Below are 461,373 nucleotides of genomic sequence, written 5' to 3'. Positions count from 1 at the left end.
GCTCTGCTTGTGCTGGCCTTCCGGCTCAGCGGTGAGGAAGCTGCGCCATTTGAAGCTTCAGTGGTGAGCTTAGGACCTGAAACGGGCAGCCTTGGTTCACAAGTCCATGCCACATATCAAACTATAGGCGGAAGCTTACTGGAGCTGACGCTGCCCTTGAAGCCGGCAGCAAAGCAGCAAATGCTGCACCGTAAATAGATCAATCGTGATGATCATTTGGATCTAGAAATCCATTTGGATCTAGAAATCTCGCTCGAAACCGCAGTCCACACAAGTTGAGTATTATTTGTACAAAACAAGGAAACCGTCAGGCGGTTTATTGAGCCTGACGGTTTTACCTAGAAATTAGAGGATGATACATGTTCTTGTTAATATACTTTTACACAAAACCCGTATTTTGTACATATGTAAGTAAATCAGTTAATCCCTTGTCTTATGACGTTGATTCTTAAATATCTCTTGCTGGGTTAAAAGTTTTTTCAATTGTAACATAATAAATATACACAGACTCGCCGACGACGAGTCGTGAGCCTTTATGTAGGGAGATTTGTGTCATTAGACAACATTTTGCATCAGTTATCTCCATTGATTGTTTTGTTTCACTCTTTTTAATTACTTCAACAACTTGTTTTTTTCAATATCTGCCTGATACCTAAAAATTATTTTTGGCAAGCTCTTTTTTTCATAAGGAGAAAATAAGTGATTGGTCAAGTCAGAACCTCCATTAATTGACTGTTTACATAGGTCATATCATCAACTCTTCGCCTATCGGATATTCCCATAGTCCCAGTTTTCCCTTCACTGGAATATAGGGCTTCATCAGACGGAAACCTGCTATTTCCCACGCAAAATAACCTGGACTGTAATCGCCTAACAGGAAGTCATACCCAGTCACGACCTTCCCGCAATCCAGAATGGCTGACGTATGATTAGCGTCGATGACTTGATAACAATTCGTAAGCTCGCAAGTTGCAAGGATAACCCCCGTAGGGAGGTTTTGTTCCGTATAGCCATTCTTGGCGAGTAAAGAACGGATGGGTTCATATTTGCAGGCCTGCTTATCGACTTTCTGGCTTTCATGAATGGCCAACGGTCCGCGATACCGGGTCTTCCAGGATCTTGTTTCATAGAGAGTCTCGCCTTGGACAAGCAGAGTCGCCCACGGTTGAATCATGGATAATACTTTCATTCGCCTCCGTTAAGTTTCAGACTTCATCATTTTTGGTTCCGTGAATTTCGGCTTGGGTGTGATCCCTATCATGTTGGCGGCTTCAGTTAAGTTAATATATAAACTCATAATCTATTGTTTCACTCCTTTATCTTGTTAAAGACTTATGGACGGGGTTCATTTTTAAGCTACATCCAGCGACCTTTAGTAGAGCATTTCCATTAGCGCTTCTTCGCTGATGAAAATGCTCTTTCCTTTGGTAACACTTCTAACAGTCATAAGGAATCTTGCCGAAGTCAAACACTTCGAGTACTCGGAATGGATATTAGGGCAAACAAGTATTTTCTTTTTCTTCGATGCAGAAGGGGCGCATGAGAAATGTCTCGAAACACAAACAACGCCCCTCCGACTTCCTACTGGGAAGCGAAAGGGCTGAAAAGTCTGCTTTCTCGATATTTAGAGCTTTATTAACCTTTCGGAACCGCCGTATGCGAACCCGCATGTACGGTGGTGTGAGAGTATCGAGGTTAGCCGCCTCCTCCTACTCGATCTGCTCTAAGCATTCGTTGTTGTTTGAGATACATTGTGCGTTATGAAAGCTTAATTAGAATGCTTTTTCTTGCTTTTAGGCATTGCCTCTGGTTTAGAATTGGTTTCTTCGGTGGTTTCGGATACATTAAATTTTTCCTGTTTCTATCGTGTGACCGTTCTTTACGATCTCTAGTCGGACTAGGATTAATGGCAAGACCAGTGGCAGGGTCCACAAAGAGAGCGTGACCAAGCTCGTGGGCTAACATTTGAGAGCGTTCTTTTGAATTGGATGCTAATACAATGGTGGCCGTTCGGGGACCTTGATCTAGTTTATAGAAAAATATCCCCCCTGTCGTTACTCTTTTGGCGCCTTCGTCCCAAAATGATTGTGAGTCCATATAGATCACCACGACATCGTTTCGCGTACAGCCTGGAGGATTGAATCTAATCAATTTTTGTACTTTTAGGGGTTGCTTATTTAAGAAGAGGCCACTATGAAATTCACCGTCTTTAAATTTGAACTGTTTGGATGAAAGTCTTACTATCTTCTTTAATCGAAAGGAAATCCCACAAACACTCCAGATCTCAGATGCCTGCTTTAAGTCCTGTTTGATTCTTTCATCGCTGATCTTATTGTCGGTCGTAATGACAGTATATACATTCACAATGATCGGTTGCGTCTTGTTGGTTTTTTTCTTCACCTGAATGACTTTGCCATGGTTCAAAACACGTCGTATTTGCATGAACTTTCTCCTCCAATAGCCTTTTAGATATGTGTGTTCCTCGCATCCCTCTCTAGTTTGAAGGCCAATAAAACGACCAGGTTCAGTCACAATGCCAACGTGTGATACGCCATATCTGTAAATGTTTTTGAAGAAAATGAGGTCCCCAGGATGTGCCATCTTCGGATATATGATCTTACCTGTTGGCTTTGCGTGGACGTCCCGTCACCTATATCTAAACCAGTAATATTCAAAAAAACGTGTTGACTAAACCCTGAGCAGTCGCCGTATCTAGACACAATATTTTTAGCGCCAAAAGAATACTTTAGTTTTCCTTTGTAGGATCGAGCATAATCGACGAGTTCCTTATTCAGGGAATCGATTGATGATTGTCCTGAACGTTTTTTCGTCTTAACCATAAGCCACTCCCATCCATAGCCGAATACTATACTTAAAGTAATTACAGTATATGGATGCTTTAAATACTTGGACACCATGATTTGCCCTATAGTTTCGTAGAATGGGCAGCGGCTTTCCCAGCGGAAGAAGGAAAAATTCATTGACTTATTTACTAAATCCAAAAGGAAATACAGAGCCAACAATGTGTAAGCCACTGGAAGGATGGCTTCGTGTATGTCTTTTATGACACCGTACACTCCGGGATATGACGATGGGCCTTGATTTACGAGGTCGCCTACATCAGCAATAATTTGGGTAAATCGCGACTTTGATTATCTTTTTTCCTATCTCGATTATTTTAATGATTATTAGATCTGTTAGACATCGAAACGTAACACATCTTAGAATTATGGATAAGCAATTTTACGGTGGGCTTCTGCTAAGTCTGTTTTTGCTTATGTTCCTTATGTTGTTTTTTCACTCAACCACCAACTACGATAGGTTCATTAGCGCATTGCTTCCCGGCATCGTCTTCCTGTTTCCCAGCAGCCTCAACTTCCGCAGAGCCTCCATTCTAAAAAAAGAACTGGAGACACGCATGGAGCAGTATCACTTTATGATCTATGAGCAGGAAGTCTCCCTCATTTCCTACATGGCGGAAGTGGTTAAGCAGAATGTGGAGACGGTTACGAACGAATTGAACCGGATGGCTGCGCTGGGACGTCTCCCCGACGCCTACGTGCATATGCCGACTTGCCAAGTCATTCTGACGAACAAGCGGGCCCCGCGAGCCTCCTTCTCGGAAACAAACAATCTAACCATCAACCTTGCTGCAGAATTGATGGACTGGCCGCTACGCTTGAGGTTCCCCAAGATCAATCGAATGAACCGCCGCCTCCGCCGAAAACGATCGAGTGCTTCGGATGCGGCTCCAAGACGCAACTGCAGTATGGCGAGCAGAAAGAGTACTGCGGATCTGTGCTGCACTATACATAGATAAAAGCCCCGGTTAGCGCAACCGGGGCTATTACTGTGTGTAACAGCTTACGCACTAAGCAACGCTAACGGGCGCCACAGCGGCTATTTTCACGAAATTGGGCCGATTTTACGACTCCACCCCATCGCGGCCCCCTGTGGACACCAAAACCTGCAAATCTGCAGGAATTTCACTTCAACTTGTTCGATTTCGGGAAATGCCTGCGATTTTGCAGGAATTTTGAGCGAGTTCCCCTCTTTTTAAGCGAATTCCTCAAAAAAACTGCATTATCGCAGGCATTCTGCTAAAAACGCCGTTTCGGCAAGGGGCTTTAGCCCCTTCGTGTAAATATGTGTTAATACACAATACCTGGCTTCTCTGAATTTACTATCGTACTGAAAAGTCAATCTATTGGTCTATAAATAGAATTGAGATTCTCAATGTAAATGTTCATATTAAATTTCATTTCAGGCACTAAATCTAACCAAATAACATCAGTCCCAATTAGTTCATAATTATAGGGTATCCCTAATTTACTTGAATCTACTCCAAGCCGATGCCATATTACTTGATTATCTGTCTTTATCACTTCTGCAACTATATCGTACAAATTAAATCAAAGTCGTCTGGACACATTAGGATTGGTAAGATAACTTTTTCTAGATTCGAATAAAACCTGCTAATAACTAATTCAACTTCTTCCTTCAAGTGAATCCAGTCAGTAATTGTAGGAATTAAACCTAAGTATAAGTTGTCCGGATATAGATTATGAAGTAATAAATCGAGTGAGACCCCATCAACTAATATTGTTGGATGTTCAACACTAACATATTTACTTTTCAACATTTCAACATACATTATATTCATCATGAGTCCCCTCTTTCTTATTATCTAATTTTCAGGTTTGAGCATAACGTTATTCGAATTCATTAACTCCTCTACAAAATAGTACATATTCATGAATCGATTTGAACATCCTGCCCGTTAGAATTCCTGTAAAATGAATAATTTGGCGTTTGAACAAAAACGAGCGCCTCGGTACGATGGGGTTGCACACGAGGTCATAGCCTCAAATAGCCCATCAGGAGGTCGCTCTACTATGAAGTTTAAGGCTCAGGACAAGCAAAATCAACTCATTGAAAACATTACCTCTTCACATTTGGTCATCGGCGTAGATATTGCTCAGGAAAGTCACGTCGCTCGTGCAGTCAGTTTCCGGGGCATTGCTCTTGGAACTCCATTGGAGTTTGGTAACCATGACGAAGGTTTTCGGCTGTTCAGTCGTTGGATTCAAGATCTGCTTAAGTCTTACAAGTTGAGCAAAGTTATCGTCGGCATGGAGCCCACTGGCCATTACTGGCTGTGCCTTGCGCGCTGGCTTACAAACAAAGGCATTGAGGCTGTTCTCGTAAACCCCCATCTTGTCAAAAAGAATAAAGAAAATCGCGACAACACCCCGTCAAAAAGCGACCGTAAAGATGCTCTTGTCATCGCAGACATGATCAAAAACGGCTACTATTCTCCCGTACGTTTCAACCCAGAGACATACGAAGAACTGCGGATCCTGATGGCCAATCGGGATACGGTTACTAAACGGCTTAACAGCGCAGTGAACCAGATACATCGCTGGGTAGATATTGTGTTTCCCGAACTTCGGCAGGTCTTTAAAATCCTTACCTGTACAAGTGCCATTGCTACATTAAGGCTATTTCCTCTTCCGAAGGACATTAGCCGTCTAACAACAGAGCAAGTCATTGCCGGTTGGAAGCAGTATGTAAAGCGTCATGCCGGTTTATGGCGGGCTGAGCAGCTCAAAACGCAGCGTCGGTGCTACAAAAGCTCTACATGCCTACAAGCTGCATTTGGGTCAGCTTCTTGAAGAATACGATTTAGCGACGCGCCAACTTGAGCTTATTGAACATGAACTTAAGCTTGTTCTTGAACGCATCCCTTATGCCCAGAAAATGCTTGCGATTCTAGGCTTAAATGCAACCAGTTTAGCAGGTGTGTTGGGGGAAGCAGGTGATCTAAGTGGGTATACACATGGGAATGCCCTGCTACGTCATGCAGGACTTAACTTGGCTGAAGCCAGCTCTGGGAAATGGCGTGGAAAAATGGTGCTCAGCAAGCGCGGACGCCCACGTTTGCGACGCTTCCTTTATCTTATGACGATGTGCATGGTCATGACCAATCCGGATGTCAGAGCCCTGCACCATTACAATGTCCAAGTGAAAAAGTTAAAAAAAATGAAATCCATTATGAAACTATGCGGTAAAGTGGCAAGAATGCTAGTCGGGCTGGCTAAGAGCAATGAAGTATACAACTCTACAAAAGTATTTCTTCCAGTAGCTTAAGAACTGTTTCTTCACCAGTTGATGTATTCGCAGGATGGATAAGAAGCACGGAGTATCGGGAGACGTTACGCAAAAGGGCTCGGACCCATTCCGTTAGAAATACCGACCTCCACCCCTTAGTTAGATGTGACGAAGGAATGAAAGGGCTTAGACCCGTTGAGACATGGGAGCGAGAATCTCTAAGGGCAGCATGGAGACGTGCATAATATGGAATAATCTGGGCGAGTTTACATCCCTTCTGTTCCCGCATGCCCTTATAGGGTACAACTAGTTCCCGCATGCTCTGTTTCTCTTATCTCTCAAATAACTAAAGGTGAAATCCTGCGAATTCATGAGCTAGAGTGTGAAAACTACATCATATTGAGGGAGCGTAATGAAGTCAGCCGAATCATTCGTTCGATTGACTACAAACTAATTGTTTTTCCTATCCCGTTGTTTGAGCAAAGTCATTAGTAAAATGCGATCACTATTTCAATCCCATGAACCTATACTACTTCACGAATTATGGGACACAATGGTGAATGGATTCCTAAAAAGTGAACACTAAATATGTATTGTTCTGCTTCTGTGGAGAACATATCATTTTTATGTCCTCCTTCGGAAATCTGTACAACTTCTTGTCTTTCGAAAAGGACAAGAAGTTGTATCCATAAAAATAAAAAACCGCGTAAATGGTATTATCCCCTTCAAGTAGACACTCAAAAAAACCTTCATGTTATCATGGAGGCTTGAGTGCCACTTGGAGGGGATTTTTTTATGGCTAAAAAAGGACAAACATTTCAAACGTACACAGAAGAATTCAAATTAAAGGCGGTTAGAGCGTATGTAGAGGGTTCTGCGAGTTACAAGGTGGTAGCTCAGCGAGAAGGGATCCGTAACTGTTCTCAACTGAAGGTGTGGGTGAGGAAATGGCAAGACGGAGAGTCGTTCGATGTGCGTAAAAGTGAGTCAAATCCAATGAAAGGGCGGCCACGCACGTCCTTCCAAAGCATTGAGGAAGAACGAGATTACCTGAAGGCGCAGGTGGATTACTTAAAAAAGCGGTATCCAAATCTAGTAAAGGAGAAGCGCCAACCCAACGAATGAATTATGAAATCATGGAGGAGCTGCGCCACCAGCACGGCATTACAGTCCTGTTAGCTATTGCGGGAATACCACGGGCCAGTTATTACAAATGGAGAGCCACACAGCCTCAGCGAAAGGCAAGTCAAGAAAAGGATCATGAGATCAAGGAACACATGATGGCCATCCATTTTGCACATCCCTACTATGGCTACCCTCGGATGACGACCGCCTTGTGGGAGGCTGGCTACAAAGTAAATCACAAGAAAGTATGCCGGATCATGAAAGAATTATCGATCCAGTCGGTCATACGTAGGAAGCGGAAACAGTCCAACTACACGCCTTCTGTTGTGTATCCAAATCGTTTAAAGCGACAATTCCATGCTACGGCACCGCAGCAAAAAATGGTCACGGATATTACCTATATTTCCGATGGAACGAATTTCCATTACTTATCTGTTATTCAAGATCTTTTCAACAACGAGATTGTCGCTTGGCAATTGTCTGAACGTAACGATCTCCAGCTTGTGCTGGATACGATTACGCAGTGGACAAGAAAAAGAGACGTCTCAGAGGCCGTGCTCCATTCGGACCAGGGCTTCCAATACACGTCTCAGGCGTACAACACACGATTAGAGGCATTCGGCGTTAAAGGCAGCCACTCTCGCAAAGCAACCTGCCTGGATAACGCGTGCATCGAATCCTTCTTTTCGCATCTCAAAACAGAGAAGTTGTACCTCAACCAGTTTAATTCAGGAGCGGCAATTCGGCAAGCCGTGGAAGAATATATTTACGAGTACAACTACCACCGTTTTCAAGCCAAATTAAAACAACGTGCACCGATAGAGTACCGGTGCGCGTTGGCAGCTTAGCTTTTTTCATCTGTCTACTTGACAGGGGTATGACCAAAACCGCGGCTTCTTATGCAAATATGTTCTTGTCTTCCTACATTATTTTTATAGATAGATCTGTAATTTCTTCAATAACTCTTGACAAAATATAATGGTCGTCTTTTGTGATCACTCAACAGAAAAACACAAGTTCTTCGGTGGCCTCAAAATTCCTGGCGATGTTTTTAATAATTTATTTATTTACACAGTCAACAGGTTATCTGCGGGGCTCTATTTTTAGATAAGTCCAGCCATCACTAAGCCGTTCTTCACACCGTCTTCATTCACATGCGTCGTAACCTTGTCCGCGAACGGAAGCAGATCCGGATGGGAGTTCCCCATCGCGATACCGAGGCCGACATAGGCTAACATTTCTTTATCATTCAGCCCATCGCCAAAGGCAACCGCCTCTTCCGGTTTCAGGCCAAGCTCCTTCAGCATTGCGGCAATGCCCTGCGCCTTGGAGCCGCCAGCCGGCAGCACATCCATCGCCTTCGTATGCCAACGAATGAGCGTCAGCTCCTGCACCAGCTCCTTATAGAGGTGCTCTTCGCTTTGCTCACAATGCAGGAACAGCTGAAACACCTCGTTATTTTTCCAGAAATCAGGGTCAATACCCGGCAAGTTCACCTTCAGCGAGGTGACGGATTCAGTAATAAAAAAGTGATCCGCTCTGTCTGTAAAATACCCGTGCTCCCCTTCGAACACAAGCGAATGACCGTGCTTTGCCGCTAGTGTCACTAGCGCTTCAATGCTCGTTCTATCTATCACACGTTTATACACAGGCTTGCCACGATAAACAGCATACCCGCCATTCAAGCATACATACGATTCAATCCCAAGCTGCTCGGTCAAATGCTGAATAAAATAAGGGGCTCTCCCTGTCGCAATGACCGGCTCAACACCGCTTTCTTTTAACCGTTTAACCGCCTCGAGCGTACTCTGAGGAACTTGCTTCTCTTCATTAATCAATGTGCCGTCGATGTCAAAAAACACAATTTTGTATGCCATGTCTCTCTCCCTCATCTACAGACGCCCGACGTCACTGCCAGCCGCCTTCTCTTATCCTACTAGTAAACAACAAAACGAGGGAGTTCGTAAAGCTTTTTACACATCGTCGCAGACCAAAACCCTAGAGATGGCTTTTGTCAACCATACTATACTATAATGCACCTTCTCGTTAAATACTGAATCGCAGCTGCAGCAATTGGCTTCGCCGCGTATAACCCTACTCTCTTTACCTATCCTTCTAAAGTTTACCGACTTCATTGTTGCTTCGTCCTCCGATGGATACATTGCCGAAACCGCAATGAAAGTAAGCCGAGGTTTGTATCCCGGCCATATTAAGCGCGCATCAAATTACAGTTTTGTAACTAAATTATCTGGTACCATGTTATGTAACCATTGTCGGGAATGAGATAATGTTCTTGTCACCTGACAACTATCTCAGACAAAATTAACATCTTCCTTCTTTTACTCGCACCTGTGCGTTTCAATTATGGAGAGTTTGTCTTACATTCAGATTTTGTATAACCTGATCCCACTCCTTATCCATTTTTTGCACAATTGTAGAATATCAGCAACGAACAAGTCTGTGTACTGATCGCCCAAGACCGTCAGAATATGACCTTCTTGGGCGTTCTTGGGCGTAGACGCATCCGAATTACCTTGTCGGTTCAGCACCTTCTTCTCCCCCGCTGTGATTGTCTAACATCCTTCCCGCCCGGCATTCTCACCATTCTCTTCAGCTTATCTCTCCATTAGCCCCGGCAACTCTATCGGGAAATGAAGTGACTGCTTCGCAATGCGTATGTTTACTTTCATTTTCCATAACCACCGCAATGCTTCTGCTCTTGTACGGTGCAGCTCTTCACCATTCAGCTTAATTCCTTCTAGATTTAAGAAAAGTCGGTCTCTTAGGATAGAAACCACCTGATCTATCAGCTCCTCCGCCAGCGCCACAACTTCCCTGAGTATACCGGCAATACGCTGAACGGCCACTTCTAGATGTCCTCCGATTTACCGCTGAGTATCAACAGATTTTTCCAGAAGCTTCAACCTCTTTCCCTCAAAATATCCTCAACCAGATGCATTAACACTACTTTACCACCTGTAGCGCCTTTGAATAATATTGCGGAATCGGGCTTCAGCTCTGACATGAGCTTTATTTTCAACTTCCGCATAGAGGTAACATTGCACACTTTCGCAGAAGAAAAGCCTGCATCAATAGCTCCAAGACCGATGTTCCTGGCATGGGGGCCAAAAGTATATAAGTAATTTAAATTTTGTCGGGCAAGCCACCGTCCTGTTGCTCTATGCATAGCCCTTCTCTGCTTACCCATATCTGCAATGCTTCCAAGAACTGCTATCTTCCTATTCTTTCCGGAATGATGAAGCACATCGACAGCTGCATGCAGCTCAGGTTTGGTATTGAAACTATCATTAATCAATAAACATCCATTCGATAATCGGTGTTGTGTTAACCGAGCATAGGGTTTCTCAAATTGCATAAGGCCGCTCTGAATCTGATTTGCTGTGAATCCAAGCCGGTGAGCTGCTGCAACAGCAAATATAGCATTATATACATTGTATAACCCAGGAACTGGGATCGCGAATGATTGAAGCTTTCCATTTAGTCTTAATTGAAACCTCATTCCGGCTCGAGTGTACTGTACCCTTGTCGCCTGATAGTCTGCTTTATTCTTGATCCCTATGGATAAGATCTTTCCTTTAAATCCCCCATAGGTTAATAATTTGGAATGGACATCATCCTTATTAATATAAAGTGTCCCTTCCGCTGGCATATTTTGTATCAATTCAGATTTTGCGGAAGCAATGCCTTTGATCCTCCCATTGAAATTACCAATATGAGCTCTTCCGACATTCGTAATCATTCCTATATTCGGTTTGAGAAGCTGGCAAAGGCGTTTAATGTCACCTGCTCTCTTCAATCCATACTCCAAAACGATAGCCTCATGTAAGGAGTTAATCTGTTTTTTGTACTGCTTAGTGTACCAAAGATTGTTGCCATTTTGATAAGATTTGAAGACCTTCCATTTCCTTTGCAAGATCGCTGCTAACATCTCTTTTGTCGTTGTTTTACCGGCGCTTCCGGTAATAGCAATAATCGGCCTCTTAAAGGTCATGACTACACTCCATTTCAAGATAATCCCAGCTATTAAATCAATGTAATTTAAAATAGGTAGATTAACAGATAGCTATAAGTTCTTTCCGGAATACGATATTTGAAAAGAGCTTGTTTCCTCTGTGTCTAGGGGGGAGATTGACAAAGGAGGACATCGAGTTGAAACTACGTGATCGTCTACAACTATTAGGGTATCATCACACTCGTGTAGAGAGTGCCTTAAGAGCATTTCAACAAGATTTTCGAATAAAAGATGCCTCACCTACCAAAGAATTGACAATACGTAGATTAAAGTTGTTAACTTCTTCTGGAAATCTACAACGAGAACTTCTTGCGCGAGTCATTCATTCAGAGACTCGTGGAGAGCCATTCCGCGGAAAAGTTGCCGTCGGTGCTGTAGTACTAAACCGAGTTCATTCTCGGCAATTCCCTAATTCCTTAATGCAAGTTATAACACAGCCGCTTGCTTTTGCTGTTATAGCGGATGGAAGCTTCTGGTTGGAACCAAATAAACAGGCGTATATTGCAGCAGATGAGGCCCTTCGGGGTATCGACCCGACCGGGAAATGCTGTTACTTCTTCAACCCTAAGACCTCTACTAGCCGCTGGATACGCAGGCTTCATCCTAAAATGCAAATCGGGCGTCATATTTTCGCGTGATATAGGTGATTAACGAAACAAATAAGCATGGAAACGTTTCGTTTTGTGGTCTATTCCCTTGCTTTGAGACATCAGCTTCTGGTCACTGATTCGCCAGGTATGACTTGCTTTATTCTTGCGCCGCATAATGACGTAGTGATCGCAGTCAGTCGAATAAATTTTATATCCTTTTGCAAGGCTTCGTCGCAGCCATCCTACAGTTTCACCAAGCGTGCAATTCAGAAACTTAATCTTTCGAAAGAGCTTTTTTCTGCAGACAAACGTGGCTCCGGCAATTTGCTTTACAAAACAATTTTGTTCTTTTGGATAGCGAAGAATAAGCTTGTTTGAGGCCTCTAAATAGGCATAACAAGCCCTTTTTCCAACAATATCGGCCCCTGAAGATTTCAATCCTTCTAACTGGGACTTTAAATACCGAGCGCCATAATAGTCGTCATCGTCAAACCTGGAAATAATAGGAAAACGCGCTTGGTTTATTGCGTAATTTAGGCAGTAACCAAGCGAGGTACTCTCGGGCAGCTGATGGACCGATATGGAAGCATTGTATTTCGCTGCTTTTCGTTGGTACTTCGTAAGGAACATGGAATCTTTATTTAATATGACAATGAGTTCTTTAGGCTCATAGGTTTGTCTCATAAAATTGGCGATCATGCGTTCAAAATAATGCGGGCGGTTCGTACTGACAATAACAGATACACCAGAGTCAATTTCGCGCTTCCCTTTCATGCTTAGCCCCCAGATAATAATTGGCTAACTGTGACGAAACTAAAACCTCTTTTCCGCAGTCCCTCCAGGATAAGTGGCGTGGCCTTGAGCGATTGAGTCCAAGGGTCGCAAGCGTGAAGCAAAATTATGGATCCCGGACGGGCGTGAGGAACAACACGTTTTACAATACTCTTAGTTTGCTTTAGTTTCCAATCTAAGGAATCCGTATCCCAATGGACAATCGTCTGATCCATCTTTTTCAGCTTACGAATCACCCTTTCATTTAGATCTCCACTTGGAGTACGAATCATCTGTGTGCTTACTCCTGTCGCTTTAAAGATAGCGTTTCGAGCGGACTTCACTTCTTTTTCGATCCATGCATCGCTATGTTCGGAATAATTCTGATGCCGATGGCCATGAGAAGCAATTTCAAACCCCATTCGCCGGATAAGGCGTGCGATTCCTGGGTGGTCCTTCACCCACATGCCAGTTAAAAAAAAGGTTGCTTTCGATATCCCATTTTTACGGAGTAGGGATAGCATTTGCAGCGGAACACGAGTGCCGTTTGCAATATTAAAGGTTACAGCTACGCAGCGTTTAGGAGTGTTCACTTTTTCAATCACAGGAGGATGCATGATTTCACCTCATATTTTCTTACGAGCCATAGTTATATACTTATGCTTTAGAATACCTCTCTGCCTTAAAATACGCAGTATTTGTTTTGCTCGAATCCGGTACGAATGTTTTGCGACCGCACGGTGGCCAGCCCTACGGATCCGCTCTCTCTCCTTGGGATGGTTTAAATAGTATTTAACGAGTCGCACGGTTTCCTCAGGAGAACGGGATACAACCAGATGCTTACCTGGACAGAAAAGTCGACGTATCTCCGGTGTGTCACTTGTCAGAAGAAAGCCTCCTGAGCCTAAGATTTCATAAGTCCTTTGCGTAACTTGATGCAGTTGGTTTTGAGGTCCGATTACAATTTTGGAGGAATTATACACCTTTCTCGCCTTCGGATACGGCAAATACCCGTGAATCCACCGTTTGGGTATACCGTAACCGAGAACCGGTTTCATTGATTCCCACTGTCTTCCCCAAAAATTAATGCGTATATTGTCCTTTACCATGGGCCTAATCAATGTACGTAATGAACGAATTCGGTAATGATTCGGATAAAGCTTCAATATTCGCGAATAACCATTAGCCACTACCGCAATCTGACTGCGATACCGCATTTCAGGTTTACCTTGGCGGTGGACTGCACGGTGAAAACCAAAATCCAGATGTGCAGAAGGGATTCCCAAATCTTCATATACCTTAACTTGAGACCTGCAAATGGTAAACACAAAGTCTGGTTTGGTCGTTCTCACATAGGGGAGCGAAAATGTCTGAAAGTGTGTCGGATCCTCTGTAGCCCAATAAATATGCGGTATACCTGACTCTTTTACACAACTCCTTACCCAGTGCTGCTTATACGTTTCATGCTCTGTTGTCCATCCCAAAGTAATGATCAAATGAGGCCTAAAACTGGAAATAGCTTTCTGCAAGCTTTGTTTACTTACAACTCCTGACAGCTTTACCTCATGGCCTAAGTCGCGGAATCCGTTGGGAAGGCCGTGGATCCACATAGGGTGGCTTTCCAAAAATAATACCCTCAACTCATTCCCCCCTTAATGCGGCATTTGATAGTTGTAAGAGCTTTTGGATAAAACATCAAAACGGTAGCCACGTTTACGCAGTTCATGGATAAGAATCGGAAGGGCCTTTACGCTATTGCGACTAAAATCATGGAAAAGAATGATGATTTGATGGCTTGAACCAATTTCCTCCAAAACGTTACGTATAATTTGACGTGACGTCGGAAAAGGTTTACGTGAATCCATAGAATCGATATTCCAATCAAAATATACGTACCCTTTCTTGGCCAATACCTTAGCAATAGAGCTGATGACCTTCTTGTTGCCTAACATATTATTACTTCCCCCCGGAAACCGATACATTTTGGTCTCCTTGCCAGTCACTTTCCTGAGCAATCGCTGCATACGATAAAAATCTTTCAAAAAGTTAGCTTTAGATTTATACATTCGGTTCATCTGGTGAGAATACGTATGATTTCCTATAGCATGCCCTTTGGATACAATCTTCCGGATTAATTTTAATCCAACATTACTTTCATTCCCGATAACAAAAAAGGTGGCTTTAATCTTGAACCGGTCTAATACTTGAATCACCCTATTGGTGTAGGAGGCGGGCCCATCATCAAAAGTTAAATAAGCCGTTTTAACCAATGAAACGAATTTTCTTGTTCGAGCCATTTTCGCACCCCTCCCTACTCATCCGCTTAAATAATACCTTGTTGCAGCAATGTACGAAGTACGTAACGTGCCCGGCTTGTATAGGTATGAAGCTTAGCGGCACGGACAGCGTTTCGGCGGATTCGCTCTATCTCTAATGGCCGCTTTGAATACTTTTCAATGATTGCCTTGGTTTGCTGTTCCGAATTTGTAACCAGCAAGTCTCTTCCAGGCTGGAACCATTTTCTTACTTCTGGCGTATCGTCAGTAATCAATAGCCCTCCAGAGGCTAAGATTTCGTATGTGCGTTGTGTCAAACGATCCTCTGCGTTTTGTGGTCCAAGTACAAATTGTACGGAATTATATACCTTGATTGCTTCCTTATAAGGCAAGTATCCGTGAATGAAACTATTTTTTACCGGCTTGGCGAGAATTTTTTTCATACGTGTCCAGTCCCTGCCGTAAATATCTACTTTTATATTCTTATTGAGAAACGGGTTGACCAGTCGCCGAATAGAATGAAACCGAAAATGATTCGGTTTCTTATGGTACAGCTTTGAGTAGCCATTAGCGACTAGAGCCGCAGTTGCTTTATATTTGGATACTGGTGCTACTCGCCGGTGGACGGAGGGATCACTACCGAAGTCAAGATGTGCTGCCCGAATCGAAAGCTTGTTGAAAACTCGAACCGTCGGGCGATGAATAGAAAATACAAAATCTGGTTTGACTCTTCGTATTAAAGGTAATGAAAACTCATCCGTATAGCCAGGATCTTCCGTTGACCAATAGATATGCGGCGCCCCAACAGATCGGACAAGCTCGGCTATGACACGTTGTTTCTCGGGTGTACTGTTGGCTGGCGTCCAACCTATTGACAAAATTAGGTCTGGCTTAAATCTCCGCAGCATTCCTTTTCTTCCCGGTGCTGGGGCGCACGTAATAACACGGTGGCCGAGTCTACGAAAACCGTTAGGTAATCCGTGAATCCACATCGGGTGGCTTTCTAGAAAAGCAATTCGCAGTTGTCGTCTCTTCATTATGATCCTCCCCGCTTTTGTGAAGGCAGTACCCTGTGACGCTGCAGTATCTGAAGCAGATGACGAGCACGATTTTTGTAATGATGCGGATAAATCGCTTTTCCACCTTTTTTCGAATCGATTCCCTAGCCTGAAAATTTCTCAAATAACGGCTCACCAACTCAACGGTCTGCTGAGGCGTTGAAGAAACAACCACATCTTTTCCAGGCTTTAGGAGCCGCCGCACCCCTTGCGTATCGCATGTAAGCAAAAAGCCCCTTGATCCCAGAACCTCGTACGTTCGCTGAGTTACCATATCGTAATAATTCTGCAAGCCTAAAATAATGTTTGCCGAATTATATACTTTAAAAGCATCCTTATAAGGAATGGGGCCCCGCAGCCATTTCTGCGGGATTTTTTTGCCTAAGTAAAGCGCCATCTTATCCCAATCACGACCGTAAAAATCGATGCGGTATCCTTTCTTCAGCAACGGGCTTATAAGAATATCAAGCGCCTTACGCCGGTAATGAGTAGGATACTTGCGAAGCACATCCGGATAGGCATTAGCAACGACTGCAATATCACTGCGGTATTTATCAATTGGTTTAACATAATGGTGAACCTTGTGGTGATAACCGAAATCTAAGTGTGCTGACGGAATTCCTAAGTTACGAAACCTTGCCGTGCTCTTCGCACAAATGGTGAAGACGAAATCCGGTTTCATCGTTTGAATTAATGGAATTGTGAATGCTTCCGTAAAATTAGGATCCTCTGTAGACCAATAGATCAGAGGAATCTTATACCGCGTTGCAAGTTTGCGAACAAGCTTCAATTTTGGTTTTGTATGATCCAGCCCCCACCCCACTGAAATGAGCAAGTCAGGGCGAAAGGAGTTTATCTGCTTTTCCAGTTTATTCTGTATAACGGGACCTGACATCCGAACTGTATGTCCAAGATCCCTAAACCCATCCGGTAAACCGTAAGACCACAGCTTGCCGCGTTCTAGAAACAATATTCTCATAGCTCTCTCCTATGTTTGTCAGGGAGTAAACATTCGTCCAATCAATTCAGCATTAAGGGAATATGATTCTAAGAAAGGGAGTGAACATTGAATTGAACAGTGAAGCGATTTATCGAGTCAATACCCCCAAGAAATGGGTAGCCTTAACCTTTGATATCGGCTGGGGTGGAACGGTAGCGCCGAAAGTATTAGAAATACTTCGTAAGCATGATGTCAGGCATGCGACCTTTTTCCTGTCTGGCCCTGTTATTGAAAAACGGCCTTATCTAGCTCGGGTGATCGCAAAAAACGGTTATGAAATCGGTTCCCACGGCTACTTGCATGAAAATTTCACAGAACATAGCAAGCAGTGGATTCGATCTCAAGTGCGATTAGCTGAAAAGGTGCTCAAATCATCGACAGGAACAAGTCCGAACCTTATCCGAACACCCAATGGTGATATGAATGCTGCTGTTATTCGCCAATTAAGCGGTATGGGCTACCGGACTATACATTGGAGTGTCGATTCCCTTGATTGGAAGAATCCGGGTGTCGCCACCATAGTCAGGAATGTAGTATCCAAAGCTGGCGCGGGGGATATCATCCTTCTGCACGCCAGTGATTCAGCCAAGCAAACTGCAGCGGCGCTTCCCCGTATCATTCGTACATTACGTTTAAAAGGCTTGAAAATGGTGAGTGTCACTCAGCTATTGCGGAGCGCCAAACGTGTAACTTAGACTACTAACATCATATTCTCTTGCGACTTCAGTGAGCTAGGCATAAGTCTAAAGGTGCGCTAATATTCACAGGCTTCGTCCTTAATAGAAAATCCTTGGGTGTTTCCGATTTTCAGGAAAACTCAAGGATTTTTATGGAAACGTGTTGCATTTTGTGAATAATTTCACTCTGTTTGGGAACGAGTCTTAGCTCGCAAAAAGCCCGCATAATAGATCGGAAGCTGCAAGCTTTCCTTAAATGTTTTTAAAGTCCCCACCTGTTCAAGCAGCTTTTTGCCAGGCTTTGTGTTTACTTCGATAATCCATATATTCGATTTTTTATCAATGCCGAAATCCAATCCTAGCTCCACTAAACGTTTATGGTACGAGCGTTCCAAATGGACTGCTATTTCATTAGTAAGTGTGCGAAGCCTATTCTGGATCATACGTGCTTTTGCAGCTCCGAATTGTTTTGTCAAAAACAAAACGATCTCCTCAGCTTCCCCTCCTGTAGCTAAATTCGAAGTTATATTTCCCACTTTCCCTAGGCGCACTCCCATCCCTGTAATATGCCATATACCTCGTTCATTTTTCTGTATTAACACACGAATATCGTAAACTCTGTTAGATTTATCCGTTATATCAATCCATCTTTGAATCATATAACGTTTTTTATTACGTATTACTTTAAGCCTTGCGGTCACTCCAGCTTTCGAAAGCGATAAACTTTTTTTCGAATCCTCATCTATAGTATACTTTCCATTTCGCAAAGAAAGCTTTAATATACCAATTCCTGAATGGGTACCGAGAGGTTTGATGATGACTGTTTTATATTTGTTGATCATAGCTTGAATGGATTGGATGTCATTTAGTAAGTTAGAAGGAATAAGATGAGGTCTGAGTTTAGGGTTCGTAGCGAGATGTGTTTGAATACTCCATTTATTATTACCTAACCATTCTCCAATAAATGGAATTCCAGCCTTTTCCTTTACTTGTTTTGCTCTAAGAAGCATGTGGCCGCTGTATTCACCACGGTCGTAGATTAAAGTTGGAAACGGGGAAACTGAGTGATATTTCCATTGATTGTTAGCATAAACCCACCCGGAAATTCTTTTCGTTTGCAAATTTACATGATCTGGCGTAAAGAGCAGCACCTTTTCAAAACCTGCCGGTTTCATTGCTTTGATTTGCCATTTGTATTCGCTTTTAATGATCCGATCCAGCATGATACCTAATGTTGCCATTAATGAACGCCTCCCTCGCATGAACCTTTTCATTTTATGAAATGAATAAGAAGAAAGCTACAACGCCCAATTATTTACAAAAGTGAAACTTCAGTGAAAATGTACATAAACTAATGCATAGATCATTACTCTATGGAAGGAAAGTATCCTAACCATGATGAAGTTTCGCGGCAGTTCCTCCATTTCGAAGGATTCTATCCTGGTTCCTTACTCATTTGCTAAGCATTGGAAGTTAGTTCCCAATCAGAACCTTTTGCTCAAATATGGCATCAATGTCGTTCCTGTAAAAATTCTAACCTCAAAAAATGTTCAAGCCAACCAGATTATCGCCTCCGTTAGGTGTCTTCACAAGCTAAAAATACCGGAGGAATGTACCTTTCAATTCAATAAGTATAAATCTACGCTTACAGTAGGTCCTTATATAGGTATTCTTGTGGATAGAACTAGAGGCAAAGTGCCAACAGATAGCTTATTGCATTATGTTCAGATGGATAGTCTTATTGGAGGCTCGATACTGGTCTTTTCCCCGGGAGATGTTAACCTTCGGGATAAGACGATTGGCGGTTATATGTATATTCCCTCCAAACGTACGTGGAGGTACGGTCAATACCATTATCCAGCATCTATATTGAATAAGTCATCAGCAAATGATCAGTTGATTACTCATTTAAACAATAGCCTGGGTAAAACGATTTTTAATGATTATCACCTTGATAAATGGACGATGCACAAAGTGCTTTCAAAAAACGCATCCATCCGAAAGCTCTTGCCTAAAACCGTGTTATACCACAAACCACAGGATATTGCTCAAATGTTCAATCAATGTCCGGAAGTATATATGAAGCCGATACGTGGTTCCTTAGGAAAGCATATTCTCAAACTATCAAAACAACGTAATAAAATTGTGGTCACTTATAACGGGACATTACAAAAACAATTTGGTACCGTTCGCGAGCTAGGCAATTTCGTTAAAACGCAAACTCATCATAGTCAATATTTACTACAGGAAAGGATACAACTGATTTCGCTCAACGATCGCCTGATTGACTTCAGGGTCATTATAGTTAAAGACGAGAACGGTAATTGGCAATGGATGGGGATCTATTCCAGGTATGGGCCTAGAAAATATATTGTCAGTAACATATCTGCGGGTGGGACCGCTCAGGAAGGCACGCGAACGCTTAAAAAAATATTAAAAATGGGAGAAGCAGAAATCAGAACCCTTCGTGGCAAAATGGAAAGAAGTGCGCTTCACATTGCTAAACAGCTGGAGACCTCAGGTCTTCATGTTGGGAATATCGGCTTTGATTTTGCCCTTGATACCCAAAAAAGATTATGGCTCATTGAGGTTAATCACAACAACCCTAACCATACCATTGCTCTGGATGCAGGTGAAAAACATATATTCTTAAAAACGATCAGAGCAAATATGTTATATGCCAAGAAGCTTGCCGGCTTTGGAAGGAGCATTTCATTGAAAGGAAAGCGGAGATGAGCGTTATGTATCTTAAGAAGATAAATCATGCCGAAAGTGACTGCTTACTCGTAAGCAACGATTTTTATCGAAGGCTTGCTGCTCCTCCCAAGGCTGTAAAGGTTCATCTTGGCGGATGGAGTAGGCTATTAAAGGTGAAGAAAGCTCAAAGCTTGCCAGCCCATACCATCGGCATATCGTCCAAATCACTGGAGGGGTTGAGTCTTCCCAATTTGAAATATAAGATTATCATTAAAGGAAATAACGTCCATATTGGGCCTGTAATCGGCATCGTTGGATTTAAACCAGGAGAACGCATTTCAAAAGGTAAATTAAAATCATTTAATGACTACTTACGTTCTTATGAACAAATAAAGGGCCTTGTTTACATCTGTCGTGCAGACGATATTTCTATAAAACCAAAGAAAATTAAAGGCTATTTTTATTCCCGCCAGGGCACTTCGGGTACGTCCCAATGGACCTACGGCACTTTCCCCTATCCAACCGTTCTATATAGAAGGGCAGAATTGAAACCAACAACATATCAAGCTCTCTCCCAGGTACTCGGTTCCCGTATGTTTAACGGTTACTTCCTCGGAGAGCATTTCAATAAATGGGACTTATGGAAATGGCTTTCTCCAAACCAAGCCATCCGCAAGCATTTACCGAATACAAGACAATTGCACAACCGAAACGATCTAGATGAAATGCTGTCACGTTATGGTGCTGTATATCTGAAACCGACAATGGATCAAATGTCCAGAGGAATTGTTAAAGTCGCTAAGTCCAATAAAGGATATCAATTTATTTTCCCTGAAAATAATAAAAAGGAAAGCGCTTATAGCATCAAACATATCCAGTCAAAGGATGCATCCCGCTTTTTGTCTACCCTCATGCAAAAGAGAAATTACATTGTACAACAAGCGATAGATATCAAGCGATTTAAACAGAGAGGCATCGATTTTAGAGTAATTATGCAAAAAAATGAACGGCTTCATTGGTCCTGTACAGCTATCATTGGTCGTTTTGGCAAGAGAAACGGTATCGTTACAAACTTCACAAATGCCGGATATGCAACAGATGCTTTATCTGCTCTGCAAAAAGCGTACGGACTAAGCAAAAATAAAAGCCTTGAAACATATGAACGCATGGTAAACATTTGTATTCAAGCATGCAAGATATTTGAATCCAAAGGTGGTAATTATGCTGATGTAGGCTTGGATATGATGCTCGATACAAAAGGTGATTTGTGGTTACTGGAAATAAATATTTTACCTGATCATAAGCTTGCCCTATACGCAAAAAAGAAAACCCTTTACCTCAATCAGGTCGCTAAGCCCCTACTTTATGCCAATGCACTCGCCGGTTTTAAATCTTCTAATTAATTAGTAGCTGACGATATCGAGCATATAGCGCTTAGCAGAGGGTGCCATCTTTAAAATGAAAGTCTCGTAAGGGGACTGTTATCGCATGTATTCCTGTAAACAAGTTTAACATAACCTCAGAAGTATCCAGAGCTTCTAGTTTTCTTACTAGTCCTTAATCAAGTCTCCGTTACTGTCCAAGGATCCTTGCCAAGTTTCGGAGATCTACAATGTAGGTAGTTTTGTGTCACAATACTACAAAGTAGGGAAATTTGCGCATTTTTTAATGACACAAATTTCCCTACATAAAAATATTAAAGTCCTGAGTAATCAAGCTTTTTCGGATTGGTTTATGTAGGCGCTTTTGTGTCATTGGACAGTTCTCGCTTATACTTGTATAATACTCAATCGATTGACTTAAGAATATTCCAAGTCGGTCTCCTTAACCATCAAGAGAGCATATTATACAATTTAAGAGAAATTTTCTGAAGGAATCAAGAGAGCATAATACAATTTAAGAGAAATTTTCTGAAGGATCATTCTAGTAAGATCATCGTTGGTGAAATCCCTTTAAAGGTTTTCTTCGTAATGCAAGACACTTTCTAATCAAACCAGTGGCTCCATTTTCAGGATCTCCCCAATTTTCCACTTCAAGTTCTTCTAAAGTCATACTTATATCCACCATGTCCATTTTTCACCTCAATTGACAGCGTCACATTCACATATATCGAACTCTTCTGTTCGTTTTGTTTAATAAGAAGTGAAGGGTTTATTTGTCCCAAGGAAACTTAAACCCACCTAATCCATATGTACATTTTATTTGTTCAATATAATCTTGTTTATCAAAATGGAACATTAATTGCTTATCAAATAATTCTCCTCTACCATCAATGTAAGACCAAGTTATTATTTCTTTTGTCTTCTCTATAAATAAAGATACAGCCCCACATTCCAAATCAGCACATGCAGGGCATATATATATTGAATTCTTTCCATTTGAAAAATCTGGCTTACTCAATAGTAATAACCTTGAAATTTGTTCTTGCTGAAATTCCTCACTTCCCCACCCCAAACAAGATACAAAGCCGAATTCCTTAGCATACATATTGTATAAGGATTGTCCGTCTATAATAAAATCTGCAAAATATATAGGCCCCGGATAACCTTCCCTCAAACGCATGTTGAATTCTAATTTCGATTTTTTCATTTTGAAATCCTCACTCTTCAGAAAGAAATCGTCATCTTATAAGACGTAAACCATTTATTAAACATTCCTGCCCATTACTTTAACGGAAAACGGCAGCTGATGTTCGGCTGCCGCTGTTTCACAATGTTAGTTGAATCGTTATCTGTAAGATTAACTTTTATACATTAGAACAATGCGGACTGTAGATAAAGGAGCGCGCTGCAGCAGCGCACTCCCCTCTCAACGTCACCATTCAAGGCGTCGACCGCTTACCGTCACTTCATAATCAAATTCAAGGCTCTTCAGATATCGCTCGAACTCAGCAAAGACCGCTCCGACGCTTTCGGAAGAAGTCGAGTTCGTCGAGTCGGTAGTGCCGCGCAGCACGCCCGATGCAGCTACAGCCGCCGCAACAACCGCTTTGTTGTTTGTATCAATCGTTGTAATCAGCCCGTAGTTCGTGAGCACTGAACCGCCAAGAAAAATGAAGTTCTTATCTGCCATTTAGGACCATTCCCTTCGTGTTATTAGATTAGTTCTTCCTGACTTTGACTATCTTTGATCTATAATACATTATCCCATCCCTTTCCATTAATGTCAATCCTTCTGACCTAACCGAAAAGAGACAGGACGGCAAGCCGATCCTGTCTCATGTAATTACTCCCGCTCCGTCGTCCAATACGGCTCTCCGGATTAGATCGTTGCGCCAACGCAGTCGTTTATCGCGGCGTTCTCCGTTGTTCTCCAATCGACGCAGCCATCAGGATTTAATTGGGGCATGCATATCCACCATGATACACATTAGACGAGCATTCCCGTAATTGTTGCGCATAACTGCCCGTTCAATAAAAAGGACGCTTCCATGCATTCGCTTGGGCTGCGTTCTCCTACTTACATTATTTCCAATTATTAATTAAGAGAACGTACACGGGTAGCATGTAATCCTTAAAAAGTATCTAATGTTATTTCCACAAATTCCCTTGGCCGATTTCCAATCCACAAATCGCTCCCCGCCATCCGTCGGGAATGAGATAAGGTTCTTGTCACCCGACATACATTCTTCATTTTCTGTCGGATGACAAGAATTTGAACCGTTTAACACAACGATTCTGTTGATTTTATGAAAATGAGCCTCAACTTGCAAAGTGGAAAAACTCCCACCTTGAAAAGGTACGGGAGTAAATGAATAATACTATCTCATCATGCCATAAATAAGTCCTGAAATATAAGGGATCAACCAGAGAATCCAAACAATGAGACTGAATTTATGGAATTTTAGAAGCATCGTTTTATTTTTACGAATGACCACAATCGTTGCCCAGATGACATGGAACAACATGAGCCAGAGGGCTAGAAGTCCTGTAATTCCATGAAAATTGAAGGCAAATCCTCCTTCGGCAATTTTGCTCATCAGCGTTGTACCAATGGAATCGCAAATTAATCCAATCCAAAAAATAGCGATATGCCATCCTTTTAATGTCCCTTGAATTTTTTCGCTCCACACCCCTATGGTATAAAAAATGAGGGCCGATGTCATAGAGATAATAGCATAAGTTAACATAAGAAGTCCTCCATATGATGTTATTTTCATACTTACAATAAAAATGATGGCGCCGATTAGGATCGTGGAACTGCATAGCTGTCGATCCGGTCCTACTCACCATCTGTAAGATCATATATACACTGTTGATTAAAACTTAAAAGAGCATAAATCCAAGCATTTTCGTACCACTCCTCTTCTAAACCTTAACAAGTTTGTTCTAGGTCGTAACTTTCTTGCCTTACATCAACGATTGTAGATCAAGAATATGAACGGACCATGAATAGGATATTACAGAAGAGATTTTCACATCTGGACATTCACTGCCTACATCCTGTACAGTTTTTACGGTCACTATGAGGCCGACTCTGCAACTGTTGCGATCATTTGGGGGTGTCCTATTGCGCATTTAAGAAAAACGCGTAAACATGTACGTTTCCAGTTCATAACTTTGTTCGAATATTACTTATGAAAATGGTTAAATTAATAAAAAAAATGGAATGAGCTAGGATAATCCTTTCTGCATATTTCCAAAGCTAATACCACGTGACGGCGGCGATGAACATGATTTGCGACTGATCTATGATACTGTAGATGACGTTCATACAATCCACCTTCTTTTTTCATAACTGAATGGTACGAACAGGCTGAATAATCCCAGAAGCACTACCAAGATTAAGCACAACTACTCCTAACTCAAAAGAATAAAATTCGGTGATCCCCAGAGTTTCGCGGCAAATCCTATCTATTCTTCTCTTCTCCACGGTAATCAGAACAGATTCTTGACATACAGAATTGACAAGAATTTGTTCCGATAAAATAAAAATCCGCAGCTTCTACGGATTTTTATCGGTCTATATTCTTGACACTCGACATCTGTCTAGCACACTTTTTATACACTTGACATATAAATAAGGTGGCAACCACATTCTTCGCCCTTTACGATTAGTATAGGGATTTTTTTTGCCATGAACTCCTTTAACCCAAGCTATAGTAAGAAAGGATACATAAAATAAAACCGGGGCTCTGGCAAGAAACTCCCTAGATCAACCCTTCTCCTACCCTATCTAAAGAACATAGGGATTTTTTATTCAAAAGGAATTCGTCTGATTTGTTCCCCTAGAGTCTCGCCCAGCATCGATAATAAATGTGTTAATATATTAGTATTGGATCAGAGTATAGTCAATGTTATCCACTTTATTTCAAGGGGGTTTTTAATAGTTCAGTTTTTATAGATTCCCATTTAATAATTGTACAATCACTCTCCTCTCTCCCTTTACAACATATAATGAAGCATATTTGTGTACCTCACACGTTTTATAAGCAACGAATATCATAATCTCGAGACCGAACATTTTCCCATACCCTAGCAAATTTTTCCTCATTGTATTCTTTTTTTATCGATTCAATTTAATGCATCAAATATTTATTCGAAGCCAGTAAAAATAATTTTTTACAGTAATCGTTAATCTCAACATAATAGATAAGCCAATGTATTTGACCATATCAATGCAAACGCATTTACATAGAAGAAAATTAATTTATAAGAAAGCATGAACTAAAAATAGCACAGCAAATGCTAGCCCTGACCGTAAATGCCACTTACGATCCAGCCTTTGATAGCGTAATAATCCCGATACGGGAACAGGAAGAAGAACCAGCAAGGCAAGCAAACCGCTTAAGTTATTAAAATCCAATTTAAAGCCATACATAAAGACAGCAACTGTATGAAGTACGATAAAGGCAATAGCAATGATCGCCAATGGGGTGTGCCATCTGCGAGCAAAGCGCAGTAATGTGGCAAGCCCTTTTTTCACATGAACTACACCATCCCCTATACGCCGTCTCTTAACAAAGAGAAGCACGTAATAAGCCAGTACAAAAAATAAGGCGATTCTGGCATACGATCCAAAATTTTTAAACGTATGTTCGAACTGTCTGTTATGCAGAGCTTCTAAAGAAATCTGTGATAACCCCTTAAGCTGCCAAAGCACGAGCAGAACAGCTAAAACAAACGCTACGCTTATTCCTAGTCGCTCCTTTTTTGGTATCCATTCCTGGTTCAGCCTGCCAGCTTCTTTTTCCTTTGTATTCACTTTATCTTGCCTCCGTTTAGATATGAATAATTCCCCTAGACCTCTGTTCTTCTTAGGAAAGTAGTCTTTCCTAACTGCTATATCGGCTGTGTTTCCAACAAGCAATAGCCAAACGCTCACCACCAGCTTTCGTCGATCAAAAACATGCACCGTTTGTTGTTACCTATGTTCCTGAATCAAGGATGATTGGGAGCGGCCAGCTTTGCCGTGAACGAAGCCGCGAACCACGGATACACCTAATACAGCAGCTATTGTAACGAGATACATCACATGAACCGCAGAATTGCTGGTGTCCGTACCCAAGTAATATCCGTGAATGAAGGCCATGAAAAATGACGGATATGCCATTAAGTGAAGGACGAACCAGACAGACTTTTTCAGCTTATTGCGGAGGTCCGTTGTGAAGATCACAATCAGCATGAGGTAACCGGAAATCGTGCCGAGCCCATTCAAAATCGGGTGCTGCTTAGATGTAAAGGGAATCAATACTTCAATCCAAGTATACGGCATATATGCATCGATCACTGTAATAGTGCCGTGCAGTAAACCGATTCCAGTACCTGCTAGTGTAAAAAAGTTATGGAGCTTGTACATGTTTTTTTTCCAAGTTACAGGCAGGATTGGCATGCGATAGGATATCCCGAGACAAATCCCGATGGCAAGAAACAAATAAGATACGATACCTAATGAACGAATAATCTGCCATATCGGTAAGTTAATTATAGTTTGTAACATAGTGGTCCCTCCCATCCCTTCTGATTAAATCGTAATATGATATTCATCAATATCGACCGTCTTCCATAAATCGCTTTTCCCATAGAAATGACTTTGACAGTCTTCCGTAAACACTAGTGCTTCATAGCCGGGAGCACGTGCCAACAACAACTTTGTTCCTTCCTCTCTGCCCAGAATGCAAATGGTTTTAGACCAGATTTCACATTCAATCGGGTCTTGCCCGATGACTGTACATTGCACCGTGTCGCTCGTACTGGGCCGCATCGTGCGCGGATCGATGAGATGATGCTGAGCTCCTTGGCTGTTGGTCCATTGTCTACCTAGTGTACTGGAGGTCGCGACTGCCATCTCGTTGCGACTAATTACGCCAAGCTCTTTCTTTGGGTTCCAGGGATCTTCGATCCCGATGGACCATTGGTGTATTTTCTCTTCATCAGAGCTCCATGCAAGAAGATCTCCTCCCGCGTTTAAGAGGCCTTTTTCTACGAAACGCTTATTTCGAATATAAGAGGCGAAGCGTTTAACCGCCCAGCTTTTGACGATTCCGCCCAGATCCAGATGCAAGCCCGCCGGCAGACGTACGGATTTCATCTTAACATCGAGGGCGATAAATGGATAAGTTTGAGTATGGCAGTCGCGGAACTGACTCGAATCCAGCCTGTCTATGTTGAGCAGCTCGAACGATTCGCAATAGCCCGCTTCTTTCAGCGCTTGCAATACGAAGGGTTCGAATATGTGATCTGTCTTGATGCGGTACAGCTCTGCGAGCTGCAATACCTCTAGCATGGGGTCCGACACCATACACGTTTCGCCGGCTGACCGATTCAGATAACACAACTCGCTATTCGCCCGAAATCGACTGAAGCACTGTTCAACTGTCTCAAACCAGTTTTTCGCGAGGAGGATCAAATTCTCTGCCTCATTCTCCGCAGCTTGAAACTTCACTTCGATCCACGTATTCATGGCGTGGAAGCTACATTCATATTGACCAGGCATATTAAATTGGGTAACGTTCGTGGACGTCATCATTTATCCCTCTTTTCAAAAATGACATGAAGGCCGACGATTACGATCTCCCAGTCTTTGAGCGGGAGAAAGTGTCCGAGTTGTGGCTCGAGCGTCTCTCCGTGTTGCCGGATAAATCGTTTTGGTTATTCTTGGAGCCCGGGTTAGTTAAGCCATAAGCACCGTTCGTGTCGCTAGTGCCGGACATTGTTTGACTAGCCCAACGATCCATATAATCTTCTGTCCCAGCATTCGCTGAGATCTTTGGATCCGTGGTGCCGTTTTTGGCAGCTGTCGTCGCTTGCTCGAATGCTGAACTTGCTTTCACTTCATGGAAGAGAAAAGCTGCAATTACCGAAGCAATCATACCAACCTGCCATTTAAACCATTTGGATTGTTTCATGTTAGATGCCTCCTAATGTAATTATCTCGCTGAGAGAACTACTGTGTTCTTAATTAATAAGTTTCATTATGCTGTACCTCTCTGAAATGATCATGAAAATTTCCTTAACTTTTTCTGAGAGAATGAATATGACCGAAAAAGAAAGAGACCCTGTCGGTATGACAAGGTCTTTTCCGTTATGAGCTTTATCAGTGGCATTATGCAATATGACCTTCAATTGTTTCATATGGTGAAGTCAGTCGAGGATGTGTTGAAATATGTTAAGATAATGCTGCTTGATCTATACATGCAAATCAATCTTTTTTCAACATCCTCTGCAATGCCTTTGAGCACGCCGTTATCTACCATTCCAATTAAAGCGGTCAAGTATCCTTCCTGTATGGAAATTTGTCAGTGCTGCCCAGTTAAATTCCTTATAAGTAAGTTATTATATTTAGCTGCATGCTTTTGCTCATCAAGGATTATTCCGTAAACCGTATCTTTATAAATCCCAGAAGGTAGACCAAACCATATCTTCCGATACTTTTCAACAGCTGATAACTCACCTTCAAAAGCCTTTTGTAACCCCGCAATATAAGATTTTACTTGTTCAGGCTGTTCATTACTAACGCCTGTCACTTCGTAACCTGTTAGGTCTCTGTACATCTGTCGGAACATTTGGTTATGTCCCCGTTCATCATTTCGAATGGAAGCAATAACTGAGGCTTGTTCGGGATTAGGTGCAAGTCTAATGAGTTGATCATAAAATAGCTCATCGTTCCGTTCTCCTTGAACTGCTTCTCTTATTAATTCAAGTGCTTGTTGGGTAGAAATAGACCAAATTGGAGTAAACGCGGATCTATGCCAGTATGGGTTAATCAAATACATAGAAAAACCTCCATTCATACCTACCTTTAATTGACATAACATCCTATGCTTATGCCTATTAAAGTGTCACAATAATCGTATATGGTAAATTCAAGGTGAATGATTAATTTTAGTATGATTAAAATTTGACTTGTTATTTTAAATAAACGGAAAATAGAGTGCATTTTTCAATCCACCGGTATTCCTGAGTTATACTCTGGGCTAACAATGATAATGCCCGCTGCCTTTTGAATCGCCTCACGAAATTGCATAACTGGGTCTGGTCCCTCTCCACGATCCAAATCCGCGTTATACAAGGGAAGATTCGCAATCGATATGTATTCCTATACTTTTCAACATCAGCCAATCATTTGCGGTAATATATAGCCCATTTATACCATGAACCTTCAAGAATGTGCCGAGTATTGTGTTAGTCATGTGGTAAAAATTACTGATACTTATGAGTTTTTTCATCAACAAGCTTTTTAGGCGTAACATCATTTCCTAACTCATCGATAACAGAAACGTTTAACAGTGTCTAGGTCCCCATTTCATTAACTGAGAACCTCTAAAGTAAACCCTCTGGATACGGAACAATTAGCCTTGATAACTTCAATCATACTATTGCTTTCTTCTTCAGTACCCTCAACTGCCGATAATTGTTTAATTAATCTATTGTTTCCCGTGAAGCTTCATACTGTTCAAGTCCCTCAAAATTGCATCGCCAATCAGACACCCATGCGGGAAAATATCCTAATCGATGAGCCATTCTCTGCGAATCAATGTTACTGGCGATTACGTCATAACTCGGTATTTCTCCACGTTCCAATATTTCAAAAGTTAACCTGTTTACAAGATAACTAGCCAATCCCAAATTACGATATTTAGGTAATACTTCTATCCCAATTTGCCATAGTTTAGCACAGGTTTTGCTTGCTCCTGCCTCACCAACTATTTCCCCATCTTGCTTTGCAAGCACAGCTAGATCAGTCTGCTTGGGAAGGTTGGTATCATATATAATAGCTTCATTGAATCTTGTAATATCAAATAAACTGACCACTTCCTCTCGCTTAATCAGTTCAAATGAAAAAAAATTCGGCGGTGACACTGACTTTATTCTTTTTACATCAGGAAAAAAATGCAAGTAAAGACCTCTGATAAAGGGTAAGCTGAATATGGTATCCCTGTTTTTGCCCTGCATCTGTGTTTTAGCAATTAACAGCCGTTCGGGCGTAGCCGATACTACAATTGATTTTCCCATAGACAGGATTTCGAAATAACGTGCCTTCCTCGGAAATAGTCTGCATCCAGGATTTTCTTTAGCTTCAACAAAAATAATGCTGTCCTTTTCGCCGTTCAGGTCATCGATTGAGCAATTCAGGTCAATAGCAAGTTGTGATTGCACAGTGAACAGCATTTCTTTTTGTGTCATAATCATCACTATATTTCCTTTCTCTTTATAACTCCATAATACCCTAATATGGTATTACCCCTTTATCCCTTCTGTTAGCGTAACGTGGCCGCCAATTCATGACGGCAGTCTCATCATAGCTAGCTTATGTGATTACGGCTATATTGTCTTGCTTGAATTGGTCGACAACGTCTGAGACCTTGGGAATTCCGGACTGAATATTAATACACTTGTAATAATAATTGCATCTAAATGGGAAAATAAGCATGAATAATGGACTTTGATTTAATAAGGACAATCAGACACAAGAAGGTGAACACGCTGGATAAACTGAAAGAGAACCTAGAACTGAAAAATACTGCTGTCATCGTGGTGGACGTACAAAATGATTACTGCCATGTTGAAGGAGCAATAGCAAAAACCGGAATTGATGTTAGCTCAGTAAAGAAAATGATGCCTAATTTGCACAGCCTGTTACAATCGGCACGGGAGCATACTATTCCTGTTATTTTCTTAAAAACTAACCATGAGAAAGCGACCGATTCGGAAGTTTGGCTATCTCGATTTAAGGATGGTATAAATCCTATTTGCCATACAGGAAGCTGGGGAGCAGAATTTTTCGAGGTTGCTCCACTACCAGATGAAATTGTTGTAAAGAAACATCGATATAGCGGTTTTATTCATACGAGGCTGGAATCTGTTTTGCAGACACTTAAGATTGAAACACTTGTAATGACTGGTGTTAGTACAAACCTTTGTGTAGAATCAACAGCAAGAGACGGTTTTATGTTAGATTATCGTATTGTGCTCATGAGAGATGCCTGTGCTGCTTTTTCTCAAGAAGAACATGATATGACCTTAAAAACCGTTGATACATATTTTGGAATGGTTGCCGATACAAAAGAGGTAATTTCCTTTTGGCAGCAACAAGTAAAAAAATCTCTTCAACCTGTAACCTAAAATGATTTGGAGTCAATTATGTTGTAGTCATCACTGTTCGGGGGACGTACGCCATTGTTTCCGTATTAGCATTCACTAAATTTCCTGAATTGGAACGGAACAACATAGCTTAATGAGGCTGCCATGTATTTTCGTGGTGGCCTCATTCCATCCTAAATCAAAAATAAGTCCTTCCTGCCCACGTCTCGGTACAATCCATTCGCCCTGCACTAATTCCATCTTATTGATTTGCAACAAATCTTCGGTGAAAAAGTGCCAGTTCTCAATAAATCCGTTTTCATTTGGTTCAAGTTGTTGAAACCCAGATCTCTTCATTTGAACCGTGAAGGGTAAATCATCTTCATTAGGATACTACCAAGTCGATTTCTCTTCTTCAGGATTTCAAATGGCCTCATCATCTCTTAATCTTCATGCTCAAGCATGTGACAATGCCATACAAAAAGTCCTGCGAAAGGATCGAATCTCGCGATAAAAGAGGTAACGTAACCAGCGGAAGCAGGGATCGTATCTTTAAATCCTCTTTCGTTAGGTTCAGGAGGAGCAGCTGGCCCTGTAAACTTAAGATTTCCAGTGGCATGATAATGAGCAACTTCAAAAGCTTGGCGCTCAAGGATTTACAAATCAGCGACATGTAGATGAATGGGGTGATCATCCCTTGTCACATTGATTAATCGCCATATCTCAACTGTTCCTAAGTCCATTTTCTCGGAAATAGAATCACTCCACATTTTATTGTCCAGTAAGTTCAAAGACCTTCCATATTTATCCTCCACTCTAACAAGTCTGAGATCTCTTGTCCTTGTTGCCATCTCTCTCGAAAGAAAATCAATTTTCGTTAAATGATCTGAAAGAGTACTAGTATCGTTGCCTTATAAAGGAGTAGTTACTCTGACTGCATCACATCGATTGTTTCAGCGGAGGCACCCTTAAAGACATTTTTAAGTACGATCGACTTGCCGAAGGATTGAGAAAAATCAATGATCACATCCGCACGTTCAAGTTCGATTTCAATACCGTGTTTGTGTGTTATTGGTCAAAAAATAACCTCCTTGTAATATATGAGCTTAAAACAAATTCATTTTAACACGACAACTATTTTGATATGTTGCTCATCAATTCGAACTTTATTCCTTACACCGTATCGTTCATGAGTGTTCTTTTTAGACTTTATGATATTGTTGTATGACAAGAATATCCTGTCGGAGAATGGCAAGCTACTGATTTTTAAAAAAGAAAAGATTAATAGTAAAATGTGTAATTTTGTGTAGTGATTATGCTATGATGTATTTAGTATGTATAAGCCATCTCTCTATTATTAAGGAGCATAAATATATGTACCAGTTCATTGTAACCCTTCAAAATCTAACGTTACACAAGTGAAGTCAACCATATTACATCAATATATAAATACAAAACCACTCTTTAAGATGGAGTGGTTTACTTGTATGCAAACACGAACAAGGCAAAGAAAATTTTTAAGGTATGTAGAAAATAAGCAAAAGAAGGCAATGAATACGTCTTTTGGGCAATCTATTATAATAGTTATTATGAACAAAACATGTAATACTAATTTTGGAGTGAATAGTGTGGCTGAACTGAGCAGAAAACAAACGAAAAAAGAAAAAAATATATCTCTTATCAATAAGTTAGAAGGTTATTTCAATCAATTTAAAGGAATAATGTTTATCTTATTTTTACTCTACGCTTCTATTACCTCTGTGATTATATGGAAAAATAGCGACTCGATATTTATGTCTTTATTGTTATTTGTAACAATAATTCCATTCCCATTTTTTTTGAAGCCAAAATATATAACCAAAAATTTTTTTTTACTTAGTTCTATTGTGTTATTTGCAATACCAATCTCCCTAAGTACTCTTTTGCTGATGTTCTTATTTTCTATAAGCTCTCATTATATTAGTGAATATTTTTCGTTTTATTATTTATTCAGTATTCCCTGTTTCTCTATTATGATATTTCTAATGTTTATAAAACAAGAGGCGTTTCTAGATAAAGCTAAAGTCTCATTAGAATATAACAACTGGATTTATCAATTGATATTGTTTGGTTTGGTTTATTATTCAAATTTGCTAAATGACCCTAAAGATTTTTCCGTCTTAATTCCTGTTGTAAATGCAGAAAAACTAAGTCAAAAAAACCTTTCAGACGTTAAAGAGTTATTCTCTTTATTTCTCCAGATATCGTCTTTCCCTTTTCTTATTGCAAATGGCATTTTAAAGTCTATAGTTGAACACAAAGTATATAAAAAAGCTATTCCAAAAGGAAATTGAAAGCGATAAGGATGCTAATATAACCTCATAATTCGTAAGATATTTCAGTCAGGTAATTCGTTTGTCGAAGCGGGGAGCACGGTCAATTTTCGGCGCGTTTCCTGCGATACGAGTGGTTGCCACACATGGGGTTTCATAGAATTATATACAGGCTGCGGCTCCCATTAGAGTTAAAACCGAGGGACAGATATGTTTGGTTCGCCACCCAGAGGCTTTTGCAACTAGACTCGTCGAGCTGTGGGATGGTTCAAGGCAACTGAGCTGTGCTGAGTGTTGAATGAACATACAAGTGTATTGAAGACTATAATGATGGTCCATAGCGATAAAAACCCTTTATTGTTGTTGTTGTTGTTTGAGGATGCGGCCAATGTCCCTCTCACATATCAGCTAAAAACACGAAAGGAGCGTGCCGAAGTACGGCTCCAATCCCAAGACTTAACATCTTACAACTTCTTCGGCACTTCTTTAAATTTACCACCAGAGGTTTACTGCTTCCCACTTCTGAGACAGCCCTGTTGTCGGATTTTCAAACTAAAAATTCTCAACTTCCTTTTGCTTTTATTCATATTTGATTCTTTCATCAGCAAGTTGCTCTAGGATTTGTGCTGCATGTCGATCTATCTTTATCTAAATATTTTTCTACCGAGACATACATGATACCCGCAACAACCCCTACTGTTACAAATGGTGCAGCCGCAACTGCAGCTGCTACTACTGCCTCCTGTTGCAACTGCTCCAGTCGTTACGACCGCCCACCTACTGCTGTACTAGCCATTGCCGAAGTAACAGCCGTTCCAACCGCTACGACCGCTCCCCCATGTCCCGCAAGGGAACGTCCGCTGATAATGCCTCCATCGAATCGTTTCATTCCACACTAAAGTCTGAAACATTCTATCTCGAAGGGCTCACTTGTACAAACGACGACAATCGTTGAACAAACCGTTCGAGAGTACATCACCTACTATAACTCAATTCGCATTCAAGCGAAACTAAATAACCAGTCGCCGGCTGATTTCCGACGACTGGCCGCTTAACTTGAAAGGTGTTTTGATCCCTGTCTCACAGATGGGGTGCAGTCCCCGCCTGCTCGCGGGAATCGAAGAGCTTTTCTTAGTGGCCTCTCAGGGCATGCTCGATTCGCTTATCCGGAACGAACCAGATCACGGCAACGAGTACGAAAAATAAACCGGATATCCAAGTACTCACATATGCGGTCAAGACCGCGATCAAGTAGAGCAGAGGAGATAGTTTCCCCTTCCAGTCTTTGCCCATCATCAGGACAATTGAGGAATCGCCGGAATGCTGGTTAATAATCGCACGCTGAAGCAGCCAGTACGAAAGCGCCGATAGTAATAGAATAATACCGTACAGTGCCGTTGGAGTGGCCGCAAAATGACTCTCTCCCATCCAAGCTGTCGTGAATGGCACAAGGGATAACCAGAAGAGAAGCAGCAAGTTGAGCCACATCAACCGCCCGTTCATCGTTCGAACCATGTGCAGCAGATGATGATGATTGTTCCAGTAGATGCCAATATATACGAAACTGAAGATGTAGCTGAGAATCTTCGGGCCAAGTTTGATTAGCGCATACCAGTCATGGCCTTCCGGCACTTTAAATTCCAACACCATGATCGTAATGATAATCGCCAACACGCCATCGCTAAACGCTTCCATCCGATTCGCTTTCAGAGTGTTTCACCTTTCCTCGCTTCGCGCTTTTTTCACCTATTCAACAACAGTAACTTTGCATAAAACCCTTCATCTTGTCAAGCAAAACTTTCAAGAATTGTAATCTCTAAAGCCCGCCTATGGTCTGGAGGTAAGCACTCATCACAAAGAAATTTATTATTATGAATTGATCGACCATCGAGTCCAAAAATCGCATCATGTTTTTCCCTATTTGTAGTCCAACATCCACAATTCTCACATCTACCGCAATTCATGTTTAGAGGATTCAAAACCCGGAATGAAGATTGGTTCCACTTTAGAAAAACATTGCCATCATCTGACTCTACAACATAGTAACTGGTATTTACTAATACTGTTTTCTTCAATTTACACCTCACAGTTATAAATACCTTCCTGTTCTCAGATATACTACCACAGGTGCGTTCGCTTCGTTGAAGAATTCTGCCCTTTAATTGAGCGGTGACATCATTAAGACAACAACCGCTGCTACAACCTAAAAGTAACGAGAGTTCTCGCCGTCGTTCCCCGCGCAGCTGGGCGTATATTTGAGTGGTTGATGCTTTTTCATACCCCAACATGCCTTGAATGAAATCTAATGGTGTACCGTTATTAAGGAGCTTGCATGCATTGGTATGACGAAACCGATGTGGATATACATTAGCTTCGAGTTCTCCCCGATTGGCAAGACGTTTTAATGTCCACCTGATCGTCGGAATAGCCATCCGCCTTATAGGATGTGTATCAGTTACAAATAAGGCCTTGCAAGAGTCCTCACGGCTCGCGAGGTACTTCTTCAACCACACTTTACATTCGGTGGTAAAGTAAACCTCTCTTTGTTTTGAGCCCTTGCCATTTACAATTGAGGAGCAATTCTCCCAGTTCAGATCTTCGATGTTCAACTTCTCCACCTCTCCTACCCAGCAACCGGTACTGTATAGGAACTCTAGAAGAGCCCTTTCCTTCAGGGACTGGCAAGAGATTTTCAAGTGAATGACATCTTCCTCAATCAAAAACTTAGGAATACGCTTGTCCATTTTGGGTTCGCGTAGCTTCAAAGAAGGGTTTGATGATAAGTATGTCTCTTCATAGGCAAAGCGGAACAGGGAGCGAACAAAACGTATGCGATGTGCCAGACTGCTGGGTTTCAAGCGATCGGACTGCTTTGCCAAGTATTCCTTCAACAAGTTACCTCAGAAATATCTAGGTCTCCTAGCTCTCTTACAAGCATCTTGAACTGAAGTGTGTAGGCTTTCAATGTACTTGGACTAAACCCCTTGATATGCTTATAAGCTTCATACAGTCGCCATAACTCGCTTAAATCATAAATAAAACCTCCCATAAGAGCTACTAAATCTAGTTTGCTTCTTAGGGAAGGTTTTAGACTGACTTTATTAAACTATAGTACCCGTTTAGCGTAATCGGCAGATGTCCATTGAAACAAATTCCTCCCCCACAATTTGTTACACACAAGCGTCTTTACATATATTTTTCATAATGATAACGTACCCTTCGTAGACGGAATAACATCGCCTGTTATCCTAATTGCTTTCTTCAACGCATCGCCGAATGCCACGAAAATTGCCTCATTTATATGGTGTGTATTTCTGCCGTATTCCAAATTGATGTGCATGGTTATCCCGCTATTATGCGCTACAGCGATAAAGAACTCTTCGGTTAATTCGGTTTCAAACTCGCCTACTCGTGTTGAAGGCATTTCCACGTTATACACTAAAAAAGAGCGATTAGATATACTCAAATCCACTAATGCTAAGCTCTCATCCATAGGTATACGCGAACTACCATAACGGTTTATGCCTTTTTTATCCCCTATAGCCTTTTTGATTGCTTGCCCCAAGCATATTCCAATGTCCTCAACCGTGTGATGTCCATCTATCTCTAAATCACCTTTGCAATCCACATTTAGTTTTATTCCTGCCCTGAAAGCAAAAAGCGTGAGCATATGGTTAAAAAATCCAATTCCCGTTTTGATGTTGCCTACACTGTATTCATCAAGATTAAGCTCCAGTTTAATTTCTGTTTCTTTTGTTTTTCTGTTAATTAATGCCTCTCGAACCATAACAAACTCCCTTCTTAACTGAGGTTTTGCCTTTTGGTATTGCTAGCCGAATGAATTCGATTAAGACCACATTCTTTATCACTTTACTTCTCTAATATATTATCGCAATAAAGTGAAAATGTAAAGTTATGTAAGTGTCGGTCAGCCACGCTAAACTGCCCGTTAGTTTAACGCTGCAGTTTAGTACCTCGTTATCCTTGATCAAGCCTAAGTTACTGTCCGAGGATTCTTGCCAAGTTTTGTGTCGCAATACTACAATGTAGGCACATTTGTGTCATTGGACAAGTATCATATCACTAAATAATAATCGATAAGGACAAGTCTTTTTTAAGAATTGTTCTGGTTTTATGAATTCAGTTGACTACCTGCCTACTGGTTCATATGAAAATGTAAGCCAGATTGATGTGAGTAATAATTCTGCACCTTGTGTCAGCGCTTAAGGTAAATCCGATGGTAGCGACTACGACTTCAGGAAATTCCTGGAATGCCACTTCCCTACGTCATCGTCTCGACTGACAACAGTGAAGGATCCGCTTCACGCCTGCCGGACGTATTGCGACGCTCGTAGGCGACCTGCTCCATCGGTGCTTCTTACCCGACAGGTGTGGCCTGCACTTCCACTTCTTTAAACAGATTCAGCTCCAGTTGATCCGGATGCGTCCTCTCGCAGGAAACGTCAAAACGCTTCTGCTTCGCCAGAAGCTCTATGTGTACAGGACGGTGCGGCTCGCATTGAGGTGTCTTTCGTGCGCTATAGGTATCATGCTGAATCCGGCGCTGCTCCAAAGGGTCTAGTTCACTTGTGGACCCAACGACTTGCGTAAATCCATTGAGGGTCTAGCCGACATGGTACAGGAGAAGTGATAAATCCTTTTTCCACTGCGCTGTTCTGTAACCGCATGCTGGACAAGCTCAAAACCCTACAATGGGATCACACTGGCTTCTGGTTGTATTATCGTCGTTTGGAGAGCGGCATCTTTAGTGACCCTTCAACGGCACCGCCCCATTTTGTCTTACCCCGCGGTCGCTGCTTCGAATGACTGGTTTCCGGCTAGGCTACGGCCCCTGATCGGCGCACCAAACCTTCATCGTCTCCCAGCTCTCCTTGTATGCCGCAATTCGTTTCGTCCAGATTTGTTGCAACTATTCGTTAACCATGTCACCATCCTCTATCGCAGCCCAAACACATAGTCTATCGAACAAAACTGGTAGCCCTCCGGTCCATGCTGCCGATCTTTTTATATTTTTACATTTCTAAGAATCTATCTAACTCAATCTGTCCAGAAAGCCACTCCACACCCTCGATTTTGCCGGTAATAAGAGTTTCCATACCTTGGCCAATATCAAAGGCTACTTTCCCAAGTTCTTTAGCTATATAGGGCGCGAGAATGACTGCATTAATACCGGCCGCGAGTAAACATAAGTCAAATTCATATTGGGTCATTTCCTGCTTTACTCTAGGGATGTCCTCATATTGCTCTATCATTATTGTGCCTGTAATTTCAAAATTTAACTGTTCTTTCAACCCCTTATCGAGGGCATGTTTTACTTCATCAGCATAGCTGCAAATAATGATAATTTTTTTGTTTCTTAGCATTTGGTGAAACTTTTGCTGTTGAGATATCATTATGACTCGTCTTGTGTATGCTTCATATACGTATCTGGGGGTAAAACCATAGACTTCAAATACTTTTCTGGTTAATTCGCCTGCTCTTGATACTTTTATGCAGATACCTACAATGTCGGCGTTTTTCACAGCTTCTAACGCTTCATTACGTGCTTCGATATTAGGAAACCTTATCCCGCGATGAGTGTGGCCTCTTTTAACCAAAGAGTTATTAGCAACATGCGCCTCCGGGTTATTCATAAATTGTTCTTCGGAGAAAAAGCCGTATTGAGCCAAGACATGGGTTTCGGTAACTCCAACGGATATGACAGAAAGCGGTAATTGATTGTCTAATGAGTATAGTATTCTATCCATTAATTGGTTTGTATTTAGTTCTATATAGGACATCAACATGCACCTCTTAAAAATGATTAGGTTAACCTATCCGTGTTGCTTTTGGTTTCAGATAGTCAACTTTCAGCCAGCCGTTGTCAGTTACAAACACTGGATCGAACTCATCTCCCCAGCGTTTCAAAGCGTCGCGCACATTCCACTCAGTGATTTCTTTGTAAATGTCCAGCAAGTTCGTCTGATTATGCTCATGTCGGCGGTGGATATAGAGAGGGGCGTCAATCCAGTGAAAATGGTACTTTTCTATTAACCGCATCAATACGCGTTTATCTTCCATATACCGTCCTTCAAACGGATCGTCCGTTGGCCATCCTCCAACATCCCTTAATGCCGATGTCCGATAAAATCTAGGCCATTGCGATAGATTCGACTTAAGGAAATCATATTTATCATGAAATGAGCGATTTTTTTTGATGACACTCTCCGTTATATTTCCATTACTGTCCATAAAGAGAGAATTGATGTTACCACTGATCAGCCCAACATACTCAGGCTGTTTAAGTGCCTCAGCCAGTAGTACCTCAATCGTATATGGATAAAACCAATCATCCGCATCCAGTTGTACCACATAAGGAGTTGTAACCGCCTCCAGACCGATATTCATACTCTTCGATTGTCCAATATTGCGCTCGTTCCAAATGTAAAACACCCGGCTATCCTTCAAATAATGGCTCACTAGGTCGATGCTATCATCGTTGGAGGCGTCGTCGATCAGGATGATTTTCCATTCCTCATAAGTCTGTTTGAACACCGTTTCCATCGCTTCTTGCAGATAATTTCCGGCATTATAGGTTGGAATCAATACGGTAACTTCTGCCTTCATTACGATCACCTCAGCCTTTTAACAAGTCCCTCGAAATCAAAGTCTTCTCCGTCGATGATTAAATCAAGCGCATGGCCGAAATCAATAGCTACCTTGCCGGTAGCATTCGCCAAACGGGGAGCAAGCAGCGTCGCCGGCACTCCAGCAGCGATCAACGCGATATCCCAGCCGCCGACTTGGCACAAATGCTGATAAGCCTGCTCCAATTGTTCATAATCGGAAAGCATCACCGTGTCCACTACAGTAACGCCTTTGCTTGCAAAAATAGGTGCCGCTTCCGCCGCACGTCGCCCTACTAGTACGAGTCGATATGGTCGAACCCAGCCCCAAAAGAAAGGAAACCTTGTCATATGATGAGTGATCCATGCGGAGCATATGGTGTAGAACTCTAGACCGAGATTCCGAAATGCTTGCCTTGAATACTCAGCACCAGACATATCTTCAAGCGTAGGCAATATACCGGCGGTTGTGCAGGATTTAAATGCTTCCACAAGCTCCTGTTTTAAATTCCCCCTGGTTACACCATTATACTTCCGGTAATACTCCATTCCCCTGTATAGCTCGGGGGACTCCTGCAATTCGGCAATTTCGGCGTGGCCGAAACGCGCAAGTGAGTATGGAGTTCCTTCTGTCACTGCTGTGTCTATACATTCGAGCACTTCCTCAATCTTCAACAGGTACCTTTCATAGCTAAAGTCTTCAGTAAACGGCCGAAGCTGTTTCAATCTAATCAACTCCTGTTTTCTGGTTGGATGTCTATCGGAATATGGGGGAACTTGTTCTTGATATGAGGAAGCAGATATAGCGCTTGCCTTGAACCCAGTATGATGATCCTCTCAATCTCCCTTGAAATAATCAGTTTGCATAGCATCTTTTCTATCAAATCCAGCCTTAGCTCGATTCCGGGGATATAAAGCGATAATTCGAAGATATCGTCGGTTAACCAACTAAAATCCTCCATCCCCGACTCCATCCCGTATCCGGTTGATACCATCGTTGTTCCATACCAATCAGGATGCATGCCATCGATAAAATTCAAATGATTATCGGCGATTCGATTACGCTGGATGTGAGGCAGCAATAATAGCCATCTCGAACGTTCATGACGAACAGGTCTGGTCTCATAGCGGTTCCAATCAGATCCCTGCAGATCGGGCTTAATCCTGTCATATAATGTCTCCTGATCCCACTCTTGCTTCAGCTTAACCAAATGGCTCTCCTTATAGAGATCAGGATGATATGCTTTGATTTGCTCAAACAGCTTATCATGATGTTCCATAGCTTCGTGAACCATTGAAATTCCATGACGACGGTAAAGGAAGAGGCGTTCAAAAACTTGATACCCGTACCAACCGTTCTCTCCCAGCGTGATCCAGAAATCCCAATCCTCATAGCCCATGACAATAAAATCCTTCTTATATCCGCCAGCCTGCTCCCAAGCACTCTTACGAAGCATTGAGTTCCCGCAGGTGATATTATGAAACAGTTGAGTATGAAAGTTAAACTGCGGTGCGGGATAAGACCAGTTTTCCGTCCCGAATGCCTGAACCCATGGAGATACGAAACCGACTCCGGGATAAAGCTCCAATATCCAGAACGCCTTCTCCAGATATGTGGGATGAATGAGATCATCAGAATCGAGAGGAAGCACATATTTCCCCCGAGCCTCAGCAATCCCCCGATTTCTAGCGGCAGCAAGACCCTGATTGGATTGACGGATAATGCGCATCTTCGGCTTTTGTAGTGTAGTTAGCTTCTCTATGGTAAAGGGGTCAGTGGAGCCGTCATCGATCACTATAATTTCGAAGTCCTGAAAGGAGGAACGTAATACGGAATCGACCGTTTCCTCTAAATACTGCCCGTAGTTATAGCAAGGAATGACCACGCTGACCAACGGCATCTTCATGAATAGCCTCCTCCCTTAATTCATTCGTATGGCTTCGTTTCGGATATCCGTCCCGACCGACACCAGTTCGTCAAACATGAAAGAACTGATAAACCCAGCACCGGGCGTTGCTTGTGCTCAAGATTCCTTAGCTCCCTGAAAGCAACTATCGTTCAAACGATACCATGTAATCGTTTTGATTAATCCCTCTTTCAGCGCAACCTTAGGTTGAAAATTTAGAACGGAGTTTGAACGGGTTAAATCCGGAATACGAATCGGCATATCCTCATATCCAGGACCGTATGCTTCCTGGTATTGCTTAAACCGTATTGGGGAGTTTGAGCCCGTCAACTGCACGATCATGCGGGCTAATTCCAGGATGGTCGTCGGACTATTGGATCCGATGTTAAACGCTAGTCCGTCGGCTTCCTTTCGCATCGCACTAATCGTCCCGAGAACTGTATCATCCACATAAGTGAAGCACCGAGATTGCGAACCGTCCCCATACACCTCAAGCGGCGTCCCCTGGAGCGCGGCACGAATAAACCTTGGTACAACCATGCCGTATTGGGAGTTCGTCTGACCGGGGCCGTAAGCGTTAAAATAACGTAGTACAGTGACCCGAAGCCCCTTTTGGGCATAACCGAAGCACATATGCTCATCTAGCGACTTTGCAGTAGCGTAACACCATCTGTTGACGGAGGATGAACCATATACGCGGTCAGATGTCTCCAAGAAAGGAACTATCGTATTTTTCCCATATATTTCCGATGTGGATGCAAAGATGACTTTAATCCCCCGGGGATAGGCAAGCTCCAGCACGTTGCGCGTGCCATCGATATTCCCTTCGATGACTTTAATCGGATTATCAACTGTATTCTTGACTCCAAGTACTGCTGCCATATGATATACGACATCTGCCTGATCCATCCATCGCTGTAGCTCATGACGATTCAATACCGATTCCTGAATAAACGTATGCCTATCATGGGTTAACACATCCTGCAGAAATTGTGTACTCCCTGTAGACAGATCATCCATGGTCGCAACATTGTGTCCCTTGGCTAGCAATGACCGAACAAGATTTGAGCCGATAAATCCCGCCCCGCCCGTAACTAATATTCTCAATCAAACTCACCCCCGCCTACTGTTAATCACAGTAGAATAATATTGGATTTATCCACCTGTTGTACCAGGATAAGTAGAACTTTCTAAGACGATTAGCTGTCACTGCACTAAGTACGAAAGTTAGATCTGGTTTTGTTTCTTTAATCCTTAGGTCGCGATATTCCGGCTGAACTCACTCCTACACCTCCATTACGCATTTTTTTGGAGCAATTCTTTATAATCTATGAATCCCGTTATGAAGTTGAAATAAACAAGAACCTAGAAATTGGACTTTAAAGAACCCATTCTACTTCAACTTTTGCTTGTGCACACGTGTATTTCTTCGTTGCCTTATTAACCGGAACATTCTCAGTTTCTTAAGATTATTCTTACGTCTCTTTAGAAGCTCCTTACGTCGCTTGGACTTCTGTTTCTTATCGGCATGGAAAGCAGACTTACCGCGATGGACACGTTTAGCTATGATTGGTCGAGCTGTTGGCAATCTATACAGTTGCGCTTCATTTACTACGTGAACATCTCGCCAGCGATTTTTATAATAAAGAAAGTCGAATTCGCTGGGAAAAGGACGTTTTTTTCTTAATTCTAATCGGAATACTGTTGGGGATAGTCTGCCTCTGAGCAAAGTTCCATCCTTATATTTCAGTAATTTAGACGGAACCGCCTTTAATTTTTTGATTTTGCGATAAACGATATAAAGTATACTTTCTAACCTATGAAGGAAAATATCGATACCGAATGTTTCCTGCACTGCGGATACATTTTTTTCGGTGATTTTGCAGCGTAAGGATTCATCCGTTAACAGTTCCTTCACTCGGTTCACTAATCCATCAATGTCCCCTTTTGGCGAGAGAAACTTTTCATTTCCAGTCAGGCACAAAATCTCCGCTAATCCGCCGGAGTTGTAAGCAATGACAGGCTTTCCAAATACGAGTCCCTCCAGCGCCGTTAAGCCGAATCCTTCATCAATCAGACTAGGGATAATCACTACGTCTATAGCTGGGTAAAGAGTTTCAATACGTGCCTGAAAATCTACGATAACAAACCGATTATCCCATTTCGACATTCTTACCAGGTTCATGCAGTGTTCAAAATAGTCAGCATCAACGGGATTGCCAATAATGAAGAAATAAACTTCTACTCCATCATGGCACAGTTGCAGAGCCATACTTATAAAATCCTTTAAACCCTTTTTTGGAGTGATGTATGCAGAAATATATCCGATTACCGGCATTTCCTCTGATATTCCATGACTTACCCGAAGTTCATTGCGATTATAATTCCATGATTGGGGATTGAATTCTTCTCTGCGGAAAGTAGGGTATAGGACAAATTTTTTTGGGGAATTTTTGTGTTGAAATGGGGATAATGTCGCATGTGAAACGCCAACAATCCAGTCAGAATAACGTTCGAATACATCAACGGATTGCATAGTAAAATTGTTATTTACCAATATTTCATTAATTATCCACATAACCGGAACTCGCAACTTTTTCGCCGCCATTGCAGGTAATATGTTGACGCATGTGTTGACCACAATCCAGTCCGGCCGATAAATATGCAATAAATTGATGTAGGAACTGAAGCTAGGGCCTGACCGTAAGCGATGTATTTCTTCAAGTAAAGTTGGGGTTGGTTCGTACAAAGACCATAAGCAGCCATCCAATGGTTCGATAATTACGTTTATACCTATGTTTCTTGCTTCAGTCGCGAGAACACCATCGTTAGGCACGACCAAAATACAATCATTTCTAGGGGTTAATTCACGAGTGAAAAACAATAACCATTTTTCCGCTCCAGTGATGTGATTTATATTACATATATGAGAGAACAACATGACTTTTGAACGAGCCATCCCAGCAACACACCCAATCTTTGAGGTAGTAAGTACGGTCACATCTTATTGCTGCCGGACACAAATTATTGTATTTTTCAGTAGTTCTATATAGAAAATGTAACAAATGCTTGTTTTGAATCGGTTTTTAGTCAATATAGGGGTAACACAAGCGAATTAGAGTATGCTATTCCTTCGTTGGAACAATTACAGATCCGTTCTTTGTTTTACTAGGCATTTTTCATGATGCTATAGATGAAATTATTGGCTTTTCGAAACGCGCCACGTGTGATGCCAAGGCGAGTAATGCCATCTACAGTGTCATGGATACGGGCAAAAGATAACGGACTGAATCCGTTTCGGGTATCTGGCGTTCTTCTTCCAGGAGCTGCCCCAGTTTGAAGCTCCGAACAGCAATATTAGCAATCGAATGGAGCTGGCAAATCGACCACGATCAAGGTTATGAGCGGTATTCTAGTACCAGATCGAAGAACCTGCACCATTAAGGGTTTTACACCATGGTTGGATCGGGTACCCTACGTTAAGAACATTGGTGTCGTATTCGGCAGCGCTCCCAGCTATGGTTGTTGAACTAAATACCACTTTCGACTTGTACAGATATGCAAGCTCAAGCACATGGCGAGTTCCGTCAATATTGCCTTCAATGACCTTTAACGGATCTTCTACCGTATTCTTTACACCTAGAACCGCTGTAAGATGATAGACAACATCTACCTTTGCAATCAGCTTTTTCAACAGCTTTTTTATCTGTAACTGAGCCCTGAACGAATTTATGTCTTGGATTTTTGATGATGCCTTCTAAATAATCGAGACGCCCCGTAGATAAATCATATAAGCAAGCTCTCCACAAGATGTGATCCGATAAATCCGGCTCCGCCAGTAACTAATATGTTCATCCTTCAGCTGCTCCTCTCTCCCCTTCATTAAAGTACAATGACATTGTTTCGGTCTTTCAAATGCTTGGTTGCATTGCGAAAATCAATGACTAGCGGAGAATGGGCTACAAGCAGCTCATAAGGGATATGAGAATGATCCGTCAGGATGACCGTGCAAGCGTAGTTTTTCATGTTTCTGGCTGTTAAGGGTGTACTTTTAAGCTGGTAGTCCCCTATTTGAAGCTCCTCCACATAAGGATCGTGATAGCTTACCTTATATCCGCTTTCTAATAGCCCTGCTATAATTGTTGGTGCACTGGACTCTCGAATATCATTCACATTCTTTTTATAAGTCACGCCAATGATGAGAATATGATTTCCGTCCGTTGACTTGGCTAAATGTCTTTTTACCTTTTCCATTACATATTCCGGCATCTTGTCGTTCACTTGCTGGCTCAGTTCAATAAACGGAAGCTCCATTTCGTAGTTTTTTGCAGCCCACAGCAGGTAGATCGGATCTACCGGGATGCAATGTCCACCAATGCCAGGACCAGGATAATACTTCATAAATCCATAGGGCTTCGTACCGGCTGCATCAATAACCTCCCACAGATTAATGTTCATCGCTTCACATAGGGCTACGAGACTGTTCATAAAGGAAATGTTTATAAATCTTTGGCTGTTCTCCAGCAATTTCGTCATCTCGGCAACACGTGGTGACGAAACGACTACGACGTTGGAAAACGCACTTTCGTATATTTGTCTGGCTCTCTCCGTGCATATGGACGTGACGCCACCAACGATCTTAGGTATGTCCTCCAGCTTCCAGTGGCTCCCAGGATCGATTCTTTCTGGAGAGTAGGCCAACAATACATCTCTTCCGACAACAAAGCCTTCCGATTCTATTAATGGAAGCAGGATGTTATCAACCGTTCCCGGAAAGGTGGAGCTTTCAAGAACAATAAGCTGTCCCGGCTGCAAATACGGAAGCGTACTTTTAATTGCCCCTATGACATAATTAAGATCCGGTTCATGGTTTTCTGTCAGTGGTGTAGGCACGCATATAAGGACCGCATCTACGTGCTCAATCGATTCAAAGGAACTGCTAACGAAAAAGCTGTTCTTCGTGAACATATCTTTTACATCCGAACGGGAGAAATCAGATAAATAAGTTTGCCTTTTCAATAATGAGTTCACCCTATTGGCATCAATATCAATCCCGTGCACGGTATGCCCCTTTTCAAGAAATAATTTGGCAAGTGGTAATCCCACATAGCCCAGCCCTACAATTCCTATGCTGAATGAGGATGGATGGCTCATAACAGACTTCCTCCCTTGTCTAGTTGAATCTGTACCATGGTACGCATCTCACTCCCCTTCTGTATAGATGAATGCCTGTCTAAAAAAATATAGGGGTTTGTCTTGCATGAAGGAGAAATCCAACTCAAAAAACCTTCCAAATGGATATTTTCGACTTCATTTAACAATGAATATAACTCACCTTAAAGGTATATAGCCTATCGTCTAGCAGGATTCTTCTAAAAAACGGGTGGATGTACCTCTCATTCCTCGTTTGCTGTTCATACGATGTATAGACTCTTCACTAAGGGAGGAACGATTATGAAAATACTCATTGTCTGTAGTTGGGGTCTCCCTCATGTTGGAGGTGTAAGTACTTACGTAGATCAGCTTCGGAAAGGGCTGGAGCGTGAAGGGCATCATGTTGATTTATTTTGTCCGACACCGGATGGTCAATCCTACTATGTTCCTTCACAATCTTTCGTCCTTGAAAAAAATAAAATTGCCCCGATTATATCGGAAAGAGCTAACCTTTTCTTTGATCAGTATCTTCCAGGACTTGATCCTTGGATTAGAACCAGCGAAATTGATCGATATTGCCTTGAAATCGCGGCTGCAAGTTGGGGGTTGAAACAATATGATATCATTCATGCACAGGATATTATTTCGGCTCATGCTATATCTAGAGTAAAACCTCCAGGCGTTGCGCTAGTTACGACTATGCATGGATGCTTGGCCATGGAATGGTTTGTAAAGCTTAAAGAGATGGGTATTCCAGAGCAAGATCGCAGTTCGCTGCTGTGGCATTATTCGGCCAGCCGTGAGTACATCGGTGCAACCTCAAGCGAATTCACTATTACCCCTTCCAATTGGCTCAAGCAACTTCTTATTAAAGATTTTCAAGTTCCCGCTCATCACCTCATGGTTGCTCCCTATGGTATTGATGTCGATCATTTGAAACAGACTGTTCAGAATTCATCAAATATTACCAAGCCATTGGGTAAGAAAGTGATTCTTTGTTCTGCACGGTTTGACGTTGTCAAAGGCCATGTACATTTATTGCATGCTTTGGGGAAATTAGCAGCAGAACGCAAGGACTGGGTTTGCTGGTTGGCAGGAGATGGAGCGCTCGCAAATGAGCTTAAGCAGCTAAGCCAATCATTAGGACTCGATCAGCAAGTAGTCTTCTTAGGAAACCGCGCAGACGTTCCTGCATTGCTCAAGATGGCTGATCTCTTCGTATTGCCTAGTCTGCAAGATAATCAGCCCTTAGCTGTAATGGAGGCACAAATAGCCGGAAAACCGGTTCTTGTCAGTGATGCCGGCGGTATTCCCGAAATGGTGGCAGATCGACTTACGGGGTTAATCTCTGAAGCTGGCAATCATGAACAACTATACCAACATCTAAAAATGACACTGGATAATCCAGGACTGTGCAGTCATCTAGGTTACCATGCCCAAGTGTGGTCAAGCAAATACTGGTCACTTTCAGCGATGACCGAACGCAATACTCGAATATACAAACGAGCAATACAGATCAATAGCCAGCGAAGTGAGAGTAAAAACGTTCGGACTGCGGGTATGGGAGGCGATTGAAGTTGAAGATGAAAATCAAGCAGGTCCGTTTAAGAATCATACGTTCTATCTCAAAAAAAGGGAAGTTAAAACGAAAATATAAAATGAAACGTGGGATCATGAATAAAAAAAAATATTAAATCAGCACACTAAACACAAATTAATAAAAAGAAAGACGAAAAAGAAGAAGACTAAGAAAAATCACAAAAAAAGCAGAAATGGAAAGCATGTCCATCATGCAAACCATGTACTGCCTCCTTCTTATAGCTCTCTTTTTCTGCAAAATACCCCCTGGATACCTAATATAACGGACGTCCCTCTTTGGGATCACATTATTAGGGAAATTCCTTCTGGTTACTCGATTCCAGACATGCGATTTGTAAATACAATCCAACAATTCAAGCCGATTTAAAACATGTCGAATAGGCTGCGGATAAAACAAATCCGGCAACCTCTCAACTGCTTATATTAAATCATCACTTCATTATCCCGCATCAGACAGGGAGCAGCACCTCGGCGGTCTGCTCCCCGTTCTAGCTGAACTATCGTACCCGTTGGTTCAATCTCGGCCATTACTGTCTTATGCTCTTCTTTACATATTCTTATGTCCCATTTGTTTTTCCCTCCAGAAGACATCTGAACAATGCACGAATAGATAACTTTCTAATATAGTTCTTCAATTTTTTCTTTCAATATATATATTTCTATCCCATAATACTATTCCGTTCGATGATGCTAATTCTCTTGCAGAATCGGAAAAAAAATTATTAGTTACTACAATTATAAAACCGTCAGACTGAGTAAGCCTGACGGTTTTTCTTCATATTACCTCGGCGCTTCATAAGAGTCTATTTCGAGCTATCCTTAGCTGCAGAATTTCCGTTATCAAAATAAGAAGTGTCTAGAATCCTGGCATAAATATAAGGATTTAGGTTCGGACTTTGTACATGGATTTTGATTTTTTCCAGACCCTCTACATTAAATGTAAGCTGCTTAATACCGTCTTCTGGACTGATTGTATGCTTTTCCAGAACAGTCGAGGCTGCGCTTCCTGCAGCGGTTCCCGAATTATAAAGCGAAAACTCCACCTCATGCTCCCCAGGGCTTATGACTGCTGCATCCAGGAGGAGTCGCTTGAATTTACGGTCAATCGTAAACTCAACATCTCCATATTGGTCGATCTTTAATACTTCTTCGAACTGTTTCCCTTTCACCATTGTTTCATTAGGGTCTTTTGATTGCGTCACATAGATGTTATCAATCTCCATTGGAGTGGCAAAAATCGGTCTTTTCTCTCCGGGCTTTCCACCAATGAAAATGGTTTGGGAATCCGCATCATAATCGATCGGTATCTTTAACGCTTCAGCGACAGCGCGGACTGGCAAATAGTTATTTCCGTTATAAAAAATCGGGGTCAGCGGTTTTCCTGACTCGTCCTTGGGCTGCCACAAATCTCCTTTCAGTACAAATGATACTCCTTTGTTAAAAAATGCATTGATCGGTTCCAAGTTAACCGCCGCATAGGCGGACCCAAAGGAGCTGGCAACAATCGCAACGACAAATAAAGCAATCTTGACCATTTTCATTTTCCTAACAAACATCTTCAATGTGAACTCGCCCTTCCTTAATATAATGGATTTTGACCTATTCGTAACATGGAGTATTTCAAAATCACTTTTTGCCCAACATAGCCAAGATGGCCGTCACAGCTTCTGCCCTGGTCGTCTTATTATCCGCTGCAAAGCGGTTATCGCGCATAAAATCGGCAATGCCGGATTTTTTTGCTGCTGCTGCGGCACCCTTAGCCCATGCTGGAATATCGGTGTCATCGGCAAACCCGGATTGTGCCTTTTCGTCGACAGGCAGACCGGATGCTCTGACGACCATGGCGATCATTTCCGCATGGGTGATATTAGAGTCTGGTTGGAAGGTGCCGTCCGGATAACCGCTAACTATTCCAAGCTGTACAGCCTGTGATACTGCCTTTACGGCCCATTCTCCTATCTTGTCTTGATCTTCAAAAGCGAGCTTTGCACCTTCTGCTGCCGGTTTCATCCCATTCATAAGCAAGACGGCAAACTCAGCGCGTGTAACGTTGCCATCCGGTCGGAATGTGAAGTCTGGGTAACCGTTAGCGATACGAAGCTCGACAGCTTTAATGATGTTCGCTTTTGCCCAATGATCCGCAATATCGGAAAATGGAAGATCCTGCGAAGCAGCTGGTTTTGATGATAGAGTAACCGTTACGACGCATACGGCGATGAATCCTCCGTCCTCGGTAGTGACTGTAATTTTCGCCGTACCCGGTTCGATTCCGGTAACTTTTCCCTCACTATCCACCTTAGCAACCGTACTGTCACTGCTGGTCCATTTTACCTTCTTGTTCAATGCCGCGTCAGGGACAACTGCTGCCGTCAACATTTCGCTATCTCCTGATTGCAGGTTCATTGCTTTCTTGTTCAAATTGACGCTTGTGGCGTCGGTGCCAAGGGCGAATAATGATTTCTCCGATACCATATAGACCGTGCCGTCGCTTCCGACGGAAGGGCTTTGCAAACCAAAGCCTTTGGCGAAATATTGCCATTTTACTTTGCCGTCAGAGTCTATTGCGTAGAATAAATTATTATTAGTGGATCCTGGGATTTTCGTGCCATCCGCTCCTGCAGCATATATCGTGCCATCCCTCCAACCACTGGGGTTGGATAAAACGATTTTCTTGCAGACAAAAATGACATTTTCGCAAGATACGGTTTTCCGGTTTCCATTCCCCATTTAATTGCTCCGTTTGGATGGATGGCAAGCAGCTTCATGTCGGACCAAGTATAAAGGATATCGTCTGTTCCGACGGTTGGTGTGGAATATGTTTGATAGTTTTTTCTCCATTTTTCTGAACCATATGTATTAATGGCAAAAATAGTATCACCCGATGAACTGAACGATTCCACATATACGGTACCGTCGGCTCCTAACACGGGAGAATTAAACATTGTATTGAGCTGAGGTGTGCGGAATAACCATTTCAACTTTCCATTCGGTTTGATCGCATAAAGATCGCCCTTTTCGGTTCCGACATAAATCGATCCATCGCTTCCGACAGTTGGGGAATAGACTTCACCTCCCGTTGGGAATACCCACTGCTTCGTGCCATCCGGATTAAGTGCATACAGCTCCGTTGCTCCTCCTACATAGATCGTATCGTCAGCTCCAACTACCGGTGATTTAAATCTATACCTTTCAAAACTCATGCAACAGTCGTATGCAGTTAACGAACCTCCCCTGGCGAATTCCCACTTCTTATTCCCGGCTTGATCTATAGCATACACGTTGCCATCAATACTAGCCGCATAGATCGAACCGTCGGAGCCGAAGGCGGCAGGGACATAGGTTGTACTTCCCAATGAAATCTCCCGCCTTTTAGTTCCGTCAGGGTTAATCGCATACAGCTTTTTATTTTCCGTTCCCACATAAATGGTGCCGTCCGGAGATATCATCGGAGAAGTAGTTATGTTGGCATCAAAGTAGTTATATTCCCACTTTGCTTTACCTATCGGAATACCGCTTAACAACGGTGTGATGAACTCATAAGATTTGGAATCAATTGGAACTTTCAAATCAAGCTTTAGATTGGGTGTTTCCTCTGCTGTGGCAAGGGTGGGGAGCAATACTGAAATCGACAGTACGGCTGATAAGATGAGCGCTGTTATTTTCCATTCGATTATTGAGATATAGATCAAATCCTTTCGATGATAATGGTATCGTGCGAACAAACCCGGAACAAGGAGGATTCAATTCACTCATTCTTTGCTGAAAAAAACCGCCGTTCCATATTCCGTTATGGTCAAAGTACGCGACTGGATAAGTGCCATAATATCATCAGTGGCCTGATCGGGTAGATCGGTAATTTGGGTCAAAAACAATGGGCGTTGGTTGCCGAGAATCTTTAAGATGTGAATAATCGGCTGAAAGGAAGGAGGCAATATAGCCAGACGACGGGTCATCAAGTAGAGGATCGTATTGATGCAGCTGTATCTTGATTTAAATTCTAAATGTTTGAAAAGAACCCTTCAAGGGAAAAGATACCTACTTCCAATCAGTGACTAAAGTCCCTTTTTACGGAAGAGAATCCCGCTTCAAGCGCTTTTAAACCAGATCTGCCATTGAAGAGTTAATGTTTTTTCAGTTGCCGCAGGTACAATGAACGCTTTTTCATATTCGTTTTGTGGCGTAGATAAATGCGAAGTATTCTGGCCCAAAATGATATGATACGGAATTGTATCATTTATTATAGGAAGGATGGTATCTCGAGAATTTTGCTTCTGTACGCATCATTACCGACGACGTGGATCGTCTCGGCGAGTTCTATGAGAAAGTCATGGGTATTTCGGCGGAACGCCCCGCGCCCGTCTTTGCCGAACTCGTTGTACCATCGTGCACCCTGGCGATCGGCCACTCCCAGACGGTGCAACTGTTCGGCGCTGGTTCCGCAGTGGCGGCCGACAATCACACTGTCATCATCGAGTTCCGCGTCCACGATGTCGATGCCGTAAGTGACATATGTAGAAAAACCGATATTATGTGAAAAATGTCAAAAGGAACTGCCGCGGCAGCTCCTTGATCGTTTATATATAGAGTGCTTCATTGAACTATAGTACCTGTTAGCGTAATCTACTTTAGGAGACAAGGTCATCTAACCGTCTGGTAAACGAGGCCAATGGCTCCAGAATCAAATGTCTTGTTTTCAGTAAGTTTAAGATTGATCTTCTCCTTGAGACCTTGGAATAACGGCAACCCGCTGCCGATCAGGACGGGAGAAACCGTAATTTTATACTCATCTATTAAATCAAGCTTCATAAGGTAATGTGCGAACCTGGGACTGCCGAGGATGACCATATCCTTGCCTGGCTGCTGTTTGAGGTTCTTGATCTCTTCCTCGACATCTTCTTTCACCAGTCTGGAATTGTTCCATTCGACTTTCTCCAGCGTCGTGGAAAAAACGATTTTGTCTGTCTTTTCGATCCACTCGGCATGATTACGTTCATACTGCGAAGCGGATGGGTTCGAAGGCACAGATGGCCAGTAACTGTGCATCATTTGATAAGTCCCACGTCCCCAAATGACAGTGTCGGCAGTACTCAGAATTTCTTTCGCGTGTTTCTCCAAATCAGCATCGTAGGAAACCCAGCCAATGTCCATTTCACCGTTCGGCCCTTCTACAAAACTGTCAAGCGATGCATGCAGAAATAGAACGAGTTTTCTCATGTTCGTTTCTCCTCCGATTTCGAATTTATTTTGTTCAATTTTTTTGGCCGTTGGCCCGCGTTTCATCTTGCCGTTTCGTTCATTATAAATCATTACGTTACGTAAGGTTCAAGTGGAAATCTGAATTTCTTTGAAGACAACAATGTTGCGCAAAACTGTCCGATAGCTGAATGAAGCCGCCCGATCAACTCCCGGCAACCTCATGATGTGTTCTCTGCGCTATCATACCCGTTAGTTGAATAAATAAGACACACTTATTTACTAATTTCTTTAGTTGAACTAAATATTTTTATTATTATTTTAGAAAAACTTTGAAAGAAGTCACTTAGATATTTTTTGACTAGGAACCCTACCAAAGCAAAGAATAGTGAAATAACTATTATAAACACAAATAGTTTTAGTCCTGTTTCTATAGATTCCATTTAGATACAGTTCCTCCTTTTCAATTATAATTATATACTTAATATCCACTTTTAAGCCAGGTCACACTAGCTGAATTCAGTCAGGAAGAAACGGAAGCTTTGTATCACTACCTTCAAAGAGTTAGAAAAAATGTGGAGGTCGACTAGGATTGGGATTACACTCACATTATCATTCCGACTATACTGCCCTTTAGTTTAACGCTGCAGTTTAGTACCTCGTTTATTTTAACATTATAAATATTGGTTGAAGTAACTGAGATAATAAACCTGTCCAGTCTACTTTAAAAGTAAAATCAAGTTTCCTTAATCTAGTTTCCTTAATCAAGTCTCCGTTGCTGTCCGAGGTCCTTGCCAAGATTCAGAAATCTACAATGTAGGTAGTTTTGTGTCGTATTACTACAATGTAGGGAAATTTGTGCATTTTTTAATGACACAAATTTCCCTACATAAAAAATTACAAGATTTAGTAATCAAGCTTTTTCGGATTAGTTTATGTAGGCACTTTTGTGTCATTGGACAGTATGGCAAACAAGAAACAAAGAAGCAAATGTTCGTATATTTATATTAACAGAATGATCTTACCACAGCATATGCCCGTTAGTTGAGAATAGGCATCAGATCGTAAGCATAGGCTAGGCGGAAAAGCAAGGGCCCGCTATAGATAAGTAAATAAGTTTACTAAGGAAACCGCAGGATGCATGACAGGAATGTCATATCTGCGGTTTCTTTTATAAGATTCGCTTTTGCTACCAGAAGTAGAGTATAGTAGGAGTAGTTGAAAATATATTCCAGGAGGCTACAGCCATGTCACATGAGATTTGGATTAACCTGCCGGTCAAAGATGTTGAGAGATCAACTGCCTTTTTCAATGAGATTGGATTCCATGCGGTGAGTGTTGGTAACGAGAGAGCCAAGCTTGCCATAGGCCAAACAACGATTCTGCTGTTCCCGGATGCGGCGTTTGAGCAATTTACAGGTTCAAAAACCGCAGATACTTCCCAAAGCGCAGAGGTAATATTTTCCATCAGCGCTGCAAGCAGAGAAGAAGTAGATGCCTTTATTCAAAAAGTAGAGTTTGCCGGAGGAAGCATCTTTGGCAAGCCGAGTGAAATTGACGGCTGGATGTACGGCGCAGGATTTGCCGACCTGGACGGTCACCGCTGGAACCTGCTGTACATGGATGAGAGCAAAATGCCGAAACGCTAATATGGAAACGCCGGTCACCTGCTTAAGGTCACGGGCGTTTTTTTACACCCCGTATAATCTCATATCTGTCATTCAAATCAAAAGCGTTGCTTAGAAGGAAAAATTCGTGGGTTAAACTAATACAAATCACCTGGGTTAGCCCGTGTTAATTTATTGGTCTTACATCAACTATATTAACACATATTGGAACTAACCTACCCGATACTTCAACGAACAGGAACAGGTAGCCGCGGTGCCTTCTCCTGTGATAATTCGTATTGTTAACGTACTTCGTTAACATATTCGTAACCATTACGGAAAGTTGAGCTTGTTATTATTACTTAATCTGATCACTTTCTCACTATATATTTTTAACTTGGCTTCAAAACTGCTTCTATCTTGTTCAAAGTCCCGTGTCCATTTATACATCATTTTTAACATCAAAAAGTCCGGGTTATAATGACATTTTTCAATACCTAGTTTTTGCTTAATAAATCGAGTTAGGATTCTTATCCTACGCTTCCACAATGGAGTATCTAGAAATATGATTGTATCTGCCATTTGATATAAACATTGATAGGACTTTCTATCAGTTCCTTCAAAAATCCATTCACCATTATTATCTATTTCCTTTAAAACTTCAATTTGCTCTTCTGTTGTACGCTTATATCGCCCCGTTGGCGTTTGATGATGGACAATGGTATCGAGTTCATACCAAGGTACATTAATTTTCTTTGATAATCGTTTAGCCAATGTCGTCTTACCACTAGCTACAATTCCAATAATGAGGATCTTCTTCATTCCCACCTAGGCTCCCTATATCGGTCATATCAGACATATTCATGTTTCTTCGGCACAGACCCAAGGATTTCCTTTAAAATATGTTACGCCATAGATAACTGCCCGTTAGTTAAGAAAAGGTAACCGACACTAAGCTGGCTAACTTTACAATGTACTAATTGAGCTATCGTCTCCATCTGGTTTTACGATATCACATTTATCTAAATATCATTTCAATATTCTCATCTACAAATAGCTTCATTTTATCAATGATTTCCTTACCAGAGAGGCACGCAATTCCATGCTGGTTCTCGCAATAAAGCCATTTATATTTCTTAGAGACTAAATAATACTCTTTACTTTCACCTTCATAGACCCACATCTTGTCATTAAAATCTTCCGGAATTAACAAGATGGACTTCTTGATTAAAGTATTCAAAATATTTATATGTTGGATTTACAAATCCTACAAGGTAAGTAGGCTCCTTAAGTCTATTCCATCCCCAATGTAAACCTTTTTGTGTGTAGTAAGTTTTTATTAAGAACCTTTCTTCAATATTGTCCAGAATACTTCGCCATTGATCTTTCCTTACTTCAGAAAACTTGTCATTTGAAATATGAAGGCTCTTACACTGTTCATCGATTTCTAATCGAACTGATTTTAAGTTCATCTTGAATTTCCTTTCATTTATTGAGCTTTATTGAGCTTTTTCTCAAATTTCATATAACATCGTATTTACGAATTGTATTCGAAATACTCGCGAAGTGATTTAACTATCCTGCACGTTACTTCAACGAAATCAGGGAGCAGCTGCCGTGAGGCGATCTACTCCCTTGATATTGCGCTATAGTACCCGTTAGGTTAATCAAGACCCTTTAAAAGCCATCCGGGAATTGTTCAAGTAATATTGATTCTCTTCTTTTAATAATGCAAAGAGAACAAGCCCTATACCGCAAATGTTTCACTCCTCATAGCATTTGGTATTTCTTATATATTCTATATTAGCATTTCTTTATCCTGCCCGTTAACAGGCTACCGAGCTGCAATCAACTTACACAGATTAATTTTATGAGAAGTGAACAGGTTAACAATTCACATCTTTTTGATCCATTTCGGCTATGGCAATAATACTTTGTTCTTGTCCTAAATTGGCAAAGGATTTAAGTCCTTGTCTGGCGAAAAGACAAGAACTTATATCCATAAAATAAAAAAACCGCGCTGCACGCGGATCTCTATAGTTATATGTTCTTGTCCTCTTACAGCAGCACTCATCATTGAGCATCTCTAACAGTATCCTCATCATGTAGTTGTTTCTCGTATCCTGTTTTCTAATCAGGCAAGTTTTCAGACCTCGTCCCCACTTCATATGAAGAACGCACATGGTCGTACATGAGATGCAAAATCATGCCGGTTGCCGCATGATCGAGGTTATGGCAGTGGTCCATCCACATAGCCTGCCGCTGTTTTATTAAACTAACGTACCCGTTAGTTCAATCATTGGTTTTCATCTCTGATCCTTTTCTCAAAATCGAATCATAAGTATATTTCTGTTTAGAGTTATAGTATATTTATCCGTTCTTGTTGCTTAAGCAAATCGCACACCCATAATCCCAGTGACCAAGCCGAAAATAACGCCGAATATGCAAGCCGCCAGCCAGATCATTCTGCTACGCGCTTCTTTCAAGAAATACCACCCTACAATGCCTAATAAAATTCCCTCGATCAAAAACCACGGTTCAAAGAGCATTAGATCCCACAATACATAGGCATCTTCGTTGATGTGAAATGTTCCCGACTCCAAACCAACTACCCCACTGATTTGAAGTATTCTATAAATAATTCCAAAAATGCCGTGCGAAGCGGATAACGAACACCCTGCCCAGGATATAAATAACAACATATAACTAGAAACTCTGCCCTTATTCCAATAAATAAATGCAATACCAATGAGTCCGGCAACAGTTAGAAATACAGTTGCAATCAAATTAATAAATTCAAAATCGAGCGAATGTACTATATTAGGTTTTAGAATACCCCCACCCATTTTGCCACCTAAAGCCCAGTAGAGGTGTGGAAGCATATATGCGATAGACCATATAAACACTGCGTAACCCGACCAAACCAGCGATTTTGTTTTCGATTGTTGAGTTTGCGAATACATATTTATTGGAACACACCTCCTGTTACTCCTTCGTTCGAACTATAGTCATTGAACGGGTTTGATGCCATTAGCAAGATTCCCTTCCCTTTCTAACCAACATTTACTTGTAGATTATACGTAGAATGATAAGAAGTTGCTGCGTAATACTACCCATTTCAAGCCAATGTCGTGCGCCCTTTAATTAAGCACAATTTGGTGTTATACACCATATACCCATTTTCTTAATCTCATAAACAATAAGTTCGGTTTTGTGCGCACCGGCACATAACTGCTTTACTACGCGACACAACTTTGCTGCTTAAATAAAAAAACGCAAGAAAAAACTGCTTTAATCACAGTTTATTCTCGCGTTTCACTCATGGCTATCTATTAGTGGTTATTGTGCTATCGTGCCCGTTAGCGCAATGAGCTTTTAGAATAGACCGAAGCGATAAAAGAAAGATTACTCTCTTTTGTGAATTCCAATCATAATCTCACCTTCATGGTGTATTTCAATGATTTTGTTCATTTCCATGTTTACTATCCATGTATTAAAACCAACTACCTCAACATCATCAATATTCTCAATAATCTTTTGCAATGTGCTTTCTACAACTGGTAAATTCATTTCATCCCAAATAATTAATAACTCCTTCATTCTTTAACCAGGAGGCTCACACTAACTCCCGAAACTCCATCTACTGAACCGCCATAGTCATATCTTGCGTTAATCTTTCCCTTCTTGTATTCGTAACCGTGAAAAAATTCGCCTGTCTGTGTAAATCCTGCCGTTTCCAATGTGGTTTGCAGCGATTTTATATGTGCGTCTCTGCTATCAGTATTAACGAAGAAGCTCAACGTCAGCATATCACCCACAGCATAAATCTCCAACTCTATCGGCGGAGTTCCAATCGGTATGCTGAAATCCGGCGCTGTATCCTTATATACATTTACAACCTTGTTGATGAAGGATGGGTCAAACACATATTTTACCTTAGGCTCCGTCTTTATATTGGGCAAATTTCCATCTGATGAATTCCCGTAGACCACTGTCAGATCGTCGTCTATGCCATGTTCAACTGACCATGCAATTAGAGTATTATCGCTTGCGCGGCCATAAACGTCATTTTCCGTTTTGCCAAAAATCCTGTTGATTAAAGCGCTATCGGTAATTTGCCCATAGCCCGCGTCTGATAGCATTTGTGGAACATCTAAGAGTGGACTTGTAAGTTTGTATGTGAATTTCAGTTTTTGATAGCTGCCTTCAATCACCACAAGATAAGGCTGTGTATCGACTAACGCCGGCGCATTTTTGTAAATAGCATTAACTTGGTCAAAGTATGATGTATCAAAAGCATGCATCCTGACATCGGCCGATATGGGTGTACCTTCCGGCTCATGAATGTCCAAAACCACATGATCTGTTCCCACCGTTTCCGTTGGTTGAATTGCCGGCGTGTTTTCCGTACTAATTGGCAGTACGCTTTTATCAGCTGAGCAAGCGGTTATTGCCATGAGCACGATGGCTAAAGTAAGTAACGTGCCGAACAATCTACGTGTAAAACGCCAAGCAGAATGAAAATTTAATGTCACAACGAACCTCATAATTGATACCTCTTTCCCGGTTGCCCGCTTTGTTAAACGTATAACTCGTCGTTTTCCGCCCGGCTTAAAAAGCCACCCAATAAGGGAGGCTTCGCACATCTATGTGGAATGGTGTCTTGCTCTTTAGCTTTAGCTCTAGGAAGAAGACGAATCTGAACTCCATGTCCTCCCTTTCTTGCGATGAGCGCCGCGTTAGGTCCACCGTTGACACCTCTTACTCCGGTTGCAGAGGATCAATTAGACCTGACTTTTGCGCCTTTCTTAGTTTAGCTAACTGTTCTTTTACTTTTGCATATCGCTCCTCAATTTTTTGTGCGTTCTTCCGATTGAGGATGCATCCAGTCAGCTATTTCCGGAGTATCACGGACGACAATGTTTTTTTGATATCATTCATCGTGTTCCCCTCCTTGAATAAATACGTCTCCAAGTATATCGGCAAAAGATCAGAATCCGGAACGACAGCTCGTCAAGTTTCGAGAACTGGGCATTAATGATGGATATATATCAATTGAGCCTGATCTTGTGCTATTTATATTCGGCAATCTCTTTTACTGTAATTTCGACTTTTGCGATATCTGGTGCATCAAAAAAATCAACCGATTTCATGTTAATTGTTTTCAGCTCGCCCTTTCCAATGTCCACCGCTGCGCCTGAAATAGTTTGCAATTTTCTTCCGTCTTTTAAGGTGACATCCATGTTAAATGTTAAGATGTTTCTCGTGTAGAGTGAATCATTTAGCAGCACTTGGCCTGTTAAAGACGTTCCTCTAGACGTTTGGTTTATACTAAGAAATGAGACGCTTATTTTTTTCTGAATCGGCATAACCAGAAGGATTGTCGCTGTTTTTGCTAACTGCTTTATAATCAATGGATATTTGATTTGGTTTATTGTCCGGACTAGCCGTAAACCCAACGGTTGCACCCATGCTTTCTGTGACATAGCGAATCGGAACATATACGTGACCATTGTAATTGAAAACTTCATATTCACTTGGTACTGGCTTATTTACGCCATTAAAAATAAATTCGGAAGGGAATAAGGATACATTAAATTGAGTGGCTGCTACGGCAACCGAAGACATGGAGATCACCACACCACTTACAAATGCAATAATGACCTTTTTCATAAAAATTATTACCCCTCCTCATAGGTTTAGTCCTTCAATCGCCTTTTTTAAATAGCTCATGCTGACGAGCTAGAAGCCGCTTACTAGTTTTAGGACAGTCATAAATTTATTTTACTCAGTGGCGGATTATCCGTCTGCTGCTTAGTTCTAAATCACTGCCCGTTAATGGCAGTCCGACATTTGATAACACTTCTGTTTAAGTTTCAGTGGAGACGTGAACTTTGAACGAATACTTAGTTACCGTGCTATCGAGTGGCTTGGTTGCATAACCAAACAGTCCTTTGATTTCCCCAGGTTGAATTTGAGGAATGAACAAATTCGGAAACTCTCCGACAAGCTTGTTTTTTTCATCATATACTTGAAGCAATAATCGTAATACAGCCCCCCGCCAGGCAATTCTTTATTTAACTTTACCATACCGGTAATTGGTATCTTAGACCCACCGGGCTTAAAGTTCAGATAACCCAAGCTAACGTATCCATCTGGATCACTTAATGTAAAGTCTTTTTCTTCCCCATAGCTCGCATCGACCATGTGCCTATCTCCGTAAGTTACTGGAGCGGTATAGCCAACAGATGCCCCCATTTTTTCCGCAAAGGTGCGAAATGGTACGTAGACTTTATTATCATAGTTGAGGATTTCGTCGGTGATTATGCTTTGGGTACCCTTTACATTGAATGTGATCGAAGCTTGCCAGATGATTGCTTGAATATTCATGTCAGCAAAGGCAATGGTCGTTGCCGCGCTCAATGCACCTACAAATGTTCCGCCAACCAACATACCCGAAAAAAATCGTTTCACTTCTTATACGGCGCCAAATAATGGAAAGTTGCACTAAACTGCCCGTTAACGTAATGAAGCTGCCGAGAGTTCCTAGGGCAGCTTGTGGAGTATGCATATTCAGCTCTCGTTCCCCTTAAGTTGAATAACAACTGTGTTGTTCGGTTGTATTAGCTGACAATTGATGCCCGCATTAAATCATATACATTGATTTGGTTTCTTTCAAACAACTCCTCTAAAACATCTAAACTATGTTTGTTTACATAAGCACTTTCTGCCTCTGAAATCGGAATAATCATTAGCCATGCAATCATCTTGTCTGTGAACTGAATGCTTGATAGTTTATCATCCCATAGAAACGGTGAAACCAGCAAAATGTCCCGTAACGGGCTTTCAGGCATATAGAAACGAACGATATTCGGATAAATTGCTCCAGGATGACAAAGGAAATTAGTGTTGATGACATTAAAGGCACAGGTTGCAAGGATATTGGGAAACAAACCAAATTCCTTGCTACACGCCCCGATAAGTTCTACACGCAAAGGCATATCACTTGCTGTCAAATCAATTGAATGGTCCGACAACCTTACGGTAGAATATGAAACTACATCATTCCAAGGTCTATCCGTACAGGATAAAACCTAAAAAGTATTTTCATTGTTATCGTCGTGGTATCGGAATACTTTTGGTGTTCCACCGAATGCCTTTGCAATCGTTTTGGCGATGGTTTTATGTTGTTCAGTCTGACTCAATTCAGTATCCTCTCCTGCCCTTTGCGTTGTGGTAAACTACCCGTAATTTCCTACTTTAATTCTCTATCCTCTTTTTGCTTCTCAATAAATTCATCTTTAGTTAAACCAAACAATATAAAATCTAAATATTGTCCATTTATATACACGACCTGTCGACGTACACCTTCTTGAACACAGCCGAGTTTCTTCATCATCTTCGCAGAACCTTCATTCCTTCAAGAACACGGTCATTGAATTTATTAAGTCTTCGTTCCAAGAAAGCATACTTCAAGAGAATTTTCATAGCGCTTGTTCCGTATCCCTTACCACGATGCTCTTTATCTATCACTATACCTATACTAAAAGTTCCGTTTCTCTCGTCGATACTGTTTAAATTGATACCACCTATGCTTTCACAGTTCAAATTTTCAATAGTAAACATTATTCGTCTGTTAGTTGAAGAAAAATCAGCATTTTCCTCTGCGAATTTTTTTGCCTCTGAAATTGTAGGCGGTAATTCAATAGCAGTCTGTAAAAGACGACGTGCAGGAGTATCAAATGCGCTTATGTAACAACTTTCCCAATCTTCAGCCTGTATTGCACGCAATCTAACTTCATCATCTTGCCAATAATAATTGCTGTAATCTATATTTTGCATAGGTATACCTCCAACATTTTTTTATATACTTACATCAATTCTAAACAAGAAGTTTAGAATGGTGAAAGTGATTTTTTGGTTATAAACTGCCCGTTAGCGCAACGAGGCTGTCATATCGGCAGCCTCGTTTTGGTTGATTATTAAGCTATAATACTCGATAGTGATAATTGTGTTAGTTCCTTATTCCGGCTAATATCCTTTCAACAGGGGCCCATCCTATAACCTTTGGTTGGGTCCACCCTGGTGCTGGTTTGAGGCTTTCAATTTCTAAATAGTTATCTATTCTTACTCTATCCCAAGCGTGTATTGCGTCTCCATTCTCAAGAGACAAAGCTACATGTCCCCAATTTTTCACTTCTCCTTCGACCATGCCGGAACAGGAATAGAAAACAAAAGCTTCTTTCGGTGGTAAACCAATATTCTTGTAGACTTCAAAATTTCAGCGGACCGGCGAGCATCGTCGCCCCCCCACATCTCAATTCCGTTGCTCTTTCATATTTTTCGGATTAGTTTATGTAGGCACTTTTGTGTCATTGGACATCTATTTAGTGTTATATACCATATGATACGAATCATTGGTCTAGAAATTATAAGTTGTTCAAACAAAAAAAGCAGCGTTTCAATTGCTGCTTTTTATGCATAGTAAATTCTTCGATGGCAACCTGTTGCTGCTCCTAGTGCTAAAGTAAGTACGGGACACGCTGGCGAGTGCTTTCTCAGGTTACATTCAGGATAATGTCCTTTAGTTCAATCAGAGTCTTGATTCGATAGCTGGCCTGTGAAAAGTCATGTGTTTTTGTGAAGTCGTTATGGACAATAGTACAGTCGATACCAGCCGCCACGGCTGAGTTCAACCCTCTGTTTGAATCCTCTACAACCATGGTCTCTTCTTTGGTAGCTCCGAAGCGCTTTAGGCCGGTCAAGTATGGTTCCGGGTGCGGCTTGGTGCGCTCGTAGTCTTCGCGAACAAGGACGAATTCCATGAATTGTCTAATCTGGCGCTTTTCATGAATAAGTTGAAAATCCGCACGTTTTGCAGTCGTCACGATGGCCATGTCGACGTACTTTGACAGTTCGGCTAGAGTTTCAACTACGCCTTCAATCTCTATGGCTTCTGTTCTTAGATATTCCTGATAATAGACGTTGCGGACCTCACGCTGCTTGCTGATGGTCTGTTCATCAATACCTGCCGCCCTAGCTTGGGACCAAGTGCCCAATGACTGGGTCATGTCGCGAAGGTATTGATCTTTATCCAAGGTAAATCCAATGTCAGCCAGAGCGCGTTCTCCCGCTTTGTAATACCAGAATTCGGTATCAACCAGAACACCATCATGATCGAAGAGTATGTACTTTTTCATTGTTTCGTTCTCCTTTGTCAGCTGCGGTAACCATGCGTGCCATCACGCGCCGTTAATACGGTACTATACCGTTAACTTCGACACGACCTGGGGTTGGCACCAATATATCGACCATCATTTTAATTGAAGTAGATTTGCCGGCACCATTAGGACCGAGATAGCCGACCATTTCCCCTTACAGATCTCAAACGAAATGTCGTTAACAGCAACCTTGGCCTCATATTCCCTATGAAATAAATCCGAAATACTGCCCTATATCCCCTGTTTTCTCTTATGACGCTGGAACTCCTTACGAAGCATTTCTACTTTAATTACTGGCATATACGTACTCCCCCAAAGCATAATCAAATAAAAATGATGTATCTTATGATACACCATTTAAGCGGTTTCAGGAATATATTGGAATTAAATAAAGTAGGAACATTTAAACTCTAGCGACTCCTTACAAAAAATTTATTGAAGGCGTGTTATCACCCTCTTTTACGTTTTCCCAGGGAAACAGTCCGATTACGCGGTACTATCAAAATTATCCCGATTGTGAAAGACGAATTTTCTCTTTCGGTTCTCCGCGCTGTCTGTAACGGCAAGTTTAAAGGCCATCCTTTGTGGGATGGCCTGCCCTATCAAATCTAAACAACTATACTCAATAACCTACCGAATTCCTTAAAGTAAGAATATTTTCCTGAAGGAACGTTTGATTTTTTTCAATTCCTCTGTTTTTACACCAAACAACTGCGTTGAAAGCATCGTAAAAATCATAAAATGGCAGCACTCTTTCCAGAGCCAGCATAGGTCGAATCGATTGATAACCTTCAATGAACGGTAACTTTGTTCTCGGATTGACTTTCCAAATATATCGATTGACTTTTGTAAAATCTATTTCCGACGATCCACCACGGGCACTCTCGAAATCAATAATGCCAGCAACCTCGTTACCATTCACCAATATATTACCTGGTCTAAAATCCATGTGAACAATGCATGGTCCGTCAGGATCCGGTAAAGCAGAAAAAACTCCATCAAAGTGAAGAATACATCTCTCATACAATTCTGAGTCGAGAATCTCTTTGCATGGCTCTTTCCACTTTTCAAAATTACTTTTAATATGTAATCTCCAATTATTTTGGTCAAGTAACTTAAAACCATCGGTTACATGGTAACCATACCCAGGAGTTTTAACCTCATGGAGCATAGCATGATACACGCCAATTTGAAAAGAGAGTTTCTCATCAATGTCTCCTGTACAATGCATACCTTGAATTGCTGAAAGAAGCAATGCTCCAGTAGTACTTTCATCCCCGTACCAAATGTCCAATACCTTAGGAGCAGGTATTACACCCTTTAATATTTCAAGCATCTGAAATTCACGGAATAGTTTATCCTTGTTAAATGGAATTTTTACAAACACGTTTTCTCCACTGGCAAGAGTAAGTTTGTATACATCAGAACTAAATGACTCTGGAACATCTTCAACATTCAAGACGTTCAACTTTAGCTTTTCTATAATTTTTAGAATGGAACTCATATGTTACCTCCTGTTTTGGAGCGATTCTTCCGATTTGTTTCTCTGAAATTCGAATTGAATCCAATATCTTACATATATCATATTCTTGACCCAGTACCAAGACCCCTTTTTCGAGGGGGCATTTTCCGTTACTTCAATGACCAGGAGCAGGTCGCCGCGGCGCCTGCTCCAAATAAATCAGTCTATTTAATTTAATTCCTCCAACATGTATAACTCAACGTCACTAGAATATGGTTTCAAAGTACGAATACCAGTAGGCCATATATTCAAGACTCGTTGATTTTTACCATCGCCGATCATAGTTGTAGAAACATCGATCGTTATGTGGTCTACAAGAACGTTGTATTTGGGCACTATGCAGATGGGAACAGCTACCTTTGAATCAAAATATTTGCCGTTTATTTGATGGCTCGCTTCGCCAACCTTGGGTACAGTATGCTTTCTTAAAAGGAGCACTTCCTTTACTTCAAATGACCCATTCTCAAGTCTTTCCCGCATGGCAGATACGTCCCCAGCATTGAAATAAGCTACAGGATCCTCTCCTACCCCATTTATGCTGATATTTATAAGTGCACGATGTTGAGAATTCTCTATTTCATTTTCAGAAATACTGTGAACAATATAATAAGCATCTTTAGTATCTTCTACCGGATAAGCATCTTTGTATGACTTTCTATATAATTCACTTAATGGATATTGTATTTTATCCCAATAGAGTGAGTCTGGGTCATTAGCGTCGATGATATAAAGTCCGGTAATGTCACCGACGAAAAAATCGGTCTCTATATGTAACTTTGTCGTATCAAATTTATTGGCATTTTCTATGCCGAGAAAATTCGACCAAACCGTGAACAGATTAGTTGAATGCCAGAATACTTCTGCGACTTCCAAAGTATGTCGGTCAATCGGTAAACTTTCCCCCGCATTATAAGAAATGACTCGTTCAATAACTACTACAGCCTGAGCACGAGTTGTGGTGGAGTCAAGTGATAATTCGGTAGAGCTTGTGCCCGTCATCAGCCCTCGCCTTACCGATTCATACACCATTTGTTTGGGTTCCATATTGTTGTGCATCGAATCGATGTCCTGTATCCTACTTTGTGGGGACGATTCAGCCAATTGCTTAAAACTCCTTTGTCGAGTAGCCCTCTCTAAAGTCAATGCCATGTCACCACGGGTGAGTGGTTGATCCCATCCTTTCTGATAATCCCCCTGATAAATACCGCTTTTACCTGCCGATTTGTAAATTGGGGAAAACCAAGATTCCTCCGAGAGCTGGGATTCGGTGGGGATTTTTAACGCTCGCACCATCATAGCCAAAAACTCTTCTCCACTCACAGGAGCTTCAGGCTTGAAAGTTCCATCTTGATAACCATTTACATAACCTTTAACGACTGCTGATTTGATTTGCGCTTCAGCCCAATGCCCGGAAATGTCTTTTAAGTTTCCTGTGTTCGCTGCTCCTACATTGGGCATAGATGCTAGTGAATAAATAAATAAAAAAGTGATAATAATTTTTGCCTTCAATTCTGCCACCCCATCCGGTAAATTTAGGTATCTACGAATGTATCGGCAAGTTAATGATTCAAGTTTAGTTAGGAGCAATTAATGAGACTATGTTCTTTTCACTCGACAGCAATTACTACTGTCTTACTCGTATATATTAGTTGTAGTCATGTACCACTGTTCAATGGTCAATTGATTATGTGCATATGCGCTTTTAAATAAAAAATCCCCAATTTCTGGGGATTCCAAATGCACCAATATGAGTGTTCGCCGCAATCCTGCTGTCGGCTTCAAAATAGTTTAATCATAGGTGTGTGATGTGAGCATTTCCCAACCTCGAATTTTTTTTGAAAACGGTGTCAACGTTTTTATGCCAAGTCCCTACATGTTTATGTCCCCCTAATCCTCCGTCTCTCGAAAAAAACGCGACATTAACAATAACGACGAGGATAAGAAACTAAAACCAATCCGTATTAATCGATCCTTATTCACTCGAATTTCCCCCTACCAAATCATCTTCATCCTGAATGTAGAAACGCTTGTGTCGGTAAGGTTACTGTACCTTCAACTCGGCGACTTTTTTGTCTGCTTCTTCCTTGGCTTTTCGCAATGCTGAATTGATATCCGATTTACCTTCGAATACATCATTAAATGCTGCGTTAATCGCACCCGATACCGCACCGTTATATTTGGATTGGTAAATCATATTGGACGGTTGGCTCTTAAAGATGCCTTTCAGGTTTTTGCCTTTAACAAAATCAAGATCTTGCGCGAACTGATCGATAATGCTCTGATTCGTAAGCACGGTTTCTTTCCCCATCCTGGCAGCCTTCGCCTGAACTTCATCCGATACGACCACCTTCAAAACATCCATGACATCATCGATATGTTTTGTTGTTTTGCTGACCACAAACTGATGGTAATCGACCTGATAATATTTATTAGGCGCTTCCACAAAGGATGGTACTTGCACAACATCCCAGTCAAGATCCTTCACCAAGGCTAAATTTCCGATCATGCCTCCGGTCCAGTATGGCGCCATGGCGAGTGTCTTATCCTTTACGAACAGTTGAACATTGCTTGCATTCAATTTGAGGGGGCGATTTTCGACAACATCATAAAGCGCTTTCCCTTTGGCAAAAACGGCGTCCCAGCGATCCGAAACAAGCGCGTTCGACGTTTTTGGATCGACCAATTCGATTGACATCGAAGATGCAAACGTCGCAATCCCACCATGGGTGGCGACCATTCCCCGATACTGTACGCCGTTTTCCACCCGGGCTAACTTTTTGCTGAGCTCAATCGCCTCATCCCAGGTCATGCCGTCCTTCGGGTAAGGGACGCCAAAGCGATCAAAAATACTTTTGTTATACCATAATGCGAACGATTGGCTCATATACGGAAGGGAATAAATTTCTCCTTTTGTGCCAAAGCTTTTGATCGCATCCATAATGGTTGGATTAAACCGGGACGTATCGATATTATGTTTCTTCAGTTGCTCTGTTAAATCAAGCGGAATATCACTGTCGAGCATACTTTGAATATACGGAGTTGCATAAATGAGGTCAGGAATTTCTCCAGCGCTTATTAATTCATTGAGTCCAAAATCGGTTTGAAATTTGATTGTTTCAAAAGAGATATGCGGATACAGCTGCTTCACTGGCTCAGCGATAAGCTGCTGAAAGATTTCATCTGTCATCCCGGGGTTCGAAAAAAGTACTTTCAGTTTGACCGGAGCTTTAGGTTTGCCATCATCTACTTTATCCGCTGAAGTCATCTCGCCTCCGCCGCTTGAACAACCTGCCGCCAACAACAGTAAAAAAGGAAAAACCAACAGATGTTTCTTTGATCGTTTCATAAATATCAACTGTTTCATAACCATTTACCGCCCCTTTATTATTGGTAAGTAAGCTTTCGTTTTTATCTGGAGTTATTCAATATCTCAGTTTCCCAGCTCGTTACGATCTTGCTCCTGTTTAATCAGATAAAGCAGTGAATCCACCCCTGTACCAGATACGGCAACTACCCGAGCGGACGGATAGGAAGCTCTGACCAGAGATGATAGAACAAGTCCTGGCGGCATCTCAACGAATAACCGTGCTCCACGTTCATACAACTGTTTTGTCATATCGTGCCATTGGACTGGTTTGGCAATACTCTTAATCAAATCTTCGCGAATCGCTCCGGACGTCCGCAATAGCCGGGCGGTTGTGTTCGCTATATAAGGTACTTGCGGTTCTTTTAGTGAAACACGGCTGATCGTATTCTCTAGATTGCTGGCGACAGACTCCATTAATGGACAATGGGAAGGTACGGCTACCCTTAGCAGCTCAGCTTTACGTGCTCCTAACCCTTGTGCGGAATCCAGAACTCGACGAATTCCTGTGATCGTTCCTGCAACGGTAACCTGGTGCGAAGCATTGATGTTGGCGATATAGACTGGATCTGCGCTGCTTGCGGTCCGAACAACAAGCTGCTGCACCAGCATTGGACCCAAACCCACAATAACCCCCATTCCATACCCGTAAGGAAAAGCTTGTTTCATCAGGGTCGCTCGTAGTTGAACCAGATGAAGTGCATCACGAAAGGTCAATACGCCTGAAATAACTGCAGCTCCGAATGCACCGATCGAATGGCCGGCCACAAAGGAGGGCCAACCTCCCCAGTTAATAAGCGCTCGCGCCATGGCCACACCAGATACCAGGATTGCAAGCTGCACACTAACGGTAGATGCTAGATTTTCCTCCGTATCGTAATCCAGAATATTGGTATTCAAAATGCATGAAGCTTCCTCGATCATTTCTCGTACAACCTGATGATCCGGCAATTGATGCAGCATGGTTGGATATTGGGAACCCTGGCCTGGAAAAAGAAACGCCATAGTCATGGATATTGGCAGCCTCCTTTTATCTCAGATGGTCCAAGGACACTTCACCAGCGCCGGGCCATTCGTTGTGCGCAAAAGAACCGTGGACTTCTCCTGCCGTGCAAGCTCGGATAAAGAGCAAGCACCGGCTGGTGTTTCGAGCAATGCGTCGACCTTGACTGAGCAACGTTGGTTGAAGGTATTCCAACCCGTAACAGTCTCCCACTCCACTTGCTGAGGCAAATAAATCGCCAGATCAATATCGCTTCCAGGATGAATGGTGTCGGCACCACTGGCCAGTTCAAATCCAATACTGCCCGTCGGCCCCCAACAGATACCGGCTTGGTTATAATAATCAGCGATCTCTTCCAATTGGGAGAAAACCTGTGAATCCGCTTTGAGGGAATACTCACGCCACCGTGCTTGGATCGCCAGCTGTACTGGGGTCACGACCTCATTAACGAATCGAATGGGAAGAAATGCGGCGAAGCGTTGCTTACGGCCTATTCCTCGCACACCTACAGGGATACGGCCGTTACTAACGGGACTGCGGCGGACGACCACCCATGGTGCCCGTTTCAATGCAAGGTGTACCCATTCCGGAACTGTACTTACACACTCTAAGTCGGCAGACGAATGAATCCTAACCAAATCATGAACCTTTAGTTCCATTGTTCAGTGAGTTCCCTGCGAACGTGAATCGATAAGGAGCGTGAAGCCTGAGCTTGAACAGATTGGAGTCGGCTGCTCAAATCCGCCTGAGTTTGGCGTGCGTGGGTGATCGCTTGCAGCAATGCGCTTTCGATTACCTCCATGTCACGGGATGTGGGAAGATCGGCATGGATACCCTCCAGCATATGATGAAGCGCACCGAGCGTGGCGAATGATTTCACGTCGTACGCGGTTGCGGCGATTTTGCACGCTGTCTCATCCAACTCTTCTATTCGTCTCCGGGTTACCCTCGCTGCCGATTGTTTGGACATCACCTGTACGTTCACGCTCGCATCGTCCAGCGCTATGATTCGATTGGCCTGCAAGCCATGGGCGAGAAAGGCGCCTGAAATAGCCTGGCCGACGATCAACGCAACAACGGGGTGCCCTTCTACCCTGGCCGTTGCATAGGCATCGACAGCAGCCGCACAGGATTGATGAATGCCAAGCAGTTCTTCTGAATATCCAAAAGCCTGTCCCGGAACATCTACGATCGCAATAATGGCCCTTTTATCCCGGTCCTTGTCTTCGTCTACGACTCGCCTAACACATTCGGCAATCCTCCACCCTTCGTCCAAACCCACTTCTCCGTTTCTGGCTCGGTAAAAGCGATTTCCTGCATCAGGCACCACGGCAATAATCCGCACACGCTCCTGTCCAATCTGCGAATCCGCCGACAAGACGGAATGGGTTCCGGTCGGTACCCGCTCATGCGCTTTCGTTAATCGATCGAAAAAGCTCCGGCCCCGGCTGTTCTTTATTCCTTCAACGATCCCAAGCTCTTGCCCGAATGAAGGCAGTGCGAACTCGCGCTCCGGCTGACGTAAGTCCCCCCCAAAGATTTCTTAAAGCATCCGGTGTTAAACGCTCTTGGGCATCCAGCTTAGATAAACCGTAGAGAAATTGATCTACCTGTGAGCTTCTGGATGAATGGGTCTCAGGTATCCGATAGATGGAGCGAACGGCATCTCTGATTTCCTCCACCTCATCCTCCACCAGCCTGTCGGCCAGTCCGACCGCATAACGCTGTTCCCCACCTGACATCGACCACACGAGGCGCCTGTTTCTGGAGTCGAGCTCATGGATTCCCGCCTCTTGTTCAATAACTTCCGGACCGTTCAGCTGCATCCTGCCCTGCCTAGTCATTATAATAGCACTGCAAAGCCCAGCCGCAATGGACATTCCTCCGAAACAGCCGATCATGCCTGCAATAACGCAAACTACTGGCTGATAGCGCTTTAGTGCAACAATTGCCGCATGGATCTCTGCGATGGCTAACAGACCATAGTTTCCTTCTTGCAAACGAACTCCACCGGTTTCCATTAGGAGCACCGCGCGTGTAGGGATTCCCGCTAGATTATCGCGCAGAGCCAGCTCTAGCGCCCCTGCGATTTTGGCCCCGGATACCTCGCCAATGGCTCCTCCTTGAAATCTGCCATCAACAGAAACCAACACTGCCGGCTCTCCATCAATCATTCCTTTGGCCACAACAACGCCGTCATCGCTTTGCGGAACGATACCTTGGACAACGAGGTGAGGAGATTCAATCCGTTGAAATGGGTCCAAAAGCTCTCGAAAGGAGTCTTCGTCCAGCACGCCCTGGGCCCTTTCCCGAGCACTGAGCTCGGTAAAGCTGTTATTGTAGCGGAGCTGCCGGCTCATAAATCGATCACCTCCACAACTTGGGCTAAACGCAGGTTCACTACCCCCGGTGTAGCTCCGAAATCATTAATTTGAATTTGTGCGGCAATGCTATAAGTCTGAAAGAATCGGTCGAAAATGGCCTGCCAAATTTGCCCGTACCCTTCCGTTTGGGTTCTGATGTTGACCTCTGCTATACCGTTTGGAGAGGGCTCTACCAGAATTTCTAGATCCCCTGAAGCAACAACGCCGACGTACCCTCTCTTTGTAACGCGGAGCTCGGTCTTATACTGAAAGTGTAGATGTTCGATTGTCAAATCCCCCTTGCGGTTTAAACACATAACCTGATGCGTTTTGAATTTTATCCAAAAACAGTACTGCCGCAAGCAAATCTGCGCTTCCCCCCGGTGAAAGACGAAGCTCTACCATTCTTTGTTCAAGCAGCCGGTACGCTTCTCGGCCCGACGTTGTACACATGCCCCCTGACTTAAGCACATTTCTGGCACCCTGCTGCGTCACCTCAAGCGCTTGCAGCCCTCCCCTGTGAAGCAGACAACTGTCTTGCAGACTGGCCATGATAGCCAGCAGAGCATGAAGGCGGGCAGTTTGTTCAGGGGCCTTCTTCGCTCTCATCCTCTGCAGCATGGGAAGTCCGATTCGGGTTACATGCGGAAAGCACATCATCGCTTCCCCTCTTGCACCTTGAACCCCGTATTTTTGCGAAACCTCCATTCCGTTGGTCCGTTGCAGGGGGGCACGTCGATCAGGAAACTTTGAAATTCCTCCGGCGACCGCCGCAATTTTCGATGCAGAAACAGGCGTGCAATGAACAGCGCAACCGGCAATCAGCAAACCGAGAGCCCAGATCGCTCCTCGATGCGTGTTTATACCTTGTGTCACCTGCATCATCTCCTGTTCGCCGTTGCGACCCAGGAAAGCCAGTTCTTCTCTTAATTTCTGATCTGGATTACAGCTGTATGCTGACTTACCCATGGCCTCGAAACAAGTGCGGAGAGCCATAGCGGACGACCTCATTAAAGAAATATCCATATTGTCATGGCTTCCCGAGGATCGTTTGTCAACCAATCCTGGCTTTGGAGTCAGCTCCGCCTCCTCAAGCAGCGCCTGCACTGCCCAATCGGCCAATTGTTTCCCGCATTCGTCGGAATCTGCCCACATTGCAACCACCTCACCAAGTTCGAAATTTATCCGGAGGTTCGTATAATCCGCCGGACCAATCGATTAAATCCTCAATGCTTCTGGCGGCGAGCAAAGACCTTCTTGCATCGGTTCTCCGGATTTGAAGATCCTCGGGAAAGGCAATCAGTCCGTCCTGACGCAGCTTATCATTCAAGGAAAGGTCATGTTCCCGCCCCAGAGGCGTCATTCCTGCGATCGCTCCGAGCGCGATCCTTCTTTCTTCCATACTTTGCGCTTTATACAAGTAAGCGATTCCATCTTCTGTTATGACATGGGTAACGTCGTCCCCGTAGATCATGACCGGTGCTACAGGCAGATTGCCCTGTCTGCCTACTTCAATGGCATCTAGAGAATCCACGAAAGCCGGTTGCCCCCCTTTTTGAAAAGTTTCCAGCATTTGGACCACAAGCTTCCTCCCTCTTACTGTAGGAGATTGCTGCGTGATCAAATCTAGCCAAGCTGGGGTCGCATGTCTTCGTCCCCTCGGATCGCTACCCATGTTAGGCGCCCCGCCGAAACCCGCCAACCGACCGGCTGTAACCGTGGATGAATTGGCATCACGATCCATTTGCAGGGTAGACCCGATAAACATATCCACACCGTACAAGCCCGCCACTTGACAAATCATCCGGTTGGAGCGAAGGCTGCCATCAGGTCCGGTAAAAAAAACATCTGATCGTTCGGTCACGTACTTCTCCATGCCCACTTCACCGCCGAAACAGTGTACTCTCTCGACCCAACCGCTTTCGATTGCAGGAATTAAGGTCGGATGAGGATTTAACGCCCAATGCCTGCAGATCTTCCCCTTCAGCCCGAGACTTTCTCCATATGTCGGAAGCAGCAGCTCAATCGCAGCTGTATTAAAGCCAATCCCATGGTTCAAGGATTGAACCTGATGCTTTTCATATACGCCACGGATGGCCATCATCGCCATAAATATCTGAACTTCCGTAATCTGACGCGGGTCTCGGGTAAATAGCGCTTCGAGCTGATAAGGTTTTTCCGCTTGTACCACAACATCAACCCATGAAGCCGGGATGTCTATTCTAGGCAGCTTGTCGACCAGTTCATTTACTTGCACAATCACGATACCACCTGAGAAAGCTGCAGCTTCAATAATTGTAGGCGTTTCCTCCGTATTGGGACCGGTATAAAGGTTTCCCTCTATATCTGCTTTATCAGCTGCGACCAATACTACGTTCGGAGTCAAATCGATAAACAATCGTCCGTATAGCTCAAGGTAAGTGTGAATCGCGCCAAGTTCAATCAGACCATCTTCCACCAGCTGTGCTATTCGCAAGCTTTGGGGACCGGCATAGGAAAAATCCAATTTACTGGCTATCCCTTTCTCAAACAAATCCAAGTGCTCCGGTCTTGAGATACTGCTGATCAGCATATGCAACTGATTGATTCGATTGCTGGATACCTTGGCGAGCGATTCGGAGAGAAAAGATGCCTGCTTCTGGTTATTCCCCTCGAGCACAATCCTATCTCCTGATTGAATCAGGACCTCCAATGCATCCACGATCCGCTCGGCAGACAGACATTTTCCATTTAACCATGATTTTACTGCAAGTAATCGTCGAAACTTCTCGTCACGGCGCTCTGACCAACGGCGTGACTTAACTTCTGTATTCTGCAAGCTCGATCAGCCTCCATATCCTTTGTCTTTGCAGGAACTGGTTATCACTTTTCTATTAATATTAAGCTTGATTCTTTATTAATAAAAATACATATTTAAATATAGTTGATATAACCAAACTGATATAAAGGTGGGACATGACATTATGGAACTACAACAACTGATCTATTTCCAACAGGTGGCACATTCCGAGAATATAACCCGTACAGCCGGAGATTTACGAGTTTCCCAACCGGCCTTAAGCAAAATGATTCGTACTCTCGAAGAAGAGCTGGGTGCATCCTTATTTGATCGTAAAGGCAAACGAATCGAATTAAACACAAGGGGCAAAAAATTTCTGAAGAGAGTCGAAGCTGCGCTGAATGAATTGAACGAAGCTAGAAATGAGATCCAGGACGAAGAAGGAGAAGTGAAAGGCACTATCCGCTTAAGTTTCGATGTCGCTTCCTCCATTATTCCCAACTTAATAAGAGAGTTCCGTACGCTTCACCCAGATGTTACGTTTCAGCTTTCCCAGCATGACACTTACACCGCGTCAACAAACTTCGATCTTTGTGTAACCTCATTGCCGATCGGCCTCCATGGTACAGAAAAGACTGTGTTGTTGAACGAAGAAATTGTACTTGCTGTCCCAAAGGATAACCCTTTATCCAACCAGGCAAGCCTTCGATTGGAACAGATCGCGAATGAAGGTCTAATCAGCCTTAAGAGAGGTCGTAGTTTGCGGGAGAAGACCGACGCCTTCTGCAAAGTGGCAGGATTTATCCCTCGCATCACTTTCGAAAGCGATGATCCGGCTACCGTGAGAGCCCTCATACGGGCGGGACAAGGCATTTCATTTATCCCTTCCATTACATGGAAAGGCGCTACAGATGAATCCATACGGCTTCTGAGAATTGAGCATCCTATCTGTTCCAGGTCCATAGAGCTGCACTGGAAAAAGGACCATTATCTAGGGCAAGCAGCACGGACTTTCCGCGAGTTTCTTATCGAATATTTCCACGAAGCTGAAGCTCGACATATAACCTAACAGTTATTTAAACCATATACGATTATATATTATTCAATATGGATATGGTCCGATATAATGGTCTAAGCAAACATCCTATCTGGAGGCTATACAATTGATTATTAACACGAACTTAGGTCAAGTACAGGGTATTCAGCAAGGTGAACTTTACATTTTTCGCGGAATTCCTTATGCAGAGGCCCCAGTCGCCGAGCGCCGATTTTTGCCGCCGTATCCCAAGCTGCCCTGGGAGGGAGTATTGGATGCTAGCCGATTCGGCCCCAGGTCGTACCAGCCGGATAACGATCAGAAGCAATTCCTCAAGGAACAATCCGAGGATTGTTTAAGTCTCAACATCTGGACATCAGGTGTGGAGCAAGCGAACCGTCCAGTTCTTGTCAACATCCATGGCGGGGGATTTGTTAGTGGAACGGGCGCGGAATTTGCGGGTGTGACTTTTGCCAAACGGGATAACATAGTGTGCGTTTCCCTTAACTACCGACTGGGGGCATTAGGCTTTCTATATTTGGGCGATCTGCTGGATGATGCCTATCGGACCTCCGGAAACAACGGGATACTGGACATCGTTGCAGCACTTAAGTGGATCAAAGAGAATATTTCATCTTTTGGAGGCGACCCCAACCGTATTACCATTTCGGGTGTATCGGCCGGTGCCAAGTGCGTAAGTACGCTGCTAGCTGTACCCACTGCTCAAGGATTATTTCACCAAGTCATTGCCCGAAGTGGCGCAATGCAGTCTATCCGTGACACACACACTGCCAACCTAATTACTCTGCGGCTTCTGGATAAACTGGGCATTCCGCATGAGGAAGCTCATCGATTACTGACACTTCCGGCACAAAAGATTGTGGAAGCTCAAGATAACAGCCTTCACACTTTTGGACCTGTGCGCGATGGACTCACGATCCCAATGGAACCTAATGCTGAGTTTCTCGGTAAGCTTAACGACAATATTCCATTGCTATTGGGGACTAATAAGGACGAAGCCGTATCCTTCATCTCGAACTCGTCCGGACTGAAAGTGCAAAACGAAGAAGTTCTGAATTCCTTATTCGGGACGAACAGCGGGCTGGTCTTGGATGCGTATCGTAAAGCAGCCCTCCAAAAAACTGCTGATGAAGCTTGGAAAGACACGCTAACCGACTGCTTATACCGAATTGCGGCCGTCCGTCTCGCGGAGATGGCAGCAGAACACGGGAATCCCGTATGGCTATACCGTTTCGAGTATACAGGTGAACAAGGAGCCATTCACGGAGCGGAAGGTCCGTTTATCATCGACTCCAATCCGGCAGAAGGAAAAGAGCTTGCAGCTCGTATGCATGCGGCGTGGGCCGCCTTTATCCACTCAGGTAAGCCGAAAGCTGAGGGGCTTCCCGAATGGACCGCGTTCACCTTATCTGATCGTTCGACGATGATCCTAAACCAGGAGTGTATACTGGAGCATGAAGCCGACTTGAGCGATAACCTGTTTCCAATGCAGGTGATATTCCTCTAATAGGCAGCTGTGACCATGACTGGACTTCCTCTCCGCTTTCCCACTTATACTGTTCAGCTGGTTACCAGCTATCACCATTCAAACACCTTGCGTAAAAACTAAGCGGATGCAGCATGGGGGTGTTTGAGGTAGCTCGCATGGGTGAACTAGACACCACCTATAAGGTGGGGCTGTCAAATAGCGTGAATCTTTATGAGAAACAAAAAAACTGAAGCCTCACGGGGCTACAGTTTTTTTGTTTCATATGATATATTATTCCACTCTTTGCGCTTTGCTCATTTCCACACACATGAGAATAAAGGCTCCTGCGCCGTGCAGATCATTCTCGCTGGTAGGGCGGGCAATATAGTGGGCGTAGTCACCAATGCCTGTGCCGATGCAGATGTTGCCGATGACCGCATGGCCGTTCTCATCGAATTTTAATGTGTCAATAACGCCTTGATAGCCCTTCCAGGCATATTCCAGATACTTCGCATCCAGATAGCCGAAGCGCACGGCCTTCGCTATGGCGTGAACGTACAGGGAAGTACAGGAATTTTCCAGCCAGTTGTCCGGCTGATCTCCTTTATCGACCACCTGGTACCATAAACCGGTTTCGGCATCCTGGAAATTAGGCAAAGCGATCAACAGGTCCTGAAGAATGCTTACCAGCTTCGGCTTATCCTTATGATCCTCAGGAAAGTATTCAAACATTTCCAGCAGGGCGACAGGGAACCAGCCGATCGCACGACCCCAGAACTCCGGAGCGAGGCCAGTTACGGGGTCAGCCCATTTCGCCTGCTTGGTTTCATCCCAACCGTGATACAGCAAGCCGGTCTTCGGATCCTTCGTATGCTTCTCCATCAGAATTGCCTGGTAAGTCATCATGTCGAAGTACTCGCTTTCACCGAAGGTCTTGCCATACATAACGGCAATCGGCCCGGCCATATACAACAAGTCCAGCCACATTTGATTCGGATAACGATCCTTATGCCAGAACCCGCCTGATGGGTTCGTTTTCCATGATTTAAATAGGGGTACTAGCGTATGCAGTGCTTTGGTATACCGCTCGTCTCCTGTTTGCTGATATAGGTTAAAAAGGAGCACGCCCGGCTGAATATCATCGAATTCACCGGGGTTATACTTCTTGATGCTGCCATCCTCAAGAATCTGGCTGTCCACCCAGCGTTTGATATAATCGTAATATTTATTGTTTTTGGTCTCACGCCAGGTTTTCTCCATGCCGGACAAAAAGACCCCCTGATGATAATGGAACCTGTCCGGCGGAAGGTTTTCCGGCTCGAACTTGTACATCAATGCTTCACATGCCTTCTCCGCCCATTGAATGGGAGTTAGTTCTGCCTGCATTGTTTTCTGGGAATTTGTTTCTGAAGAATTCATCGTACTTATCCTCCTTTATGTTCTACACCTATACTATCACAACAAAATGTACATTATTTGCGAAAAAACGTTATTTCTTCTTATTTCTTGCGCTTGATGTTAGGTGTATAATGAGGTAAGACAAGCGGTGTAAAGGCGGTGAACAGGTTGGGAAGTCTTTATTACGGTAACGACGAAGGGACTTTCTTGGTATCCCACCGGAAGGCACTTAGTCACCATATGCCGACCAATCATTTTCATAGCACGTATGAATTTTATTATCTGATGTCCGGCCAAAGGGAATTTTTTATCAAAGACCGGACAATGGTGTTAAACGGAGGAGATATCATCATCATCTCGCCTAATATCCTGCATCGGACTACAAATGCGGAAATGCCGAAGCATGAGCGGCTCATCGTAAATATTCATGAAAATTATATGACCTCGGTAAATGAATCCTATAGGGAAATTCTCCATCCTCTGTTTGAGAGGGATTATATTATCGTGAAAGGCTCCGAGCTTGACCGCCCTTCTGTGGAGGTGCTGGCGCACGCCATCATGCAGGAGGTACAGGAACGAAAGCCGGGCTTCGAGATGTATGCTCAGACCTTAATACTGCAGCTTCTTATTACCTGCTGCCGGCACATGAAACAAAAAAGCCCGGAACCGTTGGAATTTCCCAGTATCAAGCATGAAAGAATCTCAGAAATCGTTTGTTATATTAACAACCATTATATGGAGAAGCTGTCGCTTGACCTGCTGGCGGAGAAATTTTACGTCAGCCCCTACCATGTAAGTCGTTTTTTTAAAGAAGCGACAGGCTTTACCTTCGTGGAGTATTTGAACAGCGTTAGAATAAAGGAAGCGAAAAAGCTGCTGGTACGGTCCTCCATGAAGGTCAATCTGATTTCCCAAAAAGTAGGATTTGGCAGTGTGACGCATTTCGGCAGAGTGTTCAAGTTTGTCACCGGACACCAGCCGTTGTATTACAGAAAGAGCAAGTAAAAGCTGTGTCGGTGTGCGGTTCAAATTCTTGATCTACGAGTTGGGCCTCGATTCCGAAGAGGAAGGCAAGAGCCGGTATCTTAACGCTTGATGACGAAGTATATACAAGAAGTGAACTTAATGAGTTCTGGGCTTTTCGCGCATGCGTGTGAAGGACGGTCTTGTTGCGTAATTTTAATGAGTTACTTAGCGATGAAGGGTTCGCTCCAACATAGGCAACGATATTCAAAACAGAATTTCCCGACTGAAATGCCTGAGGGGGCAATTGACCTCCTGCTTTTACATTTAAGTTATCTATATCAACCGTCGTACCGTCTCTTTTCACTTTCATACGCTCTCGGTATATTTGAGGATTTTTTGCCCCCGTTTTGCTCTGAAACCATATCTCCCATTTACGGTACCAATATCTGAAGTGGTTAATCCAGAATAGATAAAGATCCAAATGGAATGATTAGAACTATAGTTCAAAAATAAGTGCAGTGGCAGCATCGGACTCTAATAAGTCCTATGCTGCCACTTTTTTTGACAAGATACATCTAGATTTAAGGCTTTTTCAAGCTTTTAGGAAAGGATCAGCGTTTACTCCCAACGATACCGAAACAGACCCGAGCGATCTGCAGCAACACACAAGAGCCAAACTATTAAACAAAATCAATGGTTACTTCCCGCTTTAGTAAAGATGATCGTATAATACCATCAATAATGGCTTGATTCCGTACAATTTGCTCTCCAGGAATAGGCGCCGGCTTGCCTTCTAATACGGCATGAACGAAATCACGAACTTTTTCGTAAAACAAATTTCTATTATGATCTATTAGAGGAATTTGACTTTCAGTATGATGACCTCTTACATCATGGAAATAGGAAATGGCACCTACGCTCCCATCAAATACACCACTCCATGGTCCTTTACCGGCAGGCGTAACTTTCAGCCCCCCCTCTGTCCCCAAGAATAAAGTTGGACCCAGAGTATCCATATGCATAGCCCAGGATATTTTAAAATTCAGTACGAGATCATTTTCAAAACGAATCATGGCAACACCGAAATCCTCTACATCGAAACGGCTTGATTCCTTGTGATAGCGTGGATTTGTTCCGAAATAATTACTGCTACTTGCGGAAACTGTAATCGGTTTAGGATAACCCATCGCATTCAGTGCCATATCGAGGGAATAGCAGCCGATATCTGCAATCGCACCTGCTCCAGCAATATCCTTGGAAATAAATGTTCCCCCAGGCATGCCTCTTCTCCGACCTCCGCCAGTTTCTATATAATATACCTTTCCGAGCTGACCAGATTGCACAATATCCTGAATAATTCTCATATTCGGATCATATCTGGGTTGAAAACCTATATTGAGCATGAAGCCAGTTTGCTTCGCAGTTTGGGCCATTTCTATGGCTTCATTTAAAGTAACAGACATCGGCTTTTCCAACATGACGTTCTTACCAGCCTTCAAAGCATCGATAGTGGTTTGATAATGGGCTACATTCGGTGTGCAGATGCTTACGCAATCTAACTCTAATTCCAATAACCTCCTATAGTCATCAAAAGGTTGTGCTGATGGAATATTCCAGAAGTCAATAAACTGTTTAGCCTTCCCTGGTATTACATCCGCAACCGCAACTATTTCTACATCGGTTAGTTCTCGATATGCTTTCACATGCGAGCCAGAAATCCCTCCGCTGCCAATAATACCGATCTTCAATATTCTGCTCATGACGTTTACCTCATCTCTATAAGATAATAATAAAGTAGCATAAGCCCTGAGTTAATATTAGTTCAACATTCAGACAAACTCATTCATATATTACGACGTTTCGTAAAGGAAACAAATAAAACACTTAGTAAGTAGTGAAAAAGGATAAAAATTAGTCAAGTTGCGTAAAACGCTTATATATTTACACAAAATTCGTACTCGATCAGGTATCGATACGAATGGAGGCCGGCACATTGAGGTGGTTACAATCCAGCAATACGGCGAAGGTTGCAACTACACTTCCATGCGGACTGAAAAGACGAGCCGCCATTATGGATTGCTCCCCTATTCCCGCGGCGACATCCAACACCTTTCCCCCCGGTTTCACTTTAGCCGCTTACAGCATGAGTTCCATTGCTTTCCCCGTCATGTGAACTCTCTGTCTCTGGTCCCCAGCAGCAGCAACCCGAAAGTCCGACAATCCATTAGACTGAACGTTACACCTTTTTTCATATTCGCAAATAAGTTCGGCAAATATACGGTTGGAATGTTTAGATTCGGTCTTTTTGGTCAAAAAATGCAATAAGACATATATGAAATTTATACGCACAATGAAGGAGGTACCATGACGCAGTTCGGGATCAGGGCAGAGGGACATTTATTTTTTGTATTTACTTTTATTTTGTGGGTGAAGTTCGCATTACTGCGTTACTTTCTTTTTGATACAGTCGATTTGAAGTGGTGGCTTTTGGATTTGGCAAGTCTCCTTGTAATTACCGGAATCATAGAGATTTGCTTCTCGCATCGCGCCAAGCGGTATGCGTATTGGGTATTCAATGCCACTTTGTCGCTAATCTGTTTTGCGGCTACCCTTTATTTTGAGCATTTCGGGTCGGTTGTTACCTATACCTCCATCCTTGAAATCAAACAGCTTATGCAAATTTCGTCGAGCATTAAAGCGACGATTCATCCGTTGGATTACTTATTTTTCGCGGACCTCGTACTTGGCCTCGTGATTTGGCTTGTGGCGAGGAAGCGCGGCCCGATCCTGAGTGCCGACCGGCCTGTTCGGCGGTCGTCTTTCATCATTGTAACCCTGGTCTGTTTGGGGATCTGCGCCTGGTTCGTTAAAATGGACAAAGGCATCACGAATGAGCTCGTTCGGGCCGAGCAGCTTGGTCTTATGAATTACGAGGTAACCGTGGCCGTCAATGGGATAACCGAAAAAAACAAAATGACATTCTCCAATTTGACGCAAGCACGAACAGTGATCAATCAGGTGGAAGCCGGTTATGGATATAATCCGACGGCAAGCCCTGATCAAAAGCCGAACTATTTCGCAGCCCAGCAGGGAATGAACGTCGTCGTCGTGCAGCTGGAGGCTTTTCAAAACTTTTTGATTAACCTCTCATACCAGGGCAAGGAGTTGACGCCTGTGCTTAATAAGCTGGCTCAGGAAAGCTTCTATTTCCCGCATGTTTTCCAGCAGATCGGCCAAGGCAATACATCCGACGCCGAATTCATGTCCAATACATCCATTTATCCTACGGGGACGATTCCCATGTCAACAGGTTACGGCGATCGGCAGCTCCCCAGTCTTCCAAGGCTGCTTGAGGGTAAAGGATACGAAGCGGATACGTTTCATGTCAACGAAATTCATTTTTGGGATCGGATTAAGTTGTATCCTGCGATCGGGTTTACGCATTATTTTGACAAGCCGTATTATACGAACGACAATTTCAATTCTTTCGGGGCTTCCGACGAAGAATTGTTCCGGGTAGGCTTCAAAGAGCTTACCGAACTACACAATCAAAAAAAGCCATTCTACGCGCAGTTTATAACAGTATCGAGCCACTTCCCATTCACAGTTCCGGTCACATTCGAGAAAATGCCGATACCGGCTGCCTTACAGGGACAGGAGATCGGTAACTATTTGGAAGCTGCCAATTACGCCGATTATGCACTTGGGACGTTTATTGATAAACTGAAGAGCACCGGCCTGTGGGATCAAACCCTTTTCATCGCTTACGGCGACCATTTCGGGCTGCAGCCGGAGGACATTAAGCCGGATGTACTTAGCAGCGAGCTGGGAATTCCTTATCATGAAAGAATCACCCGCTTTAACATCCCGCTGTTTATCCATATGCCGGGCCAAGCCAAAGGTCAAGTGATGAATCAAGTTGGGGGACAGCTCGATATTATGCCGACGATTGCCAACCTGCTTGGCATTTCTTTGAAGGAGGAGGGCTTCGTCCACTTTGGTCAGGATCTGTTAAATATCCAGAAAAATGCCTTCGGCATGAGATATTATTTGCCTACCGGCTCCTTTTTTAATGATCATATTCTGTTTGTCCCTGGAAAAGGATTCGATGACGGAACGGCTGTGTCCTTGCAGACTCTGCAGCCTGTAGCTGATTTCCAGGCCTACAAGGGCGATTATGACTACGTCATGACCTTGATGAAATTGTCGGATCAATATGTGAATTTGCTGCCAAAGCGATAATTAATAATTTCCATAATTGGATGCAGTCGCGATCTAGGAGGAAGAAAAGCGCCTCGCAGTATAATGAAAACAGCATCATGTAGAAAACTCGAGGAAAGGGAAGAACGCGATGGATAGAAGGTCTTTTTTAAAATGGATGGCAGGCGCTCTTTCCCTTTCTTTGCCTCAACCGGCACTTCAGCTGCACAAATACCCGATGATCAAGCAAGGGCTATGACCCGTTGCGTACTTCCATCGTTCCGAGGCGCTTGTTTTTTGCAAAGCAGATCATTAACGCAACAGGAATGCTATCGTCCCCCGTTAATGATTTGGTAAACACATTTAATGTTTGATCAATTGGGTACTTACTCCTTGTTTTACTCCTATTCTCTAGAAAGTAGGCAATTTTGTGTCACATACTACAATGTAGGGAGATTTGTGCATTTTTTGCTGACACAAATCTCCCTACATAAAAAAATAAAAGCCTGATATCTTAAGCTTTTTCATTTCAGTTAAGTCTTCTTTGTAAACGTCACTTATTTATTACCGAGTTGTTCCGCCAAACCGATTAGAAGTCCTTCATTTCCACGAATGTAGCAGAGCCGATACGAGTCCTCGTACTGAACCACTTCGCCAACGAGCTGAGCACCATACTTAGTGAGTCTGGATACCATTTCGTCAATGTCTTCAACGGTGAACATAACGCGTAGATAACCGAGGGCATTTACAGGAGCAGCTCGGTGATCTGATATAGTAGGTGGGGTGAGAAATCGCGAAAGTTCAAGTCGGCTGTGGCCATCTGGGGTAACCATCATAGCAATCTCTACACACTGTGAACCCAGTCCGGTTACGCGACCAGCCCATTCACCATCGACAGTAGCTCGCCCTTCGAGCTTCAAGCCAATCTCCTCGAAGAAAGAGATTGCGTCATCAAGGGATTCTACAACGATGCCAACATTGTCCATTCTTAGTAATTTGTTTTTTGCCATAGTTTTATCTCCTTATGTGTACAAATTTATTACCTGATCATCTTCATATTTATTCTATCAAGAATTACTACTTCCTTCCAAACGATTAACATCTTGTCACAACTGGATAGTGAAAACAACTATAGTTAAACTAACCTTTTGGCTAAGAAAATGAGATAGATCATGTTAGTACCTTCCACGTTATCCTGCCCGTTCGTATAGCTTAATCCCGTAGGGAGTTTTCGTATACCTCATTTTTCGCTTCAAAGAGACTCGTCAGGAATGAGATAATGTTCTTGTCAAAATCGGGAATGTGAACAAGCTCTTGTCATTTGGTTTTGACAAGAGCTTGTTCACATAAAATAAAAAAGCCGCGTTTTACGCGGCAATTAATGAGTAATGTTCTTGTCATCTGACATGCCATTAGCCACATAGTTGTTTGTTATGTTATGTAATGAGGCAGTCGCCACGACCGATCCTATCTATGATTCATCCAGATTTTTTTGCGAGAGGATTATACGATAAATGATTGATAGCTGTATATGCAAACTTACCTTAAGCCTAGTCTATTTCTTGTTCAACGCTCGTACATCGTCTTGAAATGCTTTACTATACTGCTGGAATAATCCCGTATCAAACTTATATGACTTGTCATTGGCTTGGGGCTTATTTTCCTTAAGCTGTTTGTACAAGGTATCCGTTTCACTCGATAGTTTCGTCCATACTTGCTTCAAGCTATCATACTTTGCATCCAACCCCTGTATAAAAGCAGAATATTCCGCTTTCTTCTCCATTGCTTTACCAAGACGGTCAATTGTTAAATCTATGTCTATCTTCTGGCCTGTGCTGCTAGTACCGCTATTTTTATACCAACTGATGTTGACGAACCCTTCATTCCAAACTTCTCCGCTTATAAAATTGCTAATCGCATCGAGTTTTGACTCCACGGTCGGCTCCTCTTTTTTAGCAGAAGCATCAGCCATATTAGCAGAATTAGCAATCTTCTTAATTGCCTCCGCCAGCTTTTCCTCATCGGTTTTTTCTTTTGCGCATCCGGAACTCGCAAATAGCAATACAACGGACATTCCAATCAAAAAACCATTTTTTTGTTGAGTTTAAACATCTCGGTACTCTCCTCTTTTTCAAATGTTTTTTTTCTTTTTAAATATGTTTCGTCTATATATCGGTTTCTTAAATATAAACATGAAGAAATTGATCTTATTATTTATTAATCATGCTCCTGTCGGTTGACTCCTGACTGATGATTTATCCCGATGGTATTTTAACTACTATCTTCACTATGCCTAAGTTTATAGTAAGTATTGTATAAACCCGGATGCAAAAAAGGTCTAGCCGGCATTAAAGCCAAACTGGACCTTACTTTAAGAAACTATAAATCACGGATATACCATGCGTCGCATGCAAGAAAGAAAGCATCAACCTGCTCATCAAGCTTTTGATAGATATCTTTATTTGGGTCGTGAATGAGTTTATACCAATCGTCCATATATCAACCCATGAAAATATTCTGAATAAATTAGATTGATGAACAGACTCAAGCTATTCTGAAAGTATTAACGAAAACTGCCCTTTAGCTGAAAAGCATGTTCGCTTATTTCTAATAACGTTGTTGTGTTCCCGAACCCTCCCCCCTAAGACGCGTTAGTGCCGGGTCCTACGGACTTGGGCGGTGCAGGGTTGTCTCCCTGATTCTTTATCTCGAATTGCCTCGGGAAAACCAAAGCTCCGCAGCGGGAACACTGTGTTATAAGATGTCGGCAACTTCTTCGACTGTACTTTCAAATTCTTCTTATCACTGACAATGATTTATTAAATGTGCAATTTCTTTAACTCTCTCCATTGTAATTCCTTCTCTTTGTTCAATTGCAAGTGGATGATTCGTTTGTTCTAATTCAATTAATGGAACAGCACCAACTTCTTGTGTATGTACCATTGTCTTTATCGATAATGTAGTTACTGGATATATTGAAAGTTCAGTCGATAACCAACCAAAATAAGGTTTTTCATTTTCCCTTCCTTCTATGTGCAATAATTCATTAGATTTCAGAAAATTTTCTTCACTAAGAGAAACCCAGACACTCCATATAAATTTCTCTTTACAATCAATTATTGGTATTTCAATATGTCCTCTAATAAAGAAATGCTGTTCATCAATTACACAAAAATCTCTAATTAATTCTGTTCTTTTCTCTTCTGGTACAGTGTAAAAATAATATGGTGCTTCCATTCCGTAACATAAAGGAAGTTCACATAATTCGTTGTTACAGTGAGGGCATTTCATGTTTTCTGCTCCTTATCATTTCTCCCCAATTTCTTCTTAAAACGTATTATCTCTGCGACACCCTTCGCAGATCCCTCTTAGCCATATCTATATTTACGACAGACTTTATTACATTTTGGAAAACTATTCCTCCCTAATCATCATAAACATCTCTATTTACCTTACCATATTATTCATTTCTTGGATATTCCCATTAAAGTAGCCTGCCCGTTAGTTCAATGGAGTAAAATCGAGCCTCTTAAAGCGGACCCCCTGAACTTTGGAGCCAATTCACCACGTTTTCAAATTCAGAATAAGGAACTTCAAAAGCAAAATGAACTGGAACTAGAGGTTCTACGACTTCTTTAAAAGACAATGTAAAGTATTCAGTCGGCTGGAAATATATTTCATTATCTGATTCGAAAACAATAGGAAAACGTAATTGGTCATGATAGAATTGTTTAACACCTTGCACTGAAACTGTATTTAACTGAAGCTCTGAGAAGTGAGTTATCATGGCATTCTACGCCCCTTTCCGGAATTACAATTATTAATTGATTAAAATTATATCCAATAAAAGGATATTGAACCAATATATATTTTATACTATAGTTATAGGCAATAACTATAGAGCATTTAATCCTCATCTGCTTAGCTGGTTTAGTTCAACAGGCTGCCTATAATTCCGGCAGCCTATCGTTGTTGTTGTGCTCTCGTTATCCGTTAGCGGAATGGTTATTGCATTTTCCTTTCATTAATTCAATAATCCTTTCGTTTTGGTCAATTTGAGTTATGATATTTGAGTTAAGTTTTTGAATAGCAACAAATATTCCAAACAATGCACCTAAAATTAAGAATCCTACAAGACCATCCATAAATGACTCCTTTCACAAAAAAACATGGTTTTGGAACACAAAACAATCTTATTTTCCATTCCATTGATATTCGTGATAATAAACTTAATTTCCTTTTTATGTAATATGTCCAATGGGTATGGTTGCACTAATCTGCCCGTTACTTCAATAAACAAAAAAAGGAGCTTCCGTAAAGCAAGCGCCTTTTCCACAATGGAAAGTCCTTTTACTGATGTTTACTATGCGTTAGCGGTCAAAATGTGTTAGGATGCTCCCATCGGCTTCTTTAAAATGGCTTAACGACCATAAGTACCAATATGGTAATCATCAGCAGTTGTGCTGCCGTCTCGATTGGTACGATCTTTTTTATCAGCAGTCCGAACTCGGCGGGTATTTCATTACCCTGGTCTTGACTTTCAGATATGATCTTTATGATCTTTTTCATACGCGGCTCGATCCATCCGTCGATCATGACGACCATGAGCAGCGATAAAAGGATGGATACATTCAGCCACATTTGGGATAACCCCATCTTGGTTATGATCATAAGCCAAACCCCGGTTAAAATAAGTACGGTTCCGCCAATTTTAGGCATTACGGCAAGCTTGGTCGTTATACCAAAAGCAAAGTGCAGCTGGCTGACGGTTCTAGCGGATCTTCGAATGATGGGCATCACGAAAGCGGGGCCAATTATGGCGATCGAAGCCAATATATGCAAAACGAGCAGTAATCCAAACAAACCCATTATCCCACTTCTCCTCAGCGCACCGTAATATTGCTTTGATAGGCTAGACCGATCCTTTTTCTTTTAAACGCTCCTCCGAGCTCAAGATGGTCCAACATACATTTTGCGACATCGTCATAAGCAACATTCAGCTCTTGAAGTCGGCTGAACAAGTGACCGGCTATTTCTGCCTCGGAATATTCCTTGATCGTCTCCGGAATCGGAATGGGCAAGGTTTCCGTTGTTACATGTAGATGAACCGGATCTGGATGCTCTCTCGAATCAATCATTGTTCCCGGACACATAATGGACCAATCGAGCTGAGTCTGTTGCAGCCTTTCGAAATTCCGGTTGTGATTTCTATACTCAGGCGGGAAGCCGGGTAAATTGTTGCCGATAAGATCAGTATTTGGAATATCCAGCAGGCCGGCTCCTCCCATTATCCATACTCGCCCAGAGAAACTGGGTTGGAATTCACATTGGCTTATAATGTTATCGACGATACGAACAAACTCTTCTCCCTGGCCCGCATGGCCGGCTGCAATAATAGCGGCGTCTTGATGCGCGAGCGCCTCACCAACGCTCACCGGGTCCATAATATCATCCACGATCACCTTCACATGCATTGCGGAATGCTCACCTAGTTGATCGTAAAGCTTCTCAGAATTTCGCACAAATGCGGTCATTTCATGCCCCATTTTTATCCCTTGTACCAACAATCTTTTCCCTGTATTTCCCGTCGCTCCAAAAACAATAATTTTCATTGTTCTTTCCTCCTCTTAAATGGGCCCCAATATTTGGTTAACTCAAGCTTAACATCGCTTCAATATTATGTTAAGAACCCACTTTAAAGTAGGGTACTTACTTAAAAGTAAGCATGACAGAAAGGGATACCATAATTCGCGGAGGTCGGGAGGACAGGGAAATTCTAGAGACAGAATGGTGAAATTCTACACTATAAGGAGTTTTATTATCTCAAACCCGATATTCATATCAGGAATGCGACTGTAGGTAAACAAAAGCTGCCCGGAATCCCGTGGCAGCTTTTGTTTTGAGTTGATTGAATTAGTGTACAAGTTCATTGAACCAGCTTTATGATGCTGACTCTTCATATTTCCGCTTATTATGATTTTCTCCCCAAGCACACATGACTTCTGCTACAGGAATCAATGTTCTGCCGTATTCACTAAGAGAATATTCTACTTTTGGAGGGATATCAGGGTAGACCGTTCTATCGACTATGCCTTCTCGTTCCAAATCTCGGAGATGTTGTGAAAGCATTTTTTGTGAAACATCAGGTATAAGCTTTTCCAGATCGTTGAATCTCTTTTTGGATTCAATCAAATGCCATAAAATCATTGGCTTCCATTTGCCACCTAAAACATAAATTAGAGTCTCAACTGGACATTCACGCTGATGAATCATTGATAAATCATCCCCTTACTTTTAAGTAAGTGCATTATCTAAAATTAACATAACAATATTTTACGATAGCTCTACAATCAAATCAATCATTGAAACTAAAAAGGATAAAGACATTAACGAATGCAGTACTCACCTCGGCCCTACTTTCCGTCGGGAATGAGATCAAGTTCTTGTCAAAATCGGGAATGGGATAAAGTTCTTGTTACCCGAAACGCTATTTGTTTGTTGTTGTCTAGAACTCTCATGTCGCGTTTCGTATATGAAGTAAAGAATAACTCTGTTATTCCCTTAGATGCAGCTATCGTGTCCCGTTAGGTTAATCAAGACCCTTTGAAAGCCAATAAATCTTTTGTGTTAATATGTTTAATATCAGAAATTTGCCCACTTGTAAGCATCTCATATAGACCGTCAGGCACAAGTTTATACTGAAGGTTTTCTTTAAAATCATCTAAGTTCTTCCAAACAGCTAAAAACTTTTTGTCCCCCTCAATCCCTTCAAATTCATTCTTGTTATAGTCATTCATTCGACTAAAGCTCGCTTCATAAATAAAATCGTATTCATGCCCAATTTCTCCGTACCAAGGGAAAATGTGCTCGATAATCCCTATCAATCTTGGTTCAATAATATCAATATTAATTTCCTCTTTTACTTCTCGTATTACAGCTGATTTGCTATCTTCCCCATGCTCAATCGTGCCACCAACTGGGCGAAATGTAATGATACCATCTTCTTCCGGGAATTGTTCAAGTAATATTGATTCTCTTCTTTTAATAATGCAAAGAGAACAAGCCCTATACCGCAAATGTTTCACTCCTCATAGTATTCAATATTTCCTATATATTTCATATTAGGATTTATTTATCCTGCCTGTTAGCGTAACGCGACTGCTGATTGATGCCGACGGCCGCGTCTTAGTTGTTTATTAAGCTATCGTACCTAATTAGCGCAACTTACATATAGTAATAATGTTTTTCTCCATTGTCCTCAAATTGTTTTCTATATTGGGATTGGGATGTAATTCCTAGGATCCTTAACATCTTTGGGGTATGAGGCGGCGTTGCTACGAAAGCGAAACCTGCTGGAATGTCATCAACTGAAATTATATATGGAAATAGTACTGATGTTCATTGTTCATTTCTCATCTCATAGATTTTTTGCAAGGTATGAATGTGCAGCGTTCTTTCATCATCCGTTTCTTGGAGTTTGTTTCCCGATCCTGCGTTCATATACCACTCTACAAGCCTGTACCCGAACATAAGTAGAATCATCTCATATACGCAGTTATCCGTTATGTGTGAAATATCCGCATATTCCGAAAAGCCCTTGTAATATGCCGGGATACATCTACGGTGGTATTCAACCATCTGTTCAATATCGGCTTCGTCCGCGATAAGACTTGCCATATCCTCACCTAAATAGCCCCACCCAGTGGTATCCCAGTCGATGAGTATGGTTTTACCGTCTGAATAGAATATGTTTGCCACCCAAAAATCCCTGTGGCACAGCACGATGGGTAGCTTTTCAATACGGTTGAATATTTTGTCTGCGTTTTCATCAGTGTCGATGAGCATTTTACATATGTGTTTTGGGATTTCGCAATCGTCGGAGCGTATATAATCGTACACTCTTTTCCATGACCGATAATGAAGATAGAAGTTCTTCATATACTCCACTTTGCTCAGGTTGGTCAAGTTCTGTAAAAAAGCAGGCTGTTCGGCATATAATTTGCCTTGGAACCGTCCTAATTCCTCGGCTGCGCGTTCATACATATCGCCGGTCAAGTCTAAACCCGATATGCCGTCGATATATTCCATCCATATCTGCGTTTCGTTTTCTTCTTCGTTCATTTCGACGTGATAACATTCAGGCCAACGGAATGATTCAGAAAACAGAGCGCCGAAATTGGATTTATAAAAATCATATTCCCTACGCCATGAATCGGGATCGCTGTAGCGTTCCCATTTCTTCTGCGTTTTTGAAACGATGTTATAGGGTAATTTCCCGCCGTCAGCGGTTTTGACATTGCCCGTTACAAGCTGAACATCACCCAATTTACCGCCATGTAATTGTTTGGTTTGGAAATCGACGCAGATTATTTTTGTACCGAGCATTTTGCTTAAAACCTGTGTCAGAGTTTCGGCTTTTATTTCGCTCATTATGAAGTCCTCCAATCGTTTTTTAACAATGTGATACATTTTTATAGCTTGTCTCCTCATATTGTTTGGAAAATTATATCATTTTTACTACCAAGTGGTCTCAGATAAAGAATAACCATAATTAAAGATTCCTGCCCTTTAGTTGAGAAAAGGTAACTGACACTAAGCCGGCTACCTTTACAAAGTACTAATTGAGCTATCGTACCTGTTAGTTTAATCTACCAAGCCAAGGTTCAGTCATCCAGACTGACTTTCTGGCAACAAACATAGTGTTTTCATTGATGTTTATGTACATTTCTGTAGGATAATCCTTATATATTGGAGACAAATATTCAGGTAGAATGGCTGCATCAAATGCCCAGATTCCTTCTTTTTCTTCAAATATTAATGATTCCCAAGGTCTTCCATCAGTAACTTCGTTCGTGAAGTACACTCCACTTTCTCTAAATTCATTTGAAAATATTTCCATTATATCCCACAATAGAGACTTATGTTCATCTTTTAGCTTTCCTGTTTGATACTTGAATTCAATTTTTTCTGTCAAGAATAGTAAACTAACTTCCAACCAAGTATCTTAGAGTTCCTTTTTTACTTCAGTTCAAATGCATAATCTTCTGTAATTTTATTTGTAGGAATAACTTATTTTTATTTCACCAAGTTTATCAAAGCAGACTTGAATCTGAGAAAGTTTTTCAGCGTTCATTAAATCACTCCTAGCATCCATCGATATTGTATCTTTAATTATATAACTATTTTTTATTGTCTTTTTTACCAACACATGGTAGTATCTAATAGGCAAATTGTACTAATTTAGGAGGAACTACCATGAAATTCACAAAAGCAGTCATTACACTAGCACTTTTAACATTACCTTTCTCCTCAATTGCGAGTGCACATCCGGGTAGGACAGATTCTAATGGTGGGCATACTTGCCGGACTAATTGTGCTAAATGGGGTTTAAAAAATGGTGAGTATCACTATCATAATGGTAGTGGCGCCAGTGGCTTCTTTATAGGCGTAGATATCCCAAAGAATGAACCTACACCCTCCACATCTGATGTTGAAGAAATTATTCCTTATGGGCATGTTAAAGTTACTCTTCCGACATTTAAGGTTTATATTAACTATAAAACTGGAGCTTCGGACGCTCAAAACTCTACTTTAGAATACCCATTTTTTTTGTATAATGATATCATCTACGCACCGTTGAATTATGATATGTGTTCAACTCTTACGATTGAAAACACTTGGTCAAATGAAGTGGGTTTATCATTAAGAAAAACTGACACAGAGATTGGGGAAGGGGTTCATTTCCAACGTATTGAGTCATCCTCTACTCAACCTACAAAGATGTATGCACACCTTCCAACATTCAATATTTTTGTCAATGATGTATGGGTGGATAATGAGAATGAAGAATATCCATTTTTAGTTTATAAAGATGTAACATACTATCCGATGACTTGGCATCTTAATAGTAAATTTGGTCTAACCACTGCTTTAAAAGACAATAGGTTCGATATATTTAAGTAGATTAATGGCTGCCAATGGCAGCTTTTTATTTTCCAAATCTGAGTTTTATACTGATTGATGTAGTTGACAGAACTCATCTTTTTGAACGCAGATTTGATTATTCCCCATCAAACCTTCAGAGGCTGTACCCTTATAACTCCAGTGTGAATCAAGAGTAAAGTGTTGTTTAGGGTATCTCCACCCTTCTATCTCTTTTCCTAATAAAACAGGTATTTTAACGGATTATTTGCCAACGCCCATCGATTTCCTTCTTATCAAAACATGTAATATTATCAACAATAATCGGATACTAGTACAATTCATTTAATATGTATATTTCTCTTTCAGTGGCTAAAGGGATGAATTTATTTAAAACTTCATCGAGTGCAATTTTATCTTCTGTTCTTTATAAACCTTCTTCGCTTGTACTATCACAGAGGCGCATAGCATGATGCAAACGACATCCGTTGTTAAAGGCTCCGGTAAAAACGTACCCCTCGGCGCGGAACTCTCTAAGATTGAAAATTGAACGATAAATGGCACTCGCGCGACGAAGACTTTCGTACCGATACGTCTCATCCATCAAATTATCGAGTCCTAGTTCAAAACGGATATAAGGACTATTAGTCTTCTTTCCCTTTACAACAATATCTACTGTAAATTTCCTTTTGTTTTTTAAGCCTCATTTTACTCTGTATAATAAACAAAAAAGGAGGCGCAGCAAGCAGCTTCTGTAATATCGTACCCGTTAGTTCAACAAAACTCCTTTACTTGTGATATGGTTCTCCGCACCGTCTGTAACGGCGAGTTTTCCACATAACCATAACGATGTTGTTCAGGTCGATGAAACCTTCAAAATTTGATTGATTATTTTGACCACTCGTACTAAAATTAAGTTGTACGTACTAAATTTAAATCGTGAGGTTAAAAATGAACAACCAAAAAAAGATGTCATTCATTGAAGAGGCAAGGCGAATCCAAATCATGACGTGCGCGATAGAGATTATTTCCTCGAGAGGTTATGCACAAACCTCTTTGGCACAAATTGCCAAAGAAGCTGGGATCAGCAAAGGTGTGATTTCCTACCATTTCTCCAGCAAGGACGATCTGATCGAACAGATTGTGTCCGACTTATACGATTCCGGCTCTTCGTTCATGACACCTTATCTTGCGGCGCAGACGACAGCATTGGGTTGGATTAACACGTATATCGAGAAGAATTTGGTATTCATGGGATCGCATCGAAAGCATGTTATTGCCGTAACGGAGATTGTAATTCATGCAAGGGACGAGGATGGGAAGCCTCGCCATTTCAGGAGCATCGATACGGATGCGACAATCAATTTGCTTGTGAAAATGTTGCAACGGGGCACTATGGAAGGGGATTTTCGGGAATTTACCGATTTCTCTGCTTGTGTTTTGGCGGCTACGATCCGATCAGCCATTGATGGACTCAGCTTTCAGTTAGCAGCGAATCTCGATCTTGATCTGGACGCTTATGCTAAAGAGCTCGTTACTATATTTCAAATGGCTGCACGCAAGGTTTGATCTGTTTTACCCCTTACTCTTAAGCAAAGGAGTGGTAATTATCAATATGAGGTTGAATAAAACATTTGCAGTCGGTATCATCTTGATCCTGATCGGGATCGCGTGGGGTCTGCTATTGGTCGGAATCGGAATGCTCGAATGGTTATTGTTGCTGTCAGGTATCGTCCTCGGGATTATTGCGGGTCTCGTTCAACGCTGGGCAATCACCAGACAAAGACTCGGGCTCATCACACCAGACAAGAAGAGATTATGGATTATCGGCGTCATTGTTGTGCTTATCGTTGTAAAAGTTGCCATTAACGTCTTCATTCCGTCTTATCTTGCGACGAGCAATAGCGGCATCTACCTGTCCATCGTCTACGCTGTCGGGGGTCTCCTCCTCGGTCATGCATTGTATCTCCGATTCAAACCCATGCCTCAGCAGCATGGCTGAGTTTAATCGATTGTGAACTTAAGCTGGGCTCCCAGAAGCAAAGGTACTTTGACCTCTACGAAAGCGACACGATCAATATCGATATGCTTGTCGAGCATAGGTACAAGAACCCTTTGCCCTTCACAATCGTGATCTAGGGGCATCTGCCCCTTCTTCCAAGCGAAATCTCCATCAGCATCGACACTTCTGACACTGTTCTTTCACATCTACGCGGGACCTTCTGGTCCATGATGCATGCTTCTTCCGTGGGATGTGGTGCGGATGATCAACATAAAAAACGATTCTTTGTGTACCTTTCTCGCATTTCTTAGCGCGTAGCCTACAAAGACCTTATACACGAACCATAATTCAATTCCCATACGCAATATAAATAGCCCTCCAGATCAAGCGGCGGATATTAACGAATACTGAAGTCTTCAATCATATCGCGCCCATGTTCGATTCGAGAGTCGATATGATTGTCTGGCTATACCAGATCAAAATGGCGATCGCTCCCGGTTCTATACCGTAGAGCGATCGCCATTTTCTCAGATAAACAGTTCTTTTATAGCATGGACAGCACGGCTTTTGGAACTTTACAAACGACACTGTAGGCGGGGTTGAACACATTGGCCACCTCGTATTCCACAGCCTGGCCCAGGAGCAGGCTTGCTTCCGAGGCAGTCAGGCCGTAGTCTTTCGTCAGCATAGCCAGCATTTCCGTCGTTGCATGCTGCAGCGCTTGATCAAGTGGCCTTGCGTTGCCGATGCAGAACCAGTGCGTGTCCGATTCGCCTCGCGGCCAACCGATCGTTTTCCCCTTCAATACCTGAACAGTGAAACGGACGTCGAGCGATATTTCCACACCGGTGCCTACAATTTCCCCGCAGCCTTGAACGGCATGCCCGTCTCCAAGATGGAAGAGCGCCCCCTCTGCAAAAACCGGAAAATAGACGGTAACACCGGCTACAAGGCCTTTGTAGTCCATATTCCCGCCGTATTCCCCGCTCGTTGCCGTTGAAATCGCCTGATCTTTCGGAGGAGCAACGCCAAAGCAGCCCAAAAACGGGCGCGCTTTCAGCTTCAATCCGGCCAAACCGGACGTCGGCTTTTCCAAAACAACCAAAGCTTGCTCAGCGTCCACAGACCAACGCACAATATCGAATGGCGGCAAAGCTGTGGCAGCTATTGGTTCGACGACGTTCGGCGCCAGCACGTTGAACGTCCAGCCCCAATCCCGGCTCGGCACCATCGACTCAAGCCGTACGGCAAGCGTATCGCCGGGCTGCGCCCCTTCCACATAGAATGGTCCCGTCATCGGATTGCCGCGCCCGGCCACGCTTTCACCTCTGTAGTCCCAGCCTCTGGCGTCTACTGTGGATGTCACGACGGAATCTCCGTCGGCAATTTTGAGTACGGGCTCGTGCGCCCCTATAGTGTTATGGTAATGATTGGGTTGAAAGTGGTGTACAGCCATCGTTTCGCCTCCTTTAGATCGAAGGATTTTCCTTGTCTTTCACATTGCTTGAGAGCATCGACAATCTCGGTATTTTCAGTATAAGCGCAACCGCTAACAGCATACAACCGTTAATGGCAAACACAATCTTGATGGACATTTGCGAAGATCGACCTTATATCAGACTTTTATGTAAAAAAACATTAGTTCAACTTATATAGATGTAGTTTGCTTCTTATGGAAGGTTTTAGACTGACTTTATTAAGCAAGCGTGACCGTTAGCGTAGCGAACTGCCGGGAGGCTCCACTATTGGTTTCCGATAGTTGAAAAATTATCATTCACAGTACAAATTTCTCAAGTGCTACAGCAACACCATCATTATCATTTGATTCGGTAATGTACTTCGCACAATCTTTTAATTCCGTTATCCCATTACCCATTGCAATTGGAAATCCGCACATATGGAAAAGTCCCAAATCGTTATAATCATCTCCGAATACCATTACATGTTCCGAATTTATCCCGATATCATTTAATACTGACTTCACTGCATTTTCTTTTGATGCTGATTTATGCATGATTTGAACCAATACTCCTCCATCGGTTGCGATTACGTTAACCTGGTCACCGAATTTTTGGATAACATCACACACCATGTGCTATAACCGAGAGCTAGTATTTTTGTCGGGGAGATTGAACTGATAAAATCATAATCAACTATCTGCGGTTTAGGCTCATTCGAACGGGCACCGAACTGAGCACTCTCTGTGTCAGGAACTGGTGTGCACGTATACCATAAATCATTTACTTCATATGAGATTGTTGACTGAGGCTCACTCAACCTAATGAATTCGTTAATCTGTTGGCTAACCTCTATAGGGATACTAATGTGCTGCTGAGTCTGCTTGGATTTGCATTTTACAAGGGCACCATTGTAGAGAACCATGTAGTCTACAAAAGGGATAGCCTTTACAAATTGTTCAGCTGCTCTAGGCGGTCGTGCCGTGGCAACAATAATATGAATTCCTGAATCAGAACACCTTTTAACGGCACTATAATTTCGAGGAGATATGGATTTATCACTACCAAGTAATGTTCCGTCCAAGTCTAATACAATTGCCTGTATTTCTACCACTCACATTCCCCCACAGTTTAATTTTTCCAATTATACATAAATAACAGTGCAAATTGTAGTACATTATTAAATTAATCTGCCCGTTAGTTCAACGCAGTTGTACAGCGAAGCGCGGTGAACTCACTGAATTTATTTCCTCTTGCATTGATCTTACTATATTGGAACTTTTCAAGCCAAGTGCTTCGGCTCATTGCAGATCAAAGATATTTGTCGGGAATGAGTCAAACTCTCGTCAATTTCGGGGATAGGATCAAGTTATTGTCAAAACCAAATAACAAGAACTTGATCCTATAAAACTAAAAAGCAGCCATTTAAGCGGCAATTAATAAGACTATGTTCTTGTCACCCGTAAGCAATTACTACTGTCTTACTTGTATATATTTGTCTAATGACACAAATCTCCAACCACCAGACTAAACGAATCTATGCAATCGTTAAAAAAACGGACAATGCTTGTGTCGCAAAACGATAAACGTGAGCTGACGACACAAACTTGATCCGATAAATAAAAAATCCCAAAGTTATAGTAAGTTTTGTTGGACACCATATAAAAAAAGGCTGCAGCAAGTTTAAACCGCAGGCTTTCTTATTTGCCAGTTAGACCCTCATAAGTTGAATGACGTTTTACTTCGAAATCTTGAAGAGCCTATCCTACAGCCATCCTCCACTTCAACCCGTCTCCTAATTGGATAAACGTATATTATGTTGTAATTAGAGGTGTTCAGAGGGCTCAAGCTGAATAAAATTCAAATGTTTCATTCGGTTTATGACAGATAATACTTCATTAATTCTTGGTAGTTCAAGCCATCTTTCGAAACCAGGAAAAAAGGAAGAAAATACAATATCCACTCCTTCTCTCTCCATATCTTCGAGAGCTTTTTTGATCTTTTCATGAAGAAAGATGAGGCGATCTTGATTACTTATAGCGATTTTTCGAATTAAAAAGGCAATAGCTGCGAGCTGGGCGTGTGATGTGATATTATAAAGCCCACTGATATCAATTTGTTCATCGCCTATCATAATGTATCCCATGGTTGAAACCATCAGCTTTTCTGTACCGCTGCCCTGTGGATAGCTCGAAAAGTGATCGGTGGTTATTTTTCGAGCTATCTCCCATTTTGTAAGGGGGATACGTTCGCGTGGTTTGTCGTGTTCACATAATTGTTTTGCTTCCTGGGTTACGTTTTTTGGCACAAAATTGTCCATCAGGATGATTTGATCGGCAACGGATAAAAATTCACCGCTACCTCCAATAACAAGAACGGAAGATACGCCAACAGCCTCATAAAGCTCCCTGACACGTTCCGTAAAAGGTGTAATGGGTTCATGCTTGATTAATGAACGCATTTTGATGTCTTGAATCATAAAATTCGTCGCACTTCTGTCTTCATCAATAAGAAGAAGCTTACATCCGACGTTGATTGCCTCCATAATATTTGCGGCTTGAGATGTGGAGCCTGAGGCGTAGTCAGTCGAAAACTGTTCAGCCGAACTATTGGGTATCCATTTTATGAAAGGCGTAATATTGATATTTTTTATGGAACGGCCTTCCTCTGCAGAGATTTCCATTGCACTTTGATCTGTAATCACAAATTCTCTTCCGTCGCCTATGCTGTGATTGTAAATCCCCGAATTTAATGCATCCAGCAGTGTGCTTTTACCCGAATAACCTCCGCCGGTGATGACCGTCACACCCTGTTTTATTCCCATTCCTCGCAAACCACAAATTTCAACTTCAACATCTTCCGGAGATGTAAAAGGCAAGGCACCCTCCAGTGGCCCGCTGTTGTTTTTATTTCTTGGCAAAATGCTGCCATTCGCAATAAACGCACAATAATCATTGGATTTCAGCCATTCGCGAATCATATTTTGTTTTTTTACCAATTCGTAGGCAGCATTTAATTTGATGAGATCAAACTTGGCAATTAACTCCTCCACTTCTTTTGGAAGCATTTTGCAGAGCATGCGCATAGCTTTATCATTATTCTTGAATGGAAGTTGAACTGTAATCATTAAGCATAGATACCATTTTTCCGAGATGACTTCGACAAAGGATGCATTACGTTGCAACACCACATTGGTTGGACGAAAACAATAAAAAGCACCATTTTCTTTATCAGAACGTGACCGGTTATAAATCAATTCATTTAATGCCTCAATATGATCAACCCATTCTCTTAATGCAAAATCTGAGAGAACAACTTGATCCATATTTTCATCTAAGCCGAGACGGTCAAAAGGTATTTTTATGGTGATACATGGTTTATCCAGTGTGAGTTTATGTGTCCGTTCAATGTAATAGGCAACATCATTATTCCAATAGGTTGGGTCAGATATCGTCCCCCCTTGATCATAGTATGAACCTTCATAAATCATACTGTAAGATGACTGTCCGGATTGCAATGAGCGAAAATATTGAGCGAGTCTTTTAATAAAGCATCATCCTTTCATATTTGGAAAGCGGTGAATAACGGGGAACGATGCGGAAGTTGAAACGATATCTCAAGAAGGGGGCCCCTTATCCTTTGGAACAAGATAACGGAGAAACGGATCGACCCCTAATCTCCAGGTATGAGCCTGCTCAAACATAAACCGACACTGTTTGAAATTTTCCGCGAAAAATGATTTCCATCCTAAGTAACTCAAGTTCAATACATATTCCTCCAAACGATTAAATCCTAGCCAATTTCAAAATAAAACCACTATTATTGCCTCGACCAACCTTTTTGTCCAAAAAAATAACAGCCACTCCGTAAGTGGCTGTCATAGACCGGCAAGAAAGCTTAAACGTTCCTTCTGCCTAAATATAAAAGCCCTGAGAGTGAATCCTACCCTCAGAGCCTAGTGTATTCGTAAAAAAATAACTAAAAAGAAACATGAGGATAAGACGTATATTTTTTTGTTTTCATTGTCCTCACCTCGTTACGAATTATTTTTACAGCAACAAAATTATAACATTAAGATCATCTACAATATAGGGAAAGATTAATTATAATTAACTCAAGCCCTGAATAGGTAAAAGATTTCCCATAGAATGAAAACACAGGACACGATAAATACCAAGGAAATAATTTTTCGTAGATAACTGCCCGTTGAGCAGACCTTGGAAGAGAACTATAAAGCGTTGAAGCAGCCGCTCAATGCGGAGGCTTTTACCACAAGCGTGAAACAAGCCATGACCGAAGGGCTGGAAAAGCTGAACATCGGTATGCCAAAGAATTCGAAAGTTCGGATCACTGAAAAAGCAGGCGACTGGATTGCCGTTTCCCGCCGGCAGCCACGTCTTTTGACCGTACCAAGAAACTTATTTCTGTTGTTGTTTAAGCGCCAACTGCTCGTCTATCTTGTAGGCAGCCTCTGTCAGTGCTGCCTGCACCCCCGTGCTGGTTGTAGCATCAAGCGTGCTCCCGATATTTTTCTTAGTTAAAAGTGAAGGTAAGGTAGGGTTTCGATAGGCAGCTGGCGTAATCGCGTAATTTAGCTCTTCGAGAAACACGTTTATTACAGGATCCGCAGCCTGATTGAGCTTCTGAACAGCAGACTTAGAGGTTAACAATTCCTGACGCGACCACTCCTTATGAAACTCACTGTCATAATCCAGGATAACGTCCTTTATAAACTTCCAAGCCAACTCCTTTTGTTTCGATATGGCTGCGATAGACAAGGTTTGAATCATCACGCTGTTTACTTTTTTTCCTTTTTCCAGACGTGGCAGCGGTGCAACTGCTGTTTTTCCGGCTGTTCCTTTGTTTTGCTCTAGGAAATAATTCATGCCGTACACCGCTATGCTCATACCTACATTGCCTGCCGTCATTTCGGATAAGGTAGGATTACCCGTATTATCAACTATCTTAATCGCGTTGCTCGTGTTCACATGGTGCGCCAGCAGCGCAAATGCATCCGCGACCGGACGGCTGTCAAAATAGCCGCTGACCTTACTGTTATCCGGCGATAATAGGCTGGTGCCGCTGCTTTGCCCCAGTGACTCTAAGAACGGGAGCTCGAACGGAATCGTGCTTCCGTAAATCTCCCTATCAGCCGCGGTATTGGCAGACTTGAGCTTAATGGATATGTCAAAGTACTGCTCCCAGGTCCAATCACCGCTGGGATATTTGATTCCTGCTTTATCGAACCATTCCTTGTTGTAATATACGGCCAGCGGGGCCGGCGACATTGGGATGCCATTCAGATTACCTTTGGTCGTTACCATTTTCGTCAGAGATTCGTACAAATCATCCGTTGTCATTCGATCCGCTTTGAAAAAGGAGAGGAGATCGGCAAACATTCCTTCTTCAGCAAGGATAGGATAGAACGGACCGAATATAAGATCCGTCTGTTTCCCTTCTTTCAATCGTGCGTCCAAATCTCTCTGGTAGCTTTGCCCGGGGAGCTTTTCAATTTTTATGTGAACGCCTGGATTTGCCGTTTCAAATTGTTTTGCATACTTTTGAAACGTGTCAATTCGGTACTTTACGGAAGCCGTTGTATTCTCTGGCATCAAAAGCACTAACTCCTGGTTCTTTATTTCGTCTACCTTCACAGTCTTATTGTCGTCCATCCATGAGCAGCCGGATAATAGGGCACCGCATAACAAATAGATCGTAACCGCTTTTTTCATTCGTTCCACTCCCCCAATTATTCACTTCAAAAGTACGGGAAATTACCTCATCGGTTTGTGTCGCTGGATACGTGTTCGATTCTGTATTGGGGAACCAGACACCCTATCCATTTGTCTTGTCCTTCGTGCTGCTTACTAATTGTTCCATAATAAAATCCGGAGTAAATATGTGGAGAAAAAACAAGTACTTCGTTCCTCCACTTCTGCCCTCTTTCGAAATATCAATATATAAGAATTATAATCCAATATGTGGTAAATTTATATAGCAGAAGTCGTTAAGTGTAATTATTTAGCAAATTCCATCAATTACTCGAAACTACTTATCAGCACCAAATTATTATACTTTTGGAACCTATTCTGCCTGTTAGCGTAATGATGAGTCTTAAACAAGATCTATCGGGAATGGGACAATGTTCATGTCACCCAACACATAACTCCTCTCCCTGAACATCTCTTGTGGAAATACATGCGGTAAGGTAAAATTAGGAATATTGGATTTGTTTCAAAGAAAAACTGGCATCGTTTGCGTAACGACGCCAGTTAAAGTTAAAGTCAAGCTTGATGAATGGAATTCCAAATTTCTTTATAATGCGGACTGTGGATCAAGCCAATGATGTTTCCAAAAGGATCCACGACCTATGCGGTGATCCAGTTAACGCCACGCTCCGTACGCGGTTCATATTCCTTGGCCCCCAGTTCCTTTAACTTTTCCAGCATTCCGTCAACATCATCCACATGCCAGTAAAGCGTCGCTCCTCCAGTCCCCATCAAGCTAGCCGCCTCGGGTGCATATTTCTTATTAATGATGCCAAGCTCGTCTTGGAAGTCACCGATCCGATATTCGAGGTAAGCAGGATTCTCCGGATCAGGACTTTGGAAGTAAGGTTCCACGCCCAGAATCTTCGTATACCATTCTTTTGCAGCTTTGAGATCCTCTGCCCAGAAACTAACGTTTGCCATACCTCGTAATTTGGGTGTGTTTGTCATTATAACAAGCTCCTTTTAGGTCATTTGGTATATACTTTCTATTTCAATGATAAGGGATGATGATCATAACCGTATTACAGAAATCCGCAGACATTTATCAAACGGGAGGAAAACTGGATCCCTCCGGCTTCGAACAACAGATAACCTTTCAAACCTATGTGCCTCCGGTCGATTTAGCACCGTTCATAAACCACTTTTGGACCATACGCTGGAATAACACGACGGGGCAGCCTTACATTTCGGAGCAAGTCATGCACCGGCCCTATGTCGATGTATATCTGTCTGCGCATGAATCAGGCATCCAGTGCACATTCCGCGATAAACGGGATTACGAGGCTGCCGATGATGGCAGAATTATCGGTGCTCGATTTAAGCCAGGCGCGTTCCACGCTTTTTGGCGCAGATCACTTGCAGGCTTACACAACGAGACGATTGCATTACAGCAAGTGTTCGCCGAGGCAGGGCAAACTTTTATTGAAAATACGCTATCATTACCGGACGACGCTGCCGTCGGCGCTCTTGCCGAAATGCTACAAGCGCAAAACCCGCAATATGATCCTAACATCGAAATCATTAACCGAATCATTGCTGCAATTGAGACTGAACGGTTGCAGACCGTCGGGGATGTTGCTCAGTGGGTTGGCAAAAGCGATCGATGGCTCCAACAGCTTTTCCAGGATTATATTGGGATCGGAATCAAATGGCAGCTCCAGAGAAATAAACTGTTGGATGCGGCGAAATTCATTCGTGAATGCGACCAGCCCGATTGGGCGGATATGGCCTATGATCTTGGCTACAGCAGTCAACAGCATTTCATTACGGACTTCAAACGCGTGTTTGGCAAAACACCGTTGCAATACAAGAAAGAACTGGGCTTCCAAGCATCCGAATAACAACGTGTCCTGCTTACCGCTGCATTATAGTCATCGGACGACTTCCAATTTGGTTATCACTTTTTGCAGCTGCGTAGCTCTACTCTTTGCTGTTGTTGCCTTTATGAGAGGCAGGAGGATCGCATATTGAGAGGTCTTGTCGAGTTGACTGAAAGCTTTTTGGGCCTGTTCATGCTGCTCTAGCGCAGCTGCGAGATCCGCCGGGATTGTTGCGTTTTTCTGCGATTCATAGGCTGCGTCCCATCTTCCGTCCTCCTGTGCCCGGCGTATTTCAGCATAACCGGGGGCTTTCATTCGTCCTTTCTCCATTAACTCTTCTGCTTTTTTCACGTTAACCATGGACCAAGGGCTTTTCGCTCGCCTTGGCGAATACCGCTGCAAGTAATACGCCTCGTTGAATCCTTTACGGTGACTATCGATCCACCCATAACATAAGGCGACATCGAGCGCTTCCTGAATGGTGATCGAATGGATGCCCGAATCCTTCTTAGCTATTCTAAGCCATACCTCTTCTCGTCGATCGTAATGACTCGCGAGCCACAATTCCATGTCAGCTGCGTTGGTAAAATCGATAAAATCTAATTGATTGGATGTTTCCACCTGGCAATCTCTCCTTTCATACTTCCATTGTTGTCCTCTTCCTGAACTAACTATACAAATAATAATTAGCACAGTATTACAAAAAACCGCAGCGCACATGACTGGAACCAACTATTACCTGATCAAGTCAAAATACCTTCTGGTTCACGACCCAAAACTCCGCCCTACTTATGGTACGGTTCACCGTATCATCGGTAGTGGTAAATCGAAATGAAGGACGCCTTGATTAGACGTCCTTCACAGTCGAAATAGGCATATAAAGCTTCATCGAGAACCTGACAAGAAATCCCCCACAGCGGAAGAAGCTCTTGCTGCTGTGGGGGATTGACTATTATTTGGTAATTTGAATGTTCGCGATTTGAAGCTTAGCTTCCGGCATGTTCGTATAAATTTTACGGTAAATTCCCCACTTCGGACGGTTGATCGTTGCCCCGTCTCTCCAGTTATCCTTTTTACCGCTATAGGACATGAGTACGGTTCCGTCCAGCTTTTTCAATGTCATGCTCAAATTGCCGTTATCCGTATTTTGAACGGTCACGGTAGCTTCAACCCAGGTTCCGTCAATATTAGAGAAGCTGGTTTTGGCTAGCGTTTCTACTTGATCCATCGTTGCTCCGATCGGGCTGTGTCTGAATAGCAAATAACCGTCTCCAACCGTAAAGGTCAGTATCGGCGCACCGTCATCTCCATCCTGTGCTTTCAGCTGAAAGATGTGATGGAAGTTACCAGAAGGAGGCATCGGATACGGGCTTACCGCTCGAAACTGCCATTTGTAGGTCACCGTTTCACCTTGGGATGCTTTAACGTTGCTTGGGGAGCTTTTGTAAGCTTTGACTTCGACGCGCTGGCGATCCGTATTGCTTCCGTCAAGTGCAGCCGTATCGGAAGCGTCGCCTACTTTGAACTGAAATACATTTCCTACATAGGTGGAAGTAGATTCATACAGGTGATTCGAATCCGTCGGTCCATCAACCGGGTCAGGGCCAAGGTACTGCTTGAAAATTTCCAAGGCCGTCTTACCTGTGTTTGGACCGTCGGAATTGATGGTCACCGTAGCTGCAAAAACGGTAGTACCGATAGCAAGTGTAGACACAAGAGCCAGACCGGTAATCATCGACTTCACGCTTTTTTTCATAAAAGCTCCCTCCCAAAAATGAAATTGGTTTTCATGCAGTTTGTTCCTTGCTCCTCCTTTCGCGCAGCGATGAAATGTATGCGTTTTCATAACTGCTGATTTTATTATAGATTCAGGCTCCGCTATTCTGAATGTAAATTTTTAAGGTGAACTGTGTTTTCTTATGCGGAGGTACAACCATGGGAACATCTGGAAAATGACCAAGTTGGAACAAATCCCGTTGCGGTTAATCTAACCAACGCGAAAAAGCCGTATCGCAATCACGACCGGCTGGTCCTGTGAGATCCAATTTTGGCAAAGAATTCGTTCTTCCACTTTGTCTTCATTGCATGCCCTTTTCTTTACCTATCATCACTCGGATGGGAACACATCAACCTGACTGGCGACTACACATGGCAACAGAGCAACCAGGTGGCACCCGGCAGGTTCAGGCCGCTACGCCCAGTCAGTTACTCTTAGTGAACGATTATTTCCGTTTCTTGAGGGGACCCAAGTTATAAGGCAGGAAATATAGATATTCAGAAGTAGAAAATGAGCAACTCTCCCGGTATGATGGGAATTGCTCATTTTTGTGGAGACTCGTGTTTAAAGAACTTGATCCCAGAAAAATAAAAAACCGCGTAATACGCGGCAATTAATGGGACAATGTTCTTGTCACCCGAGATTAATCGCCGAGCTTCTTCTCGGCGTCGGTCGGATCGGCATCAAGTTGAGTATCGCTATTTTGAGTGGCCGAATATCCTAGTGAAACACCAAGGTCTCGTTCATCACGACAATATTTTCCTTGATCAGCACTTCTTTGGCGGGTAAAGGGTCGGGTACATTGAATGCTTCATGATCACTCCTCAGGGAAAATTATAGACCTTTCTTCCTGAATAAAGTAAGGCTATCGCTAACGTATATACTCGCTTGTTCTCTCTCATCTCTCAGGAATGCGCATTCCGTTCCTGCAAGTATTAGCACCATGTATCTTCATCGTGTTGACGAAGATGTCGGTTGCTTGGAAGGACAGCTATCTTAATTTGGCTTAGGTCAATAGGCGTACCGTCCCCCCGGTAGCAATGCCGATGATCAAGGGCAAATATCCACCCGGTGCCGGCATTTCAAATCGGTCGGCTACAGGACATCGTAGACATGAGTTCAAGTTCAGGAGCCTGCCGAACACCATGGTTCATCAACTCCTTCATATAGGCAAGACTTCACCAATTCGCTTCTTCGTGAAACTACTCGGCACGAAATATAAAATTAAATGTCCCTTCCATCGATACTGCTTTCGGTCTCATGACGATGCGGTATACCGCGTCACCCCACGCTAGGAACATCTTTTCGTCGATAATGTTCTTTCGTTCCATCGCGACGTCAAACCGGTCCCCCTCATAATGACAAAGAAGTCCCTTCCCGTCCCCGCTTGCCAGCCTAATGACGCCGTCGGCAAGCAACTGCGGCTTGCAGCAGGAAAGGAAATGAAGTGCGATTTCCTTCGGCTCATCTTGAAAACAATAATCATCCGTCAATCGAACATAAGGCTGACCCGTTCGAATAAGCGCTACCGAGCGTCTCCAGGATGCGATCCCCGCTTCATCTGGGTAGGCGGAAGCAATGTCCAACGTCAGACTCGTCTTTGCATCGTCGGAATCATATTCACAGCCTGTTGCCCTGTATGCTTCTCCAGCCTTCTGCTCAATGCCTCCGAAACTGGGCAGATTGTGATAAGATGATTGCATCGTCCATATATCATAACGGTTCGGTCCGAACGTCTCCTTCGTGTATGTTTCTACGCCAAGATCAATCACGTACGGTTCCCCGTCGCTGTAGATGACGAACTGTCCAACATCGTTATGGTTGTGGCTTTCATCGTTATGGCCGCCTTTTACGGCGACGTACAGCCCTTTATCCGATCGAGCCGATTCTCTGGAAATCATTACCTGAATGCCTTCAAGCCACATGCTGCACGGATAAACGGCCTTTTGGTTGTGCTCCATCAGCTTATTGTAATTAAACAATGCAGGGACGACGCGCAGAAATGAAAAAAACTGCATCTGCTTCACGCCTTCCGTCCCCCAACGTCTGGCAATGGTATGGCCGAAATCCATTAAATTCACATTGCCCGTCCGGAAGCCGAAACGGTAAATCAAATCTCCCTCAACGGTAACCTTATGCGGTCCGTCCGCGAAATTTAGCACGTATCGGTCATGAATATGCGCTTTGAAAATATACTCTGCAATGCTACGAATGAGCGGCTCTCCGTATACGTCAATCGTACCGTGACTGGCATAGCCTAACTGCTCCAAACAATCGAAGAGCGATCCAGCTGCTTTATTCCAGTAGCTCGGTCCCTCATCGCAGCCGCCGTCCTCATGATAGGTGCTCAAGAAACGGTCGAGACCGAAGCATGCCTTTTCCACCGCCTTCGTGCGCTTATTGTCGTCTTCCTCCACGAAAAATACAGCACTCAGTACATTTGAGGTTATCCACGTCGTCCAGTTGTACAGCTTAATCGACTCGTCGTAACCCATCCACCACATGTCGTTTCGAATAAGATACGGCTGAATGATTCGTTCTTTTAATTCTAGAACGATCCTTTCCTTGATCAACACGCCATACCGTTCCGTCAAAACATTGCCTAACAAGTAATAGGTCCAGGCCAAAGCACTCCCGGTCTCTGCCGCAAACAAGTCGATGTCATGGCGCCGCTTATTAGCCACAGGCAGGCTAGATTCGTAAAAATGAAAATTATGCGCGGATATGACCCAGGATGTCTCTTCACTGATGCACCAAATGCCGTTGACGATATCGCATAGAAAGCGCCCCTTATTCTCGATGCATTCTGCAAGTACCAGTGTGGTAAGTGCCCTTCGGCGGCGATGATAGGGCAAATCGTACCGCGTCCGATTCCCGTTCTGCCAATATTCCATATACATCGTCGCCGTGAGCGGAGGATAATCAAATTGCAAATATTTTTCGGCTTCAAGCACGATGGACATTTTCAACGGTTCGGGAAGGTTCTCCCATGCGCCCCGATCAGATATGTCCGGATATGGCTTGTATTCGGTCTTTGGCCGAAGCTGCTCCACCCAGTTTGGTCGTTTCAACTGTTGACTTATCATGCCCGCTCCTCTTTCATAAAGTTTCACTCGTCTTCCGCATATTTTGTGCAATTCTCAATTTGATCATAAATCCCGGATTAACTATTGTCAATATTTATACATAAGTCGGAAGGAATAATAAAAAATCATCAAGAAAATTTCCATAGTTTCGTTAATATTATTACATATGTTCGCCTTTCTCCAACATATCGACGAATCATAAGTGCCTGAAAAATATCCTACGTCTCGAAGGCATGATTATCAAAAGGAAGATGAATGAAAGTTTTACAAAAAAGGAGTAACAATATTTAATAACTGTGCACAACAAAAACTGACGTTTTGCAGCCCACCTCACGTGCGGGTCGCTGAACGCCAGTTTTGTTATGCGTGCTTGTAGCTATGGAAAGGTCCGGTTTCTATTGTAAACCCGTATACAACATATTGGCCTGTGCATTTGCCGCCGGCTTCCTTCAGACCTTGCTTCGCAACAGGCACCCTTGCCCTTGGATACGGTAGGCGCTCGCCAGCCCCCGTTCGGGACTTTCACCCTAGAGATGACGCCCATGCTGGGCGTACTAAAAAAGAGCATCTAATCGCAAAGAACAGATACTCTGCATCATTCATTCTCTTTGCGGTCTGTTTACCAGCTTCCGAAGTCCATAAATGCCTAGCAGCAGTAAAGGAAACAGCACATTAAAGGTGAGATCGAAAAACGGCCAATACCTTGTAATAACATCATGATAAAATGTCGTGTTTGGACTGATGATGATCGTTAGAGCCATCAACAGCATCGCGGAAGGCAAAGCAATCAGGTTATATTCCCGAAGCTTCAATAGTTGGCTCAAACCAAGCAGGAAGCCGTAAAAGAACAAAATAATTTTAAAGAAAATGGTGACGAACCACAATAGAGAAAGAATGGCTTCGATTCTCTCCAGAAACTTACCAATACTTATCTTCTTCGCCAAGTTGTAACTCGGATACATGCTGTTCGCCGTTGCGTCGACCCCGAGTACGAGAATCGATAATAGGATGATTAGGAACAAGGCTAAGCTGCCGAGCAGAGCGCCGCCCATAAAGCTTCTCATGATATGCTTATGTTGATTGACATAAGGGATAATCATAAGGAATATGACAAGCTGAACGGTAGAAAATGTGGATGAGACAATCGAACCCTGAAGGCTCGGTTTTATCCCTTCCGCAAGAACTGGTTGGATATTCTCCACATGGATTTTCGGCAATAGGAACAGTGCCAACAGGATAAAGAACACGATGAATCCCGGAAAAAATGCCTCCCCTACACGACCGATCACCTCAAGTCCATGCCTTACGCCTACCACGACAATACACAAAAACACAACGTGTATCGCTTGAATCGGCGTCTCCGGCATGCTCAGCGTGGTCATGAAATCGCCGATTTCCCGAATATTGGCGGCCGCACAGATGAAGAAATACCCTAAGTACAGCACCGACAACACCGTACCCATCGCCGTACCCAAAATTTTGTTGTTGTACTCGACTAAGGTCAGCCGTGGGTTCAGTCTCGCGACGGCTACGAATAAATAAACGACGAGTAGCCCGATTCCCGTGCCCAGAATCGTAGCAATCCACGCATCTTCTTTGGATTCTAAAGCCACGGCCGACGGTAGCACGAGAATCGCATCGCCGACGGTGAACAGCGTGACCAATATTCCAAATTGTCGCAGCGATATCTTTCCGTTTTCCAGCATGTGTTCCTTCCCCTATTCACTCACCATAAAAGAGGCGGCTGATTGGTTTGTATATGTCGATCATCAAGTAGAGCGGACTAGGGATGTTCCAATGCAGCTTGAGTCCAATGTTCAATCCTGTCCCCGCAGCAAGGAGGATGAGAAATACCCATAACTCTTTATGCCATTTGCTTTTTAATAGCCGAGGAACTTCAATAAGCGCAATGACAGCAGCTATGGCAACAATGCCTGCGATCACCCACATATTCGTTCTACTCCTTTATTCTTCCTAAGAATGAATTGCCCACCGTACCGAGCTGCCTTATTGAAGCATCAACGTTCACAATTACTTCTAAATCCTTGAAATGCCGCTCCCAATCCCGACTTAGCTTTTTCCATGCTTTTGGGTTAGAACGGCGAATAGCCTCACCGAACCCAAAAATATCAATCTTGTATTTTTGCTTCGCAGCCTGGATCGCAGCAAAGACGACTTCCTTCACTCTTTTCTCACCAATACTCTCCAATTCACCGATCGTTCGCGGCTTCGTCAAATCAATTTGGCATCCAACTTCGTTAACATTGACTTCCCCGCGGATATTAATTTCGATTTGCGGCTTCTGATTAATAACCTTTCCTTTCACTTTGGTCTTGGAGCGAATGACCTCTAATGTAACTTTTCCTCCGCCCGGACACGGAATGACGGCTGCGGTACTGTTCACATGATCCATAATGTAGTTATACCCTTTGCTTTCCTGCTCGTTTAGCCAGCCAATTAGCTTGTCTTTACGAAATACGGACAAGTTCGTATATTGCAGATGTACGGGTGTCTTGATGTTCTGAACGCTTTTACTTGAACCTCCTTTATCCGGATCACCATGGACAAGAATACCGGTCAACACAGGGCTCTTGCTTTCGCTCGTTAAGGCCGCAATCAATTCATCCATTGTGATAGACACCGTCGGAGCCCATGCCTTCTGCGACGTTTCGAGCGAATTATAGAGCGTGTTCGCCGGAATGGATTCTAATGATGTCAAAACCTTCAGCACATCCTCAGCGTTGGATTTCTTGGCTACGGCAATATAAAAGTCTGTTCGCGCGTCACTGTCCCGCGTAAGGAACTCCAAAGATTTGCCGATCCCTTCCCTCGCTAATGCTTCTCCAAGGATAAGAATCCGCAGGTGCGATATATATATTTTTCGCGGACTCTCCGTTGTCATCTTGCGAACTGCTTCAAAAACGCTATCTCCCACGGCGGAATAGAGAACAACAGGCGACGTGGCTTGGCCTTTTTTGGCAGCGATTTCGCTTGGAACAACAACCTGTACAGACACCTTATATTGCTCGCCTTGCTTATCGATCCCCATCCCCATGGCGATGGCAAGATCATTCAATTCTCTCCGGTTCCAACAACCTGTTACAATAGGTATGATGCAGAGAAGCAAGATCATAAGCGGCTTTCGTGCCATTGTAAACTCCTTTCATCGGCAGCCGGCGAGATTCAGGTTTTCGGGGAAGGAGGCGCCTGCTCACGTGTTTCATTCTCTTGATTTAAGAGGTGCGGACGGGTCCTCATTCTCCAGCGAGGCAGCCTGAAGATCGTATCCTTCAGATCTTCACGATTATATGGCGCCAGGGAGCTCGTGTATGGCACGCCGAAAGAACGCAAACTGCATAAGTGAAACATCAGCGTGATATAGCCGATGATAATGCCGAATAGTCCGAATGAAGCAGCGAGCAGCAGCATCGGAAAACGAATGAGACGGACGGAAATCGACATGTTTGGTGCAGGGAAAATGAAATTGGATATCGCCGTGATGGAGATGACAATGACCATTGCCGCCGACACCATGCCTGCCTCCACGGCTGCCGTTCCAATCACTAATGTACCTAGAATGGATACCGCTTGACCCACTGCGCGCGGCATTCTGATACTGGCTTCCCGCAATATTTCAAGCGCTATCTCCATCATGAACGCCTCGACAATCGCAGGAAAGGGCACTCCTTCGCGCTGAGCCGCCAGACTGATTAATAACTGAGTCGGGATCATTTCCTGGTGAAATGTCGTAATCGCGATATACAGAGACGAACCGACCAGCGAGATATAGAAGCTGAGGTAACGAAGTAATCGCAAAAAGGTGCTAATATCCGCACGCTGATAATAGTCTTCTGCCGCTTGGAAAAATTGTATAAACGTCGTCGGAGCCGTAAGAACGAACGGGGTACCGTCCACCAGTATCGCTACGCGGCCCTCCAGTAAATCAGCGGCAACGACATCCGGTCGTTCGGTATTATATATCGTCGGGAACGGCGAACGCCGTTCATCCTGGATTAATTCTTCGATATAACCGCTCTCCAGAATACCGTCAATATCGATCCGATCCAGACGTTTACGTACTTCGTCAACGACGGTGTTGCTCGCAATTCCATGGATGTACATGATCGATACGTCGGTCTTGGTAACGCGGCCGATCGTTCTTGTCTCCAGCCAAAGATTGCGATCTTTGATCTTGCGCCGGATCAACGCTGTATTCGTCCGGATCGATTCCGTAAAGCTCTCGCGTGGACCGCGGACAATCGTCTCCGTCGCTGGCTCCGTAACACTGCGTTGATTCCAATATCTTACCCCAATGGCAAAGCCTTGGGATTGCCCTTCAAATAGCAGGATCGCGTCCCCAGACAACAATGAAGTGTAGAGCGTTTCAAACTCCGTAATTTCCTTCACGCCGCCCACGGTAAGTGCCCGTTCCTTAAGAGCATTCAAGACATCCTGACCGAAGGAGACCAATTGATCCAATTCGGTGTTCTTCATATCCATGATCAGCGATTCCATGACAAAATCCGCAAGCTGTTGCGTACCGGTTAACCCGTCCGTGTAGACAATAGCCGCTCGAATATTGCCGAGTTTCCCAATGCGGATTTCTCTCAGGATGATGTCATCACTATGGCCAAGCTCATGTATAATCTTCTCTATGTTTTGCTTTAAAACTGCCGAAATGGGTTCCGCAGCATCTGATCCGGCAGGTTTGTTATGTTCCATAAGCGATCCCTCGATTTGTAATGCTATGGATCAATTGTAGCCTAATCCAGGTCTTCGTAAACCTGAGGTGGAAGGTTATCCAAAATTTGAAATATCTCTAAAAAATGATCCTTCCTTGAAATCTAGTTGAGATTATGATTGATATATCTCTAAAAAATGACGTTTTACAAGCAAGAGACATAGGAAAACCAGCCCAATCTAGGCTGGTTTCCCTAATGATGCAGTAACGATATTGACGTTATTTCAAGATTGCTCAAGCAATGATGGCAAGGTCTTCAATATCTACCCGGCAGCCTTTATTAACATCCGCTCTCGGATTCCAACCCGGCTGACCATCTTGTCTTAGTAGGCCACTTCAGCGATCGCTCGTAATAATCTCCTGCCTGTAGAGTTAAAGCCTTCAGATTTAATAAGTTTACAATCATTACTGTTTTCAGAACCGGTAATCGAACGATGTCTTGAGATACGTCATATTGAAGGTATTGTTGTTTAACTGCCCACTTGAAAATTGTTTAATTCGAGGTAACGATGTGAGCTCTTGTTGTGGCTTCATAAACTTTCCCTGCGTTTGGTGGCTTTTTATTACTGTTGCTGTTCTTTGCATTCTCATTCATTTTACGGTGTCTTAAGGTTCCTAAAAATAATTGAAGGTCATTAGTAGTTATATCACCTGTGAAATGTACACGGAACTATTTCTGCGCAGTCAAAATGACAGGTCCCGCTTTCGTAATGGCAATTGTATGTTCATACTGAGCGGATAGCTTCCCGTCAGCGGTTCGCGCGGTCCAACCGTCTTCGTCGATCGTCATGCGATATGTTCCTGCGTTCAACATCGGCTCAATGGTAAATACCATGCCTTCCTTAAGGCGGAATCCTTTGCCCGGCGACCCGAAGTGCGGAAAATTTGGCTCTTCATGCATGCTTCTACCCACTCCATGGGCAAGCAGGTCGCGCACGACGCCAAAACCGTTTTGCTCCGCATGTTGTTGAATCGCATGGACGACATCGCCGATCCGGCTGCCGACGGTTGCCCGTTCGATACCGATGTACATGCACTCTTTCGCGACCTGCATCAACTTCTTGGCTTCCTCTGAGACGGATCCGACCGCATAGCTCCATGCGGAATCGCCGACCCAACCGTTCAGCTCCGCAACGATATCGACGGTGACGATGTCTCCCTGTCGTAAGGGCTTGCTGTCCGGGAAACCGTGCGCGATCACATCGTTCACGGAAGCGCACGTTGCATACCGGTAGCCATTGTAGCCCAAGGTGGGGGCCCTCCCCCTGCTTTCGCAATGAGCCGCTCTACTTCGTCGTTAATCTCCTGCGTCGTAATGCCCGGACAAATCATTTCTGCCACTCTTTTGTGGCATGCGGCCACGAATTGCCCGGCTATTTTCATCTCTTCGATTTCCGCCGCCGATTTTAAAGTCACCATATTATCGGCTCCCTCCCGGCAAAATTCCCGTAAGCAAAGTTTCCGCAGCCTCGTCGCCATCCATTACTTCATGCTGATGATGAATATGCAATCCGGCATAGCCGACCAATGAGCCAATCAGCATGTTGGCCGCCTTCTCCGGACTTCGCGCGCCGGAACATTCCTGCAAAACCTTTGCCAGCGGCAAGTATAGTTCTTTGTGGAAGCGCTGGGACAGCTCCCCATAGCGGCCGCCAGGGAGCTGGTGAAAGTTTTCCGCCGACATTTTGTACAGGATGAACACCGATAAATCCTCCGACCACTGCCGAAGCATGAGCACGATATAATTCCGCAGCCGCTCAGGATATGGTCCTCCGCCACCCAAGGCTGTTTCCGTAACCGATTTTGCCTGTTCGATAGCGCACCACAGCAAAGCGTCAAACAATTCGTATTTATTTTTGTAATAATGATAAACCGTTCCGTAACCGAGCGCGGCTTGGGCCGCGACATCGCGCATCTCCATTGTTATTCCTTTATCGATATACACCTGCGCAGCCGCCCGCAGCATTTGCTGGATCCGGATCGCACGAATCTCTTCGTTCTGCTCCTTCGTTCGGGGAGACATGATAGGAAAACCCTCCTTATTTGACCTACTGGAATGTCGAAATAAGAATACAATAAATTTCCTTTTCAGTCAATACGAAAATGCTTGGCTCGTGTCATCCGCTTTAAAAGAGACAGCAAGAGGAACGTTGTTTGTTCTCCGGCGGTTACATCCGCTGTCTCCGGCGCTCCTCATGCATCGTTTTTAACGGATCATCGAGAAATTCGCTCCATCCCTGCTCCTGCAGCAGTCCGTCAATATTTCATACCTGGAATCGAAATCCTCTTCTGCAGGCAGCCAGGTCAGGCCATAATCGTTGTTATACTCGAAAGCGCGGGATTCGATAACCGTATGGCGTATCGCCCGAAAATGCGCGTTGGCCATCGCCGACTGAGGACTATAGACTGCTTCCAGATAAACAGTTAAAAAAGCCGCAGTTGGCTTGCATGCGGCTTAGTTCTGAACAGGCATTTAACTGATTCCGATGATGTATCTTATCGGATCGCTGGCGCTAATGATGAGAATTCGGTTCGAGGCTTCCACCTTACCGACGAATTGCCCATTTGTCGTTGATACTTGAATATAGTCTGTACCGGGTCTGAATCCGGTTGTGATCCAGCCTCTAGCGCTCTCGTGGCGCAATGTTCCATCGGTTACACTGCCTGTAGCAACAATAACGCTTCTATACTTCGTTATGTCGTCGTTTAAGCTGATGGTACCAGTAACCGTATTTAGCATATCCGTCAACAGACGTTCCCCCTGTACCGAGGAAAAGAGGGTATCTACTGCTTCATTAAAGAGAGTACCCGATACGCCCGGGCTTAAAGTATTCATATGGATGCTTACTCCCGTATTTCCGACGGGAACGAACACGGCATACTTGTAATTGTTCGTGTACCCTCGATTGTTAAGCGTATTCTCAACCACTTCTACACTGGAGCAGCCTTCGATTCGTAGCCCATAGTACAAAGCGTTCTGGTCTTGGGTCACGCCCCGGAATACATTCCCTTTAATGATAGTATCGTTCGTGTTGGTCACATACACCCCTTCCCGCTGAATACTAGAGCAATAATTATCGGAAATTACGACTCCGCCACCGCCAATAATTCTAAAAGCGGAGTTTTTAACATTGGATAGGACATTGTCTGAGACTTGAATCAGGACGGATGGCTGATCGAACCCTCCCGCTACTGTTTTCCTTGTTATTGCAATACCGTGCAAGCCGGTTTGACGAATGACATTATCTGCTATCACCATGCTGCTGCAGGAATAGACGGATATGGCATTGCCACCTGTCTGCTCTATCGTATTCCCTGATATAACAGCGTTCTTATAGCTTTCCGGTTTAATCGCGATGTCCTTCAAGCCTTTGAAATGATTGTTAACGATTCGAATGTTTTCATGGAACACCTGCTGTCCTGCCGAATCATATTTGGATCCATGCGTTCCTACACCACGATGTCCATTCTCAAATGTACAGCCCTCAATCAGCACATCACGGCAAGGCGTGTTATCATAAGCCCCAAACAATGGGAATGCTAATGCATCGGCAAAATCAATCTGTACCATTTCATATTGATCGGTTCCTTTTACAAGCTGATTTTTAAAAGAACAATTGTGTAAGGTAACATTTCGGCTAGAGTTAAATTCGATAATGTGACCGTTATGACCATTAACGAACTGAACACGTTCCATATATACCCGATCTGCATGAGCCAAAGCAAAGGCTTGGAGGTTTTTAGAGGGGCTTGACGGAGGGTTCGTATCCCCGCACAAATCTATGGTGCCTCCTATCAACGTCAAATTCCCATCCCCTTCATAGGCGGATGCATAATTGGAGTCCCCTGAAGCTCCATTTACAAACAGCTTTAAATGGACGTCAGGATTACCCAATCTCTTCAATACAGCACCGTCATCCATCTGAATAAACGTATTGCGATAAAGCCTTAACACTCTGGTTAGCTTGTATGTACCTGATGGAACGACGATGGTGCCGCGTCCACGCTCATTTATTTTTGTTAGGCACAGCTCAAATACGGAGCTATCGTCCTCAACTCCATCCCCTATGGCACCGTAATGCTTCACATTAAACACACAATCGTCCGCAGACGGCTCTGGACCTGTGCCATAAACATTGTCCGTTACGCTACTGCCCATAGACAACGACTTCCCCTGGACTATCGCAGATCCTACCGAGCCTATGGCTACTGCTGCTCCAACAGCTCCTAATGATTGCAACAATTTTCTTCTAGTTACCTTAGTTTGTGAGCTGTTCGTCTTATCCTCTTCAAGTTTCTTCACTGGATCCTCACCGACCTAACCCGTATTATTTGAGTTTCGTCCTAATATCCATATTGATTTTTTCCTCCGCATCCCTAAGCGCAGAATTCGCATCTTTCCCCTTCTGGAACATATTGCGCAGCTCCTCTTGAATAATCGTCATCGCCTGAGTATCGAACAAAGAAGGCTGATAAGGCTTGGCTACGGAAGACTTGAACACGGAAGCGATATTTTTATTTTTTAAGTAAGGCAGCTCCTGTCCAAAAGCCGTTTTATACTTCTCGTCCTTCATAATACTCATTTTGCCTTGCTTCGTCATATCCATTTGAACCTCATCAGACGTTACGGTCGCAATAACATTGAATACATCATCCTGATGCTTGCTAGTCTTCGTAGGCACCATAATGTGAAGATCCGGTCCCATTCCTTTTCCTACAGCTTCAGGGAATACCGGGTAGGATGCTATATCCCAGTTCAAATCCGTTAACTCTCCCAATTTTGCCGAGGTAATGATATTGACGTCCGCCAGCATGGCCAGTGAACGATCCTTCGTAAACAAATTAATCCCTGCTGTTTTCCATGCATGCTTGCCATTGCCCGGAATCGTATAAATGCTGGCAGCCTGTTGAAGCACCATTTTCCACTGATCGTTATTTATTATCGCTTGGTTTGTTTTCACATCGACGAAAGGAAGCGAGAGCTGGGAAGCCATCCGCTCCGGAACGTTAGGCTCCAAGCCCCTGAATTGAATGCCACTGTCCATCCTAGTCACTTTCTTGGCCAGCTCTGTTGCCTCTTGCCATGTCATGCCATCCTTTGGATATGGAACGGCGAATTTATCGAAGATATCTTTGTTGTAATAAAGTGCGCTGAAGTTCTGCGTATACGGTACAGCGATGAGATCATCCTTCTGTGCTGCGGCTTTTATCGAATCTAATGCAGCTGTCTCGAACCGGGACAGATCGATTGCATTTTTCTTGAGACCATCTGTTAAAGACTGAAGCAGCCCAGCTTCATTAATGGCGGGAATCCCGTTCACATTATTAGTAATGATAATATCCGGCACTTCATTGGCTACGACCTGCCCTGGAAGCAGCTTGTCGTCATATGCGACTTTTTCCGTTGTGATCCATGAATATTTCTTCTGGACCGGATCCGTAAAATACCTTTTAAACTCCTCGTCGGTCAAATATCCGCTCGCTTTGACTCCGATTTTGATCATAACCGGGTTGTGCTTTTCCTCCTTTTTGTTACCTGTACCTGTCGCTGATTCCTGCTGTGAACAAGCAGACAGCAACAGCATTCCTGCGGCAAGAATACACCCTGTAAGACCCGCTGAGCGCCATTGTAATGATTTCGACGTACATCTCGTTTCTTTCATGATTTCACAGTTCCTTTCTTTTGATTTTCGTAATCGATTACATTATTGCTTTCATTGAACTCAGTTTGGATAAGCATCTAATGATCCTCTTCGTAATCGATTACATTTTTGCATCATAAAAATCGTGCTAGAGCTAAACATAACATACTTATGTAAAAAGAATTCCAGCTTTGATTTAAGATTTCGTAAATAATAATCTTGATATTATGGCTTACGTCGAAAAAAAGTTTCCATATTGATCATCCCGTACAGACTTATGCTTTGAAAGCATAACACAAGTCCGTCCAATTGCTCCCTCATACGTTCATTAAACAATGGAATCTCGGACTCAGCCTGTTCAGCCAATTCATTATTGGCGAAATAACCGAGTGATACATGTGGGCGATATGGGAGTGTTGCTGGTTGAATGCCGAACCTCTCGGTAAATTCATCATTGAGCCTCACTCTAGCTTGCTCGATCTTGGCAATACTCTCCGAAGACTCTTTATTGGCCGGTTGCAGTAGAGCAACCAACGAGCTATTCCCCCATTTGTGCACTTTGGCGAAAATAAATTCGATCGGTTGGGTATGTAGTGCCAAGGGTTCTCCGTCTTTTCCCGTCACGAATGGACTGTCCAGCAGCGTATGCGGCAGACCCTCCAAAAACTGAAGACCTGCTTCCCTCACTCTTTCAGCTACTCGATGAGCATTGTAATCATTCACTCCATCCCAAACCGTAACATGGTAGGAAGGCAGTGGTAAAGGGCAGAATCCGCACTTTTCTTTTAAAAAAGTATTTTGGTTCGCTTCATCATACAAGATCCGGTAAAAAGCAGAAGCTTCGTCCTCATAACGATTATTCATGACCTGCGTAGACTCGCATAGTTCAAATAAACGAAGACTGTCTCCTGGGTTATCAAATAAAAATGAAAAGCCGTTAAACGCAGCCCAACTTGGTTTGAGATCTTTTACCTTACGGTTTGTAATTGTCAACATGGTCGCTTTCTCCTCTTCTTCTGTTATCTATACTTATTTTAAGCAAGCTGTTGTCACGTCGTTCACATGTCTCACCCCCTTATTGTAATCGGTTACAATATCTTGCAAAAGAAACCAAGAGTTTATTAATTACAACCCTTATGTTTCTCTAACAACCATTCTATGAGGCAAAATCACCAATTGAGGAGTTTCTACTTCATTCAATAATTGGGACACTAGCTGTTGAACCGCTCGATAGCCCAAATCGTACATAGGCTGAACAATGGTCGAAATCGTCGGATTCGTAATTTCCGCAATGAACGTTCCGTCAAAGCTGATTAATCCCACCGTTTCCTTGAGATGAATCGTCTTCTCTTTGATCCCCCGCAAAATATAAGAAGCCTGGAGATCGGAATGAGCAATAATCGCGTCAATTTCAAGTCTTTTGGAATGAATTCGGCTTACAGCTTCTACGACATCTTGATATACATTCTTCGTTGGTTGAATCAAATCAGGATTAAAAGCAATACCCGCTTCCATCAACGCTTCCTTGTAGCCTTCCAGCCGGGCGGTTACTGAGCTTGACTCTTTACTTCCTGCAATGTACGCAATCTGCTTATGCCCGCGCTGAAGCAGCTCTCTTACAGCCTCATACGAGGCTTGCCTATTGTCGATAGCGATACATGTTGCATCAATCCCCGGACAGCTTTCCGTGCAGAGCACAATTGGATAATTCGGCTGCAGCTGCTCCAGAAGAGCCTTATTAGCACTGGAGGAAACAAAGATGATTCCTTCCGCCAAGTTCGTCTTCAACAAATTCACATAGGTTTCCAGAACCCACTGCTTCGATTCAATAGTCCCTATAATAATATGGTAGCTGCTGTCATACGCAGCGGCGTGAGCGCCTCTTGCAATCTCCGAAAAGTAAGGGTTCGACATGGAAGGCAGCACCATAACAATCGTTTTACTTGCTTGTGTACGCAAATTTTTGGCAAGCATATTCGGCTTGTAGTTCATCTCTTCGATGACACGGAGCACCTTCGTCTTCGTCTCGGCTTTCACAACCGGATCATTATTCAATACCCGGGACACCGTAGCTACCGATACGTTTGCTTGTTTGGCAACCTCTTTAATGGAACTCATGATCTTTAATCTTCCTTTGTTTACGGCGTTCAATGAAATTATTATGTAATCGATTACAATTATCATAACACAGCCTTGGATTTTTTTCCAGTACAAATATATCCAATACTAATGGAGCTATTGAAATATTGGCAGCATTACAGAGGCCTCCGGGAAACGAAAGTAAATGGAAAACGACGCGGATTACGTCGATCATCTCATATTCATTGACAACAGCTCATCGATTCATTCGGTTGGCTGTATAGATTACCGCTGTTTTAATTGAACTATCGTTCCCCTGAGTTTTTAGCCTCTACCTAAGTTTGTCTAGGGTAGTGTCTTTTTATAGTCAGGAACCTTGTGATTAGGCTTCTGATCATATCAAGCATTTGAACTCTACTTATTGGCTTTGTACACTTTTAATAGTTTACCTTTAATCGTCGTGTCTTTCATCACTTGCAAAACAAGCGGGCCTTTACCATTCAATATGTCAACATAAGTGACGTTATCTTGAATCGTAATAATACCGATATCGTCTGCTGTTACGCCCTCGATCTTGGCAATCGTACCGACGAAATCTACGGCTCTTAATTTCTTTTTCTTGCCGCCGTTAAAGTACAGCTTCAAAATTTCCTTACTTAACTGCTCACTCTTATCTTGTTTGACAACCGGCTGTGTCGTCAATTTCTCTTCAAAGGCAGCTTTCGCATGGGCAACCTCTTCTTTGGAAGGAGGGTCCAGCCTTGGGATTTCAAACCCAATGTAGTCTTGAATTTCGGTTAGAAATTTATCCTCGTTCGGAGTAGCAAAGCTGATCGCTTTACCTGAATTGCCTGCGCGTCCTGTTCTTCCGATCCGATGTACATAGCTTTCTTTATCCAGAGGCAGGTCGTAGTTAATAACATGTGTAATATTTTCAATGTCAATGCCTCTCGCAGCGACATCCGTAGCAACTAAATAGCGAAACGCCCCTCTTTTGAACTCATTCATCACATGGAATCGGTCATCCTGCTCCATACCCCCATGGATTTTGTCACAAGGATAGCTGAGGTTCTCTAGCTGACTGCTTAACTTATCTACTTGCTCTTTCGTCCGGCAAAAAAGGATACAGTTATCTGGATTCTCCATCGTTGTAACGTCGCGAAGCAGATTGAATTTATGATCATTCCTTACGACATACAGCTTATGCTCAATCTGAACTGCGGTGTTTACCGACGCCTTAATCTCAATATCCACAGGGTTATTCATATAGCGATGACATAGCTTCTCTACATCTTCCGGCAACGTAGCCGAAAAAAGCATTGTCATACGATCTTCCGGAAGCTCGTCAATAATCGCTCCGACTTGCTCGATAAAGCCCATTCGCAGCATCTCATCGGCCTCATCAATAACAAGGTATTGCAATCGTTCGAGGTCGAGCGTATCTCTTTTGATATGATCCAGCACGCGTCCCGGTGTCCCGACAACGACGTGGCACTTTTGCATTAATTGTTCTTTTTGCTTAGCGAAGGGCTGCTTTCCATAAAGTGCGGTTGCTTTAATTCGCTTGAATCGCCCGATATTCCGAATATCTTCTTTCACTTGGTCGGCAAGCTCACGCGTTGGGGTTAATATTAATGCTTGCGGCTTATTCTCTTCCCACTCGATCATTTCACAAATAGGAATGCCGAACGCGGCCGTTTTGCCGCTTCCTGTTTTGGATTTGACGGTAAGATCTTTTTTCTTAAGCGCCAGCGGTATGACTTCGCTTTGAACATCCGTCGGATGCTCATACCCCAAGCCCTCTAATGCCCGTACGATATCTTCACTTAATGTATAGTCTCTAAAGCTTGTTTTGCTCATCTTATGCTCCTTATATTGCTTTTCATTTACGATCCTGTGTCATTCTGGTTCTTATTCATTATAACCATCCCATGTAATAGAGCAACCTAATTCGAAATCAATCGCAGAAAAACATCCCCACTCCCTATCGCAAAGGCATAAACACGGAGTACATACTCCCTTTCCCTGGCTTGGAACTTCAGGGGCTATCTGTATATTTCACCGCGTTGTCCAACAAGTTGAAGATTGCCTCTGCTGTCCAACGAGGATCATGGGGTATAATCATTATCGTGCACGCTACTTCAAACCGATCTCAAAGCAACCGTCACTTTAATCAGCCAACCGGTTGCACGCATAAAAAAGAGAATGGATTGTTCATCCATTCCCTACGCTTGAAAATATTTAAATTAATCTGCGCTTGCGGTAATATGCTCCCACTTTTCATATTCCTCTAACATGGAATTGAGCTGTGTGCGAGCCATCACGAGTCCCATGCTCCCCAAAGCTAGTCTTCTTGGCGGATTGTCTGCGCCGGCAATATCGGCGACCGCAGACATTGCTTTTTCTACATCGCCGTAAGGCGCGGTCTTGGCAAGCTTATTGTACCAATCATAAGTCGCTTGGTAATCCGATATATCGTTTTTAACTTCTTGCGTATTTCTTTGAAAGCCTGTTTTGAAGCCTGCAGGTTCAATAAGCGTGATGTTGATCCCTAGCTCTTTCACTTCGGCAGCAAGTCCCTCGCTAAGATTTTCAAGTGCCGCTTTTGAACTGCAATAGATGGACAAGGTCGGCAAGCTTTGCACTGCGCCCATAGACGATGTATTAATAATATGTCCGGAACGATTTTTCCTCATTTGCGGAAGTACGGCTTGAATCATACCCATGACGCCAAATACATTCGTTTCATATTGCCTGCGAGCTTGTTGGACAGTTACTTCTTCAAAAACGCCCGCCTGAGCATATCCCGCATTATTGAGCAAAACATCAATTCGCCCATATTGACTAGTTACCGTATCGACAACCTGATGAACCATTTCCTGATTCGTAATATCTAATGCCATCACCTGAATGTTAGAGTATTTGCCAAATTCAGGAGCGACTTTCTGCGTATCTCGCATGGTAGCTACTACATTCCAATGACGCTTGGCGAATTGAAGGGCCAATTCCTTGCCAAAGCCTGTTGACGTGCCTGTAATTAAAATCGTTTTGCTCATGTGTGTTCCCTCCCGATAGTGGTTTGAGCGTCGCTCGAGAATGATCTTAAATCTTAAAGTCGACTTTAAGTCAAGTGCTGCTTTTTGGAAAAAATCATTCTCATGCGAATTGGCTCCATGCTATTCCCACCAGGCTGCAGAAGGGTATTTCGTTGCTCCTATCGTTACGGTTTCGCCTATTCTAGGCGTCGCCAAGGCTGCGTTCCGTTGTTCAGCCGCTCGTTTTGCCCGCTCTATAGGATCTGTCCAACTGTGCAGCGCTAACGTAAAAGCTCCCCAGTGTATAGGGATCATTAAGTTACCTTGCACATCCAGGTTAGCTTGCACCGATTCCTCAGGAGTCATATGAATATTTGCCCACTTTTCATCATATTGACCCGTTTCGAAAAGCGTGAGATCAAACGGTCCGTATTTATCGCCAATCTCCTTGAAATGTGGTCCGTATCCGCTGTCCCCGCTATAATATATTTTCGTTTGACCACTAACAATGACCCAAGAACTCCATAAGGTAGGCCCGACGCTGCTTCTGCCCCGGCCAGAGAAATGTCTTGCCGGCGTGCTGATTAACGTCAGTCCCTCAACGGACTCTTCATCCCACCAATCAAGCTCTTTAATGCGTTCAGGTTCGACACCCCACTTCGTCAGATGCCCTGCAACTCCTAAGGGAACTATAAACAGCTTCACTTTTCCTTTCAGCTTGCGAATTGATCCATAGTCCAGATGGTCGTAATGATCATGAGATATAATAACAGCGTCTATTTCAGGCAAATCCTCTATCTCTGTCGGCAGCTTGTCGCTGTAACGTTTTGGACCGAAGAAAGGAACAGGAGAAGCATAATCGCTGAATACGGGGTCTATTAACAGCTTCACCCCATTTACTTTCAGCAATAGCGTGGAGTGACCAAACCAGATCACTTGATCTTCCTTATTTCTCGAGAAACCTTTCGAATCAAAAGAATCGATCGGCATGCTCCCCTTTGGTCTGCTGTTAGGGGTCCCTTTTATCGTTTTAATCAGCGCATCCGCGGTATCTTTTAAACTGTAATCCATCGGCGTTGGAATTTGATTGCGAAACTTCCCGTCGATAAACTGCGGGGAAGCATGAATTCTTTTCTGGCTTTCCGCCGAGCTTTTACCGCCAAGCGGAGGATAATATTTCAGTATCAAAAAGATGACTAAAGCGATTATAACTACGAGAATTAATAATTTCATTCCGTTTGATTACTCCTTCTAATCGTTACATAACGGCATTGTGACCCAGAATTGCCTTAGGCTCCAAATACTCTTCGATTCCGTACGTGCCGTGATCCCTGCCTATGCCTGAGCTTTTAAACCCTCCGAACGGCGCTTTCGGTTCGTCGTGCAAACCGTTGACTGATATCCGTCCGGCCACGATCTGCTCAGCGACCCGATTCCCCCGCTCCGTGCTTCCGGAAAAGACGAATGCTTGCAAGCCATATGGTGTATCGTTCGCGATTTCAATAGCCTCTTCTTCCGTCTTATAAGTAATGATCGATAGGACGGGACCAAATACTTCTTCTTGCGCAATAGTCATATCATTGGTTACATTGGAGAACACCGTCGGCTTAACATAGTAACCATCATCGAGCCCTTCAGGACTACCTGCGCCGCCGACAACCACTTTTGCTCCGTTTTCGATCGCCTGGTTAATATAGCGCTGAACTCTTTCGAACTGGTTCTGATTCACCATTGGCCCAATAACTGCGGCTTCGTTCCAGAGGTCGCCCACTTTTAACGCCTCGACGGTTGCAGCCATTAAACGTTTGACCTCCTCTAGCCGCGTTTCCGGAACTAGCACCCTAGTGCCTGCAAGGCAAGCCTGACCGCTGTTGATGAATCCGGCTCTTACCGCAAGGGGAACGGCTTTCGTGAAGTCGGCGTCATCCAAAACGACGGTAGGCGATTTTCCTCCAAGCTCGAGCGTAATCCTTTTTAAGTTAGCCGCCGCGGCTGCCGCGATTCGTTTTCCGATTGCAGTGGAACCTGTAAACGTGATGCCAGTAACGTCCGGGTGGCGAGTCAACTCTTCGCCGACTACCTCTCCCTTGCCGTTAACGATATTGATAACGCCAGCCGGTATATTGGCCGCATGGACAGCTTCCATAAATAGTTCCGTTTGTGCCGCGCTAAACTCGCTCGGTTTGACAACCACGGTGCAGCCCGCTGCGAGTGACGGCGCAATTTTATTGGCAAGATGCGTCGCATTGGCATTCCAAGGCGTAATGACTCCGACAACGCCAACCGGCACCATTTGAACCTTTGCTGTGCCGGCCGCTCGTATAAAAGGATACGCTTCAACCGTTTCCTTCATATGCGAAAAGGCGTTGATCGCAAGCTGGGTTAGCATTTTAGCCACTGTGACCGGCGCACCGTATTCCGAAACGGTCGCATCCACCAATCTGTCGAATCGTTGCGACAGTGATTCATGCAGCCGCGAAAGTATTTCCATGCGTTCCTCAATGCTCGTTTTAGAGTACGTTTTGAATGCAGCTTTAGCAGCCTCTATTGCTTTGCACGTGTCCTCAACGTTTCCGAGCACGACTTTGCCAGCTACTTGCTTGTTTACGGGATTGATCAGCTCCAGCTCTTCCGTACCCAACGGTTTGACTAATTGTCCATCAATATAAATCTTATCGTACACATTCATTATAGGTTCCTCCTCATCCTTAGTTAGCGTAAATCATTTATATTTTAAATGTTAAAGTTCACTTTAAGTCAATAGCTTTACATAAAATATTAGCGAAGCTTTGACTCATTATTTCTCTAAGAAGAAATAATGAGTCAAAGCTTCGCTAGTTTTTCGCTTATATTTACTTGAAACCTTCATTATTCGTTGGCGTATCCAGCCTCCCGATATACTCGAGAAAGCTATCCTCCGGGTTGCCGTTTTGGATGTTATTATACACCTCCAGCTTTTGGCTCACCGCTTCAAAAGCCTCGTTCAGCACCTGCTGCTTTTTTACGATTTCAGCTTGATGCGCTTCCAATATGGCCCTTCTCTGGGCAATCGTCGCTTCTCCCTGCTGGGCAAGCTCGACAATTTCTCTTATACCCGCTATGCTCATTCCCGTTGCACGAAAACAAGTCATTAATCGAATCCAGTCCAAATCCTTTTTATCAAAAAGGCGGTTGCCTTTGTCGTCCCTGCGAATATTCGGCAATAGTCCTTCTTTATCATAAAATCGTATCGTATGTGCGGGGCAATTTAATTTTTCCGATGCTTCCTTTATTGTAAACAATTCGCTCTCCCTCCCCACCAATGTTTACTTCTACATACTTCTTGCTGTTTTGCGCTGGAACTGTCGCGATTGATAGATGACAAAAACGCTGATTGCACCTGCGTACAATCAGCGTCTATTCACCTATTGATTTAGCAATTATATCATAAGCAGTTAGTTAGTCAAATGCGCTGATCGACATACTGATAGGCTCCCTCTTCCCGTTACTACAGGAGCTGAACGAAAAACGAATTTGGAACTTTAGTAATAAGACGTTTAAATATTTGCACAGTTTGTCGCCAGCCAATGCCTCCAATATCAAAAACTGAAGTTATGCAGACGTTCGGTTATAAAATTGGTTAAAACCTTAATAGATTTAAAGCTTCTTTGAATGCAACTCCCCACTTAAATGATAGCCTTTGTACCAATGTTTATTGATCTCTCGTACCCGTTACTTCAAAAGATTTTGGTAATTGGGGAGGAAGTCATCCTTATCGGGTCCTCTAAGATGTTCAAAATTTTTAAGCTCAACTCCAGCCGGCGAGATCCGATAAGTAAGTACATCTTCGCCGACAGGTATATGAGGACCGACTATTGGTTGAGCATCTATTGTGATTAAAAAATCAAAACCACGGAAAGCAGCTACCCTTTCAATGCTCTTCACTTTTACGGAATCTGGATAAACAACGGGTGGTATTGAAATTACATCTGAGTATACCTCAGAAAGTTTCTCTTTCATATGCGGAAGTAGAATTAAAGCAAGCATATCTTGTAACTGCAGCTCCCTTGAGTCCTCAAGTAGCTTATTACCAGCTGCATCTGAAGTTTGCTCTGAAAGAGCCTCTTCAGCAACATAGTGTACACCTATTGTATGTTTGTTATCAGTCTCAGGAGAGGCTTGTGTGTATTTTACAAGAGCACCACTGCTCTCAGCGAATAAACGAAGCGGTACATATGCCTTGTTATTATAGTTAAGCACCTCTTCGCCTTCCTGTAGTTGTACTTCTTTGGAGAGCCCGTTAGCTAGAAAAAAAGTAACTTTACTTGGAAAGATTGTTGCTTCAATTACACTTGAAGCAAATACAGAAGCTGTTGCCATTAAGAAGGCACCACACAACACACCTGCAATAAAATGTTTCTTCAATTTGTCCTCTCCTCTTCAAAATGTAAATTCTTGTATCCAATTGACGAATCCAATGTACTGTTAGTTGCAAACAAAGTATAAAAGTAGATTATTTTGACTTTGTTTATTCGATTTATGCCATAGATGATAAAAGTCTCCCGTCTTCAATGTTTGAGTAACCTGGAATTGAGCCACTTAACCCACCTCAATCTGCGTATAACAAAATGAGTTAATGGTTCGATGACTCGACCACTTATGACCATATTTTTATATAAGTAGTAAGCTTATGAAACATCAGTAACGAAAAAGTCCATGATATCATGGACTTTTTCGTTACTGAATGATTTATTTTTTTAATTTATCCTCAATAGCTTTGTTCGCCTTTTCTTCCGCTTCCCGTAAGACCGTATTAACATCTTTCCCTGCTGCCAATTCTTTGGCCCCAGCATCGAGTGCCGAACGAACTAAAGCGTCATATTCAGTAAGGGGGTCGTTTATCTTGCGTGTTTTTGATTTAAATATACCGCTAATGTTTTTCCCTTTGAGATAAGGTACATTTGTGCCATACTGTGTTTGAAAATCCGATTTGGCTAAAGCGGAAATTTTTCCACTTTTGCTCAGTTCAGCTTGCACCTCATCGGAAGTAAAGATCGACATCACTTGAAAAGCTTCATTCTTATATTTGCTTTGCTTATTCAGCATGATCGTATGTGGGGTAATGATGCGGCCTGTACCAATGGCTTCAGAGTAGTTGGGAAGCGAGACAAAATCCCATGGAAATTTATCCGCGATACTCGCATCCGTGCTAGCTATCATATCGGGAACCCAGGCGGTCAGCATGGCTATATTTCCGTTCTTAAAGAAATCGCTGCTACCATAACTGAGTTTCTTATCCTCTCCTAGAAATCCCGGGACATCGATCATATCTTTCATCGTGGTGAGAACTTTTTTCCAATTATCGTTATTAATTGTCGCTTTGTTCGTAGCCGGATTAACGTAAGGTAAAGAAAGTCCATAACCTAAACGGGAAACCGTATCAGGACTGAGTCCAATATATCGGATCCCGTTTTCTGTTTTGGTTACCTTGCGGGCCAACTGGATGATCTCATCCCAGTTCATCCCGTCTTTCGGATATGGGACAGCGAATTTATCAAAGATATCTTTATTATAGAGAAGAGCTGCGATGTTTTGGGCAACCGGTAAAGCGTACATGGCACCTTTTCCACCGCTATAAACTTTAACAGCGTCTATGGCATTAGCGTCAAAACGATTTAAATCGAAGTTGTTGCTCTTAATCAGATTGTTCAGATCCTCTGGTACATCAAGTTCTCGCCAAAGAGGGGTATTAGCGTCTGTCGTATAGATAAGATCCGGAACGATGCCAGCAGCCACTAATTCCTCCGGATTGGTGCCTGTCCCTTTACGTACAATATTAAACGAAATATTAGGATATTTTTTTTGTACAGGCTGAACTATAAATTTATCGATTTCCTCATTGCTAATCGCCGCGTGCTGGTAGAGAGTAAGGGTTATCGGTTCGTTTGTAACTTTTGTTTGAATACTCCCTTTGTCATCCTTTGTGCCTGTTCCTTGATTGCAACCCGCAAGTGCTGTGATCAATACAACTGAAGATGCCATTCTAATCAACTTCATCTTTTTCCCCTCCTAATTGTGTTAGTAACTAATGAAAATTTTAGTAAGCGGTTTCAAAAGTCGTGATAAATAATATATTTACTCTGGCATCACCACATGAAATAAAGCATTTGTTATATTTTCTTGTAATTCATTGAGTATTTTGATCATCATATACTCATGCTTTGTTTATCTTAACGAACCATGAATACACAATTGGTTTTTAAGTATTTACCACCGTTTATGATAACGGCATCATCTGAATGAGATTCTATAACACCTCCGTAGTCAATGACTCTACCATTTTGCCAGACAGATACATGAAATCGAAAATATCGAGCGTTATCAAAATCAAACTTATGTTTTAAAGTACTCCCCTTTATCCCCATGTATTTGTTCAGTCCTTTACACTAATTATGTGTTTCAATACTAGTCATAATACTAGAAATGGAATGTCGATTGTATAAGAAACGTGATGCAAATGGTGACTATTATTGTCGATCAAACAAATCTTTCAACAAAATATCTGCATCTTCTTTGTTTCAATGAGTAAACCCAGTTGCTCAAATCGTTTTTCGCTTTCATCTGCCCAGGTATAAAAGGCTATAAATTCTTTAAACTCCGGCCGAGGAACTTTCACTCCCCCCCCGACACAAGCCATTTTCGTCCGTATTCATTGTTGCTTTGTATTTCTTCACCTCTCGACCTACTGAAAACAATTTTATATTTGCATTAAAAAATTAAATTTGATAATATAACTGACGAACGTTCGTTAATATCGAGGTGATTATATTGAAAAGTAAAGAAATTAAAGACATAGCTTTAAAATTTTTCACAATTCATGGGTATGAGGGAGCATCTCTGTCTCAAATTGCCGAGAATGTTGGTATGAGAAAACAGTCTCTCTATGCTCATTTCAAGGGGAAAGATGATCTATTTCTACAAGTTTTACAAGATGCCAAAGAGACAGAAATCTCATCAAAGCTACAATATTTGAGTAAAGTGGATACCCAAAATCCCAAAGCAGATTTATTTGGATATCTGCAATTGGTAATTGATTTATTTCAACAGAGCGAGCAGTTAAAGTTTTGGCTGCGTATGTCTTTTTTCCACCTCTCCATCTGGCAACAGCGATTAATGAGGAAGTAATCGATACGGAAACAAAGATTCAAACCGTACTAGAAAGCAAATTTCAAGATTGGATCGATGCCAAAGTCATCATGGCAGATGCAGCCTTCATCCCAACTCTTGCCTTCTTAGGTGTAGTTGATTCCATCATGTTAGAGCTTGCATATGGGAATGATGAAAAACGATTAAATGATAAATTAAATGCCTCATGGACCGTATTTTGGAGAGGTATTTCACAGCTATGAGTTTACAGAGAGAGGTATTGCTTCATGAAGAAACCATTGAAAGAACAAAAAACAGTCTTACTCATTCTACTAAGTAATATATTCATTGTTTTTCTAGGCGTCGGATTAATCGTCCCTGTTATGCCATCCTTTATGAATATTATGCATCTATCAGGCCAAACGATGGGTTATCTTTTAGCAGCTTTTGCATTTGCACAATTACTCATGTCTCCCCTAGCAGGACGATGGATTGACACTTATGGCAGAAAAAAAATGATCATCATCGGCTTATTCCTCTTCAGTGTGTCAGAGGTGGTCTTTGGTCTAGGTACTCATGTATCCGTTCTTTATTTATCTAGAATTTTAGGTGGCATTAGTGGTGCATTTATTATGCCAGCCGTAACTGCCTTTGTTGCAGATATTACCTCAGTAGAGGAAAGGTCCAAAGCGATGGGCTATATTTCTGCCGCCATTAGTATCGGTTTTATTATTGGCCCAGGTATCGGAGGTTTTATTGCTGAGCTTGGTGTGCGTGCCCCATTCTACTTTGCTGCTGGCTTCGCATTAATTACATGTATTTCATCCCTAATTATTTTAAAAGAACCACTAACCAAACAGCAGCTTTTGGAAATGACTCAGCTTAAAAAAGATACCAATATTGTAAGTGATCTCAAACGATCACTTCATCCACAATACATTATTGTCTTTATTATTGTGTTTGTACTGGCCTTTGGTTTGTCAGCATATGAAACTGTATTTAGTTTGTATTCTGATCATAAATTTGGTTTTACTCCACGAGATATTGCTACCATTATTACAATAAGTTCAATCTTCGGGGTTGTTGTTCAGATCTTTATGTTTGGTAAAATGGTAGATAAACTTGGTGAAAAGAAACTCATCCAGATGTGCTTAATTGCTGGCGTAGTATTGGCGGTAGCATCCACCATGATCTCAAGCTATTTAGCCATTTTGCTTATCACTTGCTTCATCTTTCTCGCATTTGACTTGCTACGACCAGCATTAACGACCTATTTATCAAAAACTGCCGAAAAAGAACAAGGATTTATCGCTGGAATGAACTCAACATATACAAGCTTTGGCAATATCGTCGGGCCCGCGTTAGTCGGTATATTCTTTGATATAAACATCAATTATCCGTATCTCTTTGCTGCTGTCATTATGTTTATTGGTCTTGTCATTACAATGATATGGAAAGAAAAACAACCAGCTAGCAGCTTGGCAAAATAATGTGAAGAACATTCTCAATTATGGAGAACTTCATACTTCGTAGTAAATGTGAAGGGAATGGTAAGGTTTACACAAAGCAAAAAAGAGGTACTTTAAACGAAAAAGGAAGCAGCTGCCGCGGCGGTCTGCTTCCTAGTCATTGCACTATCGTACCCGTCAGCGTTATGACCCTTCTAAATCATTGATAAATCTCTTTACTTCTATCCAATTAGAAGCACGATAAGCCAAATCAATGGTCACATAAGTATTATACGGCTGTTCAAACAATATTACTGGAATATTCTTATCGGCAAATTCTTTTGCATAATGGGGGCATCATCAATTAACACACTTATCTCGGAGTCTGTACATTCCTGGAGCTTATTCTAGACGCTATGTAAAATTTCATATAATCCCCTGTTTCGACCTTCTAATCATTGCATTTTTATATTAACATATATTGGTAGTATCCTGCCCGTTAACGTAACGAGGCCGCCGTTCCATGACGGTAGCCTCGTCGTTGTGGGGTCTATTGAGCTATCGTTTCGCGTTAGGTCAATGAAAAATGACATAAATAAACCACCCCAAATCAACAACATATTATCGCACTCAAGATGTTGTAAACCACATAAGAAAAACCGTGATTTACGCGGCAATTCGAGTACAAGTTCTTGTCACACTACAACTACTCGGCTCTCGAGGCTCCTTTGAAGGTCATCCGAGAGCGCAGCATCCCAGTCAGTAACACAGTAGACAGAATGATCAATAAGGCTGCCGCTACACTATACGGAAGATCCTTGTCCAGGTGGTACAAGCTGGTGCTCAGCAAAGGAGCCACTACAGAGGCCAGTCCTTGAACCATACCCACAAGACCGACAATGCCCCCTTGCTGGTCGGGAGAAACGGCGAGCGACGCTCTCTAATTGGGTTCTATTTTACTAGAAAACCTTGTGTGGAAAAAACTCAAAATCATTTCCCCTAATGTACCTTACTTCCCCCATACTAACGTTTACAAATAATATTTTAGCTATCTCTTTTGCTACAGATACAAGATCATCCTCAGCCAATTCCAAACCATCTTTTCTTACCCATATGCCTATTGGATCATCGTATATTTCATATCCGTTACTATGCTTCCTAGAAATATCATACATAACATTATTACTAGCATCATGCAATATACACCATTCCCAAGTGTCTTCTGCATTATGTACAATATCACTTAAACCCATTTTTTGTTTCAATATATTTGCAATATCAATAAGTTCTATATCTTTCAAAAACCATAGTTTCACCTTATTATTCATTTTTTCCTCCTACTCTTTTGTTAGTAGAAACCCAACATTTCAAGATAGTAACGGTCTATTTCCATCGTAACGCCCCTCGAAAGTGTTTCCTTCTCTTATGATTATCTGAGATCGCAAATATACCCGTCCGTTAACGCAAAGAAGCTGCTATATCTAGTCTTACAGCTTCATACCAATGTTTATTGAACGTACCCTTTAGCGTAATACACAATTTATCCAGCAATATCTGCTAATTCCTCAAATAAACTGTACACTGTTTGTTGGCAAACAGAAGCTGTGATTTCAGCCATCTCATCTAAGCTTACATGCCAATCATCCCAAGTTTCTTTAACTAGACAATCACTTACAAACCCTAGCCAGATACTATTTACACCACACACCTCAGAAGCAGCATAAAAAGCACCAGACTCCATATTGACAATTTCTGCACCATCTTTCCTCCATACTTTAACCAATTTCTTCGTTTCTCTTTATAGTGCGTCTACTGTAGGCGGAAACTTCAATCAGTTGGTGTCCAAGACACTTAGCTGCCTGTCTTGCTTTGTTTCCCAATGCCCCTGAACCGCGTACATAGCTTGGTTCATTTTTATATGTCTTGCTTGTACCATCATTACATAATGCTGATTCTACTATTACCTGAGATCCTTGAGTCAAACAATTCTTGATTGAACCAGCTGCACCATAGCCGATGATGTATTTAACACCCCATCCTTGAAAGCTCCTCGAATAATTTAAAAATCAAATTGAATTTTTTATCACCAGGATTACAAATCAATAATCCATGTTCGATAGAAGTCATTGTAAACCAACCCCCCATATCAATCTTATTACTTTATGAAAATCCTTTTTTTAAGTATTTGATGTGTAGATGGTAAACAATCCTGCCCGTTCGTATTATGAGGTCACCAGATCTTTATGGTCGACCTCATTTTTCTTTGGTCGTAAGATAGCGGTAGCCGGGGATCGAACGATTCTGCCCGTGGGACATAGATCCCGAGAGCTATTCAGTTCATCCCCCCTACTTGTTCAACCATGGTTAGGCTGGTTGGGACATGGATACCGTATCACATGCGATAAAACTATAGGAGTGATGTCATGAATCCAGTCATTGGTTTGGATGTTTCAAAGGGGGAGAGCCATGCACAAGCCTTTTTGGACCCGAAAAGGAGTTGCTGCTACAATTGGGCGTCTTACAGGACGCGGCAAATCGGCTTTATGGTGTCTGGGGAGCGCTCAAATCTTAATGGCTGCAGCAAGGCGAAATCCCTTTAAAGAGACGGCTTTTCCCAGTCATCTGATCTCCATGCAGCTGCTCATCAAATTGCTTCTTCAATACCAGGACCATCTAGCAACCCTCGATAAATCGATAGAGGCCCTGGCTGAAGAGTTACTTGAATATGATTTAATCCAATCGATACCCGGGATTGGCACTAAAATTGCTGCAACAATTTTAGCTGAGATTGGGGAAATCGATCGGTTCGATCACGCAAAGAAATTGGTTGCTTTTGCTGGCGTAGATCCAAGTGTTTTTCTTCAGGCAAGTTTACAGCAACCATAAATAAAATAACTAAACATGGCTCCAGAAGGCTTCGTACTGCCCTATACCAAGCTGTACGATGTGGTATTCGAAGTAACAGAAATAAAAAGTTAAGAGCTTATTAAGATAAGAAACGTGCTGAAGGAAAACTGTTCAAAGTAGCGATAATTGCTTGCGTGAATAAACTTATCCACTGGATTTATGCCATCTTGACTACAAAGGAAGCGTTCCGCTTAGTGTAAGAAATGACCAATGGGATTATATGGAATATCTTTCCGTGCTATGTGGGACGGCTCTTTCCTAGCCCATTTTTAAGTATACCACCGCATGAATCTATATTTAATAAATAAATATTGACAAGCTATTAGCTGGAATAATTCAACGGTGTTGTACAGCGAATCGAGGTAACCTCACTGAATTATTTCCTCTTGCGTTGATCTTCATATATTGGAACTTTTCAAGCCAAGTGCTTCGGCTGGATTTGTCGGGAATGGGATCTAGTTCCCGATTCATCAAACAAAAGAAAAAAACCATCAAGGTTTTAACCAGATGGCTATCCAAGGAATTAGTGCCTTTGTGGGCACCTAAAACCAGTACAGAAATGCACTCAATACGGTGAAAGTGCGAAATGCCGAGGATCGGCTATTTTTCTGCGTTCATCTCTTTGGCCACTTCGGCAATTTCTATGCGTGTCACGGTTGTCAGGAAGGACAAATCTTTGCTAAGCGCCTGCTTAATCTGTTCGGCGGCCTCCTCTTTCTTCCCGAGCTTTTTAAGGGTCAGCGCATAGTAATAATAAGGCTCGGCGCGTTTCGGCGATTTGGACATCAGTTTCTCGAACATCGCCTCTGCCTCCGTCATTTTACCAAGCATGTAATAGTTCAATGCGCAGTTGTCCATAATCGTCTTGTCGTCGCTGTTGAACGCATATGCTGCGAGATTGAACTCCAGCGTTTCGTTCAGGTCGCCGTGCATCAGTTTGAAATAGCCCAGATTGCCATAGATTAGTGTGTTTTTGTAATGCTCGAACACGCCCTCCAGCTCTTTGACGCCTTCATCCCGTTTCCCTTGCAGCCAGAATGCGGTAGCCAGATTGCAGCGAGCCTGCATCCTAATCTCGTGATTCGCGGTGCGGCTAAGCAGCTTATGCAGCACAGCCTCCGCTTGCTCCGACTCGCCTGTCCTCATCAGCATATAGGCGTAGCCGATCTGATGCTTCTCCGGACACGGCTTGCTGGCATATGCTTTCCGGTACCAGGCAAGCGCCTGCTCGAATTGGTCGGACGCGAATGCCGTACTGCCGCGAGTGGCATAGTAGCTCGATCTGGAGGCATACACCATCACTCCAGCCAGCACGATAAGAAGTCCCCACCCGAGCAGCGTATGTAAGCGAAATGCGATAATCATAATCAATACAAGTGCGGCGACGGTAAGCGCCAGTTTGATAAGAAACTTCATTGAACCATCCCCTTTTTCTTCACTAGTACTATAATATCCGGAAGTGGCGATTTAGCCAAATGGAGTCTTTAAATTACATGGTTGTTGCTACTAAACTTACTGCCAAAAACCCTGAACCTATAAGATTCCAGCCAGTGGCAAAGTATCTATGTAGCCCAAGAGGTACTTTAACGAAAAAGGAAGCAGCCGCTGCCGCGGTCTGCTTCCAAGTCATTGCGCTATCGTATCCGTTAGAATAGTTCGCTAAAAACCTTACTGATTCTTTCCTTAGTTTGTGGTAATCGATTTTCAGCACCATCTGGATGTAACGGTTCACCCCAGGTAATCCATCGCCTTCGTATCTTGGAATTTAAGATTACACTTCTCTCAGTGCTTCTTCAACGGAAAGCATTTTGCCCAATCTCGACGATACGGCTGCAGCGTGCACTAAGTTTTGTGATTTCAAATAGTCTCTTCCGCTTGGTCTTGGCTCGCGCTTTTCCTTCAAAGCAGCTAGAAATTCATCGAGCGACAGCAGGTTTCCTACCCCTTCGAAGCTGTACACTTCTTCTTCCATTCCTTCCTTCATAAGCTGTACTCTGTTGCTCGTTATCGTTATCGCGCCGTCCGCTCCTTCGAAACGCCAATCGCCATACCATTCGGTCGTTTTTCCCTTGGCCATCATGTTGCCGTGATAATCCACAACCGTCCCTCCGTCAAGCTCCATCCATGCGCTAAGGTGAACCGTCGTCTCCTCCGTCCAACTTCCGGGCGGTTTGCTGTTCATAGCGAACACTTTCACTGGTTCTTGACCAGTAAAATAACGGATCATATCGAAATGATGAATCGTGACATCTTCCAACAATCCGTTTGCCAGCCGACCGAAATAAGGAACGGGTACGACATGATAGCGGTCGAACTCGATGTGTACCGATGATAGATGTCCGATGATACCGCTGTCTAGAAGCTCCTTCGCTTTCAGAACTGGGGCGAAGAAACGGTAATTCTCGGAAATCATGAACGGGATGTTTTTCAGTTCGGCCTGCCCCACAATATATTGCGCATCCGTGATATCGTTCGATATCGGCTTCTCGCAGAGCACAGGCAGGCCATGCGCGAAAGCGATCTCGTTAATCGCTGTGTGAATGTAAGGTGGTGTAACATTAATAACGAAATCGGGCCGCTCGCTGATGATCGCATCTTCCAACGATGAATAAAACGGGGTCTCCGGATCAATCGTTTCTCGCAGCTGAACGTTCGCTTCAACAACGCATAAAGCCTGCACACCAGCATGACGTCTCAGCCTCTTATACCACCCTGAACCGAAGTTTCCTAAACCGACCAGAACCGCTTTCATTTATCTCACCTCTCTTCGCTTCTTTATAGTTGATTTTTGTTTCGGGACGGCCCGGCATGGCACCATACGACGACAATAGGATCTTCTACGCTTGAAATAAGATGATGGTCCTCACCCGGCTCTATAATGACTACATCCCCCGTTCTTACTGGGTAAAAGTGCTTTTTGTTGATTTCCACCTCACCTTTGCCCTGCAGGATAATGAACGCTTCGCAATCTTCGTGTACATGATAGTCGATGCCTCCTGGACCGTCGTTCGTATGAGCGCGTGCTCCCTGCTTTTCGAAAGCAAGTCCACCGTAAGAAATGTAATCCCCCGGCATAATGTCTTTCAAAATATGTCCCTCTGTAACATCGGCTAACTGATTTAAACGATAAGTTCTCATTTAAAACCACTCCTTCTTTCATTTTTATGTAAACTAAACGGGCGCAAAGTTGACAAAAAAACATACGCCAGAATAAGTTACTTCTTGAATAATTTGTAATATCTTTATTGAGCTTTCTTCATATCACTTGCTCTTCACCCATTTTCCTCCGAATAGAACCTTTTCCCGATGATAACTAAAGCTGTTACAGTTGATACGATTCCGAGGTCAAAGGTGAGTCTACGTTAAACTTGTTATTTCAATGGGATGATCCATCTTTTTGTCGCTGTGCCAACTGTTCACTAAGCCTCTTGCATGCTTGACAAACAGGGCTTTACATGTAAAAATTCAATAGTTCATAGTTCTTTATGAAAAATCGATATATTGTAACTGGGGTGAAGCGTATGGATATCTCATCTATGCATTATGGGAAGCACTGCGTTCCGGAATGGAAATGGAATGTTCCTGTCGGTTGTCATCCAGGGTTCACCTTGTGGAGCGTTTGGGGTGGAAACGGTCAAATTAGGCTAGGCAATAATTGCTACAAATTAAGTGTTGGTGATGTTTTCCTTATCGATTATAAGAAGACGGTTACTGCCCATCAAAATGAACATGCCAGTCTCGATGTTCGTTATATAGATTTCACTTTGCATAATCCGGATATTTTGTGTGGCTTGCCAGAGCATCACCATTTTGATCAATATCATTTTGTACTAGAGCTTTTCAACCGATTTTGTTTAGCTGAAGAAAGAAATAACTTGTCACAAATGGAAATATGGTTGCAAGCGCTAATTATGGAATATCAAACTAAACCACGAACAGCCACTGGGGCGTATTCAATAAAAATTGATGAACTATGTCGCACGTTTCAACAACATCCCCAGAAACAATATGATATAAGTGAAATCGCCCAGAACTTTTCTCTAACGACAGATCATTTTATACGGATTTTTAAACAGGAACGTGGCGTTACTCCCTACGCTTATCTGCAGCGTTGCAGACTGGAAACTGCCAAAACACTATTGCGCATGTCTACCCTCAGTATCACGGACATTGCGAGCACTTGCGGTTTTTCTGATATATATAATTTTTCTCGTTTCTTTCAATCCAAAACAGGCTTGTCCCCAAGAAAATTCCGTATTTAAATCAGGGACTGTTTCATCGAATACGATTTCATGACGCTAGTGTAATAGCCAGTTTATTCGTATTTGTTGAGGCATACCGTGATACTTGTTTTCGATAAATTAATCATATTCCTGACAAATTCGATTGTAAATGTAAAAATACGATAAACATTTATGAAAAATCGATATGAATGAACTCTCATTCGCTACACCTACGCCCGCTGGGCGCTGCAGAATGGTATGTGGGTGTTTGGCACTTCGAACGAACCGGAATACATCCGTAAGAGCAAGCAGTTTACTCTCACCACTGAAGACATGCGCAAGATCAAGTCCCCCACTCAAATTCTTGAGGGAGAGAACGACCTTGTGTTCAAGGGGCAGGCAAGCAAGCTTGCGTCCGAGCTAAAAGCTCCGCACAAGCATGTCGTGATGTGGAACACTGATGGTGCAGGAGAGCACTGCCATATGGGGGCAATGCGTCTGCTTCATCAGACCATCTTCGACTGGCTCCACACAACCCTGGGAAATCGATAGTAAGGATCGGCGGTTCTATCCCCTTCTATGTAGGCTTCCTAAGCAGGCAAACCCATCGATAATGCCTAGACATGTAGAAATCAACGCTTATTTGTGATTAATTTCATAGATTTAATACGCGGATGAAGACTCCCTTCTTCCCGTTCTACACATGCTTCAACTTGAAATACATCACGCAGCATCTCCGCGCAGATAACATCGTTTGGCTTTCCGTGAGCATAAATCGTACCTTTTTTCATGACCGTAATTCGATCGGAGTACGCTGCAGCGTGATTTAAATCATGCAATACCATAATAACTGTCATATTCTGAGTGAGATTCAAATGGACGACAAGCTCCATGATTTCCAGCTGATGACAGATGTCCAAATAAGTGGTCGGCTCATCCAGCAACAATACTTTGGGCTGCTGGGCAACAGCCATTGCGATTCGAGCCCTTTGGAGTTCTCCGCCTGATAACTCCTGCACGCTTCTTGCTGAATAAGCACTTATCCCCGTTAGTTCAAGTGCCCAATCTACGAGTCTTTTGTCGTGGTCGTCCAGTTTTTGCATGAATCTTTTGTGTGGAAAACGTCCGTATGAAACCAGATCATACACGCTGATATCCGTCAATCGTTCCTGTGATTGCGCCAGCATCGACAGTTGCCGGGCAAACGGCTTTATTCCCCATTCCTTTGCATCTTTCCCATCTACTAAGACAACTCCACTTTCCCCTTGCATTTGACGGGATAGTACTTTTAGAAGTGTGCTTTTTCCGCATCCATTCGGTCCAAGTATACTGTGGACAAGACCCGCGTCAAATTGGACATTTACATGATCCATGACCTTATTTCCACGATATGTAACAACCAGTTGTTCCCCGCGAATCATTCCTGCATCCCCCTCTTCCTTAATAAATATAGAAAAAAGGGAGCGCCGACGGCACCCATGATAATACCTACGGGCAGCTCAACCGGAGCAAAAAGTATTCGAGCGAGCGTGTCGAATATCGTAAGCGCAGCTATGCCAAGTAAGGCGGTGGCGGGAAGCAAGATACGATAGTCATTGCCGATCAGCAATCTTGCAGCATGAGGGACAACCATACCTACAAAAGCAAGCAGGCCGACGACACTAACTGCGCTGGCAGACAGAAGGGCTGCGGCAGCCGTCACGAGCAACCTCGTCCGCTCTACATGCAAGCCAAGCCCCTTAGCATCCGAATCGCCAAGCATCATAATATTCATTCTCTGAGCTGCCATAAGTGCAAAAAGGGTGCCAGCAATAGAATAAGGAAGCAGGAGCTGCAGATGAGGCCAGCTTTTCGCCGAAAGTCCGCCTACTAGAAAGAGCAATGCACCATCCACCCGATCGCTATAAAATGTGAGCATACCCGAAATGCCCGAACTGAAAAATGCGGAAACGGCCACACCCGCCAAAATGATCCGGCCGGGACTCACTCCGTTTTGCCATGCCAGCATATAAATTAACATTGCCGCCCCAAGCGCTCCAAGGAAAGCGGCAGGAGCCATTAAATATGCATAAGACGGGAACATCACAAGCGTGGCAATACCGAACAATCCCGCTCCGGATGATACACCAATAATGTGTGGGTCTGCCATTGAATTTCGCATTACTCCTTGCAGCAAAGCACCCGCGAGTGAAAGATTGACTCCGACAAGACCGGCAATCAGCGTTCTCGGCAGACGGACGTTCCAGATAATTGCATGTACGGCCCCCTGCTCACTGCCTGTAAATACATGAATAATTTCCATCAAGCTCACTTTAACCGCTCCACTGACGAGACTGACAATGACACCTGCGACAGCCAACAGGGATAAAACCAAGAAGACGGTAATTCTCCATGAGGCTGTTTTTCGAAAATATAATTCCTTCTTATTTTCCATAGGCGTTGGGATATACTTGCTTGGGGAGATATTCAAAGGTCTGATCGATTTTCAAGCCGGGCGAATTGACAAAATCCGATGGCAAAAATATCATTTTTTTATCCTTTACAGCCCGCAGAGAAGCCCATGCCGGGTTGTTTTCCAAATCGTCCTTGAGCTTCTGGCGGCCATATTCTTCCGTTCCATGCACAATCATAAATAGATAATCCGGATCCGCCACAATTAACTTTTCAATGCTGTAGGGTACGGAGCTTGGAGTTTGTCCGGACGGCATGCCTTCGGCCACATTTTTCATCTTCAGTTTACTGGCGATATCGAGGGCGAGATTGTTGCTCTTTTGGATGGAAATCCCCATAGACATAATGGTAATCATAGCAAACTTCGGCGATTGATTGGGCACTTTGCTGATAATGGACTGGATTCGGTCATCCGTTTGCTTCAGCGCCCTTTCTGTCTCAGGCTCGTTTCCGATGATTGTTCCAAACAGCTTCCCCATTTTTTGAATATCATCGTAGCTTTCAACTTTCATTAAAGCGAGAGGAATTTGACTCACTGCAAGAACGTCTTTCAATTTCGCATGAAAAAAGGACTGCCCAATGACAAGATCCGGTTTCAGACTAGTAATTTTTTCCAGACTCACTTGGTTAATCTGCCCGACATCCTCAGCCTCCTTTGCTGCATCTGGCACTGGAGTTCCAGGTGCACTGGCACGACCGACCGCCTTGCCTCCAAGCTGGTAGAACAGATCAAGTGCCTCTGTATTCAGAATAACTACGCGTTCAGGCTTCCTATTGAGAATAACATCTTGCCCTGCATCATCTTTAAAGGTCAAATACGGCTGCTGCTTGGAAGACGTCGCTCCGGTACTGGAAGACTTTGCTGCTGCATTGGAATCTGGCGAGTTGTCTGAATTGGCTTGGCGCGTACTACATCCTATCAGAGCCAGAATGACAATAAGACTTAGGGTAACGAACATTTGTTTAGTTTTCATTTGGATTTTTCTTTCTCCCCCTAGATTGGATTTAAGAAACGGAAACAATTTTGAAAAACTTGCTCCAGATACCGGCTTTCTATGGCTTCCGCGTTGCGGATATGGCTATAGCCTCCCATGTAAGATAGAAACAGGATATTTTAAAATTATACAGAGCTGCCTGAACAGGTAGAATGACTAGATAGAGCTATTACAGTAACCTTTGTGTGAAGGTTTTGTGATTTCCCAACCATGATTGACCACCATCGAAACTAAAAAAAGAGTACTCATCCCTTAACTGGATGAATACTCGTAAATGATTCTTTTAGAGAATATTTTTAAACCATCAAAAGTGAGATGAGCCTCTGCCTAATGTTCAGCCCCTTCGTGAATAGCTGCAACGCTGTAGTATCTTCAGGTTGAAGCTTCAAGACCTACTTCTCCCAAGGCGACTCATCTTTTGGTACTAAAGGTATATCTTATGTAGGAATCAGGGTTGTACCCACATCTCCCCGCTCCAACTGTAAATTCGGTACCAGCGATTTCCTTGTGGATCGTCCCATAGCTCAAAAGCCTTCACCTTTTGCGGACTGATGAGTCCAAAGATGGGAAAAGGCATCGTTGGGAACAGATGCTGTTCTGTGTTTTTCGTCAGCTCGATGGTCTCGTCTATTTTCTTAACACCCACGGGTTGTGCAAATTGCGGGTTTATCCAAAATATACTCCCGTTTTGATCACGCACATGATACGCTCCGTTTTCGGTCTTTTCCATAGCAAACACAGTTTGTGCCGGAATAAATCTGGCATCAGACGGCCGCTGCATCCGATTGGCCGTATCGTACTCATCCATATATAAGGTTTCCGTAGGCAGATCAAGTTCCGAATTCAGTACTTCGACAAGGAGAAAATGAGGATTGGCTACAATCCACTGATCCCCTAGCCATGAAGTTTCAATACGATAGGACCCAGAATACATAGCAAACGGGGACTCAAACACCGCATTCACATGCACCGTTTGTGGTGATAGTATGTCCTCTGTCATTGTGGATCTGAATGGCTCCGAGTAGAGACGAGCATCCCATAACAAAGCAAGATAGGTGTCTACTGGTTTCAGTACACCAATTATTTCCAGATCCAGATGGACCCATAGGTCACCCAACCATGTGGTCTTGATTTTTATCCACATCTTCCCCTGAGAATCCGTCTCAAGATAAGGATGGTCCATGTCCTCTTCCACTGTACTTACATCTTGAGGAGTCAATGTAGCCCAAGGCTCGACTGACTCATCTGGCACCGGATACAAATTCGTGTTTTCCAGCAATTAAATCACTGGGGGCAATATCCATCGGTTTTGATGAGACAAAGAATGAGGTGGTGCCGCGGCCTCTAGCTCGGTAGTGAAGCTGAATAGGTAACCAAACGATATCATAACCGCAAGGATCCTCATATACCTTACTCTAACCATATCTTCAAAACCTCCCGCTGTTTAAAGTTTCTGTTAGTTAAGACGTAAAAATAAAGATTATGTTGTTACGCATCTGCAAATTTATTATGATGAACGGCAAAAAAAGGAAAACGAGGTACGGAGACATTTGCCTGCCTCGTCCTCGTTTCGCTTTCATGCCGTCTGTTCTTTGATCAAGCAGTCGTTAATCACTTGCAGCGGGTGGATAGGGATCGATCAATTGGATCGTACCGTCTTCGTTATAATTCAGCTCTGCATATTTGACACAGCGCTTATGATTGACCCCATTTGAAAGGGAGCAGTCATGATAGAACAAATACCATTTATGTGCGAACTTTACGATGGAGTGATGAGTCGTCCAGCCAATGACCGGGGGCAGTATGGTCCCTTTGAAGGTGTATGGCCCTAGAGGATTCCTACTGACGGCGTAGACCAGCTTGTGTGTCGTGCCCGTAGAGTAAGACAAGTAGTACCAGTCCATATACTTATGCACCCAGGGTCCTTCGAAATAGCGTCTTTCCTCGTCACCTGCCAATATTGGATTGCCATCTTCGTCTACTATCGAAATCTCCTTAGGCTTGTCTTGGAAAGACAGCATGTCTTCGCTAAGCATTGCAACGTAAGGTCCAAGCGCCGGCTCGTTTGCTGCGGGGCCAGCCGCATTCGGATTGAATTCCCCCGTTTGCCATTTCTCGAGCTGTCCTCCCCATAAACCGCCGAAAAACATATATGCAAGATTACCATCGTCGATGAGTACAGCGGGATCAATGCTGAAGCTGCCTTCGATGTATTGGGGCTCCGCGTGAAAAGGACCAGCCGGCGATGTGCCTCTGGCTACCCCAATCCTGAAGATCCCTTCGTAATCCCGTGCAGGAAAGAACAAATAGTAGGTATTATTTTTGTAAGTGGCATCTGGCGCCCATAGCTGTTTGGAAGCCCAAGGAATATCGATCAGATGAAGGACCTGGCCGTGATCGACAACGGGCGATTCAAAGTTCTCAAGAGACAGGACATGATAATCTTCCATCGCATATTGATCTCCGTTGTCATTGCTGGGCCCATCGTGATCCAGATCGTGCGAAGGATAAATGTAAAGCTTCCCTTCGAACACATGTGCAGATGGATCGGCGGTGTAAATATGTGTAACAAGCGGTTGTTTGGCAATAGGCAGGTTATGCAATTGGTTTCTTCCTTTCATAAAATATTATAAATCTTCATCCTTTGACCGAACCGGCTGCTATCCCCTCTACTATGCGGTTGCTCAGCAGCATAAACGCCACGAGTATCGGCAGAATACTGATCATGAGGGTAGCACCGATGGCTCCCCAATCTGTCGTATATTGGCCGATGAAGTTTTGTATGCCGACCGTTAACGTTTTATATTTGTCCGAGCTGATGAATGTGTTAACAAAAATAAACTCGTTCCAATTATAGATCATATTGATAATAACCGCTGTCGATAAGACCGATACTGTCATGGGCAGTATGATGCTGAAGAAGATACGGTTCACAGAACAACCGTCCATGACCGCCGCCTCTTCCACCTCTCGGGGCAGCGTGTAATAAAAGCCGAGCATAATCATGATCGTAATCGGTAGATTAAAGGCGATATACGTCAGGATGATTGATAATGGATGGTTGGTCAAATGGGTTTGCGTAAATAAGCTGAACAACGGAATGAGCGTTGAGTGCACAGGAATCATCAATCCGACCATGAAAACTCCCAGAACGAGCGACTGCAGCTTCCATTTCATCCTCGTTAATGCGAAGGTAGTGAAGCTTGCCAGTAATACCGTAACGGCCACAGAAGCCACTGTCATCCAGACACTGTTGAAAAAGTAGGTACTAATATGTCCCTGTGTCCACACCTTCTCGTAATTTTCCCAGCGCAGCCGTTCCGGAAATGCGAAAGGAGCCAGATTGAATATTTCTTCGTTGTTTTTCAAGGAGAACAGCATTAGCCAAAGCAGCGGTACTATTTGAAGGATGGCGACAGCCGTTAATACGAAATACAAGCCTCCATATCCGAGCTGTGTGAAAAGCTTGCTGCGCATGGCAACCTCCTGTGTTTTACGCTCTATCGTTTCAATACTCACCCTGGGGCTCCTTTCATTACGAATATTGGATATTGTCCTTGGAAGCCGTTAGCTTACGGATCAGCCATGTCATTACCAAGCAAATCAAGAGCAGGAAGAAGCCGATCGCACTGGCGTAACCGAAATCGTATTCTTTAAACGCCTTCTTATACATGTAGGATGCCATAACTTCACTGGCTCCGTTCGGGCCGCCGCCCGTCATGACATAAATGAGATCGAAATATTTAAGGGAACCGACAACGGCAAGTACGATGGTTACCTTCAATACCTCGGCAATTAACGGAATACGGATCGACCAAGCCATTCGCCACGGGCCTGCACCATCGATCCGGGCCGATTCGATAAGTGAGGAAGGCACATTTTTTAATGCCGCATAATAAATCAAAATATAAAACCCCGCATACTGCCACAATATCGGAATAAAGATCGCGTACAGGGCAATCGAGGGATTCGAGAGCCATTCAGGTGTTTGTTCAATCCCCAGCGAAGATAAGAGATGATTAAGTACCCCATTCGTCGGATGGAATATTTTCAGCCATAGCTGAGCAATCGCCACGGATGACAGCAGCATGGGAATCAGGTACACCTTGCGAAACAGGTTAGCACCGCGAATTTGTGCGGACAGGACGAGCGCTACCAGCAAGTAGACAAGCAAGCTTAACGTCGAGAACAGTGCAAGAAGAAGTGAATGCTTCGCGCTGTTCCAAAACAATTCGTCATAGAGCAGCGTGGTATAATTGTGCATACCGACGCTGCTCATCTTGCCCATGCCGTCCCATTTCATTAATCCGTAATAGCCCGTCAATACGATAGGCGTATAGATCAAGGCCAACACTAACAGCAACGAGGGAATGACATACATCGCAATGATGGATTTGCTGGACATGACTTTATTCATACGGGCACTCCCCTTACTTGCCTTCCTTAGCCAAAGCTTCTTCATGTTTCTTGGCGAATTCTTCTGGCGTCACCGCTTTGCCGAACAACGCTTGAATCATGTTCAAGTGTACTTCAGCGGAAGCAGGCTTCATCTGTACGTCCGCAAACAAGGTGATGTTACTTGCTTTATTTAGCTCATTCAACAGGTCAATGTACATTTGAGGAAGCTTCACTTTGGAGGTATCCACCTTGGTTGCCGGAATTACGCCGGCTTCCGAGATGGCGTGTTCTCCCCACTTTTGAACGAAGAAGCTTACGAATTTCTTGGACTCTTCCTTTATCTTCGAGTTATTGGCCACGAACAAGCCCACACCTGGTCCGCCAACCCAGCTATCGAGGTTCCCCTTGCCGCCATCGACCGTTGGGAATTTAAAGAAGCCAATTTGGTCTTTGAACGATTGCGGAACATCCTTGTTCGTCGTATAGTTAGGCAGCTCCCATGTACCCATCATGTACATCGCAGCTTTGCTATTCATGAACTCGGCTTTACCTTCGTCGTTGGACAAGCCATTGAAACCCTTGTTGAATGCATTCATATCCACAAGCTGCCTAATCTCGGAAGCTGCACGAATCAGATTCGGATCTTCGAAGGAACCTGTACGGTCAATCGCTTTTTTCAATGTTTCCGGTCCCCCGAGTCGATCCGCCAAATACATATACCAGAGGGAACCCGTCCAGCGGTCTTTGTTGCCCAACGCAATGGGGGCTACACCGTTTTGACTAAGCGTTTTCACGATATTTTTGAAATCGTCATAGGTTTTGGGCGGCTGCAGGTTGTACTTCGCAAAAATCGCTTTATTGTAGTATACCGGCACAATGTTCAGTTCCACGGGAAGCCCGTAGGTTTTTCCGCTGAAGGCGTAAGCATTCGTAGTCCCGCTAACAAACTTGTCTTTTAGATCTCCCTGCAGCAAATCGTCCAGCGGAGCAAACATGTCGCCTTTCACATAAGGATCCATATAGCCCGCCGCCCAAGTAAAGCCCACATCCGGAAGACTGTTGGCGGTGGACAGCACCTTCATTTTATTTTTGTATTGCTCGTTATCCAGAACCTCTTGTTCTACCGTTACGTTAGGATTTGCAGCCTGATACTCTTTAATGATATCGTTTACAATTTTGTTTTGCGTAGCTGAGCTTCCTGCCGGCCAGAGGTGCATCATTTTAATGGTAACTTTTTTAGCCGGTTCAGCTGTGCTTGTGCCTCCGCTTTTCGCCAGTTCCTGCGTACTCTGACTTGCTCCCCCGCTAGAGCTGGAACAGCCTGACAGAACCATCCCTAGACTTACCATTGTCGTCAACGTCCAAGTAAGCGCTTTATTCGCCATGCTTCATTTCCCCCTCAACCATTATTTACTACAACATTGATTGTATCGCTTTTCATTTAGCTCCAGGAGGTAACAGCGATTGGGAAAAATACCAATATTTTTAGGTATTCTTGATTTCAAGCATCGTTCCGGCTATCCATTGCTTGCTTGCGATATTGATTTGGACTGATCCCTTCGTAATCTTTAAACAGCTTGATAAAATATTTTGGCGTCTGATAGCCTACCTGTTCGGAAATGTCTGTAATGGAGAGTCGGGTCTGTAGCAGCAGCTCCTTCGCTTTCTGAAGTCTGCTTCTAGTTACGTATACGCTAAATGTAAAGCCCGTCTGTTCCTTGAACAGTGCGCTAAAGTAGCTAGGATTCAGGTGGATTTGGTCTGCGACCTCGCGCATGCCCAACGGCTCTTGCAAATGCAGCTCTACATAGTGGATTGCTTCCTGTACCGGAAGACTATAATTGGCAGCATTCTTGGCCTGCAGGAGCTGTGAATCGACTAATTTCTCCAGCACTTCGACGCGCCCGCGCTCCTCTTCAATACGCAGTGCTTGCTCTACCGCCTCGACCAGCTTGCTTTTCTGTATCGGCTTCAGCAAATAATTCACAACTCCTAATTGAATCGCCGATTGGGCATAATCAAAGTCAGGATGTCCGGAAATAATGATGACTGCAGGTTTATGTCCTGTATGCTGCGTGGCTTCTACCAGCTGCAGCCCGCTCACCTCCGGCATTCGGATATCTGTAATAAGCAGATGGACATGTCGTGAAGAAAGCACCCCCATAGCTTCCGCTGCATTGCTACCGGTCCATATTTGATGCTGTCCTGAAGACCATGCCTCCAAAGTTTTGCGAATGCCCTCTCTAGTCAACGGTTCATCGTCAACAATCAGAATGGTTTTCCCAGCTTGAATCATCGGTTGCCTCCTTTTGAATCGGAATCTCAAAGCTAACGCTTGTCCCTTCCCCGGGGTTGCTGATAATGGACAATCCTCTTTTTCCTACGGCGGAAGCCGGGTAATAGAGATGGATTCGGCGCTGTACATTCGAAAGACCCGTTCCTGTGCCCCTTCCTTTTCCCTTCTTGGAAGGTGCGCCTCCAGTCATCAAGGCAGTTCTTATTGCCTGGAGCTCGCGTTCATTCATACCAGGACCGTCATCAATTACGGTAATCCGGACATTGGCTGCTTCCTCAGGTGACGGCTCTACCCGGACTGAAACAAGACGTGCTCCCGTTTTTCCTTCCAGTCCGTACAATATGGCATTTTCCACTAACGGCTGAATAAGCAGCTTGGGAACAAGAATGTGATTATAAGAGTCCGATGCGCTTATGTCCCATACCAGCCGGGAGCCAAATCTTACGCTCATGATGCGCAAGTATCGTTTGATATGGTCGAGCTCTTCACCGATAGTCACCCATTCGTCCTTGTTCGGGTTGTCGATGACATAGCGGAACAATTCCGACATCGCGACGACGAGGTCGGCAAGCTCTTCCTCTTCCTTGTCCTGCAAGGACCAATACAGCGCTTCCAAAGTGTTATAGAGAAAATGCGGATTAATTTGAGCTTGCAGCGCTTTCAATTCAGTACGGCTCTGGAGCGCTTCTTTTTCGTACACCAGCTTAATAAGCCGGTTGATGTTATCCACCATTTGGTTATAGGTCATATTCAGATCGTTCAACTCAGTCGTATAGGTTCGCGTGAGGTTAGGCGTCAACACGCCCTGCCGGGTGTTGCGCATCGCCCTCATGAGCCTCAGGATCGGCCTTGTAATCATCATCGAGAGTAGGAAGGACAATATAATAAATAATACAGAGCCAATTGCCCCGGATACGAGGATAGCCAACCTTAGTACGGAAATCCCGTCGTTGATGTCGCTGACCGGATATAGAATCATAAGCGTCCAGCCTGTCGCCTCAGATGTCTGCTTGACAAGGATATATCTCTGCTTATCGATCGTAACCTTTTGTGAATCGGTATCCATCAGTTCACTCACATCAGAGAGAACTGCGCCATCTGTCACAATCGGTCTTCCCGCGCTATCGGCAAGCAGGAGCAGCTCGCGATGACCACTGTCCGGCAGCCCGGGCTGAAATTCGAAATAACTACGCTTGATTCGTACCAGCAAGTACCCGCCATTCGAAAACCAGCGATCAATCAGATTGATTCTGCGAATCGCCAAGACCGATTCGGAATCCTTGGGGTCATTCCCGACCCAGATTAGCCTTCCCTTCTCTTTATCCGCCTGTTCGATCCAGTTGATCGTTACCCGGTTAATAAGGCTCTCTTCGTCCAGCGGAAATACCCGTACATAATCCGGGGTATACAATTCAACATTGGTTACACCCCCGCTGTACCCTTGTATATGATTGGCAATCTTCATCAGAGCCTGGCGTTCGCTGAAGCTTGCTTTTCCCCCATGAACCATCGAAAGAAAGAGCTGCTGCAAGTACGTGTCATTGACCGCCTGCAAGGTTAACGTATCGATCTGATTAATGACCGCTTCCAATCTGCCGTCTGCCTGGCTGGCGATCTGCTTCATCTGGGTCTCCGCCTTGGTATTGAGGAGCCCTGAAACGGAGTTGAACGTAATGAGACCAGCACAAATCAGAACGATGATCATGACGGAAATAAAACCCGCCAGCATTTGATTACGCAGTGTGTTCCAATGAGCCACTTTCTGCCACAAAGTTGGGTCCTCCCCTGTATTCATTGCGTCATGTCTTGACCAAATCATACTACAACCCTTATTCATTTGACTATCACTTATATCAATCGAATAAACAAAGTTTCTGCAGTAACCGGAACGGAGCCGTAGACTACAAGCGGATAAGAAGTTCCTGATGCTCCAAGAATGTACTGTGCCTGCTGCCCCCTTGAACTCAATCAAAAAAAGCTTCAACCCACCGAAATGAAAAGTTGAAGCTACATCTCGTTTCTTCTCTATGCTGAATGGGCTAGCTAAGCTGGAATCAACTCGTTTCCTTTCTCGTCCTTAGCTGATAACCGCTTGAACATCCAGAAGATGCGTAGCTTTTGCCGCATAATCGACATTTGTGCATTTTTTGATGACACAATCCCGATCCCGATTGACAACAAAAAAACACCAACGTCGCGGTGTTTTAGTAAGATTTTGTTTTAAATTGACAACATTAACCTCATAGTTTTTTGTTGTGTAATGCGGCAGCTGCGTCATAATTGTTTTTTATACTATGGTACCCGTTAGATCACATAAATAGATTTCAATCCGTTCTTTCCCTCTCCCAATATTGTTACGCTTCAACTTAATTTCTCCAACTTCACCTGTTTTCTTCAAGTGAGTTCCACCGCAGGGAACCTTTGAAAAACCCTTAACTTCCCAAAATCTTCTTCCATTTCCTTCGTCACTGAAGGTACTAATGATGTCTAGGTTTGCCTCAATGATCTCACGAGATTCTTTCTCGATCAAAGGAAATGATTTTGAAATGTTCTCGTGCCATACGAAATCTATTCGGGCTTTATCTTGAGCGATATGAGCGCCTATTTTCTCGATACCTTTCAAATGTTTATAAGCTAATTCTAATACAACCTCCGCTGCAAAATGTAATCTCATAAGTCTGTAACGACGATCCCAATCTATGGTCATCGTCACTTGATCATCAACTTTTAAGTCATGTTCTTCTTCTACTGTATAAATGATTTCATGACCATCTTTCTTTGCTTGATGTACGGAATACCCACCAATCAATCCTGTATCACTATCTTGTCCTCCAGAGAAAGCATAAAAGATGGTTTGTTCCACTGTAATGTCATTGCCGTTTACACTGGCTATGCGAGTATCCAGTTTTGTTAAATATGGGTTTGTCCAAAATACTTTTTCAACCATATCAGCACTTCCTTATCACATCATGAATTACATACCAGTTTTACGATTCGGGATAATGCATGACAACTTGTAGGATGACATCTTCATCCGTGTCATTTATATATTTGTGTGTAACGTTTCCTGCAAACCGTATAGCGCCTCCTTTAGGCAGGGTATACTCGTCATCCTTAACCATAATTTTAAATTCCCCTGTAATAACAGTAATGTACTCTTGGACACCCACATTGTGGGGTTTGGAAACATAGTTTCCTTTAGGTTTTAAGACAATCGTGAAAATTTCAATTTGAGTTTGTGGATTGAATGGAAATAATAAATAGACTAGACAATTACCGTTATCCTCCGTTATATCTGGTACTTCTTTTCGATCAACAATTGATATTGTAGATTCGTCGTCTTTAATTAGCGATGAAAAAGAGATATTAAGTCCCGTAGCAATTTTCCAAACGGTAGTCACTGTTGGCTGTGTATCCCCACGCTCGATTTGATATAGCATACTTTTACTAACCCCAGTTAAATCTGCCATTTTATCTAAGCTTAATTGCCTTTGCTTTCTCACACGTTGCAAGTTGTGTCCTATCCTGATGTGAATAGCATCCAAGAAATAACCTCCTTTTGTTTAATATATTATACAAAAATAACAATATAAAAAACAAATCGATTAAAACTGTAGTTATACTAAACTGCCCGGTGAGCGAAGGCATCAAGTGAGGAGTTCTTAGCGAGCCAAGAAGCTTATAGAAATAAACTTGTGTTCTTCTCTAAGTAATCAAGAAAAAGAGGAGCATTTGTCGTCAAAGCTCCTCAACTATGGTTACTCTTATGTTATCTCACCTTTTTGTTCTAAATAACTCTTGGTACATAAGGATCATACTCACGAATAACTTGTAGCTCAAAGGTGTAGTTTACCTTCGATGCACGTCACTGCATGTCCACCTAGTAATATTTTACCATTTTCCTCATATCGAACTTCAACCCTACCGTTTCGCCCTACACAATAACCTTGACTTGCAACGTAATTAGATTCTTCTATAAGTCCGAGCTGTCTCATAAGCACTGCTACACATCCATTACCACTTCCACAAACTGGATCTTCGGCGATCCCTTCACCTGGGGCAAATGAACGTACCTCAACAAAGGAATCCGTATTGGGCACAGCCAGTCCAAATACAGCTACACCGGTTACACCTGCTGGAGTCAATGCAGCGACTCTAGACATATCCGGGCGTAAGCTTCGTACCTCGTCAGTATTAGACAGTTGTAACGTGATCCACTTCGCTCCGACATCAATAGACGCACTCGCTCTAACATTGGTCAAAGGCACGCCTAATGCACTTGCCATATCAGCTAATTCAGCATGGTCTATGCTATGAATAATCGGCTCTGGCAATGTCAGGAAAAGTTTATCAGCATCAATATGAATAGACACTAACCCGCTACCACATTCCTGCACCAGGCCCCCCGGTGTCTTTGGTTTAAAACCATGCTTAAGTAAAGCAAATGCTGAGCCTATGGTAGGATGTCCCGCAAAGGGAAGCTCACTCTGTGGAGTAAAGATTCGCAAACTATAGTCAGCTTTTGGATCTGTCGGTGAGCATACAAAGGTAGTTTCAGATAAGTTCGTCCAATTGGCAATAGTTTGCATTTCATCCGTTGACAGTCCACTACCATCCAGTACAACCGCAACGGGATTCCCCTTAAAAGGCACTTCAGTAAACACATCTACTTGTTGGAATGAAACTTGGGCGTTCATTCAATTTTCCCCCTTCTCATATCATGATCAGTGTTATTGTATATCTAAGCTATATATAACACTCAATAGGCATGTATAACACTGACTGATACGATCCTCCGAATTGGAGATTAAAAATAGGGTGCATTTTCATGCATCGCTTTGGATGAAATACCTGAATGGAGAATTTTACACAAAATTTTAATTCCTTCACTAAGAAGGTTTTCATTGACATAAGAGAAGCTCAATCGTAGATGATGATTTTCTTGCTCGACAGGGTAGCAAGCTGATCCTGGCAAAAAATTAAGCTGTTGCTTTTTTGCCTCCATTAAGAGATGATCTGCATTCATCCAGAAAGGTAAACTAATCCATAAGTTTAATCCCCCCTGAGGAACTAACCAGGTTATTTCGGACGGTGCATGTTCGGACAGTAAAGCGAGAACCAAATCACGTCTTAATTTGAGGGCAATTCTTAATTTCCTCAAATGATCTTGCATTTTTTTTGATTCAATTAAGGGTAAGATGGTTTTTTGTGCTAGCAAAGAATTACCTAGATCAGCATTGGCCTTTGCTGCATAAAGACGGTTAAATATAGAACCGGAAGCGACTAATAGACCAATTCTACAGCCAGGGGCCAATATTTTGCTTAAACCTTTCAAATAAATCACATGTCCACTAAAATCCATTTTTTTAATGGGAGCAGGTGGCTTTTTTCCATAATAAATCTCGCTACATGAATCATCTTCAATAATAATGCATTGGATATTTTGAGCAATTTCAAGTATCTGTCTTTGGCGCTTTGGAGACATGACTGTACCAGTCGGATTATGGAAAGGAGCTGTTATATAGATCATTTTTGGCTTGTATTTATCGCATAGATTTTGAAGCAAATCGACTCGCATTCCCTCACTGTCTACTGGAACAGAAAGTATGATAGCACCTCTACCTCGAAATACATCAATGGCTCCTGGATATGTGGGTGCTTCTGTAACAACTACATCCCCATTTCCGATAAATGTACGTGCAATAAGATCTAATCCTTGTTGTGTACCATTCGTAATTAATATTTGTTCAGGTGCAGCCGTAACCCCAAGATTCTCAAGATACTGAGACGTTGCATTTCTTAATTGTGAATCCCCTTGAATCTCAGCATAACGAGATAAGACCTTTGGATTTCTAGATAAAATTTGAGCAAACTCTCTCTCAAACAATTGGGTAGGAAGTAGACCAGGATCAACCATGGAAGAAGATAATTGAATTTTCTCAGATGTATGAAGAAAACGGGCGAATTGAGATCTTGGCAAATAATCCTGAAAAGCTAGCTGCCAATCAAAAGGGGATGTTTCTTCTGCTAGCATTTCCCCCACTGTATTCTCTTTTACGAATGTTCCCTTGCCTTGAACAGAGGTAATATAATTGTCTTCCTCTAGTTTCTTATAAGCTTTCACTACCGTTACCAAACTCACACCAAGCTTCTTCGATTGATTCCGAACAGAAGGTAGTCGTGTCCCTGCTTGGAGAAGGCCTGAATGAATATAATCCACAATAGATTGATAAATTTGATCCGTAATAGAAGCTCCTGCGTTGCGTTGAATCTCAATATACATAATTTAATTGACCTTTCACCCGTGTTATATAGATAGCTAAAGTGTTATAATGAAAAGGTTAAAAACTCGGTTTATTCTATTATAACACTTAGAAGGTGGACTTATGATGTGCTTGTACTATGAGGTGAGAAACTGAAGCCTAACCATCCTGTAATTAGATTTATTCCGAGAATGACATCTTATATCTGGATAAGCTCCCCTTTCTATGTGATATGCAGCTCTGATTTACTGCCCTTTGGCTTAATGAAAACAAGGAGCAGCTGCCATGGCATAGCTGCTCCTTGTTTTGTTCAACTATCGTGTCTCGTTAGTGCAAACAAGCTCTCCAGTTAAAATGGAGAGCCTTAATATGCTGATGTAATTTATCTACCCGTTCTTGGGTAATAGGAATACCCCGGATATTTTACTATATACGATTTTTCCTTTTGCAATGCGCTCATTAAGTCTGGTCCTACATTAAGGTTCCCCTGTACTATCTGATGAGGTGTAAGCGCCATCCACTGATTAAGTGAAACATCTTCAAAGCGGTCACTCTTAAATATCTCCATAACCCAAAGACTTTTATCACCAGTATTCTGGATATAGTGACCAAATGCAAACGGCACATATCCTACATCACCAGCTCGATAATCGAATGTGCGAGCAGTGCCATTGGGGGCGAAAACTGTCATACGCCCCGTACCTGAGATATAATATTGCCATTCATCATTGTTTGGATGCCAATGCATTTCTCTCATTGCACCTGGTTTGATTTCCAACAATGATGCGGCAATTTGAGTGGAAATAGGAAAGTTGGTTGAATCGACTATACGTACTGTCCCGCCCGGAACTACAATCGGCTTTTGTGCGAGTAGTCGATGTGTGAAGGTTTTTGGTACCGTACCTTGTGGGTCTGCTACCTGCTGGCTTTCGAGTGGACCGGGAACGGTTCCTTGAAAAATGTATAGCTGATGGTTCGGAATATGGGCAAAAGCGCTTGTTGGAACACCGAAATTCGCCGAAAGTACGTCCTTTGGTGTATGTGAAAACCAATCGGAGATAGATAAAGTATTGAGGTCAGAGAAATGACCATCAGGGAAGACGAGCAAAAACTCGCAACCTTCTTCCAACCCTTGAATAGAATGCGGAATTCCTGGTGGGAAGTACCACAAGTCGCCTACGCCAATGTCGGCAATGAAGTTCCTCCCGTTCTGGTCAACGGATGTAATGCGCGCTCTCCCCACAAGCATGATAGCCCATTCTGCTTGCTGATGCCAATGTAACTCACGTACACCACCCGGGGTCAGAGCCATATTCACCCCCGCAATTGTGGTTGCAATCGGCAGCTCTCTAATAGTCACTTCCCGCGACCAGCCGCCATGATTTAACTGCATATGAGTGTCAGAAAAAGAAAACTTCATATTGGGCAACGACCCAGCATCGGTGACAGGCGAAACTAGCATGTCAGGGTTCTCAAGATCTCGCATGACGTCCCGTGGTCCTAAATCCCACCAACCGGCCCCATCACTTCTTATCGGTTGTGGTATATTTCCTTTCCGTGATTCGTTTTCCAAATGTTTTGCCCCCTCATTCAATACACTTCGTACTCGTCACTGGTTAAGTGCCTATTATTAGGGTTTGTAAAAATGTCCCCGCTACGCAAGTGGAAAATGTGAGTGTCGGAGCTTATACCTGCCCGTTGGCGTGCTAACATCGAGCGATCAAGGGGTTGGACAGTATGCCACAGCTGATCTGACAACTGGCGACTATTTTCCCCATCCAAGTTGTCAGCCATCCCCTTGACGCTTATCTGACACGTCTCGACAGGCAGAAGAAAGCCCTTCCCGTCTAAAGCATCGCGTCAGCTCTATCAGGTAAGCTTCAGCCCGGAGATATTGTCAGCCTAATTGCCGCCGATTATGGCGATCTTCGTAATCCATGATTTTGCTTGACCAATACATGCACCTAACTACAAAAAAACGAACTGATGAGAAATGTATATGTAACAAGAGTTTTCATTATGAGAAGCTGTCGTTAATATTTACTTATCTTCAATCAACTACACGTCGAACGTTAATATCATTGTTTTCATATCCCAACCTATAATGACCGGCTCTTTCAGTATTACATGCAAGCTCTTAGTCATATTCAATGTCGTCCTTAGCGAATGGAAAACGAAGATACGAAATTCCATAAGTATATTCGCTTGCCAGGTGTCCAAATAGGATGAAAGATGAAAACTCCAGTACTTTATTTAAATTTAACACGAGCAACTATAATTCGCTGCAATGTAGTCATATGTGAATAGAACATATTTATACCCTATGTACATACGCACAAACAAACCAATCTGGAACGACATATCTTGAACTTGGGATAAAACAAATTCCCTAATTTCAAATTTCATTTTTGAAAGGAGGACATAACAATGGGACTTGGATTAGGCGGTGTAGGCGGTGGATTTAGTTGTGGTGGTGCCTTTACTAGTGTTGGCGTCATCTTGGTACTTTTCATTCTCTTGGTCATTATTAGCCGTAGCTGGCTTTACTAATTTCCCAATAACCATGCTCCGTCTCACTGGAGCATGGTTATTTCTTTGTACTCGACTTTCTGACCGATAGCCTTCCGCAATTCATCTGCCAACTAATACCGGTAAGCACTTTCTTCCCATTTTTCCGTCACATGCCACGCAGGACAGATCCATAAATATTATGGAAATGAGATTCAATCAACAGTTATATCTTCTAAACTGCCTGTTAGCATAAGCGGCTGCAGATAGATCCTGGTAGTCACTGTCGGTGTTATCAAATCCCGGTGTGTAGCGATTACATAATAATCTCTACTTGTTCAGCTACTATTTCTAATGAGGCATTATCATCGTCCTCCCAATTAGCAAAGTGGAACTTGCGGAAGGGTGCATTCTCGTTCATCTCACTTATTGAATAGAGCATCATGCCAATTGGTCTTATAAAATTCATAGTTTGCACCCCATAAAACTTGACTGCTATCGCTTCGCCTTCATAACTTCTTAATGTTACTGTAAGAAGAGTGTTTTCCAAAACAATCCCCTCAATTTTGCTATCGTGTACCCTATAATCACCTATGTAGCCTAGGAATTGATCTTTTGCCTCCATAATTTGCTCCTTCATTCGCCAATCGAGTCCAATACATCCTGATCGGTTTTTAACATAAACTCGGGAAAGCATCATGTACCCCCAGACTTACTGCGGGGGCATTGTTCTAGGCTCAGATGAATAATATGAAACGATAACATAATCTAAGGCGGAGCCAAAAACTGTCGAAGGAGGAAAGTGATAACATGCCGAGGATGGTTTACATGATGACCAACAGGGAAGCAATGAATGAAGTCATTGCTTTTTACCGGGACGCGAATGGTTTACTTACTTATATGGGCTCCTACCCGACATACGGCAGAGGCACTGGTACGAGGAAGGTTTCGTCTGCAACAGCAAACGATGGAATTGACCCCCTTGTGTCCCAAGGCTCCCTTACTCTGTCGCGTGATGCCCGCTACTTAATTGCAGTTAATGCAGGCAGCAATAGTATCAGTAGTTTCATTATTAACGACAGCGGAGCACTTGTTCTCACAGATGTCAAGCCATCCGAAGGTTCTCAGCCAAACAGCGTCGATGTGTTCGGTGACCTTCTATATGTTTCAAATGTAGGTAATGCTGCCACTCAACTTGCGTCCAATATCTCTGGTTTTCGCCTAGAAGATAACGGACGTCTGACTCATGTTCCTGGGGCCACCCATTATCTAAGTACTATCAATGCTCAGCCGGCGCAGGTTCTATTCACTCCAGATGGCAGTAAAATCGTTGTATCTGAGTTTACTACAGACCGTCTCAGTGTATTCCATGTTAATAGAAATGGTATGGTTAGCGGACCAATCATTAACCATTCTAATGGTACGAGACCGTTAGGTGCTTATTTCCTATCGTCAGGAATCCTTTTAGTAACAGAGGTAGCTTCTAGCGCGCTCTCATCCTATTCCATGAGTGACAACGGGATACTGAATGTTATCAGCGGCTCAGTTACGAACGGGCAAAAGACAGCATGCTGGGTTGCAATTTCGAGAAATGAACGTTTTGCATATACCACTAACACTTTAAGTGGCACAATATCCACCTTTCGTATCGATGACAGTGGAAAGCTAACGGTTCTCGGGCATACTACGAGTACACCAGTTGGCGCACCTACAGGGATACCAATAGATGCTGGAGTTAGTAAAGATGGTCTCAATTTTTATACCCTTAAAGGTAATCAGGGCACTATCTCCGTATTTCATATCAAGGACGATGGTAGTTTAGTCCGTTTGCAGATTGCTGCTTCGACCCCCTACCCGTATTTTGGATCTCAAGGTTTAGCTGTTATTTGATCCTAGTTGGTCTATCAGCTTCTATTTATTCATGTCCAAGCAATGTATAAAAGGAAATAATTGAAGATTAATCGATCCCCGTTCTATTACATAGGGAAGAAAATTATTAATTATATACAAAAAGGAACACTGTAAATTATGCTACAGTGTTCCTTGGTGGTAGAGGATTAACCTTGTCTTTGTTTGTGTTTGGTATTCTCGCAGATGACCATGACGGTTCTATTTCTTCTAATGGTTTTACATTTTTCACAAATCGGTTTTACAGATGGTCTAACTTTCATTAGAAACCTCTCCTTGCCAGATTAATTTTTAATCTGTAATCTACCCTTTTTCAGAATAGAAATGAGTATATGAAATAAAGATATGTATATAATATATTAATCTATAATGATAAATCAATTGATAATCACTGGAAATGAAGTATCTAGCTTTCAGTGATTTCATTTATAGATGGTACTTCGTCAGAGCTTTGCACCTTATCTACCAAAAGTTTACGAATATCGAATTACTCCTCCATTTACGTGCAACACTTGGCCGGTCACAAACATGGAATCGCTTGAGGCCAAATAGACGAAGGCAGGCGCCAGCTCGAATGGCTGCACAGCACGACCTAACGGGATGTCGATACCCCAGGTTGACACCATCTCAGGAGGCCAAGAGCTAACTGTGAGTGGTGTCCAGCCCGGTCCGGGGGCGACTCCATTGACTCTGATTCTCTTGTCGGCAAGCGACATGGCCATCGTACGAATGAAGGTTACAATTGCTCCTTTGGTTGCCGAATAGTCGATGGCGTTTTTATTACCTTCGTAGGCCACCCTTGAAGTCGTACAGATGATCGCACTGCCCGGATTCAGGTAAGGCAAGGCAGCTTTCGTCAAATAAAACATGGGGAACACGTTCGTTCGAAACGTATTTTCCAGCTGTTCGTCCGAAACGTCCATAATGCTGGGAGTGTACGGCTGAACGGCGGCATTGCTGACCAAGATGTCCAGCCTCTGATAATGGTGTATCGTCTCCGCCACAATGTCCGACGCGGCGGCCGGATCGCGAAGATCGCGAGGCAAAAGTAGGCAGCGAACGCCGAATTGTTCCACGTACTGTTTGGTCTCTGCCGCATCCCTGTGCTCGTTCAAATAGACGATCACCAAATCGGCCCCTTCTTTGGCATATGCTGCTGCAACGGCGCGTCCGAACCCGGAGTCACCGCCGGTAATGATGGCTGCTTTTCCTTTTAGCTTGCCTCTGCCAATATAACCGGGATAATCGAAAATAGGCCTAGGCACCATCAAGTACTCCAAGCCAGGTACCTGATCCTGGTGCTGTGGAGGGAATGCCACCGGCTCCGTAACGGTCTTGGTACGCCAGGAGAAATAAGGATATACGGGATAACCTTTCAACATGGGCAGCCCCTCCTTCGAAATATTCATCGCACACCTATTTGGCAAGCGGCCGTTTCTCTTTCAGTAAAGCGTTCATCAGCTCCGCGCCCACTTGCAGATTGTTTGTGACCAGCTCTCAAGGGTCAGTGTCATCCTTTTACTTAGAGTAAAATTGATGTTTTATAACCATCCTATGAAATCTTTTATGAGAGTATGAACGGAACAAAGCTCCAGTTACCGCTTCAAAGACACAAGTCCCAAACTAGAAACCACGAATTCGATAATTATATTAGGTGTTGATGATTTGGAACCGACCAATACGCTTTTGAAGGCTCCTGCAGTTCAATGATAATAATGTAATAGACCAGGTGTGGAGAATGATGTGTAGTATATGGATGGATGTGGGGCTACAACCTGATTTGTGCATTTTCAAATGACACAAATCCCCTACATAAAAAAAAGCCTGATTCCTCAAGATTTCTTTGATATGTAATGTAGGCACATTTGTGTCATTGGACTCTTTTGTCGGTATCGTTGATTTATTGTCATGGCGCTCCAAAAATTGAAAGTAGCTTTGTAGTGTCTTCTTTTGTAATTCTCCCATACTTGGACTGTCCCTCAATAATCACTTCTAATATCTCCTTCTTTGGTGAAAGCCAAATGGCATAAGTTACTGGTTTATAACTAATTGTTGGATCTAAATTGACGCTTACAATTTTATAATCAGGTTGACCCAACATTGATACTTTTGCGGTTTCCCAACGAACATTTATTAAAATATCCAATATCGTTTTTGCCGCTTCATTATCTTCAATTTTCTTGTAAACCGTGTAGCCCTGCCCTTCAGCTTTACTGACAAGAAGATTTATAGGTTTATTGAAACGAAGATTTAGGTTTTGCTCATACGATGATTCTTTTTGGTTACAAGCGACTACGATAAGCAGTATGAACAGTAGCATACCAGCAATAAACAGTTTCTTCATAATCCCCCCTAATCATTTAAGATGCAGTATTAAAAGTAATTCTTTGGATAGCAGTGTTTTATATTGAATGTTTTTTGTTCTGGGTTTATAGCATGGCGAAAGGGCTGAAAGAGCTTTAACGCTCTCGAGAAGCTTTACTTACCATATGTGACAAAAAGGGACTGCCTGTATTGATTACAGGCAGTCCCCGCACACTACATCGAGCTGTATGTCGTATCGCTCCAGGAGAAGAAATCGCCGTACGCCCAATGGTAAGCCCTCGATGTATAAGACTTGAAGCTGTCGATAGGAATATCGCCGGACGTCCCTACAATAGCCGCACCATTGAAATAAGAATCGGTGCTGTTCCATATGCTGGCACCGTTCTCATAGACGGTCATTTCCACGCCGATTTGTGTCAAATTGCACCATTCGTTTACGCAGCCGCCAAAATCGGTATACGCCCTGGCCTCAAGATAATTACTATAGTTGCTAATTTCAGAAGAGTAGTCCATGATCGGATTTGCCGCTTGTGCGCTGCCCGCCATTACAGCGAAGGAGAGTGTTAGAACAGATAGCATCGTTTTAACCTTGATTTTCATCGAATATTCCTCCTCAGGATTCATAAATGAAATGCACTAAGCTACTGAATCGTTATCTTATTGTTAAAATAAACGTTCCATGGAATTTTCCTGTACGTCCCAGATTCGTCGTCAATACGTTCGTACGGGTTCTCCACCACGATGAGCGTCAGTTCGCTGGACGACCGCCCGCCTGGCGGTTCGAAGGCAAAAGGCAACGATATCAGCCCTTCCTTAAGCTCCGTCTTACGTACAAATTGCACCGGCTGATCGATTTGCTCGTTATTGAGGAGCGCCGTCACGGCATACTTCTCGACCTCAGGTTGTGTAAAAAAATTAATCTGGTAGGAAGAACCGGCTTCGTGCTTGACCAGTTTGAGCATATCGTTCACATTGGACGGCTTGTCTCTGGTCAAAAACACGTTTCTGACCTTGTCTCCTCCTTCAAGCAGCCCGACTGCCACGTCCCGGAACTCCGGCTCCTTCGCTTTATCGCTGCCGATTAATAACGTAGCACGCCGGTAAAAATGAGTTTCCATCGGACTGATAAGCTGATCGCTCATCAACGGCTTGTCTGGATTGCGTACGGCGACGAGAAGAAATTCGTGGCGTCCGGAAGGCAGCCCCGACAGCTCTACCTGAAGCTTACCCGAAGAATTGGCCGCGGTTTCCATTCGGATTCTTTTTTGCGGCTTGCCCTCGTAGCTGACGGCGATCTGTTTGTAATCCAGCAAAAAATACAGCTCGAACATGCTCGCTTCGGGCATCTCATTCCTGATCTCGATCGATGGCTGGAACGGATCGCCTTCGTTGAGCTGGAAAGTAAAGCCCCTATTAAACAGAGCATGCTTCTCCATCATTCCCAATCCGACGCGATACACTGTTTTCGCTTTATCCGCATTCGTCTGCTTCACTGCCTCCCGGTTCGCGCAAGAGCTTGCTTGCTACAATGATGAGGAGGAGCAGGCATAGCAGTTTTTTCACAAAGCTTCTCCTCCTGTTGGAACATCTTGAGGTCGGCCCGTCCGTTCTCCGTTATCATGGTACCTCTACCATCGTATTGAATCTCGATTTCAATAATTGCTCCTCCCACAAGTCTTCGTTTTAAATAATAATGCGCTTTCAAAACAAAAAAACGCTGTCGTTACTGAAAAGGCATCACCTCCTTTAATAGGATGACCGACTTAGAAATTTCCAGGAACATCCATTTCAAATAGCATTGCAAGTTAAAATATAGAGAAAGTAACTATGAGTCGAATAAACGTGGAAGCATGGATGAACAGCCGGAAGGTGGGCTTAATCGTAGTGAGTGTACACATGTTGAGGATAAATTTAGAGTACCATGCCCTTTGACAAATAGTTAATAAATGGATTAAATGATAGATTATGTTTTTCAGCATTTGCGACTGATCCCCGCCATTTCAAGATAAACAGGTTAAAGCCGCTATTATAACCTGACTCAAATGAGATCAAGTTCTTTCGATTTTCCGTGACAAGAAATGGATCCCACAAAATCAAAAAGCCGCGGTTTGCGCGGCAATTAATGAAAATTATATTCATGTTATTCGAAGTCAATAGACCAAACTAGAATGGGTGAAAAAAGGACGGTAACCGCCCTTTTATTCATGCCAGATTGCATTTAATACCGTCCATTACGAGTTTCTTTGTATTCAACCCTTACAATATTTCAATATACCCTTCTGTTCCATTCACGCGAATTCGTTGCCCGTCTTTGATCAGTCTGGTAGCATTGTCCACTCCAACAACTGCCGGCAAGCCATATTCACGCGCGATAACTGCTCCATGGGTCATCAGTCCGCCAACTTCGGTGACTAAACCTTTTATGGATACAAATAATGGTGTCCAGCCAGGGTCAGTAAAGGAAGTGACTAATATATCTCCATCTTCCAGATAGGCATTTTCCATGTTTAAAATGACACGAGCTCTTCCTTCTATCACTCCGGAAGAAACAGGTAGACCTACAATCGCATTAGCCGGCAAATGTTCTCGTTTGTACTCTCCTGCAATGATTTCACCATCAGACGTGATGACACGCGGGGGAGTTAGTTTTTCGAAAAATTTGTAATCCTCTTTTAGTTTGTTGATGATCTGATCATCCAGTTTGTTTGTGCGAACAACTTCGTGAAGTTCTTCAAAAGTGAGATAGTACATATCTTCTTTGTCATGGATAACGCCAGCTTGAACGAGTTGTTCGGCTTCTTTCAGCAAAGCCTGCTTATAAACGAAGTAGCGACTTACTATACCGTATTTTGGATATTCCCGGTAGCCGATGAAATTCCGGATGAGGTCGATCCTTCGTTTTGTTTCTTTCGCTTTTTGTTCACCATCCGGTAATTGCTTCAATCGATCTATTAACTCTTGTTCTTTTTCCGAAGCTTCCTGTCGCCCTTGCTCATATTTTCGTTTGCCGGCGTTAGGCTCAAAGTTCTTGATGTTACCAAGAATCATGGGGACAAGTGTAATTGGTTTCTCACTCCAACGAGTTCTCGTAATATCGATTTCTCCGGTACATCGCATTCCGTATTTGCTGAGATAATCATAGATAGCTTCTTGGGCTTCTCTTCCTCCATCAAACATAACCAGTCCATCCAGAAAGTTATCTTCTTTTGTATGCTGCAAATAATCAATCACTTCTGGATAAGGGCGAATCACATCCGCGACATCCAATAGCGCCAGACCCATCTCCGAAGTAATATTGTTGGGCACAGATTGAGAAAGAGTATCTGCTGCGTTTTTTTCGCCTAACCACTCGTTCATGTTTTCATTGATCCATGATGTAGCATTTATAGCAGCCATAAACACAGCCGTACTTTGTGGGTCAAACAAGATCTTCTTTAATTGCTGGATATCTTCCAGAATAAAATCAAACAAATCCGATCCCGATTTCTCTTGGATGTTTTGTTTTAACTCTTCTATTGATGTTTGACTTCGCTTAATCAAATCAGAAACGATGGTCGGATCGTTCTCGAATGGTGCCGGCATATCTGTATTACTTCTGCCCGGAATCGGTGCTGTTTGATCATTTGGTAACAATTTAATAAAATCCCGCTCTATTATGGTGATAAGCGCGCCTTTTGTGAGCGGATCAGATCCTATCGTATTTAATAAAGTTTCCCGGCCGACAGATGTAGCCAGCCTAGGTGCAACATCAACAAACAGCCTCCCGCCGGCTTTACGCATAGGTGCAGGAGTAAGTAACAGGTAAAAAGACAATCCCAATGGTTTTATGGGATCTGTCATCATTTGTTGATGACCAACAGATAGATAGACGTGATTTTCTTGATCATTCGCTTCAGGGATCGGGTATAAAGTAGTTATCGGCCTACTCTGGACAATATAAAATGTATCATTAGCCAAACACCATTCGATATCTTGCGGGCAGCCAAAATAAGCTTCGATCTGTCTTCCAATGCGTGCCAGCTGTAAAATTTGTTGTTCAGTAAGTGTTTGAGCTTGTTGTTGATCAGGACCAATTGGCCGCGTCTCTGTTCCGCCTTCTTTCCTCCCATAGATAGCCAATTTTTTGGTTGCTATCCTCTTATCGACGATTTCGCCTCCCTGTACTTTATAACAATCGGCAGTTACCAAGCCAGAGACTAGTGCTTCTCCAAGTCCAAAACTGGCATCGATAGATAGCAGCTTTCGGTTGGACGTAATTGGATCAGCGGTAAATAAAATCCCCGAAGCCTGTGGGAAAACCATCTTTTGAACGATAACGGATAAATAAACTTGACTGTGATCAAATCCATTTTGCATACGATAGATTACCGCGCGATCCGTAAATAAGGAAGCCCAACATTTGCGGATATGCTCCAAAATGGCATCAACGCCGATGATATTTAAATAGGTGTCTTGTTGACCAGCAAAAGAGGCATGTGGCAAATCTTCAGCAGTCGCACTAGAACGCACTGCATAAGCATGTTCTTCGCCAAACTGTGAGAGATAATGAGCAACTGCCTTCACAACATCGGAAGGAATTTCTACTTCCATAATGCTTTGTCGAATCTCCTTGCTGATTTCGCCAATTTGACCTCGATTTTTTACATTTAGCATGGTGAGTCGATTCAACAAAGCATGATATTTCTGGTTCTGTTCAATGGCTTTTTGATAACCCACTGTTGTAACACAAAATCCTTCTGGCACTTGTATTCCTTGAACTTTGGATAACTCACCTAAATTTAACCCTTTTCCGCCAACAAGCAAAAGCTGCGTTTTTTCGATTTCCTGGAATCCGAGAACCAACGAACTCATTTAACATCTCTCCTAACCATTAGATTGAGAAAAAACATTTGACAAGAGTTAACCGGCATGATACACTTAAAGTGTAAGATGTATTAACTATGTTCATTTTAGACAAAACAGTCGTAAATTGATTATATCATCGAGTTTGTTATCATGCAATATTAAGAATATTATTAAAGAACCTGATGGGATTATCCAGGTTCTTTTTTTGCGTCACTCCATAGTCACCTTGCGGTCCATCAGAAGCAGCAATTTTCGGTGCCATTACGTCCGACACCCTTCGAGACATCCATAAAACTAAACCTTCCTGTTTGGCACGGAGGTTATGGATTTCATTTAGAGTCATTCACTGAATCACCGTTATTGTTCGTCCGCGCTGGGGCCGTACATCCCTGGAACCGGTATTCCGAGCAGACGGAGATAGACAGTCAGCTGTCCGCGATGATGATAAACGTGATTGAACATAAGCGTCCGCGCCATGTCGATCCGGGGTGATTCCAAGACGGTCTCCCCCTTGCTGACGAGCTTCCAGGTATCCCTAAGACCGTCTTCTCCCCATTCCCGAAGCTTGTTCTCGGCGAGAGACACGCTCCATTCCAGCGCTTCGTGCAGTTCTTGCCTGGTCGTCGGCTCCGGCAGCGGAACGATTGGAACTTCGCTCACCGCTTCATCCAGCAACAGTGCCAGCCCTCCAGGAACTCCCGCAGCATGTAGAGCTAGCTGTCCTAAAGACATCGATTTCGGGTGGGGCCTCCAAGACAATTTGTCTTCCGGGAGTCTTTCGAGAAGCGACCGCGTCGATTCGGCTTCCCTTTTCAATTCGCCGATCCAATCCTCAATAACGTTCATAGTGATTTCTCCTCCACTGGCCAAGGCCGGTTATCATCTTAATCCTATCACGGCCATGAGCGCCAATGTTTCTTATTGATTGCGGAAATCGAGAAAGTCGTTGCTTGAGGTACTTAGACATTCGACGCATTTGCTCAGATGTGTGACATCGGGAACGAACAAATATCCTAGCGCTCGCCCTACATTTTAATCAGCCGTTTTTCGTAACCGGTTTTGAGTAAATCTGCCGGTTATCATAATGATCGATCATCGACAACCGGGGTCTTGATCAATTTCTATTTAATATCTTCTTTTCCCACGAGCTTGATCCCATAAAATAAAAATAACCGCGATTTACGCGGCTATAAATGTCATATCTGTGTGTAGCTAACTTTGGAAGCAAACGGGTCAGCCCAAGAGTTCCAGTTTTGCTGCAAAAGTCGATACAGTTATAAAGTGATGGCGAAGCGTTCTTTTAAGGCTTTATATCCTAACTTTTCATATCAACAAGATATTAGCTGCTTTTAGAGCAATGACCTAGTTTTCTCCGACATGAACAATTTGAGTTCTTGTATAAGCCAGCACTCAGGAGAATGAATCATTGTTTTAATCCTTCCAAGAATACGGCAAGTACTTTCATCGTCTCTTCCATTGCAGTAGGCTGCAAGGACTCGTTGGCAAGCCAGAGCGCCGTCTCATTCAAGCCGCCCGAAATAAAATGGGTCATTGCATCAAGGGGAACCATCCGAAAGTATCCGTGGTCCTGCATGATTCCAAGCTGTCCCCTCAATAAACGCATGGAATGGTTCTTATCCATCTCTCTCCATACTTCCCAACCAAGAATCGCAGGGCCATCGATCAGCATGATACGCCTATTTTGCTCTTCAACAGCAGCCATAATGAATGCGCGGCAACCCAAGTAGAGCTGCTGCCATACATCTTCACTCTCTGAAGCCTCCTGCTCCACCCTCTCAGCAACTTCCCTCTGGACATCTTCAAGTACGATACGAAACAATTCCTTCTTGCTTCGAAAATGATGATAGACCGCTCCTCGCGTCAGATTCGCCTCATGAACGATCGATTCCAATGCCGCATCCGTATAACCGTGATTGGTAAAATGGGTTCTGGCGACTTCAATCAGCTTACGAATCGTTTCTTCCGTTGCTGCTTTATTTTTTCTCATAATCGGCTATTTCTCCATTCGCATTACATTGTATCCCTATTTCCTATAGCTCATTTAACATAGCCAACGCATCCGGATCTCCGGACTTTATTAATGATCTTAATGCATGGCGAACCACGCTCGAACCATGCTCCCACCCGTCACTCAGCTTGTTAGCCATCCAATGTATTGTGATCTGCTTGTAATCCTTTGTCAAATCATTTAAATGATTTGCTACGGACTTTCTTACATAGTCCGAACGGTCATCCAGCAATGGCTCAAGTAAAGCAAGATTTTGTAAGGGATCTCCATTTAACACTTCTATCCGCTTTGCCCAGGGAAGACGAGGACGAGTCCCTTCACTGACTAAACGACGCACATGAGAATTAGGATCGAAAGCCCAAGTGGATAATGTTTCAAGACACTCCGCCGAATGATGGAGGAGATACGGGCGGATGGCATATTCGGAGGTATGGCGTTTGGTAATCTCGTACAAAGCGTCCATAGAAATTCGGAAATGATTAAGACCATATTGTTCCACGAAATACGCGATTGGCATCAGGAAGTAACCCTCGGTGAACATCCCCTGTTCCCTTTCATTCTCCGGACCAAGGATGTTTAATAAGATACCCATTTGATCAGGATAATCTAGCGGCAATGTGCGATGCAGTTCTCCGGCTATCAACCGAACTCTTGCTTTCAACTCCAACGGTTCTGTCTGCTCCGCTACTGTATGTACAAAACTATCGACCGGGAAACTCGGATAGTATGGCTTGATTGAATTGGCTAGCCGTACCGCCAGTTCCTCTCCAAAATAATTTTTCAAAGGTACATGTGCTCCCATGCAACTACTCCCTTATTTCCAGATTTCTTCGGAATATTGGGTACTAAAATCATTTGAAGGCGGGATAACAGTAATGATATCGATCAATATGCCGTTGGGATCAGAGGTAATGAAATGCCGCTGTCCAAAAGCCTCACTCCGGATATCGAGCTCCAGTGGTAGCTTGGCTCCTCGAATGAGACGTTCGTATTCAGCATCAACATCATCCACTTCGAAATTAAGAATCAGCCCTCTTACTTTTGTCCTGTATGCGTCAGGAATGGTCGGATGAGAAGCGTCAAGAATAGCCAATTCGTAAGGTATGTCATTGCCGGGCATTTTCAAGCTGACATACCAGTCCGCCTCAAACATCTTCTTGAATCCAAAGTGATCCTCGTAAAATGCTGCCGTGGAATTAACTTGATCTGTTAAAATGACGGGATAAAAACTGGATATTTTCATAATTACACCCTCTCGGTTATGATAGATCTTATATTAACATACATGCAGTATGTATGTAAATGAGGTTTGATTATTTAACGTCTTTGCCACCCCCTTCTGCTTCACTCACAATGTACAAACTGAACTGCTTGAGTGATTACACAGTTCCAAAACAATAAACTCGTCATTATTAACCTGAATTCGTCGACAAATCTGTACGGATATACCTATTTCGAATGCTTTAATAAGTTAATGACAATAATAAACCGAATTAGTATATAAATGGACAAGGAGTGATCACGTGATTTACATATATAATGATTACGGTGGCACCCATACGACTTCCTTGGCAGCAGCATATCATCTAAATAGATTGCCGGTTAATCGAAAACTTACTAAAGAAGAAATAGTAAGCGTGGATTATTTTAACAAATTACAAACTTCAGATATGGGGAAACTCATCTTTCATGGTGTGGACGAAAACGGGGATTCGGTTTACACAGTCGGTCGAGGATCATCAAAGGTTGTTGTCCCAGCATTAAAAAATTTGAGTGTGATACTTCAAGATAGATTTCAATCAAATGAAACTATAGTTTTCTCTAATACTTCACCGACTGTGCCGTTTGCCATGACCATTGGCGGACTTTTTTCAAGAAGGTTAAAAATTGATTTTATCGGAGTTCCACTATTAGTAATTGGGGCTAAGCAATGTTGTCAAAACATTCTTCAATTAGTTACCCATACGAAAAATACTAAAAATATCAAAGCTGGGTCCATTATTGTGTTGGAAAACAAAAATGTCCCCATTTCCGTAGTTGAAACATAATGTTCTATAAAAGCACTTTCTTTGATCGTCCAATTGTTCCATCCTTTATTTCTGGAACTGGCTTCGGCAAATCGGGATAATCCCAATTATGTAAAAACGAAAAGCACCTCGTTGTTAGATGTGTGTCTAACAATCGGGGTGCTCTGGCAGCTCTAAGCTCATAATCTATCACTCCATCAATGCAACTTCCGTGAGATACACAGCATTCCAGCAGGAACGGATTGCTTCGTGGATGCTTTCGCTGGTTAATTCGTAAATACCGTGGATCTCAGCTTTCAACATGTAAACAAATTGCCCATAATGCATCTGAACCATCATTTTCGGATTCATTGGGATAAAGAGCTTCTGCTGAACGGCTTCTTCGTACAACTTGTTCATCGGCTCGCACCAGCCGCCTGTATAGACTGCCTGCTTTATCTCGTCGTAAATGTAGGGTGAGAAAGAATATTGCTCAATAAATTGAAAGCCCTGTGGATATTTTTTACCCAAGTTGAGGACTCGGCTCCAACCCATTTCGAACTTTTCACGAATCGTTCTGCCCTGCAATAAACCTTCACGCACATACTCTCCGTTAAACGTAACAATCGCTTTGTACAACTCGTTAACGATATCTTCTTTACTTTGAAAATAGTGATAAATGCTCCCCGTTGATACGCCAGATTCTTTTGCGATTAGCGCCATTGAGGTAGCCTGTAATTCCTTCCTAATGATGATGTTAAGTGTCGTTTCGAGGACGGACCGCTGGACCTTATTGTACTTCTCAAACATTCGTCTCCTCCTTTCTCATTTTAAATCGAACGTTCATTCTATTTAGCATACACCTAATGCAGACTTCAGTCAATGAAGCCGATTCATTGATGTTGATCTCAATCAGCGCCCAATCCCTTATTATAATTTCAAGACATGGATTTATTATCTTTACATATAGTCCCTAGCAATGGTCTCCAAATATTCTTCAATCGGTACGGAATTTCTAAGAGCCATGAGATCGTTGCCCGCTGCGCCAATGACAGTGCGGAACTTATTACTTTCTCCTGTTGCCACAGCTACAATAGCATCCACGATATCCTGAGGATCATCCAAGCGGCGGCTTGCTTCCGAAGTTATCATTAGATTATTTACTTTCGTCATTAGATCATCGTAGTCTTTAATGTTTTCATCTTTGTTCCATGTGATATTTTCCCTAAAATTATTTCCTGAAGAACCGCCTTGCTCGATCAATCTAAGCTTAATATTCAATGGCTTCAGTTCGTAATAAAGACCTTCCGTCAATCCCTCCAAATCGAACTTGGACATGTTGTAAAGTGATCCGAGCGGCACCGCTGTTGTAATCCCCATGAAGGAGCTGATGTTAATAAACATGCCTCCGCCATTGGCTCTGTAGTGTGGGATAAATTTACGAATCACATTGATCGGTCCCCGGTTATTCACGGCGAACTGCCAATCTATCGCTTCCTCATTGGCCAATTCCAACGCACCGTACGTGCCCATACCAGCACTATTGACGACGACGTCAATCTTTCAGAATGCGGCTACAGCTTGATCCGCTGCTGATTGAACTTGCTCCACTTTAGTGACGTCCAGTTTGAAGATTTTAATATTGCCATAAGCCGTTAATTCCGTTTCTTTCTCTGGCGTACGCATGGTGGCCGCTACGTTCCATCCCAATTTAGCAAATCGAATCGCTGTTAGTTTACCCAATCCTGAACTGGTACCCGTAATAAAGACTGTTTTAATCATAACTAAACCTCCAAACATTAGATTGAACGAACATTTTAAAAAACGATTAGATCGAATGTTCATTCTAATTATGTTTCATAGTTCTCCGTCTGTCAAATGGTTGAAAATAAAGATAGAACAAAAACGCATTGTCTGAGACAGTGCGCTTTTATTTCTGTTCAAGATCTTGAATATTTGCTGCTATTCTTCCCTTGCCCATTCAAAGCTGCCCTTTAGTTAAAGTACCTTTATACAAGCGACTGCCGTGCACGAATTTCTTCTCTTGCCTGGTCATTCATCAGGGCAGGAGTCCACCTTGGTTCCCAAACTAGCTGAACCTCCACATGCTGGATCCCGTTCACCTTAGAAGCCGCTTGTTTCACATCTGCTACAATATCGTCCGCTAAAGGGCATTCCGGTACGGTTAAAGTCATCCGAATGATAGCCGATCCTTTATCGTCGACGGTGATCCCATAAATCAATCCGAGATCGACAACGTTCACACCGATCTCTGGGTCTATCACTTCCTCCAAGGCTGACATGATCCGATCCTCTGTATTCATGATATCACTCCCTTTTCTTCTGTGATTGTCGTCTGCAGCGCAGCGCAAGTATTCATTTAGATAAATAAGAAATTAAACGAAGAGTGGCTCCACCACAACCGGTGTAAGCGCCCTCGAACGGTCTACAAAGATAAAAGCATCATATCGCAGTTCAATAATTGTGGGAACATAATTCCCTCTTTCCCTGCGAGGATGATAGACGACGCCAATCGCCCGATGACCTATGGGTTTCTGAGCCGACCAAGACGAGTGTGCATCGAACATAAGAAGCTGATCGTCCGGACCCTTGCGATGAAGCAGTTCCTCCCAGCTGCCGGCAATCGCAGGCGGTACGGTCATGACTTTCAGAGGAGCTCCCCACTCCTTGCCGGCGATGACGGTGCCCTGGTACGTCCCTAAACCAACAGCATAGACTTGCCCGTCGTATGTTTCCCGCAGCAGCTGCCCGATATTGACCATGCCATCTTCTTCCATATCCGTCGCGCGGGCATCTCCAACATGCGTGTTGTGCGCCCATATGATACATTTAGCCCCATCCCCATGAAACTCCATCAATCTTTCCAGCACGTTGACCATATGCCGGTCCCTTAGGTTCCACGATTCAGCATCATGCCTGATCATGCGTTAAGCTCAGCGCTTAGTGCCAGCTCTCTTTCTTCTAGATGCCGCGGCTCAACCTGTTTCCAACGGTCCTGCAGCCGTTTAAGCAGCTCAATCACCTCGTCTTCACAGCCTTCCCCGTACAGAGACGCGGAAACTCCGTAGGACTGCTCGTCATGACTGTATGGCTCGAAACATTCCAGAGCCTTCTGGGCTGCTTGCAGATTGTTCGGGTCCTTCGAATGGAAATAGTTCATCAGCTCATTCATGGATTCCCACAAACTGTATACATCCATTCCATAAAAGCCGATCTTTTCATCCTCCGGCTTATCCCTATTGAATTCACGAAGCCAATCCGCCAAATGGAGCACTTCTTCATTCGCCCACATCCAGGTGGGCCAACGGTTAAAATCCTTCAATGCTTCCCTCGCGTTCGAACCGGCCTCCGGATATCCCTTCACATAACGATTAAAGGTAAAGCAGGAAGGCCAATCGCCTTCTACGGCGATAAACCGGAAGCCTTTTTCCGTTATTAACCGTTTAGATAGCTCAGTACGTATCGTATAAAATTCCGAAGTGCCATGGGAGGCCTCTCCAAGAAGTGCAAATTCCGCCTCCCCCATACGATCAATTAGTTTACTGAAAGACACTTCATCGGACAAAGGAACCGCAAGCCTGCCTATGGCTTCACTTATTTCATTCGTCATAGATCGGATCTCCCATTCGGTTAAATTTCCATAATCATCGGCAGGACGAGTACATCTTTCACCCGGACCCTTAATCTATTGATTGATACGCCTGCATTCTGCCCTTTCGACCAGGTTATTATGCCATAATTAAGACAAGACTACCCTCCCTGTTCAATTCGAGAATTTCCCGTCAAGAAGCGTAGCAAAGAGTAAAGAAATAGGAGCTGCATAAACTATTTCTGGGTTCAGATACGGTACTTTTATGCTTGAAGGAACGCAATACTTTCAAATCTGCCACGGTTTTAAAAGCTATCCACCTTCATATGAGTACCAGCAAAAGAGACGACAAATACGGTGCCGCTCTTTGAACTCTTACCGTTTGTTCCCGACGGAAGGTCGCTGATTTGGCCGCACGCGTAGCTGTGATCATGACCTTGAAGCACTAAATCAACATTGTATGTTTCATAAGAAGAAGCAGCTTTTCACCGACTTCAATGTTGTCTCGGTCCGGAGAGTTGGTAAAGATCGGATGATGGACGTTAGGACCGCCCATTGATTCGGGTTGTTGGCCAGGATCTGTTCAAGCCATGCCACCTGCGTGTCCAATTTCACAAACTTCGTATTAGTATTGAGAGATGATGCGCATATAGATAGTCTGTATAATAGACGGTTTCCTCTAAGCCAGCGGGCCCGTTCTCCGGCTGGGCAAACTGCGGACGCCAATACGGCGAGAGGCCTTTTTTCGCGCTTGGTTCGATCTTCTTGTATTCATGGTTTCCAGGGGTCATAATACTGGGAATCATACCGTTCAACCAGCCGCCGTCTGCATTTTGTTTACCTTGATCAGTACGAATTGAACATAAAAAATAGCCGCCGAGACTTTCTCGGCAGCCTGACAAGACTGAGAAGTCTTGTTTAGGAGTAAAAATTGCTTATGCGTATGTTCGTTAATTCAAAATTCCCAACGTTATTGTCCTAGTTTCTCGCGTATTAGATCAGTTACAAGTCGATCAGGGGACCGCTCTCCCCTTCCAACCTTCATACGATTACACAGCACCGCCACGGCAAGGCAATTCGATGGATCAGCATACCCAATCATACCGCCTAAACCCGAATAGCCAAAAGCTGTCGGCTTACCTCCCATGACATCACCCTCTTGGCCAAGGCTATAACCAAGTCCCAATCTATTGGGAGCGAGCCCCACCTCGTCGATGCCTTCGAAATGCAGTGAGTTCGCCTCCGCTATATAAGTTGGTTCGAGCAGACGTCTCCCCTTCACACCCTCGCCAATTAGTGAAGCATACATACACGCTAATGCTTGTGCCGTAGCGACCACATTCACTGCGGGTACGGCCGCAGCATGGAACCATGGTGAATTCCATTCCGGATTTGCAACAGGGACCAGGGCAGGAGGCAGAACTCGTTTAAAAAGCATGTCATCCGGCATGGAAGCAATGGGTACGGCTTCACCGCTAATCTCGGCCATACGAGATTCCGCTTCCGACGAAGCGCCTAAGTACAGTTCTTTTTCGATACCTAAAGGCTTGCATATCTCGTCTTGAACAATTCGAGCAAAAGTCCGGCCATCCGCTCGGGATGCAGTTTCCCCCAAGATCCAGCCGAAAGTCAAACCATGATAACCTGACTTCGTACCAGGTTCCCAGATTGGCTGTAGCTTCTCCATCTCTTTGACCATCGCTCGCCAATCAGTGATGAGTCGCATATCCGCGTACGTGGGCATCAAGGGAATACCTGCTGTATGAGTAAGCACCTGGCGAAGCGTAATCTTTTCCTTGCCATTCGCTCCGAACTCGGGCCAGTAATGGGAGATCTTCTCATCATATGCCAATTTGCCCTGTTGGACTAGAATATGAATAGCCGTTGAAACAACGCCTTTGGAGCAAGATTGCATAACGAATAAGGTATCCGAAGCAACGGATCGTTGTCCTGCGGAATCAGCACTTCCTGAAAAAACATTCAGAACTAACTCTCCGTGCCAATAGGCTGCTGCTTGGAATCCTGCGCCTGTATCTTTTTCCGCGAGCTCATCCAACAACTGTTTGACTTGAATTTGTAGATCCATGAGATTTTGACGTTTACTAATCAATGGATTGGTCAATGCACTCAACTCCCTTATTTATTTAACTGAGCAATAAGGTGCAAAGCCCATCCCTTGATACGTCTTGCGGTCGAACAGGGTTATTTTTTCGTCCGCCCATGCAAAGGTTCGCCTTAAGAATAGGCTTTGCATGAGCCGTGTGACATGCTGGCAAAATGATTTGCCATCAAAATCGACCCCCTTTCATTGAAAATATTAGCAAAGAATCATGGCTGCCTCAACTATAATCTAATTTCTTAAGCAGTAAAACGGGAGAACTTTAGTAAAGCCGAATTTTCCTGAACTACACTATGCTGCCTGTTAGCAAAAAGCGGTTACGCAGGCTCATACAATAATATACACTCACAGTACCTCAGTCCCGCCCCGCCTCATAAAGCTTCTTCGCCAGCATGTCCGGCCTTGTGCGAGTATCCGTAAAGTGGTCCCCGTCGCCTACAATAAGGCGGAATTGTCCAAGACGTGTGGACATATGTGGATTCCAGCCTAAGCCCTCTCCTTGTGGCAATGCATTGTCTTGGAAAAAATAAATATAACTTTTGGGTACAGGTACTGAATAGAACGCCTTAAGATCCAGCTTCTCGAAAAGTGGTCTGGCTGGCTCCGGAATGACACTTTCATACATTCGTCTGGCTTCCTCCAAGGTGGCCGTATTGACGAACAAATCCCGAAACAGAGGAAATGGAAGCATGATTGTATCGTCCTTCGAGCCAGCTCTGAGCTGCTCGAAACCTTGTCTCGTTTGGGGCGGTAACTCGTCGGCAACAGATTGGCCATCTCTCAGTACGAACGCGTCCCAGAATACAAGGCGCTTGATGCGATCCGGTACCTGTTCGGCAGCCTTTTGGATGACAGATCCGCCGAAGCTGTGCCCAACGAGAATGAAGTTGCGCAGGTTCAGTTTCATTATAAAATCAACGACGGACATCGTAACCATTGCGTGCGTGACATTTTTGTTCGGATCTTTCCCATGACCTGCGTATTCCGGCGTGTAGACGGTGTGACCTTGTCTGCGCAGCACGGCCGCTACGCCGTCCCAGAAGTGAGCGTCAGCCCAAGAGCCATGCACAAGCACGAAAGTAAGCCGTTGCTGTGCGGGTGAACGGTATCTTTCATCCGTTTCGATGGCACCGATGTTCCGGTACCACCATCCTTCGGAATAAGGGGAGTTATAATAATCGCGGGGACTAAACCTATAATCGGGAAAAGGAGATTGATGAATTTCTTGGGGATAAGGAAACATGTACAAGACACCCTCTCAATTCGACATATATTATCAGCTTATGCCCACTACGATTAAGAGGTTCACGCACTCAATCCGCCGAAAAAAACAGCAAGAGAGGATGGTACACTCAGCGTAATTGATCTTCAACTATCTTGCCCATTTGCAGAACACGTCTGCCAATCTATGCCGGTAGCTGCATAAAACATGGGTGTTTTCAACTTTCTCCCTGGCGAGATATCCCAAATTCGGGGGGAGGGTTTAATCATATGTAGTTCCTTTATTAATGTGATTCCAATTTCTTGTTGTTAGCTTGAATAAGGGTTTCTTGATCTACAATTTCTCTAAGAGATTGAATCATTAGGTCAAATTGTGCGTGTGTCTTTCCGTATTCAAGATTGAAAAGATAATCAAAATCAGTTGGATTAGCCCCCTGATTATGTTGAATTATCGTTTCCATTTTATCCAGCGCTTTTACGAGCCTAGCTTCCCTGGTTTCCCCTTTATTATATTCCCACCATAGTTCCAAGAACGTTTGTCGAGTTTTTTCTGAAAGCGGAGCTATTAGTCTTTGAAGCGCTTCTTCTTCCTTTTTTAATTTCATTACAGGGTCCACTGCAATTGTAGCCGATACATCCCCTTCATAAGCTTCACCCAAGTCATGTATTAGAGATAAACGCAGCACTTTGTTGAAATCTATATCATGCAAATACTCTTCTAAAACCATACTGAACATGGTGAGCCGCCAAGAGTGTTCCGCTATGCTTTCTTGTCTGCCTGTACTTGTCCATGCGGTTCTTGTATTATTTTTCAATCTCTCCATTTCCTTAATTAAAGTAATAATATGGTTATATTCCATTAAACCTGCCCCCATCAAAATAAAATGTATTTCGTCACTCCTATTAATATATAAAAAAGAGAACATAATTAAGGACATATGTCCCTTTAATGAAATTTTCAATTTTCTAGAATGATTGGGTTTTCTCAAGCTTGCAAACCAATGAAAAAACCGCACAAGGCGGTTTGATAAGGGCTATTAAATTTCGGGATGACATACTTTAAGTTCAAGCCAGGACGAAACACTTCCTAGCGGCGGCACGACTAGCCATCGGATCGGCTCGCCTCCTCTGTCGAGCAGCAAGTGAATGAGCAGCTTTTCATTCTCAAGCAGCAGTGAACGGCTGCCTTTACATACTATGTCATCAACAATCCGGCAGCCCGAATTGCGCAGCGGGCGGTACATGTGCTTCATTGCTGGCTTCCCTTCCCCTTCAGGTCATGTTCCGAAAAATTGTTCTTCCAGAGCAATACAAATGGCATGATAAATGGGAAGATGCCGTTCTTGAATGTCTGGGGTAGCATGGTACGGCACACAGATAGCGACATCGCTCAGCTCCGCTAGCTTCCCGCCGGTTTGACCCGTCAATCCGATCGTACTGACCCCTAGAGCGCGGGCAACTTGAACCGCCCGCAGGACGTTAGCGGAGTGGCCGGAGGTGCTTATGCCGAGTAGCACATCCCCTGGTTTGGCGTAGCCATAGACTTGCTGGGCGAATGCCATATCCGGCGCTACATCATTGGCATAGGCCGAGAGGAATGCCGACTGACTGACTAGCGAGATGGCTGGTAAAGCTCCCTGCAAATGATCTGCCAAATAGGACCCCTCATTGGGAAAAGCAGTTAGGAAGCCCTCTCGCTGCGCTCCGGATAAAGGTCTTCTGGACATAAAGCCCTTCATTAATTCCCCGACTATATGCTCGCTATCCGAGGCGCTTCCTCCATTGCCGCATACGAGCAGCTTGCCTCCCTGCTGATAACTTTGAGCTATCAATTCGATAGCTTTCTCGATCTCCTGCTGGCAGCCTGCCACTTCCGGGTACTTGGCAATTAGCCGGTGCAGAGCAGTGCGGGTTGGTTTCGGATTATACATGCTCAGGATCATCCCTTTCGTCACTTGTCTCTTGTTTCATGAGTCAGAGCCTGCCATATGGCAGGAATCGTTTGCTGGTGCAGCCCTTCAAAATGATAACCGACCCCACCTAAGCTTGTAGGCCGGTGAATGATATTTTTACGTGGACGATAATAGTAATCCCAATCTTCATATCCAACTTTGCTATTGTAATCGCCAAGTTTCACAATGTCGAAATTGGCTGTCGTGATTCGGCTTACGTCGTAGCCTAGATTGCGCGCTATGGACAGCGCTTTGAGGAACACCTCCGGTCCTGTCACCGTAGAACCGAAATTAGCAAAAACGCCTCCGTCCAATCGGGATACCGTGCGAGCATAGATTTGAAAGTCTCTTCCGCTTGCGCCGCCCTGAATGGCAAAATCGGCATCCGGATGCTGTTGAACCGCGTCGGTCCCTATCGTCACATGAACCGTGCAGGGAATTCCCTTATCCACGCAAGCCTTCAACAGACTCCATTGCCGATAGGGAAACGAATTTTCATGTAATGTCATATGATGCATAAGACTTTCCCCGTAGCCAAGCCCCAGCGCATAACCCTCACGGAGTGCGCTATGCAGCATTGCTCCTGGTTCGCGCCACATGCCGAGGATCCCGCTCGCCAGCGACTGATTATCATCTTCTTCGGTCTGGCCGAAGGCGGCCAATTCGATATCCTGATAAGCGCCGGCTCCAACCAATGCCAAATGCGAGATGTATCCGTCACGGATCAGCTCCACAAGCACCGGAGACACTCCGCTACCGATGACGTTACCGCCCAGTGAAACCAGGACCTCCTTGTTCTGTGCTCTTGCAGCACGAACAGCTCCTACAAATGCTCTGAAGCTAGGAGTGTCCGCTGCGGTCCAGCGATTCACTTGGGCAATCCCACTGCCATTCTCTGTTGGTGCTTGCAGCGAGCTTGTATGCAGCCGGCTCTTGCGTTCGGCAACGGGATATAGCACACGATTTTGTTTGGACAATAACTCTGTGCGTTTATACTCCGGAAAAACGGCTCCAGTTACCTGCTTGCGCTCCAGTACTCGTTTGTACAGCTGCGGGATCGTTGCTTGATGAAGCCCGTGGAACAAATATCCCGTCCCGCCGATTTGCTCTAGACGATCTAAGAAATTACGCCTAGGCCGGTAATAGAACTCCGCTTCCTGCTGTGTAGGGCGTGTAGTCTCGCTGACAGGTATGATATCGAAGTTGGCAGCGGTGACGGGTGCCATGCGCAAACCTTGATTGCGGCAAATACTAAGTGCCTTAAGGAAAATCTCCGGTCCGGAAATCGCCGAACCGAAATTCAGGAAGACCCCGCCTTCGGCCATCTCGGCTACCGATTGACACATCGTGTCAAAATCTTGTCCGCTCGCAGCCCCAAGCGATTCGAAATCGGCAGCAGGATGCTGGTGGATAATATCGGTACCGATGGAGATATGGCAAGTATAAGGCACCCCGGAGCGCTGGCATTGTACGAACACGCAATCGTCATAATGCGGGAACCGTTCCGGGTATCGGTCCAGATAGCGATATAGACTTTCGCCGTATCCCAGCTTAAGTTCAGCCCCCTGGCGAATTGCCTCATTCATGTAGTTACCTGTTTCTTCCCACATGCCGAATGATCCGTCCTCGATGGCGCGCGCGACATCCTCTGAGGTCTCTCCCAAAAAGGCAAGCTCGAAGTCGTGGATGCTGGTAGCCCCGTTCCCTGACACATGCGTCAGAATGCCGCTGCGCACCATCTCAATGACGTAGCGAGACATCCCGTTTTTGATAACGTGCGCGCCCATGGACCATATCACGGGCTTGCCTGCTGCTCTGGTCCGCACTATCAGATCCACCAACCGGTCAAAACGCTCGACGTCGTCAGCTTTAATAGGCCAATCCTCCACTATATCATCCGAAGGTCTGGCCATGTTGCGGATTGTAACCAGATTCGTGCGACTGTACACGGAGTTTGTCTTGATTCCTTGAAAGGGTAATCTCTCGTGCCGTTTCATAGCAGAAGCTCCTCCTTCGCCTTCTTGATAAGCCGGTTCTGAAGTCAGACAGAAAGTCTGGATGCCTACTATCCCAGACGCTCCAGCCATTCCTCCGTATTCAGAAAATCCCCGGCAATCCAATCCGCTCCTGCCGCCAAAAGCCTCTGTTTCTTGATCGGGTCAATGCCGGTCCGAGACACCTCGTCGCTGGCCAGTCCGAAGGCCAAGCTCCCTGCTTCCTTGGCAAGCTGTATTTCCACCTTGCCGTCTCCAATGACGGCTAGCTCATGCCCGGCCAGCCCCTTGACGTGCATCAGCTCACGCAGCACTTTTTCCTTGGAGCAATCCGCTTTGCCGACCGGCGCGCCTGCAATCGCCCGGAAATACTCTGCAACTCCCAGTACCTCTGCTTCGCGAACTACGTCTGGATGATCCGTGCCGCTTGCAACATAGAGCTCTAGACCACGAAGGTAGAGCGTCCTGATGAAATCCGCTGCCCCTTGAATTAAATAATCTTCTGCTGCGGATTGGCCCGAGGCCAACAAGTCAACGCGCTTCTTAACCTGTTCCAGCAGCCTCGAATTATAAATTGCTTTGTATGTCCACTCGTCTTTGACCTCCTCATTCCAACCGGAGGCCCGAACCTTTTCGGCGAGCCATTGCATTTGATAAATCGTCTGGATCCCGGTCGACTGATCGATATATGCCGCAATGTCACGGTCCAGCTGTTCTTCCTCCGCTGCGCTAAGCAGGTGGCTGCCAACGATCTCCTCTTTCATGAACGGCGCCATGATAGATTCCCAGCCGGCGCGAAGGGTCGAGACCGTTCCGTCAAAATCAAACAACACGGCTCTGATCTTTCCCATACAGACATCACCTATTTTCTTAAAGTTTAAGTTAAATAAACCGCTTCATACCAAATATCCATTGCTTTGGCAGCTTGAGCGCTTAGAACGGCTCCGCTGCGAGTCTTGGTGCTCATAGGAATGCCATGCCGGGATACGAGATGCTTGGCCGTTGCCGTGAAACCCATGCCAAGCACGGCATCCAAAAACATAAGCTGTTGATGAGCTCTTGCAGCAGCTTTCCTGGCTGCGTCATTCTGCACCAGCGCATGATTCCATAAACTCAGAACAATGTCCGCCGCAGCGGTGGACGTAATGGCCATAATCCCTCCAGCTCCCTGCCGGATCGATTCCAGCATGAATGCGGTGTTCGCCTGATACACGATGCCGCCTTGAGCGATTTTGGCCGTTATTCCATCCAGCGTGCAGGTGGTGTCCTTGATACCTGCCACACGGTGCTGTCTGACCAATTGCCCATAAATAGCCGGATCAATGAAGTGGGGCTTAAACATAGGGAACTCGTATAGAAGAACCGGAATTGGTGATGCCTCCGCCATCCTGGCAAAGTATTCGCCAAGCTGCTTTTGATCCGTTCCCAGTCCCGGTGGCGCCACGAGAACAACGCCTGCAGCGCCGGTTTCCGACATACGGAGCAGCTCCTGCTCATGCTCTTCGATAGAGGCGCCGACATTGGCTGTAGCAATCACAGGCGTGCCTGCGGCTCTATTCACCGCACGGCGCGTTAATTCCAAGCGCTCATCCGCCGTCAAGAACGCCATCTCGCTGCTGCCGCATGATGCAAATAATCCGTGAGGGCGCAAGGAAAGTTGCCAATCTACATACCTGTCGTACACATTCCAATCCACCGCGCCTGTCTGCGTGAAAGGAGTAAGCAGCAGTGCGAAGACAGCGCCGAATAGACTGGATTCATTCGGATTCAGATTAGACCCGTTCATTCGCATTCACCTTCTTCCTGTCAAAGCGGTCAACTATTTCTTCGGGTGAGGCGGAGCCGGTTTCACCTATTTTGCTTACCGCAACTGCCGCACCAAGATGAGCGAATGCAGCGGCTTCTGGTCCGCTTGCGCCCACGCCCAGCGCCGACATCAGCGAAGCCGAGAAGCAGTCACCGGCACCAACGAAATCGATAGGCGGCGGTACTCTGACTGTCGGAACATAAATGCAGCTGCCGGCTTCCAGCCATAGGGCTCCATGCTCACCCATAGTCAGGCAGCAAGGAGCGTGGAGACTCAGCGTAAGGGCTTTCCCTGCCTCAAGAACATCTGAATCTATAATATATTCCGCATCTTGCCCATATAAGTGTTGATGCCTCTGTCCCTCAGGAACTCGAGGCTCCATCGTTCGGGAGTACCATTGCAGTGCCTCCACTTCGTTCGGCTTCACGAGAAGTCCGTCATACAGCCCAATATTGTCGCGACTATCGGTAACGACAAGCTTTCCTTGCTTGGCCCAATACTGCAGCCTTGCGCGAATCTTTGGACGGATGACGCCAAATCGCAGCTGGTCGGTCACGCCGATCACATCAACCCGTGCAGCCATTTGATCTAGGTTCTCCAGAAGCTTCTCTTCAGCAGAATCGTTGAGAGGGCCGTAATTGGTGTAATCGATGCGCGGATCTTCCTGCTGCGAATTTTGAAGTCCGTGACGAATCGTTTTGCAATACGTCGGCGTAGTCCAGCTGTGCTCCTCCCACACAAACGAAACGTCAATGTCGCTGGCCTGAAGGGAGTTGGTTAACATCTGGCCACGCCAGTCATGGCCAATCACCGAGCAAAAAAGCACCTCTGAGCAGCCCAAAGCCTTGAGATTAACGGCAACATTACCTGCGGCTCCGGGAGAGAATCGCTCTCTTACTACCGGCAAATTAAAATGCGGCGTTTCACGAGACAGCTCGCTTAAGGTCATATCCGCATGCAAATACATATCCAGGCATCCGTCGCCGATGACGCCTACTTTCAGCTTCGATATTCGCCGCAACAGATCGGCCACCCGTTCTCGATCAAGCCCTTCATATACAGGAACGGAACATTGTCCGTTCTGATTATCGTCCTGCCTCTTGCCCATACTCATACCCGTTCCCGCTCCTCCCCTGATCTTTGCTACTGCTGTGTTACTTCCGTCAAATCTCATACTACATGGCTCATCCAAGTCGGATGCGGAAAGTCTTCAGCTCATAAGGCGAGAAGAAAGCTTGGAATTGATGACGCTCATGAAGGACGTCCTCTCCTACCTGCTCAAGCAGGTTCACCTCTTCTACCTGACCGATGGCAAAATGCGTTGTAAATCGAGCCTCCCCGCGTTTCCCTGCATATTCGTAACAGCGCACGATCCAGTCGTTGGAATCTTCCGCTCGTTTCACGGTATCGATGACGACATGATCGCTGCCGGTGTTGAGAAAGCTCAGCTCAGCCGGAAGCGGGTTGGCTGGAGCTTCATTCCCTTGTTCGCGCAGCGGGATGACGGTTACAGGAATATTCAGCCGATGCGCTTGCTGTACCGTACCTGCCGCGAACCAATCGCCCTCATGCGGCAGAATCGCATAAGTAAATGTATGCTCGCCTAAATCGCAGGTCGGGTCCGGCATATTGGATGATTTGATCAGCGTCAGCCTCATGACATGATCTCGTACGTCATGCCCGTATTTGCAATCGTTCAACAAGCTGATGCCGCAGCCGCGTTCGGACAGGTCGATCCACCGGTGGGCGCAGGTCTCAAACCGTGCAAAGTCCCAGCTGGTGTTCCAATGCGTCGGACGCTGCACGTTGCCGAATTGGATTTCATGCGTTGCCGTCGCTGCTCGTACGCGGACCGGGAACGCGACCTTGAGGAGCTGCTCGCGCTCTCTCCAATCGACCCAGGTGGAGAAATCGATTCTCGGATTGTCGGCGTATACGATCATGTCCTGCTTCAGCACGGTCTCGCCGTAATACCATTTGAATCGGAGGACAGCCTTCTGCGAGTTGTTCTCAACAAGCTCTACAGATTGCAGGTCTGTCACGACATAGGTTTTCTCGTAATAAAAAATATCGATTTCCCAGTTATCATGGGCCGTCGGTTTGTCTTCATGCACATCGAAGCGGTTCGCGACTTCGCCGTCGGCAATCAGGTTCCGCATTCTTCGTTTGTCGTACAGCTTGGTCAGCTGGCCGGACGCATTCCATTCGATATCATAAAAAGGCGTCGCCATCTGTCTGTCCGATATATCCAAGGAGATTTGACTCGCTGCGCTTGCAGGTGCATCAGAGCCGGCGTCAGACCGTGCTTCGCTTCTTCCAGCGACTTGTTCTCCGTCTGCGACGTCTTCGTTGTGAATCGATGTATAACCCAGCGCAGGTATGTTCTTAACGTGCAGCTGCAGCATATCTCCTTGAGGATGGTTCACCCGCTCCACAGACAGCAGATTGCCGGAAGCATCTCGCCACTGTTTACCGTTGAAGCTATTGTCCCATGACAGTTCGATCAGCTCGTCACGGCTCCACGGCAGCGTGTTGACGATCAGCCAGCCGGGCTGTCCTCCTGTCTGCACACTTGAGGACAAGCCAAGCAGGCTGTCTTGGAGCGAGCGTTCGGCCAGCTGCTCCGCTTCTGCGTATTCGACATGACAATCCTCGTACACTTCAGGAATCGAGGAGCCAGGCAATATATCGTGGAATTGATTGCGCAAGACGATTTTCCAGCTGGCATCGAGCTGTTGTTTCGGGTAAGTGGCAAAGTCGCTCACCGAGCCGAAAAAGGTCGAGATCACTTCCGCGTCACGCAGCTTGTTCTCCATGTGCCGATTCATTTTTTTGACATAAGCCTGTGAGGTATAAGTCCCGCGGTGCAGCTCCAAGTACAACTCACCGTCCCAACGGTGGACATAGCGGTCCGTGCTTTTCACCTTTTGCTCTAAAGCCTGGAAGAAGGTATCCGCGCGTCCCATTGTCACCTTCGGTAGACCAGGCATTTCCTCCAGTCTTCGGCGCATCTCCAGCATCGTTCTCGTCGGGCCTCCACCGCCATCGCCCCATCCGAAGGAAAGCAGCAGCTCGTCGTTCACTTCCTTGTCGCGGTAGTTGTTCCATATCCCGTTTACTGTCTCCGGCAGCACTTGGCCGTTGTAAGTATACGATTTGGGAAAGGCATCCTCTCTCATCCCGGGGTCTGGCGTTGTAATGTAATGTGTTAGGATCTCGCTTCCGTCGATTCCGCGCCAGTAAAACGTATCGTGCGGGAAACGGTTGTATACATTCCAACTGATTTTGGTCGTCATAAAATAACGCAATCCGCACTTTTTCAAAATTTGCGGCAAAGCCCAGCTGTAGCCGAAGACGTCAGGAAGCCATAAATATTCGCATTTCACGCCGAAGGTTTGCTCATAGTAGCGCATACCGTATAGCAGCTGCCGCACCAGCGATTCCCCTGAAGGGATATTGCAATCCGACTCCAGCCACATTGCACCGGAGGCCTCCCATCGCCCTTCTTTCACTCTTTCTTTGATACGGGCAAACAGTTCTGGGTAGTCGTGTTCGATATAATCGTAGAGCTGCGGCTGCGTTTGAATAAACGTGTATTCGGGATACTGCTCCATTAAGCGCAGCACGGTGGAGAAAGAACGGGCCACCTTCTCCCTGGTGTGCTTCAGCCGCCACAACCAAGCTACATCGATATGTGTATGGCCGATGCACCGCACCGTCACTTCATTCAGCTTCGGTATGCTCGCCAGCTCTTCCTTGAGCTTGCGATTTGCCTCTCCTACACTATCGTAGAACGAATCGCTTCCCGGATACCGGTATTGGATGAGCAAAAAAGCGCGATCCAGCGCTTTAAGAATCGCCTGGCGCTCCCAACGGTTTTCATGAAGTACTTTGACCGTTTGCAATGCCGCAGTCGCAGTATAATACAGATCGTCTGCTTCGGTTTCCAGTACTGCCAGCTCGGATTTTTGCAGTTGATGCCATTGCTCCACCCGGCCCTGCCCGCCGCTTAAGCCGCTCCATACTTTAAATAACAGCTCAACCTTCTGACCGATCAGCTCTTCAGGGAAAAATACCTCCTGATGATACGTCCCTACGCCCTGGAACGGAGAACCGTTCAAATAAAGCAGCGATTCGAACCCGGAATTGTGCCCGGAACCGGTTTTGCCGAAATCGAACAGACCGACCACCGGCTTCCCCTGCCATTCGGAAGGAAGCGTTACCTCCGCTCTAAGCCATGCGGTAACGTCCCATCCTCCCCAGCGCTCACCGATCAACATCTCGCGCCATTCGGCTTCCATTGGAGGGAGGGCCTCAATGTCTGCATGATCGTCCATCCAGAAGTGGAACTTAGGGATACTCCTCGAGCGGTTATAGCGATACTTATCGAATTCGCGCAGTCTTCGGCTGAGTTTTTCGTAAGTTAACAGCATTCGAACGCCTCCAATAAAGTCAATGTATCTTGATTTATCTTATTCATTAAGCTAATAGAAAAATGAATGGCTGCCATCATAATTCCAATAAATTAGTCTCCGTGATCTCTTGCTTCGAGTCCAGAGGAACGAAGAACGTCTTGATCTCGCACTTGCCGAACGCTGCTGTCCATGTACGGCCCAGCATGGGAATTTCTATCATAGCTGAAGCGGCCTGCCCGCTCGTTTCATAGCAGCGCAGGATATAGCCGTCCGCCGCTTCCGCCTTTTTGAATGCAGATACCAGAACCTGATCCGAAGTAATGCTAATACCTTCATAGCGCTGCGGCAAAGCGCCTTCGTGATACGTTTCGATTACGGAGCCCAATGGGACGCTCAGCTCATAGGCTTTCCTGACAATACCGGCATCCTGCCAAGCGCCTTGGTGAGGAACCAGCGAATAAGCAAATTCCTGGATCCCTTGATCCATATACTCGCACATCTCGTCGCGCTGTCCGTAATGGTCGGCATAAATCGCACCGCGCGCGAGCGTCATTCGGAGGTCGTTGTCTTTGACATCAAAGCTGTATTTGCCATTGTTCAACAGCGCCAATCCGTACGGTTGTCCTAGCTCCGGCAAGGTTCCCGTGACATCCAGCCATTGCTGACCCGCCTCCTCTTCGCCATTGACCGGCCTTTTGATGGTACCGAATGGGATTTCGTAGGTAGCCATCGGGCTATTGACACGTACGGGAAACGACAGCTTGAGCATTTTGTGCCGCTCCTGCCAATCCAGTTTGACTCTAACCAGAACATCCGGTCGGTCCTTGTGAAGCATGAAATCCTGCCGCAGCACCGATCGGCCATACCAGCTCGTCACCCGCAGCCAAGCTCGAATCGGCCCAGCTTCGATGACTTTTACTTCAGCGTCTGTAAATTTGCCTATTTCGTTGCGAAATGAAAATGCTCCATGCGCCCAGGTGTCGCAGTTATGCTCATCGATAATAATGGGGACGGCTCCTGCTGCAGCCAGCACATCTACACCGTTACGTTTGTCGAACAGCCGTTTCACGTAGCCGGTATACGGCTCAATCTCCAGACGGATGAACCGGTTCTCGAGCGTTGTTGGGGTAGCGGATAATTCGCAATCCGTGTTGGCGCCGGTCTGAAGCTTCGCTTGCTCCCTGTAGATCCAATACACCCGAAAGCCCATCGCCGGCACTTGCGCGAGGAATAACGTGTCGTATTTATCTCCCCCGTTCGTCCGCGAAGCACGTACCTGCTGGATCGGCTGCGGCATATCCGCTTCGTCTGTGACCCCTTTCATTTGCTGGGGAATTTGAACTGGAGCCGTCACCTCCCAGGAGTGCGGGTTAAACACGACGAACGGGACGCCCAAATCATTCTGCTCCCACAGCGTTCGATCTTTATCTCTTGTAAGTGAGACAATGCCGGGGCGCATGGTACCGATGGACCACGATATTTTTTGCATGGCTGCATTCAGGGTTTCGGCGCCGATATGAAGCGCGTGACCGTAGCCTTCTCTGGCATCCTGATACGCTTCCTTGATGCTGCATCCGCCAAGGATGTCATGGAACTGATTGAACATGACGCACTCCCATGCTTCCTGCAGCCGATTTGAATCATATGGCAGCTTCAACATATGGTGCGCTACAGCAGCCCACTTTTCCGCAGTAAGCAGTCGATGCTCCGCTTCCCTGTTGCTTGCTTTCGTCTCGGAATGTGCCGAGTAGCAGCCGCTCGCGTGGTGCTGAAGGTCCTCCTGGATAAGCGGGAGCTGCTGGAGATCCGCTGCATTATCGCCCCTAGTGAGGCGTTCGAAATACGCGTTGGGCGAGCTGTGCGCAACCGCCTTCGCCCCAAGCTTCTCCTGTGCGGATCGGATTTCATGAAGGTTGGCGATGGTTGGCCCGCCTCCATGATTACCTACGCCATAGAAGCACATTTGATCGGTCTTCTGCTCCTGCATGACCTCGTTTAGCGCTTTAATTTTTTCTATTACGCCGTCTGTCGGACGGGTTGTGTAACCTTTAGGAATGCGATATGCCAGGACTCTGCTGCCATCCTGGCTTTGCCACCAGAACAGGTTCGACTTCATCGCCTTCTCATGCTCCTCCGGCCGCATGAACACATAGTAATCCATGCCGCTTAATTTCAGGATTTGCGGCAGCATACCGTGATGGCCGAACGAATCGACATTGTAGCCGACCTTGGCCATGACCCCGAACTTCTGAAGGAAATAGCGCTGGCTGTACAGAGCATGGCGCGCGAACGATTCCCCGGCGGGCAGGTTGCAGTCGGGCTGAATCCACCAGCCCCCTACGATCACCCAGCGCCCTTCCGCCACCCTTTGGCGCAATTCGGCGAACATATCCGGCGCATTTTCTTCGATCCACCGATAGTAAGCCGCTCCGGCGCAGGTGAATATGAATTCCGGAAATTCCTTCATCCGGTCCAGCGCCGAGCGGAACGTCGCCTTTATTTCCGCAAATCCCTCCTGCCACCTCCACAGCCATACAGGATCGAGATGGGCATTGCCAATCATGTGCAGCTGACGGCCAGTCGCAGCTTCTTGGTTATCCATGCTAGATACCTCCTAATCTAACTCGGTTTTGATTGCTCTAGGGGCTTCCGCCTGCCGCCTTAGGAGCGGAAGTATCCTTCTCACTCTTCATTTGACTTAAATCCCTGTATTGTTTAGGTGTTATCCCTTCCATTTTACGGAAGTAGCGAATGAAATTTTGCGGCATATTGTACATGAGCCTCTCTGATATTTCGGTAACGGTCATGCTGGTTTCGACCAGCAGCTTCTTGGCCATATGAAGTCTGTGTCTCGATAAATAATCACTGAAGACGAATCCGGTTTCCTTGCGGAAAACGCGGCTGATATATTCAGGGTGATAATTCAGCTTGGCAGCGCAGGATTCCAAAGTCAGTGGAGAATCGTATTCTTGGTGAATGAGTGCCAGCATCTGATCGGATATTTTGGTCTGGAGAAGCTCTCTGCGATTTTCGATATAGATCATGAGCGGTTGTAGAATCGTCGTTTGCAGCCAGATAGCGATTTCTTTGTTCGATTTCAAGGCTAGAATCTCATTCACTACAGCTTTGTCTTGAGGAACGATGTCGTTTAAATTGGCTCCCTGCTCCTGTAAGAAGCGCATCAAATCTGCCAGTAGCCTGATCAATAGCAGTTGAAATTCCTGTTGGCTAATCGCTTTACGGGTAGTAAAGGCCATAAATTCATCCAGCAGCTGACGGCAACGTTCTTCCTCCAACAGCTTGATATGATCGAAGAGTTCATGGACGATTTGCTGCGGATAAGTGACGTGAGAATCCACGGCTTCAAACTGGATGTCTTCCAGGAACACAATGGACTGTTGATCCAGGCGCATCCCGCAGGACAGGGCTTCCTTCGCCTCGCGGAATGCTTTGGGGGCATCTAACCACTCGTTGAACAGTAGACTGATGCCTACGCTGATCTTCAGATGCAAATACGCTGCCACGGCGCGTTGAAGCTCTTCGGCCCATCCGTAAACGTCCTTCTTCCATTCTTCTGGGTGCTCCAAATGACTTCCCAGCAAGGTCACTTGAAAGTCACTTATCACCACCGGATTCAACCGGAGCTTGTGGGGAATGATCTCCCCCGCCATGTTATTGACGGCAAAGATGAGCAGATCGCGGTCCCGGTCCGTATAGTTCGTACCGTCCAAAGTATCAATGCGGACGCACAGGACCTGGAGTTGATTCCAGCCTGTCAGCTCGTCACCCTCGATGCGATCTGTTATTTCCTTGGATCTGACTGCTCCCTGCAGTAATTTATGCACCCAAAAGTCCTGAACCTGCTGTCTCATGCGGCTTTCCTTTCCCATGAGCATGTGCATGTTTTTTTCGATCCAGTAAAATTCGTCGCTTCCGGCGGAGCTGCCGCGTATTTCGGACGAATCGGATACGAGATTATACAGCTTGCGAACCGGGCTGTATAGCCTGCGCGTTCCGACAAAGGAGGCGGCAAGAACCAATAGCAGCACCGCCAAGCAGATGGAAATCGTCACCCAGCCGATCGCTTTGGATTCCTTGGTAATCTCGCTTATGTTCGTCTTGGAAACATATATCCACCCATTGTAGTTCGACTTGCGGTATGTAATGCCGTGGTTGTCTTGGTTGGATTGGAATTGACCTGCCTCCACACGTTCTTGCTTTATCGTCTCCATGTACGGCTCGCCTGACATATCCTTGCCAATCCAGTCCGGATTTCTTGCCGCAATAATCTGATATTGTTCATTGAGAACGAACATTTCACTGGACTCGTTGCCTGCGGGAATCATTTTATTCAACTCCTGGCTGGGCAGGACGGCAACAAGAATTCCCAGCGGATGCAAGGAGTTGATCGGAATCGTTTTGACAGTAGCCATACTCCGCACGGAAGGGTTGGCATTCACCGTATGGGACGGGCGAAATACGGTCCAGAAAAACAGCCTTCCGCTGTCGGCATAATCAGTGAAAGTAGAGTTCAATCCGCTCTCCTTCAAGGACTCTTTACCTGCGCTGCTCAGAATCCAATTTTTGCTGAAATTCACCAGATAGACATCTGACAACCCGTACTCATAAAGCTGGAGCCGGTATAGCGATTGCATTAATTTGTCGTACGACTGATAGTCTTCGCGGTCGAGTTCTTGCTCCATAGCGTCGAGGACCAAAGGCGAGTTGGTGATTTGGCCTTGTGCGTTATCGATCATTTTGAGCTTTTGTTCGAATCGAAGCTGCGTTTGCTCAACGATCTCCCTGTCACTGCGGTACGCCTTATCCAGTAAGAGCTGGGAAGCTTTTGCATAGGAAAAATAACCCAGTGCCATGACGGGAATTAAGCCAATCAAGATACAGAACAAAAACAATCGTTTAAAATATGTAAAACGGCCGTTCTTCATGGTTCACCTCCAGCTCGCGGAACAAGATCCCGTTCTCGAGACTTCAAGTCTGCTGTCAATTAACGTGCAAGCTCCTCCAGCATTTCGTCAGGAATTGCAGCCAAATAGATGTGCGGAATACCTGTTACATCCGAGTTATAAACGATCATTTTACCATCCGGGCTAAAGGAAGGATGCGGATGGGTCCATTGCGGATGGCATGACGAGCTGTTGGGATAGCATAAGACCTTGTGCTTTTTCGTTGCGACATTTATCAGATGAATACCGTGATCGGGCCAATTCGTATCGGATACCATCCATTGTCCGTCCATACTGCTGGAGGCGTGCCAATAATGCTCGCCATGAACATACATCTCAGGGGCTGCGTCACCCTCGGACATCACTGCGATGCCCTGCAATTCTTTCTCCAGATTGGACATGATCTGTTTGGTACCGCCGATCCACATCCAATGTCCGTTTCCGTACGGCAGTTCCAGCGGGCGAAGATTGCTGCCATCGCTATCGATGAGCCAGATGTTCCGATTCTGCTGATCCGGTCCACACTGAAAGGCAATGACCTTCCCTTCCGTCGGCTCTACCTGGGTATGCGTGATGTCGGAATGCTCGAACAGCACCTCGGCCTCCTTCCCGTCCGTAGTAAACCTTGCAATGCCGCGCCTGCCGTTTTTTAATGTGGCTTCCACAAAATATTGCTTATCATCATAAGTCATGCTCGCGGATTCGGCGAACCAGGTTAGTGGTTCTAAATAGCTGATCGTTTCTTCCTCGTACGTGTGCATGGAGACTCTGCGAAAATATCCTTCGTCCACAAAGTACAGCCAGTTACCGTCATAAGACACCATAGCGCCGTTTACGTACGGACGGTCCGTTAGCTGTGCCAGTCCCATTCCATCCGTATTTACTTTGAATACATCCACTCTGGAATCGCGCTTGGCATACTGGTACGATTTGAACACCAACGTATTGGAATCCGGCGTAAACGCGTTGATGTGAAAATACAGCTTGCTATTAACCGTCGGAAATGCGGTTAGCTTTGTTATTCGAACACCTGTTCTGTCATCTGTGAAAAACTGCCGTTCGGATGGATAGGTTTGACCCCTTGCCATAGACTCACTCCCTTAATGATTTCATTGGATTTACAGTTGGTTGTACTGTGCATGCAGCTTGTGCGGATGTCTTGGCTCTCAGCACCACTCGGGTGCAGTGCAATTCTTCTTCCAGCGTCAACGGCATCTCGGCGTGACCGAGAAGGCTCTTCATGTAAAGATCGAAGTAGCTGTATACGGGCTCCTCGAGCTCCAGAGGACCTTTATCGGCATTTCCAATGACCAGTCTGGTTCGGGCGCCTCCGTCAGTACTCTCAATCATTCCTTCAGTTCCGAAGATACGCAGGTGATCGTTGCCCCAGCACCCCGTGCCTTGAGGATTCAAGTAATTGATAATACTGCTTGCAACGCCTCCGTTTGCTAGCTCCATCACTAAGCTTGCCGCCATGGGCAGCATTCCCTCTGCTCTGGGATTACCCAGACGCGTCTCTACAGCTGTAACATGCTTGATCTTTACTCCGGCGGCATGCTCAATAAATCTAACGGCATGGATGCCGTTCTGGCCAATAAGCCCGCCGTCTATCGTTTCATCCTGCGGACGCCCGTCATGGGACGGATACGACTTTTGGGCAAATACTTGCACAACGTCTCCGATAGCGCCCGACCGAACCAATTGCCGAATGGCCAGATACGGTTGTTGGAACGCGGTTCCCGCCATTTCCCGGAATTGACATCCCGTTGCTCTAGACGTCTCTATTAATCGATCGATATCGCTTTCCTTCATGGCGCAAGGCTTCTCAGCGTATACATGCCTCCCTTGGTTCATGCACATAATCGCTTCATCCGCTTGTCTTGCCCTTATTGGCGAACAAAGAGAAACGATCTGAACTCGTTCATCCGTAAGCATAGCTTCTAATGTGTCGTACACCCGGATGCTGGAATCCGCTTGCTGCTCGGGAGTAAGCTGCTGAATGTCCATGCCTGCAATGGCGACGACCTGAGCATCGGGATGGTCGTTCAACTCTCCCTGAATTTGATGACCACCGTTATTTCCGTATAATCCAACCCCAAGCTTCATTCGTTATCCCCAATCTGCACGATCCTGCCGGTTTTGTCGGATTTGCTCATAGCTTGGATGATCTTGATTCCTTCAACGATATCCTGGATGTACTCGTCATCATTTGCTTGTCTTCCGCGTACGGCTCGATCCAACGCGTCCCATTGATAAGCTCCCGAGTCGCCTATCACTTCTACTTCTTCTGTCACTCTCTCCCCGCTTGCCCGGTCCTTGGTGACGAGGAGGAGCCGGCTCGGCTCACCGTCCCGCTTGGGCAGCACATTGCCATAGATCGTGCCATGCTGGAAATTCAAGATCATCGGCGACTTATACCTTTGACTGTCATCAACGCAAAAGCTGCCGAAAATATTGGCTATAGCGCCATTTCTAAAACGCAGGCTCAGCTGCGAGTTATCCGCTGTCGGTCGCTCCGTAATCAAGCGCGAGCACATTACGGCAACCTGTTCAGCGGGGCCGAAAAGGCGGACTATATCGTTAATGATATAAATGCCGAGCCTGAATATCGGCGCAGCGGGACATTGCTCCGGATTGTCGTACCATCCGCCGTCCGGCTGTTCATGGTAATTAACCCATATATCCGATCGGCAGCCAACGGGAATACCGAGGTTGTATTTCTCCCTCCAGGCTTGAATGTACCGAAGGGTATCGTGCCACAACGGACTCGGAGAGTTTAGATGTACAACCCGTTTCAAGCGGTTGGCCTTTTTAAGAATATCCAGCGCTTTTTGCGGGTCCAGCTCAAACGGCTTTGTCGTCATAACATCTCTCCCGGAGCTTATGATCCGATCAATCAGTTCGGCTCTCCCCGCTGGCGGCGTAAATAACCCGATCACTTGAACCTCCGGATCGGCAAGGAGGCTCTCCAGAGAACCATACGGCTTCGCTCCATACTTTCTGGCGCATGCTTTCATTTTCGAAGCATCGATATCGCATACGGCATGAATCCGAAAGCGGCGTCCGCCCTCCCCTTTCAGCATCTCCTCAATCACCGTGCTGCCGAATCGCAGCCCAACTATGCCTATATTGAGCTTATCCATCTGCTGTTTCACCTACCAAAATAGGATTTCATTCTTTTGAAAAGTTACCCTTGCAGTTCTTTTCTCAGCTGATCCGGGATGCGGACGATATACATTTGGGCTGTTCCCGTTCGGTCAGAATTATAGACCACATACTTGCCGTCAGGGCTGAACGATGGATGCGGGTGCGACCATTGCGGATGAGAATTGGAGCTCTCGGGATAGCATAACGGTTTGAATTTCTTGGTCCCGACATGAATGAGCTGTATTCCGTGGTCAGGCCAACTGGTGTCGGATACGATCCATTGGCCGTCACGGCTGCTGGCCGCATGCCAGAAATGCTCTCCTGTAGCTATGATCTCCGGTTCCTCGTCGTTCTCGCCCATTATGGCGATCCCGTTATACTGCTTCTCCAGATTCGTCATGATTTTCTTGGTATTCCCGAGCCACATCCAATGACCGTTGCCATAAGGAAGATTCAAGGGCCTCGCGTTAGTGCCGTCGCTGTTCACCAGCCAGATGTTCCTGTACAGCTCATCCGGCCCGTGCTGAAAGGCGACTACATTGGCGTCCGATGGCTCGCACTGTGTGTGAGTTATGGAATCGGATTCATAAATAATGCCGGCTTCCTGACCGTCCGTTGTATATCGTAGAATGGCTCTTCGGCCGTTGCGCAGAGTAGCATCCGTAAAATACACGGAGCCGTCGCCGCTCATGCTCGCATTAATAGTCGTACCTGCCGTGTTGCTGCTTAGCCCTGTGGAAGGCAGGATTCCATCGATATAGCCTATCGTATCTTCTCGATAGTCCGTCATAGATACCCTGCGCAGCTCGCCGTGGCACATATAATACAGCCATTGGCCATCAGGTGAGACAACGGGGCTGCCCGCTTCGGCGGCATCTGTTAGCTGAGTCAATCCACGCCCATCGACGTTGACTTTGAAAATATCGACCTTGGAATCCCGGCAAGCTTCGGAAAACGACTGAAACACTAGCGTATTCGAATCTGGTGTGAAAGCATTGACATGAAAATACAATTTGATATGGATGCCGGGAATGGAAGTCAGCTGCACCCCTTCCACCCCAGTTCTTTCATCCTTGAAGAAGCGTCTTTCCGATGGATATGCAGTTCCTCTACTCAAGCTCTAACACTCCTGCCGATTGGTTATTTGTTTTTGGATTTGGCGAAAATGTCGGCGAATTCGGTCAGCACTTTATCGCCTCCCGCTTTCTTCCAGTCCTCCTGCACCTTTTTCCATCCGTCTTCGTCGATTTTGCCCATAATGAATTTGACGGCACCGTCGGAAACGATTTTCTTTAGCTCATTGCTTTTTTGGCTCCAGGTTGGAGATTCGAAATAGAGGCTCAACGCCGGATTTGTCACAACTATTTTTACGTTGTCCTTGATCAGCTGCTTCCCTTTTGTAGTCAGTGGGTCCTCCCCTGTCAATATTAACTCCTTAGAGCCGTCATCGATGCGAAGCTCGCCCAGTCCCAGCGTATCGTTGTTAAATGCGTCGTCGGAGACGATTTTTTCCGCTTGCCCATTCGTCAGCTTGTATTGCTTGCCTTCGATTCCCCAGGTCAGCAAATTAACGGCATCCGGTTCCTGGAGCCTATCGAAGAAAGCCAATATCTGCTTGAGCTCCGCTTCCGTCTTTACCGACGATTTCGGGAATAGGAACACGCCCGTATAGCCCGGCTGAGACCAGATGCGTTGGCCCTTTGGCCCCGTTATCGTATCGAGGATACCGACTTTAGCCTGGGGATTGATCTTCCTGAGCTCCAGCTGCGATTTGCCCACGTCATCAAACAGCCCCAAGTTAATTCCAGCCTTGCCTTGGTTATACAGCGAGTTCATCTGCTGCTCTTCCGTCACGACAAAGTCCTGATTCATCAGTTTCTCGTCATATAATCTCTTAATATATTTCAATGCCTCAAAATATTCGTTAGTCATAAAGGAAGGAGTAAACTGCCCGTTCTCTTCCTTCCAATCGTTAGGTGCGCCGAACCATGATGCGATATGGGGAATTAAATAACCTTGCCCGTCTTTAAAGGCTAGCACGCCGTAAGTATCGTCTTTGCCGTTCTTGTCAGGATCATTTCTGGTAAACGCTTTCATCACCTCATACATTTCCTCGGGAGTTTTCGGCTCCTTCAGATTGAGATTATCCAGCCAATCTTTGCGGAACGTGACGCCGAAACGCGCGAGAGGCCTTGCCCGGTATAAGCTGTACGTTTTCCCCTGTATTTTCGTGCTTTCAAATTGGACTTTGCTTAAGTTGCTCAAGTTTTTATAATCTTTGAGATAAGGCCCAATTTCCCAGAATAGTCCCGATTTAATCGCATTCACCAAGGGCGGGGAGGATGAGTTCAGTGCGAGCAGCACCTTGTGGGAGATCGTTGGAAGCGATCGATACGCTGACTTTATCGTCGTAGGCCGAGCGCGGTACCCAAGTCATATCGATCTGGGTGTTCGTCATCTCCTGCAGTTTTTTCCATATATCACTCTGGTTATTGGGTGGCTGCGGCGTGTAATAAGTAGCCATAATGCTCAGCTTTAGCGGTGCTTTCTGACCTTCTGGCGCATTTGACGAGGACGGGGCTTTGGTTGCCGCAGCCTCTCCAGCCGGACTCCCCTGCCCTCCTCCGCTGCACCCTACAACAACCATGGACAGTGAAACTAACGCGCATGCAACGGCCGTAGCTTGTTTTTTCATGGCGGTTCTTCCTTTCGACTCTCATATTTTTATTATCCTTTAATTGACCCTAATAGTACACCTTGGGCAAAGTGTTTTTGTAAAAAAGGATACACCATAATAATAGGAAGCGTGGCGACAACGATCACTGCCATTTTGACCGTTTGCGGCGGGATCACGTAAGCGGATTCCGAGGCGTAGCTCGCATCCCCAATGCCGCCCGACGACATGATGACAATTTGCCGCAGCAAGATTTGAATCGGCCATTTATGCGAGTCATTGATATAAAGCAAGGCGCTGAAGAAGGTGTTCCAATGACTTACTGCATAGAACAAGGAAAAGGTTGCGATTGCCGGAAGCGACAGAGGAATCACGATTTTCCACAGCAGGGTCGGGTCGTTGCACCCGTCGATTTTGGCGGATTCTTCATATTCAACAGGCAACTGCTTGAAGAAGTTGATCAGGATGATCATATAAAAAGAATGTATCGCACCAGGCAGCCATAAGGACCAGTACGTATTTAGCAGACCTAGCGACTTGACCACCAGAAAGCTGGGAATGATTCCGCCGCCGAACAGTAGGGTGAACACGACGAGCAGCATGATCGTCCGCTTGCCTTTTACGTTGCGAGATAACGGATAGGCCATGGACAGCGTCATTGCCATGTTAATCAGTGTGCCGGCGACCGTAATGAAAATGGTAATCAACAAGCTGCGAAGCAGCGTATTTTCGGAAAAAATGTACCGGTACGCTTCAAAGGAAAGCTCCTTGGGAAACAGAATGAACTTGCTCTGCAGCACCTCCGTCGGCGAAGCTAACGAACCAGCCAGGATATGTAGGAATGGAAACAGGGTTAGCAATGCGAGCAGGGTTAGAAGAGCATAGTTGCCGATATCGAATACCGTGCCTGTGATAGAGCGTTTGCGCAATCGGGTACACCTCCTTTTTCAAAATCTAATATACGCCTTCCTCCCCCAATTTGCGGGCAATGTAGTTCGCCGTGACGACCAAGATCAAGCCGACAACCGATTTAAACAAGCCTACCGTGGTCGAATAGCTGAATTGCCCCTGTGTGATCCCGTTGATGTAGACGTACGTGTCGAACACCTCGCCCACTTCGCGGTTCAGCGCGTTGATCATAAGGAGCATTTGCTCAAATCCGGTGTCCAGGAAGTTCCCGAGACGAAGGATGAGCAGAATGACGATGGTGCTCTTAATCGCAGGCATCGTAATATACCAGAGCTGGTGCCACCGGTTTGCCCCGTCGATTTTGGAAGCTTCATACAAGGACGGGTCGACTCCCGCAAGCGCCGCCAAAAAGATGATCGTGCCGTATCCCGTTTCTTTCCATATGACCTGCAGCGTAACCATCGGTCGAAACCATTCCGGCTCCGTCAGAAAGTTAATCTTATCCGCACCGAGACTGCTGACCGCTTCATTGACAATCCCGCCTTCCGTCGTGAACATAACATAAGTAATCCCCACAACAACGACGATGGAGAAGAAGTGTGGAATATAGATGAGCGTTTGCACCGTTCGCTTAAACCATTGAATCCGCAGTTCATTCAGAAGCAGCGCGACAATAATAGGAAGAGGAAAAAACAGCACGATGTTATAGACCGCCAAAATAGCGGTGTTGCGGAACAACTGCCAGAAAATCGGATCAGAGAAAAATCGCTCGAAATGCTCCAGACCGACCCAACGGCTTCCCCAGAATCCCAACGCAGGCTGATAGTCCTTGAACGCGATTAGCATATCCCACATGGGCAAATACTTGAATAACAGATAGAACAACAGCCCGGGCAGCATCATCAAATACAGCCATACGTCTTTGCCGATCGTTCTTTGAATAGATAGACGCATGCTTCTTGCTCTCAGTACTTTTACATTGCTTTCGATTAGTTTAACCTCCCCTCTTTCCGGTTACGAGCTCATCATAGTCCGCAGTTTGTTGTTCAGTCTATAATCTTTAACCGACAAGATCCTAATCTCCGGTCAAACAGGCCTTCAGAAGAACGATAATCATTAGATGAGTTCATGCTCATTTGCTGATATTTCGCTTTTTTTATCCTTTATGACGCTAATTGAGCCGCTATCTAGGAGGAGAGCAGGCTGTAGGCAACCGAAAGACTAGCATAATCCCCTACTTGTTCGCACAGCTGTGCAGGGACGATCCGGCATACGGACATCGAATACGTCAATGCTTCCCGCTGCAGCTCTTCCATGACCAGGGGCTCAAGCAATGGCTGCTGACGGCCGTAAATGCTGCCGATGACTATCAACTCGGGATTCAGCAGATCCACAAGTACGGCGAGCCCTCTGCCGAGCTGCTTCCCTACGATGCCCCAGAGCTTGATCGCCGTTGGATCTCCCTGCTCTGCAGCTTCGCCCACTTTCTGTGCGGTAATGGCAGTTAGCAGCCCCGGCTCCGGACAGAACAAGGGCTTCCCCCCTTTGCGCAGCTCCTTACGGGCAATCGTCTGCGCCAGCTTGGCGATACCGCCCCCGCTGCAATATCCCTCGAAGGAGCCGGCTTTCCCATAGCCAACCGGTCCGCTTGCTTCCAGCCTCATATGCCCGATTTCTCCCGCCATGTCATTGGTTCCGCTATAGAGCGCTCCATTTAGAATGAGTCCTGCGCCCATGCCGGTTCCGAAGGTAAGGAATATCATATTTTGCGTGCCTCTCCCAGCTCCCCATTTCCATTCTGCCAAAGCGCATGCATTAGCGTCGTTCTGCAGACCGACAGAGATGCCGTAATGCTCCCGCAGCGGTCGGACAATGTCGATGCTGTCCCATCCGGGCAAATTAGGTGGGGATAGTATGAGCCCTCGCCTGCTGTCGAGCGGCCCGCCGCAGCTGATTCCAAGAGCGTGCAAATCCGGAGATCCTTGTTTCAGCAGCAGGTTATCCAAAGCTGTTATCAGTCTATGGATAGCCGAGGAAGGCGTTGTATTACCGGTTGGAAAGCTTCGTCTAGCGGCGATACGAACCTCAGAAGCGGTTACTTCTCCCAGACAAACTGCACATTTGGTTCCGCCAATATCGATTCCGGCAAGCCAGGTCAAGGTGACTTTCCTCCTATACTGTTTTCTTAATGATTAAGAATAATAGTCATGTCATAGGGGTTAACCATAGCTCCGCTACATTTAAGCGCTTGGTCCCTTGCGTACGCAGGAAGGTTAGTTTCAGTACTCCCTCACGCGCAATTTCTCTCGGAAGGACAGCTTCACACAGAGTCACTGTTCCGCCCGGTACCTGTACACTCTCTAGGATTAAGTGATCATCATTAGCCGTAATCCTTACGTGAGCTGTCTTATGAGCTCCGGTTCCAACCTCCCCGAGAAAAGCGACTTTCATCTTGTAATCGGTCGTGGGGCTGAGGTTCTCATAGTATAAGATAAGTGGGGTGTCCAGCATTACATTCACGTGCTGAATCCAAGCGAGCGGGATACCTCCGAGCTCCTTCTCCTTCGCTTCAGAAAGGCTTCCGGACGCCAAATAGACGGCGTGCGCGATTCTTGGTGATGACAAAGAACCAGGGTCTCTCTCCCATCCCAGTCCCCAGTCCACTCGACGGCTGCTGCGTCTTGACCCGAAGTTGTCGTAAAAGCCTCCCGGCCCCGGATTGGCCCGATTCAGCATTTCGCTGATCCTCTCGAGCCGACTCGATTCTTCGGACTCTTCGCGGATCATAGCGAATCGGACGCGCAGCCAGCAAGCATCGTTCAACGGCGCTTGAATCGTATCGATAAACGCGCCTCGATCCCGGGCAATGGCGAAATGCCGGGAAACCGTCAATTGATATCCTATCGATGCAAACAAGGCATCGGCCAGCTCCTCACAGCGCCTGCGATAATCTTGGGCGACAGGCTCGGTTACGGCACGGTCAAGAATCTGGTCGGCAAGCTGTACGGCTGCCAATGCTCCCAAGCTCTCCGCTTCTCGCAGGGCTTCCTTGGCTCGATACTCCAGCTCGGTTTCGTAGAACAGCCGCCTCTTCGTGTAAGCATCGAAATAAGCGCGCAGCAGGCCCATCTGAAATCGGTAGTTGTTCCGCGCTCGCGAGCTGGCCTCCTTCTCCATCTGCTGCCACTGAAGCAGAGTCACCTCCACACTGTCGTTGGCTGCCAAGGGACCAACCCAGTTGTTTTCCAGAGCGAGTAATCCTTGCGCTACTCCTTCCTCCTGATTACAACCGATGAACCATCTAGCATACTCCCGCAATGTCTCGATTACCGGCGTCTCAGGGTTCCAGTCCTGACCGTTCCAAACGAATTTGTTCACGTCGTCGTTGATGCCTTCCGAATAAGAAAGATTGCCAACTGTATAGGATGCCAGAAGATTATGAATGTGTTTTTGTGCGGACGGGCGAGGATTGGCGCATTCCCTGCCTAAGGTTACGGCGAATGAAACATCCCAGTCGGCGACTGGATATTGACAATGAAAGCTATGAGTGATGTCTTCATAGCGGCGTATCGGGTACCGGGATGGGACGATGCTGCGCAATGCAGGTAGCGTCTCGTCTACATGGGGACCAAATACAATGCCTCCGAGCCAATCAGGCTCCGTGTTCAACTGTTTATAGAAGGCGTTCTTCCATCGCATCGGATCGTCATTCATGATTTGGGGTGATAGCCATAGCTTGGCGTCAGGGTGGTAACGATGGAGAAGCTTCGCTACTTTCTCGCACCATGAGAAGAGGGGCTCGGGCTCCATATTCCCAGGATCGCTCCCAGGAATAAACACATGCTGAAGATGCGGTATCGTGCTGAAAATAGCTTCACGTTCTGCCAATTCCGTCTCAATAGTTATCGGATCCGTGTAGTCCCCACCGATGTTCGGATACCAAATCCATGTATCGAGTCCATAGGAATCGATGATCTCGGATAGGCGAATCATCATCTCCATAGGCTCGACCTTCATTACCGGACTTCTAGCCTCATCATCTGTTCTCGGCGGCAATAGTTCGATGCTGTTGGTGCCGAATATAGCCAGATCCCGGATGTATTGATCAAACTGCTCTACGCTCCAGGCGTCGTAGGCATTGTTTTTGGGTCTATAGCCGAGCTGATGTCCCCGAAGGGGGAAGCGTGGAGCCTCAGTCAAGTTAAGCTCGATTCCTAATCCAATCTTATTCTCTGCCCATTGCAGGATACGAAGGAGCTTGCCTACTCCGTAAAGAACTCCGCGAGCATCAGCGCCAATGATATAGACCGCACGGCTTCGCTTGCTCATGACACTTCGCAGCATATACCCCTCCGGTTCTAGTGTCGGAATGGGATCAGGTAATAGAACACCTCCTATCCGCGCCATGGAATCGGCTGTCCCTATTACAATCACGGATTCTACCTTGGCTGGATAACTATGCAAGCGTGGCAAAAGAATTCCTGTCCGCTTTGCCAGTTCCTCAATCAGGACATCGACTGCCTTGGCTTCCGCTCCTGTTGCTTCACTTGAATAAACAACGGTTGAATGTGATAAATCCAGGTAAGACATGCTCATACTGGCAACCCCCGTTCCATTTATCATATTATCTTAATGATTAAGATAAATAACTGCAAAGAAGTTCTGCCTATGGCAAAACTCCATCTTCACGTTTCTCATAGATCTTGCTTGCTGCCATCCAAGCTTGCAGGACTCCGGTCTGATAGCAGCATTAGCGGTTCGCTCAGCAAATATCCGAGCAGCAGAGCGGTCGCACCATAAGCGCTTTGGGATGCCCCGAAGGTAGATGTTCTCAGCATCAGTCTCTCTCTCGCAAAGGCGTACACCCGTTTCTGCAAGTTGGACTGTACCGACGGCAAATAGTCCTTCACGTATGGAAGCAATTTTCCTCCAAGCACAACCAATTGCGGATCATACAGGTTATACACATTGATCAAAGCCGTCTCCAAATAATGGAGCGTCTCTTCCATACAATGTACAGCTCCTTGCTCTCCTCTTCGCACGGCTGCGATAAATTCATCCATCGTACCCTCGTTCGCCCATCGCCCCAATATTCCCGGTATGGAGCCAACCGTTTCCCAGCATCCCATGTTCCCGCAATCGCACCGTTGGCCATCGTGCACAAGGGTCATATGTCCAACCTGACCGCACAGCCCGTTCGTCCCCCGTACGATCTCGCCGCCGGATACAACGCCACCGCCAATGCCAATTCCCATGGTAATCAATACAAGCTCCTCCACGTTCCGGCCTATACCGTACCAGCTTTCGGCCAGAGCAGATGTACGTGCATCATCTTCTATTACAATTAACCATTGCAACTGCTCCTCCAATACCTGGCGCAGCTCGTAGCCGTTCCAGCCTGGAAAATTCGGCGGATTCAACAGTGTCCCCTTGCTGTAGTTAATAGGTCCGGGCACCCCGACGCCTAAGCCGAGAATACAGCAGCCCGATTGCTCCGCTTCTTCCTTGATGGTCTGAAGGATAGGCAGTATTTCACGCTCAACGATATCAGGCCCGCTCGGCTGCGGGATTTCACGTTCAACTATCTTCAGAATCGTGCCGCATACATCCGTAACCACGATTTCAAAGGAGGATCGACCTATGTCAAGTCCAATCATGCGGTAGTAACCGGGGTCGAAGCCTAACATGACTCTTTTGCGCCCGACATGTCCGGAGACGGATTCCTTCTCGCGGATCACTCTAAGCTCGATTAATTCATGCGTCAGATTGGTGATCGTACCCGAGGTCAGCCCGGTTTGCTCAACCAGCTCGATCCTCGATACTTGCTCCATCCTCCATATTTGCTTCAGAATAGCCGCCATATTATGCTGTTTTACTTGCTGCAGGTAAGCGATCTTGTTAGGTTGAATAAGTGAAACCTCCATTAACTTAATGATTAAGATATAATGATCATACATCAAAAGTTTCTTCGCGCACAATAGGGTTATTGGAAAAATCAAACTGTTCTTTTGCTGGTTTCACACAGAGTACCATGAAGGAAAAGAAAGAAGAGCTTGAACTTGCTTTGTGCGGAAACATGATATTGGGTACCTCCTCTTTAAATGAAAAAAGACACCGCTGGTGTCCTGGTGTCCTGGTGTCCTGGTGTCCTGGTGTCTTGAGTTTCTCGAGAAACTTGAAAATTTGTAAAATCACTTCGGTACCCTGGTGGGGTATCCCCTTCCGGTCGCTGTTGTTCTCCCGCAGGAATGTGGCCAGCTTTAAGTACAGCTTGTACTGCGGCATGACGTTCTTCAATCAGGTCATTAAACGTAGACGATAGGAAGACTTGTAATTTTTTTCTCATAGGCCACGGTCGTTTGCACAATGTTTTAGCCAAATAGTTCATGTCCTAAGCATATTATGCCTTTTCATTATAAGGGATGAATCTTTATAATGTAAGAAATCGGTTACAGTTACAATAAAGGAGGATATATATCACCTTCTTAGGATATCAGGCCTCAGGCATCATAGCCTAAGTTAGCTTCAAGCTGCTTATATAAAAGTGCGATCCAGCAGTAAAGTACACATAGTCAAATGAATTAACTCTAGGATAAAGACAGGTGCTGCTCATGAGTTTATTTGTGCGCGAGGCGTCATTTTACAAAAAATTTTTTACACTGACCCTTATCATCGGTTTACAAAACATTATTACTTTTGGGGTCAACTTATCCGACAACTTAATGATCGGCGGATACAGTGAATCGGCGTTATCCGGTATTGCGATAGCCAATCAGATCCAGTTTGTGCTGCAAATGCTCGTGATGGGTGTAAGTGAGGGACTGGTCATAATGGCGTCAAGATACTGGGGTGCAAATGACATCGGATCGATTAAGAGGATTGCCAGCATAGGAATGCGCCTATCGATTCTTGTTGGCTTGGTTATGTGGATTGTGGTCTTTTTCTTTCCTCAAAGCTTACTATCTTTGTTTACTAATGATCAGAGTGTTATTGCTGAGGGAACCAAATTTGTGAAGATTATCTGCTACTCCTACCTATTTTTTTCCGTTACCAGTATATTGCTTGCGACATTACGGAGTGTAGAGACGGTAAAGATCGGCTTTATTTTGTCCTCGACCACGCTCATCATCAATGTGTGCCTGAATTATGTTTTGATCTATGGACATTTTGGTTTTCCAAGTCTGGGAGTGCAGGGATCAGCCATTGCTACCTTGTCGGCAAGAATTATAGAACTGATCATTGTCTGCATCTTCGTGAAGCGATTTGACCGGAAAATCTATTTGAAGCTGCGTGATTTCTTTACAATCGAGATGGGATTATTCAAGCAGTATATCAAGCTGGGTTCCCCTATTCTAATGTCCAACTTTATCTGGGGGATTGCCATGGCGACACAGACGTCCATTCTGGGGCATATGGGCGCAGCTGCGATTGCGGCAAATAGCATAGCGACAACCATTTTCCAGATTGTGTCCGTCGTTGTTTTTGCTTCGGCAAGCGCTACTACCGTCGTCATCGGCAAAACGATTGGTGAAGGGCATATGAATAAAATCATGTCCTACGCCAAGACTCTGCAGATGCTGTATCTCATTATTGGATTATGTACAGGTGCTGCTCTGTTTGTTACAAAGGATTATGTCCTTGACTTTTATACCATTTCCGAAGAAGCAAGAGGCCTTGCTCTGCAGTTCATGACCGTATTATCTATCACTGTGTGCGGAACTGCTTATCAGATGCCTTCATTAACAGGAATTGTACGCAGCGGAGGGGATACCAAATTTGTTTTATACAATGATACCATTTTCATGTGGCTGATTGTTCTTCCGGCCTCGGCACTGTGTGCTTTCGTGTTCAATCTTTCCCCATTGGTTACATTTATTTGCCTGAAATCGGACCAAATTCTGAAATGCTTCGTAGCTATCATAAAAGTAAATCGATTCAAATGGATTCGAGCGTTTGATACTTATTCATCAGAAACGAAGGAAACTGTTGTTTAGTAAAAAGGGTTCTGTAAGTAAATAACCTCTTCGCCTTCTTTCACAAAGACCCGTTGGGAATGAGATAGAATCGGCCATGCAGACTTACCTGCATGGCCATTTGTTGTACCTTTTTTTATTTTTTGACCGAATGGTACGCCTGGTTCATTTCATCGATTGTTTTCATATACGTTGCGTCCGCCTTCAGCTTGGCGACATACGCATCCCACGCTTCGATAGGCTCCTGCCCCATAATCACTTTGGTCTTCAGATCGCTGATTTTCTTCGTATAATCCGGCCCTGCTTTGAGCCAGGTTTCAGAAACGAGGCCTACGCTAGGATCATCGATGCTGACCTTCTCCCGCTCGTCGATGATTTTTTTGTTGCGCTCGAACAGCTCCTTCGGCATACCGGTGCGGAACGCCCACAAGTATTTGTCGTAACGCTCGAAAATTTTGCCGAACGAGCTTTGTGACACGCTGTCTTTGAAAGCCTGCTCTGTCGCGATCTTGAAGCCGTCCTTATCGGTGGTAAAGTGAATATCCGGCAAGCCGAAGCATGCCAGCTGGAAGCCTTCTTCGGATGCGCCGTAGTCCATTAAAGTGAGAATTTTTTTTACCTTGGCTTCGGGAACCGATTTCGGTATCAAGTATACGCCACTGAACCCAGGAGTTGAAGGCGCATATTTGCCGGCCGGAGAGCTCATATAACTAAGCGGAAGGAAGTTGGCTGCCGGGTTCGTCTTAATCAGCTCTGCCTGGACTCTCCAGATCGCTTCGATCGTATTCGGATAAATGCCGACATTGCCGTTTTTTACCAAATCCTCGGATTGCGTTTCCTTCATAATGGCATAATCCGCAGGCATGAAGCCCTCTTTATAGATCTTATTCAGCCACAATAAAGCTTCCCTTGTGCCCGGCTCGAAGGTCGTATCAATCAGCTTGCCGTCCTGCACCTTCCATTTGCCGTTGCTGTGATTCAGTACGCCTTCCACCCAGCCCAAGTCGTTTCTCGGCATCAGCGGGATGGTATCTTTCTTCCCGTTGCCGTCTGGGTCGTTGTTCGCGAATGCTTTCATGACTGTGTACATGTCGTCCAATGTCTCAGGAACTTTGAGGTTCAGCTTTTCCAGCCAATCCTTGCGGATGATCGGAAGCCCGGACCCGCCATTCAACGGACGCACGGACGGAATAACGTAATTTTTACCGTTCATTTTTGTTTTTTCCCAGACCGAGTTTGGATACTCCATCAGATGGGGGTAGTCTTTAATGAACGGAGTCAGATCCCAGAATGCCCCCTGTGCCACCATCTGGCGCATTAACGAACTATTGAAATCAAGCACTTTGACCAAATCCGGCATATCCCCGGACGCCAGAACCAGATTGATTTTGTCATTGAAGCTGTTCGGAGACGTCCACATAATGTTCAGCTTCGTATTGGTCCGCTTCTCGAACTCCTTTTGGACCGGATTATCGGGTCCTGGTGCTTCTGACGTATTAAATTCGGTAATAATGCTGATCGTCTCCGGTTTCTCATTGGTGCCACCTGATTCCTTAGGCGCGGTTTCATTGCCTCCACAAGCGGTTAGCATCGTAGTCGCAAGCAGTGCCGAAACAGCAGCCTTTGCCGAATGTTTTATTATCATACTGCTCATCCTCCCTAATTTATTCTTTGATGGAACCTAACATAACTCCCTTGGCAAAGTGCTTTTGCAGCAGCGGATAAATGATCAGGATCGGGATGGTCGCTACGACGATCGCCGCCATTTTCAATGTCTGCGCCGGCAGCTGCTGCTCGTTCATCAACTCGGCAGCGCCAGAGCCTTGGGAAGACGTCGAGGAATCGATCAATATATTTTGCAGTAAAATCTGCAGTGGCCACTTTGACGAAACGTTGATATACAATACAGCACTGAAGTACGTGTTCCAGTAGCCAACTGCATAGAACAGTCCGAAGGCGGCCAGCGCCGGCAGCGACAGCGGCAGAATGATCCGAAAAAAAACGCCGAAATCATTGTATCCGTCTATCATCGCCGCTTCTTCCAGACTTGGTGGAATACTGTCGAAGAAGCTTTTCATCAAGAACACATACCACCCGCTGCTTAAGACCGGAATGATCAGGGACCAGACGCTGTTAATCAGTCCTAAATCACGTACCAGAATATAATGCGGGATAATCCCGGGACTAAACAAAATCGTAATCAGGATCATCATCATCAGTGGCTTGCGGATTTTGAGGCGTTTGCGAGACAACCCGTAAGCAAGCGATGCGGTCACCATCAAGCTGAGCAGCGTCCCTACTGTAGCCAGAAATGTGCTGATTTCCGTAGCGTTCAAATAGGAAGAGGTCGATAAAATATACTTGTAGGACACCATGGACCATTGTTCCGGAAATAAAATGAAGCCTTGCTTTCGGATATACTCCGAAGGATCGGTGAACGATACCATAAATACGTAATAAAGCGGAAATATGGTCAACACGCTGATCACGCTTAACGCGATGCCGTTTATTACACCGAAAGCCTTGTTTTCTGTCGCCATTAATACAGTCCCTCCTCTCCATATCGCTTGGCGAGCTTGTTCGCCAGGATGACGAGAATGAGGCCGATCACCGACTTAAACAATCCGACCGCCGTACTATAACTGAATTGCCCCTGTTGGATCCCATTCCGGTATACATAGGTTTCGAATACATCGGCTACCTCGGATACGGCGCTGTTCATCATCAGGAACACTTGCTCGAAGCCTACATCCATAATCTGACCCAACCTTAGAATTAGCAGCGTAATGATGATGTTCCGGATGCTCGGAAGCGTTACGTGCCATATTTGCTGCAGGCGGTTCGCTCCGTCCATTTTGGCAGCCTCGTAGAGCTGTGGATCGACGCCAGCGATGGCAGCTAAGTAGATGATGGTCCCCCAGCCGGTTTCCTTCCATATGCTCTGGACCGTCAGCATCCACCAGAATACTTTGGAATTGGTAAGAAAATCAAAGGTCGAATAGCCGAAGTAAGGGAGCATCTTATTGATGATGCCTCCGCTTTGCGAGAACAGGAGAAACGTAATCCCTGCAATGACGACCCATGACAGGAAATGCGGCAAATAGACGACCGATTGGATCAAGCGCTTGAACAGCGCCGAGCGCACCTCGTTAAGCAGCAGCGCCACAATGATCGGCATCGGGAAGTAGAATACGATATTCATCAAGCTGATGACCATCGTATTGCGGAACAGAATCATAAAGTCGGGATTGGTGAATAACTCCTGGAAATGGCGGAATCCGACCCAAGGGCTCTTCCAGACGCCCATATAGGGCGAATAGTCCTGAAAAGAAATGATGATGCCCCACATGGGGACGTATTTAAAGAGAAGAAAATAGAGTACGCCCGGTAAGATCAGCAAGTATAAAAACAAATCCTTACGGATACCGGATAGGATGTTCATGCAGCGCTAGCCTCCTCTGGTTCATGTTGTCATTTTATGTCTTTCCCGATATTGGCCTGGTGTCATATTCTCATGCTTTTTAAAAATACGGTTGTAATACGTGGGCTGATAGCCGACCTGCTCGGCGATGTCGTTGATTTTCATATCCGTGCTGACGAGCAGCTCCTTGGATTTCTCCAGCCGGAGTGCCGTTAAATAATCAATAAAGTTCACTCCGACGATCTGACGGAAATTCGCGCTCAGCTTTTGCGGATACGTACCGAACCGATCTGCGCATGCCTCCAGCGAAATATCTGTCATAAAGCTTTCATTAAGCAGTGTCAATACTCTATCGACGATTTGCTTTGTCTGCAGCTCTTTGATGGATTGCATTTCATCCATAAAAGGCTCGATGATCCGCTGCCGGAACCAGCGCTTCATCGCTTCCGGTTCGCGAATGTGCAGCAGCTGCCCATATAAATCGACACCTCGCTGCGGGCTGCAGCCGATTTGCAGCATGGCGAACAGCGTATTGCCTAGCAATTGAAGCATGCATTGATGGAAGACGATCTCCTGGCTAGACTTTTCTTGAAGCGCTTCCATGAATTGGCCTAGCCCCTCGACCGCTTCTTCCTGAAGCCCCATCTGCATCGATTGTATGAGGATTTTCTCCTGCATAAACGGATAGGAGGCTGAATGCTCTCCCCTCAGCACAATATCCTCCGAGTCAATAATGGAATTTTCCATCTCGATGTCCCTATAACCGATTGATTGCCGAGTATCTTCCAAAGCGGAATGAATATGCTTCGTTGATGCAGCCACCCGGCTAATGCCAATGACAACCTGCAGCTTCAAGTATTGCCTAAGCGGCCTGATCAGCATCCTTGCGCAGTCGAACAGCTCCGACTTAATCTGCTCTCTCGTCTGTCCTTCTGGGGAAATAAACAACAGCCCGATGGTCAGATCCTGAAAGTTAATCACATGAATCTCCGTCTGCCTGGTCTTCGTCATCTCTGAGATAATATTCGCCGCCGCAAACGTCAGCAGCTGTTCATCTCCCTTAGACGGATTGTGATAAGAGTTCGAGAATCCGTACAGTTGGATCACAAGCATTGCGTATTGCCCGCCCTTACCAAGCATGCCGTACTTCTCCATCTCCTTATGTACCCTCTCTTCTAACAGCGAGTCTAGATGGCCCTGAACGAGCTGCAGCAGAAAACCTTCTTTCAGCGTTGGGATGGCCTGCTCCATCCGCAGCTGCAGATGTGTTCGTTCATGAAGCGCATCCTTCCACCGGCCCTCAATGTAAGCTACTTCATTTTTCTCTACCATTGCAGATTCTTTCCCGTCAGTAGAGAATACTTGCATCAGATGCTTCAAGGGACGGTACAACTGCTTTGACGCAAACCACGACAGCAGGACGGCAAAGAGGAGCGCGACCATACTCACGGCTAGCGGCAACCGTGAAATCCATTCAACCGGCTTGGTTAAGCGTGACAAGGGTACCGCTGATACATATAGCCATCCTGTGTTTTTCAGTTTCCCGTAGGAAACGACATACGTCTCTCTACCGGATGAATACAAGAATGACTTTCCATCGTCATCACGGGCAAGCACTTCTTTGCGGATCATTTCGTTCAATACCCCTTCAGCCTGCTTGCTTTCTGTGTCCTCCGTACTCGCCAAATAGGAACCGCCAGCATCCACCAGAAAGCCCGTTCCCTGCCCTGTCGGATTCAGCTGCTGCAGAAGCGCATGAATTTCATCACGGTTCAAGTCGACGATCAGGACGCCGTCGGAAGGCTCAACCGTTATTGGCACCTTCTGTATGAGCGAAATGTTTAAAGCATGCTTCTCATCTTCCAGCTGCGGCATCGAATCCGTCCAGAATATAAACGGTTTTTGATCCAGCAACGACCGGTAACGTTCGAGTTTTGCTGGATCGGTCACATAGCGAAGTCCTTTGTCTCCGTCGATCAGCAGTGCCTTTTCCTGGTTCACGAATAGTGAGACTTGATGAATCAGAGGATTGGAGCTTTTCATGACGATCAGCTGATTGTACAAATCAAGGGTGTAGCGAACATCGCTCTCAATGCTCCGTGATTTCAATTTGTCAAAAAACGGATTGTACGCCCATTGATTGACCGTGAATTTTAAATGGGCTAATTGCGCATCCATCCTCTCCGATACTTGCTCATACTGCAGCATCTGCGACCGGCTGACTTCCTTCTCAATTTGGCGGATTCCAACTGAATACGTCAATATGGTCAAAATAGCCATCGGGATACTGGATATGAGCAAGGTGATAAGTAAGCTTTTATGGAAGAAGCTGACGGTTCCTTGCAGTTTCCATATGGATTTCATATATGCTTTCGCTCCTTCTTCCAGCTCCTTACGATCAACACTATAAATTTGCAGCGGATTCCGGGCAACTGGACATTTTTATTTCAGGCAACCTGCGCGATTGCACTTTTTTCTTTCATTCCATTATACTATCTCTGACCCGGTCGCTCCGCTTCAATCGCTTCATAATGAGCCCAAAAAGAAAAAGCCCTCTTTCTTGCCAAGCTAACGGCAAAAAAAGAAGGCGAACGTATGTAACCCTATAAGTTGTTATTTGATTATGAGCCATCACGATCTCTTATCATAATTAATTTTATCAAGATAGGTATCAACAAGTTGGTTACCGCTCCTAGTACTGTCACTGATTGTTAAAATAACATAGTTTCTTGTTCTGCGGATGACATAACCTCGTGTGCGATCATATTCTTCTGCATTTTGTGATTGATACTTTTTCACAAGCTCACTGCAATAGGAACTTATCGCCCTTTGAATACTGTCGGCACTTTGTGGGCTGTTCGCTTCAATGATTGAAAATTCCCGGGTCGTGCCATCTGTGCTGACGAATACTTTCGCGTTAGTAACATCAGAGACGGTTACGCCGCTGTAATGCTCCTGAATATTGGAAATATCCAGCTCTTCCATGTCTTTGTAATACACCGATGACGTCAGCATAAACTCGGAAAACTTATTGATATTCATTTTTGTTTTTGGGTACATCAGGAAATAAATACTTGTCAGGACAAGTACAGCAATTAATAGGATAAAGACCCGTTTTTTCTTTGATATAGTTCTTATGATGCTTTCCTCCTTGTTATAGCAGCGCGCTATTCTACTCGTAAACACCCAGCAGGATATATAATAACAAATGTTACTGCGTGACAATTCCTATAAATCCCAATATACGAACGGAAAAGCCCTAATTTACCACTTCTCTTTATTCTTCGAAAGGAAGAGAAAATGGTTCTTTGGTCCATTTGTATGCAATTAAAAATGGATGCTATCTTCAGAATCACTGTTTGATTATCTGTTTTATTGTAATTTATCTGAGCTCTCTAGTTTTTTGAAAAAATTGATTTTATCATCGATCCTCTCCAGTGTATTTTCAAGTTCCTTCATTTGATCGATAACTTTCCCACGATAAGTTTCCATCAATTCTCGTCGTGCTGTTATTGCAGAAACTTCACTATTTTGCAAAGCGACAAACTGCTGCACCTCCCGAATGGGCATCCCTATCGTTCGAAAGTAATTTAAAACTTGAAACCATACAATATCACTCTCTGAATACTGACGATATCCATTTCCGTCTCGTTCTATCCCGCGAATTAACCCTATTTGCTCATAGTATCGTAATGTGTGGATGCTTAATCCCGTCTTCTCAGAAACTTGTTTGCTTGAAAATTTGTTCTCCATATTTTTATTATAGCATTGGTTCGAACTGTATTGCTATGAAGTGCACTCTATACTTTATCATTGCAAAAGTAAGCAATGATTTTTATTATAGGAGGAATTCATTATGCGAGTTTTCGTAACAGGTGCGACGGGCTTCATCGGGTCCGCTGTTGTCCCCGAATTGATCGATGCCGGGCATCAGGTCATCGGTCTTGCCCGATCAGACAAGGCGGCTGCTTCGTTAACGGCCGCCGGAGCGGAGGTTTGGCGTGGTGCCCTCGATGACCTCGACAGCCTGCGCGACGGTGCTGCCGGAGCGGACGGCGTCATTCACTTGGCCTTCATTCACGACTTCTCGAACTTTGCGGCCGCTGCTGAGACGGATAGGCTGGCGATCGAGGCGATCGGAGCAGCGCTTGAGGGCTCCAACAAACCTTTCGTGGTCACCTCGGGGACACTCATGCTCACACCAGGACGCCTCGGGATGGAAGAGGACGCGCCACTCCCGGCTACACCACGGCGCTCCGAAGAGACGGCGATCGCCCTGGCAAAGCGCGGGGTTCGATCATCAGTCGTCCGGCTCGCACCGTCCGTGCATGGTCTGGGCGATCATGGCTTCATCCCAGCACTTATCGACATTGCCCGCACCAAAGGTGTCTCTGCCTACATCGGCGACGGCTCCAACCGCTGGCCGGCCGTACATCGCCTAGATGCGGCGCATCTGTTCCGGTTGGCGTTGCAAACCGCGCCGGCAGCCTCACGGCTGCACGGGGTCAGTGACGAGGGTGTGACATTCCGTGATATCGCCGGCATCATTGGCCGCCACCTGAACCTGCCGGTGGTCAGCATTTCCCGAGATGAGGCAGACGCCCACTTTGGCTGGATTTCCTTTGCGGCTTCAGCCGACAACCCGACGTCGAGCGCACTAACCCAGGAACGCTTGGGATGGAGGCCTGTGCACCCCTCACTGATAACGGACCTCGAACAGGGTCACTACTTCAACTGCTGATCACCCATGGAGTGTCATTGCCAATTAAGAAGCAGGACATGCCCTCAAACTAGCCTATATTATGTGAAGATGTTAAAAGGAGCTGCACGGCAGCTCCTTCACAGTTAGGAAGCAGTTCTTTTTTACAATCGTTCGTATCCCGTTAATTCCATCCAAAAGATATCATAGCTCTTTTGAGGTTCCAGCGAAAACGGCATTTACTCTCTACTTCACAATTTTTTGTCTTTCAACATCTATCAGCACTGAATTCAGCTCCGATAATATCCTTAAAGTCGATTAATTTCCAATCACCCAACCAATCCAGCTTAACAAGATACTGTCGCGAATCCAGTCCGCTAACAATGCCTGTATAGGTCTCAATTCCATAATTGCTATAGACTGTTATTGTTATTTCAATGGTATTTACCAGGGAAGCTTTCAACCATCGAAACAGCTCCAGCTGCTCATCTTCCGTAAACTCGGGTCTCGCCATCTTATTGGCTTGGTTATTCAACTGAAAGCCACGTTCTTTGTGTTCCGGTAACATCATCCTGCTCGATTCCCAAAGACCATTTCCTGAAAGTTTCTTCATGATGCCATCTTCACTAACTGGACGGCAAGTATATTATCTATCCGGAATACACGCGGCGCTCTCTTTTTCAGACAGAAAGCTTTAACGCTACTGCCATTGACCGATCTTACTTCGATTCTACGTTGTGTTATGGATCCATCATCCCTGCAGTAAATGATTTCAACAGTTTGGCCAACATATCTTAGCATGTGCATTTTCAATTCTCTCGCCTCCAAACAAGAACATTTGTTTGTATTATAAGCGAATGTACGTTCGTATATCAAGAGGTAAAAAAGAACAGTGAGCTTACCTCTTCTGTTCTTTTTTAGTGCATTCTTAACACGACAGTTTATAATTTACTTTTCAAAAAATTCTTTAGCATATTCTACAACGCCATGGACACCTGAGAGACCACCATCAATAAGCTCAACGGCCATAAAACTATCGTTAGAAACTTCGAATGGTGCCTCTGTACCATATTGACTGGCTTTTTTATAACCAAACTTCGGATAATACTTGTCATGACCCAAAACAACGGAACCCATATAACCAAGCTGTGTGGCAATTTTGTAGCCTTCCCAAATCAGCAGCTTCCCTATGCCTTGCTTTGCATTTCTGGTAATACAGCAACAGGTGAAAGGGCAATCAGAGTTTGATCACCTACTTTTATCTCTGTAAAAATGAATATGACCCACGATTTTGTCCTCGTATTCCTCGGCCGCCAATGAAAAGGGTTTTCATTGGACATCACTCCTCTCCTTTGCTCGTTGAAGTAAGAATTGTTTCACAGAAAATTCTTCACAAAGTCCAATAGCGCGGCTATAAGCCGTTCGAGCTTCCTCGATTTTATCCATTTTCTTGTACAGATGGGCAGCAAGCGCCCAATAAGGCTGATAGTTCACGATTTTATCCTGCGGAATAGCTTCAAGCAGGGCCAAGCCCTTTTCAGTCCCGTATGCCTCTGCAACAGCGGCTGCTCGTCCGACCAAAACCCCGAGAGTGGGACTCAAGCGGGTGAGTCCCTCATATAACAATGCAATTTCTTCCCATTCAATACGTCCGGTCCGTGCCCGTTGGGAATGAACCGATTGAATGGCGGCCAAGAGCTGGAATCGTCCTATTCGGGTCAATCGCACGGCTGTATGAAGACAACGCTCTGCTTCCATCATCAGAGGGGTTGACCAGCGTGACGAATCCTGCTCAGAGAGAGGTACATAGCTCCCTGTGTCATCGCGGCGAGCTTCCCGTCTCGCCTCACAATGCAGCATTAACGAAAGAAGCCCCTGAACTTCGGGTTCGTCAGGCATATACTTCGAGAGGAGTCTTCCCAGGTAAATCGCCTCATCGACTAAATCCCTGCGACGCGGATCTACTCCCGCCAGATCATCCCAACCACTGCCATAAGCCGCATAAATAGCCTCCAGAACGGCGTCCAAGCGCTTAGGCAATTCTTCGTCATCGGGCATGGTGAACGTTAAGCAGTCGGTTCGTATTTTTGCTTTAGCACGAGTAAGCCGCTGCCCCATGGTGGAGGGCTTTACAACAAATGCAGTCGCAATGCGAGATGCATCAATACCAAGTACGGTTTGCAACATTAGTGGAGTGTGAATCGACGGATCAATCTCCGGATGAGAGCATAGAAACATCATCTTTAACCGCTCATCTGGAAATGAAGGTTCAGTGGAATCCATGTTCTGAGCTTCCTCCGACATGGCGAGCAGAGCTGGCAAAGCTCTTTCGGAAACACGGTCACGGCGGGCGCGATCCATAAGCCGCCGTCGAGCTACCTTTAGTAGCCATGCCTCCGGCTTGTCTGGAATGCCAGTCTGCGGCCATGATTCCAAAGCGGAGACAAGGGCATCCCCAAGCGCATCCTCAACCGCCTCTAGGTCACGCCAGTTAACAGCTAGATATGAAATTATTCGGCCGTACGAATCATGCACTGTATTTTTAACAACATTGTGACTATTCATCGATATTCTACTTCATGGTTGGGAGATTTTGTCTCACTTCAACTGCGTTTACAGGGGCTCGGGCCGCCCACTCCAGCGCGGTGTCAAGATCCGGTACGTCAATAACGAATAAACCGCCGAGTTGCTCTTTTGTCTCAGTAAAAGGCCCATCCTGTACAAACATTTTTCCGTCACTTCGTTGTACGGTCGCAGCCGTCTCAGGAGCATGAAGGCCAAATCCGCTGACAACAACTCCAGAATCACGCAAGGCATGCACATAATGTGACCAACCTGCTAGGTATTCCTTCTGTTTTGCTGGATCTTTGCGAGCGGTGAAATCCTCAGGACTTTCAAATAACATAAGTGTGTAATGCATGATACAAACTCCTCTCATATTTTGGGTTCGTGATTTTCTCTCACGTAATTATGTCGTTTCAAGGATGCGGATTTCTACAATACTTGAATTTTTTTATGGGGAGTATTACCAAAACCTATGTTAATCATAATCGAAAAATAGGGTGAAGTCATACCGTTTTCATAACCGCATGCCAAATCTAATTACTTTGTTGCTGTTTGTTTAATGGCTCCAGTTGGGAAAACAAGCGTACCTGACACCATCCGCAAACGTATGGATATAAATATTTCCGCTTCTTACAGCATCTATAACTCATTAATCTCATAACAAATCCCTCCCAATATTAGATCTAGCTTTGGGAGGGATTAATCTGTGTATTTTTTTCTCACATTAAGCTACTGTTTCCCATTAGCTTTAACATATTTCTGAGCATTGGGTTGGCCTCTGTAGTATCTGATCTATTCCTGCCAGGTTACTGATTTATCGAGTATGACACCATCCGTCTCGACCCATTGGCGGAGACTGCCCGCCTGGACTTGAATTACGATGAAATACAGATCGCCAATGCCGTTATTTCGTAGAGTGCGTTCGCCTTCAGGTGCAACGCGAACCGTCGTTCCTTCCTTGACATCAAAAATCTGTCCATCCACCTGGAACTGACCTTGTCCGCCAATGAAAAGGTATAGCTCCTCATTCTCGCGATGTGTATGATAAAACGGGATAGAGCCTCCTTGCGGAAGTTGGTTCACTGAAACCTCCATACCCGTTAGTCCAAGTCTGTCCTTCAGAAAGTACTTTCCTGGGACGGGTTCTTTCGATGTACTCAAAAGGCTGCTAAAAGGACCTGCTTCCACAACACTGAAATTTATTCCATGCATTTGTATACTTCCTTTCAATTTGATTGTATTAAAGGCACACAATTATTATAGAAAAATTTCATAAGTTACATTTCTTATGAATTGCTATCCTATGTTTATTAAATACTCAGGAAACATTTTTGAAATATTACAAATCTCCCTTTTCATCACAATATCCCAACAATGGAACTTCAAACCCTGCTTTTTCAAAAGCTTCTACGAATGTTTTCGAATCATACACTATTTTGTGAGTTGCCGCCGGATGGTCTGCCGGACGGTTGCTATTGACATTTGTTAGCAGAGCAAAGGCTGCCGTTGGTGTCGGCAGCCTGCTTATATCAAAATGAATAATCGAGGATAAGAATCACAAGAACCTTTGTCGCATAATACAAGAAAGCCGCGATTTACGCAGTAGTTAATGAGAGAATGTTCTTGCCTTAATGCATTTGACCTCAGAACTATTATCTGTTAGCGAGCAGCTCCATTTCAATCTTTACTGTTTTCACTAGATGGTCATGATAACGGCCCCAAATTCCCTTGCTATTTCGACGATTGTATTTGTATTTTCGTGCTAATCTTCTGATGCCGATCCATAATGCCCAGAGGTCAATTTCTGTATAGTCATCATAAGAAAGTTTTCTAACTTCGTTATATCCCATAGCCAAAGAATGGAATCCTTGAAGTGCACTCTGACCATCATGCAATTTAAAATGGCCAAGATCATATAGTGGACTGCTTCCTTGAATCTCACCAAAGTCAATAATCCCCGAGAATATTCCGTTGTGAGAGAAAATATGATCATCGTCAAAATCGCCGTGCACTAAACAGGCTTCGTGTCTTCCCATCAAAGTAGTTCCAGCATTGAATATGCTTTTAATTCGGAGGATATCAGCCTGACAGAACCCATTTTCCGATAATAAAGGCAGAGCTTCCTCAAGAATTTCATAGAGATAATCAAGCAGCAATATTTTTTCTCCCTGCAGCTTCCCCCTATACTCTTCTCTACCTCTCTTAATGAAACCAAAACCGTCCACTCTTACTTGATTGATGACCGCTAATTGTTTTCCTGCCTGAAGGAGTATGTCGTCATAAATGTCTTGTGATCCGCAATTTATAATGTTCCCTCCAGGTATTTCACCGACAACCATGAATGACATCTCTGAGATATGACGATGGGGATCAAAGTAAATAACCTCAGGGACAAGGAGTCCTTTTTCCCTCAGTAATGAATGGACCTGCACTTCCACCCCAAAGCTCCAGTCTTCCTCTGGGAGAATTCGGAGATACAAGGTACTGTCTTCAAGTTGAACCCGATAAACATAGGTAGAACCGCCCCTTAATTCTCTTTCTATCGAATTCACCGTCTTATTAAGGATTTCGTTTGCGATTTGCTCGACTAGATCAATAGGAGGCGCATCATTTTTTTTCAATAGCATGTATCCTTCCTGAATTTGGAGTTACAGTAAGCATACATAAGCGGCTACAAAAAAGCCTTAGATAGTTTGTCTAAAACGAAACTTTCTTCCTATAAAAAATGAAGTGGAAACGTACTGTCCAATTGCTTGGCTTAAAAGTCTTTTATCCTGTTCAAAAGTTGCCTTCTAAGTTGGATTGTATGGTTGCAAATTAATTGTATTATGAGGTGAACCAAGCATAAAAGAACGTAGGCCCCGTTAGCTAACTAAATACCACTAGAAATCAAATTTCCGGACTTCTTTTTTTATGGTCTATTCAATTTTTCTTACCAAATAAGGGGAATTAGATGATAACGTGTTTTCTTACAATATTCCTCATATCCTTTTAACTCTTTTAACAATACTTTCTCTTCATTTAACAGCCTTAGAATGATAAAAATGATTATAGAAATTGAGGGAATCACTGCCCAAATTGAACCTAATGCTAGAGGAGTGAAAAGGATAATAAATATAGCCCCGGTATACATTGGATGCCGAACCAACGCGTATGGACCTGTAGATATCACTTTCTGGTTCTCGTTCACTTCAATTATGGCTGAAGTATAGGAATTCTCTTTAAAAACTAAGAAAACAATTGAAAAGCCAAGTAAGATGATGATATCTGCAACTAATACAATAAATAAAGGAACATTTGACCAACTAAATCGATAGTCTAAACCAGGAAGGACTAGCAATCCGACAAAAGAAATACCAGATATCGTTTGGAAAACTTTTTGTTCCTTTTCTTTTTCATTAGCATTAGTTCTTCTCTCTATTAGTTCAGGATCCCTCTTCAAAAAATAACCATTGATAAATAACGTTGAACCTAAAAAAATCACAAAATAAATCCATGCCTCCCAAAAGTTAAGAGATCCTGCGGGTAAAAAGAGAAAAATAAAGAAAAGGATTGAAAACAGAAGCGTCCTAAAGTAGACTTTTTTCTTTAACAATAATTACACCTCCCAAGAAATGGATCCCTTCAGAATTGCTCAAAATTAGTTTAACTACACGCTAGCATAACGCGGCTGCTGAATTATGCTGGCAGCCGTGTCGTAGTTGTTTTTTTACTATCGTTTCTCGTTAGCTTAGCTGCCTCTGCGAGTATTGTGTAATCGGCAACTTGCGGGTACCTGCTGCTATAACCAGTTATGTTAGTCACTAACTTTTTATCGTACTCCTATGCTAGTCTGGCGATATAATCATATATTTCCTTTTTATCCGAGACATCTATCTGGGACAATTTGATTGTATCAGGCAGCTGTTCCCCATAACCCAACCGATGTATGTTGGTTCCCTGCCGAATGTCCCTCTCCATCATCTCTATTACTAAGTACTCTCTGATCAAGTCCAACAGTAAATGCAGTCCTATCAAATTATCATTTCGTGCAAATTTCTTAATAGCCATAAAATACTTAAACCAAGTGTTACTGCTGTTATATGAGTGAAATGAGCAGGGCCTGGCACTCTCGGTTATTCGTTCATCGAGTTCAATGTTCCCATAAACCACAGTGGATGGCTGGTCTTTCTTAGATTCCGTGAAAATCCAGTCACCGTACGAGCAAATCTGCGTATCTAGCATGTGAATTGAATATTCATAGTCTATCGCAGTTCTATACAACATGGAGTGTTCACTATATTTATACATTTCACATCCTATAACAAAACCGATGCTATTGATAACCCGAACAAAATCTGTTTCATTAGTACAGAAAAGTGGCTTCAATATAATTACTAAATCAGTGTCCGACCATAAATCAATTACGCTATCTGTTTGTTGGGAACCTCTTAGGACAAGCGCCTGTACTCCCTCCAGTTGTGCGGCAATTACATTAATCACATGACTGAGGAATGGCTTCATTCTTTCAATCCCTTTCTTCGATTGCATATTTGCCATATTGTCTTCTGTTTTAACTTTAACATGTTTTGAGATGAAATTATGGTAATGAAGTATTATAACTAAACTTCCTGTTAACACAACGAGGCTACCGATCCATGCAGGCAGCCGATTTCATCGTATTTCTTTAAATCGAACTCGACCATCAAGTAGGAGTTCAAATTTTCGCCGTATTAAATAATATCTGTTTGATAATCAGAAAGAATAGGATTCCTATTTCCTGGGGATTCTCTGGGATATATCTGTGTGAATATATCGGAATAAGTTTTGTTACTCACCGATATTGTTCAGTACGCATTTTCTTGGCTGCTTCTAAATCATGGGGCTTCTTTTCAACTACTTGAACCAAAAATTATTATGTTCATCATCAAAGAATATACCCTCCAAACACAAATCAATTCTTTCCTGTATTAGTTGAACATTACGCTCGCTCTTACTTCTACAATTATTAAATTCGTCTGAGGTAGGTAACGCAATTAATGCAATTAATAAGAATTACTTTAAGTCAGGTGAAAATTTAGATACGTACTTTTTGTTCAATAATTTCAAATTCAGATTCAGCTGTCCAGTTACTCATGTTCCATTTATTTAAAAATCCTCCCAGTTACTATGCATATCTATTCCAAATATTCCCTTGTTTTACCACCAGGACACAAACATTGTCCCATAAATATAAAAAGCCGCAATTTATGCGACCTTTAAAAGAACAATGTTTGTGTCGTCCGGCACCAATCGGGCGTCTCATGGTATCGTCTATCGATTAATTGTTTTCCGTTTAGCTATAATTGCTTCATCTATTTTGGAAGCAATTAAGCACGCACCCTTATCGACATTTGCTAAAACATGAACTTCCGCCTTCGACTCCGGGTAATATGATTGCATCACAACCCCAGGATCACTTCAGCAAGAGCCATTATCGGGAATCATGAAGTGCGGTTAATGAATGAGCCCCATCCAGCGGAATGGCAGAAAGCCTGGCTTCCGCTAATTCAAGAGATGCAGCTCTATATTAGATATGAGCGTTACTTATTTGTTCATGCCGGCATTCATCCTGATTTGCCGGTAGAACAGCAATCCCTTCAAACCCTGACGGAAATTCGCCGGAAATTTCATGAAGATACTTTCGTTCCAGAACCCTATGTGGTCTTCGGACACACGAACACTGAGCGATTGGGCTGTGTGCCGGGTACAGTTTATTGGGCCAATCATAAAATCGGGATTGATACGGGAGCTAAGCACCATCTCCGTCTTCCCCTGGCAGACTTGACCAATCGGCTAGCTTATTCCTGCTCCACCCATCCCAATTCTCTCTACTCGGACTTGAAAATAACTTCAATTTAATAGAAGTCAGGTAACATGAACATCATCGTTTCGAGCTGCCGTTTGATTCGGCAGCTTTTCATCTAAAGACGGTTCAGTTTATGGAATGCTCTTCACACCACTCTCGCAAAAACTGCAGATTCTTGTTAAAGTAATGATCGTTTTGCCATGCTCCCCAAATTTTTGAATTCCCTGTATGTAACCCCATTAACCATATTTCCCTGATCGCTACGAAAGTAGGAACAACTTCGAGGTCTCGTTCAGACAGCACTTTATTTTTTTGATACGATTCTAGGAAAATGCTCCATAACTCATTCTGAAAGAGATCTTTTTTGCGTCCTCGGACTTTTGCCCATAGGTAAACAGAAATATCATAAGCTCTCCAGCCAAATCCGGCACAATCAAAGTCAAAATGGGTTAAGCTGCTCTCATGAAAATGCACATTCCCTCCATGAAGATCCCCATGACACACACACCAACTCAGTTCAGAAGAGATTGTATTGATACGTCTCTTGAGCAGCAAAGACAATGATTCCAGATACGCTATATCTTCGGGTCTATGTGCCAATAAAGGGGTAATGGATTGAAGTGGTTTTGTTAGCAGATGATCCAAATCAATCGCAAATCTGTGGTGACTGCTATGGAAATCCTCCATAACCACGTGCATCTTGGCAACTTCTTCTCCATATAACGAACAACTTTCCTTACTGTCCGAGTTCCCACCCTCTGCATAAGTAAATAAAACTGCGAATCGTTGACCTTCCGGTGCTTTGAATTCAGAAAGGTAACTGCCATCCTTCTTCTCCACTGGATAAGAAACTGGAACTCCATTTGATATAAGGTGGTTTAACAATTCAATTTCAAACTCAATGTCACTTTTATTTCGCCAGTTCACTTTGTATATTCGAAGTATGTATTTCCCACTGTTTGTGATCAGCAAATAAGTATCATTAAGCCCATTACTGATAAATCGGCATTCTAAGATATGTCCGACATTATAAATTTCATATATTACAGGCAATAAAGCATCGGTACATATGACTGAATGAGTAACGTCCAGGTTTACCATCCAAAGGCCTCCTATACCTTTATTTGTGCGCAAAGCGATTCTTCCCAATGGTAATATTATACAATAAGATCAATTAATACATATGTCCAAGATTTATTGAAATTAAACTATCCTGACCATTAAGAGCGTGGCGGTGTTTCATTGTAATTTTTCTAAGAGTCATTGTGATCATCAGCCCCATAGTATAATGAAACAAATGAGCATATCTTCGCTTTCAGTTCTATGTAACTGAAATATTACTTGGGGCAACGATGGCATTCTGAATGGCATCAAAAAAAGCCGCGATTTACGCGGCAAGTGTTGAAATCATGTTCTTGTCACCTGACAGAACATGCCTCTTCCATTATTTTATTGTCACGGCTCCACTCTGAAAAGCTGTTTTCCTTGTCAGCATTAGAAACGCGGCAAATTCGACAAGTTGTTGGATGGATCACCATCTGGATATGATCTTAGTGTTTTTTGTCCTTCCCGGTTTTTCCCGGTGTTGACGTCCTCGATCATGTCTGCTTCGGCCATTCCGATCGCCTGTGCGATATCTGCCACCGAACCATCCTGGAACTTGACGGCACTGATGCCTCCATCGCTATAACGAACGGCGGTGATGATCTTTTTGCTAGGGTCAATGGTATGCGGCCCTCTTCCGTACTGGGTTCCATCGCGCATAAACGTGCCATACTGTAAGGGCTGCCCGTTAGGGCCATAGCCTGCATAACCTCCCTGGAAGCCAACAGTACGGGCATCAGCGTTATTAATTCCGGTATTCCGCTGACCATACTCCGCACGTGGATCTCCAGATGAGCCAGGTACTGGCATTTGCCCTCCCGAGAATGTTTGAGTACCTGCGCTCTGGGTTTGCGGTATGTACGGGGTTCCACCTTGTGCCGGGCCGTTCTGGTTCAATCTAGCGTATTGCGGGATCGGTTGGCCGTTCCAGGCAAAATTGCCATTGTGGGTCGATTCGACGGCATTATCGTAACCCCTCTCATCACTGTACGGCATGTCGGTTGGCTTGCCAGATGTAGCGGCTACCATCCCATTCCAGGCCGTAGTTCCGCCATTCAACCCTACTGACATGGTGTCCGGCGGATAAGATGGACCTCTTCGACGTCTTGACATAACAGATCAGCCCTCCTTTTCAAAATATACCAATAGGATGTCTCCTTTTTTGTAAGCTATACCCACATGCCTTTGCCATTCTTAACAGTATCAAGAATAGGTTTCGCTTCTAACCCTTCAATGGACGTACATCCGACATGTTGAATATCAATTATCCTGTTCGAAAATATTTCCAAGATGGATTGTGTGGCTAAAACTCTTTATTAAGCTTCAAAAAAAGAGAGTGCAGCCCGCAATTGCGAGCGACACTCTCTCCTTTAAATACCTGATTAATTCGATGTAGTCGTAGATTTGGCCTGATCACTCGGAGCATCCATGGCTGGGCCATCTGCCGGCTTAGTATGCTTGGACTCTACAAACTGCTTCACGGAATCCGTAATGCCGTCCTTAATTTTACTAATCAGATCATCTTCGCTAATGCCTTTGGCTGCTGCAATCTCATTAATTGCTTTACCGCCATCAAGCTCTGTGCGAAGTTCTTCTTGGGTTATGCCGAGGATGTTCGTCATCACTTCTGAATTGCCAATCAGACCAAAATCCTTGCCTCCGTGTCCACCAGGGCCTCCCGGACCTTTGTCACCTTGCGGCTTGGCATTCTCAATTTGCTGCTTTAAGCGATCGGAAAGGCTAGATCCGATCTTATCTGCTTGCTCTTGGGCGAGAGTTCCTGCGGTGACCTGTGCGGAGATTGCCGCCTTCTCTGCTTCTACCAGCTTCTCCAGGAAAGTTTCCTCTGTCAATCCGGCTGCTGTTGCAACTTCTGATAACGTTTTGCCCTCTTTCATCGAATCTTGGATCGAGCTCTCATCTACTCCGAGAATCGTTGCAGCATCCTTCACGATGTTATTGTCACGGAACCCATGTCCCGGTCCTTTTTGCTGTGTGGTGGTGGTTATGTCAGTTTTGCTGCTTGCCGCTTCTGCAAAAACCTGATTCTGTGAGACTCCAAAATAGCCTAAACTACCGAGTAAGTAGGAAGCTGCGATTGAACCTGTGATCACTTTTTTGCTAATGTTTGTCATGTTTTATCCACCTCTACGTTAGTTTTGTTTTTAAGAATGTTTTATTGCTCTTGCTGTTTACAAAACTAAGTATAGGCGCTTTTCCTGAATCCCTCCTGAGCTTCAACTTAACAAGCACTGAGAGTTTCCTTTAAATTGGCTGAATTTCTTTCTCTCCCCTACTCTGTTCACTTCCCGACTCCGTGACGCAATAGCACTTCCATTACATCTTCGCTGCCCGACGCTTGGCTCGGCAAGGGGGCGCCGGCTTGAATGAGGTGCTCAGCCACTGCAACATAATCCCCGGCTGAATCTCGAATGTGAACGGAGCCCCAGATGCAGCTATTCAATGCATTACCGCCGAACCCGTGGGTTAGATGAGGGGATGCGCCGTGCGCAAGCAGCAATCGCACCGCTTCGTCGTTTCCTTGCATAGCCGCGTTATGAAGCGCCGTAAAATCCTTGTGATTTCGACGGGAATCCGCAGGGAACCCTGCATCGAGCATCACACGAATGGCTTGCACCTCATTGTTCCATGCGGCATCGGCAATTAAGCTTAGATCCTCAGGTGATAGTGACTGTACTAGATTCGAGTCCAGCTCAAGTAGAGTTTGTACAGCCGCCTCATCAGCTTGTATGCAGGCAAGCATCAGACGTTGATTTGAAGGACTATGCTTAGCGATCAGATCCACGATCTCGGGATGATTGCGACGCGCCGCAAGATAGAACGGTCGCGTATTTGCACCTATTTTGTACACGTAGATGTGTCCTCCGGTCGAATCGCCAGACGTGAAACTGCCCCGTCCAACTTGAGCTTGAAGGCATTCGGGGTCGGTACAAATGAAGGAGCGGACCAGCTCCGTATCTCCAATATGGATAGCCATAAAAATATCCACAGCTGAGCCACGCTCAATAAGAAACCTACATTTATCCGCATTATCGATCGCCCATTGAGCTGGCGTGCTGCCATGATCGATATCGCGCCTATCGATATCGGCGCCGTGAGCGAGTAGAAAATCAATGATTTCATGATCAGTGGCAAAATGAAGTGGAACCTGCCCATCAGGTCCTCGCTGATTGACGACATCAGGATGCGTCTCGACCATTTCTTTCACAGTATCTAACAATCCCAGCGCTGAGGCCGCGTGTATATCGACAGGAGCTCCTCGTTCAATCAAGTATCGGGAAAGCTCATGATGGTCATGATGCAAAACCCCGAATCCCCCTGCCCACCAGCTGCTTTTTGCATGCAAATCAGCGCCGTGCTCCAACAATACGTCGACCACTTCGCGGTTCCCGTTTGCCGCTGCGGCGACGATCGCAGGCGTATCGAAGGCAAACCACGGCTCGTTAATTTGCTTGGCGAGAAAAGGATGCTCGTTTAGGCATCGGTTCGTCTCGACCGTATCATTGCTCAAAATCGCCTGTTTGAATTGTTCAATGATCATCTGCTCGTTCATGTCTGTAGCCTCCAATCAGCTATTGAAATGCTCCCCTATGTAATGAAATGCCATATGGATATTTCTTCATACAAGGGCTCATGTAAACTTTCCCATGGAATCAACCATTCAGAGTTAGACGCAGGGGAACGCCTGCTGATAATGCCCCATTGATCGTTTTATTCCCCGCTAGAGTCTGAGACGTTCTATCTCGAAGGTTTAATCTGTACAACAACAACAATCGTTGAACTGACCGTTCGAGACTATATAAAATACTATAACTCTATTTTCGTTCAAACGAAACTATTTAGCAAATCACCGGTTAATTTCTGACGATTGCAGCTTAGACTTGCAAGATGTTTTGATCATTGTTTCACAAACGGTGAATACACTTTTTTCAATTGGATGGCTCGGATACGATTCGTTTGAACAAAAATAAAAAAAGACCCTACGCTTTCGCGAAAGGTCTTTTATGTGGGAAGCGATTAATGATTTTAAATATCACAGGGATCAGAGTTGTTACCGAACGGTTAAAGATTGATTTTCATCTCTAGGGCGATTGGTACTTTCTCCAGTGTACATGTAAATCAACAACCTTTCCGGATCGCATCGAATCCAAAGGAATCTTGTTCTTCCGTTATATGCTGGTTGATTTATTAGTTAACACTTCCCACGTATTTGTTATTACCCATCACTGCATCGAATTGAATCATTTTTCTGATGAGATAATTAAGTCTTACAACACCACTACTAATGATCAACTATCGTTCTCCGTTAACCTAATAAATGGTATTCAAACAATACTTTGAATTTCATATTCATAAACTCCGCATAGTGCTACCTCTTCCGAGATAAGTTCTAATAATGTTGCGATCACCATACCGTGACAAACAATTATTACTTTAGATTTATCTAAATACCTATGTAGTACAGCGTTGACCCGATTCATTACATTATTTTTTGATTCCCATACTTTACTCTCATGACTTGGAGGGATTCCATTATATTTCACGTAATCTTTCCATAATTCCGTTATTTCCTCTACTGAAGTTGCTTGCCAATTATCGGGGGTCCATTCATGTAAATCAAATTCAACTTTTATAGGCAACCCTATGCTCCTATTTATAATGGCAGCTGTTTGTAAAGAACGGGTATACGGTGAGGAAATAATCAAATCACAATTAGATAAATACTTATGATTCGATACTACCTGTTCAGCTTGGATTACTCCTCTATCTGTTAAAGGAGTAAAATCTCTAAGAGCTCCTTGCAAATTTCGTTGATCCTTAAATGCCCAATTAGGCTCTCCGTGTCGGACAAGATAAAATAGGGTCAAACGGGTTCCTCCCTATCTATGCTTTTTGGCAAGACGTTTACACGGTGTTTTAAATAGAACATGATAGCAGCACAGTCGATGTTAATAAACTGCAGCGGATCGTTTTGTATTCGTTCAGCCAGTTCATCTACGCTGACCCAGCGGGGATTTTTCGTTTGGTCGCCTTCTTGGAGCAATTCGCCCTCCGCCTTACAAATAAAATAGTAACCGACCGAATCAATTCCGCCTTTAATCGTCTGATACGCGGTAAATGGCCTAACACATTCGACAACAATATTAGGATTGATCCCATCCGTATCGATACGAGTATCCTCCCCTTCAATCCAAATGACATCGAGACCGGTTTCTTCCTTTATTTCGCGGCGCAACGCGGTTAACAACGATTCGAACTTCTCTACCCTGCCTCCAGGCAACTCCAGCTGTTTCGGTTCGTTCGGCTTATTGCGTGTCTGGATTATAATTTCGGTTTTCCCATCGCGATCACGCTCAACGATGGCACGGGTATTGACGTAGAACATTACACTCACTCCTCCTTAATCAAAAAGGAAAATAATAACATATATAAGAAATTCTTTGTACTTATTAATTTCCCTGCATGCTATTGAGATTACTGCCCTATTGTATTGTAAAGCGAAAATCCTTGCTCGCTGGAAGCAAAATGTTGATGTTAAATAAACCATGTTAACATTGGTTGGCAAATCGTTGGAGAATAAATCTAATCGTTAAGTGCTTCAACTTATAAAAAAATCCACAAAAGAGACATTGCCTCGTTTTGTGGATCAAGTCGCCGCTAGAGCTTTGTATCTAATGCAGCAACAATCGGTTTTTCTACCGCTATCTCGATCGGTTTCAACAAATTTATGTTACTCATCGTCGTGCTCAGAATCAATTTTTCTTTGGGAGCCGATATCACGGTCAATCGTTGACCCTTCTCAATTGCAGCAGAGACGACAGGTTTGGCCGTTTCAGTATCCAACGTCATGATCAAATCCGGAAAAGTAGCCAGACGTTCCCCTTCTTTTTCCAGCGTCATGTACTCATTCCAAAAGGTCATTTCAAAGCTGCCGTCGATTGTAACGATTCCGACGTCGAACCCGTTCTTCGTCTCCATCCGGAAATCGGTAACGGTTCCCACAACCTCCACGCGCCCGTCAAGCTTATTCACGACCGCATCTATAGCTGCCTCACCCTTATGGGTTAATAAAGCTTCCCCAAGCTCGATGGCTTGTTTAATAGCCCCTGGTGCTCCGTGCTGCTTAGCGTATCGGACGGTAACCGGATTTCTTGCCACAGCTACCATTCCTCCGGCTTCAATAGAGGCATTACGTATCATAGAGGCTGACCTCTCTAGGTTACCCGAGACTGCAATTTCAAGATACCGGCTGCCTTTGCCGCCCACTGCACCTTGATGAGATACGTAATCGGATAATTCGGAAATATTCATGGCTCCCATTAAGCCTGTTGGATGAGCGCGACCATTGCAAGGATTATCAATAACCGGAATCCCCGTCATTGCGGATTGAAACCAGCCGTTCACTGTCGTCTCGGCACCATTTTCGTTCGTAATAATGCCTTGAATCGGTTTTTGAATACGTTGTCTGAGCATTTCAAGCGCCCGGATATAATGTACCGGCTTCAAAAATTTGTCCTTGGCGCCGGGTGCCCCGACTAAAGCTACAGTCACAAGTAAGTCTTCGTCATTCATTTCATCTATAGTAAGCAGTCGAGGCTCTCCGATTTCAAGAGCAAGCCTGCCGATCTCAAGGCCTCTCTCTATCCATCCGCCACCGCCACCTCCTAGCACAGCACCGCCGTATACGGCGTACTCCATGATGCGATTATCTAATGCAAGCGTAGACATAGGATCCCCTCTTTTACTTGTTTAATTTGAATACGGAATTAAAGAAACTGTACAGAGCATCCCCCGCAATAAATCCGGCTGCCAAAATACTCATCGTCTTTTCGGCTTCTTTTCCTTTGACCTTCAAAACGATTAAGCGGATAGCAATGCCGACCAGGACAGCCCAACAAGCATATGGAGTTAAAATGAGCAAACCGGTTGCAAATAAAATACCCAGCTGTCTCTTCGACCCGCCAATCAATTGAAGAATGGCACCCGGAATGGCCCATAAAAATAACTGCATGGCCACATCCGGCGTAGCGCCGGCATTAATCGTTGACGCATATACGGTGTCGATCGGTGGAACAAGATGATTCGCAAAGTAACTAGGATAAGTAATTATAACCGTCAGAAGTGACACGCCAAAAGCAATCATACCTGTAATATATTGAGCTCGTCTGCCTTGCAGCTCGTACTCAGCGTCTTCGCCATTCCCGCGCAAGATATACCCTGTCTTCAGATCATAGCCCATATCCGCAAATGCGGGTCCCGTTGCAGCACTAAACCCTGCCAAGAGCGCCAGTGCTACAGGCGGAAATCCGATCAGCATCCCGATCAACAATGTGATAAACGAAACAGCAAAAGCCGGAAACCAGCCAGAATGCATCGCCGCAATGCCGACAATCAGCTCGTGGACAAATGCCGCAAACGCAGCAAACAGGAGGAAGCCAATAAACATACCTACAGACATTTCGCTTATTAACCCGCCAACGATTGCAATCACTAAGGCAATACCCAGATATAATAGAAAGCCATACCCCAATACACGTCTTGTTGCTCTCGTCGAAACTGTATTGGATGGCTCAGAGCTATCCGTCACATCCTGCTGTTTAAGCTCTTGTTCCTTTTGCTTCTTTAAGATTAGTACGGCCACCTGTACCAGAGCCACGAGACCGGCGCCTATCATTAAACCATGGGCTATATAATACTTGCTAATGTCAAAATGAAACCATGGCAAAGAATACTGCCGAATCATTAAACCGATTCCAAACATGAAAAGCGCAGCGATATTTCCAATAAAAGCAACCCCAAAGGCAGACATAGAAATATGAAAATAAGATCCGATTAAGCCTACTAAAGTACCGAGTCCAAGCAAGCCCGCTCTTTTTCCGCCTTGATCTCCGGCCATGATGGATTCCGCTGTGGCTACACCAGGGGCCCAAGTTCCTTTTGCTGGAAATATCTTGGAATCAAATAGTTTATAAAGTAAAGTTGCATCTAGGAGCATTGCCAATGCAGCTCCTATCAGCATCGGAAGGATCAGCTCTTGTTTGCCCATCATGAACGGAATCCCAATTGGGATTAACAAACTGTTCGCTGCCCCGAAAGTCGCTGAGGAGATCGCGGTTTGTACCAAATTCTGACGGTGGACCGAACGGTATTTGCTCAAGAGCGCGACGGGCACTCTAGCAATGAGCATTGCGATAAGTGCGCCAATAATGGAGGTGCTCGGTGTAATACCAAGCGAAGTAATGATTTGCATCCCGATAATGGCTCCAAATACCGATGTCACAACCGTTAACAGCAGCGTAAGCGGCTCCAAAGCGGAAGGGTGTCTTTTCTTCGAATTGTCCATGTTCTTGTTGATTCTCCTTCTGTGATGTTGTTTATGGGAGTATCCGATATACTTCAGGATTCTGAGCAAAAAGTCGCTGAATTTCTGACTTGGCATCCTTTATGCGCTGCAAAGTTTGCTCGATCTTCTCGGGAGGCATGCGAAAATCAGGTCCACCAATTGCTAAGGCAGCCATGACTTCATGATGGGCATTAAAAATAGGTACTGCAATGGCAAACACATCTTCTGTGTATTCGCCCACCGAGTAAGCCCATCCCGCCTTGCGAATCTCGTCCAGATTGCGACTAAGCTCTTCTTGTGAAACGATGGTCCTATCCGTATACCGATGTAATCCTTTCTCCATGATGGTTGCTTGGGTTTCCTTTGGCAGATAGGCCATGATGACTTTGTTGGAAGCGCCCACACAAAGCGGTGTTCGACTGCCAACGGTAACACCATAGCGAATGGTTTGAGAGCTCTCTACAATTTCAACACATACGCCCTCTCCTCCATCTCTCCAGATCAAATACGTCGATTCCCCTGTTTCTGTTGCCAAACGACGCATGACAGGCAGCATAAATTCGGAAATGGAGAAATTGTCCTTCACCACGGCACCAAGCTCCATCCATTTGATGCTTAACGCATATTTCTTAGTTACTTGGTTTTGAATCAAATAGCCGTGTTCCTCAAATGTAGATAAAATTCGGTACGCTATGGAATGACTCATGTTCATTTCTTTTGCCAGCTCACGAACACCCCATTGTGGAGTTTCCCTCGTAAAATAATTTAACAGCTTGAGCGAGTTATCCAGCGTCTTTAACAAAGCAATCCTCCTCTGTACCTATATTAGAACCAGTGGTTCTATTTTTAAACAATGATAGTATAGCCAGTTTGTTTTTTGAATTCAAGAAAAAACTATTCAATCGGAGCTCATTTCGATTTAGAAATTCAAACTATACAAAAAAGCCGCGACATCCGTCGCGGCAGCTTCTTATTCCAACTATTATTCTAAAGACTAAATTTCAAATATTGAAGGGTGATCACGTTAGGGAAAAATGGACAAACTTAATGAAGTGTTTTAACTGCCTCAGACGTAAATGGGATCAATTCGGCTGTTCGGTCTTCGCGAATTTTGTTTGCCCAAGCAGGGTCAACCAACAATGCCCGACCAATGGCTACGAGATCAAATTCTTCTCGTTCTAGCCTCTCAATCAACGCTTCGATATGAGTATTACTAGCTCCCTTTCCTTCGGTAAAGAGACTCATAAAATCACCATCGAGACCAACCGATCCAACCGTAATCGTCGGTTTACCTGTCAGCTTTTTTGTCCATCCAGCAAGATTCAGATCAGATCCTGGGAATTCAGGTTCCCAGAAACGGCGAGTTGAGCAGTGGAACATATCAACGCCCGCCTCGACTAATGGCGCTAAAAACTGCTCCAGCAGTACCGGCGTTTCAGCCAATTTTGCTGTGTAGTCAGCTGATTTCCATTGTGAGAACCGCAGTACGATCGGAAATTCCGGCCCGACGGCCAGGCGGCAAGCTTCGATGACCTCCACAGCAAAGCGGGTGCGCGCAACCATGTCACCGCCATAGCTGTCAGTGCGCGGGTTTGTTTTCTCCCAGAAGAATTGGTCGATCAAGTATCCATGCGCACCATGGAGCTCTATTCCGTCAAAGCCAAGCCGTTTGGCTTCTAATGCAGCTTGTGCAAAGGCTTGGACGATTGCGGCGATTTCCGTTTCCGAATAATCGCCTACATGCCCTCTTGCTCCCATATGCCAGATCTGCGGTATAATTCGTCCGCCTGCCTCGTGTACCTCAGTCACTACATTTGCCCAACCCGCTAAAGCAGCTTCTCCATAGATGTGTGGTATGTTGCTTTGATTGGACGAATCCGGGTGATTGATGACTGTACCCTCAGTGACTATGAGGCCAACACCGTTCTCAGCCCTACGACGGTAATAGGCAGCCACATCTGCACCCGGTACGCCATCCGGGGAAAATTGTCGGGTCATCGGTGCCATTACGATACGGTTAGATAGGTTCAAATTCTTGAATGAGAATGATTTAAACAGGGACTGAACAGATTGGGTATTCTTCATAACAACCTCCATAATTCATTATTTAAAAAATTCAGTGTAGTAACGATATTCCTATGTTCATTAACTGTTACAAAAATAGTAACTGTTTTTAATTTAGTTACAGTATAAAAATAAATCAGCCCTTCTGTCAACAAGAAATTATTAAAATGAGTTATTGTGATTGGCTTACCGTACTCGACTCCACTAAAATCCTGCGTAACATGACTGCCTCATAGATGGGCTATCGTGTCCCGTTAGTTTACCCCTTGTTTGACCCCTACGATCACCTCATGAAAATACTCGAAGTTTCCGTACCATTTTTCGCTTGTAAAATTAGGCTCATTGATAATTGAACAAATCTCATCATCCGTTGGAACAAAAAAGGGAGGGATCTGCCGAATATGGTTTCGAATCATATCAAAGAGTTGTTTTTCATAATTGGCACTCAAATTTATTACGTCCACCATTATCTGAGCCCACCCCCATTAAAATATCACGAACTATTGTGCTTTATACATACATTTAACACACGCCTCAACTCATATACAGAATGAATCGTGAATTGCAGTAAACTGCTCGTTATCATAATAACTGGAAGTATTTTTTCTCTTGGGTGCAGTTATAGAAATATCTAATCGTTATCCATGGGCCTTTTATCAAGTAATTTCTGTAGAGAGATATGTATCGCTCTAAGGTAACTTATTACGCTGATGAAACCTATTACTAAAATCACGATGATAAAATCCAATACCGAATCCCTTTTTACTAATAAAAGATGATATATCCTTATATTAACATGAATGTAAGATATCAAGAACTTGATCCCCTTTCCGACCGAATTGCTTAGAAGGAAAAATGGATTATGCTGGAGTGAGCTAAGCAGGCTGTTATTCGCTCTTAAGCAGAATAACGTATTAGTCGCTTAACCAGAGAGCTTTCCACTAGACTGGTATTTATAGTATGCTAATCCATAAAGGAGGAGGAGAATTTATGGTCAAACAACTGATTATCGGGGACGCAATGGATGAACTGTCCACTACTCGCCGTATTCTGGAACACTTGCCCGAAGAACATATGTCATGGAGGCCACACGTGAAATCGATGACGCTCGGCGAGCTGGCCACACACCTGATCAACCTGCTGAACTGGCAAATCGCGATTTTTCAGTATCCGGAGTTCGATCTTTCGACCGTGCCGCTGAGGCGGGAAGCTTTGGAAAAACGTGCTGACCTTCTGGAGGAGTTCGACGCGAACGTCGGCAAGCTTGAAAAGTTGCTCGCCGAATGCGATGAGAAAATGCTAGGCGAGGAATGGACACTGCGCAACGGCGACTATATCATCCTCCGCGAACCGCGGGCGATCGCACTCCGCACCTTCGGATTAAGCCACATGGTCCACCACCGAGCACAGTTAGGGGTATACTTGCGGCTTCTCGATATTCCGGTGCCGGGGACCTATGGTCCCTCGGCCGACAAGGAAGCCTAATGACGTAAGTTTCTCAATCCGATACACGGCAAACAGTCGCAGGGAACTGGCATGACCGCCGGAACTCTGCGACTGTTTTTATTGTCGTCGAATATCTGTGTAGTCCCGCAAGCAGGTTGCGGTTATAAATGGATTTATCCTACCCGTTAAGTATCAATTCACAAGTACCAATCAGTCTTATCTTTTTCTTAAGCATAAAAATGGACTCTTTGAGACAGCGGAGTGTTATTCTGATTTGGTACCTATCTATTATATCAGGAAGCCTTTTTTCGTGATAACCATACCATGAGTCTAAGTCTGCTGGACCAAACATGGTCAGTTTCTCGATTGAAAATTCAATTGCTTCTCCTCTTCAACAGACCAAAAAAAGTCTGCTGAAACTTTAACTTGATAATCCTTGGCTAAGCCCTAATATCTGTTCATTAACATTTACATTACTCAATCCCCCGTGGTAACAAACCACGGATGCAATGTCGAGGTCTAAATACTTTTTCAAAGAGAGACGAGCTGCATTTATATCCAGTGTGGTCGGAATATGAATGCCCCCGAGAATCCCATTTACACTGTACATCGAATCTCCGGCAATGAGAGTCTTACTTTTCTTTAAATAAAGGCTGATATGACCGGGAGTATGACCAGGAGTATGGATGATGCGAATCCCGCCGCAAAACAGCAGTTCCTGACTGTCAATCAAGGTATCGTCCACTCTACCCTTCGGGGGATTCTCAAGGTGCCCGTCTTTCAAAAGCGGTAACTCCCCCTGAATATACGGCTTATCTAGTTCATGAGCATAAACTTTAACATTATTACCACACTCCTGCAAAATCTCAGGAAGACTGCCTATATGATCCACATCCTGATGCGTCAAAATCACAACTTTTAGTTTGTCTAACGATACCCCTACCTTTTTCATGGCTACCCTTAAATCTTCAATTTGACCTGGGAATCCTGTATCTATTAGAACTGTCATTTCTCGATCCTTCAAAAGAATTGGGTGAATAATATTCCCGTGAAAATCTAGATGTAGTAGTTCTACTCCCTTTGCAATTTCCATCATATCAGCCTTCCTTAAAATATAATTTATACGTAATAAAATATTATTACGTAGTTGTATGTGTTGTCAACATCTTCATAAATCGCTATATATTGAGGAAGAGATCGGGCAAAATTAAACCGGCCTAAGTCCAATGAAATTTAGGACTTAGGCCGTGTATTTGTATTTTTTGTACTGTCTACTTGACGGGATACAGGTGCAATTTATTTGCCGAGAAAACTGTGAATGAAAAATTGCAATTGGTATTCCATGCTTAGCGGATCGTTAAAGTAGAAAGCCTTAGCGTCGGCTTCAAAGACATGTTGATTCTTGACTGCAGGAATATTCTTATACGTCTCTGTATTCTGGAACGAGTTGTCTTCATCTGCGTTTTTGCTGAAAATGACATAGTCACCGGTGAAATCCTTCAGAACTTCCGTTGATACGGCAAAAAAACCATCTTTCTTCGTTGCTGCCTTGACTTTCTCAGGCATACCGAGCTTGAATTGCTGATAGAGGATTTCTGTTCCACGACCAAAGTTATCACCATAAACATAGAGTTGCTTATTAAACGTTTCGATAACTGAGACCGTTGCATTCGCACCAATCTTCGCCTTGATCTCTTCTCCGACTTTCTTGGTTCGCGCATTAAAATCATCAACCCAGGCTTGGGCTTCCTTTTCTTTATTCAATAACTTGCCGATTTCAAGCTGCTGCGTTAAGAAATTGACTTTGCCATAGGTGTAAGTAACTGTAGGCGCGATTTTCTTGAATTTGTCGATATTTTTAATATCGGAGAGCCCAATAATTAGATCCGGATTCAACTCGATGATCTTCTCAAGACTTTCGTCCGTAACGGCCTCTGTGCCTGCTAGCTTCTCTTTGAAATTTGGGTTGGCCTTGGACATTTCGTCTACGCCGACAAGTGGCACACCAAGCGCCATCACATTACCCGTTAAGAATCGCGTGAGTACAACAACGCGCTGTGGATGGGTCGGAACTTCTACCGGTCCATCCTCGGATTGATATGTAAAGGTGTCGGCAGACGAGGCTGTTGATGAAGACGCGTGGGACGGGCTGTTTACTTGATCGGTCTTATTCTGATTGCCACCGCAAGCACTCAGAAGAAGAAGCAGGAACAGAACGAATGGAACGTAAAGCTTTTTCATAAGATGACTCTCACCCTTTTCTATTGCTATCTTACTTGAATATGAAAATCATTCTCATTTCCATAAAGCAATTATAGGGATACATTATGCGCTAATCCATGCCTTTTTGTTGGAAAATTGACTTGGACTATTGGTCGTTTGTAAATAATGCTACGGCGCGTTGAAGCTGCAAACGAATAGAAACCGGGTTATAAGGGATCCATGCATCCCTATCAAGCAGATGCACAGCGTTCCGCTGAACGGCGGGAAGCTTGTACCAATAAGTAGACTTAAATACAGCCTCAGAATGCGCGGTGGAACCTTTAATATCCGGGAACACGATAACCAGTATCCGATCCCCTGCATATTCTGCGAGCTCCGATATCTCAATGGGAATGGAATGAAATTGATCTCCGCGCTCATCTATCCCCTGCTTGATCCTTGCAGGAGGTTGTAGCCCTAGCGATTGATACAACACATATCCGACATTACGTGCTCCGTACACGAGCAATTGCTCAGGTTTAATAACCAGAATTGAGATGATTTCATTCGCGGCTCCGCTTTGCTTCACCAGTGAACGGGATGCATGTTCCTCTTTCTCAAAGTCCTTTAACCATTGCTCTGCCTGATCCCTTCTCTGAATAACCCGGGCGATAAGACGCAGGTGCTCTTTCCATCCAATTTCCATCCATGAAATTTCCACAATAGGCGCTACAGCGCGTAATTGTTCAGCATGCATCCCATATTGATACAAATGCTGACTTGCCGCAATAATCAGCTCGATGTTGTTATCGAGTAATAATGACTTCACCTGCTCTACTGAACAAGTGGCATTGATGAAAATCATCTTTTGCGGAGGCTCAAGATCGGACGAATTCACATATTCGCTGCTGTCTGAGATGACGACAGAAGGTTCTAATCCAAGCAGCAGTAAATGGCTGGCGTAAGGCGTAAGCAATACGGCTACTCGCTGGAAGGAAGCGCGGCCGTAAGCTGAAGGCGCGGCTCCGGTCTTCTGCTTAAAGCGACGGCTTAGATAAAACTCGTCCTTGTAACCGACCTTCAGCGCAATCTCCCTAAGCGTGCCAGAGCCGCTAATTAATAACTCCTTGGCTCGATGAACACGCAGTCGAGACAAGTACTCATTAGGCGAGAAGTCGGTAAGCTGTTTAAAAAGAATCGAATAGTGTGATCGGCTTACACCTGCAATCTCAGCTAACAACTCACGTGTTATTTTATCGCTATAGTGGTTCTCCAAGTAAGTAATGCTGCGTTCCATAGATGGCTGTTCAATTGCCGCATACCTAGCCTTCTGCGTTTCCAGCAATTGCAGAATGATTTGGTGAAACACAATTTGATTCTGCACATGACGAATTTCACTTCCGGGTAATCGATGGACATAAAGCTCCTCCATATTGGTCACTATCGCAGGCTCATTAGGGAAAAAATGAACCAGGGAATTGGAGACCACATCGCTTTTTCGCGTCATTGAGCCAGGCAGAAGCCTCCCCTGCTCCCTGGTAGTGATTATAAGCATGTAAGCATGGAATGGGTGCAGAAGATTTGCAATCAGAGTGGCGCGGCTATGCGCTGGGAGAAGGATGACGCTCCCTTCTATAAGCTCATACATTTGATCATCGGTCTTAAGGACGCCCTTGCCGCTGGCAATTGCGATCAGGACGGTTAAACTCTCATTAATCTTATAGATAGGCAGATTCGAGGTGCCATACAGCGAAATAATACTGTCAGCGGTATATAACGGAAAGTGGGATTCCGCCCACTCTGAATCAACAACGTTATTCACAATCTAAGCCTCCATTGCAATAAGTCTTCGGATCCTGATAGTAGAGCCATACAATCACGGATAGGATGAACAGAACAATATATATATTATAACGCCTAACTGGATTAAGGCTTCATTATTTCTTCTTGTCTCTTTCCCAGAAAAGTAACATAATACAATATTTATGCTTCAACAAACAGAAAAGGCAAGAGCTCTATTAAGCTCGTGCCTTGGTATTACGCTCTTACATATTTCTATGTTCCGCCTCAATAGTAGAAATGACTGCTACTTTCCGAGGAATTGCTTCGGGAGAACCAAATAGCATTTTGCATTATAAATTTCAATTCTGTCATTATTCCTTCGTCCCGTCGTCGGAGTCAGTTGGCCGACTTTCCGATTTCTTCATTCTTTGCGTATATCGTTCGCGAATCTTAGTCAATGCTTCCTCGCGAGCCTTTGTGACCCTTTCTTCTGCCTGACGTTCGAGCATTTCTTTCTGATCATGACTGACCTTGTACACGTTCACCGTAATAATCTCGCCCGTCTCCAAAATGTTCTCGCCATCTTTAAACACGGTCACCCACCCCCTCGTTTTTCAAATAGCACTGCCTCTACATCACGAATTTGAAAAAAATACCAAACTTCACCACACTTTACTTTACCATAATTTTCGCGGTTATTTTAAACAATTCTTTCCGTCAACGAAATGATGCTACCTATCGTACTGAAAGCTTCATCATAACCGTATCAAGCATGGGTAATTCTAGTACTTCTAGTAATTCTAATAAATCTAATAAGCTCCGCAAGCGTTATGCGAATAGCCCGCTTGAGTCATATTCAGAAAAGGGCCGGGCAATTATGATTATATAAGAAGCATTCGGTCGCTGTTTGGAGAAAAAATCCATTAGCTGGACCTTAGTCTTGGAAAAATGTAGTCTTCGGGCTAGTTTATTAATTTGCCTTCTCTCCTTATACTCTAATTATGAAAGTAAATAACATTTAATAATTAACTATCGAGAAAAAGGGTGAGAAGACAATTGAAAAAAAGTTTGGCGTTTCATCGTGTATGTGGGCGTATTTGTTCTGGTAGTGGGAGGATCCGGTGCGATCGGTTTTGCGAGTACAATGCAGGAGGCCATGTCGGTTTACGATAAGCCGGTTCCTGCTTCCATACAAAGCCTCCCAGCTCCCGTTTATAATTCAAAGAAGCCGACAGTGGCCGTTATTTTATCGAATGAAGTGACAGAGGTGTTCGATTTTCTCGTCCCCTACGAAATGTTCTCGTTGACGGGCTCATACAATGTGTTTGCAGCAGCCCACGATAAAAACATCAAATCATTGACGGGCGGACTTGATGTCGTACCGCATTACACTTTCGATGAGTTGGACAAATTGACGGTCAAAGGTCCGGATATCATCGTGATCCCTTTCATGCCAATTTTGGATGAGGCAAAATACAAGCCTGTCCGCGATTGGATAAGGAAGCACTCTGGCAAGGAAACGATCTTATTGTCCATCTGCAATGGGGCGGAAAATTTGGCGGATACCGGCCTGCTGAACGGGAAAGCTGCGGCAACGCATTGGGGAGATATTGGCAGATTAGAAAAAAATATACCGAGATTAGTTGGAAAAGGGATCAGCGATACGTGCCTGATGGCAACATTGTCTCCTCCGCTGGACTTACTTCGGGTATAGATGCCACGCTGTACGTCATATCCAAGCAAATAGGAGAGCCGGCAGCGGAGAAAGTAGCCAAAGAAATGAACTACCCCTCCTACGATTTTGTTCAGCATCCGCAAATGAAGCCTTTTACTGCTGGATTGAACGATATCGTCTATGTTTTGAACAACGCTTTTCAATGGAGCAAGAAAAAGAACGGGGTTCTGCTGTATGACGGAGCAGACGAGTTGATGTTATCCTCAGCTTTTGACACTTACGGGGCTTCAGGTACGACGACAACATTAACTATCTCAAGCAAACGCGAGCCAGTCATTACCCAGCACGGTCTTAATCTGATTGCCCGGTATCAAATAACGGATGCTCCGAAACTCGACAAAATGATTTTTGTGGGGCAGGACGTTAAGACACGCGCTGCGGGCGATATCCGAAACTGGAACGAGAACGGCGGAAAGGCTAATAAACTTTTCTTGCACAGTGATGCGCCGGATCGATTCGCGATGGAGCCTGCGTTTGAAGACCTAGCGAAACAGGAAGATATCTGGACGGCGAAATTCGCCGCCAAGCGGCTTGAGTACCGCGCAACAAAGCAGCTTGAGCTTGACGGAGCCCCTTTTTCGTACGAAGCGTTCGGTATACCGATCGGTGTAGGTTTGTTGTCTCTCATCGTCCTTTATTGGGCAGACAAACGTTTCGTAAGAAGAAAGATCGTTTCCGTATGAAACGACCAAACCAAAAGAAGCATTTCAGACCCCCAGGTCTGAATGCTTCTTTTGGTAAGAGGTTCTTCCGATAGGATAACTATTGCCTGTAACTTAAGTCAAAGGCTACAGATTCTGCTGGTATCCCTTGGCTCAGCATCCGCAAGTTTAACCTCATATTGCTTGTGCTTCTTGTCATGATAAGAAATTACGAATCCCTACTAAAGTGGCTTTAAAGCCTACTTCAAGTATCTTCCCGTGATCGACTGCTCCGCATGGATGATCTGCCCCGGTGTGCCCTCGAACACCACCTGGCCACCCTTGCTGCCTCCGTCCGGTCCCATATCGATGATCCAATCCGCTTGGCTGATCACATCGAGGTTGTGCTCGATGACGATTACTGTATTACCTGCATCTACGAGGCGGTTCATGATCCCCAGAAGCTGCCCGATATCTGACATATGCAGGCCGGTCGTTGGCTCGTCCATCACGTAGATGCTTCCCTTCTTATGCAGCTCACTTGCTAGCTTGATGCGCTGGCATTCTCCGCCCGAAAGCGTGCTGAGCGGCTGGCCAAGTGTAATATAGTTCATCCCCACATCACTCATCGCCTGAAGCTTACGCACAACCTCTTTTAGCTCAAAAAAATCCAAAGCCTGCTCCACAGTCATCTCTAGCACTTCTGCAATGGACTTGCCATTCAGCTTGTACGCGAGCACCTCTTCCTTGAATCGTCTACCTCCGCATACTTCGCATGGAAGCTTCACACTGTCAAGAAATGCAAGGTCTGTATACACAACACCTAGTCCTTGGCAGTTCTCGCAAGCCCCCTTGGAGTTGAAGCTGAACAAGCCTTGGTTGACCTTGTTCGCGGAAGCAAACGCCTTGCGCACATCATCCATAATACCCGTGTAGGTCGCGGGATTCGAGCGTGTTGACACCCCTACCGCTGATTGGTCGATGACGATCGCATCCGGATGCTGATTTAGGAAAACTTCATTAATTAGCGTACTCTTGCCCGAGCCGGCGACACCCGTAACTACTGTCAGCACTCCGGTTGGAATATCTACACTTACGTTCCGCAGGTTGTGCAGTGTTGCATTCTTGATGGACATCTTGCCGGATGGCTGCCTACAATCTTGCTTCAGCTGTAAAGGCCGCTTCATATGGGTACCAGTCAGCGTACCTGCAACCAGCAGGTTTTGGAAGTTTCCTTCATACACGATGTTACCGCCGTGGCTGCCGGCGTGAGGCCCGACGTCGACAATATGATCCCCCATCTTGATTACATCGGGATCATGCTCGACGACAATCACGGTATTGCCCTTGTCGCGCAGCTTCTGAAGCAATCCATTTAACCGATGTACATCACGGGGGTGCAAGCCAACGCTAGGCTCATCGAAGATATAAGTGACATCCACCAGACTGCCGCTCAGGTGCTTCACCATCTTGACACGCTGTGACTCGCCTCCAGATAAGGTATCCGTCTCACGGTCCAGCATCAAATAGTCAAGTCCGATATCTACCAGATGCTGCAGCCGTTCCGTCAGCGACTTGACGACCGGCGCGGCAACAGGATCGTCAATCTCCCGAATGACGCGGATGAGATGTCCGACCTCCATGGAGGACAGCTCTGCAATATTATGTCCATTGATTCTGCAATTGAGCGCGGCCTGACTGAGTCTCGCGCCGTGGCAGCTGGTGCAGATACCCTCGGTGATGTACGGCGCAACAGTTTGTTGTGTGCGCTCGGACTTCGTCTTTACATCCTGCTTGATGTATTTATTGGTAAACTTTTCAATGACACCTTCCACCGTAATATTCGTTGCTTTCCCGGCGAAATCCATTTTAACTTTCCTCGCCTTGCCGTACAACAGCTGCTCCAGATCTTCATCCGAGTAATCGCTTAGCTTTTTGTCGGGATCGAAAGGCCCCGACTGTACGATCATGTTCCAATCCCAGCCGTTCACCGTATAGCCCGGCAGCATTATTGCCCCTTCATTCAAGGACTTTGACTTGTCCAGCGCCTTGCTAATATCGATGCCCAGGCTGCGACCGATCCCATTGCACTCGGGACACATACCTTGCGGATCGTTAAACGAGAACATATGCGCTTGTCCAACATAGGGCTGACCCACTCGTGAAAAGAGAAGACGAAGAATGGGAGAGATATCCGTAATCGTACCCATCGTGGAATGAGAACCGCCGCCCAGCCGCTTCTGATCCACAATAACAGCCATACTCAAGTTTTCGATCGCGTCTGCATCCGGTTGCGGAAAACGCGGCAGAAAGTTGCGGACGAACATGCTAAAGTTTTCATTCAGCAGACGCTGGGATTCAGCGGCGATAGTATCGAAAACGATCGATGACTTGCCGGAGCCAGATACCCCGGTGAAGATAGTGATCTTCCGCTTGGGAATGCGCAAGGATACATTCTTGAGATTGTTTTCCCTCGCACCCGTTATTACGATATACTCCTGATTTGATTCGCTCATGTTTAACACCCTTCCGATAGTGTTAATTTCTACTTATATTCACATTGTACCATTCATTGTGTAAAGAAAGTCAGGCACCTCGAACCTGCACTGTGTCCGGTAGATAATAGGACGATTACATTCTAGCTTTATCTTTACGCTATCAGTGAGAACTTGAACCAAAAACACGAGAACTTGTCAGATTAACCGAAGTAGACATAAACCGGCTGCAAACTACATGCAGCCGGTTTATGTTGATTCGGATAAAGCAGAGTTCAACTATCGTGCCCTTTAATTTATCATTGGGAGAGGAGATGTTTTGAGCCCCAAGTGCGGTTATTGTTCCAACAGCTTTTCAAGCTCGCCGCACCATTTGCTCCAGCCATACTTAGCACCATTTAAAGCTTGATCATTAGAGATTCCTGTTTGTTCAAGATGTAGGTTAACCTTTCCGTTACCTAAATCCTGAAGCGTCCAGGTAACCGTGTGTTTCTCGCCGCTGGCCCAAGTATAGGATAAACGGTTAGGCGCGTCCACAATAAGCACTTCGCCTTCAATAATTCCATTCCACCATTCGGTCGGCTGAGTGCGAAACTGAAAACGGTGTCCTACGACTGGCTTAAAATCATTTTCCATCGCCTGACCATTGTGGATGTCGACTACCCACTTGGCAAGCTTGCTTGAATCGGTTAAGGCTGACCAAAGCTTCTCGATCGATGTCGCGTACTGAAAATCCAAGGATAATGTTAAACTCATTCTTCTTCCTCCTCTAATAGTTGGTTCAAGCGCAATAAATTCACACCCCAGAACTTGCTGTAGAATGCCACCCAATCTTGAATTTCTTTGAGTGGAGTTGCATTTAGCCTAAAACGCGTTTCTCTGCCGACTTTTCTGTCATGTACCAGTCCGGCCTCTTTAAGAATTGTCAAATGCTTGGATACCGCAGTACGCCCCATTTGAAACTGTGCTGTTAATTCATGAAGTGGTATCTCCTCTGCCTCTGCTAACAGACGAATCAGTCGGCGCCTAGTTGGATCTGCAATCGCATCATACACATCCCGCAACTGGTTGGTCTCGCTCACAACACGCTCTCCTAAGTATATATAGTTGACTCATTGATTAGACACCATTTGGTGATGTTTTGATTATAGGACACCTTTTGGTGTCTTGTCAACGTTTTTAATTTCATAAGATAACTGAAAGTCAGCTATGTGTATTAACTATTGATATTATGCCCCATTTGGCTCCTTGCTACGTGTTAAAAAAGCCTCAACTCGATATTGCCGAAGCTTTATAATCATGACTCCATTGTGTTTAGTGTCAGAATGCTTAGTTCATGGTATTTGGTTCTAAGTAACTTCACTACCTGTCACAATTCCTGTAAAACGAAAAATTGAACTCACGTCACAAGTGTAGTCAGCTTCTGCTATCTGTTCCTTCATTTTTTGACTATCTTGATATAATGCTATCGCAAAAGCTAAAAATATAACTAACGAGATCGAGCCGATGTTATATTTCATTGATATCCAACGCCCCTTAAATTTCAGACGGATATAACATTCCTATTGCAAATATTATTGCAACTTTCGGTAAACTCCCCTTACTTATATAAATCAATAAATGGCTCGGTTTAATTAACATAAAACGGCTGCAGATACATGTCGGCAGCCGTGTCTTCGTTGCTTATTGAACTTCAGTTCTCCGTTTTAGATCAACTGGTAAGTTTGTAAATCCCCTATATTGCACCTTTGAGGCGGTTGCTGGTAGTACGACCTTATAGGGCTGATGGAAGCCACCTGCTAAGTTGGTTGTTTTGGAGGAAATCAGCGTATGACTTTGATGGTAGAGTTGCCCGAAGTGGTAAAGAGAATCGCTTCGTCAGACGTCAACAGGTGCGAGATCGAGTCTGACACCGCTAGCACTAGGTGACCTGAACCGTCTAGCACCAACGCCCCGTAATCCTCTTTCTCCTCGAGCAGGCAGACGAGCTTCCCATTCAGAAGCCGAACGCCGTCAAGCCGCTCCTGCAGCACAGGAAGGTCTTCCCCGTCGGGGTTTACCTTGTACAGCAGGTATTTTTCTTCGCCAACAGCTGTTGTATAGTACACGTTGCTGTCAATCCCGTCAAACCAAGATACGACGTGTTCTGACAGCTTGCGCTCACCTGTTCCGTCAAAAGCGGATGAATACAAGGCATTGTCCGTATCCTTGACATAATACAGCTTATCTCCCAAAATCCTGAAATGGCTTACTTCTGAGTTTACGATTTTCTTAGTATCGTTGGTCTTTAGGTTGATTTTGTAAATCTTGTTCAAGTCGCTGTAGCCATTAGAATGGTTGTTGGTAGACGCCATTATATAAACATCGTCTCCAATAACCTCCGCAGAATTACCGTTCCCGATGCCGTCGACGATGAAACTGGAATTGCTGCGGTCGACATGCCGGCCGTACAGCAGATTTGGATTTCCGACGGCTTTCCCTTGCTGATTCTTCTGTCCCGACGCTGCCAGAGACAGATTGTCTTCCCAGTCATTGGGGCCAAGACCGATGATCAAGATCCCGTAAGGCGTTTTTTTGAAATCGGTATAGCCTCCTTTTTGTAATTCCATTTCTCCCTTCCCGTCGTCGTTAACTTTTACATAGACATTCGATCCCATCAGATTCGAGCCTATAAAATAAGAAAACCAAAGCTCGTTATCGAGAATTCGGAAATGCACCGTTTTTCTCGGAGGCTCGACTCCAAGGAAGTCATACGAATAGACGAGCTCCTTTTCGGACTGATTTAGAACGGGAGCCCGATAGACCTGATTTGTGTTCCCCGCTGTTTCGGCAAAGTAATAGTATCCCTTATAGAAGGCAACATCGTTCTCACCGGCGAATGTAGGTAAGTATGGCGTCAATATCTGCGGGTTATGGGACTGAATGTTCAGGCCTTTGGCGTCGTCCCAACGGTAATCCCAATTGAATTCATCATGTGCGAACCGCCAGGTGAGCGGGAAGTATGTGACGTCCTGGAAGCTCAGGAGCGGATATGGTTCCTTTGAGTTGTCGACCAGTTTGCCATTAATCGTAATGGCCGAGGCCGGGACTTCCACACTGTAAGAAGCCGCATTTTGACGGTCGGTATTATGGGAAACATAGGATGAACTTACTTGGCCCTGGGCAATGTAAAGACCATTCTCCGGCGACCATTTCGCTTCCAGCCCGAGCAGCCGCGAGTCGTACCACGTCATCGGGAAATAGGTGATATCCTTGTAAACCAGCAGAGGATACTCGCGGTGTTGGTTATCCACCTTATGCCCGTTCAGCGATACCTCAAAATCAGGTAAGGTCACCCTTACGCTCGTCGAGGCGGCTCGGCTCTCCCCGTTAGTAACAAGTAAACTGAAGCATAAAGCAAACACGGTCGCACAGCCGACGCATTTCTTTCTCACCCAATCCACGCCCCCTCTTCTTGAGTGACAGCCCAATGTTAGACGTATAATTTTGGGGAAAGTTTCAAATAATCCTATGATTTTTTGGTAAACATGTCCGGTAGTTCGGAAGATGATTATGCAAAAATGATGTCTGAATCCAGAAGGTACAGCCAAACACGTGGTTTTAAAAAACGGAAGATATAACGGAGTTTCTAGCTATTAAATCTTATCGAAGGTTTTAATCTAGATGAGTTATACAAGCGTTCTCCGGTAGTTCAATCAGGTTATTTTAACATTTCTATAAATTCATAAAACGTATCAGTGATTTTCAAAATAACTGGGTTGCAATAACTGGGTTGCAATAACTGGATTGCAATAACTGGATTCTTCATAATCCAAAAAACACAAATAATTCCCTACGCTAGTATCTGCTCGTTAGCACAACGCGGCTGCCGTTACATGCCGGCAGCCGCGTCTTAGTTGTATATTGAGCTATCATTTCCCATTAGTCATCCATGCAGTGCAAAAATAGGGCTACACCACAATTGGACCAAGGTCTCCTTGTCCCCAGTACTATGGCTGCTAATAAATATTTATTTTTATATATGATATTGACTTTTTAAATCGAAAATCTCATCAACAGCTCGTTGATACCCGCCTGATCGTTGAAAGGATTCCCTAATATTTGCAACAGCTTTATCGAAAGATGGGTGGCTTAACACATGATCTGCGGTTTCACGTAGTTGATTTGCAGTCAAGCTTCTCATTTGTAATTCAATGCCCACTCCGATATTAGCAACTCGTTTTGCAATCATTGGCTGATCCGCGCTTTGTGGGATGACAATGAGCGGAACCCCGTAATAGAGACCTTCATGGGTACTGTTCATTCCTCCATGTGTAATAAATAATTTAGCATATTTTAGTACATCAGTTTGAGGAACATAACTTTTTACAATGAAGTTTTTGGGGATTTCACCCAAATCAGAAATTTGAGCTTTATTCCCAATAGACATGACAACGGCATGATCAGTGTTCTCAAATGCTTTCAAACAAAGCTTATAGAAATCAATCGAGTGGTTAAAGACAGTACCCAGTGAAATGTAAATGGGGCTTTTTCCCTTGATTGCAGTAAGGTCGAAGTTTTCCTGCGTTAATCGTGAAGAGATGGAAGGACCTACAAATTTGTAGGATGGGTCGAATGCTTCCCCAGATGGTTGAAACTCCCTAGTTGTATAAACAATTGTAAGAGGAGCAGGATTACAAAAAACATCATAAGGAGATTGAATCTCCACACCATATTTTTCTTTCACCATTTTCGTCAGCCTTTGAAATTCATCTTGTATTGGTTTAACTATCTCTGTAGGAATTTGATTGTAAAGCTGCTCTAACATTTTATCGAATGATGCTTTTCTCTGAGCAAAAGAAGTACAAGAATTTATTGCCGGAAGCTTAAGGATTTGGGCCAATAAACGTCCACAACCAAACATGGAATCGTGGATGATGTAATCAAAATGCTCTCCTTTGATCTGTTCAAGAACGCTAGGAATGACGATATCTGCCGTATGTAGAAGACCGTTGACTCTTTCGAGTAAATAATTTCTTCCACCGGAGATAAATGCTTCTATAAATTTTTGACCATCAATTGTTCGTACAGTTGCTCCCGTCTTCTCCATACGCTCTCGAAAAGCTTCTATTGTAAAGTACACTACCTCTTCCCCACGCGAGATAAGCTCTTGTACCACTCCAATTGTTGGATTGATATGTCCTTCTGATCCAGCATTAATAAATAAGACGCGTGCCATATCTACCGCTCCTTAGTATATTGTTCTCTAAATTTTGTAAGAGTAATAGCCAATGTCCCAAACCATCGTTCAATTAAAATAATGGAATAAGTTTATCATAGCCATCCATTCAGCGCAAAATCAGCGCTACACCACAGAATGTCGCTCCAATCAGTGACCTTCTCTATATCTTGAAAATTACCGTTTTATCATCTTCTATTTTTGTTTTTCCAAAACCACATGCCCCATTTATCATGATAATCTAAAAAAAATGAATCCCTCAATTTTCCATTAGTATAGCTTTATATTATTTTAATAGTCATTTAAAACCGCTACCATATTTTCGCTATTTTGTGTGAAGCCATGTCTTCGATAAAAGTTAACGCTTTCATTGCTTGGCCAAACAATAAGCAGCTCTAGATTTTCTTCTTTTGCATTCAATTTGGCCTTATCAAGAATCTCTCCGCAAATTCCTTTATTTCGATGTTCTGGAAGGGTATAAACATTCGTAACATATCCTAAAGGAGACAATTTTTTACCCGGTCGTGGAACAACATCCACTTGTTGAATAAATACTTGAGACCGTATTTCACCATCTCTCTCAGATAGCCAAATAGTCCATCGGGGGTCATTTAATGCTGATTTGAGAAACTCTCCATATATTTCTTTAAATTCCTCATAAACATGAGATTGCACATCTTCATGTTCTAAAGTAAATTGCCAACGCATGCTGATTAATTGTGGTACGTCATCAAGATAGGCTTTACGTATATTCACGTTCTCACTCCTTTAATAATTTCATTCCCCATATCCCGATGCTATTGGGTTAACATTACCATTGGTCATAAATCTAATATTTAAATCTATGGAGTCATTTCTTTCTTGCCCGATAAGGTGAATCTATTCCTTCCATGATTCTTTCATCCATCCACCTATAGGCTCGAGAACATAAGTACAAATGATTTCCAATTCTGGACCTGATCCAGGTGACTTGAGACATCTTTCGACTAAATTTGCCATTAAGGCATCACATGTTCTTAACTCTTCGAGTACATACTTCGTTTTTACAGCCCACCATTTTTGAATTGTAAATTGAGCTTCAACACACTTTTGAAGGATTTCAATTGAAAGCCATATACGTTCCAGATGATCCCTTTTATCGCAAAAATCCTCCCATAAATCAGTTATCCTTACTCGAATCTTTCGAATTTCATCAGCGGAAAGCGGGGTAGGTCCATTATGATAAGAATCAATTGCTATAGATTGTAGATTCCGCCACTTTTCATTATCTCCTTTTATACACTGGCCAGTTGAAAGCATAACAGTAATGGTGGCAATATTAGTGCCCTTTCGTTCATATTCATTTACTACATGTTCATACCATGACCAAGGTGCAATCATAAGCTGAGATTCCCGTCCATTATAAAATAAGCTTTCTCGCCGAAAATTTGCAAAGGCTCCTATGTAGCAAAGATCTACGTCGCTATGATCGCCAGCCTTTCCTGTTGCATATGAACCGCAAAGGACAATGGTTTCCACATTAGAACGGGTTGATAAGTCCTGCTCTAGAAATTCTTTTATAATACTTGTGATAGAGGAATCAGATTGAACCATAAACCTCACCTCTTCTTCAACTGATGTTCCGTGCTCGTTACATTTTTTTAAAAACAAACTCTGCATAAATTTGAATTTCACATATTATATCATGTTGTGGGGGTTCAATTGATATAAATTTCCAGTTCAATACACATTACAACTATTGCTACCTATATGGTAAATACCGTCAACAGCTATAGCATTAATCCCTAGACTACGACTTGAATGAAGCGGAGATAGGCTTGTGTCTTCCTCCTGCTAGATGGCTTCTAGTGGTGTAGGTTTAACGCTACGCGCCCCTCCACCTTACACGATAACCTTTACCCAGCGCCCAGTTTCATGACTCTTAAGTATTGCCTCCGTAATACACATCGATAAATGCCCTTCTCTAAACGTGGCAAATTGAGGCTCATCCTTTAAGGGGTTCTTCCCTTCCCGGATATACGTATAAAAATTAAGCATCATATTTTTGAGCGCATCCGGCCAGCCTTCATTATGCCCTCCTGGATGATGAATTGATGACTGGGCATCTGATGAGAACAATGTCGGGTCCGCCAAAAGAACCTCGTTGGCTTTATCCCGATATCCGATCCACAGCTTCTCGGGCTCCTCCTGATTCCACGAAGCGGACTTGCAGCTGCCGCTGAGCTCAATGCTCAAACGGTTCTTGCGGCCCGCGCTGACCTGGGATACGGTAAAAGCTCCCTTCGTCCCGTCATCAAATCGAAGCAGCACGGACGCACAATCCTCCGTACGGATCGGAACTTCTTCGTACTCGGTTTCCTCAGGTTGGTTACTCTCAAACGTGTCAGCATGACTGACAGGCTTTTTCCTAATGGGTATCACTGTGGTCAAATCAGCGAAAACCTCATCTATCCTCTTTCCTGTGATATGCTGAGCCGTGTCGCACCAGTGAGAGCCAATATCTGCGACAGCCCTTGATTTACCGCCTGTTTCGGGAGACATCCTCCAGTTGAAATCAGTATCGTACAGCAGCCAATCCTGTAAATAGCTTCCATGAATAAGATGTATTCGGCCCAACTCCTCCTGCTCCACCATCGAAGCCAGCTGATTCAGCACAGGGAACTGCCTGTAGTTGAAGTTAACTCCATGCACGATGCCGCTTTCCTCCGCTAATCGCAGCAATTCTCCAGTTTCCTCGGTTGAAACGGCCAATGGCTTCTCAGACAGTACATGCTTGCCGGATAAAATAATATCCTTATTAATCTGATAATGAAGATTATTTGGAGTGCAATTATGCACGACTTGAATCTCCGGATTGAGCAGCATTTCCCGATAATCGCTGTAAGCGTGTGGAATACCGAGCTCCGCTGCTCGCTTCTCGGCTTTAGCCTGATCGGAGGCTGCCAAACCGACCACCTCTACAAAACCGAGCCTCCGGATTGCTTCAATATGAGCTGGTCCGATAAACCCAGTGCCTATAACGCCTGCTTTTAAGGTTCGCATAAACTCATTCCTCCTCAAATGTCATACTTAGTAGATTCCACCAGCGCAAAGTGTAGCTGGAACCCGGCTGATTGGTGTATCAGAGCAACGATAATCATTTTGAAAATCACCAAATCTGCTTAAGTAGTAACAATTCAACTCATACTCTCTTTTACCCATGCAAGCTGATATTTTATCTAAGCTTCGAATATTTGCCGCTGTTGCAAAACAATCTTATGTGCCAATTCGTCTTTGGAGCCTTCTCCTTCAATTTGATTCAATAAAGGGATAATATGCCTTTAGTTGAAAATAATTCAATCGAACATAAAGACGATAAAAATCAAGAAGCCCTCTCTGATTTAGAGAGGACTGCTGTGTTAAGGCTATAATCCCGACGTATGTTAGAACAAAAAAAGGCTGCAACGGCCCATTCATGGTATCCAGTTGCAGCCCGGGGTGCTGTACGAATTGTGTTGATAAGTGATGATTTACGTCGGATCTACAGATTGGTCCATCCCCAGCCTGATCAGCTGCCTTGCCCGCTCCATCTCCCGCTCGGTCGGCTCTGCTACACTTTTCAGCGGATACGGTTTGTTCAGCTGCTGCCATTTGTACACGCCCATACGGTGATAGGGCAGCAGCTCGAGCTTCTTGACGTTGGTCAGATTCCCTATGAAGGCCCCCAGCCTCATAAGATCCTCGTAACCATCCGTCAGTCCAGGAACGAGCACATGACGTATCCAGACCGGTTTGTCCTGATCGGATAAAATCTCGGCGAAGTGCAGCATTCGCTCGTTGGATTGGCTCGTCAGCGCTGTGTGCTGCACAGGATCGATATGTTTCAAATCCAACAGCACCAAATCTGTGACGGACATAAGCTCTTGAACATGCTCAGGATCGCAAAAGCCGGAAGAATCGAGGGCGGTATGCAGTCTCCAGCGCCGTTTGATCTCGGTAAATAAGTCCGTCACGAACGATGACTGCAAGGTCGGCTCCCCTCCGGTGACGGTAATACCGCCCCCGGAGCGCCTATAATATTCAAGATATGGCTCCATCTCGGACAGGATATCCTCCACGGAGACGGTTCGTCCCTTGCCGGGATCCCACGTATCCGGATTGTGGCAGTATTGGCACTGCAGAGCGCAGCCTTGCATGAACAACACGAAGCGTATGCCCGGACCATCGACCGTTCCGAACGTTTCAATGGAGTGAATACGCCCAGTAGGGTTATGGACTTTACCGCTGTGATTAAGATTTGTGTGAAGGATGCCGGTCATACGGATGTGCTCCTTTTCTCAAGTGCTTTTATATTGATCCGTGGAAAGTACGATGAATGACGTCCAGTTGCTGCTCGCGGGTTAGCTTGATGAAGTTCACCGCATAACCGGATACGCGGATCGTCAGCTGCGGATAATTTTCCGGATGCTCCATCGCATCAAGCAAATGCTCGCGGTCGAACACATTGACGTTCAGATGATGCCCACCGGTCGCGGAGTAGCCGTCCAGCACACTGACAAGATTGTTCACCCTGGCCTGCTCCTCTTTACCGAGCGCCTTCGGAATAATCGAGAACGTATTTGAGATGCCGTCAAGGCAGCTCTCATAAGGAATTTTGGCAACTGAAGCAAGCGATGCCAAGGCGCCTTTGCGGTCGCGGCCATGCATCGGATTGGCTCCGGGCGCGAACGGTTCTCCGGCCTTGCGGCCGTCTGGCGTGCTGCCTGTCTTTTTCCCGTAAACGACGTTCGAGGTAATGGTCAGTACGGACATCGTCGTTAGCGCATTGCGATACGTCTTATGCTTGCGCAGCTTGGACAAGAACGCTTCTGTCAGCTCCACGGCAATACGGTCGACCCGCTCGTCGTTGTTGCCATACTGCGGATAGTCGCCCTCGATCTCGAAATCGACAGCAATTCCCTGTTCGTTACGAATCGGCCGAACCTTTGTGTATTTCAAGGCGCTTAAGCTGTCGGTGACGACGGACAAACCAGCGATGCCGCATGCCATCGTGCGTAAAATGTCTTTATCGTGAAGCGCCATCTCGAGCCGCTCATAGCTATATTTATCATGCATATAGTGAATCACGTTCAGCGTGTTCATATAGAGCTTGGCCAGCCAGTCGAGCATGATGTCGTATTTAGACATAACCTCGGCATAGGTAAGCGTCTCGCTTAGAATTGGCGCTAAAGTCGGCCCTACCTGGATACCAAGCTTCTCATCCACACCACCGTTGATCGCATAAAGCAGCGCTTTGGCCAGATTAGCGCGGGCGCCGAAGAACTGCATCTGTTTCCCGATGCGCATGGCGGATACGCAGCAGGCGATGCCGTAATCGTCACCGAACTGAGAGAGCATGAGATCGTCATTCTCGTATTGAATCGAGCTTGTCTCGATGGACACTTTAGCGCAGTAAGCCTTGAACGCCTCCGGCAGCCTTGGTGACCAAAGTACCGTCAAGTTCGGCTCCGGGGCTGGCCCTAGGTTATACAACGTATGCAGGAGGCGGAACGAATTGCGCGTAACACGGGTCGTTCCATCCATAGCCATACCGCCGATGGACTCCGTCACCCAGGTCGGATCACCGCTGAATAGCTCGTTATAGTCAGGGGTACGAAGAAACTTCACGAGCCTGAGCTTCATGACAAAATGATCCATCAGCTCCTGAGCCGCTTCTTCCGTTAGTCTTCCCTCCTCCAGATCACGCTCGATATAAATATCGAGGAAGCTGGACACACGTCCGAGGCTCATTGCCGCCCCGTTCTGCTCCTTGATTGCTCCGAGGTATGCGAAGTAGAGCCATTGCACAGCCTCTTTTGCCGACACGGCCGGGCGGGAAATATCGCAGCCGTAGGAGGCGGCCATCTGCTTCAATTCACGCAACGACGCTATTTGCTCGGACAGCTCTTCCCGGTCACGGATGACTTCCTCGCTCATAGCATCCACTTCGAGCTGCAGCAGCTCCTGCTTCTTCGCTACGATCAGTCGGTCTACGCCATACAGGGCGACGCGGCGGTAATCGCCGATGATCCGGCCACGTCCGTAAGCGTCCGGAAGACCGGTAATAATGCCCGCCTTCCGCGCCGTACGCATCTCTGTCGTATACGCATCGAATACGCCTTGGTTATGCGTCTTTCGAATATTAGTGAATACCCTGATGATATCTTCCGGTAGTTCAAAGCCGTAAGCCTCACAAGCATCGATCACCATTCGGATTCCACCGAACGGCTGCACCGAGCGCTTGAGGGGCGCGTCTGTCTGCAGTCCGACGATCTGCTCCTTCTCCTTATCAATGAAGCCCGGCGCATGAGAGGTAATGGTCGATATCGTGTTAACGTCAACGTCCAGCACACCTCCGTTTGCCGTCTCCTGCTTCATAAGCTCACGGATTCGCTGCCAAAGCGAGACCGTCGCCTCCGTCGGTCCGGCCAGGAATGCTTCGTCTCCGGTATATGGAGATAAGTTGTGGTCGATAAAATCCTTGACATCGATATGCGTGCGCCATTTGCCGGAACGAAATCCTTCATAATACGCTTCCCAAGATTGCTGCTGCTGTAAATCCACTTCCTTCATCGCCATGACAGGCACCTCCAATTTAGATCAACTCGTAGGATGAGATAATAGATTTAATAGAGTAATAGAATCACAAACCAGTTATTCAAATTTGCCGTAGTACGCCTTGCGGTACATCTCCGCCAAATCCTTTACAAGTGGCATCCGTGGGTTCGCTGTCGTACATTGGTCCTCGAAGGCACGGTCTGCGAGCTCGTCGACTTTGGCTTCGAAAGCATGAGGACTGATCCCAAGCTCCGAGAACGAAGCGGGAATGCCAAGCGCCTGGTTCAACTTACGGATCGCATCGATCAAGCTGTTCACGCCCTCCTCGGTCGTACGTGCCGGCAGCCCCAGGATGCGGGCGATTTCGGCGTACCGCTGATCAGCGACAAAATGGCCGTACTTTGGAAACGAGGCGTATTTCGTCGGTTTCTGCGCGTTGTAGCGAATGACATGCGGCATCAGAATCGCATTCGTCCGCCCGTGCGCGGTATGGAACTCACCGCCCCATTTATGAGCCAAGCTGTGGTTAATGCCCAAGAATGCATTAGCGAAAGCCATGCCCGCAATCGTAGAAGCATTATGAATCTTCTCCCTCGCCAGCGGGGCCGCCGTTGCAAAGGAAGACTCCAGGTATTGGAACACCAGTTGAATCGCTTTGATTGCCAATCCGTCGGTGTAATCATTGGCCATGACGGATACATAAGCTTCGATCGCATGGGTTAGCACATCCATCCCTGTATCAGCTACTGCGGTTTTCGGCAGGCTGTATACATAGTCCGGATCGATTATCGCCACGTCCGGCGTCAATTCGTAATCGGCCAATGGGTATTTGGTATGACCTTCCCGCTTATCAGTAATGACGGCAAAAGAGGTCACTTCAGATCCTGTACCTGAGGTCGTCGGAATCGCCACGAATTTGGCCTTGCGGCCGAGTCGCGGATATTTGTACACTCGCTTGCGTATGTCAAGAAACTTTTGCTTCAGCGATTGAAAGTTCGTATCTGGGTATTCATAGAACAGCCACATCGCTTTGGCCGCATCCATAGGCGAACCGCCGCCAAGGGCAATGACACAATCCGGCTGGAAGCTGGCCATCAGCTTTGTTCCGCGCTCTACCGTGTCTACGGACGGATCGGGCTCCACATCAGAGAACACTTCAATGGAGACCGGCGTTTTCCGTTTGCGCAAATAATATTCGACGCGCTCGACGTAGCCAAGCTTCACCATCATTGGATCGGTAACGATGAGGATACGGGAGATATCCGGCATTTTCTCCAAATATTGCGTCGCGCCTTTCTCGAAATAGACCTTCGGTGGTATTTTGAACCACTGCATGTTAACGGTGCGGTAGGCTACCCGCTTGATGTTGAGCAGATTCACTGCAGTGACGTTGGCCGTCGTCGAATTGTGACCGTAAGAACCGCAGCCGAGCGTGAGAGACGGTAAGTTTGTATTGTAAATATCGCCGATTGCGCCATGCGTCGAAGGAGCATTGACGATGATGCGGCCGGTTTGCAGCGCTGCTGAGAACTCTGCAATCACCCGCTCGTCATTGGAATGAATGACCGAAGAGTGCCCCATACCGCCGTAGGCGATCACTTCTGCTGCCCGCACGATGCCTTGGGATGCATGCTTTACCTTGTAGCAGGCAAGCACCGGGCTCAGCTTCTCGGCAGACAGCGGGTAGGCGTCACCGACACCAGCAAGCTCGGCGACCAGAACCTTTGTATCCGCAGGGACTGTGATGCCTGCCATCTCAGAGATTTTTACGGCGGATTGACCGACGATGATAGCATTGACCGCGCATTTCTCCGGATTTATAACCAGCTTCGAGACAGCTTCGGTCTCTTCCTTGTTTAAAAAATAGCAGCCCATGTCGCTCATTAACTGCTTCGTCTGTGCGTAGATAGCCTCTTCGATAATGACAGCTTGCTCAGAAGCGCAGATCATGCCGTTATCGAAGGTTTTGGATAAAATCAAGTCGGTCACGGCCTGCTTTAAATTCGCCGTTTTCTCGATGAAGCAGGGCACGTTGCCTGGTCCAACGCCAAGCGCTGGTTTCCCTGTGCTGTATGCGGATTTAACCATCGAAGCTCCACCTGTAGCCAGCACCAACGAGACATCGGGGTGATTCATCAGAAGATTAGTTGCCTCCAAAGATGGATGCTCCACCCACTGGAAGCAGCCTTCAGGAGCGCCTGCCCTAACGGCCGCTTCCATCAAGGTCCGAGCTGCGGCTTCACTGCTGCGCCGTGCGGATGGGTGGAACGCAAAGATAATCGGGTTGCGTGTTTTCATAGCGATAAGCGCCTTGAACATCGTGGTGGACGTCGGATTTGTCACTGGCGTTACGCCGGCGATAATGCCCACGGGCTCGGCAACCTTCTGGTAATGCTCGTAAGGATTGTCTTCGATGACGCCGACGGTTTTATCGTATTTGATGCTGTGGTAAATATACTCAGTGGCGAACAGATTTTTCGTAATCTTATCCTCGTAGACTCCTCGGCCTGTTTCCTCGACGGCTTGCTTGGCGAGAGACATATGCTTATCCAGACCGGCCAGCGCCATCTGCTGCACCACGGCGTCCACCTGCTCCTGATTCATCTGCAGCATAGCTTGCAACGCTTTCTTGGCTTTTTGGACAAGTCCGTTCACTTCTTCTTGCGCAGATACCGCGCTTCCGGGTGCTGCTTGTTTTTCTCTAACTGCCATAGTTCCGCCTCCATTTTTAAGTGGATTCATTCCACGTTTAGAATGTGATCAATTACACAAGGATTGATGCTAGTAGGTTCGCTCTTGTCTCGGAACACCTTGAATTAAGAAAAGAAATAATCCATATCCTTTAAAATCTGCTCCGTCATAGGGAACACAATCTGTTCCTCCTTGCGCAAATGCTCTTGAAGAATACGGCAAGCATGAATCAGATAAGCAGCCGCCTGGCTCGGCATCATAGCTCCGGAATTGTTCTCGATCACATGAACGGCTTTCAAGAAGGAATTCAAGTTATCTGTCACCAGCTCATGATCTTTCTCCAGCATCCACAGCGAAGGAACGATGGATGGAGAGTGCTTGCGGTGAAAGTAATCGTTCAAGAACGGGTACAACTCGTGCTCCTCCCATTCTGAATGTCGCTCCAGCTCCACTGAGAAGGCAACGACTTTAACCCGCAGCTGGAGCAAAAAGAGAAGCGCCTGTGTGAGGTCGTCCTCCCGTTCAACCAACCTCGCCTGACCATACAGCTCGTTCAATCCCCGCAATAAATCGTCATGCTCAAGCTTCAACCGGTCCAGTGCCTCAGACAGCTCCGTTTCGTGTGCAGTACCCAAATCGACGTGCGTCTCATAAGACATTTTCATGTTCATGGTCATGACCTCCTATTATCGCTTCCCTTTATGATTTTACTAACACTCTCTTTGCAAAGAAGGATCCGGACATGGAGTCCGGATTCTTGCTGCCGTCATCCCATTTCCATTTGCCATTGCGACTTTTAGAATTCGAGATGGATTACACATGCAATGCTTTAGGCTTGCCACCTGTGGTGGTAGGCCCGTTGTACCCGCCGTGTTTCAGCTTTTGAATCGCTTTGCGGAGCAGAGGCATCAGATAATAGTCAACTCCGAAGCGTCCAGCATTGGTTTCAGCGATGAACACTAGGCCGCCCAACAAGATCAGCCAAGGGTTCGTGCTTACTGTGCCTGCGAGCAAAAACATGAAGTTCATCAGCATACCGAAGAATGCAGCCGTCGTCGTCAGAGCGCCGAGGATCAAACCAAGACCTACCAAGCATTCACCAATTGGTATGATGACGTTGAACCATGCTGCATGCGGCAGTGCAAAATGTTCCAAAAATGCAGTGAAAGTCGGATAAACCAGCTCATTGGTCGCCTTATCGACAATCGGCTTCGTGACGGCCCCCTTTATAAACCCGGTAGCGTCAAACCCTCCGGTTAGCTTATGCCAACCTGCCGTCACCCATTGCCATCCGAGGTACACCCTTAGAATAAAGAATATACCAGCCGCATAAACGTTCTCTCTAATCCATTTCAGCATGTTAATCCTCTCCTATGGTTTAATATAGAAAAAAGTTGAAGAATTGGTTAGTGATTATTTTCACAAATGGTTTTAAAAAAATCTCGCTTCCCTGCGGGAGATCGATGGTAGCCGCCGGAGCTTCTTTTCATGACGATTCTCCTTTCCCTATTTTGTATGGTCAATCATTTAGGGGATTAAACATTCACGTTGTGAACCTTCTTTGATTCGAGCCCTCTTTGGTGTTCCCCATGGCTATAATTTACCAAACCTCAGACCAAATGGATGTGCCGAAAATCACACTCCCTCCATTCTTTTCAAGTTTTTATTTTCATCCTAATATAAAGCCAAACTCCAGCCCGAATTCGGCTCCATGTGAAAAGCATCACAGTAGGATTCTATCCGTCATGCTTACAATGGGGACGGAAGGAGTGAGAGATATGGAACCTAAGAAAATCGCGGTGGTTGGCACCGGAACAATGGGACAGGGAATTGCCGTTATGCTGGCCTCCAAAGGACTCGAAGTATTTCTATACGACAAAACGCCGGAGCTGCTGAGGCATTCCGTCATTGCAATCGAGACTCATCTGGACCGGCAGTTGGAACGGTGGGCGCTTACTGTGCAGGAAAAAAAACTGATTTTATCCAAGCTGCATCAAGTTACCGATATAGAGGCTTTATCGGAAAGCCAGCTGGTGATCGAGTCGATCACAGAGCATTTCGAAACGAAACAGAAGCTGTTCATCGAGCTCGACCACTTGCTTCCCCCGGAAGCGATTATAGCGACCAATACGGCTACGCTCAGTCTGACGTCGCTAGCTAGCAGCCTCATCTACCCACATAGAACCATCGGCATGCATTTCCTGCATCCGGCCGGCCAAATTCCTATGGTAGAGCTGGTGCGAGGAATGAACACATCGGAGGATACATTCTCCCGAATGAAGCGATTTGCCGAGCAGGTGCTGGATAAAGAGAGCGTACAGGTTTATGAATCTCCTGGCTTTATTACCACCCGACTTATTTGCGTTATGATTAACGAGGCGATTCATACTTTGCTGGAGGGCGTAGCTTCTGCCGAAGATATCGATAAAGCCATGAAGCTTGGCTACGACTTCCATTACGGCCCGTTAGAGATGGCCGACCGATTCGGCCTCGATTCTGTGTTGGCTTCGATGGAAGCCTTGTTTCTGGAATTCGGGGACGTGAAGTACCGTCCTAATACATTGCTCAAAAAAACCGTACGCTCCGGCAGACTCGGAGTCAAAACGGGAAGAGGTTTTTTCCAATATACCGACGGAGGGGAAAGAGTATGAACATTCTAGTCATTAATTCCGGCAGTTCCTCTTTAAAATATCAAATGTTCGATATGAAGCACGAGCAGCTGATCGCCAAGGGTAAGGTAGAACGGATTGGCTCCGAAAGCGCGTTGATCTCCCAGCAGGATGGATCAGGACATGAGCTGACCCTCGCAAAGGAAATTTTGACTCACTCGGAAGCGATCAGTCTCATGCTTCGCCTGCTGACGGATCCAGTCACCGGAGTCATCCGCAGTGTATCGGATATCCATGGCGTAGGTCATCGCGTTGTACATGGTGGTGAAGTATTCACGAGCGAGGTGGTTATTAACGCCGGGGTCAAGCGGGAAATTAAAAGGCTGTATGACGTCGCCCCACTCCATAATCCAGCGCATATGGTAGGCATTAGCGCAGTGGAAGAGCATCTACCCGATGTACCACAGGTGGCTGTGTTTGATACGGCTTTTCATCAGACCCTTCCTCCAAAGGCGTATTTGTACCCTATTCCCCGGGTGCTTCACCGTAAATACGGCATCCGTCGGTACGGTTTCCACGGCACCTCTCATGAATATGTGAGCCGCCGTGCTGCACTTCTGCTTGGCAAGCCGATCTCTCTGCTGAACATGGTAACCTGCCATATCGGCAACGGAGTCAGCTGCACCGCCATCGAAGCTGGACGCTCCATCGATACGAGCATGGGAATGACGCCATTGGAGGGGCTTATGATGGGAACCCGTTCGGGAGATCTTGACCCGGCTATTCTCCCTTATCTCATGACGAAAGAAGAGCTGACGCTTCACGAAATCAGCTCGATGCTGAACAAGCATAGCGGCCTGCTTGGCGTATCGGGCATCAGCTCCGATGTGCGCGAGATACAGGAAGCCGCCTTGCAGGGACAGGCCAGCGCGATTTTGGCACTGGAGATGTATGAATATCGTATCCGCAAATATATCGGAGCGTACGCCGCCGCCATGAACGGCCTCGATGTGATCGTTTTTACCGGTGGTGTCGGAGAAAACTCTTCGTCTTTGCGCCATCAAATAATGAAGCGGTTGACATACCTCGGGGTAGCCGTAGATGAGCAGCTTAATGAAGCATCGGATAACGGGGAACGTACGATCTCTACCAAGTCCTCAAGCGTGAGCGTCCTCGTCATTCCGACGAATGAGGAGCTAATGATCGCCCAGAAAACTTATGCTCTGCTTGAGGATAAGGCAGTCAAAGTGGCCTCCGTTTCCTCGGATACTGAATCTATTCATACAGTTGTATTGGGATAATCTCGAACCATACAGAGCCTTCCCTTTTCACAAGGGAGCTCCAAATCAACTAGAGAGTAAATGCAACACAAACCGAATCCGCTTCCTTCAATGACACGAACAAGCTTGTTCCATGCATAGATATGGGATTGGCTTGTTTTTGCATTCAGATTTCCTTCATAGCAAAAAGACCAATATCTTTTGAGGATAGTGGTCTTACATCTTTTCTATTTCATTTGAATACGGAATGAAGTCACACTTGAATGATTTGGCTTTCTTTTTCCTAGGGATCCCCTATGCTATCTTACCCTTCTGCTCCGTCTTGCAACTTCTTCTTATACGCTAAATGGTAAATACCCGCCACAAACAAACAGCCGCCTATCGCATTGCCAAGAAAAACAGGGACAAAATTCGCCGCATACTCCCCCCAGGTCGCCTGTCCCGCAAAGATAGCCGCCGGAATTAGAAACATGTTGGCGACTACATGCTGGAAGCCTAGCGCTACAAACGACATCGTCGGAAACCAGACGCCGAGTACTAAGCCTGCGCCGTCATCCGAGCCGTAAGCTATCCAGACTGCCAAGGAGACCAGCCAGTTGCAGCCGATCCCTGAGATCATCGCGGTCAAGAAGGGCTCCTCCAGCTTGGCATGTGACAATGCGACGGTTTGGGCAAAGTACGGCCCCTGCTCTGTCATTCCAGCGAGGTGGCCAAATACATAAGCGACGAAGACCGCCCCGGCGAAGTTGCTCAGCGTTATAACCAGCCAGTTGGTAGCGACCCCACGCAAAGGGACTTTTCCCGCCATACAGGCTAAGGGCACGGCCATCATGTTGCCGGTGAGCAGCTCACCTCCAGCAACCAGACAGAGGATCAGGCCTAACGGGAAAACGGCAGCCCCGAGGAAGCTTCGGAAGCCCTCCCATTCGGGGGGGAGACCGGCGCTTACACGTATTGCTAAGAGAAAACCGAGCGAGATGAACGCACCGGCGACGAATCCGAGTGGAATTTGTGCGGACAGCGGCAGGCTCGCTTTCTTTAAGCCGGCTTGCACGGTACGCAGCGCGATTTGGTTCGGTTTGGCGAAGCTCATGGAACAACCCCTCCTAGCTGTCTAATAACCGAATCCGTTCGAACGGTCTTCTAGTGCCTGGATGATCTCTTCCTCCTTGCGAAAATGATGCTTTAATATCGAGCTGGCTTGAAGCAAATAGGCAGCCATATCCTGAGCCTCCGCGCAGCGCACAGCTTGATGGATGCGATCCACCGCTTTGAAGAAGGCTTCGATGCATTGCTTGGCCAGCTCATGCTCCTGCTCCATCAGCGGAAATTGAACAAGCTCTTCGCCGAAGTACCAAGCGATCATCGGAAACATCTTCTCCTCCTCCCACTTGCTGTGAGCTTCCAGCTCTAGCTGAAAGGCCTTAGCCTTTACCCGCAATTCACGCAACTGGCTGGTCCAATCGGCTACCTGATTATCCTCTCCTATCGTCTTGGCTACAGCGCACAGCTCGCCTAATCCTTCCTCGAGTATTGTATGCTCTTCTCTCAATCGTTGAACCGCTTCATTAAATTCATACAGCGGATGTCCGATGGTCGTAAATAGCGTGTTTATATTCTGATGCTGTCTCATAGCTTTTCCCTCCATTTGGCTTAAGGCCTGATAATATCTCCTGATAGTTCCAAGTATAGTGGAATGAAAGTGATTTGCATGTGAAAACAATCACAAATCAAGGTGGTTGTTTATATTTTGCTCGGTAAAAGTTTGGCTTTAATGTTCTTTGAAAAATAAATATTAGACTGGAGCCCGCCGATTCTGAGCGGAATCATCGCATTACTGACTCGAATATAGAGACAGCGGCAGCCTTGACCGGACAATAAAGTCATAGACTGACGCTGTTTAATTGAACTAACGTGTAGCGATAGCTTTAACTGACAAGCCTACATAATGTATTGCCTATCAACTGTAAAGTTCGTTATGTACTTTTTGAACTATCTTTTTAATGCGTCTCTTACTGTATTTACTGCATAAAATAGCAACCGACTTCTCCATTTCCCAATCTTCCATCTTTAAGTTTTGCCCAATCACTAAAACTTCGTTTTGAAGTTCCTTCTTCTTCTCCTCTGATTCTAACTCGCCAAATAGCTTAATTAAGTCTGTGTCTGACATTTGGAGTTCATCACGATATTGATACATGAAATATAAAAAGGTGGGTATCTCCATTGCTTCACCCTCATATCTTACTTTCGCTAACCTTGATTATTTAGCGTATTATTCCAAAAGATAACTTCCATTTAGAGTAAAGAGGCTGCCGAAGCGCTATATGGAACGGAACTATACGACAAAAGGGCTTTCCAACGAGCGACACTCACGCGTTAAGTATACAGCTCCCTCAACCGGTACCCGTTCACTTGTCAAGTTTGAAATGCTCCATTACGCTATCTCCCATGTCCCAATTGGCGAAATACATTTCGTCCCCTGCTATATAAAGCGCGCGCGGGCGTGCTTCAGCGATCTTTTCCCTCCCAGTTCCGTCAATTCTCACTCGTTCGATTGGATTCGAAGCGGCAATGCTGCCGGATACCGCAACAGTAACATAAAGCCAGCCACGATGATAGGTCTTGATCGAAGCCCGTGGGATCTCAAATTCATTCAATGCAATATCCGTCGATCCATCCATGCTTATCTTGCGAAGCTGCTTTTGGTCTTGCATGTAGTAAATCCAATCGTCAACAATGATATAAGAGGTTACATCGTCCCTCAGCAGCTGTTTTTTTGACCCATCAGCATTCATCATGTACAGGTTGTTTTCCCCGTTGTTCACGGTTCGGAAATAGATTTGGTCCGTATGCAAATAGAAGTCTAGTACTCCCGGGTCGGCAAAAAGTTCCTGCTCGTTAGTACCATCCATGCTCATTCTGGAAATCCCGGCATGTCCTTGAACCTTGCCATCATCTTCCGATTTGTTTGGCTGAACATTCTTCAGGAAATACAAATAACCGTCTTGCACCCATAATTGTTTTCCGGCCGTATGCGTCACGAGTGTTCTGCGAGTCCCGTCCGTTTGAATTTTGTAAATCTCATTCGATTTGTATGGTTCGGATACGATATAGTACAGCCAGTCCCCTGCAACATTGATCGACATGGCATTATCCGTCGATAGCTCCATCTGATCAGAGTTGTCCCATTTCGCTTTGACCAGACGATGAGGCCCTCCAGAGCTTCGTACAGGATTCATGTAAATCCAGTTGTCCTTGACAGCAAGCTGTCCCCCATTGGCCACATTCAGTGCATCCCTTTGCATCGACGTTTCCTGGGTCGCTTTCTCACATGATTGAATGCTGTAGCCGTCTATATCGTTCCATGTCGCCTGCCAGTTGAACATTTCATTAGTGAATCTCCACGTCATGGGAAAATAAGTAATATTGTTGTACAACAATATCGGGTAACGTTCTTGCGAATTATCGATGAGGGTCCCATTCACCTTCACCTGAAACGGGACAGGGATTACGTCTGAACCACTGCCACTAACGGTTTGCGCCGACAGTGTTTGAGAGAGAGGAGCGCATGACTGATTCTTGTTGAGTGCGAGTTCATCCAGTTTATTCCAGTCTACTGTCAATCCTAGAGCAGATGTATAGTCCCATGTCATAGGGAAGTATGTAATATCGCGATATAGCAAGAGAGGATAAGAGCTGTGGAATTGATCTATGACCGTTCCATTCACGGTAATGGGGAAAGACGGAACCGTCGCGTGATCCTCCGATGACGACGCTGCATCAGAAACATTCGGCCAGAACATTGCAAATCCTGTGGCAATTATTATTACAGTTAGTAAGGCGATAGTTCGCGTTCGCAGCATAACATAGGTTCCTTTCAGCATGGAATGTGAAACATTAACCTGATACATTTAAACATGCTGGGATGATGATTACACTCAAAATTCAACATAAAATGGATGAAGATCTTTATTTAAACAAAGCTCTATTCTCTGCCTGAAATTTTTCCAAGTCACCATCTCTAATGCCACTTCAATTGGAAAAAATCCTACTTCTAAAGACTCAGAGGTCGTTGTCAGTTCTCCCCCGATTGGTCTAGCTAAAAATAAAGTTAATACGCTCACTTACATTTTGAAAAATACCACAAAACTGGGTCACCTCAACATCTATACCGCTCTCTTCCTTTGTTTCTCTGACCGCTGCATCTTTTAACAATTCACCTTCTTCAACCACTCTACCTGGCATTTCCCAACCTCGACTAGGACCTTTTATTAATAATATTTCATTACGATCATTAAGCACAATTGTTGCAGCAGAAATAAAGTGTTTTGGAACCACCGTATCATCCTCCAATTCTTTGATCGATTTCCAATTGTTATTATCATCTGGATACTCAATCCACCCAGGACTCTCTTCAGAATCAACCTGAGTAAATTTACTGTCACTAGAATAGGTTTTATCACTCAAGCCATCTGTAAGATGTCTATTCTTCCAGAAATAATATTAGAGTAACTGGAAAGCAGATCATCCCGTAATTCACTTTTAGTAAATAGGGCACCCATAGCAATATCCATTGCGTAATATCCAAACCCCGATAATCCAAAGTCAATGAATGAAATTCCCCTTGATGTGCGGATTAAGTTGCTATAGTGAATGTCGGCATGGATGAACCAGCGACAATGCATTTTCAAGGAATTGAAATTCCTTGGTGGTGATAACCCCCGTTATTTCGCCTGATCGCAATTTGGTCAACATGTTATTAACCCACTCTATTCCATATTCGGGTCTTATAAAACTTGAACCATGTTTAAAACTCTGCGAAAACTGATGTAAATATGCAATATGATTGCCCAAGGTACTAACCATTTCCCCACTGGTGAAATCTCTCATGGACATGGTTTCCCCGGAAATCCATTTCAAAACGGAACAATGCACTTCTTCGCATTCAAAAACAACGCTTGTTATGATCTCAATGACTTTCTTGTATTTTCTCTATAATTTCACTAACACAAAGTTCTATATCCTTATCTGAGCAATCAAGAGTTATATCACTATACTTCATGTATAGAGGAACCCTTTCCTCGTAAACGTCCTTAAGACTATTGCCTTTCTTTACTACAATGCCTCTAGTTGTTATGTTGGTTAGTCTCTTTTGAATTTCTTCATAGGGAACATGTAAATAAATAATTTGTCCACCCTGTTTAAGGACATTCATAGCTTTTTCTGAATAAATAACACTTCCACCTGTAGATATTACGCAATTTTTTAGTTGCAATTCAGATACAATTTTTTCTTCGACTTCCATAAATTTTTCGTTGCCATCATTATCAATTATATCTTGCAGCAACCTGCCTTCATGTTGTTGAATAACGATATCTGTATCCACGTAATCCATTCCTAATGCTTTTGCAAGCAGCACACCTAAAGTGCTTTTGCCAGCTCCAGACATACCTATAAGAACTATGTTCATATTCATCCTCACTTTTGGTTATATAATTTCCATTCAGATTAGGGTAATACTTTATCAGTCAGCTTAATAAACCAAGAGATATCATTAATGAAGTCATTCCAATCATTAGTTATTCATTTCCAGGATATATATTTTCAATAATAATTCCCATTTCCCTGCTTTTACAACTTTTAGACTTGAGGATACATCTTATCTTGAGGACGAGCTTTCGCGAGGTTTGCAGGCAGCGTTAAGCTGGCTTGTGTCTACAGAACAGCAAAAAATCCGCAATTCAGCGGATTTTTCAACTTATATAGATGTTTACAATGCCTGAATTTGCACGACAAATGTACCAGCTATCATCGCTTCTCTTACCTGGAGCTGCAATCGATATATCGTATCTCCCCATACCGGCCGCATCCTCGGATCCGTCACGGCTATAGGCTCTACAGAAGCATTTAGGTTCTCTGCATCATACTGAAGCAGGAGGGTTTCCCCCTTTCTCATGTACCAGCTCGACTATCCCCTTGTCTCTCAGCAAGGGAATCGGTAGCATCAAATAATTAAATATAACCTCCGTTGTCACTTCTTTTAACTGAAAAGAATCGACAATTTCCACTGCTGCCTTCGAATTCCCGCCCTCTCTGTACAAAGTACAGTTTCGGCGCCATACGTTGATTCCGGCTTCAGGCGGGTAAGCAGTCCCGATATTCATGGACACCCGAGCTCGCTCCTCATTGGACTCATACGTAACTTCGGTTGCACGAAATGCTTTCCCAGCCTGCTGCTGTACCCCATTCACTGTCGGCAGGCTATGATAAGCGGATTGCATCGTCCAAATCTCATAACGCTGAGGGCTGAAGGTCTTCGCCGTGTAGCTCTCCACTCCGGCATCAATCAGGAAGGGGAAGCCGTTGTAATAGACAATGCAATGACCTATGTCATTATGGTTGTGACTCTCGTCGTTATGCCCTCCCTTGGCAGCCAGATATAATCCCGTCCCTTGACCTGCCGTCTCTCTAGCCGCAAAAATATGAGTATCCGGCAGCCAAATATCCCGTTCATATGGGGGCGTCAAAGGCTGAGCCAACAACGCCTCCGCATCCATCAGCTCCGACAAGATTCGCATGGGAGAAGCTATTTTATCACGTAAAAAACCATTTTTTTGGAACGCATAAGCCCCAAGTCGGCTCATCTTGGAATCTTCTATCCGTTTACCGTATTGATACACAAGGTTTCCTGATATTTTGATACGTCCATCTCCATCGGCAAAATTCACAAACTCATTATCGTCAATATGTACCCGATAAATATATTTCCCAATCTCCTTAACGAGAGGTTCATCATAAAAATTCAGTTTGCCGTCCGTAGCCCAGTACATAAGCTCCAAGCAGTCAAATAACGAAGCGCCTGCTCTCCCCCAATAACTGGGACCTTCATCACAGCCACCGTCTGGATGATAAACCTGCATAAAGGTATCTAAGCTATGAGCCGCTTTGGCCACTGCCCGACTGCGGATCACTGGCTCTTCTTCAAGGATTAAGAAAGCGGCAAGACAATTGGAATGAATCCATGGATTCCAGTTGTTGACCTTCTTTTCACTATAGCCCATCCACCAGAAATCCTCCCGGTCTAAGTAGGGTTCAAATATACGGCGCTGCATTTCATGACGTACCCGTTTCATAATCATTGGGCATTCCGCATGGAATTGGTCTTCTAATAAATAAGCGGTCCACGCCAGAAGCGCCCCCGTCTCTGCAGCGAACAAGTCGATTACCTGCTCTGTTACATCAGGCAGCGCATAGCCTCTGCTTTGCGGAGATAAAGACATATGAGCAGGAACAACCCAATACGACTCTTCACATAAACACCATATGCCGTTAATGATCTGCTCCAGAAACCGGCCTTGTCCTTCCAGGCATTCTCCAATAACGAGATCGATCAATGCTCGTCTACGATCAAAATAAGTTGCTTCGTACTGAGATCGGTTTCCATTCTTTACAAAATCCATATACCTGGTTGCGGGCAATGCCGGCCAGCCGTAATCTAAACGTTCTTCCGCCCATTGCATCCACATTAGATGAATATCCTTGGGAATGGACTCCCAACGTTCTCGTTCGTTCCCTTTTGGGAAAGGACGAAATTGGGCTGCAGATAACAAGAGCTCAGCAGCCTGATCTTGAGAAACTTTTTGACTGAACACGGTACATCATCCCCTCTGGAAAAATGTCTTAATTCCCAATCCATGGATCGTTATCTGACACTGCTTATTCTATACTTGCTCCCTTCCTAAGGAAACGATCATTTCAGAAGATCATGTTCAATCGGCACCTTTACGGTGTGGAAGAAGAGTATTTGGTTATAATCACAAGAAATGATTATCCCCTTAGAAAGCAGTATTTAACGTCATTTGTAAGCGCTTTAGGTGTCAGACGAAATGATTGTTTCTTTATGCTGACACCTCTCCTACAATAATTCTCATGGGGGTCGCAGCAACACATCTTGCATCACCGGAATGAACCTATCTCAAGCACCCATTAACAAGGAGCGTGGATTAAAATGAAAGCGGATACCGCAGAAGCCAGTTTCAACAATACCTCAACTGTGGGCGAAACCAAACCAAGTTGGAAGCGGCACTTGATCGATTGGGATCTTTATCTGCTTTTGGCACCCGGGCTATTGTATTTTCTCATCTTTAAATATTTGCCTATGTGGGGCGTCGTGATTGCTTTTCAGGATTACAGTCCGTTCAAGGGCATTATAGGGAGTGACTGGGTAGGCTTCAAACACTTTGTTACCCTGTTTCAATACGATAAGTTTTGGCAAATTTTCCGTAATACGATATTGATCAGTCTGTACAATTTAATTTTCTTTTTCCCCGCTCCTATCATCATTGCTTTATTATTGAATGAAGTAAAAAATCAAGTTTTCAAACGGTCTGTACAAACGATCATCTATTTACCTCATTTTATTTCCTGGGTCGTTGTAGCCGGGATGACGTATTTACTGCTTGGCACGCAAGGAGGCCTGGTGAATGAAATCATCAAAGCGACAGGAAGCGAAGCGCTCCCATTCCTGACTACTCCCGAATGGTTCCGTTCTTTGCTTGTTTCTCAAAGTGTGTGGAAAGAAGCCGGTTGGGGTACGATTATCTTTCTTGCGGCGTTATCTGGTGTCGATACCCAGCTCTATGAGGCAGCTATTGTAGATGGTGCGGGACGTTGGCGCCAGCTGTGGCACATCACCCTGCCTGCCATTCGCAGCACGATCCTTATTCTTCTTATCTTGAGGCTTGGCAACATCCTCGATGTCGGCTTCGAACATATATTCCTCATGCTGAATTCGACCGTCAATAGTGTTGGAGATGTTTTCGAAACCTATGTGTATAGAGAAGGCTTAATCGGAGGAAAGTTCAGCTATACGACAGCTGTTGGCTTGTTCAAATCCATTGTTGGTCTGGTCATGGTCGTCGGTGCCAACTGGTTATGCAAAAAATTCGGCGAAGAAGGCGTATACTAACTCGATTTCGATAACTTAGGAGGGATCCTCACATGCATATAAAGCCTACCGCAGGTAGCCGTGCGTTCGATGTGACTAATATCGTTATTTTAACCTTATGCGCTTTCATGACTTTATTTCCTTTCATTTATATTCTAGCCACTTCTCTTGCCCCACTGCAGCAAGTACTGCGAGGCGGCGTCATTCTGTGGCCTGAGACGTTCACTTGGGATGCTTATCAAACCATTTTCACCAACACGCATTTCGTGCGATCGTTGTACACAACCTTCTTCATCACTGTGGTTGGCACGATTACTAACTTGTTATTTACAACCTTTATGGCCTACCCTTTAGCCAAAAAAAGACTGAAAGGCCGCAGGACGATCCTCTTTCTGGTTGTATTCACTATCTTATTCAGTGGCGGTCTGATCCCTTCTTATATGATCGTGAAATCTTTCGGACTTATCAATTCCGTCTGGTCGCTTATTATTCCAGGCGCAATTAGTGCCTTCAATCTCATTATTATGAAAAATTTCTTCCAAGGCATCCCTGAAGAGCTGGAAGAAGCAGCTCGCATCGATGGATGCAAAAACCTGGGCGTGCTGTTCCGAATTGTTCTGCCTTTGTCTATGCCCGCGCTCGCTACCTTTACTTTATTTTATGCGGTTGGGCATTGGAACCAATTCTTCGCAGCTGTTATTTATATAACCAAATCGAATTTGTGGCCGATTCAAGTAGTGCTGAGGCAAATGATTATTGAAGGCTCCACCCAAGAATTCGAACAAGCTATGGGCGAGCTCAAGATCATACCAGCTACCATTAAGATGGCTGCCATTATTGTCGCTACCGTGCCTATCCTTTTTGTATACCCTTTTCTTCAAAAGCATTTCGCCAAAGGTGTACTGCTCGGTTCGGTGAAAGGCTAGTTGCGATCCACCACGTTCGTATGCAACACAAGTAAGCCGGGTGCTGCAGCATCCTTTACATACCCAATTAATACCCTTGCACTGCCAGTTTTACTGGCGCAAAAACTCTTAGGAGGTCGCAATCCATGAACAAACAATGGTCCAAATTGCTTACCGTAGCCGCCCTATCTTCTCTTACTGCAACAACCCTTATAGGCTGTTCGATCGTTCCAGGCGCAGACGAGAAGAAACCGACAGCTAATAACACAACACCGGACTCCAAGAGCAGTCAAAAAAGGCTGAAAATCAGCATGATGTTCCCGTTATACAACGAGCCGCCGCAAAAAAACGAGGTGTGGAAATACATTGAGGATAAATTCAACATCGAATTCGAGCCGATGGCTGTCCCTAACAACAGCTACAACGACAAATTGAAGGTTACTTTGGCCTCAGGCGACATGCCGGATCTAATCCTCTGGACCAGCTATCCTGATCCCGAGCTGAATAAATATGTGGAGCAAGGTGCTTTCACCCAATTGGATGAGGCTATCAAAGTGGCTCCCAACATTATGAAGACTCCCCAGACGATCTTCGATAATGTCAAAATCAATAACAAACTATACGGGATTCCCCGTACTAGAGCTTTAAACCGTTCTGCGGTCATGATCCGCAAGGATTGGCTTGATAACCTCGGGCTTCCTGTTCCTAAGACAACCGATGAACTGTACAAGACCGCTCTTAAATTCACAACGGATGATCCGGATAAGAACGGTAAAGCCGATACCTTCGGCATCGCCTTTGGAGAGAACGTCTCCCATATGGACCCGCTCTACATGGCCTTCGACACCGGAGCCGGCTGGCGCCAAATGGAAGATGGCACCCTCATGAACTCTGACATCACCCCCGGGAAGAAGCAGGCATTAGAGTGGCTCCGAAAGCTGTATCAAGAAGGCGGGGTTGGATAAGGACTTTGCCGTATTGAAAAACACCCAAGTCTGGGAGAAGCTTGAAGGTGGTAAAGCAGGTATTCTTATTGGCGGTCAGACCAGTGACTATGCGCGCTATGTTGAGAATTTAGCTAAAATTGATCCGAAAGCGAACCTCATCATGATCAAACCGCCAGGAGGTCCTGCGGGCAAATTAGGGTTCAGCGAAACATCCGGATTTTTTGGACAATGGGTCATTCCAGCCAAAACCGATAAAGAGAAGTTGAAACGGATCATAGAGCTGTTAGACTGGCAAGCAAGCGACGAAGGATACAATATGAAGCGCTATGGTGTCGAGGGTGTTCATAATACTAAGAATGCCGACGGCACGTTGAAAATCAATATTGAGAAATACAAAGCCGATGGCGTCGATGCCGTCATTGCCCACAACCCTTATGATCCTTACAGCTATGTCGTACTGACAGCTCCTCCTCAAGTACAAAAAGCACAGAAGGAAAATCTGGATTTGGTCAAAGATATGGGCATTAAGAACCCAGCGCTAGCCTTCGTCGCCCCTTCAGCTCCTGATAAGCAGTCTGATTTGAATACCCTTCGTGATGAAGAATATGTCAAACTGGTCATGGGAAAAGTGCCAATGGATGATTTCGACCGGTTTGTCCAAGAATGGCTGGATAAAGGCGGCAGACAAATTACCAAAGAAACCAATGACTGGTACAAATCACAGAAAAAATAAGACATCAATGCCCCTCTCTTATGATACTCAAAGGTGAGGGGCTATTTTTATTACTATAGTACCAATCTCACAGCTGCGGAAGGGAAATACGGACAAGGCTCGAAGATATATGAACACGGCTTTTAATACGCTTTCAAAAGGTGGTGACCCGATGCTCACCCGTTGGAGACAACAAATTTGGACCCATGGTCCGGTCCGAATGAAGGTTATTATTGCAGCCTGCCTGCTTGCAGTCGTTCCTATTGCTATACTTGGGACAACTACCTACTTACTCGCAAGCCACAGCTTGTTTAAGGAAATCGGATCAGCGAACCGTGAAACGGTGAAACAAGTGCAGGAGCGAATCGACGATAAACTTGTGAATCTGGATAAAGTTGTCCTTCAACATGCTTTTAATCCCGTGTTTAAAGAATTTCTGTCTTCTTCCAATCCGTATGAGGATCCGGAACGCTTCAAATCGGTTATGGCCATTCTAACATCCATGGAAGGTCTGATTAATGATACAGACGGTGTGTATTTGTACATGACCGCACAAAATTTAATAGTGAATCCAAGCCAAGGAATTGCCGAAGCAAGCCGACTGCATCGAAGTGTGCTCGATGAGATCAAGAAGCATAACGAACCTTTCTTCTGGATGGATCGGATTCGTTCTGAGCCTAGCGTTCCAAGAGGCGGCACACATGTCGTCACCTTCGTACGGAGGCTTCCCGTTTCAATAGATAAGCCCCTAGGTTATTTAATTATTGAGCTCAACGACCGCGCTTTGTTTGATGTCTTCTCCCATATGCAGTTTGGGAAAAGCGGTGAAATGTTAATCGTGACGCCAACTGGGAACATTTTATCCGATTGGAATAAGCACCTGCTCAAGCCTGATTTCAACGATCCAGTCATCTATCGGATGTCGACTTCGAATGCCTCGGAGGAGATGTACTCCGCTACTATAGATAAACAAGAACTGCTTATTAATTACTTGAAGTCTGACTATAACGGATGGCGGTATGTATCGGCCGTACCGGTTAAGGAGCTTACGTCCAGTATCGAATGGATTAAGAATGCAACGCTTGCCATAAGTGTGCTGTTAGTCCTCATTAGTATTATCGCAGCGATAACGTTGTCCGGTTCTTTTCTCCGTGTTCTTCACGGAATTATTGATCTCGTCCGCAAAAAGAATACAGGTCTTCCTCTCCCCCAGGCTAACATGGATGAGTTCGGTCTACTGCGGCACTATATGGAATCATTACACTCCGCCAAGCGGGATTTGGAGCAGCAACTGCTTGAATCGATGCCCCTGCTTCGTGCAAACTTTTTGCAAAAGCTGATTTCGGATTCGATGACAAAAGAGGAAATGGAAGAGAAAATTCGGTATTACGGAATTGAAATGCCTGCTCCCTTCTATACGGTTCTTTATGTGGAGCTGGATCATATGCGGGGGCAAACAGAGCAGGATGTTCAGCTATTTACCTATGCTGCCATGAACATCGCCAAAGAGCTGTTTGTTCTGCGTGGTGCATATGGCGCGGTCTTTCAGACACAGACGGATCATATTGCCTTATTGTTCAATCACGGGGACGAACATACATCCACGAATGAACTCAAGGCGTCGGCTTTCAACTTAGCAGAGGAGCTGCACCGTGTCATGCAAAGCTTGCTCCACATAACAGTAACAATAGGGATTGGGCATTGCTATCGCGGCATGGAGCAGATTAAACTCTCCCGCAAGGAAGCTCAGGAAGCCTTACAGTACCAAATGATTCAAGGCTGCGGGAAAGTGATCTACATCGGTTCTATGCTGCCTAAATCCTCTGCATATGAATATCCCATCGAACAAGAACAATTCATCCTCACGGGAGTAAAGCTCGGGCACCTTGATCAGGTTTGTCAACAAGTCGATGAATTCGCAGCCCGACTTACAGACTCCCAAAGGACAGGAAATTATGACCATGTACAGCAGGCGTTCGTGCAGTTAATCGCTGCTTCTCTCAAGACCTTATTCGAGCTTGATCCCGAGGAAGGTCCGAAGCTGTATCACTATAATGTCTATCAAAGACTGGGCAGAATGAAAACCAGTGAAGCAATCGTAAAATGGCTTAAGGAAGAGATTTACCCTACACTGCTGCACCACATTATTCAGCGTCGTAGCTTACGCCAACGGGACACGATGGAGAAGGTCCTCGATTACATTCATCAACATTACGAGGAGGATTTATCACAGCCCCAACTGGCGGATCTAGCCTCTATGCCGGCTTCTCAATTCAGCCATTTATTCAAAGTAGAAACCGGAATGACGTTTACGGATTATATTATTGCTTATCGTATGGAGAAGGCCAAGGAATGGCTTCGGGGAACCGATCTCAAGGTAGCGGAAATTGCCGACCGCCTGAGCTACAATAATCCGCAAAACTTCATCCGCGGCTTCAAACGGTTGTGTGGAATGACGCCTGGTGAATACAGAACAAGGAATACACTTAAGAACCAAGTCGAAACGGAATGAGCAGATGCAGCTTCTTTCCAGCTCTCCCCCGTTCTTATGCAAGGACTGCCAATAAGCGGGCGGGTATTTGGCAATTCACGAAAAAAAACGCCGAGAGTAAACTCGTCGGCGGGCTTATACTTACATATTTTCAATATCCCTAAGATATAGGTACTAACTTTCGCACTTCAATTCTTCGGATACGATGACTGTCTTTCTTAAGGACGATGAATGTCAAATCGTTATAAATTAAAGGAGTTCCAACTTCAACTTCGGGGTTTTCTAAATAAAGCCACCCCCCTATCGTATCAACGGAATCATGATATAAACGACTCGCAAATAATTCATTTACTTCACTCAAAAGCACTTTTCCATCTAGTATAAAAGTATGGTCATCCACTTTTTCTATCTCTTTGGTTTCATCATCATCGAACTCATCACGAATTTCGCCAACAATCTCTTCAAGAATATCTTCCATTGTTATTAAACCTGAAGTCCCGCCATATTCATCAACAAGAATAGCAATATGAACACGTTCCTTTTGCATTTTCGTAAGTAGTTTATTTACAGGCATGTGCTCTGGTACTTTCAAAACAGGATGTACCAACTTACGGAAATCGAACGAATGGGAATCAGAATGTCTATCATAATTGAGGAAAACATGTTTGGTATTGATCATTCCGATAATATTGTCTTTACTGTCACTAGCAATTGGGAACCGGGTATATTGTTCGCTGCGAATGATATTTAGATTTTCTTCAAGGGTATTGTTAGTAAAGAGGCATACCATATCAGTTCGTGGAACCATGATTTCATTTGCTAACAAATCGTCAAAAGCAAAAATCCGATTCACATAACCATACTCGGTTTTGTTAATTTTCCCACTCTGATAACTTTCTGATACAATAATTTGGATTTCTTCCTCTGAGTGAGCTTCTTCATGTTCCTTGGCTGGTTTTAAGCCAAACATTCGAATAAGCACATTCGCAGAACCATTTAACAACCATATAAAAGGATACATGACTTTATAAAAGTACATAATGGGTTTAGCTGTTAACAAGCTGATCTGCTCTGCTTTTTGAATAGCGAGCGTCTTCGGTGCCAGTTCACCTAAAACGACATGAATATAAGTCATACATATGAAAGCCAGCAAAAACGATATTAAGGTGCTTGCCTCTTCACCAAGCTCAAGTGCACTAAACAAAGGATGCAGCATTTTTTCGATAGTAGGTTCACCTAACCAACCTAACCCTAAGGCTGTGATTGTAATACCCAATTGACATGCGGACAGATATCCGTCCAGATTACTTTGTACTTTTTGGACAGAAGTCGCATTCTTCCTTCCTTCTTGTACAAGCTGGTCTACCCTACTGCCGCGTAATCTAATTATGGCAAACTCCGTAGCAACAAAAAATGCAGTTAATAAGATAAGTACAGCAACAAGTAACAGATTTAACCCCATATCGACCTTCCTTATATTTTGATTGAACTTTCTTATTTCTACTCTATTTTGAAAATGTATCGTTAGCCGCTCAGGTTCAGATTTCCATCTACTCCTCTAAGTTTTATTGTTTAATCACTATAATTTCCACCATGGTTAGATTTTATTTCTAAAATGTGGTGTTAAAGAAATTATACGAAGCTTAGCTTTAACCGTTTCAAAAATCATTAACAAAGGATCATTTATTGTTTCTCCAAATGTTTATTTGGAAACAAAAAGGGCTTCCAAGTAGGTAGATACTGGGATGTATGATAGGATAACTGGATAATACAAATAGAAGTTCAAATACCCAATTTCGAACTTACCCGTATTGGTTACTTCCATCTCATATGATTGATAATCGTTATTCGACTCTGAGTGGACTAATTTAATCTTAATATCTTTTTCATTAAAGCTACTAGCTATATCTTTAGTTGAACAACCAGAAAAACTAATAGTCATCATGACTAGAAAGAACATTGTGAAATATTTCACATTTCCTCTTCCTTATTGTTTTAATTGAGGATAAGAAATGGTTTTTGTTCGATAGGCCGGCTTCGACTAGTTCGTCAAGAAACTTAAAAAAGAAAAAAGCCCTCCATGTCAGAAGGCTTCCGTTGTATAGTCATTTCATTCATTTATCCCGCATTTATATCTTTTTTACAAACTCTGATTTTAATTTCATTGCTCCAAACCCATCCATTTTGCAGTCAATGTTATGATCTCCATCAATCAAACGAATGTTTTTTACTTTTGTACCTATTTTTACAACTAATGAAGTTCCTTTTACTTTAAGATCTTTGATTACTGATACAGAATCTCCATCTTTTAAGACGTTTCCGTTTGAATCTTTAATGATTTTTTGATCTTCACTATTTTCGGTTTCTAAACTCCATTCGTGAGCACATTCTGGGCAAACCAATAGTCCTCCATCTTCATACGCGTATTCTGAATTACATTCCGGGCAATTTGGCAAAATAGACATTATTGATTTGCTCCATTCCTATTTTGTTTCTAATTTGCTTTCCTATCGGTATCCTTTTTCAACAGAAAGGAGATCATTCTCCGTTTTATTGAATCAATAAAACCACTCTCCAATAGTGCAGAGAGTGGTTACTGAACTTGAAGCTCGATATTGTTCCCATCCCCTAGTGCTGCACTGGGTCTCAAACCAAAACTTCGTTATTTTTAACACCGGTTGACGTGCTATCTGTCACTTCGCTTAGTCCAAGCGTCCGAGTTGTTGAGGTATTAATGTCACGGAGAAGCTCTGGCTTTTTCAATAGAGACACGCCATAAGAAGGAATCATTTCTTTTATTTTAGGCTCCCACGCTTTTATATGTTCCGGGAAGCATTTATTTATTACTTCAAGCATGACGGAGACTGCGGTAGAAGCACCCGGAGAAGCGCCGAGCAATGCAGCTATCGAGCCATCAGTGGCACTAATAACTTCCGTACCAAACTGAAGGGTTCCTTTGCCGGCAGCCGTATCTTTAATAATTTGCACACGCTGACCTGCTACGAGCAAATCCCAATCCTCGCCTTTGGCATTCGGAACAAATCCTCTTAATTCTTCTATGCGCTGTTCTTTCGATAACATAACTTGCTTGATCAGGTATGTTGTCAATGAAGCGTTTTTTACTCCTGCCGCCATCATAGTGATAAGATTATGCGGTTTTACGGAAGTTATCAAATCGAACATGGAACCGGTTTTTAAGAATTTTGGTGAGAACCCGGCAAATGGTCCAAATAACAACGATTCTTTATTATCGATAACTCTTGTGTCAAGATGCGGAACAGACATTGGGGGTGCACCCACAGGAGCTTGTCCATATACTTTTGCACGATGTTGTGCTACAATATCCGGTTTCTGACACACCAAAAATAGTCCGCTTACCGGGAATCCTCCAATACCTTTACCTTCAGGAATACCGGATTTTTGCAGCAAATGGAGGCTTCCTCCCCCGCCGCCGATAAAAATGAATTTTGCAGTATGACGTTCCACGGTACCGCTATCGAGATTCCGTACTTTCAATTCCCATGAGCCGTCACTACTACGTTTAATATCATCTACATTTTGTTTGTATTTTATGTCTACGTTTTTACTCTTTAGGTGATCAAACAATAACCGCGTTAAAGCACCAAAGTTGACATCCGTTCCAGATTCGCTTCTTGTTGCCGCTATAGGTTTATTCAATGCCCGGTCTTTCATCATAAGCGGAATCCATTCCATCAGTTTTTCCGGGTCATCAGAAAATTCCATTCCTTCAAACAACGGATTATTCGACAGAGCTGCAAAACGTTTTTTTAGAAAAGTTACATCTTGTTCCCCTTGTACAAAGCTCATATGAGGCACTGGAACAATAAAGTCCCGCGGATTACTTATTAGGTTGCTGTCTACAAGATAAGACCAAAACTGCTTTGAAAGCTGAAACTCTTCATTCACTTTTATAGCTTTGCTAATATCTACGGATCCGTCCGGTTTTTCGACAGTGTAATTAAGCTCGCATAATGAGGAATGCCCTGTTCCCGCATTATTCCATTCGTTAGAGCTCTCTTCTCCTGCTTTTTCTAGCTTCTCAAACACTTTAATTTCCCAGTCCGGTACTAATTCTTTCAGTAGTGACCCTAAAGTCGCACTCATGATTCCGGCACCAATTAAGATAACGTCAGTTCTAGTTTGTCTGTTACTCATGTTTACCGTCCTTACACGCTAGTATTTGAAGAAAAGATGTAGTCGTTACTGCTCAAACTACATAGCAAGCCAGTGTGCGACCTAGTCACACACTTCTTCTGGATCAATTAAAACAACATGATCATAGTTTATCACTATTATATATAGATTTAAATATCTATTTACTATTATAGGATAGTATTAAGCTATTTAAAAGCTACTAAAAAGTGAGAAGTCATCCTCTAATTGATAGGAACGTACAAAAACAAGGCCTTAACCCAACTTCTTGCTAGGATTGAGGCTTTGATTTACCGTTACCAATGGAAGTTGATTTACTAACGCATAATAATTCATTGTTCCAAAAACACTAATAATCAAAGGAGAAATGCTTATAAAAACCTTCTATCACAACAACTTTATCACATAAAACACAAAAACGCTATTTTCGCATAAATTAGGCCTCTGATCAACATTCGTAGCTGCATCCTAGTTGCTTTTTAGCAAAAATTTCTCCTTATCGGGAATAAATCCAAGTGTAATGACAACACTTTTACAACTACTTGAAATATATTCTCTGTTCATCAATTTATGGTTAAATACTATATAACTACTTTGAATGGAGCGAAACTTTAAATTATGGCATACAAAATAATAGCGGCGCAATCATTTTATTGTATATCGCAACTTTTTTCATACCGCTTGTTGGTCTCATTGTAGGTGGGTTCTATGCATTAAATGATGACCCAGAAAAGAGTAGTATAGGTAAAGGCCTAATTATTTTGGGCTTAGTGATGATGTTTCTCTGTAAGAAAGGAGTGGGCTAGTGGATCGTTCACGTTATAGCGGTTTCGACTGGTGGACCAACTGACATTTATTTTACATTACATCTTTGACCATTTCTTTGCTCTCTCAATGACATTTAGAATCTTAGCTATATTGTCTGAATTTGAGTGAGTGCTTCTTGAATATTTCATTATGTCTCTAATTGATGAAAGTGAGTTAGGAAATTCGCTCATCCATTCTAATCTTGGAAACAACCATACATGAAAATGCTGCGATCGTTCTTCGATAATTATTGTGTATTCAATAGTGGGATTCATTTTGCAAGCTATTTCCCTAGCACGAAAAATCAAGGTGCTTAATTCTATTTGTTCGTCTGAATTCATTTCATGATAATATTTAAAATGTCTTTTTGAGGAAATGCAAAAAAATCCTTCAATCGGAATTTCTGGATCTTGATGCAATACGAAATGATTGGTCTGAAAAATAAACCCTCCTGGCGTTTCAAATGTTTCTTCTACTATCGAGCAGCCAACACATTCTACTTCAAACTCTTTTCCTAAAAAATTTTTTCTAATCACAGTCAAGTTCCTCCTATCCATTATTTCATTATTTCTGTTACCTTGCCCAATCGACAGCCTCTTCTTGGTGGTTATTGTGCTTTAGTGTGTCATAGTAGCGTTGGAATGCCGCTCGGGTGGCCTTTTTGCTACTGATTCTTGTTAGCTTATTAAGAATTATTATGATTTTAAATGTTCTACTGATGCAAAGACATCTAATATGTAATTTCCGCTTTCATAAATCAGCTTTGTTATCGAGCACTCAGGAACCAGTGTGCTTTGTACTGCCACAAAATCAGGGTGCCAAACATTTAGTTGGTTCTCGGAAAATGTATTTACAAGAAAGTCTGTTATTAATCCTCCATGAGTAACAATTACAATGTTACTTTCAGGCGGATGTTTCTTTGCCAAATCTAATAATACCGAGGATAAGCGAGCACCTGCTTGTTTCGCAGAATCGCCTACGGCTGGTATATAGTCGGGATCATATGTACTTCGCTCCCACATCGCGACAAATTCATCAAATGTTTGTTCAGGTAAATCTCCCCAGTTAGCACGTTCACGCAAACGAATATCCTCTGAAATTTTTGATTTTGTTTGAAATGCAATCAATTTTGCTGTTTCTTTCGCCCTGCGAAGTGGGCTTGTGACAATGGTTGTTATCGGCAATTCACAAAAACTTTGTGCTGTTGATTGTGCTTGCAATATCCCTTTTTGGGTAATCGAGACATCCCCAATCGTCCTTTCTTTTATAGCATGCCGTACAAGAAAGAAAGTTGTACTCATTTTACAGTCCTCCTGCAGTTATTTGAAAGCAGTTAGATATATTTTCATTTAAATACATTTCGTCCTTTATTTTACTTCGTTTTCTACAGCTTAGGCTACAGGTATTTTAATTGTAATAATATTTGTCTTGGGTTCTCTATTTGGGATTATTGCCTGCCCTTAAAAAACAAAAACAGTCCAGAACAAGGGTGAAAGTTCCAGACTGTCGCTAACTCTTGACTTACTATACCATTATTTGTTCCTTGATGATTGATTTGCTCGTAAAAACATGCCCTTCAACATTCCTTCGCATCCACGCGTTCTGCTTGCGACTTGATTGGGAACTATTTATCAGTAAAGCGATTATTCCAATAGTATGTCCCCTCAAATAGGGCAAACACTCCAACGACCGCAGCGACCAAAATAACTGCTGCAATACCAATGGCCGATATCATAAGATTGGGACCGGTCCAACACAACAAAATGATGCTATCGATTACCCAAACAAAGTCCAGAATGGAAAAAATCAGTACATTCCGGGGGAAACAACATTCCTGCTTGCCGTCCATAATAGAAATGTAACGATGATAAGGAGGAAAATCCCCGTTCCCATCAAGGCCGCTCGGTTGTCCAAGCCTGTCCAGTCCATTACAAACTGAGGAAATAAAAGCAGTACTAACCCTGTAACCCCTGATGAAGCGGCATTCGTCAGAAGAACCTTTCGAATTAGAGCCTCCCCAGCCATTGGTTTTGTTCCATTTGTAGTATTTAGTTTCAAGTTAAGCACCTCTCCTTAGCCAAAATTAATTTCACACAATCAATATAAGGAAGAAGAGACTGCCAACACCATACAATTCACTGCCAAATGGTGCCGAATTACGAATTTTCACCACTTTTCACTACTCATAAGTCCCGCAAGGCATAACAAAGGGCTGCCATGTCGCAGCCCCAATAATTATTCTTCTCTTATTCAGCGGTAACGTACTAATATTTACGAAATGAAATTGGTTTCTTACCGAACCATTGCTCCCGAACGAACCGCTGGCATGTTTCAAATAGGGCTTCAATTTGTTGGGTAGAGGATGCAAGTACTCTTAAGGAGAATCCGGGGAGGATCAATCTAGATACTCCGATTTGACAAGAACCTGCACATACGCCAAGCACATCACTTACTTTCTCAACGAAATCTGGGGTGGCCTTTTCTCCAATGACAATCAGTGATCCGAAATGGGTGTACCCTTCAAGAAATCCTAATCCTCCCACATCATGCACATCCGGTCGAAGCTGGAGATGGTCGAGCACAACCAGTTCACCTTCTAAATAAACCATCGTTTTCAACTGTAGTCTATTGTAACGGAACAAGCTGCCATCGAGAGCCCACCCTGGTGTTACGATATCGCCGTAAAGCATCGATGAGCCGCGTTTCATTCGTATCACGGTATGTTGTTGATATTGTGCATGCTGATACGCGATAATTGGGTCCGGCATATACTCCAAGTAACTATCCTTCTCGAGAACGATGGACGTTTCCTGAATCACTGGACATATCATTGTTTTGTAGATTTTGGTAGAGGATTGGGTGGTGAGCAGCATCTGTGCTTGTTCCCCAACGTGAATTTCCACTCGGTATCGATCTCCATCAACATACCCGCCACCAGGGTTCATCATGTAAAAACAGGGCTGAATGGGATCGTCAAGATAAATGGGTGGAGTAACCTTAAGGGCCCCTCGGTTATAGACCTCCGCAGGAATCGTCCTCTCTCTTTTTTGCCGAACTGCTAGCCAAAGAAATCCAGTCCAGTTATCCATTTGCTCCATATTATTGAAGTCCTGACAGCAAGGCATTTTCTTTAATCCAATGAACAATATCTGGAAGACCGACATCTTCTTTTAAATTGGTAAACACGAACGGTTTATTCCCTCGGAACGTCTTTGTGTCTGACTCCATAACATCAAGGCTCGCCCCCACATAGGGAGCAAGATCAATTTTATTAATCACGAACAAATCGGACTTAATCATCCCTTGGCCGCCCTTGCGAGGGATTTTCTCACCTTGTGCTACATCGATAATATAGATCGAAAAATCTACAAGCTCTGGGCTGAACGTTGCAGCCAAATTGTCTCCGCCGCTTTCCACAAAGATGAGTTCTACATCAGGATGTCGGCTCGTTAACTCAGTAATCGCTGCAAAATTCATGGATGCATCCTCGCGAATTGCTGCCCAGCAGAGTGAGCCTTCATCATTTTGAGGGAGCTTAATCATTCAGTTGAGTGTATTGTGAGTTTAGTCTGGTTTATTTAGAAGATCCAGTTGAGATTGGCTCTGGCTTCTTGCAGTCTATGAAGCTCGTAATTGCTGCAGCCTATGGCTCGAACCTTCCCTGATCTGACCAGTCGGTCGAAAGTCTCAAGCGTCTCTTCTAGCGGTGTCTCCCGGTCATCAAGATGGGCATGGGGCCCCCTCGGTAGTACTGAGCTACTAAACATGGTGAGAAGCGCACGATAGTCCTTTCAGTACCACACGTCTCATTTTTCCCCGCATGCACAACTTTTTGAACACCTTTTTGTCTAATATATGGAAAGGAATGATATGTATGGAAAAGATAAATATAATTAAACGTTCATACTTGGTTATGTTGGCAATGTTAATTGCAGCTTTCGGATGAATTCGGAGAATCCTCTCCGCCGTCTGGAACAGCTACCCTGGTTCAATCCTTCCTCCAGGAAAATTCCATTTATTCCTGACAGATGGTTTGTTTTCTTTTATTATCAAAACTTGGTCTTCACGAATTATAGATACGCTTGCAACCAAAACAATTCCATTTTGTGTCATTCCTTCCTCCCTTTCATTTTCAGTAAATTAGGATACTTCAATACTGGAACGCACGTTCCGATATAAGAAACTGACACATTACATTATAACCTTAATATGGAAAATATGATACAACTATACCGAATGTATGTTTGTATGTATAGAGTTAGTTTTTCAACTATCAGTAATCGCTGATGCATGCGTGCTTAGCACATATTGCAATAGACGGTTTACAATGCATAAGCATGTCACCCTCCAATATGTAATACAAGTGTTGCTGTTAAGATTAAGTTTACATATTATATATTATGTATACTTTTATATATCTATTGTGTACAGTCATAATTAGATGTTGGAGGGCAATTATGGAAAAAATAATCATTTTTTTCACGTCACCTATCAGTATGACACATACATTATTCATAGTTTTGCTTAACGAGGCTTCTCGTACATACCGGTATAGCCTTGTTCTATTTGTTCACTAAGCTCTCTTATGTCATTCATCGGCCCTTATACTGTCTTTATCTATTCGTCGGGACATTCACCTTTTCTAGCCGTAATAATCATAGATAGATAATCTTCTATCATTTGTCGGGTAACATCCATTTCGATAAGATATAAATCTGCCACCGTTTTCTTAAATCTCAGAAGCTTTTCTCTATCGTCTGCATCAGCTGAAACGGGTGTATATTCCACCAAAAAAATAGTTCTTGCAACATCGTACAAATATTCCCCATGGCACACATTCATGAAGTCTATAACTACTGTCTGCCCGTTTGATAGCAGGATATTACCCGGATGAAAATCACCATGACAAAGTGTATCTCCATCTTTCAATCCATTCAGTATTTCTAATACTCCTTGTTGTTCCGATAAACTAGCCGATGGTGCATTTAATATATTGGATTTTAAAAATTCTTTGTAGTCCGGTACATTGCTCACTCTGTTCAAAAGGATTGTCTTATGCAGCCTTGCCATATGTTCCGCACATCCTTGGAGGTTACCTGTTTTCAAAACCCAATCCAACAGGGACACGCCCTCCACTCTGTCATATATAATCCCCATTCGCTCATCGGAATAAATGATTTCATATGCCTTTGGTTTTGCAAAGTGCAACTTTTGGATTGCCTTTGCGTTTTGAAACTCTCTTTCTACCGCGTTTTTGGGATACCCGTGATTGAAAAGCTTAAGCGCCTTACCTTCTTCCCACTCATATATAGTTGCCGTATTGCCTTTACCTATGATTTTCCCATCATTCATTTATGTCCCCCCTTTATAAAACTATTATCAAAGTCGTTTCGATTTGGTGTTAAAAGTTTCATCAATATTGTAAAAATGATTATCATCCAAAAAATTGTTAATCTCAAACATTTATTCCTTTTACACCTTTTTTTATTATTAACTTATCCTAACAGGAAAGGAGAAAACAAACAATTGAATCCGTTTACATGGACCGAGATGATCCTATTTTAAGAAAAAAAGGAGAATGATAATGGGAGCAATCATTAACAGAAACAACATCAGGACAACAAGTTTGCTTGCTATGGTTTCAGTGCTGACAATACTATCTTTGTTATTTTTCCTCACTGCGAAAGCACACGCAGCTACAGTTAATGTAAGCAATGATTCTCAGCTTGCATCGGCGTTAACGTCCGCTAGTGCGGGAGATGTCATCGTTTTGGCTGATGGAAACTATTCAGGTCTTACCATCCAAACTCAAGGAACGGCTATAGCCCCTATTGAGATTAAAGCAGCCAATCAAGGGAAAGCCGTTTTCAACACGGGTGTTATTCACCTGCAGGGTGCTAATTACACGACGTTGAATGGCATTAAAGTAACCACAAGCGGCGGTACCAAGACAGTTGATGGCAAAAGCCGCAACGTAGGTGTCTTAATTGAAGGAAATAACAATCGGATCACCCGCTCCACCTTCCAATTGAATGTTACCGGGACAACAGAATGGGTTCTGATCGCTGGGAATAGTAACAATAATCGCGTCGATTACAGTGAATTTGGACCGGCAACTGTGGGTGGTCACTACATAATGGCGCTTGGTTACCAAACCATTCCAGGTGTGACTAATCCAACTGACCGAACCGATTGGGCAAATTACCAATCTCCTTATAACCCCAATATGCCACGTTACACACAAATCGATCATAACTACTTTCACGACAACAGCAACGGTCTCGAGACCATTTGCCTTGGTTGTGCCGGGATGGCAGGCGATTATCAGGACACCTACATGGTCGTCGAATATAACCTCTTTGTTAATTGTGATGGCGATGCTGAGATCGTTACTATCAAGGCTTCTAACAATACGGTTCGTTTCAATACAATCAAGACCTCATCGGGCATGCTTTCTTCCCGTGCCGGCAATAAGAACTCGATCTACGGCAACTTCATGCTTCAAGGGAACAAGTCCGGTGCAGGAGGCATCAAATTTTACGAAAAAGATCATAAAGTGTATAACAACTATATTGACGGAGCCTCCGAGTATCCGATTCTGTTCGGCGGTGGAGATGCGTATACGGATTCCAGCTTTGGACATGCGCAAGTGTTCCGAGCCACAGTAGTCAACAACACTATCGTTAACGCTAATAACAGACCGATTATCATTGGACACGGGAGTAACCTTCCTCCGGTTGATAGTGTGTTCGCCAACAATATTATTAAAGGTACCGCTGCTTCCCTTTTGAACAAGCGTCTAGTGTCTAATACCGTTTTCTCGAAAAATATCGCTCAGGGGACTCTCGGCACTACAGCTGCTCAGAGCGAGTTCTGGATGACGGACCCACTGTTCACAACTGTAAATGGATTACAGAAGCTTACCTCCAGCAGCCCTGCAATCCAATATGCCAATACGAGCTATACCTCGTTTGTAACTCATGATATGGACGGGCAAACAAGATCAACGGTAGATACAGGGGCAGACCAGTATTCAACCTCTCCTATCGTCATCCAAGCGTTAACAACTACCGATGTAGGTCCTTCAGCAAATGTTGGGGTTAACTTGGCTCTAGGTAAGACTGCGGTCGCTTCTTCTGAGTGGAGCAGCACTTATTCTGCGGCTAAAGCTGTTGACGGCACTACGAGCACTCGTTGGGCTTCCTCTAAGGGGCTTATCGCTGGAGAATGGTTGCAGGTGGATTTGGGCACAAGCCAACCTTACAGCAAGGTCATTATTTGTGAAACGACTCACGCGGGTATTGCCTCCTTCAAACTACAATCTTCAAATGATGGGACCAACTTTACTGACATTATAAGCGGCACTACAATTGGTTCCTCAAAAACAATAACCTTCAACCCTATTACTTCAAGGTACATTCGATTATTGATCTTATCGGGTACGGGCGAAGCAAACGTTAATGAATTCGAGGTTTACACGAAATAACATTGCTGTGAAATCTAGAATTAATATGTTTTATCCAGAAAAAAAAGACGAGAAGGGCCTCAACCTCTCTCGTCTTTTTTATTTTTGTTACAGTACTAATCCTTTCTTAACTTCGCCCCTTCACCCTTTCATTACTATTGCGACATAGACGGAGCATGTGGGTGTTATTCATTGCAAATGGGACATATTTTATCGCAGCCTACGGTAATTTCTTGCACCTGAATCGCGTTAAAATAAACGCTAACAAATTGTAAATTCCCGCATTAATTTATACAAAATCTATACAAATTCTGTACAATATATTCATGGTCAACTTGGCAGCGATGATGCAGTTTTTCTAATAGTGTCGGCCCAACCGGCAGAGAGTAACATGTGAAAGGAGATAATAATGACGAAGTGAAAAGTAGGTGCTGAACCGGTCGGTTTGAGCACTGAAAAGATTTTAACAATGAGTGACTGTGAGGTTTCTATCTATGAAAATAGCCCTTAGTGGTCGGACGCATCTCCAAGATGATTTTCAACTGGTGGATTGATTTGGATCGCAATAAAGCTAATGAAACCATCGACTTTGCGTTCTCCCTTTATCACTTTCAAGATGTTATCCATAATATTTTGTCACCCGTTCTGAAACGAATCGGTGAACAACGGGTAGCAGGCTGGTTCAGGTCCAAATTCCACGATAATATCACCCTGAGAGGAGGAAAACAACGAGTATCAATAAGAAATGAATGGATGTAATCACGGCTCTTTGTTGTCTTTATAGCATATCCCCTAATGCTTTCGCTTGGTTATCAAGTTGACGTGCTGCTTGACCGATGCCCATAAATTCATTAACTGCTCTTTGAATTCGAATTTGGCTTTCTGTTATGATCGTCTGTGAACGTTTCGTACCTTTTGCAATACCTTCAATCTGAGTGGCAATACCTTCTAAATTGGAATACACTTCTGTCGTTGCTTCCTCTGCTTGTTTAGCCAGCTTGCGAACTTCGTCTGCTACCACATTAAAGCCGCGCCCATGCTCTCCTGCGTGCGCGGCCTCAATCGCGGCGTTCAAAGACAGCAATTTGGTCTGCTCTGCGATTTCACGGATTGACTTTATAATTCCATGAGCCGATTTGGACTTCTGTTCCAATAACTGCAGGAAATTCATATTATCATTGGATTCCTTAACGATTCGTTCGAAGGCGGATGCAATTTCATTGCTACTGGAAATACCTTCCTCTGTGCGTCTTAAGAGATCCTCCGCCATGAGCTGCAATTCGCTTGTGACTTTGGTGGTAGCGCTTTCTCGAGCGCTAATATCGGTCGCTACCTTAATAATGGCCATCACATGACCTGCCTCGTCATAAACAGGAGTATATGTTGCCTCAAACCATAACAATCGCCGATCCTTTGTGACCCGTAATATTTTTTCCTGGAAAGGATGTCCACTTTTTAATTCATCCCAAAGCTTCGTATATTCCGGACTGTTCACAAACCCCGGTGTACAGAACTGCCGATGCATTAATCCAGGCATTTCCGATGCCTCATATCCCATAGCACGTGCGAAGTTATCATTTACCCATAAAACTTTCCCTTGGGTATCAAATTCGATCATGGCCAATGAACGCTCCATTGCTGCAAGAACCGCATCCTGATCGAGTACTTGTGTGGTGGAATATACAGTATTTCTTAAGCTAACCATGAACTATCCCCTTCAAGCTTGATATATGTATAATTTTGAGTTCTAATTTATATTGAATTATACAAATGTTATACATATTGATCAAGATATCTTTCTATTGATTCAAGGGTATCAACACCAAGGATAGCATTTTGTCACAGAATACTCTTCCAAGGTCGTCAACGTATGTAGGGAGCAAAAAAAGGACAATGTTCTTGGTGTTAGCACCAGACAAGAACATTGTCCTAATAAATAAACGTAAAAACTTGAATTGGATCACGCTCTGTAATCCGGCTCCTCTCATTCACGGTATACGCAGAATCGACAGCACTTCCTCAATAGGAAACGAGTGAACCTCACTTCCTCCACGTCCCAAAGTCGTCTCAGCCATAAGTAAGGAGTTATAGATAGCTTCCTCTGTTGCGTCTGCGGTCGCACGAAAACATTCAGACATAAGCGGTCCATCCTCCCGAATGCTTTTCAATGTTATGAACGCAGTTTCTGGGGTATGTGGAATACGATTGCCGTTACTGAATGCAATCACGATGTCCCCGCTGCCGTGATGAGCGATAGAACCCGTTCGTGCTAGACCGAAGCTCGCTCTTTTTGCAATTCTTTGCAATTGGCGGGCATCTAGCGGCAGGTCCGTACTGACGACGATTATGATCGAGCCGTCGTTATTCCCCCGCTCCAGCGTTTTCTGACGAAGGAAAGCACCGACCGGATGACCCAGGATAGTCAGATCGTCACCGAGGCCGTAATTCGTCAGAACCAATACCCCGATATGATAGTCGTGGCCTTCCACCGTTAGCCGTCTGGAGGACGTGCCGATTCCTCCTTTATAACCGAAGCACACCATGCCAGTACCAGCCCCGACAGCACCTTCCGGTACGGGGTGGTCAGACTGAGCTTGTCGGATTGCTTGGACGGCATGCTCAGGGCCCACATGAAGGCCTCTCATATCATTCAGCATCTTATCGTTGCACTCCCCTGTAACGACATTCAATGAGCCGTCCTTGTCACCGATCCCCTCGTCCAGCTCCATCATGTATTGCAGAGCGCCTTCCGTAACTGCAGGAACGCTGAACGTATTGGTAAGCATTATGGGCGATTCTATAGTTCCGAGCTCGTTAACCTGCATAAGTCCGGTTGTTTTGCCGAAACCGTTGATGACATGAGTAGCAGCAACGACTTTATCTCGAAAAGGATTCCCCTGATGCGGCAAAATCGCTGTAACCCCAGTCCGAACATTTGTTCCTTGCAGGTCCATTTTCAATGTCACATGTCCAACCGCTACACCCGGGACATCCGTTATACTGTTGTGCTTTCCTGTCGGAAGCTTCCCGACAACGAGGCCGTAATCGCGAAAACGTTTCTTGCTCATTCGTTATTCTCTCCATCGTTAGGATATTGAAAGATGTGGTATTTCTTATTAGTCCGTGCTTACTCTTGTCAACATACGAGAACTATACAAGGCAGCCCATGCTTCAGGGCCGTCCTTAAAGAAGAATCGGATTGGATACTCCTTGTTCTCAATAACAAGCGTATGGTCGCTGCTTACCCGTAGCATGAAAGTGTTGCCGTCGACTTCCGCTTTCGGTTTGCCTTCATCGAGTACAATGGTAAGATTCCCGCCTTCAGCCGATCGATAGGTGCCGACGAGCTTCTCCAATTGCTCAAGAGAAGCCTCGTAATACGGTTCGATGCTACTCTTTTGTTCCAAAGGTAAGCCTAGTGCTGTGTTAATAGCGGATAACCACAGGTCGCTTGCAGGGACATTCGCTACGTTCGTCAATACAGCAGCCACCAATCCTTCTTCAGGTACAAAACCAAAGTGAGAAGATACGCCGGGTTGCCCGCCTCCGTGCTCGACCAACGTCACTCCTGAGTAGTCAGGAGTCATTCGCAAGGCATATCCGTAGTGGGTAATTCTTCCAATTCGATGTGCCGGATTCCACATGTTTCTAACGGAATCCTGATTTACAATCGCATCATCGCTGCCACTTTGGACAAAGCATTGGCCATATTTTAGCAAATCCAGTACATTCGAGCGAATCCCACCTCCCACCGCATAGTTTCCCAGCTTAGGCCAAGGCACGGCATCCAAAGAACCGGATTTATTATTTTTCACATAAGGCACGGATACGTTACCCCAGCTTTCCAGCTCGCCCAAGCTAAATGTGGTCCTAGACATATGCAGCGGCTCCAGAATGCGTTCCGTCATATGCTTCCAGTAAGGACGTCCAGAAATACGTTCAATGATTGCCCCAAGCAGCAGGAACGTATCGTTGCAATAGCTGAAATATTGTCCCGGCGTACCCAACAGATCGTAAGTTTCATTCGCCAAATATGCCAAGTGCTCGCTGAATCGGTTGAAATCCTCCCTACGGCGCAGGGGCGGCATGCCAGTCGTATGGGAAAGCAAATGATGAATGGTGATACTTTCGCTTGATTCCCTTCTATTCAACTTAAAACCCGGTAAATGACGGATAACCGGATCGTTTAGAGAAATCATACCTTCGTCCGCGAGCTGCATGATTGCCAAAGCAGTAAACGACTTGGTGATCGACGCCGTACCGAAAACCGTGTCCGGTGTAACCGGCTCTTTCGTGTGGATATCCCTAACACCAAAACCATTCTTGTAGATGATTTTCCCATGCTTCGATACAGCGACTGCAGCTCCCGCAATAAACTCTTGTTCCATTATGTGTTCTACATAAGCTTCTAATTTCGACCAATCCTGATCAGACATGTCCAGAACCTCCATTCCATATCTTATCGCGGACGGCAGCGTAGAAAGTTATCAGCAGCAAACCCCCGGACTTCATCTTCCTTGTAATATTTCAATAGTTCTTCAATGACATTTTGGCTCATAGAGGCATTCTCCAGCTTGTCAATAAATCTGGTAATACCGTCAAAATCGGAACCAAGGCCAATATTCCGCACGCCTCCGAGCGAACAAAAATGATCAATATGTTTGATTAGGTCGCTTATAATCACGCCTTCACCTTGCTTTACAAAAGCCGGAGAATAGATGACATGAATCATCCCACCCTTATCAAACATGGCTTTAGCTTGTTCATCCGTTAGATTCCGAGGGTGATCGCATATCGCTTTGGCATTGGAATGGCTAGCTATGGGATAATCCGCTAGCTCTATTACATCCCAAAAACCATTTTCGCTTAAATGAGATACATCGGTCAACCGTTGATGGGCATTATTAAAGTGTACTATTTCTTTGCCGAAGACGCTTAATCCCGCGCCACGCGGTTCCAATACACCATCTGCTGCCAGATTGGCATGGTTCCAAGTTAATCCGACCGAACGAACGCCGAGCTGAAATAATATATGAAGCTGGCGCAGGTCGTTTCCGATCGGGTCAACGCCTTCCAATGTCAGCATTGCGCCGATTTGCCCTTCCTGGAGAAGGTCAAAATCGCTCCACTCTTTGATATGCTTCATTTCCGGATTTTTACCAAGAACCTCATCATAGAAGTAATGAATTTGATCTAACGCTGCTTGAAATTTGTGCTCCGCTCTCAATGTAGGCGGTACGAATACAGCAAAGCATTGAGTACTGACGCCACCCTGAAGCAAACGTGCTTTATTCGATGCAAGCTCCGGGGCGTTGTTGTACGCGAGCTGACCGTTCGATCTCCATATTTTTAATAGAGCGTCGCAATGAAGATCAATAATACGCATTATCCGTCATCCTTTGTTGTAGATTCATGATTCCTATGATTCTATTCTGTTATCCGCTTGAAGCGGTCATACAGAGCATTGGCAATAGGACCAGGCTTTCCGTCAAGAATTTGTCTGTCGCCATCAAAACGAACGATTGGCATAATTTCCAACGTTGTGCTAGTAACAAAAACTTCATCTGCTTGCAGCAGCTCGTCTGGTGTAAAGTATCGTTCTACGAACGGAATAGCCAAATCTTCCGCTATTGCTTTTACGGCTATTCTTGTAATACCCGATAAAATATGCTTGGAAAGCGGTGTGGTGAAGATGGTTGATTGCTTCACCATGTACACGTTGGAGCTTGTTCCCTCCGTCACTTGGCCATTCCGCACGAGAATCGCCTCCAGACAGCCTTGTTCATAGGCTGCTTGTTTCGCTAATATATTCGGCAGCAGGTTCAGAGACTTGATGTAACAGTTTTCCCAACGCTCATCCGGATGCAGCATGCCACTTGCCCCCTCTTCCCTCGCTTCTGCCGGGATCTCCCGAAAAGGCTTAGCGGTCATAGCTATCGAAACGGGGCAATCCGGGAACAAGTGATTCCTTGACGCAATCCCCCTCGTGATTTGTATATATACATCCAAGTTGGTCATCCCGCTTCGATTCACCAATTCGTAGATGATTTGTTTCAAAGCTTCCCGGTCTTGCTGCAGCTTCAGTCTTATCGCCGAGGCGCTTTGGAACAACCGGTCCAAATGCTCGTCCAGCATAAAAGGTTTCCCGTTATAAAAGCGCATCACTTCATAGATTCCGTCGCCGAATTGATGTCCTCGTTCATCGATCGGAATAGCTGGTTCATCCGGTTTGATGAAAATTCCGTTCAAATACGCTATGCTCATACTGTAGCTCCTCCAATTGCATGCTATGAAAATTAATATCATATCCAAACTAATGGATACAATCCGATTCGTCCAATCGCATAATTACATGTTAGCTATAAGAAAATATAATAAGAGCGGAGGCGTTCATTTGAATACGGATCATGCCGAATGCTTTGTTTTTGTAGCTTTGACCGGAAGCTTCAGCAAAGCGGCCAACCTGTTGTATCTATCTCAGCCCACTGTCAGTCAGAGGATCAAATCACTCGAAGCAGATCTGAACTGCAAGCTGTTTCTTCGGAACGGGACTGCCGTTGCGTTAACAGAAGAAGGTGAAGCGTTCCTTCCTTTCGCCAAGAAATTGCTTCAAACCATTCAAGACGGCCAGCAAGCCATCCAGCGCATTCAAGGTGAACTGGAGGGCGATATGTCGATCTGCTCTGTTTTTGGAGCGGCTTTATACATTCTGCCGAACTTGGTGGAACATTTTCAGGCGATGTATCCCAAAGTGAAGCTAACTATTTTCACAGGACATTCGCATCAGGTGTTGGATATGGTCCTGCATCATGAAGTGTCCTTTGGCATCGCTAGAGCGGTCAACCATCCGAAAATTCACCGTATACAACTTCTGCAAGACGATATGCTGTTAGCTGTTTATCCTGGACATCCATTTCAAAACCGCAAACAAGTAACGATCGAAGAAGTTGCCAAAGAGAAATTGATTTTGTTTAATCGCGGTTCGTTGGACTGGACATTGATTAATTCTGCCTTCAGCCATTTTCAATTGGAAAAACATGTGGTGATGGAGGTCGATAACATCGAGGTAGTGAAACGGATGGTCAAGCAGAAGCTGGGGATAGCATTTCTGCCGCGTTTTTCCATTCATAACGATCTGGAAACGAACGAGCTTCAGGAAGTCAAGGTTATGAAGCTGCCGGATCTTAATCGGAACTTTGAACTGATTTATTTAAAAGATGCGCCCATCAACAGTCTCATGAAGCATTTTATCGATTTCTTATGTAAAGCAGAAGCAAATGCTAGCAAATAAAAAAAGCCTGATTTCTCAAGCTTTTCACTGCCGATCTTTCACACCGGCAGCCCTTGAAGCTGTTTCCCATTAAGGGATTAGCCCTTTCAAGATGCAATCCTTACAACGACTCGCGGTATTTGCCCGGAGTTGTCCCTTCATACTTCTTAAATACCCGAATAAATCCGATATCGGTCGCGTAGCCGACTTTATTCGCAATTTGGGTGAAGGTTAGTTTCTTATTCTTCATTAGCTTCTTGGCTTCGTCAATACGTACTCTCGTTAAGTAATCCGTCAGGTTCATTCCTGTCTGTTTCTTAAAGAGAGCTGACAAGTACTGAGGGGTTAACTGAAATTGCTCGGCAATCATTGTCAAGCTGAGCATATCATCACCATAATGCTGTTCGATATATTTAGCAATTCGATCAGACAGCAGGCTAGTATTACGGCTGCGGCTCTCGTTCAAAAAGTGGCATAGAGCAAGAAACCAGTCCCGGATTTTGACCTTCATCTCATCGACAGTTGCGCAGGTGGAAAGCTCTTTAAGCGGCTCGAATCCATTGCCAAACACTTCGTTGTAGAATGGATCCATTGGGTTAATAATTTTCCATAAAGTGCTGACCATGTTATTGAACAGGCTTCTACCTAATTCAGGTGTTATCCGCCGCGTGCTGAAATGGGCATGAAACAGATTGTCAATCAATTTGCCAACATTGTCCACATCGCCACTTTTGGTGAAATTGATCAATTGGCTTTCAGTTTCTATCGGGTAATAATAATGTCGATCCGCTGCAGCAATCTCACTGTAACGTATGATCGCGCTATGGCCTCTATACATTTTATAATCCAGAGCACTAAGCGCTTCAAAGTAGGATTCACCAACCCCGTCCATTCCTTCGTGCATGTCCCCTATTGCTATCGTAATATACGTCTTGAACTTCTTTTCAATAACATGCATGAGTCGGTCAGCGATACTGTCCAGCTCCTGCGATGCATCAACCTGCACTTCCGTGTAGAAGTTCACCAGCAGTGCAAGCCGGTTCTGATCCAGATCTACCGAATACCCCCATGCGCGTTCACGAATCAGATCGTTAGCAATATTGGAAATAATGAAGCGAATGAGCGCCCACTGCCGTTCTGATTGATCGGTGCTGAAGCGGCTGAAATCGGCGATATCAATCAAAATAACCGCAAAGGATTCGGAGATGAGGTTAATATCCATAAACCGAAGTGACTCATCAGTCATTCGGGAAACATCCACATGACCGCGTACGAAGCGTGACAGGAAGCTTGCCTGAATGACTGGTGTCTGACGGGATAAAATATGCCGAAGCTCCTGCTCTTCATGTAGGGTCATTCGAATCGTTTCCCGGATAAATTCGTATTCGTTGGCCAACTGTGCTGTTTGCCCTGGCCTCTCCTTTTGTAGCACGCGTACGACGTCCCGCAGCGGAGTATAATTGCGATGCAGCCAGAAAACGATCGCTGCTGCCCCTCCAACCAGACAGATCAGAAGAAGGGTCATCATCCAGTTTTTCAGCGTATCTACCTTTTCAAGGTAGACTTCCTTGGGCATGATCAGAACATAGTTCCACCCGTTACGCTCGGATACAGTAGTCAAAAGCATTTTATCGACACCTTGATCCGAGTACTCATAGGGTACATCTTTCGTCACTTTACCACGGAATTGATTCCAGAGAACCGACTGTTCCTCATTCCCGACAATAAGACGATCTTCACGATCGAGAATAAAGACGGAGCTTTGGTAAGCGGATTCGATCTGAGTCAGCATACTGCGAACTTTATTCATATCAAGCATTATCACTAAGGCTCCGCGGATCGCACTTAGTTCTCCCAGGGGTAGCGTCTGGACGTAAGTAATGGTATCTAGCTTGTTTCCGCTTGGTGTCTCGTAGGTAGAGGGAATATAATCCTGATAATGAGGAATGTCTAATAGCCCGCTGCGCCATGTATCGAAGCTAATGCCGATTGGATGATACAACCGGTTATACAGCATTTCTCCCGTTGTCTTGGCCGTTGGCAACAATATCGTATCGTTCGCTCCTAGGTAGATGTAGTAATCGTAAATGAAATTACTCGCATTTTGATATCGTGACATATGTTCCGACACGAACTCTACATACTTGTACGCGTCCGATATTTCTGCGGTATCTGCGTTATTTATCAGCCATTGCAGCCGGGCATTCAAAGCGATTTGCTGGGACATTTGCTCAACTTCCTTAAGTTTGATGTCCATCACTTGACGAAACTGTTCCAGCATCGCAAAGTTTGCCCGGTTCGCATTATCCACCATTATATTGCTTGTCTTCGTATAGAGAATCGATCCAAAAGCAAGAGGAAGCAGGAATATGGCCAAATAAGACAATAAAAGGGTGATGAAAGCGCTACCATTATGCATGCCATTGATCCGCACTAAAATCACCTCTTCAGATAGTCATTACTATATACTATTCTGAATGGATTTCCATTTTCCTGCTGTTCTTGATTATTCTTTCAATGCACCGATCATGACTCCCTTTACAAAATATTTTTGCATGAACGGATAAAGTACAAGGATTGGAAGAGTCGCGACCATAATCGTTGCATACTTGATCGTTTCACCGATCGGCATTTTGTCCACACCGGCATTGGTCGTCATGCTATCCGTGCTGTTCGTAATGAGAATCTCCCTCAGGATAAGCTGCAGTGGGTACAAGTTACGATCGCGCAAGTAGATCATGGCACCGAACCATGCATTCCAATGACCTACGGCGTAAAACAGGACCATGACGGCCATGACCGGAATCGATAAGGGAATAATGACCCGCCACATGACGGTCCAATCGCTCGCACCGTCTATTTTCGCCGATTCTTCCAGACTTATTGGTACGGCTTGGAACGAAGTACGCATAATGATCAAATTCCATGTATTAATGGCTCCGGGAATGATCATCGCCCACACCGTATCTACTAGTCCCAAATTGCTGACAAGAAGATACGTGGGGATAAGTCCGCCCTGAAAAAACATCGTGATGACGATCATAAACATGACCGTGTTTTTAAAAAATACGTTTCTCCGGGAAAGAAAGTACGCCCCTAGCGAAGTCATAATCAAATTAAGAAGAGTTCCGAAGACAACATAAAATATCGTATTGCCATAACCTTTCAAAATGTTCGGATTGGCAAAAACGGCTTTGTATGCGTTCAAACTGAATCCGTATGGCCACCATATCAAGCCGCGATGCTTTGCGAGTAAACCCGGATCGCTTAAGGATGAAAATGCAACATACAAAAACGGGTACAACGTTAAAAAGCAAAGAACGATCATAAAGGCAATGTTAATAGCGTTAAACGTTTTTTCGCCGAAACTCAATTTGTCCATCCTGCTTTTCCTCCCCTGTCACCATAGTTTGGTCTCGCTTACCCGCTTGCTTATGCTGTTGGAGATAATTAGCAGGGAAAAAGCAATCACTGCGTTAAATAAACCTACTGCCGTCGTATAGCTGTAACTAGCCTCCAAAATCCCTTTGCGATAGACGAAGGTTGAGATGACATCTGCCGTATCGTAGGTCAGCGGATTATACATAAGCAAAATTTTCTCGCTGCCGAGTGACATCATCGATCCCATTCTTAATATCAGTAAAATAATAATGGTTGGCATAATCCCTGGAATGGTAATGTGGATCATTTGTTTCCAACGGCCTGCCCCGTCAACTTTGGCGGCTTCATATAACGTAGGGTCGATACCGGACAGCGCAGCCAAATAAATAATGGACCCCCATCCGACTTGCTGCCAAATGCCAGAAGAAACATAAAGAGAACGAAACCACTCCGGCTCAGACAAGAATGACCTTGATGGTATACCAAACAAAGCTGTTAATTGGTTTACAACTCCGTCTCTGGCCAAAAAGTCGACCAGCATCCCGACAACGACGACGATCGATATAAAATGCGGTAAATAGGTGACCGTCTGAACAACCCTCTTGAATGCTTGCTGTCTCAGTTCATTCAATAACAGCGCAAGAATGATCGGTGCGGGGAAACCGAAAATAAGCTCGTACACATTGATCAGCAAGGTGTTGCGGATGATTCTCCAAAAATAATAACTGTTGAAAAATTGAATAAAATTTTCAAATCCGACCCAAGGGCTATTCCAGATGCCAGCGCCGGGACCATAATCTTTAAACGCGATTTGCAGACCGTACATCGGACCATAATCGAATATAAGATAATAAGCGATGACCGGCAGCACCATCAAATATAAAAGCTTGTTGCGCCTCAAATCCCGCCCTATCGTTACCCATATGCTCTCCGTGGAACGAGCCGGTTTCGGATTTCTACTTGTAGTGGTATTTACTGTATCCAAAGCTGTTCCCTCCTTCACTTTGAAAGGGACAGGGAGATGAATGGATCATCTCCCTATAATGGAGTCCCCTTGACAATCATTCGTCGATTATTAGCGTTTGTTGTATCTTTCCAAAGCAGACTGCTGAATTTTTAATGCATCCTGAATTCCCATACCTTCAATCGTTTTAACGTATTTATCGAAGTTATCCAAAGGCTCTGCACCCATGATAAATTTATTGAACATTTCGTCTTTGTATGTGTTAACATCGTTCATAATCGAAGCGAACCTGCCGCTCTCGGCCGAAGTAGGCGTAACTTGAGGGAGTCTCCTTTCGCTATTAGGTTCCGACCAAATTTGGATCGATTCCTTCTGCTCAGGCAGGGCAGCATATTGCTCCATATATCGCTTGTCTTGTACGAAAGGACCGTTGAAGTTGGCGCGCACATTGGCTGCCATAGCATAAGCCATTGAAGTATCCTTCGGATTCATAATGTTATCCGTATAGGTCGGATACCCGTTAACCATCTTATAGGAGGTGCCTTCTACCCCGAAATTAAACAGCATCTTACCTTCATCGCTATAGGCGTAATCAAGCCATTTGGCCGTTGCTTCCGGATTTGTATTCGAAGACGTGATCGCAGCGGCTATCCCGCCAGAGTAGTTGTATGTCTTCGCGTTCCACATTTTTTTATCTCCTGGTTTGACCACAGGAAATGGAGCGGCATTGAGCTTGAAGCCCGGGATTTTACTACCAACAAGCGTTGTATAGTTGCCGATACCTGAGCCTGTGCTCATCGTGGTTGCGAACAACTGATTTCCCGTAATCTTCGCGTCCTTTAGCTTGCTGTCCGTGGTGGCGAAATCCGGATCAAGCAGCCCTTCCTTGTACCATTGATTCATTGTAATCAGAAATTGCTTGTACTCCGGCTGAGTCGGTCCGAACATCACTTTTCCGCCAACTTGGTAATAATCATAGTTCACGCCGTACGAACCCAGGAACGGAATCGCTCCTGTCATATCGCCTTTGCCTATAAGCAGTGGGATTTCATCCGCTTTGCCGTTGCCATTAAGGTCGGTTTTCTTGATCGCCGTCAGTACAGTATGCCAATCGTCAATAGTTTGCGGCATTTTCATGTTCATCTTATCAAGCCAGTCTTTACGCAGAGCGATCCCGTTGCTGACCAGCAAATAATCGTCGCCGCGCAGGAATGGAAAGCCGTAAATACTGCCTTCGTCGGTCACGATCTGCTTTTTCCATTCCGGGTTGGAATCTAAAACTTTCTTAAAATTCGGCGCATATTTAGCAATAATATCGTTCAGTTTGATGATTTTTCCATCCTTGATCGCTTTTTCCGGACCGCCGGGATAACCCGTCCAGCCGTATTCAATGACATCGGGCAATTTAGTTCCGGTAATCATCAGATTGAATTGGTCTTTTTCCTGCCCCACCGGAGGATGCTGAAAATCAACGTGAACCCCGGATCGTTTCTCCAATTCCTTATAAAGCGTCATATCCCCGTAGCTTTTCAATGTAGCTGCGACATTGCTTGTCAAGCTAACCCAATACGTAAGCGCTTGCAATTTTGGTGGTTCTGTCGCGTTCTTGTTTTCTGATGGCTGTTTCCCCGTACTTGAGCTTGAATTGCACCCTGCGACCATTGTGAGGGACAGCATTGCCGTAGTCCCTGCTACCAACCATCTTTTTCGATTAACATTGTTCATACCCCTTTTACCTCCTTTAATGAAACTACATATCAGCATATCAGCGAAATGCCCGACTCTGCGAATCACCGGAGCGCAGCTCTTTTTCGCTATTCTCTTAGTTTACAAAGTTTTGGCAGCATGGAAATAATTAGTTTTTAAAAGGATAAACCGGGGTTAATATTCGCTGTAATCCGTTTTTAAGATCAGCTATCCGATATTAAGATCTGCCCTTCAATTACAAGGGAGTGCTTGCTTGTAAGGAATATCACACATCCATGGGTGGAGTTTTTTATTATACAGCGTAATAGAATTACCTATTCCGACTGTACGTTGTTATTCAATCTAACTATACTATGAACTCTGTTGTCAGCTGCAATTTATCATTCCATCGTCTCAAGAAGACACTTCATGATTATTTTTTGATTGGGATGATAATTCATCATTGATATATGCATCTAAATAGTACAGAAATATTATCCAGTTCAATTGTTCAGAAATGGCTGTTAAACTATATTATGAGCCTGTACAAGGCTACATCAGCTTAGGAGGAATCATCTAAGAATGAAGAAGCAGATTATCGCAATTACGTTATCCTCAGCCATTGCATTCAGTTCCTTTGGCGTTGCTTTCGCTGAAAATCAGAAGTATGTTATCACAGATCACGGTTGGGTAACCGTTTACAGCTCCCCAAGCACATCCGGAGCAAATCTTGGACGTTTACAGCTTGGTGAAAAAGCTGTTCTTATCTCCAAATATAATAGCTATTGGTACAAAATTAGTTTCAATGGCCAGACTGGATACATCACGACCAGTGCTACATACACGAAGCTTGTAGAAGAAACTACGGCACCTACACCCGAACAAAAACCCACGGTGAAGGTCAATGCAAATGTTAATTTTCGGACAGGCCCTTCAACGGATTCTAAAATCATTTCACTCGCAAAGCCAGGAGAAGTTCTCACTTTCGTTGAGCAAACCAACAGCAGTTGGATTAAAGTCATTAGAGACGGAGTTACTGGATGGGTATCAAGCAGCTATGTAACAGTAGTAGGTGCACAACCTGCGCCGGATCCTGATCCAACTCCAACACCACCAGTAAATCCTAATCCAACACCTACACCTGATCCAACGCCGGCACCGGGAAATTCCATTGCGGCTCGTCAAGAAAAGGTTGTACAAATGGCCTTAAGCTTGCAAAATCAAGTGAAATACGTCAATTGGAAAAATCGCCAAGAGGATCATGCTCCATACGCTACGGACTGCTCTGGTTTCACGTACCTGGCTTATAGATTAGCGGATGTAGGTGTCCTTCTAATAAACCGCGCCCCTATTCCACAGTCCACTGTAGGACAAAAGGTTGAGTGGGGACAATTCCAGAAGGGCGATCTCATTTTCACACGAAATAGCACATCAGGAAATGAAGTTGGCCACGTCGGGATTTATATCGGTGATGGAAAAATGATCCATAATGCTAACAGTTCAAGCAACGTTATCATATCAAACATCAATACCAGCTACTACAAAGACAGATTCGTTGTAGCAAGACGCGTTATTCAATAAAAAAAGGGGGGGCTTCTCAGCCCCTCCTTCTTTACCTTTCTTGCACCTTTAATCTCCACTATTATCTGGCCAAGGTAATCCAAGCTTCTAAGGCCCATCGGAACTTGTTGCGAACAGCATAGATTGGGGACTACGCCCACAATAAATTCTTTATCCATTCCTCTCCCTTCAACTGATATCTCAGTCTAATATGCTTGCGATCCTCATTCCCCTGCCAAAACTCTACTTCTTTAGCTTCAACTCTATACAATTTCCATGACGTAGAGGCCAAATCTGGGGTTTGTCTTACTCTAGTCATTTGCTGCTTTAAAGCCTCATCGAAGTCTTGTAGTTTATCTAAAATAGTGCTTTGTTTGCCAATTAAAGCGATCGCCCGGGCTACTGCGCCTCGATTCAAAAAGTCCTTGACGCTGAGCTCTTTCTCCATTTGAATCGCATTCCCTCGTATTCTAACTTGTCTTCCCATGATTGACCAATAAAAAGTTAAAGCAACTCCAGGATTCTTATCTATTTGCTTGCCTTTATTGCTCTCCGAACTCGATGCAAAATACCAGCCTTTATCGTCGACGTCCTTCAAAATGAGTACCCGTGCGTCAGGAGCACCATCAGGATCTATCGTAGAGAGTGTCATGGAGTTGGGCTCATGCACACCGTTTTTCATTGCATCATGAAACCACTCCAAAAAAAAGTTCATGAGGAAATTCGCTTGCATCGTCTGTATGAAATGATGGGAAAGGACCGGTAAGTGTTTTGCTTGCTCTGATTTCTTCTCGGATCTGCTCCATAATAACCTCCTGCTTTGCAATCTTCATTTTGTTTGAATCTCGTTTTAATTATATTTGAAGTCAAATTATAAATATAATATATATTTTAATAATTATTATATAATTAATGTATGGTTTTACTAATAATTAAGAGCAGGCACCATGGCACCTGCTCATTATTTTATTTAGACTTATATCCGTAGTAGTTGTTAAAGGGCTTGCTGTGCATCGGCGCTATAATTCATCACTGTTTTAATCTAGATATGATCTCTTGGGTTACTTGCTTCGTCGTTGCCGTTCCACCAATATCTCTTGTCTTCACTCCAGAATGAGTCACATCCTCCACTACCTTCAAAAGCTGCTGTCCGAGCTCCTGATGTCCCAAATGGTCCAGCATCATCTTCGCAGTCCAGATCTGTCCGATCGGATTGGCTATACCTTGTCCGGCGATGTCCGGCGCAGAGCCATGAACAGGCTCGAACATAGATGGATATTTGCCATTTAAGTTGATATTAGCAGCCGGAGCAATTCCGATACTGCCCATGATGGCGGCTCCGATATCAGTCAGAATATCTCCGAACAAATTGCTTGCGACAACTACATCAAACACCTGTGGCTTAGTGATAAAAAAGGCCGACAGCGCATCAATGTGAATAGATGCCGTCTGCACGTCCGGATATGCTTGTCTCACATCTTTAAACACTTCGTCCCAGAACGGCATGGAGTACACAATTCCATTGGACTTGGTGGCACTGGTAACATGTCCTCTTCGTTTTTGCGCTAATTCAAAGGCATACCGGATGGCTCGTTCCGTTCCTTTTCGCGTGAACACCGCGTTTTGAATCGCGATTTCGTCATCCCCCTTATGTATGCGTCCGCCAATTTCGCTGTACTCCCCTTCACTATTCTCTCTCACAACCAAGAGGTCAAAATCATTTGGACTTAAGAGCGGAGAAGCGAGGCCACGGAAATATTTCGCAGGACGAATGTTGATCACCTGTTCGAACTCACGTCGAATTTTGATTAGTAGCCCCCACAACGACACATGATCCGGCACACGCTGAGGATCGCCAACAGCACCAAGAAATATGGCATCAAAGTTTTGTAGTGTACTCATCCCATCATCTGGCATCATTTTTCCGTGTTGTTCAAAATAATCACAGCTCCAGGAAAAGTTCGTGTACTTGAACGATATCCCTCCATGTACTTCTGCTACTGCGTCCAGCACGTCCGTAGCGGCTGGCACAACCTCTTTTCCAATACCATCACCCGGAATAACTGCGATTTCATAGTACTTCATCCAAACTCCACTCCTTGGTTGTAAAGTTATGTTGACGATCTAATTGTAACCGCTTACGAATTATATGCTTCTTAAATATACGTCATAAATAATATTTCCTCAAATGGGTTCATGGTTCTTTTATTGGACTGGATCCAATTTAGTAGCCTTTTTAAGAACGCCATCCATTTCAACGGCTAATGTATTACCGTTTGGTTTGGAAACAATCTCATATATTTTACTGCCAATAGGTGCGTTGTTTGATTCACCCGTTTTTTTAGGCAAGGGTTGAACAATACTTGTTATTTTTCCGAGTTCTTTTCCCAGCTCATCTTTGTTAATGATTTCAGAAGATATACCATATAAAGTATTATTCCAAACAATCGCGTCGGGATAAATCTTTGAGCTTTCTCCCTTTTTTATCTGCGATGTACATCCTGTAATTAGAATAAAAGCCAAAAAAATTATTACTAATTTTTTCATCATAACACCTGATCAGCTTCTTTCCTTATTATTAACGATCTGCTGTCACCGAGTCCATTGATTCTCTGTAATAATACTGTATGTCATAAATCCATAATAGCAGCTAGAATACTTAAATAGAAAATGCACCCCTTTGAAATATCATCGGATAAACCAGCAGTTGGTTTCTTCCAAAGAGCTTCTAAGGAGTGCACTTCAATATCACATGTTATGTTGATGCTTGCTTATTCCTTCGTCACCAGCTTCAGCGGCGCGGGTATTGTCTTGTCTACCGTCTTGCCCTGCAGCACATCGAATGCGGCTTGAACTGACATTTGTCCAATCAATTCTGGTTGCTGCGCTACGGTTGCGGTGAGTTTGCCAGCTTGGATTGACTTGAGCGCATCCTCATTACCGTCGAAGCCAATGACCGGGATGGATTTACCAGAGCTTTGAATCGCTTCGATGGCACCAAGCGCCATTTCGTCATTATGGGCAAACACGGCTTGTACATCAGGATTAGCTTGGAGCAGGTTTTCCATCACGTTCAGACCTTTCGTACGGTCAAAATCCGCGGTTTGCTTAGCTATTACTTTCAAATCAGTATCTGCAAGTTCATGGAAGCCTTTACCGCGTTCACGAGTAGCTGATGCACCAGCAACGCCCTCAAGCTCAACCACTTTCGCCCCTTTACCAAGCAGCTTTTCAATATATTCTGCCGCCATTTTTCCACCTTTTACATTATCCGAAGCGACCAATGCTTTAACATCCCCTTTATCCGAGGAACGGTCAAGTGTTATGACTGGGATACCCAGGTTGTTTGCCGATTGTACAACGGTCGAAATCGCTGCGGAATCAGTAGGATTAATGAGTAAGGCATTGACGCCTTTTTGCATTAAATCATCTACATCGTTGCTTTGTTTAGCCGAATCGTTTTGTGCATCGACTACTATCGTTTCGATGTTATGCTTCTTGGCTTCAGCAACCACCCCATCCTTTAACGAAACGAAAAACGGATTGTTCAAGGTAGAGATAGATAGGCCAATTTTAATATTTTTTAAATCCCCGCCTGTTTGAGGTTTGGCCCAGCTAGGCGGTTCCAGGGAACACCCTGTAGTTAGAATGAGTAAAAGTACGGCCATTAAAATCGTTAGCTTTTTCATATCCATTTCTCCCTTATGCAGATTTCTTCCGGTCGATGAGTACGGCGATAAGAATGACAATCCCTTTCACAACCATTTGGTAAAAGGAAGATACGCCGAGCAAGTTGAGTCCATTGTTCAAGGTACCGATAATTAGTGCACCGATCAATGTACCTACAATGCGACCGCGGCCACCGGAAAGGCTTGTACCACCAAGGACAACTGCTGCGATCGCGTCCAGTTCATAAGATGTACCGGCAGTTGGCTGCGCGGAGTTCAGTCGGGACGTCAGGATGGCACCTGCTAATGCGGACAGCATGCCTGCCAGAGAGTAAATCATAATTTTAACACGGGACACTTTAATACCAGAAACGACGGATGCTTTTTCGTTGCCGCCAATTGCATAGGTTTTACGCCCAAAGGAGGCTTTGTGCAATATCACCCACAGAATGGCAAAGGTAATGATCATCGTAATCGCAGGTACCGGAATACCGAGTAAATAGCCGCGGCCGAACAATTGGAACATTAAGCTATCTCCGAGTCCAGTAATAGGATTACCGTTGGTGTAAACGAGCGTCAAGCCTCTAAAAATCGTCATCGTTGCCAGCGTTGCAATAAACGGCGCCATCTTCCCTTTGGTAATCATGAGGCCGTTAACCATCCCCATTACGCCGCCCAGCAAGCAGCCAATGATAATGGCCAGAATCGGATCAAATCCGGCTACCATCATATTGGCGACAAATGCACTGGACAGTGCCAATATAGAACCGACGGACAAGTCGATGCCACCTGTTAAAATAACAAAGGTCATACCAAAAGCAATCAATGCATTAATAGAAACCTGCCGCAGCAGATTCAAAATATTAAGTGGTTCTAAGAAGCTTGGATTCAGAACCGATACAATAATAATTAGAATAACCAGGCCGAGCAGCGGTCCTAATTTTTGCGTAACCTGGGAAAGCTGAAAGCCCTTGGATGTTTTTGAGTCATTCATTGTTGTCATGTTACTGTCCCCCTGTAGCCAGCGTCATTATTTTTTCCTGCGTTGCTTCTTCTTTACTCAGCTCTCCCGTTATATGGCCTTCGTGAACCACAACGATGCGGTCGCTCATACCAAGCACTTCCGGCAGTTCGGAGGACACCATAATAATCGCAACGCCATGGCCTGTCAGTTCATTCATTAGTTGGTAGATCTCACGCTTGGCTCCGACATCAACGCCACGGGTGGGCTCGTCCAAAATCAAAAGCTTAGGACCAATACCTATCCATTTTGCGATAACCACCTTCTGCTGATTACCACCAGATAGATTGCCCGCAGCTGTTTCGGATGAATGCGTTTTGATTTGCAGTCGTTTGATCAGTGCATCCACGAAGGTCTTTTCTTTCTGCGATGAGATTAGTCCCTTGGAGGTAAAACTGCTAAGACTAGGCAGCACCATATTGTCTCGTACAGAGAAGTCCAGAACCAATCCTTCATCTTTCCTATCTTCTGTAATGAACCCAATCCCCAGTTTGACTGCATCAACCGGCTTTTTGATCATGACTTTTTTTCCAAACAAGAGAATTTCTCCACTATCCAGATGATCCAGACCGAATAAGGCTCTCATAATCTCGGTGCGTCCAGAGCCCATAAGCCCTGAAAAGCCTACAATTTCACCGCCGCGGACCTGGAAGCTAACATCCTCAAACAATCCTTTACGCGTTGCATGCTTTACTTCAAGCACAACTTCACCCGGATTCGGATTTCTCCCAGGATAGCGCTCTGTCAATTCTCGACCCACCATTTTCTTGACAACCTCGTCAAAGCTGGTATTCGGAATTTCCTTCGTATCTACGGTCCGCCCATCCCGCATGACGGTGATTCGATCACAAATGGCGAATATTTCTTCCATTCGATGCGAAATATAAACGATGGATACGCCTTCTTTTTTTAAGGACTCTATCACTTCAAACAGCTTCTGAATTTCTCTCTCGGTTAGTGCTGAAGTCGGTTCATCCATGATAATCACTTTAGTATCCGTTAGCAGCGCCTTGGCAATTTCGATCATCTGCTGTTGGCCTACCGAGCATTGTCCGGCTTCTATGTTCAGCGGAATGTCGACAGAGAGCTTTCTGAACTGTTCCTTTGCGAGCGCCTTCATTTCGTTTCCTCTAAGAAGCCCCCAAGAGGAAGATATCTCCCGACCGATAAACAAGTTCTCCAGCACCGTCATATCAGGCCATACATTGAGTTCTTGATGGATAAAAGCGATACCTTGACGCTCTGCTTCTTTCGGATTTGCAAAATACGTTTCCTTACCGTCGATAAGGATAGTTCCTTCATCTCTAGCGTGCACCCCGGTAAGAATGTTCATTAGTGTAGACTTACCCGCACCGTTCTCGCCCATTAGGGCATGAACCTCTCCTTCGTGCAGGTCAAAGTCAACACCGGACAATACTTGATTGCTGCCAAAGGCTTTGTGGATTCCATTCATTCGAATCTGCATAAAGGCTCCTCCTTATGAACCAAAATAGACGCCAGCTTGTAAAATGATGTTCGCATACGGTTTGGCTTCACCTGTACGAATCACGGCTTTAGCCTTTTGCGTCTGCTGCTTGAATTCTTCGTGAGGACATTGCTTAATCGTCAACCCATCGAATTTATGCTCTATAAAATCAAATGCTTCTTGGTTGCTCCATTTCATCTCTTCTGCAATAATAACCTTTTCTATTTCCATATCTGATGCGATGGCATTGACTGTTTCTTCAAAACTTGGAGACCCAAAAGTTAGTGCCAAATCGATCTTCTTAACTCCCTCCGGGATAGGGAGGCCGACATCAGCGATCACAATCCTATCGGTATGACCTAGGTCGGACAGCACCTTGGATATATGACTATTCAAAATTCCATGCTTCTTCATATTACATTTGCGCCTCCACTTCTTGACGCTTCGGCATACCGCCCTGTGCCCCGAACTTCATCACGGACAAGGAAGCAGCACGGTTGGCAAACCGAACGCTCTCGAAAATCGGTTTACCTTCGGCCAACGCAACAGCAAAAGCGGCATTGAAAGTATCCCCTGCCCCTGTCGTATCGACCGCTTCAACCTTGTAAGAAGGAACGAGCACTTCTTTTGTACCATCAAAGTAACGGACACCTCTGCTGCCTTCGGTTATAAATAGTTTGTTTGGATATTGGCGCAGTGCTTCAGAAACGGTCAAATCTGCAAATATAAGCTTGGCTTCATGCTCATTTGGCGTTATATAAGCTGCATTCTCTATAACCTCTTCTTCTAGAGGTCTAGCTGGAGCAGGATTCAACAGCAATGGAATGCCAAGTTTTTTGCAAACTCTGCTAACATGAGTCACGGTTTCTTCTGGGATCTCCTGTTGAATCATCACCATGTCCGCTCCTCTGAAAGCATCCATGGACCTATCGATATAGTTTGGTGTTACCTCATTATTTGCAGCTTTAATGACAATAATACTATTATCGCCTTCTGCTAGTGTGATATGCGCTGTTCCACTTTCCAAATGTGTAACCGGTTCCACATGGTCGATAGTAACACGATTGTCTTTAAAGTTATTTAAAATTTGTTCACCGAAATGATCATCCCCCACTCGTCCAATCATTGTCACATCGGCACCAAGTCGTGCTGCGGCAACCGCCTGATTGGCACCTTTTCCTCCAGGGACAGTTTTGAAGCTCTCGCCGAGAACCGTTTCACCGGCTCCCGGACGCTTGGATGATGTCACAACAAGATCGATTGATGAGCTTCCAACTACAATAATTTTAGCCATGCTGCTCCACCTTTCTGGTCGTATCCCGCTCCGTGAACGTAACGGGCATCTGTATTGTTTTGTGATCTACATTTTGCGTTTCAATTAATTGTATAAGTAAGCCAGCTGCCGCTCTTCCCATATCGTATGCAGGCTGACGTATCGTCGTAAGTGACGGTGTCAGCAGGCTGCTGAGCGGAATATCGTCAAATCCAATGATTTGAACGTCATCCGGTACCTTCTTGCCTAACCGGAGGGCTTCATGCAGAACCGCTGTTGCAACGATATCGTTGCTGGCAATAATCCCGTCGGTATCGGGATACTGTTCAAACAGCTCTTTGGCCCAGGTACCCGCCTCTGTGAATGAATAAGACGATGTTTGGACCACGTTAAATGAAATACCCTGATCTTTCAATATATCAATAGCACCTTGATAACGATCCTGTGCCGGACGGACATGTTTAGGGCCTTGTATAATCGTAATCTGACGGCTGCCGCGGGCCACGATCTCATGAGCGGCAATTCTTCCGCCTTCTCGTCCATCTGAGTATACGGATGGGCGATTATCCGCAGTCCGATCGAGAAACACCACCGGAATATTCAGCTTCCGGTATGTATCCGTATCGGGATGATTTGTTGAAGCAATCACGCCAACCACGTTATTTTGTACGAACGTTTGGATATATTCTTTTTCCTTTTTCGTATTCTCATCACTGTTGCCAATAATAATTCGAAAATCATTCTCATGCATCTCATCTTCCACCCCACGAGCAAGCTCGGGAAAGAAAGGGTTAGTGATATCGGGAAGAAGCAAGCCGATTAGCCTTGATTTTCGTTTATATAGAGATCTTGCGACCTCATTTGGCGTATATTGCAGCTCGGTGATAGCAGCTTCAACCTTCTTGCGAGTATCTTCGTGCACATAGCCAATTTCATTAAGCACCCGTGAAACGGTTGCTACCGAAACACCAGCATGCTTGGCCACATCTTTAATGGTTGCCATATCATCTTCTCTCCTTAATGTGGAACCGGTTACACATATAAAATATCACAGTGCCTCTCATTTGGCAAGTCGGAATCTTATCCAAATCAGAAATTGACTTTCTAGCAGCTGACTTTTGGGATCCTTCGATTGGGGAGAAAAAGAGAAGATAACCACTTCACATAGGTTCCGTAGTTATCTTTCATTTTTATATTTTACAGAGAGACAAGATCACGAGACAAGCGATTAAGTCGCTCGCAGCCGTTTTCCGTAACTAATACCATATCCTCAATCATAATCGAACCAACACCGTAGCCGTAATACGGCGTCTCCAAACAAATCACCATGCCCGGGCGGAATATTGTACTCTCGGTTGGACTTAAGAATGGGGGCTCTTCGGCTGCGAGGCTCAAACCCGCGCTATGCCCCAAATGGCCACGGTTGTAACCTGGAAGGCCCGAATTACGAATCAGGTTCATTACCTCGTCAAAAACCGATTGCATTGATCTTCCTGGTTCGATGAGCTGCAGGAGCTGATCGTGACCGGTTCTAAGTGCATGGTAAACCCGTTCGATCGTACTGGAGGGAGCTCCCAATACAAACGTGCGAGCAATATCCGATCCGTACCCTTCTACATCTACGCCTACGTCAAATTTTATCAAGTCGCCAGTCTTACTTGGAAGCGTCTCGAACAGATGCTTCGGGGCGAAGCTCTCTCCTACGGAAATCATATGGAATCGCGAGGTTGATCCCTCTTTGTTCTTCATGAGAGCCTGCAGATAAGCGTGAGCTATGTCGGCTGCCGAGCTGCCTACTTGGATTCTCCGTACGGTTTCGGCAATACCTTCTTCCGCATAAGCACAGCTCTTGCGGAGTCGATCGATTTCCCAAGGCGTTTTAATGGCACGAAGCTCGGTAAAGACGGGGCTTGCTTCCACCAGCTCCAGATTTCCAACCACATCACGCAGTGCCGTTACGGAGGGATATCGCATCGAATTCAACTCTACAGCGACGCGCCCCTCCGGAATTCCGTTCTCCTCCAGTATTTGACGCAGGATGTCGAACATCTCCTGCACCTGGTGGGCCGTAGGTCGTTTTCCTTGGAATTGTCCGCCCTTCAGCCCTAACGGGTCGTCGACATCCACCCACGTCGGATAAGTTCTCACTTCGCAGCCTGGCAAGTCTGAAGGAACGCCTGCCGCTTCGAACTCATTCATAATAATCACGGTTTTCCGGTCAGGATTACGTAGCATGACGGCGAGTGCTACTTCGCTCATTCGCAAGGTATACATAAACGTGCTAGGATGACCGGACAAATAATAGAAATTCTCACAACTGGATGCTACCAAAGCATCCAGCTTCTCTCGTTCCATGATTAACCTTGCTCTCGCGGCAATTTCCTGTAGATGCTCTTCCTTGCTAGGAACCATGATATCACCACCTATTTATCTATTCTCGATTTGCCTCAGAAATTTACGGGCACGCTCCGTCTTAGGATCAGCAAAAAACTGGTCGGGCACGCCTTCCTCCTGAATTTTACCTTCACTCATAAAGATAATCCGGTCCGCAACCTCCCGGGCAAATCTCATCTCATGGGTGACAATGATCATTGTCTTCCCTTCCGTCGCCAACTGCTTCATGACCGAGAGTACCTCTCCGGTCAGCTCCGGATCGAGGGCGGATGTCGGCTCGTCGAACAGCATCACCTGCGGCTCCATGGCAAGAGACCTTGCAATAGCTACCCGCTGCTGCTGACCTCCCGATAAACGGGAAGGATATTCATGCTTCTTCTCCAAGAGGCCTACCTTGGAAAGTAGGGCTTCTCCAAGCTGAACGGCCTGCTGCTTGGGCATTTGTTTCACAGTCATTGGAGCCATCGTGACGTTCTCCAGCGCGGTCATATGCGGGAATAAATTAAAGGATTGGAACACCATGCCTGTCAAGGCACGAATGTTCCGGACCGCTTGTATTTTAGCCTGACCGTCCATCGATGCTTTCCACACGGCATCGCCTACCCGAATTGTTCCTTCGCTTGGCTCCTCCAGCCCATTGATACAGCGCAGCAAAGTGCTTTTACCTGATCCGCTCGGGCCGACCAGTACCACGATTTCTTGAGGACGAATATGTAAATCGATATGTTGAAATACGAGAAGCTCCTGAAAGCTTTTACCGAGATTGTTTACTTCGATCATCTTGACGCACGCCCTTAATAAGCTTTGGATAACTTTTGTTCAATGCGGTTGAGAATATTGGAGAATACCGTACTCATCACCCAATACATAAAGGCAATAGCAATATAAAAAGGCATCGCTACGTAATACTGAGCCATCAGCAATTGAGCCGTGCGGAGCAGCTCCGTTACCGTGACTACAGAAACGAGCGACGTTTCCTTCAACATCCCGATAAACGTGTTGCCCATCGGTGGAATCGCAACCCGAGCTGCTTGCGGCAGTACAACCTTCCGCATCGTTTGCCAGGGGGACAGCCCAAGCGACAGTGCCGCTTCCGTCTGTCCTTTGCTTACGGAAAGAATAGCTCCTCGGAACGTTTCGGATAAATAAGCACCAATGTTAATACTTAGCGAAATATAGGCCGCTGTTAGCGGCCCTAATGTTATTCCGTAATCGGGTAATCCGTAATATACAATAAAGATCTGTACAAGGATCGGCGTTCCGCGAATGACGGAAACGTACCCTTGAGCCAAGCCGCGGACAAGCCTGTTTCCCTTAAGCCGGGCGATCGCCACAATTAAAGCGATGATAAAGCCGAATACCATGGAGACGAGTGTAATCAGCAAGGTATAGTAGGCGCCTGTTAAAAGAAAAGGAATGTTGTTAAAGACCAGCTCCATCCGTTCATCCTCTCCATTCCATGCCGGTTAAATGTTTGGATCCACCCCAAACCATTTTTGGAAAATGCTCTTGAACGTTCCATCGGACTTCATATCGTCCAGTGCTTTATTGATGGCATCCAGAAACTCTGGATTGTTTTTGGGGATTGCGATGCCGGCAGCATCCTCTTTAATAGGTTCGCCTACCGTTTTGATTTTGAATTGATTTTTTTCCACCAGCGGCTTGATCGCGAATACGTTGTTAATTGTCGCATCGATACGGCCAACATTTAGATCCGTCAAAGAAGTAATGACGTCATTGTAGGTCGCAATTTCAAAGCTCCCGACTTTGGGTAGAACTGTATCTCGCAAATATTTCTCATCGTTCGTGCCGAGCCCCACACCAACCTTCTTGCCCTTAAAATCGTCAATCGACTTAATTGTCGTATTATCTGCCTTCACGATTGCATTCACGGCATTTTTAATATATGGCGTAGAGAAATCCATCGTTTTTTTGCGGTCGTCAGTAATCGTAACCTGGCTGACCAACGCATCATACTTCCCTTTTTGTAAGCCTTCGATCAGACCGGAAAATTCCCCAGTGATGAATTCGGCCTGAACTCCCAGACGTTTAGCGACTTCTTTGGCTACGTCTGCGTCGAATCCATCCACCTCATGTTTATCGTTCAAAAAGTTATAAGGGGCATACGTTCCCATCAAGCCCACTTTGAGCTTTCCGGTTTTCTTCACTTGCTCTAACAGGTTCGCCGAAGCCGCTGTTCCCGGAGCTGTATTGCCGGAAGCATTATCGGACGGTTGAGCTGGTTTTCCACCGCAGCCCGCAAGTGTGATAAGGATGGCACTTAGCAAGGTTACGGTTTGAAATAGTTTTATGGATTTAGCCGACATGTTGGATTCCTCCTGAAAGCTTCTTTTTTAATCTTGATTCGATCATTTCAATAAGCTTTTCTCCAAGACAAGCTGTCTTTCATCAAAAAGGTTTCGTAACGCAACTTTTTTATTATCTCAATAATCCACAAATTTCAAACATTACCTTAACATTGGGAACTTGCTGTTTCACAAGCGATAAGGCAATAATCCGAACACATGAATGATTGTTTGCTGCGCCACTCCCTGAAAGGCTCAAATATAGTTAATGGCATTAATTATGATTTGCAGTACCACGCAATTGAAAAATAATGTTAAAATACTAGAGTTAGCAAGAAAATCTAGCCATTCGTATCGTGTAATGAGAAGCGATAGAACTGATTGAAGCGGAGGAATAAGGATGAGTCTCGAATCATTAACCCGTTACTGTTTATCAAAAAAAGGTACCAAAGAGGAATACCCTTTTGGCGACGATATATTAGTAATCAAAGTATCTTCCAAAATATTTGCTTTCCTTTCAGAACGAAACCATCAGCCGAACATCAGCTTGAAATGTGATCCATTTATAGCGGATAACTTAAGACAACAGTACCCTTCAGTTACTCCAGGCTACCATTTAAATAAAAGTCATTGGAATACGATTATCTTAGACGGTTCCATTCCAGAGCCTGAATTATACAGCATGATTGATCATTCCTATGAGCTTGTTTTTAAAAAACTAACAAAGTCGGAGAAAGACGCCGTTCTCCAAATAAATACCTCAAAGAGTTTCAAATGATTATTCTGTTAATAAGAAAACACAACAGGCCGCCTTCAAAGGCAGCCTGCTTCTTCTTATCATTAGCACTCATGCGAAGGGATCACGCATAGTATACCCAATACCTCGTCGAGTGATGATGTACTTATGAACCCCTGGATCATCTTCAATCTTTTCTCTTAAACGGCGAACAGTTACATCAACGGTACGAACATCCCCGATATAATCGAATTGCCAAACTTGTTGGAGTAAATGCTCTCGAGAGAATACTTTATCTACATGCATAGATAAATAGAGCAACAATTCAAACTCACGATATGTAAGTTCGACTGCTTTTCTCCGTTTGATCACAGTATATTCGCTTGGATTTATAGTTAATTCCCCCACAAAAATCATGGATTCAGCGGGTTCATCTTTTCTATCATTCACTTTGTTACGACGAAGATTTGCTTTTATTCGGGCTAGTAATTCGCGATTACTAAACGGCTTTATTACATAATCATCTGCACCCATTTCCAGGCCTAGTACCTTATCTAGCACAGTATCTTTAGCAGTAAGCATGATAATTGGGAATTGATGCTTTTGTCGGACCAGCCTGCATACCTCAATACCATCAGAGCCAGGCAACATCAGATCAAGTAACATTAAATCAGGTGGTTGATTTAAGGCAAGTTCTATCGCTTCGTCACCGTTATAGACACAGGTAACTTCATAACCTTCTTTTTCTAAATTAAATTGAATAATCTCAGTTATTGGTTTTTCATCTTCAACGATCATGATTCTTGGCATCCATCTATCCCCCCCTGATCGCCCTACTATTTAAAGACGGACATTACTTGCTCTCATAAATTAAAAGCGGATCCTCCTTAACTGTGAAGAAAGCGATGAGGTCGATGTACCGTCAAATCAAAACCTAATTGTTACCCTCAATGTATATTCTATATCCTAGCTTCCTTTCCTTCCATATCATTCCACTTGCATGCAAATTGTGTTTAAAAAGAGAAGCAGGTTTCTCTGGTGTATATTCTGGAGTTTTAACAAAAGGCTGCCGAGTGGCAGCCCCTTAATGATTATAAGTTACAATCAAATAAAATTATTATATACACAAAAAAAGTCACATCAGAAATTCCTTTAGTAAGATGAAGTTCGCATTTACATATTTCACGAATTTATTAGGGACAATTAGCCGCGAATCAATTCGTAATCATTGCCTGCAAGTGTATTAAAGACCAACAGAGAGCCTTTCATCGTTACGGGTTGGCTGCCTTCTTGAATCCAATTAACTTCTGCTTCACCCCAAGGATTTCTTACTCGGCATGTGCCTCCAAGTGTAGAGTGGATTCTCACAAAAGATACGACCCCTTCCCGAATCGAGGACGTCACGTTAAAGCCGCCATGGCACCATAAAGAGAATTCTCCTTCCCAATCTGCAGGACATGCAGGGAACACTCGGATCACAGACTCTTTTCCCGGACCAGGGGGCTGACTTTGACAAAGTGCCGATTGAAGGGCTGCCGCCGCATTGCCTAGCCGCTGTATACTTAAGCAGTTCACTCCCTCACGAACCGTCAGTCGGTTGTCGAAAAACTTCACTCTGCCCGTATCAGCAAAGTAACAGTATTCTCGCTCCGCGTTGACGCACTCCAACTGTGCCAACACTACTTGTTTGAATGGTTCTGCGAGTCCCATATGTGCAAGCACTCGTCCTGTACCCGACATTTCGTACGCCGCACGACCCCAATCATGATCAATCAAAGTCTCATAGTACTTGATGGTAGCTAAGGTAGTTTCATATAGCTCTGGTCGGTCATAGGCTGTCTCCAGTGAAGATAAGTCACCAAACCGCCCAGGTTTCAAATCTACATTGCTCTTGTTATCCAGTACCGGGCCGATCGCACCAACCCAGACAACGGGTTCGCCTTTTTCGGTTCTCAGAACGGCATCCGGCTCGTCACTTCTAGGTAGCGGAGCAAGATTATCGTACAGTTCCTGCCAAACTGGTCTCAACTCTTCGTCCGTGTCCAATATCTGCGCCGCTTTCAGGAGAACAGGAAAAATGGTATGCATCGCTGCCATCGAATCCATCGTGTTTTTGCCATCATAATATTTTTCGTCACTGGTTGTGTGATAGATGTTATAAGTTCCGTCTACATCCTTCTTTAAGTTGGGAAAATGGCGGAAGAACTCAGCAGCTCCGCTAATAATGGGATATGCCCGCTCCCGGAGCCATGCTTCGTCTTTCGTATATTCGTAGTACAGCCAGTAATGATAGGCAATTCCGACTTGGGTGCCGAACATATGAGTCGTAAAGCCGAACGGCCCGAAACCACGCTCTACATACTGAAATTGACCATCTACGTATTTCTCAAGATACTTCCAATTCCAACGACTTTCATGCGGCCGCTTAGGATTAGCGAAATCACGGAATCGATCAGACATTTGATCCCATGGCTTCCGCAGCAGGTACAAGTCTCTCATCTCCTCCGCAATGTCATCGGGAAGCTCTTCCAATCCGTTAAATGTTACAACCTCAGGAATGTAGATACCCTTGCTTCCCCACTGCTGCTCAGCTGCCTTTACACAAGAATCATACATTCCCGTATACATGTTGAAATACGGCTGAAAAAGCTCATTATGGCCTGACGGGAGCACCGCATTATAATACAAATTCATGTTGTTCCACCAATGCATGGCTCCCCAGTGTCTCAGATCTCCACGCGGACTAAGCAGCATGCCTCCAAAATTCGGTGGATACAGCGCTCCTCTGGAGTTGGATGCCATCAAATACAGGTAGTAGGTGTAGTGAAGCTCTACAAATTCAGCCGTTCCATCTTCACTGCTTAAGTGGATATAGGATTTCTCCCAAAATTGGTTCCACCACGCTTTGTGCTCCTTCAGCATGTGATCAAGCCCTGTGTTTAGAGCTTGTTGTACTTGCTTTATGGCTACGGCAACAACATCCTCCTCTTCGTCAAAGCTGGCAGCGCTACCGATAAAAATATCGAACGTGCCTTGACCAGGCTTCAGGCACAAGCGCATCTCGGTTTCATTCGGTTGGCCGATAACCTGGCTCTTCCGATATCGCCCGACAGGCTCCCTGCCGCCGAACTCATCGTTCATACGAGCTCTACCTTCGCGTCCATAGATCCCAATGACAACGGCGGAGCTGCAGTAATGACTTCCCTCCTGGAATACCTGCTTGAGTACAATCATCTCATTCACCATACTTAGCGTTGATACAGCCGAATGATTCTTGGTCACGACTTCTGCAGGCCTCAGCATTTTTAATTTGATATTGATGCCTTGAGGCTCTTCTCTCTCATCGAGCACTCTAACCCCAAAAACATCCTGATGAGCGGAAGCGAAAGCTTCCACTTTAACCTCATCCCCTCGGATCGATGCTATTCCATCATACAGGCTTAATTGCTGCCTAATGCTTTCATCCTGAAACACGTCTGCCCCAAAATCTACGAAATCAATATCCACAAATGCACTTGCATATGCATAGTCAGTATGCCTCTGATTGAAGCTGTTAGTATTGCAGTCATTGGCGTATACGTCTGCCCGGTTGATTTGAAATTTCAAAGCAGAGGGAGAAGTCCAAACCAGGCTGCCCATTCTACCATTTCCAATAGGCAGTCCTCCCTCACTTCGTTTCACTGTATGGTTATAATGTAAGTCTCCATGCGAGACAAGCTCCCTATAATCCATTATGAATTCACGCTCCCAGATATGATTGATAACTTCGCTTCAAAGGAATGAAACATAACTATTACCCTGATCCAGCAATGCCACAACTTGTCTTCACTTCTTATTTTTATTATATAGATCGGTGTACTCTTTAATGACGAGGGCAATATTGAAGGCCAGTATTTTTAAAAAGTAGCTTTTCTTTGTCATGATCATTCTCCTATCCGGTGATAGTAATGTATCCGGAAACGAGCTATAGAAACAGGTCAAGCCCTAGTCAAACCATGGAGGTTAGGCTAAGGCTTGATGTTAATTAAGCTGTTACTTTGTGAACAGACCGACAAATCCGCCGCCGCTGTTTAGTTCAATTGCCAACGTTTCGGTTCGTTCTGAAGTGATATTCTCAACGACAACCGCTCCGTCGTCTTCCATATTGTCATGCACGAAGACTGCCTTATATGTCCCCTCACCAAGGAAGGATAAGGGCACTTGGATTTTTTGGGCAGGACCGGCACTCATGACCGCTAATATCCATTTCTCACCGCTCCGCCTTGCGAAGATCGTCAGCTCCCCAATCCTCGTCTCCGGCAGCACTATTGTCTCATCCCATACAGCCTGAATGCTTTTGATAACTTCCACTGCAGGATTATCCAACACACTCTGCGGATGCGCAGCAATCGTCAGCATCGGACTGTGAAACGTTGCAAGGCATGCGATCTGGTGCGCCCAAGTAGAATCCCTCCTCCGTTCTGTGAAGATCATCGTTGTGTAATCCGCTGGTCCAGCTAAATAGCGAGTGAAAGGCAGAATCGTCTCGTGTCGTGCCCGCTTCATCAACCCGCTTGATTCCATGCCTCGAATTCCTTCATAGATCATGGCATTCGGCCAAGTCCGGATGAGGCCAGTTGGCTTGTTCGAGCCATGAAAATTAAGTACAAGCTCGTACTCCGCAGCTAATCGGAGCAGTTCCTCGTAAAGATCAATATTTTCCTTGGCCTCATGGTCAAAGAAGTCGATCTTGGCACCGCTCACACCCAGTCGATGCAGCCGTGAGAAAAACTGTTCTCGGCTCTCCTCAGTCCGTAACTGATTGCTGTGCCTCCAGAACATGACTCTTACGCCTAGAGCATTCGAGTAATCCACAAACTCCCGGATTTCTTCGTCAGACCAGCGGTAGGCGAAGCCCTCCAGAATGTGATATTTGGCATCAATTTCATTAGCCATTTGGGAGAAGCGTTTCATCAGATCCAAAGGGCTGATACCTTCCCTTGGCTCGTAATTCCTGTCCAGGTAATCCCATACGGCGAGGCCTGGCTCCACCCAAGGCGTCTCCACCTGTTGAGGGAACAGTCGCGTGTCCGCCTGAGGACATAGATTGTGCACAATATCACAGTTCACAAGCGTGTTTAAGTCACGAGCCACCAACACCACACGCCAAGGCGTGGTCACAGTGCCGTTAACCGAAGCTGGCGTAGCCAGACGCTTTGCCTCTTCACGCCCATATCGAAGCTCATACGGATAATTTATCGGATGACGATGAGCGAGACCAATAACCCAACCACGCCTTCCGTCACTTTCCAAGGCCATTCCGCTATAATTCACCAGATTGGCTTCAGTTATAGCACCATACCCCTTATTATCTGGCAGCTGGAAGGTCAATGGAGGGCCGCTCCACTGACCCGATAGGGTATTGGACACTTCCTCTTTGGCATATTCAGCTTCGTAGTGTCCTTCCAGCCCGTGGAACCAGATCGTAGAGCCTGCTGGAAGGATGAACTCAGAAGCTTCGTCCGGTACTCGAACATCCTCTGCCTCACCTGCAACGACATGACGATAGGCTATACCATCATTAAATACCCGGATTTCCAAAATATAAGAAGTCATGCTTAGATCATGGGTAAGCAGCATCTTCACGCCATTGCATAGATTGGTTGCTGTGCTATGGGCGCCGTGCCACGCATAGGTTTCGTCTATGTTGTACGTTTCGAGTCCACCAAAAATGACACCCGAAGATAAATGGTAACCGTCTACTATCATGTGTAATGCGGATGGCTCAATGACGATGGTGTCATCTAGTGTCACTTTGAAGTTCAACCGCTCCGGATTGGAACCCACGATGAACTTCACTCTGCCGTCTGGACTGACGACCTCAACCTCGTTCAACGGTAGTACCCGTTGTGTTCTTCTTGATGGCTTCTCTTCCTCATTCAATTCAATCGTCGATTTCGCTCCAGTTTGCATGTAGTTTACCTCCTAAAAGTAGAATAAAGTTTTCATCTAAATTAAATCTACTCACATACATCCCTCACTTTTGCAAGCGTCTTCATTTTAGTGCACTATCACCGAGCACATGAAAGGACGAGCTAAATTCCAATAAGTATGCTGGACATGCAAAGTTCCACCATGGTTGTAGGTTCCACACTAAATTATGCCTGTCCCCATCGCCAATCCTATCTTTATTTTATAACACTCACTCAAAAAGGGAATGTCTTTTTCCAAGGTATTTGTGCATTTAATTAACTTTTTTCCTGTGCTGTTCTTTCAGTCAGCATACTAGAATGCCAAGTGTATGAATGGTACATCCCAATAATACTTTTTTTATTATCTGAACGATTATCTATGATTTAACCCAATTAGGAATAAAATGTCCAAAGTATTTTCCGATTTTCTCGACTTCAGTCATTATGCTACTTACCCCAATATCAGACAAAAACCAGTTTTCCTTGGTAATTCCAGCCCTGTCGACTACAGGCGAGATCAAGATTTCCATAATCGTTTCGTTTCTAGTAATGCGTCTTCATTGAATTCCATCCTGTAGATATCGGGTTTTGAAGTCTTTAATAAAAACTCCAAGTCGTATTGACGGTCAAAGTATCCCATCATTAAGGTCATAACTGCTCCATGAGTTCCTAGTACAACTTTCTGCCCCTTATGTTCGTGTAGAATCCTTTTTAAAACGGCGATAGAACGATTCTGACAATTCTTAAGAGATTCTCCTCCAGGCAGCGAAAAGTCTGGTTCAGTGAAAATCTTCTTTACGGTTGGATACAATTCCTTTTCAGCCAATATGGCATCCTCACTTAAAAAGACCATTTCTCTAAGATCTTCAAAAACTAATATTTCTTTACCTAAAGACTGGGCCAATTCCTCAATGGTTAAAAAGGCCCTACTATAAGGACTTGAAATGAACGTGTCTATACCCTCATCTTTCAATATTTCAGTTATTTTATGGGCATCTGCCTTCCCCTTGTCCGTCAGTCCACGAGTTCTCTCGTTCCCTCCTGCTGTTTTAGGTGAATCTCCGTGCCTAACCATATAAATAAAGGTTTTCATACATAACCCCCACATCATAATATTGTTGTGTTAACGGATAATAACTGATTTCCTGATCCCTTATATGTAAAATAATGTATGCAATAACAAGAGTTATTCTAGCATAATCGGCATAATCATAATAGTCCATTAACCAAACTACTCACTTAGAATGAATGATCTTGATAAAATAAAGATCGCTCTCCTCTTTTGTCCTGATTTCCAGGTGGAGAGCGACCATTTTTAAATGATCAGTCGAACGTACGAGTGAGAGCCGTATTTCTTACACAGCCCCAATCTTAGGCCATGCTAGTTCGACGCCATTCGCCGTAAGCAATGCTTGAAGCGCTTTGAGTTTATCTGTGCTAGCCCGAACCTCACTAGGATTGATGCCTTGGTCTAAGCAAAAAGCAGCAGTATAGCCTGCGGACTCCCCAATATTCCATTCAACTGGGTGAAGTCTGTAACAACCGTTCGTAATGTGAGTGGTTCCAATATTCTTGCAAGCAGCCAGCAGGTTCTTAACCCGTTTGGGAATTAGGCTGCCCAGTGGGATCTGAAAAGGTACCGAGGAGATATCAAGGAAATTATGTCCCCGCATAGTAGGATGCAAATCGATTCTGTAGCAACCTATGCCTACGCTGTCCGGAAATTCTTCGGCCCCACGCTCTTCTCGTATTGCTGCACTGACATGCTGCTCGAGAACCGTGAATTCCGCTTTGATCCTGCGCGATTCCCTAATATACGGCGCTTGGGCCATTCCATCAGCTGTTCCGACGACATCTGGGCGAAGCCTTAATCCAGGATAACCCCTCCCCCCATCAGGACGAGGTGCTTCCGTTTGCAGCCAATATAATAAAGAAAAACTTAACTGTTTCGCTTGATGCAAATGCTTTTCGACTTGCGAATCAGGCACATCATAGATGTTGCCAAGAAAGTAATCGTGCTGCGCCCAATTGACTAATGAAATATCGGATGGATACGTTCCTGCTGTGAAGTTCGCTCGATCTACAATACGGCGATAAATAAACAAAGGATATTTATCCGTACCGGGAAAAAGAGTCTCTTCCGTCGGTTCCAGCGTCTTGGGATCGGGTGATACCCAATTTAATTGCGGGTTTGGCCAGAACGGCGCTTGAAACGAACGCCAGAACTCGTAATCTTTGGGCTTATCTATTACATGATTTTCACCTTCAAAATAATCCATGGCAAAGCAGAAAGTAAATGCTTGGATATTCTGAGGATCTGCAGGGCCATCCAGTGCATGGGGTTCGTTTGTTTCTTGTTTCGATTCTGCCCCAGTTACGTATTCTACTTTTGCAAGCGGCAGAACATCTCCGCATTCCGTTGCATCCAGAAAATAAGGTGCCTGGACAGTCAGTGTCTCCCCATTTTCTTTTTTTACGGAGACAGCTTGGATCTCGTTTCCTTGGGTATACGCCTTTACTATTCTACAACGTGTATGAATGGCAAGTTTCCCACTGTTAACGAAAGGTGCAAGCATCTGCTGCAGCACGGCATGCATGACGCGCGGTTCGGCACATAACCGGCTTACGCCGCCGTTACCGGGATTTAAATAGTACGCCGAATGCCCGTACTCCGATAACGGGTAGTTCTGACGGTAGTAGTCCCTCACCTGATTTCGGAATTTGCGATAGTTTCGCGTACAACCGAACTGCTCAATCCATTTATGTTCATCTGGGGGCACTGCCTGACTCGTCAACTGACCGCCAATCCAATCGTATTCCTCGCTCATGAACACTTTTTTTCCCAAACTGCATGCGGCTAACGCTGCGGCACAACCTCCTACCCCTCCGCCAATAATAGCAATATCTGCTTGTATATTGGTTTCCTTGTTCATTCATCAATTCCCTCCTTAAGGTATATTTGTTTAATTAACCCTATTCCTATAGACGTAAACTTTAATTCTTAAGTTGCAAAAAATCACTTGACCCTTACACTAATGTCAGGGTTTATACTAAATGTGTATCGTTCGAAAAGGAGGTGCTTCGCTTGAAAATTGGGGAACTGTCCGCCCGAACCGGTGTAAGCATTCGCTCGTTGCGCTATTACGAGCAGCAGGGTCTGCTCACTCCAGCCCGCCACGGGAACGGTTATCGAGAATATTCGCCGTTCACGGAAGAACAAGTACAGACGATTCAGTTTTATTTAAGCCTCGGTCTGTCAACAGAGCAGATAGCCGGTTTTCTACAGTGTGTTTTGAAAAACAAGGAAGCCTTCTGTCGTGAAGTACTCCCCATTTACCGACAGAAGCTTGCGGAGATTGATGATCAGATCCAACTGCTGCAAAATATCAAGTCGAATTTGGAGGATCGCATCCACTCCATCCTAAAAGAACAACAAAACGATGATAAGGGAGAATGAGCTATGAACATGCACGTTGACAATAATACGTCTTTTCGGGATAAAATACGCTTAGAAGGTGTGACGCTCGTCGAATTTGGCGCCGTTTGGTGCCCACCATGTAAGGTACTGCTGCCGATTCTCGAAGAGCTAGACCGCGAATATGAGGACAAATTATCGCTTGTGAAAGTGGACTGTGACGATTCGCCCGAAGTTGCTGCCGAGTACGGGATTATGTCGATGCCAACCGTTATCGTGTTTCACAACGGAGAACCCGTTGAAAAGCTGGTCGGGCTCCGACCGAAGGGTGTGTATGAGACGCTGCTCTTGCGTTACGTATGACTAAGGTTTTCATATTATGGATTAGATCAACTCAAGGAACACAAAAAGCCGTCCTCCATAGGCGGCTTTTTGTGTATTCTATCTCCTCTTCATAAAGGAGTCACATAAATTGTGTATATTGAGATGCTAGTTAATTATAATGAAACATTTTTACGTAATTTGGGCAAATAAGGTACGACCCGATTCATAGCTTCTTGCTTTTGCTTATCCCCAACGTGAGTATATATTTGGGTAGTTTGAATACTTGAGTGCCCAAGTAATTCTTGTAATGTCCTTATATCCGTCCCAGCAATTACCTGTTGGGTAGCAAATGTATGCCGCAATTTATGACTGCTAAGTGGCTTCGACTGAAGCTCATTATACTTCTTTTTGAGCACTGCGAAGTTGGTTTCAGCAATTTTTTGAATCATTCGAATGGTTATCCTTCGTCCAAACTGAGAAATAAAAAAAGCTTGCTCCGTATCCTTTTTAGGTTGAATACGTTCTTCAAGAGCTAAATTAAGAATATACACCAACTGCTCCGGAAGCGGGATTGTCCTCCATTTTCTCCCCTTACCATTAACTTGTAACACGTTAGTCGATTTTTTAAAGTCTGAAAGATTCATTTTAGTCAATTCACTAACACGCAGCCCAGCATAACTCATTAGAAGGAACATCGCTACGTTTCTGATCTGGTATTTGCCTTCGATGGATTCAATAAAAAGGGATAAGATATCTTCCTCCAGATAGGAAGGGATCTGTTCTTTTTCAATTTTCGATTTTTTTATATGTAATGCTGGATTAGCTAAAACATACCTGTGCTCTACTAAAGCGTTGAAGAATGTGCGAACAGATGATAAATATCGGTTCCTCGTCGAGTCTCCCGCTCCCCGCTGCCGTACTTTAGTGAGAAAGCGCATAATGTCAATGGACTCAATCTCTGTTATGGCCTTTGGCGAAATCGATTCTAAGAACTGTCGCGTATCTCCGAGGTAAGCTTTTTGCGTTTGGGAAGTAAAACCTTGATCCTTCATCCAAATATCAAAAAAATCCAGTAGTTCATCATCGAAGTATGTTGAGCCCATTAAATTTCCCCCCTCTCTTCTGTCATGAATCTCTATTTAGAAGAAATTTATACTATAATTATAGTAGTATGTAGTGATCATTGCACTAAAAAAATCGTTTAGAACTCAAATTACGCTAAACATTGATTTCGCGTAATTTTTTTGAAGCAAAATTGGTCTGTAATGTGGTTCAAATTAGGTGCTTTTCTCCCCTTTTAGATGAGTAAAAGGCTGCCGAATCAGATCGGCAACCTCGTTGTCTTTTTATAGTTCAATGATCTTCGTAGCGATATTTTTACAAAATTCACTGTCATGCTCCACAAAAAGAATGGTTGGTGAGTATTCAAGCAGTAACTCTTCAATTTGCATGCGAGAAATAATATCGATGAAATTAAGTGGTTCATCCCAAATATGCAAATGAACTTTCTCACAAAGACTTTTTGCAATTAGAACTTTCTTCTTTTGACCGCCGCTAAATGATGAAATATCCTTCTCGAATTGAACTCTTGAGAAATCAAGTTTTCTTAAAATAGATTTAAAAAGACTTTCATCAATCCCATTGTTTTTAGCGTAATCTGTTAACGTACCCTGTAAATGCGAGGTATCCTGTGATACATAGGATATTAGAAGCTGACTTCCCTTTCTGAATGTGCCAGAATAATCTATATTCTCACCGCAAATAAGTTTGATAATACTTGATTTTCCAGAACCATTTTTACCTGAAAGAGCAATTCGATCACCTTGCTCAATTGTGAAACTTATATTATTACAAACCATCTTCTCATCATAATAAATCGAAACATTTTCAAGTTCAGCTAATTGGTTTTTATGAAAAGCTAGTTGTGTAATCTTTAAGCTGTCTGAGCTTTCAATATTTTTAAGCAGGTTAGACCTTTCTTCAATAGCAGATTGCTGTCTATGCTCAATGGTTTTAGATCGTTTCATCATTTTAGCAGCCTTGTGACCAATATACCCTTTATCAACTTTCGAACCGGAATTCCTTGTACCGTTTTTCGTTTTTTCCACTTCGTGTGACCAATTGCTCGTTTGTTTAGCAGCATCCGATAAGCGTTTAATGTCTTTTCTTAGCTTTTCGTTCTCGGCGAGTTCAAAGTGATCTTGTCTCTTTTTATTTTCCCACCAATCGGAGAAATTCCCTTTTTGGATCTCTATGTGATCCTTATTGATTGATATTACGTGATCTACACAATTATCAAGAAATGACCTGTCGTGAGACACCAGAATAAATCCGCTTTTGGTATTGAGATAATCGCTCACAAGCTTTCTTGCATTCATATCAAGATGATTGGTGGGTTCATCAATTAACAGAAAGCTATTTTCCTTAAGAAATAATGTAGCGAGCAGCACTTTCGTTTGCTCTCCGTTGGACAGTGAATCAAAGGGGCGATATAAAACATCCTCAGAAACCTTAAGCAATGACAGCTCACGCATTAATTCCCAGTGAAGATAGTCTGGATAAATATTGTTAATTATATCGAGGGTATTATTTTCTTTGTGTTCGACATGGAAAGGGAAATATTCAAAATCGACATTAGCCGATATATGACCGCTGTATTCAAATTTACCAAGCAACAAGTTCAGAAAGGTTGTCTTCCCTCTTCCGTTTCTTCCTGTAAACCCTAATTTCCAATCCGTATCTATTTGAAAGCTCACCTTCTCAAATATGTTGTCGTAGCTGCCTTCATAGGCAAACGTCAGGTTTGTAACCTTGATTATTGACATGAAATTATCCTCCTGTATCAAAAAATAAAAGCTACAAGAAAGTTACTTCTTGTAGCTCAAATAAATACAGCAAATCCAACCCACATTGGTGGAATTAGATAAGGATATTGTTTGAGTGAAAAGATATAGTAACTTTCTTGCATATAAAGAATAAAACATGCGAAAACAAATCGCATTTGTGGTTTTATTGTTTTATATATTCGCAAGAAAAATTACATTATACTTTTCAACTCCACTCATTAAATTAAATGTATCTTATCATACTCACTTTGTAATTTCAACATTTAATCCATGATAAGCGTTTGGTTTAATTCTTCTCAACTAGGTTAAGAATGACCTCTTTCTAAATCCACTATTTTTGTTAACCGGCTCCTATATGGATTATATGTGATTTACAGAATGGTAATCCTGACGTTAGATGAACTATGATTTATGACAACCACCACACCCATTTGCACATGTATGCACCCTGAATTACCTCAACCACAAAAAACCTGCCCTTGACATATCGACAAGGACAGGCTTTCGTCATCATACTATAGCTTTACAACGTTCTCCGCTTGGGGTCCACGTTGTCCTTTAACAACATTGAATTCTACGCGTTGCCCTTCGTCCAAAGATTTAAATCCATCGCCTTGAATCGCTGAGAAATGAACGAAGACATCGTCCCCAGCTTCCCGTTGAATGAAGCCAAATCCTTTTTCCGCATTAAACCATTTGACAGTACCTGTTTCCATGAATAGATAACCTCCAAAGTATATACATTATGTCCACCATAAATCTGGGGAATCACAAATCATTATACATCATTAAAAACGCAAAATCTGTTGAAACTTGTCTTTTTCAAAAAAAATGTAAGCATTCTTTCAATGACGCCGGGCCATCTGCATTTCAAGAACGCGGTCCCGAGTGTCTTCTGGATGGAATAGTCTCAAGACGCCGTGGTAATATGTAAAAAAAGCGTAGGCATCGTGACGACCGATTTGAATGATGTGTTTCCCATCCTCAATAAAAAGAGATGAGTTTGAAGGTGTATCGTTAGAGGTTTCTGGAAACAGACTTTCCCATTGAATAACAGTCGATTCGAAGCGAGCATTTTCCGTATCCCAACGATGAATCTCCAGAGCAGGAGGTACCCAATCTGTATGGTTCCCTATCCATTCTGGGATGCCATCACCATCAAGATCCATCGGAATGGCGGAATGCCCTTGAAAATCCACAACGTTCCAAGAATCGATATTGTGATCATAAATCAATACCTCATTCTTTGCACTATACACTGGAACTTCCGCCTCCGAGTGAGGAAGTGCTGTGATCAGCTTAGCCCCATCTGGAAGAATACCCATCTCAAGGGGGTGTACCGAAGTTTCATAGAAGGGAATAACCGTAGCTTGCGGAAATAAATCAGGTCTATAGACCGGTTGTGGTTCATTCTGTTCCGTGATTGCTGTATTCGTGCCGTTCTGATGAATTACCTTATCGTTGCAGAATACTAGAGAACTTAGCATTATCAGTAAGATGCTCGTGTGCTGGAGAATGTTCGTCAATATGCAAATCTCCTTGCTTCATCTATTTATCCGTTCCCACTTTTTCCCTCCTCATTACCTAAACGGGTATTGAATAAATATGTTGCACAGCATCTGAATTCATAGTTTCTTAAGCATATGGATATCATAAGGTTCTTTTTCAAATAGTTCTTCATCTATTTCTGAGGTAACAGTAGAACCGCAACTTGAGTAAAACTTCACTGCAGACTCCGTTTCAGTGGATGAAATATATAAGTATTTGGCCCCTTTTTCGATGGCAGCTTTACTAAGTAAGCCGATAATTTGTCGACCAATTCCTTGTCTTCGGTATTCTCTTGTCACATACATTAGGTCAATCTGAAGTTGATTATGTTCTTTCCCTCGAAATTTATGAGCTAAGACGCCAAATCCAACCAATTTATCTTCATCAAATGCACCATATGCCATTCCTCCGTTAGAGAGTTCATACTCGAATCGTGAAATGATTTCTTGATAGTTATCTTCTTTCCAATTTGGGCATTCGTGCCCTGCTTTTATTTCTTCAAGAATCCCGTCTTTGCATTTGTAAAACAGCTCTATCGTTTCCGAACGGTCAATATCACGAATTTTATAGGATTCATCCAATTTCATTTGAATAACTGAAATCATAGCAGTTCTCCTTAGTTAAGAATAATATTAATCATGTTTTTAGTTTTTTAATGTAGTATGGTCCTCTCGGCGATGATAAAGGGCTTAGATTGTAGTGAGCAATCAACAAACTGTGAAGCTGACTTGGACAATATTCATAGTAAACAAATCGCTAGCGCATTAAAAGGTAGACATAATAATTATTATGTCTACTAAGTCACACTCTTGTCATGATCCATTGGAACACTCGTAAAGTACTTCATCGATAGTGCGACGGGAAATCGCAGCGAGCACAGGGTTCGTTTCCAAATAGTACGCTAAAGCTATTAGACCAAAAGACAGTGCCCAACCACGACCTCGAGTCCAGGTAGCATCGTCGATAGGTAAAGCTGCACGAAAATTATCACGGCTTTCAGCAGATAATAGTGTCCACGCGACCATCAAGTCACATGCAGGATCACCTACACCCAGAGTACCAAAGTCTATGACGGCGCTTAGTTGCCCATCGTTGACGAGCAGGTTCCCCGGATGAAGGTCTCCGTGGAGCCAGACGCCCCTACCTTGCCATTCTGGAGCCTGAAGTGCTGTTTCCCACACAGCAGTTGCCTTGTCAGCATCGAGTAAATGGTTAAGGGCTAAAATTGCGCTACGGACAGAAGTATCTCGCATGGATAGTGGCACCCCCCGACTAGAGTTATGGGGTCCTGGGGTCGGCCCTCCCGTGGGATCGATCTGCTGCAGTGAGTTTATGAATTGTGCCAGCGATGATGCGGCTTCGCGAGGATTCTCGATTTGCGCAATGGTTGCATTCTCGCCTTCGAGCCACCTATACACGGACCAGCGCCAAGGAAAGTCCTCGGCTGGCATCCCCATCGCAACCGGGATAGGGATAGACAGTGGTATTAGCGGGGCTAGTTTGGGAGCCACCTTTGCTCCTTCTCCACCTGTCCGATAGCCCATTCGACACGAGGTAATCGCACGGCCATATCCGCACCGAGCCGATAGATGGCGTTGTCTGTCCCAGCTGATTCCACCGGCTGTACTAGATGGTCTGCCCATTGTGGAAATTGTGTGGCAATCAATCGTTTTACGAGAGGTACGTCAATCTCCATCTCATTTGCTTGGTTCATTTGATCCTATCCACCCTTATTTTTGTTTAACTACTTTCTTAACAATTTACTTACTACTTAATTTGTTAGTGCATCAAGGTATGAATGAAGTAAATCTATCCTTTACATAATATCATAGGAAGGTTTTTGATTCGTAGTCATGGAATTACTTTAATTAAATTATCCTGTCCTTGATGTACTAGTTTCTCTGAATGATTAGGAATCACTGTTAAGTGTATGGAGCAGCATTGCCCCTTATTGGCTCAGTAATGGCAAGGAGAAATAAAAAGTAATTACGCCTTCCTTCACCGATAGACCGTATGAGGCATTGTGATTTATTAAAATGGTTCGAGCAATCGACAAACCGAGCCCTGTACCGCTGAATTTTTTACTTCGAGAGCTCTCCATGACAAAGAAAGGTTCCCAAATCTGCTTCCAATTAGCACCTTCTTCAATGTCTGTATTATTGGAGATACTAAAATGAACGAAATCTTTCTTCATTTCTACTATAAGATTTACTTGTTTACCAGTCGTATATTTCATCGCGTTGTTCAACCAATTATGGAGAACAGACTCCAACTGCTGGCGATCCGCCATTACCCATGCTTCTGCTGAAAGCCGGTTATGGATGTTCAATACAAGGCCTTGCTGTTTAAACGCGATCTTATAAACGTCTAACGTAGCTGCCACCAGTTGTCGGAAATCAATGGGTTCAAATAGATAGGATATAGCTTGCAACCGAGATAGCTCCAGCAATCGGTCGATCAAACTTGCCATCTCTTCACTCTGCTTTCGAATCACATCAACATACGTGCCATCGTCAAGACCATCTTGGAGGCCTGACGCATAAACGCGAATTAGTGATAACGGTGTTTTCAGCTCGTGAGAAATGTCTGCAATAAACGTCCTCAGATTGGTATTTTTCTCTTCTAGCGTCCGATGTGACTCCTCCAATTTATCGCTCATTCGATTGATGCTTTTGGCCAAAGTCTCAATTTCGTCGCCAGTCCTGATATCCGCTTTGATAAATGATAAATTGGAGATGGCCTCCGCCGTCTCATTCACCTTTGTAAGCGGTTTGACAATCCGTGCAGTAAACAATGAGGATAAGAGGATTAATAACAGCAGCATGCCTACCCATATATAAGCATTAAATCGGTTTACGATTTGGATCGTTTCTGCTGAATGGGAGATAGATTCACCCACCATGATAACAGATCCGTCTACTGTCAAAAAATTAACCAGAAAGCTAGACTTTAGCTTGTTTTGATCATATAGTTTATTGACTTTCTCTCCTTTCCGCAGCTTCTCCATACTTTCCTCGGTCAACCAAAATTTACTTAGTGCGATGCCCTTATGGTTTAACTGGATTAGCAATTCGTTGTTTAGATCATCGACCGATTCCAACAAGGATGCATGAGCGATGGTGACCTGATCTTGATCCTCTATTGTTTCCGACTGCTTCATCAAGGAAGTATAATCCATGGCTTCAAGCTCAGTGACCAGCTGAGCGAGTTTGTGCTTTTTCTGATACAAGAAATATTTAGGTAGAAAATATGTGTTCACGGCAAAAGACAGGACAAATACCACACATAGGACGGTCGTGATTCGGATAATCAGCTTCCGAGTTAATTTACTCATCTGTAACCTCGAGACAATAACCCATTCCACGGTATGTTCTGATTCGATGTTCACCAATCTTTTCCCTAAGCCTTCTAATATGCGTGTCTACTGTTCTTTCTTCACCGAAATAATCAAATCCCCATACCTGATCTAAAAGCATTTTACGTGTCACGATCTGCCCTTTATTAACAAGAAGATATTTCAGTAGTTGAAATTCCTTATGTGTAGCCAGCAGATCCTCCCCGCCGCGATAAATCTTTTGACCTTCTAGGTCTATGATAAGATCTCCGATAGAAATACTAGAGGTAAGCTGCAGCAATTTTTTCGCGCGCAGGATCAGAATTCGAGGATCGAACGGTTTACGTACATAATCATCAGCACCTGACTTCAGCGCGAGGAACTCATCATCCGGATCGCTCTTAGCCGTTAGCAGTATTACCTTCGTTCGACTGTATTTTTTAATTTCTTTACAAACATCAATACCGCTCCGCCTCGGCATCATCCAATCCAAAATCACTAAATCCACCTTATTGGTAAAGAAAAGCTCTAACGCTTCCTCACCATCCTCTGCAATAAGTGTTTGAAATCCTTCTTTTAAGAAATAGGCGTTTATAATTTGCAACATAAGCGGTTCATCGTCTGCAAGCAGTAAATTCAAGCAAGATACCTCCTTTTTTAACCATGCATCCCAACAATACATATTCAATTGTTTCATTATTACTATAATAGCGTTCTTATGTTACAGGAAAAGCAATTTCAGTCTAGCTCCAGCCTTGTTTATTTAAAACCTATAATGGTCTTCCTGTTTGATCTTGGCACATTCCTGTAACATTACGTCCTTACAATGAGTCTGCTGTTCAAAAAATATTGGAGGTATGTTCAATGAACAAACGACGAATTGCTTGGATTTGTGTAGTCAGCTTTTTAACAGTAGCATTAACCGGGTGTCGGGATAGTCTTACGACTCAACCAGCGCTTACAGAAATACAACAAACGAAGGCGGCTTTACAACCTGCAGGTGAGCCATTTGATTTCGAGATAGATCCAGAGACATTCACCCTCACGATTATCAAAGATGGTGTTCGTGTGCCCGCTTCCGTTTCGTTGCCAAAAACAGCAGTAACTGATTTGGTCAAAAACAAGGATTCTGTCCAATGGACATATCCAGGTCAAGTTAAAATCAGCATAACCAAGAAAAACAATTATCTGGACATCCAAATAAACTCTATTGGTGCCGATCAGTTTCAATGGCCATCCGTACAATCGGACAGCTATATACTTCCCCTTGGTGAGGGTAAAGTAATCCCAGCTGACGACATGAACTGGAAAACGTTTTTGAAGGACAAGAGCTACACTTGGAGCGAATCGTTTTCAATGGATTTTTTCGCGTTACATGCCGATCCCTTTTCTATCGTCTATGTGGTAACGAACAAGTTCAACGATGAAATTCATTTCGACACGTCGTCGTCCATCCAGTTTCAATTTTCACATGCCTTCCCTACTTTAAATGAGGATAAAACCTACGGTTTTCGTTTGTATGTTACCGGTAATGATCCGCAGGAGGTCGTTCTTCCCTACAAAAATTATGTTCAGGAGAACGGGAATTACATTACGCTGGAAGAGAAAGCAAAAGATAATCCAAATATCCGTAAACTGTATGGTGCACCGCAGATTTATTTGTGGAGTGAATCCATAATTACAGACACTGATGTCAATTTGCCAAAGCTGCGAACGCTATTTCCAGTGAAACTAGGTCCATGGTTGGTTCAGCTTCTCGCTGGCACAGCAGAAGGTAGCAACGAGCTGGCGCAAGTGCTGAAGGAAATTCCAAAACAGGTTTATTGGGACTCATATCAGAAAAAGGTCGTTATGAGTGCGATGAATCAGGGAATAAAGTTGAAAACCTTCTATTCTTCTTCTGTGTTCCCCAATCCGGTAGAAGAGGCGCAGAAGCTCATTAACCAAGGGGTTGATAAGTTAAGTGAAGAAAAGCTTTATGACTTGAACAAGCTATTGCTGAAAAGCGTGCTGCAAGACGCCGCTATCGATATATCTGGGTGGGGGCAATCGGAGTCAACGGATTTGGTCAAGGATATGAGCAGATCTGGCATCAAAAACGCTTGGATCGGGCTTCCCAATTGGGCAGATGGCCTCATGAATCCTAAAATGGTTAACGAAGCTAATGAGGTTGGTTATCTGATTGCCCCATACGATTCCTATCACTCTATTCAGCAAAATCTGGACCCTTCCTGGAACACGGCATACTTTCCTGACTCTTCTCTATATGAACATGCCACAATTGAGCGTAAAGACGGAACGAAACTCGCCGGATTTCTACAGAGAGGACGTAAGTTAAACCCAACCCTATCCATGCCAAGTGTGAAACAACGGGTAGCAGGCATTCTTCAGGACGGAATTGGTTACAACTCCTGGTTCGTGGATTCAGATGCAACGGGTGACATATATGACGACTACTCTCCCGAACATCCGACGACACAACAACAGGATCTGAAGGCACGACTTGAACGGTTTCGTTATTTCTCTAAAGATAAGCAGATGGTTGTTGGCTCAGAAGGAGGGAATGACTACGCGAACAGCGTGATTGCTTATGCACAAGGTATTGAGAGTCCTGTAATCGCTTGGGAAGATCCCGATATGCGTGTAAATAAAGACAGCAAATATTACATAGGGGGCTATTATGCTCCAGCTGGAATTCCTGATCGATACGGCAAAGCCGTACCCATTAAATCTTTATATGAAAAAGTCTATAGTGATCCCGCGTACTCGCTCCCCCTATACAAATTAGTCTATAACAATTCGATTATCACGACGAATCACTGGGAGTGGGGAACCTATAAGATCAAGGGCGAAGAAGCTGACAAAATGCTTTACGGTCTCTTGTACAACGTGCCGCCCTTGTATCACTTGGATCGCAGAACTTGGGAACAAAATAAGGCAAGTATCCTTGATTATCTGAAGGTGTGGTCTCCTTTCCATCAACAGGCTGTTACTCGAGAGATGAGTAAATTCTCCGTACTAACGAACGATAGACTCGTTCAGAGTACGCAGTATGGAGATGATGTAAAGGTCATTGCCAATTTCTCCGATCATGAAGTAAAGTTGAATGGTGAGACTATCCCGTCCAAATCGGCAATTGTATATCAAGGTAAGCAACGAATGAGTTTTCACGCAGAGGTTAACGCTAAACTTCTTCCTAATCCATGAACACTATATAACTAGATTTCCCCAAAATGTGCAGATTCTAATACATTATCTTGTGAAAATCTGAAGTATTTTGTAGTACGATCAGTAATGAGCCAATCCGTTTACAGATTGGTTCTTCCCTCTCTTAGCGAAAGCTGAGTTAGTGAAATTAAAATAGTATACATAATTATTGTTATGTTAACTAATTTATTGAACTGCTATCTTCCTTGTTAACTGTCATTACTGTTTTGACTTTTTGATTCATAAAATAGTGTCGCATTACAACATAATAACTGTAAAGATAGGATGTGGAGGAAAAAGCATGAGTCGTCAAAAGCTTCAAGAGAGATTGAAGATGAAGAAGGTCGAGCCCAAGCATGGGGATCAATTTAACGACCTCCTTCGCTATGTATTCCAGGTGACGAATCATGATCTTCATACATTCGGCTGGGAGAACCGCGAGATTACACAGGCAAAGCTTCCCGTGCTGAAGCAAGCGGATGTATTAGGTTGGTTCGATGGGGATAAACTGATTTCCCAGTTAGCGGTGTATCCGTTCCAGGTGAATATTTTTGGGGAGATCTATGATATGGGCGGCTTAACGGGTGTAGGAACTTACCCAGAGTATGCCAACCTTGGATTGATGAGTCAATTGATGCGTCAGGCACTCGCCAATATGCGCGAACGACAGCAGTCTATATCGTATCTCTATCCCTACTCAATCCCGTTCTATCGCCGCAAAGGCTGGGAGATCATCTCTGACAAAATCTCATTCGAGGTGAAGGATACGCAGCTGCCTAAACTGAAGACTGTGCCCGGCAATGTGGAGAGACTGTCGATCGATCATCCGGATATTCGCGATGTGTACCGACGCTTCGCCCTGATTCATCATGGTGCAATGCTGAGGAGCGAGTTGGCCTGGGAAGAGTATTTGCGTTGGGATCTGGATGATCTGACCGTTGCGGTCTATTATGATGAAGATCAACAGCCGCAGGGCTACCTCCTCTATTGGATAGCCGAGGAGGTCTTCCATATGAAGGTCATGGTGTATATCGACGGAGAAGCACGAGCAGGATTGTGGAATTTCATTAGCGCTCATTTCTCAATGATAACACGGGTCAAAGGTCATATTTATACAACGGAGCCGCTCGCCTTTCTACTGGAAGACAGTGACATCAAGGAAACGATATCGCCCTATTATATGGCTAGGATTGTCGATATTCACAGCTTCGTGAAGCAATATCCGTTCCTGCCCCAGACCACAGAATGCCAATTGACCTTTACGCTTCACGATCCGATGCTAGAGTGGAATCAGGGCAAATTCACTCTGAAGGTGGACGAGCAAGGTCGCGGGCAATTGATCGAAGGCGGCGGTAACCCGGAAGCGGCTTTCGATATACAGACGTTGACAACGATGCTGATGGGTTATAAGCGACCTGCATACTTGGCGCGGGCAGGACGCTTCCAAGCTCGTCGGTCGACGATCGAATTGTTGGAGAAGCTGATAGAGCAACAAACACCCTATTTCTCGGATTACTTCTGATGCTTAATCGCAAACAAAAAATGCACCCCTTGTATACATTGGATTCACTTAAAAGGTTCCAATGTTTATTACAAGGAGTGCATTTCTACTCTTAAGCGACTTCTTGCTGAACCTGCTCCTGACGGATCGAGGTTACATATTGTTTGCCTTTAGTAGCATCGTACTGCCCTTCCCATTTGGACATGACAACAGCAGCAAGCGAATTGCCTAATACGTTTACTACAGTGCGTGCCATATCGAGAATCCGGTCAATTCCGGCGATGAAGGCAAGTCCCTCGACTGGAATGTTAACGGAACCAAGAGTCGCAAGCAGAACGACAAAGCTGACACCGGGTACTCCGGCAATCCCTTTGGAGGAAACCATCAGGACGAATAACAGTGTGATCTGAGAACTGATAGGCATATCGATACCATACATTTGTGCTATGAATATAGCGGCAAGAGCTTGGTATAAAGTCGAACCATCTAGATTAAACGAGTACCCCGTCGGTATGACGAACGAAGTAATCGCCTTAGGACAGCCGAACTTCTCCATTTTCTCCATGATTTTAGGAAGAACACTCTCCGAGCTTGCCGTAGAATAGGCTAGCAGCAGCTCGCTTTTCAGGATACGAATGAGTGTGAAAATACTGGTGCCGCACAATTTGGCAATAATGCCGAATACCACGATGATGAAGAAGAACATAGCCCCGTATACAGACAAAACCAGCTTGCCAAGCGGAATTAGCGAAGTGATCCCGAATTTGGAAACGGTTACTCCAATCAGAGCAAAAACACCAATAGGTGCGAAATTCATGATTTTGTTAGTAACCCAGAACATAGCATCGGCAACACCTTCGAAGAAACGAATAACAGGCATTCCCTTTTCCCCGACTGCCGCGAGGCCCAGACCAAACATAACCGAGAAGAAAATAATCGCGAGCATATCCCCTGCAGCAAGAGATTGAATAATGTTAGTAGGAACAATGTTGACTATTGTGTCCACGAAATTATGGCCGACTTTATCTGTTGTTTCAACGTATTTATGGATATCTGATTTGACCAAATGAGACATATCGACCCCTGCGCCCGGCTTGAACACATTAGCTGCTATCAGCCCAACCACTATAGCGAAGGTAGTGACGATCTCGAAGTAAAGAATCGATTTGCCGCCGATTTTCCCCAGCTTCTTCATATCCCCCACTCCAGCAACCCCGACGATCAAGGTAGAGATGATGATAGGGACTACGATCATTTTGATCAATCGAATAAAGATATCGCCAATCGGTTGAAAATAGGTTGCGATAGTAGGATTCCCGTAAAATAAAGCACCGATAATAATTCCTAATGTCAAGCCTATAAAAATTTGAGCGGCCAGTCCTATTTTCTTCATGATTCTATGCCTCCCTTGAAGATAGTAAACGTTTTCTTTATTTTAAGAGGGCATCTACGCGATTCGACAAAAATCTACGTAACTTGTTTAAAAAAATATTAAGATTCGAAAAATAGGGAAAACTTCTGTAAAATAAGCTAGGCTGGTTAATGAACTATAGGATGTGCTGTCCTTGAAAGAACTTATTACCGCACTGCTATTTATGATGATTGCAGTCCCACTTGCGGGGGAAATCAAATTTTTTCCGTTTCACGATACGTTTAGAATCAGTCTGGGCACTCCGGTATTTTTCTTTTTTTATTATGGATTCGAGCTATCCCTCCTTTCTTGTCGGGACTTATTGTTGGATTCAACGTCGTAATATTCCGCGTGCTTTGGAACGGATTTCTGCAGCCTACCGGTCAAACATTCCATGAATTGTTCCTGTTACACTATCCGGTTTTTTTCTACTATGCGACGTACGCCTGCTTGTTCCAGGTTTTGAATTTGAACAAGCAGCCTTATCAGCCGCTAAGAGTCGGTGCCCTGGATATCCTTATCGAGACCGGAGCCACCTTCGCCGAGCTCTCGTTCAGACCGACGATCATTGAAGATTTCATCCACTGGCAGGCTTATGGGAAAATCGTGCTGATCGCGATGGTCCGCAGCTTTTTCGTGCTTGGCTTGTACAATATTATTCAGCTACGGCAGGCAGTATTGAACGAGGAGCAGCAGCGGCAACAAAATGAGCATACACTAGTGCTCATATCCAATTTGTACGAAGAATCGGTTCAACTCAAAAAGACGCTGCTGTACGCCGAGAACATCACTAGGGATAGCTATGAGCTATACCGCAGTCTGCTTCAAGCGGAGCAGGCCGTTCAACCAGGGCAAATTCACACGCTCGCTAAGCAGGCTCTGCGCATTTCCGGGCAGGTCCATGAAATTAAAAAAGACAACCAACGAATCTATGCCGGTTTGTCCAAGCTTATTCATGAACAGAACTCGGCCGATTATATGGATGCTGGAGATATTGGTCTTCTTATCGTCAGCACCAATGAAAAATATGCCGAGGCACTAGGCAAAGTGATCAGTTTTCACCTCGATATCGATACCGTATTGCCCCCATTACATGTATTCACAATTCTAACATTGGTGAACAATCTGGTTGCTAACAGCGTCGAGGCTATCGAGAAAAATGGCCTAATCTGGGTACTAGCTAGGCAATCAGACGACTACATACAGTTCGAAGTTCGAGATAACGGTCCAGGTATCCCATCCAAAAGAAAGGAGCGCATCTTTACTCCCGGGTACACGACCAAATATAATGATTCCGGTACACCGTCAACAGGGATGGGACTGTTTTATATTCAGGAAGTAGCAGAGTCGCTGGGAGGTCGCATCGAGCTGCAAGAGGCTTCCGAGGAAGGTGAAACGGTATTTACCATCGTTTTGCCGGTAGATCAAGTTACAAAAAGGGGATAATTGTCATGCGTTTTTTTATTGTTGATGATGATCAAGGCATCCGGTCCATGCTGGCCGATATTATAGAAGACGAGACTTTGGGCGAGGTTGTGGGAGAAGCTGAGGATGGCTACCAGGTGGACGCTGATTTACTGGAGCTGAAAAAAGTCGATATTTTGCTTATCGATCTGCTCATGCCCCTGCGCGATGGTATCCAAACTGTCAGAGAGCTGGCACCGATGTTCAACGGCAAAATTATTATGATCTCGCAGATCGAGACCAAGGATATGATAGGTGAAGCGTACTCGCTCGGCATCGAGTATTATATCGCTAAGCCGATAAACCGGCTGGAAGTGCTTGCCGTTATCCGCAAAGTTGAAGAACGGCTCCGTCTGCAAAAGTCAATACAGGATATCCAGAAATCACTTCAAGTTCTGAACCTGGGTAAGTCGATGGAACGAGCGGAAACGTCTGGAGCCCAACCGAGCATCACCGCTGCGGGTCGCTCCCTGCTGTCTGAGCTTGGCCTTATCGGGGAAGCAGGAAGCAAGGATCTTCTCGATATGCTTGAATATTTATACGAATACGATATCGCGGCGGAAGTACCCCTTTCCTTCCCAGCACTCAAAGATATATTTCGAGGCATTGCCTTGCGGAAACTCGGCAGCACGGCATCTGAATCCGACTTCACTAAGGAAATCAAAGCTTCGGAACAGCGTGTACGCCGTGCTCTTTTCCAGACGCTCAACCATGTCGCCTCGCTCGGTCTGACGGATTATTCCAACCCGAAGTTTGAGAACATCGCTTCGAAATACTTCGACTTCACCGAAATCCGTAAAAAGATGAGGGAGCTGCAAAATGATGCCGATCCTTCCCTAACCCAAACGAAGATTAACACGAAAAAATTTGTGCAGGTGCTTTATTTGGAGGCGAAGCGGCTTATTCATTAAAGGAGGCTTATAAAAGATCCTCGTTCAAACTAACGAACCCAAGCTTCTGTTCCAGTTCACGCTTTTGCAGCAGGTGATGGCGGAAGTGCATTTCGACTAGATCGAGCCACTCCCGTGAGTTAAGCCAGCCAAAGCCATCATGTTTCACTTTGTAGTTGGGGTTTATAGTATCTACTTTCCCTTCCCATTCTCTCCATTTTTGCAAAACATGATCGAGCCCACGATTAAGATCCTCTTTGCCTCCCGAGTTGCTGGGCGTGTTTTCAGGACCGTCCGGCAGCTTGATTTTAATCGGAGGGAATCCACGAAGTTTATACAAATTCTCGCCATCCTCTGTCTTTCCGAGGGCTTGCTCTTTACCTGCTGCTGCACACATTTCAACCTTGTCAAGGTAATCAAGAGCAGCGAGAATCAAGTGGTCGTACATTTGACTGAGAGACCAAACGCCTTGCTCCGTTATACATGTTAGTTGATTCAGAGAATAACTTTGCAAATAGCTTTTGTAGGCTTCAATCAATTTCTGAGTACTCAATTCGAACACTCCTTTAACGATAAATTATTAATGTATCAACAACTCCTTTTATCTTATCACTGAGCTCATTGTTTAAGTTCTTACAAATTGCTATTTGCTGTCAAAACCGGCCCAAATCTTGCTCCTTTTCTTATCAATGCATTTAGCTATTATTTGAGATTTGGGTTTTCCAATAATCCCATGCCTTCAGGTAACTTTGTAAATCATGTGGATGATGCTGTATACAAATGCCAATACGGCAATAAAGCTGAAAGAGTACTTCTTCAATAAGGCTTGATCTCTCCAAAGGTTCATGATTAAGAAAACTGAATGTTGAAAATAAAGTTTCTTGATCCAAATCATCCGGAGAGGAGCAAAAAGCATACGTAAAATCATACAGTACAGGGCCAATCATCGGTGAAGGGTCAATAACACCAACTAAAGAATGTTCATTAAACACGAAATTATGAATACCCGTATCACCATGCAGTAAATATCTGATCCGCTGCCCTGCAATTTCCGATATATTTTCAACGATGGATTTCATTCTATAATAATCTTCAGTAAGTAGCAGACTACCCCAATGTTTTGTTGTATCCTCTAAACTTCTTACATTCCATTCACGCCAAGATTGAATCGGAGCTTGCAGCCTTCCCCACTTGTCATTTTGTAGATATTCTTGCTAATGGTTGAAAAGATCTTTCACTAAATGGGTCAACCAATTGATTTTTAAACCACGATTATTATGAGTTGTTCCTGTTAAATATGAATACAAAATAAATGCTTTTTCAGGATCCGTATAGAGAATTTTGGGCAAGAGATGAATGTGCTGATAGGTCTTAAGAAATTGTTCAGTCAAACCAATTTGTTGCGGATGATCTATTTTCAAAACATATTTTGCTTCGTTGTTCTTTGAAAGAATATAAACAAGTCCATCAGTAGTGCCAATCTCATTCATCGAAATATCCACATTATGAGACGCAGATAATTAATGATGCTCTTAATATCTTTTGTATCAAACATGCTATCATCCCCTATGTCTACCGTTCATTTATAACATAGATAATAAGATCGAGCTGTAGGGATTTCAATCTAGAGTATTGTTTTAAACAACTATCTGCTCAATTCTGTGTCTTCCAAGCTACTCACTTCTAAATGACTTGACAATAGATACACAGGGATTTAGTATATTATATATCTTGATAATCAAGATACTTGTTCATGAAGACAATAACATATACGAACCATGTTGATAAGTACAAAATTCGAAAGCGAGGGCTTCAAATGAAAAATAATCACCTAAATTTAACAGTAACTGACGTTGTTGAAGCTAAACATTTCTTGGAAACTTATTTCGGCTTAAAATGTTACACAAGCGCGGGAAAAGCATTTGCGGCTATGTTGGACGATGATGGTTTTCTGCTAAATTTAATGCATGGTAAGGATGTCAATTACCCGGAAACTTTCCATGTAGGCTTCCCTCAAGAAAATAAAGAAAAGATAGATGAATTGAATCAACGGCTTAAAGACGATGGATTCCAGGTAGAGACTCCTGCAATTGTTCATGGTTCCTATACCTTTTATCTTCAAACACCTGGAGGATTTACCCTTGAAGCCTATTGTCTTATAGAAGGTGAAGATCCCAGAACGGGTCCTCGCCCCTCTTTCGGTAAAAATTAACTCTTAACTAAATAATTAACGGTTTCTGCTTCGCCTTAGGGTCTGATTTTGATATGGACCCTTTTTTTATTTACAAATATTGAGCGGATCAGCAAACAAGGTATTGCGCTATAATAATAGGATAACTAATCTGTCTTAGATTTTATTCTCAGAGGAAAGGAGTGCACAAAACATATGGCTTTACTCATAGGCTCTCATGTATCTATGAAAGGAACCAAAATGCTTCTTCAAGCTAGCGAAGAGGCAGCGTCGTATGGCGCCTCCACCTTCCTGATTTATACTGGTGCTCCACACAACACGCGTCGCAAACCGATTGAGTCGCTAAATATCATAGATGGACAAACTCATATGAAGGATAATGGCATCACCAATATTGTCGTTCATGCTCCCTTTATTATTAATTTAGGTAATACCTTGTCCACTCAAGTCTTTGAACATGGAATTGAGTTCCTTCAATCTGAGATCGTAAGAACGGAAGCGCTAGGTTCAACTCAGATTGTCTTGCATCCGGGTTCTCATGTAGGTGCTGGTAAGCAGGCAGGAATCTCTAAAATAGTGGAAGGCCTGAACGAAGTCCTGACGGATAAGCGGGATGTTCAGGTTTCATTGGAGACAATGGCTGGCAAGGGCAGCGAGTGCGGAACTACATTTGAGGAACTAGCGGCGATTATCGATGGTGTCAATAATAACGAACGCTTGTCTATCTGTCTGGATACTTGCCATATCCATGATGCAGGCTACAATGTTAAAGAAGATTTTGATGCCATCTTGGATGAATTTGACCGGATTATCGGACTGGATCGTCTAAAGGTCATTCATGTCAATGATTCGAAAAATATCATGGGCTCGCGAAAAGACAGACATGAGAACATTGGTCACGGGCATATTGGCCTTCAAGCCTTACGATATGTCGTCCACCATCCGCAGCTGGCTTCTATTCCCAAGCTACTCGAAACCCCCTCAGTCGGAGCTAAGAAATATGTCAATGCCCCCTATAAGCATGAAATTTCTTTGTTAAGAGGAGAAACGGATGAGCTGGTTCAAAAATGGGATGGCAGTCTTTCCACAAAGGAATGATTTTTACTAATCAATATATTCAAATGCACAAACAAAGAAAGACGTCCATTATGAGCCGTCTTTCTTTGTTTATTTGTTTTTAAATGGAGAGTCACCGTTTAAATGGGTTAGTTGCTGATTAGTCGACCAAGGATATGCGAACTTTTACTTCACATAGCTTTAATTTCTTTCACAGAAATCTTTCCATAATACATGTACATGCCACAGTAGTACTCGTAGCTTCCTGGCTGCATGGCTGCCAGGGTAACGACATTATCTCCTTTTTCGAAAGGGATATCCATACCTAGATCTTTGGAAATCATGCCTTTTATGCACGTAAAGCTAGTTGATTTTTTAAAGTTAATTTTGGTGGGTACACCAGGCATCAATTCAATATGATCAGGCACAAATCCATCTGCGGTTACTTGAACGGTGGCAACTTGGTAGCCTGCTGCTTGCTCAGCTATAAGGGGGTCAACGGAATCTGATCTGCCTTGAAAATAAAAAAAGAGGATTACACATAGGCCAATTATACCCAAGCCGCTTGATAATAAAGTAAATTTTAATTTGCTTATTTTCATTCATTCCACCCTCTCTGTAGATTCTTGCTTGATCTTCGTGGACACTTCAAGTATAGCGGAATGAACATAAGGTTGTACGGCTTATTTATGACATATTATGAACAATCATTTGAGCATTAAGGAATCAAAAAATGAATTTTTTCATTACATTTGGAGGATATTAAGCTGTGGTCCACTAACAACATTTAGGAGGTTTTAATTTGACTAACCAACAGTCTAATCAACAAGACACTGAAGAGATCCAAGCCCATAATGCGGTTAACCATGCTCTAAGTAATCTGAATGAAGCACATAATAGTAGAAATCAAGGCCAGGCAATTCAAGCTGCAGAAGAACAACTGAGCGAAGCGCGTCAACAATTAACCCAAGCAAGGATTGAAAGTAATCAAGACGAAGAAACCATTTCATAATTTGAAATACAAAAACGCTGTCGAGACCATCTCGACAGCGTTAACAACAAACCATTATGCGAATAATGACTAATTATTTTAGGATTCGTTTGGCGTAAACCAGCTTGCTGGCAAACCATGTTCCTTCCATCGGCTCATAAGTGACTTTACCGCGTCCGCCACCTTCTTGAAGAACATAATGCTTACCATTCTTCTCACCTGCATAAAGCCCTACATGACCGCCACCGCCAGCATCGCTGGAATTTGCAAAGAACAACAGGTCTCCGACTTGCAAATTTTTGAATTTATTGTTTTTATCGATTGACACTGGCGTACCTAACGAAGTAGTGTAACGCTGACTCCTAGACGAACTAGTGAACTTAATCCCCAGCGCCTTATTATAGACCCAAGAAGTGAAGTTAGAGCAATCAAAGCCAATACCTGGTTTCATCGTCCCGTATTTCCAAGGAACTCCCAATTGGGTTTTACCTACATCGATGAGCTTCTGCTGTTGAGCAGTTACCTGAGTTGAACTCGGTACTGCTGCCGATACGGTGCCCAAGGAGCTAAATGCGAGGAAGGCGGCTACTACTAACGCTATCATTTTTTTCATTGAATTAATCCCCTCTCTAGGTTTAAATTAATCGTATGATGGAATCATAAGCTGTTCTTTCTTTTCTTTGCATAGAGGCTAATCCCAAAGAGCAATACAAACACTCCAGCTCCAATAAGGCCCCACTTTAGTGAGCCTTGCCTTACTCCAGCGTAAATACCGCTCATAGCTATGGTATAGGGCAGGATGCCTACCGCAGTCGTCCATATAAATACCCAGGTCTTCACATTCAGTAGTCCCGCTGTGTAATTCACAAAATGATACGGCACCAACGGTACAAACCGAAGAATGAGAAGTCCGAACGATTCTCGGCGATGAACCAGTTGTTGTACTTTATCCAATAAGGGACGAGTCATCTGTCCGAAAAATGGCTTGGAGATCCACTTGGTCAAGCACATGGCTCCAATCGCACCCATCAGTCCCCCAATCCACGAGTATAGGCCGCCCCAGACCGGTCCGTAAATTTCCATAAGAACAATAGACGTGAACTCTCCAGGGACAGGTAAAATGTTGACGATTGTTTGGATGATGACACCGACTACAATTCCAGCAAAGCCCATATGCCGTATCGCTCCAAGAAGGCGCTGTGCTTCCCCCTATACGCAGCAAATAAATATATACAGCAACAATAAGGACGATGAATAGGATGCTGATGACACTAATGAATCGTATACGGGATTCTGGCTGCTGCTTCAATGAATAGGTTCACCTCATTTAGCCCATAGTCTCTGGCTCATCTATAAGGTTTCCTGATATTAACAGCTTCATTCCCGGTTGAAAATTAAGAATTCAAGGAACGCTTCTCTTTTTTCTTGTACCAAAGTTTATATTCCAGCCGATCATACCACGCAATGATGGAGTTTAATGCTCGGGACAATGGAACAAAACGCGTTACTAATTGATAAACGATCAGCGCTGTCGCTGCTCCAATAACAGCTCCTGCTATCACATCCAGCGGATAATGAACTCCCGTCCATACCCGCGATAGAGCGATGCAGGCCGCCACGGTCAGCCATACTTTGCCGGTCGACGGCTTGTACAACCAGAATGCTGCAGCTATCGCGAATGCTCCCATCGCATGATCGCTTGGAAATGATGCGTTGCCGGCATGCTTGATTAATTGAATCACCGAATGGGTGACAAAGGGTCGATCCCTATAGAAGAAATGACCGAGCACCGATCCGAATCCCATCGCTAAGCATGCCGATAACAATGCTACACCAACCATCGTGCGATTGGATGCTTTGCGAGAAAACCAATAAACGATCACTCCCGCAAAAAATAAGTATTCAGCATCTTCTGCGAAAAATCGCATCAACGGGTTAAGCCAAGTATAAACGGCTCCTAAATGATTAATTGTTTGAAACCATTGGTAGTCAAACTGTTCTAAAACCAAGAAAATCATCCTTTATTCAGTACTCTTTAATCAAATGGGATCAAACCTTAAGTCTTCGAAGCTTGTAAGTGGGAACGACAATGTAACCTTGGTTCCCTCCTGTCCTTCACTTGATATGGAGATGACTCCGCCATTGTCTTCAACCAGCCGTTTGGCAATGGCCAGACCTAAGCCTGTCCCCCCCTGTTCCCGGCTTCTGGCCTTATCCACCCGATAGAATCGATCGAACACGTGAGGCAAATCTTCAGGAGGGATACCGATCCCCTGATCATGAACTTCCACTATCATCACATCGGCCTGCCTTCTGCCGTTTATTGCGATGGTCGTACCTTCCTTTGAATATTTCACAGCATTATCCAACAAAATGAGCAGTACTTGTTCCAAATGATGTGGTACCATCCTGATCATGGCGTCATCGCCTATTGGACAAAGGTCAACCTGAAATTGCATCTTGGAATGGGGAACAGCAAATCGTCTGATCGTCCTTTCAAGCAAGCGTACTGGCTTCAATAATGTAGTTTCTTCAGCTGGAAGCTCATTTTCTGAGCGGGTAAGCGCTAGAAGCTCTTGTACAATACCTTCCAGCCTATTCAATTCTTGAAGCGAGGCTGTTAATGATTTGTCCAGTATCTGAGGATCGCTTTTCCCCCAACGGTCCAAAAGAGAAAGATGCCCCTTAATGATGGATATCGGGGTACGCAGCTCGTGCGAAGCATCCTCAACAAACTGTTTCTGCTGCTTGAACGACGTTTCCAATTCATTCATTAGATCGTTAAATAATGCTGCAAGCCGGCTAAGCTCGTCCTTGTCTCCATGCTGCTCGACACGTTCATGCAGACCTTTATGCTTCACATTGCGAATGGCATCAGCCAAGGACTGCACCGGTTTGAGAAATTGCTTCACCAGAAGATAGCCTCCCAATGCACTTAACAAGACTGACCCGCAACCTGCTAGAACCATCACCCAAAAAATCATGGCTGAAAACTGATCGAACGTCTCCAGGTTGTTAACAATTTCGATAGTACCCCGAAAGTCACCAGAGATTAGCGGACTGCGCATGACCAAAAGATGATCTTCTAAATGCCACAGGCTTAGCAGCATTGCTCGATCAACCGCCTGGGGGGCTACGTATGATTCCGGCAGTTGATCTGAAACGGTTATAATGGGTATTCCCTGCTGGTCTAGTATACGGATCAATTGATTATTCTCGTTTATTTTCTCAAGATAATTTGCGCTGTTCTTGATTTTGGCGTCATTCAAGGGGACTTTTTCCTGAAAATAATCGTCCAGTTGAGCCATCGTTTTTTGAATCGAATTTTTTTCCTGCTTAACCATCCATTGATTGACCGCTGTATATTGCGCGAAATTATAAGCTGTGAACAAAACGATAAGCGTAAAGGACGACCATAGTACCATTTTCCACTTGATTGTCATTCCAGAAACCCATTGTCGGATCGCTCTTCTCATCTCATCACATACCCGATTCCTCTTACCGTCTCGATAAAGCGGTCCTTGCCGTTAGGATCCAGTTTATTTCTCAAGTAACGTACGTACACGTCTACGACATTCGTCTCCACCTCGGAATCAAATCCCCACACCCGGTCGAGCAGCAAGTCTCGAGTCATCACGATGTTTGGATTCTGTACGAAAATAACGAGCAAATCAAATTCCCGTTTGGTCAGCTCAATCGGGTCTTCTCCTCTCATCACTTTCCTTGCTTCCAGATCGATCACGATATCGCCGCAGGAAATAAGCTGATGGGATCCAGTCTCTTCCGCCATATCGACTCTTCTAAACAACGAGCGCATTCGGGCCAACAATTCCTCGATTGCAAATGGCTTTGGAATGTAATCATCAGCACCGCTGTCCAATCCTGAAACCCGGTCAACTACACTGTCTCTTGCCGTCAGCATGATAATAGGCGTTTTTTTGACTTCACGGACTCGGCGGCACACATCTAGACCGTTCAGACCAGGCAGCATAATATCAAGCAGGATCATATCCCATTCTTGATCAAGCGCCAGCTCCACGCCCTTCCGACCGTCATTAGCGACAGTAACGGAGAAAGATTCATGCAGAAGCTCGAGTTCAATAAACATCGCCAGGTTTTTTTCGTCTTCAATTAGCAGCACTTTTTTCATCATCTTGTTCTTCCTTTGTTTCTTCATATATCGGCGCGATCGTTTAGCTATCTTTTCATTTGTTATAAGCTCTTTTATGCCCCACCGGCTTCATCTTGAACCCCGATGTTCTTAAATAGAGCACCACGGCACCAATAAGCAGCAATAACAGGGCTATCGGAAGAGGATGATGAGCTAGTTTCAGCAGAGTGTACCCATAATGCCCGAGCCTTTGGCCTAGAAATGCGAATATGCCTACCCAGCCTAGGCTTCCCAGCATCGTAGCTCCGATGAATGGAGCAAACCGCATTCTACTGGCACCAGCGATAAAAGGCGCGATATGGCGCAATCCCGCTACAAAAAAGCCGGTCACGATGAAGAGTGGTCCGAACTTTTGAAACCGGATCGACCATCGGTTCATCTTATCTTCCGTTAAGTGAATCCAACGTGTAACTCGGCTCATCCTTTGAAAGCCTATATAACGGCCCAACGCATAGTTGGTGATCATGCCGAGAACGGTGCCCATCCACGCAAAAGCTATGATGCCTTGAACCGGCAAATGAGTCTGAGCTGTGATCGAACCTGCGAACAACAGCAAAAATTCAATCGGTATCGGCAATCCTATAATGCCTAAAGCTGTGGACAGCAGTACGGCTGCATAGCCATAATGCTGAATCAGAACCAGCAGGAAATCTTTCATTGTGTGCCTCCCTCCTCCGTGCGTTAAGTATAGATCAGCAAAATGAGATTTTAATGAGAAAATTCATTTTAATAAATGCCCCCTTTTAGCTTAGTCATCCATTCCTTCGCATAGACAACAAAACCACTCCTGTTGGAGTGGTTTCATTAAAAGAACATTCTCTTATACAAGCACAATTTCTTCAAACCTCTTACTACCTTATAACCCCTATTATTTCCCTATTCAAGCTTCTCTTATTCTTTCCCGTCTCATACTGATCAGAGCCCATGGGTCAGGACCCGTTTCAAGAACTTGCCTGTATAAGAAGCTGGTATTTCAGCAACCCGCTCCGGTGTGCCGACGGCCACAAGCTTACCTCCCGCTGCACCACCTTCTGGGCCGATATCGATCACCCAGTCGCATTCCCTGATCAATTCCAAGCTGTGCTCGACAACAACAACGGTATTCCCTGTATCGACAAGTTTATCCAGTAATACTTGAAGCTGTTTAATGTCAGATGGATGGAGTCCGGTTGTCGGCTCATCTAATAGATAGAGCGTATGGTTTTTGGACGGTTTACTCAGTTCTTTGGCCAGTCTGATCCGCTGTCCTTCCCCGCCGGATAAGGTTTTCACCGATTGCCCCCATTTCAGGTAGCCAAGCCCAACCTCACACAGCATTGTGATTATTCCTGCAATTTTGGCCTCCGATTTGAGAATCGGCAAGCTTTCCTGTATCGACATATTCAATAAATCCGAGATGGAAAAGCCTTCATACTGAACCTGCAGGACCTCGTCTGTAAATCTTCTCCCCTTGCAGTCGTGACATTTCACCTCTAGATCAGGCAGGAAATTCATATCTACAGATAGCACACCTAGACCTTGACATGTTTCGCAGCGTCCACCTGGCGTATTAAATGAAAAATGCTTCGAGGTCAGTTTTCTATCCTTGGCCCCAGGTAATCCGGCGAACAACTGACGAAGATGTGTAAACACATCGGTATAGGTCGCAACATTGGAGCGCTGAATTCTCCCCATAGGCGTTTGGTCAAAGATTACGATATTACCAACATGCTCCAAGCCCGTGACTTCCTTGCATCCCATCTGCACCTGTCCTTTTGGATTCCCTTGTGCAAGGATATCGAAAATAAGCGTCGATTTCCCTGAGCCAGACACACCCGTTACGGACACGAGGCTTCCAAGAGGGATAGAAACTATAGGGATATTAATATTACGGACCCGTGCTTCCGTGATCGTAATATGCTGTCCGGTTCCCTTCCTGCGAATGCGTGTAGTGGTTGTTAGATTTTCTTCTCTCAAATATGCGCTTGTAACCGAAAGCTCACTTGCCATCAAATCCTCCAGACTTCCTTCTCCCACAACGGTCCCACCGTATAAGCCAGCACCCGGACCGATATCGATAATATGATCTGCAGCACGCATCATTTCAATATCATGTTCAATAATGAGCACCGTATTCCCAAGATCTCGCAGCTCCTGAAGTACTCGAATAAGGCCAACGGTATCCCGAGGATGCAGCCCTGTCGTTGGTTCATCCAGGATATACAGTACGCCAGTCAAACCTGACCCTAACAATGAAGCAAGCCGCAGCCGTTGTGCTTCTCCACCTGACAGGGTTACTGTCTGCCGGTTCATGGAAAGATAGCCCAATCCGACATCCATAATCCGTTTCAGCCTTATAGGCATATCATGGAGCACCGTCTCAACCAAATGAAGCCCTTCAGGCGGAATCTCTTCTTGCAAGCCTCTTGTCCACTCATATACTTCACCTATCGACCAGTCTGAGATATCGCAGATAGACGCATTGGCTACCCGCACATGACGAATTTCTTTCTTTAGTCGAGCTCCGCGGCATTCAGGACAAAGCTGTTCATGAAAAAAGCTATCGTCTTTTTCCTGAGAGCCAGACTCCCCTTCCTTCTCCTTATAACGCCGCCATAAGCTGGGGATGACACCTTCAAATTTGGTGCCTTGAACTGATTTTACATTCGGATAATGGCGTTTGAATGCCTCACTCTCTACTCCGTAGTACAACAAATCACGCTGAATTTCGCCATAGTCTTTCAAGGGCTGGTCAGGGTCAAGTTCAAATCCATAATGCTTGGCCGCCGCCATTAAAATACGAATTTGAATATCCCGATGGACACCATTCAGTGAAGCAACTCCCCCGCCGCGCAAACTGAGCTCCGGATTGAAAACTGTCCCTTCATTGATGCTTGCCACATGACCAAGCCCACTGCATGCCTCACATGCTCCCTCCGGTTTGTTGAAGGAAAAGTGTGACATACCCAGCTTCTCAAGCTCTGCATCACAATGAGGACAGTACATCGTCTGACGATCTGCATAATCGTCCGCCTCTGCCAAGAGGCCTGCCGGTTCAAAAGAAGGTGGGATACTGCCGCTGCAAGACGGGCATACCCGCTCCCCCAGTCTGGAAAAAATAAAACGAACATAAGTGTAGATGTCGGTTACAGTCCCTACTGTCGAGCGGGGGTTACGATTGGTAACATGCTGCCCAACGCTGATAGATGGAGACAGTCCTTCTATAGACTCGACCTTCGGCTTGCTAATCGAATCTGACGTTAATCCCATGGAATCCATATACTGCCTCTGACACTCTCTTTGAAGTGTATCCATCGCAAGTGTTGATTTACCGGAACCTGATGGACCGGTCATTACGACCAGTTTGTACTTTGGAATCGAAAGAGAGACATTCTTCAAGTTATTCTCCCGCGCACCCTTGATAACAATGGAGTCCTTCATTAATGTATCCTCCTCATTTCCAATAAGATCATATCGTTAAAGGCATCTTACAAAGGGATTGCAGCCCGTGCCTCATAAGTTACCACTTTGCAAATAAGTCAAGATTCCGATAAAATAAATTCGATTAATACTACGTTTATCTAGTTTCTTGTTCATCTAATATCTTGATAGTCGAGATAATTATATCTTAAAAGGAGGGTTGTCTTTTGTCAAGCAATCAACAAGTTCAACCAACAGAGCAGCAGGAAAAATTCACCTTACGGATGCGAGGACTGGGAACCCGAACGGTGCTATATCAGCAAAATGTGGCTGCTTCTTTAGGCTTGTACAACAACGATTATATATCCATTGATATTCTGCACGAAAAGGGTCCCATCACTGCAGGGGAGCTTTCAAAATTGACCGGACTCACTACAGGCAGCGTTACCGCATTAATTGACCGGCTCGAAAAAAACGGGTTTGTCCGCAGGCAGCATGACCCCAATGACCGACGCAAAGTGATTATTGTTCCTTTGTATGAAAATAAAGAAGAGGTCAGTAATACGTACCTCCCTCTTCACTCTGAGATGGTTAAACTTGCATCCACTTATACGGATGAAGAGCTTGAGCTTATTACCCAGTTTTTAGGCAAAGCAAGTGCGGTTCTGGATGAGCAGATTCATCAACTCAGCTCTAAGTCACGAGGCAAATCGTCTTCTTGAGCCGTATCGTTTAGAAAATGAAAAGGACGATTTTCCGAAAAGTCTACTGACTTCAGGAAATCGTCCTTATTATAGTAAAGCCTGATTTGGATATTTCTTTAATGGCCTAGCCATTATAATAGGTATGGTTAAAAGATAAATTAGAAATTACTTGCACATTAGATTACATATTATTTATTATGTAAACTTTATTCAACGTTACTACTATTTCTTTTGGTGAATGGAAATGTCTAACATGTAGAATGAGTTGATTATTTTTTCATACCCGAACCGAAACCAATTAAATATCCATCCAAATCACTTACCGAAAACTCTTTCCATATTCCCCAGTCGTGCTCACTAATTACAGGTTCTTGTATAATATTAGCACCATTCGCTTTTAATTCTTCATATAAGACATCAAGGCCGTCATGATCTTTCACGTAAGCATAAGTATTCCAAGTATCTTTATTAGGTTTCACATCTTGCAAGTCCTTTGCCTGAATTAATTTAAATCCAAGTCCAAAATCATCTCGGATTGCCCAAACATCATTAACCTCACAACCCAGTGCATTTTGATAATATTCCTTTGACCTCTTTAAATCAGAAACCAATAATACTGTAAGGGAATTTTCAATTTGGGCTTTTAATTGGTCAGTCAACTAGTAAAACCTCCTAAAGGATCCAGCTTTTTTATGGTTCAAATGTTTATTCGACAAGCCATAAAAATATCCTTTATTTGGTATTAGCATAGTACTAACTGTTAATCTCTAAGCCAACCAACGTTCCATGATGATCAGATGACTGTGAAATTGACTCCATAAAAAGCTAAGGCTGATTTTCTAGCCACACTTTGGGATGCAAGATTCTCCCATGAAGTACTGTATAATGGGATACCTCCCGCAATGCGTACCGCCTTTGCCCATCCGGCAACAACAGCTGCCGCATATCCTCTTCCACGATACTCGTCTAAAGTTTCAAGTCCTGCTTCATGTGCTCTGGATGTGATGCGAACGCTGCGGCAGATGGAGACGGCCCGATTCTCGTGCAAAAGTGCTATACAAGGCTGCGCATAATCTATTTCTGAGATTAGACATTCGAAACCGCCTTGCAAAATCCCCTTCATATTAGCCCGGGTTATACTGACAATCTGCATGGATGGACCTATATCCGGAATAAGAAAGCATGGTCCCATTGTGAACCGTTCTGTTTGGAGAAGCTTCATATAGGCTTCAAAATGTTTTGGCTTCGTTGGGTAATCCCTCAAGTTAGGTTCGTCTCCGCACAAATCCTCTAATCGCTTAATAAGCGTCTCTGGAACATCATACCGAAATCGACAGATCGATATTCCCTCTATAGAACGTCCTAAGAAAAAACGGGGAGCCATAGTCTCTCCAGGCCAAGGCTCATTAATCGTGCGTAGGCGCATGTTCTGGTCATGGGTAAAGAGTGCCTCAGCATGGTACTCCATCAGCGTTTGGGCAGCTGGTAGAATTTCTTCACGATCACTCATGTCTCACCTCTCCACATCCATTAAAAAACTATGGTTCTCTCCATCAATAGTATCAAAAAATCCCAAAATAACCTGATACTATTTAATAATAATGAAATTATCCGATTTAATTGCTTTATCTTTTCGAACATTCAAGAAAGAGATGACCGTGGTACCACAAAAAGAAAAACTCCCTATAAATAAGGAGTTTGATAGGTATTTCATTTTCAAGCAAAATATTCATCAGTTAAATCCACATTCACTCCGACAGCTGCTCTACTGCCATCGGCTGCGGCATAAATCAATTGGGAAGCTGAAACATTTGAAGCATCTCCGGCAGCATATAGACCAGGTATCGAGGTTCTTCCCATCTCATCCTTTCTTATCCCACCTGACTCCGTTCTTTCACAACCCAACTGGTCAATGAAAGATGCACTTTGTACCAACTTCGGAGCCACGAAACCGCCTGTTCTCGGGATTTGAGTCCCATCCGTTAATAGGACATGCTCAAGTCTCCCATTTTGTCCAATATAAGCTTTAACAGGCTGCTCCATGATCACGATGCCTTTAGATTCAAGCTGTTTCTTCTGCTCTTTTGACAAGGAAGCCTGACCATTCGTGCAGACGACCAAATCCTTGCTCCAATTGAGCAGCAGCTTAGCTGTATGAAAAACATTCGGATTATCCGAGACAATGACAAGCGGTTGATCCCGTAGCTCCCAGCCATCGCAATAGGGGCAATTGAACAAGCTTTTCCCATATAGGGATTGAAAGCCTTCGATCTCAGGAAATATCTCCTTTACACCCGTCGCTAAGATCAGTTTTCGTGCTTGAACGCCAAAGCCTGACGAGTCAAGTATCTCAAATCCTGAATTGCTTTTGACAACCGAAACAACCTCAATTGGCAGATGCTCGACAGATGGATAACGAAGCACTTCCTCATATGCAATACGACGGAACTCGGCTGGCGTAACACCATCTCTAGTAATAAAGCCGTGAGACGCATGTGTAACTGCATTTCTAGGACGATTGTTATCGATCAAAGCTATGCTTCGTCTTGCCCTGCCAAGAACAAGGGCTGCATTCAACCCTGCTGGTCCTCCACCTATTATGGCGCAATCGTAAATCATGATGATCAACTCCCTATTTAATCAGATATTAAAGACTTATTATATCTGTGATTGAGGTAAAAATTTTTTTAAAGCTTAACGAATGGGTTACTTCCCTTCAACAGGAATTGGCTCTCCGTAAACTTGCGTTTGCTTTTGGGCCAGATCTACCAATTTCGTGTTTTTGAGATGCAGCTCCATTTTCTCTTCCGCTTCCTTCATTGCAGCTTGAATTAAACACTCGTCACCGTGGACAAAATCACATTCAAATAAAGAGGCAGAACCCTCGATAGCATGAATAATGTCCAAAAACGTAATGTCGTCTTTCTTGCGCGATACCCTATATCCTCCGTTGGCTCCGGAAACCGATTCGATCATCCCTGCTTTCACGAGCCTTGTTAAAATTTTGGAAAGATAAGTCGGTGAAACGCCTTGGGAGTCCGCCAACTGCTGAACACCTACCGGCTTAACCGGAGATGCGGCAACAAGCGCAAGCATGGTATGAAGAGCATAATTCGTTGCTTTTGTAAATTTCATGTTAGCACCTCAATCACAGACTTATTGTGTCTATAATATCCTTAAAGTTGCTAATGTGTCAAGATTCCGTTTTCACTTATGATAATATTAAGACCGCCCATATCGGGCGGTCCGCTATCCGAAAAGCGCTAGCATACTCCAATGCTCGCTAATATTTGATTAACATCACCAAGTTCGCTAATGGGAAGCGACATAGCCATCCATTTCTGTTGGTTCCAGTTTTTCTCTGCTCATGATGAATGCAGCTGTCAATGCTAAAACTGCCGGGATGAGACTCCACGCAAAAGTCCCTACGATCGAAGAAGACAACCCCTCCGTAATCGTGTGTAATGTGTTCCCATCCATCGATTGACGAACTGCAGGATTTAATAGAACGTGAGGATCGTTAAAATCGATTTCTGTGAGTGGTGCACTCCTTCCGCTCTTGCTGAATGCCTCCGTCAGCTTATCGGTTAAAGAATGACTTTGTATAATCCCAAATATGGTAATACCTAGAGTCATACCAAGTGAACGATTGAAATTCATCGTTGAAGTAGCTGCCCCTCTCTGAGCTGCCGGGAATGAATGGATGGCTGCACTACTGAGTACCGAGAAGGAAGCACCAATACCTAGACCGACCAGAATCATATAGACTGTGATTAATAAACGCGACGATTCTAAAGTCAATGTGGTCAGAAGAGCCATTCCTACCGTCAAAATCGCAAGCGTTGGAATCAGGATAGCTCGATAAGGAAGCTTTGACATTAAGAATCCGCCAACCGTTGCAGTTACGACAGAACTCACCATCATCGGAAGCAGGATAAGCCCTGCATTAGTTGCTGTACCGCCATATACGCCCTGAATGTAGATAGGTATGAACATCGAAGCAGTCATAAACGTCGCTCCACTAAGCATTGCGACCAGATTGGTGGTCGTATACAATCGGACTCGGAACATGCGGAATGAAATGATGGGCTCAACCGCACGTTTTTCAACGAATACAAGCAATATGGAGAAGAAAACAAAACCAGCAAATAACCCTAATATTTGTGATGATCCCCATGCATAAGCTTTGCCTCCGAGCTCAATCGCGAACATGAGGCAGATAATCGCACCTACTAGCAAAAAACAACCAAGGTAATCAATCTTCTGCTTGGAGTGCTCAGCCGATTCCTTGTAGAAGAACACGATCAAGATGAATGCAAGTAAACCAAGTGGTAAATTAATATAAAAAATCCACATCCAATGTAAATAATCGGTTATATAACCACCGAGAAGCGGTGCCGCGACGCTCGACAAACCGAATAATGCTCCGAACATTCCTGTCATCTTTCCTCTATTTTCTGCTGGAACGACATCGAACATAATCGTAAATGCTATAGAAACCATTGCACCGGCACCGATACCTTGAATCGCTCTGAAAAGGCTGAGCTGAACGATCGTTTCCGCCATTCCGCATAACGCCGAGCCAATCATAAAGATGACAATACCAAAAACAAAGAACCGTTTACGCCCATACATATCGGATAGCTTGCCGAATATTGGCATCCCCGTCATCTCTGCTACCATATAGGCGGAAGTAGCCCACACGAATTTGTCCAGACCGCCAATCTCTCCAACAATCGTGCCCATCGCTGTAGCCACAATCGTATTGTCCATGGAGGCCATCAGAATAGCAAGCAGAAGTCCCGCAATAATAACCCCTACTTTGCTTTTTTCTCTCTTCATTTAATTCCATTCCTTTCCGTAATCAGGTTTAAGATGTTACTTGTCGTAACTTATGAAGCAATCATAAACCATCCTTACTGACAACAGTGTGTCAGGAAAGAAATGTGAATTATTAAGGGTGTAGATCAATTTTTTACATAAATCAGTATTAATCAAAGCGAGCGAGAGTAAAATAAGCGTCAAGCCTTGTCCATACAAGGATGGATAGCAAGGGATTTCTTGATAGGCCTCAATGCTTGGCATCACTGGTGTTCCACCGGACACACCCACCGTGCCGTCGGCTTCGATTTGAACTAGCACGGCGTTCAATGCCCGTTCAGCCGCCTCACGGAAGGATGTATCCAGCCAGCCAAGCTGAAGCAGTGGACAGGACAATCCTTAAACCACTATTTGACACTATACCGCATCATTCAAGCGCCAAGCGACTCTTAATGGATACACCGCTTTCTGTAACCGAAATCGCAGCCTTCTCAGGCTTCGGCGATCTGTCCCATTTCTTTCATACTTTCAAAACAGAAGCCGGGATTACACCTAACGCATTCCGTAAGCAGTGTGCAGGCGATTCCCAGCATAAGGTAAATCCGAATGAATAACCCTGGACGTTAGGACATTGGTTTGCTGATGTTTCGATTTGTAATATTCCTTCAGTTTAACTTCACACAAAAATGAAGAAGAGCAGAATGCTTTCGCACCTGCTCTTCCCAAATCTTATTCTACTATAGATCTCATGTTAAATTTATACTTTAGGCTATACACGACGATATGCCTTTTCATGAAATCGAGTAATGCTGCGAAAAAGCATCTTGCCATCCTCCGGCAACCGATTAGCCTCTTCAAAGTTCAAATACATCGCCTGATAAGGCTCAGGAACCCAGATGTAATGATGCACATAAACTGTGAGATGAAAACCGTTTGTTTCCCAAAAATGGATTCGTTGTTTGTTTTCCTCCGTTGGTTCGGATTCCACTTCGACAAGAATTCCTTTGCAGCCCGTATTGGTTTGAGTCCATTGCTTGATATGGTCCAGCAGCATTCGGCCATATCCTCTGCCGCGAAAATCCTCACTCACGGCTAAATAATCAATTAGCAAAGCCCCTGCTTGCTGATCGATTCCCGTCAATGCCATCCCAACCATTCCAGACTTCTGAGAGAGTGTGTGCAGCTGGCACATCCCTTTTTCAAACATTCGACGGATGATGTCGCGGCTTTTCTTACCTTCAAGGGGAAATGCTTGCTCGTAGATACGCTCCGCTTCAGTCCAGCTGACATCGTCCCACTCGTCAGTGATAGAGTACTCCAATGCATCCAATGAGGTTCACCACTTTCAGAATCCTAGGCCATAACTGTTTGTTCCTACAAGAAGTATAGCACCTATAGCATCTATATCCAAAAATAAAGCCAACCCTTCTACTCTCACCTATAATCTACGTTGACTGGTGCTCCCTACTTTCATTATTTTCCAAATAGAGAATCGACTCCATCAATTAAGTGCCTAAGTTTCACGCATAGAATAGTCCAGCATAGTTCGAATCATAGAAGCTAATTTGGTAATTTGTTCGTTCGGTAGGGCGCCCGAAGTAATTGATCGTGCGGCGACCGGAATATACCAAGATCTAATTTCTTCTTCAGTTGCTCCTGACAATTTACAATACTCGTCGATGAAAATGTGATAAGCCGCTTGCCTCGATTTCTGGAAAAACTCTTCAACCGCAGCAGGAGTTTCAGGTGGCAAGACGGCATATTCGATCATTACGCAAACCTCCGCGACATCCGCTGCTGGATTGCCAAGTGAGGCATGCCTCCAATCGATCATAACGGGTTTGTTATCCCTGTCTCTCAAAATCAGATTATTCGGATTCGTATCACCTTGACAAAGCTGTCGTTTAGCAGGTAAACGATCAATATACGCATGGATGGACGATATTTCTTCTTTGGTGAACAGGATGGGCTCGCCAATAATCGATTTTAAATTCTTTTTTTGATCGGTTACGATGTCGAGAACGGTTGTCTTATGAATTTCATTGAGAACTCTCGCGAATACCCGTAATTCACTATCCATCTTTCGGAAAGTATGCAATCTTTCAAATAGACGATTCACGAGTGTTTCGCCGACTATCTTTTCGAAAATAATTCCATGACGTCCTTCCCAATTGATTTGCTCGAAAGGTTGGGCAACGGGCAATCCACTCTTCCAAGCCACGGAGCTATTGCTGTATTCGAGCTGAACCGTTTTCAACGGCGTGTTCATATGAAATAATTTGACGACTTTGTCGTCACCACCCCATTCATACACTTCGCAACTCGACCCTGTTCCTACACATTTTCCAAGCATCGTTCACTGGCCCCCCATGTCTTGCCATTTCATACAGTATTCGAGGTTACGACATTCGCAATTTAGGAATTTTACTGTTGCTTTTATAACCTGCCATATAAGCTTGTTGTATGGCATCGGCCAGTCCGTTTGTGTAATGGGCAACGGTTAGTTTGCCATTCAACAACACTGATTTTCGGTAACTCTCTGAGAAATATAAGGAATCATCCGTCTCGTTCGCCAAATAATATTGTCGTTTCGACTCCATAGTTCGGCTTTTGACCTTGGTGTTTAGTATCAGTTTAGACCTACCCAATTGGGTCCCCTCGTGAATACCAATACCCCAAACTTCTTGACTACTATGATCCAGGACTTCATACCCCACAACGACCTCGCCTTTTACACTATCCGATAAAATCAAAACTTTTAGGAAAGTACAATGGGTCTGCGGTTTATATCGTCCCTTATTTGAATGAGTCAAAATTTTATTTTTATCTTTTACTTTTTTACTAGCTGCAGTCTCTTTGTTCTTTTTCTTCACAGACTCATTATTATCGTTATGTATATTTTTTTGATTTTCGAGTTTTTCCAAGAGCTCTAGCTGCATTTGCTGCTTCATTTTTTGCAATTCTTCAGACATTTTTTTAGTAATTTTCAACTCTAAGTTCTCTTGAAGTGCTTGTGCACTTTCTGTAGTGTGTGTTAATTGTTTAGCTGGTGGAGCCTTTCGTCGGATTGTTTTTTTGGAAATTCGTTTAGGTTTAGTTAATGAATGAATAGTCTCTCTTATCTCCTGCAAAAGGGACTTTTTCTTCTTACTTTTCCGCGCCATATTCCCCCCTCCTTCAATCAATGGGTATTTATCATTGTACCATTATTGATTAATGGAGAGGAAATTAAATAGGGCAGCCTCTAAGCCATATCCCATGACTTGAGACCGCCCTCTATTCTTACTGCCTGTATACTCCCCTTATCAAGGCGCTGCTGGCCCCACGTCAATAGCCGTCAGCGGCTTTCTTACGATGGTCGAAGTCGAATATTCGTCAGCGCCAACATCGTTAACTGAACGCGGTTGACCGTCCATATCATCGGTTACGTAAGTATAAGATCCTACAGAGGCATTGACCGCAGGACTTGTCGGTGTCAGCTTCTGCAGCCCTCCAGAAGGGGAAAGCTGCGGATCAACATTTTTGATTTCGGACGATGTTCTGGATACGTTATCTAACGCAGCTCCATAACCGATATTGCCTTCGAACACCGTGTTTGAGGTTTTTGCTTCGTTATATAGAGGACCTGCCGAGCTTTTGGCAATATTATTGGCAATCCGGCTGTCCACAGGAGCATAAGTATAGCTCAAACCGACGGCAATACTGCTCGAAGTACTATCCACCACCGTATTGTTGGTGACCTGTACGCGATATGCTCTCCAATGCTTAGCCAAATCATCACTCGTGTAATTGGCCCCATTCGGGCCTGCATCGAAATCTCCTCCATCGATATTGATGGCAGCTTGAGTTAATTTTTCAAAATAATTGTTATAAATTTTGTGTTCATTCCCATAAATTCTAAAACCACCTACACCTGCCTTTACCCCATCGCCAAAGAAGAAATTCCCATAAAAGCTGTCGTTATGCCCGTGTCTTGCCGTAACTTGAGCTTTGTTATTACGGAAGGTGTTATAGCGGACAGTATTGTTTTTGCTCTTAACCGAGATGACCTCAGGATCGCTATCCAAACTGACGAATAAATTGTATTGGATCGTATTAAAGCCGTCCGACATGGACAAGCCGGATAAGCCAACGCGGATCGTTTCGCCGCCATTCTCCGTCTGCGGGTCCGCATCATGAAAGTAGTTGTACTCAATTGTATTGTATTGAGCAACTTGACCGTCCACTCCGTCAATCGAAATCATTTGACCAAGATCATGTCTTGGACCAAATTCATTATGATCAATCCGGTTATTGTTACTGCCTGAACCATTCAACACTATCCATTTAGTTGCAGCAGTATTGGCGGCAAGCGCCAGCTTATTGCGAGTGATACGTACGTTGCTCGAAGCAGACAAAGAAATAGCTGTTCCGGTATTAGTAAATTTCAACCCATCAAGAGTAATGTATGATGAGTTGCTTAGCTTGAAACCTCCTGTACCCGCTATAACGCCTTGCCCTTGGTTCGCTGCTTTGATCACGATAGGGTTTGATGCAGTCCCATTCTTGCTAATCGAAAATGGACCGGAGTACGTACCGTTCGCTAAAACAATGGTAGTCCCTGCCGTCGCAGCGGTGATAGCAGCCTTCAATTCCGTCGTATTTGTTACATTCACTACTGTCCCGCTGCCAGCAGTTGAAGCATCTCCATAAATCTCTACCTCTGTGTAGCTGTTCCAAGCATTCAGAGAATTCCCATGACCGACAATTCGCACATAACGCGCAGGATCAACGTCTGGGAAATCGAAGGTCTGTAAGCCGTCAGCTAGAGCACTGGTCACATTGGTTTGAACTGTACTAAAGCTTGAGTTGTCTGTGGATGTCTGGATATCAAACGTGGACGTTCTGCCGGTTCCGTTCAAAAATGCGATTTTGAGGTAAGCTACTTTCTTATTGGAACCTAGATCAAATTGAATCCATTGTCCATCCCCACTAGCAGACCAACGTGTGTTCAAATCTCCGTCAACCGTGTTGCCTGGAACATTACCATCATCCGAACTCGCGCTGACTGCAGAAGCCGCTACACTGAATTTGGCGTTTGCTGCCATCCCCACCGTAGGAAACATCGTAACAATCAAACATAACATCAGTAACACTGAAAACCATTTTTTTCTTGATGACATCATTTGCACACCTTCCTTTATTGTTCATATTAGTTAAAACCAAGCTTGATATGTAAACGCTTTATCACCTCCCTCGGACACAATGTAACACAAAGTGGTTTGGCATAATATAGATAAAATTCATTTTATTTAGTCATGGACTCAGCAAAACAAAAACACACCCTAAGGTGTGTTCTCAATAAATCTCTCTATAATTCCTGTCACTGCGTTCATACTTATAGGTTTACTCACATATTCATCCATACCTTCGGACAAATATTTTTCTCGGTCGCCTTTTATTGCATGGGCCGTTACGGCAACAATAAATGGTGTTTTGTTCTTGAATGTTGAGTTGGCTTTAATCTTTCTGGTAGCTTCCATTCCATCCATCACGGGCATTTGTACATCCATGAAAATAATGTCATACGGAAAATGCTTCACTGCTTCAACCACATCTTTTCCATTTTCAACAATGGTTGGGCGATAACCAAGCTTCTCCACCATCTTCTTTAACACGATCTGATTCACAGCATTATCCTCAGCAATCAAAATATTGAGGGAGTCCGAAATTATATTATCCTGTTCCAGCAAAAGATTCATAGATTTGGATTCCTCATGGGGTTTAAGCTGAAAGTTGGCAGTGAATACAAATAGCGATCCAGAAGGAACCGACGTTTCGTACCAGATTTCACCATCCATTAAATGAACAAGTTTTCTACAGATGGCTAACCCTAACCCTGTTCCCTCCGTCTTCCTTGTCATAAAATTATCAACCTGATAAAATGGTTCAAATAATTGGTTCACCTTATCCTTAGGAACCCCTATCCCCGTATCCCGTATTGAGAATTGAAGACATACGGTATTCTGCTCTTGAGATACGCAATCCACCGAAATCGAGATCGTCCCTTCCGGCGTAAATTTTACAGCATTACTAAGCAAATTGATAAGAACTTGTCTTAATTTTGTGTCATCGCCACCCACCATATTAGGAACTTTCGGACAGACAGACGTAGAAATCTCCAAGCTCTTCTCAAGTGCCCTTGGCATAATGATGTTTAATGATTCTAGCACAATCGATCTAACATTGAATGGTTCTATCACCATCTCTGAAATCCCTGATTCAATCTTGGAAAAGTCTAAAATATCGTTAATGATCGTGAGAAGCGTTACGCCGCTTTTTTTAATAATTTGAACATACTCTTGCTGTTCCGAATCCAGTTCCGTTTCCAAGAGCAAATCCGTCATTCCAATAACCCCATTCATGGGAGTCCGGATTTCATGGCTCATCATAGCCAAAAATTCGCTTTTGGCATTATTCGTTTTTTCAGCAGCCTCTTTCTCTATCAGCAACCGTTTTTGTTCTGTCATGTCTTTGGCAATGATATAGAAGCCTGAATTTTTATTATGTATATAAATGGGAGCCAGAGTTGCAAGAACTTCAACCGCGCGCCCTTCTTTATGTTGGATATAATGAATATTATTTTCAACAGAAGAATAATCCTGGGCTGCTGAAAGGATATCAGCAAGAGTTTTCTGACCCAATATCTTGGAAATACTCACGCCGATCAATTCTTCGATCTTGTATCCAGTTAGGTGCTCCGCCATTTGATTGCCATTGATAATACGACCATCCAAGCCAAATGAAATAATAGCATCGTGATTGTACTTCTTTAACGAAGTATATCGCTCAATGCTTTCCTGCAGCTTCTGCTCGGCAAGCTTATTCTTCGTATCATCGATAATTTGAAATATGAAATATAACGGCTTTCCTTCTATCTCATCTCGAACAAGTGTAACGTGCAACGAAGCCCATATGATATCGCCATTCTTATAGACATAACGCTTCTCGACATCAATGGAATCTCTCACACCATCTAGCAATTCTCTTATGAGTTCTTCATTATTATTCTCAGCTTCTGCAAAGGCCAAATCTTCTGTCGTAAGCTCTCGAAACTCTTCTGCCGTATGTCCAAATATTCTACACATCGCGGGATTTACATAGATCCATTTTCTTTCCATCGAAACAAAGGCTATGCCAATAGGAGCATTCCGATATACATGTTCAAAAAGAACTTGGTGGTCAATTTCAGTTATATGGTTCATAGTCCTCCGCCCTCTTACCTTTATTATCCGATGAACTCAGGTATGTCTATAAATAATTACCTCAAATCGCCTTTTTTGAAACAAGCATTATTATTTACATATAAAAAAGAACCGCGGCTGTTAATTGCAGTATATAAATAAGAGGATAATATGTTCAGTATAAGAGCATATATAGCCCCCAGCGGGATGCGTAGCGAGGTTTTAACCGAGCGTTGGAGTGAATACAAAGTTTTAACGCTAAAATGTCCAACAATAACTTCATTCGGAGGTGTAAAATGATATATTTAGAAACATCGAGATTGCAATTGCGTGATTGGGAAGAAACAGACTTAGAACCATTTAGTCGACTGAATGCAGATGAACAGGTTATGAAGTATTTTCCTAAAACCTTATCAATCGAAGAAACAAATGCATTCTATAAATCAATTATTTCCGAATTTAAGGAATGTGCTTTTGGGTTATATGCCGTCGAAGCAAAGGAAAATAAAGAGTTTATAGGGTTTATTGGATTTCATAGGACAACATTTGAGGCTGATTTTACACCATGCATCGAAATAGGATGGCGACTGAAAAAAGAGGCTTGGGGAAAAGGGTATGCAAATGAGGGAGCGACAGCCTGTTTACAATATGGATTTAGTAAATTGGGTTTTCATGATGTTTATAGTTTTACAGCCGATGTTAATAAGCCTTCGATAAAAGTAATGATGAATATCGGTATGAGTTTTATTAAAATGTTCAGTCACCCTAAAGTTGAGAAAGATAGCCCTTTAAATAAACATGTCCTCTTTCATATAAAGCAAAAATAATTCAGATTAAGGGGAACGTTAGTTCAACAAAGCGAGAAGCAAAATTAAATTAAAAAGGGATTCACATAGTATACATGTATATTATGTGAATATGTGAATCCTTTTTTATCTTCTGACCTTTTTATAAATAGTCAAATCTCGATTAAGGTTTAGCTAGATGAGAAATGCTTTACGAAGAACTTTCTCAACTACTGAATAATCCATTCCAAGACCAGGGCCAGTAGGCGCACTAAAGACGCCGTCTTTCACTTCCATTTGTGGAGTGAACAGGTAGTCGGTCACTTTCACACCTGCTTTGTCCTCCTGAAATTTCCCAATATTCGGAATGTACGACGCAAAATGAAGCATATAGATGTATCCAAACCCACCGGAAATGTGCGGTGTGACAGGTATGCCTTTTAAAGCAGCCATTCTGGCAACACGGGTATTCCTTATAAATCCTCCGTTGTATTGTAGGTCAGGCTGCACCACTTGAGCGGCATCATTATGGATAATCCACCGGAACCGCCTTAAACTGGTTTCTTGTTCTCCGAAGGCCAGTGGGATTTGAAGCGCATCTGCAACCTCCTTGGTATCCTCTAGATGCTCGAATGGACAAGGCTCTTCATAGAAGAAGGCCCCAATTTCCTCCAAAATCTTACCGTATTTAATAGCTACTGGAGGATCATAGGAACCATTACCATCAGCATGTATGGTGAAATCATCCCCAAAAGTTTTGCGTGTCAAATAAATGAGTGTTTCGGAGCGCCCTTCTATCGAATCAGCATTTTTGCTCATCCGGCCGCCCACTTTAAATTTAACTGCCCTCGCCCCCGTCTCAGCGACCTTCTTCTGCAGCACTTCTATCTCCTCTTCAGGCGTTGTTCCCCTGTTACCGCTTGCCACATAAATTGGGACCTCGTTTCTAATGATGCCTCCGAGCAAGTCGCCAATTGGCTTGTTACTTATTCTACCTAACATATCCAGCACGCTTGCCTCCACCCATGAGATGCAGCACCACAGAGCAAGGCCGGACAGTTTATAGTTGCTTTGGTGCACATAAACACCATCCAAGAGCTTTTCTAAATCTCTGGCATCCTTGCCTATAAAGTAAGGGATGATCAATTGCTGAAGCAAAGGATACAGATAACCAGCACGTTCACTTGTTACAGCAACTCCTTCAGAACCGTCTTTCGATCGGGTCCGCAAGAAATATAATCCGTTGTTAAACAAGAGCTCAATGGACTGTATGATCACTGGTGAACTAATCCCTTCCACATTCAATACGGCAGAATTCGCCGCTTCTTCCAAGTCTGTGATACTTACGTTACTTTGAGCTTGGGTAAGAGCGCTATCCAAATGCAAATAGGACAAGTCGTTATAGGTGTTTACCATGTGTGTTCACTCCTTGAAATTTTAGTCAAAGAAAATATCTTCGAAACTTTTTGTCATCTCAGGAAAAACCACGGTCGCTTTGCTCTTCATTCGTTTGTATTATGGACCTTATTTATAACCATATAATGGATAAGTAGGATTGTCCATATAAATAAAAAAAGAAAAGCCTGATATTTGGTATTATCCCCTTCAAGTAGACACTCAAAAAAACCTTCATGTTATCATGGAGGCTCGAGTGCCACTTGGAGGGGATTTTTTTATGGCTAAAAAAGGACAAACATTTCAAACGTACACAGAAGAATTCAAATTAAAGGCGGTTAGAGCGTATGTAGAGGGTTCTGCGAGTTACAAGGTGGTAGCTCAGCGAGAAGGGATCCGTAACTGTTCTCAACTGAAGGTGTGGGTGAGGAAATGGCAAAACGGAGAGTCGTTCGATGTGCGTAAAAGTGAGCCAAATCCAATGAAAGGGCGGCCACGCACGTCCTTCCAAAGCATTGAGGAAGAACGAGATTACCTGAAGGCGCAGGTGGATTACTTAAAAAAGCGGTATCCAAATCTAGTAAAGGAGAAGCGCCAACCCAACGAATGAATTATGAAATCATGGAGGAGCTGCGCCACCAGCACGGCATTACAGTCCTGTTAGCTATTGCGGGAATACCACGGGCCAGTTATTACAAATGGAGAGCCACACAGCCTCAGCGAAAGGCAAGTCAAGAAAAGGATCATGAGATCAAGGAACACATGATGGCCATCCATTTTGCACATCCCTACTATGGCTACCCTCGGATGACGACCGCCTTGCGGGAGGCTGGCTACAAAGTAAATCACAAGAAAGTATGCCGGATCATGAAAGAATTATCGATCCAGTCGGTCATACGTAGGAAGCGGAAACAGTCCAACTACACGCCTTCTGTTGTGTATCCAAATCGTTTAAAGCGACAATTCCATGCTACGGCACCGCAGCAAAAAATGGTCACGGATATTACCTATATTTCCGATGGAACGAATTTCCATTACTTATCTGTTATTCAAGATCTTTTCAACAACGAGATTGTCGCTTGGCAATTGTCTGAACGTAACGATCTCCAGCTTGTGCTGGATACGATTACGCAGTGGACAAGAAAAAGAGACGTCTCAGAGGCCGTGCTCCATTCGGACCAGGGCTTCCAATACACGTCTCAGGCGTACAACACACGATTAGAGGCATTCGGCGTTAAAGGCAGCCACTCTCGCAAAGCAACCTGCCTGGATAACGCGTGCATCGAATCCTTCTTTTCGCATCTCAAAACAGAGAAGTTGTACCTCAACCAGTTTAATTCAGGAGCGGCAATTCGGCAAGCCGTGGAAGAATATATTTACGAGTACAACTACCACCGTTTTCAAGCCAAATTAAAACAACGTGCACCGATAGAGTACCGGTGCGCGTTGGCAGCTTAGCTTTTTTCATCTGTCTACTTGACAGGGGTATGACCATTTCTCAAGCTTTTCCTTTCAACATACAGCAAGAACATAGGTTCATTGTGTACATTGCCTCAATATCAAGTTCCACAATAGGTTCGGTACGGACGAGTTGATTCCTCAGGCAATGTAGTGTACTCAGCCTGTTCGGGAGAGTGCGTGTAGGGGCTCGCAAGAACATCAAGAAGCTGCTCCATCACACTGTAGTCTCCCTGATTCACCGCGGCATCCAGTGCAGCTTCTACCCGGTGGTTACGAGGGATTACTGCGGGATTGCTGTTACGCATCAACTGATGCGAGGACGCTTTGGACTCCTGCTGCCTGTCTAATCTCGCTTGCCACTGCTCATGCCACTGAGTAAAACCCGTAGTTCCAAAAAAGACAGTATCCTCAGGCTTATCAAAGGTTAATGCACGAAACGTATTAGTGTAATCCGCTTGATGCTTTTGCATCATATTGAGTAGATCTTCAATGAGAGCTTCGTCCTGTGGTTCCTCTTCAAAGATCCCGAGCTTTGCTCTCATTCCCGTAAGCCAATTACGATGATACAACTCGGCAAAATCTGAAAGAGCACCTTCAGCCAGCTTAATAGCCTGCTCTTCGCCTTCATGCAGCAGCGGCAATAGAGTCTCTGCAAATCTCGCGAGATTCCATACTGCAATATGCGGTTGATTAGCATAGGCATAGCGGCCTTGGCTATCAATGGAACTGAATACCGTGGCAGGGTCATAAGCATCCATGAAGGCACAAGGACCAAAGTCAATGCTCTCTCCGCTGAGTGCCATGTTGTCTGTATTCATCACCCCGTGAATAAAACCAACGAGCTGCCATTGGACAATCAGAGCTGCCTGACGCTTGATCACTTCCTGAAGCAGGGAAAGATACCGATTTTCATCCTGTGCCACTTCTGGAAAATGTCTTTGCAATGTGTAATCAGCCAAGGCTTGGAGATCCTGATCCGTTCCCCATTTAGCAACATATTGAAACGTACCAACGCGTAAATGACTTGCAGCCACCCGCGTCAAGATTGCACCGGGTTGCACGGTTTCCCGGAATATGGACTCACCAGTTGTCACCACCGCTAGGCTGCGAGTGGTTGGAATACCGAGCGCATGCATAGCCTGACTGATGATGTATTCTCGCAGCATAGGTCCAAGTGCGGCTCGACCATCCCCTCGACGTGAGTATGGCGTTACACCAGAACCCTTGAGCTGGATATCAAACCGATCTCCTTGTGGAGTGATCTGTTCTCCGAGCAGTATGGCCCGACCGTCTCCTAACATGGTAAAATGCCCAAATTGATGCCCTGCATACGCTTGAGCTAGTGGTAAGGCGCCTTCGGGAACTTGATTGCCAGCAAGCACCGCGACTCCATCATTGCTTTGCAGCGCTTGGGCATTCAACCCTAGAGAATCTGCCAATGGACCATTAAAAATAACTAACTTCGGTGAGCTTACTGGGGTTGGGTTAAGCCTAGTGTAAACGGATTCCGGCAGACGAGCATAACTGTTGTCGAAGTTCCATCCTGCATCTATGATTTCATTTTTCTCTGTCATTGTATCTCCTTCTTTCTTTTTGTCTGATAGTATTAGTCATGTGCGTTCTATATAATCCATACAAGACAGCGCTATAGTATTTATGCCAACTTATTATACCCTTTCCACACTACCAAGCGTACTTTTATGTACTGATTTTATTGTTCAACACATACGGGCATAAGCGTAAAAACGGATTTTTTAATAATTAATATCATTAATAATAAACTATTTATCAACTTTTCCACATCATCAGGTCGCTCTATATTTCTTAATTGGGATAAGACCGAACCATTTGGAGGCATTGGCTTATTGTTCACTGCCCATACACCTTCAAGGATTTTCCATGAACTAGTGGCTACTACTAAATTGGCTTTCAGATCATCTTGTGCACATTGCGCGGCTTTGATTTTAATCAAAGCACTTTCAAGCCAGTACTTCGTGGATTTCCTTTCCTCAAGAGGCGTTTGATATTCATTATAAAGCTTCTTTGAGAGTTCTATGAGTTGTCGAAGTTTCCCTTCTTGGTCAAACAAAATCATTGAATCCAAGAAATTGTATATTCCCATGGATGTGATTCTGCATTTGTTAACCGCCGTTTCAAAGTCTGAATATTTCATTTCAACGTGAATACCCCGTCGGTGCTCCGAACGAAAAGGTCTGACCAATCCATCTTTTAATAATATGTACATATCTAAATCAGAGGTAGCGTAGGACTCTCCTCTTGCTACCGAGCCTTGAAGCAGTAAGCCAACAGTCTCGGAATCCTGCAAAACCTCCTCATATATTTCACCAACTAATTCTCGATGAGTTTCACTTATAGAAGAATGAATATAGTCCATTTCACACCTCACTGAATCATTTAATATGAAATATTCGATTATTGAAGTGTGCTCTCCTGCCTTGAGTTCAACCAAAACGAGGTAAAGTGATAACTAAAAAAGCTTGAATCTTGCCATTAGGCAAAAATTCAAGCTTTTTTTATAAATAATAATTTACCACAATTCGAGCAATTCCTTCGAATTCACCGCATGCCTAGACATGCTTTTACTTTGCCTGAATGTAACCTTCCGCTTTAAGCAATTCGGCAATCAGAACCGCACCGCCTGCTGCTCCGCGTAATGTATTATGCGAAAGTCCTACAAATTTATAATCGTATATTGAATCTTCGCGCAATCTGCCTACCGAGACTCCCATACCGCGCTCAATGTCCCGATCCAATTTGGTTTGAGGTCTGTTCTCTTCTTCAAAATACGTTATGAATTGTTTTGGCGCGCTAGGTAGACCAAGCTCCTGCGGACGTCCTTTGAATTGCAACCAGCGCTCAAGAATTTCATCTTTTGAAGGTTTTTTCTCGAACGATGCAAATACCGTTGCCAAATGTCCATCGGTTACTGGCACACGAATACACTGAGTTGTAATTAAAGGCGCGCTAGCTTTAACAATTTCATTATTTACAATGCTGCCCCAAATGCGCAGCGGCTCCTGCTCGCTTTTTTCTTCTTCGCCGCCAATATAAGGGATAACATTATCTAACATATCCGGCCAATCCGTAAAGTTTTTGCCAGCTCCGGAAATCGCTTGATACGTCGATGCAACCACTTTCGTTGGTTTGTAATCTAAGAGTGCATGAAGTGCTGGCACATAGCTCTGAATAGAACAATTCGGCTTAACGGCAATAAATCCGGTGGAAGTTCCAAGCCGCTTTCTCTGCGCAGCAATCACTTCGATATGCTCTGGGTTAATTTCCGGAATGACCATCGGGATGTCTGGTGTCCAGCGGTGAGCTGAGTTATTGGAAATAACAGGCGTGCCTGTTTTGGCATATGCTTCTTCCAATGCTTTAATTTCATCCTTATTCATTTCTACAGCGCAAAAAATAAAATCGACACCAGAAGCAACTTCTTCCACTTTCGAAGCATCCTGAACGATAATTTGTTTCACATCTTCAGGAATGGGGCCTGCTAACTTCCATCTGCCTTGCACAGATTCCTCATAAGTTTTGCCTGCAGAGCCTGCGCTCGCTGCAATAGCCGTTACCTTAAACCAAGGATGCTGGTCCAGCAGCTGAACCAATCTCTGGCCAACCATTCCTGTTCCTCCAACAATACCAACTTTTAATTTCTGTGTCATAAAATATTCAATTCCTTTCACTATGGCATGAGTAAGTGTTTATTTTCATAATTCAAATCAGGTTATACGTTAATCCATCTCACACAAAACACGAGGTACTCTAACTACTCCGTGCGTTGTGCTTTCTTTTGATGCAACAAAAAAATCCCACCCCCAAGACGGTTAAGTCTTGGGGACGAGATTTGTATACTCGTGGTACCACCCCAGATTCGCTAATATGTCGCCATATTTGCCTCTTCAAGTACGGCATTACCATTACAATGTAATGCTTATACTCTAGCTCTATAACAGGAGCTCCTGGCACACCATCGCCTTCTATAAGGTTCCGGAGTGCAGCTCTGAGTCTTTTTTCAATAAGGAACTCTTTTCTCCTTTTCAGCAAACGGAGCTCTCTGTGTAAGATTTCACTTATTTACTCTTCTCTTCATCGCATTTAAATATTCTGCGATTATATTATCAAATAATTGCGGTTAGGTAAACATATTTTTGAAATTTTCTACAAAAAGCATGGTTTAGCAAGATTAGCGGTACAAGATTAAGTGGATCATACAGCTAAGTTTTTACTATTTCAATATTCCTAAAAACTGTTTCCAAGGCCCTACATCCTCCCCGTATCTCTTGGCCATTACCCTTACGATTTGAGCAATGTGCGTTAAATCATGCACAACCCATGTTGAAAGTAGTTCCCTTAGCTTTACAACTCCAAATTCAGGATGCGAACCCGTTAGTTCAAAATGCGATTCAGGGTCAATAAGAACCTGAAGTTTCACAATATTATCACTTCTAATCGTTTTAAATTCAAGCAATTGTTCTTTGATTGATCTCTCAGAGCGTTCATTTAAATGAGAATAACGATCAAAAGGAGGAAAGGGTTTACTTTCACCTTCCTGTAGAATAAATTCTAACCGCGGCATCCAATTTTTTTCTCCCCTTCAATGAGGTGCTCTATCACCTCAGAAACATTCCAGGTTCCTTCACCTTCATTGCATTGTAACCATCCATCCGATAAATCAGCTAAAAAATAATCCAATGTTTGTGGTGTACGCTCCAGAATCTCAATAGCTTCTTTCTTGTTAATATTCATATGAATGTTCCTTTCTGTCAAAATAGAGGATTCCGCTTGGTAAGTGTTTTCGTTATCCCGTTTGCTCTAGGTATCCTGCTTATTCAATGACCATTTTGATGGCTGATGTTTGACCAGGGTAAGACAACATGGTAACTCCGGTTGTCCATACTTTTACGTCGCGGCCTACTAATGATTCGTTTAGACCTGATGCTGATTGGATACCATCAACAACTAGTACTGCATCTGATTGCATACCCACCCAATTCGCTTCAGGATCATCCGTATTGCCATTCTTCTTCTGTTCATTAACAATTAATACCCGATTCTGTTCTTTATCGTAGGATTTGATTTTGCCAGTAATAGTTGCTGCACTCTTGCAGCATTCCATGACACTTAGCTGCAGGGAAATTCTCCTCCAGCGATGTTGAACAAAGTTTGCTTCATAGCTTCAATCTCCTTATTGGACAGAGGAGTCTCCACATCGCCTGTCTGCCTAACTTTCACCAAGATATCGTCTTTTCCAATTCCAATCAACATCATCTTAATGGAATGTCGCTGCTCAATCTGTTTACGTTCCAATACGAGCTTCTGCTTAACAAAAAGCAAGTTCGTCACGAATTCACTCTGCTCTAAACTCCCGCTTTCTTCAATCATACTTGGCGGCGAATGAAGAACTTCTCCTTCGGGTAATACAGGAGCAGCGGGTACGGCTGATGTCGTTGAATTCACTATCGTTTGTTTGAATCGTACTGTTGAGTCGTATCCTGCCGCGAGCATAACACCTGCAATAATTAGAATTAGGGTTGTTTTCATCATTCCCTCCTATTTTTTCCAATATATTTACACTGATTGACGTGATATGTTGGAAAAGTGTTGCAAGTTCTTCTACCTTTACGTGAACACGACTAATGTTTTACAACCAAGATAAAAAGCAGCCTACCAGATTGGCAAGGCTGCTTTAAATAGCAATATATGGAGGACTGGAGTGCTAGATGGCTGATTCAGCCAGAAGCTCGCTTAGCCGGTCGAAGTTCTGTTCATTACCTTCTACGCAGTAACTCTTGACTCGCTCGAACTCCTCTGCATCTTTAAAAAGCTGACGGAATGTGACTTTTGTACGGTTGTCAACTTCCTCGAAGGTAGCCGTCACCTGAAATTCATGGAATGACAGATGATTGAACACGATCCTCTCCATAGGTACGATTTCGATAAAGACGCTATGGTTAGGATAGTTCACCCCATCCGGTCCGTGCATATCGAACCGCCAATTGCCGCCCGGCCTCAAATCAAACTCGTGGAACGTATTGGTGAACCCTTTCGGTCCCCACCAGCGAGCAAGCAGCTCAGGGGTTGTCCAAGCATGAAACACATCCTTGACCGGCACATTAAAGTCACGAGTAGATACAATTTCATTGGCACCCATGATTGCTGTCATGACTACAACGTCCTCTCTTCTTAGAGTGTTTTACCCAAAGCGTCTAGCATAGCGTTTGTTCCATGCTCACGGACTTCTGGCGTATCGAGCCCATCAAAGAACGCACCTTGCTCGGTAAAGACCAGCTTCGTACCGCCTTCAGTTGGGATAAGCTCGACCGTTGTGATAGACACCGAGATACGTGTTTCGTTCGAATCCAAAGTATAGGTATACACAATTCGCTGGTCCGGAATAATCTCCTGGTAACAGGCATCGAAGGTAAAGACCGGTCCTTCAGGGGGACCGCCTTTGCTATATTCGCGCCCCCCAACCCTGAACTCGAATACATCAGGTTTTGAGAACCACTTAGCTTTGGCAGACGGGTCAGTCCATGCATTGTACACGCGCGTTGGCGAAGCGGCATAGGTACGTTCGACGACAAAAGTAGCATGTTTGATAAATCGTTCAGTCATGGTTTATCCTCCTTAGGTTTAGTAACTTTGTGTTCCTCTGCAAGAAATTCACCAAGCAAGTCCAGATGGTGCTCCCAGCTCTTCCGCCGCTCAACGACCAGCTTCTCATGTCCAGTTTTCATCGCTTGCAATAGGTTTGTGAAATCTTCCACGGTTAATGGCGCTTTCACCTGCATCAACTTGGATATATACTCAAGCTGCTCTAGGAGCACTTGCTGAAGTTTGATCTGCTCCTTAATCCGTGACATTTGTAAGGTGACGATCTCAAGCGGACTATATTGCTCACCAGCTAGAACGGATTTTATCTCCTCAAGCGATAAGCCCAATTCCTTAAGCGACAAAATCTGTTGAAGTCGTGACAGATCGGATTCATTATATAGCCTGTGTCCGGATTCCGTCTGGCCCGAGGGTGAGAACAAGCTGATCTGGTCGTAAAATCGCAAGGTTCGTACTGTTAGCCCCGTCAGCGTAGCAAGGTCCCCGACCTTCCAATATGATTTCATAATCAACTCCTTCTTTTGAGCTAGCTATTTACCGGTAACTTTACTATAAAACATGACGTAACGTTAGGTTCAAGTAAAAAATAAATCATTTATCATCACTTGTAACTAGTTATTCCCACAACAAGTGTATCAGCTTCCCCTATTAGCTTACTGTACTCTTAATTTATCAGGAAAGGGGTTCATTTTAAAGGATGACAAGGATTGCTTTTGCGAGCCGTCAATTTTCATTCTCGAGAGAGTGAAAAGCATATCCGCATATTGATGCGTTTCAGAACTCAACGCTTCATAAGTCAAATAATAAATTTGATCTCCAACGAAGTTAATATTTTGTACGACTTTATCTACGAGCTGGGTTGAGTGATTTCCTTCTAGATCGCTGCGATACAGTCTCGATTCTGAGGTAGACCATTTTCCCTCGACCCTTTTTTCATAATAAATATCATTCTCCTTAATAAAATAACTCCCGATAGGGCTTTCACCGATTGAATTCCTTTGGTCTCCGTTTAAATCCATTCGATGTAGACGTCCACTTACATCTTTATAATACAACCAGCCGTTCACGATTCGTATATCGTGGTACCAATCCGAATCAATTTGGGTTGCTTGATGGCTCTCCAGTTCTAATCGATACAGCCCTCCTGAGTTCAATGTATAATAGATCGCGTCGTCACCTAACGTAATTTCATACACGTCATCATCCTCTTGGCTGAGTTGTGTCCTTTCACTGCCATCCAGCTTCATTTTGTATATAGGACCTGCTCCCATTCCTCTGTCCCTGCTGTAATAAATACTATCGCCTCTAACAAAAAAAGCACGTGTGGAATGCTCGCTAAGCATTGTATTCGAAGTCCCATCGGGATGCATTCTATAGATTTCTCCGGCATCCGTCCTTTTACCTTCCTCCAGCACGTCTATCCGATAATAAATCCATCCGTCCACCGCACTGATATCGGTAACCGGGACGTCGGTTAGTTTGACATTGTCGGATTGATCAAGTGTCATACGATACAGCTTATTGTTGTCTCCAATATTGGCGTAATAGATCCATCCGTTATACTGTGTAACAATAGCATTGTTATGAATGTTTTGAGGATCATTCCCCGTTCCAGACTCAAATAATAGGGAGGCTTCTACAGCGTTTCCTAAATTTACGGTACGGCTAGGCTGATTCCAACTGACTTTCACTCCCAAGCCTTCTGAAATAAAACGGATTGGGACCATCAGACGCCCATTCTGCATTACGGGAGGAGCTTCCAATCGAACGTTTTGGCCGTTGATTTTAGCTATACTTTGGTTGGCGGTCAATTCTAATTCAGTTTCTGCCTTCTTAATGAGTACCGAGCCCGTCGATTCGTTCCATTTTACGTTCGCTCCTAATGTTTCGGAAACTACGCGGATTGGGACAAATGTGACTCCAACATCCGTTTGAATAAACGAGGGTGTATCTGCAAATACTTCAACACCGTTCACAGTGATAGAAATATTGGAATCCGTTGCAGCATTAGCTTGAGGAACTGCAATAGCGGACATCATACACACAGCTAAATAAGCACTTATTTTCTTTAATTTCATCTAAGATCTTCTCCTTTTGTTATCATGTTAATGTATCGACATCCGGGATGTATTTATTTATACTTATTGACCTAAGAACCCTAACTGGAAGCATCATTTACGTTGGATTCTACTGCCCTTTGGAGCATTTTCAACGCAAAAAAATACTCGTGTAAGACTTCCTACTACGAGTATTTCTCAACGATAAGCTATACGGAGAAAAAGCGGATAGCCCGGCTTATTAACGCTGGCAGCACGGATACGTGCCCTTCTCCCTCGAACTCTTTGTATTCAACACGTATTCCGCGGCTTGCCAAGGATGAGAGTCGCTCCCCCCATCTCCTGTGCGCTTTCGGTCATGCGCCTTGGGTGTCCCTGCTCCAACTGACCTGCAGCTAACAAGATGCTGAGTTGTCGAAGCTCCTGCTCCATACGGGTGAAGAATTGCTGCTCCTTCTCGAGAATCGCCCTTTTGTTCCAATGAATCGATGGGCTTCCAGCCACATACGTACTGAATGCCTGTGGCCTGGAAAAAAGAGCATGGAGCACGAAGAGTCCGCCCAACGAGTGGCCAAAAATTCCTTGCTTACTTGCATCAATGTGCAATTCACTTGAAATCAATGGTTTCAGTTCGTCTTCTATGAACGATAGAAATGCATCCGCTCCCCCTGCTCAGGCCATTCGATCCCATCAGGATGAACGGGGAGCTCGGAAGTAGGTACATCAACAGTAAAATCGTAAAACCGGTCGGAAGCGAAAGGAACGTCCGTTTGGTAACCAATACCGACAATAACCGCTGGAGAAACTCCCGTTTTCTCAGGGCGACGGCCTTGTACGCGAACAGCATCCACCACAGTTGCGAATACAGCGTTAGCATCCAATACATAAAATACGGGATAACCGGAGGCGGGTGGTTGTTCAGCAGGGATTGATACAAAAATCCGGTATGATCTGCCATTTCTTGAGCGCATGTCGCACTGTCTAGTACCCGTTATCCTAAACGGCTGCCATCCATCCTGAGCTTCCGCTAAGATCGTACTTTCTTGCTCAAGTGTCATTGTCTGTAAACCTCCTCTATGAATTCCCATCACAATTGAAAATCATTATCATTGGGAAATTATAAAGGAACCGCTTGAGAACAGCCATGGATTATTTCCAGAATCCTGTTATGACAATTTCCATACGCCCTTTCAGTACAACACGCACGTAACGGCTATGTTCGCCTACTCACGACGTCTAATCCGCAGAGCAGCCTCATCAGATCATCAACCATCCTGTCGCTCGCGTGAGCGGAATATTCTCTCCACGGGTCAGAAGAGATCGGGTACACTTGATTTTTCCGGACTGCCTTCAAATTCAACCATTGTGGTGACGCCTCCAGCGACTGCCAATAGCGGAGGGTTTCCTCCTCCTGGCACACATTGAGCAATATCCGGTCCGCATCCAGCTCATCCAGCCGTTCTACTGGAACCGTCAAATTGTAATGCTCCGGGTCAAATCCTAGTGGAGGCAGCAGCTGAAGATCGTGATACAGCACGTCGCGCATGCCGCGTACTGGGCAAATCCGGCATTGCTGCTTGTGGATGCTGACCGCTAGAATGGTTTCCGTACCTAGGGATCGATGCAGCATCTCTTTAATCTGAGATACTTTTAGATCATAGTCTGTAAGCCAACCATGAGCTTCCTGTTCTGCTCCCAGCTGCTGTGCTGTAAGCATGAGCTGCTCACGCCAGGTTTGATCCTTCCATGGAATCACGAACACCGGTGCAAGCTGTTCGAGTCTCTCTCTTTCATTCGGATGCAGGCTGTCATCCCGACTGATGATAATATCCGGTGCTGCTTGGACGAGCGCATGAATGTTCGCTTCCCAGTCCTGATTGGCACGATAGGCGCTGAGATGCAAAGTGATATCCGCTCTGTACATTTTATAATAATAAGCAGTCCATTTGGGATGGAGCGGGGCCGCATAAGGAATCACTTTAAGAGCTAGTAATTGTCCCAGTACGTGAGGTGAGTAGGCAACGATTCGCTTTCTGCGACTTTTCATATAGACGGTAGGCGAAACGCCAACCTCCTTTTTGAATTTTCGACTGAAATAGAATTCATCGTTGTAGCCTACTTGATGAGAGATATCTCGCAGGCGGACACCTGATTGGGCCATCAGCTGTTTGGCCTTATTGACTCTGACCTCCGTTAGGTAATCAATCGCGCTTCTTCCATAAGTCTTCTTAAATAAGTCCACATAATATTTGGGACTGATCTGAGCGATACTTGCCAACTGATCAATGGTTAGATTATCACTATAATGCTTTTCGATATAAGCCCGTGATTGTTCCAGCGCCGATCTTGAGTTTACCCAAGGCTCCTGTCGAATATTTTTTATAAGCTCATAGAGCAGCTCATGGAACGCGGACTGTCCTCGGAATCGCTCCAAGGCATGTGTATGCCGACAGCAGCTGTACATCAAGTCGCACAAAATAAACATTTGGGCATTGGGATATACCGGGACCTCCACTTTTAACGGCAGTCTCACTTCCTTTGTCCAGTCACCGATCATATCAAAAGATATCACGTACATTTCCAGTTCTCCCCCTGCCTCAGGGACGATCCCCACCGTCTGACCAGGACGGACGCTATGGACAGCCTCTTTCCTCAACCGATACTGTTCCAAATCTATAGTTAAACTGCCGGTACCTTGTTTGACAAATAGCAATACATGCGAATTCGTCAGCTGCTGCTCCATACCGCTGTTATATAACCATTCTACGCTGTGAAGCTTAAACCATAAATGATCCAAACTACCAGGTGTTTGCAACTCCAGATCCAATGGTGTAGTATGCATATTGCCCTCCTAAATAATGATAATGATTCTCATTATCGTAAATAAATTTACCATATAAGCACTTTTTCGGCAACCGAAATGCATTCTCGGACCTTGTATTTTCATTATTTATCGCATTCCGCATTTTTCCAACTGGAGATTGTCCATTATAAAATTCGGATATCGTACATGGTTCACTCTGAGACGATCCTCTATAATGAGCGATGAAAATCATTATCAATAGATGAAAAGGAGCAATACAACAAATGAAAAAATCCCCTATTCCCACTTTGTTGAGTATAATACTTGTTTGTGCTTTGACCGCCTGCGCAGCTAAAGAAGCGCCCTCGGGGACTAGATTTGCTGCAGATAAATCTGCAACTGGAACTACAGCTGGCGTAACAAAGCAGACTTCTCCAGCAAATTCCGAGCCCAGAACACTTACTTATTTGAACAAAACATACACAGTTAAAGCTCCGACAGACAAAATTGTCATTGCTGGCGCTATGGAATCCATGGAGGATGCACTTGTCCTTGGAGTTCAACCGATTGGAGCCATTACGACCGGCGGTAAATTTCCTGAGCTGTTCAAGCCGATTACAAGTTCCTCCCAATCAGTTGGTGAGAAAATGCAGCCTAATATGGAAGCCATTCTGAAGCTGAAGCCGGATGTGATTCTTGGTTCGACCAAATTCCCGGCTGAAGCATCGGAAAAGCTGGCTAAGCTGGGTCCGATGATACCCGTATCCCATATTGCCACGAATTGGGAAGATAATCTTAGGCTGATTGGAGAGCTTACCGGCAAGCAGGCACAGGCTGAGCAAATTTTAAAGAAATATAAAGAGGATGTTAGCTCCGCCAAAACTCAAATAGGTGAAAAGTGGAAAGGCAAAAAGATTGTTACTGTTAGGATCCGTACCGGTTCCCTTTTCATATATCCTGCCGATGTGTTCCTCAATCCAACGATATACGGTGAGTTGGGATTTGCAGTTCCGGAAGAAGTCAAGGCAGCCAAAGCACAGCAAAATATTTCGCTTGAACAGTTCAGCGCAATGAATCCCGATGCCGTATTCCTGCAATTCTCAGAGGATGAGAACATGGAGCAGTTGAACGCATTGAAGGACCTGCAAAAAAATCCAATTTGGTTAAGCACCAACGCAGCTAAAAATAATAAGATCTTCGTCAATGTAGTTGATCCCCTGGCGCAAGGCGGGGCTTCATGGAGTAAAATTAATTTCCTCAAAGCCGCTGTAGAAAAGCTGTCGAACTGAAAGGAGTCTAACCTATGATGCAACGGAATCGCTTCTCATTACTTTTGCTGGGCTTTGCCCCCGTTGCGTTCCTATTGCTTTTTGTTGTATCGATCCGTTATGGAGCAAAGCCGATTGACGCATCAACCGTATGGGACGCCTTTCTGCATTTCGATGCGGGGAATGCCGATCATCAGATCATTAGGCATTCCAGGCTTCCCCGCGCGATCGGCTCGCTTATGATAGGAGCATTTCTTGCCATTTCCGGAGCGTTGATGCAGGGGATGACACGCAATTACTTGGCTTCTCCCTCGATCATGGGTGTAACGGATGGTTCTGCCTTCGCCATCACCCTGGGAATGATTTTTGTTCATGGTGCTTCATCGTTGGAAATGATCTTGTTTTCCCTGATTGGATCTCTATTCGGTGTGCTACTCGTATTCGCAGCGGCAGCACTCTTGCCGGGAGGGCTATCTCCTGTACGAATGGCTATTCTCGGAACCATTATTGGAACGTTTTTAAGCAGCGTTTCAGCAGCATTTGCAGCTTATTTTCAAATATCACAAAACGTCAGCTTTTGGTACAGCTCCCGGCTCCATCAGCTCGAGCCATCTCTTATATGGCTAGCCTTGCCATTCGCTGTGATCGGGATCGCCATTGCCCTGCTTATTTCCCGGCAAATTACAATTCTTTCGCTAGGTGATGAGATATCACGCGGTCTTGGATTGAGGAACTGGTTGATCAAAGCGGCTGCGATGGGCGCTGTTGTATTACTCACAGGGATTTCCGTTGCACTTGCAGGTAAAATCGCTTTTGTCGGTCTGATCATCCCACACGTCGCCCGTTTCTTTGTCGGACTCGATTACCGAAGAATCATCCCCTGCGCTGGTTGCCTTGGCGGCTTGTTTCTTATGCTTTGCGATGTGCTTGCGCGGTTTCTAAACTATCCATTTGAAATGCCCATAAGTGTCGTTACCTCTTTATTTGGTGTACCAGTATTCCTTTATTTAATTCGGAGAAAAGGCGGTGGGAAGCATGCATGATCGTTCATCCAGATCTTTTAGATGGGTGCTGCTCACTGGCTTCATCATCCTTTTGCTCTCCATCTACTTTTATATGACGATTGGGGAATTCGACCTTTCCCTGCCCGATATTGTGCAGACCCTGCTGCGCATAGAACCACAACCCGATTCTGACCTGATCGTGTTTGAATTTCGTTTGCCCCGGCTCGTCATTGCTGCATTGGTCGGATTCGGCCTCGCCATTGCCGGAGCAACCGTACAAGGCGTAACCCGGAACGGTCTGGCAGATCCCGGAATCCTCGGTATCCATGCTGGAGCTGGTGCAGCTATTGTACTGTACATGTATGCATTCCAAGGTCATGTCATTCGTACAGGGTGGACTGCCATCATGACCATGCCACTCTTCGGCCTGGTTGGAGGTATGGCCGCTGCCGCATTGCTCTTCGTGTTTGCATGGCATAACGGAAGACTCGATGCACAACGACTAATCCTAACGGGCATTGCATTAGGGTCGGGCTTCGGTGCAATAAGTCTATTTCTTTCATTGCGCATGAACGCCAAGGATTTTGAGATGGCTACAGTATGGCTTACAGGGAGCATTTGGAACGCCAATTGGATCTATATCGTTTCTATGCTGCCGTGGTTCATTCTGCTCGTACCGCTCCTCATGCTAAGGCCAAGGATATTGGACTTATTCCAGCTTGATGAGAACCTGGTTCGCAGTCTCGGTCTTAGATACGGACGTGAGCTAGCCATTCTGCTGCTGTGCAGCATCGGGCTGGTCAGCGCTTGCGTGTCCGTATCAGGGAGTATCAGCTTCGTCGGCCTGCTGGCTCCGCATATCGCCAGACGTCTTGTAGGTGCTCAACATCGGTATATGATGCCTATCTGCGGTTTAATCGGTACATTGCTTGTCATTATTTCAGACCTCATCGCCAAAAGCTTATTTGCTCCGGCTGAGCTGCCTGTTGGTATCGTGATTTCAATAGTAGGGGTTCCCTACTTCCTGTTTTTGTTATACAAGTCGAAGTCGGTTAAATCTTGACAAGACTTTCCTCCAGCGGCAAAGGCTGTAACAGTCTAGATGCCGCTGGAACATGATTATCATAAAGCAAAATTTTTTTGTTTACTTATTGAGAATGTTTTTCATTATCTAGGAGGATTTCATACGTGAACCGATTACTTTCACTTGTACTTAGCATAATCATGACTTTAATACTGCTGACCCCTGCTACAGGTTGGGCCGATACGGCTCCTGCCACAGACACAGCAAAACAGTTTGAAGCATTAAGACAGAAAGGCATTCTGAACGGTGTCGAAGATGGCTCTGCTGGATTATCCCGCTTAATGACCCGGGCTGAACTTAGTACTGTCCTCGTTCGCTTGCTCAAGTTGACTCCCCGGAACGGAACTCCCTCCTATGAGGATACAGGATCACACTGGGCACATGAGCAAGGCTACATAGAAGCCGTAACGGACTCCAAACTCATGGAAGGCCTTGGAGACCGCCATTTTGACCCGAACGGGACAGTCACATTGGAGCAATTGGCAGCCACTTTAGTACGTGCGCTCAACTTACCGTCGAGCTCTGATACTCAATTAACCGCTAAAGCCTCTGATTGGGCGACCGGCCTTGTAGCAGCTGCCCGCAAAGCCAAGCTGCTTGGCGAGTACTCCGATTACACCCAAGCAGCCACGCGTGACATCCTGACGATGGCATTGACAGCAGCCGACGAGCGTCTGACACAAGCAGCTGTATTAAACGGTCCTCTTGCCATAGCGGAGTTCAAAGCAGTTGGTGCACGGAAACTTCATGTGGCATTGAATCAACCCGTTGAAACGGACAAGATTACTTTTGAGATAAAGCAAGGAGATACTCTCCTGGAAGGTCAAACCATTTTTGACAAAAATCGCACTGTAGCTGATATTGTGTTCCTTACACCGCTGAAGCAAGGCGAGTACACGGTCACTTTAAAAGGGGCTGGCACGGAAGCTGCAATGCTCACAGCTACCACCGTAGTAGAAAAAGAACGGCTGGAGTGTATCGAGTTTGCTACTCCCTCCAATATCCTACCGAAAAGCAGCCAGGCTTACATAGAATTCAATGCAATAAATCAATACGGCGAGCAAGGGACTTGGAATGCAGCACAATTTGATATTCAAACCGGTCGAATCCCTTTTACCAATGCTAATGGAAAGCAAGCTATCAAGCTGAATGTGGGGGACTTGGAAAAAGACACGGCTGTTTCCATTTCCATTCGTCATTCCGAAACCGGAACATTTGTGCAAAAAATGTTTACAGTAGGCGATCTCCCCCTTGTGTCCAAGCTCGAGATCGGTGATATGATGTTCCCAGGAACGAGCAAGAAACTGATCGCTGGAAATTCTGCTTACCTGAAGGTAAAAGCGCTTGATCAGTACGGGTATCCGGTTATTGCCATCGATGCGACGGGCCTGAACGACCGACATTACGGCTTAAATACTTCCAGCGGAGTAAACGTGACCGTGAAGGACAGCGCCGTCATAATGATTGAGGATCAGCCATGGTATGATTATGATAATGATGATTTCCCTGAGCTAAAGCTTACTGGTGGTACAGATGCTGATCAAGTAAGGGAATCGGAGATCACGCTCTATGCTCTTGGATCTGGTCAATCGGTAACCAAATCCATTCCTTTAACGGTAATAAAAGCTCCCTACTCCTTGCAGTTCGGTGAGTTCAACAAAACGGTTGCTGTCGGCGATAAGAACGTCGTACTGCCTTTGATCGTTAAAGACGATCAGGGAAGCATTCTTACTTCAAACGAAGTAGCCGAAGGTATTAATCAGCTTAACGTCAGCAATACATTAAGTAGTACCGCAGAAATTAGGCTCGAAGCACAAGGCCAAAACAGCGGCCTACTCGTGATTACCGGCTTAAAAGAGCGCAGCGGTTCTGTTACTGTAGAGATTCAAGGTACAGATAAGAAGGCCACAATGCCCCTCTCTATACAAAAAGAACGCTATCCGGCCAAGCTAATGATTAAGACCAATTTGCCTCCTTACTTTATTAAAGATGCGGAGAACGACTACGTTATTCTAATTAAGGACCAGTACGGGGACCTTATTCGTGACGCCAGTAATGAATATATTTCCGTTCTAGCGGATGCTTCAGATGCGACAAAGGTTCGAACGAATGCTGAGTACAAAATCCACGCGCAATTTAAAAATATTGGAGAAGTCAGCGGTAACGGTGCCTTTTACCCGACCTTGGGCCCGATTAAAAATGTCAAAGACCAGCTTCAGAGGGAAAGCAGCGCTTCTTCCGATAAAAGAGAGGAAATAACGGTAGACGAGACGTTCAACCAACCATCAGCAGGCAATCTGAATGGCTTCAGCATCGGTACTCTCTACAATGCCAAAATGACGTTCAAGGGTGACATCAGCAAAATGGGTACTTACCAAATCACCTTGTCGCTCGTGAAAGTAACGAATCAAAATGAGATAACTCATGTGGAGGAGCTCGATAAGCTTACCAAAAATGTAGAGGTCATTGATGGAACCGACTCTGGCATTACTTATCAGGTGGTGCTGGATACAGCCGTTAACAATACGCTTTATGCAGCTGTGGACGCCTATGGGGAGGGCATCATCGAAGATACCACGGTTTCAGCAAGCGCCTATGGATTGGTTAAGGATCGTATCAAGCTGGCTAAGGAGGTTATACTCTCCGGGAAAAAAACAGGACAGGATGTTAAAGTTCCTCTCTCCTGGCTGCACAGTCCGACAGGGATAATCGCATCCTCCAATCCGTCCGTAGCTAGCGCTGTATATACAAATACGGGTACGGCTGCTGCACCCGTATACAAATATTTCGTGATTGGGGACAAAGAAGGTTCAGCGACCTTAACGTTCATTTACCAAACCTCCAGAAGTGCTGGAACCTCCAAGATTGAAATGAAAACGACAAGTCAAAGGCCAGAAATCGTGAGAACAACCGGTGGCAAACCCTATGCCCAAATAGAATACAGCAAAATTTCTGGCAAAAAAATGTGGGACTATTCGTTGATGGGCGAGGTTTCTTTAGCCGATCAGTATGGAGGCGCCTATAAGAATGATATTATGGCTGCCCACGCAAAGGTCCTAGGTATCACCTTCTATATCACGGACATCGTTCATAAAACCTCCTCTGGGGACGATACGATAACGGTTGATCCCTCCACCGGCGCATTAACCTACACCGGTGACGGAGATATCGCAAGCTTTACCTTGGTCATTCAAGCCCCCAATGGTAAAAAGGTGCAAACGATAGTGAGTCTAAAATAATCATAGCTCACAAAAAAAAGACTGCTCAATGGCAGTCTTTTTTTAATCGTGCTGTGGAGGGTTTTACCCCACCACCCCGAACAGCTTAGCGTACTAGGCAGGGACGCTTCGGATCGAACGTCCAGCCTGGGATCAAATATTGCATCGCCAAGGCATCGTCTCGTGCTCCAAGACTCATCTGGTTATACAGCTTATGGGCCTGTTCAATTTGCTCCATATCCGTCTCTATTCCGAGCCCCGGTTTATTGGGCACTTGGACCTTCCCGCCAATGATTCGAAACGGCTCCTTCGTCAATTGCTGGCCGTCCTGCCAAATCCAATGTGTATCAATCGCCGTAATTTCTCCCGGTGCAGCTGCGGCCACATGCGTGAACATGGCAAGGGAGATATCGAAATGATTGTTCGAGTGCGAGCCCCAGGTGAGGCCCCATTCGCTGCACATTTGCGCAACACGTACTGAACCCTGCATCGTCCAGAAATGCGGATCAGCGAGTGGAATATCGACAGAGCGAAGCTGCACAGCATGCCCCATCTCGCGCCAGTCGCAGGCGATCATATTCGTTGCTGTCGGCAGTCCGGTCGCTCGACGGAATTCGGAGAGCACTTCACGACCGCTATATCCTTTCTCCGCTCCACATGGATCCTCTGCGTAAGCGAGGATGTCCCGTTTGCCACGGCATAGACGAATCGCTTCATCGAGCGACCACGCGCCGTTCGGGTCGAGTGTAATCCGCGCCTGCGGGAACCGTCTTGCCAGAAGCTCAACGGCCTCCATCTCTTCCTCACCGGGTAGCACGCCGCCCTTCAGCTTAAAGTCATTGAAGCCGTAGCGTGCATGTGCCGCCTCAGCCAGTCGGACCACAGCCTCTGCGTCCATCGCTTCTTCATGGCGCAGCCGGAACCAATCGTCCTTAGCATCAGGATCACTATCATAGGCCAGATCCGTCTTATGGCGATCCCCGATGTAGAACAAATAGCCGAGCATCTCCACTTCCTCTCGCTGCTGTCCGTCCCCAAGTAATGCGGCAACCGGAACGCCGAGGAACTGGCCGAGCAGATCGAGCAGAGCTGCCTCCAGTGCTGTTACTGCATGAATGGTAATTCGCAGATCAAAGGTTTGCAGCCCTCTACCGCCGATATCCCGATCGGCAAACTGCTGCCTGACTTGCCTCAAGATATTGTTGTAGCCCCCGATGGAGTGCCCGACTACAAGCGGTTTAGCCTCCTCCAACGTCTGGCGAATTCTCTCACCACCAGGCACCTCACCCACGCCCGTATGGCCTGCACTATCTTTGAGAATCACCACATTGCGAGTAAAAAATGGGCTGTGAGCCCCGCTCAAATTAAGCAGCATGCTGTCCCGACCAGCTACTGGAATAACGAGCATTTCGGTAATAGTCGGTGATGAATTAGAATTCGAGTTTGATGATTCAAGCTTCATAACCTTGGCCTCCTCGTCATGATTTGACGAACACGGTTTTGATGGATGTGAAAAACTCTATCGCCGCGCGGCCTTGCTCGCGGGAATGGGAGCTCGACTGCTTCATGCCTCCGAACGGAGCTTGAAGCTCCACTCCTGCGCTTTCTGAATTAATGCGCACAAGGCCTGCATCCATTTCTTGAATAAACTTGAGCATAGCCCCAATATTGGTCGTGAAGATGGATGCGCTTAACCCAAATTCCGTGTCATTAGCCAGCTGCAGAGCTTGTTCTATCGATTCAGCCTTTATTAGCGCCAGTACCGGCCCGAATATTTCCTCCCGAGCAATGGCCATGTCCGCAGTCACATTCTCGAATACCGTCGGCTCAACAAAATAACCATCTGGATAATCGCTCCTCTGAGGATGGTTTCCTCCACACAGAAGACGAGCTCCTTCTTCGATTCCTTTGCTGATATACGCAAGTACCGTATTTTGCTGCCGTTCACTGGCACAAGGCCCCATCCATACGTCCTCCTGCATACCGTCGCCAACCTTAATCTGCGCGATTCGGTCCAAGAGGAGCTGCTTGAATGGTTCATATATGTCCTTATGAACAATGACACGACTCGTTGCCGTACACTTTTGTCCTGTAGAGCGCAGTCCACCGCTGATTGTCGCTTCCACCGCCAAGTTCAGATCGGCGTCCGCCGCTATGACGACGGGGTTTTTCCCGCCCATCTCCAGCTGATATTTGGCACCGCGTGCAAATGCTGCCAGGCCGATCGATTTGCCGACCGCATTGGAGCCAGTGAAAGAAAGAGCCTGAATACCCGGATGCTCAGCGATCCCCTTGCCTATAACGCTGCCCGAGCCGGTTACCATGTTGACGACGCCGGGAGGCAGCCCTGCCTCTTCGAAGCATTCCATCAGCTTGGCGCAGGTCACGCCTGTCTCTGATGCAGGCTTAATAACCACCGTATTACCGTACACGATAGCGGGTGCCATTTTCCATAATGGAATCGCCACAGGGAAATTCCACGGCGTGATGATGCCTACGACGCCAAGTGGCACACGAGTCGTGAACATCAACGCCTCACTGTCTGTGGAGGGGATAACATCTCCTCCAGAACGCATCCCTTCACCCGCATAATAGCGCAGAATAGCAACACCGCGAGCCGTCTCCCCCTTCGCTTCCGCGAACGTTTTGCCCATCTCCTTCGTCATCGCGGTAGCGACCTCTTCCAGCCTTTTCTCTAGTACGGCTGCGGCCTTGTATAGAAAGTCGCCTCTTACGCTTCCAGCTAATCTCTTCCATTTAACTTGAGCGTCAGCAGCCGCCTTCACAGCCTCATCTAAATCTGGAAGTACCGAATCTTGTATATAGCCTACCACTTCATTTCTGTTCGCTGGATTGATACTGGCTTCTATTTCACCGGTCCGTGAAGGAATCCATTTCCCATTGATATAATTCATGTACGTCTTTAAACTGTCATTTTTAACCGTCATGCTGGAGTGTTCGCCTCCTTTTGTGAAGAGCCCGTCTTAGGGAATCGTTCGAATGCTTCCTTAATAATGCGCTCAAGTTTACGGTAATGCTCTTCTTCTACAGATATAATCGGCGGACGCACATCGGTCCCTACCGGGTGACCGACAATTTGCATACCTGCTTTGATCAAGGCTACCGCATAGCCTTTTCGTTGTCGGCGAATCGCATTGATTGGCAAAATAACATGTTGATACAGCTCATTCAGCAGCTCCTGATCGCCGCTTAATAGTGCATCGTAAAACAAACGCGAAATGTGTGGAATATAATTTGATATGGCTGATGAGTATCCTTGGAAACCCAAGTTCACATAGGCTGGCATCGTTACCTCGGCCATTGGCATTCCGTTAAGCCAAGTGAGTCGACTGCCAATGGTTTGTGTCAGCTCGATATTCAGATCCATATTACCTAAGCCATCTTTTAATCCAACCAGTTGAGGATGCTCCAACAGTCGCTCCAACGTATTTAGCGTAAGTACGCAGTTATCACGTTGATATACAATCGCATTCAAATCTGCACTTCCAATAATTGCATTCAGATACTGGTACAGTCCTTCCTGCTCTGGTTCAATCAAATAGGGAGGAAGAATCAAATAACCGTCCGCCCCTAGCTCCTCTGAAAGCTTGGCAAGCTCTAGCGCATGAGTGATGTTTCCGCCTACTCCGGTATAGACCGGAATCTTCCCTTGAACAACCGACAGTGCTGTTTCAACCATTACTCGGTAATCTTGATGAGATAGCGCATGAAATTCTCCGGAGCCACAAGCAACAAATATAGCTGACAGTCCCTCTTGAAGGAGAAACTCCACATTGCGTTCAAACGCTTTCACTTCCAGCCTACCCTGTTGATCCATCGGCGCTACCGGAAATCCCAGTATGCCAGTAGGCGCAGTTCTTGTACCGTTTATTGTTGTCATCCTCTTATCCGCCCTTCTTACCAAATGATAATAGTCTCCATCAGCATCGCAGTGTAAGCGTCTTCTATAAATATGGCATAAAATGCCCTACCAACGCTAAGCGTTTTGTGAAGAATCCGCCACTCCACTTACTGACTTCTGACTCTTCATCATAAGTATAGGGGCAACATTTCAGGCTGTCTTTCCAAAATCACGCCTTATTTTTGCACTTTTCATGCTATAATGTTGCCGTTAAGAGAAAAGTCTACAAAAACAATTCCCTACACAGCAGGTAGGTCCTCTTACTCAAAAGAGTTATACTAAGGGGTTCCTTCAATCAGATTCAAAGGAGAGAAACTTGTGGTCCCAAGCATAGCAGCATGCCAAAAAAGCAGCTTATATCTAAATGAGCATGTAACAAGTCTTCAAGGACCTCCGGCTTCCTTCTACATACATTATTGGGGAGCCAAGCCGAGGCATCTCGGCAATATACCACATGCCCATTCATTTTTTGAAATATGTTATGTAGCCGACGGTGCAGGAAACTATATTTATAACGGTATCACGTATCCCCTCCGCCAAGGTACGCTTTACTGCTCTAAACCTAACAGCTCCCACCATATCGAGAGCGAGTCCGGCATGCTCCTGTTATTCGTCGCCTTTGACGTGATTCAAGAAGCTTCTGATCCCGATGTCGTACATATGTTCGACCGACTGAATCGGTTTCATCATCTCTTTATTGCCGATGCAGAACAATCTGCCGCTGTGCTTGCTTGGAAGGCGCTTATTACTTATTGTTCGGGGGAGACGATCGATTATCCTCTCGCTACAGAGAAGCTTGCTCATTCATTGCTGCTGACATCTCTTTCGATGTTTTCACGATACGGTGGTTCCGTTACGGCGGAGCATGGGACAGAACCCCTATACTCTGGGGCGTTAAAAGAAGCAAAGGACTACATCATGAGCAATCTAGCACATAAATTGACGCTCAAGGAGTTAGCCCAGGAGATCCATTTGTCGGAAAGACAGCTCTCCCGTCTGCTATCTGAACAGCTTGGGCTGACGTTTCCTTCCTGGATTCGCAATGAACGCATTAAGCGTGCCGCCTATCTTCTCGTCTATACCGACATCAATATCGAGGACATATCGACCGAAGTGGGCTTCGAAACAGTGCATTATTTCAGTAAAGTGTTCGCTGACTTGATGAACATCACACCAGCGAAATTCCGTAAGGCCGTGCGCAGCAACGAGTTGGACTTCTCACTGCTGCACCGTTATTTGCAGGCTGCCGTCAATAGGAGCTTGTCTTGATTAAATGATTACCGACTAATGACAAACCCAGCAATTTTGAATTTAAATGTCTAAATTACTTCTCGAAGAGTGCTTATGCTAACCACCTGTCCTGCATCTAGTAAAAAAAATCAGCCAGCCAACTTGTGTAGTTTTTCAAACAACACAAGTTGCTGGCCGATTTTTCAAATACCACTACACCGTCCAATGGATCAGCGCTACATCATGAATCATTCCATTTTTACGTTGAGTTGGAAATCTTTCGTATTGATGAGGAATATTCAACTCATGCAAAATGTCGGATAGCACATCGGCACGTTCCTTCTCCACTGATAATTCGTTCTCTGTAACACGAAGTGGTCCCGCGAAAGGTCTCCCGATGGACTGAACAAGAAATACGTGACGGCGAGCAGTTTCATGCATCTTCATCAAGCTTGATTTCATGTCTCTGATACGATAAAACGCATTGGCACCAAATACAATGTCAGCCTCCAGCTTGGGGGCTTCTTCCCATTTGGTTATAATCGCTGTAGGAAGTGGTGTGCCTGCATTTGCCCAATTGCCACATAGCTCTTTATACATGGCAGCCGAGGGTTCAATGAGAGTGATCTCTGCTGCATGAGGAGCAAGCAATTGTGTGAAGCCTCCTGTTCCCGGCCCAATTTCGAGCAGACGATCATCCGGTTTCAGATGCACATAAATTTGGTTCATTAACGGCTGCGTATACGGAGCTAAAGGATTTCGATCATCATAAGCAGGGGCGTTTTCCACCCAGTATTTTTTCTTCCTCGCTGTCACTCCCCACTCGGAGGTCTCCTGAAGCCGCTTGTTCCCAAGCCTGAATCCAGAATTCAGACGGTAACTTCGAGGATGGGTTATTTTCACGATTCATTACCTTTTCTCCTTTCAAAGTATGATGCTCATTTAGCAGATGTATAGGCCATAAATGCCTTCGTTAACTGTTGAGTATACGGGTGCTCCGGTTGTTCCATAATGGATTCGCTATTTCCAAGCTCCACGATACTCCCCTGGTGCATAACAGCCATCCGGCTGCATGTGTGACGTACAAGATCCAAATCATGAGAGATAAACAAGTATGCCATTTGGAATTGCTTCTGAATGTTCTGCAACAATTCAACGACTTGTGCCTGAACAGAAACATCGAGCATAGATGTTGGCTCATCCAGAACCAGGAGCTTGGGCTCCAATGTTAAGGCTCTGGCAATAACCACCCGTTGAACCTGTCCACCGCTGACCTGATGAGGAAATCTATACAGAAGATCACGAGAAAGTCCCACCAGCTCCAGCAGATCCAAGACTTTAGCTGTTCCTTCTTCTCTATTCATCAGTTGGTGCAAAGTAATCGGTTCAAGCAGACTATTGAGAATGGTTTGGCGTGGATTTAACGCAGAATCGGGATGCTGAAATAAGATCTGCATTTCCTTGCGAAGTGGTCTCATTTGCTTCATGCTGTAGTCTGATATATCGACCCCATTAAAAACAATGGTTCCCCCTGGATCCGCCGGAATAAGCTTAAGAATTAATCGAGACAGTGTGGATTTCCCACAGCCGCTCTCTCCTATTAATCCCAATGTCTCTCCTTGGGCAATATCAAATGATATGTTCTGAACCGCTCGGAAACTACGCTTATTCAGCCAGCCGTTGTAAAAGGTTTTGTTCAGGTTGGCGACTCGGATCATATAGAAAACACCTCGCTTTGCTTCCCTCAGCTGCTTCTAAGTCATCACTGTCGCCTTGATTCGTTGTACCGGTTAGCGAGTACAGTTCAGGCTTAGTCAAGCTGCATTCGATCTGTCTGTGCTTGCATCTAGAATAGAACGAGCAGCCTGTGCTCTGTTCCGATAAGCTGCTAGCTGCACCTGGGATAGGTACCATCCCCCGGCCAGGAATGGAACCAAGCAGTCCTTGGGTGTACGGATGCTTCGGCTTCTGAAAAAGCTCAGTGGTGCTACCTTGCTCTACGATCTGACCGGCATACATCACGCCTATCGTGTCACATAAAGATTCCGCTACATGCAGATCATGAGTAATAACCAGCATTCCCGCTCCTGTGTGACGAGCAACGCTGCGCATCATTTCCACGGCTTGGTACCTTACCATTGCGTCTAAACCCTTGGTCGGTTCGTCCGCTATGACCAGGGATGGATTGCCGCACATTCCAATGGCGGCAAGAACTCGCTGCTTCATCCCTCCGCTAAGTTGAAAAGGATAACTTCTCAACTTTTGCTCAGGTTCTGGCATATTCAAGTTAGTTAAAAGCTCTACGGCCTGCTCTTTAAGCTGTTTTCGTCTTTTATCGGTTCGGTGTCTTGCTATGGCTTCTTTAAGCTGATAGCCGATAGTCAGCACGGGGTTCAAGGATGTTGCCGGATTTTGCGGGATAAGAGCAATCTCGCTGCCTCTCCATTTACGTAGGCTTTTTTGATCCAGCTGTAATAGATCTACTCCTTTAAACATTATAGAGCCCGTTACCTGAGCGGTATCTGGCAGAAGACCGGGAATAGTCAGGCCAAGAACGGATTTGCCGCTGCCGGTTTCACCGATCAAGCCAAAAATTTTTCCCTGATGCAGATCAAGGGAAACACCGTTCACCGCATGAACAATCCCTTCTTTAGTATGAAAGGAAGCTTGCACATTTTGAATTTGAAGAAGCGGCACCATAGCCTATCCACTCCCTATTCATTTTAAAGTAACGATTTTTCCTGAGCGGATTTCGTGTCCAGCTTATCTCTAAGGTTGTCTCCAATCCAATTGATGCATAAAGAGACGACTGCGATACAAAGCCCGGGTGCTAGCATGAGATGAGCATAGCTTCGGAAATAAGGTCTTGCATCATTCACCATAACTCCCCAATCTGCTGCAGGCGGCTGTAGACCCAGACCTAGAAAGCTGAGCGATGCAATAGATAAGATTACCCGGCCTATACGTATTGTAAATAAAACGAGTAATGGCCCTATCATGTTAGGAACGATGTGACGAACGATAATATAGGTATCCCCTGCTCCTAAGGCTCGGATGCCCTCAACATAAGACTCCTCCCGAATCTTCATCACTTCCCCACGGACAACACGAGAAAAATCAGGCCAGGAAGTTACGATAAGGGCAATAAACAAGCTTTTCGTACCTGGGCCGAGTGTCCCGGCAATAGCAAGCATGAAGGCTAGTCCCGGCAAGCCTTGAAAAATGCTGACGATGCCTTGGATGATATCATCCACCCAGCCTCCCCAATATCCCCCTAGAGTACCGACGATTAGCCCCATCAGCATAGTAACGAAAGTAACCGCTACAGCAAGGACAATGGAAACCCTTCCGCCATAAATAAGGCGGCTGAACACATCTCTTCCTAACGTATCGGTACCCAAGATATGGTTGGATGAAAGAGGAGCTAACCGTTCTGACATGTTGATCTGATTGGGATCATAAGGTGCAATCCAGGGCGCAAGGAAGCTGCCCAGTAATACAATAATAAGTACAAGGAAGGCTAAGCCTGTAACCCCCTTTAACATCATCACACTGCTGGGAGGTATCTTAGAGGTAAACTTTAGCTTCATTGAAGCTTCCCTCCCAATCTCATCTGCGGATGTATCACAAGATAAGACAGATCGACCAACAAATTAAAGGCCACATAGACGAATCCCGTAAATACGACGTATCCCTGGATTACGGGGTAATCTCTGCGAAAAATACCGTCCATAGCAAATCTTCCAATACCCGGTATAGCAAAAATAACTTCCACAATAACGGATCCTCCCAAAATTGCACCAAAATAGGAACCTATTACGGTAATGAGAGGGATCATAGCATTGCGTAAGGCGTGTATGACTAATATGTAAATATCACGCAAGCCCTTAGCTTTAGCCGTAACCATATAGGCCTGGTTCCACACTTCAAGCAGAGCCGCTCTTGTTAAGCGCATAAGAACCGCACTCGTTCCTGCTGCCAGCACCATGGCCGGCATTATGAGATGCTTTAACGTTCCATAGCCGCTTGTCGGCAGCCAATGGAGCTTTTCAGAGAATACTGTAATCAGTACAATGGCCAGCCAAAAGCCGGGAATCGAGACCAAGGATAACGCTAATATTCGTGCGGCATGATCAAACGGCGTGTTTTTTTTCAGTGCCATGAGCATCCCTAAGGGGATTCCTGTTCCCACAGCAATGATTAAAGCCAATCCCGAAACACTTAACGTCACAGGCAGCCGGCGCAGCAATTCTCCGCTAACAGATTCCTTTGTCATGTAGGAGGTTCCTAGATCGCCGTGGCTGGCTTTCCACAACCAATGCATATATTGGACTGCCAATGGATCATTCAACCCTAGCTCTTCCCGTTTGGCGGCAACCTCTTGCTCCGTCGGGTCCTTGACTCCGTTCAAGCTAAGGGCCTCGACCGCAGGATCACCGGGCGAAGCCACACTCAAGGCAAAGGCAATAAAAGAAATTCCTATAATAACGGGAATCGCTGCAGCTAACCGTCTGAAGAAATACAACATCCTACTGAGCCCATTTAAGCTGAGGAAGTGTAGTTCCGTAGATCGTTGCTTTATAGCCTGTAATTTTTTTGTTGTAAGCAATCAAGCTTGCATCGTTAAACAAAGGAATGGTTGGTAAATCGGATGCGGCTATCGTCTGAAGCTCGTTATAGATGTTTTTGCGCTCATCCATGCTCAAAGTGGTTTTGACTTGATTGAGCAATTGATCTACCCTGTCGTTCTTATATCCGAGGCTATAGCTCTTGTTGCTGGAGCCTGAGCTGGACAGGTAGTTGGTGAAGATCGTATAAGGGTCACCGTTTGGCAGACCTTGAGTGGCCAATGCCAAGTCATAGTCCCCTTTGGACTGCGCTTCTTTAAAGGCAGCTGCATCCAAAATTCGAATAGTAACATCCAATTGCATTTCTTTAAGCACCGACTGGAACAGCTCCGCTTGGGCTTTATAAGGATAGCGATCCAAGCCGTAGGTCGGTACGATCAAATCGACTGCTTTTCTTTGATTGCCTAGCACTTCGGCAGCCAATTTCTTGGCTACATCCACCCGGTACTCAGCCTTGATTTCTTTGTAAAAAGGGGATGTGTTGTTGAGAATGTTGACGGTAGCCGTCGGGTATCCCAAGTAAAGCTCCTTCACCAATTGCTGACGGTCTATGATTAAGCTTAGTGCTTGCCGCATCTTAGGATTATCGAACGGTGCTTTTTTACCATTAGGATGTATGTAATGAGAAATGGTTGATTTGGTCGCAGAAATCTCGAATTGCGGATCCTTCAAAAGCTCTTTGGCTAGGGTTGGCGGTATTGCCCCCAGATCCATTACCCCCATAATTTCGCCCGATTTTAATGCGGCAAGTCTTGTATCCGGATCCGGAATGACGCGAACACGAATTTTTTTGCTTGCAGCCTTCTCTCCGTAATAACCATCGAAAGCTTCCAGAAGCGCATATTGATCTTTCTGATGCTCGATCAGCTTGAAGGGACCTGTGCCTTGAGGAAGACCGCTAAAATCCCCTTTTTCATTAAAGTTCTTAGGACTGTAAATCGGACTCGAGAAATTAACCATCGAATACAGAAGAGTTGGCTGCGGGTTCTCGAATACGAGTTTGAAGGACATCTCGTCGATTTTGACAACATCTTTTAAGCCCGGGTAGGAGCTTTTGATATCCAATGTATAGAACGGTGAGCTCTTGGGACTTACCTGCTTGTAGCGATTAAAGTTTGCAATCACTGCATCAGCATTTAATTTCTCACCATCATGGAATTTAACATTCTCCAGAAGCTGAAAGGTCCATTCTTTACCGTCTTCCGACATCTTCCAAGACTTCGCCAGCTTAGGAGCAGGTTGTCCGTCTTCCGATGCAGTAATTAAAGGCTCCCAGACATAAAGAATTGTACTTGTGTAATAGGCATCCTGGGGACCAGGAGCGAGATCACGAGGTGCGGCCAGAACAACTTCTTCCGGATGAGTACTATTGGAGGAAGCAGACTGATTAGCTTGAGGCTTCCCAGCCGAGCTGCATCCAACCAGAGCAAGCAGCATACAAAGAGAGAATAATACAAGCTGAAGCTTTACTTTTGTTCGTGAAAATGTTTGATACATGACCTTAATTCCTACTTTCTACCTAAAATAAAAAACAAAAAAGACATCTTTACCTGAACTTGAAGGAAGGTAAAGATGCCTTGAGGTTATTGAGTAACAAGAACCGGCCGTCTTTAACACTTCCCTATCCTCCGTAGGTAAAAATCAGTGTGTCAGAACAGGCAGGTCTCCTGGCTCTGGATTCATCGTCGTCAGCAGCCTTCCCGATCTAATATAGACCAGTGGCATCCATGCTGAGACTCCTCCATTACAGTGGCGGGACCGCGTCGGTATTGCACCGAACTTCCCTATTAAGCTATAGCAGTTTGCTAGAGCACCTTGTTCCCTCAAGTTATTCAATTGTGATGAACCATGACTGATCATATACTAATATTCCGTTTTGGGCAAGCATTAAGCATCGCCGAATCGGAAATCATCGTCCGTAAGTGTCTCCACATGAATGGTACGAATATAACCATTTCCTTTCTTGGAGAAGAAATCATGCTGCTTCGTACGCGTACTTATTCCATTCAAGACGATAGGATTAATGTCCTCCTCTGGAAATAGGGGTTCGAGTCCCAGATTCATCATTGCCTTGTTCGCATTATAGCGCAAGAATGCTTTCACTTCGTCAGTCAGACCTACACATGTATAAAGCTCCTCGGTATAAAGCTCTTCATTGCTATGTAAGTAGTGAAGAAGACCTTGAAGGGTCTCAGATGCATTTTGCTGCTCGTCTTGATCCATTTGCGCATAAAGCTCTTGAGCCAGCATTCCAACGTATAAGCCGTGGATGCTTTCATCGCGCAAAATCAAATTAATGATTTCACCGCTGCTCGTCATTTTACCCTGTCCAGCCAAGTAGAGCGGGTAGAAAAAACCGCTGTAAAACAGATAGCTTTCCAACAACACGGAAGCGGCCATTGCTAAATATAAATCCTTGCGTGATTGAATGCCATTATAATATTGAGATATCGTCTCCGCTTTGATCTGCAGGAAACGGTTGCTTTCGATCCAGCGAAAAATGTCGTCAATCTCCTCTGTCGACGCCAGTGTAGTGAAAATACTGCTGTAAGATTTAGCATGGATTTGCTCCATCATCCCCATAAATCCTAGGACTGCTTTGCGTTGAAGTCCTTCTACTAATTCAAGAATTTTGGGCATACCCACGCCGCCTTGCACGGTATCCAGCAAGGTTAATCCTCCAAGAACCTTCATGTAAAGGTCGCGCTCATTCTCATTCAACGTCAGCCAAGACATTTTGTCATCCGATAACGGAATCTCCTCATCTGTCCAAAACTGCATAATATTTTGCTTCCAGAACGTATCTGTAAAGTCATCGTCCGGTCGGTTCCAATTCACGGCTTTCCAAACACTCATTGCTGCATATCTCCTTCCCTGCTTTTTATACGGAACAACTGATGCATTCTTCGACGGATAAATGGTTGGTCCGCGTATAATAAAGAGATTTCAATCCCTTTTTTGCTGCGTAAATATAGTAGCGGGCAAGCTGCCTCGTTGTAACATCGCTGTTGACATGCAGTACAGTAGATATGCCTTGATCCACATGCACTTGAATCTCTGCGATCAAATCCAGCACTTTGAATTGATCCATTTGATAAGCCGATTTATAGAAAAAGTAGTTATCTCTGCTCATGTACGGCATCGGATAATAGGTGGTTGAGTTCGCATAAGTTCGGGTTTCGATCTGCTCCACTATTGGCATAACACTTGATGTTGCGTTCTGAATATAGGAAATGCTCTGCGTCGGCGCAATTGCCATCCGGTATGCATGATATAAGCCATAGGTTTGAACAGCGTTCTTCAGATTCTCCCAATCTTCCGGAGACGGAATCGGCATCCCTTGAAACAACTGTTTCACTTTGCTTGTGACAGGTCTATAATCTGTATCCGTATACCGGGCGAAATAATTGCCGTTGACATACTCGGATTCTTTGAAGCCTGTAAAAGTAATACCCCGCTCTTTTGCAATCTCCATACTCTTTTCTAATGAATGGAAATTCATCATCATAAAAAAGGTTCGAACGAAATCTATAGCTTCTTCGCTTTCATAAGCGATTTTATTTTTGGCCAAATAACCGTGAAGGTTCATCGCTCCGAGTCCGACCGAATGCATCTCTTGATTCGCTTTCGCAACCCCCGGCGCATTGGCAACGGTCGTCATATCGCTAACCGCTGTGAGTGCAATCATCCCTTCGTAGACAGATTCCCTGACCTTGTTCCGCTCCATCACGTTAACGATATTTAAGGATGCAAGATTACAACTTATGTCACGGCGGATTAAGTCTGGTTGCCCATAATCAGTGATTTCCGATGTCTCTTGCAGTTGGAATATTTCTGTGCATAGATTGGACATTTTGATCGCACCTAGATTTTTCAGGGCATGAGAACGATTGGCATTGCTTTTATTCATAATGTATGGATAACCGGATTCTAGCTGAATCATCGCGATTTTGATTAGCATGTCGCGAGCGCTCATCACATTTTTCTTGCTAACACGCTCATCAGCTAGAAGTTGGTCGTACATGGTGTCGATATCCATATCATCCAAATGAGTTCCATAGGCTTTATAAACAGAATATGGAGCAAAGACATGCAGCGGTTTGTTTTCCTCAGCTAGCTTATAAAACTTGTCAGGAATGATCAGACCGATCGACAAGGTCTTGAGTCGTGTTTTTTCGTCTGCGTTAATTTTCTTGCTATCCAGCAGCTCCATTACGTCCCATCCGAAAATGTTGTAATAAGCTGCTCCCGAACCTCTGCGCTGACCCATTTGATCTGCGTAAGAAAAAGCATCCTCCATTAGTTTCAGCACCGGCATGATTCCTTTCGCCGCACCTTCGACACCCTTGATCGGCTCTCCGCGACCGCGCAATTTGGACAAACTGACTGCCACGCCACCACCGATTTTGGAAAGCTGCATGCATGTAGCAAGCACATAGTTAATCGAGTTGAGCGAATCATCCATCTCCAGCAAAAAGCATGATACCAATTCACCGCGTCTGCTTTTACCCGCATTTAAAAATGTAGGGGTCGCGGGCTGCATCCGCTGCTCCATCATGGCTGCAACCAACAGTCTAGCGGTTTCCATATCACCTCGAGCCAGATACAAAGCTACGATCGAGACTCTGTCCGGATAATGCTCCAAATATAAGGTGCGGTCGTTGCTTCTTACTGCGTAATCCGTATAAAATTTGGACGCCGCCATGTAAGACGGAAATTCGAATCGATAGCCATGAGCTATGCTATAAATTTCTTCGACTTCAGCCGACGTGTATTGTTGATAGACATCCTCATAATAATCGTTATCGATCATGTAACGTACTTTCGATGTCGTATCCGTGAATCGGACGCTTTTATTATGGACTTCCTCCATAAATGCCTTTACCGCTTCCCTATCCTTGTCCAACTGAAAAAAACCATCCTCGTCTCTTTGCATCAACAAATTGTTTAATTCAATATGCAGCAACCAGGCTCACCTCCTGTTTAAACTGTTCTACATCCTTATTCGTTCCTGAAAGCTCAAACTTGCTCAATATCGGTACCTTATATAACTTCGCGATATGATCAGCGCTTCGGGCAAACCCTTCACCCCAGTTACGGTTGCCGCTCGCCGATACACCGATTAAATTCGAATGGTTCTTTCGTAGAAAGGACATCACTTTTTCCGGCACCTGACCGAACCCGGTTGTATAGGTGACTAAAACGAATGGTTCGTTTACAGCCATTTGATCCTCAATTTGAAGCGTAGGCATATTCAGCTTCTCGACAAAACGGCGCACATTTCCCGTCTTGGTGTCGTAAGCAATCAACATAATTCTTCTTCCCCTTTCATCTCCCCCGACGAAGCAGACAATAAAACAGCGCGTCCGGCAGTAAGAAGGGCCGAATGCGCTGAAGCAAGCATGTAAAATTGCACATACTACATCAAGGACAAAACGGACACCTTCCTGTTCTCCGCAGGTTGTGTCAATGAACAGGCAGGTCTCCTGGCTCGAGGATCAACGCTATCGTTCCGCCTTCCCAGCTTGTTCATCACTAAGCCAGTGGCATAAGGAAACGATACTCCTCTCTTACAGTGGCGGGACCGCGCCGGTTTCTCACCGGTCTTCCCTTTTAAGCTATTTGGTTTCAGCGAACGAAATAGCACCTGTCACAACAATATATAGTTGTTAATTAATAATCTATATCAATATATGGTATTTGTCAATTGATAGTATGACTCATATTATTAATAGGAATCAGCCTATTATTCTTAAATAAGCATTTGGAACTAGACGTAGCAGGCTACCTTAAAAGCGCTTTTTGCAGAAAAAATGAGCCGGTGCAAAGTGCACCGCCCCATAAATAACATTTATTTATTTAGTAGCTCAATCCTGGATAAAGCGGGAATTGGGCAGTTAAATCCTTAACCATACCCCGTACTTTTTCATGCACAGCTTGATTCGACGGATTTTTTAATGTCAATGCAATGATTTTTGCAATCACTTTCATAGCTTCTTGATCCATGCCTCGGGCGGTAGCAGCAGGTGTACCAATCCGAACACCGCTAGTAACCATTGGCTTAGCTTGGTCAAAAGGAATAGCGTTCTTATTCACCGTTACACCCACTTCGTCCAACAAATGCTCAGCCTCTTTACCGCTTATATTAAGGCTGCGAAGGTCAATCAGCATCAGGTGGTTGTCTGTACCTCCAGATACAAGGTCGATACCTTCTGTCAATAGTGCTTCGGATAGGGTTTTGGCGTTATTCACAACGTTCTGTCCATAGGTTTTAAAATCCGATTGAAGTGCTTCGCCAAATGCAACAGCTTTAGCTGCTATAACATGCATCAATGGTCCGCCTTGGGTACCCGGAAATACCGCTTTATCAATAGCAGCAGCCCATGGCTTAGAGCACAAGATCATTCCGCCCCTAGGACCGCGCAGCGTCTTATGCGTAGTGGTTGTAACAAAATGCGCATGGGGAACCGGGCTAGGGTGCAAGCCTGCTGCTACAAGACCTGCAATATGCGCCATATCCACAAAGAATAACGCGCCAACATCGTTTGCAATGGAAGCTAATGCTTCAAAATCGATGATACGCGGATAGGCGCTGGCACCGGCTACGATCATCCGTGGCTTATGCTTGAAAGCCAATTTGCGAACCTCATCGTAATCGATAAGGGAATCACTCTCTCTAACTCCGTAAGACACAAAGTTATATAATATGCCTGAAGCATTCACAGGACTTCCGTGAGTTAGGTGACCTCCATGCGCCAGATTCATTCCAAGTACTGTATCGCCAGCCTTCAGAGCAGCCAGGTAAACGGCCATGTTAGCTTGTGCCCCGGAGTGTGGTTGTACGTTCACGTGCTCAGCACCGAACAATTCCTTAGCACGGTCACGAGCGATATCCTCCACGATATCGACGTACTCGCAACCACCATAGTAGCGTTTGCCAGGATAGCCCTCTGCATACTTATTCGTCAGTACGGTACCCATCGCTTGCAAAACAGCTTCACTTACGAAGTTCTCCGATGCGATCAATTCAATCTTGTCACGTTGACGGCCAATTTCCAAATTCATAGCCTCAACTATTCTAGGGTCTTGTTTACGTAATTGTTCCACAGTAAAATCCTCCACTTTGTTTATACACTGAATTTCACTTTACCATTTGAAGCGTTAAGTAACGCTCACTCATTTATTAGACAGTTGCTTCATGCTTAGCGCGAGCCGCTTTTGTTGCTTGGACCATATTGCGCAAGGAAGCGACCGTCTCATCGAGTCCGCGGGTTTTCAGTCCGCAGTCAGGATTAATCCAGAACAGCTTAGGATCCAATACCCGCAAGGCGCGTTCAATCATCGCTGTCATTTCCTCGGCACTTGGAATACGCGGACTATGAATATCATATACGCCTAAACCGATCCCCAGCTTGTAGGTGTTCAACTCGAAGCTATGAATCAATTCACCATGACTACGGGATGTTTCGATGGAAATAACATCTGCATCCATCGCTTCTATCGAATCAATCATGTCATGGAACTCGCAATAGCACATATGCGTGTGAATTTGAGTTGTGTCCTGCACAGTGCAGGTGGCAATCCGAAAAGCTTTGACGGCCCATGCCAGATAATCAGCTTGCTCCTCTTCCTTCAACGGCAGCCCCTCGCAAACCGCAGGCTCGTCTACCTGAATCATGCCAATACCCGCTTGCTCCAGTGCCTCTACTTCTTGTCTCAGGGCATAAGCCAATTGGTAGGCTATTTGCTCACGCGGAATATCTTCGCGGACAAACGACCAATTCATTATGGTAATCGGCCCGGTCAGCATACCTTTAACAGGATTTTTCGTGCGGGACTGAGCGTACTTGGTTTCTTCAACCGTCATCTCGCCTGAAAAAGCTACATCACCGTAAATAACGGGTGGTTTAACGCAACGCGAACCGTAGGATTGAACCCATCCATTTTGTGTAAACGCAAAACCTGCAAGCTTCTCGCCGAAAAACTCAACCATGTCGGTACGTTCAAATTCTCCGTGCACGAGAACGTCTATTCCGATTTCCTCTTGGATCTTGATCCAGATATCGATTTGCTCCCGGATAAAGTCAGCATACTTCTCGTTGTTCCATTCGCCCTTCCGCCACAATTGACGCGCTTTTCGTACTTCTGCGGATTGTGGGAAGCTGCCTATAGTCGTTGTTGGAAATAGCGGCAGTTGCCATTTGGCCTGTTGAGCGGCATAACGCTCCGTAAAAGGTCGGGAACGCAAAGGCTCTTGCGAACTGATAGTCGCAACGGCATTCTGAACTTCACTGCGATTGCGCTCTGCTGATTGCTGAAGCGCTTGAATGGCTTGATCATAGGCTTCCAGTTGATTTAGGATCTCTGTATCTGCTGAAGATATGGCTTTTGTTAAAAGAACAAGCTCTTGAAGCTTTTCATCTGCAAACGCAAGTGAATCTTTCAATTCAGATTGGAGCTTAGTCTCCCGTTCAACCGTTACCGGTACATGAAGCAAGCTGCATGAAGACTGTACGATTAGGTGTTCAGCTGCTACAAGATCAGTAAGCTCCTTAAGCAGCTCCAGCTTTGTACGTAATGAAGCCTTCCATATACCGCGGCCATCGATAACTCCTGCTCCTAATACCTTGTCCTTAGGGAAACCTAATTTTTTAATCGACTGCATATTACCGGAGAATCCGTGTACGAAGTCCAATCCTATTCCTTTCACTGGCAGCTTCACAATATCACTGTAGTTCTCTACCGATTCAAAATAGGTTTGAAGCATAATGTTCAGATTTGGCACAGCTACGGCAAAGGTCTCATAGATTGTATTCAAGCGCTGAACATCAGCCTCGGTTAGCTTGGTTACAAGAATCGGTTCATCCATTTGAACCCATTGAACTCCTTCTTCAGCAAGCTCTTGAAGGATTTGCACATAGAGCGGTAGCAGCTTTTCCAACCATGCATCCGTCTCCGACGTACTATACCCTTTGGAAAGTTTGAGGAAGGTCAGTGGTCCAACGATAACCGGTTTCCCTTCAATACCCAGCTTCTCCTTTGCTTCACGATAAGCTGCGAGTGGTTTATTCTCGGTAAGCACCGGCGTTGCACCGGACAGTTCTGGTACAATATAGTGATAGTTGGTATTAAACCACTTAGTCATTTCGCTAGCTGCGGCACCCTTCGTTCCCCTGGCAACCCCGTAATAGACCGACAAAGGTACGGCTCCACCCTCATATGGAAAACGGCTTGGAATAATGCCGAACATCGCCGCTGTATCAAGAATATGATCGTAATAGCTGAAATCGTTGACTGGAATAAAATCGATGCCTTGTTCTTGCTGTTTACGCAAATGATTCAAACGAATTTCTTGCAGTTGATTATGAAACTCTGCTTCTTCAAGCTTGCCCGACCAGAATGCTTCAAGTGCTTTCTTCCATTCACGATCTGCACCAATTCGCGGATATCCCAATACACTACTCTTTACCATCATGTAAAACTCCTCTACAATTTGTTACAAAAAACTTACCACATGTTGGCTGATATAGTGTAATTGGATTATGCTATATCTAGTTATAGTCTGAAGCTATAACTAAATCTGCAAGTTACTGCTATTCTTCTGGTGCATATAAAAAAGACACCCTCACCTCAATAGAAATTAAGGTAAGAATGCCCGTGTTAGCTTGATGAATAGAGTTAATATTAGGACAAGTTTTATATCGTTTTCTTGTGGACAGCCGCTGCTCGCAGCACGCCTTTCGCCCCGTTACCAGTTGGATTAAATCGTTGATTATCAAAATAGTAGGACTTTTGTTCCTGGAGCGGATTACCATGAAGTAAATGCTCCCTAACAAGCATCTCTGCAGTTTCCGGAGTCATTCCTTTATACCAGGTTCCTTCTGGGTATACAATAACGACACATGCATCCTCGCAGCGACCATTGCACTTCGTTCTAGTTGTATGAATATAATCTTCAGCCCCTTGCAATGCGATTTCCGCACGTATTGCTAAAGTGACTTCATCACCTTGGTTACGCAAGCAGCTTCCTCCATTACAGATCAAAACATGATGCTTTGTCTTCGATAAATCCCAAGTTGACATTTCATTCCCCCTTATCAAATGACAACATAAAAATGAGTTCAAACTATGTATCTCTCTAAACTATGCTCAACTATCCTCGTAATGAACGCATTAGGAAGATCGTTAACTAACTAGGATGGATTCCCTCATCTTGGCAGTATCTACGCTAAAACATAACTGCTAAATCACTTTCTGTCAATTTTCAGTAACGGGTGATTGCTTGCTGAGAGCGGAATCGTAACATTTCTCCAGGCTATACTTTAAATCGATCGATAGATTGATGCAATTGACCTGCCATTTCACTTAAATGCCGGATCGAGCCTGTAATATGTCCCATCGATGTCAACTGTTCCTTTGTCGATGCAAGAATATTTTGTGTACCGTTTGCATTCGCTGCTGCAACCTCGGCAATCGCATGGATGGCTTGAGCGACGTGGACTGTGTCCGCTTCCATACGGCAAGTCACTTCAGTTACTTCTGTCATTTCCTGATCGATCTCCGTGATCGATTGAACGATAAAACTGAACGATGCACCCGCATGGTTCACGTCCTGCAATCCGGAATCAACAACCTTCGTACTCGTATTCATCAACATCGCCGCTTTCTGAGTTTCCTCTCGGATAGACTCAATTAACTCTAATATAGTACCTGCAGATTGCGCTGATTGACTAGCCAACGTCCGCACTTCTCCTGCGACAACGGCAAATCCCCTGCCTTGTTCGCCTGCGCGTGCCGATTCGATCCCTGCATTCAAAGCGAGGAGATTCGTCCTGCGGGCTATGTCGGTAATGAGTTGAATCGATTTCTCGATCTCCATAGACCTCTCCTGAAGTCCATCGACCACTTGCTTCATCGCAGCCATCACCTCATGAACCTCTGTCATTTGTTTCATGGCAGTTCTTATAGCGTCATGGCCCTGAATGGCGGCTTCCTTCGCATGGTCTACGGCTAAGGACATATGACTGGACTTTACGGCAATTTGTTCGGCATGTCCAGAGATCACATCCATGATGCGTGAGCTTTCTTCTACGCTAGAATGCTGCTTCTCCGACCCTGCCGCTACTTCCTGCACTGTGGATGCAATTCGTTCTGAGGCTTCCCCGGTTTCTACTGCACTTGAATTTAAACGGGTGGAATGCGAAGCGAATTGCTCTGCATGGTTGCCGACCTGCTGAATAAGATCTCTAAGCTTATGTACCATTAGATTGAAGGAGGCTGCCAACTCTCCGAATTCACCTTTAGATTTGATTACAATCTGTCGAGTCAGATCTCCTTCTCCCTCTGCTATTTCTTTTAGCTGTCGGCTGACTAATGCTAACGGACGAGAGATGCGGGCAGCCAATATCATACCGAATGTAAGGGCAATAAGAATGGCCGCTGCGCTGGCAATGACTATCATTTGACGTGTGGACTCTACAAGCTGCGCATTCTTTTGATATGCTTCATTCATCAATTTCTCTTGCTGGTCAACGACCGTCTTAGACACATTCTTGATCTCCGAACCGGTAGGAAGCACTTCTGAACTGATGAGCTTCTGAGCTTCTTTTGGGTTAGTCTTCAACAGAGCTACAACCTTATCTGCCTGTGTCTGCAGCTTCTTATTCAGCAAGGCAATTTCCTTAACTGAAGCTTGCCCTTCCTCCGACAAATTATTGGACACTTTACCGACCAAGTCATTCAAATCTCTATTCGTCGATTGAAACCCTTCCAGATATTGACTCTCATTAACTACAAAGTAGGCGTTAAGGAAGTTCATCTGCTGAGCCGCATCGAACTGAATGACATGAGAATCGAATGCAGCTCGTGCCTGAACTTCAACCAGCGCGTTATACGATTCATTGACCGTCTGTAAATAACGATAAGACATCCCCCCAATAACACCAAGCAAAAGCGGAGCAATTAGAAAGCCGATGACAATTTGTTTACCAATGGATAATTTCATGTTGTAGACCCCCGAGTCTTAATTAGTACTAAAAGACTATATACTGCCATACATATTTTACCTCACAGCTTGTTAAGATTGTGTTAAAAAATAGAAAAAGCCCCCTAAAACAGATTTCTCTGTTCAAAGGAGCATTTGGTAATTAATGTATTTAAACCTTTCAGTATTACTTCCAGCGAATAATAATGTCGATCGGATAACGTCCCGAATTACGGCCATAAATAGCGAGCCCGCCTGCCTCGCCTTCAACTGTGCCCTCAGACACGGAAAGCCGCATAGTGAAGCTGCCCTTATCTAGAATACGGGCAACGATTCGGCTTGGGATAAGGATCCGCTGTAGATAACCGTATGAACCGGCCTCTTCCAGCTTGCGGTCATCAGCTTGATAATGCCAGGATAGCACGCCCCGACTGTCCGCTGGATCGTCCTGCAAATAAAGCTTGCGAAGATATTCTCCATCCACCGAAACATCAACATAAGATGGATGATAGCTTTCGTCCGTCATGAAGTATGAGTTGATATTCATACCCGGGTCCATCTTCGCGCCATGCATATAGGATATATCATGCGGTTTGGCGGTAATCATCTCTTTATCTTTACCGAGCACGACTTTAGCCCCGGCTTCGAAAAGCACTTCGATTTCCCCTACCGAAGAAGTGTTATTATTCTCAGGTAAAGAGATTTCATACTCAAAAAATCCTGCCCCACCACCGTTCACTTTCTGTTCAAATAACGCCTTCCATTCAAAATCCCACTGAGCCGATGTGTAAGCTGCTGGGCGAATGCTTAGCCATTCTCCTTCAACGGCATAAACTCCATTTGAATCACCGCTCTGGACATCGAACGTAATAAAGTTACGCGTAATGACGGTCCCCTCCGTCGTTTGAAGAACAACAGCAAGTACAGCAACCGCATCAACCTGCGGCATCTTCAACTGCACTGTCTCCAAGGGGCGTACTCCATAGCCGTCCCATGCAATCTCAAGCTCTCCCATCCCGGCTATTGTTTTCCCTTCAAGACTGTCGTAATATAACTCCCACTTCAGCTGCAAGGACTGTCCATGATAACGTCCGGAATAGCTGGATGCAAGTAGAGGGACTTCTATATCTTCACCGGGACTAACCGTTTGGCATGGTGGCCCATCGATAACGATAAAATCCGGTGAATGCAAATCTTGCAAACTCATCCCCGGGCAGAACTCGCCGTAACCAAAATCCTTCTCTTGTCGGTCCATCCTGTAATAACCGTTAAATTCATTAATAACGTCATGAAATTCGGTAAAAATAAATCCACATAGTTTATCGTGCCTGCGGAATTCATTAATCATGTACCGGTAGTGCCAGGCTAGATCGCTATCCCCAGCGCTGCCCTCAATTCCCCACACGGCCCCGCACTCGCTGTTCATGAGAGGAGCGTCGCTCTGAACATTGCCGCCAATGTAATTAAATGACGAGCCTGGATACGTCTTATCCACCACTTCCTGTACATGATTGCGAACGGTCTCGTAACCATTAAGATAAAAATGCCAGGTATTCAGATCGGTTTCTACATGATCGTGGTTGCAAGGGGAGTTATCCTCCACCAGCCTTGTCGGATCTTCCTGCTTTGCCCATTGATACACAGATCGTACCCATTCCTGCGTCTCCGTAAGGTACTGTCGTTTCCCTGACTCCTCTTTAGTGAACAGTCCCCAGGTTTCATTAAACACAACCCAGGATATAATCGAAGGATGATTGAAATCCCGCTCGATAATTTCTTTTGCTTCTCTTTCGTAGGCTGTTCTCGCGATCTCATCCGGTTCACCCCAAAAACAAGGCATATCCTCCATGACCAGTACACCTAGCTTATCAGCCCAATAAAGCTTGACTGGCTCCTCCGGCTTGATATGAATACGCACAAAATTCAGACCCAATCGCTTCAATCTCCAAATCTCATCTCGAATAAAATCCTCACTCGGGAAAGTGAAGTAACCATCCGGGACAAACGATTGATCCAATGTTCCATTCAGAAATACAGGTTCTCCGTTTAATGTAATCCATTGATAATCCCGACCATCAAACTTGGAGCTCCCGATTTCACGAATACCAAAATAGGTCGAAATCCTATCCTCTCCACTATCTGCGGATTCATTACGAAGCTCTAACGTTCCTTCATACAGAAAAGGCGATTCCGGACTCCACAGGCTCGGTGATTCCACTTGAAATGATGTTTGGAATGGATTATTGCCTTGAGTCAGCTCCAATGACATAGAATGATCTATCGTCCCGTTATCGAAAAGAAAACGAAGCTCTGCACTCCCCGGGCGATCTGCCTGAATCGCGCCTTTAACTTCAACAGTCCCGTCAATACGCGTAACGAACCGTGCTGAAGCGATATAATTTTGCGGTCTTGACTCCAGCCAAACCGTCTGCCAAATGCCACGAAGCTCGCCATAGCCTTGTTTTCCGCGCGTTTGGTAAGCCCCATCGTCATCTTGAACGCGCAGAACAATACGATTGTCCTCCTCAGGCCTCCATGCATTCGTCACATCGAATTCAAAGCTGCCGTAACCGCCATCATGAGTCCCAATCTCTATTTGATTGACCCATAACTCACAACGGTAATCAACCGCACCAAATAGGATAAACACTCGATCTTCCTTCTGCTGAGGCTTCCAACGGATCGTTTTGCTGTACCAAGCAATTCCTTTTACGTCTTCTCCAATGCCTGATAGAGGACTGACCCAAGAAAAAGGGACTTGAATCTGCTGCGTGAATGCCGGCCCATTGGCTAAATACCACTCTTCCGTAATGCCATTATCCTTGCTATCGAACATAAAATCCCAGCTGCCATTCAAATTAAGCCAATCATGTCTTTGCCAGTCAGGCCGCGGATATTCCGGTCTTGTGATTTGGTTAGGAGTGTTTTTTTCAGTTTCAATAAATGTCATTATCAATCACTGCCTTCTTATTTAGTATGGTTTTAACAACTGGCGCGCACGATTAATGTGGTCTCGAACATTTCCTCATAATACTCGTGCTCTGCCTCTCCCTTTATTTTTTTCAAAATGATCTCAACGGCTCTATGAGCGATATTTTCTTTGGAAATATGAATGGTTGTTAAGGGAAACGGATAATACAATTGGGATTGGATGTTATCGTACCCTACAACTTTCATTTGCTCCGGAACTTGAATTCCCGCTTCCTGTAGAGCATAGATGGCTTCCCAAGCAACGACATCGCTGAATGCAAAAATACCCGTAAAATCGCATCTGTTTAGAATGATTTGTTTCATCAAGGAATACGTATTTCCATGCGTGATTTCATGTCGGATGACAAGCTCCGGCTTGTAATCAACCCCGTAAGCGGCAAGCGCCCTTCTATACCCCTCCTCTCTTTCTCTTGCACAGGACAGATGACTAGGCCCGTTCAGCAGTAGTATTTGCTTCGAGCCCTTACTAAGTAAATGCTCCGTTGCCAGAAAACCACCATTCACATCATCCGTGATTAGATAGTCCGTACGCTCCTCTTCAAAATGCCTTCCGATAAGAACGTACGGAATCTTCGCCTGGTTCAGCAGAATAAGACTTCGATTAGACTCTTGAACGGGGAACAGGATGATTCCGTCAACACCTTTATTCATGGCAATGCTAATAGCCTGTTCCTCCAGCTCCTGATTCTCTCCACTATTGAGCACAAAGACGGCATAATTGTTTTTTCTGGCGGATATCTCTATAAATCTTGTCATGATGGCAAAGAAAGGATTCGCCACATCGCTAAGGATGACGGCGATCGTTCTCGTCAAACCTGATCTTAATCCACTGGCTAGCCCGTTCGGGATATAGCCCATTTCCTGTGCGACATTGAGAATGGTTACTCTCGTTTCCTTCGCAATATCGTCTTTGTTCTGCAGAGCTCGTGAAACTGTATTTATGCTGAACCCTGTTTTTAAAGCGATGTCCTTTAGTCTAATTTTCATAGGATGGCCTCAGCCTTTGATTCCTGAAAGTGTAATGCCTTTGACAATATATTTTTGGAAAATGATGAACACGATAATAATCGGTATTGAAGCATATGCGTTGATCGTCATAGGCAGTGTCTCGTCCTGTGTATAGGAGCTGTTGAAGAACGGGATACCCACAGGCAAGGTCATAAGGTCTTCCGATGTAATGGATAAGAATGGCCACAAGAAATCATTCCAGGAGCCTAAGAATGCAAAAATCATCAAGGAAGCAAGCACCGGCTTGGATAGAGGAAGAAACATATTCCACCAAATGCGAAACATACTGCAGCCGTCGATTTTAGCCGCTTCCACCAGTTCACCAGGAATGCCGTCAAAAAACTGCTTCAAGACAAGCACGCCTAGCGGACCAGCTAAGGAAGGCAAAATGAGCGCAAAATACGTATCTAGAATATTCATACCATTGGCAACGATATAGAGCGAGATGATCGTCGCCTCTCCAGGGATCATCATACCGCCAAGAATGACCCAGAAAGCAATTTTTCTATAGCTGAAGTCGATCCGAGAAAGCGCAAATGCGGCCAACGAACCGAGCGTCAAGCTGCAAATAGGTATGATGCATGAAACGATCAAGCTGTTCATTGTCCACTTCAACACAGGCGCGTTTTCAAAAATATAGACGTAGTTGTCAAATGAAAACGGTGGCGAGAATCTTTGGCTTAATTCAGCGACCAAGCTGCCCTGCGGCTTAAATGACGTAGCAATCATCCAAGCAACCGGAAAAGCAATACCAATAGCTAAGGCATATCCGAATGCATAAAGGAGTACTTTCCCAACGGTCAATCTTCGGCTTCCTGCGTATTCGTTCATTAAGTTTTCTCCTCAATCTTTATTTCCGCTAAAAAACTTAAATTGCAAAAACGAAAAAGTGATCAAAATCAGGAAGAAAATAAATGACATCGCTGTAGCGCGTCCCAAATCATTGGCTGAGAAGCCGGTCTCATAAATATACTGGATCATGGTTCGGGTCTGATTACCAGGTCCCCCTCGAGTAACGAGCCATACTTGACCGAATATTTTAAATGATCCAATGACTTGAAGCACCGTTATCAGTACAAAAATTCCCCTCATGGCTGGCAATGTGATGTACTTGAGTTTTTGCCAATGATTGGCTCCATCGATAGTGGCCGCTTCATAATGCTCGGTCGGGATGTCCTGTAAGCCTGCTAGATAAATCATCATATTAAAGCCTTGGGTCCACCATAGCGTAATAATCACAATGGAAACCCATGCCAACCCGGGCTCACTCAGCCAGAATAATTCTTTTTCAATGCCAACGGTGTGCAAGATATGATTCAATAGACCGTTATAGGGCTTAAGTACAAAAATCCAAACGCTGCTAACAACCGATACCGATAAAATATTAGGTGTAAAAAAAACGGTTCTAAGGATCGTTCTTCCCTTTATCTTCTGGTCAATCAATAGAGCGAGCACGAATGGAATAAGAACTAAAACAGGGGTAGAGATCAATACGAACAAGGTTGTATGCCATAGCGATAACCAAAAATCAACATCTTGGATCGCGTAAATATAATTATCTAAACCGACAAAATGATCTTTCCCTACCAAAGTCCATTTGTGAAAGCTTACCCATAACCCATAGAATATAGGGACCAAAGAAAAAATAATGAAGAATATAAAATACGGAGCTATAAATGCCGAGCCCAACCACTCGTTATACCAATTGACTTTTCTTTTCGTTCGTGTTGCACTGGAAGGCTGTGGATCTGCGATCGTCGACGCCCCATTCATGTTATGACCTCCAATATCAGATTGGGGTTTTTGGGGTTACGGCTGTAACCCCGCTAGAATACGAATTTAGGGTTGTGACAAAATTTTTTCGACACTTTGCACGGCTTTCTCCAAACCTTTATCCACCGGTTCTTTACCTGCCCAAATCGCATCCAGCGCTTGAACCAGCTGATCTTTTGCCGGCCACATTTTCGGAGAGTTCGGCAGATATACACCGTCATTGGCAGCCTTGAGATAATCAGAGCGAAGCGGCATGCTCTTGAATTCCTGGGATTGTACAGCAGCAGTCGAAGCTGGGATATGGCCTGCTTTTGCCCACATTGCGCCGTGTTCCGATATCCATTTGGCAAAGGTCATCGACGCTTCGATTTTTTTCGGGTCTTTATTTTTTTTCTGCACAGGAATAATTAAAGTATGAGAATCTATCCAAGTAGCGGGCTTATCAAAAATTTGAGGAAGAGGAATCGCACCAAATTCCAATCCTTGCGTAGCTTCAAGCGTACTGGTAAACCATACGCCGGAAGGCAGCAGTGCTGCTTTGCCCGCTTGGAACGCAGTTCCAATATCCTGGAAGTTTTTCGGTACAAGTCCGCTATCGAAGAGCTTGAGAGTGTATTCTGCGGCTTTTTTACCTTGAGCGTTGTTAAATGTAGCTTTTTTCCCTGAAGAGTCCAACAGGCCAGGTCCATTCAACTGGTTGTAGAAAGCCCACCAAAGCCGATAAGGATCCTCACCGCTGGAGGATAGCAGCATCGGGTAAACGCCTTGAGGCGCATTTTGCTTCACTTTTGTTAAAAAGCCCATAAATCCGTCAGCACCAGGATCCATCTTCAACTTACCATCATCGCTTAGCAAATTCATCCCTTTCAATATTTTCTTGTTATAGTACAAGATGAATGGATGCGCATCCAAGGGCAGTGCATAATGCTTGCCATCAAACACGGTTGCGTTCAATATATTCTGATTGTAACCACTCCAGTCGACTGCACTGGCTTTGGCATAAGAATCCATAGGCTCGATGATTCCTAAGCTCACCATTTCGGATAATTTGGATGTGTGCGAAATACCTACATCGGGAGCTACCCCACCTGCAACAGCCGTTTGCAGCTTCGTATAATATTGCCCCCAGTCCTGGGTTAATGCCTTGACCTCTATCTTATCCTTATACTCTTCATTGAATTTTTTTACCATTTGATTCATGTTTTCACCATCGCCGCCACCAAACAAGTTCCAGTAAGTGAGAGTTACTTTTCCATCTTTAGAAGCGCTATCATTATTGTTCTTGGTGCCAGCACTGGAGCATGCATTTAATAAAAGCGAAGATGCAAGGATAATACTCATAGAAGATAACGTTAAAATCTTTGGATGTTTCACATTAACTCCTCCAATTCTAAAATAAATTATCCGTTCAAGCTTGATTAATGTGCATGGTACACCTCGAATAGCCATTCAATTGTATCCGCTTACAATGAAGCCTTTTAAAGAATGACACCTTTTGGAATGATAGGCCTCCTTCGCATTGGTTTGGTGAACCGGTCGATGTAGTGTAATTAACGTTCATGTTAACGTTCCCGGTATCGTTAATACAACATTACCCAAGGAATTCCAAAGTGTCAACGGTATTTTCTCGTTTTTTTGTTTATTACATAATATCCGTAATGAATGACTAATCTGAAGCATCTTTTACAATCCCAAGTTCAACGATATGACAAAAAAAGACCTTCGATACCACTTAAAGTGGATCTCAGGCCCTAGCTTTTAAGTATAAATAATTCTCATGATGATATCCTGATTATGATCGCCAAAATCTTTTCCGAAAAGGTTTATTCCGCCTATATGTTCCGCATTGGGCATGTTGCCTACCCGAAATTGAATCGATTGCTTCTTTTCCAGTTGAAGGTCATGCAAGGTTACATCCGATATTTTAACATCGTCTAGATAACTGCCTGAAGCATCTACCTTCCATGTTTTTAACAAGCCGTACTGCGTGTGATTGTCTGGAAACCACTGAGGGTTTAATTTCCCTCTTCGATCTCCGAAATCTCCCGGACAGGTCCATACGCCTATCTCTTTACGGTTGATCCAAACAGTAATATCCGAAGGCCAGTTGTGATCATACCTCGGAGCTTCCGAACACAACTCCATGGAAAATTGGACGGATTGAATTTTGGCATTCGGTACCGTCAACGTAGGAAATTTGTACTCTACGAATCCGCGACGAAACCAGATCATTTGCGCTGACATTCGGTTAGGATGAAAAAAAGCAGAGGGTTCATCGTCAGGCTTGCACACGCCATTATTATTTATCATCCCGCATGTCGGATGAATTTCACAATCCGTGTAAAACCCTACGGGCATATCAATTTGGTAACAGTTGGGATTATTGTAGCTGACATTCATATTAAGGTTCAAATGGATATCATCAAAGGTTCTTGTACAAACCTTCATGGTTCCTCTAGAGGCTCTCCGGATTTCCGTCATAATAATGCCCGCCTCTTCCATTACTTTCACATTCGAGGCGACTGTTGATACCGGCAAGTTTAACTTTTCTGCAATTTCCACTATGTTTTCATTTTGATTGTTTAATAGTTTTAGGATATTAATTCGTATTTCCGAAGATAAAGCATGGGCGACTTTAATCAGGCGATCGGGTTCATCTATCGTTAGCTCTAGCATAAAGTTATAGTTCCCTCCTCTTGCTCTACCTTTTGGGCTGCTTCTATTTATTATATTAATGATACTAAAATAAAGGAAGTTATTCCAAAAGGAAAAAGGAAGTCAGCAGCTGCACTTTATTTCTTTTCAATTTGAACTGCTTTATTAATTTCCTCATCAAGCTCTCTCAACACCGTGTTCACATCGCCAGAGTCTTTCAGGAAATCATCAAACTTTTTCGTAGTAAGAGGTTCGGCGATTTCTCTATATAAGTAGATCGGGTATTTGACAGGCTTGCTTTTTACAATACCTGTAACGTTTTTATTGTTCAAGGAAGGATCGTTCTGCCCGAACGCTTTCTGTATGGCCTCGTTCTTAAGCGGAGATACGCTGCCTGCTTTGGAGACGTTCATCTGGACTTCATCGGAGGTTAACACCTCGATCACCTGTAGCACTTGATCCATGTGTTTGGTTGTCGGGACCGCTCCTACCATATAGACGGTCGAATTTCCATATACATTCGGCACATCCTTGTAGAACGGATGCTGCACGACATCCCAATTAAGCCCCTCTTGCTCCGCCTCTTTAAGCCGTGAGAACAAGTTGGTTTCATTCAGCATAGCAATCGTGCGATCCTTGATGAATCCATTCACTCTGTTCTTATTCGGATCTTTCGACGGTTCGTTGCCAGGGATCGAATAAATTTGCTTCCCTAATTCGAACACGCGTTTCCAGCCTTCACTTGATATTATCGCCTTCTCCGTTTTATGGTCCAAATATTCCAGTCCAAGAGGTTGAGCCATTCTCACGATGCTCCCTAAGTCCCAACCACGATATTGAACACCGTTATCGACCCTTGTCAGCTTCTTGGCAAGCTCCAAGGCATCCTCCATAGTCATTCCGTCATGAGGATAAGGGACGCCAAATTTATCGAAAATTTCCTTGTTATAATAGAGTGCATGAAATCCCGCCTCTATCGGCAAACCATATAATTCGCCTTTTTCGGTTGCGGCGTATTGAATATCGTCCAGATAGTTTTGTGTGAATCGGCTCAAGTCTACTTTATTTTGTTGAAAGAGTGCTTTCATATCCATATTAAGCCCACGCTCTTTTAACCCTGGCATGTTACCGTTAAACGAGATGTAGAGGTCTGGAAGCTCACCAGCCGCAATCAACTGATCATATGTCTTAAATGAATTGGCACTTACAAGTTCCAACGTAATAAGGGGGTATTTCTTGGCGACCGGCTCGATATAGAGCCGCTTGAATTCTTCGGTTATGGGCAAATGAACGGCAAACTTAAGCGTAACGGGCGTCGTATCTACGACTTTTGCCAGGGGAGGTTGTGTTTGTTCGCTAGAGATCTTTTGCCCCGCTTCATCCTCCCCGCAGCCTGCTGCAATAATCATCAAGGATAGTGCTATGAACGTTTTCCAAGTTTTCAACGTTAATCCATCCCTTCTCTTGATCATTATTCTTACTGAATCTTGAAATTCGGGTCCACGCGCAAGAAATGTAATCGCTTTCTAACATTTAGTCCTTAATTCGCTTCCTTATCGTACTGCAAAGGATCGATTTAAAACCTCGTAATCTATTTCATCCTACACAGAAAAATATTTATTGAACATGCAGTATTAGTTCAAGTACAATATACTTTATTTCGATAAAGGAGCCGATGCATCTATGGATGCTTCAGCATTGTGGGAACAGTCGTTAATAATGTGTTCACATACATATTTCGAACGCAAGGAGAAGTTTGAACTGAACTTGGATTCCTATCCCATTTGGATGCTGTTTGTAGTTGAATCGGGCAAATTCCGGTTTCGGATAGGAGCGGAGTGCGGTGAAATAGGCGCTGGGGAGCTTATTTACTGTCCGCCGGGGTCTATGTTCCATCGTGAAATGGTGTCGCCATTGGAACTTCATCTTATAGGCTTCGAGTTTGCCGGCAGACAGCAGACGGAGCTCGCGTCATTGCTGCCATCTGTCAAATCGCACCCGACGGACCGCAAACGGCTCGCTTCAAATTTCGCCTATTTACGCAAGCTGCATCTCTCGGTCGATCCGCGAAGAGCCTTGCGTAAACAAATGATTCTAAATGATATATGGCAGCTCACTTGCGAGGTGTGGGAAGGTGAGCATCAGCAGGATGAGTTGGCACGACTAGCGGATTCGGAGGATACGCTTATGAACCGGGCAGCAGAATGGCTGTACCAGCATGCCCATATCCCATTCGGGATGAGCGAGCTTTCCAGTTTGCTTGGACTTAGTCACGTTCAGTTTACACGTCGGTTCCGGAAATCATTCCGCATGACCCCATCGGATTTCGTTAAATCATTACGAATCCGTAAAGCAGCCGGATTGCTGCTTGATACGGATTTGACTCTGAATCAAATCGCCACCAGCTGCGGTTATGAGAACGGCTTTTATTTAAGCCGCGTGTTTGCTCAAAACATGGGCATGAGCCCAACAAAATATCGAGAACAGAATCGGGTATAGTTCTCTTCAGATTGCCGCGTGGCGAGCGATTATAGCTGACTAAAAAGAGCCGGTCGTCATAGTAGAATGGTGATCGGCTCCTACACTTTTTCTTAGTCATTATTTTCCAGATGTTTGACGCAATCATATAGCAAATACTCCCACTGCTCACCGTTATTCTCAATAGTCGTTACGGAAGTATTGCTCATGTCGTTTCCGGTAGACTCGTCCTTCATCAGCTCCTTTAAGGTTTGACCCAGAAAATAACCATGAGTAACGACGAGAATCTTCTTGTCTTCAAACTGCGAAGCGATATCCTCAATAAATCTCATCCCACGGGACCGCATCGACTCATGGGTTTCTTGACCCATATCAAGCAATCTCCAATTGGTTCCCCACCGCTCGATCCTCTCCGATTCAATCGTATCGGCAATCTTGCCTCTGTCCATTTCCCTTAACCGTTCATCGAAGAAATCGACGGGTTTGCCTGTCGCATCGGAAATAATTTCGGCTGTTTCGCGCGCTCGCTTTAAATCGCTGGAAATAAATACATCCCACGGCTCATCAGAGAGTCTCCTCGCAACTAATGCCGCTTGTACTCTCCCTGTCTCATTCAGCGGATTTTGAGTGTGTCCCTGAGCTCTCTGCTCAATATTATGATCGGTAATGCCATGTCTAACGAAAGTAATCGTGGTCATCAAATTGTTCTCCCTTAGTAATTTATAGTGCAACCCACTGCCGTATCATTCGTTTCCGACACCGACAGTGGCTGTAATGATGGAAGCCACCGAGATGGTCTCCCCTTTTTTCGGGTAATAGGCTTTAATGCCTCTCGTGTTTTGCGACTCTGGATAACGGGTGTGAAGCGTAATTACCGCTTTGGGCGCAATCTGTTCGATCATGTCGGAAATCGCCTCGGGATGGGCATGCCCCCCGTTGGACAAGGAATAACCGGTGATACCATACTTTTTCAAAAATTTAGCAACATCGACATGATCAAGCTTAACGCTGTAATCCGACTGAATGAAATGTGACCGCTCCTGCAAATCGCCGAGGATTTCCAATTCAATCATATGGGCAAGGTCGGGAAATTTGAAGAAGTACACATACTCACTCTTTCTTTCAGCCATTTCTTCCAGAGAGATCGTTTCATAAGGAATCGCCATGCCATCCGTCACCGTTGCATCGACGATTCGGATCACCGCGTTAAGGGCGGGATGGCCTTCGAGAATACGCAAGCCTTCGCGGTTCGCAGTATACCAAATGATAGCATGTGAAGCCTCCATGGCGATCTTGCGTCCCTTCTCTGCAGCAATAGCAAGCATGTTGGCCATCCTTTCCAAGTCCCGCGGCGACATCTGCATGTATACAAGCCCTTCCGCATTGTCTACGATTTCCGAGAAGCGGGACAATAACTCATCTTCCGTCATCTGGTAAGAAGGCGCGACGGACGGATCGGATGTTAGGCGTGTTCCTTCAGTAATCAACAAATCAATCTGCTTGTCGCGGCACAAATCGATGAACCGATCAATTCGTTCGGGATGCTTGCCTTGACGGCGCCAATCTCCCGTATAAGCGATTTTGTGGGTGCCATCGTCAATAATAACGCCCGCCGCACCTGTCGCATTATGATCCATCTCGACAATTTGCATCGTAAATTCTCCCAAATCGATGACGCTCAAATCGTCGCATGCCTTTATCTGAGCTTTAGTATCCAAGCAATGGCCGCCTGCAACCATGCCCCGGAACAAGGAATGAGCGTCAAAGTTCATGTATACTGGGATATCTGGGTGAACATAAGGAAGTACCGCCATATGATCGGTGTGCATATGTCCGATAAACAGAGCGATCCTCTCATATTGAGGCAATTCGCTGTCTCCCCAAGCCCTCCGTACCTTTGCCGCGTCCAGTCCTTTAATATGCTCGGGATCGTACAGCTCAAGCATCGGCGCGGTCATTCCACCGAGCAAATATTGACGAAGCTCGCGCCCAGGTGTCGCGCCTACCGGTTCATACAACGTCAGCTGTTTAGGAAAGAGAAGACTGCTATGCTCGACTCCGAAATCGAATAATACTGCCTGATTTCCTTTTCCGTAAAGTACCTGCACGCCCCCAGACTTGCCTACACCGCCCCAAAAACTCAATTGCCCTTCCTGCAAAATGACCGCCTCCCAATCGGATAATAGATACTAATTAAGCCTGCACAACGCTATCATCTTCTAATGAAAGTATGGCTCCATACTCTCGTAATTTTTGCCTTATAGTCTGAACATCTACATCTTCGGGAGCCCTATTTTGCTGTACAGCTAAAGCAGCACCAATACCCACTCCTTCACCAACCGCCATACAAGTAGGCATAACTCGAGAAGAACCAAATACAACGGGATCCACACTTATACAACGTCCGCTTAACATTAGTCGTTTAACATCTTTAGAAATGGTGGCTCCGTACGTTATTCCATAAGGACCTGTAAGTGATCTAATAAGGGTTGAATCTCCTGAACCACTATGAATATCAATAATATAGGAACCTAATGCGATAGTGTCTTCTGGAATGACTCCATTGACAGCAGCCTCTTCGCGTATCATTTGCTTGCCTATAATTCGACGTGTTTCACGAATACCCAAAAACGGTGCTATTGAGGATAAATAAATATGTTTAAAACCGGGTATATTTTCTTTTAGCATTTGAATTAGTGGTATAATTTGTAAGTTTGATTCGATTTCGCCTCTACTTAACTCTTCTATTTTTGTACCATCAAAGTTCAGTATACGAATACAATTTAACGCAATATATCCTTCTCTAGGCAAGTTAATATAAATAATGGTGTCTCGATCAATAGGGCACTTTCCTTCTTTTCTGAGTTTAGAAATCGTGTTTTTTAATCCAACAAAAACATGATTTTCACTTGCTCGCAAAAAATCAGCTGTATAGCCAGGACGAATTTTCATGGATGTTCCGTGTTTTAATTCTTCAGGATGCTCTTCTAGGAAATCCATAAATCTCTCTAAATCAAAGCCTCCTACTGTAAACATTAACGTAGGCGGTTGAGTTTCTCCATTCGCATATTGCCCCTTTTCATACTCGGCTCCCGCCATAAATGCAACATCACCATCACCTGTCGCATCAACAAACACATCGGCGAATATCTCTATTTCCTTCCCTTTCCCTTTTAAAATAACTGATTTTAGTTCACCGTTATCAACATTAGTTCCAATAATCTCACAATGCAATAAAGGACGTACGCCATATTGCTTCATTTTTTCAAAGATAACGATTTTCATTAAATTAGGGTCAATCACTGTAGTTGAATTATGTAACGGACATTCTCTATGTCCGAACGCACCGCCCAATTCAATCAAACGATTCACGATCTCTTGCGGTAAACCTCTTGTGACCTGACGACCTTGAGCATCCAAAAAAGCTAGTAAAGGTAAGCCTATAGTCATATTTCCGCCTAAAAAGCCTTGGCGATCCACTAAAATGGTCTCCGCTCCCTCACGCGCTGCTGAAATTGCTGCACCCACTCCTCCGGCACCACCACCAAGAACAAGCACTTGCGTTTTCATTACTTGTCTTTCTGAACGCGTTTCCATATCGTACCCTCTTCCTTCTTTTATGAACTGTAAGCTGGGCAAATAAGGATGTATACGAGAAGACTGCTCTAACTCTGAAGCGGCCAGCCAACGTTCTTTTCTCAGATCTATTTCATTATACAAAGGAGGGGGAAGCCTGCACATGCAGTATTATTTCATATGGGATGCACTTTGTTTCACCTTTCTAAGTGCTGGAATACAATTACCTTTCTTGTACGTTTGCAATTCGTAATTTGGTTAAACGGTATTATACAAATAACCAGCTGCCATGGCAGCTGGTTATTGATACTTATCGTATAGGCTAATGAATTCTCAAAAAGCGATTCTATCTGTTAAACGGAGGCCGTTACTTTTTCATGGCCGCTTGGATATCCTTCGTTGCTTGCTCTTCGGCCTTACGGAATGCGGTATTCGCATCGCTGACCTTCTGCGCTACTTCCCTAAGCGCTGTAACAGCATATTTCGACGACAGGTCATCGTAAATTGTTCTTGGCGACACTGGTGCCGGCTTAGTCGGGTAGAAAGCTTTAATATTTTTGCCTTTCAGCTGCGGGAGGTCTTGACCGAACGAATCGAGCAGCTTTGTATTTTTCACGATAGGCATACCCGTACCATCCTTAGCAAACTTCACCTGCATTTCATCCGAAGTTAAGTAAGCCAATATTTCGAAGGCGACATCCTTATGCTTACTATTACTATATACACTTGCGAAAGTCGAATACATTTGTGAACCGACCCCTGGGGCTTCTTTAAATGACGGGAGCGGTACCGCATCCATATTCATATCCTTTGCAGCGTTGACCATGGTGCTATTGAAATAGGCGTACATGGCAAGGTTTTTATCTTTTGTAAACATTTCCGCTTCTTTTCCGTACTTTTCTTTCGGTAACTCAGCACCTGGAATGTTATAAAAACGTGCGTAATTTTCGGCCATTTGTTTGTACTTATCCGTATTTATCGTCGGCAGATTCGTCTTCCCATCGACAAATGGCAGCGACAGCTGATTTGTGTTAAGCATATGGCTAATAGAGGTCAAGAACCCGTAGTACTGAACGCCTGCGTCAGAACGGGAAACCTGCTTCGACAGCTCGTACAAGTCATCCCAAGTCATGCCTTCTTTGGGGTAGGATACACCAAATTTATCAAAAATATCCTTGTTATACATCAGCACTTCGGCAGTTGTAAAAATCGGGAGTGAGTCGATCTTGCCGTTGCCGAATTGTTTAATAAAATCAAAATTTGTCGTTTCCAGACGGTTCGTATCATAATTGGTCTTCTTGATGAGCTCAGTCAAATCAGTTGATAAATTCAAGTTCTGGAATTGTGGATAGTAACCGATGGAAAGAAGTACAATGTCCATATCTACCCCAGCCGAGATAACCTCTTCCATCTTGGTTCCTGTCCCCCACGGGATAAACTTCGGAGTAACAAACGGGAATTTCTCTTTGATCGCTGTACCCATCAAATCCATAAACTGCTCTTCTGTTGTTGCGTTATTCGGACGATAAAACGTAATTTCGACCGGATCCCGTTTGGCGTTATCCTGAACTTTAGCTGGCGTGGACTCCTTGGAACCTCCACCACTGCCGCATGCGGTTACCGTCAATAAAGATGCTGCAAGGATCGAGGAAATTATTAAGCGTTTTCTTTTTTTCATTGTATTAGCCCCCATAACTTCATCTGGTATCATCTGTCTTTAGCTTCCGGACAATATCGTAAAATAGATCCATGGCACATTCCTATCATAATTGAAAGATTATAACAGATTGCTATACAAAAATATCATAATTCTATTCATATTATGGATGCGTTTACATTTTAAATCACTAGATCAGGATGCCGCCAGCCATGAGCAGAACAAAAAGGGACGCATTCAGCGTCCCGAGTCTGTCGAGAAACCCTTTCTTCGAGAAATTTGCTATATGAGTAGGTGGGGTATGCCTCGGAGGAGTTTACGTCCGCCTTTGAAATCCGTGAATATACCGCCAATTCTAATCAAATTCACAGATTTCAATAGCGGCTGGAGAGGCATACCCCACCGGAGCATACTAGCAATATTTCAAGTTTTTCAGGTTTCTCGACATTCTGGAGACGCATTCAGCGTCCTTGTTCTATCGAATATAATTATGACTCACAAGATTGCTGGATAGGACATCGGTTGGAATAATGAATTTCGCAACCCCCATATATCCCGGACCAACTTCATATTTATTGAACACAATGACAAGCTTGCCTTCATTGTTGATATAGAAGCTTTGATCTTTCTTAATGCTCTTGAACTCATCTGTCGGCAGTATATCCTTAGTCCCCGGAATCCAGTAGATCTTATTCGGATCGTCCTTCATCTGTTTGTTCATTTGCTCTTTGATGTTATCACTAATCACTTGGATGAATTGATCATCCTTGAAGAGCATCGGCAGTGTTATCAGGATTTGGTTCTTCTTATCAATAGTATCGAAATGAATTTCCTCAGAAGATGAACCTGCACTTTTCACGACATAGCGTTCAATGGAGAAAATGCTGTCATTGTCTGTCTTCACTTCATAGCCCGCATCCAGTCCCAGATGTCCGTCGCCTTCTTTTTTTAAATCATTCATTTCCACCTGAAACTTGTCATACAGAGCTTTGTTTTCTTTCATATATTTTTCATTTAATCCTACTTCTAGTTCTTTGTTATCCAAATCGCTGATCGAAGGCACTTTGATGTTTGCATTATAGTTAGGTTCGTTTATCACATATTCTTTCAGTGTGAGCACTTTGATAATGCGGTCTACAACAGGAATGGAGGACAAGGCATGGGCCACTGTCGTACTTGCATTAATGATAAGCACAAAAATGACGGCCGCCGCAGCGAAACCCGCTAACCATTTAAATTTGACCTTTTTATATCTTCTTGCTTTAAGAGATCGGTTAATGGCCTTGCTCACGATCATATCCAGTTCTTCTGGAATAGGTACTTCTTGATATTCTTTCCACAATGGATCCAACCTGTTGTTCATATTACTTAATCTCCTTTGAAGGTTCATCATTCATCTTCACTCTTAACAGCAGCAAGGCCTGATACAGCCGCGTCTTTATCGTATTCACATTTTCGTTTAGGACAGCTGCGACTTCGTCAATTTTCATATCTTCAAAATATCTCAGTACGATTACACTTCGGTATTTCACCGGCAGATCTTGGAGTGTTCTTTTTAAATCAATGTTCGTATAAACGTCCTCTATCCCTGAACTATAGTTCTCAATCATCTCATGGTCCATGGAGTAAACCTTCTTATTCATGCGCAAAAAATCCAGTGCCGTATTCACTACGATGCGGTAAAACCAGCTTTTGATGGCATCAGGATTTTTTAACACTTCAATATTCATCATGGCTTTATAAATAGACTCCTGCACGATATCGAGCGCGTCTTCTTTATTTTTGACGTAGCTGTACGCAAGCCTATAGATGTTTTCTTTATTCTCGTTGATACAGCTTGTCAGCAGATTCTCAGTTTTTCTTTTCAACATGGTCTACCCTTCTCAGTTTGGTAACTGGTGTTTATCAGGATTTAGACGTATGGAGGGCCACAAAAAGTTTTATAAATGAACAAATATTTTTTTGAGCATCTCTTTCTAGCAGAATACCAGTCTACTATCATTGTATTGTTGATTTCATTAGAAACATTTGTAAAATAATATTGTATTTATATACACTACTATGTATATTTATTACATTGGTTTTTTCTGGGAGGTGTCCATTTAATATGTTTCAAATCCGAAAAGCCACCATGAGAGATACTCAATACATGTTTGAACTCATTAATATCTACGCTGATGAAGGAAAGCTGCTGCATCGAACTCTTAGCTCCATATATGAAAATCTCCAATGCTTCTATGTTGCTGAGAATGATGGCGAAATAGTAGGAACCGCAAGTCTTCACATTTTAGATAAAGAACTGGCAGAAGTACGATCGCTTACAGTTTCAGCAAATCATTTTGGCATGGGGATTGGAAAAAAACTTGTTCATGCTGTTCTTGATGAAGCTCGGGTTCTTGGGATCCAATCTGTATTATCGCTTACTTATCAAGTTGACTTTTTTATAAAATGTGGATTTCATCTTGTTGATAAGGATAAGCTACCCATGCCAAAAATCTGGAAGGACTGTATCCATTGTTCTAAATTCTCGAATTGCGATGAAAATGCGATGATTTTTAAAATCTGCTGTTTGTAGTATTTGCAACGCTAAAGAGGTCATTGGCTCTAGAAACAGCCCTTTTAAAAAATACAAAAGCAGCCAGGCTTAAACGCCATGACTGCTTTATCCTTACTCATAATATCACAAAGCTCGTTCTTAATGCCCGCTGCTCCACTCAGCTTTCGCTTTGTCTGGGCCTTCCTGTTGGTCCTGGGCTGGAATCATCCGGGCATTTCCCATAAACAGGATCGTTACAAATGACAATCCGGCAGGAATAAGCGCCCACAGAAACATGGTAGAGATCGATGACGAAAGGAAATCGACGATTTTATCCATAGTTTCCTTTGGAATAGCTGCCCGTTTTTCGGGAGTCAACAGCTCGCGTGTATTGCCGAAAGTTCCACTGCCAAATGCGCTGCTCAACTTACCCGTCAACAGGTTGCGCTGGAGTATACCGAACACCGTTAGCCCCACTGTCATGCCGAGCGAACGGACGAATGCCAACGTCGAATTCGCCGAGCCTCTTTGGCGCATATCGAAGTGATGAATGCCTGCCATTCCAAGTACTGAGAACGAGAACCCACCGCCAAAGCCAGCTACGATCATATACACGTTGAGCAACCATTTGGATGTGTCCGGAGTAATTGTACCGAGCAGGAACGTGCCAAGTATAAATACAATAGCAGAGAAAATCATAATATTCCTGTAGGACGTCTTCGCAGTGAACGTGCCGCCGACTTGTGAGGCTACCACCGAACTTAACATCATCGGCAGCAAAATCAGTCCCGAATTGGTTGCAGATCCTCCGGTTACACCTTGAACGTAAATTGGGATATACATCGAGAAGGTAATGAACCCGGCACCGTTAAAAAGACTGGTTATCGTGCTTGCGGCAAACAGCCGCTGCCGAAACATCGAGTATGAGATGATAGGTTCCTGGGCCTTGGTTTCTACCAACAGAAATACGGCCATAAGTACGGCTGCTGCTGAGAACAATCCAATAATAACAGAGGAATCCCATGCAAATTCCTGCCCGCCAAGCTCAAGTCAAACATAAGGCAAACGATAGAACTGACAAGGCTGGCAGCACCCCACCAATCAATTCTCTGCTTAGAATGCTCCATCGATTCATGATAGAAGAAAAGGATTAGCGCTAGCGCGATCAAACCAATCGGCACATTAATGTAAAAAATCCAGCGCCAATGAATGTAATCCGTAATATATGCACCTAACAGTGGGCCAAACAAGCTCGACGCTCCGAAAATGGCTCCGAACAAACCGCCCATACGTCCCCGTTTTTCCTTCGGTATTACATCGAACATAACCGTAAATGCAATTGGCATCAAAGCACCGCCGCCAATCCCCTGTATACAGCGATAGATGCTTAGCTCAATAATATTATTCGCTGTACCGCATAAGATCGATCCCAGCAAAAACAAGGCGATACCGAGTATAAAAAACCGCTTCCTACCATACATATCGGACAGTTTGCCGAAAATCGGCATCGCGGCCATTTCTGTCACAAGGTAGGCGGAAGTCACCCAAACGAATTTGTCGAGACCTCCTAGATCGGCCACGATCGTTCCCATGGCAGTGGCTACAATTGTATTGTCTATAGCCGCCGCAAAAATCCCAAGCATCAGACCGGTAATAACAAGAGAGGTGCTCTACAAAATTCTAAGCAAATAATAAAAGCCTGATTGCTCAAGCTTTTCTGATCATTCCTGTTGAATCGATTTGATTCTGCTAATTCCGATAATTCCGATATGAGTATAAATATTTGCTCGTTTGAGTATATTATCCTTGTGCTAATAAGCAGTTCGGACCCTATCTCCTTAGAAGGTCAGGTGCAATATGGAAGAAGGAAAAAAGTGGGATCTGATATCCATCGCAAGTATTCCACTTATTATGACTTTGGGAAACTCGATGCTCATTCCAGTGCTACCTGCAATACGTAGTAAATTGGGAATAACCTCTCTTCAGGTGAGTTTGTTGATCACTATTTATTCTGCTGTGGCCATCATCCTAATACCACTGGCGGGCTATCTATCCGATCGATTCGGTAGAAAAATAATCATTATTCCCAGTTTATTGATTACAGGAGCAGGAGGGTTACTATCAGGCTTAGGGGCTTGGTGGCTGGAACAGTCTTACACCGTTATTATGTTAGGTCGATTACTACAAGGGGTTGGAGCCGCAGGCGCTTTTCCAATTGTGCTTCCCTTGGTTGGCGATATTTTCAAGAAAGAAGACGATGTAAGCAGCAGTCTTGGCATTGTCGAGACGGCCAATACATTTGGCAAAGTGTTAAGCCCTATTTTAGGATCAGCCTTATCTCTGGTTGTATGGTTTTTGCCCTTTCTTGCTATACCTGTATTCTGCATAATATCCATGTTACTCGTTTTATTTCTTGTTAAAGCCCCTACCAAAAACTCAAAAGAAGAAATACTTCCTCTTGCCGGTTTTCTCAAAAATATAAAGCAAATATTTAAACATAATGGTCGGTGGTTATTTGCAATATTCACTATCGGGGGCATTAGTATGCTCGTTATTTTTGGGGTATTGTTTTATTTATCCGATACCTTAGAAGAGGTCTATCATATAGATGGAATAATGAAAGGGTGTATTTTAGCCATCCCTCTAGCTTTTCTATGTCTGTCGTCCTTTATTACTGGAAGAAAGATTGGAGAAAACATGAAACTGATGAAGTGGATCACTTTTATTGGGATAGCTTTAGTAACAGCAACTCTTCTATTGAGTAGGCTTGTTCATTCCATAAAAATTCTGATTCTTCTTACAAGTGTAGGTGGAGTCGGAATAGGCGCAGCCTTGCCATGCTTGGATGCGATAATTACCGAAAGTATCGAAAAAGCCCAGAGGGGTACCGTTACTTCTATTTACAGTTCCATGCGATTTATCGGTGTGGCTGTTGGTCCTCCCTTAGCCTCTGTTCTTGCAAAAATATCTCCCGCTCTCATGTTTTACACCATTGCTGCCGCGTGTATGATTGCTGCTCTAGTTGCATTATTTGCGATTAAGCCTGAAGCTGCAAGTAGTACCCAATCTTAATTTTAAACCCATGTTGTATAAAATCGAAGAACTTAGAAGAATATATATAGGTACCATACCAATACCAAATGAGGGAGTGAGATAAATGGATAAAAACAACAACCATGAGCGAAAAGAAGGTTCTGACCGCAACTCGACCCAAATGGCTGACGTTGACACGGGTGAAGCTTTAGGTACTGTAGGCGGTGGTGCTGCGGGCGCCATCGTGGGTTCCATGTTGGGGCCAATCGGCACTGTTGCAGGTGGTATCATAGGTGCAGCGGTTGGTAACAAAGCTGGCGAAGCAGCTGGTGATGACTCCGATACTGCCCACGAACATAATAAAGATCACTAGAGGAAAAGCTCCTCACATAAATTAATGGTTAAGATAACGACTTACGGAAGGCCACATCAACAGGTGTGGCCTTTCTTCGTGCCGTTTTTTGTTCTGAAGTAAAACGGAGAAGTGAATTAGGTTTAATCCCCTCAATAATGTTCTTTATACTTAATTTGTACCTTTAACCCTCTCTGTTTTTGTGTAAATATGGTAAATAGTTCCTTATTATATTTCAATTTAAGAAGTGCTTTCGTTTGTTTTTCGTTCTTCATTAAAGGAGGCTCTGACATGAAACAAAATAAAGAGATATCTATGTTCTGGTTACTTCGATATCTTATACCAGTCAAACTAAGAATGATAGCCTTACTAGGACTATTATTAATTACCATTGCACTACAGCTCATCCATCCTCAAATTATTCGTCAATTCATTGATACCGCGGCTGAGCAAGGAGCTGTCGTAAGTCTGCTTAGTCTTGCCGGGATATACCTTGCTATTGCTGTCTGTATTCAGCTCATCACCGTAACTGTAAGCTTTCTTAGTAACGATGTAGCCTGGAGAGCAACCAATCAACTTCGTGCCGATATACTCAAGCATTGTCTTCGATTGGATATGCGTTTTCATAATAGCAAGACACCCGGTGAAATGATTGAAAGAATTGATGGCGACGTAACCAGTATGTCGAACTTCTTCGCCATGTTCGTTGTTCAAATTATCGGAAGCTTGGTCCTCCTATCAGGAATTCTTGGTTATATGTTTGTGATCAATTGGCCGATTGCTATTATCATGTCTATATTCACTATTATCTCCATACTCACAATGATAGGAATTAGAAATCTGGGTGTGACGGCATCAACAGCGGAACGTCAAGCAAGCGCTTCATTATTTGGATTTATTGAAGAACGCATTGCTGGAATCGAAGATGTACAGACAAACGGAAGTATCCCCTATGTTATGAATCGATTTCATCGGGCAATGAGAAATGTATTCATGAGCGGACGAAAGGCATGGATGCTTCGTGTAGTGCCTTGGAATGCTACTGTCGTTTTATTCACGATATCCGTCACAGTTGTCTTATTAATGGGTGTTCACTTGTACCTCAAAGGCCAGGTAACCATAGGAACACTCTTCCTCTTCTTTCAATACACTCAAATGCTGAACGATCCAATTGAGCAGCTTGGAAATCAGATGCAAGAGTTTCAGAAGGCTAAGTCCGGCTTGCGCCGCTCCCGTGAGCTTCTTTCCATTCGGAGTGAAATTATGGAGGGTACAGAACAAATACTTCCAAACGGAGCTCTTTCGGTGGAATTCGAACATATCCATTTTAGCTACAGCAAAGATAAGCCAGTTCTTCACGATATCCATTTCAAGCTGCAGCCTGGGGAACGACTTGGGCTTATAGGCCGCACAGGCAGTGGTAAGTCCAGTATAAGCAGGCTGCTGCTCCGCCTGTATAACATGGATAGTGGAGTCATTCGGATCGGTGGTACGGATATTCGCACTTTAAGTCTAGAAGCTTTGTATCGCCGGGTTGGCATGGTCACACAAGACGTACAGTTGTTTGACGGAACACTCCGAGATAATCTGACGCTATTCAATGATAGCGTGACCGATGATGAGATTATTGAAACGGTTGAGAAACTTGGCTTACGAAAGTGGATTGATAACTTAGCTCAAGGATTAGATACTCATTTATCCGCTGGTGGTGCGTCTGTTTCTGCAGGCGAAGCTCAATTACTTGCGCTAGCCCGTGTTTTTTTAACACAACCTGATCTGGTTATTATGGATGAACCGTCTTCAAGGCTTGATGCAGCGACGGAAGCCTCATTACAAATGGCTGTAGATCAACTGATGGAGCATTGCACAGGTATTGTGATTGCGCACCGTTTGTCCACGCTTGAGAAAGTAGATAAAATCATGGTGCTGGACCATGGACGCATCTTGGAATTTGGTTCAAGAGAGTCTTTGGCACAGGATCCGACATCTCACTATGCTAGATTGCTGCGTACAGATAGACTGGAGGAATTGGCATGACGGTAACTCGGTTTATCCAGCGATTGCTAGGATTTCGACTATCGCTGTTTGTAATCAATGGATTGTTGTGGTGTATATTTCACTCCTTACCAGTTCTGGTAGGTTTGGGTATGCAGTGGTTTTTTGACCGAGCAACCCAACAATCCAGTAACTATTTATGGCTTGTTCTCCCCCTCTTATTTGCTGCTCTAGTGCGGTTTACCAGAGTGGGATTGTTCTTTTGGGCTTTTTACAAATGGGTGACGTACTTCTACCACCTTCAGGCGATATTGCGGACCAATATGCTGGCAGGTATCATGCGCTGGCCAGGCCGTAATCTCCCTGCTTCTCCAGGTGAAGCCATGAGCCGATTTCGTGAAGATGTGAATGAAGTCGTAGAATATGTGGAGTCATGGGTAGATTTCTGGGGCAAGTTGGCTTATACCATCATTTGCATTGTGATTATGGCCCAGATCAATTGGCAAATCACCATTGTAGCCATAATGCCGCTCGTGATTATAACGCTGCTGAATAATCTTTCCGGAAATATGGCAAGACGCTATAGTCAGCTTAACCGTGAAGCCACGGGTCGAATCACCGGATTTATTGCTGAAACCTTTAGTGCCGTTCAAGCTGTAAAATTGGGCAAAGCAGAGGAACGTGTTCAACATCGTTTTCTAAAGCTGAATGAAGCTCGCAGAAAGGCTGCCCTCAAGGATAATCTCTTTAAGCAGTGGATGAAATCATTGAACCAAAATGTATTAAATGTTTCTATCGGCATCATTTTATTGATGTGCGCCTCCCAAATGCAGGCCGGACGTTTTACCGTTGGAGATTTTGCCCTATTTACTTCTTACCTTGGCTCGTTTGCATCAAGCATCTCATTGTTCGGCCTCATGGTATTCCAGCATAAGCGTCTCGCTGTTTCACTAAGCAGAATGAGGATTTTATTCCGTCCCGGTGAAGAGGATCGCATTGTGGATTATAGTGAGATCTATCTGGAAAGTCCCCCACCGGACGTAACGAAATTGGATAAGACTAGTGTCGAAGAATCTCTCCGAAGTCTCGAAGTGAAGGGACTTTCCTATACGTATCCTCATTCCGATAACGGAATCCGTAATGTAGGCTTCCGCTTAGAGCGGGGAAAGTTCCTTGTCATCACAGGTAGGATTGGATCAGGCAAATCTACACTGGTTCGTACCCTTCTAGGACTCTTACCCAAAACTTCAGGAACTATTGTTTGGAATGGAAAAACAGTGAAGGACCCAGCTACATTCCTGATTCCGCCGAGAACAGCTTACACACCACAAGTTCCACGTCTATTTAGCGACCCGCTCCATGAAAACATTACCCTAGGCAGCCACGCAACAGTGACATCACTAGATCGTGCTGTTCGATTAGCTGTAATGGAGAAAGATATCGATGTCTTGGAGAACGGCCTCGATACGCTTGTTGGACCTCGCGGTGTGCTGTTGTCCGGCGGGCAGATCCAACGAGCTGCGACTGCACGGATGATGATGACACAATCCGATATTTTAATCTTTGATGATTTGTCCAGTGCGCTGGATGTTGAAACGGAGAAGCTGTTATGGGAACGGTTATTTAAGGAGAGTGATATCTCTTGTATCGCAGTATCCCATCGGAGAACAGCCTTGGCTCAAGCGGATCATATCATTGTAATGAAGAACGGACAGATAGAAGCTGAGGGTACTTTATCTGAATTGTTAGCTACTAGCTCAGAGATGCAGCTTTTGTGGCAAGGAGAAGAATCACAGATGGAAGTAGACAAGAATCCCAATGGGAGTGCAGGGAAAGAAAAGATGGAAACCATACGGAATATTATGTAGACTGCTAGGACCGAAAGAAGGGATTTGACTTCATTCGGTCTTCTTTTAGCAGCGCTCTATCCTCAACTTTTACAACCACGGCCCATAGCACAGTGATAACGTCAAAAGGCAATACTTGCTTTTGCGCCTGCCGAGTTGCTACTCCGTTGCGGAACTGTCTTGCCTCCTTCACTCTCACCCAGCATCCTCGATGTTCTCGACAATCAAATCAAGTTTCTTACCCTCGGCTTGCGGATAAGGGAATAGTTCATTCATTCGAACACTCCGTCCAACTTCGTTTTTAAATACGACATGCTCTCGAGTCAGTTGCCGTGGACTCTCCAATCCGCACGCCGCAGCAAGTGAGAATACCCCTTCGCGCATTTGGACAATGTAATTCATCACACGCCATTGTTTCTCTTCTGGAGCAAGCGCAGCTTGGTATTTGGAATCTGTTGTCGTAATACCTGCTGGACATTTACCCGTATGACACTGCATAGCCATTATACAGCCATTAGCCATCATAAACCCACGTGCTGAATTGATGCAATCAGCTCCAAGAGCCAAAGCAACAGCAACCTTATCAGGTGTTATCAGCTTTCCAGAAGCAAAGATTTTGATTCGATCACGCAGGCCATACTTTCTTGCCGTATCATCAAGTAGAATTAGAGCCGTAAACAAGGGCAGGCCCATCCCGTCTGCCATCGCCTTAAACGTTGCACCCGAGCCTCCCTCACTTCCATCAACCGTAATGAAATCCGGATAAATATCGAGATCCAACATGGCCTGAAAAAACATATCCAACCGTGTTGGATCACCTACAACTATTTTAATTCCTACTGGTTTACCGCCTTCGTCTTGTAATCTTTTCACGAACCTGAACGTATCTTCCGGATTTTTGAGAAAGGGGAACCGGTTAGGTGAGTTGACTGTCTTCCCAATCTGAACCTTACGGATGGCGGCAATTTTCTCATTAACCTTCGAGCCTTCCAGATGACCACCACGAATTTTTGCTCCTTGAGCAAATTTCAATTCGAATGCCTTGACGTTGGGCACGGCTGCTTTTGCACGAAATGCTTCGAAAGAGAAATTCCCCTCATTGTCCCTATAACCAAAAAGACCAGGACCAATCTGAGCAACCACATCCGCTCCAGAAGCTAGATGTTCAGGAGCAATTCCTCCCTCACCGGTATTGATCCATGAGCCTCCAGCCATTCTCGCTCCATTACCCGTAGATTGAATATAATGCTCACCAACCGCTCCATAGGAAGTTGCTGAAGCCCCGAACATCCCCTTTAATCGCCAGGGATTCTTGCGAGCCTCCCCGACTATGACGGCATCCTCATCGGTATACAGCCAATTTTTCACCTCTCCCGCTTTCATTCGTTCTTTACGGGTGAACAAGCCTTCATTTACGATTTCGTACTTATTCCCGATTATATTATCGGTATGCTCTACTCTTAGCTCGTCGACTAGCTTCGGAAACATATCATTAGAAAGGTAGTACCCTGATTTTTCGTAATCACGCTTCGATCCAAAGCTGATCAGATCGGTTCTGTATTTAGCAGCAAAAACAACGCCGATAAAATCAGCACGGGAAAATGGCTTCCCTTGCGTATCATTGTCAAACCAATATTGCCTAAATTCTGGTCCCAACTTCTCCAGCACATATCTTAGCCAACCCAAATACGGATGGGCACGAATGATGGAATGCTGCGGTTTTTTAGAAAGGACATACATGTACGCAAAAAATGCGATTGGAAGCAAAATAATAATAAATAACAAAATAAGGATGACCAGCTGCATACTCATACTCCCTTTACTCATTTAGTTTTAAAATAAAGGATCGTTATTGGAACGATTCTGCCTTTGCAAACCTTATATTTATGAGCTAAATCTCTATAAATAGTACTAATTTCAGAAAATCGGAGAGGTTCTATTATCTAATCCCCCTCCTAAACAACCAATATCTAGATATTAACAAATGAATCCATTTTGGAGATGGGTAGTTATTATGAATAGGCTTAGAATAGCTTTCATAAATTGGAATAAAAAGCTATGAGGAGCGGTTAGCCATGCGGGATCAAGAAGCACAATTCGAGCATCAATTTTGGCTGCAAATTTTAGGGGATCATTCCCGGTTTATACATAACACCTTGTACCCAATAGAAAGCAAGGATATCGATACATCAGGACAGTTCATACGTCATTTCGATCAACTGCTTGAGCTGTCACGCGGTTCGCTTAATAGCGCTCAACTTACAGATTTGAATCAGGCTGCCCACCAAGCCGCAGTTAAACTGCGTACCTATAAACTAAATTTATTGGAAAGATCCTTGCTAGGTACCGTCAAGATCGGTATAACGCCTTCTTTTCTTAATCATATGGTCAATGAACTGGAGGAGTATATTCGTATACTCGACGAGCTTGTGGCAGGCAAACCTGTTCCGCATTACCCGCCTCTTCATCATGATTTGTTATGGTTGTCGGATGCCGCCTTTCATTCTTCAGCCCTTTCGACCGAGCTGGATTTCGTGGAGAGGCGCTTCATTGCCAGGAGTAAAGACTTCGAGAAACAATTTAGCGAATTTTATTTGAAAGCCATTGAATTGGCAGGGTATTTACGAACAATGAGAGCGCATTACCCTTCGTTTACTCGATTTCATCAGGACATTAACCTGGAAATGCGCTTGTTTATGGCCTTTCTAAAAGAATTAGAGCACCTTGAATTGAGCCAAGAGCTGCTTGGCAGCTTAAGTCCACTGCTTCCAGATCATATGTTCCGTGAGGAGTGCTATTATTTGAAAAAGCTCGCGCAATCCGGAGAAATTGCGGTTCCCGATTGCAATCCTGCTACGCCTCGAGTGGATGGTTGAACTAGTGTAGGACTACACAAAGAGGCCACCCATCATTTCAATCCGCGGCAGCCTCTTTTGTGTAGTTTATTGCACTCTAGGTTCCTATTAGCAATAAATCCTTACTCATATTCACTTGTTCAATCATATGACCAATATTTCCTTCTCCTGCATACAAGGACATATCAAAAAAGTCTTTATTCAAATCAGACCAGTATAATTCATTTTCATCACCGGAGATCATTACATCCCGTTTCAACCTGCCAACATAAACTTCAACATAGCATTGTTGCAAATAGTATTTAAAATCCATTAAATGATGCAAATCGACATCTTCTTTTGAAATATTCGTTTCTTCCAATAACTCTCTATAAGCAGCGTCAATACCCGACTCTCCATCCTCGATTTTCCCGCCAACTAGATTATTCAAACCTTTATATGGATTCTTTAACCGTTTGCACATAAGCAGCTGGTCCATATCCTTGTTATAAATCATTAGAACGTTATATCCTTGCAAGCAGTTGACCTCCCTATTTGTCCCATCTTAAAAATTGCATTTCCCAAGTAAAGCTCCTCAACCTACGCATGCTCTCGAACAGCAGGTTAGTTGCAATCCCTTGTTGATATGTCCGGATGGACATCAAAAGGATGTAAATATCGAGTTTTGGTTCAAAAAACGATTTTGGCAAACTTCCTTTTTCCAGCCTGAATGATGTCACCATTATTTATTTCTACATGTTCATTTGCGTCTAAGAGCTTGGTTCCGTTGAGTCTAATAGCTCCTTGAATAACGCTACGTCTCGCCTCACTATTTGAAGTTACGAAACCAAGTATAACAAGAAGCTTGCTGATAGAAATACGTCCTTTTTCGAGACTGTCCATGCTCAGGTGTAATTCTTTAATGTTTTCGGGAATTAATCCCTTTTGAAATACGGTGATAAAATAGTCCTCAGCTTGTTCTGCCGCCTGCTCGCCGTGATACAAACGAACATATTCTTTGGCTAGTTGAACCTTGGCATCACGAGGATGGACTATTCCATCTTCCAGCCCTTTCTTAAGCCTTAATAGGTCATCAGAGGAAATGGCTGTACTAAGTTCGTAGTATTTAACCATTAGATTGTCCGGAATAGACATGGTTTTACCGAACATTTCATTCGGAGAATCATCAATCCCAATGTAGTTACCGAGACTTTTGCTCATTTTCTGGATACCGTCAAGTCCCTCCAATAAGGGCATCAGGATTGCTATTTGACTATCTTTATAATCAAAAGCGCTTTGCAGCGTTCTTCCCATTAGAATGTTAAAGGTCTGATCCGTACCACCTAGTTCGATATCACTTTCAAGTGAAACCGAATCAAACCCTTGCATTAGCGGATAGAAAAACTCATGGATGTGAATAGGTAAGTGATTTTCGTAACGCTTTGCAAAATCATCCCGTTCTAGCATTCGCGACACCGTAACCTTAGCAGCCAATTTCAACACATCTTCAAAGTTCATTTTTTCGAGCCATGTTGAATTAAAATGAAATTTTGTCCTTTTGGGGTCAAGTAGTTTGTACAGCTGTTTTTCATAAGTTGCAGCATTTCGCTTCACATCATCTTCAGTAAGCTGTTTTCTAGTCTCAGATTTACCGGTCGGATCGCCAATTCGTCCTGTAAAATCACCAATAATAAGCTGGACTTCATGCCCCAAGTCTTGAAATTGCCTCAGCTTCTGAAGTACTACGGTATGTCCAATATGGATATCTGGTGCTGAAGGGTCAAGTCCAAGCTTAACCTTAAGTGGTTTTCCCGATACGACTGAAGACGCTATTTTTTGTACTAGCGCCTCTTCTGGAATGATCTCTGCAACCCCTCTGCGAATTATACTCAGTTGTCGTTGAACCTCTTGTTTTTGTTCTTCTGATAAATGATTCCATATGTCCATTTGACGATCCCCTTTCTATTTTAAGAAATAACAAAAAAACAACCTTCTATCCCAGAAAGGGACGAGAAGGTTGTTCTCGCGGTACCACCCTAATTAAAGAAGTATTAGCCACTTCTTTCACTTATTTATTTTAACGACATTATCTTAATGCCGGATAAAAGCTACTTCTGCTTCAGTCGCAATTTCACTTTTTCAGCTCCGGACTGTAATTCAGGAAAATGACTGCACCGATTCGCACCAACCACCGGCTCTCTGTAGGCATCATTCATTCCCCCTACTTGGGTATTCAACCGTATCCATCATCGCTTTGTATGATATTCAATTTTTTCCATTTAATCATACAACGAATTACATGTCAATTATTTCCTGAATCATTATCCATTACGCTTTTGGAAATCGGTCATGAACTCAGCGAGCGCCTTACACGCTTGAACAGGGACTGCATTATAAGCCGAAGCGCGCAGGCCCCCAACACTGCGATGTCCAGCCAATCCATCAAAGCCGTTACACTCGGATTCTTGTACGAAACGTTTCTCCAAATTGACATCCAGCATTCGCCAAGTAATATTCATATTAGAACGATGTTGGTTCTCAATAACTCCTTTGTAAAAACCGCCACTGCTATCAATGACATCATATACCAGCTGAGCCTTTTCTATATTGCGTTTTTCCAATTCTGCAATCCCTCCTTGCCGCTTTACCCATTCAAGTACAAGCATCATCATATAGATGGAATGGACTGGAGGTGTGTTATACAGTGACTTGTGCTGAATGTAGGTTCCGTATTTAAAAATAGTGGGGATTGTGTCGGCACACTCTTCCAATAAGTCCTCACGCATTACCGCAACGGTTAACCCAGCGGGACCAAGATTTTTTTGAGCGGCTGCATAAAACATCGAGAATTTGGTAAAATCCAAGGTACGACTCAAAATATCGCTCGTCATGTCCCCAATTAACGGTACCGTGCCTGTATCAGGGAAAATCTGAAACTGAGAACCTTCAATCGTATTGTTGGTCGTCATATGAACATAGGCCGAATCCATTCCCAGTTCGATGTCATTTACAGCTGGAAGCTTGCCCCAGTTATATTCCTTACTGCTGGCTAGTACGGTTGCCTTTCCAACATGTTGCGCTTCTAAGTAAGCCTTTTCCGAAAAGCTGCCCGACAGAATATAGCGTCCAGCCTTACCCGCCTTAATAAAGTTCATCGGTATCCATGCGAATTGCATACTCGCGCCGCCACCCATGAATAATACCTTGTACTCTGAAGACAAACCCAAAATCTCTAACAGCAGCTGTTGAGTTTCTTCGTTTAACTGTTCCACCACTTTACTGCGGTGAGACATCTCCATTACCGACATACCGTAATGCCCATACTCAACCAGCTCCTGCTGAGCTTGTTCTAGCACTTCCAAAGGAAGGGCCGCGGGTCCAGGATTAAAATTGTTAATACGATGCATTTTGCTTCAACCTCCTAAAGTTATTGACAACACAAAAACGCTCCTCATCCAATTGGGACGAGGAGCGTTCGCTCGCGGTGCCACCCAACTTGACCAAACTGTGCTGTGCACAATCTGATCCACTTGGTTCCGCGATAACGGGCGGAGCCGGCTAACTTAGGATACACCTCTGAATGAGATGCTCTTGACGAAAACGCCTCCGAGTTGGATTCTCATCATAGGCATGGTTTGATTTGTTATTAAAGTAAATTATATCTACGATATGAACATTGTCAAGGGTAGAATATAACTTACTATATACCTCACCCTTCTACTATATCCGCACGTAGCTCAGTCGCAACCTCAATCATTTTGGGGACAACGGCTTCATTGGTGCCCGAAACATAAATATCTCCATCAAAATGCCGGAAAGGAATCGTTGTATCACCAAAGCTCCACATGAAGAAATCTCCATCAATGGACATGGTGGTCGAGCCTTTTACCGTAAACACAGAGGTATAGGAAAAATCAGGTTTGGACTCAAAATACTGTTTACATTCTTCCAAAGAGATTGTTTGCTCGCTATTTCCATTCTCCTGAAATTCTCTTGTAATGCGATAGCGTTGACTCATAAATGTGCCTCCAATATTTCAATTTTACTTTAGATATCAAAAGTAACAAAACTAGAGACTACCGCACAGGTAATCCCTTTGGTTTATTGATTTGAAAATTGTAGCAAAAACATGAAGCAAATTCAATGAAATAGATGTAATCCTTGAATGAATAAAGAAAACCACAATGCGAGGAATCGCACTGTGGTTGGTCTGTTGAACCATCCTTATTGATTCAAGAAGGGACGATTTATTAATTTTGGTTCCCTATACGTTTTACAACTATAGCCTAGCTTTCCATAATATATTTTTTCAGATAGGCGTTGCGGAATTTCCCCTCAGGGTCGCAGTGACGGAGCAGACGTTGAAAATCGGGCAGCTTCACATAGAGCGATTGCAATTGGTCCGGTTGCATGACAAACAGCTTCCCCCAATGTGGACGCGCATGGAAAGGCTCAAGCTTCTGTTCGATAATCGGTAATACTTGCTGCACAGCCTCCCAATTGGCTTTCCAAGTAAAATGGATCCCAACTGACTCCTGCATGTAACAAGGACTCATCCACAAATGATCTTGGGCTATTGTGCGAACCTCGGAAACATACAGCAATGGCGAGATCTGATCCTTTACCTGATCAATCGCACACAAAGCATCGTAAGCATCTTGGCGTGACACGAAATACTCGCTTTGCAGCTCCTCCCCTGCACTTGGAATGAAATCCAAGCGAAAATGTGGCATCCGCTCATACCACGGCCCCGGAACGCCCATCTGTTCACTGCAGTTTTCCGAGGTCATACCTGGCACTGGGTGCTTATGGGCTAGTGCTTGTGTAGCGCCAAAAAACTCAGGCTCCATCTGATCTAGGGTTTCATCCGTTATTTTTCGCTTTATCCAAACCTGGTTGAATGTCGACTCTTTCCAATCTGTAAACAAGCTGACACTATAGGCACTTGAGAAAATATCGTCAAGATGTTCTTTAAGTTGAACTAAAGGCAAGTTATCGTATACGTATTGACTCATCTGAAAAGTCGGTGTCACATCAAGCGTGAGTTTAGTAACTACGCCCAGTCCCCCAAGTCCAACAACGGCTCCTTCGAGGATACCATCTTCTTGGTCACGAGAAATAACGATTGCCTCTCCATCCGCTTTGACTATTTCCAGAGAATCAACCACTGTAGCAAGATTTCCGTTCAAATCACCGGAACCATGCGAGGCTGTCGCGCAAGCACCTGCAACAGTAATGTGCGGCAGCGACGCCAAATTATGCAGCGCAAAGCCATTACTATGAAGATATTGGCATAGCTCACCATACCTTATTCCGCCTTCGACTGTCACCTTATTGCGTGCTTGGTCTAAGGCTATCACCTTGTTAAGCTTTTGAAGTGAGAGAAGGCTATCGGTACAATCTGCAATTCCATTGAACGAGTGGCGTGTGCCAAGCACCTTCAATCGATTGCTGCGAGCTACCCATTCCTGTACTTGCTCCACATTCTCGGGTATAAGGAGCTCCGAGGCGCTGTATTTGTAGTTTCCAGCCCAGTTTCGTTCATTGATCACGTTTCCACACTCCTTGACGGACTTATTCGGATAAGTCTTCTAAAGTAAAAAGGATGAATAAAAGGTTATTTTAAACATAACATATCTTAGGTTTTTTAACTATTATTAGTTCTACTATATCTCTGGTCCTAATGAATAAAGCTACAAGGCTCCGTAAAAAAAAACAAGACTGCCTTCCGCGGCAGTCTCGTGTTGTTTGTGTGAAGTTAAAAGCAGATTGCATCCGAAGTATGTAATCTCCCTACGTGATCAATCGATTGCAGTCTTCTTATTTTTTTTGAAAAACGACAGCGACAATCCGAACATTTTGCAAGGCTTCTTCAACTTTCCGCTGCGGATAAAGTGCAGTTCTGCATTCAGCTCTCCACCTAACAGTATGATCATACTGGATAAATAAAGCCAAATGAGTAAAACGATAATTCCGCCTATACTGCCATACGTTTTGGTATAGCTATCAAAATGATTCACATAAAACGAAAATAAAAGCGAAGCGATAATCCAGCCAACAGTCGCAAACAATGCCCCTGGGATCACCTCACGGAACTTCAGACGAACATTAGGAAGAAATGAGTAGATGAGGCAGCACATGGTCCAAATAACAAGCAGCGGCACAGCATATTGCGCCCAAGTCCAAATCTCAGAGAAGTCTCCAGGCAGCCCGGCGTTCACATATAACCATTCCCCTATTTTGCGCCCGAACACAAGCATAACAAAACTCAGTATAATAGCCACAGCCAACACGATAGTTGTTACTAAGGAAAGAAGCCGAACCTTCCAGAATGGACGGTCCTCCTCCTGATCATAGGCTTTATTAACCCCTTTAATAACAGCGTTAACTCCATTAGAAGCTGACCACAACGTCGCAATAAGACCGATAGACAAGAGCGACCCGCTCCGTGTCTGCTCAATTTCATGGAAGACGTCTGATATAGTCTTGTTCGACATATCCGGTAATATCAAACTCAGCCGAAGCAGCGCATCATCCGCCGAGAAGCTGGTAAAGCTCAGTACCGTACCCGCAAAAATTAGGAAAGGAAAAAACGAAAGCAGCAAATAATACGTCAATTGAGCCGACAGCGCAGGCACATCGTCATCCTGAAAGCGGCATACCAAATTTTGAATCAAAACCATCAATTTCATCGTCGAGGCACCTCCTTACGGGATTTAATAGTAACATTTGTGCCGGGAAAATTCCGGTATAGTTATTTTATACCCAAAATTTAGCGCCAGTACCCCATACTCTCCACGATTCCTAGTTCTTAAACATAAACTCACTATTCAAATTTGACTAGAATGATTCCACTCGGTATAATCAACCATGACAAAGCTATTCAAACTTGAATAGTTAAATTGATCACTCGAAAAAGAGGTTAAATCATGTATTCAGTCCGATTGCTTGTTCTAGGTTCAATTTTAAGAAAAGGGATTAGTCATGGTTATGGGGTTTATAGCGACATTACCTCTTGGCGCGCAGAAACCTGGACAAGTGTAAAACCGGGTTCCATATATCATGCCTTAGAGAAGCTTGAATTACAGGGAATGACTGAAGCCGTTGACTCCCGCGATAATATCAAACTTGGACCGTCACGTACTGAATATGCCGTAACTCTACAAGGGAAGGATGAATTTGAATCTCTTCTAGAATCAGCACTCCTGTGCAGTGATATTCAGTTATTTTCAGCAGGTATTGCCTTTATGGAAATGATCTCACGTGAAAAGGTGATTTCACTCTTAAACGGACGATGCGCCTCCCTCAACGAATCTGCTCATTTCTTGAAAGCTTTGCCGACAGAAGCGTTCCCGTCAGATCCTTCTAAGCATCCTGAGCTTCTTGGTATTTGGGTCAGCTATCTAGAAAATCAAGCAGCCTATACTCAAAAAATAGTAGATCATATTCAATCAGGAAAATATTCCTTTAAAAAAGGAGAAAACGAATGATTACAGTTAAGATGCATGATGGAAATGGTATAGACGTTGTAACTCAAGGTGACGGCCCCACTATTTTAATACCCGTGAACCCAATACCGGTTGAAGGATCACAAGCCGATGAATTGAGGAAATGGGGAGTTAATCCTGCTCTTGGGAAATCATTAATCGATGGGCTTAGCGATAAATATCGTGTTGTTGCATTCGACTATGAAGGACATGTACTAAGTAAAGCCAAACCAGATACACTGACACCGAATAATTTAACTAGAGACTTTATAGCTATTGCAGATGCCGTAGGAGCGAATGAATTTGCTTACTATGGTTATTCTTGGCTTGCTCTTAGTGGATTACAGCTTGCTATTCGTACGAGCCGGATTTCTGCTCTCATCATGGGCGGCTTTCCCCCAATACATGGACCCTATAGAGAGATGCTGCAAGTCACTATGGCAACTCACGGAATGTCACTTGATAAAAATCCTAAAAAATATGATACCCATGAGAAAATCCAAGCAACTGACGAGTATGATTGGTCTAGTGTTGAATTGATTATGGATGAGAGTCAGACTAAGCAATTCGTTACTCTTTATAGAACATTACAAGATTTCGATGATAAACAAGCACAAACAATGATCAACTGTCCTCGTCTTTGCTTCGCGGGGAGTGTCGATAGAATCGATTACGGAGAAAAATGGGGCAATGTTCATGTTGATATTGTAGGTCCACTCAGTAACCACTATGATGAGCTAAAAGCAGCTGGCTGGGATGTACACATTCTAGATGGACTCGATCACACCGGAGCTATGCAATCTGTCAACGTATTGCCTATTTTACGTCCATGGTTAGATTCTAAGTTACTTAATTATTAAGTAAAGATGTCCTTTATCCAAAATCACATATCGCATTGATGTTAAATCCCTCACCGCACTTCATTATCCTGCCCATTAATTTAACAAAAAGAGCAGCGTGCAAGAGCACCTGCTCTTAAATATTTCAATAGACCATCTACTAATCTATTAGTTAAGAAGCTAATCAACATTTCACTAGTTTATACATGAGAACAAGCTCGGAGTAAGTATCCTTGTCAAATTTGATTTGTTTCACTCGTCTGCCCTCTTCTTTGAAACCCATTCCACAATAAAGACGTATGGCGTTTTCATTTGTCGAGAATACTTCCAGACTTATCTTCTCAATAACTGGATGGTCACCTGCCCAATCTACATGGCTGTTACCTTTTCCCCTCCAGTGATGTGATAGCATCAATCCAAACTCTCCAATTTTAGTATGAATCCATTTTACCATATGAAGGTAATTCCCTTGAACAAGAAACTAAACCTATTCCTGATCCTTGATTGTGATGTTAAAAATCTCCCAACACAAGATTTCAACAACCCATTCAAATCGATTATTTCAGCCATATAAAGAACTACAACCATTGTATGTACACGGGGTTGATGTAGGGGATTAAAACAGCGTATATAACGCTTTTTTTGCGTTTAAATTCGTATTTAAATCGGATGTTCGATGTGTTATTATATCTAGACTTCATTGCAACAAGTGAAATCATAGATATCATGTAAAGGGATGACAAAGGATATGAACCAGAAAATGAGTTTGCGTTTTACTAACGAGAGTATTCCCAAACTTATTCTATCGCTTGCTACTCCAGCGATTGCAGCACAGTTGATTAATGCTTTATACAGTGTGATAGACCGCATGTTTGTCGGAAGAATGCCCGGCACGGGTACCCTTGCATTAACGGGCATCGGAGTAGCATTCCCAATTATTATGATCATTTCCGCATTCTCTGCGCTGATCGGGTTCGGAGGTGCGCCTCTTGCTTCAATAAAAATGGGTGAAGGAGAACATAGCAAAGCGGAAGAATTACTAGGCAATTGTTTTGCGATGTTATTGTTTGCTTCCGTTGTTATAACAATTACTTTTATCATTTTTAAAACACATTTCTTAACCTTATTTGGAGCTAGTTCAGATACGCTGCCATTTGCGGATGATTTCTTGGGTATCTACCTGATTGGGACTGCGGCTGCGTTAATATCGTTAGGCTTGAATCCATTTATAGCCGTACAAGGATTCGCTAAAACGGCAATGATGACCATTGGTGTAGGAGCAGTAGTTAACATCATTCTTGACCCCATTTTTATTTTTAAATTGAATATGGGGGTTAAAGGAGCTGCACTTGCCACTATTATCTCCCAAGCCATCTCTGCTGTATGGGTCTTATGGTTTCTCACCTCCAAGCGGGCCCATCTCCGACTGCGTTTAAAATATATCCGCATTAAACCTCAGGTTGCTATGAGTGTACTACTATTAGGGCTTTCCCCATTTATTATGCAATCAACGGAAAGCCTTGTTCAAATTGTGTTTAATACTTCTCTCGCCAAATTTGGAGGAGATCTCTTCGTTGCTGCGATGGGGATTTTGAGTACTCTCATGCAAATATTCACTCTGCTTTTGCAAAGCTTCGCTCAAGGGGCACAGCCTGTTATTGGATTTAACTACGGGTCGGGCAACTATGCAAGAGTTAAATCAGCTATAAAGTACTGCACTGTTTTTTGTGCCACATTGGGGATCATGATGTGGGGAATCACCATGTTTCTACCCCAGCTTCCGATCCAGATTTTCACCAACAATCCTGAATTAATCTTACTTACAGTGAAGTTGACCAAAATCTTCTTCCTCGGCACATGTATTTATGGAATTCAATTGGCTTTACAACAAATCTTTATCGCACTCGGGCAAGCCAAGGTTTCTATATTCATAGCGATACTTCGAAAAATTATTTTACTAATTCCTTTGGTAATCGTTCTTCCCATGTTCAATACTCCAAAAACAGATGCAGTTATTATGGCAGAGCCAATTGCAGACATCTTAGCAGCTTTAACCTGTTGTATTTTATTCTTACTTACGATTAAGAAGCTTCTCGCAGCTAAATAGTGGATTTATTTATTGGCTACATAAAAGAAAAAGCCCCGATGTACGCGGCTGAAATAGATTATATTCTTTATTGACGGATGGCAAACAGAATCCCGATTAGTGTTCATTTATTTAATAAACACTCCGCCAAATGGGATCAATTCCCGAAGCACTCGCCTCAATAAGCTATCGCTTTGCATCTGCTCATCCAGCTGCTTATCAGGTTTACAAGGCTGAAGCAGGACGGTGCCCGATCCTTTAAGCTCCCAATGATAGTTCATATTCTGACTTGCCAGCGTATTCCCATATACGCAAGGTGTTAAACTGACATGCTCCGGATAAGCGACCAGACACTGGATATCAACGTATAGCGGCACTTCTGGATCAAGTTGGATCGGGTACAACGGGCCAGATGTCAGAAGACCTAGTGTTCCTGGACCTTGAAACTTCATTTTCACAAAATCATGAGTCATCATAACATTTCTAACCTTTTGTACTTGTGTTCGAAATTTCATCTCTTTTGTGTAGAACAACACATGGCGGAATTCAAACAACAAGTTGTCATTTTCCTTGATTTCGACCGTACCTAAGGAGTAGCCTTCCGGTAAACCCAGCATAAATTTGACTGGTCCTCGAATATTGGACTGCAAGAGTCTTTTTTTTCGATACATACCTGACAACTTCATGAATGAGTCCTCACGTAGAGATGGGGAGCCCTGAAAAGCGACGATCTGATTTGAATGCAGCACCTTCACAGACTCTCCCAACTCAAGCGTAAATGCAGCCAACCGGGTTAAATGCCCGGCTTGCTCATAGGAAATATCCAAAAAGTATGCCCCCCCTAAGCCGACCATGTATGGCCGCTTGCAATATTACTGTCTAAGATTGCTATTTTGCCGTCTCCAAACCATGATACGTATCAAGCGGCCTATTAAAAAATAACCTATGATGAGGAAGATTACCGTCACAGCAATCATAGTTATTTTACGGTTTTGTGCTTTTTTATCCAACGATGTTTGTTCCATCATTTGAATTCGGGTCTGTAAAGCTTCATTCTGTTCCAGGAGCTGCTTATTTTGTATATTCAGCAGATCTATAGCTTCCCTCGACTGCTGTACGGATTCGACGAGCTTATTCCGTTGTTCTTCCAACTGCTGTTTGGTTGCATCAAATTCTTTTTGAATACTTTCAACATGCTCAGGCAGCTGGTACATATCTTTTACCCGGTCCAACACACCTGCTTCTACTGTGGTAAAGGGTTGAAGCAGCGCTGCTGTTATACCTAAAGTCATTAATGCTTGTCCAAGCCTCGATCTCATTATGCTTTCTGGTATAAGCTTATTTGTCTTCAAGTCCCTCGCCCCCTCTACCATAATCTAGGTATCATTCAAAGATATTAAAAGTTTAACTTACACTTCATGATAATACAAGAATAGTTCGTTTTCCTCCATTTTCTATGATTATACTTTACTATGTTTCGACATTTTTTTCAAAACCGAACCTCTTAACTACAGTAAACAAAAAAATAGCAAGTGAACGGAGAATGTGTCCGAATCACTCGCTATTATTTTTCTTTCAAGTACCATATACCTGCTTATGTTCTTAATTATTTTTCGTTGATAATGAGGAGATAATTTTACCGAGAGCTTGGGTATCAAAGTCTTCTTTTGCCATTTGATACATCTCGTAGGTGAAACCGGCATGCTCCCAAATTACAATTCCGTTAGCAAAGTAAACCGTAGTTCCTCCGATAGTCTCTTTCTTGACCTCATCTTGGGTACTAATACCGTTTTCCACACCTTTCGAAATCAACAACGAAATGAAATCTCCATCTTTCTGATATTGAACTTCAACCATATGATCACCTTGAGCTACACAATTTACGAATTTGTAATCAGACATCCAAGTTGGCGTTGGAAAATCAACTCCCATTGCGGAACGTGCTTCTTTCACTGTCATCTTTTTAGGTGTTTCTATTTGAACCCGTTGTTGGACATCCGTACTTTTCACCTCAACATTAGGCAGCTCTTTGTACTGCGTAATCTGCATATTCCCAACTTGAAACCGTGCCATTATAGAATCAAGCATTTCATGTGCATACGATGTCGTCGAGAATACACCACCTACACAAACAACAGCCAATGCAGTTACAGCAACGGATTTCCACTTATTTTTTCTCATATAGATATCATCCTTTTTTGTATAATTAGTTTGGATTGCTCCGGTTTCCATTTTAAATTTTAAACGATTGAACATTTGCTCTTTTTTGAAGGCATCATCTACTTCTACATCGTTGAGTAAATCTGTTACCTCACGAAATGGTTTTAAATCATATTTTTTAGACATGGTTGATCTCCTCCAAATCTAGTTCCTTATGCAGTTTTTTCAAGATCCTGTAAAGAACGACCCCAATATTGGAACCACTTACGCCTAGCAGATCTGCAATTTCTGAGTTCTTCAAGCCCGCTGCATATTTCATGGCAATGATATTACGTTCTTTATCACTTAGTTTGGCGAGTGCCGTAAATAACGCTCTATTATTGTCATCTCGAATCACAATTTCTTCCGGAGAGGGCTTGGATAAGACCATATTCAAAATGGAGTTCAGTGAAAAATCAGCTCTATGTTTCTGTGAACGGAAGTAATCTGTCACGGAGTTTCTCGCAATAGCAAACAACCACACCTCAAAGTTCGATTTCTCTGGTGAGAAACTATAGTATTTAGAAATGACTACTTCGAATACATGACTGCAAATGTCTTCCGCTGCATAATGGTTGTTGATTCGATAGCAAATATATTTATAAACTCGTTTATAGTAAGTATCAAATATTTGAGCAAACATCTCTGTCGACAGAATCCCATTCTGGATATCACTTTGTTCGTTTTGGTAGATCCCTGTGTTCGTACGGGCAACCTCCAACGGCTTCCCCTCCCTTCATTTCTTGATGAAAATTAACCATTTAACAAATTGCGCAATTTGTTTTTATGAGTCTCACACTAGTTAATACGTAAAAAGGATTAAAGTATTAACAAAGGTATTATTTTAAAAATACGTTATTTCGATTGGATGGATATCTCAGTCATAAAAAAAGGAACCGCGCCTGGCGCAAGCTCCTCTTCCCTAAGCACTCATTTTTTTCAGCCTATTGCTCTCAAGGTTTCAGTTAAACTACCAAACAGGTCGAAATACGCCCGGTTTGGCGTTGGGAAAGGTATGAACTAAATCTGTCATATCCAAACGAAGCCCTTGCATTTTTTCATCTCCTAAGGCTTTTCCCCAACGCTTTTCGATAGATGTAAAAATGGTTTCCGTAGCCCGGATACATTCCCAGCCTCGTTCTGTCAAAACAACAAGCTTCCCCCTTCGGTCATTTGGATGGGGCTTCCTGCTCACATAACCGTGCTCTTCTAAATAATCGATCGACAGGCTAGCCGCCTGTTTTGTAATTCCTAGGTGATCGGCTATTTCATTACCGGTAGCACCACCATGGGAAATTTTCTGAAAGATAAACCCATGAGAAGGCCTCACGTCGTCAAACCCTATTTTCGCTAATTCATCATGTAACTCTTCAACTGCTAAGCGAAATGCAGTTGCAAAGAGAATCATAAGTTCGTATCCCACTGCCTCTTCTTCAGCCATTGATTTGTTTCCCCCTACTTCATCATGCCTAATCTACTTATCTTATTCTACCATGATTCATAAAAATAACTAAGGCCACCCTTTATCAGGGCAGCCTAGTTGTATGATTTCACTATTTATTTTTTATTTGGCAGGCAGGTTGCTGATGAAGCTCAGCTCCAATTTGGCGAAATAACGAGGCGGTGTCGAATAGTGCCCAGTGTTCAGCAATCTTATCATTATGAAGCCGGTATTCTCGGTATAGTTTTACATCGACCCTATTTTGGGTAGCTTCTGTCCCTCTAAAATTCCCTTGATGAGTCCCTGTCATTCTCAGCCTTACAATAACACGATCATCTTGAGCAACAATACTCTCCTCCGTTGTCATTTGATCCGGAAAAGCTGTATGAAGAACGAGAGCCATATTCTTAAGCCCCTGCACATTACTCGGAACATACGCATGATCAACGTAATCTTTCGTCAGGTATTGCTCCAAATAATCATGGTTCCCTTCGATCCAGAATTTCTGAATAAAAGCGCGTACAATCTCCATATTTTTATCAATAGTCATAAATAAACCTCCAACTAGCATGATTATAGTCAATTCATTTGACTACTTCTATCATATCACCACTTTGGATATAGTCAAGTCAATTGACTATATAATAAATATAAGTGCTAATATGCATTCCTGCAAATCAGCACTTATTGTCATATCGGTTTTGATGCCATGGTTATTGACATTCTTTTTTATCCTTGCTTAACACGATCAGATAGCGCCAAAAGGTCAACGCCTTTAAGGGCTCCTTCAATCAACTCAGGCAGCTTTTCTGGTGAGCATCCGAAGCAGGGGATGCCATATTGGGCTAACTTCTTGGCTACTGCATCATCGTAAGACGGCAGTCCCTCATCGGACAGAGCTAGCAGACAAATCGTTTTGACCCCAGACTGATGCATATCGACTAGTCTGCGGATCATTTCAGAACGATTGCCTCCCTCATACAGATCAGAAACAAGAATAAACATTGTTTTCTTCGGTTCTGTGATAAACGGCTCACAATAAGCAATCGACTTGTTAATGTCTGTACCGCCCCCTAGCTGAATACCAAATAGCATATCTACCGGATCGTTAGCACACTGCTCGCTTAAATCGACAACCTCTGTATCGAAAGCAATGACATGAGTATCCAGCGCTGGCATGCTGGCAAAGATCGATCCGATAATGGACGCATATATGACAGATCCAGCCATTGAACCGCTCTGGTCAATATCCAGAATGACGGTCCATTCCTTGCTCCGCCGGGCGCGATCGAAGAAATAGACCTTCTCTGGAATGAGCAGATTGCGTTCCTGATCATAGTGCCGCAGGTTTTTGCGGATTGTTGTGTTCCAATCCAAACCAGTAGCGGAAGGCAGCGGCGAATGCCGCCGCCGATTAAGGGCTCCAGTTACTGCCCGTTGCAAATCATGAGACAACCGCTGCACAATTTCATCAACTACAGCCTTAACCAATTGCCTTGCCGTTTCCTTTGTTTTCTCCGGTATTTTCCCTTTGAGAGCCATCAAGGTTGCTACCATCTGAATATCCGGCTTAACCTGAGCCAGCAGCTCAGGTTCGAACAGCAGCTGTTTCAGACCTTTGCGCTCAATAGCATCTGCTTGTATGACCGAGACAATGTCCGGCGGAAAAAAGGTACGGATATCACCCAGCCATTTTGCCAGCTTGGGAGCTGACGGTCCTAGCCCGGCCTGTTTGCGGGGATTTCCCCCGACAGGGCCTATATCATTGCCATAAGTATCATCATAAATAGCCGCTAGGGCTTCATCCATCAAAGCAGTTTCATCATCAAGCAGGCTGGTGCCCGAACCAAATGATTGCAGCTTTTCTTCGGATTCTGCGCCAAGGATGAGTCGCCACCGTTTCAATTGTTCGTGATCGATTGTCTCATTGTTTATCATAGGCTACAAATCTCCAAAATCATAATCGTTAAGCTCATACAGCATCTCCTTCTCTTCCTCGCTCAGCGGCTTCTGCAAGGTCGCACCCACTGCATTGGCATCCAAGCCCCATAGATCGCCCATCATCTCTGCGACTGCGGCCTTCTCCCTTGACTCGAAAGCTCCGAATGCTCGGCGAAGGAATACGAGTGATCGCTTAAAGGCTTGCGGATCCAGCAACCTAATATACATATCGAGCTGCTTCCAGAGCACAGCTCGGGACAGCAGTGCATAGCGGTTACGCATGGATAACCCTTCAAACCAGCCCGCCCCTAGATCAACCGGTATGCCAGGCGATAATCGACGAGACACTTCCTGTGCAACTTGTTCCTCTTGAAGCTTGCTTTGCTCCAAT

Annotated in this window: 419 protein-coding genes, 21 pseudogenes, 2 riboswitches and 2 other annotated features (2 of these 444 running past the window's edge); of the genes and pseudogenes, 82 read left to right on the top strand and 358 right to left on the bottom strand. The window is 44.2% G+C overall.

Annotated elements, in window-relative coordinates:
* On the top strand, positions 1-198 hold the final stretch of the coding sequence (locus tag QMA13_RS17970; RefSeq protein WP_282943086.1) for a hypothetical protein. Its footprint begins 1,509 nt before the window's first position; only the last 198 of its 1,707 coding nucleotides appear in the window; its start codon lies off the left edge, out of view; its stop codon occupies positions 196-198.
* A 547-nt stretch (positions 199-745) separates the two neighbouring features.
* Here the strand turns inward: QMA13_RS17970 and QMA13_RS17965 are convergent.
* The gene (locus QMA13_RS17965) at positions 746-1,189 is read right to left on the bottom strand and encodes an ASCH domain-containing protein (RefSeq protein WP_282943085.1); all 444 of its coding nucleotides are present in this window, start codon (positions 1,187-1,189) and stop codon (positions 746-748) included.
* A 354-nt stretch (positions 1,190-1,543) separates the two neighbouring features.
* Between QMA13_RS17965 and QMA13_RS36415 the strand changes: the two are divergent.
* Positions 1,544-1,639: pseudogene (locus QMA13_RS36415) on the top strand (group II intron maturase-specific domain-containing protein); the annotation flags it as partial.
* A 119-nt stretch (positions 1,640-1,758) separates the two neighbouring features.
* Here the strand turns inward: QMA13_RS36415 and QMA13_RS17960 are convergent.
* Complete coding sequence (locus QMA13_RS17960) at positions 1,759-2,601, bottom strand: NlpC/P60 family protein (protein WP_349254218.1); 843 nt, start codon at positions 2,599-2,601, stop codon at positions 1,759-1,761.
* Between the two features lie 685 nt (positions 2,602-3,286).
* Here QMA13_RS17960 and QMA13_RS17955 point away from each other — a divergent pair.
* The 4 genes and pseudogenes from QMA13_RS17955 (at position 3,287) to QMA13_RS17945 (ending at position 8,084) form a co-directional block, all read left to right on the top strand.
* Positions 3,287-3,820: a hypothetical protein gene (locus QMA13_RS17955; RefSeq protein WP_282943083.1), complete on the top strand. Its 534-nt coding sequence runs from the start codon at positions 3,287-3,289 to the stop codon at positions 3,818-3,820.
* A 1,075-nt stretch (positions 3,821-4,895) separates the two neighbouring features.
* Positions 4,896-6,150, top strand: a pseudogene (locus QMA13_RS17950) (IS110 family RNA-guided transposase).
* 756 nt (positions 6,151-6,906) lie between these two features.
* On the top strand, positions 6,907-7,236 hold the full coding sequence (locus tag QMA13_RS36655) for a transposase (protein WP_481858194.1): 330 nt from the start codon (positions 6,907-6,909) through the stop codon (positions 7,234-7,236).
* On the top strand, positions 7,233-8,084 hold the full coding sequence (locus QMA13_RS17945; protein ID WP_481858193.1) for an IS3 family transposase: 852 nt from the start codon (positions 7,233-7,235) through the stop codon (positions 8,082-8,084). Before QMA13_RS36655 ends, QMA13_RS17945 begins: the two co-directional genes overlap by 4 nt.
* A 255-nt stretch (positions 8,085-8,339) precedes the next feature.
* Here QMA13_RS17945 and QMA13_RS17940 read toward each other — a convergent pair whose 3' ends face one another.
* From QMA13_RS17940 to QMA13_RS17925, 4 genes are all read right to left on the bottom strand, one after another.
* Entirely contained in the window at positions 8,340-9,113 is a 774-nt protein-coding gene (locus QMA13_RS17940) for a Cof-type HAD-IIB family hydrolase (protein WP_282943081.1), read from the bottom strand.
* A 507-nt stretch (positions 9,114-9,620) separates the two neighbouring features.
* Entirely contained in the window at positions 9,621-9,785 is a 165-nt protein-coding gene (locus QMA13_RS17935) for a hypothetical protein (protein ID WP_282943080.1), read from the bottom strand.
* Between the two features lie 66 nt (positions 9,786-9,851).
* Positions 9,852-10,103 (bottom strand): hypothetical protein, encoded by a 252-nt coding sequence (locus tag QMA13_RS17930; RefSeq protein WP_282943079.1) that lies wholly within the window; start codon positions 10,101-10,103, stop codon positions 9,852-9,854.
* A 53-nt stretch (positions 10,104-10,156) separates the two neighbouring features.
* On the bottom strand, positions 10,157-11,248 hold the full coding sequence (locus tag QMA13_RS17925; RefSeq protein WP_282943077.1) for a UDP-N-acetylmuramoyl-tripeptide--D-alanyl-D-alanine ligase: 1,092 nt from the start codon (positions 11,246-11,248) through the stop codon (positions 10,157-10,159).
* Between the two features lie 110 nt (positions 11,249-11,358).
* Here QMA13_RS17925 and QMA13_RS17920 point away from each other — a divergent pair, with 110 nt between their 5' ends.
* Entirely contained in the window at positions 11,359-11,907 is a 549-nt protein-coding gene (locus QMA13_RS17920) for a cell wall hydrolase (RefSeq protein WP_349254217.1), read from the top strand.
* 9 nt (positions 11,908-11,916) lie between these two features.
* On the opposite strand, the gene QMA13_RS17915 is transcribed toward QMA13_RS17920, so the two are convergent.
* Genes QMA13_RS17915 through QMA13_RS17890 form a run of 6 tightly spaced genes read right to left on the bottom strand, consistent with a single transcriptional unit; the run spans position 11,917 to position 16,943 of the window.
* Complete coding sequence (locus QMA13_RS17915) at positions 11,917-12,633, bottom strand: glycosyltransferase family 2 protein (RefSeq protein ID WP_282943075.1); 717 nt, start codon at positions 12,631-12,633, stop codon at positions 11,917-11,919.
* A 2-nt stretch (positions 12,634-12,635) separates the two neighbouring features.
* Entirely contained in the window at positions 12,636-13,247 is a 612-nt protein-coding gene (locus QMA13_RS17910) for a polysaccharide deacetylase family protein (RefSeq protein ID WP_282943073.1), read from the bottom strand.
* 9 nt (positions 13,248-13,256) lie between these two features.
* The gene (locus QMA13_RS17905) at positions 13,257-14,270 is read right to left on the bottom strand and encodes a CgeB family protein (protein ID WP_282943071.1); all 1,014 of its coding nucleotides are present in this window, start codon (positions 14,268-14,270) and stop codon (positions 13,257-13,259) included.
* Between the two features lie 12 nt (positions 14,271-14,282).
* On the bottom strand, positions 14,283-14,927 hold the full coding sequence (locus QMA13_RS17900; protein ID WP_282943069.1) for a polysaccharide deacetylase family protein: 645 nt from the start codon (positions 14,925-14,927) through the stop codon (positions 14,283-14,285).
* A gap of 26 nt (positions 14,928-14,953) precedes the next feature.
* Positions 14,954-15,943, bottom strand: coding sequence for a CgeB family protein (locus tag QMA13_RS17895; protein ID WP_282943068.1), 990 nt, complete (start codon positions 15,941-15,943; stop codon positions 14,954-14,956).
* Complete coding sequence (locus tag QMA13_RS17890) at positions 15,876-16,943, bottom strand: CgeB family protein (RefSeq protein WP_282943067.1); 1,068 nt, start codon at positions 16,941-16,943, stop codon at positions 15,876-15,878. The genes QMA13_RS17895 and QMA13_RS17890 overlap by 68 nt, the downstream gene beginning before the upstream one ends.
* Before the next feature lie 62 nt (positions 16,944-17,005).
* Between QMA13_RS17890 and QMA13_RS17885 the strand changes: the two genes are divergently transcribed.
* The gene (locus QMA13_RS17885) at positions 17,006-17,659 is read left to right on the top strand and encodes a polysaccharide deacetylase family protein (protein ID WP_282943065.1); all 654 of its coding nucleotides are present in this window, start codon (positions 17,006-17,008) and stop codon (positions 17,657-17,659) included.
* A 164-nt stretch (positions 17,660-17,823) separates the two neighbouring features.
* Here QMA13_RS17885 and QMA13_RS17880 read toward each other — a convergent pair whose 3' ends face one another.
* Positions 17,824-18,882 (bottom strand): YheC/YheD family endospore coat-associated protein, encoded by a 1,059-nt coding sequence (locus QMA13_RS17880; RefSeq protein ID WP_282943063.1) that lies wholly within the window; start codon positions 18,880-18,882, stop codon positions 17,824-17,826.
* A gap of 154 nt (positions 18,883-19,036) precedes the next feature.
* On the opposite strand from QMA13_RS17880, the gene QMA13_RS17875 reads away from it, so the two are divergent.
* Complete coding sequence (locus QMA13_RS17875) at positions 19,037-20,377, top strand: YheC/YheD family endospore coat-associated protein (protein ID WP_282943061.1); 1,341 nt, start codon at positions 19,037-19,039, stop codon at positions 20,375-20,377.
* A gap of 5 nt (positions 20,378-20,382) precedes the next feature.
* Positions 20,383-21,741, top strand: coding sequence for a YheC/YheD family endospore coat-associated protein (locus QMA13_RS17870; RefSeq protein ID WP_282943059.1), 1,359 nt, complete (start codon positions 20,383-20,385; stop codon positions 21,739-21,741).
* A gap of 748 nt (positions 21,742-22,489) precedes the next feature.
* Here QMA13_RS17870 and QMA13_RS17865 read toward each other — a convergent pair.
* The 11 genes from QMA13_RS17865 to QMA13_RS17825 form a co-directional block, all read right to left on the bottom strand.
* Entirely contained in the window at positions 22,490-22,927 is a 438-nt protein-coding gene (locus QMA13_RS17865) for a hypothetical protein (protein ID WP_282943057.1), read from the bottom strand.
* Positions 22,928-23,152: 225 nt separating this feature from the next.
* A complete protein-coding gene (locus QMA13_RS17860) occupies positions 23,153-23,410 on the bottom strand; it encodes a hypothetical protein (protein WP_282943055.1) in 258 nt (85 codons plus the stop codon).
* A 688-nt stretch (positions 23,411-24,098) separates the two neighbouring features.
* Positions 24,099-24,467 (bottom strand): HsmA family protein, encoded by a 369-nt coding sequence (locus QMA13_RS17855; RefSeq protein WP_282943054.1) that lies wholly within the window; start codon positions 24,465-24,467, stop codon positions 24,099-24,101.
* A gap of 1,520 nt (positions 24,468-25,987) precedes the next feature.
* Positions 25,988-26,542 (bottom strand): hypothetical protein, encoded by a 555-nt coding sequence (locus QMA13_RS17850; protein WP_282943053.1) that lies wholly within the window; start codon positions 26,540-26,542, stop codon positions 25,988-25,990.
* Between the two features lie 159 nt (positions 26,543-26,701).
* A complete protein-coding gene (locus tag QMA13_RS17845; RefSeq protein WP_282943051.1) occupies positions 26,702-27,277 on the bottom strand; it encodes a ferric reductase in 576 nt (191 codons plus the stop codon).
* Positions 27,278-27,301: 24 nt separating this feature from the next.
* On the bottom strand, positions 27,302-28,306 hold the full coding sequence (locus QMA13_RS17840) for an FAD:protein FMN transferase (protein ID WP_282943050.1): 1,005 nt from the start codon (positions 28,304-28,306) through the stop codon (positions 27,302-27,304).
* 37 nt (positions 28,307-28,343) lie between these two features.
* Positions 28,344-28,685 (bottom strand): hypothetical protein, encoded by a 342-nt coding sequence (locus tag QMA13_RS17835; RefSeq protein ID WP_282943049.1) that lies wholly within the window; start codon positions 28,683-28,685, stop codon positions 28,344-28,346.
* Positions 28,686-29,075: 390 nt separating this feature from the next.
* Positions 29,076-29,552, bottom strand: coding sequence for a ferritin family protein (locus QMA13_RS17830; protein ID WP_282943047.1), 477 nt, complete (start codon positions 29,550-29,552; stop codon positions 29,076-29,078).
* 167 nt (positions 29,553-29,719) lie between these two features.
* Complete coding sequence (locus QMA13_RS36650) at positions 29,720-29,863, bottom strand: NADPH-dependent FMN reductase (RefSeq protein ID WP_481858228.1); 144 nt, start codon at positions 29,861-29,863, stop codon at positions 29,720-29,722.
* Between the two features lie 116 nt (positions 29,864-29,979).
* Positions 29,980-30,066, bottom strand: a complete 87-nt coding sequence (locus QMA13_RS36645; RefSeq protein WP_481858227.1) for a hypothetical protein — start codon at positions 30,064-30,066, stop codon at positions 29,980-29,982.
* Between the two features lie 132 nt (positions 30,067-30,198).
* Positions 30,199-30,969: a GNAT family N-acetyltransferase gene (locus QMA13_RS17825; RefSeq protein WP_282943045.1), complete on the bottom strand. Its 771-nt coding sequence runs from the start codon at positions 30,967-30,969 to the stop codon at positions 30,199-30,201.
* 294 nt (positions 30,970-31,263) lie between these two features.
* On the opposite strand from QMA13_RS17825, the gene QMA13_RS17820 reads away from it, so the two are divergent.
* The gene (locus tag QMA13_RS17820) at positions 31,264-31,902 is read left to right on the top strand and encodes a cysteine hydrolase family protein (protein WP_282943433.1); all 639 of its coding nucleotides are present in this window, start codon (positions 31,264-31,266) and stop codon (positions 31,900-31,902) included.
* 75 nt (positions 31,903-31,977) lie between these two features.
* Here QMA13_RS17820 and QMA13_RS17815 read toward each other — a convergent pair whose 3' ends face one another.
* Positions 31,978-32,217, bottom strand: a complete 240-nt coding sequence (locus QMA13_RS17815) for a hypothetical protein (protein WP_282943044.1) — start codon at positions 32,215-32,217, stop codon at positions 31,978-31,980.
* A gap of 86 nt (positions 32,218-32,303) precedes the next feature.
* A pseudogene (locus QMA13_RS17810) lies at positions 32,304-32,603 on the bottom strand (multicopper oxidase domain-containing protein).
* A gap of 744 nt (positions 32,604-33,347) precedes the next feature.
* Between QMA13_RS17810 and QMA13_RS17805 the strand changes: the two are divergent.
* The gene (locus tag QMA13_RS17805; protein WP_282943042.1) at positions 33,348-34,193 is read left to right on the top strand and encodes a hypothetical protein; all 846 of its coding nucleotides are present in this window, start codon (positions 33,348-33,350) and stop codon (positions 34,191-34,193) included.
* Positions 34,194-34,935: 742 nt separating this feature from the next.
* On the opposite strand, the gene QMA13_RS17800 is transcribed toward QMA13_RS17805, so the two are convergent.
* Entirely contained in the window at positions 34,936-35,061 is a 126-nt protein-coding gene (locus QMA13_RS17800; protein WP_282943715.1) for a hypothetical protein, read from the bottom strand.
* Here QMA13_RS17800 and QMA13_RS17795 point away from each other — a divergent pair.
* Positions 35,011-35,227, top strand: a pseudogene (locus tag QMA13_RS17795) (IS3 family transposase); the annotation flags it as partial. The gene QMA13_RS17800 and the pseudogene QMA13_RS17795 sit on opposite strands and share 51 nt — an antisense overlap.
* Positions 35,228-35,303: 76 nt before the next feature.
* On the opposite strand, the gene QMA13_RS17790 reads toward QMA13_RS17795, so the two are convergent.
* The 4 genes from QMA13_RS17790 to QMA13_RS17775 form a co-directional block, all read right to left on the bottom strand.
* Positions 35,304-35,882 (bottom strand): TMEM175 family protein, encoded by a 579-nt coding sequence (locus QMA13_RS17790; protein WP_282943432.1) that lies wholly within the window; start codon positions 35,880-35,882, stop codon positions 35,304-35,306.
* Between the two features lie 77 nt (positions 35,883-35,959).
* Positions 35,960-37,066, bottom strand: coding sequence for a tyrosine-type recombinase/integrase (locus QMA13_RS36410; RefSeq protein ID WP_349254216.1), 1,107 nt, complete (start codon positions 37,064-37,066; stop codon positions 35,960-35,962).
* A 305-nt stretch (positions 37,067-37,371) separates the two neighbouring features.
* Positions 37,372-37,959 carry an imidazoleglycerol-phosphate dehydratase HisB gene (gene hisB / locus QMA13_RS17780; RefSeq protein WP_282943040.1) on the bottom strand — a complete coding sequence of 196 codons (588 nt, stop codon included), beginning with the start codon at positions 37,957-37,959 and terminating at the stop codon, positions 37,372-37,374.
* Between the two features lie 591 nt (positions 37,960-38,550).
* On the bottom strand, positions 38,551-38,745 hold the full coding sequence (locus QMA13_RS17775) for a hypothetical protein (protein ID WP_282943039.1): 195 nt from the start codon (positions 38,743-38,745) through the stop codon (positions 38,551-38,553).
* Between the two features lie 74 nt (positions 38,746-38,819).
* Between QMA13_RS17775 and tnpB the strand changes: the two genes are divergently transcribed.
* Positions 38,820-38,999 (top strand): IS66 family insertion sequence element accessory protein TnpB, encoded by a 180-nt coding sequence (gene tnpB / locus QMA13_RS36640; RefSeq protein WP_481858190.1) that lies wholly within the window; start codon positions 38,820-38,822, stop codon positions 38,997-38,999.
* A 206-nt stretch (positions 39,000-39,205) separates the two neighbouring features.
* Here the strand turns inward: tnpB and QMA13_RS17770 are convergent, their stop codons facing one another.
* The 6 genes from QMA13_RS17770 to QMA13_RS17745 all read right to left on the bottom strand — a co-directional run bounded on the left by QMA13_RS17770 (position 39,206) and on the right by QMA13_RS17745 (position 45,664).
* Complete coding sequence (locus tag QMA13_RS17770; RefSeq protein ID WP_282943037.1) at positions 39,206-39,973, bottom strand: GT-D fold domain-containing glycosyltransferase; 768 nt, start codon at positions 39,971-39,973, stop codon at positions 39,206-39,208.
* A gap of 28 nt (positions 39,974-40,001) precedes the next feature.
* A complete protein-coding gene (locus tag QMA13_RS17765) occupies positions 40,002-40,799 on the bottom strand; it encodes a glycosyltransferase family 2 protein (RefSeq protein WP_282943431.1) in 798 nt (265 codons plus the stop codon).
* Between the two features lie 5 nt (positions 40,800-40,804).
* The gene (locus QMA13_RS17760) at positions 40,805-41,524 is read right to left on the bottom strand and encodes a GT-D fold domain-containing protein (RefSeq protein WP_282943035.1); all 720 of its coding nucleotides are present in this window, start codon (positions 41,522-41,524) and stop codon (positions 40,805-40,807) included.
* 5 nt (positions 41,525-41,529) lie between these two features.
* Positions 41,530-42,705, bottom strand: a complete 1,176-nt coding sequence (locus tag QMA13_RS17755) for a glycosyltransferase family 2 protein (protein ID WP_282943034.1) — start codon at positions 42,703-42,705, stop codon at positions 41,530-41,532.
* A 117-nt stretch (positions 42,706-42,822) separates the two neighbouring features.
* On the bottom strand, positions 42,823-43,812 hold the full coding sequence (locus QMA13_RS17750; RefSeq protein ID WP_282943033.1) for an NAD-dependent epimerase/dehydratase family protein: 990 nt from the start codon (positions 43,810-43,812) through the stop codon (positions 42,823-42,825).
* Positions 43,813-44,098: 286 nt separating this feature from the next.
* Positions 44,099-45,664: a glycosyltransferase family 4 protein gene (locus QMA13_RS17745; protein WP_282943032.1), complete on the bottom strand. Its 1,566-nt coding sequence runs from the start codon at positions 45,662-45,664 to the stop codon at positions 44,099-44,101.
* Positions 45,665-46,072: 408 nt separating this feature from the next.
* Here QMA13_RS17745 and QMA13_RS17740 point away from each other — a divergent pair.
* Positions 46,073-46,227 (top strand): annotated as a pseudogene (locus QMA13_RS17740) (ABC transporter); the annotation flags it as partial.
* Between the two features lie 34 nt (positions 46,228-46,261).
* Here QMA13_RS17740 and QMA13_RS36405 read toward each other — a convergent pair.
* The 3 genes and pseudogenes from QMA13_RS36405 to QMA13_RS17730 all read right to left on the bottom strand — a co-directional run.
* Positions 46,262-46,399, bottom strand: a pseudogene (locus tag QMA13_RS36405) (NAD-dependent epimerase/dehydratase family protein); the annotation flags it as partial.
* 92 nt (positions 46,400-46,491) lie between these two features.
* Positions 46,492-46,560 (bottom strand): NAD-dependent epimerase/dehydratase family protein, encoded by a 69-nt coding sequence (locus QMA13_RS36400; protein ID WP_349254229.1) that lies wholly within the window; start codon positions 46,558-46,560, stop codon positions 46,492-46,494.
* A gap of 27 nt (positions 46,561-46,587) precedes the next feature.
* Positions 46,588-47,859, bottom strand: coding sequence for a nucleotide sugar dehydrogenase (locus tag QMA13_RS17730; protein WP_282943031.1), 1,272 nt, complete (start codon positions 47,857-47,859; stop codon positions 46,588-46,590).
* A gap of 300 nt (positions 47,860-48,159) precedes the next feature.
* On the opposite strand from QMA13_RS17730, the gene QMA13_RS17725 reads away from it, so the two are divergent.
* Entirely contained in the window at positions 48,160-49,434 is a 1,275-nt protein-coding gene (locus QMA13_RS17725) for a glycosyltransferase family 4 protein (RefSeq protein ID WP_282943030.1), read from the top strand.
* 655 nt (positions 49,435-50,089) lie between these two features.
* Here QMA13_RS17725 and QMA13_RS36635 read toward each other — a convergent pair.
* From QMA13_RS36635 to QMA13_RS17705, 5 genes are all read right to left on the bottom strand, one after another.
* Positions 50,090-50,194 carry a restriction endonuclease gene (locus QMA13_RS36635; RefSeq protein ID WP_481858226.1) on the bottom strand — a complete coding sequence of 35 codons (105 nt, stop codon included), beginning with the start codon at positions 50,192-50,194 and terminating at the stop codon, positions 50,090-50,092.
* 67 nt (positions 50,195-50,261) lie between these two features.
* Positions 50,262-50,999 carry a stalk domain-containing protein gene (locus QMA13_RS17720; protein ID WP_282943029.1) on the bottom strand — a complete coding sequence of 246 codons (738 nt, stop codon included), beginning with the start codon at positions 50,997-50,999 and terminating at the stop codon, positions 50,262-50,264.
* An 85-nt stretch (positions 51,000-51,084) separates the two neighbouring features.
* Positions 51,085-51,969: an S-layer homology domain-containing protein gene (locus tag QMA13_RS17715; protein WP_282943028.1), complete on the bottom strand. Its 885-nt coding sequence runs from the start codon at positions 51,967-51,969 to the stop codon at positions 51,085-51,087.
* Between the two features lie 47 nt (positions 51,970-52,016).
* A complete protein-coding gene (locus QMA13_RS17710; RefSeq protein WP_282943026.1) occupies positions 52,017-53,180 on the bottom strand; it encodes an outer membrane protein assembly factor BamB in 1,164 nt (387 codons plus the stop codon).
* A gap of 27 nt (positions 53,181-53,207) precedes the next feature.
* Entirely contained in the window at positions 53,208-53,411 is a 204-nt protein-coding gene (locus QMA13_RS17705) for a hypothetical protein (RefSeq protein ID WP_282943025.1), read from the bottom strand.
* 326 nt (positions 53,412-53,737) lie between these two features.
* On the opposite strand from QMA13_RS17705, the gene QMA13_RS17700 reads away from it, so the two are divergent.
* Positions 53,738-53,992: a VOC family protein gene (locus QMA13_RS17700; protein ID WP_349254228.1), complete on the top strand. Its 255-nt coding sequence runs from the start codon at positions 53,738-53,740 to the stop codon at positions 53,990-53,992.
* A 104-nt stretch (positions 53,993-54,096) separates the two neighbouring features.
* Here QMA13_RS17700 and QMA13_RS17695 read toward each other — a convergent pair whose 3' ends face one another.
* Entirely contained in the window at positions 54,097-54,672 is a 576-nt protein-coding gene (locus QMA13_RS17695) for a dihydrofolate reductase family protein (protein ID WP_282943430.1), read from the bottom strand.
* A gap of 1,226 nt (positions 54,673-55,898) precedes the next feature.
* On the opposite strand from QMA13_RS17695, the gene QMA13_RS17690 reads away from it, so the two are divergent.
* Entirely contained in the window at positions 55,899-56,300 is a 402-nt protein-coding gene (locus QMA13_RS17690; protein WP_282943023.1) for a VOC family protein, read from the top strand.
* Positions 56,301-56,591: 291 nt separating this feature from the next.
* Here the strand turns inward: QMA13_RS17690 and QMA13_RS17685 are convergent, their stop codons facing one another.
* From QMA13_RS17685 to mdcA, 25 genes and pseudogenes are all read right to left on the bottom strand, one after another.
* Positions 56,592-57,080, bottom strand: a complete 489-nt coding sequence (locus tag QMA13_RS17685; protein WP_282943021.1) for an AAA family ATPase — start codon at positions 57,078-57,080, stop codon at positions 56,592-56,594.
* A gap of 196 nt (positions 57,081-57,276) precedes the next feature.
* Positions 57,277-57,441: a DUF6756 family protein gene (locus QMA13_RS36630; protein ID WP_481858189.1), complete on the bottom strand. Its 165-nt coding sequence runs from the start codon at positions 57,439-57,441 to the stop codon at positions 57,277-57,279.
* Positions 57,442-57,448: 7 nt separating this feature from the next.
* Complete coding sequence (locus QMA13_RS17680; protein ID WP_282943019.1) at positions 57,449-57,730, bottom strand: DUF6756 family protein; 282 nt, start codon at positions 57,728-57,730, stop codon at positions 57,449-57,451.
* Positions 57,731-58,645: 915 nt separating this feature from the next.
* Positions 58,646-59,221 carry a DUF3995 domain-containing protein gene (locus QMA13_RS17675; protein WP_282943017.1) on the bottom strand — a complete coding sequence of 192 codons (576 nt, stop codon included), beginning with the start codon at positions 59,219-59,221 and terminating at the stop codon, positions 58,646-58,648.
* A 442-nt stretch (positions 59,222-59,663) separates the two neighbouring features.
* Complete coding sequence (locus QMA13_RS17670; protein WP_481858188.1) at positions 59,664-59,858, bottom strand: CDI toxin immunity protein; 195 nt, start codon at positions 59,856-59,858, stop codon at positions 59,664-59,666.
* Entirely contained in the window at positions 59,855-60,805 is a 951-nt protein-coding gene (locus QMA13_RS17665) for a hypothetical protein (protein WP_282943013.1), read from the bottom strand. Before QMA13_RS17665 ends, QMA13_RS17670 begins: the two co-directional genes overlap by 4 nt.
* A 525-nt stretch (positions 60,806-61,330) precedes the next feature.
* Positions 61,331-61,501: a hypothetical protein gene (locus tag QMA13_RS17660; RefSeq protein WP_282943012.1), complete on the bottom strand. Its 171-nt coding sequence runs from the start codon at positions 61,499-61,501 to the stop codon at positions 61,331-61,333.
* A gap of 88 nt (positions 61,502-61,589) precedes the next feature.
* The gene (locus tag QMA13_RS17655; RefSeq protein WP_282943010.1) at positions 61,590-61,931 is read right to left on the bottom strand and encodes a stalk domain-containing protein; all 342 of its coding nucleotides are present in this window, start codon (positions 61,929-61,931) and stop codon (positions 61,590-61,592) included.
* 237 nt (positions 61,932-62,168) lie between these two features.
* Positions 62,169-62,711 (bottom strand): stalk domain-containing protein, encoded by a 543-nt coding sequence (locus tag QMA13_RS17650; RefSeq protein ID WP_282943008.1) that lies wholly within the window; start codon positions 62,709-62,711, stop codon positions 62,169-62,171.
* 170 nt (positions 62,712-62,881) lie between these two features.
* Positions 62,882-63,340: pseudogene (locus tag QMA13_RS17645) on the bottom strand (suppressor of fused domain protein); the annotation flags it as partial.
* Between the two features lie 173 nt (positions 63,341-63,513).
* Entirely contained in the window at positions 63,514-63,657 is a 144-nt protein-coding gene (locus QMA13_RS17640; protein ID WP_282943007.1) for a GNAT family N-acetyltransferase, read from the bottom strand.
* Complete coding sequence (locus QMA13_RS17635) at positions 63,654-64,100, bottom strand: GNAT family N-acetyltransferase (protein WP_282943005.1); 447 nt, start codon at positions 64,098-64,100, stop codon at positions 63,654-63,656. The genes QMA13_RS17640 and QMA13_RS17635 overlap by 4 nt, the downstream gene beginning before the upstream one ends.
* Positions 64,101-64,272: 172 nt before the next feature.
* Positions 64,273-64,470: a hypothetical protein gene (locus QMA13_RS17630; protein WP_282943003.1), complete on the bottom strand. Its 198-nt coding sequence runs from the start codon at positions 64,468-64,470 to the stop codon at positions 64,273-64,275.
* A 346-nt stretch (positions 64,471-64,816) separates the two neighbouring features.
* A complete protein-coding gene (locus tag QMA13_RS17625; RefSeq protein WP_282943001.1) occupies positions 64,817-65,458 on the bottom strand; it encodes an HAD family hydrolase in 642 nt (213 codons plus the stop codon).
* A gap of 52 nt (positions 65,459-65,510) precedes the next feature.
* Positions 65,511-65,627, bottom strand: coding sequence for an ATP-binding cassette domain-containing protein (locus tag QMA13_RS36625; RefSeq protein ID WP_481858187.1), 117 nt, complete (start codon positions 65,625-65,627; stop codon positions 65,511-65,513).
* A 474-nt stretch (positions 65,628-66,101) separates the two neighbouring features.
* A complete protein-coding gene (locus tag QMA13_RS17620) occupies positions 66,102-66,983 on the bottom strand; it encodes a phosphotransferase family protein (RefSeq protein ID WP_282943000.1) in 882 nt (293 codons plus the stop codon).
* A gap of 186 nt (positions 66,984-67,169) precedes the next feature.
* Entirely contained in the window at positions 67,170-68,510 is a 1,341-nt protein-coding gene (locus QMA13_RS17615) for an S-layer homology domain-containing protein (protein WP_282942998.1), read from the bottom strand.
* 532 nt (positions 68,511-69,042) lie between these two features.
* On the bottom strand, positions 69,043-70,347 hold the full coding sequence (locus tag QMA13_RS17610; RefSeq protein WP_282942996.1) for an ABC transporter substrate-binding protein: 1,305 nt from the start codon (positions 70,345-70,347) through the stop codon (positions 69,043-69,045).
* An 84-nt stretch (positions 70,348-70,431) separates the two neighbouring features.
* Positions 70,432-71,376, bottom strand: a complete 945-nt coding sequence (gene mdcH / locus QMA13_RS17605) for a malonate decarboxylase subunit epsilon (protein WP_282942994.1) — start codon at positions 71,374-71,376, stop codon at positions 70,432-70,434.
* A gap of 24 nt (positions 71,377-71,400) precedes the next feature.
* The gene (locus QMA13_RS17600) at positions 71,401-72,027 is read right to left on the bottom strand and encodes a malonate decarboxylase holo-ACP synthase (RefSeq protein WP_282942992.1); all 627 of its coding nucleotides are present in this window, start codon (positions 72,025-72,027) and stop codon (positions 71,401-71,403) included.
* A complete protein-coding gene (gene mdcE, locus QMA13_RS17595; RefSeq protein ID WP_282943429.1) occupies positions 72,018-72,827 on the bottom strand; it encodes a biotin-independent malonate decarboxylase subunit gamma in 810 nt (269 codons plus the stop codon). The genes QMA13_RS17600 and mdcE overlap by 10 nt, the downstream gene beginning before the upstream one ends.
* Positions 72,828-72,831: 4 nt before the next feature.
* A complete protein-coding gene (locus QMA13_RS17590) occupies positions 72,832-73,728 on the bottom strand; it encodes a biotin-independent malonate decarboxylase subunit beta (protein WP_282942990.1) in 897 nt (298 codons plus the stop codon).
* Entirely contained in the window at positions 73,725-74,024 is a 300-nt protein-coding gene (locus QMA13_RS17585; RefSeq protein WP_481858186.1) for a malonate decarboxylase subunit delta, read from the bottom strand. Before QMA13_RS17585 ends, QMA13_RS17590 begins: the two co-directional genes overlap by 4 nt.
* Positions 73,993-74,886, bottom strand: a complete 894-nt coding sequence (locus tag QMA13_RS17580) for a triphosphoribosyl-dephospho-CoA synthase (RefSeq protein WP_282942988.1) — start codon at positions 74,884-74,886, stop codon at positions 73,993-73,995. Before QMA13_RS17580 ends, QMA13_RS17585 begins: the two co-directional genes overlap by 32 nt.
* Before the next feature lie 10 nt (positions 74,887-74,896).
* Positions 74,897-76,549: a malonate decarboxylase subunit alpha gene (gene mdcA / locus QMA13_RS17575; RefSeq protein ID WP_282942986.1), complete on the bottom strand. Its 1,653-nt coding sequence runs from the start codon at positions 76,547-76,549 to the stop codon at positions 74,897-74,899.
* A 145-nt stretch (positions 76,550-76,694) separates the two neighbouring features.
* On the opposite strand from mdcA, the gene QMA13_RS17570 reads away from it, so the two are divergent.
* On the top strand, positions 76,695-77,579 hold the full coding sequence (locus QMA13_RS17570; protein WP_282942984.1) for a LysR family transcriptional regulator: 885 nt from the start codon (positions 76,695-76,697) through the stop codon (positions 77,577-77,579).
* Between the two features lie 94 nt (positions 77,580-77,673).
* Complete coding sequence (locus tag QMA13_RS17565) at positions 77,674-79,074, top strand: carboxylesterase/lipase family protein (RefSeq protein ID WP_282942983.1); 1,401 nt, start codon at positions 77,674-77,676, stop codon at positions 79,072-79,074.
* Between the two features lie 252 nt (positions 79,075-79,326).
* Here QMA13_RS17565 and QMA13_RS17560 read toward each other — a convergent pair whose 3' ends face one another.
* Positions 79,327-80,454 (bottom strand): glycoside hydrolase family 88/105 protein, encoded by a 1,128-nt coding sequence (locus QMA13_RS17560; RefSeq protein ID WP_282942982.1) that lies wholly within the window; start codon positions 80,452-80,454, stop codon positions 79,327-79,329.
* Between the two features lie 147 nt (positions 80,455-80,601).
* Between QMA13_RS17560 and QMA13_RS17555 the strand changes: the two genes are divergently transcribed.
* A complete protein-coding gene (locus tag QMA13_RS17555) occupies positions 80,602-81,438 on the top strand; it encodes an AraC family transcriptional regulator (RefSeq protein ID WP_282942980.1) in 837 nt (278 codons plus the stop codon).
* Between the two features lie 641 nt (positions 81,439-82,079).
* Here the strand turns inward: QMA13_RS17555 and QMA13_RS17550 are convergent.
* Positions 82,080-83,159: a Gfo/Idh/MocA family protein gene (locus tag QMA13_RS17550; RefSeq protein WP_282942979.1), complete on the bottom strand. Its 1,080-nt coding sequence runs from the start codon at positions 83,157-83,159 to the stop codon at positions 82,080-82,082.
* 202 nt (positions 83,160-83,361) lie between these two features.
* Positions 83,362-83,526, bottom strand: coding sequence for a hypothetical protein (locus tag QMA13_RS17545; protein WP_282942978.1), 165 nt, complete (start codon positions 83,524-83,526; stop codon positions 83,362-83,364).
* Positions 83,527-83,763: 237 nt separating this feature from the next.
* Between QMA13_RS17545 and QMA13_RS17540 the strand changes: the two genes are divergently transcribed.
* A complete protein-coding gene (locus tag QMA13_RS17540; RefSeq protein ID WP_282942977.1) occupies positions 83,764-85,641 on the top strand; it encodes an LTA synthase family protein in 1,878 nt (625 codons plus the stop codon).
* A 515-nt stretch (positions 85,642-86,156) separates the two neighbouring features.
* On the opposite strand, the gene QMA13_RS17535 is transcribed toward QMA13_RS17540, so the two are convergent.
* The 10 genes from QMA13_RS17535 to QMA13_RS17490 form a co-directional block, all read right to left on the bottom strand.
* Positions 86,157-86,609 carry a VOC family protein gene (locus QMA13_RS17535; RefSeq protein WP_282942975.1) on the bottom strand — a complete coding sequence of 151 codons (453 nt, stop codon included), beginning with the start codon at positions 86,607-86,609 and terminating at the stop codon, positions 86,157-86,159.
* A gap of 545 nt (positions 86,610-87,154) precedes the next feature.
* The gene (locus QMA13_RS17530) at positions 87,155-87,673 is read right to left on the bottom strand and encodes a hypothetical protein (RefSeq protein WP_282942973.1); all 519 of its coding nucleotides are present in this window, start codon (positions 87,671-87,673) and stop codon (positions 87,155-87,157) included.
* A 728-nt stretch (positions 87,674-88,401) separates the two neighbouring features.
* Entirely contained in the window at positions 88,402-88,890 is a 489-nt protein-coding gene (locus tag QMA13_RS17525) for a DUF2199 domain-containing protein (protein ID WP_282942971.1), read from the bottom strand.
* A gap of 695 nt (positions 88,891-89,585) precedes the next feature.
* Positions 89,586-89,744 carry a hypothetical protein gene (locus tag QMA13_RS17520; protein WP_282942969.1) on the bottom strand — a complete coding sequence of 53 codons (159 nt, stop codon included), beginning with the start codon at positions 89,742-89,744 and terminating at the stop codon, positions 89,586-89,588.
* 265 nt (positions 89,745-90,009) lie between these two features.
* Positions 90,010-90,468, bottom strand: a complete 459-nt coding sequence (locus tag QMA13_RS17515) for a DUF2269 family protein (protein WP_282942968.1) — start codon at positions 90,466-90,468, stop codon at positions 90,010-90,012.
* 14 nt (positions 90,469-90,482) lie between these two features.
* Entirely contained in the window at positions 90,483-91,211 is a 729-nt protein-coding gene (locus QMA13_RS17510) for an NAD(P)-dependent oxidoreductase (RefSeq protein ID WP_282942966.1), read from the bottom strand.
* A gap of 328 nt (positions 91,212-91,539) precedes the next feature.
* On the bottom strand, positions 91,540-91,872 hold the full coding sequence (locus tag QMA13_RS17505) for a winged helix-turn-helix transcriptional regulator (protein WP_282942964.1): 333 nt from the start codon (positions 91,870-91,872) through the stop codon (positions 91,540-91,542).
* Between the two features lie 320 nt (positions 91,873-92,192).
* Entirely contained in the window at positions 92,193-92,675 is a 483-nt protein-coding gene (locus tag QMA13_RS17500) for an NUDIX hydrolase (protein ID WP_282942962.1), read from the bottom strand.
* A gap of 322 nt (positions 92,676-92,997) precedes the next feature.
* Positions 92,998-94,029, bottom strand: coding sequence for an aminoglycoside phosphotransferase family protein (locus QMA13_RS17495; RefSeq protein ID WP_349254215.1), 1,032 nt, complete (start codon positions 94,027-94,029; stop codon positions 92,998-93,000).
* Between the two features lie 208 nt (positions 94,030-94,237).
* Positions 94,238-94,573, bottom strand: a complete 336-nt coding sequence (locus QMA13_RS17490; protein WP_282942960.1) for a hypothetical protein — start codon at positions 94,571-94,573, stop codon at positions 94,238-94,240.
* A gap of 281 nt (positions 94,574-94,854) precedes the next feature.
* On the opposite strand from QMA13_RS17490, the gene QMA13_RS17485 reads away from it, so the two are divergent.
* The 3 genes from QMA13_RS17485 (at position 94,855) to QMA13_RS17475 (ending at position 97,522) form a co-directional block, all read left to right on the top strand.
* Complete coding sequence (locus QMA13_RS17485) at positions 94,855-95,562, top strand: YHYH domain-containing protein (RefSeq protein ID WP_282942958.1); 708 nt, start codon at positions 94,855-94,857, stop codon at positions 95,560-95,562.
* Positions 95,563-96,471: 909 nt separating this feature from the next.
* Positions 96,472-97,089: a TetR/AcrR family transcriptional regulator gene (locus tag QMA13_RS17480; RefSeq protein ID WP_282942956.1), complete on the top strand. Its 618-nt coding sequence runs from the start codon at positions 96,472-96,474 to the stop codon at positions 97,087-97,089.
* A gap of 52 nt (positions 97,090-97,141) precedes the next feature.
* Entirely contained in the window at positions 97,142-97,522 is a 381-nt protein-coding gene (locus QMA13_RS17475; protein ID WP_282942954.1) for a hypothetical protein, read from the top strand.
* A gap of 544 nt (positions 97,523-98,066) precedes the next feature.
* On the opposite strand, the gene QMA13_RS17470 is transcribed toward QMA13_RS17475, so the two are convergent.
* The 7 genes and pseudogenes from QMA13_RS17470 to QMA13_RS17440 all read right to left on the bottom strand — a co-directional run bounded on the left by QMA13_RS17470 (position 98,067) and on the right by QMA13_RS17440 (position 105,698).
* On the bottom strand, positions 98,067-98,978 hold the full coding sequence (locus tag QMA13_RS17470; RefSeq protein ID WP_282942952.1) for an acetamidase/formamidase family protein: 912 nt from the start codon (positions 98,976-98,978) through the stop codon (positions 98,067-98,069).
* A gap of 13 nt (positions 98,979-98,991) precedes the next feature.
* Positions 98,992-99,117 (bottom strand): hypothetical protein, encoded by a 126-nt coding sequence (locus QMA13_RS17465; RefSeq protein ID WP_282942950.1) that lies wholly within the window; start codon positions 99,115-99,117, stop codon positions 98,992-98,994.
* A gap of 179 nt (positions 99,118-99,296) precedes the next feature.
* Positions 99,297-99,536: an HAD family hydrolase gene (locus QMA13_RS17460; RefSeq protein WP_282942949.1), complete on the bottom strand. Its 240-nt coding sequence runs from the start codon at positions 99,534-99,536 to the stop codon at positions 99,297-99,299.
* Positions 99,537-99,568: 32 nt separating this feature from the next.
* Complete coding sequence (locus QMA13_RS17455; RefSeq protein ID WP_282942947.1) at positions 99,569-100,093, bottom strand: HAD family hydrolase; 525 nt, start codon at positions 100,091-100,093, stop codon at positions 99,569-99,571.
* A gap of 711 nt (positions 100,094-100,804) precedes the next feature.
* Positions 100,805-102,469 (bottom strand): P-loop domain-containing protein, encoded by a 1,665-nt coding sequence (locus tag QMA13_RS17450; protein ID WP_282942945.1) that lies wholly within the window; start codon positions 102,467-102,469, stop codon positions 100,805-100,807.
* A gap of 928 nt (positions 102,470-103,397) precedes the next feature.
* Positions 103,398-104,711: an ABC transporter substrate-binding protein gene (locus QMA13_RS17445; protein WP_282942943.1), complete on the bottom strand. Its 1,314-nt coding sequence runs from the start codon at positions 104,709-104,711 to the stop codon at positions 103,398-103,400.
* Between the two features lie 552 nt (positions 104,712-105,263).
* Positions 105,264-105,698: pseudogene (locus tag QMA13_RS17440) on the bottom strand (VOC family protein).
* Between the two features lie 56 nt (positions 105,699-105,754).
* On the opposite strand from QMA13_RS17440, the gene QMA13_RS17435 reads away from it, so the two are divergent.
* Entirely contained in the window at positions 105,755-106,591 is an 837-nt protein-coding gene (locus tag QMA13_RS17435) for a helix-turn-helix domain-containing protein (protein WP_282942942.1), read from the top strand.
* A 30-nt stretch (positions 106,592-106,621) separates the two neighbouring features.
* On the opposite strand, the gene QMA13_RS17430 is transcribed toward QMA13_RS17435, so the two are convergent.
* From QMA13_RS17430 to QMA13_RS17325, 22 genes and pseudogenes are all read right to left on the bottom strand, one after another.
* Entirely contained in the window at positions 106,622-107,191 is a 570-nt protein-coding gene (locus tag QMA13_RS17430) for a YdeI/OmpD-associated family protein (RefSeq protein ID WP_282942940.1), read from the bottom strand.
* Between the two features lie 331 nt (positions 107,192-107,522).
* Positions 107,523-108,326, bottom strand: coding sequence for a heparin lyase I family protein (locus QMA13_RS17425; RefSeq protein ID WP_282942939.1), 804 nt, complete (start codon positions 108,324-108,326; stop codon positions 107,523-107,525).
* A 1,027-nt stretch (positions 108,327-109,353) separates the two neighbouring features.
* Positions 109,354-109,494: a hypothetical protein gene (locus QMA13_RS17420; protein WP_282942937.1), complete on the bottom strand. Its 141-nt coding sequence runs from the start codon at positions 109,492-109,494 to the stop codon at positions 109,354-109,356.
* Between the two features lie 55 nt (positions 109,495-109,549).
* The gene (locus tag QMA13_RS17415; RefSeq protein WP_282942935.1) at positions 109,550-111,433 is read right to left on the bottom strand and encodes a heparinase II/III domain-containing protein; all 1,884 of its coding nucleotides are present in this window, start codon (positions 111,431-111,433) and stop codon (positions 109,550-109,552) included.
* A gap of 599 nt (positions 111,434-112,032) precedes the next feature.
* The gene (locus QMA13_RS17410) at positions 112,033-113,139 is read right to left on the bottom strand and encodes a GerAB/ArcD/ProY family transporter (protein WP_282942933.1); all 1,107 of its coding nucleotides are present in this window, start codon (positions 113,137-113,139) and stop codon (positions 112,033-112,035) included.
* 16 nt (positions 113,140-113,155) lie between these two features.
* Positions 113,156-113,383 carry a hypothetical protein gene (locus QMA13_RS17405; protein WP_282942932.1) on the bottom strand — a complete coding sequence of 76 codons (228 nt, stop codon included), beginning with the start codon at positions 113,381-113,383 and terminating at the stop codon, positions 113,156-113,158.
* 7 nt (positions 113,384-113,390) lie between these two features.
* Complete coding sequence (locus QMA13_RS17400) at positions 113,391-114,584, bottom strand: Ger(x)C family spore germination protein (protein ID WP_282942930.1); 1,194 nt, start codon at positions 114,582-114,584, stop codon at positions 113,391-113,393.
* A 32-nt stretch (positions 114,585-114,616) separates the two neighbouring features.
* Entirely contained in the window at positions 114,617-116,155 is a 1,539-nt protein-coding gene (locus QMA13_RS17395; protein WP_282942929.1) for a spore germination protein, read from the bottom strand.
* A gap of 689 nt (positions 116,156-116,844) precedes the next feature.
* Positions 116,845-117,593 (bottom strand): annotated as a pseudogene (map, locus tag QMA13_RS17390) (type I methionyl aminopeptidase).
* A gap of 1 nt (position 117,594) precedes the next feature.
* The gene (locus QMA13_RS17385) at positions 117,595-118,197 is read right to left on the bottom strand and encodes a TetR/AcrR family transcriptional regulator (RefSeq protein WP_282942928.1); all 603 of its coding nucleotides are present in this window, start codon (positions 118,195-118,197) and stop codon (positions 117,595-117,597) included.
* A 183-nt stretch (positions 118,198-118,380) separates the two neighbouring features.
* On the bottom strand, positions 118,381-118,560 hold the full coding sequence (locus tag QMA13_RS17380; RefSeq protein WP_282942925.1) for a hypothetical protein: 180 nt from the start codon (positions 118,558-118,560) through the stop codon (positions 118,381-118,383).
* 87 nt (positions 118,561-118,647) lie between these two features.
* On the bottom strand, positions 118,648-120,477 hold the full coding sequence (locus tag QMA13_RS17375) for a right-handed parallel beta-helix repeat-containing protein (RefSeq protein WP_282942924.1): 1,830 nt from the start codon (positions 120,475-120,477) through the stop codon (positions 118,648-118,650).
* A 25-nt stretch (positions 120,478-120,502) separates the two neighbouring features.
* The gene (locus QMA13_RS17370; protein WP_282942923.1) at positions 120,503-121,837 is read right to left on the bottom strand and encodes an ABC transporter substrate-binding protein; all 1,335 of its coding nucleotides are present in this window, start codon (positions 121,835-121,837) and stop codon (positions 120,503-120,505) included.
* 204 nt (positions 121,838-122,041) lie between these two features.
* Positions 122,042-122,812, bottom strand: coding sequence for a 2'-5' RNA ligase family protein (locus QMA13_RS17365; RefSeq protein WP_282942921.1), 771 nt, complete (start codon positions 122,810-122,812; stop codon positions 122,042-122,044).
* A gap of 138 nt (positions 122,813-122,950) precedes the next feature.
* The gene (locus tag QMA13_RS17360) at positions 122,951-123,934 is read right to left on the bottom strand and encodes a LacI family DNA-binding transcriptional regulator (protein ID WP_282942919.1); all 984 of its coding nucleotides are present in this window, start codon (positions 123,932-123,934) and stop codon (positions 122,951-122,953) included.
* A 375-nt stretch (positions 123,935-124,309) separates the two neighbouring features.
* A complete protein-coding gene (locus tag QMA13_RS17355) occupies positions 124,310-125,755 on the bottom strand; it encodes a DEAD/DEAH box helicase (RefSeq protein ID WP_282942918.1) in 1,446 nt (481 codons plus the stop codon).
* Between the two features lie 386 nt (positions 125,756-126,141).
* Positions 126,142-126,951, bottom strand: coding sequence for an SDR family oxidoreductase (locus QMA13_RS17350; protein WP_282942917.1), 810 nt, complete (start codon positions 126,949-126,951; stop codon positions 126,142-126,144).
* A 120-nt stretch (positions 126,952-127,071) separates the two neighbouring features.
* Positions 127,072-128,163 (bottom strand): MBL fold metallo-hydrolase, encoded by a 1,092-nt coding sequence (locus QMA13_RS17345; protein ID WP_282942915.1) that lies wholly within the window; start codon positions 128,161-128,163, stop codon positions 127,072-127,074.
* A gap of 25 nt (positions 128,164-128,188) precedes the next feature.
* Positions 128,189-129,619: an aldehyde dehydrogenase family protein gene (locus tag QMA13_RS17340; RefSeq protein WP_282942913.1), complete on the bottom strand. Its 1,431-nt coding sequence runs from the start codon at positions 129,617-129,619 to the stop codon at positions 128,189-128,191.
* 163 nt (positions 129,620-129,782) lie between these two features.
* On the bottom strand, positions 129,783-130,211 hold the full coding sequence (locus tag QMA13_RS17335; protein ID WP_282942912.1) for a MerR family transcriptional regulator: 429 nt from the start codon (positions 130,209-130,211) through the stop codon (positions 129,783-129,785).
* A gap of 430 nt (positions 130,212-130,641) precedes the next feature.
* Positions 130,642-131,334, bottom strand: a complete 693-nt coding sequence (locus QMA13_RS17330; RefSeq protein WP_282942911.1) for a DUF3888 domain-containing protein — start codon at positions 131,332-131,334, stop codon at positions 130,642-130,644.
* Positions 131,335-131,658: 324 nt separating this feature from the next.
* Positions 131,659-132,966, bottom strand: coding sequence for an ABC transporter substrate-binding protein (locus tag QMA13_RS17325; RefSeq protein WP_282942909.1), 1,308 nt, complete (start codon positions 132,964-132,966; stop codon positions 131,659-131,661).
* Positions 132,967-133,737: 771 nt separating this feature from the next.
* Here QMA13_RS17325 and QMA13_RS17320 point away from each other — a divergent pair.
* The 3 genes from QMA13_RS17320 (at position 133,738) to QMA13_RS17310 (ending at position 135,545) form a co-directional block, all read left to right on the top strand.
* Positions 133,738-134,094, top strand: a complete 357-nt coding sequence (locus QMA13_RS17320; RefSeq protein ID WP_282942908.1) for a TetR/AcrR family transcriptional regulator — start codon at positions 133,738-133,740, stop codon at positions 134,092-134,094.
* 71 nt (positions 134,095-134,165) lie between these two features.
* Positions 134,166-134,318 (top strand): hypothetical protein, encoded by a 153-nt coding sequence (locus QMA13_RS17315; RefSeq protein ID WP_282942907.1) that lies wholly within the window; start codon positions 134,166-134,168, stop codon positions 134,316-134,318.
* Between the two features lie 24 nt (positions 134,319-134,342).
* Entirely contained in the window at positions 134,343-135,545 is a 1,203-nt protein-coding gene (locus QMA13_RS17310) for an MFS transporter (RefSeq protein WP_282942905.1), read from the top strand.
* Between the two features lie 664 nt (positions 135,546-136,209).
* Here the strand turns inward: QMA13_RS17310 and QMA13_RS17305 are convergent.
* The 3 genes from QMA13_RS17305 to QMA13_RS17295 form a co-directional block, all read right to left on the bottom strand.
* Positions 136,210-136,386: a hypothetical protein gene (locus tag QMA13_RS17305; protein ID WP_282942904.1), complete on the bottom strand. Its 177-nt coding sequence runs from the start codon at positions 136,384-136,386 to the stop codon at positions 136,210-136,212.
* Positions 136,387-136,462: 76 nt separating this feature from the next.
* The gene (locus QMA13_RS17300) at positions 136,463-136,831 is read right to left on the bottom strand and encodes a hypothetical protein (RefSeq protein ID WP_282942902.1); all 369 of its coding nucleotides are present in this window, start codon (positions 136,829-136,831) and stop codon (positions 136,463-136,465) included.
* A gap of 212 nt (positions 136,832-137,043) precedes the next feature.
* A complete protein-coding gene (locus QMA13_RS17295) occupies positions 137,044-137,286 on the bottom strand; it encodes a nucleoside phosphorylase-I family protein (RefSeq protein WP_282942900.1) in 243 nt (80 codons plus the stop codon).
* Between the two features lie 743 nt (positions 137,287-138,029).
* Between QMA13_RS17295 and QMA13_RS17290 the strand changes: the two are divergent.
* A pseudogene (locus QMA13_RS17290) lies at positions 138,030-138,610 on the top strand (IS110 family RNA-guided transposase); the annotation flags it as partial.
* Positions 138,611-139,010: 400 nt separating this feature from the next.
* On the opposite strand, the gene QMA13_RS17285 reads toward QMA13_RS17290, so the two are convergent.
* From QMA13_RS17285 to QMA13_RS17270, 4 genes are all read right to left on the bottom strand, one after another.
* Complete coding sequence (locus QMA13_RS17285; protein ID WP_282942899.1) at positions 139,011-139,826, bottom strand: tetratricopeptide repeat protein; 816 nt, start codon at positions 139,824-139,826, stop codon at positions 139,011-139,013.
* 73 nt (positions 139,827-139,899) lie between these two features.
* Complete coding sequence (locus QMA13_RS17280; protein ID WP_282942897.1) at positions 139,900-140,142, bottom strand: hypothetical protein; 243 nt, start codon at positions 140,140-140,142, stop codon at positions 139,900-139,902.
* A gap of 39 nt (positions 140,143-140,181) precedes the next feature.
* Complete coding sequence (locus QMA13_RS17275) at positions 140,182-141,162, bottom strand: Gfo/Idh/MocA family protein (RefSeq protein WP_282942895.1); 981 nt, start codon at positions 141,160-141,162, stop codon at positions 140,182-140,184.
* Positions 141,163-141,185: 23 nt separating this feature from the next.
* Complete coding sequence (locus QMA13_RS17270; protein ID WP_282942894.1) at positions 141,186-141,548, bottom strand: cupin domain-containing protein; 363 nt, start codon at positions 141,546-141,548, stop codon at positions 141,186-141,188.
* Between the two features lie 347 nt (positions 141,549-141,895).
* Between QMA13_RS17270 and QMA13_RS17265 the strand changes: the two genes are divergently transcribed.
* Positions 141,896-142,672 carry a helix-turn-helix transcriptional regulator gene (locus tag QMA13_RS17265; RefSeq protein ID WP_282942892.1) on the top strand — a complete coding sequence of 259 codons (777 nt, stop codon included), beginning with the start codon at positions 141,896-141,898 and terminating at the stop codon, positions 142,670-142,672.
* Between the two features lie 294 nt (positions 142,673-142,966).
* On the top strand, positions 142,967-143,185 hold the full coding sequence (locus QMA13_RS17260; protein ID WP_282942891.1) for an alpha/beta hydrolase: 219 nt from the start codon (positions 142,967-142,969) through the stop codon (positions 143,183-143,185).
* 80 nt (positions 143,186-143,265) lie between these two features.
* On the opposite strand, the gene QMA13_RS17255 is transcribed toward QMA13_RS17260, so the two are convergent.
* The 15 genes from QMA13_RS17255 to QMA13_RS17185 all read right to left on the bottom strand — a co-directional run bounded on the left by QMA13_RS17255 (position 143,266) and on the right by QMA13_RS17185 (position 160,609).
* On the bottom strand, positions 143,266-144,054 hold the full coding sequence (locus tag QMA13_RS17255) for an ABC transporter ATP-binding protein (RefSeq protein WP_282942889.1): 789 nt from the start codon (positions 144,052-144,054) through the stop codon (positions 143,266-143,268).
* Positions 144,051-145,007, bottom strand: coding sequence for a FecCD family ABC transporter permease (locus QMA13_RS17250; protein WP_282942888.1), 957 nt, complete (start codon positions 145,005-145,007; stop codon positions 144,051-144,053). The genes QMA13_RS17255 and QMA13_RS17250 overlap by 4 nt, the downstream gene beginning before the upstream one ends.
* 49 nt (positions 145,008-145,056) lie before the next feature.
* Positions 145,057-146,058 (bottom strand): ABC transporter substrate-binding protein, encoded by a 1,002-nt coding sequence (locus tag QMA13_RS17245; protein ID WP_282942887.1) that lies wholly within the window; start codon positions 146,056-146,058, stop codon positions 145,057-145,059.
* 469 nt (positions 146,059-146,527) lie between these two features.
* Positions 146,528-147,358, bottom strand: coding sequence for a hypothetical protein (locus tag QMA13_RS17240; RefSeq protein ID WP_282942886.1), 831 nt, complete (start codon positions 147,356-147,358; stop codon positions 146,528-146,530).
* Positions 147,359-147,686: 328 nt separating this feature from the next.
* The gene (locus QMA13_RS17235; RefSeq protein ID WP_282942885.1) at positions 147,687-148,700 is read right to left on the bottom strand and encodes a glycoside hydrolase family 43 protein; all 1,014 of its coding nucleotides are present in this window, start codon (positions 148,698-148,700) and stop codon (positions 147,687-147,689) included.
* 16 nt (positions 148,701-148,716) lie between these two features.
* Entirely contained in the window at positions 148,717-149,556 is an 840-nt protein-coding gene (locus QMA13_RS17230) for a carbohydrate ABC transporter permease (RefSeq protein WP_282943426.1), read from the bottom strand.
* A gap of 58 nt (positions 149,557-149,614) precedes the next feature.
* Positions 149,615-150,496, bottom strand: coding sequence for a carbohydrate ABC transporter permease (locus QMA13_RS17225; protein ID WP_282942884.1), 882 nt, complete (start codon positions 150,494-150,496; stop codon positions 149,615-149,617).
* A 13-nt stretch (positions 150,497-150,509) separates the two neighbouring features.
* Complete coding sequence (locus QMA13_RS17220; RefSeq protein ID WP_282942882.1) at positions 150,510-151,862, bottom strand: extracellular solute-binding protein; 1,353 nt, start codon at positions 151,860-151,862, stop codon at positions 150,510-150,512.
* A gap of 116 nt (positions 151,863-151,978) precedes the next feature.
* Complete coding sequence (locus QMA13_RS17215) at positions 151,979-152,773, bottom strand: response regulator transcription factor (RefSeq protein WP_282942880.1); 795 nt, start codon at positions 152,771-152,773, stop codon at positions 151,979-151,981.
* A complete protein-coding gene (locus tag QMA13_RS17210; RefSeq protein WP_349254214.1) occupies positions 152,739-154,544 on the bottom strand; it encodes a sensor histidine kinase in 1,806 nt (601 codons plus the stop codon). Before QMA13_RS17210 ends, QMA13_RS17215 begins: the two co-directional genes overlap by 35 nt.
* Positions 154,545-155,060: 516 nt before the next feature.
* Positions 155,061-155,720 carry an alanine--tRNA ligase-related protein gene (locus QMA13_RS17205; RefSeq protein WP_282942879.1) on the bottom strand — a complete coding sequence of 220 codons (660 nt, stop codon included), beginning with the start codon at positions 155,718-155,720 and terminating at the stop codon, positions 155,061-155,063.
* A gap of 40 nt (positions 155,721-155,760) precedes the next feature.
* Positions 155,761-156,318: a helix-turn-helix domain-containing protein gene (locus QMA13_RS17200; protein WP_282942877.1), complete on the bottom strand. Its 558-nt coding sequence runs from the start codon at positions 156,316-156,318 to the stop codon at positions 155,761-155,763.
* Between the two features lie 291 nt (positions 156,319-156,609).
* Positions 156,610-157,470, bottom strand: a complete 861-nt coding sequence (locus QMA13_RS17195) for a PhzF family phenazine biosynthesis protein (protein ID WP_282942875.1) — start codon at positions 157,468-157,470, stop codon at positions 156,610-156,612.
* 110 nt (positions 157,471-157,580) lie between these two features.
* Positions 157,581-159,056 (bottom strand): MocR-like pyridoxine biosynthesis transcription factor PdxR, encoded by a 1,476-nt coding sequence (gene pdxR / locus QMA13_RS17190; protein ID WP_282942874.1) that lies wholly within the window; start codon positions 159,054-159,056, stop codon positions 157,581-157,583.
* Between the two features lie 362 nt (positions 159,057-159,418).
* Complete coding sequence (locus QMA13_RS17185; protein ID WP_282942873.1) at positions 159,419-160,609, bottom strand: oxalate decarboxylase family bicupin; 1,191 nt, start codon at positions 160,607-160,609, stop codon at positions 159,419-159,421.
* A gap of 854 nt (positions 160,610-161,463) precedes the next feature.
* On the opposite strand from QMA13_RS17185, the gene QMA13_RS17180 reads away from it, so the two are divergent.
* Complete coding sequence (locus QMA13_RS17180) at positions 161,464-161,586, top strand: sporulation protein YjcZ (RefSeq protein ID WP_282936341.1); 123 nt, start codon at positions 161,464-161,466, stop codon at positions 161,584-161,586.
* Positions 161,587-161,860: 274 nt separating this feature from the next.
* Here QMA13_RS17180 and QMA13_RS17175 read toward each other — a convergent pair whose 3' ends face one another.
* Entirely contained in the window at positions 161,861-162,184 is a 324-nt protein-coding gene (locus QMA13_RS17175; RefSeq protein WP_282942871.1) for a hypothetical protein, read from the bottom strand.
* Positions 162,185-162,354: 170 nt separating this feature from the next.
* Here QMA13_RS17175 and QMA13_RS17170 point away from each other — a divergent pair, with 170 nt between their 5' ends.
* A complete protein-coding gene (locus tag QMA13_RS17170; protein WP_282942869.1) occupies positions 162,355-163,434 on the top strand; it encodes a beta-propeller fold lactonase family protein in 1,080 nt (359 codons plus the stop codon).
* A gap of 167 nt (positions 163,435-163,601) precedes the next feature.
* Here the strand turns inward: QMA13_RS17170 and rpmJ are convergent, their stop codons facing one another.
* The 10 genes from rpmJ to QMA13_RS17120 form a co-directional block, all read right to left on the bottom strand.
* Positions 163,602-163,715 (bottom strand): 50S ribosomal protein L36, encoded by a 114-nt coding sequence (gene rpmJ, locus QMA13_RS17165; protein WP_078498971.1) that lies wholly within the window; start codon positions 163,713-163,715, stop codon positions 163,602-163,604.
* A 210-nt stretch (positions 163,716-163,925) separates the two neighbouring features.
* Positions 163,926-164,834, bottom strand: coding sequence for an SDR family oxidoreductase (locus QMA13_RS17160; RefSeq protein WP_282942866.1), 909 nt, complete (start codon positions 164,832-164,834; stop codon positions 163,926-163,928).
* 524 nt (positions 164,835-165,358) lie between these two features.
* Positions 165,359-165,796: a hypothetical protein gene (locus QMA13_RS17155; RefSeq protein ID WP_282942865.1), complete on the bottom strand. Its 438-nt coding sequence runs from the start codon at positions 165,794-165,796 to the stop codon at positions 165,359-165,361.
* Positions 165,797-165,990: 194 nt separating this feature from the next.
* Positions 165,991-166,377 carry a hypothetical protein gene (locus tag QMA13_RS17150; protein ID WP_282942863.1) on the bottom strand — a complete coding sequence of 129 codons (387 nt, stop codon included), beginning with the start codon at positions 166,375-166,377 and terminating at the stop codon, positions 165,991-165,993.
* Between the two features lie 41 nt (positions 166,378-166,418).
* Complete coding sequence (locus tag QMA13_RS17145; protein WP_282942862.1) at positions 166,419-167,270, bottom strand: hypothetical protein; 852 nt, start codon at positions 167,268-167,270, stop codon at positions 166,419-166,421.
* Between the two features lie 763 nt (positions 167,271-168,033).
* A complete protein-coding gene (gene ppsA, locus QMA13_RS17140; RefSeq protein ID WP_282942860.1) occupies positions 168,034-170,628 on the bottom strand; it encodes a phosphoenolpyruvate synthase in 2,595 nt (864 codons plus the stop codon).
* A gap of 351 nt (positions 170,629-170,979) precedes the next feature.
* Positions 170,980-171,468, bottom strand: a complete 489-nt coding sequence (locus QMA13_RS17135; protein WP_282942859.1) for a DinB family protein — start codon at positions 171,466-171,468, stop codon at positions 170,980-170,982.
* 577 nt (positions 171,469-172,045) lie between these two features.
* On the bottom strand, positions 172,046-172,630 hold the full coding sequence (locus QMA13_RS17130; RefSeq protein ID WP_282942857.1) for a TetR/AcrR family transcriptional regulator: 585 nt from the start codon (positions 172,628-172,630) through the stop codon (positions 172,046-172,048).
* Positions 172,631-172,673: 43 nt separating this feature from the next.
* A complete protein-coding gene (locus tag QMA13_RS17125; protein WP_282942855.1) occupies positions 172,674-173,453 on the bottom strand; it encodes a DNA alkylation repair protein in 780 nt (259 codons plus the stop codon).
* A 12-nt stretch (positions 173,454-173,465) separates the two neighbouring features.
* Positions 173,466-173,894 (bottom strand): VOC family protein, encoded by a 429-nt coding sequence (locus QMA13_RS17120; protein WP_282942853.1) that lies wholly within the window; start codon positions 173,892-173,894, stop codon positions 173,466-173,468.
* A gap of 280 nt (positions 173,895-174,174) precedes the next feature.
* Between QMA13_RS17120 and QMA13_RS17115 the strand changes: the two genes are divergently transcribed.
* Positions 174,175-174,699 (top strand): DUF3189 family protein, encoded by a 525-nt coding sequence (locus QMA13_RS17115; protein ID WP_282942851.1) that lies wholly within the window; start codon positions 174,175-174,177, stop codon positions 174,697-174,699.
* A 168-nt stretch (positions 174,700-174,867) separates the two neighbouring features.
* Here QMA13_RS17115 and QMA13_RS17110 read toward each other — a convergent pair whose 3' ends face one another.
* From QMA13_RS17110 to QMA13_RS36395, 30 genes and pseudogenes are all read right to left on the bottom strand, one after another.
* Positions 174,868-175,467, bottom strand: a complete 600-nt coding sequence (locus tag QMA13_RS17110) for a TetR/AcrR family transcriptional regulator (protein ID WP_282942849.1) — start codon at positions 175,465-175,467, stop codon at positions 174,868-174,870.
* A 150-nt stretch (positions 175,468-175,617) separates the two neighbouring features.
* Positions 175,618-176,439: pseudogene (locus QMA13_RS17105) on the bottom strand (SDR family NAD(P)-dependent oxidoreductase).
* Between the two features lie 227 nt (positions 176,440-176,666).
* A complete protein-coding gene (locus QMA13_RS17100; protein ID WP_282942848.1) occupies positions 176,667-176,981 on the bottom strand; it encodes a metal-sulfur cluster assembly factor in 315 nt (104 codons plus the stop codon).
* Positions 176,982-177,053: 72 nt separating this feature from the next.
* Positions 177,054-177,602, bottom strand: a complete 549-nt coding sequence (locus tag QMA13_RS17095; protein WP_282942846.1) for an erythromycin esterase family protein — start codon at positions 177,600-177,602, stop codon at positions 177,054-177,056.
* The gene (locus tag QMA13_RS17090; RefSeq protein ID WP_282942845.1) at positions 177,599-178,288 is read right to left on the bottom strand and encodes an erythromycin esterase family protein; all 690 of its coding nucleotides are present in this window, start codon (positions 178,286-178,288) and stop codon (positions 177,599-177,601) included. The genes QMA13_RS17095 and QMA13_RS17090 overlap by 4 nt, the downstream gene beginning before the upstream one ends.
* A gap of 949 nt (positions 178,289-179,237) precedes the next feature.
* On the bottom strand, positions 179,238-180,389 hold the full coding sequence (locus QMA13_RS17085) for a serine hydrolase domain-containing protein (RefSeq protein WP_282942844.1): 1,152 nt from the start codon (positions 180,387-180,389) through the stop codon (positions 179,238-179,240).
* Positions 180,390-180,741: 352 nt separating this feature from the next.
* On the bottom strand, positions 180,742-181,629 hold the full coding sequence (locus QMA13_RS17080; RefSeq protein ID WP_282942843.1) for an alpha/beta fold hydrolase: 888 nt from the start codon (positions 181,627-181,629) through the stop codon (positions 180,742-180,744).
* 262 nt (positions 181,630-181,891) lie between these two features.
* Positions 181,892-182,467, bottom strand: coding sequence for an HD domain-containing protein (locus QMA13_RS17075; protein ID WP_282942841.1), 576 nt, complete (start codon positions 182,465-182,467; stop codon positions 181,892-181,894).
* A 177-nt stretch (positions 182,468-182,644) separates the two neighbouring features.
* Positions 182,645-182,860: a hypothetical protein gene (locus QMA13_RS17070; RefSeq protein WP_282942840.1), complete on the bottom strand. Its 216-nt coding sequence runs from the start codon at positions 182,858-182,860 to the stop codon at positions 182,645-182,647.
* A gap of 24 nt (positions 182,861-182,884) precedes the next feature.
* Positions 182,885-183,538 carry a D-sedoheptulose-7-phosphate isomerase gene (locus QMA13_RS17065; RefSeq protein ID WP_282942838.1) on the bottom strand — a complete coding sequence of 218 codons (654 nt, stop codon included), beginning with the start codon at positions 183,536-183,538 and terminating at the stop codon, positions 182,885-182,887.
* A gap of 20 nt (positions 183,539-183,558) precedes the next feature.
* Entirely contained in the window at positions 183,559-185,556 is a 1,998-nt protein-coding gene (locus QMA13_RS17060) for a GSU2086 family protein (protein ID WP_282942836.1), read from the bottom strand.
* 68 nt (positions 185,557-185,624) lie between these two features.
* Positions 185,625-186,404, bottom strand: a complete 780-nt coding sequence (locus tag QMA13_RS17055) for an HAD family hydrolase (protein WP_282942834.1) — start codon at positions 186,402-186,404, stop codon at positions 185,625-185,627.
* Between the two features lie 26 nt (positions 186,405-186,430).
* Positions 186,431-187,339, bottom strand: coding sequence for a dihydrodipicolinate synthase family protein (locus QMA13_RS17050; protein ID WP_282942832.1), 909 nt, complete (start codon positions 187,337-187,339; stop codon positions 186,431-186,433).
* Entirely contained in the window at positions 187,326-188,474 is a 1,149-nt protein-coding gene (locus QMA13_RS17045; protein WP_282942830.1) for a bifunctional heptose 7-phosphate kinase/heptose 1-phosphate adenyltransferase, read from the bottom strand. Before QMA13_RS17045 ends, QMA13_RS17050 begins: the two co-directional genes overlap by 14 nt.
* 70 nt (positions 188,475-188,544) lie before the next feature.
* A complete protein-coding gene (locus QMA13_RS17040) occupies positions 188,545-191,793 on the bottom strand; it encodes an alpha-mannosidase (RefSeq protein ID WP_282942828.1) in 3,249 nt (1,082 codons plus the stop codon).
* Positions 191,794-191,869: 76 nt separating this feature from the next.
* Positions 191,870-194,377, bottom strand: a complete 2,508-nt coding sequence (locus QMA13_RS17035) for an alpha-mannosidase (protein ID WP_282942826.1) — start codon at positions 194,375-194,377, stop codon at positions 191,870-191,872.
* 37 nt (positions 194,378-194,414) lie between these two features.
* A complete protein-coding gene (locus tag QMA13_RS17030) occupies positions 194,415-196,721 on the bottom strand; it encodes a helix-turn-helix domain-containing protein (RefSeq protein WP_282942824.1) in 2,307 nt (768 codons plus the stop codon).
* A 59-nt stretch (positions 196,722-196,780) separates the two neighbouring features.
* Positions 196,781-197,827, bottom strand: a complete 1,047-nt coding sequence (locus QMA13_RS17025) for an oligogalacturonate lyase family protein (protein ID WP_282942823.1) — start codon at positions 197,825-197,827, stop codon at positions 196,781-196,783.
* 4 nt (positions 197,828-197,831) lie between these two features.
* Entirely contained in the window at positions 197,832-198,845 is a 1,014-nt protein-coding gene (locus tag QMA13_RS17020) for a Gfo/Idh/MocA family protein (protein WP_282942821.1), read from the bottom strand.
* Positions 198,842-199,882: a Gfo/Idh/MocA family protein gene (locus QMA13_RS17015; RefSeq protein WP_282942819.1), complete on the bottom strand. Its 1,041-nt coding sequence runs from the start codon at positions 199,880-199,882 to the stop codon at positions 198,842-198,844. Before QMA13_RS17015 ends, QMA13_RS17020 begins: the two co-directional genes overlap by 4 nt.
* A 44-nt stretch (positions 199,883-199,926) precedes the next feature.
* Positions 199,927-201,003 (bottom strand): hypothetical protein, encoded by a 1,077-nt coding sequence (locus QMA13_RS17010; protein WP_282942818.1) that lies wholly within the window; start codon positions 201,001-201,003, stop codon positions 199,927-199,929.
* A gap of 23 nt (positions 201,004-201,026) precedes the next feature.
* Positions 201,027-202,214, bottom strand: a complete 1,188-nt coding sequence (locus tag QMA13_RS17005) for an extracellular solute-binding protein (protein ID WP_282942817.1) — start codon at positions 202,212-202,214, stop codon at positions 201,027-201,029.
* Positions 202,201-202,533: a hypothetical protein gene (locus QMA13_RS17000; RefSeq protein WP_282942814.1), complete on the bottom strand. Its 333-nt coding sequence runs from the start codon at positions 202,531-202,533 to the stop codon at positions 202,201-202,203. Before QMA13_RS17000 ends, QMA13_RS17005 begins: the two co-directional genes overlap by 14 nt.
* An 80-nt stretch (positions 202,534-202,613) precedes the next feature.
* On the bottom strand, positions 202,614-203,489 hold the full coding sequence (locus QMA13_RS16995) for a carbohydrate ABC transporter permease (RefSeq protein ID WP_282942813.1): 876 nt from the start codon (positions 203,487-203,489) through the stop codon (positions 202,614-202,616).
* 25 nt (positions 203,490-203,514) lie between these two features.
* Complete coding sequence (locus QMA13_RS16990; RefSeq protein WP_282942811.1) at positions 203,515-204,423, bottom strand: ABC transporter permease; 909 nt, start codon at positions 204,421-204,423, stop codon at positions 203,515-203,517.
* Between the two features lie 233 nt (positions 204,424-204,656).
* Positions 204,657-205,628 carry an ROK family protein gene (locus QMA13_RS16985; protein ID WP_282942809.1) on the bottom strand — a complete coding sequence of 324 codons (972 nt, stop codon included), beginning with the start codon at positions 205,626-205,628 and terminating at the stop codon, positions 204,657-204,659.
* 46 nt (positions 205,629-205,674) lie between these two features.
* Complete coding sequence (locus QMA13_RS16980) at positions 205,675-208,065, bottom strand: alpha-glucuronidase family glycosyl hydrolase (protein ID WP_282942807.1); 2,391 nt, start codon at positions 208,063-208,065, stop codon at positions 205,675-205,677.
* 98 nt (positions 208,066-208,163) lie between these two features.
* Positions 208,164-209,426 (bottom strand): ROK family protein, encoded by a 1,263-nt coding sequence (locus QMA13_RS16975; RefSeq protein WP_282942806.1) that lies wholly within the window; start codon positions 209,424-209,426, stop codon positions 208,164-208,166.
* The gene (locus QMA13_RS16970; protein ID WP_282942804.1) at positions 209,419-209,547 is read right to left on the bottom strand and encodes a hypothetical protein; all 129 of its coding nucleotides are present in this window, start codon (positions 209,545-209,547) and stop codon (positions 209,419-209,421) included. The genes QMA13_RS16975 and QMA13_RS16970 overlap by 8 nt, the downstream gene beginning before the upstream one ends.
* A 151-nt stretch (positions 209,548-209,698) precedes the next feature.
* A pseudogene (locus QMA13_RS36395) lies at positions 209,699-209,815 on the bottom strand (DUF4062 domain-containing protein); the annotation flags it as partial.
* A 265-nt stretch (positions 209,816-210,080) separates the two neighbouring features.
* Between QMA13_RS36395 and QMA13_RS16960 the strand changes: the two are divergent.
* Positions 210,081-211,463, top strand: coding sequence for an MATE family efflux transporter (locus tag QMA13_RS16960; protein WP_282942802.1), 1,383 nt, complete (start codon positions 210,081-210,083; stop codon positions 211,461-211,463).
* 115 nt (positions 211,464-211,578) lie between these two features.
* On the opposite strand, the gene QMA13_RS16955 is transcribed toward QMA13_RS16960, so the two are convergent.
* From QMA13_RS16955 to QMA13_RS16930, 6 genes are all read right to left on the bottom strand, one after another.
* Positions 211,579-213,087 (bottom strand): extracellular solute-binding protein, encoded by a 1,509-nt coding sequence (locus tag QMA13_RS16955; protein WP_282942801.1) that lies wholly within the window; start codon positions 213,085-213,087, stop codon positions 211,579-211,581.
* A gap of 19 nt (positions 213,088-213,106) precedes the next feature.
* Positions 213,107-213,982, bottom strand: a complete 876-nt coding sequence (locus QMA13_RS16950) for a carbohydrate ABC transporter permease (protein WP_282942799.1) — start codon at positions 213,980-213,982, stop codon at positions 213,107-213,109.
* Entirely contained in the window at positions 213,982-214,884 is a 903-nt protein-coding gene (locus QMA13_RS16945) for an ABC transporter permease (RefSeq protein WP_282942797.1), read from the bottom strand. Before QMA13_RS16945 ends, QMA13_RS16950 begins: the two co-directional genes overlap by 1 nt.
* Positions 214,885-214,905: 21 nt before the next feature.
* Positions 214,906-217,227, bottom strand: a complete 2,322-nt coding sequence (locus tag QMA13_RS16940; RefSeq protein WP_282942795.1) for an AraC family transcriptional regulator — start codon at positions 217,225-217,227, stop codon at positions 214,906-214,908.
* Positions 217,228-217,494: 267 nt separating this feature from the next.
* Positions 217,495-217,878 carry a DUF4358 domain-containing protein gene (locus QMA13_RS16935; RefSeq protein WP_282942793.1) on the bottom strand — a complete coding sequence of 128 codons (384 nt, stop codon included), beginning with the start codon at positions 217,876-217,878 and terminating at the stop codon, positions 217,495-217,497.
* A gap of 357 nt (positions 217,879-218,235) precedes the next feature.
* Positions 218,236-218,616, bottom strand: coding sequence for a MerR family transcriptional regulator (locus tag QMA13_RS16930; RefSeq protein WP_282942792.1), 381 nt, complete (start codon positions 218,614-218,616; stop codon positions 218,236-218,238).
* Positions 218,617-218,719: 103 nt separating this feature from the next.
* Between QMA13_RS16930 and QMA13_RS16925 the strand changes: the two genes are divergently transcribed.
* On the top strand, positions 218,720-219,604 hold the full coding sequence (locus tag QMA13_RS16925; RefSeq protein ID WP_282942790.1) for an SDR family oxidoreductase: 885 nt from the start codon (positions 218,720-218,722) through the stop codon (positions 219,602-219,604).
* Between the two features lie 226 nt (positions 219,605-219,830).
* Here QMA13_RS16925 and QMA13_RS16920 read toward each other — a convergent pair whose 3' ends face one another.
* The 9 genes and pseudogenes from QMA13_RS16920 to QMA13_RS16880 all read right to left on the bottom strand — a co-directional run bounded on the left by QMA13_RS16920 (position 219,831) and on the right by QMA13_RS16880 (position 226,747).
* Entirely contained in the window at positions 219,831-220,133 is a 303-nt protein-coding gene (locus tag QMA13_RS16920) for a YolD-like family protein (protein ID WP_282942789.1), read from the bottom strand.
* Positions 220,134-220,510: 377 nt separating this feature from the next.
* Complete coding sequence (locus QMA13_RS16915) at positions 220,511-220,699, bottom strand: hypothetical protein (RefSeq protein WP_282942788.1); 189 nt, start codon at positions 220,697-220,699, stop codon at positions 220,511-220,513.
* A gap of 192 nt (positions 220,700-220,891) precedes the next feature.
* Positions 220,892-222,127, bottom strand: a complete 1,236-nt coding sequence (locus QMA13_RS16910; RefSeq protein ID WP_282942787.1) for an RNA polymerase sigma factor — start codon at positions 222,125-222,127, stop codon at positions 220,892-220,894.
* A 7-nt stretch (positions 222,128-222,134) separates the two neighbouring features.
* Positions 222,135-222,482, bottom strand: coding sequence for a YciI family protein (locus tag QMA13_RS16905; protein ID WP_282942786.1), 348 nt, complete (start codon positions 222,480-222,482; stop codon positions 222,135-222,137).
* Positions 222,483-222,919: 437 nt separating this feature from the next.
* On the bottom strand, positions 222,920-223,339 hold the full coding sequence (locus QMA13_RS16900) for a cupin domain-containing protein (RefSeq protein ID WP_282942784.1): 420 nt from the start codon (positions 223,337-223,339) through the stop codon (positions 222,920-222,922).
* Positions 223,340-223,475: 136 nt separating this feature from the next.
* A pseudogene (locus QMA13_RS16895) lies at positions 223,476-223,592 on the bottom strand (class I SAM-dependent methyltransferase); the annotation flags it as partial.
* Between the two features lie 187 nt (positions 223,593-223,779).
* Entirely contained in the window at positions 223,780-224,754 is a 975-nt protein-coding gene (locus QMA13_RS16890; protein WP_282942782.1) for a phosphotransferase family protein, read from the bottom strand.
* A 305-nt stretch (positions 224,755-225,059) separates the two neighbouring features.
* The gene (locus QMA13_RS16885) at positions 225,060-225,722 is read right to left on the bottom strand and encodes a methyltransferase family protein (protein WP_282942781.1); all 663 of its coding nucleotides are present in this window, start codon (positions 225,720-225,722) and stop codon (positions 225,060-225,062) included.
* Between the two features lie 227 nt (positions 225,723-225,949).
* Positions 225,950-226,747, bottom strand: coding sequence for a hypothetical protein (locus QMA13_RS16880; RefSeq protein ID WP_282942780.1), 798 nt, complete (start codon positions 226,745-226,747; stop codon positions 225,950-225,952).
* An 858-nt stretch (positions 226,748-227,605) separates the two neighbouring features.
* Between QMA13_RS16880 and QMA13_RS16875 the strand changes: the two genes are divergently transcribed.
* On the top strand, positions 227,606-228,007 hold the full coding sequence (locus QMA13_RS16875) for a hypothetical protein (protein WP_282942779.1): 402 nt from the start codon (positions 227,606-227,608) through the stop codon (positions 228,005-228,007).
* Positions 228,008-228,080: 73 nt separating this feature from the next.
* Here QMA13_RS16875 and QMA13_RS16870 read toward each other — a convergent pair whose 3' ends face one another.
* From QMA13_RS16870 to QMA13_RS16855, 5 genes are all read right to left on the bottom strand, one after another.
* Complete coding sequence (locus tag QMA13_RS16870; protein WP_282942778.1) at positions 228,081-229,055, bottom strand: phosphotransferase enzyme family protein; 975 nt, start codon at positions 229,053-229,055, stop codon at positions 228,081-228,083.
* Between the two features lie 393 nt (positions 229,056-229,448).
* Entirely contained in the window at positions 229,449-230,171 is a 723-nt protein-coding gene (locus QMA13_RS16865; protein WP_282942776.1) for a DUF3892 domain-containing protein, read from the bottom strand.
* 56 nt (positions 230,172-230,227) lie between these two features.
* Complete coding sequence (locus QMA13_RS36620) at positions 230,228-230,347, bottom strand: GrpB family protein (protein ID WP_481858184.1); 120 nt, start codon at positions 230,345-230,347, stop codon at positions 230,228-230,230.
* A gap of 93 nt (positions 230,348-230,440) precedes the next feature.
* Positions 230,441-231,193, bottom strand: coding sequence for a hypothetical protein (locus tag QMA13_RS16860; RefSeq protein ID WP_282942774.1), 753 nt, complete (start codon positions 231,191-231,193; stop codon positions 230,441-230,443).
* A gap of 167 nt (positions 231,194-231,360) precedes the next feature.
* A complete protein-coding gene (locus QMA13_RS16855) occupies positions 231,361-232,632 on the bottom strand; it encodes an ankyrin repeat domain-containing protein (RefSeq protein WP_282942773.1) in 1,272 nt (423 codons plus the stop codon).
* 119 nt (positions 232,633-232,751) lie between these two features.
* Here QMA13_RS16855 and QMA13_RS36615 point away from each other — a divergent pair.
* Positions 232,752-232,944 (top strand): annotated as a pseudogene (locus QMA13_RS36615) (IS3 family transposase); the annotation flags it as partial.
* Positions 232,945-233,404: 460 nt separating this feature from the next.
* Here QMA13_RS36615 and QMA13_RS16850 read toward each other — a convergent pair.
* From QMA13_RS16850 to QMA13_RS16820, 7 genes are all read right to left on the bottom strand, one after another.
* Positions 233,405-233,947: a histidine phosphatase family protein gene (locus QMA13_RS16850; protein ID WP_282942772.1), complete on the bottom strand. Its 543-nt coding sequence runs from the start codon at positions 233,945-233,947 to the stop codon at positions 233,405-233,407.
* The gene (locus tag QMA13_RS16845) at positions 233,944-234,465 is read right to left on the bottom strand and encodes an NUDIX hydrolase (RefSeq protein ID WP_282942770.1); all 522 of its coding nucleotides are present in this window, start codon (positions 234,463-234,465) and stop codon (positions 233,944-233,946) included. Before QMA13_RS16845 ends, QMA13_RS16850 begins: the two co-directional genes overlap by 4 nt.
* Positions 234,466-234,737: 272 nt before the next feature.
* Positions 234,738-235,808: an S-methyl thiohydantoin desulfurase family protein gene (locus tag QMA13_RS16840; protein ID WP_282942768.1), complete on the bottom strand. Its 1,071-nt coding sequence runs from the start codon at positions 235,806-235,808 to the stop codon at positions 234,738-234,740.
* Positions 235,809-235,821: 13 nt separating this feature from the next.
* A complete protein-coding gene (locus QMA13_RS16835) occupies positions 235,822-237,423 on the bottom strand; it encodes an OPT/YSL family transporter (protein ID WP_282942766.1) in 1,602 nt (533 codons plus the stop codon).
* 31 nt (positions 237,424-237,454) lie between these two features.
* Positions 237,455-238,225, bottom strand: coding sequence for an IclR family transcriptional regulator (locus tag QMA13_RS16830; protein ID WP_282942765.1), 771 nt, complete (start codon positions 238,223-238,225; stop codon positions 237,455-237,457).
* Between the two features lie 242 nt (positions 238,226-238,467).
* Positions 238,468-239,508 carry an NADH:flavin oxidoreductase gene (locus tag QMA13_RS16825; RefSeq protein ID WP_282942763.1) on the bottom strand — a complete coding sequence of 347 codons (1,041 nt, stop codon included), beginning with the start codon at positions 239,506-239,508 and terminating at the stop codon, positions 238,468-238,470.
* Between the two features lie 233 nt (positions 239,509-239,741).
* Complete coding sequence (locus QMA13_RS16820; protein WP_282942761.1) at positions 239,742-239,954, bottom strand: hypothetical protein; 213 nt, start codon at positions 239,952-239,954, stop codon at positions 239,742-239,744.
* 523 nt (positions 239,955-240,477) lie between these two features.
* On the opposite strand from QMA13_RS16820, the gene QMA13_RS16815 reads away from it, so the two are divergent.
* Complete coding sequence (locus QMA13_RS16815) at positions 240,478-240,972, top strand: DinB family protein (RefSeq protein ID WP_282942759.1); 495 nt, start codon at positions 240,478-240,480, stop codon at positions 240,970-240,972.
* Between the two features lie 382 nt (positions 240,973-241,354).
* On the opposite strand, the gene QMA13_RS16810 is transcribed toward QMA13_RS16815, so the two are convergent.
* The 4 genes from QMA13_RS16810 to QMA13_RS16795 form a co-directional block, all read right to left on the bottom strand.
* The gene (locus QMA13_RS16810; protein ID WP_282943424.1) at positions 241,355-242,026 is read right to left on the bottom strand and encodes an MBL fold metallo-hydrolase; all 672 of its coding nucleotides are present in this window, start codon (positions 242,024-242,026) and stop codon (positions 241,355-241,357) included.
* 203 nt (positions 242,027-242,229) lie between these two features.
* Positions 242,230-243,174 carry an iron-hydroxamate ABC transporter substrate-binding protein gene (locus QMA13_RS16805; RefSeq protein WP_282942757.1) on the bottom strand — a complete coding sequence of 315 codons (945 nt, stop codon included), beginning with the start codon at positions 243,172-243,174 and terminating at the stop codon, positions 242,230-242,232.
* A gap of 127 nt (positions 243,175-243,301) precedes the next feature.
* The gene (locus QMA13_RS16800) at positions 243,302-244,957 is read right to left on the bottom strand and encodes an AraC family transcriptional regulator (protein ID WP_282942756.1); all 1,656 of its coding nucleotides are present in this window, start codon (positions 244,955-244,957) and stop codon (positions 243,302-243,304) included.
* A gap of 331 nt (positions 244,958-245,288) precedes the next feature.
* Entirely contained in the window at positions 245,289-245,510 is a 222-nt protein-coding gene (locus QMA13_RS16795; RefSeq protein ID WP_282942754.1) for a hypothetical protein, read from the bottom strand.
* 485 nt (positions 245,511-245,995) lie between these two features.
* Here QMA13_RS16795 and QMA13_RS16790 point away from each other — a divergent pair.
* Positions 245,996-247,335: pseudogene (locus QMA13_RS16790) on the top strand (DJ-1/PfpI family protein).
* A 218-nt stretch (positions 247,336-247,553) separates the two neighbouring features.
* Here the strand turns inward: QMA13_RS16790 and QMA13_RS16785 are convergent.
* The 13 genes from QMA13_RS16785 to QMA13_RS16725 all read right to left on the bottom strand — a co-directional run bounded on the left by QMA13_RS16785 (position 247,554) and on the right by QMA13_RS16725 (position 265,632).
* Complete coding sequence (locus QMA13_RS16785; RefSeq protein ID WP_282942752.1) at positions 247,554-249,809, bottom strand: excinuclease ABC subunit UvrA; 2,256 nt, start codon at positions 249,807-249,809, stop codon at positions 247,554-247,556.
* A 315-nt stretch (positions 249,810-250,124) separates the two neighbouring features.
* Positions 250,125-250,544 carry an SRPBCC family protein gene (locus tag QMA13_RS16780; RefSeq protein WP_282942750.1) on the bottom strand — a complete coding sequence of 140 codons (420 nt, stop codon included), beginning with the start codon at positions 250,542-250,544 and terminating at the stop codon, positions 250,125-250,127.
* Positions 250,541-250,870: an ArsR/SmtB family transcription factor gene (locus QMA13_RS16775; protein ID WP_282942748.1), complete on the bottom strand. Its 330-nt coding sequence runs from the start codon at positions 250,868-250,870 to the stop codon at positions 250,541-250,543. Before QMA13_RS16775 ends, QMA13_RS16780 begins: the two co-directional genes overlap by 4 nt.
* A gap of 741 nt (positions 250,871-251,611) precedes the next feature.
* The gene (locus QMA13_RS16770; protein WP_282942746.1) at positions 251,612-253,222 is read right to left on the bottom strand and encodes a DUF5050 domain-containing protein; all 1,611 of its coding nucleotides are present in this window, start codon (positions 253,220-253,222) and stop codon (positions 251,612-251,614) included.
* A gap of 581 nt (positions 253,223-253,803) precedes the next feature.
* Positions 253,804-255,006 carry a macrolide family glycosyltransferase gene (locus QMA13_RS16765; RefSeq protein WP_282942744.1) on the bottom strand — a complete coding sequence of 401 codons (1,203 nt, stop codon included), beginning with the start codon at positions 255,004-255,006 and terminating at the stop codon, positions 253,804-253,806.
* Between the two features lie 291 nt (positions 255,007-255,297).
* Entirely contained in the window at positions 255,298-255,762 is a 465-nt protein-coding gene (locus QMA13_RS16760; RefSeq protein WP_282942743.1) for a GNAT family N-acetyltransferase, read from the bottom strand.
* Between the two features lie 123 nt (positions 255,763-255,885).
* The gene (locus tag QMA13_RS16755; protein WP_282942742.1) at positions 255,886-256,599 is read right to left on the bottom strand and encodes a nucleotidyltransferase domain-containing protein; all 714 of its coding nucleotides are present in this window, start codon (positions 256,597-256,599) and stop codon (positions 255,886-255,888) included.
* Between the two features lie 288 nt (positions 256,600-256,887).
* Positions 256,888-258,048: a Gfo/Idh/MocA family protein gene (locus tag QMA13_RS16750; protein ID WP_282942740.1), complete on the bottom strand. Its 1,161-nt coding sequence runs from the start codon at positions 258,046-258,048 to the stop codon at positions 256,888-256,890.
* 467 nt (positions 258,049-258,515) lie between these two features.
* Complete coding sequence (gene pflA, locus QMA13_RS16745) at positions 258,516-259,304, bottom strand: pyruvate formate-lyase-activating protein (RefSeq protein WP_282942738.1); 789 nt, start codon at positions 259,302-259,304, stop codon at positions 258,516-258,518.
* Between the two features lie 28 nt (positions 259,305-259,332).
* The gene (gene pflB / locus QMA13_RS16740) at positions 259,333-261,603 is read right to left on the bottom strand and encodes a formate C-acetyltransferase (RefSeq protein ID WP_282942736.1); all 2,271 of its coding nucleotides are present in this window, start codon (positions 261,601-261,603) and stop codon (positions 259,333-259,335) included.
* Positions 261,604-261,678: 75 nt separating this feature from the next.
* A complete protein-coding gene (gene adhE, locus QMA13_RS16735) occupies positions 261,679-264,294 on the bottom strand; it encodes a bifunctional acetaldehyde-CoA/alcohol dehydrogenase (protein ID WP_282942734.1) in 2,616 nt (871 codons plus the stop codon).
* Positions 264,295-264,398: 104 nt separating this feature from the next.
* Positions 264,399-264,944 carry a hemerythrin domain-containing protein gene (locus QMA13_RS16730; RefSeq protein WP_282942733.1) on the bottom strand — a complete coding sequence of 182 codons (546 nt, stop codon included), beginning with the start codon at positions 264,942-264,944 and terminating at the stop codon, positions 264,399-264,401.
* A 142-nt stretch (positions 264,945-265,086) separates the two neighbouring features.
* Complete coding sequence (locus QMA13_RS16725) at positions 265,087-265,632, bottom strand: DoxX family membrane protein (RefSeq protein ID WP_282942731.1); 546 nt, start codon at positions 265,630-265,632, stop codon at positions 265,087-265,089.
* Positions 265,633-266,051: 419 nt separating this feature from the next.
* Between QMA13_RS16725 and QMA13_RS16720 the strand changes: the two genes are divergently transcribed.
* Together QMA13_RS16720 and QMA13_RS16715 are read left to right on the top strand one after the other, a co-directional pair.
* On the top strand, positions 266,052-266,924 hold the full coding sequence (locus QMA13_RS16720) for a 3-hydroxyacyl-CoA dehydrogenase family protein (protein WP_282942729.1): 873 nt from the start codon (positions 266,052-266,054) through the stop codon (positions 266,922-266,924).
* Positions 266,921-268,183: an acetate/propionate family kinase gene (locus QMA13_RS16715; protein WP_282942727.1), complete on the top strand. Its 1,263-nt coding sequence runs from the start codon at positions 266,921-266,923 to the stop codon at positions 268,181-268,183. The genes QMA13_RS16720 and QMA13_RS16715 overlap by 4 nt, the downstream gene beginning before the upstream one ends.
* Positions 268,184-268,466: 283 nt before the next feature.
* Here QMA13_RS16715 and QMA13_RS16710 read toward each other — a convergent pair whose 3' ends face one another.
* The 9 genes and pseudogenes from QMA13_RS16710 to QMA13_RS16675 form a co-directional block, all read right to left on the bottom strand.
* The gene (locus QMA13_RS16710) at positions 268,467-269,255 is read right to left on the bottom strand and encodes a formate/nitrite transporter family protein (protein WP_282942726.1); all 789 of its coding nucleotides are present in this window, start codon (positions 269,253-269,255) and stop codon (positions 268,467-268,469) included.
* A 21-nt stretch (positions 269,256-269,276) separates the two neighbouring features.
* Entirely contained in the window at positions 269,277-269,795 is a 519-nt protein-coding gene (locus tag QMA13_RS16705) for a hemerythrin domain-containing protein (RefSeq protein WP_282942725.1), read from the bottom strand.
* 327 nt (positions 269,796-270,122) lie between these two features.
* On the bottom strand, positions 270,123-270,386 hold the full coding sequence (locus QMA13_RS16700) for a hypothetical protein (protein ID WP_282942724.1): 264 nt from the start codon (positions 270,384-270,386) through the stop codon (positions 270,123-270,125).
* Positions 270,387-270,570: 184 nt separating this feature from the next.
* Positions 270,571-272,025: a DUF5050 domain-containing protein gene (locus tag QMA13_RS16695; RefSeq protein WP_282942723.1), complete on the bottom strand. Its 1,455-nt coding sequence runs from the start codon at positions 272,023-272,025 to the stop codon at positions 270,571-270,573.
* A 75-nt stretch (positions 272,026-272,100) separates the two neighbouring features.
* Positions 272,101-272,500: pseudogene (locus QMA13_RS16690) on the bottom strand (NUDIX hydrolase).
* Between the two features lie 125 nt (positions 272,501-272,625).
* Positions 272,626-272,847, bottom strand: a complete 222-nt coding sequence (locus QMA13_RS36610) for a phosphotransferase (RefSeq protein WP_481858225.1) — start codon at positions 272,845-272,847, stop codon at positions 272,626-272,628.
* 284 nt (positions 272,848-273,131) lie between these two features.
* A complete protein-coding gene (locus QMA13_RS16685; RefSeq protein WP_282942722.1) occupies positions 273,132-273,632 on the bottom strand; it encodes a shikimate kinase in 501 nt (166 codons plus the stop codon).
* 300 nt (positions 273,633-273,932) lie between these two features.
* Positions 273,933-274,118 (bottom strand): hypothetical protein, encoded by a 186-nt coding sequence (locus QMA13_RS16680; protein WP_282942720.1) that lies wholly within the window; start codon positions 274,116-274,118, stop codon positions 273,933-273,935.
* On the bottom strand, positions 274,084-275,814 hold the full coding sequence (locus QMA13_RS16675) for a heparinase II/III domain-containing protein (RefSeq protein WP_282942718.1): 1,731 nt from the start codon (positions 275,812-275,814) through the stop codon (positions 274,084-274,086). Before QMA13_RS16675 ends, QMA13_RS16680 begins: the two co-directional genes overlap by 35 nt.
* 356 nt (positions 275,815-276,170) lie before the next feature.
* On the opposite strand from QMA13_RS16675, the gene QMA13_RS16670 reads away from it, so the two are divergent.
* The 5 genes from QMA13_RS16670 to QMA13_RS16650 all read left to right on the top strand — a co-directional run bounded on the left by QMA13_RS16670 (position 276,171) and on the right by QMA13_RS16650 (position 282,185).
* Complete coding sequence (locus QMA13_RS16670; RefSeq protein WP_282942716.1) at positions 276,171-277,130, top strand: ABC transporter permease; 960 nt, start codon at positions 276,171-276,173, stop codon at positions 277,128-277,130.
* A 32-nt stretch (positions 277,131-277,162) separates the two neighbouring features.
* The gene (locus QMA13_RS16665; protein ID WP_282942714.1) at positions 277,163-278,035 is read left to right on the top strand and encodes a carbohydrate ABC transporter permease; all 873 of its coding nucleotides are present in this window, start codon (positions 277,163-277,165) and stop codon (positions 278,033-278,035) included.
* 125 nt (positions 278,036-278,160) lie between these two features.
* On the top strand, positions 278,161-278,979 hold the full coding sequence (locus QMA13_RS16660) for an extracellular solute-binding protein (protein ID WP_282942712.1): 819 nt from the start codon (positions 278,161-278,163) through the stop codon (positions 278,977-278,979).
* Positions 278,972-279,694, top strand: coding sequence for a type 2 periplasmic-binding domain-containing protein (locus QMA13_RS16655; protein ID WP_282942710.1), 723 nt, complete (start codon positions 278,972-278,974; stop codon positions 279,692-279,694). Before QMA13_RS16660 ends, QMA13_RS16655 begins: the two co-directional genes overlap by 8 nt.
* A 109-nt stretch (positions 279,695-279,803) precedes the next feature.
* Positions 279,804-282,185, top strand: coding sequence for a helix-turn-helix domain-containing protein (locus QMA13_RS16650; RefSeq protein WP_282942708.1), 2,382 nt, complete (start codon positions 279,804-279,806; stop codon positions 282,183-282,185).
* Between the two features lie 139 nt (positions 282,186-282,324).
* Here the strand turns inward: QMA13_RS16650 and QMA13_RS16645 are convergent, their stop codons facing one another.
* From QMA13_RS16645 to QMA13_RS16595, 11 genes and pseudogenes are all read right to left on the bottom strand, one after another.
* Positions 282,325-283,626 carry a hemolysin family protein gene (locus QMA13_RS16645; protein ID WP_282942706.1) on the bottom strand — a complete coding sequence of 434 codons (1,302 nt, stop codon included), beginning with the start codon at positions 283,624-283,626 and terminating at the stop codon, positions 282,325-282,327.
* Positions 283,627-284,293: 667 nt separating this feature from the next.
* Positions 284,294-284,629 carry a zinc ribbon domain-containing protein YjdM gene (locus tag QMA13_RS16640; RefSeq protein WP_282942704.1) on the bottom strand — a complete coding sequence of 112 codons (336 nt, stop codon included), beginning with the start codon at positions 284,627-284,629 and terminating at the stop codon, positions 284,294-284,296.
* Positions 284,630-284,810: 181 nt separating this feature from the next.
* Entirely contained in the window at positions 284,811-286,340 is a 1,530-nt protein-coding gene (locus QMA13_RS16635) for a malate:quinone oxidoreductase (protein ID WP_282942702.1), read from the bottom strand.
* Positions 286,341-287,200: 860 nt separating this feature from the next.
* Positions 287,201-287,680, bottom strand: a complete 480-nt coding sequence (locus tag QMA13_RS16630) for an HIT family protein (RefSeq protein ID WP_282942700.1) — start codon at positions 287,678-287,680, stop codon at positions 287,201-287,203.
* Between the two features lie 159 nt (positions 287,681-287,839).
* Complete coding sequence (locus QMA13_RS16625) at positions 287,840-288,445, bottom strand: histidine phosphatase family protein (protein WP_282942699.1); 606 nt, start codon at positions 288,443-288,445, stop codon at positions 287,840-287,842.
* Positions 288,446-288,950: 505 nt separating this feature from the next.
* Positions 288,951-289,202, bottom strand: coding sequence for a hypothetical protein (locus QMA13_RS16620; protein ID WP_282942698.1), 252 nt, complete (start codon positions 289,200-289,202; stop codon positions 288,951-288,953).
* 206 nt (positions 289,203-289,408) lie between these two features.
* Positions 289,409-290,242 (bottom strand): urease accessory protein UreD, encoded by an 834-nt coding sequence (locus tag QMA13_RS16615; RefSeq protein ID WP_282942697.1) that lies wholly within the window; start codon positions 290,240-290,242, stop codon positions 289,409-289,411.
* A 1-nt stretch (position 290,243) separates the two neighbouring features.
* Positions 290,244-290,666, bottom strand: a pseudogene (gene ureG / locus QMA13_RS16610) (urease accessory protein UreG); the annotation flags it as partial.
* A gap of 56 nt (positions 290,667-290,722) precedes the next feature.
* Positions 290,723-290,911, bottom strand: coding sequence for an aldo/keto reductase (locus QMA13_RS36605; RefSeq protein WP_481858183.1), 189 nt, complete (start codon positions 290,909-290,911; stop codon positions 290,723-290,725).
* A gap of 214 nt (positions 290,912-291,125) precedes the next feature.
* A pseudogene (locus QMA13_RS16600) lies at positions 291,126-291,257 on the bottom strand (DNA mismatch repair protein MutT); the annotation flags it as partial.
* Between the two features lie 504 nt (positions 291,258-291,761).
* A complete protein-coding gene (locus QMA13_RS16595; protein ID WP_282942694.1) occupies positions 291,762-292,496 on the bottom strand; it encodes an aminoglycoside phosphotransferase family protein in 735 nt (244 codons plus the stop codon).
* A 232-nt stretch (positions 292,497-292,728) separates the two neighbouring features.
* Between QMA13_RS16595 and QMA13_RS16590 the strand changes: the two genes are divergently transcribed.
* Complete coding sequence (locus tag QMA13_RS16590; RefSeq protein WP_282942693.1) at positions 292,729-294,630, top strand: chondroitinase-B domain-containing protein; 1,902 nt, start codon at positions 292,729-292,731, stop codon at positions 294,628-294,630.
* A 489-nt stretch (positions 294,631-295,119) separates the two neighbouring features.
* Entirely contained in the window at positions 295,120-295,368 is a 249-nt protein-coding gene (locus tag QMA13_RS16585; RefSeq protein ID WP_282942691.1) for a hypothetical protein, read from the top strand.
* A 19-nt stretch (positions 295,369-295,387) separates the two neighbouring features.
* Here the strand turns inward: QMA13_RS16585 and QMA13_RS16580 are convergent, their stop codons facing one another.
* The 5 genes from QMA13_RS16580 to dat form a co-directional block, all read right to left on the bottom strand.
* On the bottom strand, positions 295,388-296,314 hold the full coding sequence (locus QMA13_RS16580; RefSeq protein WP_282942689.1) for a methyl-accepting chemotaxis protein: 927 nt from the start codon (positions 296,312-296,314) through the stop codon (positions 295,388-295,390).
* Between the two features lie 283 nt (positions 296,315-296,597).
* Positions 296,598-297,677, bottom strand: a complete 1,080-nt coding sequence (locus QMA13_RS16575; RefSeq protein ID WP_282942687.1) for a P1 family peptidase — start codon at positions 297,675-297,677, stop codon at positions 296,598-296,600.
* Between the two features lie 48 nt (positions 297,678-297,725).
* Positions 297,726-299,045, bottom strand: coding sequence for a serine hydrolase domain-containing protein (locus QMA13_RS16570; protein WP_282942685.1), 1,320 nt, complete (start codon positions 299,043-299,045; stop codon positions 297,726-297,728).
* Positions 299,046-299,068: 23 nt separating this feature from the next.
* Positions 299,069-299,995 (bottom strand): dipeptidase, encoded by a 927-nt coding sequence (locus QMA13_RS16565; RefSeq protein WP_282942683.1) that lies wholly within the window; start codon positions 299,993-299,995, stop codon positions 299,069-299,071.
* A 41-nt stretch (positions 299,996-300,036) separates the two neighbouring features.
* Complete coding sequence (gene dat, locus QMA13_RS16560; protein ID WP_282942682.1) at positions 300,037-300,873, bottom strand: D-amino-acid transaminase; 837 nt, start codon at positions 300,871-300,873, stop codon at positions 300,037-300,039.
* A gap of 88 nt (positions 300,874-300,961) precedes the next feature.
* Between dat and QMA13_RS16555 the strand changes: the two genes are divergently transcribed.
* Positions 300,962-301,900, top strand: a complete 939-nt coding sequence (locus tag QMA13_RS16555; RefSeq protein ID WP_282942680.1) for a LysR family transcriptional regulator — start codon at positions 300,962-300,964, stop codon at positions 301,898-301,900.
* A 100-nt stretch (positions 301,901-302,000) separates the two neighbouring features.
* Here the strand turns inward: QMA13_RS16555 and QMA13_RS16550 are convergent, their stop codons facing one another.
* The 4 genes from QMA13_RS16550 to QMA13_RS16535 all read right to left on the bottom strand — a co-directional run bounded on the left by QMA13_RS16550 (position 302,001) and on the right by QMA13_RS16535 (position 307,949).
* Positions 302,001-304,313: a helix-turn-helix domain-containing protein gene (locus tag QMA13_RS16550; RefSeq protein WP_282942679.1), complete on the bottom strand. Its 2,313-nt coding sequence runs from the start codon at positions 304,311-304,313 to the stop codon at positions 302,001-302,003.
* 72 nt (positions 304,314-304,385) lie between these two features.
* Positions 304,386-305,261, bottom strand: a complete 876-nt coding sequence (locus QMA13_RS16545) for a carbohydrate ABC transporter permease (protein WP_282942678.1) — start codon at positions 305,259-305,261, stop codon at positions 304,386-304,388.
* Between the two features lie 18 nt (positions 305,262-305,279).
* Positions 305,280-306,185: an ABC transporter permease gene (locus tag QMA13_RS16540; protein ID WP_282943423.1), complete on the bottom strand. Its 906-nt coding sequence runs from the start codon at positions 306,183-306,185 to the stop codon at positions 305,280-305,282.
* Between the two features lie 150 nt (positions 306,186-306,335).
* On the bottom strand, positions 306,336-307,949 hold the full coding sequence (locus QMA13_RS16535; protein ID WP_282942677.1) for an extracellular solute-binding protein: 1,614 nt from the start codon (positions 307,947-307,949) through the stop codon (positions 306,336-306,338).
* A gap of 543 nt (positions 307,950-308,492) precedes the next feature.
* Here QMA13_RS16535 and QMA13_RS16530 point away from each other — a divergent pair.
* The gene (locus tag QMA13_RS16530) at positions 308,493-309,491 is read left to right on the top strand and encodes a C40 family peptidase (protein ID WP_282942675.1); all 999 of its coding nucleotides are present in this window, start codon (positions 308,493-308,495) and stop codon (positions 309,489-309,491) included.
* Between the two features lie 130 nt (positions 309,492-309,621).
* Here QMA13_RS16530 and QMA13_RS16525 read toward each other — a convergent pair whose 3' ends face one another.
* From QMA13_RS16525 to QMA13_RS16465, 13 genes are all read right to left on the bottom strand, one after another.
* Positions 309,622-310,185 carry a pyridoxine/pyridoxamine 5'-phosphate oxidase gene (locus QMA13_RS16525; RefSeq protein WP_282942674.1) on the bottom strand — a complete coding sequence of 188 codons (564 nt, stop codon included), beginning with the start codon at positions 310,183-310,185 and terminating at the stop codon, positions 309,622-309,624.
* Between the two features lie 314 nt (positions 310,186-310,499).
* Positions 310,500-311,555, bottom strand: a complete 1,056-nt coding sequence (locus QMA13_RS16520) for a tartrate dehydrogenase (protein WP_282942673.1) — start codon at positions 311,553-311,555, stop codon at positions 310,500-310,502.
* A gap of 120 nt (positions 311,556-311,675) precedes the next feature.
* Entirely contained in the window at positions 311,676-312,020 is a 345-nt protein-coding gene (locus tag QMA13_RS16515) for a hypothetical protein (RefSeq protein ID WP_282942671.1), read from the bottom strand.
* Between the two features lie 221 nt (positions 312,021-312,241).
* Positions 312,242-313,159 (bottom strand): ribose ABC transporter substrate-binding protein RbsB, encoded by a 918-nt coding sequence (rbsB, locus tag QMA13_RS16510; protein ID WP_282943422.1) that lies wholly within the window; start codon positions 313,157-313,159, stop codon positions 312,242-312,244.
* Between the two features lie 13 nt (positions 313,160-313,172).
* The gene (gene rbsC, locus QMA13_RS16505) at positions 313,173-314,141 is read right to left on the bottom strand and encodes a ribose ABC transporter permease RbsC (protein WP_282942670.1); all 969 of its coding nucleotides are present in this window, start codon (positions 314,139-314,141) and stop codon (positions 313,173-313,175) included.
* Position 314,142: 1 nt separating this feature from the next.
* Positions 314,143-315,624: a sugar ABC transporter ATP-binding protein gene (locus tag QMA13_RS16500; protein WP_282942669.1), complete on the bottom strand. Its 1,482-nt coding sequence runs from the start codon at positions 315,622-315,624 to the stop codon at positions 314,143-314,145.
* A gap of 12 nt (positions 315,625-315,636) precedes the next feature.
* Positions 315,637-316,038 (bottom strand): D-ribose pyranase, encoded by a 402-nt coding sequence (gene rbsD / locus QMA13_RS16495; protein WP_282942668.1) that lies wholly within the window; start codon positions 316,036-316,038, stop codon positions 315,637-315,639.
* Position 316,039: 1 nt separating this feature from the next.
* Positions 316,040-316,918 carry a ribokinase gene (gene rbsK, locus QMA13_RS16490; RefSeq protein ID WP_282942667.1) on the bottom strand — a complete coding sequence of 293 codons (879 nt, stop codon included), beginning with the start codon at positions 316,916-316,918 and terminating at the stop codon, positions 316,040-316,042.
* Positions 316,911-317,900 carry a LacI family DNA-binding transcriptional regulator gene (locus QMA13_RS16485; protein ID WP_282942665.1) on the bottom strand — a complete coding sequence of 330 codons (990 nt, stop codon included), beginning with the start codon at positions 317,898-317,900 and terminating at the stop codon, positions 316,911-316,913. The genes rbsK and QMA13_RS16485 overlap by 8 nt, the downstream gene beginning before the upstream one ends.
* Before the next feature lie 194 nt (positions 317,901-318,094).
* Complete coding sequence (locus QMA13_RS16480; protein WP_282942664.1) at positions 318,095-319,309, bottom strand: M24 family metallopeptidase; 1,215 nt, start codon at positions 319,307-319,309, stop codon at positions 318,095-318,097.
* 15 nt (positions 319,310-319,324) lie between these two features.
* On the bottom strand, positions 319,325-320,071 hold the full coding sequence (locus QMA13_RS16475; RefSeq protein WP_282942663.1) for an amino acid ABC transporter ATP-binding protein: 747 nt from the start codon (positions 320,069-320,071) through the stop codon (positions 319,325-319,327).
* A 14-nt stretch (positions 320,072-320,085) separates the two neighbouring features.
* Positions 320,086-320,730, bottom strand: a complete 645-nt coding sequence (locus tag QMA13_RS16470; protein WP_282942662.1) for an amino acid ABC transporter permease — start codon at positions 320,728-320,730, stop codon at positions 320,086-320,088.
* 27 nt (positions 320,731-320,757) lie between these two features.
* A complete protein-coding gene (locus QMA13_RS16465; RefSeq protein ID WP_282942660.1) occupies positions 320,758-321,618 on the bottom strand; it encodes a transporter substrate-binding domain-containing protein in 861 nt (286 codons plus the stop codon).
* A 379-nt stretch (positions 321,619-321,997) separates the two neighbouring features.
* Between QMA13_RS16465 and QMA13_RS16460 the strand changes: the two genes are divergently transcribed.
* Positions 321,998-322,375 carry an MmcQ/YjbR family DNA-binding protein gene (locus tag QMA13_RS16460; RefSeq protein ID WP_282942659.1) on the top strand — a complete coding sequence of 126 codons (378 nt, stop codon included), beginning with the start codon at positions 321,998-322,000 and terminating at the stop codon, positions 322,373-322,375.
* Between the two features lie 69 nt (positions 322,376-322,444).
* Here QMA13_RS16460 and yycF read toward each other — a convergent pair whose 3' ends face one another.
* From yycF to QMA13_RS16435, 5 genes are all read right to left on the bottom strand, one after another.
* A complete protein-coding gene (gene yycF / locus QMA13_RS16455; protein WP_282942658.1) occupies positions 322,445-323,143 on the bottom strand; it encodes a response regulator YycF in 699 nt (232 codons plus the stop codon).
* Positions 323,144-323,536: 393 nt separating this feature from the next.
* Positions 323,537-326,065, bottom strand: a complete 2,529-nt coding sequence (locus QMA13_RS16450; protein WP_282942656.1) for a glycosyl hydrolase family 95 catalytic domain-containing protein — start codon at positions 326,063-326,065, stop codon at positions 323,537-323,539.
* Between the two features lie 300 nt (positions 326,066-326,365).
* Complete coding sequence (locus tag QMA13_RS16445; RefSeq protein WP_282942654.1) at positions 326,366-328,285, bottom strand: glycoside hydrolase family 97 protein; 1,920 nt, start codon at positions 328,283-328,285, stop codon at positions 326,366-326,368.
* 516 nt (positions 328,286-328,801) lie between these two features.
* Positions 328,802-329,377 (bottom strand): histidine phosphatase family protein, encoded by a 576-nt coding sequence (locus QMA13_RS16440; RefSeq protein WP_282942652.1) that lies wholly within the window; start codon positions 329,375-329,377, stop codon positions 328,802-328,804.
* 262 nt (positions 329,378-329,639) lie between these two features.
* Positions 329,640-331,217 (bottom strand): FAD-dependent oxidoreductase, encoded by a 1,578-nt coding sequence (locus QMA13_RS16435; RefSeq protein WP_282942651.1) that lies wholly within the window; start codon positions 331,215-331,217, stop codon positions 329,640-329,642.
* A gap of 152 nt (positions 331,218-331,369) precedes the next feature.
* Between QMA13_RS16435 and QMA13_RS16430 the strand changes: the two genes are divergently transcribed.
* Both QMA13_RS16430 and QMA13_RS16425 read left to right on the top strand, forming a co-directional pair.
* Positions 331,370-331,741 (top strand): MerR family transcriptional regulator, encoded by a 372-nt coding sequence (locus QMA13_RS16430; RefSeq protein ID WP_282942650.1) that lies wholly within the window; start codon positions 331,370-331,372, stop codon positions 331,739-331,741.
* Positions 331,742-331,744: 3 nt separating this feature from the next.
* On the top strand, positions 331,745-332,062 hold the full coding sequence (locus tag QMA13_RS16425; RefSeq protein WP_282942648.1) for a thioredoxin family protein: 318 nt from the start codon (positions 331,745-331,747) through the stop codon (positions 332,060-332,062).
* A gap of 134 nt (positions 332,063-332,196) precedes the next feature.
* Here QMA13_RS16425 and QMA13_RS16420 read toward each other — a convergent pair whose 3' ends face one another.
* The 9 genes from QMA13_RS16420 to QMA13_RS16380 form a co-directional block, all read right to left on the bottom strand.
* Positions 332,197-333,126 (bottom strand): tyrosine-type recombinase/integrase, encoded by a 930-nt coding sequence (locus tag QMA13_RS16420; protein WP_282942647.1) that lies wholly within the window; start codon positions 333,124-333,126, stop codon positions 332,197-332,199.
* Between the two features lie 243 nt (positions 333,127-333,369).
* The gene (locus tag QMA13_RS16415; RefSeq protein ID WP_282942645.1) at positions 333,370-334,848 is read right to left on the bottom strand and encodes an Lsa family ABC-F type ribosomal protection protein; all 1,479 of its coding nucleotides are present in this window, start codon (positions 334,846-334,848) and stop codon (positions 333,370-333,372) included.
* A gap of 536 nt (positions 334,849-335,384) precedes the next feature.
* Positions 335,385-335,585: a cold-shock protein gene (locus tag QMA13_RS16410; RefSeq protein ID WP_282942643.1), complete on the bottom strand. Its 201-nt coding sequence runs from the start codon at positions 335,583-335,585 to the stop codon at positions 335,385-335,387.
* A 129-nt stretch (positions 335,586-335,714) separates the two neighbouring features.
* Positions 335,715-336,395, bottom strand: a complete 681-nt coding sequence (locus tag QMA13_RS16405; RefSeq protein ID WP_282942642.1) for a hypothetical protein — start codon at positions 336,393-336,395, stop codon at positions 335,715-335,717.
* A gap of 99 nt (positions 336,396-336,494) precedes the next feature.
* A complete protein-coding gene (locus QMA13_RS16400) occupies positions 336,495-337,022 on the bottom strand; it encodes a GNAT family N-acetyltransferase (protein ID WP_282942640.1) in 528 nt (175 codons plus the stop codon).
* A gap of 207 nt (positions 337,023-337,229) precedes the next feature.
* Entirely contained in the window at positions 337,230-337,928 is a 699-nt protein-coding gene (locus QMA13_RS16395; protein WP_282942639.1) for an aminoglycoside phosphotransferase family protein, read from the bottom strand.
* Positions 337,913-338,131, bottom strand: a complete 219-nt coding sequence (locus tag QMA13_RS16390; protein WP_282942638.1) for a hypothetical protein — start codon at positions 338,129-338,131, stop codon at positions 337,913-337,915. The genes QMA13_RS16395 and QMA13_RS16390 overlap by 16 nt, the downstream gene beginning before the upstream one ends.
* 234 nt (positions 338,132-338,365) lie before the next feature.
* Positions 338,366-339,751 carry a sensor histidine kinase gene (locus QMA13_RS16385; protein WP_282942637.1) on the bottom strand — a complete coding sequence of 462 codons (1,386 nt, stop codon included), beginning with the start codon at positions 339,749-339,751 and terminating at the stop codon, positions 338,366-338,368.
* Positions 339,744-340,391 carry a response regulator transcription factor gene (locus tag QMA13_RS16380; protein WP_282942635.1) on the bottom strand — a complete coding sequence of 216 codons (648 nt, stop codon included), beginning with the start codon at positions 340,389-340,391 and terminating at the stop codon, positions 339,744-339,746. Before QMA13_RS16380 ends, QMA13_RS16385 begins: the two co-directional genes overlap by 8 nt.
* 224 nt (positions 340,392-340,615) lie before the next feature.
* On the opposite strand from QMA13_RS16380, the gene QMA13_RS16375 reads away from it, so the two are divergent.
* Both QMA13_RS16375 and QMA13_RS16370 read left to right on the top strand, forming a co-directional pair.
* Positions 340,616-342,958, top strand: coding sequence for a glycoside hydrolase (locus QMA13_RS16375; RefSeq protein WP_282942634.1), 2,343 nt, complete (start codon positions 340,616-340,618; stop codon positions 342,956-342,958).
* A gap of 301 nt (positions 342,959-343,259) precedes the next feature.
* Positions 343,260-344,480, top strand: coding sequence for a GNAT family N-acetyltransferase (locus QMA13_RS16370; RefSeq protein WP_282942633.1), 1,221 nt, complete (start codon positions 343,260-343,262; stop codon positions 344,478-344,480).
* A gap of 91 nt (positions 344,481-344,571) precedes the next feature.
* Here the strand turns inward: QMA13_RS16370 and QMA13_RS16365 are convergent, their stop codons facing one another.
* Positions 344,572-345,852 carry a cation:dicarboxylate symporter family transporter gene (locus tag QMA13_RS16365; protein ID WP_282942632.1) on the bottom strand — a complete coding sequence of 427 codons (1,281 nt, stop codon included), beginning with the start codon at positions 345,850-345,852 and terminating at the stop codon, positions 344,572-344,574.
* 327 nt (positions 345,853-346,179) lie between these two features.
* On the opposite strand from QMA13_RS16365, the gene QMA13_RS16360 reads away from it, so the two are divergent.
* Positions 346,180-347,316 carry a sensor histidine kinase gene (locus tag QMA13_RS16360; RefSeq protein ID WP_282942631.1) on the top strand — a complete coding sequence of 379 codons (1,137 nt, stop codon included), beginning with the start codon at positions 346,180-346,182 and terminating at the stop codon, positions 347,314-347,316.
* A 5-nt stretch (positions 347,317-347,321) separates the two neighbouring features.
* Entirely contained in the window at positions 347,322-348,245 is a 924-nt protein-coding gene (locus QMA13_RS16355) for a response regulator (RefSeq protein WP_282942630.1), read from the top strand.
* Positions 348,246-348,252: 7 nt separating this feature from the next.
* On the opposite strand, the gene QMA13_RS16350 is transcribed toward QMA13_RS16355, so the two are convergent.
* The 3 genes from QMA13_RS16350 to QMA13_RS16340 form a co-directional block, all read right to left on the bottom strand.
* Complete coding sequence (locus tag QMA13_RS16350) at positions 348,253-348,777, bottom strand: DinB family protein (protein ID WP_282942629.1); 525 nt, start codon at positions 348,775-348,777, stop codon at positions 348,253-348,255.
* Positions 348,778-348,919: 142 nt separating this feature from the next.
* Entirely contained in the window at positions 348,920-349,303 is a 384-nt protein-coding gene (locus QMA13_RS16345) for a hypothetical protein (protein ID WP_282942628.1), read from the bottom strand.
* Positions 349,304-349,438: 135 nt separating this feature from the next.
* The gene (locus QMA13_RS16340; protein WP_282942627.1) at positions 349,439-349,714 is read right to left on the bottom strand and encodes a hypothetical protein; all 276 of its coding nucleotides are present in this window, start codon (positions 349,712-349,714) and stop codon (positions 349,439-349,441) included.
* 326 nt (positions 349,715-350,040) lie between these two features.
* On the opposite strand from QMA13_RS16340, the gene QMA13_RS16335 reads away from it, so the two are divergent.
* Both QMA13_RS16335 and QMA13_RS16330 read left to right on the top strand, forming a co-directional pair.
* Positions 350,041-350,436 carry a VOC family protein gene (locus QMA13_RS16335; RefSeq protein WP_282942626.1) on the top strand — a complete coding sequence of 132 codons (396 nt, stop codon included), beginning with the start codon at positions 350,041-350,043 and terminating at the stop codon, positions 350,434-350,436.
* Between the two features lie 174 nt (positions 350,437-350,610).
* Positions 350,611-351,513: a deoxyribonuclease IV gene (locus QMA13_RS16330; RefSeq protein WP_282942625.1), complete on the top strand. Its 903-nt coding sequence runs from the start codon at positions 350,611-350,613 to the stop codon at positions 351,511-351,513.
* Positions 351,514-351,662: 149 nt separating this feature from the next.
* Here the strand turns inward: QMA13_RS16330 and QMA13_RS16325 are convergent, their stop codons facing one another.
* Positions 351,663-352,073 carry a cupredoxin domain-containing protein gene (locus QMA13_RS16325; protein WP_282942624.1) on the bottom strand — a complete coding sequence of 137 codons (411 nt, stop codon included), beginning with the start codon at positions 352,071-352,073 and terminating at the stop codon, positions 351,663-351,665.
* Between the two features lie 200 nt (positions 352,074-352,273).
* Between QMA13_RS16325 and QMA13_RS16320 the strand changes: the two genes are divergently transcribed.
* Positions 352,274-352,483 (top strand): hypothetical protein, encoded by a 210-nt coding sequence (locus tag QMA13_RS16320; RefSeq protein WP_282942623.1) that lies wholly within the window; start codon positions 352,274-352,276, stop codon positions 352,481-352,483.
* 73 nt (positions 352,484-352,556) lie between these two features.
* Here QMA13_RS16320 and QMA13_RS16315 read toward each other — a convergent pair whose 3' ends face one another.
* From QMA13_RS16315 to uvrA, 7 genes are all read right to left on the bottom strand, one after another.
* Positions 352,557-353,075 (bottom strand): C40 family peptidase, encoded by a 519-nt coding sequence (locus tag QMA13_RS16315; protein ID WP_282942622.1) that lies wholly within the window; start codon positions 353,073-353,075, stop codon positions 352,557-352,559.
* Positions 353,076-353,119: 44 nt separating this feature from the next.
* Entirely contained in the window at positions 353,120-353,635 is a 516-nt protein-coding gene (locus QMA13_RS16310) for a TVP38/TMEM64 family protein (protein WP_282942621.1), read from the bottom strand.
* A 221-nt stretch (positions 353,636-353,856) separates the two neighbouring features.
* Entirely contained in the window at positions 353,857-354,471 is a 615-nt protein-coding gene (locus tag QMA13_RS16305; protein ID WP_282942620.1) for an undecaprenyl-diphosphatase, read from the bottom strand.
* Between the two features lie 30 nt (positions 354,472-354,501).
* Positions 354,502-355,938 carry a sensor histidine kinase gene (locus QMA13_RS16300; protein ID WP_282942619.1) on the bottom strand — a complete coding sequence of 479 codons (1,437 nt, stop codon included), beginning with the start codon at positions 355,936-355,938 and terminating at the stop codon, positions 354,502-354,504.
* Complete coding sequence (locus QMA13_RS16295) at positions 355,935-356,612, bottom strand: response regulator transcription factor (RefSeq protein ID WP_282943421.1); 678 nt, start codon at positions 356,610-356,612, stop codon at positions 355,935-355,937. The genes QMA13_RS16300 and QMA13_RS16295 overlap by 4 nt, the downstream gene beginning before the upstream one ends.
* 55 nt (positions 356,613-356,667) lie before the next feature.
* Positions 356,668-357,291, bottom strand: coding sequence for a DedA family protein (locus QMA13_RS16290; protein ID WP_282942618.1), 624 nt, complete (start codon positions 357,289-357,291; stop codon positions 356,668-356,670).
* Between the two features lie 257 nt (positions 357,292-357,548).
* Complete coding sequence (gene uvrA / locus QMA13_RS16285) at positions 357,549-360,053, bottom strand: excinuclease ABC subunit UvrA (RefSeq protein WP_282942617.1); 2,505 nt, start codon at positions 360,051-360,053, stop codon at positions 357,549-357,551.
* Positions 360,054-360,316: 263 nt separating this feature from the next.
* On the opposite strand from uvrA, the gene QMA13_RS16280 reads away from it, so the two are divergent.
* Positions 360,317-360,754: a MarR family winged helix-turn-helix transcriptional regulator gene (locus tag QMA13_RS16280; protein ID WP_282943420.1), complete on the top strand. Its 438-nt coding sequence runs from the start codon at positions 360,317-360,319 to the stop codon at positions 360,752-360,754.
* A 251-nt stretch (positions 360,755-361,005) separates the two neighbouring features.
* Here the strand turns inward: QMA13_RS16280 and QMA13_RS16275 are convergent, their stop codons facing one another.
* The 6 genes from QMA13_RS16275 to QMA13_RS16250 all read right to left on the bottom strand — a co-directional run bounded on the left by QMA13_RS16275 (position 361,006) and on the right by QMA13_RS16250 (position 365,953).
* Positions 361,006-361,395 (bottom strand): VOC family protein, encoded by a 390-nt coding sequence (locus QMA13_RS16275; protein ID WP_282942616.1) that lies wholly within the window; start codon positions 361,393-361,395, stop codon positions 361,006-361,008.
* A gap of 134 nt (positions 361,396-361,529) precedes the next feature.
* Positions 361,530-362,246, bottom strand: coding sequence for a kasugamycin N-acetyltransferase AAC(2')-IIb (gene aac(2')-IIb / locus QMA13_RS16270; RefSeq protein ID WP_282942615.1), 717 nt, complete (start codon positions 362,244-362,246; stop codon positions 361,530-361,532).
* A 206-nt stretch (positions 362,247-362,452) separates the two neighbouring features.
* Positions 362,453-363,355, bottom strand: coding sequence for an NAD(P)/FAD-dependent oxidoreductase (locus tag QMA13_RS16265; RefSeq protein ID WP_282942614.1), 903 nt, complete (start codon positions 363,353-363,355; stop codon positions 362,453-362,455).
* An 87-nt stretch (positions 363,356-363,442) separates the two neighbouring features.
* Entirely contained in the window at positions 363,443-363,871 is a 429-nt protein-coding gene (locus QMA13_RS16260) for an Rrf2 family transcriptional regulator (RefSeq protein WP_282942613.1), read from the bottom strand.
* A 177-nt stretch (positions 363,872-364,048) separates the two neighbouring features.
* Positions 364,049-365,578 (bottom strand): MDR family MFS transporter, encoded by a 1,530-nt coding sequence (locus QMA13_RS16255; RefSeq protein ID WP_282942612.1) that lies wholly within the window; start codon positions 365,576-365,578, stop codon positions 364,049-364,051.
* 36 nt (positions 365,579-365,614) lie between these two features.
* Positions 365,615-365,953 (bottom strand): hypothetical protein, encoded by a 339-nt coding sequence (locus tag QMA13_RS16250; protein ID WP_282942611.1) that lies wholly within the window; start codon positions 365,951-365,953, stop codon positions 365,615-365,617.
* Between QMA13_RS16250 and QMA13_RS16245 the strand changes: the two genes are divergently transcribed.
* On the top strand, positions 365,941-366,171 hold the full coding sequence (locus tag QMA13_RS16245; protein ID WP_282942610.1) for a helix-turn-helix domain-containing protein: 231 nt from the start codon (positions 365,941-365,943) through the stop codon (positions 366,169-366,171). The two genes, QMA13_RS16250 and QMA13_RS16245, sit on opposite strands and share 13 nt — an antisense overlap.
* A 155-nt stretch (positions 366,172-366,326) precedes the next feature.
* Here QMA13_RS16245 and QMA13_RS16240 read toward each other — a convergent pair whose 3' ends face one another.
* The 5 genes from QMA13_RS16240 to QMA13_RS16220 all read right to left on the bottom strand — a co-directional run bounded on the left by QMA13_RS16240 (position 366,327) and on the right by QMA13_RS16220 (position 372,801).
* Positions 366,327-366,887, bottom strand: a complete 561-nt coding sequence (locus tag QMA13_RS16240; protein WP_282942609.1) for a GNAT family N-acetyltransferase — start codon at positions 366,885-366,887, stop codon at positions 366,327-366,329.
* A 183-nt stretch (positions 366,888-367,070) separates the two neighbouring features.
* On the bottom strand, positions 367,071-367,910 hold the full coding sequence (locus QMA13_RS16235; protein ID WP_282942608.1) for a phosphotransferase: 840 nt from the start codon (positions 367,908-367,910) through the stop codon (positions 367,071-367,073).
* A gap of 46 nt (positions 367,911-367,956) precedes the next feature.
* Complete coding sequence (locus QMA13_RS16230) at positions 367,957-368,721, bottom strand: hypothetical protein (RefSeq protein WP_282942607.1); 765 nt, start codon at positions 368,719-368,721, stop codon at positions 367,957-367,959.
* A 141-nt stretch (positions 368,722-368,862) separates the two neighbouring features.
* Positions 368,863-370,683, bottom strand: a complete 1,821-nt coding sequence (locus QMA13_RS16225; protein ID WP_282942606.1) for a chondroitinase-B domain-containing protein — start codon at positions 370,681-370,683, stop codon at positions 368,863-368,865.
* Between the two features lie 198 nt (positions 370,684-370,881).
* The gene (locus QMA13_RS16220) at positions 370,882-372,801 is read right to left on the bottom strand and encodes a PAS domain S-box protein (RefSeq protein WP_282942605.1); all 1,920 of its coding nucleotides are present in this window, start codon (positions 372,799-372,801) and stop codon (positions 370,882-370,884) included.
* A 275-nt stretch (positions 372,802-373,076) separates the two neighbouring features.
* On the opposite strand from QMA13_RS16220, the gene QMA13_RS16215 reads away from it, so the two are divergent.
* The gene (locus QMA13_RS16215) at positions 373,077-373,607 is read left to right on the top strand and encodes a GNAT family N-acetyltransferase (RefSeq protein WP_282942604.1); all 531 of its coding nucleotides are present in this window, start codon (positions 373,077-373,079) and stop codon (positions 373,605-373,607) included.
* 153 nt (positions 373,608-373,760) lie between these two features.
* Here the strand turns inward: QMA13_RS16215 and QMA13_RS16210 are convergent, their stop codons facing one another.
* Complete coding sequence (locus tag QMA13_RS16210; RefSeq protein ID WP_282942603.1) at positions 373,761-374,981, bottom strand: mandelate racemase/muconate lactonizing enzyme family protein; 1,221 nt, start codon at positions 374,979-374,981, stop codon at positions 373,761-373,763.
* 259 nt (positions 374,982-375,240) lie between these two features.
* On the opposite strand from QMA13_RS16210, the gene QMA13_RS36600 reads away from it, so the two are divergent.
* Positions 375,241-375,570 (top strand): transposase, encoded by a 330-nt coding sequence (locus QMA13_RS36600; RefSeq protein ID WP_282936090.1) that lies wholly within the window; start codon positions 375,241-375,243, stop codon positions 375,568-375,570.
* A complete protein-coding gene (locus tag QMA13_RS16205; RefSeq protein WP_481858182.1) occupies positions 375,567-376,418 on the top strand; it encodes an IS3 family transposase in 852 nt (283 codons plus the stop codon). Before QMA13_RS36600 ends, QMA13_RS16205 begins: the two co-directional genes overlap by 4 nt.
* Positions 376,419-376,519: 101 nt before the next feature.
* Here QMA13_RS16205 and QMA13_RS16200 read toward each other — a convergent pair whose 3' ends face one another.
* From QMA13_RS16200 to QMA13_RS16145, 12 genes and pseudogenes are all read right to left on the bottom strand, one after another.
* Entirely contained in the window at positions 376,520-377,995 is a 1,476-nt protein-coding gene (locus QMA13_RS16200) for a protein adenylyltransferase SelO (protein ID WP_282942602.1), read from the bottom strand.
* A gap of 137 nt (positions 377,996-378,132) precedes the next feature.
* Positions 378,133-378,816 carry a DNA polymerase subunit beta gene (locus QMA13_RS16195; RefSeq protein ID WP_282942601.1) on the bottom strand — a complete coding sequence of 228 codons (684 nt, stop codon included), beginning with the start codon at positions 378,814-378,816 and terminating at the stop codon, positions 378,133-378,135.
* A gap of 205 nt (positions 378,817-379,021) precedes the next feature.
* The gene (asd, locus tag QMA13_RS16190) at positions 379,022-380,107 is read right to left on the bottom strand and encodes an aspartate-semialdehyde dehydrogenase (RefSeq protein ID WP_282942600.1); all 1,086 of its coding nucleotides are present in this window, start codon (positions 380,105-380,107) and stop codon (positions 379,022-379,024) included.
* 168 nt (positions 380,108-380,275) lie between these two features.
* Positions 380,276-380,544, bottom strand: a binding site (T-box leader).
* A gap of 126 nt (positions 380,545-380,670) precedes the next feature.
* Positions 380,671-381,191, bottom strand: a pseudogene (locus QMA13_RS16185) (DinB family protein).
* Positions 381,192-381,270: 79 nt separating this feature from the next.
* Positions 381,271-381,561 carry a DUF3221 domain-containing protein gene (locus QMA13_RS16180; protein ID WP_282942599.1) on the bottom strand — a complete coding sequence of 97 codons (291 nt, stop codon included), beginning with the start codon at positions 381,559-381,561 and terminating at the stop codon, positions 381,271-381,273.
* Between the two features lie 5 nt (positions 381,562-381,566).
* Complete coding sequence (locus QMA13_RS16175; protein WP_282942598.1) at positions 381,567-381,989, bottom strand: hypothetical protein; 423 nt, start codon at positions 381,987-381,989, stop codon at positions 381,567-381,569.
* Between the two features lie 172 nt (positions 381,990-382,161).
* A complete protein-coding gene (locus tag QMA13_RS16170) occupies positions 382,162-382,608 on the bottom strand; it encodes an SRPBCC family protein (RefSeq protein ID WP_282942597.1) in 447 nt (148 codons plus the stop codon).
* Positions 382,609-382,628: 20 nt separating this feature from the next.
* Positions 382,629-383,060, bottom strand: coding sequence for an SRPBCC family protein (locus tag QMA13_RS16165; RefSeq protein ID WP_282942596.1), 432 nt, complete (start codon positions 383,058-383,060; stop codon positions 382,629-382,631).
* The gene (locus QMA13_RS16160; RefSeq protein WP_282942595.1) at positions 383,057-383,563 is read right to left on the bottom strand and encodes a MerR family transcriptional regulator; all 507 of its coding nucleotides are present in this window, start codon (positions 383,561-383,563) and stop codon (positions 383,057-383,059) included. Before QMA13_RS16160 ends, QMA13_RS16165 begins: the two co-directional genes overlap by 4 nt.
* A gap of 147 nt (positions 383,564-383,710) precedes the next feature.
* A complete protein-coding gene (locus QMA13_RS16155) occupies positions 383,711-385,135 on the bottom strand; it encodes a DUF5050 domain-containing protein (RefSeq protein ID WP_282942594.1) in 1,425 nt (474 codons plus the stop codon).
* 188 nt (positions 385,136-385,323) lie between these two features.
* Positions 385,324-386,172: pseudogene (locus QMA13_RS16150) on the bottom strand (alpha/beta hydrolase).
* 155 nt (positions 386,173-386,327) lie between these two features.
* A complete protein-coding gene (locus QMA13_RS16145; protein WP_282942593.1) occupies positions 386,328-387,956 on the bottom strand; it encodes an AraC family transcriptional regulator in 1,629 nt (542 codons plus the stop codon).
* A gap of 245 nt (positions 387,957-388,201) precedes the next feature.
* Between QMA13_RS16145 and QMA13_RS16140 the strand changes: the two genes are divergently transcribed.
* The 4 genes from QMA13_RS16140 to QMA13_RS16125 all read left to right on the top strand — a co-directional run bounded on the left by QMA13_RS16140 (position 388,202) and on the right by QMA13_RS16125 (position 394,512).
* Positions 388,202-389,206: an ABC transporter substrate-binding protein gene (locus tag QMA13_RS16140; protein ID WP_282942592.1), complete on the top strand. Its 1,005-nt coding sequence runs from the start codon at positions 388,202-388,204 to the stop codon at positions 389,204-389,206.
* A 14-nt stretch (positions 389,207-389,220) separates the two neighbouring features.
* On the top strand, positions 389,221-390,228 hold the full coding sequence (locus QMA13_RS16135) for a FecCD family ABC transporter permease (protein WP_481858181.1): 1,008 nt from the start codon (positions 389,221-389,223) through the stop codon (positions 390,226-390,228).
* Positions 390,221-391,252 (top strand): FecCD family ABC transporter permease, encoded by a 1,032-nt coding sequence (locus tag QMA13_RS16130; protein ID WP_282942591.1) that lies wholly within the window; start codon positions 390,221-390,223, stop codon positions 391,250-391,252. Before QMA13_RS16135 ends, QMA13_RS16130 begins: the two co-directional genes overlap by 8 nt.
* A 125-nt stretch (positions 391,253-391,377) precedes the next feature.
* Positions 391,378-394,512 (top strand): S-layer homology domain-containing protein, encoded by a 3,135-nt coding sequence (locus QMA13_RS16125; RefSeq protein ID WP_282942590.1) that lies wholly within the window; start codon positions 391,378-391,380, stop codon positions 394,510-394,512.
* An 85-nt stretch (positions 394,513-394,597) separates the two neighbouring features.
* On the opposite strand, the gene gudD is transcribed toward QMA13_RS16125, so the two are convergent.
* Genes gudD through kdgD form a run of 3 tightly spaced genes read right to left on the bottom strand, consistent with a single transcriptional unit; the run spans position 394,598 to position 398,383 of the window.
* Positions 394,598-395,953, bottom strand: a complete 1,356-nt coding sequence (gene gudD, locus QMA13_RS16120) for a glucarate dehydratase (RefSeq protein ID WP_282942589.1) — start codon at positions 395,951-395,953, stop codon at positions 394,598-394,600.
* A gap of 16 nt (positions 395,954-395,969) precedes the next feature.
* A complete protein-coding gene (gene gucD, locus QMA13_RS16115; RefSeq protein WP_282942588.1) occupies positions 395,970-397,439 on the bottom strand; it encodes an alpha-ketoglutaric semialdehyde dehydrogenase GucD in 1,470 nt (489 codons plus the stop codon).
* Positions 397,436-398,383 carry a 5-dehydro-4-deoxyglucarate dehydratase gene (gene kdgD, locus QMA13_RS16110; protein ID WP_282943418.1) on the bottom strand — a complete coding sequence of 316 codons (948 nt, stop codon included), beginning with the start codon at positions 398,381-398,383 and terminating at the stop codon, positions 397,436-397,438. The genes gucD and kdgD overlap by 4 nt, the downstream gene beginning before the upstream one ends.
* A 348-nt stretch (positions 398,384-398,731) precedes the next feature.
* Between kdgD and QMA13_RS16105 the strand changes: the two genes are divergently transcribed.
* Complete coding sequence (locus QMA13_RS16105) at positions 398,732-399,682, top strand: AraC family transcriptional regulator (RefSeq protein WP_282942587.1); 951 nt, start codon at positions 398,732-398,734, stop codon at positions 399,680-399,682.
* A gap of 174 nt (positions 399,683-399,856) precedes the next feature.
* Here QMA13_RS16105 and QMA13_RS16100 read toward each other — a convergent pair whose 3' ends face one another.
* The 20 genes from QMA13_RS16100 to QMA13_RS16005 form a co-directional block, all read right to left on the bottom strand.
* Positions 399,857-400,546 carry a class I SAM-dependent methyltransferase gene (locus QMA13_RS16100; protein ID WP_282942586.1) on the bottom strand — a complete coding sequence of 230 codons (690 nt, stop codon included), beginning with the start codon at positions 400,544-400,546 and terminating at the stop codon, positions 399,857-399,859.
* Positions 400,547-400,581: 35 nt separating this feature from the next.
* Complete coding sequence (locus tag QMA13_RS16095; RefSeq protein WP_282942585.1) at positions 400,582-401,361, bottom strand: ABC transporter ATP-binding protein; 780 nt, start codon at positions 401,359-401,361, stop codon at positions 400,582-400,584.
* A complete protein-coding gene (locus QMA13_RS16090) occupies positions 401,309-402,343 on the bottom strand; it encodes an ABC transporter ATP-binding protein (RefSeq protein ID WP_282942584.1) in 1,035 nt (344 codons plus the stop codon). The genes QMA13_RS16095 and QMA13_RS16090 overlap by 53 nt, the downstream gene beginning before the upstream one ends.
* A gap of 23 nt (positions 402,344-402,366) precedes the next feature.
* Positions 402,367-403,233, bottom strand: coding sequence for an ABC transporter permease (locus tag QMA13_RS16085; protein ID WP_282942583.1), 867 nt, complete (start codon positions 403,231-403,233; stop codon positions 402,367-402,369).
* Positions 403,230-404,171: a nickel ABC transporter permease gene (nikB, locus tag QMA13_RS16080; protein WP_282942582.1), complete on the bottom strand. Its 942-nt coding sequence runs from the start codon at positions 404,169-404,171 to the stop codon at positions 403,230-403,232. Before nikB ends, QMA13_RS16085 begins: the two co-directional genes overlap by 4 nt.
* Before the next feature lies 1 nt (position 404,172).
* Positions 404,173-405,768, bottom strand: coding sequence for an ABC transporter substrate-binding protein (locus tag QMA13_RS16075; RefSeq protein ID WP_282942581.1), 1,596 nt, complete (start codon positions 405,766-405,768; stop codon positions 404,173-404,175).
* Between the two features lie 143 nt (positions 405,769-405,911).
* A riboswitch (cobalamin riboswitch) is annotated at positions 405,912-406,105 on the bottom strand.
* 53 nt (positions 406,106-406,158) lie between these two features.
* The gene (gene nrdF, locus QMA13_RS16070) at positions 406,159-407,127 is read right to left on the bottom strand and encodes a class 1b ribonucleoside-diphosphate reductase subunit beta (protein ID WP_282942580.1); all 969 of its coding nucleotides are present in this window, start codon (positions 407,125-407,127) and stop codon (positions 406,159-406,161) included.
* A 25-nt stretch (positions 407,128-407,152) separates the two neighbouring features.
* The gene (gene nrdE / locus QMA13_RS16065; protein WP_282942579.1) at positions 407,153-409,237 is read right to left on the bottom strand and encodes a class 1b ribonucleoside-diphosphate reductase subunit alpha; all 2,085 of its coding nucleotides are present in this window, start codon (positions 409,235-409,237) and stop codon (positions 407,153-407,155) included.
* On the bottom strand, positions 409,224-409,583 hold the full coding sequence (nrdI, locus tag QMA13_RS16060) for a class Ib ribonucleoside-diphosphate reductase assembly flavoprotein NrdI (RefSeq protein WP_282942578.1): 360 nt from the start codon (positions 409,581-409,583) through the stop codon (positions 409,224-409,226). The genes nrdE and nrdI overlap by 14 nt, the downstream gene beginning before the upstream one ends.
* Positions 409,584-409,730: 147 nt before the next feature.
* Positions 409,731-409,937: riboswitch (cobalamin riboswitch) on the bottom strand.
* Between the two features lie 193 nt (positions 409,938-410,130).
* Positions 410,131-411,378 carry a serine hydroxymethyltransferase gene (gene glyA, locus QMA13_RS16055; RefSeq protein WP_282942577.1) on the bottom strand — a complete coding sequence of 416 codons (1,248 nt, stop codon included), beginning with the start codon at positions 411,376-411,378 and terminating at the stop codon, positions 410,131-410,133.
* A 76-nt stretch (positions 411,379-411,454) separates the two neighbouring features.
* Positions 411,455-413,743, bottom strand: a complete 2,289-nt coding sequence (gene metE / locus QMA13_RS16050) for a 5-methyltetrahydropteroyltriglutamate--homocysteine S-methyltransferase (RefSeq protein WP_282943417.1) — start codon at positions 413,741-413,743, stop codon at positions 411,455-411,457.
* A gap of 224 nt (positions 413,744-413,967) precedes the next feature.
* On the bottom strand, positions 413,968-414,354 hold the full coding sequence (locus tag QMA13_RS16045) for a (2Fe-2S) ferredoxin domain-containing protein (protein WP_282942576.1): 387 nt from the start codon (positions 414,352-414,354) through the stop codon (positions 413,968-413,970).
* Between the two features lie 232 nt (positions 414,355-414,586).
* Positions 414,587-416,275, bottom strand: a complete 1,689-nt coding sequence (locus tag QMA13_RS16040; RefSeq protein WP_282942575.1) for a methyl-accepting chemotaxis protein — start codon at positions 416,273-416,275, stop codon at positions 414,587-414,589.
* 166 nt (positions 416,276-416,441) lie between these two features.
* The gene (locus QMA13_RS16035; protein WP_282942574.1) at positions 416,442-419,204 is read right to left on the bottom strand and encodes a glycoside hydrolase family 2 protein; all 2,763 of its coding nucleotides are present in this window, start codon (positions 419,202-419,204) and stop codon (positions 416,442-416,444) included.
* Positions 419,205-419,236: 32 nt separating this feature from the next.
* Positions 419,237-420,232: a LacI family DNA-binding transcriptional regulator gene (locus QMA13_RS16030; protein WP_282942573.1), complete on the bottom strand. Its 996-nt coding sequence runs from the start codon at positions 420,230-420,232 to the stop codon at positions 419,237-419,239.
* A gap of 9 nt (positions 420,233-420,241) precedes the next feature.
* Positions 420,242-421,084 carry a carbohydrate ABC transporter permease gene (locus QMA13_RS16025; RefSeq protein WP_282942572.1) on the bottom strand — a complete coding sequence of 281 codons (843 nt, stop codon included), beginning with the start codon at positions 421,082-421,084 and terminating at the stop codon, positions 420,242-420,244.
* A 12-nt stretch (positions 421,085-421,096) separates the two neighbouring features.
* The gene (locus tag QMA13_RS16020; RefSeq protein WP_282942571.1) at positions 421,097-422,026 is read right to left on the bottom strand and encodes a carbohydrate ABC transporter permease; all 930 of its coding nucleotides are present in this window, start codon (positions 422,024-422,026) and stop codon (positions 421,097-421,099) included.
* Positions 422,027-422,092: 66 nt separating this feature from the next.
* A complete protein-coding gene (locus QMA13_RS16015; RefSeq protein ID WP_282942570.1) occupies positions 422,093-423,400 on the bottom strand; it encodes an ABC transporter substrate-binding protein in 1,308 nt (435 codons plus the stop codon).
* A 384-nt stretch (positions 423,401-423,784) separates the two neighbouring features.
* Entirely contained in the window at positions 423,785-424,702 is a 918-nt protein-coding gene (locus QMA13_RS16010) for an ArsR/SmtB family transcription factor (RefSeq protein WP_282942569.1), read from the bottom strand.
* 116 nt (positions 424,703-424,818) lie between these two features.
* The gene (locus tag QMA13_RS16005; RefSeq protein ID WP_282942568.1) at positions 424,819-426,126 is read right to left on the bottom strand and encodes an ABC transporter substrate-binding protein; all 1,308 of its coding nucleotides are present in this window, start codon (positions 426,124-426,126) and stop codon (positions 424,819-424,821) included.
* A gap of 238 nt (positions 426,127-426,364) precedes the next feature.
* On the opposite strand from QMA13_RS16005, the gene QMA13_RS16000 reads away from it, so the two are divergent.
* Positions 426,365-427,180 carry a helix-turn-helix domain-containing protein gene (locus QMA13_RS16000; RefSeq protein ID WP_282942567.1) on the top strand — a complete coding sequence of 272 codons (816 nt, stop codon included), beginning with the start codon at positions 426,365-426,367 and terminating at the stop codon, positions 427,178-427,180.
* Positions 427,181-427,272: 92 nt separating this feature from the next.
* Here the strand turns inward: QMA13_RS16000 and QMA13_RS15995 are convergent, their stop codons facing one another.
* The 6 genes from QMA13_RS15995 to QMA13_RS15970 form a co-directional block, all read right to left on the bottom strand.
* Positions 427,273-427,857, bottom strand: a complete 585-nt coding sequence (locus tag QMA13_RS15995) for a histidine phosphatase family protein (protein WP_282942566.1) — start codon at positions 427,855-427,857, stop codon at positions 427,273-427,275.
* A gap of 45 nt (positions 427,858-427,902) precedes the next feature.
* A complete protein-coding gene (locus QMA13_RS15990) occupies positions 427,903-429,318 on the bottom strand; it encodes a hypothetical protein (RefSeq protein ID WP_282942565.1) in 1,416 nt (471 codons plus the stop codon).
* A 34-nt stretch (positions 429,319-429,352) separates the two neighbouring features.
* On the bottom strand, positions 429,353-430,879 hold the full coding sequence (locus QMA13_RS15985; protein WP_282942564.1) for an FAD-dependent oxidoreductase: 1,527 nt from the start codon (positions 430,877-430,879) through the stop codon (positions 429,353-429,355).
* A gap of 223 nt (positions 430,880-431,102) precedes the next feature.
* Complete coding sequence (locus tag QMA13_RS15980; RefSeq protein WP_282942563.1) at positions 431,103-432,413, bottom strand: ABC transporter substrate-binding protein; 1,311 nt, start codon at positions 432,411-432,413, stop codon at positions 431,103-431,105.
* 454 nt (positions 432,414-432,867) lie between these two features.
* Positions 432,868-433,755 carry an anti-sigma-V factor RsiV gene (rsiV, locus tag QMA13_RS15975; RefSeq protein ID WP_282942562.1) on the bottom strand — a complete coding sequence of 296 codons (888 nt, stop codon included), beginning with the start codon at positions 433,753-433,755 and terminating at the stop codon, positions 432,868-432,870.
* Position 433,756: 1 nt separating this feature from the next.
* Positions 433,757-434,263 (bottom strand): RNA polymerase sigma factor SigV, encoded by a 507-nt coding sequence (locus QMA13_RS15970; RefSeq protein ID WP_282942561.1) that lies wholly within the window; start codon positions 434,261-434,263, stop codon positions 433,757-433,759.
* A 236-nt stretch (positions 434,264-434,499) separates the two neighbouring features.
* On the opposite strand from QMA13_RS15970, the gene QMA13_RS15965 reads away from it, so the two are divergent.
* Complete coding sequence (locus QMA13_RS15965; protein ID WP_282942560.1) at positions 434,500-434,967, top strand: N-acetyltransferase; 468 nt, start codon at positions 434,500-434,502, stop codon at positions 434,965-434,967.
* A gap of 120 nt (positions 434,968-435,087) precedes the next feature.
* On the opposite strand, the pseudogene QMA13_RS15960 reads toward QMA13_RS15965, so the two are convergent.
* Positions 435,088-436,571 (bottom strand): annotated as a pseudogene (locus QMA13_RS15960) (MDR family MFS transporter).
* Between the two features lie 214 nt (positions 436,572-436,785).
* On the opposite strand from QMA13_RS15960, the gene bcbE reads away from it, so the two are divergent.
* The 4 genes from bcbE (at position 436,786) to QMA13_RS15940 (ending at position 442,176) form a co-directional block, all read left to right on the top strand.
* The gene (bcbE, locus tag QMA13_RS15955) at positions 436,786-438,000 is read left to right on the top strand and encodes a bacillibactin exporter BcbE (protein WP_282942559.1); all 1,215 of its coding nucleotides are present in this window, start codon (positions 436,786-436,788) and stop codon (positions 437,998-438,000) included.
* Positions 438,001-438,142: 142 nt separating this feature from the next.
* A complete protein-coding gene (locus QMA13_RS15950) occupies positions 438,143-438,334 on the top strand; it encodes a glycine zipper domain-containing protein (protein WP_481858180.1) in 192 nt (63 codons plus the stop codon).
* 270 nt (positions 438,335-438,604) lie between these two features.
* Entirely contained in the window at positions 438,605-440,350 is a 1,746-nt protein-coding gene (locus QMA13_RS15945; protein ID WP_282942557.1) for an ABC transporter ATP-binding protein, read from the top strand.
* Positions 440,347-442,176 carry an ABC transporter ATP-binding protein gene (locus QMA13_RS15940; protein ID WP_282942556.1) on the top strand — a complete coding sequence of 610 codons (1,830 nt, stop codon included), beginning with the start codon at positions 440,347-440,349 and terminating at the stop codon, positions 442,174-442,176. Before QMA13_RS15945 ends, QMA13_RS15940 begins: the two co-directional genes overlap by 4 nt.
* 4 nt (positions 442,177-442,180) lie before the next feature.
* Here the strand turns inward: QMA13_RS15940 and QMA13_RS15935 are convergent, their stop codons facing one another.
* Together QMA13_RS15935 and QMA13_RS15930 are read right to left on the bottom strand one after the other, a co-directional pair.
* Complete coding sequence (locus QMA13_RS15935; RefSeq protein WP_282942555.1) at positions 442,181-442,354, bottom strand: hypothetical protein; 174 nt, start codon at positions 442,352-442,354, stop codon at positions 442,181-442,183.
* A complete protein-coding gene (locus QMA13_RS15930) occupies positions 442,351-443,967 on the bottom strand; it encodes an FMN-binding glutamate synthase family protein (RefSeq protein ID WP_282942554.1) in 1,617 nt (538 codons plus the stop codon). The genes QMA13_RS15935 and QMA13_RS15930 overlap by 4 nt, the downstream gene beginning before the upstream one ends.
* A gap of 263 nt (positions 443,968-444,230) precedes the next feature.
* Between QMA13_RS15930 and QMA13_RS15925 the strand changes: the two genes are divergently transcribed.
* Positions 444,231-445,031 carry a DUF2935 domain-containing protein gene (locus QMA13_RS15925; RefSeq protein WP_282942553.1) on the top strand — a complete coding sequence of 267 codons (801 nt, stop codon included), beginning with the start codon at positions 444,231-444,233 and terminating at the stop codon, positions 445,029-445,031.
* A gap of 76 nt (positions 445,032-445,107) precedes the next feature.
* On the opposite strand, the gene QMA13_RS15920 is transcribed toward QMA13_RS15925, so the two are convergent.
* The 6 genes from QMA13_RS15920 to QMA13_RS15895 all read right to left on the bottom strand — a co-directional run bounded on the left by QMA13_RS15920 (position 445,108) and on the right by QMA13_RS15895 (position 451,681).
* Positions 445,108-445,527, bottom strand: coding sequence for an NUDIX hydrolase (locus QMA13_RS15920; protein WP_282942552.1), 420 nt, complete (start codon positions 445,525-445,527; stop codon positions 445,108-445,110).
* 152 nt (positions 445,528-445,679) lie between these two features.
* Positions 445,680-446,936: a tyrosine--tRNA ligase gene (gene tyrS, locus QMA13_RS15915; RefSeq protein WP_282942551.1), complete on the bottom strand. Its 1,257-nt coding sequence runs from the start codon at positions 446,934-446,936 to the stop codon at positions 445,680-445,682.
* A 54-nt stretch (positions 446,937-446,990) separates the two neighbouring features.
* Positions 446,991-447,248: a binding site (T-box leader), on the bottom strand.
* Positions 447,249-447,310: 62 nt separating this feature from the next.
* Positions 447,311-448,396: a 3-phosphoserine/phosphohydroxythreonine transaminase gene (gene serC, locus QMA13_RS15910; protein WP_282942550.1), complete on the bottom strand. Its 1,086-nt coding sequence runs from the start codon at positions 448,394-448,396 to the stop codon at positions 447,311-447,313.
* A gap of 302 nt (positions 448,397-448,698) precedes the next feature.
* Positions 448,699-449,007 carry a hypothetical protein gene (locus QMA13_RS15905; RefSeq protein ID WP_282942549.1) on the bottom strand — a complete coding sequence of 103 codons (309 nt, stop codon included), beginning with the start codon at positions 449,005-449,007 and terminating at the stop codon, positions 448,699-448,701.
* A 268-nt stretch (positions 449,008-449,275) separates the two neighbouring features.
* Positions 449,276-450,538 carry an FAD-binding protein gene (locus tag QMA13_RS15900; RefSeq protein WP_481858224.1) on the bottom strand — a complete coding sequence of 421 codons (1,263 nt, stop codon included), beginning with the start codon at positions 450,536-450,538 and terminating at the stop codon, positions 449,276-449,278.
* Between the two features lie 252 nt (positions 450,539-450,790).
* Positions 450,791-451,681 carry a YihY/virulence factor BrkB family protein gene (locus QMA13_RS15895; RefSeq protein ID WP_282942547.1) on the bottom strand — a complete coding sequence of 297 codons (891 nt, stop codon included), beginning with the start codon at positions 451,679-451,681 and terminating at the stop codon, positions 450,791-450,793.
* A gap of 237 nt (positions 451,682-451,918) precedes the next feature.
* Between QMA13_RS15895 and QMA13_RS15890 the strand changes: the two genes are divergently transcribed.
* The 3 genes from QMA13_RS15890 to QMA13_RS15880 all read left to right on the top strand — a co-directional run bounded on the left by QMA13_RS15890 (position 451,919) and on the right by QMA13_RS15880 (position 455,422).
* Entirely contained in the window at positions 451,919-452,479 is a 561-nt protein-coding gene (locus QMA13_RS15890; RefSeq protein WP_282942546.1) for a PadR family transcriptional regulator, read from the top strand.
* Positions 452,476-453,336, top strand: coding sequence for an alpha/beta fold hydrolase (locus QMA13_RS15885; RefSeq protein ID WP_282942545.1), 861 nt, complete (start codon positions 452,476-452,478; stop codon positions 453,334-453,336). Before QMA13_RS15890 ends, QMA13_RS15885 begins: the two co-directional genes overlap by 4 nt.
* A gap of 727 nt (positions 453,337-454,063) precedes the next feature.
* Positions 454,064-455,422, top strand: a complete 1,359-nt coding sequence (locus tag QMA13_RS15880) for an MATE family efflux transporter (RefSeq protein WP_282942544.1) — start codon at positions 454,064-454,066, stop codon at positions 455,420-455,422.
* Between the two features lie 107 nt (positions 455,423-455,529).
* Here the strand turns inward: QMA13_RS15880 and QMA13_RS15875 are convergent, their stop codons facing one another.
* The 8 genes from QMA13_RS15875 to QMA13_RS15840 all read right to left on the bottom strand — a co-directional run.
* Entirely contained in the window at positions 455,530-456,228 is a 699-nt protein-coding gene (locus QMA13_RS15875) for an AIM24 family protein (protein ID WP_282942543.1), read from the bottom strand.
* 45 nt (positions 456,229-456,273) lie between these two features.
* Entirely contained in the window at positions 456,274-456,753 is a 480-nt protein-coding gene (locus QMA13_RS15870; protein WP_282942542.1) for an SH3 domain-containing protein, read from the bottom strand.
* 250 nt (positions 456,754-457,003) lie between these two features.
* Complete coding sequence (locus QMA13_RS15865) at positions 457,004-457,747, bottom strand: hypothetical protein (protein ID WP_282942541.1); 744 nt, start codon at positions 457,745-457,747, stop codon at positions 457,004-457,006.
* The gene (locus tag QMA13_RS15860) at positions 457,740-458,321 is read right to left on the bottom strand and encodes a sigma-70 family RNA polymerase sigma factor (RefSeq protein WP_282942540.1); all 582 of its coding nucleotides are present in this window, start codon (positions 458,319-458,321) and stop codon (positions 457,740-457,742) included. The genes QMA13_RS15865 and QMA13_RS15860 overlap by 8 nt, the downstream gene beginning before the upstream one ends.
* A gap of 249 nt (positions 458,322-458,570) precedes the next feature.
* Positions 458,571-459,041: a MarR family winged helix-turn-helix transcriptional regulator gene (locus tag QMA13_RS15855; protein ID WP_282942539.1), complete on the bottom strand. Its 471-nt coding sequence runs from the start codon at positions 459,039-459,041 to the stop codon at positions 458,571-458,573.
* Between the two features lie 112 nt (positions 459,042-459,153).
* Positions 459,154-459,591, bottom strand: coding sequence for an ester cyclase (locus QMA13_RS15850; RefSeq protein ID WP_282942538.1), 438 nt, complete (start codon positions 459,589-459,591; stop codon positions 459,154-459,156).
* A 179-nt stretch (positions 459,592-459,770) separates the two neighbouring features.
* The gene (locus QMA13_RS15845) at positions 459,771-460,979 is read right to left on the bottom strand and encodes a VWA domain-containing protein (protein WP_282942537.1); all 1,209 of its coding nucleotides are present in this window, start codon (positions 460,977-460,979) and stop codon (positions 459,771-459,773) included.
* 3 nt (positions 460,980-460,982) lie between these two features.
* Positions 460,983-461,373, bottom strand: the final stretch of a protein-coding gene (locus QMA13_RS15840; protein ID WP_282942536.1) for a DUF5682 family protein. Its footprint extends 2,012 nt past the window's final position; 391 of the gene's 2,403 nt are visible here — the last part of the coding sequence; the start codon falls outside the window, past its right edge — the gene reads right to left on this strand; its stop codon occupies positions 460,983-460,985.

The organism is Paenibacillus sp. RC67, assembly GCF_030020805.1.
Taxonomy (GTDB): domain Bacteria; phylum Bacillota; class Bacilli; order Paenibacillales; family NBRC-103111; genus Paenibacillus_S.
This window is presented reverse-complemented; position numbering and strand designations above follow the sequence as displayed.

Bases quoted from the DNA above. Each gene is read 5' to 3' on its own strand.
- QMA13_RS17965 (WP_282943085.1), bottom strand. From the start codon at position 1,189: ATGAAAGTATTATCCATGATTCAACCGTGGGCGACTCTGCTTGTCCAA.
- QMA13_RS17960 (WP_349254218.1), bottom strand. From the start codon at position 2,601: ATGGCACATCCTGGGGACCTCATTTTCTTCAAAAACATTTACAGATAT.
- QMA13_RS17955 (WP_282943083.1), top strand. From the start codon at position 3,287: ATGTTGTTTTTTCACTCAACCACCAACTACGATAGGTTCATTAGCGCA.
- QMA13_RS36655 (WP_481858194.1), top strand. From the start codon at position 6,907: ATGGCTAAAAAAGGACAAACATTTCAAACGTACACAGAAGAATTCAAA.
- QMA13_RS17945 (WP_481858193.1), top strand. From the start codon at position 7,233: ATGAATTATGAAATCATGGAGGAGCTGCGCCACCAGCACGGCATTACA.
- QMA13_RS17940 (WP_282943081.1), bottom strand. From the start codon at position 9,113: ATGGCATACAAAATTGTGTTTTTTGACATCGACGGCACATTGATTAAT.
- QMA13_RS17925 (WP_282943077.1), bottom strand. From the start codon at position 11,248: ATGACCTTTAAGAGGCCGATTATTGCTATTACCGGAAGCGCCGGTAAA.
- QMA13_RS17915 (WP_282943075.1), bottom strand. From the start codon at position 12,633: ATGAAAGGGAAGCGCGAAATTGACTCTGGTGTATCTGTTATTGTCAGT.
- QMA13_RS17910 (WP_282943073.1), bottom strand. From the start codon at position 13,247: ATGCATCCTCCTGTGATTGAAAAAGTGAACACTCCTAAACGCTGCGTA.
- QMA13_RS17900 (WP_282943069.1), bottom strand. From the start codon at position 14,927: ATGGCTCGAACAAGAAAATTCGTTTCATTGGTTAAAACGGCTTATTTA.
- QMA13_RS17895 (WP_282943068.1), bottom strand. From the start codon at position 15,943: ATGAAGAGACGACAACTGCGAATTGCTTTTCTAGAAAGCCACCCGATG.
- QMA13_RS17890 (WP_282943067.1), bottom strand. From the start codon at position 16,943: ATGAGAATATTGTTTCTAGAACGCGGCAAGCTGTGGTCTTACGGTTTA.
- QMA13_RS17885 (WP_282943065.1), top strand. From the start codon at position 17,006: ATGATTCTAAGAAAGGGAGTGAACATTGAATTGAACAGTGAAGCGATT.
- QMA13_RS17880 (WP_282943063.1), bottom strand. From the start codon at position 18,882: ATGGCAACATTAGGTATCATGCTGGATCGGATCATTAAAAGCGAATAC.
- QMA13_RS17875 (WP_282943061.1), top strand. From the start codon at position 19,037: ATGATGAAGTTTCGCGGCAGTTCCTCCATTTCGAAGGATTCTATCCTG.
- QMA13_RS17870 (WP_282943059.1), top strand. From the start codon at position 20,383: ATGTATCTTAAGAAGATAAATCATGCCGAAAGTGACTGCTTACTCGTA.
- QMA13_RS17865 (WP_282943057.1), bottom strand. From the start codon at position 22,927: ATGAAAAAATCGAAATTAGAATTCAACATGCGTTTGAGGGAAGGTTAT.
- QMA13_RS17860 (WP_282943055.1), bottom strand. From the start codon at position 23,410: ATGGCAGATAAGAACTTCATTTTTCTTGGCGGTTCAGTGCTCACGAAC.
- QMA13_RS17855 (WP_282943054.1), bottom strand. From the start codon at position 24,467: ATGTTAACTTATGCTATTATCTCTATGACATCGGCCCTCATTTTTTAT.
- QMA13_RS17845 (WP_282943051.1), bottom strand. From the start codon at position 27,277: ATGTTACAAACTATAATTAACTTACCGATATGGCAGATTATTCGTTCA.
- QMA13_RS17840 (WP_282943050.1), bottom strand. From the start codon at position 28,306: ATGATGACGTCCACGAACGTTACCCAATTTAATATGCCTGGTCAATAT.
- QMA13_RS17835 (WP_282943049.1), bottom strand. From the start codon at position 28,685: ATGAAACAATCCAAATGGTTTAAATGGCAGGTTGGTATGATTGCTTCG.
- QMA13_RS17830 (WP_282943047.1), bottom strand. From the start codon at position 29,552: ATGTATTTGATTAACCCATACTGGCATAGATCCGCGTTTACTCCAATT.
- QMA13_RS17825 (WP_282943045.1), bottom strand. From the start codon at position 30,969: ATGATTATGACACAAAAAGAAATGCTGTTCACTGTGCAATCACAACTT.
- QMA13_RS17815 (WP_282943044.1), bottom strand. From the start codon at position 32,217: ATGAAGAGATCTGGGTTTCAACAACTTGAACCAAATGAAAACGGATTT.
- QMA13_RS17805 (WP_282943042.1), top strand. From the start codon at position 33,348: ATGCAAACACGAACAAGGCAAAGAAAATTTTTAAGGTATGTAGAAAAT.
- QMA13_RS17800 (WP_282943715.1), bottom strand. From the start codon at position 35,061: ATGAAACGATTCGATGGAGGCATTATCAGCGGACGTTCCCTTGCGGGA.
- hisB (WP_282943040.1), bottom strand. From the start codon at position 37,959: ATGGTTCGAGAGGCATTAATTAACAGAAAAACAAAAGAAACAGAAATT.
- QMA13_RS17770 (WP_282943037.1), bottom strand. From the start codon at position 39,973: ATGTCCTATATAGAACTAAATACAAACCAATTAATGGATAGAATACTA.
- QMA13_RS17765 (WP_282943431.1), bottom strand. From the start codon at position 40,799: ATGAAGGCAGAAGTTACCGTATTGATTCCAACCTATAATGCCGGAAAT.
- QMA13_RS17755 (WP_282943034.1), bottom strand. From the start codon at position 42,705: ATGAAGATGCCGTTGGTCAGCGTGGTCATTCCTTGCTATAACTACGGG.
- QMA13_RS17745 (WP_282943032.1), bottom strand. From the start codon at position 45,664: ATGGCTCGTTCAAAAGTCATGTTGTTCTCTCATATATGTAATATAAAT.
- QMA13_RS17730 (WP_282943031.1), bottom strand. From the start codon at position 47,859: ATGAGCCATCCATCCTCATTCAGCATAGGAATTGTAGGGCTGGGCTAT.
- QMA13_RS17725 (WP_282943030.1), top strand. From the start codon at position 48,160: ATGAAAATACTCATTGTCTGTAGTTGGGGTCTCCCTCATGTTGGAGGT.
- QMA13_RS17720 (WP_282943029.1), bottom strand. From the start codon at position 50,999: ATGAAAATGGTCAAGATTGCTTTATTTGTCGTTGCGATTGTTGCCAGC.
- QMA13_RS17705 (WP_282943025.1), bottom strand. From the start codon at position 53,411: ATGACCCGTCGTCTGGCTATATTGCCTCCTTCCTTTCAGCCGATTATT.
- QMA13_RS17695 (WP_282943430.1), bottom strand. From the start codon at position 54,672: ATGAGAAAACTCGTTCTATTTCTGCATGCATCGCTTGACAGTTTTGTA.
- QMA13_RS17690 (WP_282943023.1), top strand. From the start codon at position 55,899: ATGTCACATGAGATTTGGATTAACCTGCCGGTCAAAGATGTTGAGAGA.
- QMA13_RS17685 (WP_282943021.1), bottom strand. From the start codon at position 57,080: ATGAAGAAGATCCTCATTATTGGAATTGTAGCTAGTGGTAAGACGACA.
- QMA13_RS36630 (WP_481858189.1), bottom strand. From the start codon at position 57,441: ATGTGGGTCTATGAAGGTGAAAGTAAAGAGTATTATTTAGTCTCTAAG.
- QMA13_RS17680 (WP_282943019.1), bottom strand. From the start codon at position 57,730: ATGAACTTAAAATCAGTTCGATTAGAAATCGATGAACAGTGTAAGAGC.
- QMA13_RS17675 (WP_282943017.1), bottom strand. From the start codon at position 59,221: ATGTATTCGCAAACTCAACAATCGAAAACAAAATCGCTGGTTTGGTCG.
- QMA13_RS17670 (WP_481858188.1), bottom strand. From the start codon at position 59,858: ATGAAGGAGTTATTAATTATTTGGGATGAAATGAATTTACCAGTTGTA.
- QMA13_RS17665 (WP_282943013.1), bottom strand. From the start codon at position 60,805: ATGAGGTTCGTTGTGACATTAAATTTTCATTCTGCTTGGCGTTTTACA.
- QMA13_RS17660 (WP_282943012.1), bottom strand. From the start codon at position 61,501: ATGGATGTCACCTTAAAAGACGGAAGAAAATTGCAAACTATTTCAGGC.
- QMA13_RS17655 (WP_282943010.1), bottom strand. From the start codon at position 61,931: ATGAAAAAGGTCATTATTGCATTTGTAAGTGGTGTGGTGATCTCCATG.
- QMA13_RS17650 (WP_282943008.1), bottom strand. From the start codon at position 62,711: ATGTTGGTTGGCGGAACATTTGTAGGTGCATTGAGCGCGGCAACGACC.
- QMA13_RS17640 (WP_282943007.1), bottom strand. From the start codon at position 63,657: ATGATGAAGAAACTCGGCTGTGTTCAAGAAGGTGTACGTCGACAGGTC.
- QMA13_RS17635 (WP_282943005.1), bottom strand. From the start codon at position 64,100: ATGCAAAATATAGATTACAGCAATTATTATTGGCAAGATGATGAAGTT.
- QMA13_RS17630 (WP_282943003.1), bottom strand. From the start codon at position 64,470: ATGGTCGAAGGAGAAGTGAAAAATTGGGGACATGTAGCTTTGTCTCTT.
- QMA13_RS17625 (WP_282943001.1), bottom strand. From the start codon at position 65,458: ATGAAAAAGTACATACTCTTCGATCATGATGGTGTTCTGGTTGATACC.
- QMA13_RS36625 (WP_481858187.1), bottom strand. From the start codon at position 65,627: ATGGTCGGCTATCTCGGTCCTAATGGTGCCGGCAAATCTACTTCAATT.
- QMA13_RS17620 (WP_282943000.1), bottom strand. From the start codon at position 66,983: ATGAGTTCCATTCTAAAAATTATAGAAAAGCTAAAGTTGAACGTCTTG.
- QMA13_RS17610 (WP_282942996.1), bottom strand. From the start codon at position 70,347: ATGAAACGATCAAAGAAACATCTGTTGGTTTTTCCTTTTTTACTGTTG.
- mdcH (WP_282942994.1), bottom strand. From the start codon at position 71,376: ATGACTATGGCGTTTCTTTTTCCAGGCCAGGGTTCCCAATATCCAACC.
- QMA13_RS17600 (WP_282942992.1), bottom strand. From the start codon at position 72,027: ATGGAACTAAAGGTTCATGATTTGGTTAGGATTCATTCGTCTGCCGAC.
- QMA13_RS17590 (WP_282942990.1), bottom strand. From the start codon at position 73,728: ATGAGCCGGCAGCTCCGCTACAATAACAGCTTTACCGAGCTCAGTGCT.
- QMA13_RS17580 (WP_282942988.1), bottom strand. From the start codon at position 74,886: ATGTGGGCAGATTCCGACGAATGCGGGAAACAATTGGCCGATTGGGCA.
- QMA13_RS17570 (WP_282942984.1), top strand. From the start codon at position 76,695: ATGGAACTACAACAACTGATCTATTTCCAACAGGTGGCACATTCCGAG.
- QMA13_RS17560 (WP_282942982.1), bottom strand. From the start codon at position 80,454: ATGAATTCTTCAGAAACAAATTCCCAGAAAACAATGCAGGCAGAACTA.
- QMA13_RS17550 (WP_282942979.1), bottom strand. From the start codon at position 83,159: ATGAGCAGAATATTGAAGATCGGTATTATTGGCAGCGGAGGGATTTCT.
- QMA13_RS17540 (WP_282942977.1), top strand. From the start codon at position 83,764: ATGACGCAGTTCGGGATCAGGGCAGAGGGACATTTATTTTTTGTATTT.
- QMA13_RS17535 (WP_282942975.1), bottom strand. From the start codon at position 86,609: ATGGCAAAAAACAAATTACTAAGAATGGACAATGTTGGCATCGTTGTA.
- QMA13_RS17530 (WP_282942973.1), bottom strand. From the start codon at position 87,673: ATGTCCGTTGTATTGCTATTTGCGAGTTCCGGATGCGCAAAAGAAAAA.
- QMA13_RS17525 (WP_282942971.1), bottom strand. From the start codon at position 88,890: ATGAAATGCCCTCACTGTAACAACGAATTATGTGAACTTCCTTTATGT.
- QMA13_RS17520 (WP_282942969.1), bottom strand. From the start codon at position 89,744: ATGGATGGTCTTGTAGGATTCTTAATTTTAGGTGCATTGTTTGGAATA.
- QMA13_RS17515 (WP_282942968.1), bottom strand. From the start codon at position 90,468: ATGGGTTTGTTTGGATTACTGCTCGTTTTGCATATATTGGCTTCGATC.
- QMA13_RS17510 (WP_282942966.1), bottom strand. From the start codon at position 91,211: ATGAAAATTATTGTTTTTGGAGCGACGGGAAATACAGGGAAAAGATTG.
- QMA13_RS17505 (WP_282942964.1), bottom strand. From the start codon at position 91,872: ATGATTCATCAGCGTGAATGTCCAGTTGAGACTCTAATTTATGTTTTA.
- QMA13_RS17495 (WP_349254215.1), bottom strand. From the start codon at position 94,029: ATGAGCGAAATAAAAGCCGAAACTCTGACACAGGTTTTAAGCAAAATG.
- QMA13_RS17485 (WP_282942958.1), top strand. From the start codon at position 94,855: ATGAAATTCACAAAAGCAGTCATTACACTAGCACTTTTAACATTACCT.
- QMA13_RS17480 (WP_282942956.1), top strand. From the start codon at position 96,472: ATGAACAACCAAAAAAAGATGTCATTCATTGAAGAGGCAAGGCGAATC.
- QMA13_RS17470 (WP_282942952.1), bottom strand. From the start codon at position 98,978: ATGGCTGTACACCACTTTCAACCCAATCATTACCATAACACTATAGGG.
- QMA13_RS17465 (WP_282942950.1), bottom strand. From the start codon at position 99,117: ATGTCCATCAAGATTGTGTTTGCCATTAACGGTTGTATGCTGTTAGCG.
- QMA13_RS17460 (WP_282942949.1), bottom strand. From the start codon at position 99,536: ATGCATAAATCAGCATCAAAAGAAAATGCAGTGAAGTCAGTATTAAAT.
- QMA13_RS17450 (WP_282942945.1), bottom strand. From the start codon at position 102,469: ATGATTTATGAAGGTTCATACTATGATCAAGGGGGGACGATATCTGAC.
- QMA13_RS17445 (WP_282942943.1), bottom strand. From the start codon at position 104,711: ATGAAAAAAGCGGTTACGATCTATTTGTTATGCGGTGCCCTATTATCC.
- QMA13_RS17435 (WP_282942942.1), top strand. From the start codon at position 105,755: ATGATGATCATAACCGTATTACAGAAATCCGCAGACATTTATCAAACG.
- QMA13_RS17425 (WP_282942939.1), bottom strand. From the start codon at position 108,326: ATGAAAAAAAGCGTGAAGTCGATGATTACCGGTCTGGCTCTTGTGTCT.
- QMA13_RS17420 (WP_282942937.1), bottom strand. From the start codon at position 109,494: ATGGTGTTCGGCAGGCTCCTGAACTTGAACTCATGTCTACGATGTCCT.
- QMA13_RS17415 (WP_282942935.1), bottom strand. From the start codon at position 111,433: ATGATAAGTCAACAGTTGAAACGACCAAACTGGGTGGAGCAGCTTCGG.
- QMA13_RS17410 (WP_282942933.1), bottom strand. From the start codon at position 113,139: ATGCTGGAAAACGGAAAGATATCGCTGCGACAATTTGGAATATTGGTC.
- QMA13_RS17405 (WP_282942932.1), bottom strand. From the start codon at position 113,383: ATGTGGGTGATCGCAGGCATTGTTGCCATAGCTGCTGTCATTGCGCTT.
- QMA13_RS17400 (WP_282942930.1), bottom strand. From the start codon at position 114,584: ATGGCACGAAAGCCGCTTATGATCTTGCTTCTCTGCATCATACCTATT.
- QMA13_RS17395 (WP_282942929.1), bottom strand. From the start codon at position 116,155: ATGGAACATAACAAACCTGCCGGATCAGATGCTGCGGAACCCATTTCG.
- QMA13_RS17385 (WP_282942928.1), bottom strand. From the start codon at position 118,197: ATGTCTCCCCGAACGAAGGAGCAGAACGAAGAGATTCGTGCGATCCGG.
- QMA13_RS17380 (WP_282942925.1), bottom strand. From the start codon at position 118,560: ATGGCCAACGCGCATTTTCGGGCGATACGCCATACGGTTATCGAATCC.
- QMA13_RS17370 (WP_282942923.1), bottom strand. From the start codon at position 121,837: ATGAAAGAAACGAGATGTACGTCGAAATCATTACAATGGCGCTCAGCG.
- QMA13_RS17365 (WP_282942921.1), bottom strand. From the start codon at position 122,812: ATGTTGACAATTACAAACCGTAAGGTAAAAGATCTCAAACCAAGTTGG.
- QMA13_RS17360 (WP_282942919.1), bottom strand. From the start codon at position 123,934: ATGAGTTCCATTAAAGAGGTTGCCAAACAAGCAAACGTATCGGTAGCT.
- QMA13_RS17355 (WP_282942918.1), bottom strand. From the start codon at position 125,755: ATGAGCAAAACAAGCTTTAGAGACTATACATTAAGTGAAGATATCGTA.
- QMA13_RS17350 (WP_282942917.1), bottom strand. From the start codon at position 126,951: ATGAGCAAAACGATTTTAATTACAGGCACGTCAACAGGCTTTGGCAAG.
- QMA13_RS17345 (WP_282942915.1), bottom strand. From the start codon at position 128,163: ATGAAATTATTAATTCTCGTAGTTATAATCGCTTTAGTCATCTTTTTG.
- QMA13_RS17340 (WP_282942913.1), bottom strand. From the start codon at position 129,619: ATGAATGTGTACGATAAGATTTATATTGATGGACAATTAGTCAAACCG.
- QMA13_RS17325 (WP_282942909.1), bottom strand. From the start codon at position 132,966: ATGAAGTTGATTAGAATGGCATCTTCAGTTGTATTGATCACAGCACTT.
- QMA13_RS17315 (WP_282942907.1), top strand. From the start codon at position 134,166: ATGGCAGATGCAGCCTTCATCCCAACTCTTGCCTTCTTAGGTGTAGTT.
- QMA13_RS17310 (WP_282942905.1), top strand. From the start codon at position 134,343: ATGAAGAAACCATTGAAAGAACAAAAAACAGTCTTACTCATTCTACTA.
- QMA13_RS17305 (WP_282942904.1), bottom strand. From the start codon at position 136,386: ATGGTTCAAGGACTGGCCTCTGTAGTGGCTCCTTTGCTGAGCACCAGC.
- QMA13_RS17300 (WP_282942902.1), bottom strand. From the start codon at position 136,831: ATGAATAATAAGGTGAAACTATGGTTTTTGAAAGATATAGAACTTATT.
- QMA13_RS17285 (WP_282942899.1), bottom strand. From the start codon at position 139,826: ATGAAGTTTCTTATCAAACTGGCGCTTACCGTCGCCGCACTTGTATTG.
- QMA13_RS17275 (WP_282942895.1), bottom strand. From the start codon at position 141,162: ATGAAAGCGGTTCTGGTCGGTTTAGGAAACTTCGGTTCAGGGTGGTAT.
- QMA13_RS17270 (WP_282942894.1), bottom strand. From the start codon at position 141,548: ATGAGAACTTATCGTTTAAATCAGTTAGCCGATGTTACAGAGGGACAT.
- QMA13_RS17265 (WP_282942892.1), top strand. From the start codon at position 141,896: ATGAAAAATCGATATATTGTAACTGGGGTGAAGCGTATGGATATCTCA.
- QMA13_RS17260 (WP_282942891.1), top strand. From the start codon at position 142,967: ATGCGCAAGATCAAGTCCCCCACTCAAATTCTTGAGGGAGAGAACGAC.
- QMA13_RS17255 (WP_282942889.1), bottom strand. From the start codon at position 144,054: ATGATTCGCGGGGAACAACTGGTTGTTACATATCGTGGAAATAAGGTC.
- QMA13_RS17245 (WP_282942887.1), bottom strand. From the start codon at position 146,058: ATGAAAACTAAACAAATGTTCGTTACCCTAAGTCTTATTGTCATTCTG.
- QMA13_RS17235 (WP_282942885.1), bottom strand. From the start codon at position 148,700: ATGAAAGGAAGAAACCAATTGCATAACCTGCCTATTGCCAAACAACCG.
- QMA13_RS17230 (WP_282943426.1), bottom strand. From the start codon at position 149,556: ATGCGCAGCAAGCTTTTCACACAGCTCGGATATGGAGGCTTGTATTTC.
- QMA13_RS17225 (WP_282942884.1), bottom strand. From the start codon at position 150,496: ATGAATAAAGTCATGTCCAGCAAATCCATCATTGCGATGTATGTCATT.
- QMA13_RS17220 (WP_282942882.1), bottom strand. From the start codon at position 151,862: ATGGCGAATAAAGCGCTTACTTGGACGTTGACGACAATGGTAAGTCTA.
- QMA13_RS17215 (WP_282942880.1), bottom strand. From the start codon at position 152,773: ATGATTCAAGCTGGGAAAACCATTCTGATTGTTGACGATGAACCGTTG.
- QMA13_RS17205 (WP_282942879.1), bottom strand. From the start codon at position 155,720: ATGGTTGAAAAAGTATTTTGGACAAACCCATATTTAACAAAACTGGAT.
- QMA13_RS17195 (WP_282942875.1), bottom strand. From the start codon at position 157,470: ATGAACGCCCAAGTTTCATTCCAACAAGTAGATGTGTTTACTGAAGTG.
- pdxR (WP_282942874.1), bottom strand. From the start codon at position 159,056: ATGTATATTGAGATTCAACGCAACGCAGGAGCTTCTATTACGGATCAA.
- QMA13_RS17180 (WP_282936341.1), top strand. From the start codon at position 161,464: ATGGGACTTGGATTAGGCGGTGTAGGCGGTGGATTTAGTTGTGGTGGT.
- QMA13_RS17175 (WP_282942871.1), bottom strand. From the start codon at position 162,184: ATGAAGGAGCAAATTATGGAGGCAAAAGATCAATTCCTAGGCTACATA.
- QMA13_RS17170 (WP_282942869.1), top strand. From the start codon at position 162,355: ATGCCGAGGATGGTTTACATGATGACCAACAGGGAAGCAATGAATGAA.
- rpmJ (WP_078498971.1), bottom strand. From the start codon at position 163,715: ATGAAAGTTAGACCATCTGTAAAACCGATTTGTGAAAAATGTAAAACC.
- QMA13_RS17160 (WP_282942866.1), bottom strand. From the start codon at position 164,834: ATGTTGAAAGGTTATCCCGTATATCCTTATTTCTCCTGGCGTACCAAG.
- QMA13_RS17155 (WP_282942865.1), bottom strand. From the start codon at position 165,796: ATGAAGAAACTGTTTATTGCTGGTATGCTACTGTTCATACTGCTTATC.
- QMA13_RS17150 (WP_282942863.1), bottom strand. From the start codon at position 166,377: ATGAAAATCAAGGTTAAAACGATGCTATCTGTTCTAACACTCTCCTTC.
- ppsA (WP_282942860.1), bottom strand. From the start codon at position 170,628: ATGAGTTCGTTGGTTCTCGGATTCCAGGAAATCGAAAAAACGCAGCTT.
- QMA13_RS17135 (WP_282942859.1), bottom strand. From the start codon at position 171,468: ATGAACGTTATTGAGGATTGGATCGGCGAATTGAAAAGGGAAGCCGAA.
- QMA13_RS17130 (WP_282942857.1), bottom strand. From the start codon at position 172,630: ATGAGAAAAAATAAAGCAGCAACGGAAGAAACGATTCGTAAGCTGATT.
- QMA13_RS17125 (WP_282942855.1), bottom strand. From the start codon at position 173,453: ATGGGAGCACATGTACCTTTGAAAAATTATTTTGGAGAGGAACTGGCG.
- QMA13_RS17120 (WP_282942853.1), bottom strand. From the start codon at position 173,894: ATGAAAATATCCAGTTTTTATCCCGTCATTTTAACAGATCAAGTTAAT.
- QMA13_RS17110 (WP_282942849.1), bottom strand. From the start codon at position 175,467: ATGTTTGAGAAGTACAATAAGGTCCAGCGGTCCGTCCTCGAAACGACA.
- QMA13_RS17100 (WP_282942848.1), bottom strand. From the start codon at position 176,981: ATGAATACAGAGGATCGGATCATGTCAGCCTTGGAGGAAGTGATAGAC.
- QMA13_RS17095 (WP_282942846.1), bottom strand. From the start codon at position 177,602: ATGATCAGGCATGATGCTGAATCGTGGAACCTAAGGGACCGGCATATG.
- QMA13_RS17090 (WP_282942845.1), bottom strand. From the start codon at position 178,288: ATGACGAATGAAATAAGTGAAGCCATAGGCAGGCTTGCGGTTCCTTTG.
- QMA13_RS17080 (WP_282942843.1), bottom strand. From the start codon at position 181,629: ATGTTTCCTTATCCCCAAGAAATTCATCAATCTCCTTTTCCCGATTAT.
- QMA13_RS17075 (WP_282942841.1), bottom strand. From the start codon at position 182,467: ATGGAATATAACCATATTATTACTTTAATTAAGGAAATGGAGAGATTG.
- QMA13_RS17070 (WP_282942840.1), bottom strand. From the start codon at position 182,860: ATGAAGCACATGTACCGCCCGCTGCGCAATTCGGGCTGCCGGATTGTT.
- QMA13_RS17065 (WP_282942838.1), bottom strand. From the start codon at position 183,538: ATGTATAATCCGAAACCAACCCGCACTGCTCTGCACCGGCTAATTGCC.
- QMA13_RS17060 (WP_282942836.1), bottom strand. From the start codon at position 185,556: ATGAAACGGCACGAGAGATTACCCTTTCAAGGAATCAAGACAAACTCC.
- QMA13_RS17055 (WP_282942834.1), bottom strand. From the start codon at position 186,404: ATGGGAAAGATCAGAGCCGTGTTGTTTGATTTTGACGGAACGGTCTCG.
- QMA13_RS17050 (WP_282942832.1), bottom strand. From the start codon at position 187,339: ATGAACGGGTCTAATCTGAATCCGAATGAATCCAGTCTATTCGGCGCT.
- QMA13_RS17045 (WP_282942830.1), bottom strand. From the start codon at position 188,474: ATGAGTATGGGCAAGAGGCAGGACGATAATCAGAACGGACAATGTTCC.
- QMA13_RS17040 (WP_282942828.1), bottom strand. From the start codon at position 191,793: ATGCTGTTAACTTACGAAAAACTCAGCCGAAGACTGCGCGAATTCGAT.
- QMA13_RS17035 (WP_282942826.1), bottom strand. From the start codon at position 194,377: ATGGATAACCAAGAAGCTGCGACTGGCCGTCAGCTGCACATGATTGGC.
- QMA13_RS17030 (WP_282942824.1), bottom strand. From the start codon at position 196,721: ATGAAGAACGGCCGTTTTACATATTTTAAACGATTGTTTTTGTTCTGT.
- QMA13_RS17025 (WP_282942823.1), bottom strand. From the start codon at position 197,827: ATGGCAAGGGGTCAAACCTATCCATCCGAACGGCAGTTTTTCACAGAT.
- QMA13_RS17020 (WP_282942821.1), bottom strand. From the start codon at position 198,845: ATGAAGCTTGGGGTTGGATTATACGGAAATAACGGTGGTCATCAAATT.
- QMA13_RS17015 (WP_282942819.1), bottom strand. From the start codon at position 199,882: ATGGATAAGCTCAATATAGGCATAGTTGGGCTGCGATTCGGCAGCACG.
- QMA13_RS17000 (WP_282942814.1), bottom strand. From the start codon at position 202,533: ATGGTTGTTGTAGGGTGCAGCGGAGGAGGGCAGGGGAGTCCGGCTGGA.
- QMA13_RS16990 (WP_282942811.1), bottom strand. From the start codon at position 204,423: ATGCGTCTATCTATTCAAAGAACGATCGGCAAAGACGTATGGCTGTAT.
- QMA13_RS16980 (WP_282942807.1), bottom strand. From the start codon at position 208,065: ATGAGCATGTCTTACCTGGATTTATCACATTCAACCGTTGTTTATTCA.
- QMA13_RS16975 (WP_282942806.1), bottom strand. From the start codon at position 209,426: ATGTATGATCATTATATCTTAATCATTAAGTTAATGGAGGTTTCACTT.
- QMA13_RS16970 (WP_282942804.1), bottom strand. From the start codon at position 209,547: ATGTTTCCGCACAAAGCAAGTTCAAGCTCTTCTTTCTTTTCCTTCATG.
- QMA13_RS16960 (WP_282942802.1), top strand. From the start codon at position 210,081: ATGAGTTTATTTGTGCGCGAGGCGTCATTTTACAAAAAATTTTTTACA.
- QMA13_RS16955 (WP_282942801.1), bottom strand. From the start codon at position 213,087: ATGATAATAAAACATTCGGCAAAGGCTGCTGTTTCGGCACTGCTTGCG.
- QMA13_RS16950 (WP_282942799.1), bottom strand. From the start codon at position 213,982: ATGGCGACAGAAAACAAGGCTTTCGGTGTAATAAACGGCATCGCGTTA.
- QMA13_RS16945 (WP_282942797.1), bottom strand. From the start codon at position 214,884: ATGAACATCCTATCCGGTATCCGTAAGGATTTGTTTTTATACTTGCTG.
- QMA13_RS16940 (WP_282942795.1), bottom strand. From the start codon at position 217,227: ATGAAATCCATATGGAAACTGCAAGGAACCGTCAGCTTCTTCCATAAA.
- QMA13_RS16935 (WP_282942793.1), bottom strand. From the start codon at position 217,878: ATGCTGACGTCATCGGTGTATTACAAAGACATGGAAGAGCTGGATATT.
- QMA13_RS16930 (WP_282942792.1), bottom strand. From the start codon at position 218,616: ATGGAGAACAAATTTTCAAGCAAACAAGTTTCTGAGAAGACGGGATTA.
- QMA13_RS16925 (WP_282942790.1), top strand. From the start codon at position 218,720: ATGCGAGTTTTCGTAACAGGTGCGACGGGCTTCATCGGGTCCGCTGTT.
- QMA13_RS16920 (WP_282942789.1), bottom strand. From the start codon at position 220,133: ATGATGTTACCGGAACACAAAGAACGTGGCTTTCAGTTGAATAACCAA.
- QMA13_RS16915 (WP_282942788.1), bottom strand. From the start codon at position 220,699: ATGGGTTCCGTTGTTTTGGGTCATGACAAGTATTATCCGAAGTTTGGT.
- QMA13_RS16910 (WP_282942787.1), bottom strand. From the start codon at position 222,127: ATGAATAGTCACAATGTTGTTAAAAATACAGTGCATGATTCGTACGGC.
- QMA13_RS16905 (WP_282942786.1), bottom strand. From the start codon at position 222,482: ATGCATTACACACTTATGTTATTTGAAAGTCCTGAGGATTTCACCGCT.
- QMA13_RS16900 (WP_282942784.1), bottom strand. From the start codon at position 223,339: ATGCATGGAATAAATTTCAGTGTTGTGGAAGCAGGTCCTTTTAGCAGC.
- QMA13_RS16890 (WP_282942782.1), bottom strand. From the start codon at position 224,754: ATGCTATTGAAAAAAAATGATGCGCCTCCTATTGATCTAGTCGAGCAA.
- QMA13_RS16875 (WP_282942779.1), top strand. From the start codon at position 227,606: ATGAATGAGCCCCATCCAGCGGAATGGCAGAAAGCCTGGCTTCCGCTA.
- QMA13_RS16870 (WP_282942778.1), bottom strand. From the start codon at position 229,055: ATGGTAAACCTGGACGTTACTCATTCAGTCATATGTACCGATGCTTTA.
- QMA13_RS16865 (WP_282942776.1), bottom strand. From the start codon at position 230,171: ATGTCAAGACGTCGAAGAGGTCCATCTTATCCGCCGGACACCATGTCA.
- QMA13_RS16860 (WP_282942774.1), bottom strand. From the start codon at position 231,193: ATGACAAACATTAGCAAAAAAGTGATCACAGGTTCAATCGCAGCTTCC.
- QMA13_RS16855 (WP_282942773.1), bottom strand. From the start codon at position 232,632: ATGAACGAGCAGATGATCATTGAACAATTCAAACAGGCGATTTTGAGC.
- QMA13_RS16845 (WP_282942770.1), bottom strand. From the start codon at position 234,465: ATGTTCTACGTCAATACCCGTGCCATCGTTGAGCGTGATCGCGATGGG.
- QMA13_RS16840 (WP_282942768.1), bottom strand. From the start codon at position 235,808: ATGTCTACGCTTGCATTAGATAATCGCATCATGGAGTACGCCGTATAC.
- QMA13_RS16835 (WP_282942766.1), bottom strand. From the start codon at position 237,423: ATGGACAATTCGAAGAAAAGACACCCTTCCGCTTTGGAGCCGCTTACG.
- QMA13_RS16825 (WP_282942763.1), bottom strand. From the start codon at position 239,508: ATGAAGAATACCCAATCTGTTCAGTCCCTGTTTAAATCATTCTCATTC.
- QMA13_RS16820 (WP_282942761.1), bottom strand. From the start codon at position 239,954: ATGGTGGACGTAATAAATTTGAGTGCCAATTATGAAAAACAACTCTTT.
- QMA13_RS16815 (WP_282942759.1), top strand. From the start codon at position 240,478: ATGGTCAAACAACTGATTATCGGGGACGCAATGGATGAACTGTCCACT.
- QMA13_RS16810 (WP_282943424.1), bottom strand. From the start codon at position 242,026: ATGGAAATTGCAAAGGGAGTAGAACTACTACATCTAGATTTTCACGGG.
- QMA13_RS16805 (WP_282942757.1), bottom strand. From the start codon at position 243,174: ATGAAAAAGCTTTACGTTCCATTCGTTCTGTTCCTGCTTCTTCTTCTG.
- QMA13_RS16785 (WP_282942752.1), bottom strand. From the start codon at position 249,809: ATGAGCGAATCAAATCAGGAGTATATCGTAATAACGGGTGCGAGGGAA.
- QMA13_RS16780 (WP_282942750.1), bottom strand. From the start codon at position 250,544: ATGAGTTTAACATTATCCTTGGATTTTCAGTACGCGACATCGATCGAG.
- QMA13_RS16765 (WP_282942744.1), bottom strand. From the start codon at position 255,006: ATGGCACGCGTCTTATTTATTAATGCTGGATCAGAAGGACATATCAAT.
- QMA13_RS16755 (WP_282942742.1), bottom strand. From the start codon at position 256,599: ATGGTTCAATCTGATTCCTCTATCACAAGTATTATAAAAGAATTTCTA.
- QMA13_RS16750 (WP_282942740.1), bottom strand. From the start codon at position 258,048: ATGCGAACCTTAAAAGCAGGCGTTATAGGCACTGGGTTTATCGGACCA.
- pflA (WP_282942738.1), bottom strand. From the start codon at position 259,304: ATGACCGGCATCCTTCACACAAATCTTAATCACAGCGGTAAAGTCCAT.
- pflB (WP_282942736.1), bottom strand. From the start codon at position 261,603: ATGGCGATGAAGGAAGTGGATTTACAGCAGCAGCAATCTTGGGAAGCG.
- adhE (WP_282942734.1), bottom strand. From the start codon at position 264,294: ATGGCAGTTAGAGAAAAACAAGCAGCACCCGGAAGCGCGGTATCTGCG.
- QMA13_RS16730 (WP_282942733.1), bottom strand. From the start codon at position 264,944: ATGAACATGAAAATGTCTTATGAGACGCACGTCGATTTGGGTACTGCA.
- QMA13_RS16725 (WP_282942731.1), bottom strand. From the start codon at position 265,632: ATGCTGAAATGGATTAGAGAGAACGTTTATGCGGCTGGTATATTCTTT.
- QMA13_RS16720 (WP_282942729.1), top strand. From the start codon at position 266,052: ATGGAACCTAAGAAAATCGCGGTGGTTGGCACCGGAACAATGGGACAG.
- QMA13_RS16715 (WP_282942727.1), top strand. From the start codon at position 266,921: ATGAACATTCTAGTCATTAATTCCGGCAGTTCCTCTTTAAAATATCAA.
- QMA13_RS16710 (WP_282942726.1), bottom strand. From the start codon at position 269,255: ATGAGCTTCGCCAAACCGAACCAAATCGCGCTGCGTACCGTGCAAGCC.
- QMA13_RS16705 (WP_282942725.1), bottom strand. From the start codon at position 269,795: ATGAGACAGCATCAGAATATAAACACGCTATTTACGACCATCGGACAT.
- QMA13_RS16700 (WP_282942724.1), bottom strand. From the start codon at position 270,386: ATGGAGATACCCACCTTTTTATATTTCATGTATCAATATCGTGATGAA.
- QMA13_RS16695 (WP_282942723.1), bottom strand. From the start codon at position 272,025: ATGCTGCGAACGCGAACTATCGCCTTACTAACTGTAATAATAATTGCC.
- QMA13_RS36610 (WP_481858225.1), bottom strand. From the start codon at position 272,847: ATGCATTGTCGCTGGTTCATCCATGCCGACATTCACTATAGCAACTTA.
- QMA13_RS16685 (WP_282942722.1), bottom strand. From the start codon at position 273,632: ATGAACATAGTTCTTATAGGTATGTCTGGAGCTGGCAAAAGCACTTTA.
- QMA13_RS16680 (WP_282942720.1), bottom strand. From the start codon at position 274,118: ATGAGAAAGGGGGAAACCCTCCTGCTTCAGTATGATGCAGAGAACCTA.
- QMA13_RS16670 (WP_282942716.1), top strand. From the start codon at position 276,171: ATGAAAGCGGATACCGCAGAAGCCAGTTTCAACAATACCTCAACTGTG.
- QMA13_RS16665 (WP_282942714.1), top strand. From the start codon at position 277,163: ATGCATATAAAGCCTACCGCAGGTAGCCGTGCGTTCGATGTGACTAAT.
- QMA13_RS16660 (WP_282942712.1), top strand. From the start codon at position 278,161: ATGAACAAACAATGGTCCAAATTGCTTACCGTAGCCGCCCTATCTTCT.
- QMA13_RS16650 (WP_282942708.1), top strand. From the start codon at position 279,804: ATGAACACGGCTTTTAATACGCTTTCAAAAGGTGGTGACCCGATGCTC.
- QMA13_RS16645 (WP_282942706.1), bottom strand. From the start codon at position 283,626: ATGGGGTTAAATCTGTTACTTGTTGCTGTACTTATCTTATTAACTGCA.
- QMA13_RS16640 (WP_282942704.1), bottom strand. From the start codon at position 284,629: ATGTCTATTTTGCCAAATTGCCCGGAATGTAATTCAGAATACGCGTAT.
- QMA13_RS16635 (WP_282942702.1), bottom strand. From the start codon at position 286,340: ATGAGTAACAGACAAACTAGAACTGACGTTATCTTAATTGGTGCCGGA.
- QMA13_RS16625 (WP_282942699.1), bottom strand. From the start codon at position 288,445: ATGAGTACAACTTTCTTTCTTGTACGGCATGCTATAAAAGAAAGGACG.
- QMA13_RS16615 (WP_282942697.1), bottom strand. From the start codon at position 290,242: ATGGAGCAAATGGATAACTGGACTGGATTTCTTTGGCTAGCAGTTCGG.
- QMA13_RS36605 (WP_481858183.1), bottom strand. From the start codon at position 290,911: ATGTTTAGTAGCTCAGTACTACCGAGGGGGCCCCATGCCCATCTTGAT.
- QMA13_RS16595 (WP_282942694.1), bottom strand. From the start codon at position 292,496: ATGAATGATGGGAAAATCATAGGTAAAGGCAATACGGCAACTATATAT.
- QMA13_RS16590 (WP_282942693.1), top strand. From the start codon at position 292,729: ATGGGAGCAATCATTAACAGAAACAACATCAGGACAACAAGTTTGCTT.
- QMA13_RS16580 (WP_282942689.1), bottom strand. From the start codon at position 296,314: ATGGTTAGCTTAAGAAATACTGTATATTCCACCACACAAGTACTCGAT.
- QMA13_RS16575 (WP_282942687.1), bottom strand. From the start codon at position 297,677: ATGAGCAAGAAACGTTTTCGCGATTACGGCCTCGTTGTCGGGAAGCTT.
- QMA13_RS16570 (WP_282942685.1), bottom strand. From the start codon at position 299,045: ATGTCTGATCAGGATTGGTCGAAATTAGAAGCTTATGTAGAACACATA.
- QMA13_RS16565 (WP_282942683.1), bottom strand. From the start codon at position 299,995: ATGCGTATTATTGATCTTCATTGCGACGCTCTATTAAAAATATGGAGA.
- dat (WP_282942682.1), bottom strand. From the start codon at position 300,873: ATGAGCATAGCGTATTTGAACGGAATTTTCATCAAACCGGATGAACCA.
- QMA13_RS16555 (WP_282942680.1), top strand. From the start codon at position 300,962: ATGTTAGCTATAAGAAAATATAATAAGAGCGGAGGCGTTCATTTGAAT.
- QMA13_RS16545 (WP_282942678.1), bottom strand. From the start codon at position 305,261: ATGGACAAATTGAGTTTCGGCGAAAAAACGTTTAACGCTATTAACATT.
- QMA13_RS16535 (WP_282942677.1), bottom strand. From the start codon at position 307,949: ATGAACAATGTTAATCGAAAAAGATGGTTGGTAGCAGGGACTACGGCA.
- QMA13_RS16530 (WP_282942675.1), top strand. From the start codon at position 308,493: ATGAAGAAGCAGATTATCGCAATTACGTTATCCTCAGCCATTGCATTC.
- QMA13_RS16525 (WP_282942674.1), bottom strand. From the start codon at position 310,185: ATGAACTTTTTTTTGGAGTGGTTTCATGATGCAATGAAAAACGGTGTG.
- QMA13_RS16520 (WP_282942673.1), bottom strand. From the start codon at position 311,555: ATGAAGTACTATGAAATCGCAGTTATTCCGGGTGATGGTATTGGAAAA.
- QMA13_RS16515 (WP_282942671.1), bottom strand. From the start codon at position 312,020: ATGATGAAAAAATTAGTAATAATTTTTTTGGCTTTTATTCTAATTACA.
- rbsB (WP_282943422.1), bottom strand. From the start codon at position 313,159: ATGAAAAAGCTAACGATTTTAATGGCCGTACTTTTACTCATTCTAACT.
- rbsC (WP_282942670.1), bottom strand. From the start codon at position 314,141: ATGACAACAATGAATGACTCAAAAACATCCAAGGGCTTTCAGCTTTCC.
- QMA13_RS16500 (WP_282942669.1), bottom strand. From the start codon at position 315,624: ATGCAGATTCGAATGAATGGAATCCACAAAGCCTTTGGCAGCAATCAA.
- rbsD (WP_282942668.1), bottom strand. From the start codon at position 316,038: ATGAAGAAGCATGGAATTTTGAATAGTCATATATCCAAGGTGCTGTCC.
- rbsK (WP_282942667.1), bottom strand. From the start codon at position 316,918: ATGGCTAAAATTATTGTAGTTGGAAGCTCATCAATCGATCTTGTTGTG.
- QMA13_RS16485 (WP_282942665.1), bottom strand. From the start codon at position 317,900: ATGGCAACCATTAAAGATGTGGCCAAGCATGCTGGTGTTTCGGTAGCA.
- QMA13_RS16480 (WP_282942664.1), bottom strand. From the start codon at position 319,309: ATGGTTCCTAGCAAGGAAGAGCATCTACAGGAAATTGCCGCGAGAGCA.
- QMA13_RS16475 (WP_282942663.1), bottom strand. From the start codon at position 320,071: ATGATCGAAGTAAACAATCTCGGTAAAAGCTTTCAGGAGCTTCTCGTA.
- QMA13_RS16470 (WP_282942662.1), bottom strand. From the start codon at position 320,730: ATGGAGCTGGTCTTTAACAACATTCCTTTTCTTTTAACAGGCGCCTAC.
- QMA13_RS16465 (WP_282942660.1), bottom strand. From the start codon at position 321,618: ATGTCGGCTAAATCCATAAAACTATTTCAAACCGTAACCTTGCTAAGT.
- QMA13_RS16460 (WP_282942659.1), top strand. From the start codon at position 321,998: ATGAGTCTCGAATCATTAACCCGTTACTGTTTATCAAAAAAAGGTACC.
- yycF (WP_282942658.1), bottom strand. From the start codon at position 323,143: ATGCCAAGAATCATGATCGTTGAAGATGAAAAACCAATAACTGAGATT.
- QMA13_RS16450 (WP_282942656.1), bottom strand. From the start codon at position 326,065: ATGGATTATAGGGAGCTTGTCTCGCATGGAGACTTACATTATAACCAT.
- QMA13_RS16445 (WP_282942654.1), bottom strand. From the start codon at position 328,285: ATGCAAACTGGAGCGAAATCGACGATTGAATTGAATGAGGAAGAGAAG.
- QMA13_RS16440 (WP_282942652.1), bottom strand. From the start codon at position 329,377: ATGAAAACCTTTATTTATATGGTTAGGCACGGAGATTCACCTAAAACA.
- QMA13_RS16435 (WP_282942651.1), bottom strand. From the start codon at position 331,217: ATGAACAAGGAAACCAATATACAAGCAGATATTGCTATTATTGGCGGA.
- QMA13_RS16425 (WP_282942648.1), top strand. From the start codon at position 331,745: ATGAACATGCACGTTGACAATAATACGTCTTTTCGGGATAAAATACGC.
- QMA13_RS16420 (WP_282942647.1), bottom strand. From the start codon at position 333,126: ATGGGCTCAACATACTTCGATGATGAACTACTGGATTTTTTTGATATT.
- QMA13_RS16415 (WP_282942645.1), bottom strand. From the start codon at position 334,848: ATGTCAATAATCAAGGTTACAAACCTGACGTTTGCCTATGAAGGCAGC.
- QMA13_RS16410 (WP_282942643.1), bottom strand. From the start codon at position 335,585: ATGGAAACAGGTACTGTCAAATGGTTTAATGCGGAAAAAGGATTTGGC.
- QMA13_RS16400 (WP_282942640.1), bottom strand. From the start codon at position 337,022: ATGATTTCAGTTATTCAAATGAAATTGGATGAATCCTATAAAATTCGT.
- QMA13_RS16390 (WP_282942638.1), bottom strand. From the start codon at position 338,131: ATGAACCAAGCAAATGAGATGGAGATTGACGTACCTCTCGTAAAACGA.
- QMA13_RS16385 (WP_282942637.1), bottom strand. From the start codon at position 339,751: ATGAGTAAATTAACTCGGAAGCTGATTATCCGAATCACGACCGTCCTA.
- QMA13_RS16375 (WP_282942634.1), top strand. From the start codon at position 340,616: ATGAACAAACGACGAATTGCTTGGATTTGTGTAGTCAGCTTTTTAACA.
- QMA13_RS16370 (WP_282942633.1), top strand. From the start codon at position 343,260: ATGAGTCGTCAAAAGCTTCAAGAGAGATTGAAGATGAAGAAGGTCGAG.
- QMA13_RS16365 (WP_282942632.1), bottom strand. From the start codon at position 345,852: ATGAAGAAAATAGGACTGGCCGCTCAAATTTTTATAGGCTTGACATTA.
- QMA13_RS16355 (WP_282942630.1), top strand. From the start codon at position 347,322: ATGCGTTTTTTTATTGTTGATGATGATCAAGGCATCCGGTCCATGCTG.
- QMA13_RS16345 (WP_282942628.1), bottom strand. From the start codon at position 349,303: ATGAAATCCATCGTTGAAAATATATCGGAAATTGCAGGGCAGCGGATC.
- QMA13_RS16340 (WP_282942627.1), bottom strand. From the start codon at position 349,714: ATGAATGAGATTGGCACTACTGATGGACTTGTTTATATTCTTTCAAAG.
- QMA13_RS16335 (WP_282942626.1), top strand. From the start codon at position 350,041: ATGAAAAATAATCACCTAAATTTAACAGTAACTGACGTTGTTGAAGCT.
- QMA13_RS16330 (WP_282942625.1), top strand. From the start codon at position 350,611: ATGGCTTTACTCATAGGCTCTCATGTATCTATGAAAGGAACCAAAATG.
- QMA13_RS16325 (WP_282942624.1), bottom strand. From the start codon at position 352,073: ATGAAAATAAGCAAATTAAAATTTACTTTATTATCAAGCGGCTTGGGT.
- QMA13_RS16315 (WP_282942622.1), bottom strand. From the start codon at position 353,075: ATGAAAAAAATGATAGCGTTAGTAGTAGCCGCCTTCCTCGCATTTAGC.
- QMA13_RS16310 (WP_282942621.1), bottom strand. From the start codon at position 353,635: ATGGGCTTTGCTGGAATTGTAGTCGGTGTCATCATCCAAACAATCGTC.
- QMA13_RS16300 (WP_282942619.1), bottom strand. From the start codon at position 355,938: ATGAGAAGAGCGATCCGACAATGGGTTTCTGGAATGACAATCAAGTGG.
- QMA13_RS16295 (WP_282943421.1), bottom strand. From the start codon at position 356,612: ATGAAAAAAGTGCTGCTAATTGAAGACGAAAAAAACCTGGCGATGTTT.
- QMA13_RS16290 (WP_282942618.1), bottom strand. From the start codon at position 357,291: ATGAAAGATTTCCTGCTGGTTCTGATTCAGCATTATGGCTATGCAGCC.
- uvrA (WP_282942617.1), bottom strand. From the start codon at position 360,053: ATGAAGGACTCCATTGTTATCAAGGGTGCGCGGGAGAATAACTTGAAG.
- QMA13_RS16280 (WP_282943420.1), top strand. From the start codon at position 360,317: ATGCGAGGACTGGGAACCCGAACGGTGCTATATCAGCAAAATGTGGCT.
- QMA13_RS16265 (WP_282942614.1), bottom strand. From the start codon at position 363,355: ATGATTTACGATTGCGCCATAATAGGTGGAGGACCAGCAGGGTTGAAT.
- QMA13_RS16260 (WP_282942613.1), bottom strand. From the start codon at position 363,871: ATGAAATTTACAAAAGCAACGAATTATGCTCTTCATACCATGCTTGCG.
- QMA13_RS16255 (WP_282942612.1), bottom strand. From the start codon at position 365,578: ATGAAGAGAGAAAAAAGCAAAGTAGGGGTTATTATTGCGGGACTTCTG.
- QMA13_RS16235 (WP_282942608.1), bottom strand. From the start codon at position 367,910: ATGCTTGGAAAATGTGTAGGAACAGGGTCGAGTTGCGAAGTGTATGAA.
- QMA13_RS16230 (WP_282942607.1), bottom strand. From the start codon at position 368,721: ATGGCGCGGAAAAGTAAGAAGAAAAAGTCCCTTTTGCAGGAGATAAGA.
- QMA13_RS16225 (WP_282942606.1), bottom strand. From the start codon at position 370,683: ATGTTATGTTTGATTGTTACGATGTTTCCTACGGTGGGGATGGCAGCA.
- QMA13_RS16220 (WP_282942605.1), bottom strand. From the start codon at position 372,801: ATGAACCATATAACTGAAATTGACCACCAAGTTCTTTTTGAACATGTA.
- QMA13_RS16215 (WP_282942604.1), top strand. From the start codon at position 373,077: ATGATATATTTAGAAACATCGAGATTGCAATTGCGTGATTGGGAAGAA.
- QMA13_RS16210 (WP_282942603.1), bottom strand. From the start codon at position 374,981: ATGGTAAACACCTATAACGACTTGTCCTATTTGCATTTGGATAGCGCT.
- QMA13_RS36600 (WP_282936090.1), top strand. From the start codon at position 375,241: ATGGCTAAAAAAGGACAAACATTTCAAACGTACACAGAAGAATTCAAA.
- QMA13_RS16205 (WP_481858182.1), top strand. From the start codon at position 375,567: ATGAATTATGAAATCATGGAGGAGCTGCGCCACCAGCACGGCATTACA.
- QMA13_RS16200 (WP_282942602.1), bottom strand. From the start codon at position 377,995: ATGACAGAGAAAAATGAAATCATAGATGCAGGATGGAACTTCGACAAC.
- QMA13_RS16195 (WP_282942601.1), bottom strand. From the start codon at position 378,816: ATGGACTATATTCATTCTTCTATAAGTGAAACTCATCGAGAATTAGTT.
- asd (WP_282942600.1), bottom strand. From the start codon at position 380,107: ATGACACAGAAATTAAAAGTTGGTATTGTTGGAGGAACAGGAATGGTT.
- QMA13_RS16180 (WP_282942599.1), bottom strand. From the start codon at position 381,561: ATGGAATGCTGCAAGAGTGCAGCAACTATTACTGGCAAAATCAAATCC.
- QMA13_RS16175 (WP_282942598.1), bottom strand. From the start codon at position 381,989: ATGATGAAAACAACCCTAATTCTAATTATTGCAGGTGTTATGCTCGCG.
- QMA13_RS16170 (WP_282942597.1), bottom strand. From the start codon at position 382,608: ATGACAGCAATCATGGGTGCCAATGAAATTGTATCTACTCGTGACTTT.
- QMA13_RS16165 (WP_282942596.1), bottom strand. From the start codon at position 383,060: ATGACTGAACGATTTATCAAACATGCTACTTTTGTCGTCGAACGTACC.
- QMA13_RS16160 (WP_282942595.1), bottom strand. From the start codon at position 383,563: ATGAAATCATATTGGAAGGTCGGGGACCTTGCTACGCTGACGGGGCTA.
- QMA13_RS16155 (WP_282942594.1), bottom strand. From the start codon at position 385,135: ATGAAATTAAAGAAAATAAGTGCTTATTTAGCTGTGTGTATGATGTCC.
- QMA13_RS16145 (WP_282942593.1), bottom strand. From the start codon at position 387,956: ATGCATACTACACCATTGGATCTGGAGTTGCAAACACCTGGTAGTTTG.
- QMA13_RS16140 (WP_282942592.1), top strand. From the start codon at position 388,202: ATGAAAAAATCCCCTATTCCCACTTTGTTGAGTATAATACTTGTTTGT.
- QMA13_RS16135 (WP_481858181.1), top strand. From the start codon at position 389,221: ATGATGCAACGGAATCGCTTCTCATTACTTTTGCTGGGCTTTGCCCCC.
- QMA13_RS16130 (WP_282942591.1), top strand. From the start codon at position 390,221: ATGCATGATCGTTCATCCAGATCTTTTAGATGGGTGCTGCTCACTGGC.
- gudD (WP_282942589.1), bottom strand. From the start codon at position 395,953: ATGAAGCTTGAATCATCAAACTCGAATTCTAATTCATCACCGACTATT.
- gucD (WP_282942588.1), bottom strand. From the start codon at position 397,439: ATGACGGTTAAAAATGACAGTTTAAAGACGTACATGAATTATATCAAT.
- QMA13_RS16095 (WP_282942585.1), bottom strand. From the start codon at position 401,361: ATGATCCGAGTCGCCAACCTGAACAAAACCTTTTACAACGGCTGGCTG.
- QMA13_RS16090 (WP_282942584.1), bottom strand. From the start codon at position 402,343: ATGGTGCCGCTTCTTCAAATTCAAAATGTGCAAGCTTCCTTTCATACT.
- QMA13_RS16085 (WP_282942583.1), bottom strand. From the start codon at position 403,233: ATGAAGCTAAAGTTTACCTCTAAGATACCTCCCAGCAGTGTGATGATG.
- nikB (WP_282942582.1), bottom strand. From the start codon at position 404,171: ATGTTGTATTTCTTCAGACGGTTAGCTGCAGCGATTCCCGTTATTATA.
- QMA13_RS16075 (WP_282942581.1), bottom strand. From the start codon at position 405,768: ATGTATCAAACATTTTCACGAACAAAAGTAAAGCTTCAGCTTGTATTA.
- nrdF (WP_282942580.1), bottom strand. From the start codon at position 407,127: ATGAGTGTTTGGAAAGCCGTGAATTGGAACCGACCGGACGATGACTTT.
- nrdI (WP_282942578.1), bottom strand. From the start codon at position 409,583: ATGTTGATTGCTTACGACACCAAGACGGGAAATGTGCGCCGTTTTGTC.
- metE (WP_282943417.1), bottom strand. From the start codon at position 413,743: ATGGTAAAGAGTAGTGTATTGGGATATCCGCGAATTGGTGCAGATCGT.
- QMA13_RS16045 (WP_282942576.1), bottom strand. From the start codon at position 414,354: ATGTCAACTTGGGATTTATCGAAGACAAAGCATCATGTTTTGATCTGT.
- QMA13_RS16040 (WP_282942575.1), bottom strand. From the start codon at position 416,275: ATGAAATTATCCATTGGTAAACAAATTGTCATCGGCTTTCTAATTGCT.
- QMA13_RS16035 (WP_282942574.1), bottom strand. From the start codon at position 419,204: ATGACATTTATTGAAACTGAAAAAAACACTCCTAACCAAATCACAAGA.
- QMA13_RS16030 (WP_282942573.1), bottom strand. From the start codon at position 420,232: ATGAAAATTAGACTAAAGGACATCGCTTTAAAAACAGGGTTCAGCATA.
- QMA13_RS16025 (WP_282942572.1), bottom strand. From the start codon at position 421,084: ATGAACGAATACGCAGGAAGCCGAAGATTGACCGTTGGGAAAGTACTC.
- QMA13_RS16020 (WP_282942571.1), bottom strand. From the start codon at position 422,026: ATGAATGGGGCGTCGACGATCGCAGATCCACAGCCTTCCAGTGCAACA.
- QMA13_RS16010 (WP_282942569.1), bottom strand. From the start codon at position 424,702: ATGCTAGAGCTAACGATAGATGAACCCGATCGCCTGATTAAAGTCGCC.
- QMA13_RS16000 (WP_282942567.1), top strand. From the start codon at position 426,365: ATGGATGCTTCAGCATTGTGGGAACAGTCGTTAATAATGTGTTCACAT.
- QMA13_RS15995 (WP_282942566.1), bottom strand. From the start codon at position 427,857: ATGACCACGATTACTTTCGTTAGACATGGCATTACCGATCATAATATT.
- QMA13_RS15980 (WP_282942563.1), bottom strand. From the start codon at position 432,413: ATGAAAAAAAGAAAACGCTTAATAATTTCCTCGATCCTTGCAGCATCT.
- rsiV (WP_282942562.1), bottom strand. From the start codon at position 433,755: ATGAACAACAGGTTGGATCCATTGTGGAAAGAATATCAAGAAGTACCT.
- QMA13_RS15970 (WP_282942561.1), bottom strand. From the start codon at position 434,263: ATGTTGAAAAGAAAAACTGAGAATCTGCTGACAAGCTGTATCAACGAG.
- QMA13_RS15965 (WP_282942560.1), top strand. From the start codon at position 434,500: ATGTTTCAAATCCGAAAAGCCACCATGAGAGATACTCAATACATGTTT.
- bcbE (WP_282942559.1), top strand. From the start codon at position 436,786: ATGGAAGAAGGAAAAAAGTGGGATCTGATATCCATCGCAAGTATTCCA.
- QMA13_RS15950 (WP_481858180.1), top strand. From the start codon at position 438,143: ATGGCTGACGTTGACACGGGTGAAGCTTTAGGTACTGTAGGCGGTGGT.
- QMA13_RS15945 (WP_282942557.1), top strand. From the start codon at position 438,605: ATGAAACAAAATAAAGAGATATCTATGTTCTGGTTACTTCGATATCTT.
- QMA13_RS15940 (WP_282942556.1), top strand. From the start codon at position 440,347: ATGACGGTAACTCGGTTTATCCAGCGATTGCTAGGATTTCGACTATCG.
- QMA13_RS15930 (WP_282942554.1), bottom strand. From the start codon at position 443,967: ATGAGTATGCAGCTGGTCATCCTTATTTTGTTATTTATTATTATTTTG.
- QMA13_RS15925 (WP_282942553.1), top strand. From the start codon at position 444,231: ATGCGGGATCAAGAAGCACAATTCGAGCATCAATTTTGGCTGCAAATT.
- tyrS (WP_282942551.1), bottom strand. From the start codon at position 446,936: ATGGACATATGGAATCATTTATCAGAAGAACAAAAACAAGAGGTTCAA.
- serC (WP_282942550.1), bottom strand. From the start codon at position 448,396: ATGCATCGTATTAACAATTTTAATCCTGGACCCGCGGCCCTTCCTTTG.
- QMA13_RS15905 (WP_282942549.1), bottom strand. From the start codon at position 449,007: ATGAGTCAACGCTATCGCATTACAAGAGAATTTCAGGAGAATGGAAAT.
- QMA13_RS15895 (WP_282942547.1), bottom strand. From the start codon at position 451,681: ATGAAATTGATGGTTTTGATTCAAAATTTGGTATGCCGCTTTCAGGAT.
- QMA13_RS15890 (WP_282942546.1), top strand. From the start codon at position 451,919: ATGTATTCAGTCCGATTGCTTGTTCTAGGTTCAATTTTAAGAAAAGGG.
- QMA13_RS15885 (WP_282942545.1), top strand. From the start codon at position 452,476: ATGATTACAGTTAAGATGCATGATGGAAATGGTATAGACGTTGTAACT.
- QMA13_RS15880 (WP_282942544.1), top strand. From the start codon at position 454,064: ATGAACCAGAAAATGAGTTTGCGTTTTACTAACGAGAGTATTCCCAAA.
- QMA13_RS15865 (WP_282942541.1), bottom strand. From the start codon at position 457,747: ATGTCTAAAAAATATGATTTAAAACCATTTCGTGAGGTAACAGATTTA.
- QMA13_RS15855 (WP_282942539.1), bottom strand. From the start codon at position 459,041: ATGGCTGAAGAAGAGGCAGTGGGATACGAACTTATGATTCTCTTTGCA.
- QMA13_RS15850 (WP_282942538.1), bottom strand. From the start codon at position 459,591: ATGACTATTGATAAAAATATGGAGATTGTACGCGCTTTTATTCAGAAA.
- QMA13_RS15845 (WP_282942537.1), bottom strand. From the start codon at position 460,979: ATGATAAACAATGAGACAATCGATCACGAACAATTGAAACGGTGGCGA.